The 461373-nt window shown below is 47.8% G+C and carries 403 protein-coding genes, 11 tRNA genes and 1 pseudogene (1 of these 415 only partly in view); 275 read left to right on the plus strand and 140 right to left on the minus strand.

Going from position 1 to position 461373, the window contains the following annotated elements; all coding sequences use genetic code 11:
* Positions 1-20: 20 nt before the first annotated feature.
* The 3 genes from aspA to ACJJI6_RS00530 form a co-directional block, all read right to left on the minus strand.
* Positions 21-1487 (minus strand): aspartate ammonia-lyase, encoded by a 1467-nt coding sequence (gene aspA, locus ACJJI6_RS00520; protein ID WP_444933821.1) that lies wholly within the window; start codon positions 1485-1487, stop codon positions 21-23.
* A 106-nt stretch (positions 1488-1593) separates the two neighbouring features.
* Complete coding sequence (locus ACJJI6_RS00525) at positions 1594-2409, minus strand: helix-turn-helix domain-containing protein (RefSeq protein WP_413662803.1); 816 nt, start codon at positions 2407-2409, stop codon at positions 1594-1596.
* 105 nt (positions 2410-2514) lie between these two features.
* Positions 2515-3528 (minus strand): asparaginase, encoded by a 1014-nt coding sequence (locus tag ACJJI6_RS00530; RefSeq protein ID WP_444914359.1) that lies wholly within the window; start codon positions 3526-3528, stop codon positions 2515-2517.
* A 404-nt stretch (positions 3529-3932) separates the two neighbouring features.
* On the opposite strand from ACJJI6_RS00530, the gene ACJJI6_RS00535 reads away from it, so the two are divergent.
* From ACJJI6_RS00535 to ACJJI6_RS00620, 18 genes are all read left to right on the plus strand, one after another.
* Positions 3933-5255 carry a homoserine dehydrogenase gene (locus ACJJI6_RS00535; protein ID WP_444898218.1) on the plus strand — a complete coding sequence of 441 codons (1323 nt, stop codon included), beginning with the start codon at positions 3933-3935 and terminating at the stop codon, positions 5253-5255.
* Positions 5256-5341: 86 nt separating this feature from the next.
* Positions 5342-6742, plus strand: coding sequence for a threonine synthase (gene thrC, locus ACJJI6_RS00540; RefSeq protein ID WP_475712170.1), 1401 nt, complete (start codon positions 5342-5344; stop codon positions 6740-6742).
* A 93-nt stretch (positions 6743-6835) separates the two neighbouring features.
* Entirely contained in the window at positions 6836-8530 is a 1695-nt protein-coding gene (gene recJ, locus ACJJI6_RS00545; RefSeq protein ID WP_475713427.1) for a single-stranded-DNA-specific exonuclease RecJ, read from the plus strand.
* A 79-nt stretch (positions 8531-8609) separates the two neighbouring features.
* A complete protein-coding gene (locus ACJJI6_RS00550; protein ID WP_444893194.1) occupies positions 8610-9521 on the plus strand; it encodes a DMT family transporter in 912 nt (303 codons plus the stop codon).
* Positions 9522-9529: 8 nt separating this feature from the next.
* A complete protein-coding gene (locus tag ACJJI6_RS00555) occupies positions 9530-10156 on the plus strand; it encodes a LysE family translocator (RefSeq protein ID WP_475712171.1) in 627 nt (208 codons plus the stop codon).
* 33 nt (positions 10157-10189) lie between these two features.
* Complete coding sequence (locus ACJJI6_RS00560; RefSeq protein WP_475712172.1) at positions 10190-10648, plus strand: hypothetical protein; 459 nt, start codon at positions 10190-10192, stop codon at positions 10646-10648.
* Between the two features lie 24 nt (positions 10649-10672).
* Complete coding sequence (locus tag ACJJI6_RS00565) at positions 10673-11065, plus strand: MerR family transcriptional regulator (protein ID WP_445358737.1); 393 nt, start codon at positions 10673-10675, stop codon at positions 11063-11065.
* A 103-nt stretch (positions 11066-11168) separates the two neighbouring features.
* A protein-coding gene (gene prfB, locus ACJJI6_RS00570) for a peptide chain release factor 2 (protein ID WP_413662795.1) occupies positions 11169-12264 on the plus strand; the annotation gives its coding sequence in 2 pieces (ribosomal slippage) (positions 11169-11240 and positions 11242-12264; 1095 coding nt in all).
* A gap of 72 nt (positions 12265-12336) precedes the next feature.
* The gene (lysS, locus tag ACJJI6_RS00575; RefSeq protein ID WP_444886817.1) at positions 12337-13821 is read left to right on the plus strand and encodes a lysine--tRNA ligase; all 1485 of its coding nucleotides are present in this window, start codon (positions 12337-12339) and stop codon (positions 13819-13821) included.
* A gap of 151 nt (positions 13822-13972) precedes the next feature.
* Complete coding sequence (locus tag ACJJI6_RS00580) at positions 13973-14863, plus strand: hypothetical protein (RefSeq protein WP_475712173.1); 891 nt, start codon at positions 13973-13975, stop codon at positions 14861-14863.
* 730 nt (positions 14864-15593) lie between these two features.
* Positions 15594-15932, plus strand: a complete 339-nt coding sequence (locus ACJJI6_RS00585; protein ID WP_475712174.1) for a DUF6547 family protein — start codon at positions 15594-15596, stop codon at positions 15930-15932.
* Positions 15933-16015: 83 nt separating this feature from the next.
* The gene (locus ACJJI6_RS00590) at positions 16016-16504 is read left to right on the plus strand and encodes a hypothetical protein (RefSeq protein WP_475712175.1); all 489 of its coding nucleotides are present in this window, start codon (positions 16016-16018) and stop codon (positions 16502-16504) included.
* A gap of 56 nt (positions 16505-16560) precedes the next feature.
* Complete coding sequence (locus ACJJI6_RS00595) at positions 16561-16884, plus strand: hypothetical protein (protein WP_475712176.1); 324 nt, start codon at positions 16561-16563, stop codon at positions 16882-16884.
* A 90-nt stretch (positions 16885-16974) separates the two neighbouring features.
* Positions 16975-17163, plus strand: a complete 189-nt coding sequence (locus ACJJI6_RS00600; protein ID WP_475712177.1) for a hypothetical protein — start codon at positions 16975-16977, stop codon at positions 17161-17163.
* 314 nt (positions 17164-17477) lie between these two features.
* Positions 17478-17915: a hypothetical protein gene (locus ACJJI6_RS00605; protein WP_475712178.1), complete on the plus strand. Its 438-nt coding sequence runs from the start codon at positions 17478-17480 to the stop codon at positions 17913-17915.
* Positions 17916-17983: 68 nt separating this feature from the next.
* A complete protein-coding gene (locus ACJJI6_RS00610) occupies positions 17984-18604 on the plus strand; it encodes a TrmH family RNA methyltransferase (RefSeq protein WP_475712179.1) in 621 nt (206 codons plus the stop codon).
* A 201-nt stretch (positions 18605-18805) separates the two neighbouring features.
* On the plus strand, positions 18806-19288 hold the full coding sequence (locus tag ACJJI6_RS00615; protein ID WP_475712180.1) for a GNAT family N-acetyltransferase: 483 nt from the start codon (positions 18806-18808) through the stop codon (positions 19286-19288).
* Between the two features lie 42 nt (positions 19289-19330).
* Positions 19331-19909 carry a dienelactone hydrolase family protein gene (locus tag ACJJI6_RS00620; protein WP_475712181.1) on the plus strand — a complete coding sequence of 193 codons (579 nt, stop codon included), beginning with the start codon at positions 19331-19333 and terminating at the stop codon, positions 19907-19909.
* 158 nt (positions 19910-20067) lie between these two features.
* Here ACJJI6_RS00620 and csrA (ACJJI6_RS00625) read toward each other — a convergent pair whose 3' ends face one another.
* Positions 20068-20232 (minus strand): carbon storage regulator CsrA, encoded by a 165-nt coding sequence (gene csrA, locus ACJJI6_RS00625; RefSeq protein WP_475712182.1) that lies wholly within the window; start codon positions 20230-20232, stop codon positions 20068-20070.
* Positions 20233-20960: 728 nt separating this feature from the next.
* Between csrA (ACJJI6_RS00625) and ltrA (ACJJI6_RS00630) the strand changes: the two genes are divergently transcribed.
* Positions 20961-22259: a group II intron reverse transcriptase/maturase gene (gene ltrA / locus ACJJI6_RS00630; RefSeq protein ID WP_475711195.1), complete on the plus strand. Its 1299-nt coding sequence runs from the start codon at positions 20961-20963 to the stop codon at positions 22257-22259.
* 499 nt (positions 22260-22758) lie between these two features.
* On the opposite strand, the gene ACJJI6_RS00635 is transcribed toward ltrA (ACJJI6_RS00630), so the two are convergent.
* Positions 22759-23640: a LysR family transcriptional regulator gene (locus ACJJI6_RS00635; protein ID WP_475712183.1), complete on the minus strand. Its 882-nt coding sequence runs from the start codon at positions 23638-23640 to the stop codon at positions 22759-22761.
* Positions 23641-23652: 12 nt separating this feature from the next.
* Positions 23653-23901, minus strand: a complete 249-nt coding sequence (locus ACJJI6_RS00640) for a hypothetical protein (protein ID WP_475712184.1) — start codon at positions 23899-23901, stop codon at positions 23653-23655.
* Positions 23902-24109: 208 nt separating this feature from the next.
* Here ACJJI6_RS00640 and ACJJI6_RS00645 point away from each other — a divergent pair, with 208 nt between their 5' ends.
* The 5 genes from ACJJI6_RS00645 to ACJJI6_RS00665 all read left to right on the plus strand — a co-directional run bounded on the left by ACJJI6_RS00645 (position 24110) and on the right by ACJJI6_RS00665 (position 29038).
* A complete protein-coding gene (locus ACJJI6_RS00645) occupies positions 24110-25192 on the plus strand; it encodes an NAD(P)/FAD-dependent oxidoreductase (protein WP_475712185.1) in 1083 nt (360 codons plus the stop codon).
* A gap of 452 nt (positions 25193-25644) precedes the next feature.
* Positions 25645-26022 carry a MerR family transcriptional regulator gene (locus ACJJI6_RS00650; protein ID WP_475712186.1) on the plus strand — a complete coding sequence of 126 codons (378 nt, stop codon included), beginning with the start codon at positions 25645-25647 and terminating at the stop codon, positions 26020-26022.
* A 36-nt stretch (positions 26023-26058) separates the two neighbouring features.
* Entirely contained in the window at positions 26059-26631 is a 573-nt protein-coding gene (locus ACJJI6_RS00655) for an NAD(P)H-dependent oxidoreductase (RefSeq protein ID WP_475712187.1), read from the plus strand.
* A gap of 622 nt (positions 26632-27253) precedes the next feature.
* Positions 27254-28102 carry a TolB-like translocation protein gene (locus ACJJI6_RS00660; protein WP_475712188.1) on the plus strand — a complete coding sequence of 283 codons (849 nt, stop codon included), beginning with the start codon at positions 27254-27256 and terminating at the stop codon, positions 28100-28102.
* A gap of 534 nt (positions 28103-28636) precedes the next feature.
* Positions 28637-29038 (plus strand): GFA family protein, encoded by a 402-nt coding sequence (locus tag ACJJI6_RS00665; protein ID WP_413662774.1) that lies wholly within the window; start codon positions 28637-28639, stop codon positions 29036-29038.
* A 171-nt stretch (positions 29039-29209) separates the two neighbouring features.
* On the opposite strand, the gene ACJJI6_RS00670 is transcribed toward ACJJI6_RS00665, so the two are convergent.
* From ACJJI6_RS00670 to ACJJI6_RS00695, 6 genes are all read right to left on the minus strand, one after another.
* Positions 29210-30508 carry a HupE/UreJ family protein gene (locus ACJJI6_RS00670; RefSeq protein ID WP_475712189.1) on the minus strand — a complete coding sequence of 433 codons (1299 nt, stop codon included), beginning with the start codon at positions 30506-30508 and terminating at the stop codon, positions 29210-29212.
* A 27-nt stretch (positions 30509-30535) separates the two neighbouring features.
* Positions 30536-32320, minus strand: a complete 1785-nt coding sequence (locus tag ACJJI6_RS00675) for a hypothetical protein (RefSeq protein ID WP_475712190.1) — start codon at positions 32318-32320, stop codon at positions 30536-30538.
* A gap of 58 nt (positions 32321-32378) precedes the next feature.
* On the minus strand, positions 32379-32864 hold the full coding sequence (locus ACJJI6_RS00680) for a hypothetical protein (protein WP_475712191.1): 486 nt from the start codon (positions 32862-32864) through the stop codon (positions 32379-32381).
* Positions 32865-33015: 151 nt separating this feature from the next.
* The gene (locus ACJJI6_RS00685) at positions 33016-33627 is read right to left on the minus strand and encodes a TPM domain-containing protein (RefSeq protein WP_475712192.1); all 612 of its coding nucleotides are present in this window, start codon (positions 33625-33627) and stop codon (positions 33016-33018) included.
* Positions 33627-34373, minus strand: a complete 747-nt coding sequence (locus ACJJI6_RS00690) for a TPM domain-containing protein (protein ID WP_475712193.1) — start codon at positions 34371-34373, stop codon at positions 33627-33629. The genes ACJJI6_RS00685 and ACJJI6_RS00690 overlap by 1 nt, the downstream gene beginning before the upstream one ends.
* Before the next feature lie 21 nt (positions 34374-34394).
* Positions 34395-35009 carry a LemA family protein gene (locus ACJJI6_RS00695; protein WP_475712194.1) on the minus strand — a complete coding sequence of 205 codons (615 nt, stop codon included), beginning with the start codon at positions 35007-35009 and terminating at the stop codon, positions 34395-34397.
* 86 nt (positions 35010-35095) lie between these two features.
* On the opposite strand from ACJJI6_RS00695, the gene ACJJI6_RS00700 reads away from it, so the two are divergent.
* The 8 genes from ACJJI6_RS00700 to ACJJI6_RS00735 all read left to right on the plus strand — a co-directional run bounded on the left by ACJJI6_RS00700 (position 35096) and on the right by ACJJI6_RS00735 (position 41111).
* A complete protein-coding gene (locus tag ACJJI6_RS00700) occupies positions 35096-35632 on the plus strand; it encodes a YaeQ family protein (protein WP_282931942.1) in 537 nt (178 codons plus the stop codon).
* Between the two features lie 14 nt (positions 35633-35646).
* Positions 35647-36129 (plus strand): YajQ family cyclic di-GMP-binding protein, encoded by a 483-nt coding sequence (locus ACJJI6_RS00705; RefSeq protein WP_108733959.1) that lies wholly within the window; start codon positions 35647-35649, stop codon positions 36127-36129.
* A gap of 11 nt (positions 36130-36140) precedes the next feature.
* Positions 36141-37085 (plus strand): esterase-like activity of phytase family protein, encoded by a 945-nt coding sequence (locus tag ACJJI6_RS00710; protein WP_475712195.1) that lies wholly within the window; start codon positions 36141-36143, stop codon positions 37083-37085.
* 246 nt (positions 37086-37331) lie between these two features.
* Positions 37332-38270, plus strand: a complete 939-nt coding sequence (locus ACJJI6_RS00715; RefSeq protein ID WP_475712196.1) for a YjiK family protein — start codon at positions 37332-37334, stop codon at positions 38268-38270.
* Between the two features lie 64 nt (positions 38271-38334).
* Positions 38335-39270 carry an SdiA-regulated/phytase-like domain-containing protein gene (locus ACJJI6_RS00720; protein WP_475712197.1) on the plus strand — a complete coding sequence of 312 codons (936 nt, stop codon included), beginning with the start codon at positions 38335-38337 and terminating at the stop codon, positions 39268-39270.
* A 13-nt stretch (positions 39271-39283) separates the two neighbouring features.
* Positions 39284-39874: a uracil-DNA glycosylase family protein gene (locus ACJJI6_RS00725; RefSeq protein WP_475712198.1), complete on the plus strand. Its 591-nt coding sequence runs from the start codon at positions 39284-39286 to the stop codon at positions 39872-39874.
* Positions 39875-39876: 2 nt separating this feature from the next.
* Positions 39877-40599 (plus strand): uracil-DNA glycosylase, encoded by a 723-nt coding sequence (ung, locus tag ACJJI6_RS00730; protein ID WP_475712199.1) that lies wholly within the window; start codon positions 39877-39879, stop codon positions 40597-40599.
* A 272-nt stretch (positions 40600-40871) separates the two neighbouring features.
* Positions 40872-41111 carry a DUF1059 domain-containing protein gene (locus ACJJI6_RS00735; protein ID WP_444925507.1) on the plus strand — a complete coding sequence of 80 codons (240 nt, stop codon included), beginning with the start codon at positions 40872-40874 and terminating at the stop codon, positions 41109-41111.
* 143 nt (positions 41112-41254) lie between these two features.
* Here ACJJI6_RS00735 and ACJJI6_RS00740 read toward each other — a convergent pair whose 3' ends face one another.
* The 3 genes from ACJJI6_RS00740 to ygfZ all read right to left on the minus strand — a co-directional run bounded on the left by ACJJI6_RS00740 (position 41255) and on the right by ygfZ (position 43781).
* Positions 41255-41806, minus strand: a complete 552-nt coding sequence (locus ACJJI6_RS00740; RefSeq protein WP_413662757.1) for a hypothetical protein — start codon at positions 41804-41806, stop codon at positions 41255-41257.
* 186 nt (positions 41807-41992) lie between these two features.
* Entirely contained in the window at positions 41993-42544 is a 552-nt protein-coding gene (locus ACJJI6_RS00745; RefSeq protein ID WP_282931950.1) for a hypothetical protein, read from the minus strand.
* 196 nt (positions 42545-42740) lie between these two features.
* Positions 42741-43781, minus strand: a complete 1041-nt coding sequence (gene ygfZ / locus ACJJI6_RS00750; RefSeq protein ID WP_444911214.1) for a CAF17-like 4Fe-4S cluster assembly/insertion protein YgfZ — start codon at positions 43779-43781, stop codon at positions 42741-42743.
* A gap of 112 nt (positions 43782-43893) precedes the next feature.
* On the opposite strand from ygfZ, the gene ACJJI6_RS00755 reads away from it, so the two are divergent.
* Positions 43894-44139: an FAD assembly factor SdhE gene (locus tag ACJJI6_RS00755; protein WP_282931952.1), complete on the plus strand. Its 246-nt coding sequence runs from the start codon at positions 43894-43896 to the stop codon at positions 44137-44139.
* Positions 44114-44566, plus strand: coding sequence for a protein YgfX (locus tag ACJJI6_RS00760; protein WP_475712200.1), 453 nt, complete (start codon positions 44114-44116; stop codon positions 44564-44566). Before ACJJI6_RS00755 ends, ACJJI6_RS00760 begins: the two co-directional genes overlap by 26 nt.
* 46 nt (positions 44567-44612) lie before the next feature.
* Here ACJJI6_RS00760 and nadB read toward each other — a convergent pair whose 3' ends face one another.
* Positions 44613-46220 carry an L-aspartate oxidase gene (gene nadB / locus ACJJI6_RS00765; RefSeq protein ID WP_413662753.1) on the minus strand — a complete coding sequence of 536 codons (1608 nt, stop codon included), beginning with the start codon at positions 46218-46220 and terminating at the stop codon, positions 44613-44615.
* 178 nt (positions 46221-46398) lie between these two features.
* Here nadB and rpoE point away from each other — a divergent pair, with 178 nt between their 5' ends.
* The 5 genes from rpoE (at position 46399) to ycjG (ending at position 50554) form a co-directional block, all read left to right on the plus strand.
* Positions 46399-47013, plus strand: coding sequence for an RNA polymerase sigma factor RpoE (rpoE, locus tag ACJJI6_RS00770; protein WP_282931954.1), 615 nt, complete (start codon positions 46399-46401; stop codon positions 47011-47013).
* Between the two features lie 118 nt (positions 47014-47131).
* Entirely contained in the window at positions 47132-47836 is a 705-nt protein-coding gene (locus tag ACJJI6_RS00775) for a sigma-E factor negative regulatory protein (protein ID WP_475712201.1), read from the plus strand.
* A gap of 1 nt (position 47837) precedes the next feature.
* On the plus strand, positions 47838-49061 hold the full coding sequence (locus tag ACJJI6_RS00780; protein WP_475712202.1) for a MucB/RseB family sigma factor regulatory protein: 1224 nt from the start codon (positions 47838-47840) through the stop codon (positions 49059-49061).
* Between the two features lie 12 nt (positions 49062-49073).
* Positions 49074-49523, plus strand: a complete 450-nt coding sequence (locus tag ACJJI6_RS00785; protein ID WP_282931957.1) for a SoxR reducing system RseC family protein — start codon at positions 49074-49076, stop codon at positions 49521-49523.
* 83 nt (positions 49524-49606) lie between these two features.
* Positions 49607-50554, plus strand: coding sequence for an L-Ala-D/L-Glu epimerase (ycjG, locus tag ACJJI6_RS00790; RefSeq protein WP_475712203.1), 948 nt, complete (start codon positions 49607-49609; stop codon positions 50552-50554).
* On the opposite strand, the gene mpaA is transcribed toward ycjG, so the two are convergent.
* Positions 50542-51246 (minus strand): murein tripeptide amidase MpaA, encoded by a 705-nt coding sequence (mpaA, locus tag ACJJI6_RS00795; RefSeq protein ID WP_413662748.1) that lies wholly within the window; start codon positions 51244-51246, stop codon positions 50542-50544. The two genes, ycjG and mpaA, sit on opposite strands and share 13 nt — an antisense overlap.
* 171 nt (positions 51247-51417) lie before the next feature.
* Between mpaA and ACJJI6_RS00800 the strand changes: the two genes are divergently transcribed.
* The 8 genes from ACJJI6_RS00800 (at position 51418) to acpS (ending at position 58922) form a co-directional block, all read left to right on the plus strand.
* On the plus strand, positions 51418-52812 hold the full coding sequence (locus ACJJI6_RS00800) for a Do family serine endopeptidase (RefSeq protein ID WP_413662747.1): 1395 nt from the start codon (positions 51418-51420) through the stop codon (positions 52810-52812).
* Between the two features lie 134 nt (positions 52813-52946).
* Positions 52947-54752 carry a translation elongation factor 4 gene (gene lepA, locus ACJJI6_RS00805; RefSeq protein WP_413662746.1) on the plus strand — a complete coding sequence of 602 codons (1806 nt, stop codon included), beginning with the start codon at positions 52947-52949 and terminating at the stop codon, positions 54750-54752.
* A 50-nt stretch (positions 54753-54802) separates the two neighbouring features.
* The gene (gene lepB, locus ACJJI6_RS00810; RefSeq protein WP_413662745.1) at positions 54803-55570 is read left to right on the plus strand and encodes a signal peptidase I; all 768 of its coding nucleotides are present in this window, start codon (positions 54803-54805) and stop codon (positions 55568-55570) included.
* 53 nt (positions 55571-55623) lie between these two features.
* Entirely contained in the window at positions 55624-56064 is a 441-nt protein-coding gene (locus tag ACJJI6_RS00815) for a DUF4845 domain-containing protein (protein WP_475712204.1), read from the plus strand.
* The gene (gene rnc / locus ACJJI6_RS00820) at positions 56057-56737 is read left to right on the plus strand and encodes a ribonuclease III (RefSeq protein ID WP_475712205.1); all 681 of its coding nucleotides are present in this window, start codon (positions 56057-56059) and stop codon (positions 56735-56737) included. Before ACJJI6_RS00815 ends, rnc begins: the two co-directional genes overlap by 8 nt.
* A 123-nt stretch (positions 56738-56860) precedes the next feature.
* Positions 56861-57760, plus strand: coding sequence for a GTPase Era (gene era, locus ACJJI6_RS00825; protein WP_475712206.1), 900 nt, complete (start codon positions 56861-56863; stop codon positions 57758-57760).
* A 92-nt stretch (positions 57761-57852) separates the two neighbouring features.
* Complete coding sequence (recO, locus tag ACJJI6_RS00830) at positions 57853-58539, plus strand: DNA repair protein RecO (protein ID WP_475712207.1); 687 nt, start codon at positions 57853-57855, stop codon at positions 58537-58539.
* The gene (acpS, locus tag ACJJI6_RS00835; protein WP_475712208.1) at positions 58536-58922 is read left to right on the plus strand and encodes a holo-ACP synthase; all 387 of its coding nucleotides are present in this window, start codon (positions 58536-58538) and stop codon (positions 58920-58922) included. The genes recO and acpS overlap by 4 nt, the downstream gene beginning before the upstream one ends.
* On the opposite strand, the gene ACJJI6_RS00840 is transcribed toward acpS, so the two are convergent.
* Positions 58919-61750 carry a response regulator gene (locus tag ACJJI6_RS00840; RefSeq protein ID WP_475712209.1) on the minus strand — a complete coding sequence of 944 codons (2832 nt, stop codon included), beginning with the start codon at positions 61748-61750 and terminating at the stop codon, positions 58919-58921. The two genes, acpS and ACJJI6_RS00840, sit on opposite strands and share 4 nt — an antisense overlap.
* A gap of 298 nt (positions 61751-62048) precedes the next feature.
* Between ACJJI6_RS00840 and cysM the strand changes: the two genes are divergently transcribed.
* The 10 genes from cysM (at position 62049) to ACJJI6_RS00890 (ending at position 73488) form a co-directional block, all read left to right on the plus strand.
* On the plus strand, positions 62049-62945 hold the full coding sequence (gene cysM, locus ACJJI6_RS00845) for a cysteine synthase CysM (protein WP_475712210.1): 897 nt from the start codon (positions 62049-62051) through the stop codon (positions 62943-62945).
* Between the two features lie 640 nt (positions 62946-63585).
* A complete protein-coding gene (gene relA / locus ACJJI6_RS00850) occupies positions 63586-65832 on the plus strand; it encodes a GTP diphosphokinase (RefSeq protein WP_475712211.1) in 2247 nt (748 codons plus the stop codon).
* A gap of 19 nt (positions 65833-65851) precedes the next feature.
* Positions 65852-66679 (plus strand): nucleoside triphosphate pyrophosphohydrolase, encoded by an 828-nt coding sequence (gene mazG / locus ACJJI6_RS00855; RefSeq protein WP_475712212.1) that lies wholly within the window; start codon positions 65852-65854, stop codon positions 66677-66679.
* A gap of 176 nt (positions 66680-66855) precedes the next feature.
* On the plus strand, positions 66856-67509 hold the full coding sequence (gene adk, locus ACJJI6_RS00860; RefSeq protein WP_282931972.1) for an adenylate kinase: 654 nt from the start codon (positions 66856-66858) through the stop codon (positions 67507-67509).
* Between the two features lie 169 nt (positions 67510-67678).
* Positions 67679-68677 carry a ferrochelatase gene (gene hemH / locus ACJJI6_RS00865; protein ID WP_475712213.1) on the plus strand — a complete coding sequence of 333 codons (999 nt, stop codon included), beginning with the start codon at positions 67679-67681 and terminating at the stop codon, positions 68675-68677.
* A gap of 266 nt (positions 68678-68943) precedes the next feature.
* Positions 68944-69741: a hypothetical protein gene (locus ACJJI6_RS00870; RefSeq protein WP_444897997.1), complete on the plus strand. Its 798-nt coding sequence runs from the start codon at positions 68944-68946 to the stop codon at positions 69739-69741.
* A gap of 160 nt (positions 69742-69901) precedes the next feature.
* Positions 69902-70600: a tRNA (adenosine(37)-N6)-threonylcarbamoyltransferase complex dimerization subunit type 1 TsaB gene (gene tsaB / locus ACJJI6_RS00875; RefSeq protein WP_475712214.1), complete on the plus strand. Its 699-nt coding sequence runs from the start codon at positions 69902-69904 to the stop codon at positions 70598-70600.
* 6 nt (positions 70601-70606) lie between these two features.
* Complete coding sequence (locus tag ACJJI6_RS00880; protein WP_282931976.1) at positions 70607-71404, plus strand: undecaprenyl-diphosphate phosphatase; 798 nt, start codon at positions 70607-70609, stop codon at positions 71402-71404.
* Positions 71405-71409: 5 nt separating this feature from the next.
* Positions 71410-72291, plus strand: coding sequence for an NAD(P)-dependent oxidoreductase (locus ACJJI6_RS00885; RefSeq protein WP_413662732.1), 882 nt, complete (start codon positions 71410-71412; stop codon positions 72289-72291).
* 66 nt (positions 72292-72357) lie between these two features.
* The gene (locus ACJJI6_RS00890) at positions 72358-73488 is read left to right on the plus strand and encodes a tRNA-queuosine alpha-mannosyltransferase domain-containing protein (RefSeq protein WP_475712215.1); all 1131 of its coding nucleotides are present in this window, start codon (positions 72358-72360) and stop codon (positions 73486-73488) included.
* 105 nt (positions 73489-73593) lie between these two features.
* Here ACJJI6_RS00890 and ACJJI6_RS00895 read toward each other — a convergent pair whose 3' ends face one another.
* The gene (locus ACJJI6_RS00895; RefSeq protein WP_475712216.1) at positions 73594-76617 is read right to left on the minus strand and encodes a cellulose binding domain-containing protein; all 3024 of its coding nucleotides are present in this window, start codon (positions 76615-76617) and stop codon (positions 73594-73596) included.
* Positions 76618-77372: 755 nt separating this feature from the next.
* On the opposite strand from ACJJI6_RS00895, the gene ACJJI6_RS00900 reads away from it, so the two are divergent.
* From ACJJI6_RS00900 to ACJJI6_RS00945, 10 genes are all read left to right on the plus strand, one after another.
* Complete coding sequence (locus ACJJI6_RS00900; RefSeq protein WP_475712217.1) at positions 77373-79454, plus strand: neutral/alkaline ceramidase; 2082 nt, start codon at positions 77373-77375, stop codon at positions 79452-79454.
* An 847-nt stretch (positions 79455-80301) separates the two neighbouring features.
* Positions 80302-84294, plus strand: coding sequence for a DUF6531 domain-containing protein (locus tag ACJJI6_RS00905; protein ID WP_475712218.1), 3993 nt, complete (start codon positions 80302-80304; stop codon positions 84292-84294).
* Positions 84295-85590: 1296 nt separating this feature from the next.
* The gene (locus ACJJI6_RS00910; protein WP_475712219.1) at positions 85591-86562 is read left to right on the plus strand and encodes a GlxA family transcriptional regulator; all 972 of its coding nucleotides are present in this window, start codon (positions 85591-85593) and stop codon (positions 86560-86562) included.
* Positions 86563-87650: 1088 nt separating this feature from the next.
* Positions 87651-88136 (plus strand): hotdog fold domain-containing protein, encoded by a 486-nt coding sequence (locus ACJJI6_RS00915; protein WP_444911193.1) that lies wholly within the window; start codon positions 87651-87653, stop codon positions 88134-88136.
* Between the two features lie 167 nt (positions 88137-88303).
* Positions 88304-88771, plus strand: coding sequence for a hypothetical protein (locus tag ACJJI6_RS00920; RefSeq protein ID WP_413662725.1), 468 nt, complete (start codon positions 88304-88306; stop codon positions 88769-88771).
* Positions 88772-88874: 103 nt separating this feature from the next.
* On the plus strand, positions 88875-89273 hold the full coding sequence (locus ACJJI6_RS00925) for an MAPEG family protein (protein WP_475712220.1): 399 nt from the start codon (positions 88875-88877) through the stop codon (positions 89271-89273).
* 215 nt (positions 89274-89488) lie between these two features.
* The gene (locus ACJJI6_RS00930; protein WP_475712221.1) at positions 89489-89887 is read left to right on the plus strand and encodes a BlaI/MecI/CopY family transcriptional regulator; all 399 of its coding nucleotides are present in this window, start codon (positions 89489-89491) and stop codon (positions 89885-89887) included.
* Positions 89888-89890: 3 nt separating this feature from the next.
* Positions 89891-91378: a M56 family metallopeptidase gene (locus ACJJI6_RS00935; protein ID WP_475712222.1), complete on the plus strand. Its 1488-nt coding sequence runs from the start codon at positions 89891-89893 to the stop codon at positions 91376-91378.
* A 9-nt stretch (positions 91379-91387) separates the two neighbouring features.
* Positions 91388-92767, plus strand: coding sequence for a M23 family metallopeptidase (locus ACJJI6_RS00940; protein ID WP_475712223.1), 1380 nt, complete (start codon positions 91388-91390; stop codon positions 92765-92767).
* Between the two features lie 129 nt (positions 92768-92896).
* Complete coding sequence (locus tag ACJJI6_RS00945) at positions 92897-93766, plus strand: alpha/beta hydrolase (RefSeq protein ID WP_444917762.1); 870 nt, start codon at positions 92897-92899, stop codon at positions 93764-93766.
* Positions 93767-93834: 68 nt separating this feature from the next.
* On the opposite strand, the gene ACJJI6_RS00950 is transcribed toward ACJJI6_RS00945, so the two are convergent.
* From ACJJI6_RS00950 to ACJJI6_RS00975, 6 genes are all read right to left on the minus strand, one after another.
* Positions 93835-94422, minus strand: a complete 588-nt coding sequence (locus ACJJI6_RS00950) for an endonuclease dU (protein WP_444917761.1) — start codon at positions 94420-94422, stop codon at positions 93835-93837.
* Positions 94422-94982 (minus strand): DUF1415 domain-containing protein, encoded by a 561-nt coding sequence (locus ACJJI6_RS00955; protein WP_413662718.1) that lies wholly within the window; start codon positions 94980-94982, stop codon positions 94422-94424. Before ACJJI6_RS00955 ends, ACJJI6_RS00950 begins: the two co-directional genes overlap by 1 nt.
* A gap of 8 nt (positions 94983-94990) precedes the next feature.
* Positions 94991-95524, minus strand: a complete 534-nt coding sequence (locus tag ACJJI6_RS00960) for a DUF2058 domain-containing protein (protein ID WP_413662717.1) — start codon at positions 95522-95524, stop codon at positions 94991-94993.
* 134 nt (positions 95525-95658) lie between these two features.
* The gene (locus ACJJI6_RS00965; RefSeq protein WP_413662716.1) at positions 95659-96753 is read right to left on the minus strand and encodes a PaaI family thioesterase; all 1095 of its coding nucleotides are present in this window, start codon (positions 96751-96753) and stop codon (positions 95659-95661) included.
* A gap of 123 nt (positions 96754-96876) precedes the next feature.
* Positions 96877-98346: an alpha/beta hydrolase gene (locus tag ACJJI6_RS00970; protein ID WP_475712224.1), complete on the minus strand. Its 1470-nt coding sequence runs from the start codon at positions 98344-98346 to the stop codon at positions 96877-96879.
* A gap of 813 nt (positions 98347-99159) precedes the next feature.
* On the minus strand, positions 99160-99711 hold the full coding sequence (locus tag ACJJI6_RS00975; protein WP_475713428.1) for an alpha/beta hydrolase-fold protein: 552 nt from the start codon (positions 99709-99711) through the stop codon (positions 99160-99162).
* Positions 99712-100663: 952 nt separating this feature from the next.
* On the opposite strand from ACJJI6_RS00975, the gene ACJJI6_RS00980 reads away from it, so the two are divergent.
* The 3 genes from ACJJI6_RS00980 (at position 100664) to gnd (ending at position 107282) form a co-directional block, all read left to right on the plus strand.
* Complete coding sequence (locus ACJJI6_RS00980) at positions 100664-101179, plus strand: RNA polymerase sigma factor (RefSeq protein WP_444907717.1); 516 nt, start codon at positions 100664-100666, stop codon at positions 101177-101179.
* A gap of 318 nt (positions 101180-101497) precedes the next feature.
* Positions 101498-104485 carry a TonB-dependent receptor gene (locus tag ACJJI6_RS00985; RefSeq protein WP_475712225.1) on the plus strand — a complete coding sequence of 996 codons (2988 nt, stop codon included), beginning with the start codon at positions 101498-101500 and terminating at the stop codon, positions 104483-104485.
* Between the two features lie 1276 nt (positions 104486-105761).
* Positions 105762-107282: an NADP-dependent phosphogluconate dehydrogenase gene (gene gnd, locus ACJJI6_RS00990; RefSeq protein ID WP_444933768.1), complete on the plus strand. Its 1521-nt coding sequence runs from the start codon at positions 105762-105764 to the stop codon at positions 107280-107282.
* 60 nt (positions 107283-107342) lie between these two features.
* Here the strand turns inward: gnd and rdgC are convergent, their stop codons facing one another.
* The 7 genes from rdgC to ACJJI6_RS01025 form a co-directional block, all read right to left on the minus strand.
* Positions 107343-108335 carry a recombination-associated protein RdgC gene (gene rdgC / locus ACJJI6_RS00995; protein WP_475712226.1) on the minus strand — a complete coding sequence of 331 codons (993 nt, stop codon included), beginning with the start codon at positions 108333-108335 and terminating at the stop codon, positions 107343-107345.
* Between the two features lie 187 nt (positions 108336-108522).
* Positions 108523-109647 carry an alkaline phosphatase family protein gene (locus tag ACJJI6_RS01000; RefSeq protein WP_475712227.1) on the minus strand — a complete coding sequence of 375 codons (1125 nt, stop codon included), beginning with the start codon at positions 109645-109647 and terminating at the stop codon, positions 108523-108525.
* Between the two features lie 172 nt (positions 109648-109819).
* Complete coding sequence (locus ACJJI6_RS01005; protein ID WP_475712228.1) at positions 109820-112177, minus strand: TonB-dependent receptor domain-containing protein; 2358 nt, start codon at positions 112175-112177, stop codon at positions 109820-109822.
* Positions 112178-112460: 283 nt separating this feature from the next.
* Positions 112461-112799, minus strand: a complete 339-nt coding sequence (locus ACJJI6_RS01010) for a hypothetical protein (RefSeq protein WP_413662708.1) — start codon at positions 112797-112799, stop codon at positions 112461-112463.
* A gap of 10 nt (positions 112800-112809) precedes the next feature.
* Complete coding sequence (locus ACJJI6_RS01015; RefSeq protein WP_413662707.1) at positions 112810-113331, minus strand: hypothetical protein; 522 nt, start codon at positions 113329-113331, stop codon at positions 112810-112812.
* A gap of 89 nt (positions 113332-113420) precedes the next feature.
* Positions 113421-114515 (minus strand): alpha/beta hydrolase family protein, encoded by a 1095-nt coding sequence (locus ACJJI6_RS01020; protein ID WP_444925465.1) that lies wholly within the window; start codon positions 114513-114515, stop codon positions 113421-113423.
* A 435-nt stretch (positions 114516-114950) separates the two neighbouring features.
* The gene (locus ACJJI6_RS01025) at positions 114951-115349 is read right to left on the minus strand and encodes a VOC family protein (protein ID WP_444925464.1); all 399 of its coding nucleotides are present in this window, start codon (positions 115347-115349) and stop codon (positions 114951-114953) included.
* A gap of 363 nt (positions 115350-115712) precedes the next feature.
* Here ACJJI6_RS01025 and ACJJI6_RS01030 point away from each other — a divergent pair, with 363 nt between their 5' ends.
* Genes ACJJI6_RS01030 through ACJJI6_RS01040 form a run of 3 tightly spaced genes read left to right on the plus strand, consistent with a single transcriptional unit; the run spans position 115713 to position 118592 of the window.
* Entirely contained in the window at positions 115713-116789 is a 1077-nt protein-coding gene (locus tag ACJJI6_RS01030) for a bile salt hydrolase (protein WP_444925463.1), read from the plus strand.
* Between the two features lie 31 nt (positions 116790-116820).
* Entirely contained in the window at positions 116821-117693 is an 873-nt protein-coding gene (locus ACJJI6_RS01035) for a GNAT family N-acetyltransferase (protein ID WP_444925462.1), read from the plus strand.
* Complete coding sequence (locus ACJJI6_RS01040) at positions 117693-118592, plus strand: polysaccharide deacetylase family protein (RefSeq protein WP_444925461.1); 900 nt, start codon at positions 117693-117695, stop codon at positions 118590-118592. The genes ACJJI6_RS01035 and ACJJI6_RS01040 overlap by 1 nt, the downstream gene beginning before the upstream one ends.
* A gap of 280 nt (positions 118593-118872) precedes the next feature.
* On the opposite strand, the gene ACJJI6_RS01045 is transcribed toward ACJJI6_RS01040, so the two are convergent.
* Together ACJJI6_RS01045 and ACJJI6_RS01050 are read right to left on the minus strand one after the other, a co-directional pair.
* Entirely contained in the window at positions 118873-120345 is a 1473-nt protein-coding gene (locus tag ACJJI6_RS01045; RefSeq protein WP_475712229.1) for an aminoacyl-histidine dipeptidase, read from the minus strand.
* 124 nt (positions 120346-120469) lie between these two features.
* The gene (locus ACJJI6_RS01050; protein WP_444925459.1) at positions 120470-122437 is read right to left on the minus strand and encodes a VacB/RNase II family 3'-5' exoribonuclease; all 1968 of its coding nucleotides are present in this window, start codon (positions 122435-122437) and stop codon (positions 120470-120472) included.
* 81 nt (positions 122438-122518) lie between these two features.
* On the opposite strand from ACJJI6_RS01050, the gene ACJJI6_RS01055 reads away from it, so the two are divergent.
* From ACJJI6_RS01055 to ACJJI6_RS01065, 3 genes are all read left to right on the plus strand, one after another.
* A complete protein-coding gene (locus tag ACJJI6_RS01055) occupies positions 122519-122710 on the plus strand; it encodes a hypothetical protein (RefSeq protein ID WP_444925458.1) in 192 nt (63 codons plus the stop codon).
* A 246-nt stretch (positions 122711-122956) separates the two neighbouring features.
* A complete protein-coding gene (locus ACJJI6_RS01060) occupies positions 122957-124045 on the plus strand; it encodes a Glu/Leu/Phe/Val dehydrogenase dimerization domain-containing protein (protein ID WP_413662699.1) in 1089 nt (362 codons plus the stop codon).
* Positions 124046-124263: 218 nt separating this feature from the next.
* Positions 124264-127080 (plus strand): M16 family metallopeptidase, encoded by a 2817-nt coding sequence (locus ACJJI6_RS01065; protein ID WP_475712230.1) that lies wholly within the window; start codon positions 124264-124266, stop codon positions 127078-127080.
* Positions 127081-127122: 42 nt separating this feature from the next.
* On the opposite strand, the gene ACJJI6_RS01070 is transcribed toward ACJJI6_RS01065, so the two are convergent.
* Positions 127123-127734, minus strand: coding sequence for a glutathione S-transferase family protein (locus ACJJI6_RS01070; protein WP_444897963.1), 612 nt, complete (start codon positions 127732-127734; stop codon positions 127123-127125).
* Between the two features lie 90 nt (positions 127735-127824).
* On the opposite strand from ACJJI6_RS01070, the gene ACJJI6_RS01075 reads away from it, so the two are divergent.
* Positions 127825-129189, plus strand: coding sequence for a metal-dependent hydrolase family protein (locus ACJJI6_RS01075; protein ID WP_475712231.1), 1365 nt, complete (start codon positions 127825-127827; stop codon positions 129187-129189).
* A 183-nt stretch (positions 129190-129372) separates the two neighbouring features.
* Here the strand turns inward: ACJJI6_RS01075 and ACJJI6_RS01080 are convergent, their stop codons facing one another.
* Positions 129373-130083, minus strand: coding sequence for an SIMPL domain-containing protein (locus ACJJI6_RS01080; protein WP_475712232.1), 711 nt, complete (start codon positions 130081-130083; stop codon positions 129373-129375).
* A gap of 161 nt (positions 130084-130244) precedes the next feature.
* Positions 130245-131411, minus strand: a complete 1167-nt coding sequence (locus ACJJI6_RS01085; protein WP_475712233.1) for a hypothetical protein — start codon at positions 131409-131411, stop codon at positions 130245-130247.
* Positions 131412-131486: 75 nt separating this feature from the next.
* On the opposite strand from ACJJI6_RS01085, the gene ACJJI6_RS01090 reads away from it, so the two are divergent.
* From ACJJI6_RS01090 to ACJJI6_RS01125, 8 genes are all read left to right on the plus strand, one after another.
* Positions 131487-131927 (plus strand): VOC family protein, encoded by a 441-nt coding sequence (locus tag ACJJI6_RS01090; RefSeq protein ID WP_444893272.1) that lies wholly within the window; start codon positions 131487-131489, stop codon positions 131925-131927.
* A 56-nt stretch (positions 131928-131983) separates the two neighbouring features.
* Positions 131984-133087, plus strand: coding sequence for a hypothetical protein (locus ACJJI6_RS01095; RefSeq protein WP_475712234.1), 1104 nt, complete (start codon positions 131984-131986; stop codon positions 133085-133087).
* A gap of 2 nt (positions 133088-133089) precedes the next feature.
* The gene (locus ACJJI6_RS01100; RefSeq protein WP_282932023.1) at positions 133090-133755 is read left to right on the plus strand and encodes a GntR family transcriptional regulator; all 666 of its coding nucleotides are present in this window, start codon (positions 133090-133092) and stop codon (positions 133753-133755) included.
* A gap of 215 nt (positions 133756-133970) precedes the next feature.
* On the plus strand, positions 133971-135320 hold the full coding sequence (locus ACJJI6_RS01105; RefSeq protein WP_475712235.1) for an aspartate aminotransferase family protein: 1350 nt from the start codon (positions 133971-133973) through the stop codon (positions 135318-135320).
* Positions 135321-135436: 116 nt separating this feature from the next.
* Entirely contained in the window at positions 135437-136822 is a 1386-nt protein-coding gene (locus tag ACJJI6_RS01110) for a glutamine synthetase family protein (protein ID WP_475712236.1), read from the plus strand.
* 462 nt (positions 136823-137284) lie between these two features.
* Entirely contained in the window at positions 137285-138661 is a 1377-nt protein-coding gene (locus tag ACJJI6_RS01115; RefSeq protein ID WP_445361431.1) for a glycosyltransferase family 4 protein, read from the plus strand.
* Positions 138661-139422, plus strand: coding sequence for a class I SAM-dependent methyltransferase (locus ACJJI6_RS01120; RefSeq protein ID WP_475712237.1), 762 nt, complete (start codon positions 138661-138663; stop codon positions 139420-139422). Before ACJJI6_RS01115 ends, ACJJI6_RS01120 begins: the two co-directional genes overlap by 1 nt.
* The gene (locus ACJJI6_RS01125) at positions 139419-140531 is read left to right on the plus strand and encodes a prenyltransferase/squalene oxidase repeat-containing protein (RefSeq protein ID WP_475712238.1); all 1113 of its coding nucleotides are present in this window, start codon (positions 139419-139421) and stop codon (positions 140529-140531) included. Before ACJJI6_RS01120 ends, ACJJI6_RS01125 begins: the two co-directional genes overlap by 4 nt.
* Here the strand turns inward: ACJJI6_RS01125 and ACJJI6_RS01130 are convergent.
* Positions 140460-141077 carry a class I SAM-dependent methyltransferase gene (locus ACJJI6_RS01130; RefSeq protein WP_282932028.1) on the minus strand — a complete coding sequence of 206 codons (618 nt, stop codon included), beginning with the start codon at positions 141075-141077 and terminating at the stop codon, positions 140460-140462. The genes ACJJI6_RS01125 and ACJJI6_RS01130 overlap by 72 nt on opposite strands.
* Before the next feature lie 116 nt (positions 141078-141193).
* Here ACJJI6_RS01130 and ACJJI6_RS01135 point away from each other — a divergent pair, with 116 nt between their 5' ends.
* Together ACJJI6_RS01135 and ACJJI6_RS01140 are read left to right on the plus strand one after the other, a co-directional pair.
* A complete protein-coding gene (locus tag ACJJI6_RS01135) occupies positions 141194-141916 on the plus strand; it encodes an acyltransferase (protein ID WP_475712239.1) in 723 nt (240 codons plus the stop codon).
* A 19-nt stretch (positions 141917-141935) separates the two neighbouring features.
* Entirely contained in the window at positions 141936-142451 is a 516-nt protein-coding gene (locus tag ACJJI6_RS01140) for a shikimate kinase (protein WP_475712240.1), read from the plus strand.
* 63 nt (positions 142452-142514) lie between these two features.
* Here ACJJI6_RS01140 and ACJJI6_RS01145 read toward each other — a convergent pair whose 3' ends face one another.
* On the minus strand, positions 142515-142985 hold the full coding sequence (locus tag ACJJI6_RS01145) for an Lrp/AsnC family transcriptional regulator (protein ID WP_020413378.1): 471 nt from the start codon (positions 142983-142985) through the stop codon (positions 142515-142517).
* 277 nt (positions 142986-143262) lie between these two features.
* Between ACJJI6_RS01145 and ACJJI6_RS01150 the strand changes: the two genes are divergently transcribed.
* Positions 143263-146820, plus strand: a complete 3558-nt coding sequence (locus ACJJI6_RS01150) for an indolepyruvate ferredoxin oxidoreductase family protein (RefSeq protein ID WP_475712241.1) — start codon at positions 143263-143265, stop codon at positions 146818-146820.
* A 53-nt stretch (positions 146821-146873) separates the two neighbouring features.
* Here ACJJI6_RS01150 and ACJJI6_RS01155 read toward each other — a convergent pair whose 3' ends face one another.
* Positions 146874-148148, minus strand: a complete 1275-nt coding sequence (locus ACJJI6_RS01155; RefSeq protein ID WP_445354665.1) for an OprO/OprP family phosphate-selective porin — start codon at positions 148146-148148, stop codon at positions 146874-146876.
* 135 nt (positions 148149-148283) lie between these two features.
* Positions 148284-149174: a TraB/GumN family protein gene (locus ACJJI6_RS01160; protein ID WP_445363784.1), complete on the minus strand. Its 891-nt coding sequence runs from the start codon at positions 149172-149174 to the stop codon at positions 148284-148286.
* Positions 149175-149344: 170 nt separating this feature from the next.
* Between ACJJI6_RS01160 and ACJJI6_RS01165 the strand changes: the two genes are divergently transcribed.
* Positions 149345-150442 (plus strand): glycosyltransferase, encoded by a 1098-nt coding sequence (locus ACJJI6_RS01165; RefSeq protein WP_475712242.1) that lies wholly within the window; start codon positions 149345-149347, stop codon positions 150440-150442.
* Between the two features lie 54 nt (positions 150443-150496).
* Here ACJJI6_RS01165 and ACJJI6_RS01170 read toward each other — a convergent pair whose 3' ends face one another.
* On the minus strand, positions 150497-151081 hold the full coding sequence (locus ACJJI6_RS01170; protein ID WP_445354662.1) for an acyloxyacyl hydrolase: 585 nt from the start codon (positions 151079-151081) through the stop codon (positions 150497-150499).
* Positions 151082-151180: 99 nt separating this feature from the next.
* Positions 151181-152329: a sigma-70 family RNA polymerase sigma factor gene (locus ACJJI6_RS01175; protein WP_444925445.1), complete on the minus strand. Its 1149-nt coding sequence runs from the start codon at positions 152327-152329 to the stop codon at positions 151181-151183.
* Between the two features lie 668 nt (positions 152330-152997).
* Between ACJJI6_RS01175 and ACJJI6_RS01180 the strand changes: the two genes are divergently transcribed.
* Positions 152998-153306 (plus strand): hypothetical protein, encoded by a 309-nt coding sequence (locus ACJJI6_RS01180; protein ID WP_444897946.1) that lies wholly within the window; start codon positions 152998-153000, stop codon positions 153304-153306.
* Positions 153307-153363: 57 nt separating this feature from the next.
* On the opposite strand, the gene ACJJI6_RS01185 is transcribed toward ACJJI6_RS01180, so the two are convergent.
* The 4 genes from ACJJI6_RS01185 to ACJJI6_RS01200 form a co-directional block, all read right to left on the minus strand.
* On the minus strand, positions 153364-154122 hold the full coding sequence (locus ACJJI6_RS01185; protein ID WP_444941204.1) for a YciK family oxidoreductase: 759 nt from the start codon (positions 154120-154122) through the stop codon (positions 153364-153366).
* A gap of 52 nt (positions 154123-154174) precedes the next feature.
* Positions 154175-154834: an HAD family hydrolase gene (locus tag ACJJI6_RS01190; RefSeq protein WP_413662676.1), complete on the minus strand. Its 660-nt coding sequence runs from the start codon at positions 154832-154834 to the stop codon at positions 154175-154177.
* 12 nt (positions 154835-154846) lie between these two features.
* A complete protein-coding gene (gene ubiG / locus ACJJI6_RS01195; protein ID WP_475712243.1) occupies positions 154847-155548 on the minus strand; it encodes a bifunctional 2-polyprenyl-6-hydroxyphenol methylase/3-demethylubiquinol 3-O-methyltransferase UbiG in 702 nt (233 codons plus the stop codon).
* A 66-nt stretch (positions 155549-155614) separates the two neighbouring features.
* On the minus strand, positions 155615-156940 hold the full coding sequence (locus tag ACJJI6_RS01200) for a TRZ/ATZ family hydrolase (protein ID WP_444897943.1): 1326 nt from the start codon (positions 156938-156940) through the stop codon (positions 155615-155617).
* Between the two features lie 192 nt (positions 156941-157132).
* Here ACJJI6_RS01200 and gyrA point away from each other — a divergent pair, with 192 nt between their 5' ends.
* From gyrA to ACJJI6_RS01265, 13 genes are all read left to right on the plus strand, one after another.
* Positions 157133-159694, plus strand: a complete 2562-nt coding sequence (gene gyrA / locus ACJJI6_RS01205; RefSeq protein ID WP_108733855.1) for a DNA gyrase subunit A — start codon at positions 157133-157135, stop codon at positions 159692-159694.
* Between the two features lie 167 nt (positions 159695-159861).
* A complete protein-coding gene (serC, locus tag ACJJI6_RS01210) occupies positions 159862-160941 on the plus strand; it encodes a 3-phosphoserine/phosphohydroxythreonine transaminase (RefSeq protein WP_475712244.1) in 1080 nt (359 codons plus the stop codon).
* A gap of 46 nt (positions 160942-160987) precedes the next feature.
* Complete coding sequence (pheA, locus tag ACJJI6_RS01215) at positions 160988-162091, plus strand: prephenate dehydratase (protein ID WP_475712245.1); 1104 nt, start codon at positions 160988-160990, stop codon at positions 162089-162091.
* Positions 162091-164322: a bifunctional prephenate dehydrogenase/3-phosphoshikimate 1-carboxyvinyltransferase gene (locus ACJJI6_RS01220; protein WP_475712246.1), complete on the plus strand. Its 2232-nt coding sequence runs from the start codon at positions 162091-162093 to the stop codon at positions 164320-164322. Before pheA ends, ACJJI6_RS01220 begins: the two co-directional genes overlap by 1 nt.
* Positions 164323-164396: 74 nt before the next feature.
* A complete protein-coding gene (gene cmk, locus ACJJI6_RS01225; protein ID WP_475712247.1) occupies positions 164397-165086 on the plus strand; it encodes a (d)CMP kinase in 690 nt (229 codons plus the stop codon).
* Positions 165087-165254: 168 nt separating this feature from the next.
* Complete coding sequence (gene rpsA / locus ACJJI6_RS01230; RefSeq protein WP_413662670.1) at positions 165255-166934, plus strand: 30S ribosomal protein S1; 1680 nt, start codon at positions 165255-165257, stop codon at positions 166932-166934.
* A gap of 141 nt (positions 166935-167075) precedes the next feature.
* The gene (ihfB, locus tag ACJJI6_RS01235) at positions 167076-167384 is read left to right on the plus strand and encodes an integration host factor subunit beta (protein ID WP_282932044.1); all 309 of its coding nucleotides are present in this window, start codon (positions 167076-167078) and stop codon (positions 167382-167384) included.
* 93 nt (positions 167385-167477) lie between these two features.
* Positions 167478-167786: a lipopolysaccharide assembly protein LapA domain-containing protein gene (locus ACJJI6_RS01240; protein WP_413662669.1), complete on the plus strand. Its 309-nt coding sequence runs from the start codon at positions 167478-167480 to the stop codon at positions 167784-167786.
* Position 167787: 1 nt separating this feature from the next.
* Positions 167788-168981, plus strand: coding sequence for a lipopolysaccharide assembly protein LapB (lapB, locus tag ACJJI6_RS01245; protein WP_475712248.1), 1194 nt, complete (start codon positions 167788-167790; stop codon positions 168979-168981).
* Positions 168982-169051: 70 nt separating this feature from the next.
* Positions 169052-169759 (plus strand): orotidine-5'-phosphate decarboxylase, encoded by a 708-nt coding sequence (pyrF, locus tag ACJJI6_RS01250; protein ID WP_475712249.1) that lies wholly within the window; start codon positions 169052-169054, stop codon positions 169757-169759.
* A 141-nt stretch (positions 169760-169900) separates the two neighbouring features.
* Positions 169901-170209 carry a ComEA family DNA-binding protein gene (locus tag ACJJI6_RS01255; protein ID WP_444897936.1) on the plus strand — a complete coding sequence of 103 codons (309 nt, stop codon included), beginning with the start codon at positions 169901-169903 and terminating at the stop codon, positions 170207-170209.
* 354 nt (positions 170210-170563) lie between these two features.
* Positions 170564-171454, plus strand: a complete 891-nt coding sequence (locus tag ACJJI6_RS01260) for an MraY family glycosyltransferase (RefSeq protein ID WP_475712250.1) — start codon at positions 170564-170566, stop codon at positions 171452-171454.
* 53 nt (positions 171455-171507) lie between these two features.
* Positions 171508-173460 (plus strand): polysaccharide biosynthesis protein, encoded by a 1953-nt coding sequence (locus ACJJI6_RS01265; RefSeq protein WP_475712251.1) that lies wholly within the window; start codon positions 171508-171510, stop codon positions 173458-173460.
* Between the two features lie 116 nt (positions 173461-173576).
* On the opposite strand, the gene ACJJI6_RS01270 is transcribed toward ACJJI6_RS01265, so the two are convergent.
* Positions 173577-173652: transfer RNA gene (locus ACJJI6_RS01270), tRNA-Asn, on the minus strand.
* A 46-nt stretch (positions 173653-173698) separates the two neighbouring features.
* Positions 173699-173774 (minus strand) — tRNA-Asn (locus ACJJI6_RS01275).
* A gap of 241 nt (positions 173775-174015) precedes the next feature.
* Here ACJJI6_RS01275 and uvrB point away from each other — a divergent pair.
* The 13 genes from uvrB to ACJJI6_RS01340 all read left to right on the plus strand — a co-directional run bounded on the left by uvrB (position 174016) and on the right by ACJJI6_RS01340 (position 187739).
* Positions 174016-176025, plus strand: a complete 2010-nt coding sequence (gene uvrB / locus ACJJI6_RS01280) for an excinuclease ABC subunit UvrB (RefSeq protein WP_475712252.1) — start codon at positions 174016-174018, stop codon at positions 176023-176025.
* 176 nt (positions 176026-176201) lie between these two features.
* Positions 176202-176278: transfer RNA gene (locus ACJJI6_RS01285), tRNA-Val, on the plus strand.
* Positions 176279-176388: 110 nt separating this feature from the next.
* Positions 176389-178317 (plus strand): threonine--tRNA ligase, encoded by a 1929-nt coding sequence (thrS, locus tag ACJJI6_RS01290; RefSeq protein ID WP_108733842.1) that lies wholly within the window; start codon positions 176389-176391, stop codon positions 178315-178317.
* Between the two features lie 27 nt (positions 178318-178344).
* Positions 178345-178884 (plus strand): translation initiation factor IF-3, encoded by a 540-nt coding sequence (gene infC / locus ACJJI6_RS01295; protein WP_282934667.1) that lies wholly within the window; start codon positions 178345-178347, stop codon positions 178882-178884.
* A 146-nt stretch (positions 178885-179030) separates the two neighbouring features.
* Positions 179031-179225, plus strand: a complete 195-nt coding sequence (gene rpmI, locus ACJJI6_RS01300; protein WP_020413351.1) for a 50S ribosomal protein L35 — start codon at positions 179031-179033, stop codon at positions 179223-179225.
* 36 nt (positions 179226-179261) lie between these two features.
* On the plus strand, positions 179262-179621 hold the full coding sequence (gene rplT, locus ACJJI6_RS01305) for a 50S ribosomal protein L20 (RefSeq protein ID WP_108733840.1): 360 nt from the start codon (positions 179262-179264) through the stop codon (positions 179619-179621).
* A 193-nt stretch (positions 179622-179814) separates the two neighbouring features.
* Complete coding sequence (gene pheS, locus ACJJI6_RS01310) at positions 179815-180828, plus strand: phenylalanine--tRNA ligase subunit alpha (protein WP_108733839.1); 1014 nt, start codon at positions 179815-179817, stop codon at positions 180826-180828.
* Positions 180829-180957: 129 nt separating this feature from the next.
* Positions 180958-183333: a phenylalanine--tRNA ligase subunit beta gene (gene pheT / locus ACJJI6_RS01315; RefSeq protein ID WP_475712253.1), complete on the plus strand. Its 2376-nt coding sequence runs from the start codon at positions 180958-180960 to the stop codon at positions 183331-183333.
* A gap of 129 nt (positions 183334-183462) precedes the next feature.
* Positions 183463-183768 carry an integration host factor subunit alpha gene (gene ihfA / locus ACJJI6_RS01320; RefSeq protein WP_108733837.1) on the plus strand — a complete coding sequence of 102 codons (306 nt, stop codon included), beginning with the start codon at positions 183463-183465 and terminating at the stop codon, positions 183766-183768.
* Positions 183749-184117, plus strand: coding sequence for a MerR family transcriptional regulator (locus ACJJI6_RS01325; RefSeq protein WP_108733836.1), 369 nt, complete (start codon positions 183749-183751; stop codon positions 184115-184117). The genes ihfA and ACJJI6_RS01325 overlap by 20 nt, the downstream gene beginning before the upstream one ends.
* A gap of 114 nt (positions 184118-184231) precedes the next feature.
* Positions 184232-184308 (plus strand) — tRNA-Pro (locus tag ACJJI6_RS01330).
* Positions 184309-184542: 234 nt separating this feature from the next.
* On the plus strand, positions 184543-185751 hold the full coding sequence (locus tag ACJJI6_RS01335; protein ID WP_475712254.1) for an SIR2 family protein: 1209 nt from the start codon (positions 184543-184545) through the stop codon (positions 185749-185751).
* A complete protein-coding gene (locus ACJJI6_RS01340; RefSeq protein WP_475712255.1) occupies positions 185748-187739 on the plus strand; it encodes an ATP-binding protein in 1992 nt (663 codons plus the stop codon). Before ACJJI6_RS01335 ends, ACJJI6_RS01340 begins: the two co-directional genes overlap by 4 nt.
* Positions 187740-187978: 239 nt before the next feature.
* Here ACJJI6_RS01340 and ACJJI6_RS01345 read toward each other — a convergent pair whose 3' ends face one another.
* From ACJJI6_RS01345 to ACJJI6_RS01360, 4 genes are all read right to left on the minus strand, one after another.
* Entirely contained in the window at positions 187979-188272 is a 294-nt protein-coding gene (locus tag ACJJI6_RS01345) for a hypothetical protein (RefSeq protein WP_475712256.1), read from the minus strand.
* Positions 188273-188770: 498 nt separating this feature from the next.
* Positions 188771-189757: a transposase gene (locus ACJJI6_RS01350; protein WP_475712257.1), complete on the minus strand. Its 987-nt coding sequence runs from the start codon at positions 189755-189757 to the stop codon at positions 188771-188773.
* Positions 189758-189949: 192 nt separating this feature from the next.
* A complete protein-coding gene (locus ACJJI6_RS01355; protein ID WP_413662658.1) occupies positions 189950-190273 on the minus strand; it encodes a hypothetical protein in 324 nt (107 codons plus the stop codon).
* A 136-nt stretch (positions 190274-190409) separates the two neighbouring features.
* Positions 190410-190544, minus strand: a complete 135-nt coding sequence (locus tag ACJJI6_RS01360; RefSeq protein WP_444936263.1) for a hypothetical protein — start codon at positions 190542-190544, stop codon at positions 190410-190412.
* A gap of 217 nt (positions 190545-190761) precedes the next feature.
* Between ACJJI6_RS01360 and ACJJI6_RS01365 the strand changes: the two genes are divergently transcribed.
* Positions 190762-191385, plus strand: a complete 624-nt coding sequence (locus ACJJI6_RS01365; RefSeq protein ID WP_475712258.1) for an IQM protein middle domain-containing protein — start codon at positions 190762-190764, stop codon at positions 191383-191385.
* Positions 191386-192604: 1219 nt separating this feature from the next.
* Here the strand turns inward: ACJJI6_RS01365 and ltrA (ACJJI6_RS01370) are convergent.
* Positions 192605-193903, minus strand: coding sequence for a group II intron reverse transcriptase/maturase (gene ltrA, locus ACJJI6_RS01370; protein WP_475711195.1), 1299 nt, complete (start codon positions 193901-193903; stop codon positions 192605-192607).
* Positions 193904-194635: 732 nt separating this feature from the next.
* Between ltrA (ACJJI6_RS01370) and csrA (ACJJI6_RS01375) the strand changes: the two genes are divergently transcribed.
* The 3 genes from csrA (ACJJI6_RS01375) (at position 194636) to ACJJI6_RS01385 (ending at position 196896) form a co-directional block, all read left to right on the plus strand.
* The gene (csrA, locus tag ACJJI6_RS01375) at positions 194636-194815 is read left to right on the plus strand and encodes a carbon storage regulator CsrA (protein WP_444893306.1); all 180 of its coding nucleotides are present in this window, start codon (positions 194636-194638) and stop codon (positions 194813-194815) included.
* Between the two features lie 1088 nt (positions 194816-195903).
* A complete protein-coding gene (locus tag ACJJI6_RS01380; protein WP_445354645.1) occupies positions 195904-196302 on the plus strand; it encodes a hypothetical protein in 399 nt (132 codons plus the stop codon).
* A gap of 66 nt (positions 196303-196368) precedes the next feature.
* Positions 196369-196896 carry a hypothetical protein gene (locus tag ACJJI6_RS01385; protein WP_444897877.1) on the plus strand — a complete coding sequence of 176 codons (528 nt, stop codon included), beginning with the start codon at positions 196369-196371 and terminating at the stop codon, positions 196894-196896.
* A gap of 121 nt (positions 196897-197017) precedes the next feature.
* Here ACJJI6_RS01385 and ACJJI6_RS01390 read toward each other — a convergent pair whose 3' ends face one another.
* Positions 197018-197308 (minus strand): transposase, encoded by a 291-nt coding sequence (locus tag ACJJI6_RS01390; protein WP_475712259.1) that lies wholly within the window; start codon positions 197306-197308, stop codon positions 197018-197020.
* Positions 197309-197604: 296 nt separating this feature from the next.
* Positions 197605-197892, minus strand: coding sequence for a hypothetical protein (locus ACJJI6_RS01395; protein ID WP_475712260.1), 288 nt, complete (start codon positions 197890-197892; stop codon positions 197605-197607).
* 1217 nt (positions 197893-199109) lie between these two features.
* Here ACJJI6_RS01395 and ACJJI6_RS01400 point away from each other — a divergent pair.
* From ACJJI6_RS01400 to ACJJI6_RS01415, 4 genes are all read left to right on the plus strand, one after another.
* The gene (locus ACJJI6_RS01400; protein WP_475712261.1) at positions 199110-199253 is read left to right on the plus strand and encodes an IS3 family transposase; all 144 of its coding nucleotides are present in this window, start codon (positions 199110-199112) and stop codon (positions 199251-199253) included.
* Between the two features lie 88 nt (positions 199254-199341).
* Complete coding sequence (locus ACJJI6_RS01405) at positions 199342-199890, plus strand: hypothetical protein (RefSeq protein ID WP_444897873.1); 549 nt, start codon at positions 199342-199344, stop codon at positions 199888-199890.
* Between the two features lie 917 nt (positions 199891-200807).
* On the plus strand, positions 200808-201158 hold the full coding sequence (locus tag ACJJI6_RS01410) for a hypothetical protein (RefSeq protein ID WP_475712262.1): 351 nt from the start codon (positions 200808-200810) through the stop codon (positions 201156-201158).
* Positions 201159-201556: 398 nt separating this feature from the next.
* A complete protein-coding gene (locus ACJJI6_RS01415; RefSeq protein ID WP_475712263.1) occupies positions 201557-201910 on the plus strand; it encodes a hypothetical protein in 354 nt (117 codons plus the stop codon).
* Positions 201911-202537: 627 nt separating this feature from the next.
* On the opposite strand, the gene ACJJI6_RS01420 is transcribed toward ACJJI6_RS01415, so the two are convergent.
* Positions 202538-203125, minus strand: a complete 588-nt coding sequence (locus tag ACJJI6_RS01420) for a hypothetical protein (protein ID WP_413662643.1) — start codon at positions 203123-203125, stop codon at positions 202538-202540.
* Between the two features lie 1277 nt (positions 203126-204402).
* Here ACJJI6_RS01420 and ACJJI6_RS01425 point away from each other — a divergent pair.
* The 3 genes from ACJJI6_RS01425 (at position 204403) to ACJJI6_RS01435 (ending at position 208781) form a co-directional block, all read left to right on the plus strand.
* Positions 204403-205527, plus strand: a complete 1125-nt coding sequence (locus ACJJI6_RS01425) for a manganese-dependent inorganic pyrophosphatase (RefSeq protein ID WP_475712264.1) — start codon at positions 204403-204405, stop codon at positions 205525-205527.
* A 982-nt stretch (positions 205528-206509) separates the two neighbouring features.
* Entirely contained in the window at positions 206510-206785 is a 276-nt protein-coding gene (locus ACJJI6_RS01430; protein WP_475712265.1) for a hypothetical protein, read from the plus strand.
* A 169-nt stretch (positions 206786-206954) separates the two neighbouring features.
* Positions 206955-208781 (plus strand): DUF885 domain-containing protein, encoded by a 1827-nt coding sequence (locus ACJJI6_RS01435; RefSeq protein WP_475712266.1) that lies wholly within the window; start codon positions 206955-206957, stop codon positions 208779-208781.
* Positions 208782-208946: 165 nt separating this feature from the next.
* Here the strand turns inward: ACJJI6_RS01435 and ACJJI6_RS01440 are convergent, their stop codons facing one another.
* Together ACJJI6_RS01440 and ACJJI6_RS01445 are read right to left on the minus strand one after the other, a co-directional pair.
* Positions 208947-210524, minus strand: coding sequence for a phytoene desaturase family protein (locus ACJJI6_RS01440; protein ID WP_475712267.1), 1578 nt, complete (start codon positions 210522-210524; stop codon positions 208947-208949).
* Positions 210525-211462: 938 nt separating this feature from the next.
* The gene (locus ACJJI6_RS01445) at positions 211463-212596 is read right to left on the minus strand and encodes an oxidoreductase (RefSeq protein WP_475712268.1); all 1134 of its coding nucleotides are present in this window, start codon (positions 212594-212596) and stop codon (positions 211463-211465) included.
* 127 nt (positions 212597-212723) lie between these two features.
* Between ACJJI6_RS01445 and ACJJI6_RS01450 the strand changes: the two genes are divergently transcribed.
* The gene (locus tag ACJJI6_RS01450) at positions 212724-213614 is read left to right on the plus strand and encodes a LysR family transcriptional regulator (RefSeq protein WP_475712269.1); all 891 of its coding nucleotides are present in this window, start codon (positions 212724-212726) and stop codon (positions 213612-213614) included.
* 261 nt (positions 213615-213875) lie between these two features.
* Here the strand turns inward: ACJJI6_RS01450 and ACJJI6_RS01455 are convergent, their stop codons facing one another.
* From ACJJI6_RS01455 to ACJJI6_RS01475, 5 genes are all read right to left on the minus strand, one after another.
* Positions 213876-214130, minus strand: a complete 255-nt coding sequence (locus tag ACJJI6_RS01455) for a hypothetical protein (RefSeq protein WP_475712270.1) — start codon at positions 214128-214130, stop codon at positions 213876-213878.
* A 322-nt stretch (positions 214131-214452) separates the two neighbouring features.
* Positions 214453-215061, minus strand: coding sequence for a DNA-3-methyladenine glycosylase I (locus ACJJI6_RS01460; RefSeq protein ID WP_475712271.1), 609 nt, complete (start codon positions 215059-215061; stop codon positions 214453-214455).
* Between the two features lie 9 nt (positions 215062-215070).
* Entirely contained in the window at positions 215071-215373 is a 303-nt protein-coding gene (locus ACJJI6_RS01465; RefSeq protein WP_444897862.1) for a YciI family protein, read from the minus strand.
* A 26-nt stretch (positions 215374-215399) separates the two neighbouring features.
* Positions 215400-215972 (minus strand): TetR/AcrR family transcriptional regulator, encoded by a 573-nt coding sequence (locus tag ACJJI6_RS01470; protein ID WP_475712272.1) that lies wholly within the window; start codon positions 215970-215972, stop codon positions 215400-215402.
* 12 nt (positions 215973-215984) lie between these two features.
* Positions 215985-217067 (minus strand): alkene reductase, encoded by a 1083-nt coding sequence (locus tag ACJJI6_RS01475; protein WP_475712273.1) that lies wholly within the window; start codon positions 217065-217067, stop codon positions 215985-215987.
* 169 nt (positions 217068-217236) lie between these two features.
* Here ACJJI6_RS01475 and ACJJI6_RS01480 point away from each other — a divergent pair, with 169 nt between their 5' ends.
* Together ACJJI6_RS01480 and ACJJI6_RS01485 are read left to right on the plus strand one after the other, a co-directional pair.
* Positions 217237-217944: an alpha/beta hydrolase gene (locus ACJJI6_RS01480; protein WP_475712274.1), complete on the plus strand. Its 708-nt coding sequence runs from the start codon at positions 217237-217239 to the stop codon at positions 217942-217944.
* 738 nt (positions 217945-218682) lie between these two features.
* A complete protein-coding gene (locus ACJJI6_RS01485; protein ID WP_475712275.1) occupies positions 218683-220167 on the plus strand; it encodes an APC family permease in 1485 nt (494 codons plus the stop codon).
* Between the two features lie 442 nt (positions 220168-220609).
* Here the strand turns inward: ACJJI6_RS01485 and ACJJI6_RS01490 are convergent, their stop codons facing one another.
* The 17 genes from ACJJI6_RS01490 to ACJJI6_RS01570 all read right to left on the minus strand — a co-directional run bounded on the left by ACJJI6_RS01490 (position 220610) and on the right by ACJJI6_RS01570 (position 236322).
* Positions 220610-221257, minus strand: coding sequence for an MOSC domain-containing protein (locus tag ACJJI6_RS01490; protein ID WP_475712276.1), 648 nt, complete (start codon positions 221255-221257; stop codon positions 220610-220612).
* Between the two features lie 585 nt (positions 221258-221842).
* Positions 221843-223003, minus strand: a complete 1161-nt coding sequence (locus ACJJI6_RS01495) for a patatin-like phospholipase family protein (protein WP_475712277.1) — start codon at positions 223001-223003, stop codon at positions 221843-221845.
* Positions 223004-223625: 622 nt separating this feature from the next.
* Positions 223626-224156, minus strand: a complete 531-nt coding sequence (locus ACJJI6_RS01500; RefSeq protein WP_444897854.1) for a hypothetical protein — start codon at positions 224154-224156, stop codon at positions 223626-223628.
* Positions 224157-224167: 11 nt separating this feature from the next.
* Positions 224168-224482 (minus strand): hypothetical protein, encoded by a 315-nt coding sequence (locus ACJJI6_RS01505; RefSeq protein WP_475712278.1) that lies wholly within the window; start codon positions 224480-224482, stop codon positions 224168-224170.
* A gap of 155 nt (positions 224483-224637) precedes the next feature.
* The gene (locus ACJJI6_RS01510) at positions 224638-225621 is read right to left on the minus strand and encodes a right-handed parallel beta-helix repeat-containing protein (protein ID WP_475712279.1); all 984 of its coding nucleotides are present in this window, start codon (positions 225619-225621) and stop codon (positions 224638-224640) included.
* A gap of 119 nt (positions 225622-225740) precedes the next feature.
* Positions 225741-225817: transfer RNA gene (locus tag ACJJI6_RS01515), tRNA-Arg, on the minus strand.
* Between the two features lie 435 nt (positions 225818-226252).
* Positions 226253-226507, minus strand: a complete 255-nt coding sequence (locus ACJJI6_RS01520) for a hypothetical protein (RefSeq protein ID WP_444917688.1) — start codon at positions 226505-226507, stop codon at positions 226253-226255.
* A gap of 64 nt (positions 226508-226571) precedes the next feature.
* Positions 226572-227369 carry a potassium channel family protein gene (locus tag ACJJI6_RS01525; protein WP_475712280.1) on the minus strand — a complete coding sequence of 266 codons (798 nt, stop codon included), beginning with the start codon at positions 227367-227369 and terminating at the stop codon, positions 226572-226574.
* 803 nt (positions 227370-228172) lie between these two features.
* Positions 228173-228249: transfer RNA gene (locus ACJJI6_RS01530), tRNA-Arg, on the minus strand.
* A 311-nt stretch (positions 228250-228560) separates the two neighbouring features.
* Positions 228561-229202: an outer membrane beta-barrel protein gene (locus ACJJI6_RS01535; protein WP_475712281.1), complete on the minus strand. Its 642-nt coding sequence runs from the start codon at positions 229200-229202 to the stop codon at positions 228561-228563.
* Between the two features lie 303 nt (positions 229203-229505).
* Entirely contained in the window at positions 229506-230147 is a 642-nt protein-coding gene (locus ACJJI6_RS01540) for an outer membrane beta-barrel protein (protein ID WP_475712282.1), read from the minus strand.
* Between the two features lie 306 nt (positions 230148-230453).
* Positions 230454-230951 carry a DUF1993 family protein gene (locus ACJJI6_RS01545; protein WP_475712283.1) on the minus strand — a complete coding sequence of 166 codons (498 nt, stop codon included), beginning with the start codon at positions 230949-230951 and terminating at the stop codon, positions 230454-230456.
* Positions 230952-231013: 62 nt separating this feature from the next.
* Complete coding sequence (locus ACJJI6_RS01550) at positions 231014-233233, minus strand: ATP-dependent helicase (RefSeq protein ID WP_475712284.1); 2220 nt, start codon at positions 233231-233233, stop codon at positions 231014-231016.
* Positions 233234-233299: 66 nt separating this feature from the next.
* Positions 233300-235030: a SulP family inorganic anion transporter gene (locus tag ACJJI6_RS01555; RefSeq protein ID WP_475712285.1), complete on the minus strand. Its 1731-nt coding sequence runs from the start codon at positions 235028-235030 to the stop codon at positions 233300-233302.
* Between the two features lie 95 nt (positions 235031-235125).
* Entirely contained in the window at positions 235126-235560 is a 435-nt protein-coding gene (locus tag ACJJI6_RS01560; protein ID WP_475712286.1) for a DUF6691 family protein, read from the minus strand.
* Positions 235560-236003, minus strand: a complete 444-nt coding sequence (locus tag ACJJI6_RS01565; RefSeq protein WP_444917680.1) for a YeeE/YedE family protein — start codon at positions 236001-236003, stop codon at positions 235560-235562. The genes ACJJI6_RS01560 and ACJJI6_RS01565 overlap by 1 nt, the downstream gene beginning before the upstream one ends.
* Positions 236004-236007: 4 nt before the next feature.
* Complete coding sequence (locus tag ACJJI6_RS01570) at positions 236008-236322, minus strand: ArsR/SmtB family transcription factor (protein WP_282932131.1); 315 nt, start codon at positions 236320-236322, stop codon at positions 236008-236010.
* Positions 236323-236414: 92 nt separating this feature from the next.
* Between ACJJI6_RS01570 and ACJJI6_RS01575 the strand changes: the two genes are divergently transcribed.
* The 3 genes from ACJJI6_RS01575 (at position 236415) to ACJJI6_RS01585 (ending at position 239587) form a co-directional block, all read left to right on the plus strand.
* Positions 236415-237293 (plus strand): MBL fold metallo-hydrolase, encoded by an 879-nt coding sequence (locus ACJJI6_RS01575; protein WP_444897842.1) that lies wholly within the window; start codon positions 236415-236417, stop codon positions 237291-237293.
* A 55-nt stretch (positions 237294-237348) separates the two neighbouring features.
* Entirely contained in the window at positions 237349-237762 is a 414-nt protein-coding gene (locus ACJJI6_RS01580; protein ID WP_444914228.1) for a protein tyrosine phosphatase family protein, read from the plus strand.
* A gap of 97 nt (positions 237763-237859) precedes the next feature.
* Entirely contained in the window at positions 237860-239587 is a 1728-nt protein-coding gene (locus ACJJI6_RS01585; RefSeq protein WP_475713429.1) for a SulP family inorganic anion transporter, read from the plus strand.
* A gap of 50 nt (positions 239588-239637) precedes the next feature.
* On the opposite strand, the gene ACJJI6_RS01590 is transcribed toward ACJJI6_RS01585, so the two are convergent.
* Positions 239638-240879: a patatin-like phospholipase family protein gene (locus ACJJI6_RS01590; RefSeq protein ID WP_475712287.1), complete on the minus strand. Its 1242-nt coding sequence runs from the start codon at positions 240877-240879 to the stop codon at positions 239638-239640.
* Positions 240880-241199: 320 nt separating this feature from the next.
* Here ACJJI6_RS01590 and ACJJI6_RS01595 point away from each other — a divergent pair, with 320 nt between their 5' ends.
* On the plus strand, positions 241200-241529 hold the full coding sequence (locus tag ACJJI6_RS01595; protein WP_475713430.1) for an SDR family NAD(P)-dependent oxidoreductase: 330 nt from the start codon (positions 241200-241202) through the stop codon (positions 241527-241529).
* 158 nt (positions 241530-241687) lie between these two features.
* Here the strand turns inward: ACJJI6_RS01595 and ACJJI6_RS01600 are convergent, their stop codons facing one another.
* From ACJJI6_RS01600 to ahpC (ACJJI6_RS01645), 10 genes are all read right to left on the minus strand, one after another.
* Positions 241688-242971 (minus strand): phthiocerol/phthiodiolone dimycocerosyl transferase family protein, encoded by a 1284-nt coding sequence (locus ACJJI6_RS01600; protein WP_475712288.1) that lies wholly within the window; start codon positions 242969-242971, stop codon positions 241688-241690.
* Positions 242972-243088: 117 nt separating this feature from the next.
* On the minus strand, positions 243089-243592 hold the full coding sequence (locus ACJJI6_RS01605) for an ester cyclase (protein WP_475712289.1): 504 nt from the start codon (positions 243590-243592) through the stop codon (positions 243089-243091).
* Between the two features lie 283 nt (positions 243593-243875).
* Complete coding sequence (locus ACJJI6_RS01610) at positions 243876-244592, minus strand: LytR/AlgR family response regulator transcription factor (protein WP_475712290.1); 717 nt, start codon at positions 244590-244592, stop codon at positions 243876-243878.
* Positions 244593-244595: 3 nt separating this feature from the next.
* A complete protein-coding gene (locus tag ACJJI6_RS01615) occupies positions 244596-245702 on the minus strand; it encodes a sensor histidine kinase (RefSeq protein WP_444897835.1) in 1107 nt (368 codons plus the stop codon).
* Positions 245703-245761: 59 nt separating this feature from the next.
* On the minus strand, positions 245762-247180 hold the full coding sequence (locus ACJJI6_RS01620) for an alpha/beta hydrolase family protein (protein WP_475712291.1): 1419 nt from the start codon (positions 247178-247180) through the stop codon (positions 245762-245764).
* Positions 247181-247569: 389 nt separating this feature from the next.
* Positions 247570-248454, minus strand: coding sequence for a hypothetical protein (locus ACJJI6_RS01625; protein WP_444916740.1), 885 nt, complete (start codon positions 248452-248454; stop codon positions 247570-247572).
* A 402-nt stretch (positions 248455-248856) separates the two neighbouring features.
* Positions 248857-249810: a right-handed parallel beta-helix repeat-containing protein gene (locus tag ACJJI6_RS01630; protein ID WP_444941319.1), complete on the minus strand. Its 954-nt coding sequence runs from the start codon at positions 249808-249810 to the stop codon at positions 248857-248859.
* Between the two features lie 500 nt (positions 249811-250310).
* Positions 250311-251288, minus strand: a complete 978-nt coding sequence (locus tag ACJJI6_RS01635; protein ID WP_413662582.1) for a right-handed parallel beta-helix repeat-containing protein — start codon at positions 251286-251288, stop codon at positions 250311-250313.
* Positions 251289-252621: 1333 nt separating this feature from the next.
* Positions 252622-254172, minus strand: a complete 1551-nt coding sequence (gene ahpF, locus ACJJI6_RS01640; RefSeq protein WP_475712292.1) for an alkyl hydroperoxide reductase subunit F — start codon at positions 254170-254172, stop codon at positions 252622-252624.
* Between the two features lie 76 nt (positions 254173-254248).
* Positions 254249-254815: an alkyl hydroperoxide reductase subunit C gene (gene ahpC, locus ACJJI6_RS01645; protein WP_475712293.1), complete on the minus strand. Its 567-nt coding sequence runs from the start codon at positions 254813-254815 to the stop codon at positions 254249-254251.
* Positions 254816-255204: 389 nt separating this feature from the next.
* On the opposite strand from ahpC (ACJJI6_RS01645), the gene ACJJI6_RS01650 reads away from it, so the two are divergent.
* Genes ACJJI6_RS01650 through ACJJI6_RS01660 form a run of 3 tightly spaced genes read left to right on the plus strand, consistent with a single transcriptional unit; the run spans position 255205 to position 259749 of the window.
* Positions 255205-258561, plus strand: coding sequence for a Gfo/Idh/MocA family oxidoreductase (locus ACJJI6_RS01650; RefSeq protein ID WP_475712294.1), 3357 nt, complete (start codon positions 255205-255207; stop codon positions 258559-258561).
* Positions 258558-258773, plus strand: coding sequence for a hypothetical protein (locus ACJJI6_RS01655; RefSeq protein ID WP_475712295.1), 216 nt, complete (start codon positions 258558-258560; stop codon positions 258771-258773). The genes ACJJI6_RS01650 and ACJJI6_RS01655 overlap by 4 nt, the downstream gene beginning before the upstream one ends.
* 13 nt (positions 258774-258786) lie before the next feature.
* Positions 258787-259749 (plus strand): MFS transporter, encoded by a 963-nt coding sequence (locus ACJJI6_RS01660; RefSeq protein ID WP_475713431.1) that lies wholly within the window; start codon positions 258787-258789, stop codon positions 259747-259749.
* Between the two features lie 86 nt (positions 259750-259835).
* Here the strand turns inward: ACJJI6_RS01660 and ahpC (ACJJI6_RS01665) are convergent, their stop codons facing one another.
* Complete coding sequence (ahpC, locus tag ACJJI6_RS01665; protein ID WP_413662577.1) at positions 259836-260402, minus strand: alkyl hydroperoxide reductase subunit C; 567 nt, start codon at positions 260400-260402, stop codon at positions 259836-259838.
* Positions 260403-260645: 243 nt separating this feature from the next.
* On the opposite strand from ahpC (ACJJI6_RS01665), the gene ACJJI6_RS01670 reads away from it, so the two are divergent.
* From ACJJI6_RS01670 to ACJJI6_RS01680, 3 genes are read left to right on the plus strand one after another with little or no spacing between them, the layout of a single operon-like run.
* A complete protein-coding gene (locus ACJJI6_RS01670) occupies positions 260646-261962 on the plus strand; it encodes a DUF2157 domain-containing protein (protein ID WP_445354610.1) in 1317 nt (438 codons plus the stop codon).
* Entirely contained in the window at positions 261959-262486 is a 528-nt protein-coding gene (locus tag ACJJI6_RS01675; RefSeq protein WP_475712296.1) for a GDYXXLXY domain-containing protein, read from the plus strand. The genes ACJJI6_RS01670 and ACJJI6_RS01675 overlap by 4 nt, the downstream gene beginning before the upstream one ends.
* A gap of 19 nt (positions 262487-262505) precedes the next feature.
* Entirely contained in the window at positions 262506-263117 is a 612-nt protein-coding gene (locus ACJJI6_RS01680; protein WP_444897824.1) for a CPBP family intramembrane glutamic endopeptidase, read from the plus strand.
* Positions 263118-263173: 56 nt separating this feature from the next.
* On the opposite strand, the gene ACJJI6_RS01685 is transcribed toward ACJJI6_RS01680, so the two are convergent.
* Positions 263174-263758: an exopolysaccharide biosynthesis protein gene (locus ACJJI6_RS01685; protein WP_282932146.1), complete on the minus strand. Its 585-nt coding sequence runs from the start codon at positions 263756-263758 to the stop codon at positions 263174-263176.
* Between the two features lie 381 nt (positions 263759-264139).
* Here ACJJI6_RS01685 and ACJJI6_RS01690 point away from each other — a divergent pair, with 381 nt between their 5' ends.
* Positions 264140-264739 carry a CPBP family intramembrane glutamic endopeptidase gene (locus ACJJI6_RS01690; protein WP_475712297.1) on the plus strand — a complete coding sequence of 200 codons (600 nt, stop codon included), beginning with the start codon at positions 264140-264142 and terminating at the stop codon, positions 264737-264739.
* A 109-nt stretch (positions 264740-264848) separates the two neighbouring features.
* Here ACJJI6_RS01690 and ACJJI6_RS01695 read toward each other — a convergent pair whose 3' ends face one another.
* Positions 264849-265496, minus strand: a complete 648-nt coding sequence (locus ACJJI6_RS01695; RefSeq protein ID WP_475712298.1) for an NAD(P)H-binding protein — start codon at positions 265494-265496, stop codon at positions 264849-264851.
* 217 nt (positions 265497-265713) lie between these two features.
* Complete coding sequence (locus tag ACJJI6_RS01700; RefSeq protein WP_444911124.1) at positions 265714-266142, minus strand: DUF4174 domain-containing protein; 429 nt, start codon at positions 266140-266142, stop codon at positions 265714-265716.
* Between the two features lie 279 nt (positions 266143-266421).
* Here ACJJI6_RS01700 and ACJJI6_RS01705 point away from each other — a divergent pair, with 279 nt between their 5' ends.
* The 14 genes from ACJJI6_RS01705 to ACJJI6_RS01770 all read left to right on the plus strand — a co-directional run bounded on the left by ACJJI6_RS01705 (position 266422) and on the right by ACJJI6_RS01770 (position 300245).
* Entirely contained in the window at positions 266422-267816 is a 1395-nt protein-coding gene (locus ACJJI6_RS01705) for an MFS transporter (RefSeq protein WP_444907812.1), read from the plus strand.
* Positions 267817-268060: 244 nt separating this feature from the next.
* Positions 268061-268570, plus strand: coding sequence for a hypothetical protein (locus ACJJI6_RS01710; protein WP_475712299.1), 510 nt, complete (start codon positions 268061-268063; stop codon positions 268568-268570).
* Positions 268571-268572: 2 nt separating this feature from the next.
* A complete protein-coding gene (locus ACJJI6_RS01715) occupies positions 268573-270603 on the plus strand; it encodes a tetratricopeptide repeat protein (RefSeq protein WP_475712300.1) in 2031 nt (676 codons plus the stop codon).
* On the plus strand, positions 270600-273734 hold the full coding sequence (locus ACJJI6_RS01720; protein ID WP_475712301.1) for a tetratricopeptide repeat protein: 3135 nt from the start codon (positions 270600-270602) through the stop codon (positions 273732-273734). Before ACJJI6_RS01715 ends, ACJJI6_RS01720 begins: the two co-directional genes overlap by 4 nt.
* Before the next feature lie 32 nt (positions 273735-273766).
* Positions 273767-274351: a tetratricopeptide repeat protein gene (locus ACJJI6_RS01725; RefSeq protein ID WP_413662567.1), complete on the plus strand. Its 585-nt coding sequence runs from the start codon at positions 273767-273769 to the stop codon at positions 274349-274351.
* A complete protein-coding gene (locus ACJJI6_RS01730; protein WP_475712302.1) occupies positions 274348-274668 on the plus strand; it encodes a hypothetical protein in 321 nt (106 codons plus the stop codon). The genes ACJJI6_RS01725 and ACJJI6_RS01730 overlap by 4 nt, the downstream gene beginning before the upstream one ends.
* A 69-nt stretch (positions 274669-274737) precedes the next feature.
* The gene (locus tag ACJJI6_RS01735; RefSeq protein WP_475707891.1) at positions 274738-275469 is read left to right on the plus strand and encodes a MotA/TolQ/ExbB proton channel family protein; all 732 of its coding nucleotides are present in this window, start codon (positions 274738-274740) and stop codon (positions 275467-275469) included.
* Positions 275469-276059 (plus strand): ExbD/TolR family protein, encoded by a 591-nt coding sequence (locus ACJJI6_RS01740; RefSeq protein WP_475712303.1) that lies wholly within the window; start codon positions 275469-275471, stop codon positions 276057-276059. The genes ACJJI6_RS01735 and ACJJI6_RS01740 overlap by 1 nt, the downstream gene beginning before the upstream one ends.
* Positions 276056-276595: an ExbD/TolR family protein gene (locus tag ACJJI6_RS01745; RefSeq protein WP_413662565.1), complete on the plus strand. Its 540-nt coding sequence runs from the start codon at positions 276056-276058 to the stop codon at positions 276593-276595. Before ACJJI6_RS01740 ends, ACJJI6_RS01745 begins: the two co-directional genes overlap by 4 nt.
* 9 nt (positions 276596-276604) lie before the next feature.
* Positions 276605-277984 carry an AgmX/PglI C-terminal domain-containing protein gene (locus ACJJI6_RS01750; RefSeq protein WP_475712304.1) on the plus strand — a complete coding sequence of 460 codons (1380 nt, stop codon included), beginning with the start codon at positions 276605-276607 and terminating at the stop codon, positions 277982-277984.
* Positions 277985-278283: 299 nt separating this feature from the next.
* Positions 278284-291339, plus strand: a complete 13056-nt coding sequence (locus ACJJI6_RS01755) for an isopeptide-forming domain-containing fimbrial protein (protein WP_475712305.1) — start codon at positions 278284-278286, stop codon at positions 291337-291339.
* Positions 291339-296531: an OmpA family protein gene (locus ACJJI6_RS01760; RefSeq protein ID WP_475712306.1), complete on the plus strand. Its 5193-nt coding sequence runs from the start codon at positions 291339-291341 to the stop codon at positions 296529-296531. The genes ACJJI6_RS01755 and ACJJI6_RS01760 overlap by 1 nt, the downstream gene beginning before the upstream one ends.
* Positions 296532-296846: 315 nt before the next feature.
* Positions 296847-298220, plus strand: a complete 1374-nt coding sequence (locus ACJJI6_RS01765; protein WP_475712307.1) for an MFS transporter — start codon at positions 296847-296849, stop codon at positions 298218-298220.
* A 246-nt stretch (positions 298221-298466) separates the two neighbouring features.
* Entirely contained in the window at positions 298467-300245 is a 1779-nt protein-coding gene (locus ACJJI6_RS01770; protein WP_475712308.1) for a sulfatase-like hydrolase/transferase, read from the plus strand.
* 180 nt (positions 300246-300425) lie between these two features.
* Here ACJJI6_RS01770 and ACJJI6_RS01775 read toward each other — a convergent pair whose 3' ends face one another.
* The 3 genes from ACJJI6_RS01775 to ACJJI6_RS01785 form a co-directional block, all read right to left on the minus strand.
* Entirely contained in the window at positions 300426-301652 is a 1227-nt protein-coding gene (locus tag ACJJI6_RS01775) for a hypothetical protein (RefSeq protein WP_413662556.1), read from the minus strand.
* Between the two features lie 350 nt (positions 301653-302002).
* The gene (locus ACJJI6_RS01780) at positions 302003-303226 is read right to left on the minus strand and encodes a hypothetical protein (RefSeq protein WP_413662555.1); all 1224 of its coding nucleotides are present in this window, start codon (positions 303224-303226) and stop codon (positions 302003-302005) included.
* A 197-nt stretch (positions 303227-303423) separates the two neighbouring features.
* Positions 303424-303894, minus strand: coding sequence for a hypothetical protein (locus ACJJI6_RS01785; protein ID WP_413662554.1), 471 nt, complete (start codon positions 303892-303894; stop codon positions 303424-303426).
* Between the two features lie 199 nt (positions 303895-304093).
* On the opposite strand from ACJJI6_RS01785, the gene ACJJI6_RS01790 reads away from it, so the two are divergent.
* The 3 genes from ACJJI6_RS01790 to ACJJI6_RS01800 are packed head-to-tail and all read left to right on the plus strand — an operon-like array spanning position 304094 to position 308325.
* On the plus strand, positions 304094-305479 hold the full coding sequence (locus ACJJI6_RS01790) for an MFS transporter (RefSeq protein WP_475712309.1): 1386 nt from the start codon (positions 304094-304096) through the stop codon (positions 305477-305479).
* Between the two features lie 40 nt (positions 305480-305519).
* On the plus strand, positions 305520-306899 hold the full coding sequence (locus ACJJI6_RS01795; RefSeq protein ID WP_475712310.1) for an MFS transporter: 1380 nt from the start codon (positions 305520-305522) through the stop codon (positions 306897-306899).
* 52 nt (positions 306900-306951) lie between these two features.
* Positions 306952-308325 carry an MFS transporter gene (locus ACJJI6_RS01800; RefSeq protein WP_444911106.1) on the plus strand — a complete coding sequence of 458 codons (1374 nt, stop codon included), beginning with the start codon at positions 306952-306954 and terminating at the stop codon, positions 308323-308325.
* A 28-nt stretch (positions 308326-308353) separates the two neighbouring features.
* Here the strand turns inward: ACJJI6_RS01800 and ACJJI6_RS01805 are convergent, their stop codons facing one another.
* Both ACJJI6_RS01805 and acnB read right to left on the minus strand, forming a co-directional pair.
* The gene (locus ACJJI6_RS01805) at positions 308354-309712 is read right to left on the minus strand and encodes an alginate lyase family protein (RefSeq protein ID WP_475712311.1); all 1359 of its coding nucleotides are present in this window, start codon (positions 309710-309712) and stop codon (positions 308354-308356) included.
* A 1051-nt stretch (positions 309713-310763) separates the two neighbouring features.
* Positions 310764-313379 carry a bifunctional aconitate hydratase 2/2-methylisocitrate dehydratase gene (gene acnB / locus ACJJI6_RS01810; RefSeq protein ID WP_444907834.1) on the minus strand — a complete coding sequence of 872 codons (2616 nt, stop codon included), beginning with the start codon at positions 313377-313379 and terminating at the stop codon, positions 310764-310766.
* A 304-nt stretch (positions 313380-313683) separates the two neighbouring features.
* Between acnB and ACJJI6_RS01815 the strand changes: the two genes are divergently transcribed.
* Positions 313684-314133, plus strand: coding sequence for a DUF1289 domain-containing protein (locus ACJJI6_RS01815; RefSeq protein ID WP_413662547.1), 450 nt, complete (start codon positions 313684-313686; stop codon positions 314131-314133).
* A gap of 44 nt (positions 314134-314177) precedes the next feature.
* Here the strand turns inward: ACJJI6_RS01815 and ACJJI6_RS01820 are convergent, their stop codons facing one another.
* Positions 314178-315113 carry a hypothetical protein gene (locus ACJJI6_RS01820; protein WP_444917665.1) on the minus strand — a complete coding sequence of 312 codons (936 nt, stop codon included), beginning with the start codon at positions 315111-315113 and terminating at the stop codon, positions 314178-314180.
* Between the two features lie 220 nt (positions 315114-315333).
* On the opposite strand from ACJJI6_RS01820, the gene ACJJI6_RS01825 reads away from it, so the two are divergent.
* Together ACJJI6_RS01825 and ACJJI6_RS01830 are read left to right on the plus strand one after the other, a co-directional pair.
* Complete coding sequence (locus ACJJI6_RS01825) at positions 315334-315960, plus strand: MiaE family protein (protein WP_444893381.1); 627 nt, start codon at positions 315334-315336, stop codon at positions 315958-315960.
* A gap of 1904 nt (positions 315961-317864) precedes the next feature.
* Positions 317865-318083, plus strand: coding sequence for a hypothetical protein (locus ACJJI6_RS01830; RefSeq protein ID WP_445354586.1), 219 nt, complete (start codon positions 317865-317867; stop codon positions 318081-318083).
* 293 nt (positions 318084-318376) lie between these two features.
* Here the strand turns inward: ACJJI6_RS01830 and ACJJI6_RS01835 are convergent, their stop codons facing one another.
* Positions 318377-318637 (minus strand): DUF3081 family protein, encoded by a 261-nt coding sequence (locus ACJJI6_RS01835; RefSeq protein WP_413662543.1) that lies wholly within the window; start codon positions 318635-318637, stop codon positions 318377-318379.
* Positions 318638-318707: 70 nt separating this feature from the next.
* On the opposite strand from ACJJI6_RS01835, the gene ACJJI6_RS01840 reads away from it, so the two are divergent.
* The 3 genes from ACJJI6_RS01840 to ACJJI6_RS01850 all read left to right on the plus strand — a co-directional run bounded on the left by ACJJI6_RS01840 (position 318708) and on the right by ACJJI6_RS01850 (position 320912).
* Complete coding sequence (locus tag ACJJI6_RS01840) at positions 318708-319172, plus strand: DUF3429 domain-containing protein (RefSeq protein ID WP_444917663.1); 465 nt, start codon at positions 318708-318710, stop codon at positions 319170-319172.
* Between the two features lie 54 nt (positions 319173-319226).
* Positions 319227-319856, plus strand: a complete 630-nt coding sequence (locus ACJJI6_RS01845; RefSeq protein ID WP_444917662.1) for a malonic semialdehyde reductase — start codon at positions 319227-319229, stop codon at positions 319854-319856.
* 75 nt (positions 319857-319931) lie between these two features.
* Positions 319932-320912: a hypothetical protein gene (locus ACJJI6_RS01850; RefSeq protein WP_413662540.1), complete on the plus strand. Its 981-nt coding sequence runs from the start codon at positions 319932-319934 to the stop codon at positions 320910-320912.
* Positions 320913-320929: 17 nt separating this feature from the next.
* Here ACJJI6_RS01850 and ACJJI6_RS01855 read toward each other — a convergent pair whose 3' ends face one another.
* On the minus strand, positions 320930-321385 hold the full coding sequence (locus tag ACJJI6_RS01855; RefSeq protein WP_475712312.1) for a DUF2269 family protein: 456 nt from the start codon (positions 321383-321385) through the stop codon (positions 320930-320932).
* A gap of 129 nt (positions 321386-321514) precedes the next feature.
* Here ACJJI6_RS01855 and ACJJI6_RS01860 point away from each other — a divergent pair, with 129 nt between their 5' ends.
* Positions 321515-321985 (plus strand): YpsA SLOG family protein, encoded by a 471-nt coding sequence (locus ACJJI6_RS01860; RefSeq protein WP_444917660.1) that lies wholly within the window; start codon positions 321515-321517, stop codon positions 321983-321985.
* A gap of 390 nt (positions 321986-322375) precedes the next feature.
* Here the strand turns inward: ACJJI6_RS01860 and ACJJI6_RS01865 are convergent, their stop codons facing one another.
* The 8 genes from ACJJI6_RS01865 to ACJJI6_RS01900 form a co-directional block, all read right to left on the minus strand.
* Entirely contained in the window at positions 322376-324286 is a 1911-nt protein-coding gene (locus tag ACJJI6_RS01865; RefSeq protein WP_475712313.1) for an FG-GAP repeat protein, read from the minus strand.
* Positions 324287-324627: 341 nt separating this feature from the next.
* Positions 324628-326547, minus strand: coding sequence for an FG-GAP repeat protein (locus ACJJI6_RS01870; protein WP_475712314.1), 1920 nt, complete (start codon positions 326545-326547; stop codon positions 324628-324630).
* Between the two features lie 313 nt (positions 326548-326860).
* The gene (locus ACJJI6_RS01875) at positions 326861-328798 is read right to left on the minus strand and encodes an FG-GAP repeat protein (protein ID WP_475712315.1); all 1938 of its coding nucleotides are present in this window, start codon (positions 328796-328798) and stop codon (positions 326861-326863) included.
* Positions 328799-328931: 133 nt separating this feature from the next.
* Entirely contained in the window at positions 328932-330425 is a 1494-nt protein-coding gene (gene adiC, locus ACJJI6_RS01880) for an arginine/agmatine antiporter (protein WP_475708122.1), read from the minus strand.
* The gene (locus ACJJI6_RS01885) at positions 330422-332725 is read right to left on the minus strand and encodes an Orn/Lys/Arg family decarboxylase (RefSeq protein ID WP_475712316.1); all 2304 of its coding nucleotides are present in this window, start codon (positions 332723-332725) and stop codon (positions 330422-330424) included. Before ACJJI6_RS01885 ends, adiC begins: the two co-directional genes overlap by 4 nt.
* Positions 332726-332766: 41 nt before the next feature.
* Complete coding sequence (locus ACJJI6_RS01890; protein WP_475712317.1) at positions 332767-334479, minus strand: thiamine pyrophosphate-dependent enzyme; 1713 nt, start codon at positions 334477-334479, stop codon at positions 332767-332769.
* A 25-nt stretch (positions 334480-334504) separates the two neighbouring features.
* Positions 334505-336187: an FMN-binding glutamate synthase family protein gene (locus ACJJI6_RS01895; RefSeq protein ID WP_282932184.1), complete on the minus strand. Its 1683-nt coding sequence runs from the start codon at positions 336185-336187 to the stop codon at positions 334505-334507.
* 98 nt (positions 336188-336285) lie between these two features.
* Entirely contained in the window at positions 336286-337446 is a 1161-nt protein-coding gene (locus ACJJI6_RS01900; protein ID WP_444941347.1) for a saccharopine dehydrogenase family protein, read from the minus strand.
* A 210-nt stretch (positions 337447-337656) separates the two neighbouring features.
* Between ACJJI6_RS01900 and ACJJI6_RS01905 the strand changes: the two genes are divergently transcribed.
* From ACJJI6_RS01905 to ACJJI6_RS01915, 3 genes are read left to right on the plus strand one after another with little or no spacing between them, the layout of a single operon-like run.
* Entirely contained in the window at positions 337657-338961 is a 1305-nt protein-coding gene (locus tag ACJJI6_RS01905; protein WP_475712318.1) for a condensation domain-containing protein, read from the plus strand.
* Positions 338962-338995: 34 nt separating this feature from the next.
* A complete protein-coding gene (locus ACJJI6_RS01910; protein ID WP_475712319.1) occupies positions 338996-339796 on the plus strand; it encodes a glycosyltransferase in 801 nt (266 codons plus the stop codon).
* A gap of 24 nt (positions 339797-339820) precedes the next feature.
* Positions 339821-340762: an NAD-dependent epimerase/dehydratase family protein gene (locus ACJJI6_RS01915; protein ID WP_475712320.1), complete on the plus strand. Its 942-nt coding sequence runs from the start codon at positions 339821-339823 to the stop codon at positions 340760-340762.
* Here the strand turns inward: ACJJI6_RS01915 and ACJJI6_RS01920 are convergent.
* Positions 340759-341484 (minus strand): UDP-2,3-diacylglucosamine diphosphatase, encoded by a 726-nt coding sequence (locus ACJJI6_RS01920; protein WP_475709810.1) that lies wholly within the window; start codon positions 341482-341484, stop codon positions 340759-340761. The genes ACJJI6_RS01915 and ACJJI6_RS01920 overlap by 4 nt on opposite strands.
* A gap of 35 nt (positions 341485-341519) precedes the next feature.
* Entirely contained in the window at positions 341520-342029 is a 510-nt protein-coding gene (locus ACJJI6_RS01925) for a peptidylprolyl isomerase (RefSeq protein WP_108733726.1), read from the minus strand.
* 213 nt (positions 342030-342242) lie between these two features.
* Here ACJJI6_RS01925 and ACJJI6_RS01930 point away from each other — a divergent pair, with 213 nt between their 5' ends.
* The 11 genes from ACJJI6_RS01930 (at position 342243) to ACJJI6_RS01980 (ending at position 355494) form a co-directional block, all read left to right on the plus strand.
* Positions 342243-343916: a glutamine--tRNA ligase/YqeY domain fusion protein gene (locus tag ACJJI6_RS01930; protein ID WP_282932191.1), complete on the plus strand. Its 1674-nt coding sequence runs from the start codon at positions 342243-342245 to the stop codon at positions 343914-343916.
* An 86-nt stretch (positions 343917-344002) separates the two neighbouring features.
* Positions 344003-345379 (plus strand): cysteine--tRNA ligase, encoded by a 1377-nt coding sequence (cysS, locus tag ACJJI6_RS01935; protein ID WP_475712321.1) that lies wholly within the window; start codon positions 344003-344005, stop codon positions 345377-345379.
* A gap of 114 nt (positions 345380-345493) precedes the next feature.
* A complete protein-coding gene (locus tag ACJJI6_RS01940) occupies positions 345494-345682 on the plus strand; it encodes a DUF3012 domain-containing protein (RefSeq protein WP_108733723.1) in 189 nt (62 codons plus the stop codon).
* Positions 345683-345697: 15 nt separating this feature from the next.
* Complete coding sequence (locus ACJJI6_RS01945; protein ID WP_475712322.1) at positions 345698-347125, plus strand: Wadjet anti-phage system protein JetA family protein; 1428 nt, start codon at positions 345698-345700, stop codon at positions 347123-347125.
* Positions 347118-347882: a DUF4194 domain-containing protein gene (locus ACJJI6_RS01950; RefSeq protein ID WP_475712323.1), complete on the plus strand. Its 765-nt coding sequence runs from the start codon at positions 347118-347120 to the stop codon at positions 347880-347882. The genes ACJJI6_RS01945 and ACJJI6_RS01950 overlap by 8 nt, the downstream gene beginning before the upstream one ends.
* A 156-nt stretch (positions 347883-348038) precedes the next feature.
* Complete coding sequence (locus ACJJI6_RS01955; protein ID WP_475712324.1) at positions 348039-351686, plus strand: ATP-binding protein; 3648 nt, start codon at positions 348039-348041, stop codon at positions 351684-351686.
* Positions 351687-351728: 42 nt separating this feature from the next.
* Positions 351729-352931: a Wadjet anti-phage system protein JetD domain-containing protein gene (locus ACJJI6_RS01960; RefSeq protein WP_475712325.1), complete on the plus strand. Its 1203-nt coding sequence runs from the start codon at positions 351729-351731 to the stop codon at positions 352929-352931.
* Positions 352932-353099: 168 nt separating this feature from the next.
* Positions 353100-353561, plus strand: a complete 462-nt coding sequence (locus ACJJI6_RS01965) for a 6TM ABC transporter family protein (RefSeq protein ID WP_444893400.1) — start codon at positions 353100-353102, stop codon at positions 353559-353561.
* A 131-nt stretch (positions 353562-353692) separates the two neighbouring features.
* Positions 353693-354166 carry a free L-methionine (R)-S-oxide reductase MsrC gene (gene msrC, locus ACJJI6_RS01970; RefSeq protein WP_475712326.1) on the plus strand — a complete coding sequence of 158 codons (474 nt, stop codon included), beginning with the start codon at positions 353693-353695 and terminating at the stop codon, positions 354164-354166.
* Positions 354166-354912: a spermidine synthase gene (locus tag ACJJI6_RS01975; protein WP_475712327.1), complete on the plus strand. Its 747-nt coding sequence runs from the start codon at positions 354166-354168 to the stop codon at positions 354910-354912. The genes msrC and ACJJI6_RS01975 overlap by 1 nt, the downstream gene beginning before the upstream one ends.
* A 126-nt stretch (positions 354913-355038) precedes the next feature.
* Positions 355039-355494, plus strand: coding sequence for a hypothetical protein (locus ACJJI6_RS01980; RefSeq protein ID WP_444897768.1), 456 nt, complete (start codon positions 355039-355041; stop codon positions 355492-355494).
* Positions 355495-355542: 48 nt separating this feature from the next.
* On the opposite strand, the gene ACJJI6_RS01985 is transcribed toward ACJJI6_RS01980, so the two are convergent.
* The 3 genes from ACJJI6_RS01985 to folD are packed head-to-tail and all read right to left on the minus strand — an operon-like array spanning position 355543 to position 358110.
* Entirely contained in the window at positions 355543-356559 is a 1017-nt protein-coding gene (locus ACJJI6_RS01985; RefSeq protein WP_475712328.1) for a class I SAM-dependent methyltransferase, read from the minus strand.
* An 8-nt stretch (positions 356560-356567) separates the two neighbouring features.
* Positions 356568-357272, minus strand: coding sequence for a 16S rRNA pseudouridine(516) synthase RsuA (rsuA, locus tag ACJJI6_RS01990; protein ID WP_282932200.1), 705 nt, complete (start codon positions 357270-357272; stop codon positions 356568-356570).
* Positions 357265-358110, minus strand: coding sequence for a bifunctional methylenetetrahydrofolate dehydrogenase/methenyltetrahydrofolate cyclohydrolase FolD (gene folD, locus ACJJI6_RS01995; protein WP_108733712.1), 846 nt, complete (start codon positions 358108-358110; stop codon positions 357265-357267). The genes rsuA and folD overlap by 8 nt, the downstream gene beginning before the upstream one ends.
* 340 nt (positions 358111-358450) lie before the next feature.
* On the opposite strand from folD, the gene ACJJI6_RS02000 reads away from it, so the two are divergent.
* The 5 genes from ACJJI6_RS02000 to ACJJI6_RS02020 all read left to right on the plus strand — a co-directional run bounded on the left by ACJJI6_RS02000 (position 358451) and on the right by ACJJI6_RS02020 (position 360160).
* Positions 358451-358527: transfer RNA gene (locus ACJJI6_RS02000), tRNA-Pro, on the plus strand.
* 18 nt (positions 358528-358545) lie between these two features.
* Positions 358546-358622: transfer RNA gene (locus tag ACJJI6_RS02005), tRNA-Arg, on the plus strand.
* 115 nt (positions 358623-358737) lie between these two features.
* Positions 358738-358813: transfer RNA gene (locus tag ACJJI6_RS02010), tRNA-His, on the plus strand.
* Positions 358814-359207: 394 nt separating this feature from the next.
* Entirely contained in the window at positions 359208-359642 is a 435-nt protein-coding gene (locus ACJJI6_RS02015) for a hypothetical protein (protein WP_475712329.1), read from the plus strand.
* A gap of 56 nt (positions 359643-359698) precedes the next feature.
* Positions 359699-360160: a hypothetical protein gene (locus ACJJI6_RS02020; protein WP_475712330.1), complete on the plus strand. Its 462-nt coding sequence runs from the start codon at positions 359699-359701 to the stop codon at positions 360158-360160.
* A 129-nt stretch (positions 360161-360289) separates the two neighbouring features.
* On the opposite strand, the gene ACJJI6_RS02025 is transcribed toward ACJJI6_RS02020, so the two are convergent.
* From ACJJI6_RS02025 to ACJJI6_RS02035, 3 genes are all read right to left on the minus strand, one after another.
* The gene (locus tag ACJJI6_RS02025; protein WP_475712331.1) at positions 360290-360730 is read right to left on the minus strand and encodes a hypothetical protein; all 441 of its coding nucleotides are present in this window, start codon (positions 360728-360730) and stop codon (positions 360290-360292) included.
* 1 nt (position 360731) lies between these two features.
* A complete protein-coding gene (locus ACJJI6_RS02030; RefSeq protein WP_475712332.1) occupies positions 360732-361115 on the minus strand; it encodes a hypothetical protein in 384 nt (127 codons plus the stop codon).
* A 118-nt stretch (positions 361116-361233) separates the two neighbouring features.
* Positions 361234-362184 carry a tyrosine-type recombinase/integrase gene (locus ACJJI6_RS02035; protein ID WP_475712333.1) on the minus strand — a complete coding sequence of 317 codons (951 nt, stop codon included), beginning with the start codon at positions 362182-362184 and terminating at the stop codon, positions 361234-361236.
* Here ACJJI6_RS02035 and ACJJI6_RS02040 point away from each other — a divergent pair.
* The 10 genes from ACJJI6_RS02040 to ACJJI6_RS02085 all read left to right on the plus strand — a co-directional run bounded on the left by ACJJI6_RS02040 (position 362134) and on the right by ACJJI6_RS02085 (position 368890).
* Positions 362134-362349 (plus strand): phage major capsid protein, encoded by a 216-nt coding sequence (locus ACJJI6_RS02040; RefSeq protein WP_507021913.1) that lies wholly within the window; start codon positions 362134-362136, stop codon positions 362347-362349. The two genes, ACJJI6_RS02035 and ACJJI6_RS02040, sit on opposite strands and share 51 nt — an antisense overlap.
* 60 nt (positions 362350-362409) lie before the next feature.
* A complete protein-coding gene (locus ACJJI6_RS02045) occupies positions 362410-362745 on the plus strand; it encodes a DUF2190 family protein (protein WP_475712335.1) in 336 nt (111 codons plus the stop codon).
* A 318-nt stretch (positions 362746-363063) separates the two neighbouring features.
* The gene (locus ACJJI6_RS02050) at positions 363064-363510 is read left to right on the plus strand and encodes a hypothetical protein (protein WP_475712336.1); all 447 of its coding nucleotides are present in this window, start codon (positions 363064-363066) and stop codon (positions 363508-363510) included.
* Positions 363511-363538: 28 nt separating this feature from the next.
* Positions 363539-364123 (plus strand): hypothetical protein, encoded by a 585-nt coding sequence (locus ACJJI6_RS02055; RefSeq protein ID WP_475712337.1) that lies wholly within the window; start codon positions 363539-363541, stop codon positions 364121-364123.
* A gap of 226 nt (positions 364124-364349) precedes the next feature.
* Positions 364350-364724, plus strand: coding sequence for a hypothetical protein (locus ACJJI6_RS02060; RefSeq protein ID WP_475712338.1), 375 nt, complete (start codon positions 364350-364352; stop codon positions 364722-364724).
* Between the two features lie 174 nt (positions 364725-364898).
* Entirely contained in the window at positions 364899-365405 is a 507-nt protein-coding gene (locus ACJJI6_RS02065; RefSeq protein ID WP_475712339.1) for a hypothetical protein, read from the plus strand.
* Between the two features lie 168 nt (positions 365406-365573).
* Positions 365574-365930, plus strand: a complete 357-nt coding sequence (locus ACJJI6_RS02070) for a hypothetical protein (RefSeq protein ID WP_475712340.1) — start codon at positions 365574-365576, stop codon at positions 365928-365930.
* A gap of 95 nt (positions 365931-366025) precedes the next feature.
* Complete coding sequence (locus tag ACJJI6_RS02075) at positions 366026-366292, plus strand: hypothetical protein (RefSeq protein WP_475712341.1); 267 nt, start codon at positions 366026-366028, stop codon at positions 366290-366292.
* A 322-nt stretch (positions 366293-366614) separates the two neighbouring features.
* Positions 366615-367154 carry a hypothetical protein gene (locus ACJJI6_RS02080; RefSeq protein ID WP_475712342.1) on the plus strand — a complete coding sequence of 180 codons (540 nt, stop codon included), beginning with the start codon at positions 366615-366617 and terminating at the stop codon, positions 367152-367154.
* A 1073-nt stretch (positions 367155-368227) separates the two neighbouring features.
* On the plus strand, positions 368228-368890 hold the full coding sequence (locus ACJJI6_RS02085) for a hypothetical protein (protein ID WP_475712343.1): 663 nt from the start codon (positions 368228-368230) through the stop codon (positions 368888-368890).
* A 107-nt stretch (positions 368891-368997) separates the two neighbouring features.
* Here the strand turns inward: ACJJI6_RS02085 and ACJJI6_RS02090 are convergent, their stop codons facing one another.
* The gene (locus ACJJI6_RS02090; RefSeq protein WP_445354554.1) at positions 368998-369357 is read right to left on the minus strand and encodes a hypothetical protein; all 360 of its coding nucleotides are present in this window, start codon (positions 369355-369357) and stop codon (positions 368998-369000) included.
* Between the two features lie 1225 nt (positions 369358-370582).
* Between ACJJI6_RS02090 and ACJJI6_RS02095 the strand changes: the two genes are divergently transcribed.
* The 33 genes and pseudogenes from ACJJI6_RS02095 to ACJJI6_RS02255 all read left to right on the plus strand — a co-directional run bounded on the left by ACJJI6_RS02095 (position 370583) and on the right by ACJJI6_RS02255 (position 393209).
* The gene (locus ACJJI6_RS02095) at positions 370583-371410 is read left to right on the plus strand and encodes a hypothetical protein (RefSeq protein ID WP_475712344.1); all 828 of its coding nucleotides are present in this window, start codon (positions 370583-370585) and stop codon (positions 371408-371410) included.
* 677 nt (positions 371411-372087) lie between these two features.
* Positions 372088-372939: a hypothetical protein gene (locus ACJJI6_RS02100; protein WP_475712345.1), complete on the plus strand. Its 852-nt coding sequence runs from the start codon at positions 372088-372090 to the stop codon at positions 372937-372939.
* Between the two features lie 219 nt (positions 372940-373158).
* Entirely contained in the window at positions 373159-373554 is a 396-nt protein-coding gene (locus ACJJI6_RS02105; RefSeq protein ID WP_475712346.1) for a DUF5675 family protein, read from the plus strand.
* Positions 373554-373910 (plus strand): hypothetical protein, encoded by a 357-nt coding sequence (locus tag ACJJI6_RS02110; RefSeq protein WP_475712347.1) that lies wholly within the window; start codon positions 373554-373556, stop codon positions 373908-373910. The genes ACJJI6_RS02105 and ACJJI6_RS02110 overlap by 1 nt, the downstream gene beginning before the upstream one ends.
* Entirely contained in the window at positions 373907-374134 is a 228-nt protein-coding gene (locus ACJJI6_RS02115; RefSeq protein ID WP_445354549.1) for a holin, read from the plus strand. The genes ACJJI6_RS02110 and ACJJI6_RS02115 overlap by 4 nt, the downstream gene beginning before the upstream one ends.
* Positions 374124-374666 (plus strand): hypothetical protein, encoded by a 543-nt coding sequence (locus ACJJI6_RS02120; RefSeq protein ID WP_475712348.1) that lies wholly within the window; start codon positions 374124-374126, stop codon positions 374664-374666. Before ACJJI6_RS02115 ends, ACJJI6_RS02120 begins: the two co-directional genes overlap by 11 nt.
* A gap of 9 nt (positions 374667-374675) precedes the next feature.
* Positions 374676-375479: a head maturation protease, ClpP-related gene (locus tag ACJJI6_RS02125; protein ID WP_475712349.1), complete on the plus strand. Its 804-nt coding sequence runs from the start codon at positions 374676-374678 to the stop codon at positions 375477-375479.
* 420 nt (positions 375480-375899) lie between these two features.
* Positions 375900-376721 (plus strand): annotated as a pseudogene (locus ACJJI6_RS02130) (phage major capsid protein).
* An 85-nt stretch (positions 376722-376806) separates the two neighbouring features.
* Positions 376807-377169, plus strand: a complete 363-nt coding sequence (locus tag ACJJI6_RS02135; protein ID WP_475712350.1) for a capsid cement protein — start codon at positions 376807-376809, stop codon at positions 377167-377169.
* 7 nt (positions 377170-377176) lie between these two features.
* Entirely contained in the window at positions 377177-377317 is a 141-nt protein-coding gene (locus ACJJI6_RS02140; protein WP_475712351.1) for a hypothetical protein, read from the plus strand.
* Positions 377318-377320: 3 nt separating this feature from the next.
* The gene (locus ACJJI6_RS02145; RefSeq protein WP_475712352.1) at positions 377321-377473 is read left to right on the plus strand and encodes a hypothetical protein; all 153 of its coding nucleotides are present in this window, start codon (positions 377321-377323) and stop codon (positions 377471-377473) included.
* Positions 377474-377739: 266 nt separating this feature from the next.
* Complete coding sequence (locus tag ACJJI6_RS02150; protein WP_475712353.1) at positions 377740-377994, plus strand: hypothetical protein; 255 nt, start codon at positions 377740-377742, stop codon at positions 377992-377994.
* A gap of 260 nt (positions 377995-378254) precedes the next feature.
* Positions 378255-378941 carry a hypothetical protein gene (locus ACJJI6_RS02155; protein ID WP_475712354.1) on the plus strand — a complete coding sequence of 229 codons (687 nt, stop codon included), beginning with the start codon at positions 378255-378257 and terminating at the stop codon, positions 378939-378941.
* 533 nt (positions 378942-379474) lie between these two features.
* Positions 379475-379999 carry a hypothetical protein gene (locus ACJJI6_RS02160; RefSeq protein WP_475712355.1) on the plus strand — a complete coding sequence of 175 codons (525 nt, stop codon included), beginning with the start codon at positions 379475-379477 and terminating at the stop codon, positions 379997-379999.
* Positions 380000-380109: 110 nt separating this feature from the next.
* Positions 380110-380592 (plus strand): hypothetical protein, encoded by a 483-nt coding sequence (locus ACJJI6_RS02165; protein WP_475712356.1) that lies wholly within the window; start codon positions 380110-380112, stop codon positions 380590-380592.
* 136 nt (positions 380593-380728) lie between these two features.
* Positions 380729-381112 (plus strand): hypothetical protein, encoded by a 384-nt coding sequence (locus ACJJI6_RS02170; RefSeq protein ID WP_475712357.1) that lies wholly within the window; start codon positions 380729-380731, stop codon positions 381110-381112.
* A gap of 540 nt (positions 381113-381652) precedes the next feature.
* The gene (locus ACJJI6_RS02175) at positions 381653-382285 is read left to right on the plus strand and encodes a hypothetical protein (protein WP_475712358.1); all 633 of its coding nucleotides are present in this window, start codon (positions 381653-381655) and stop codon (positions 382283-382285) included.
* A 150-nt stretch (positions 382286-382435) separates the two neighbouring features.
* Positions 382436-382786 (plus strand): hypothetical protein, encoded by a 351-nt coding sequence (locus tag ACJJI6_RS02180; protein ID WP_475712359.1) that lies wholly within the window; start codon positions 382436-382438, stop codon positions 382784-382786.
* An 82-nt stretch (positions 382787-382868) separates the two neighbouring features.
* The gene (locus ACJJI6_RS02185; protein ID WP_475712360.1) at positions 382869-383075 is read left to right on the plus strand and encodes a hypothetical protein; all 207 of its coding nucleotides are present in this window, start codon (positions 382869-382871) and stop codon (positions 383073-383075) included.
* The gene (locus ACJJI6_RS02190; protein WP_475712361.1) at positions 383020-383271 is read left to right on the plus strand and encodes a phage tail tube protein; all 252 of its coding nucleotides are present in this window, start codon (positions 383020-383022) and stop codon (positions 383269-383271) included. Before ACJJI6_RS02185 ends, ACJJI6_RS02190 begins: the two co-directional genes overlap by 56 nt.
* A gap of 2 nt (positions 383272-383273) precedes the next feature.
* Entirely contained in the window at positions 383274-383741 is a 468-nt protein-coding gene (locus tag ACJJI6_RS02195; RefSeq protein ID WP_475712362.1) for a phage minor tail protein domain-containing protein, read from the plus strand.
* A 31-nt stretch (positions 383742-383772) separates the two neighbouring features.
* Positions 383773-383964, plus strand: coding sequence for a hypothetical protein (locus tag ACJJI6_RS02200; RefSeq protein WP_475712363.1), 192 nt, complete (start codon positions 383773-383775; stop codon positions 383962-383964).
* Between the two features lie 21 nt (positions 383965-383985).
* A complete protein-coding gene (locus tag ACJJI6_RS02205) occupies positions 383986-386178 on the plus strand; it encodes a phage tail length tape measure family protein (RefSeq protein ID WP_475712364.1) in 2193 nt (730 codons plus the stop codon).
* 11 nt (positions 386179-386189) lie between these two features.
* Complete coding sequence (locus ACJJI6_RS02210; RefSeq protein ID WP_475712365.1) at positions 386190-386585, plus strand: hypothetical protein; 396 nt, start codon at positions 386190-386192, stop codon at positions 386583-386585.
* A gap of 2 nt (positions 386586-386587) precedes the next feature.
* A complete protein-coding gene (locus tag ACJJI6_RS02215; RefSeq protein ID WP_475712366.1) occupies positions 386588-386845 on the plus strand; it encodes a hypothetical protein in 258 nt (85 codons plus the stop codon).
* Positions 386846-387712: 867 nt separating this feature from the next.
* A complete protein-coding gene (locus ACJJI6_RS02220) occupies positions 387713-388147 on the plus strand; it encodes a hypothetical protein (protein WP_475712367.1) in 435 nt (144 codons plus the stop codon).
* Positions 388148-388692: 545 nt separating this feature from the next.
* Entirely contained in the window at positions 388693-389259 is a 567-nt protein-coding gene (locus ACJJI6_RS02225; protein ID WP_475712368.1) for a hypothetical protein, read from the plus strand.
* A 94-nt stretch (positions 389260-389353) separates the two neighbouring features.
* Entirely contained in the window at positions 389354-389620 is a 267-nt protein-coding gene (locus ACJJI6_RS02230) for a transposase (protein ID WP_475712369.1), read from the plus strand.
* A gap of 38 nt (positions 389621-389658) precedes the next feature.
* Positions 389659-390546, plus strand: a complete 888-nt coding sequence (locus tag ACJJI6_RS02235) for an IS3 family transposase (RefSeq protein ID WP_475712370.1) — start codon at positions 389659-389661, stop codon at positions 390544-390546.
* A 111-nt stretch (positions 390547-390657) separates the two neighbouring features.
* Positions 390658-390969 carry a hypothetical protein gene (locus tag ACJJI6_RS02240; RefSeq protein ID WP_475712371.1) on the plus strand — a complete coding sequence of 104 codons (312 nt, stop codon included), beginning with the start codon at positions 390658-390660 and terminating at the stop codon, positions 390967-390969.
* A gap of 111 nt (positions 390970-391080) precedes the next feature.
* On the plus strand, positions 391081-391488 hold the full coding sequence (locus ACJJI6_RS02245) for a hypothetical protein (protein WP_475712372.1): 408 nt from the start codon (positions 391081-391083) through the stop codon (positions 391486-391488).
* Positions 391489-391539: 51 nt separating this feature from the next.
* Positions 391540-392322 (plus strand): ATP-grasp domain-containing protein, encoded by a 783-nt coding sequence (locus ACJJI6_RS02250; protein ID WP_475712373.1) that lies wholly within the window; start codon positions 391540-391542, stop codon positions 392320-392322.
* Positions 392323-392765: 443 nt separating this feature from the next.
* Entirely contained in the window at positions 392766-393209 is a 444-nt protein-coding gene (locus ACJJI6_RS02255) for a hypothetical protein (protein WP_475712374.1), read from the plus strand.
* 111 nt (positions 393210-393320) lie between these two features.
* Here ACJJI6_RS02255 and ACJJI6_RS02260 read toward each other — a convergent pair whose 3' ends face one another.
* Entirely contained in the window at positions 393321-393638 is a 318-nt protein-coding gene (locus ACJJI6_RS02260; RefSeq protein WP_475713432.1) for a helix-turn-helix domain-containing protein, read from the minus strand.
* Between the two features lie 398 nt (positions 393639-394036).
* Between ACJJI6_RS02260 and ACJJI6_RS02265 the strand changes: the two genes are divergently transcribed.
* Both ACJJI6_RS02265 and ACJJI6_RS02270 read left to right on the plus strand, forming a co-directional pair.
* Positions 394037-394426, plus strand: a complete 390-nt coding sequence (locus ACJJI6_RS02265; RefSeq protein WP_444908054.1) for a LexA family protein — start codon at positions 394037-394039, stop codon at positions 394424-394426.
* Complete coding sequence (locus tag ACJJI6_RS02270; RefSeq protein ID WP_475712375.1) at positions 394426-395679, plus strand: Y-family DNA polymerase; 1254 nt, start codon at positions 394426-394428, stop codon at positions 395677-395679. The genes ACJJI6_RS02265 and ACJJI6_RS02270 overlap by 1 nt, the downstream gene beginning before the upstream one ends.
* Positions 395680-395744: 65 nt before the next feature.
* Here ACJJI6_RS02270 and ACJJI6_RS02275 read toward each other — a convergent pair whose 3' ends face one another.
* Entirely contained in the window at positions 395745-396182 is a 438-nt protein-coding gene (locus ACJJI6_RS02275) for an energy transducer TonB (protein WP_475712376.1), read from the minus strand.
* Positions 396183-396231: 49 nt separating this feature from the next.
* Positions 396232-396453 carry a site-specific integrase gene (locus ACJJI6_RS02280; RefSeq protein WP_475712377.1) on the minus strand — a complete coding sequence of 74 codons (222 nt, stop codon included), beginning with the start codon at positions 396451-396453 and terminating at the stop codon, positions 396232-396234.
* Positions 396454-396562: 109 nt separating this feature from the next.
* On the opposite strand from ACJJI6_RS02280, the gene ACJJI6_RS02285 reads away from it, so the two are divergent.
* Positions 396563-396871: a DUF4113 domain-containing protein gene (locus tag ACJJI6_RS02285; protein ID WP_475712378.1), complete on the plus strand. Its 309-nt coding sequence runs from the start codon at positions 396563-396565 to the stop codon at positions 396869-396871.
* Between the two features lie 306 nt (positions 396872-397177).
* On the opposite strand, the gene ACJJI6_RS02290 is transcribed toward ACJJI6_RS02285, so the two are convergent.
* Positions 397178-397579, minus strand: coding sequence for a site-specific integrase (locus ACJJI6_RS02290; protein ID WP_475712379.1), 402 nt, complete (start codon positions 397577-397579; stop codon positions 397178-397180).
* Positions 397580-397985: 406 nt separating this feature from the next.
* On the opposite strand from ACJJI6_RS02290, the gene ACJJI6_RS02295 reads away from it, so the two are divergent.
* The 3 genes from ACJJI6_RS02295 (at position 397986) to lepB (ACJJI6_RS02305) (ending at position 399325) form a co-directional block, all read left to right on the plus strand.
* Positions 397986-398414, plus strand: a complete 429-nt coding sequence (locus ACJJI6_RS02295; protein ID WP_475712380.1) for a hypothetical protein — start codon at positions 397986-397988, stop codon at positions 398412-398414.
* 42 nt (positions 398415-398456) lie between these two features.
* Positions 398457-398678, plus strand: coding sequence for a GDCCVxC domain-containing (seleno)protein (locus tag ACJJI6_RS02300; RefSeq protein WP_475712382.1), 222 nt, complete (start codon positions 398457-398459; stop codon positions 398676-398678).
* Between the two features lie 158 nt (positions 398679-398836).
* Positions 398837-399325, plus strand: a complete 489-nt coding sequence (gene lepB / locus ACJJI6_RS02305) for a signal peptidase I (protein ID WP_475712383.1) — start codon at positions 398837-398839, stop codon at positions 399323-399325.
* A 480-nt stretch (positions 399326-399805) separates the two neighbouring features.
* On the opposite strand, the gene ACJJI6_RS02310 is transcribed toward lepB (ACJJI6_RS02305), so the two are convergent.
* Positions 399806-400591: a hypothetical protein gene (locus ACJJI6_RS02310; RefSeq protein WP_475712384.1), complete on the minus strand. Its 786-nt coding sequence runs from the start codon at positions 400589-400591 to the stop codon at positions 399806-399808.
* A 1876-nt stretch (positions 400592-402467) separates the two neighbouring features.
* Here ACJJI6_RS02310 and ACJJI6_RS02315 point away from each other — a divergent pair.
* The 9 genes from ACJJI6_RS02315 (at position 402468) to ACJJI6_RS02355 (ending at position 407415) form a co-directional block, all read left to right on the plus strand.
* Positions 402468-403205: a hypothetical protein gene (locus tag ACJJI6_RS02315; protein WP_475712385.1), complete on the plus strand. Its 738-nt coding sequence runs from the start codon at positions 402468-402470 to the stop codon at positions 403203-403205.
* A gap of 400 nt (positions 403206-403605) precedes the next feature.
* A complete protein-coding gene (locus ACJJI6_RS02320; RefSeq protein ID WP_475712386.1) occupies positions 403606-404355 on the plus strand; it encodes a hypothetical protein in 750 nt (249 codons plus the stop codon).
* 197 nt (positions 404356-404552) lie between these two features.
* On the plus strand, positions 404553-404855 hold the full coding sequence (locus ACJJI6_RS02325) for a D-Ala-D-Ala carboxypeptidase family metallohydrolase (protein ID WP_475712387.1): 303 nt from the start codon (positions 404553-404555) through the stop codon (positions 404853-404855).
* 1 nt (position 404856) lies between these two features.
* Positions 404857-405003: a hypothetical protein gene (locus ACJJI6_RS02330; RefSeq protein WP_475712388.1), complete on the plus strand. Its 147-nt coding sequence runs from the start codon at positions 404857-404859 to the stop codon at positions 405001-405003.
* Positions 404975-405172, plus strand: a complete 198-nt coding sequence (locus tag ACJJI6_RS02335) for a hypothetical protein (RefSeq protein WP_475712389.1) — start codon at positions 404975-404977, stop codon at positions 405170-405172. Before ACJJI6_RS02330 ends, ACJJI6_RS02335 begins: the two co-directional genes overlap by 29 nt.
* On the plus strand, positions 405169-405432 hold the full coding sequence (locus tag ACJJI6_RS02340; RefSeq protein WP_475712390.1) for a hypothetical protein: 264 nt from the start codon (positions 405169-405171) through the stop codon (positions 405430-405432). The genes ACJJI6_RS02335 and ACJJI6_RS02340 overlap by 4 nt, the downstream gene beginning before the upstream one ends.
* A 111-nt stretch (positions 405433-405543) precedes the next feature.
* Positions 405544-406698: a hypothetical protein gene (locus ACJJI6_RS02345; protein WP_475712391.1), complete on the plus strand. Its 1155-nt coding sequence runs from the start codon at positions 405544-405546 to the stop codon at positions 406696-406698.
* Positions 406699-406793: 95 nt separating this feature from the next.
* Entirely contained in the window at positions 406794-407012 is a 219-nt protein-coding gene (locus tag ACJJI6_RS02350; protein ID WP_475712392.1) for a hypothetical protein, read from the plus strand.
* 19 nt (positions 407013-407031) lie between these two features.
* On the plus strand, positions 407032-407415 hold the full coding sequence (locus ACJJI6_RS02355; RefSeq protein WP_475712393.1) for a hypothetical protein: 384 nt from the start codon (positions 407032-407034) through the stop codon (positions 407413-407415).
* Between the two features lie 117 nt (positions 407416-407532).
* Here ACJJI6_RS02355 and ACJJI6_RS02360 read toward each other — a convergent pair whose 3' ends face one another.
* A complete protein-coding gene (locus ACJJI6_RS02360; RefSeq protein ID WP_475712394.1) occupies positions 407533-408174 on the minus strand; it encodes a hypothetical protein in 642 nt (213 codons plus the stop codon).
* A gap of 615 nt (positions 408175-408789) precedes the next feature.
* Here ACJJI6_RS02360 and ACJJI6_RS02365 point away from each other — a divergent pair.
* The 9 genes from ACJJI6_RS02365 to ACJJI6_RS02405 all read left to right on the plus strand — a co-directional run bounded on the left by ACJJI6_RS02365 (position 408790) and on the right by ACJJI6_RS02405 (position 414782).
* On the plus strand, positions 408790-409047 hold the full coding sequence (locus ACJJI6_RS02365) for a hypothetical protein (RefSeq protein WP_475712395.1): 258 nt from the start codon (positions 408790-408792) through the stop codon (positions 409045-409047).
* A 430-nt stretch (positions 409048-409477) separates the two neighbouring features.
* A complete protein-coding gene (locus ACJJI6_RS02370; protein ID WP_475712396.1) occupies positions 409478-409780 on the plus strand; it encodes a hypothetical protein in 303 nt (100 codons plus the stop codon).
* A 613-nt stretch (positions 409781-410393) separates the two neighbouring features.
* A complete protein-coding gene (locus ACJJI6_RS02375) occupies positions 410394-410834 on the plus strand; it encodes a DUF6841 family protein (protein WP_475712397.1) in 441 nt (146 codons plus the stop codon).
* A gap of 192 nt (positions 410835-411026) precedes the next feature.
* Complete coding sequence (locus ACJJI6_RS02380; protein ID WP_475712398.1) at positions 411027-411377, plus strand: hypothetical protein; 351 nt, start codon at positions 411027-411029, stop codon at positions 411375-411377.
* Between the two features lie 83 nt (positions 411378-411460).
* The gene (locus ACJJI6_RS02385; RefSeq protein ID WP_475712399.1) at positions 411461-411889 is read left to right on the plus strand and encodes a hypothetical protein; all 429 of its coding nucleotides are present in this window, start codon (positions 411461-411463) and stop codon (positions 411887-411889) included.
* Positions 411890-411947: 58 nt separating this feature from the next.
* On the plus strand, positions 411948-412271 hold the full coding sequence (locus tag ACJJI6_RS02390) for a hypothetical protein (RefSeq protein ID WP_475712400.1): 324 nt from the start codon (positions 411948-411950) through the stop codon (positions 412269-412271).
* A gap of 112 nt (positions 412272-412383) precedes the next feature.
* A complete protein-coding gene (locus ACJJI6_RS02395) occupies positions 412384-412644 on the plus strand; it encodes a hypothetical protein (protein WP_475712401.1) in 261 nt (86 codons plus the stop codon).
* 416 nt (positions 412645-413060) lie between these two features.
* A complete protein-coding gene (locus tag ACJJI6_RS02400; protein ID WP_475712402.1) occupies positions 413061-413603 on the plus strand; it encodes a hypothetical protein in 543 nt (180 codons plus the stop codon).
* Positions 413604-414488: 885 nt separating this feature from the next.
* Positions 414489-414782 (plus strand): hypothetical protein, encoded by a 294-nt coding sequence (locus ACJJI6_RS02405; RefSeq protein WP_475712403.1) that lies wholly within the window; start codon positions 414489-414491, stop codon positions 414780-414782.
* Between the two features lie 1994 nt (positions 414783-416776).
* On the opposite strand, the gene ACJJI6_RS02410 is transcribed toward ACJJI6_RS02405, so the two are convergent.
* Entirely contained in the window at positions 416777-417055 is a 279-nt protein-coding gene (locus ACJJI6_RS02410) for a hypothetical protein (protein ID WP_475712404.1), read from the minus strand.
* Positions 417056-417866: 811 nt separating this feature from the next.
* Here ACJJI6_RS02410 and ACJJI6_RS02415 point away from each other — a divergent pair.
* Positions 417867-418697, plus strand: coding sequence for a glycerophosphodiester phosphodiesterase family protein (locus ACJJI6_RS02415; protein WP_475712405.1), 831 nt, complete (start codon positions 417867-417869; stop codon positions 418695-418697).
* A gap of 417 nt (positions 418698-419114) precedes the next feature.
* On the opposite strand, the gene ACJJI6_RS02420 is transcribed toward ACJJI6_RS02415, so the two are convergent.
* A complete protein-coding gene (locus tag ACJJI6_RS02420) occupies positions 419115-419258 on the minus strand; it encodes a DNA-processing protein DprA (protein WP_475713433.1) in 144 nt (47 codons plus the stop codon).
* Between the two features lie 889 nt (positions 419259-420147).
* On the opposite strand from ACJJI6_RS02420, the gene ACJJI6_RS02425 reads away from it, so the two are divergent.
* Positions 420148-420543: a universal stress protein gene (locus ACJJI6_RS02425; RefSeq protein WP_413662467.1), complete on the plus strand. Its 396-nt coding sequence runs from the start codon at positions 420148-420150 to the stop codon at positions 420541-420543.
* Positions 420544-420657: 114 nt separating this feature from the next.
* Here ACJJI6_RS02425 and nhaA read toward each other — a convergent pair whose 3' ends face one another.
* Positions 420658-422088 carry a Na+/H+ antiporter NhaA gene (gene nhaA, locus ACJJI6_RS02430; protein ID WP_444897729.1) on the minus strand — a complete coding sequence of 477 codons (1431 nt, stop codon included), beginning with the start codon at positions 422086-422088 and terminating at the stop codon, positions 420658-420660.
* A gap of 1017 nt (positions 422089-423105) precedes the next feature.
* On the opposite strand from nhaA, the gene cysC reads away from it, so the two are divergent.
* From cysC to ACJJI6_RS02495, 13 genes are all read left to right on the plus strand, one after another.
* Positions 423106-423735: an adenylyl-sulfate kinase gene (cysC, locus tag ACJJI6_RS02435; protein ID WP_444914152.1), complete on the plus strand. Its 630-nt coding sequence runs from the start codon at positions 423106-423108 to the stop codon at positions 423733-423735.
* Positions 423736-423930: 195 nt separating this feature from the next.
* On the plus strand, positions 423931-426297 hold the full coding sequence (locus tag ACJJI6_RS02440) for a DUF6351 family protein (protein WP_475712406.1): 2367 nt from the start codon (positions 423931-423933) through the stop codon (positions 426295-426297).
* Positions 426298-426397: 100 nt separating this feature from the next.
* Positions 426398-426473 (plus strand) — tRNA-Val (locus ACJJI6_RS02445).
* Between the two features lie 27 nt (positions 426474-426500).
* Positions 426501-426577: transfer RNA gene (locus ACJJI6_RS02450), tRNA-Asp, on the plus strand.
* A gap of 744 nt (positions 426578-427321) precedes the next feature.
* Positions 427322-428260, plus strand: a complete 939-nt coding sequence (locus ACJJI6_RS02455) for a 1-aminocyclopropane-1-carboxylate deaminase/D-cysteine desulfhydrase (protein ID WP_475712407.1) — start codon at positions 427322-427324, stop codon at positions 428258-428260.
* A 181-nt stretch (positions 428261-428441) separates the two neighbouring features.
* Positions 428442-429314: an NAD(+) kinase gene (locus ACJJI6_RS02460; RefSeq protein ID WP_475712408.1), complete on the plus strand. Its 873-nt coding sequence runs from the start codon at positions 428442-428444 to the stop codon at positions 429312-429314.
* A 49-nt stretch (positions 429315-429363) separates the two neighbouring features.
* On the plus strand, positions 429364-430035 hold the full coding sequence (locus ACJJI6_RS02465) for a hypothetical protein (RefSeq protein WP_475712409.1): 672 nt from the start codon (positions 429364-429366) through the stop codon (positions 430033-430035).
* 252 nt (positions 430036-430287) lie between these two features.
* A complete protein-coding gene (locus ACJJI6_RS02470) occupies positions 430288-430695 on the plus strand; it encodes an FAD synthase family protein (RefSeq protein ID WP_475712410.1) in 408 nt (135 codons plus the stop codon).
* A 50-nt stretch (positions 430696-430745) separates the two neighbouring features.
* A complete protein-coding gene (locus ACJJI6_RS02475) occupies positions 430746-433208 on the plus strand; it encodes a CDP-glycerol glycerophosphotransferase family protein (RefSeq protein ID WP_475712411.1) in 2463 nt (820 codons plus the stop codon).
* The gene (locus tag ACJJI6_RS02480; protein WP_475712412.1) at positions 433147-434169 is read left to right on the plus strand and encodes a glycosyltransferase family 2 protein; all 1023 of its coding nucleotides are present in this window, start codon (positions 433147-433149) and stop codon (positions 434167-434169) included. Before ACJJI6_RS02475 ends, ACJJI6_RS02480 begins: the two co-directional genes overlap by 62 nt.
* Positions 434170-434670: 501 nt before the next feature.
* Entirely contained in the window at positions 434671-435180 is a 510-nt protein-coding gene (locus ACJJI6_RS02485; protein WP_475712413.1) for a glycosyltransferase, read from the plus strand.
* An 83-nt stretch (positions 435181-435263) separates the two neighbouring features.
* Positions 435264-436022, plus strand: coding sequence for a hypothetical protein (locus tag ACJJI6_RS02490; protein WP_475712414.1), 759 nt, complete (start codon positions 435264-435266; stop codon positions 436020-436022).
* 114 nt (positions 436023-436136) lie between these two features.
* Positions 436137-437084: a hypothetical protein gene (locus ACJJI6_RS02495; RefSeq protein WP_475712415.1), complete on the plus strand. Its 948-nt coding sequence runs from the start codon at positions 436137-436139 to the stop codon at positions 437082-437084.
* A 168-nt stretch (positions 437085-437252) separates the two neighbouring features.
* Here ACJJI6_RS02495 and ACJJI6_RS02500 read toward each other — a convergent pair whose 3' ends face one another.
* The 3 genes from ACJJI6_RS02500 to ACJJI6_RS02510 form a co-directional block, all read right to left on the minus strand.
* A complete protein-coding gene (locus ACJJI6_RS02500; protein WP_475712416.1) occupies positions 437253-438233 on the minus strand; it encodes a hypothetical protein in 981 nt (326 codons plus the stop codon).
* A gap of 253 nt (positions 438234-438486) precedes the next feature.
* Positions 438487-439185: an ABC transporter ATP-binding protein gene (locus ACJJI6_RS02505; RefSeq protein WP_475712417.1), complete on the minus strand. Its 699-nt coding sequence runs from the start codon at positions 439183-439185 to the stop codon at positions 438487-438489.
* Complete coding sequence (locus ACJJI6_RS02510; RefSeq protein ID WP_475712418.1) at positions 439182-439889, minus strand: ABC transporter permease; 708 nt, start codon at positions 439887-439889, stop codon at positions 439182-439184. The genes ACJJI6_RS02505 and ACJJI6_RS02510 overlap by 4 nt, the downstream gene beginning before the upstream one ends.
* Before the next feature lie 274 nt (positions 439890-440163).
* Here ACJJI6_RS02510 and ACJJI6_RS02515 point away from each other — a divergent pair, with 274 nt between their 5' ends.
* The 6 genes from ACJJI6_RS02515 (at position 440164) to ACJJI6_RS02540 (ending at position 446537) form a co-directional block, all read left to right on the plus strand.
* Complete coding sequence (locus ACJJI6_RS02515; RefSeq protein WP_475712419.1) at positions 440164-441219, plus strand: glycosyltransferase; 1056 nt, start codon at positions 440164-440166, stop codon at positions 441217-441219.
* Entirely contained in the window at positions 441212-442303 is a 1092-nt protein-coding gene (locus ACJJI6_RS02520; protein WP_475712420.1) for a glycosyltransferase family 4 protein, read from the plus strand. The genes ACJJI6_RS02515 and ACJJI6_RS02520 overlap by 8 nt, the downstream gene beginning before the upstream one ends.
* 359 nt (positions 442304-442662) lie before the next feature.
* On the plus strand, positions 442663-443532 hold the full coding sequence (locus ACJJI6_RS02525) for a glycosyltransferase family 2 protein (RefSeq protein WP_475712421.1): 870 nt from the start codon (positions 442663-442665) through the stop codon (positions 443530-443532).
* 77 nt (positions 443533-443609) lie between these two features.
* Positions 443610-444725, plus strand: a complete 1116-nt coding sequence (gene gmd, locus ACJJI6_RS02530; protein ID WP_475712422.1) for a GDP-mannose 4,6-dehydratase — start codon at positions 443610-443612, stop codon at positions 444723-444725.
* Between the two features lie 3 nt (positions 444726-444728).
* Positions 444729-445685, plus strand: a complete 957-nt coding sequence (locus tag ACJJI6_RS02535; protein WP_475712423.1) for a GDP-L-fucose synthase family protein — start codon at positions 444729-444731, stop codon at positions 445683-445685.
* Between the two features lie 81 nt (positions 445686-445766).
* Positions 445767-446537 carry a glycosyltransferase family 2 protein gene (locus ACJJI6_RS02540; protein WP_444897711.1) on the plus strand — a complete coding sequence of 257 codons (771 nt, stop codon included), beginning with the start codon at positions 445767-445769 and terminating at the stop codon, positions 446535-446537.
* Between the two features lie 38 nt (positions 446538-446575).
* On the opposite strand, the gene ACJJI6_RS02545 is transcribed toward ACJJI6_RS02540, so the two are convergent.
* From ACJJI6_RS02545 to ACJJI6_RS02570, 6 genes are all read right to left on the minus strand, one after another.
* Entirely contained in the window at positions 446576-448345 is a 1770-nt protein-coding gene (locus ACJJI6_RS02545) for a BatD family protein (RefSeq protein WP_475712424.1), read from the minus strand.
* The gene (locus ACJJI6_RS02550) at positions 448339-450222 is read right to left on the minus strand and encodes a VWA domain-containing protein (protein WP_475713434.1); all 1884 of its coding nucleotides are present in this window, start codon (positions 450220-450222) and stop codon (positions 448339-448341) included. The genes ACJJI6_RS02545 and ACJJI6_RS02550 overlap by 7 nt, the downstream gene beginning before the upstream one ends.
* Before the next feature lie 2 nt (positions 450223-450224).
* Complete coding sequence (locus tag ACJJI6_RS02555) at positions 450225-451265, minus strand: vWA domain-containing protein (protein WP_444897709.1); 1041 nt, start codon at positions 451263-451265, stop codon at positions 450225-450227.
* Positions 451258-451803, minus strand: a complete 546-nt coding sequence (locus ACJJI6_RS02560) for a DUF4381 domain-containing protein (RefSeq protein ID WP_475712425.1) — start codon at positions 451801-451803, stop codon at positions 451258-451260. The genes ACJJI6_RS02555 and ACJJI6_RS02560 overlap by 8 nt, the downstream gene beginning before the upstream one ends.
* Before the next feature lie 127 nt (positions 451804-451930).
* Complete coding sequence (locus tag ACJJI6_RS02565) at positions 451931-452908, minus strand: DUF58 domain-containing protein (protein WP_475712426.1); 978 nt, start codon at positions 452906-452908, stop codon at positions 451931-451933.
* Positions 452908-453879 carry an AAA family ATPase gene (locus ACJJI6_RS02570; protein WP_282932305.1) on the minus strand — a complete coding sequence of 324 codons (972 nt, stop codon included), beginning with the start codon at positions 453877-453879 and terminating at the stop codon, positions 452908-452910. Before ACJJI6_RS02570 ends, ACJJI6_RS02565 begins: the two co-directional genes overlap by 1 nt.
* A 309-nt stretch (positions 453880-454188) precedes the next feature.
* On the opposite strand from ACJJI6_RS02570, the gene ACJJI6_RS02575 reads away from it, so the two are divergent.
* Positions 454189-459084, plus strand: coding sequence for an NAD-glutamate dehydrogenase (locus ACJJI6_RS02575; protein ID WP_475712427.1), 4896 nt, complete (start codon positions 454189-454191; stop codon positions 459082-459084).
* Positions 459085-459188: 104 nt separating this feature from the next.
* Entirely contained in the window at positions 459189-460226 is a 1038-nt protein-coding gene (locus ACJJI6_RS02580) for a quinone-dependent dihydroorotate dehydrogenase (protein ID WP_413662444.1), read from the plus strand.
* A gap of 63 nt (positions 460227-460289) precedes the next feature.
* On the opposite strand, the gene rmf is transcribed toward ACJJI6_RS02580, so the two are convergent.
* Positions 460290-460541, minus strand: a complete 252-nt coding sequence (gene rmf, locus ACJJI6_RS02585) for a ribosome modulation factor (protein ID WP_108733677.1) — start codon at positions 460539-460541, stop codon at positions 460290-460292.
* A 434-nt stretch (positions 460542-460975) separates the two neighbouring features.
* On the opposite strand from rmf, the gene rlmKL reads away from it, so the two are divergent.
* A protein-coding gene (gene rlmKL / locus ACJJI6_RS02590; protein WP_475712428.1) for a bifunctional 23S rRNA (guanine(2069)-N(7))-methyltransferase RlmK/23S rRNA (guanine(2445)-N(2))-methyltransferase RlmL crosses the window boundary here: on the plus strand, positions 460976-461373 show its 5' portion. It continues 1801 nt past the right edge of the window; only the first 398 of its 2199 coding nucleotides appear in the window; it begins with the start codon at positions 460976-460978; its stop codon lies off the right edge, out of view.

The raw sequence follows: 461373 nt of genomic DNA on the forward strand, positions 1-461373 counted from the left end.
GAGGCCGCCGGTTTTTGTTTTCAAGCAGGGTTTTTAATTTCTACTTTTCTCGGCTGGGTCATATTCTCCGGCGCGAGGATATCGTTCAGTTCCTCCTCACTCAGTAACCCCTCATCAAGGATTAACTGCTTCACACTGGCACCGGTAATTAGTGCCTGCTTGGCGATGCGGGTGGCATTTTCATAGCCAATAAACGGGTTTACCGCAGTAATCAGGCCGATGCTGTTCTCAACCAGTTGCAGGCAGTGCTCTTCGTTGGCAGTGATGCCGCTCACACAACGATCCGCAAGCGTGGTCATGGCTTGGGTCATCAGGCGCATGGACTGTAGCAGGTTAAAGGCGATTACTGGCTCCATTACATTGAGCTGCAACTGGCCGGATTCAGCAGCCAGGGTAATCGTGAGGTCGTTGCCGATCACCTGGTAGGCAACCTGGTTAACCACTTCGGGAATAACCGGGTTGACCTTGCCGGGCATAATGGATGAGCCGGGTTGCATCGGCGGCAGGTTAATTTCATTGAGGCCAGCGCGAGGGCCGCTGGAAATCAGGCGTAAATCGCTGCAAATTTTCGAGATCTTAACGGCGATGCGTTTCATGACGCCGGAGAACATCACGAAGGCGCCCATGTCGGAAGTGGCTTCCACCAGGTTTTCTGCGCAGACAAAGTCGATGGCGGAAATCTCTGACAGCGCGTTAACAACCAGCTGGCGATATTCCGGGTCCGTATTAATGCCGGTGCCGATCGCGGTGCCCCCCATATTGATCTCTTTGAATAGAGCGACCAGCTCTTTAACTCTGTCGACATCTTCGCGCACAGTAGCGGCGAAGGCGGCAAACTCCTGGCCCAGAGTCATAGGTACCGCATCTTGCAGCTGGGTGCGCCCCATTTTAATTACTGAGGCAAACTCTTTGGCCTTCTTGTCGAACTCAACGCACAAGCTCTCCATGGACTGAACCAGGTCGCTGTAGCTGAGCAGAATGGCCAGGTTTATCGAGGTTGGATAAACATCATTGGTAGATTGCGACAGGTTTACATGGTTGTTTGGGTGTACTTTTTTGTACTCGGCTTTGTTGTGACCGAGTAATTCCAGCGCGCGGTTGGCAATCACCTCATTGGCATTCATATTGGTAGAAGTACCGGCGCCGCCCTGAATCATATCTACCAAAAATTGATCGTGCAGTTTGCCATCGATAATCTCGTCACAAGCAGTGGCAATGGCATCTTGCAGTTTGGGCTCCAGGTAGCCGAGCTGTCCATTGGCGCTGGCCGCAGCTTTTTTTACCATCGCCAGTGCTTTTACCAGATTGGGGAAGTGATTCAGGGTAATTCCGGTAATCTGGAAATTTTCCAAAGCGCGCAAAGTTTGAATGCCAAAATAGACATCGGCCGGTACTTCGCGCTCACCCAATAAGTCTTTCTCCAAGCGGGTTTCTGCACCTGCACTAAAAACCGGCATTGGTTTGAGTGTATGGAAATCGTTGGTCATCAGTTTCTCTTCTCTTCATCGTATGGGCCTGTGTGGGGTGGGGTAATATCCCCGCCTCCCGCAAGCCTCGTGTTGGGGTAATTTAGTAATTAATTGGAAAGTATTTTTAGAGTGGTGTCGCAAAGAAACTCTGCGGCCCCTCTGTAGAGGTTGCGCGAATATTCTCGCGGATGTTTTTGTTTATCTCTTCGGACTCAGGACCAAAAACACCACATAATTTCAGTGCGTTTTTAATGCTGATGTTGCGACCGAGAGATTCGAGAACTACTTTTGTGCAGACTGGCTCACGCCTGTCACTGGCGGATGCTCCCAGTTTTAATCCGGATAAATAGCTGACTCGGCTTTTATAGGTAGGGTATAAAATAGTTTGTGCGATTTCATTGTGAGTCAGTGATTCATAGCCAACCAAAAAAATACGATCGGCAAGAAAGAGCAGCATGCCTTTATAGCGGGATTTATACCACTCATCCCTGTCTGGGTAGCGCATTCGTTCGAAGCGCTGAAAATAATATCCATCACCATCCGACTCAATATGCAGCAGGCTGCGAATAATATGGTCGGAGAAGGTCATGGAGTAGTGGTACTCGAAATAGAAGCCTAAATATTTATCAGCCCGCCCCTGGGACTCCCGCATCAGAATATCAATATCGCGATTGTAGGGCCTGGCGGGGAGGCTGTCGGAGACGGGTGCGCTGCGCACGCGAACAATTTGGCTGAATTGCTCGTGGGGCATCACGATTTCATGGGGCTCTACGCCAAAAAAATGACATATCTTTCCCAGGGTGTATTGGGAGGGTTGAGTGTTACCGTTGAGATATTTATTGAACTGGGCACGATTCACCCCAATTCGCCGGCACACCTCGGCTATGGATGGGTAGAAGCTGCACAGAAGGCGGAGGTTTTGCGAAAAATCATTGCTCATCGGTATTTTGCTTCTGGATAGAGGTTATCCCTTCAATCCCTGTTAATCACTCGGTCCCTTTTTAAAGGCGAAGCCATATGGCTTCGCCAATAGTTACAGTTTTTATCAGTTGGGGTGATTGCACTCACCGCACAACGGGCGCTGTAATAGGGTTTTAATTTCCGTATCGGAATGGCCCATTGCCAATAGGTGGTTGAGCTTTACAAAACAGGCTTCGCTGGTCATATCCAGACCACCTATAACACCGGCATCAAGCAGTGCGGAGCCCGCAGCGTATTTACCCAGATCCACCTGGTGCTCCAAACACTGGGACACTGCTACACAAATAGTGCCGAGCTTTGAAGCCTTCTCAAGCTGCTCAGTAAATGCACTGTCGTCAGTCGGCGCATTGCCGGTGCCGTATGTTTCAATAATCAGGCCCTTGGGGCGGCTCTCTAAAATTTTCTCAATCAGTGAGGGGGATATACCGGGAAATAGTTTCAGTAAAATCACTCCGCCATTGGCATTGGTGGGAATCTGAAACTGCGGTTCACCGGTGGGCACCAGCAGGGCGTTGTGGTCGATATTGACCTGGATACCCACTTCCCCGAGACAGGGGTAATTGGGGCTGCTAAAAGCATCCAGTGATCCAGAACTGACCTTCACTGCACGGTTGCCGCGTAGAAGTTTGCCGTTGAAGTAGAGGCAAACCTCCCTGATATCGTCGGAGCCGCTTAATAATAGCGCCGCAATTAAGTTGTTATAGGCGTCGCTACGCATCTCCCGCAAGGGAATCTGGGAACCGGTGACGACCACGGGCTTTTCTATGCCTTGCAGGGCAAAGGACAGTGCTGAGGCGGTGTAGGCCATGGTGTCGGTGCCGTGCAACACCAAAAAGCCTGAGTACTGGCTATAGTTGTCGCGTATCAGGCTGGCAATGTGATACCAGTCCTTTGGTCGCATATTGGCGCTATCCAGCAGTGGGTCGAGTGCCTGGAAATCGTATTGTGGAAGCTGGCCGATAACATCTTGTAAGAGGCGGCCCAAAGCGCCTTCCAGGTCGGCGTCAGGCACATAGCCCGATTCGCTTCGGCGCATTCCCAGGGTTCCGCCTGTATAAAGGATTAGGGTTTTCTTCATTACTCGACCACTATCTGAGTCCGGATTCAGTACGCCCCTATTTTGTGCAAAGGCGCGGTGGATGCAATTTCGCAGGTTGCTGTTACCTGATGCTAGTAGATGCTTCTATAGCATCTACTGAGGACGCTGTTGGTTTCAAGAGGTGATTTTGGGTGACAGAAGTTTCGACTCTACTCTAGCCGGAAGCGGTGCCTTTATGGCGCAATTATATTGACTTTTTTACGTTCCGCTCGGTAAGGTTGATGATCTTTTGTCAATTTTATTTGCATTTATTGCGCGGCTTCCTGTGGTGGCACTTTCTATGTAATCGGGGGTAGATCCCGGTCTGGTTCGCTGCCCCTATAGTTGCGCGGAGGAACATTGTGAGCGCAACAGTGGAAGAGACTGCGGAGGCGGAGGCTCAGGTGGTTGTAAAAAAGGCACCCCGTGCCGTGCGGATCGGTATCTGTGGCCTGGGTACTGTCGGCAGTGGAACGGTGAATGTATTGGCGCGCAATGGGCGGGAAATTGCAGCCCGTTGCGGTCGCGCCCTGGTCATTGAGCAAATAGGTGCGCGCCGCGATAACGCACACTGTGATACCAGCCAGATAAACGTTACCCGGGAAATTTTCGATGTCGCCAATAATCCCAACGTGGATATTTTGGTGGAGCTTATCGGTGGTACTACGGTAGCCAAGGAGCTGGTGCGCACAGCGATTGAAAATGGCAAGCATGTTGTCACCGCTAACAAGGCGTTGATTGCCGAACACGGCAACGAGCTGTTTGAGCTGGCCGCAAAGCACAATGTCACCATTGCCTATGAGGCGGCGGTAGCTGGCGGTATTCCTATTATTAAATCCCTGCGCGAAGGTTTGGTGGGTAACCAGGTGCAGTGGCTCGCCGGAATTATTAATGGCACCGGCAATTACATCCTCACTGAGATGCGGGAAAAAGGGCGCAGTTTCGATGAAGCTCTGGCCCAAGCCCAAGCTTTAGGATATGCGGAAGCGGACCCCACTTTTGATGTGGAAGGTATCGATGCTGCTCACAAGCTGGTGATTATGGCTTCCCTGGCATTTGCTATGCCGCTCGCTTTTGACAAGGTGTACACCGAAGGCATCAGCCGGATCTGTAGTGAAGATATTCGCTACGCCGATGAGCTGGGATACCGTATCAAGCATCTGGGGATTGCGCGTCGCACTGACAAGGGCGTGGAGTTGCGGGTGCACCCGACTTTAATCCCCCAGCGCCGCCTGATCGCCAACGTAAACGGCGTTATGAATGCGGTGCTGGTCAGCGGCGATGCTGTGGGACCAACCCTGTATTACGGCGCTGGTGCGGGCGATGAAGCCACGGCATCGGCAGTGATCGCCGATCTTGTTGATGTGGCCCGCACTCTTGAGGCCAAGCCGGAGCACAGGGTGCCGGCAGCGGGTGTCGCCCTTGCGAACCAAGGGGGAACCCAGGTTCTGCCGGAAGAAGATGTTATTACCAGTTATTACCTGCGTATCGCCGCCCACGACAAGCCCGGTGTTATGTCTCAGGTGGCCACCATTTGCAGTGATCAGGGCATCAGCATCGAGGCTCTGATCCAGCACGAACCGGTTGAAGGTGAAGCACTTGTCCCGGTGGTGATTTTGACCAGTCGAGCTGATGAAGCCAGCCTCCGCCAAGCGGTTGCACAAATAGAGGCTTTGGAAACGGTCGAAGGTGAGGTCGTCAGGATTCGTGTCGAGAGCCTCGGATAAACCCCGCGGGCGCCGAGTGACATAACCCCGGGCTCGGTGCCCCAATCAATAAACTCCCCAGCCAGCGATAAGAGCCAAGAAATACTGTGAAATTTGTCAGCACACGCGGCAGCGCGCCGTCTCTCTCCTTCGCCGATACCGTACTAACAGGCCTTGCCAGCGATGGAGGCCTCTATGTTCCCGAGACTTTGCCGAAGTTTTCTCGCGAGGAAATTGCCTCTATGGCGGGGCTCGATTACGAGCAGCTGGCCTTTCGCATTATCCAGCCGTTTGTGGGGGATGATCTCAGTGATGAAGAGCTGAGCGGTATTATCGGACGCTCCTACAAGCACTTCCGCCACAAAGCTATTGCCCCGCTGGTGCAGACAGACACCAATGAGTGGGTGCTCGAGTTGTTTCATGGGCCCACCCTGGCATTCAAAGATTTTGCCTTGCAGTTCCTCGGTCAACTCTTTGATCACCTGCTGAAAAAGCGCGGTGAAAGAGTGGTGGTTATGGGAGCAACTTCTGGGGATACCGGTTCGGCCGCGATCGAAGGTTGCCGCCATTGCGACAATATCGATATTTTTATTCTGCACCCCCATAACCGTGTGTCTGAAGTCCAGCGACGCCAGATGACCACGGTGCAGTCGGGCAACGTATTTAATATCGCACTCGAAGGTAATTTTGACGATTGCCAGAATATGGTGAAAGCGAGTTTTGCCGATCAATCATTCCTGCCCGATGGACGCCGCCTGGTAGCGGTTAATTCCATTAACTGGGCGCGGATTATGGCGCAGATCGTCTATTACTTTTATGCCGCCCTGCGCCTGGGGGCGCCGGATAAAACCGTTAATTTCTCCGTACCCACCGGTAATTTTGGCGATATTTTTGCCGGTTACCTGGCGAGGCAGATGGGATTGCCTATCGACCAATTGGTAATTGCGACCAATGCCAACGATATTCTGCATCGTTGCATCAGCGGCAATGACCACACTCCCAAACCTCTGGTGCACAGCTTGTCTCCCAGTATGGATATTATGGTGTCGAGCAACTTTGAGCGATTGCTGTTTGATCTCTACGGTCGCGATGGCGCGACGGTTGCTGAATTGCTGGCGGATCGCAGCCAGCCCATGCATTTGAGTGAATCGGCCCTGGGCAAAGCGAGGGAAGTTTTCTCCTCCAGTCGGGTGGATGACAAGCGCACGGTTGAAGTGATTGGCGAGACCTTCAGCTCCTGCGAATATCTGCTCGATCCGCATACAGCTATCGGGGTTGAAGCCGTACGACAGGTACGTCACTCCACCGAGCAGCCCATGGTTTGCTTATCTACCGCACACCCGGCAAAATTCCCCGATGCCGTGGCCCAGGCCCTGCCAGAAAAAGAGATTCCCCTGCCGAGTCATATGCAGGATCTCTGGCAGCGGGAGGAGCGCTTCAAGGTATTGCCCAATAACTTGTCCCAAGTACACGACTATATGGCGACGATGCTGTCAGAAGGCAGTTAATCGGCACACTGTCGTGCAATAAGCGGCAACCGATTAGCTATTTGTTTGCTGAGAAATACATTGAGTACAAAAATTCAGCGACGGCCAGTGGATATGTCTACTGGCCGTTTTGCTTCTGAAACACCAAAAATATTGCAGCGTGTCCTGTTGGGGCGGGGGATTGTCAGCGAAGAAGCGCTGGATCACAGTCTCTCTCAATTACAGAGCCCGCAGAGTATGCGAGGGCTGGAGGCTGCCGTTGCCTTGCTGGTGGATGCTATCCACGGGCAAAAGAAAATCCTTATCGTGGGGGATTTCGATGCGGATGGAGCCACCAGCAGCACCTTGGGGGTGTTGGCCCTGGGTGCAATGGGCGCGCCGGGAGTGGAGTACCTGGTGCCGAACCGCTTTGACTTCGGCTACGGGCTGACTCCAGAAATTGTCGAGGTAGCCAAAGATTATCAGCCCGACCTGCTGATCACCGTAGATAACGGTATTAGCAGTATCGAGGGCGTGGCAGCGGCAAAAGCTGCTGGTATGAAAGTGATTGTGACGGATCACCACCTGCCCGGCAGTGAGCTGCCGCAGGCGGATGCCATCGTAAACCCGAACCAGCCGGACTGTGACTTTCCCAGCAAGAACCTCGCTGGGGTGGGGGTGATCTTTTATCTGCTCAGCCGTTTGCGCACGGCCCTACAGCAGAGTGGGTGGTTTGAGCAGAGCGGTATCGCCCCGCCCAATATGGCCGAATACCTGGATTTGGTCGCCTTGGGTACTGTGGCCGACCTGGTCCCGCTGGATCACAACAACCGGATTCTGGTTCACCAGGGCATCGCCCGTATCCGTGCCGGCCGCTGCCGGCCCGGTATTGCCGCCCTGATGGAGGTTGCCGGGCGCGACCAGCGCAGGCTCTCCACCACAGATATTGGTTTTATTTTGGGGCCGCGAATTAATGCGGCTGGTCGTCTCGACGATATCGGCACCGGTATCCGCTGCCTGCTCACCCGCGATCCCAGTGAAGCGCGGGAGCTGGCCGGCGAGCTGGACGCCCTGAACCGGGATCGCAAGGCGATCGAGCAGGGGATGCAGCGGGAGGCAATGGCGGCCCTGGATGAGTTGCGACTGGAGGGCGAAATTCCCTGGAGTTTGTGTCTGTACGATGCCAACTGGCATCAAGGTGTGGTGGGTATTTTGGCCAGCCGCATCAAAGAGAAATTCCACCGCCCGGTGATCGCATTTGCTGAGGGTGATAACGGCCTGGTGAAGGGCTCTGCGCGTTCGATTCCCGGGCTGCATATTCGCGATGCCCTGAGTGACGTAGCCGCCTCTCACCCGGACCTGATCAGCAAGTTCGGTGGCCACGCCATGGCGGCGGGGCTGAGCTTACCCCAGGAAAACCTGGAGGCTTTCCGTAAGGCTTTTGAGCAGGTGGTGCGCAACCGCCTGAATGAAAACCAGCTGCACGCGGTTATCGACTCTGACGGTGAGTTGGAATCTGGGGATTACACTTTGCACACGGCAGCCATGTTGCGCGCTTGTGCGCCCTGGGGACAGGCGTTTCCAGAGCCGGTATTCGACGGTGAATTCCTGTTGCTGCAACAGCGCATCGTCGGCGAGCGCCATTTAAAAATGGTGGTGGCGCCGCCCCAGGCGCCGCAACTGGAGCTGGATGCTATTGCTTTTAATGTGGACACCGAGCAGTGGCCGCAGCCCACGGAAAGAGTGCGCTTGGCTTTTAAGCTCGATGTTAATGAATTTCGCGGGCGGGAATCCCTGCAATTAATGGTGAGCCTGTTAGAAGCGGTATAGGGCGCACTTTGTATTTGGTTGTTGGGAAAAACACGGAGTTTTTTGCAACAGCTCCCAAGTTGTTTGGAAGTAAAAAGTAGTGAAACGTAAACAAGTCCAGGCCGAAGTCCTACTGTTATTAGCCGCTCTCTTCTGGGGCGTTGCCTTTGTGCCACAAAAGATTGCCATGGCGGATATTGAGCCGCTGGCATTTAACGCATGGCGTTTTATTCTCGGCGGTTTAATCCTTATCCCCATCGTTTACTGGTTGTCCTCCCGTCGTGATGCCCAGCCCGGTGAAGCCGAAGGGCAATCGGTGAATCACACCTGGCGGGCCTGCCTGCCCGGTGGCGCACTGTTGGGTTTTTGGCTGTTTCTAGGCGCGGCACTGCAACAGGTGAGCCTGCTGTATACCACTGCCGGCCGCGCTGGATTTATTACCGGTTTTTATTTACTGCTGGTGCCTGTAATCGGTTTGTCCCTGGGGCATAAAACCAATCGCTGGACCTGGATGGGAATTGGTCTCGCTTTGTTCGGTCTCTATTGGTTGGCGGACTTCAGTGAAGAATCCCAGCTGGTGGGCGACTTAATGGTATTTGCCAGTGCCTTTGTTTTTGCCATCCAGGTATTGACGGCAGATCGACTGGTAAAACGCTACGACGCTTTGCGACTCGCCTGTATCCAGTTCCTGGTGTGTGGCCTTTTGTCCGCCGTAGCTTCGCTATTTACCGAAGAGGCGACACTGCAATCGGCGATCGATGCGGCTTGGCCTATCGCCTATATGATGATTTTCTCCACGGCACTGGCGTTTACTTTCCAGCTCTTGGCCCAACGCTACGCCGCGCCTTCTCACGCTACTGTAATTATGAGTTTGGAGGCAGTTTTTGCCCTGGCGGCGGGCTGGCTATTCCTCAATGAAATGCTCAATACCACGGAGTTAATTGGCTGTGGTTTGATGCTGGCGGGGATGCTGGTCAGTCATTACGGCAACCACAGCGGTACTCACCACTAGGAATATCAATGGAATTATCGACACTGGCACTCTTTGTTCCCGCAAGCTTCTTTGCCTCGGTCACACCGGGGCTCTGCATGATGCTATCGCTCAGTCTGGGAATTACCCTGGGCGTGCGTCAGACTCTATGGATGATGGTGGGAGAGTTGATCGGTGTTGCGTCGGTGGCGATTACTTCTGCACTCGGTGCTGCGGTATTGATGGTTCAGTATCCGACTTTATTTCAGCTGTTCAAATACTGCGGGGCCGTCTATTTGGCCTGGATAGGCATGCAGATGTGGCGCTCCCGGGGGCAGCTGGCTCTGATGGATCAGGGTGATACGGTCGACGCTAGCCGACCATCGCGAAGAGCGCTGGCACTACAGGGTTTTGTTACAGCTGTGGCTAACCCCAAGGGCTGGGCGTTTTTTATTGCGTTATTACCGCCATTTATTAACGATACCAAACCTCTGATACCCCAGCTTTCAGTCTTGCTGGCGATATTGCTGCTTTTGGAGGCGTTGTGCCTGCTGATTTATGCCAGTGGCGGCCAGGCCCTGAGTCGATTGTTGGAGCGGTCTGAAAATGTGCGTTTGGTTAATCGGATTTCTGGTACTTTGATGCTATCGGTGGGAGCCTGGTTGGCGTTATCCTGACACGGCTATTTATCGCTTTATGGAGGATGTTCTGTGTTGAAAAAACGGTTGTCATTCTTATGGGTATGGGCCCTGATTATCTCAGTGGCGGCTTGCGGCCAGTCGAGGGAGGAGAAAGCGATGGAGAACGAGGTTGAGAACACACCCGGCGCGGCGGAGCCCGAAGTCGCACCCACGCCTCCTGCAGCGACTATGAGGCCAGGGGAAATGGTGTGGATTTACCGCGGCAGTGGCAGCAAGCAGTGCGAAGGGGGTGGTATGACCCTTCAGCAGAGCCAGGCCAAGTTGAGTGACAATGGGGTGAAGGTGCAGGAGTCCCGCTGTGGAGTCCGCACAGACCGGATGTATCCAGCCGTATGTGGCGCACCCACTGGAGATATCCTGATGCACCTGATCGGTATGGATGCCCTTGATGCCTCAATTGAGCTGGGATATAGCCCTGCGGAGAAAGTGCAGTATCAGTTTGCTGCCTGTCGGGACAACAGTGCCTGAGTTGAAACCTTAAGTGGGGTAATCGTGAATATTTCCCAGGCCGCAGAGAGTTCGGGCCTCAGTGCCAAGGCCCTGCGCCACTACGAAAATATTGGTCTGGTGGTGCCCGGTCGCTCCGCTAATGGCTATCGGGATTACTCCACTGCCGATGTCGAAACCCTCTGCTTCGTGCGCCGCGCGCGGGCCTGTGGCTTTACCACTGAGGAGGTCCGGGCGCTGCTGGGGTTGCGGGATAACCCGGAGCGCCACAGCCGCGAGACCAAAGACCTGGTCAATCACAAGCTCGGGCAGCTCGAAGAGCAGTTGCAGACCCTGCTGGGGATGCGCGCAACCTTGCGGGCCTTTGCCGATAGCTGCGCCGGCAATGAGTCCCCAGACTGCGCAATTCTGGAAAAGCTCTCGGGACAGACCGCCTAGTAGAGGATTTGCCGCCATATCAGCCTCTATCTGACTGGAAGGACCCCCGCGCGCTGCGGTAGAATGCGCGCCGCTTTTTATTTTGTCCGGACACCGAAAGTTCATGGAAATCAATCCCCTCATCAATCAATTAAAAGACCTCGAAGAGCGCACCGACGTTCTTAGGGGGTATCTTTGACTACGCCAGCAAGAAAGAACGCCTTACCGAAGTAGAGCTGGAGCTGGCCGAGCCGAGCGTTTGGGACGACCCCAGCCGCGCACAGGAACTGGGGCGCGAGCGCTCCTCCCTGGAAACGGTGGTTAATACCATCGAAAACCTCGACTCCGGCATCGCCGATTGCCGCGAGCTGCTGGAAATGGCAGTCGAGGAAAATGATGAGGACTCCGTAGGGGAGGTCTCCACTGAGATCGAAGGTCTCCAGCAGCAGCTGGGGATTCTGGAATTCCGCCGTATGTTCTCCGGCGAGAACGATGAGAACAACGCCTATCTGGATATCCAGGCCGGCTCCGGTGGTACCGAGGCCCAGGACTGGGCGGAAATGATCCTGCGCATGTACCTGCGCTGGGGTGAAGCCCACGGCTTCAAGACCACCCTGGAAGAGGTCTCCGCAGGGGAAGTAGCCGGTATCAAGAGTGCCACCGTGCATTTCGCCGGCGACCACGCCTTCGGATGGCTGCGCACAGAAACCGGTGTACACCGCCTGGTTCGCAAATCGCCATTTGATTCTGGCAACCGCCGTCACACTTCTTTCAGCTCGGTATTTGTGTCACCGGAAATCGATGACAATATCGAGATTGAAATCGACAAATCCCAGGTGCGTGAAGACACCTACCGCGCGTCCGGCGCCGGTGGTCAGCACGTGAACAAAACCGATTCTGCGGTGCGTTTGACCCACACAGAATCCGGTATCGTCGTGCAGTGCCAGAGCGAGCGCTCCCAGCACCAGAACCGCGATAAAGCCTGGAAAATGCTGCGCGCAAAAATGTACGAGCAGGAAATGCTCAAGCGCAACGCAGAGAAGCAGGCCATGGAAGACAGCAAGGCCGACATCGGTTGGGGCAGCCAGATCCGCTCTTACGTGTTGGACGACCAGCGTATCAAGGACCTGCGCACCAATGTCCAGACCAGCAACTGCCAGGCAGTACTGGACGGAGACCTGGACCAATTTATCGAAGCCAGCCTAAAAGCCGGCCTCTGATTTAAAGTCTCCACTCTCACCGCGCCCCTCGTCGATGAGGGGCAATATCAATCACAAAACTGATAGATCACCATGACTGATATCCAGCAAGACGAAAACAAACTGATCGCCGAGCGCCGCACCAAGCTTTCCGCTCTGCGCGAGAAGGGCAATGCTTTCCCCAACAGTTTTCGCCGCGAGAACCTCGCTGCCGACCTGCAAGCTGAGTTCGGCGATAAACAGAAAGAGGAGCTGGAAGAACTGGGTAAACGGGCGTGCGTAGCAGGGCGAATCCTGGCTAAACGCGGACCCTTTATGGTGATCCAGGATGTGTCTGACCGCATCCAGCTCTACGCCGATAAAGCGGCACAGAAAGATATTAAAGAGCGCTTCGGTGCCTGGGATATCGGCGATATCGTCGGCGTAAAAGGCACACTGCACAAATCCGGCAAGGGCGACCTCTACGTCAACTGTGAAGAGTACAGCCTGCTGACCAAAGCACTGCGCCCGCTGCCGGAAAAATTCCACGGCATCGCCGACCAGGAAATGCGTTATCGCCAGCGATACGTGGACCTGATCGCGACGCCGGAAGCCCGCGAAGTGTTCCGCGTGCGCTCCAAAGTGATCGAGTACATTCGCGACTTCCTCAACGGCCAGCAGTTTATGGAAGTGGAAACGCCCATGTTGCAGGTTATTCCCGGCGGTGCCAGCGCGCGTCCGTTCGTTACCCACCACAATGCGCTGGATATCGATATGTACCTGCGTATTGCCCCGGAGCTGTACCTGAAGCGTCTGGTCGTGGGTGGTTTTGAGCGGGTTTACGAGATCAACCGCAACTTCCGCAACGAGGGCCTATCCACGCGCCACAACCCCGAATTCACCATGCTTGAGTTCTACCAGGCGTACGCGGACTACAACGACCTGATGGACCTCACCGAGAAGATGCTGCGCGGTATCTGTGAAGATGTACTGGGCTCCACCACTGTGGAATACCAGGACAGCAGCTACGACTTCTCCAAGCCGTTCGCGCGTTTGTCTGTGTTCGACTCCATCCTGCACTACAACCCGGAACTGACTGCGGCCGATATCGACAATATCGAATCCGCCCGCGCGGTAGCTGAGAAGCTGGAAATCCCGCTGAAAGATAGCTGGGGCCTGGGTAAGGTACAGATCGAGATCTTCGAGAAGACTGTAGAACACCGTCTCGACCAGCCGACCTTTATCACTGAGTACCCAACCGAAGTGTCTCCGTTGGCTCGCCGTAACGATGACAATCCGTTTGTTACCGACCGCTTTGAATTCTTCGTAGGCGGCCGCGAGATTGCCAATGGTTTCTCCGAGTTGAACGACGCGGAAGATCAGGCTGAACGCTTCAAAGCCCAGGTTGCGGAGAAAGATGCCGGTGACGACGAAGCCATGCACTACGACGCCGACTATATCCGCGCGCTGGAATACGGCCTGCCGCCCACCGCTGGTGAGGGCATCGGTATCGACCGTCTGGTAATGCTGTTTACCAACTCTCCGTCGATTCGCGACGTACTGCTGTTCCCGCATATGCGCCCTGAAGCGAACGACTAATCGCTTCTCACTGCCGGGTAGTTTTACCTGCCCGGCAGTATTTCCTCCCCCTATGCCGCAGATTTCCTCACTCTGAAACTTCCCTCAGCTCTATCTATCCTTATTCATTGGTGCTCTATCGGGCCTCGAATGATTTGGAGCGGTTGCTGCTATGAAACAGGGACAGGCGAAAGAGAAAAGCGCAAGGCAAATATTGGCGCTAACGCTCTGTAGCTTTATCTCCTGTACCGCCGCTGCGCAAAGTTCGGAGCCTGCACCGGCTGCCAGCCTAACTTCCAAAGATCCCGATGACTGGCGCTTCCTCGCCACTCCCTATCTTTTCCTCCCGCTTCGCACTAAAGGGACTTCCACTGTCGCTGACACCAGTGTCGATATTGATCTGGATTTAAGTAAAACCCTGGAGCTCCTCAACGCTGCATTTTCTGTGCGCCTGGAAGCCTGGAAAGGGCGCTTTGGGGTAGTGGCGGATCTCTACTATGTGCACCTCAGATTGGACAAGGGAGCAACCATAACCCCACCGCGAAACCCACAGCTGGATATCGATGTAGATATTGATGTTGAGGTGGATGCTCGCCAGGGCTGGATAAATGCCCTAGCCGGTTACCGGATTTTAGAAGGGAATCTGGCTAATAGTGGGCGAAAGTACTTTGTAGATGTGGGAGCGGGTTTGCGCTGGAACCGATTAAAGCAGGAAGTGAAAGCACGAGCGGGAATTAATATAGGCCCCAGACCCGAATTCAGGAATCGCCTTGGAGGCAAACAGAGTTGGTGGGAACCTACGCTATCTGCGCGAGGTGCAATCGGAATTACTGAATGCCTAACCATTGCTGTACGCACGGAACTGGGAGGCTTTGGCGCTGGGGGTGATGACTTACAGTGGAATCTACTAGCCGGATTCGACTGGCGCGCCTGGAAAACCACCTCACTGCGTTTTGGGTATCAGTATTACAGTATTGATTATTCCGATCGACTCTCTGATGGGCGTTTTGCTTATGATATTACTCAACATGGGCCATATATAGCGGCGACTTGGCGGTGGTAGTTGAGCGAGTTCTATTTTTGATTAAAGCGTGTGGGTTCGCTCAATGATCTTCTTAGTGACCGTTATTTTTGAAGAGACTAAGATCTTTAGAGTAATAATCTTAAAATCAAAGAGTTGGTTATCTATCTGCAACATGTGATAGTGGTTATATTGATCATACTTTTTTATTTGGTTCGATGGTCTCGTTTATGTACATCTAATTGAAATGATAGTGAAAGGTAAATGTGAGCAGTTGATTTACATTTGAAATAGTAGTCAAGATAATAGTGGTTAGGGAGCTAACATATAAATAAAATGTACAATCATGACAAATAAAATCAAACGAAAATTACATATTGGAAATAGCATTTATTTCTGGGTGGCTAATCAAGAGAATCTTTTTTTTGTATCCATGCAAGGAATTCCATATTCGAGTACATCTCGCTAGAAACACCAAATCTCTATTGTATATAGATGCTAGTAGTTGGTACTTTACTCTGTCACCAAAGTCTGTAAGAGAGGCTGTAGGATTTGCATTGAGTTCAGGTTGGGAGCCAAAAATTGCAGGCAAAACAATGTATGTTTCAATTAATGAGAGCGGGTACTACACCTTGCCGCCGGGGCTAAAATATGACTTTGAGCGACAAGGCAATAGTGTATAACAAACGTAGGTACAGCGACGGCTTTTCCGCTTCGACTTTTCCTTTACTATAAACTCGCATGTGCTGCGGACGTAATGGCTAGTTAATTCATGAATAAAGGGTTAGGAAAATACAAAGAATTTATTGAGAAAGTGGTTTCTATAAAAGAATCAGCCACTTCTAAGTGGGTGGCGCTGGGTATCTACCCGGATACTAAAGAAAACGAGTACCGCAACGAGGTGCTTTCATCGTTATCTGAAGTCCAGCGAAATGAAATTGCTAAAATCGTACAAGAAGCTAAAGAGGCTGGGATACATGATCTTTTGGCATTTTTAAACCAGGAGTGCTCAGTTACTTACCAAGGCTCGGAATTACCATCTGAGCCCTTTGGTACTGAGTTAAACTACGATTTTATTGCCCGTTCGGAGGGTGATAAATGGCCAGAGTAAGTCTAGTCATAACAAAAAAGCGGCGGCACCTTATGCTTTATAGCAGCCGCTGCAAATGCAAGCGTTAAAGTTTTAAGATGGTTATGAAGTATTTTTTAGTATTTATTCCTTTAATATTGATTTCATGTACAACTTTTGTCGCAAAGCCAGATAAGTTATCTGAGACAGGAAGGGCGTCCGGCACATGGTCAGGTTACATTGAAAGATTTTCTACTAAAGTTCTTCCAAATGATACGGGTGAACCCATTTATCAGGTGGTAGTATTAAACTGTGGAGAGATTCCCGAATTATACATTAAGCTGAAAGAAGGTGGGCCGTTCCAGAAGTTTTATCAGGAATATGAAGTGCTGGAAAAATCTGGAAATTTGCTAATGAATATAATTCATGATGGCGGAGCTTGGGTTGAAAGTCAGACGTGGGGTATTGTTTTTATAAGTTCAAAGAAGGCTGATATCCAATGGAGCAGGATGGTTAGTAACATTAAAAAAGAATCAACAGCTTCTTTAAGAAGTTTTGGTGAAGTCGGTTACGGAAAAATGGAGAAAATTTCTGATAGCTGCGATAGTACATAATAAAAGATTCATGGCCTGTTATTGGGGTTGTAAGTTTGAAGCGAGTGGAGAATTTAATGATTAGAATGCTGTTTTTGGCTCTGGCTACAATTCTGTTAGTTGCCTGCGATGCTGTCGATGATATGAAAGGCATGTTTGAAAAACAGGAGCTTGCCCAAGCTGCCATTAAAGAAAAATACGGCTGGGACTCACAGCTCGGATTTAGTATTAACAATGGAGTATTAACTCAAGTTACTGTTGTTTTAGATGTCAATGACGTGCGCGGGGAAACTGTGAAGAACCTTGAAGTTATAACAAAAGAAGTCGTTTCCGAGGTATTTAAGAGCAAACCTAAGGCAATTTATATCCAAATAGCGAGTATTCCAAATAGTGGATCATAACATTGAAGTTATGTCGCCCTCAAAATAGATGGGCCGGCAACTCCAGCAGAAAACGCCTTCGGTCAAACATTTTAGGTTGCTAAGCATCATATGGGTATTATCGATCTGTATGATTTTATCTCAGGAGTTGCTAAAAGCCTCCTCGAACAAGAATCTAGAGAGCTGATTGATCTTTATGATTCAGTAGAAGAGCTTGGTCATAATGAGTGGAGTAATAGGATTGTGATATTCGCAAATGAAATGCTCCTAAAAGATATTGGCATACAGAAAAACTATTGAAATTAGAGGCTGAGATAGAGAGTGCCGATTTTTCCCAAGTTAAACCAAGCTGCCCGTTGTTGCTTTTCTTTATAGTGGTCATGTCGGTGTGCTATTTTAAAAAACAATGATTTATACGTCTTTGGTACAGGATGACTTATATTATGTTTTGCTGCGATCTGGTTTCCGGTTATTAAGGTGTTATGTTCAAGGGGGTAAAGTTGAGTATATTTAGAATTTCTTGGCTTCAAGTTATATTTGTGTCATTCATTGTAGCGTCTTGTACGTTTAAAGGAGATGGAATCTATACGAAGGATACAAGCTGGCTAATGTTCATGCCTGCCACATACCATAATGTCAGATTTGATAGTTTTGATATGAGCGAAGAGGGGCAAGAATATGAATTTATGAATATGTGCTCAGAGAACGTAGGGTTTCAATTTAAGGTTTATTGGTATTCAAAGGAGCCAAGGTATTGGGCTAATGAAAAAGCAGGGCTGGAAGTTTCGTTAATGAATATGGCTGGAGATTTTGTTTACCAAACAGTTTTTTTCGCGAATAAGGGAAAATATATAGGAGATAGTGGTATCGGAGATAGCTTGAAATCCTACAGTGAAGCAAGAGCTGGTAACAAAACAAATGACATTTTATTGGGCTCGTACCATAAACATACTCTCGGGTGCGATAAATACCGAATCAAGATTGCTAATCTAAGCCCGTACGAAAAGGGGTTGGTTAGTGCTCGTCTATACCTTGATTCAAGCTGGAAATAACGCCAGATGAAAATATTAGGATACACTACGAGCGGTGCGTGAATATGCATTTGAGTGTAGGGCTATGAATGAACAAATTATCTAAGGTCTTCGAGAATATGGAAGTTGATAAAAGTGATGCTCGAAAAAGAGCCGATGAAATTAAGCCTTATCGTTGTAAAAATCTGATAGCTGTTCTCGAGTGCCCGATGGATATGAAGAACATTGGAACAGTCATTAGAAACGTCAATGCATTAGGCGTTGAAAAAACGTATATTGTTGATCCTCGCAACCTAATACCCGATGACTGGCAGGAAATGAGAGAAAGGAGATCACTCTCAAAACCATCTGTCTCTGCGATCAAATGGAGCTTTGTAAAGCGTTTTGATAGTACCGAGGAATGCCTGAACCATTTGGCGAAAAACAGATTTATCTCGATTGTCACCTCTCCCCATGTAAAAGGAAAAGACAACTTTATATTGCATGAGGCTGATTACACTCAGCCAAAGCTGGCTGTTTGGTTTGGTAACGAATCTAGAGGTATAAGTGATCTTGCAGTCGAAAATAGCGCTTTCTGCGTATCCATCCCAATGTTTGGAATGATTGAAAGCCTGAACCTCGGAACAACTTCTGGAATTGTATTGTATGAAGTTACTAAGCAGCGCCGCGAATACCAGGAAAAGTACAAGAGAGCAAACCGTAGCGACTAATAAAGCGATGAAGTTGATGTCCTATTTTTGTGTTTTTTGCACGGTGACTGCATTCTTTTCCTCAAATAGATCAAGGAACTTTCCCTATTGAATAAGCGCTGACCCTTCGGTCGCAACTACTCTTGGGTAACTTACAAAGCAGGAAAAAACTGTTTCGTCTTTAAAACCACCCCAAAACGAGAGGGTCAAAGTTATTTTAATATGAGCAGAATAGACTTTAAGGAGCTAACTCAAGTGAAGCGAGATGAGCTGTTAGCTGTACTCAATGAGGATTCACTTAGGGAGCACTTAATTAAACATGAATATTTTGATGACCAAAGCCTTAATGAGTGGATCAAGTTTAAGTTAGAAGTAGACTCCCAGCCTGGGTGCCGTGTTCGACTAATTTACATCGGTGGAGTATTAGCTGGGTGGTGTGGTATTCAACCTGACGATAGCGGCTTTGAGATGGCTGTTGTCATATCTCAACAGTTTTGGGGTTCTGGACTCTCGGTATTCAAAACAATGATCGGTTGGGCTAAGGAGTTAGGGCATAAGGAAATAGTGTGTCATTTACTTGACAGTAGACCAGAATACAGAGCTTTGAAAAGAATATCCAAAACAGTACATAAAACTGAGCTGTTGGGCCGATGTTTTACGACATACTGTATCGAACTCGATAAATATGCACAGAGTAAACTATAACTGGTCGGTGTGCCGTTTCTTTCTTGTTACATGAAAAAAACTATGGCTTGGATTTTGGTTTCAGATATTTTTGGTCGGACAAAAGCGTTAGAGCGATTTGCAGCTGATCTTCCTGGTAGTGTAGAGATAGTTGATCCATATAATTCAGAATTGATGAATTTCGATTGTGAAGTTGAGGCGTATTCACACTTTACATCAAGGGTTGGGCCCGATAAATACGTTGAAAAATTATCAGAGAGAATCGGCGCATCATTTGGTCAAGTGAGTTTAGTAGGTTTTAGTATTGGCGCATCGGCCATATGGAGGTTATCTGATCATCAGGGTTTGAGTAATGTTTCAGGGGCAATTTTATTTTATAGTTCACAAATTCGCCATCACGTCAAAATTGACCCTATATTTCCTGCGCACTTGATATTCCCGGCGATGGAGACTCATTTTTCTGTATTAGAGATCATGCATACGTTGAAGCAGAAAGAGCAAGTGGAGGTTCATCATTCCACTTACCTTCATGGTTTTATGAATCCCCAATCCAGAAATTATAATGCAGAAGCATATGCTAAATATAAGCAGATAGTATGTAATACGCCTTTCAACGACCCCATCTATAAAAGTTTCAATTGAATGCAGTTCGTATTGGAGTTGACCACAACAGACAGTTGTTGTTGGTTAGTTTGTGCAAGTGTTTAGCTAACCGAGGCCTTTCTAAAAGTCATAAATTGATTGGAAGGCCGCTGGGAAGACCGGACACTTGCTTCTAAACGGCTTCGGTAGTTCACCATCTATTCCTTTTGGATGCGCCTATATATTTCTTCGCGATGAACAGATACGGATTTGGGGGCATGTATCCCCATCTTTACTTGATTGCCTTTGACCTCTAGTACCTTAACCGAAACTTTGGTGCCGATTCGTAGGTTTTCACCTATTCGGCGTTTCAATATCAACATATTCATTTCCTACTGATATAGGCTACAAGAAAGGATGTTCTCTTGGGTAAGTATTGAAAGAAGTGGCTAGAAGAGGGGGCGCACGAGAACGATAAGCATAGAAGAAGGAAAGGCGAGCGCAACGCTCCCAGAGCTTGGGGACACACCCCAAGCTACTGAATCTACTCCACTTTATTGAAGACGAGCGGGTATCTAGCGTATGATGCATATAGCCAGTGCGTCCTGAGTATTTTTTTTAATTTATTTTTTATAAATAAAAAAAATAAATAAATACGTGCTATCCAGGAGATGGAGGTCGGCCCTCCGTTATCGCTTTGCAGGAAGTGGTAACAAACCGCCTCAAGGTGATCGGAGTAAAGAGCTTTGGTTAGAAGCGCTTGAGGAAAAGGCGTACGAGATACGTCAGGTATGTTGTGTAGAGACGAATGCAAATGAACCGCTGATGAGGTGTCGAAAGCGGATTACCAAGATGATGTCAAAACCCGTGCACTGGCTAAGTGCGGGGATAAGCTTGGAGGTTACCTGTTTACCGACCAAGTGACATCCGGCATAAAGGCGGCGTGAACACACAACAGGCTTTTGGGTGGAACAGGAGAACCTGTCGTCCAGGTGTTAAGGAAGAGCGTCAAGTAGAGGCCCTACAAGACGTTGAGTACCAAGACTGGGCACAGGGGCGGAACAACCCGTAGTAGTGGAGAAGTGACTGTAATGGTCGTGGAGCGAAGGGGTTGTCGTATTCGGCGACTAACCGTGTAATCAACCCAGAGGGGGAGGAATTAACGATTAGCGCAAAGCCATTCAATATTCCCAAACGGGCGGTTTGGGAAGCGTGGAAGCAGATCAAGGCCAATGGAGGCGGTGCGGGGATTGACGGGATAACGATAGAGCAGTACGAATCGAATCTCGCCAGAAACCTGTACAAGCTGTGGAATAGAATGTCATCTGGCAGCTATTTTCCATCAGCCGTCAAACGAGTGGATATTCCGAAGCTCGATGGCAGCCTGCGACCACTGGGTATTCCCACAATCGAAGATCGCATTGCACAAATGGTGGCTAAGCAACTGCTGGAACCAGAATTGGAGAAGGTCTTTCACCCTGACTCCTACGGTTATCGACCAGGTAAGTCTGCTATAGACGCAGTGCGCCGAACTCGACAACGATGCTGGGATAGAATCTGGGTGGTTGATTTAGACATCAAAGGTTTCTTTGACAATATTAATCACGAACTCCTACTGAAGGCATTAGATAAACATAATGATCATCGGTGGGTCAGACTCTATGTGCAGCGCTGGTTGACGGCTCCGGTACAGCATCAGGATGGACAGTTTGAAGAGCGAACACAAGGCACTCCACAAGGGGGCGTAATCAGCCCACTGTTGGCGAACTTGTTTTTGCACTACGCGCTGGACGTCTGGATGGTAAGAACGCACAAAGAAATTCCTTTTGAGCGTTACGCTGATGATGCGGTTTACCATTGTCGTAATCCCCGGGAAGCAGATCGCTTACTGGCAGCGCTGAAGGCACGCCTGACTTCCTGCGGGCTTGAAGCTCATCCAGAGAAAACCCGCAAGGTTTATTGCAAGAACAGCAACCGCAAAGACAACCACCCTGTGATTCATTTTGACTTTCTGGGTTATCGATTTGGTCCCAGGAAAGCAAAGAATCGCCATGGACAAACCTTCACCGCCTTTGGTCCATCAATGAGCCCTAAAGCTTTCAAGAGGATCAAGGATAAGGTTAGGCAGTGGCGTGTGATTAACTGGGTGGATCGATCACTATCTGAAATGGCAAAGGTACTTAATCCCGCAATACAGGGTTGGCTGAACTATTATGGTCACTTTGGGCGGAGATATGGTGTTTATCGGCTACAGAAGTATCTTGATCAAACGCTGATGCGTTGGGCTAGGAAGAAGTTTAAGCATCTGAAGCGAAGCTGTTTCAAGAGTTGGGCCTTTATTGGTAAGGTTCGTCAACAAATGCGCGGCTTGTTTGCACACTGGAGAATGGGAAGATTGAAAATGTGCTGAATACGAAGAGCCGTATGAATTGAGAGGTTCACGTACGGTTCTGTGAGAGGTCGAAGGGGAAGTTCCTTTGGTCTACTCGACTTTTGATAGTGTCTGTATCAATTTGGTTAGCTGACCCTGGGTGTTGGTAGCACCTTGGGTCAGCGCCTTTTACTTATTCTTATATCTCGCTACCGTTCTCCTCTTGAAGGAATAGATCGTTTAGGAAATTCTGGTACTTCTCTTTAGGAGAGAGCCGAAACAAGCCCAACTAAAAATAACAAAATACTAATAGAGATCTATCGATTTTACGCATCTTTGATATGGAAACAAACTTAATTGTTTCTAACAGGATAATTTAAGCGCCTTTTATTTACCTATGCGCTAGTGTGATGAAGCTCAACCAAAGAGTTTCTCTCGTAAAATACAAACACCTGGTAGGCCAGCTTCAAACTCTTAGAATCTATGTATTAAACATAAAGAATCTGAAAGATTTTGGTGGAAATATCGTAAGTGTTTTCTAATGAAAACCCTGAAGGTTTAGGAATAATTGCCAAAGGTAACTTGCTACGGGGCCCATTGGATTAGAAGCTTGTCTTGCCACGCGTACTTCCAGTTCTTGCGGTTTTGGGATCCCTTCCACTGCAATGGGAGATAATAAGCCCTGTTCAAGCTCCGCTTCTATCATATGTTCTGGTAGCGTACCCCAACCCATACCTTGAAGAATAATTTCTTTTTTAGTCGGAAAATCGTTGACTTTCCATTGATCGCCCCCTTCAAGCACCCCGTAGGTTTTAGTGGATGACTTCCTACCACTGATGATTACCTGGGGATGGCGTAGCATAATCTGCCTTGGGACTTCATCGTATTGGGTAAGTAGGGGAGAGTCGCCAGCGATCACAGAAATGAATTTCATATTCATTAGATGAATGGATTCAAGCTGGTCGTAAGTTTCAGTCCACGGAATAATAGCTATGGAAACCTGGCCTCCCTTCAATAAGTCCAGTGGCCCGAGGCCATTTTCGGAATAGACCTCCAAGCGTGTTTTTGGGTACTCAATTTTGCACTGACGGATTGCGCTGAGTATTGGGCCGACTGGTATGGCGGAAGTAAACGCAATACCTACTTCCAGTTCTTCTCCTGCGACTAGCTGTTTAGCTAAGCTCTCAAACGAGTGGGCTTCAGCTAGTACATATTTGGATTGTTCATACAGGGCTTTGCCGTCAGCTGTGAGTGTGCTCCTGTATTGGTCCCGATCAAATAGTTGTAGATTGAGGTCCGCCTCTAATTTCTTGATGGCGGCGCTTATAGTGGGCTGTGTTCGGTGAAGTGTTTGGGCAGCAGCTTTTAGCGAGCCACCTTCAACTATCGCCTTAAAATATCGTAATTGTTCCAAAGTCATAGTGGCGTGAGCTTAGAGAAAATATAGGTCAGTTTCTGATGCAGCATATTTGAGGATCTTAAACTGAAAATAGCCATTAACTGGCTTTCTTTTATGAAGCATCTTTTCTGTTGTGCTGACAACATGAGTAATCTGCACTTGATACCATTTGCCAGTGCTTGCAAACTGGACAGCATCAACACCTCTGATCATTTTGAATGAGTAACGTAAACCAGCTATTTGTTTTTCTTCTGCCAGCAGAAGCTGGGAGTCTGCGTACACCTTTTTACTTCATGCCTGCGCAGTATCATCACCCGATATCAGTTAAACCAACTTGTTAGGTAAAAGCTAACAAGAGCTTAGATTATAGTTAATATCATTAGCTTAAGTCTAACTTTATCCTTATCTCCTTATCCAAAAGTGACATGTTCGTGAGGCATTGCGAGCGGTCGCGCTTTATCCGAACAGTTGAACGATATTGAGGCGAGTTATGATCAAACGGACAGACGTGTTAATCGTTGGTGGAGGCTTTGCTGGTGTTTCTGTGGCCCAAAAGTTAGCTAAGCAGGGTATGCAGGTGGTATTGGTTGACCGAAAGGACCATTTTGAAGTGACCTTTGCCACATTACGTAATGCGATAGCGCCTAACTTACTGACTGCTAATCCACGTAAATATTATCGTGACTTTATTCAGAGCGATTTTGTTCAAGCAGATGTGGTTTCCATGGATGACCGGATAGCAAGGTCATCAAATGGATTAGAGATCCACTTTAAGCAGGCAGTTATCGCGACAGGCAGTCGTTACCCAACCTTGCCGATAGCTAAATCCACATCAGCTTATACGATTTCCGAGCGTGAGCAAGAAATGCGGAATGAGCAAAAAATACTGGCGAAATCTCAGTCAGTTTTGATTGTAGGAGGCGGTACCGTGGGTGTGGAGCTGGCCGGGGAAATTAGCAGCGCTTATCCCCATAAAACCGTGACGTTAGTCCATTCTAAAGATGTACTACTTGGCCATCTTAAGCCTAAAGCTCAGAACAAGGCGCTAGAACAGCTTACGGCTAAGGGTGTTAGCGTACATCTCAATACCCGGTTAGTTAAAGAAGGTGCAATTTACCGTTCTATGAATACTCAAGAAACTTTCAAGGCAGACTTGATTTATGAATGTGTAGGTATGTCGCCAAATACCGAGTTTCTAAAAACAGAATTACCCGGTGTGTTAGATAAGATGGGATTAATTAAAGTGGACGAATATATGCGGGTTAGGGGTTATTCTAACCTTTATGCGATAGGTGATTGCTCTACTCTGGATGAAAATAAGCACGGCTATATAGCAAATGTTCAAGGAGGCATCTTAGCGAGCGTTATCATTAATCAAGCCAAAGGTAAAAAGGTTAAGCCTTATAAAACACCTAGTTATGCCATTGTTACGCCGACCGGTACAGAGACTGGTGTAGCTCAAATGCCCTTTGGTGTTTTTACTTCAAAGCTATTTGTTAACCTGAAACAAAAAGACATGGGGATAGGCCATATGCTTAAAGCGAGCGGTACAACTCCAGACTTACTTAGCTAGAGCTTTTTGGTATACAGTAGAGTGCCTCTAATTAAAATTTACCAGTCTCTAAGGTTCCTCTGAATAGACATTCTCACTGACCATTGAAAATCAAGTAAGAGGTAGTCCAGATACTAGCCATACTTGCCAGATGCGTATGAGGCGGCATAGAGGTGTTACTGCCATTAGTAGTAGTTTATTTGCGTAGGTAGGTTCCCCCCTCTGAATTGATTACAGGAAACCAGGTGGCCTTTTCTTCTTAATTTGCGGTATTGCGTATTTACTTTCTTCAACGTAATGTTTATGCCGAAAGCATGAAAATGTAAGAAGTGAGTTCCCGCTCTTATGGGGTTCTACGGGGCACCCGTAAGGGCTGGTGAAGGTCCAAACTTATGGAAGGCTCCTTTCATGTGATGAATATTTTTCATAGGCTGTAATCTCAATGGGAAATTGAGCATAAGTAGGAGGTCTGTATGTTTATAGGAGAGGTGTCAAGAAGGACGAATCTCACTGTAAAAGCGATAAGATTTTATGAGGAAAAAGGCCTCATTGCCGTTCCTAAAAGGCAGGGCAGATATAGAGTCTATACGGCAGAAGATGTTGAAATTCTTACTTTGATCTCAGAAGCCAAAGTACTTGGGGTGACTTTGGCTGAGTTAAAGGATGTTATTCGGTACCATAATGGAGAGGTTGATTGGGCTCGAATCAGTGTCTTTCTGAAGAAAGTAAAAAGAAAAATTGAGGCTGAATTGGAATCACTTTCTAATAAAGCTGAAAAGGTTGATCAATGTATTGCGTCTATAGATTCCTGTCATAAAAGCCTTGACCTTCCCCTTAAGGGGAGACGGTAGACTTTTCATCATGTCTTTAAGCAATAGTATGACGAGATGAAAAATATCCTACTTTTAAATGGCAATCCAAAGAAGAACAGTTTTGTTAAGCAGTTGAGCGATGTCTATGAGTCTGAAGCAAAGAGACAGGCTAATGTTCGGCGATATAACCTGTCGGAAATGGACTTCAATTCGAATTTAGAGTTTGGGTACGATGATTATCAAGTATTGGAGGATTGTCTATCTGAATTTCAAGAGGCTCTTAAATGGGCACAGCATATTGTTGTGGTGTCGCCTATTTGGTGGGGCGGATTGCCAGGAAAGCTCAAAGGCTTGATTGATCGATCTTTTCTTCCCGGAATTACCTTTAAATTTGAGAGTGGTAGTGCAGAACCGATACAGCTTCTTAAAGGCAAAACATCAAGAATAATTTTGACAATGGACGCCCCTACAGAATATTTAGAAGAACAAGCAAAGCCAGTATTAGAGCAGCTTGATCGATTTACTCTTCAATACTGCGGTTTCTCGAAAGCAGAGGTTAATTTATTTGGTTCAATGATTATGTCTGATAAGAATCAACAGGGTTCCTGGTTGAAAGCTGTTAAGGGACTTGGTGCTAGCTGTATATAACCTAGAACAAATCAATCTGTGTTAATTACGACTTCCTTATGACAATCAATACGCTTGACTATATCTTATCTTCAATCGGTAGAGATCTAAGAAAGTGTATTTCAGGCAATGTATCTAATTGAGCTGCACTTTCTACCAGATTGATGTCTATCTGGTAGAAAATGCAGCAGCCATAGGGGATATAGTATCGCTCAATCTTAATCCCGCAGAATAAAAATTGATCATTCGATTGATATTAGAAAATAGTGCTCGTTACTCCATAGTTTCCATCATCCTCTATTCTTTTGGACAGACTTGTGGATTTACTTACAGCGAATAGGTGGATATCTGAGGGTGTATCTATAAATTTATGATCGTCGTGTCCCGATAACTCTCTCTGTAACTGAGTGCTCAGTGTGGATTGGCAATACTAAATGATCCGCAAGGTCAGTATATATGGAGGGCAAAAGGGAGGTCCGAACCTTCGCTATAGAGTCGCTTTTGTGTATATTTCATACAAATAGTCGGCGGATCACACCTCTTCTCACAAGAATCAGACAAAATTCATATGGACGTCAGGTGTTATAAAGCCTGAATAGATACATTGGCTGCTTATTACTTCATATTTAAACAAGGATATGTCATGAGGCACCTTTGTATTTCAATGGCTCTACTCTCACTGCTAACCCTGAGTGTTAACAGTTATAGTCAGGATACACTTAAAGTTCTTGAAGGACCCTATCTTGGACAGAAACCTCCTGGGTTAACTCCAAAGTTATTCACCCCTAGCCCCTCGAAAGAGTATCGGGATTGGGGTGGCTACTTCACGCCTGATATGCAGGAGTACTACGTTACAAGAAGATATCACCAAAGTGGCGAGTCTTCGAAAGTTGTATTCAAGCTTGAGGGTAATCGTTGGTATGAATCGGAAGTGGCCTGGGGTGGCTCTATCTCACCTGATGGTCAAACAATGTATTCTAGAAATCGATATAGAGAGCGCACTGACAATGGTTGGTCAGAACCTAAAAGCCTGGGGCCACTATTTGAACACTTTCGTATCATGCGCCTTACGGCTTCTGCAAAAGGAACCTTTGTATTTGATGAAGTAGGTTCAAATGGAGATGGTATTCTTCGCTATTCGCGTCTGTTAGATGGTAAGCGTGAAGCGCCAAAACCTTTTGGAGAGCAGATAAATACAGGCAAGTGGACTGCTCATCCGTTTATTGCCCCTGATGAGTCCTATGTTATCTGGGATAGTGAAAGAGAGGGTGGATTTGGTGATAGCGATATGTACATCAGTTTTCGTCAACAAGATGGCTCATGGGGCGCAGCTATTAACTTCGGTGACAAGATCAATACAGAGGGGGAAGATGGTGGTGGATATGTAACACCTGATGGGAAATACCTTTTCTACTGTCGGCGTTGTACTCCACCGAATTTTGAAATAATGTGGGTAGATGCGAAGTTTATTGAGGCCCTTAGACCTAAATAAAATTTACACTAAGCTACGCCTAGTTCTCTGTATCTATCATTATTTTGCTAAATTTAAATTCTTTAATGATATTTCCGGTCTTCACGATACATGAAGCCCCGGTTGATCCCGCAGTAATCTGTTAAGTTGTATAGAATCCTTTCACCAAGTAAGAAAGTGAGTACCACACTAAGTGTGCTGGCGCTCACTTTTATATATTGCTCAACTCAGCCTCTATTAGCCACTTGCTACCGAAAACTTGAATCTATGTTGAGAGAAATCAGGTTAGATAAAGGTTTGTGCAAATAGATATGCGCACCACAAAAGCCTGTTCTTTCTGATAACCTTTTATCTATTTGGAGCGGAAGTTCAGCCTGAGACATTTGTTGTAGAACAGATAGCTAATACCGGAGTTAAAATTAGCTGGAGGGATTGTTCAGTGCGAATAGATGCTCTTTTGGGGCTCCATGATCGGTTAAAATCTATACAAGGTGATATAGATGTCTCAGATATGTGGGCTTTGTATCTTTCTATTACTAAAAAAGGAGTGTCTTTTTGACTAAAGGTGAATGCAATTGTGGAGAGATAGCTTATGAGATACAAGAATCCCTCACAGATTTATATATGTGCCACTGTTCAATTTGTCGTCGTTCCACAGGGAGTGGCGCTATTACTGTAGCTATTGTGCCTACCGAGAAGTTTAGTTGGGTTAAAGGTAAGGAGAACCTTAAGTACTGGTCTAAGCCCGGACATGATTGGCATACAAATTTTTGCGCTACTTGCGGTTCGACTCTGCCCGGAGAGAATGATTCTTTAAATACTTACATTCCTGCAGGAAGCTTGGTGGATGGTAACGAAAATCTAAAAGTGGTTCATCATTTATGGGTTGACTCAAAGGCTTCTTGGGAGGTAATAGGTGACGCCGGGAAGCAGCATCCGAAGGGGTTTGGATCTTAAATTATTTAACGTCCTGATTTATTGCGCTTTGTATTTTTACTCACTATTACGTGTGTAGTGACAGGGAGGTTAATTTTGGAGTGAGTTTTGTCTCTGGAGCTTGAGAATACAAGGCATTTTTAGGTGTATTATCTCGGCTGTAATAGCCAGAGAGATAACTCATTCCCCTGTTCAGAAAATTGCCGAAACAAGCTCATATCCTCTATCTAATGTCCAAATAAAAGCAATTGCGCTGCAGAGTCCAGCAACAGAATAACGTATCCGGATTTCCCATTCCTTTTTCCACAGCCTGGCTAAATAGGCAAGGGGCCATATGGCAAGAATTATGAGTACTTGCCCGGCTTCTACCCCCAGGTTGAAGGCCAAGAGGCTTTGCCAGATATTCGGGGAATCAACTTGGAGTATTTCATGTAATACAAATGAAAAACCCAGGCCGTGGAGTAGGCCGAGCATGCAGGTTCCGATAAAAATTGTACTTTCGCTGCCTGTGATCTTAGTGTCTTCCCTGTGTAGTGATATCCAGGCCATATAGATTATGGATAGGGCGATACCGGTTTCTACCATAGGTACGAACCAGCTGACTATGGGAACAAAACCAAAGAATCCGGCTGAGAGGGTGATACTGTGACCGATGGTAAAGCCGGTAGCGCGCCACAAGAGTAGCGGTAGGCTGAGTGCACCGAGGCTTAGGCAGAGTACAAATAACACGTGGTCCAACCCCTTCAGGATATGGGCGATGCCCTCCGCCAGAAAAGTCTTCACAGCGTCTATTGAGGAGTGGGTAATCAGTAGTGGCTTTTGCATAAGACCGCGTGAGCGAAATACCTGGGTCTTACCTGGGTTGTAATCCAGCACCAGATTTGCGGTGTCTTCCTGGTTGGGGAGGCCGGGGTTAAGAGAGCTGGATAGTTGGTATTTTCCAAGGGGAGCTTCCAGAGGGTAGAAGATCTGAATATCAACCAAGGTGTCACCCACATACAACCTTTGATTGGTATCTTCAGGTAAGTATTGGTGCAAAAATGCCTGCTGTGCCTCCTCCAGCGTTGCAAAACCTGGTTCATTTCCTATCCGATACAGGCGCACGGCTTTTACATCGCCTTTTATCTGCTTGTCAGTATTGCGGAGAAGAGTGGCTCTCTCTGCAATATTACCGAGTCCTAGAGGCGCTAGCTCCAGCTGCTGAAAATCCACATAATGGACCAAGCCGCCTTGATCCAATGAGTTTTTGGTATAGGGCGCGGGTTGTGGGAGTTTGCCAGTATAGGGGTCGCGACCCTTTTTTGTTTTATCTGCCAGTAAATAGGGCATAGGCACTCTCATATATAGGTTGGCACCACTGGCTGTGTGCTCTATATGGAAAATCCGTACATTGAAGTTAAGAAGAAAGTGCGCTTGTGCTTGCCCGCTGAGGCTGGACATAAGGAGGTATAGAACAAATATTGCGGGGAACTTGTATGTGCTGTTTTTCATAGCCCTAACTATTTCTCTATTTTATTCTTACCGCACGGATAGGGGAGTAAATCCAGCGATTTTCCAGTGGTTATCAGACTGGATAATTGCGATATTGGCCCGGGTCTCTTGCGGTCTTTGTTCAAACTGTCCCCAGCTTCGGTCCTCTACTACCGCCTGCCAACTTGTAATCAACCGGAATCCTTTGTTGCCATTCAGGTTAATTTGGCTGGAGTACTCGACTTTAAGATTTGTAATAGCACTGATTGATCCCAAGCCACCACTCGTTGTTTGGGGGCGATGAATTTGTGCCAGATTTGAATAGGTACTTTCGAATCCTTCCTTGGTAATCAGGTTTTTTAGCTTTAATTCCAGATTGATCGGTAGAGGCTCTTTAAATGCGGCTGCAACTTTTAACAGTAGCTGTTCTGTTACTTGGCCCAAGTCCCGTTTTTTAGCGGTTCCTGGGAGGTTTACCCGGTATTCTTCTGGAAGATTGAGGTACAAAGCGATAGCTGAGATTATTATGGCGGTATAGAGAATAGTTGAACCCTTGCGGCCTATAAGTGAGTGTTTTGTGGATAGCGTCAATACAATTATCGTAATAATAAGAAATGAAAATAGGATAGCCATAGGGACCGCCAGGCTAGGGGTTTCTATTACAAGTGGATCGCTATTTGGAGGTCGGTAATCGTATAGGTAGTTGTGCCACTGAATATCAGGAAATGAGGGAATTACATGGGTGGGAAATGGGCCTGCGGGGTCCTGAATTAGGGTGGGAACGGAGTTGATCGTATCGGTGAATAGATTCCAGTCTACGGTAACACTCTGGGGCAGTGCATCGATGGAAAATTTTTCCCGGTAGCCAATCATCACTGAGCCCATTTCAATAGTGTCATTCTCTGAAATCTGTGAGTACCCGCTATTATTTGCGCGAAGAAAAACAGTCTCAATGCTATTCGGCTGTGAGGGCGACTGATCAATAGAAGTTGGATTTTTATTATTTAGATAGCTGCGTACTGTGTGGTGCAGGAAGGCCTTACTTTCTGGTGTTAATAGTTGCCAGGCATCGAAAGGGTGATTAGTCCACTCCAGTAAGTCCTTGGTGCGCACGAGTATCTCATGGCGTATCTGGCGGGGCTCTACGTAGAGGAAAGACATTAGAGGGTAGCGATTACGCCGACTAATATTGGTGTTCTTAAAATGTGTATTCCATGGGTCTTTCCAGTCGATAATGAGTGGTTCAGCTTGGGATAGGTAGTGAAAGCCGCTGATAGGTGTTTGCCCGTGGCGACTGGTAAAGCCAATTGTCACGGATGCCTGCTTATCACTACCGATGGGTGGTTTTAGTTGCAGGACTGAAAGTCCACCGATTGGATATTTCAGCTGAGTTAAAAGAATCTTTTTATCTGCCGGGAAATCCGGCATTTTTATGCCGGTGCGGGGATCGGTTTTCCCAGCAAAAGGGGAAATTCTAGGTTTTCTCTGGGCTACTCGAATTGAGATGAGTTTGGGCTTAATGCTCTTATTTCCAGAGAGTACTTGAAAGTCGAAAGATTGTTGGGTTTTTGCCGATTGTGCCAGTCGATAAATGTCTGGTGTATCTTCAATTCCTGGCCAAAATATTTTGGCATCGCTTGCTGATATCTCGAATCTAATGTTTAGGATATTTTTTTGTATATCGATCTCCGCAATATTGTTGGCGGTCTCAGCGCCACTTAAACTGATGAAATCAGCCTTGCTGGTTGTTGATAATGTACTGTTGAATAATATCAGGGCCAGGCTGATAAGTATTTTGTTGAATGATAAATAAAATTTCGCTTTGGGAGTCATGTGTTGCTTGAGTAGAGTTTGTCAGTTGCACCTTATTCATTTTTGAAGGGGGATTAATTTAGTCTGGTGCTTCAAGATCAGTACCGAAGGTTGCATTGACTTCCCCGTAGATTTTCTCAGTCAGCTTTTTATAAATTACTTTTCCGCCATAAATAGTGGGTACGAATACAACCTCAGCAGGGTCAGCTGGTAACTTTTCGGACTCCGGCTTGGTACTGCTGGGGTCCCAAGTCGGAAAATTCACTTGCCGGTTACTGATGGCCCATTCCACTCTGAGGGCGCCGAGATCGCCAATGTGGTTGCTGCACTGATGCTCGACATGAAATGTTAATTTATCGCTGTTACCCAATGCCGGCAGGAAGTAGGTGGTGGCTTGCTTTGGGCGAGGGGAGACTATACGAGTGCCCGGGAAGTAACCGTCCCCGATTGCCGAAGTCGTATTTTTCTTTTGTAGTTCTTGAGACCAGAGAGCGGCACTGAATCCAGATACCAGTAACAGAAGAGTAATACTGAAAAGCTGCAATAGGGTTTTAGTCGGAATCATCTTCTTGTACAGAGTTTACTTATGGGTTTTATGCCTTTAGGCAGCTTAGTTGATGATTCAAGTCACAATATGAGGGTAGGTTGGTATGGCGTGAAGTTTCGTTTTGAGACTTGAATAAGTTGGTGTTGCCAGTCTTGGGGGATACGGGGATTTAATTGATGACGACTAGATGATTCGGCAGTTCATCTTTAATGGTGCTGGTGGGTATCGCTTCGTGAAGTAGATCTCCGCATTGCTCAATACATACTAGTAATGCCTCTCCTGCTTTTCCCCGCTTGATTTGTTGCACAAAATTTTCCACTACTCTCTGCCAGTTGTCATTGGTGATGTGTTGAGCAATGCCTCTGTCGGCCAGTATTTCTACATAGTGTTCGGCTTCTGAAACAAATATCAGTAGCCCGAGTCGATCCTTGGTTGCGTGTAAATCCTGCTCCAGAAATTGCCTGCGAGCTAAGTTTGAAGCTCGCCAGAATTTTATTTTCTTTGGTACCAGGCGCATGGTGATGGGGCGCCAGCGGAATATTACTGCCATGACAATAAATAAAATCCACTGAAGCGTCACCGCCTGTTGAAGGTTGATCCAGAACGGCAGAAATTCGATCAGAGGGGAGACTAACAGTGTTAGGAATGCGGCCCACAGAGTAGAGATATAAAGGTAGTTGTCCGCTTCCTTGGCGACCACAGCCATGACTTCAGCGTCGGTGCGGGACTCTACTTCCTTGATTGCCTCTGCTACCTGGCGTTGATAAGTATTGGTGAGCATTACCATCCTCCCGATGCGCCCCCTCCGCCAAAACCTCCGCCGCCCCCGCTAAACCCGCCCCCAGAGCTGCCGCCGGATAGACTTCCGCCAAATCCACCTCCACCATAGTAGCCGCCGTAGCGCCCCCGCTTAAAAATGCGGCTCTGTGCAGGTGAACCCAGTGCGGCACTGCCGAAGAGGTGTAGCATAACCAGCAGAAGGAGCAGGCCGACCAGTACAGCAATTCGACGCTCCTCTTTGGTTTCTACGGATTCAGCGACATATTCATTTTTCGTCGCGGCGATAATTGATCGAACCCCTGCATTGATTCCGCCGCTAAAATCGCCATTGCGAAACTCTGGCAGTACTTTGGTCTGGATAATATTTGCCGCCAGTGCATCGGTTAGGGCTCCTTCCAGGCCGTAGCCTACTTCGATACGGACCTTTCTATCATTGGGCGCAATCAGGAAAAGCACTCCATTGTCTTTGTCTTTTTTTCCTAGCTTCCACTTGCGTGCCAGTTGGTTGGCATACTCCTCTATAGTGATGCCCTGAAGCTCGGGGATGGTGGCTACAACCAGCTGATTGTCGCTGTCGCGCTCATACTGCTGTATCAACTCAGTAAGTTGGTATCTCTCATCGGCCTTTAACAACTCTCCCTGATCTACTACCCGGCCGGAAAGCGCTGGAAACTGTACATCGGCCCAGGCTGCTAAGGTGCAGACCAGAGCAATCAGGATGGTTATGGCAAGACTGGGGCGGTTCATTTTGGGGTCGATGGCGCCTGTCTATTGGAAGTTGACCTCAGGTGCCTTATCGGCATCTTCACTGGTGGCTTCGAAAGTTTCTCGAAGCGGCATATCCCTGTAGAGCACGGCATGCCAGATTCTTCCTGGAAAAGTGCGAATCTCGCGGTTGTAGCGCTCTACAGCCTGGATATAATCCCGGCGCGCGACACTGATGCGGTTTTCGGTGCCCTCTAACTGAGATTGCAGTGTGAGGAAGTTCTGGTTGGCTTTGAGGTCGGGGTATCGCTCTACCACCAACATAAGGCGGGATAGCGCGCTGGTTAACTGGCCTTGTGCTGCTTCGAACTGTTGCAGCTTGGCTGGGTCATTGAGAAGGTTGCCGTCAACCTGGAGAGAGCTGACTTTGGTCCTGGCCTCGGTGACGGCTTGTAGGGTTTCCCGTTCGTGGGATGCGTAAGCTTTTACGGTTTGCACCAGATTGGGAACCAGATCGGCACGGCGCTGGTATTGGTTTTGAACCTGGGCCCAGGTGGCTTTAACCTGCTCGTCATAGGTTGGGATATTGTTGACACCACAGCCGCTGAGGGTGGTTGCCAGCAGCAGTAGCAGTGAGCTCTGCCAAAAGGGCCAGCCGCTGGGGAGCGCAGAGGTCATGCGGAATATCCTTATTCTCACGTGAACCCATCAAGAATAGTCCGCCTGACTCCTAGCGCTGGAGAAGGCATCACCATGGAGCCAAAATGGCGTTAAAAGCAACAATATTTAAGGCCAAAGTCCAGATATCCGATATGGACAGGGATTATTACGCCGAACATCCGCTCACTTTGGCGCGACATCCTTCGGAAACAGATGAGCGTATGATGGTGCGCCTACTGGCTTTTGCTCACAATGCGGCGGAAACGCTGGAGTTTACCCGGGGATTGTCCTCCGATGAGGAAGCGGATCTCTGGCAAAAAAACCTGAGCGGTGAAATCGATCTCTGGATCGAAGTGGGGCTGCCCACTGAGGAACGAATTCGCAAAGCCTGCAACCGCTCGAAGCGCGTTATCGTATACAGTTACGGGCGCCGTGCAGCACCAATCTGGTGGCAGAAACAGGCCAGCCAATTGGAGCGCTTTGATAACCTTACCGTCTACCATTTAGCCGCTGATGCCACTGAGCAATTGGCGGCTATGGCTGAGCGTAATATGGACCTGAGTGCAACCATTCAGGATGGTCATATCTGGCTCGCTGATAGTGACAACAACGCGGAGATTACTCCGGAAACCTGGAAATAGGAGCAGACAACTTAATGCCTTCTTTTGACATTGTATCTGAAGTGGATAAGCACCAACTCACCAACGCTGTGGATCAGGTGAATCGCACTATTACCAACCGCTTCGACTTTAAAGGTGTGGATGCGGAAGTGGAGATGAGTGAGTTCTCCCTGGTAGTTCGCGCTGAAGTGGACATGCAGGTAGACCAGATGGTGGATATGCTGCGCGGCGCACTGATCAAATGCGATATCGATCCACTGGCGATGGATGTAGGTGATAAAGAGCAATCCGGCAAGCAGGTCAAATTGGACGTGACCCTGAAAAATGGCCTTGACAAAGAACTGTCAAAAAAGATTGTTAAGCTGATCAAAGATGAAAAGCTCAAGGTGCAGGCTGCCATTCAGGGTGAGCAGGTGCGTGTTACTGGCAAGAAGCGCGATGACTTGCAGCAGGTGATCGCCTTGTTACGCGGTAAAGAGCTGGAACAGCCATTGCAGTTTAATAACTTCCGCGATTAGTTGGTTTTGCAGTGATCAAGCGTACTCTCTTCAGTGTTCTATCCGTGCTGTTGTCGCCACTGGCGATAGCCGCAGAAATTACCCCGGCTAGGTTGCTGGCCAGCTATTGGGTTGATAGTAGTGCAGGCCTGGATATTTCCGGCTTAAGTTTCTGTTCTGGAGATCTGCTGGCAGTCTCCGATAAGAATTCTGAAGAGATCTACACGCTTGAACTTCGCGATGGCAGTGCCGACCTGGTATCGCATCTTCGCTTAAGCGGCCTTGGGATACCGGAGCAGGATGAGCCTGTCAGTGCTTGGGAAGGCTTCAAGGAGTTGTTCCGCCCGGCAGGAGATCTGGACTTTGAAGGTGTTACCTGTAGCGATGGCCAGGTCTATCTGGTCAGTGAGCATTACAACCGTATTGCCATCGTAGATATCGAGGGAAATGCACGCTGGCAGGAGCATAGCTGGTCGGCATTAGCCAGGTCCCAGGGGTTTCTACAGAAGACCAATGCTTCCAGCGAGGGGTTGGTGAAAGCCGACGATACTTTCTGGATAGCCATGGAGCGCGAACCCCGTGGTTTGTTGAGGCTTAATGCAGATGGCGAGGCCAGCACACTGACTCTGCCTCAAGTAGATGGCCTGGATTTTGCTGGCCGTTCAGAGGACTTGGCGGGATTGGATTACCACGACGGCGCACTCTTTACCTTGGAGCGCAACGCCCACGCCGTGTGCCGCAGGGCACTTCCTAGCCTGGAAGCCGAGTGGTGCCTGGATTATCGCGCCCTTGAAGAATCTCCCGAGCGGGTTTATGAAGAAACCCGCTATGGAAAGGGCGAGGGGCTGGCAGTTGGAGAGCAGGGTATTTTCGTTATCCTCGACAACAATAATATCGGCCGTGCCCTGGCGCCTGACGACAAGCGCGCGCTGTTGTTGCATCTGGCAATGCCAGATGAGGCCAGTAGGCAGCAATAATTGACTCTGTCTGGCGCCGTACTTCCCGAGAGTCGGCGCTAATCCCATCCCTTTAGTTCTCTCCCGTTCAACAACTCCCTCCATTTTTAAAATATCTTCTAGTCACTAGCGCTAAAATTGTTTAGAGCAATTGGGGTAACTATGCTGTGTACCAATAGCTATTGGGACCTTACAGCTTGGTAGTGTCTGTTGGCCGCAGGGAATCTCCCGGTTCTTAAATCACTTTGGCGATAAATTGGAAGGATCGTGATTAAGCGTATTTTTTTAACTATCGTATGTGCGCTCTTGTCATCCATGGGGCTGGCAGCTGAAATTATTCCCGCCAAAAAAATAGCTCATTACTGGGTGGATGATAGTGCCGGGTTAAGCATATCTGGATTGAGTTTTTGCGATGGAAAAATGGTTACGGTGTCGGATAAGCAATCCAGGGAGATCTACCAGATAGTATTGGGAGATAGGAGTGCAACCTTGGAGCCTTATATCAAGCTGGCTGGGCTCCGGGTTCCGAAAAAAGATAGGCCTACTAATTTATGGTATTTTCTACTGGAACTTACTCGCCCAGCTGCAGCGATGGATTTTGAAGCCATCACCTGTGCCGATGATAAATTCTATTTGTTGAGTGAACGTTACAACCGCATAGCCGAAATAAATATGGAGGGAAAGGGGCACTGGCTAGAAAATATGTGGTCGGCCACGGCTAAAGCCCAAGGCTATATGCACGGTTACAATCTCTCCGGTGTAGGGCTACAGAAGGTAGGCGATGACTTTTGGATGGCTATAGAGCGGGATCCCCGTGCCCTGGTAAAACTCGGTCCCAAGGGAAGTGTACAGATTTTTACACCGCCGCCAGTAAAAGGGCTGGATTTTCGTGATGAGTCGGAAAATATGGCAGGCCTCTATTACTATGATGGGGCTTTGTGGACCCTGGAACCTAATGCCTATGCAGTTTGCCGCAGGGAATTACCCAGCTTGAAAGCTGAGTGGTGTCTGGATTACTGGGAACATGAAAACTCCTCTGAACTCGGCTACGAGGTATCGCGGACCGGTGGCAAGGGAGATGGTTTGGCTATTGGAGAGCGGGGCGTTTTTATTGTGTTTGACAATGATAATATCAGCCGTATTCACGACCCTCAGGATCGCAGAGCACTCTTGTTACATCTGGCTCTACCAGATCAATCTAACTAAATACCAATAGAGACTTTCTATTATTGGGGTTCGAATAGTTGGGTTGTGTTTAATGGGGAATGTAATGATCAAGACAGTTTTCCTCGCAATTAATTTCATATTTTTAGCATCCGTGGGAATGGCTGCTGAGATTTTTTTGGCTAAAGATATTGCTGATTACTGGATAGATAACAGCTCGGGTGTAGGTCTATCTGGTTTGAGTTTTTGTGGCCAATTAATAACGATCTCTCCTAAAGAATCGGAAAAAATATATAGAATCAATTTACACGGTCAGAGTGCGACATTAGAAAAATACCTGAAAGTTAGCGGCCTGCCTCCGCCCAAAAGGGGAGTAGCCGATAATGTTTCTCATTTTGTTATGGATTTATTGCGGCCTAAATCCGCAATGCGTTTTGGTGGAATATGTTGTAGAGACGACGGTACATTTTTATTGAGTGAACGCCACAATCGAATAGCAGAAGTGGACACAGATAGGAGTTCACGCTGGATTAATAACAAGTGGTCATCAGCAATAGAACACCTGGGTTATTCGCTGAGATACAATAATGGCGGGGAGGGGATAGTTGAGGTTGGCGATGACTTGTGGGTAGCTTTAGAGCGGGAACCCAGGGGATTGTTAAAGGTGGGAAATATAGGAGAGTTTCAAGTTTTCTCCTTGCCTTCTGTAGTGGGGCTGGATTTTGGAGACCACCCGGAGAATCTGAGAGGACTTGATTATCATGACGGCGCTCTTTTTACTCTTGAAAGCAACGCATATGCGGTATGTAGAAGAGCTCTGCCGAGCTTGCAAGCTGAATGGTGCTTGGTTTACCGTGAGATTGAAGAATCCCCGGAGCACGCCTATGAAGTGTCGCGGTTGGGGGGAGTGGGGTCTGGAGTTGCTGTAAATAACCAGGGGATATTTGTGGTTTTCAATAACAATAATATCAGTCGTGCCCGTGATCCCCAGGATCGCCGCGCGCGGTTGTTACATTTGGCTTTCCCCGACGGTAAACAATAGGGGCATATAGTAGGTGGTAGTTGAGAAGTTACCGGCACTGCTGGAGGAAATACGGGCTTGTCGCCTCTGTGAAGAACAGCTTCCTCTGGGGCCGAACCCAGTCTTGAGGGCTGCAGCGTCTGCACGCCTATTGATCGTCGGCCAAGCCCCGGGCACCAAGGTCCACGCGACCAGTATTCCCTGGAATGATCCCTCAGGAGATCGCTTGCGAGATTGGCTGGCGATTGATAGGAACACCTTTTACGACGAGTCCCAGATTGCCATTATTCCCATGGGCTTCTGTTACCCTGGGCGCGGCAAGGGCGGTGACCTGCCGCCGCGACCCGAGTGTGCCGCCACCTGGCATCAGCGCCTAATGGCACAATTACCCAACTTGCAACTGTCGCTGTTGGTGGGACAATACGCGCAGCGCCATTACCTCCCGCACTGGTATGGCAGTATTACCGAGAATGTTCGACATTACCGCGATGTACTGCCAGCGGGATACTTTCCCTTGCCGCATCCAAGCCCGCGCAACACCCTGTGGTTGCGTCGCAGGCCCTGGTTTGAGGAGGAAGTTGTGCCCGAGTTACAACACTATGTTAAAAAGATATTGAAGGTTTAAGAATGCCGGTTCCGGACAAAATAAAGATCCACCCCTCTTGGTACGATGTTTTGGGCGGGGAGTTTGACCAACCCTACATGGCCCAATTGCGTCAGTTTTTAAAGGGGGAGAAGGCTGCCGGCAAGAAGATCTACCCAGCCGGTGGCCAGATCTTTAATGCCTTTAACTCCACACCTTTTGATCAGGTAAAAGTCGTTATCCTGGGTCAGGACCCATACCATGGCGTTGGCCAAGCCCATGGCCTGTGTTTTTCTGTGATGCCGGGAGTACGCATTCCCCCATCGCTGCAAAATATTTTTAAAGAGTTGCACTCCGATATGGGTATTCCTCCTGCACACCACGGTTGCCTGCAACCATGGGCAGAGCAGGGCGTGCTTTTGCTAAATGCCACCCTTACTGTTGAGGACAGCAAGGCCGGCGCCCACCAAGGGCAGGGTTGGGAGCAATTTACGGATGCGGCGATTCATAAGCTAGCGGAACAGCGTGAAGGGTTAGTCTTTGTTCTTTGGGGGAGCTATGCGCAAAAGAAGGGAGGCTTTATCGACCGCAATAAGCATTTAGTGTTGCGTGCTCCACACCCCTCCCCTCTATCTGCGCACCGGGGTTTCTTTGGAACCCGTCCTTTTTCCCAGGCAAATCACTGGTTGCAACAGCGTGGAGAAAAGCCTATTGAGTGGGCTTTGCCAGAGGCGGGTCAATTGAAGCGGATTGCTGTGGAGATTTAGTGGCTTGCCCCGGATAGGTATTATCTATCCGGGTTTGTATTTATCCAGAGAGCCAAAAATTCTATTCCTGTTATCCTTCTCTTGGCTTCCAGATAAAGAATCTTTCTATTTTTTAGTGGTTATATGCGTCAATTCTCTGCTTTGGCAGTGTTTTGCGATGGAAATCTATCGAGGCTTGAAAGCCAATCAGAGCTATTATCTATTTTTGGCTCTTTTGAAGTTATTTATCTGTCCGATAAAGTATCAGTTGTGAAATCTAAGGTGGAATTGCTATGAAAATGATGACCTGCAAGGAGTTGGGAGGCGCCTGCGATGTGGAGTTTCGTGGGAATAACTTTGAAGAGGTGGCGGAGCTTAGCAAGATGCACGGAATCGAGATGTATCGAAAAAATGATGCACAGCACTTGCAAGCTATGAAAAAAATGCAGGATTTGATGAAAGATCCTGAATCAATGCAGAAGTGGTATGAGTCAAAGAAGGCGGAATTTTCAGCTCTCCCGGATTGTAAATAGAAAAATTAGTATTTTATGGGTGGAGATTGATTTGGCCTAATAAGCTTGGTGGCTAAAGTTTGATTAATAATATATGGATTGAGTAATTCGAAGAGGGTTTCCACTTGGGTGGTATATATTGCTTGGCTAATAATCCTATCTATTTAAGATTGGCGACCCTTCACAGGGTGCCTCTTTTTGGTTTCAACGGCCTTCCAAAGAGGTCGCATTAATAGCCGGGCAAACGCGAAGCCGACAAAAAATAAGTTACAGATATAGGCTAAAAAATAAGGGCCAAACTCTCTTTCGAAAAATATGCCAGTAGCGTTGAGTGTGCTGACGATAACTACCGATGAAGCGATACTGAAAAGCCCATAGTAGGTAACTTTCATTACAATAGACACAAATTTGAAGTGTCTTTTTTTCCACAGATAGACAATAAAGCCTGTGGTGGCTATTCCCATCAAGGAGCTGCTTGTAGACCAAACATAGCCAGCATCGATACGGAAGTTCAAAAGTGCCAAAGAAAAGGCGGCGAGCAGTGCGCTGAATAGGCTGATATAGACAATCATGGCCAGGGACACCACATGACCCCTAGAGATACTCTCTATTCTCCTTGACTGAAAAGTGGCAACCATTGCCGCAAACCCTGCCAGCACTATGGATATTTCAATAATGACAAGTAATTGATCGATTTGTACCGACAGTTTTTCCATCTTCCGCTATTGTCCCAAGCAGAAAGGTTAAATAGGAAAGTTGATAACAGTATATGAGTGAAATGGAGAGCTGGTAAGTTGTTTCCCGTCTCACAATTAGCTTTATTTTAACCCGCTTGCTATGTGGTTAATAATTGTTGTTAGGTGTAAGTGTCCAATGGTTGACGCCACACTTTTAGCTGAAAATCAGCCGGACGCCGCCGTTTTCTCCTTGTCGGTTCGGCCTAGTTCATTTTCTTTAACAGCTACCCATAATGGGCGCATAAGCAGTCTTGAAAATGCATAACCGACGACAAATAGGTTGCAAACAAAGGATAAAAAATACGGTCCATACTCCCTGTTGAAAACGATCCCTAGCGCATTCATGATATTGATAATAACTACTGAGCCGGCAATGCCGAAAAGAAGGAAATAGGTAACCTTGGCAACAATTGAAACAGATTTGAGTCGTTTCTTTATCCATAGGTAGCCGATAGAAAACGACGTAGCCACACTCATGGCAAAACTGCTTACTGACCACAGGGTGCGATCAGCGAGATCAAAATTGGATAGAGTCAGGGTGAAGGCAGCCAGTAATGCGTTGATCAAACTGATATAAATAATCATCGCGAGGGATACAATTCTTCCTTTGCCAAGATTTCTGCCTTTTCTGGGTTGGAGCGTGCCAACTATTGCAGCAAAGCCTGCCAGAATAATACAGCATTCAAGAACGACAATTAGTTGGTCTAACTCCTTCAATATTGCCTCCCTCTACTGCTTTATTTAGCTGAAATTTTGAAGCCCAGGGAAATATCCATAAATATAGTAGCGGTAGTAAGCTGCGTTTTGAGTGGTGCAAATCTTTTTACTTTTCAGAGGTTTTTTCTGGTTGTTAAATCATAAACAAAAAAGGCGACTAAAAAGCCGCCTTTTTGATTAAAAGTAATTTTCCTGTTTAGGCTAGCGGATCGGCGTCTGCATCGTAGGGGAGTTCCTCGATATCCAAAGTGCGGCCATCTTTCAGGTGTAAGGATTCACCTGCGGCCACTTTGGCGATGGTGAGTACGGCGAGTAGCTGAACGCCTTCTTTGCTATGGCAGGCTTCCACCAGATTGCCAACGCTTTGCTTTCCATCTCCAAAGATCTCCATGCCCGATTCAGGGAGATCCCCCGAAGCGCAGCTGGCCCGGTAAAGGCGACGTTTGGCGGCGCCGCGGAATTGCATACGGGCAATTACTTCCTGGCCGGTATAGCAGCCTTTTTTAAAGCTCACGCCACCGAGCAGGTGCAGGTTGGTCATCTGCGGGATAAACATCTCTGTAGTGGCGGCGTCCACCTGGGGGATGCCGGCTTCAATTTGGCGCATTTGCCAGCAGTCATAGCCGGTAGCTTCACACTCTGGTGATAGCTTTTGCCACAGTTGCTGGACCTTGCTGGTGGGTACCAGGATGGCTAGCTGCAGGTCGGTAATACATTGGGCAATGCAGCGCTCTCCTTCGAAGTCAAATAGCTTCACCTCGCCGACAGAGGGTTGCTCGAAGCCCAGCAGTTTGGAGGTGCGCTCTGCCACATCGCGCCCCTGCAGGCCTAACCAGTGGGTTTCATCACTGATGTCGTGCAGCTCTGTTTTGAAAAAGACGGCGTACTTGGCTAGCGCTTGCTGGGCGATGGGGGCCAAATTCTTTGGCAGCCGGAAGATGAACTCACTTTGCGAAAGTTTCAGTGCACTAAAAGCACTGATCATACGCCCCTTGGGGTTGCAGTGAGCGCCCAGGGTGCTGTGTTCATCGGGAAGGTTGATCAAGTCACAGGTGAGCTGCCCCTGTAAGAACTTCTGGCTGTCGGGTCCGGTAATGGAAATAGCTCCGATTGGGCCCAGGTCCAGCAGGTGCAAACTCTGAGGGTCTTCGCGACTGGTGAGAGGGAAGTGAGCTTTGCTGCCCTCCCAAATGGCGCCCTCGTTGCTGAGAAAATCCTGCCACTGTTGCTGATCCATAATCCTGCCACCTGCATTTGTATTCGGGGCTTTATTTGGGGGTCCTTCGCGCCCTTTTCAAGTTTGGTGGAGCAGGGGGTATACTGCGCTTTTTATCTGGTTGGAAAGAAGTATGGATCGCAACCGCCTGTTTTGGGCCAGTCGCCGTGGCATGTTGGAATTGGATCTGGTTTTGCTGCCGTTTCTGGATAATGTTTACGAGACCCTGGAGCCAGAGGATCAGCAGCGCTATATCCGCCTGCTTGATGAGCAGGATCAGGATCTGTTCGCCTGGTTCTTGCGTCGAGAAGATCCGGCTGACCCGGACTTGAAGCGTATAGTACAGATCATCCGTGACAACACCGGACTCCAGGAATAGCTCGACACCCCCGCTTTATGAGCGCAGCGCCCGCTTAAGTTGCGTCGTTGCGCCTTCCTTTCTTTTGCATTTGCTCCTTTTGCTGATCACCTTCCTGGCGATCTTACTACTCTGGTTGTGTAACCTGCCTTTAGTGTTATCAGGGCTGGCGAGCCTTTTTGTTGTGGTTTACGCCGGGATAGAGTGGCGCCGGGTGAAAACTGTGAGCGGCCATTTATCGACCTGTGAGCGAAGGTGGTTTTGGCACCCTGATGGCGCAGATCGTCGCGAATTCCAGTTTGTAAATGAGCTGGTGTTGTGGTCTTGGTTGGTGGTGATTAATGGTCGGGACAGGGCTGGGCGCCGGCTCCGTTTGGTGTTGGCCAAGGATATGCTGGCGCCGCAGGATTGGCGCAGGCTACAAGTGGCACTGCGCTATTCCCGCTAGTTAGCTGGGTTGCCGTGGCGGGCCCAGCTGGCTAAAAATTGGTCGGTTAAATAAATTGGCGTTGGCCGGCAAAGTTCTCTGGCACCAAAATCGTGTCCATAGCAAGTTCACGCAGTTGGGGGTAGTCGAGGGAGTAGTGCAGCCCCCGGCTCTCGCGGCGATCCAGGGCCGAACGAATAATCAATTCCGATACCAGGGAGAGATTGCGCAGTTCAACCAGGTCGCTGCTGATGCGGTAATTGGCGTAGAACTCGCGAATTTCTTTCTGCAGCAACGTTACTCGGTGTTGCGCGCGCAAGAGTCGCTTGCGGGTGCGCACAATGCCCACGTAGTCCCACATAAACCGGCGCAGCTCATCCCAGTTATGGGAAATCACTACATCTTCATCGGAATCAGTGACGCGCGATGCATCCCAGTCAGGAGATGGGCGGGGCGCCTGTACCATACCCAGGTGCTCATCGATATGCAGGGCTGCTGAGCGAGCGTAAACCAGACACTCTAACAGCGAGTTGCTGGCAAGGCGGTTGGCGCCGTGTAAGCCGGTAAATGTCGTTTCGCCAATGGCGTAGAGCTGGTCCAGATCTGTGCGCCCATGGCGATCGACCATAATGCCTCCACAGGTATAGTGAGCTGCAGGCACCACTGGAATAGGCTCTCGGGTGATATCAATGCCATATCGAAGGCAATTGTTATAAACCGTTGGGAAGTGATCGCGGACAAACTGTGGATCTTTGTGGGAAATGTCCAGATAGAGGCAATCTGCCCCCAGCCGTTTCATCTCGTGGTCGATAGCGCGGGCGACGATATCCCGTGGCGCCAACTCTCCTCGCTTGTCGAAGCGGTCCATAAACCGGCTGCCGTCGGGAAGCTTGAGTACAGCGCCTTCACCGCGCAAAGCCTCTGTTACCAGCAGGGCTTTGGCCTTGGGATGGTAAAGGCAAGTGGGGTGAAATTGATTGAACTCCATATTGGCCACGCGGCACCCGGCGCGCCAAGCCATTGCGATTCCATCGCCGCTGGCACCGTCCGGGTTACTGGTATAAAGGTAGGCCTTGCTGGCCCCCCCGGTGGCCAGGACGACGGCTTTAGCCTGGATCAGCTCGACCTCATCGTTGCTCTTGTTGAGTACATAGGCGCCGGCACAGCGAAATCGGCCTTTATCTGGATCCGGCTGGCGGATTAGATCGATGGCAACGTGGTGTTCGAAACAGTCGATATTGGGGCTGTTTAGCACCTTGGTGATCAGGGTGCTGTGTACCGCTTGGCCGGTGGCATCGGCGCTATGAATAATGCGCCTGTGACTGTGCCCCCCCTCTTTGGTGAGGTGGTAACCCTGTTCCTCGCGGGTGAAGTCCACACCCTGATCGATTAACCAGCTGATCGCGGCAGTGCTCTCCTCTACGGTAAAGCGCACTGAAGCGGGGTGGCAGAGTCCTGCACCCGCGTCTAATGTGTCTGCAATATGCGACTCAACCGAATCCATCTCATCCAGCACTGCAGCGATGCCTCCCTGGGCGAACCAGGTGGAGCCATCTTGCAATCTCTGTTTGGAGAGCAGGGCCACGCGATACTGGGAGGCGAGATGCAGGGCCAGTGTAAGGCCTGCTGCACCGCTTCCAATTACGAGAACGTCGTAGTTTGCCTGGGCATTCATAGATTTCAATTATGTTTAAGGGTCGCGTAGTATAGCGCCTCCTGATTATTCGTCGATTTGACGTGGAACTTATGTCCTATTGTCATTGTCATCAACACAGTAAAAGAAACGCCTGCGCCGGTGGCCCCGCAGTCAAATTTTGTGGCGCCCGCAGTGTGGCTGGATATGGGAGTTGGGGATGACAGCGCATCAGGCGTCAACGAGTGACCGTGAGCTGGTAGAACGGGTACAAAAAGGGGACAAACGCGCTTTTGACCTTCTTGTACTCAAGTACCAGCACAAAATTGTTGCTGTAGTGAGTCGGTTCATTAAGGACCACAGTGAAGTACAGGACGTAACCCAAGAAGCTTTTATTAAGGCTTATCGTGCTCTTGCCAATTTTCGCGGCGAGAGTGCTTTTTACACCTGGATGTATCGGATTGCGATCAATACCGCCAAGAATCACCTGGTTTCCCGCAGTCGTCGGCCGCCATCTTCCGATGTTGAACTGGAAGATGCTGAGTTTTACTCGGGCGCTGACCTGCTGCGTGACAACGAGACACCTGAAAGTCAGATGTTTCGCGACCAGCTGGAAGCGGCGGTGCATCGCGCTATTCGCGCACTGCCAGAGGATCTGCGCTCAGCGGTAACGCTGAGAGAGCTTGAGGGACTGAGCTACGAGGAAATCGCCGAGGTTATGGGATGCCCGGTGGGAACTGTGCGCTCTAGAATATTTCGCGCACGGGAGGCGATAGACCGGACAGTCCAGGCCGTGATGGCCGGCGAGCCGGAAACACTGGGTGACAGGGGTTAAAATTGCGGAAAATTTTCCCAGTCGGGGAAACCAACCGCTCAGACTCCGGTCATAACATGTAACCAAATATGGTGCTTGTGGGCACCGAATAAATGATTGCACAAGAGGGTTAACCCCTATGTCCCACGGGAATCATCAGGAACGTCTTAACGAGTCGCTCTCGGCGCTCATGGATGGCGAAGTCAGCGAACTGGAGCTGCAACGGCTTCTGAAGGCCAGCGCGGCCTCTGAAGAGTTCGGTGAGCGCTGGTCGCGTTACCAACTTGCGGCGAGTGTTATGCGCCGCGAACAGGTCGCGCCGGTCGACATCGGCCTTGCAGCGAGTATTTCTGCCGCCATCGATGAGGAAGAGCCCCTGTCGCAAAACGGCAATGGGGGATCTGCGGTTACTGGCAATTTGGTCAACAATCGCTGGTGGCGTCCGCTGTCCCGTGGTGCTGTTGCTGCGACGGTGGCCTTTGCTGCCATTTTGGGTGTGCAGCAAATGACAGATTCTCCGCAGAACACCATCCAGGGGGGGAGCCAGCCAATAGCATCGGTTGAGCGTGAAGCCCAACCAGTGGTTCAGTCTGCTCCGCAGCCTTCCGGTTTTTATGTGCCCGCTCCCTCTACGCGCTCTGTGAGCACTGCGGCTCCCCGCTTTGTACCCGAGCAGCGCACAGGTGTTGTGGGACAGGCTGTAATACAGCAGGCACCAACCCCCGAGTTGATGCGCCACCTGAATCGCGTAATGATTCAGCACTCAGAACAAGCCGCTCATGTGGGCAGTCAGGGCATGGTTCCCTTTGCTCGCGCCACTTACGGCGAACAGGTTGGAATGTAGTGTGACGAAAGTCGAAACCAGGGGGCGCCGAATTTTCAGCGGGATTCTCAAGGCCAACGGGCTACTGTTGGCCTCCTCGTTGTTGGCACCCATGTCATTTGCCCAGGTTGACACTGGGGTCGAACCCAGTGCCCCCACCACCATCAATCTCGATATGAGTACTGCTCCCGCAGCAGCTCCAGCTGTAGTGGAAGTTGCTATGACAGACGGGGGCTCGGCTGAGGTGGAAAGTCCTGCCGCAGTACCGGTCGATCCAGCAACTGCAGCCCCGGAAGGCGCTGTTGGTTCCGTGCCGGCGCAAGAGGGGGTGACATCTGGTGTAGTTAATCTCAACCCTGCAGCGCAGAGCGGCCTGGTAAGCCCGGGTGTAGTGAGTAGCAACGAGGTTGAGCATTGGTTAGCCAAGCTGGCAAAAGCAGTAACTGAGCTTGAATACAGTGGTCTGGTGACCTTTGAGCATGCGGGCCTCCTGGAGACCTTGCAGGTAGTTCACGCGGTTCGAGAAGGTGAGCAGGTAGAGCGCGTGCGCTACCTCAGTGGTGAGCCTAGAGAGTTGATCAGCCACGGCAGTGCCGGAAATTGCGATGTCAGTGCTTCGCCAAGAAATCGTGCTACAGCATGGAACTCGGCGGGCCAACAACAGGCTCAGCGCGCCTACCAATTTATCTTGCGGGGTGAGGAGCGAATCGCGGATCGCGATGCTGTTGTGATTGAGGCGCGACCGAGGGATCGCTATCGCCTGGGCTTGGTAGTGAGTCTCGATAAACAGACTGGGCTGCCGTTGAAGACCATGCTGGTTAGCACCCAGGGCCGCGTACTGGAGCGTTACCAGTTTGTACAACTGGATCTCTCCCCTGTAGAGGATGCCGCACTACAGGCGGTCTCCAATAATGCCCGGCGCATCGATAATCGGAATGAGTGTACGGCTTCACAGAGCCGCTGGCAGGTGGGCTGGTTGCCCGATGGTTTCCGGGTAGTGTCCGTCAAGCCCTTATCTGATGGCGATATGATGGTGTTTAGCGACGGGCTGGGAGTGTTCTCTGTATTTGTCCAGCGCCTCGGTCCAGAACTTGAGGGTTTTAAAGGCCGCGCAATCCGCGGAGCCACAACAGCCTATATGGACCGCTTGGAAATTGAAGGTGTTGCTTACACTGTAACAGTGGTGGGTGAAATCCCCGAAACTACAGCGCGCCGTGTTGCCAGCTCAATTACCGCAAAGAGCTAAGTGAGCATATAGGTGCTTCAAGAGCGTGGTCGGGTGGTGGCCATAGAGTCCGATGCTATCTGGGTGGAGACCACCCAGAGTAGCGCCTGTAATGGCTGTTCTACCAAATCCAGCTGTGGGACCGGATTGCTGGGCGATCTGTTTTCTTCTTCGACCCGCGTTAAAGTAGCTCTCAACGGTTTTTCCGCAGATAAAATCCACCTCGATGATGTGGCGGTAATTGGTATTACCGAGAATGCCCTGACCAGTAGTGCCTTGCTGGTTTACCTCGTTCCCTTGATGTCCCTGGTGCTAGTTGCACTGATTGGGGATTCGCTCTTCGCTGAACCCGGTGCTGTAATTGGTGCCTTGATCGGTCTGGTCTTCGGTGCTTTGGGAGTTCGCTGGTACAGTAGGTCCCAGTCGCAAAACCCCACCTACACCCCTGTACTTCTGCAGATTGAGCCCTCCCAAAAGAAATAGTCCGTCGCCTCCGCCTTCGCCAGCTAGCCCTCGTCTCCCTGGCCTAAACTGAGAGTTCCTTTTATTGCCTGGAGGCTCTGCCAATGAGGGCTCGCTGTTTTGATGAGCGCTGGCCTCTACGTACTGCATTTGTCATCTCTCGTGGCGCGCGCACTGAGGCTCAGGTTGTGGTGGTGAAGCTTAGTGATGGTGAAGTCTCTGGCGTCGGTGAGTGCACGCCTTATGCTCGCTATGGAGAAAGTGCTGCCTCTGTTTTGCACCAGCTGCAGCCAATGCTCAAAGAGGTGAGTGATGGGTTGACCCGAGAGCAATTACAGTTGCGTATGCCTGCCGGAGCGGCGCGAAATGCATTGGATTGTGCGCTGGCAGATTGGGAGGCTAAAAAAGCGAGGCGTCTACATCCGGCTCCGGATTTTCTCCCTACCGTACAGACATTAGTTGTTGATAGTCCCGAGGCAATGGCAAGTGCTGCGAAAATTGCTGTGACGGCGGGAGCTGATGTTCTCAAGTTGAAACTTGATGACCAACATGTGCAAGAAAGGGTGTCGGCAGTACGCTCTGCAGCACCGGATGCCAGGTTGGTGATTGATGCCAATGAGGCATGGCGAAAAGAGACCTTGTTGCAGAGATGTCATGATTTAAGCGAGCTGGGGGTGGCGATGCTTGAGCAGCCACTTCCTGAGAGTGAAGATGAATTTTTGGAGAGCTTTGAGCACCCGCTGACGATTTGTGCGGACGAGAGTTGCCATACTCGGGAAGATCTGCCGAAGTTGCTCAAACGCTATGAGATGGTCAATATCAAGTTGGACAAAACTGGCGGGATTACCGAGGCCCTGGCACTGGCAGATGAAGCGACTGATCTCGGCCTGGAAATTATGTTGGGATGTATGCTTTGTACCTCTCGGGCTATCCGAGCAGCCTGGCCCTTGGGAAGTCGAGCGAGCTTTCTGGACCTGGATGGGCCCACCTGGCTGGCCAGCGATGTGGAGCCCCCTCTGCTTTTCAAGGCGGGTAGAGTTTATTGGTCGTAAGTCAGCAGATCGATTAGCGCTTGCAGATAGTCTTCACTTGCCGCATCAGCTGATATTGGGGGGAATTCAAGGGTAATACAGGGCAGTGTTTGTTCTGCGCACCAGGTGCCGAATGATCCTGGGGTCTGGTAACCCACATCCCCAACCAGAGGCAGCTTGAAATCACTGGCAAGCTGCATGCCCAGAGGGCTGTTGCTGGGGTCCTCGACACAGGCAAGGGGCTCGTGAATGGAAACGGTCCAGGTCGGTCCCAGCTTTGCAAACAGCTGGCAAAGTGCAGAGGTCTCGGGTTCAGAGGCGGCGCTATCACCTGTACTTAACCTAACATCGCGTTTTTCCGCAGCACTGTTCCACCGGTAGACATTGCCACTGCCATCCCAATTTGCAGTGGCAAAGTTGCGGTTGAGATCTACGCCGCGCGCGTTGGCCCTGGTGCCCAGCTGGCAGCCATCCGGATTGACAGCGAGGATTACGTGATGTCTCAATGAATTAGTGGCGAGGGCCCGCAACGCGCAGGATAGAGCGACGACTGCGGCGACTTCATCTCCGTGGGTGCCGGCCATTATGAGGCCGTGGTGGGTGCCGGTTTGCGCGGGAAAATAGAGTAGAGGGGCGCCCAAAACACTTTGGCCGTAGAGCTCGGTGGGCAGGTGAAACTGACCGCGTTCTGGGCGCGGGCGCATTTCGGACATCGTTAACTCTTTACACAGTTTTACAGTCTGTTGTAGAACTTTGGTGACTAGATCGCCACTAAGTCGTTACTGAGAGTCCCTAAGGGGCTGGACAAGCCAAGGCTCGCCCTTGAAAGGACTCGAAAATCCAATGGTTTCATATTAGAAGGGATCACTAGGGGTAACAAACCTATGGTTAAACGTTGTACACAATATCTACTGGTTCTTTGTCTGTTGGTTTCCGGGGCTGCCAGTGCCCGCGGACTACCCGAACTTACGGAGTTAATCGAAGATAACTCACCGGCAGTCGTCAAAATCAACACGGTTGATCGCAACCGCACTAGTCGCAGCAGCCAGCCGCAGCTTCAACAGGAAATTCCTGATATCTTCCGCCACCTTTTCGAGCCGCGCCAGCGCCAGCAGCGCCCGGTAGCGAGTATGGGGTCCGGCTTTATCATCTCTGAAGACGGTTATATCGTAACCAATAATCACGTGGTCGATGGTGCGGACCAGGTAACCGTTACATTGACTGATCGTCGCGAATACGAGGCGCAGGTTATCGGCAAGGATGTGCGCTCCGACCTGGCCCTGTTAAAGATCGACGCGGAAGACCTGTCGTCAGTACGCTGGGGGGATTCCGAAGAACTGCAGGTAGGAGAATGGGTTGTCGCTATTGGCTCTCCCTTCGGCTTGGACTACTCCGCAAGCGCCGGGATCGTCAGTGCGATGGGGCGCAGTATCCCCAATGAGAGCCGCGAGAATTACGTTCCTTTTATCCAGACAGATGTTGCAATTAACCCCGGAAATTCCGGAGGCCCGCTGTTTAACCTGGATGGCGAAGTGGTGGGTATCAACTCTCAGATCTATACCCGCAGTGGCGGTTCTATCGGGCTCTCCTTCGCTATTCCCGCAAGCCTTGCCCAGGATGTGGTTGCCCAGTTAAAAGAAAAAGGACGGGTGGATCGCGGGTGGCTCGGAGTGGGAATCAGTAATGTCGACCGCAATATGGCGGAAGCCATGGGCCTTGGTAAGCCCGCCGGCGCCCTGATCGATCAGGTGAGCCCTGGGTCGCCCGCAGCTCAAGCGGGAATTATGCCCGGTGATATCATTTTGCGCTTCCATGGTCAGAAGATAGGGGTTTTTGGTGACCTGCCGCACGTTGTAGGCCAGATTCGACCGGGTACACAGGCCCAGGTGGAGTTGATTCGCAATCGTAAACCCGAGCGCCTGAGTGTCACTGTCGGCACCCTGCCGGGTTCTGAAGATGAAGCGAGGCAAGTGGCAGCCAATCCCAGCTCTGGAGTGGGTGGGCGCCTGGGGGTCGTGGTTGAGGAAATTCCCGATATCCTGAAGCAACGCTGGAATGTGGAAACTGGGGTGCTGGTGAAGCAGGTGATTCCAGGCAAGCCCGGTGCCAAAGCAGGTTTGCGCAGTGGTGATATCATCGCGCAACTTGGTTTTGAAGAAGTTGGCGACATTAGTGACTACAAAACTGTCGTCAAGGATCTGCCGGAGGATGAGCTATTGCCGATTCGCTTCTTCCGGGCCGGGCAGTCCACTTTCCGTACAATTAAGATCGAAAGCTAGCCGCTTTCCAGCGATTGGTGGCCCATTGGGCCACCTAGCTCTCACCTCTGTCCATGAGTTCTGTTAGACTTGCGCCACACAGTTGGCACTATAGCCAGCTAATCATTTGATTTTGCAAGGGTTTTTATTCCGCAGTGGCCACAGATCTCTCTCATATCCGCAATTTCTCCATTATTGCCCATATCGACCACGGGAAATCTACCCTGGCTGACCGCTTTATCCAGGACTGTGGTGGCCTCTCCGATCGGGAGATGGCTGAACAGGTGCTGGACAGCATGGAGCTCGAGCGCGAGCGTGGGATTACCATCAAGGCGCAGAGTGTGACGCTCGACTATGAAGCGCGCGATGGTAAGACCTATCAGCTGAACTTTATTGATACCCCCGGACACGTGGATTTCTCCTATGAGGTGTCCCGTTCTCTGGCAGCTTGTGAAGGCGCGCTACTGGTGGTAGATGCCGCCCAGGGCGTTGAGGCCCAGTCGGTTGCCAACTGCTATACAGCCATTGAACAGGGGTTGGAAGTTATCCCTGTCTTGAACAAGATGGACTTGCCCCAGGCAGACCCTGAAAAGGTTGCCGAAGAAATTGAAGATATTATCGGTATCGATGCCGCCGAAGCGACTCGTTGCAGTGCTAAGTCTGGCCTCGGTGTTGAGGATGTACTGGAAGATCTGGTGCGCTTGGTACCACCGCCGGAAGGCGATGTCGATGCTCCTCTACAGGCGCTGATTATCGACTCATGGTTTGACAGCTACCTGGGCGTTGTTTCCTTGGTGCGTGTTGTCCAGGGCACCCTGAAAACCAAAGAAAAGATTGTCACCAAATCTATCGGTCGTGCCCATGTTGTGGACAGCGTGGGAATCTTTACACCCAAGCGCCACGAAACCGGTGTGCTTCGCGCAGGTGAAGTGGGCTTTGTGGTGGCAGGGATCAAGGATATTCATGGCGCTCCTGTGGGCGATACGCTGACCCATGCTAAGGGCGCCGATGACATTGATATGCTGCCGGGCTTCCAGAAGGTTAAGCCCCAGGTTTATGCAGGCTTGTTCCCGGTTAGTTCAGACGATTATGAGGCTTTCCGGGATGCGCTGGAGAAGCTGTCGCTGAACGATGCCTCCCTGTTCTACGAACCAGAAACATCCGATGCCCTGGGCTTTGGTTTCCGTTGTGGCTTCCTCGGCATGCTGCATATGGAAATTATCCAGGAGCGTCTGGAGCGGGAATACGACCTGGATCTGATTACCACAGCGCCGACCGTGGTTTATGAAGTTGAGCAGTCAGACGGTGAGATAGTGATGGTAGATAATCCATCGCGCTTACCCGATGTAGGCTCCATCGAAGAGATGAGGGAGCCGATTGCCGAGGTGAATATTCTTGTACCTCAGGAGTATTTGGGCAACGTCATCACTTTGTGTGTGGAAAAACGCGGTATTCAAAAGGACATGCAATACGTAGGTTCACAAGTGTCCCTGCGCTATGAGCTGCCGATGAGCGAAGTGGTTATGGACTTCTTCGACCGTCTCAAATCCGTAAGCCGCGGCTTTGCCTCTTTGGACTACAGCTTTGTCCGCTTTGAAGCGGCCAAGTTGGTGCGACTGGATATCCTGATTAATGGTGACCGGGTGGATGCTCTGGCGCTGATTGTCCACCGCGATAATGCGCAGCAGAAAGGCCGCGCAATGGCGGAAAAGATGAAAGAGCTGATTCCCCGTCAGATGTTTGATGTGGCGATCCAGGCGGCTATTGGTGGTCAGGTGGTTTCGAGAACCACGGTGAAGGCGCTGCGCAAAAACGTGACGGCCAAATGTTACGGTGGTGATGTTACTCGTAAGAAGAAGCTGCTGGAGAAGCAGAAAGCGGGTAAGCGCAGAATGAAGCAGTTGGGCCGTGTTGAAGTGCCGCAGGAGGCATTCCTGGCGGTACTGAAGGTGGATCAGTAGGGCTTCGGCCCTGCGCCACGACGAAAAATAAGGGATAGTAGAGAAAAGTAATGGATATAAATTTACCTCTGATTCTGCTGTGGTTGGTTGTGATTAGTGGCGGAATCTGGTTAGTTGACAGTCTGTTTTTCGCCCGTCAACGCAAGAAGAATGTCGGGGACCAGCAAGAAGATCCGATCGTTGTCGAGTACGCGAAGTCTTTCTTCCCGATTCTGGCGATCGTATTTGTTCTGCGCTCTTTTATTGTCGAGCCCTTCCAGATTCCTTCAGGTTCAATGATTCCAACATTGGAAGTCGGGGACTTTATTCTGGTCAACAAGTATGCCTACGGTGTGCGCTTGCCAGTGTCCCGAACCAAGGTAATGGATGTGGGTGAGCCCAAGCGCGGCGATGTCATGGTGTTCTTTCCACCCCACAATAACGATACTTACTACATCAAACGGGTGATTGGGTTACCCGGTGACAAGATAGAACTGAAGAACAATGTGCTCTATGTCAACGGTGAAATGGCTCGCCAAGAACTGATCCGGGCTATCCCGCCGAGTAACCCGCAAACAGAAGTCATGTGGGAAGATCTCGATGGCTATCGCCATGAGATGCAGAAAAGTGTCCGCCCCAGGCAGTACAGTAACTTTAGTGGGGTAGTGCCGGAAGGGCATTATTTTATGATGGGCGATAACCGCGATAACAGCCTCGATAGCCGGGAGTGGGGCTTTGTCCCAGAGAAGGATATCGTCGGCAAAGCTTTCGCCATTTGGATGCACTGGGACAAGTTGCTCAGTTTGCCCAGCTTTAAGCGTGTAGGCTCAATCCAATAAAGAAACCAGCCGGGCGTTAGCCCGGTTATTTATAAAGGATAGAGGGCATAGTTATGGGTAGTAAACTCAACCTTTCACTGCAGCAGCAGCGCGGTATGGGCTACTGGGGTTGGCTGCTGATTATCGCGCTGTTGGGATTTGCTTTGACCTGTGTGTCCAAGATGGCACCGGCCTACGTAGATGCTCGTTACGTTAACGAAGGGCTAAAAAGCCTCGGTCAAAACCCAAACCTGGAAAATATGACCACGGGTCAAATCAAAAAAGAGCTGAACCGTTTTTTCCAGGTTAACAATGTGCGCGGAGAACCCACTAAATCTGTGCAGGTAGTTCGCGGCGCAAAGGGATCTGTGGTGAGCATCAATTACGAACTGCGCCAGCCGCTGATATACAACGTAGATGTTGTGATGAAGTTTAATAAACAGCTCGACACTGCGAAGCCGGAGCTTTGCTGTGATGCGCTGATCGATCTGGAGCAATTCCGCAAACGTGACTGATCTTTTATTGGAACGCCTTTGCAAGCGCCTCGGCCATGATTTTGATCAGGCCGAGCTGCTTGAGTTGGCTCTTACTCACCGATCCCATGGGAGTCGTAATAATGAGCGCCTGGAGTTTCTCGGCGACTCGATACTCGGGTTCACTATCGGCGCGGCACTTTACGAGCAGTTCCCCAACGGGCGCGAGGGGCAGTTGAGCCGCTTGAGGGCACAATTGGTTAGCGGTGAAACCCTGGCAAAACTTGCCCGGGAGTTGGAAATTGGCGATTGCCTGCGCCTCGGTGAAGGTGAAATGAAGAGTGGCGGCTTTCGTCGGGCATCGATTCTGGCCGATGCCGTAGAGGCTCTTATTGGGGCCATCTATCTGGATGCCGGTTTGGAGGCTGCGCGCGCCCGGGTACTTGAGTGGTTTGCATTGCGCTTGCAGGGCCTATCATTAGAGACTGTGAAGGATCCCAAAACCCGCTTGCAGGAGTGGCTGCAGGCGCGTAGAAAACCTCTGCCGGAATATAAAGTCGTAGATGTTTCTGGCGCTGAACACGCCCAGCATTTTGTAGTGGAGTGCCGTGTCAGTGGCCTTACACAGCCCGTAAAAGGCGAAGCCAGTAGTCGCCGTAATGCTGAAAAGACTGCGGCGGTGGAAGCTTATAAGCTCCTCACCGGGCAGGACTAACCTTACAATAGAAACGACGCGCCGGATCCATTTCCCGCATCGTAATGATAGCCCCCTGTATCACTGGGGGCGCTTCTGGCTCCGGGGCTTCCCGGAGACCTCCAACTCTTTCGGAGAAATTTCTTGAGCGAACAACCTTCTCGCTGTGGCTATGTCGCGATTGTCGGCCGCCCCAATGTGGGAAAATCCACACTGTTGAACCACCTGCTGGGGCAGAAACTCGCGATTACTTCGCGCAAGCCGCAGACCACCCGCCACAATATGCTCGGTATTAAAACCGAAGGTGCAAACCAGATTATTTTTGTCGATACACCGGGTCTGCACTCCGATCAAGAAAAAGCGATTAACCGCTATATGAACCGAGCTGCCGCTAGTGCTGCGCGGGATGTGGATGTAGTGGTGTTTGTTGTAGAGCGCACTCGTTGGAGTGAGGCAGACCAGTTGGTGGCAGACAAGCTGCGCGGTATTAAATGCCCATTAATTATCGCCGTGAACAAGGTGGACCAGCTCGAAAATAAAGCTGATCTACTGCCCCAGCTACAAGCCCTGGCTGAGGAGCATCCAAAAGCTGAAATTGTACCCATATCAGCCTTGCGCAACGTAAATCTGGATACTCTGGAAGAGGTTATTCTGAAGCACTTGCCTGAGGGGCAGCATTTCTTCCCCGAAGATCAAGTGACTGACCGCAGCTCGCGCTTTCTCGCAGCAGAAATTGTTCGCGAAAAGATTATGCGTCAATTGGGTGCCGAGGTTCCCTACCAAGTTACTGTGGAGGTAGAGGAGTTTGCCCAAGAGGGTAAGGTCTTGCATATCAGCGCTGCTATTTTGGTTGAGCGGGCAGGCCAAAAACGTATCATCATTGGAAATAAGGGCGAGCGAATCAAACAGATTGGCAGCCAGGCTAGAGAAGATATGGTGCGCTTGTTTGATAGCAAGATAATGCTCAATTTGTGGGTGAAGGTGAAATCTGGCTGGTCTGATGATGAGCGGGCTCTGCGCAGTCTCGGTTATAGAGACGAGTAATCATCAGGGTAATTTCCCCTGAACCTATGAAAACGCCTCAACCGCCTCAACCCGCATATATCCTCCATTCGCGGCCCTATAAAGACTCCAGTTTGATCCTGGAGCTTTTCACTCCTGATTACGGCCGGCTGGGCTGTGTCGCCCGTGGAGCCCGCCGTGACAAGCAGCGCCGCCAACAAGCGTTGCAGCCTTTCACCCCGTTGCTTGTCACATTGATGGGAGCGGGTTCACTTAAAACGCTCGGTCCAGTCGAAAATGTTGGTGTACCACTATGGCTCAAGAGCCGAGCGGTTTATGCGGGCCTTTATGCCAATGAGCTGATGGTAAGGCTCCTTCCCGAGGGTGAGGCGCACTATACACTTTTCGCGGCTTATCAAAGTCTGTTGGAGTCTCTCTCCCTACTTGAAGGGCTATCCAATTCTGAGCTTGAAGGCCCACTGCGCCGTTTTGAATTACAGCTGTTACTTGAGCTAGGTACCTGTCCATCTCTCAATATCTGCGGCCCGCAAGGAGGCCCTGTAAGTGAAGAGGGGATTTATCGCTTGGATGTCGAGCGGGGTTTAATTCCTGTCCACCGCTCCAGTGATGAGAGCCTGGGAGAACTTGATTTTTCAGGTGTGGAACTGTTCGCTATGGATAGCGCTATGAAGGGGGGCAGTTGGCCCAGTGAGGCTTTGGCACCGGCAAAGCGCCTAACACGCTTATTGTTGCGGGGAGTCCTGGGGGACAAGCCCTTACAGAGCCGAGAACTTTTTCGACAGGTTTACGGAAAAAAATGATAGTAAGTATTGGCACTGATATTTGTAACTATAACCGTATAGAAGTTGCGTGGCAGCGCTTTGGCAATCGTTTTGTTGAGCGTATCCTCAGTGCTGGTGAGAGGGAGGACTTTTATGGGATGGCTGGGCCCATTCGTGCAGCTTACCTATGCAAGCGGTTTGCGGCGAAGGAGGCGGTAGCGAAGGCCTTGGGTACCGGGATTGGTGAAGGGGTTTCCTGGCAAGACATCGATGTCCGTCGCCGCAAGGGAGCTGCACCGCAGGTGGTGCTGGCGGGCGCAGCTGAGGAGAGGGCCGAAAAACTTGGTGTGGACAGAATCCACCTCAGCCTGTCTGATGAAAAAGACTCGGCCCTGGCATTCGTTGTATTTGAATCCTGCTAGGCAACTACCTCCAGTCCAAAGAGCGCATCCAAGTCCTGTTCAGAAGCCCACTCGCGCAGGGCCCGGATCTCCCTGAGAACAGCATTGAGTTTGCGCTGGTCAAAGGCTTGGGCATCGGAGCCTTGGATAGTGCGCAATGCCTCTTGTAACACGCAAGTTGATTCTCTCAAGCGTGAAACTCCGCAATAGCAGCAGCCACCGTGCATGCGATGGGTGAGTTCGAACATGCCTTTGTAATCCCCAAGGTTGTACAACCTTTCCAGTTCTCTCTCATCTGAACTGAGACCGTCAATCAACATGCGCAGCATGTCCCTGGCCAGCTTGGCATCGCCGTTGGCGAGGGTCAGGCATTCGCCAATGTCTACCAGACGCATCTCCTCAATCTTCACTTTTTCTGCGGCCTGGGGAGTGATGATCTTAAGCCAGCGCTTGATCATATGGGAGAGCTGGGCCTCGCTAACAGGCTTGCTTAAGTAGTCGTCCAGTCCCGCAGACAGCAGGCGTGCTTTTTCTTCGGCGCCAGCGTGGGCGGTGAGGGCAATGATTGGAGTACGGCGGCCGGTCTCCTGCTCACGAATCAGACGTGTAGCTTCGATACCATCCATCTCGGGCATTTGAATATCCATAAATACCAGGTCGAAAGCTCCCTGCTGCCAGAGCTGTAGAGCTTCTTCGCCGCTTGCTGCAATAACGACTTCTACATCTTGTGCTCGCAGAAGTTCGCCGACCAGTCGGCGGTTTGCCGCGTGGTCATCCACTGCCAACACACGCGGTGGTGCAGGCCACGGTAGCGCCTGTACCCCGCCATTAACCCGCTGTTGCCCCTGCTGTGGTACCGCTCGTTTCAGGGATCGCAGCAAATTGTCCCGGGTGACGGGTTTGCTAAGGAAAGTGAGAGTGCGGGTGCGCAGTTGGTCGTAGCAGCGACGCAATTCAGCGGGTGGGCCTAGTACGATCACGCGGCACTGATAGGTATCAACCAGCGACTGCACTTTGCTACTGAAATTATCAAAATCACCTTTGGCAGTAGCTGTATCGATAATAACCGCATCCGGTAGGGCATCGTGCCGCCACATTTGCTCGATTGCCGGTTGCAGAGTATCGGTATCGCCGAGTTCTATGGGCTCCACTTGCCATTGGCTGAGTAGCTGGGCTACCTGGGTCCGTGTAACTGGGTTGGGGTCTGCAAGTAAAATTCGGCAGCCAGGATATTGAATACGCGGATACATGCCTCGATTACGTTCAGCCTGGAGGGAAACTTGCACCCAACAGGTGTTGCCGTCATTGGCTGTTTCTTCAATACCTGTACAGCCGCTCATTCTCTCAACTAGGCTGCGGGCTATAGACATCCCTAAACCATTTGCGCTGATTTGTTGGGTGAGCTGTGGGGACTTGCTAGTGAGGATGTTCTCAATTTCACGGCGACCAGCCTCGTCAATACGGTTACCCAGGCCGGTAACCGAAATACGGAGTACAAGTTCTGAGTTATTAATGCTATGTACTGACAAGCGCACAGGGATATTGCCATTTGCTGAGCTGCGCACCGCGTTACCGATCAAGTTTGTAAGTATTTGCTTAATTCGTAACGGGTCTCCGATTAAAGTGGGAGGGAGTTGAGAATCGATCAAGGGCACCAGTTCCAGATGGTGCTCATAGGCGTTTGGGGCCAGTATTTGCAGGGTCTCTTCAAGTAGTAAGCCAAGGTCCATAGGGATATGGTCAAGGACCAGGTTGCCGGACTCAATGCGGGAAAAGTCCAGGATGTCGTTGATGGTAGTCAACAGGTTTTCCGATGAACGTAAAATGGTTTGCAGGTAATCCTGCTGTAGCTCATCAATTCCAGTTTTTAACAACAGGTTGGTAAAACCGATAATGCCATTTAAAGGTGTGCGAATCTCGTGACTGGTATTGGCTAGGAACGTCGATTTAATCCTGCTTGCTTCCTGCGCCCTTTTACGTGCTAAGTCCAGCTCAATATTTTGTTCTTCCATACAGTCCAGGGATTGGCGCAGGTCATCCATAGACTGGAGCAAGTTGGCTTTGTATTCCTGTTGGTAACTGGACAGGCTTTCAGCCATCTCGTTAATTTGGTTTCCCAGTTGAGCGAGTTCTCGATTCTCCGTTTCATGGGTGCGTCGACCAAACTCACCTCTGCCAATCGCCTCCAGAGTATGCCCCATTCTAATCAGGCTGTGAGCAAAGCGCTCAGACATGATGACCGACCAGGCCAGCGCGGCTAGGGTACAGAGAATCAACCCCACCAAGCCTACGAGTAAAACTTGGTAAGTTCCCACCAGGAAATAGGGGCGATGTAGCTCAATACTTATCCAGCAGGTGGTGATATCGCCTTTCAATGGCTGTAAAACCTGAAGGGTCTCATCATCTTCAAAAATAAAGGGTTCGCGCTTGTTAAGGGTGTCCCTGCTAATGGGGGTGCGTGGACGCGGCCCGACACTGGCCAGTAAGCTGAGTCCGGTGCTGGGGTTTAGGGTTAGCTTGGGGCTGGGTTCGGTGGAGTAGACATGAACAGATCTGACCATATCTTTTTCCAGCATTAGCGCCAGCAAACTTTTACGCAGCCACTCCATTCTAAGTTCAGCTGGATGGCCCCCGCTCATCTCAATTAGTTCAGCTAGCTGTTCGGCGCTGGCTCGACCGTGGCTTAATAGTAATTGGCGACGATCGTGCATTTGCTGCAGGGTGAAAACGAGAGCGAGGAGCAAGGACAGAATTAGTGCGGGTGCTACAGTAAGGCGAAATACCAGGGTTCGTAAGGATCGAGGTTGCTCTGGTTCCTCGATTGAGAGAATAGGGTTGCCTGGGGCCATGTTAAGAGGGGCCTTGTACGATTATTTTTCCCTCATTTTACCGTTATGTACATCTGAGCGCACTCATTCACTTATCAGAAAACGCTTCTTTTTTGTCACAATATGCGCGTTTTAGAGGCTCAAGGATTCACTTTGCTAAGATTAGATAGCGCGGCATAGCCATCTGAATAATACCGCTTCAGGTATATCTCCCTTAATAACCTGGGTAGGGAGTAGACCAAAGTAGATGGTATTTAGTGCATAGTAACGCTTGCTGTACACTTGGGCCCCGCGAGATTTTTCTGGAATTTATTGCATTATGGATTATCCAACAATTGCTGACTGCGTAGGCAATACCCCGCTGGTTAAACTACAGCGCCTGCCAGGTGATACCAGTAATACTGTTTTGCTCAAGCTGGAAGGCAATAACCCTGCGGGTTCGGTAAAAGACCGCCCGGCACTTTCAATGATCAACCATGCGGAAGCTGCAGGATATATTTCTCCAGGAGATACCCTGATTGAAGCGACCAGCGGTAATACAGGAATTGCCCTGGCAATGGCTGCAGCGATTAAGGGCTATCAAATGATATTGATTATGCCCGACAGTGCTACCGAGGAGCGCAAGGCTTCAATGACAGCTTATGGCGCTGAGTTGATATTGGTTAGCGCTGAAGAAGGTATGGAGGGTGCGCGGGACTTAGCTTTGCAAATGCAAGAGGATAAAAAAGGATTGGTACTGAACCAGTTTGCCAATAGCGATAATCCCCTGGCTCACTATGAGGGAACCGGTCCAGAGATTTGGCAGCAGACCTATGGAACGGTGACTCACTTTGTCTCCTCAATGGGTACAACCGGTACCATTATGGGATGCGGGCGTTACTTGAAGGAGCAAAATCCCGATATTCAAATCGTTGGATTGCAGCCAACTGAAGGCTCCAGTATTCCGGGAATTCGCCGTTGGCCGGAGGCATACTTACCTAAGATTTTTGTTCCTGAGCAAGTGGATATCGTCATGGATATGGACCAGCGAGAAGCTGAGGATATGACTCGCAGGTTGGCGAAAGAAGAGGGTATCTTTTGTGGCGTTTCCTCTGGAGGGGCGGTAGCCGGTGCTTTAAGGCTGTCTGCGCATCTAGAAAATGCGACGATTGTTGCAATTGTCTGTGATCGTGGAGATCGTTATTTATCTTCAGGACTTTTTGCCTCCCCAAAATAGTTCTTATTTTTATTCTCTAGTTTATCTTATTGTGTTGATCAATGCTGGAAATAAAGTACTTTAAATCCAGCATTGTGCCTGATATCTACTAGCAAAAACTTTGTGAAACTCGCAGCTTTGTAAAGTGATTCCCCAATCAATTTACAATCATCTCTTTTGCCCCTTTTTTTTGGAGGGATCCTTTAATCCTCTTGCTATATGTGCATTGCCAGTTAAAAAAAGCAATAACTAAGCTAGTAAATACAAAAAACTGATAGTTTGTAAAGTTCGGTAAAGCCTTGTTTAGTGTTCATGTAGAGGTGGAGAAATTCACTTTTAAGTAACAAATGCAACCTGTTCACTTCTCTCGATATTCCCCAATATCACAATTTTAGTTTTCTATAGGCATTGGTTTTGCAGGTTTACTGTTGGTTAAAAGGTCAACAAGCTGGACAAGACTTATACCCTCCCACTCAAATTGGTACGAAAAACTGCTGATTTTCGCGCAGCTTATTGAAATGTATACAGAAAATCATGGACTTTGGTGAGTTCAAACCTATGATAGAGAAGCGCTTAATCCAGCATGAGCACTGAGTAAATGTGCTGCTAAGCCAGGTAACGACAAAATTATGCCAATAACACAAATGACTCTTGTTAAAACATGGTTCAAGTAAGAAAGCATCATTCCTTTGGTGGAGAAGGTGAACTCGACCTTGAATCCTGGTTGCGCCATGTACAGAAACTCGCGGGCCTGGATGGTTCTGCGATAGTAACTTTGCGGCGCGCAGCTGAGATGAGTGCCGAGGCAGAACAGCGCGCAATTGAGGCGGAAAATATCTGGGCTGAGGGCGCTAGCAGTTTTGCCACTGGCCTTGAGATGGCTGAGATTCTCGCCGACTTACAAATAGACTCAGAAGCACTTGTCGCGGCGGTGCTGTACCGTGCCGTACGTGAAAAACGCCTGTCACTGCAAGCAGTGGAAAAAGAATTTGGTGAGCGAGTTGCCAAGTTGATTCGTGGTGTTTTGCGTATGGCTGCGATTCGCAGTCGCAGCGCAGATACCGGAGAAGAGAGCCCGAGTGGTGCGGTAGAGGAACATTCAGAGAATATCCGGCGTATGCTGGTGGCATTGGTCGACGACGTGCGAGTTGCTTTGATCAAACTCGCTGAGCGTACCTGTGCTATTCGTGCTGCAAAAAACTCAGAGCCGGCTAAACGCCAGAGAGTTGCTCGTGAAGTAGCCGATGTTTATGCACCCCTTGCCCACCGCCTGGGAATTGGTCATATCAAATGGGAATTAGAAGATCTATCTTTTCGTTATCTTGAGCCGGAAGATTACAAGCAGATTGCTCGCTTGCTAGATGAGAAAAGATTGGCTCGGCAGCAGTATATCGATGAGGTATTGGAGCTATTGCGCTCTGAACTCGAGCGCGCCCATATTGAAGGTGATGTCTACGGGCGAGCAAAGCATATCTATAGTATCTGGCGGAAAATGCGCCGGAAAAATATCGGCTTTTCCCAGGTTTATGATATTCGCGCAGTGCGTATTCTTGTCCCAACAGTAAGGGATTGCTATGCGGTTCTGGGTATAGTGCACAACCTCTGGCGCAACATACCGAATGAATTCGATGATTATATCGCCTCCCCCAAAGAAAACGGTTATCGCTCTCTGCACACGGCTGTAATTGGCCCCGAGCGAAAGGTGCTCGAGGTTCAAATCCGAACTTTTGCTATGCATGAAGAGGCGGAATACGGTGTTTGTGCTCACTGGCGTTACAAGGGCACTGATCTTAAGAGCGAGAGTAAAGATAGCTACGAGCAAAAAATATCCTGGTTGCGTCAGGTGCTTGACTGGCATGAAGAGGTGGGAGGTAACCCACTACAAGATGATTTGCGCTCCAGTGAGGCAGATTCACGTATTTATGTATTTACCCCCGGCGGTCATGTTGTAGACCTGCCTCGGGGTGCAACACCATTGGACTTTGCCTACAAGATCCATACAGAAATTGGTCACCGTTGTCGTGGGGCTAAAGTAGATGGCCGAATCGTGCCGCTCAACCATCGGTTGGAGACAGCCAATCAGGTTGAAATCCTCACAGGAAAACTCGAAGCGCCGAGTCGCGATTGGCTCTCTTCGGGCATGGCCTATATCACTACCTCTCGTGCCCGAGCCAAGATTATTCACTGGTTTAAGCAGCAGGCTCGGGATCAGAATATCGCCGATGGCCGCAGTATTCTCGACCGGGAATTTAAGCAGCTGGCGCTGAGTGATTTCGATTTCGATAAGTTGGCAGCCAAGCTCAACATGCATTCCCTAGAGGACCTCTATGCGGCAGTGGGTGCCGGTGATATAGGCGTGGGTCAGGTTCTCAACGCAGCCCAGCGAATGGTGAAGGTCGACAATGTGCCTCGGGTACCATCGCTGACGGCTCCAGTTGCCCGGGGAGAAGGCAAGGCAGATGTCTATATCGACGGAGTGGGTAATTTGCTCACCCACATTGCCGGCTGTTGTAACCCCGTTCCAGGCGATGAAATTATGGGGTATATCACCCTTGGGCGCGGGGTTTCTATACATCGTAAAGACTGCGCAAATATGCTGCGTATGCAGGTTGAGGAGTCTGAAAGGGTACTCCAGGTAAGTTGGGCGGAAAAACCCCGTGAACTTTACGCCGTAGAAATTATGATCGAAGCCTACGATCGCCAAGGCCTGTTGCGGGATGTCACGGTGATGCTGGACAGTCAGAAAATTAATATTACCGCTATGCAAACCCGCTCTAATAAGAACAAGCATACGGTAGAAATGATCGTGACTGCTGAGATCCACAACTTTGAAGAGTTGAGCCAAGTTTTACATCGGATCAATCAACTGCCCAATGTGGCAGCGGCAAAGCGGCGAATTCTGCGCTGAACGTTGAGTAAGGAATAACGTGGAAAAGAATTACTCTGTGGAGGACCTCCTCCACTTGATGGCTCAGCTTCGCAGCCCTGAGGGCGGTTGCCCTTGGGACCTGAAACAGGACTTTGCCAGTATTGTCCCCTCTACGATTGAAGAGGCCTATGAGGTAGCAGAGGCTATTGAGCAGGAAGACTTTGAGCACCTGCACGAAGAGCTCGGAGATCTGCTCTTCCAAGTCATTTTTTATGCCCAGTTAGGGCGTGAGAAAGACCACTTTGATTTCCCCCAGATTGTTGACACTTTGGTACGCAAACTAGTGCGTAGGCATCCCCATGTCTTTCCAAGTGGAACCCTTTACGGCGACCGCTCTGCCGAAGCTCTTGATGAAGCTGAAGTAAAGAGGAATTGGGAGGCGATTAAAGAGGCCGAACGCACTGCCAAAGGGGATGCAGGAACCCTGGCAGGAGTAGCTGTGGGTCTTCCGGCTTTGACGCGTGCGGCCAAATTACAGAAGCGCGCCTCCCGTGTCGGTTTTGACTGGCCCAATATTGATGGTGTCCTTGATAAGATTGAGGAAGAAGTTGCAGAGCTGCGAGAGGCTGTGACAAATGGGGATACGGAGCATGCAAAGGAGGAGCTGGGGGATCTGCTTTTCTCTTGTGTGAATGCATCCCGCCACCTGAAGGTTGATCCTGAGGTAGCTTTGCGGGGGTGTAGCAGGAAATTTGAGCGGCGTTTTGGTTATGTTGAGTCCAGTTTACACAGTGAAGGTCGGCAAGTATCAGAGGCAACGCTGGAGGAACTGGACAGACTTTGGGATAAGGCCAAAGTTCGGCGGGAGCCCGGTACTGATAGCTAGGGATCTTAACAGGCTTACATAGAGCGGAGCTTTGAGCCCCTTTTAGTACTCTGTGGTTTGTATGGATTGTGGGGGTATCGGTAGCAATCTTGCCCAATCTGAGGTGTGAGTGTAAGGTAGCGCTCTTTTAGCGCGGCGGCTTTTGGTTCGTCGATAGTATTGGAGGCTTACTGAACATGCGAATTATTCTCTTGGGCGCGCCGGGAGCCGGCAAGGGCACTCAGGCTCAATTCATAACAGAGAAGTTCGGCATTCCGCAGATCTCCACCGGCGATATGCTTCGCGCTGCGGTGAAGGCGGGTACCCCTCTTGGCCTACAGGCCAAGGATGTTATGGACGCGGGAAAATTGGTTTCTGACGACCTGATCATTGCGTTAGTTAAGGAGCGCATTGCCCAGGAAGACTGCGCTAAAGGGTTCCTGTTCGATGGCTTCCCTCGCACCATTCCCCAGGCTGAAGCCCTTCTGGAAGCCGATGTACATATCGATCATGTTCTGGAGATCGCTGTTGACGATGAAGAAATCGTAAAGCGTCTCTCGGGCCGCCGGGTTCATGAAAACTCTGGTCGCGTCTATCACATCGTATACAACCCGCCCAAGGCTGAGGGTGTCGATGATGTGACTGGCGAGGCACTGATCCAGCGTACAGATGATACTGAAGAAACTGTTCGCAACCGTTTGGCGGTTTATCACGAGCAGACGGCACCACTGGTAGGCTTCTACCGCGAGCTGGAAGCACGCTCTCCTGAAGCGGCTCCCAAGTACAGCAAGGTAATGGGTGTTGGCGGTATGGATGAGATTCGCGAGAAAGTGTTGGAAGCTCTCAGCTGAGATCATCGCTAACATTTTTTAAAAGCCCCCACTTGGGGGCTTTTTTGTATCTCCAGAAGTGATATTGAGCGAGTTGATCACGGCGGTATTGGCCTGGCAGTATGCGCTCTTCCCTGCCCGATAACTGGCAGGATTTCTTGAAAGGATTAGATTTCTAACGGGGCGGTTTATGTCTACGGCAATAATTTTGATGAATTTAGGTACTCCAGCTGAGCCTACACCTACAGCAGTAAGAAGTTTTTTGCGGGAATTCCTTTCAGATCCGAGGGTTGTCGAGATACCGCGGCCAATCTGGCTGACCATATTGAACTGCTTGGTACTGCCTTTTCGTCCACAACGTATTGCCCCTGCCTATGCGGAAATATGGAATAGCAGTGCAGATGAAACAAAAGTGGAAGGATCGCCGCTTCTCTACTATACGCAGAAGCAAGCAGAGCTGTTGCAGCAGCGTTTAAAAGCAAAAGGTTGCGATGTCGCTGTTGAATATGCCATGACTTATGGTGAGCCCCGCCTCGACAACACCATAGAAACCCTGCGCGAGAAAGGTTTCGAGTCTTTTATAGTGCTTCCCCTATATCCCCAATATTCGGCTACCACAACTGCAGCAATTTATGATCAGGTGGCGCAAATTTTTCGCAATAGTCGCGATATTCCGGATATTTCTCTGATTCGAGATTATTACCAAAATCCGCTCTACATAAAATCCCTGGCCAATTCAGTAAAAGAACACTGGGAAAAAGCAGGGCCAGCGGAAAAATTGTTAGTTTCATTTCACGGTATCCCAAAAGCCAATGTTGATAAGGGGGACCCCTATTATCGCCATTGCATGGAAACCGCACGGTTATTAGCGGATGAACTAGAAATCAGTGAGGATAAGTGGCAAGTCACATTTCAATCGCGCTTTGGTAAGGCAGAGTGGCTACAGCCATACACCGATAAGACCCTTATTGAATGGGGTAAAACAGGAGTTAGTAGTGTCGATGTAATTTGCCCGGCTTTTTCTGCGGATTGCCTGGAAACATTGGAAGAAATTTCGGTAGAGAATCGCGCTAATTTTATTGGTGCTGGGGGCAGTGACTACCGATATATTCCTGCATTAAATTTGCGTGAGGATCATATAGAGGCGCTTGCGGAAATTGTGCAAACTAAGCTCAATGGGACAAAATAATTTCTACCAAAGTGCTAAAACGGGACCCAAAAGTGAAAATTGATAAGAAAAATATACTTTTTTTATAAAAAGTTTCTCATTTTTCGCTTTTTTACTTGCAATGCCGGGTATTTTTATTAACTTTGATAAAGTTGTATCGAAATAGGCGGTGCGGCGCTCTGCATAAGTAATAAAAACGGCCGATTCCAGTTTTTATTCGATAGCTAAAAGGCAATGCTGCCGGCACACTTTTGGATGTACTTCTTCTTTCAGTGAGGAGACAAGGGATGGCAAGAGTAGTAAAAAAAGGTACACGCGCGAAACGAGCAACTAGTGCGACCGCAGCGTCGCCAGCGGTCGTGAAAGCGCAGAAGGCGGTAGATTCAGCGACCAAATCGCTGGATGCGCAAATGGACCGTGTTGCTAAGGCTAAGGCTCGAGCGCAGAAAAGTAATGCGGCAACAGCGAAAACTTCGCTGGCCAGTGCCAATAGTAAGGCAAAGGATTTGCGCGCCAAGCTGGCAGCGGCAAAGATGGATCTTGCCAAAGCTAAGGCTATGGATGCCGTACATATGGCTGAAGCTGCTGCAAAAGAAAAGGTGGAAAGTCTCTCTAAGAGCCTCTCCAGCAAAGCAGATAAAGAGTTAGCTGCCGCACTCAAGGCATTTGAAACACGCTGGGTAAAAACCAAAGAAAAGGCTCATGCCAAGAAATTGAAGGCTGCTGAGAAGAAGGCTGAAGCTAAGGTTAAAGCAGCTGCAAAGAAAGCTGCCGCTAAAGTTAAAGAGTTAGAGAAGAAGGCTAAAGCCAAATTAAAAGCCGAAACTCAAAAGGCCAAGAAGAAACCTGCAGCCAAGGCCACAGCAGCGAAAAAGCCCGGACGCCCCAAGAAGGCCGCTACAGCGACGGCGAAAAAAGCCGGCCGTCCAAAGAAGGCAACTTCAGCGGCTAAGCCAGCAAAAAGAGTCGGACGACCCAAGAAAGCGACTGCGACAGCAGCTGCTAAGAAGGCTCCAGCCCGTCGCGGTCGTCCACCGAAGGCTGGTGCTGCCCGTCGAGGTCGGCCACCGAAAAAGGCCGCCTAGGGTCATATATATGGGCTCAACGATGTGAACTTTGGCAGGCTCCTCATAAACCCCGGTTAGTCCGGGGTTTTTTAGTTGCGGGTTGCGATATTGGGCATGACTCCCCTCCGCTCCCGTGCCACAATTCCCTCCCTTTTTTATGACCAGGATTAAGAACGCTGTGAAAATACTTGCCCTGGATACAACGTCGGGCGCCTGTTCTGTGGCTCTCATATCTGATGGCCAGCTGATTGAGCGTTTTGTACAGGCAGAGCGCGATCACACCCGTCGCCTTTTGCCAATGGTGGATGAAGTTCTCGCAGAAGCCGGCATAAAGCTGGCAGGCCTGGATGCTCTTGCTGTCAGCCGCGGGCCGGGGTCATTTACTGGTCTCCGTATAGCAATTAGTAGTGTGCAGGGGTTGGCTTATGCTGCAGATCTACCGGTGGTTCCGGTTTCCAGCCTCGCAGCCCTAGCACTTGGAGCTCGGCGATCGCACCCGGACTGGGGACAGTCACCCATCGTGGCAATGCTGGATGCTCGCATGCAACAAGTATATTGGGGGATTTACTCCAGTGACTCTCCCTGCGATAGCTTGATCCCGGAGGCGGTACAGAACCCGGAGGAGGTTCTGCTGTCTTTAGAGAAATCGGAGATTTGTACTCCGATCTATGGGGCGGGCCCGGGATTACATTATGAGGCTTTTGAAGGGGCGTTATTGGCTGCCGTTGATCAAGCCAGCCTCATTCAGGCTCGGGATATAGCGCAGTTGGCAGTACCACTATGGGAGCAGGGTCATACAGTGACCGCTGAAGAGCTTGAGCCTGTTTATTTGCGCAATGAAGTGACTTGGAAGAAAAGACAAAAAATCCGATCTTAATAACACATGGAAACATTTCAGATTGTAATTTTGGCCCTGATACAGGGGCTGACAGAGTTTCTGCCCATCTCCAGTTCCGCGCACTTGATTTTACCTTCTGAGGTATTGGGCTGGCAGGACCAGGGGCTGGCCTTCGATGTCGCTGTTCATTTTGGCTCTTTACTGGCAGTAGTATTCTATTTCCGCAAAGATATTTGGGTGCTGATTAGGGATGGTCTAGGAGGATTTACGGATAAACAATTTACCGATGAGGGGCGGCTGGCCTGGTTAATTGTTCTCGCTACTATACCTGTGGGACTGATAGGCCTGGTATTCAAAGGGTTCATAGAAACTCACCTGCGTTCAGCCGGTGTTATCGCTGCTACGACTATTGGTTTTGGTATTTTACTCTGGTGGGCTGATGCAAAGGGACGCAGGGTCGAATCTCTAGCCCAGTTAAATTGGAAAAAAGCACTTCTGATTGGCTTATCACAGGTGTTGGCCCTGATCCCTGGCACCTCCCGCTCTGGTATCACAATGACTGCTGGTTTGATGCTTGGCATGAAGAGAGAGGCTGCAGCGCGCTTTTCGTTCCTGATGTCTATTCCTGTTATTGCCCTCAGCGCTATTTTGTTAACGATTGAATTACTTGCGCTGGAAAGTGTTCCATGGAATGACTTGCTGCTTGGTACCGTTTTATCTTGTATTAGTGCTTATTTGTGTATTCATTTTTTCCTTCAATTTATTAGCCGCATTGGGATGGCTCCATTCGCGATTTATCGCTTGGTTCTCGGTGTAATACTTATTTGGATGGTATGGGGGTAGAGGAAATGGCAACAGTTGCATTTATTGGCTTGGGGGTGATGGGATATCCCATGGCGGGGCATCTTTCTAATGCTGGCCACATGGTGCGAATTTACAATCGCACTGTTAGCCGTGCGGATCAATGGCTACAAGAATATGATGGAGAGAGCTTTGCAACGCCCGCTGAAGCCGCAAAGGGCGCGGAGGTTGTTTTTGCCTGTGTAGGCAATGACAACGATCTCCGCCAAGTGGTGACAGGAGAGCAGGGGGCATTCACGAGTATGGATGACGGGGCTTTGTTTGTAGATCATACAACAGCCTCTGCCGATGTTGCTCGGGAATTGGCAGTTGCAGCTGGCGAAAAGGGAATCGGTTTTCTGGATGCCCCTGTCTCTGGAGGCCAGGCCGGCGCTGAGAATGGTGCTTTAACGGTTATGTTTGGGGGAGATAAGGCAGACTTTGATAAAGTGCAACCTCTTATCGACTGTTATGCGCGGGCGAGCAACCTGATGGGGCCAGTAGGTAGCGGCCAGCTGTGTAAAATGGTCAATCAAATTTGTATCGCGGGTGTCGTTCAGGGGCTTGCTGAAGGTTTACATTTTGCCAAGGCAGCTGGCCTCGATGGAGAGCAGGTTGTCAATGTGATATCCAAGGGGGCGGCACAGAGCTGGCAAATGGAAAACCGCTCAAAAACTATGTTAGCTGGCGAGTATGACCACGGTTTTGCTGTGGACTGGATGCGTAAGGATTTGGCTATAGTCCTTCAAGAGGCACAACATAACGGAGCTTTACTGCCCGTAACTGCCCTGGTAGATCAGTTTTATAGTGAGGTACAAGCTATTGGTGGTGCTCGTTGGGATACTTCCAGCTTGTTTGCACGATTAATGAATGTGCGCTCTTTCGATTAATCCCTCCGATCAATAGCTACCGGGGTTAAGTTTGATCCCGGTGCCGCTTCTTCTTATTACTATTTGATGAAAGTTTTATTACTCTCCGCTTATGATGCGGACAGTCACAAGCGTTGGCGTAAAGGGCTGGTAGCGGCATTTTCTGATTGGCAATGGACCGTACTAACCTTACCACCGCGATACTTTAGCTGGCGAATTCGCGGTAATAGCCTTTCTTGGGGCCGAGGGGAAACTGCGCAAATATTGAAGCAGCGTTGGGACCTTATTGTTACAACCTCAATGACCGATCTAAGTGCCTTGCGCGGTTTAGTTCCTGAAATCGTTAGGGTGCCTACAGTTGTATATTTTCATGAGAATCAATTTGCTTACCCAGTGAGCTCTGATGCGTTTCGATCGGTAGAACCCCAGTTGTTGAATATTTACACGGCCTTGTCCGGTGATCTGGTCTTGTTCAACTCTGAATACAACCGCAGTACCTTGTTAGGAGGAGTAAAGAAATTACTTAAGCGCTTTCCTGATTGTGTTCCTCCCGGAATTTGTGAGGAGATTGAGGAAAAGTCGCGAATTCTTCCTGTGCCAATAGAAGACATCGTTTTTGATAGTGTGAAAACTGAAGAGGCCTTTTCCTGGAGCTCCTGCGCAGAGAGCATTTATGGGGGCGAGATAGGTCAAGATACTTTGATTATCAGTTGGGCGGCCCGTTGGGAATATGACAAAGGCGCGGACCGATTGCTGGATATCCTTCGGGGCTTGAAAGCCAGAAATGTTAAGTTTCTTGTTAATCTAATGGGGCAGTCATTTCGTAATAGCCCTGCTGAGTTTGCTCAAATACAAGAAGAGTTTGCCGACCATTTATTGGTGCTCGGGTATCTCGAAAGCGCTAAAGACTATCGTCAAGTACTGCGACATAGCCATATATTCCTTTCTACGGCTTACCATGAATTCCAAGGGCTGGCGGTGATGGAAGCAGCTATTCTTGGTGCTACTCCACTGGTGCCAGATGAACAGTGCTACCCAGAGTTCTATCCCGAAAACTTCTGTTATTCAGACTGTAATGATGCAGTAAAAAAGTTGGAATCAATGTTTTTGTCAATTCTATCGGGTTCAAAATTAAAAAAAGTTGATTTAAGTAATTTCTCAGGGAAAGTGATTTGGGCAGAATATAGGAAGCAGTTCTTAAATCTGGTTCAGAGTTAGGCCGGCTACTATAGAAGTCGGGTCTATAAAGGCTCCCAAAGTTATTGGTGAGTAAAAGCAGCGCCCTGAAAGTTTCTAATCAGGGCCCGTTAAGCGAAATCCTAGCTAATTGGATACATGATCTATTGCTTTCAATAGCCCTTTATCTGGGATGTTACTGGGAAGAATACAAGAAGGAATATCTGAATGGCCAAGATTTTTACCATAAAGTAAGTTGCAAGCCATAATCTTGTGGCCCTCAGTTGTTGGGTGTACCGGGTCTCCAGTTGGGACAATATTTCCTTGGTCTGCTAAGAAAATATTTTTGTTATTGGAGGCCTCTGATAGTGACTTCTTGATTTTTTGATTATAAAAGTCCGTACAGTAATTTTTCGGATCTTGTCCGTCTAAATCACTTCGACGAGGGATAGTTGAAATTACGAATGCAATTTTCTCAGTTGGAATATCTATGCTCTCAAAGTAATTTTGTATTCTATCTGTTATTGATATGCCTTGAATATTATTGGGTGATGATATTATCTTACTAACGACCATATTTAGCTTCTGGGCGGATTCACTATTTTCTTCTATAGGAAGGCTACAATCAATCGCATTATTCATGCTAAGGAAGGTGATGTCGTTAGTCCCGAGCTGTATAGGTATGACAACGCTATCCTCAGAGGTTATATCCCGCGTTAAATTGCAGGCTTGATTAGTGAGCCAGCCAGAACTAGTTTCGCCCTCCCTGCACATTTCGCTGAGAAATTGATTGAAGTTCTTGATGGAATTGAGGCAGTTGGTGAAATTGTAGCCAGGGGTGATTTGATGGCCTATCGGATCAAGATAGCAAAGTAAATCGCTGGTTGTAGCTCCAGGTATCCCAGAGTGCCAGTAATTCTTGGTCTGTTGAGACATATCATCAGGGCCTGTTGGTCCAGTGATAGTGCCAATCGTTTCTAGTTGTTTTCCATTGTATTTTAGAATTAGCTGCTCACTGGTAGATTCTTGATCTATAGGAAAGATTGAGTTGCCATCGGCTGCTTTGGCAAGATAGCCCCAGATCTGGCTACGAAATCCGTTTGAATTATAAGGGAGTGTTGTCATGCCGTAAGTAATCGAATCACCAATAAACCATAGCTTAATACTGCTATTATCTGAATGTTCATTGGGCTGATTGGGGGGCTGACTAGGTTGTGAAGGTTCAGTTGTGAGTGTACCCGTGCAGTTGCCAATTATAATTGGTGGGATGTTTTCTCCAGAGTAATTTGCATTAAACCCAAAAGCCCGGGCCTCTCCTGCCGGAATAGATGATTCACTAGTAACAGTTATTGTCCCGTTACTTTCTGCGATTTGTGCATTCCAGAAGTGTGTGATTGATTGGTTACCTTGCCAGTTCCACTGTAGCTGCCATTTATCAAGAGAAGTCTTTCCTTTATTATAAATAACCACATTTGCCATAAAACCATTCCCCCAATCGTTTTGAACTGTATATTCCACATTACACTGGCCTGAAGGTTCACCGGGTTCTTCCGGTACAGTAGGGGGAGTGTCAGGTTTGGGCTGTTGTGGTGGGGTTTTCGATGATTCAAACCATTTTAAGGCATAGGCTCGAAATTCACTTTCTGACGGAAGGGAGGAGTTTTCCATATAATAGTAATCTAAGAATGCTCTCGCATCCTTATAGTACTCTTGGTGAGTCTTATAAATCTCCTTTTTATTACCATCCTTGTCAATCAGCCAGTAGCCAGTGAATTCACTGATCCAGCTATCATATTCATTGTCATACATTTGCCAGTACAAAATAAATGGAGCACCCCACTGGAGCGCCGTTTTTATTACATTGCGTGATAGCAAATCCTGGGCTTCGCCAGAGCGGGCTCCCCAATCCTTAAACCAGGACTCTCCGTAACCATATTCGCCAATGAAAACCCGCTTTTCAAATGGCAGCCCAGATTTTTTTGGAAGATTTGAGTTGATAAATTCTAGAGCCGAAGTCAACTCACTATGTAGAGTGGCAAAATCTGAATGCTTTTCTTTGGTAGTGAGATCGTAAGCTGAATAAGACACCAAATCTACATTAGTATGGGGAAGTACGGCATTGGTTATCCGTTCTTTGCCCTGCATTGCAGATTCAACCCTATTGACCTCAATATAGTGATATAAGTTAACGTCAGAGTGGGTGATATTTGATTTGGCATCGTCAATGGCTTTTTGTCGAATATTGATCCAGTCAATTAGACCCTGTAAACGCTTAGGAGGGATAGTTTCCTGACTGTCATCTCTAGTACCATCAGTTTTTTGAACCAGGTTCCAATCGCCTTCCCAATGCCCGATCATGAATGTCTTACCGGAGCCGTTATATTCAGTTAGTAAATATTCAGCCAACGAATAAATTTTGTCATATTGCCAGTTTAGCTCTTCTTCACTCATTCCTTTGTTATCCATCCAGGAACCGGAGTCCTCAACCCAAAACATGTAGATGGAGAAATCCATTTCCAAGACTTGCTGAAATTCTGGTATTTCTTCCAGCATTCGCTTGAATTGATAGTCGAGTCCAGAGTTACTTAGCTCGCTATATAGGCTCGGAGAAAGGGCAATCTTGAGTAAGTTAGAGCCCATTGAGTAAATGGCTTCAGCACTTTCAACAAGTGATCCCTTATCTGTAAATGTATACCTAGGGTTTATCGTTTGAGTGCCTAAAATTAAATTGTATTGTGAAAGGGGGTCTAACAGGTCTCGTGAAGGTGGGGTCGGATCTGGTTTATTGATGGTGTTGTTGCAACTAGCGTTAATATGAGCAGGCGTCTTTTCACCACCCGAGTAGCGAATATTAAAACCAAAAGATTGGGCTTGGCCAACGGGTACTCTTACATAGCCTTGTTTTCCAACTACAGAGATCAGGTTTTCATCCTGGGCTGAAGTAGCATTCCATATATGTGTGACTTCTTGGTCTGAGGGCCATTGCCATGAAAGTTCCCAATCACTTATTGGCTCGGTACCTGTATTACGTACAACCACTGAAGCCATATATCCGCCTTCCCATTCGCTCTGTATCGTCATTTGTACATCGCACTTTTGACCGGCCAGGGATGGTAGGGATAAGAAGGTCAATATGGAAAAAACTGAGAGGGTGAGAAGTTTAGCGTGCATTATTTATGTATCTATATGGATTACTGCAGAGTAGTCAGATATTGATAGCTACATAAAGTTCACATATTTATAGTAAGGGGCGTCAAATGCTAAAAGGGCCGATTATCAATGTTATTCAACTTCCACCTTATTTCCTGTCAAGACAACTTTGAATGTTAAGTACAGGTGTTTGCCTAATTAATTGCTAATTTAATTGTTTTGTGAACAAGAGGTCAAACCATGGAATATAATTGGAAACTGATTGAGTGCTAATTTTGAATGGCGAAAGCTTTTTACATTTCCTCTCTAAATGTAATTCAAATCTCCTAATCTATCCTTTCTTTACACTCATTTTTAGATTGTACTTGCTTAAATTGTAAATATTTAGGTTTGCCGTAGTTCAGAAAATCTTTGCATATTTAAAATAATTTTACTTTCAACTGTAAATTAACGGATTTATGGCGGGCAATTACTCTATGGGTGCTACCAAATACAGCCAGTTAGGGTATTCTGAACATGCGTACTAGAGCTGTACTCTCAGTTTTAGTGTGCTGACAGCAGGGAGGTTATGGCTACAATGTGTATTTTAAAGTAATAAAGCCGCTTTTCAGGATGAGATAATAAAAGCCAAGATTACATTGGCTAACTATCTAGAGAGCTGCGTCCGAGTCGATCGGAAGTGGTTTATTCAGATATCAACTTTCAACGAAAAGGATACGCGTTCATTTCTGTGAACTGGCGAATGTACTCCTGCGTGTATAGATTCTGGAGAAAAAATGAAAAAAATAATTAATGGTTACGTCATTGCTTTAATTGTATTTATTGGAGCTTCTTCCACTGTTAAAGCATCTGACTGGCGTGTTGGTGTTGGTAAGTATGATATAACTGGCCCGGCAGCAGATGTTGGAATGGTAGGATATGGAGAAACGGGGCAGACAACCAAGGGAATTCATACCCGTTTATGGTCCCGCGCATTCATAATTTCTGATAGCTCTGAAAATGAGCGTTTGGTATTCGTATCAGCAGATTTGCAAGGTATTCCACAGGGCGTGAAGCAGGGTGTCGTAGATAAATTAAAAAATCTCTATGGTAATAGTAAGTATACCGAAAAGAATGTAATGCTGACTGCTACACATACCCATGTAGGTCCTGGGGGGTATGATCATTATGTCATGTTGAATATGAGTGCTCTTGGGTATGCGGAAGATAACTATGACGCTATTGTTGATGGTATTTTTCAGTCAATCGTTGAAGCGGACAGTGGACTAACTCCAGGTGACATCTTTATTGAGCAGGGGATCTTGCTCGATACCAGTATCAATCGAAACCCAGACCCTTATTCAGAAAATACTGATGCAAGCGACTATCAATACGATACCAATAAAACCATGACCCAACTCAAGTTGGTTGATGCCAACAACAAAGCACTGGGAGTTATTAATTGGTTTGCAGTACACAATGTCTCTTTAGGGACAGGGCAGCGGCAACTTAGCGGGGATAATAAGGGGGCGGCGAGTCAATTGCTGGAGTCTTGGGCTGCCGAGCAGGGTGCTGCAAGTCAATTTACTGCGGCATTTGCCAATAGTAATTTAGGTGATGCGTCTCCGAATATTTGTGGCCCTAGGGATGGATGCGGAAATTCTGAGTATGAAAGTTTACTTTTATCTGCTGAAAAGCAAGTTGCAAAAGCTCAGTCTCTTTACCAATCAGCTACTGTGAAACTTGAAGATGGATTAGATTATCGACATCAACATATCTATTTCCCTGGCTATACCGTAGCAGGTGAATTTACCGGTGAGGGGCAAATAGATATTTGTGAAGGTGCTGTCGGCTGGTCATTTACTGCAGGATCAAGTTGGGACGGTCCCAGCAATATTGATGGTATTTTTGAGGGAATGTCTGTTGAAAATGAGGGGGTGGATTGGGATAGAGATGTGGGACTATTCGAATCGGCGATTAATGGTTACCCCCTTTTTGGCCTGATGAGTGCATTCTCTGCAGCCGCTGTATATGAGGATACTCAGGATGACCCCTGCCAGTACCCCAAACCTACATTTGTAGAGCGTGAGGTAATAGGTCAAGCACTTTATACCCCTTACCTACCTTTCCAAATGTTTCGCATAGGCTCACTTGCTTTGGTCGCCGCGCCGGGTGAAATGACGACCATGGCAGGCCGACGGCTTGAAGCAGAAGTCTTGTCAGCTTTTGAAGGAAGCGGTGTAAATACTGTGGTGATTGCCGGTTTGGCAAATGCCTATTCCGGTTACATAACCACTCCTGAAGAGTTTGATAGGCAGCACTATGAGGGAGCACATACCATATACGGCCCTAATACCCTTGCTGCCTATAGACAGATTTATACCGAAATGACATATGCTATGGTCAATGGCGTAGATATTACTGCAGGGCCCACTCCGGAAGATCTATCTGATGACCAAATCATTAATGTAATCGGGGTTGTTTATGATGATAAACGCCTGTGGGAGACTTTTGGTCAAGTCTGGAATGATGTAGGTACCAGCTACAGTGCTGGCGATACTGTATCTGTCACTTTCCGTTCTGGTCATCCCCGTAATGACCTGAAGACTGAGAGTACATTTATTGAGGTACAGCGTAAAGTTAATGGTAGTTGGGAAACTTATCTTACCGATGACGATTTAGATACTCGTTTTATCTGGACTCGAGATACGGCTATTGATTGTATGGCCTGTTCATTTGCTGAAGGGCAGTGGATCATCGGAGAGGATACACCATCAGGCACTTACCGAATAAAGCACTTTGGTAACTGGAAGAGTGGTTGGACTGGGAAGATTTCCAGCTATTCAGGTAAGTCGAGTAGTTTTACTGTTAGCAATTAGTGCTCATTACGGATCGGTTGGATAATCATCTAGCCGATTTGTATGTCGATTCTTGTAATAGACGTGATATGTTCTACTGCTGGATAGTTATTGGGTGTTTATTATACATTTGAGCGAATACTATAAATTACGGCAACAATTTAATAGAATTCAAGTGTTCTATTTGAGATTAGTTTACCATCCATAACTTCGAACTATATTTAGTGCCGCTAAATGGTACTTTTTTGTCAGAATATGCTGCTATATATCGCTTAGCTGCGTTTTTCTTTCTTTGACCCTAGTCAAATTTAATTGCACTATATGCAGTGTACTCTCCTGTAATCGTTTTTTCCTATCGCAACAATACAAATTAAGTTAGCTTTCACCTAATTTCTAGTTACTCCGAAAGATGGTGGTATGTTAGGTATCTTGGAGGATTGGCTTAGTAGCTATTAGATAGGGATTATAACTATTTCGTTTAGATCATTTGAAAAGTCTTTAGATGTGGATGAATTATGGTTTTCCTATTGGTATAGCTTTTGATGTTGCTATTTTGACTTTTAATATTTTGCTTGTGATAGTGAAGACTTGAATGTGAATCGAGAGCTTATTGTTCCCGGCTTTGAAACCCGCACTACTAAACTTCACACTCATTGTCAAAATTTTGGACGTAGAAACTGTTCTTGGTTCAGCCGATTTTTTAAAACCGATGTAAGAAGGCTGAAATATATTTCTTTGTCCTTTGAAAGAAAAATCGTCCCAGTAGAAATGATTATGTCGAAGTTGAGCACCTAGTTTAGGTGCTTTGAATGGATTCGTTTTTTGATGACCGCAGAATAGTCGGTCAGCGGTTGATAGGATTTAACTTTTGATACAGCTCTATATCGAAAACTCTCAGGGCTCTCGTTATACGGTGCGGCCTGGATGGATATGCCAGACGGGTCCCTCTAGAAAGATTGATGCTGCTGAATTATTGAGGATGTTCGATACTAACACTCTTCAGTTAGTATATGACCAGTACCTTGGCTTATACACAACCTTTGCGCCAGATATAGACCCTGAGCAAGAGCGTCCCCCATCTCAATCGCGATTAAGTAATGTGCCTGGCTATCTTAATGAGCGGGATAAAGCCATTTATCGGGCATTGGCTCAGAATCAACTGATTATTGAAGAGGCCCCATTGCCATATTCGGCATTGGGGGATCTACAAACAGAGTTGGTTGCTAAGATTCGTATGGGCTTGCAGAAAATTATTACGCAGGAAGTTGCAGATAAGGCTTTTATTAGCCAGCAAACTGATTGGAGTTGGGTGAAGCGTGTAACAACTGCAAAAAAGAAAGTAAAAGAAACTGACAGCTCTGTGTGGCGCTTATCGATTTGGTCAAAGAGTGCTGTTGATGTTGAGAAGATAGTAGGTCCAGCACGTCAATCATTTGAGTTTAGCTCTGCAGCAATCAATTATGTCTTATATGAAGAAACTCCAGAAGAAGAAGCTGATGAATGTGTAACCTCCCTGTATCGAGGTGTGATTGATGTACTAGGCTTTAATCCCAGTTCTGTTTCAAAAAAGCAGCTCCGCTTGAGTTTCAACATAGCCGAGGTTATTTATAGTGACCCAACTCTTCGGGGAGCAGTTTTTCATTTTGCCCAAGACTACATCAAAACACAACATAGCTTGCAGCACACAAACTTAACTGCAAGTGGTACTTTTGAGATCATTTTGACTATAGCACTTGCGGCATTGACTGAGGGAGATGTAGCTATAACATCCTTAACTAAGAATAAGCGCTTAGTGAATGCTTTTCGTAATATTGGCGATTTAATGTTTGATTTTGCCAGGACAAAAAAGCAAAGGAAAATACTTGCTAAAAATTCAGGATATCCGACAGTAGGCAAAAGCACTGCTGTATCCGGAAAGAAAACCCCCAAAATAGCTGCACCCCGAAAAAATAGTCGAAATTTAGTGCAAGTCAAAGTGGGTAACGAGCTGCGAGAAAATAAAAGGGGTAGTGAACAAGCTTTCACAGTGCCCCATGATGTAAAGTCTGAATTTTATAAGATAAATTGTGTCAGGGATTATTCATATGATACTGATAACCACATTAGCGAAGTAGGTGAAAATTATAACTCCGATATATGTCAGAGCGATAATGTTACTGGTGAAGTAACTAGGTCTGTAAATCTAAAAACTGGAGAGGTTCAGTTTACTTTAGAAGATTTTGTATTGGAGGGGGCACTACCCTTATCGGTAACTCGTACCTATCGCAGTAGTAATTCAAGAAATTTCGGATTGGGTTGTGGCTGGACTCATACATTTAGCGAGCGCTTGGTTTGGCGTCCAGGCAAACCCATACTCTTCTTTGATTCTGAAGGTAGAATAATTAGCTTGCCAGCTCCCGGAAATAGCTCGCGCAGTCATAATATTTATGAGAGATTAACTCTCACGAGAGTAAACGATGAGCATTGGATCATTACGACATATGGAATTTCCAATGGAGTACAAAGACATTTTAAAGCTACTGGTGAAACTGGTGCGTTAAAGCTCGCTGAGATTCGGGATGATAACGATAACTTTTATTTATTCAACTACTCAGGGGAGTATTTAAGATCGGTCGAGAGTAGTTCTGGTGAAATTTTATACATTAGCTCGCTTGATGAATCTCCTGAAAGTCACCTTATAAATACTTTGACAAAAGAAAATAATTCGGGAAGTTCTGAAGTAGTAGCTCAATATGTCTTTGATAGTGAAAATAATCTGACTGAAGCTGTAGACAGTGTTGGCAATAATGAAAAGTATGTTTATCACAAAGGCCTTATTAAACAAAGAACTTTAAAAACTGGTTATAGTTTCTATTTTCAGTGGGATGCTGAGGGTAGTTCAGCTCATTGTATACGGCAGTGGGGGGACCCTATTGACGAAAAAGCTGCTTACAGTTATCAATTTATCTGGGAGGAAAGTGGTCACGGAGCAACGATGTGTGACACGAGAGGCGGGCGGCAACGTTTTCACTTCAATAATCGCGGATTACTCACGTTCCATCAAGATGCTGAAGGTGGAGAAACGTGGTATGAATACAGTGATCTAGGTCACGTTACAAAAGTACGGCTACCCAGTACTGATGGGACTATACGTGAGGAGTTATTCCGATATGACAATCAGGGTCGCTTGACCGAGAAGATAGATGTGGCCGGTAATAATTATCAAATTGAATATAACAATGAAGGTCTCGCCACAAAGTATACTGATCCATCAGATAGCAGTTGGCAGTATAGTTACAACAAAAAAAGACAGCTGGTGCTAGCTGAAGACCCGCTAGGCAACCAAGTGAAATATGACTACACCTCTGCTGGCAAGATTAATTCTATTAGTGACTCATTAGGTAATGTTACGAGTTATTTGTGGGGAAACAGCAATAAGCTATTAAGAATAAGTTGCCCCTTCGGACGATCTATTGATTGTAGATATGATGTTGATATTCGCACGGAATTGTTAACGCCTGCTGAGACGAAAGAGGCTTCTTGCAAGAATGAGGATCAGGGTCGGATCAATGTTAAGGTTGCTCAAAAAGATACAGATATTCAGTGCAGATTTAACCAGCATGGATTAGTTTCAGAAATATTAGATAAGGATGGGAATTATACGCGTTATTCTTATAACGCACTCCATCAAATAAAGAGCAAGACTAGTTCCAGTGGCAGTCAATTAGAATATCATTATGATGGAGAGGGCAATTTAATTTGCCTTATAAATGAAAAGGGTGAGTGTTATCGGCTGAAATATGATCTCAATAACCGATTAATAGAAGAGGAGGATTTCTATGGTCGTGTTACCCACTATGCATATAATGTCGCTGGCCACTTAGTAAATTCTACGGAAGTAATTTCTTCTCAATCAGGCATTGGTACCGATATCTACTTTGAACGTGATTTGCTGGGCCAATTAATAAAAGAAACTACGCTAGAGGGCGCTAATAGCTTTAGATATAATTGCCTAGGGCAACTGATCGAAGCTAAAAATAATTACTGTAGTCTGAAGTGGGAATATGATGCTAGTGGTCGTATTGTAGCGGAATGGCAAGATGATAGTAAGCTCAGTTATAAGTATGATATTTTAGGTAATCTTACGGCAACTTCACTATCCAGAAAAGAAGATGTTAAATTTATCTTTGATCATTCTGTGGAATCTGAGAATTCACCCTTCTCCTCAGTAAATGGAAATTTCAATTCTTTGTTGATAAAAACAACCGAAGGGTTGAAACCTCTGGACAATTATGATCCTCAGGTTTATGTGCAAGGCTTTATTGTTAGTAAGTTTGAAAGGCCAATTGATACAGTTACAAATATTTTGAATTTATTGCCGAATAGTAGCTGTTCACTTGCCAGAGTTAATCATTCCGGCAAGGTTAATAAAAATATCTTTAATGTTCATAACTTTTGTAAGAGTGATTCAGATCAGTTTCTTGCCTTCTTAATTTATGACCCCGCTGATAGTCTCCTAGGTAAGCTTAACTCGACGAGTAAGCTTGATAGTCAGATTCCTGGCAAAGAAGTTATTGAGAATAGAATCGTTGATAATGGCAATATATCCCGTGGTTATACCTCTTCTACAGGTCGTGTTGAAGAAGTTGGAGGGGAGGGGGCACAGAGGATTCGATACCATTATAATTGTCAGCAAAAGTTGATAAAAATAGAAAATCTAAAAGTAGAAAAAGGTGTAGAGAAATTTCAGGATGTGATTCGGTATCAATACGACCCCTTGGGGCGATGTGTAAGAAAGGAAAATTATGATGGTTGTGTCAGATTCTTTTGGTCTGGTGATACGCTTATTCAACAGCTTAAGAATGACGATCAAAGTAAATGAAGTATTATTTCGTAAAGGCTTATAAGTTGTCTGTGATATAGGGGGTTAACTCGAAAGCTTGAATACGTTAATTTGCGTAAGTTTTTACAGCAGTATTGCATTTTGAGATAAATCATATTCAGTGCTTCTTTACATGAAGACAAGTTGCTGTCCTTTTTAGCTTATATAAGTCTATGCGGGTTAAATTGCTAGATAGGGCTTTCGGCAACATAAAGGGCAATAGCTTTAGTGTGTTATTTTCCATAAATAATGAAAACTCACTTTCTGAAGTCTTGGCTATCCTGCCAAGGTTGTCGGTAGTCATTGCTTATCCGCCCTGGAAGTAGCAGATTACCATGCGTAGCCTGAAGCCTATCTATATTTAATAACCCTCGAAAGTCCCAGCTATGGGGCTCAGCACCCAACCGACTGTAAGAATATGTTAGAGAGCTTGCTAAGCCTGAGGTTATTTGAGTCGATAAATTATTTAAATTTCTATGAGATCATCAATATTTTGATGCTCATATGAGCGAATAAGTAAGTGGTACGGCGGTGCACTTCTTGCGGGCTTTTAGGTCGTTATACGATAGAGCGAAGGCTTTAGGCGATAAATGTGAGTTTCTTTTGTTTCTTGCCTTGAATCAATTCATATTAGCTGAGATGAATAGGACTTTAGATATTTACAGCTCCTTTTATTAGGAATGATTATCTTTTTCCTTTAATGGCGTTAGGTCTTTGAAGCGGCTCTTCTGTTGATGTGGCTGGGTAGTGTTTCTTTGTTGTAATTATTGGCCGCAATCAAAGTTTATTTGGCAGGATGCAGGGCTGTTTCATATACGACTATATATTCCGAAAAAAAATATCGTTATTACTTTACAGAATAGAAAAAGCTGGTACCTTAGGGTCAGGATTGCTTAATTATACAGGATTAACAGTTTGTGATATTGGTTCTGAAGGTGCCTTATTAAATAGCATTTTTATGTATATGGATGATGAGAGTATGGCTGATGGATAGTGTGTTTGCCTGTAGTCTCTAATTGGGGTAAGAATCATCGTGTGATCAATTCTCACTATTGGGTAGTAGCCACCTGGTATATTACTCAGATCAAGTGAAGAATTAACTTATTAGTAGTGTTTCCAGTTAATCTGGATTTTATTTAGGTTTTATTCAGCTTCCGCTATGGCGTTTTTTCACCTTCCTCTGAGGTGGTTGGGCTACCCAAGATAGTATTCCTGAAGTTTCTTTTAATAAGTTAGTAATCCGCACAGTGATTTTTGAGTTTGGTATATAGTTTTACGCTTATTCTGTAATTTAAAATGAACTGTAAAAAGAAAGTATCTATCGTATTTTACCCTGGGGCACACTCATTAGATGTAATGGGGCCCGCAGAAGTGTTTTCGCTGGCAAATCAGCAGCTAAAGGATAGGGGCTTTAGTTGTGATGATCAGTATGAGGTTGAATTCTTAGCCGAAGATGGAGATACCAAGGAAATCTCATCAGGTTTAAGGATATGCTCAGATAGATGTTTTACTGATTCAAGAGGAATTCATACTCTCCTTGTGAGCGGTAATCTTAATGCTGCTGATGATTTGAATATCAGTGAATGTTTGAGTAGATGGCTTTCTCTTCAGTCTGGTTTAGTTAAGCGTATAGGCTCTATTGGCAATGGAGCTCTGATTCTCGCAAAAGTAGGTTTGCTAAATGGTCGGCGTGCCACTACCCATTGGAGATATATTGATCAGCTGAAGAGATTCTCAGAAGTGGATGTCGATTCAGAATCTGTATTTGTCAAAGATGATCATATATATACTTCTGCAGGTGTTAGTGCGGGGGTTGATATGGCTTTGGCAATGGTAGAGGATGATTTTGGTCGGGGTATTGCTTTAGCTGTTGCTCAATTAATGGTCTTATATCTCAAGAGAGATGGAGATCATAAACAGAGTAGCACTTATCTTATGAGCCAGTTAAAGAGTGATCGTTTTTTAGAGCTGGTGCAATGGATTCATAGTAATTTGGATAAAACTTTATGCGTTAATAGTCTCGCGGAAAAGACATCTATGAGCCCGAGAAACTTTGCTCGCTGCTTTACTCGGGATATGGGAGTAACTCCAGGTCGATTCGTTGAGAAAATTCGCATTGAAAAGGTTTGCCAGCTTTTAGCAACTCAAGCGTTAACTCAGGAGCGTATAGCTACTATCTGTGGTTTTAAGTCTCAAGAGCAGCTTAGAAGGGCATTTCGCCGAAATAAGGGTATGTTGCCGAGGGAATACCGTCGAAAGTTGTCGTGAAATAATTTATGGGACAGTCTATTCGGTAGGGCTGTCTCATTTTCAGAAAAGATATTTTTATCCTTGGATGCAAATATAAATAACATTTTCTGTTAGAGATTTTTGTTCTTCTTACCTAATTCTTGCTTGTCTTTCCTTTTGTAGATGCCTCCACTAGATTTACATCTGGGAAAAAATCTTTTAGCTGGCTTTTTACTCTTACTCGATGATTTACACAGCTTGATTCTCTCCATTATATAACCTTGCTAGGGTTGATTGAGTCGCTCCCATGAATAGGAATTAATTTGTTGTGTTAACTAGAAACTCTAATTTTCACGGGTAGACTGCGAGCTTCTCGGTCTCTATTAGGACCAAGCTGGTAGCAATTGGTAAGTGATATAGCATAAAATCATATCCCGATATATATAGGTGTGGCGAAAAAATAGTGATAGATTTGCGGCTAAATAAAATTAGACCCATGAACGGAAGCCCTTTAGTGGTGTAGATATTCTGGGAATCTAATATTGTTGGTGCGTTGTGGGAGTCGCGATCATACCCTTCGCAATATTAAATTTCTGAAAAATTTATAATGTACCCTTAATTATGGTGGATATATTGAAAGTTAGATGTCTTAGAAATGGGAAAAGCAGGTGCTGCAGCGAGAAGTATAGTTAGAATTTAATCTAAGATTTCTGGCCTGACAATTTCCGATATCTAATCTTCAGTATTAATTGACATATAATTAGCTACTCAGTCTAAGCTTTTCTATAAAAGATTGCCTGAGAGAATTTTTTGGACATCAAAAACAATCTTTCAAGGTATGCAGTAGCGATTGCCATTTAGTATGCCTCTCAGCTTGCAGATATACTTACTTTACCTATTAATGGATATGCTTTTTAGGAATACAAATTATTAGCTCTAGCCTTATTAGTTGCACTCGCTTATGAACCAAACCTCCTCTTGGGCATTTCTGCACTTGGAATAGCCTATGTCAATAAAACTGATAGATCTGATTATCCTGGACTACCGGAAGTTGATATATAGTGGCCTAAATAGCTTAAGACCGCCCATATAGAGTGGCGGTTCGATGTATAGGATGGAGAGGTAAGATGGACTATCAATCTTCTAAAAGCCCGGTACTTAATCTTTGGGGGCGATTTGGCGGCTCGGCATTGGGCCGCTGGCTGGTGTCTAAATTAGTGGCACTTAAGGCACCGTATTTTCGTTCAATCAAGCCGCGTTTCCTGGAATTATCACCGGGTAAAGTGGAGGTTTTACTGAATAAGCGTTGGAGCGTGACAAATCATATCGGTACTGTACATGCTATCGCTATGTGTAACGCCGCTGAATTAGCTGGCGGTGTTTGTTTGGATGTGTCTTTGGATCGACGCTTTCGCTGGATACCAGTAGGGATGGAAGTCAAGTACTTAAAGATGGCGAAGACTAATCTACGAGCCGTTTGTGAGTATCCAGGGTTTAAAACCATTGAGGCTGGCGATGTTGTTATGCCTGTGAGCGTTATTGATACTAATGGAGAGGAAGTATTTCATGCCGATATTACCATGCGTGTATCAGAGCGCCCCGACGCAAAGTAGTAGAGTTGTCATTTGAGGTCAATTCTTGGTGTATTTTCAAGGGGAATTGCCTTACTTTGAGCTTGAATATGGAGAAGAGTATGCAGGCTGGGAGGGGATGAAGTGTGCTCTACTCATAAATCTCGTAGAATATTTCTTTGTTCAGTCTTGATGTATTTGGAGGGTTTATGAGATTGGCTTGGCAGATAGAAAAGTCGACATGCCTCTTTGGTGGTGAAAATAAAACTGCTACGGAGCATGAGTTACACCGATCGGAAAGTACTGCCTTGGCGAATGATGATATTTATCAGGACCTTTCCGAGGTATTACAGCTCGCAATTTCCAAGCTTGATGAAAATGTAAGTGATACTTCTCTGTACTTCCTGATTAGTTGGGAGTCTGTATCTGCTTCTATGACGGTATCTGTAGTTGATGATAGCCGAAGCAATGACTCTAAAGTAGTTGTGCACTGTCACTTTGCTGGACTGGCTTCCCAATATGATGCTGAGCCGAAGAGGCAGCAGGCTTTGGTTAAATGGTCGGATGAACTTAGGTTTTGGTGTAAAGAGTATCTATCTACTGATCAAGGTTTTTCACAGTTTTCTCTGGTTGCATTGTTCGCGACAGGCTCCAGAGATACTGCTGTGATTCTTTAAAATGTAGCTGAAAACGATGCTTATATAGTGTGAACAACTAGGGCGGGGAGGCGAGGCTTAAAATGCCCTCCCTGTACAAATAACATAGGAAATGGAGATTTCTATGAATGTTTACTATTTGTGTATTGGGCTCTTAGCGGCATTATCCCTTTTGCTCGGCGCCTTGGTTACTGTTGGGCGGGGTAAGTATGAGGTTTTAGTTGGGCATTCTTTCGACCCCGATAATACCCTGCACAAATGGGTAAGGGCCCATACAAATACAGCAGAATATGCTCCCCTTTTGATGGTGCTTATTTACTTAGTGAGCTTAGGGCAGTCTTCTACCTGGGTTTGGTGGTTTGTTATTCTGCTGACCGCTTGTCGACTTCTTTTTGTTGCAGGCATCTTATTTCCCTCCACTATGGCAAAGCCTAACCCAATGCGCTTCTTGGGTGTCGTAGGCACTTATATCTTTGGATTGGGGCTTTGCTTGGCGCTGGTGCAGCAAGCCCTGAGGTTTTGAGTTGGTTGCAAGCGCTTTCAAACTTTATATTGGTTGGTGCTTAAACTGATCAAAATCGATTGGTCTATCGATAGCTTTTAACTTTTTGCCAGCTGGCAAAAACTGTTTACGATCCTGGCTGTATAAAAAACAACCTAACAAGTTTCCCTACAGGGCGGTTGACCGAATGCGACACTTGTCGCACACTAGCCCTGACTGTCACACGGGAAGATAAAATGAAAAAGGTAAAACCGTCCCCATCAGAACTTGCGCTGTTGAAAGCCCTTTGGAGGCGAGAACCGCTGAGTGCCAGAGAATTACATGATCGGGTGGGACCTGAATTGGGTTGGTCATACTCCTCTACTCGAAAGACACTAGATCGGATGCGGGATAAGTCGTTTGTGGCTCAATCTGAGATCCATGGAATCCATGTTTATAGCCCTGCGATTGAGAAGGTGGAAACTTTGGCGTCATATGCAAAAGATTTCGCTGAAAGAGTATTGGAGCTTGATGGTCCCCTTCCTGTGTCGATGTTTGCCGGCAGTAAGTTAATGAGTGATAAAGATATCGAGGAGCTTCAGGCAGTACTCAATTCCTGGCCTGACTCTGAGCCGGTCAAGAAGGATGGTGAATAGGCTATGGCCGAGATAGTCTCTACAGTTCTACCATTTGCACTGGATTTTCTAGTTACTTCTTTCTTCTCAATATTGTGGGCGGGGTTGGTTTTTATTGTTATTTGGCTGGCAACAGCTAGAAATAAAAATAGCTTTAATGCGATATACCATTGGCGAAGTTTCTGGTTGTGTGCAATGGTCGCTGCCGGTTCCCCATTTTTTCTTGCGCAATTGAGCGACCAGTTAACGTTGGGTATGGCTCCGGATCTGAATTTTGAATTACCGCCAGCTTATGAGGCTACCTCTATACCACCAATTAACATAGTTCTGGATGAGTATGTATCGACCTCTTTAAGTTCTGTTAAATTACTGGCTTTTCTTTGGTTGCTTATATATCTGTGCGGGGTGTTTTTTACCTTATCTAAAACGGTAGTGAGTCAGTTTTTCTATGGTAAGAAATTGAGTTTAATAGCAAATAATAAGCTTTCTGTTGTTAAATTTGACCAGTTTTTTACTTCATCTCAAAGTGATTTTCTAATCGGAAGTAAGACTCAGGTGTTTATAACACACTCAACGATTACACCATTTGTGATGCAGCTATTCAGTCGTAAATTGGTGCTTCCCTCCTATATTTTATCAATGAATGAAACGGAGCGTCATCTAATCATTGAGCATGAAATTATGCACTTGAAAAGGCTTGACCCCTTGTTGATTCTGATTGTGCATATATTTACTTGCATCCTATGGTTCAATCCCTTCTTAGGTTGGATGAAGTCTCGATTCAGCTGGGCGATAGAGTTGGGGTGCGATCGCGAAGTTCTAAAGTCATGTAAGCGAGAATTGCACCGTGTTTATGCACAAGCAATGATTGACACTCTTCGACGGAACTCTTCACAAAGAACAAGTGACTGGGTTGTAGCTTTCTCTTTCTCTGGTGGTACGAGTCAGGCTCCTTTTTTCCGACGCAGACTTTTGAATATTATGGAAGCCTCAAGGGCGGGGGCTAATAATGGCGAATTAGGTGTCTATTTACGCGCTATGTTGTTCTGCAGTTTTTCAACCATTTTAATACTCGGAGGGCTACTGTTAAAACCGGGATTAACAATGGCTTCAGTGGAGATTACCAAATTGACAGTCCCGGTTGAGAGTGCCCGTATTAGTAGCCCTTTTGGTGATTTCAGTAAAATTCGCAAAAAAACCCATGAAGGTACTGACTTTGCGGCACCGATTGGTACTCCGGTGGTTTCAGCTGAAAGTGGTGTTGTAATAGTCTCTACTGATGATTATAAGCATAAAAATTATGGGAAAATCATAATTATTGATCATGGTAATAATACGAAAACTCTGTACTCCCATTTAAATGAGCGGGAGGTTGAGGCAGGGCAGTCAGTACGTGCCGGCCAGGCGATAGGAACTGTGGGTATATCAGGGCGTGTAACAGGGCCACATCTTCACTTTGAACTTATCAAAGAAGGCAAGCGAATCAACCCAGAAACTTTGCTTGCGAAGTAAGGGGGGAGTGTGATTTATTACTTAAGAAAAGTAGGGTTACCTGTGAGGCGATTAACTATTTTCTTTCTGATCGATATCTGGAGGATGGCTTTTTTGCTGGTTCTTTTGTCGATTCAATCACTGGCGATAGCAGGGCCGTTATTGGAAAACCATTCCAATGTTAAATCGGTACAACATGATTTATCTTTTACATTGCCCCTACTCAATGATCTATCCCTGGTGCATCAAGATGAAGGGATGCAGTGTAGGGAGGTGGCCCCTCCATATAGAGTTGAGGAAGAATATCTAGAGCGCACAAAAAAAGTTCAACTAGCTAAAAACCAAGGGGTTTTATCACTATTGGTGGATAGTGGAGTCGATCGTGCAGAAGCGTATAAAATAATTCAGGCTTTGTCGGAACATGTCAATGTCAGTATTCTACCAGTTGGTAAGGAATTTAACTTAACAATAGATACCACTGGAAAGCTTAATAAGCTTACCTTGGTTGTTGGCTTTGCAGAGAGTTTGGAGTTGGTTAGACATGGAGACAATTATAGAGCTAATCAATTTGAATCTCCTGTCGATGCCAGGAAATACTACGTTAAAGGTGAAATTTCGGGCAGTTTATACCAAAGTGGAAAAGAGTCTGGCCTATCTAATTCTGTGCTCACAAAACTAAATGAAATATTTAGTTATTCCGTAGATTTTCAACGGCAGATTCGAGCAGGTGATCAATTCTCTGTTTTCTATGATACCTTTTTCAATAGCCAAACTGGAAAGGAAAAACTAAATAGAATTTTATTTGCTGAGCTTATTCTTAGTGGAGAAAAGATAAGTTTATATCGGTTTTCTACTGAGGGGCCTCAGGGGGTAGATTATTTTTACCCTGATGGCCAAGGCTCTAGAGGGTTTCTAATGCGTACTCCATTAGAGAATGCAAGGTTGTCATCTTATTTTGGACGCCGCAAGCACCCAGTCCTAGGGTATACCCGAGTACATAAAGGTTTGGACTTTGGAGCCCCTTTGGGTACGCCGATATTGGCTGCAGGTGATGGTATTATTGAGCGAGCTTCTTATTTTGGTAGTTTCGGCAACTATATTCGTATTCGCCATGGCTCCGGGATAAAGACTATTTATGCGCACCTTAAGGGGTACGCGAAAGGAATTAGTAAAGGGGGAAGAGTAAAACAGGGGCAGGTAATCGGTTACCTTGGCGCTACAGGTCGTGTGCAGGGGCGTCACTTGCACTATGAGATTCATAAAAATGGTACGGCTGTTGATCCATTAAGGCTTGACCTTCCTATTAGTAAGGGGCTGGTAGGAGATTCTTTAAATCAATTTTCTCAACAGGTTCAAAAGATTCAAGATGAATTGATAAAGTACGCTCAACCAAATCAGTTTGATTCATAATTAGGCTTTTCTTTATCTTTTTTATTTCTCTCTCACCTTATTATATTCAGGGTTTAACTGACTTACATTTTGTTGGTAGCGAATTTTTTCTTAAAGCAATATTGAGTATAAAATTAAAATAGGTTAAATATGATTAGAGCTATTCTGCTGATAGCCATTCTGGTGCTGTCTAATTCACTAATTGCAAAGCCCCTCATTACCAAGGTTTCTGAATCTTTTGAGTTAAGTGGATCTAAAATATACACAGTTGACTCTGATATTCTCAAACGCAAATACGACTTGTACGTGAAGTTACCATCAGGTTACTCGAACGATGACAATAAAAATAAGACCTACCCGATAATTTACCTTAATGATGGGCCTCATACATTTAAGGTTGCCTCGGGTGTTACACACTTTAAGGATATGGATAAAGCCATCGTAGTTGCTATTTCATTCGCTCACGGAGAAAACGGGCAGTATAGTCGAGTTCGAGATCTCACGCCCGTAGTCGATAGTGGGTGGAAGCGTTATACAACTGGTGGAGCCAGTAAGTACTTACAGTTTATTGAAAAAGAAGTAATGCCCTTTATTGAGGGGAGCTTTAGGGGGGATCCCACACGTAGGATTCTTTCAGGTCATTCACTGGGTGGATCTTTTGGTGCTTGGGTATTACTTACCAATCCACAGTTGTTTTCCACTTATATCCTGACAAGTCCTTCTCTTTGGTTTAAGGGTGAAATGATCTTTGATTTGGAGAATAAATATGCAAGCCATAACAACACACTGCCTGTAAACGTCTATATTGCCACTGGCGCTTTGGAGACAATACAAAAGAGCCACATGCGTAATGATATGGTAGATGGGCATAAGAGATTTCTTGCTAAATTACAGTCGCGTAATTATCGTGGATTAAAGCTTAGTGGAGAGGTGGTGAGCGGTACGGACCACTATTCCACTTTCCCGGTGGGGTTGGCAAAAGGTTTAAGGTGGGTATATCAGGATTTGTGGGCAATATAATAATTCTCGCGGTAAAAGAAGAGCTATAGCTGCCCGTGACAAATGGTAGATCTGTTATGCTATTGGAATTATGCGCGTTTGCCACTTTGTCCGGTCATTACTGCCGCGCCAATCATATGGGCTAAACGTAGAGCTTCAGGGACATACCCAGTGTCAGTGGTTTGCTCTAACACCTGGGCGGCAATCTCCGGTTTACATCCCTGCACTTGAAAATGGAAGTTATTGTAGTTATGGATACTCCCAGCTTTCATCAGGGTTTCTTTACGCAGTAGATAGTCAGGAAAATTTTGCAGCGCTTTATCAATGGCTTGAATGTCTGGTGGTTTTCGCATTAACGCGATACAAGGGCGCTGTAAGATATCGGCCAGCTTGGGTAGATCAATAATATTGAAACCACCCACTGCTACTCCATCGGTCAATACGGCATTTACCTGGCTGTAGAATTTACTTTCTTTCAGCAGTGTGGCAAGTGTTTCTGTAGCTTCCATCCCATCTTTGCTTACCTGCCCCCAAAGCATTCCCTCAAAGCGAGTTTTGGTGCAGACAATACCGCTTACTTTTACCGGCGCGCCCCTTCGTTTTTCAAAAGGGGCGTCATCAAAACCGATAACTCGGATCTGCTTCCTTAATCGTAATAATTCTGCCAGAGGCTTCATTATTTCTTGTTGCCCTGAAGAAATAAGTAGGGAAATAACTTTAGTTTTTCCTCATGGCTTAATGATTCCATACGACGGATATTATTTTCTGGAATACTCTCTGGATCTGGATATAGATCAATCATTTTTTCCAGGTTTTCTTCTCTCAGCAGGTGTAAGATAGGATAGGGTGCGCGATTAGTTAGGTTTTCTGCATCGGCGGCTGCAGTGCCAGCAAATTGATAATCTGGGTGGAAGCTGGCTAATTGATAGGTGCCTACATAGTCGTTGCGTTCCAGTAACCACTCTGCTAAATCCAGGAACTGGTTGTAGTCGCTGAATTTCCCTAGGTGATTAGGGATAATCAATAAGGTGGTAAGCAATTCAGATTCCGAAGTGGTATCGAGCCGACGTAATTCCGACAATAGATCACTGAGTAGCGCCTCGTCTCCTGTGGCAGGACTCACCTTGAGTCGAATTTGCCCTGCACGCAGAGGTTTGCGTGCGAAAGGGCAGAGGTTGAGACCGACAACCACATCAGTAAGCCATTGTTCTACCGCCTGAGTAACAGCTTTTTCCATTTGACTGCTTACCACATAAGATCATCGGGGATCTGAAAGTCTGCATAGGGATCATCTTCATCTACCACTGCTGAACTTTCAGCAGGCCTGATTACGATATCGCTATTGCGCTCCGCAATTTTCTCGGCAATAACCCGTGGAACCAACTCAAATTGTTCTCCCTGGACAACAATCATCAGGCGCCCCGCAATCAAGTGATCCCTTAATTCTTCGCTGACATAGATGGTTTTGATTTTTTTGTCGAAAGTGAAGTTATAAGTAATTTCACCAGAATAAGGTTGGCGATTTTTTTCCACCAATTGCTTGATTTGCGCGGCAATAGCTTTCTGCTGTGCAGCCGCATCGCGCTCGGCATTGAGGGCGCGATCACGAGCGGCTTTCTCTGCTTGAGCCTTTTGTGCTGCTAGCTTTGTTTCATCAATCTGGGGTTGTGAAGACTTCTTCGCAACTTTCTGTTGCTTCCGTTTATCTTTGCTGATTTGTTTGGCTTTCTTTTTATCGACAAGTCCTGCTTGGAGTAGTTGGTCTTGCAATGAGGCCATAGTCTCTTCCCCGTGAAAGTCTAAAGTTTCGGCAGCCTTTACAGGTATGCCTGATCAAATTTTCACCAACCATATGGGTTGATAGTTTGTGAGGGTATTTTACCTGAAGATGGTCCAACTACCGCTAAAGATTTTTATGGTGTCCAAGGCTTACCGGAGGTAGCAGTTGCGATGATTTCATCGGGTTCCTTGCCGTCACTCAGCATTTGAGCGCCCCCTGGAATTACCAGGGCTGAGCCAGTAGCAATAGCCACCCGCTTGCCACTGGGAGTATCAATGTTGCAAGAGGATACCCTCAGCTGCCGGCCGCGGTGGAGTACCTGCGCCTCCAGAATCAAGTCGCCACTGTTGAGCTTGGCTGGGCGAGCAAAGCGGATATGCATGTCCAGAGTAGCGAATATAGATCCTGCAGGCAGTGTGGAGTAGACCGCGCCTCCCATGGTGAAATCTGCGGCCCATGCCAAAAGTCCACCATATATAGAAAGGGTCCCATTGGAGAACCAGGGAGAGGAGGGCATAGTCGAGATACAGCGACCATTTTCAACCTCTATTGCGCGGTAACCTGTGAGCATCCAGATAGGGTGAGTTCGCCCCTCACTAATCGTGGTTCTCTGCAATTCGATAGGGACTTGCTCCGGTAAGTGTGCCATGTCGCAAAAGAACGTTTTTGGAGGAGGGCGAAGATAAGGGTCAGGTGTATCTGTTGGTCCTAGGTCGGGAATTGGAAGCTCCTGATCTGGGTTGACTGGAAAGTCGGCAATAAGGCAGCGAGTGCTACCGAAAGCGAGGGTTCTCCCCTCCTGATCGTTAATCTGAATACTTGAGAGCCCCACCTGGTTGCCTGAATGAACGGTCGTAGCTCTACCAACAATATTTTGTGTACTGCTAGTGATGGGTCGAATAAAGCACATATTTAATTCTGATGTGCTCAAGACTTTACCAGCGGGTAAGGTTGTCCATATTGCGGAGGCCAAGGGGGCGTCTGCAAACATGGCATAGATCCCCCCCCAATAGATCCCGGTCCCATCAGCTAGCCACGGCGTAATAGGCATAGAATAGGTGGCCTTACCAAGGCCGGCCTCGGTGGGAGTCATACCCGTTAGTCGCCAAAAAGGGGGCCCGGGTAAGCTGCCGCGAATGTAACGTTTAAAGGTGTCGAGACCAGGTTGCTGCAACGCCCTGAGGTCACAGATGGCACCACGATGGACTTCGTCGGTGATATTGGTCATCCCCCAGCCTCCAGTTGCTTCTAGGACAAGGGTAATGTGAGGGTTTGTTGGATGCGAAAAAGGGAGAAAGCTGCGGAAGAGTCTTTTACCCTAACAGCGCAGCTATCGATCGGCGGATACTGGTTATGGAGCTAAGTTGGGTAGTTTGGCTACGATATGGGTATTCGGGATAGGCTGCCCTTCCATAAATAGGTTTATCGCATCCTGGACTTCAGGGGAAGCCATTAATAAATTATGCCCTGCATTTTCGACTGTTATTTTAGTGGCGTTTTTGAACCCTGAAATGGCTTCATATTGACCTTCCAGGTAAGTTCTTCCGTCCAAGGTCCCGCTAAATAGTAATACCGGAATATTGCTGACTGGCTTTTCCCGAAATTTATCCCCAAGATCCAACTCTGGCGCTAAATTATCGTAGTGCAGAGAGAAATTTAGGTAGTCTTTCAGTAGAGATTTTTGTGCCTGCTCTACAACCTGTGCTTTACGCTTCATATCAATTCCAGAGGCTATATCCATCGCCGTCGGCATCGGGCGCAGGGATATGGGTATGCCTGGTTGCAGAAATTCATTGGGAAAGTAACGTCTGGGCACCTTGTCGAAACTTAATGTATCTCCTTGGTCCAAATCGCGATAAAACCTGAGTAGATAGCTGACACTTTTAGGGTCCGCAATGAATGCCGAGGCTAGTTGTTGCATATCCCTACGCTGCAGGAGGTATTCGACTTCCCTGCCATCCCGCTGAGGGATTTTAATTTTCAATGGTTGTGACTCAAGTCTTTTATGAACTCGGCCTATAAGTGCTTTTATATCTGGATAGGCTGTTTTTGCTGCGGGTTGCTGATTGATTGCCTGTTGTAGACGGTTTAGATAGTAATCTGTTCGGGCGGGCAGCTTGATAGTTTGGTCCAAACCCTCTGCACTGGATAAAATTAGCTTATCAATAGAGCCTTCGATCTCCTTTACCGCTGCCAAAGAGAGATGGCTTCCATAGGAGGTGCCCCACAATACTATTTTCTCTGCACCCAAATGGCTCCGTATGGCATCAAGATCTCGGGCATTTTCGAGGGTATTATAAGCAGTTAGGTTTACACCATTAAGCTCCCAAAAATGTAAGCACTCTTTTAGGGCTTTGCGGTGGTAGTTGATATACTGGGTATCGGTGATTGGTTCAAGGGAAGGTACAATTTGCTTGGATTCACAATTGGGAAGGTCATTGGAACGGCCGCTACCACGTTGATCTAATGCGATAACATCACCAAATTGTCGCAATGCCATAAACATATCAAAGCGATAGTTAACGGCCATAATTCCTGAGCCACCAGGGCCGCCTGCTAGGTAGATTATTGGTGGGCCCACTTTCTTTCCAGTTGCAGGAAACCTTACATATTGGAGGGTGATATTACGGCTATCTTTCTTAGTGCGATCTTCTGGTACCTCAATAAAGCCTTGATAGCCCTCTGCAGTTTGTTTGCTCCATGTAGTAAAGGTGTGCGGTTTTTCATTGTTAATGGACTTTGCTGATCCGCTGACAGGGCTCAGTGATAGCATTATTATTAGCGGAGCGAAAAGATGTGCTTTTTTGGCATTATTTTTCATTGTTTCGATACTTCCTTATTGTCGAACTTAGGCGAATGTTATTGTTTTAGATCGGGCTCTTATTTTCAAGTGGATAAAAAGTTTATTCGAGAACTCATGGGGGTTTTCTCTATATAGATACCCCGTGAATATCGGTAATATAAGCTATTAACCTCTCACTAGGGATTTCGGTTTAATTAGTCTGTCAGACAGAAGTCCGAAAAATAGTAGGTGGATGTTTAAACCCCAGTACTAATGGGCTTATGGGGTCCGTGCAAGGTTATAATCAATGATAGGCAATATTGCTACTCTATGAAAGCTAGCTTTCTTTAAATTCACTATATAGCAATTAAGCTCTTGCTCTTAAATAACTAAAAAATGGTTCTACGCCTGGGGTGGCAAGTGTTCAGGTATTATGGGTTGTTATATAAAATCATTATGCTCAGATTCATGGGGCGCCTCTGATGTAGATATTTTACCTGAAGTAGGGTGTCTGAGAGCGAATCGTATGGCGATTTGAAATTCATCATCCCTAGATAATAGCTTTGGTAAAGTGAGGCTATAGTGTCAATGAAAAAATGCCAGCTATAACAATAAGGATAGCCTTTTTATCTTTGGTTTGTTCATCACGCCTATGAGATTTTTATAAATTTTAGTGGTTGTATATCGTTGATATAAAAGACCTTTGTATTGATAAAACTGTCATCTAGTAGTTCATATTTTTATTGCTCTTACATTCTCGTTCTGTATAGCAAGCCAAGTCCTAAATGGCAGTAGTTGGAAATGAAGTGCCATGATTTGCTTCTGGAATAATGAGCAGTCGGGGGCTTATCTCTAGCCTTCTTCAATGACTAATTTTCTTTGGGGCTGCCTCGCTCCCCTTACCATGTCGTTGCGAATTTGGCTTTTTTCTGGAGTTTCTATAGCACCAAATCCAATAAACACCTTTCGGTAATTAGAGCTGAAAGTAGCTTTCATGTTAAAGATTCTTGCACGATCGTGCCGCACTGATAGACTGCTGAGGATATAGTTATCAAAGCCGCTTTGCCTGGTAAGCAACATATATGTGCCAAATAGCCCGCCTAGAGAGTGCCCTATAAACGTGTGCCCACTGTCAGATAGGCGATATGATCGTGCTAGGAAGGGTAAAATGGCGTCATGGATAAAACTGGCATGCTCATAGGCCTTGCCAGTTAAATATTTGCAGTTTTTATCGTTGGTGGGGGGAAAGACCCGAATACGGCAGGCATGATTTTTGACCCTTTTGAGTAAGATAGTCCAACCAAAATGACTTCCTGCAGCTTGCCAAAATCCATGGGCACTTGAGTTGCACCTGAAATGGTCTGAAGAGCTGAGTCTGCATCGATCATTAGAACTAAAGGATATCGTTAGTCGAGGGTACTTTCGTAACTCTTAGGTAACTTAACGTAAAGTGAATAGGACCTAGTACTGATAGGATCTTTAACTCCAGGCTGCTGCTTCGAGGAATTTGGAACGGTGAGATGTCTGCGTTCACTGAAAGTGAAGGGGCTGAACAAAGGCTGAGAGTGCAAAACAAGGTTGCTTAGGGCCCTCTCAGGGCTTTAGCACGGATAAAACGCTTGTACTTTTTGTATAGTGGCTTGACAGGCTCTATAAACGAAAGTGTCATTTTCTTTCCCAGTTGCGACTATGCCGGCGTGAACAAAAAGTCAGGAAAGTACTCTAGCATATAGAAATGATTCATCTTGAAAACTGTTCGCATAAGATTTATTCAAAAGATAGCAATTTTTTTTGTAATAAGATAAAGAGTATGAAGCTCTCAATGTTTCTGTGGAAGTGTAAAAATCTACTTTACTACTACAAAAACGGAAGAAGTAAGTAATTCTATTTTTATATTTCGTAATGTAACTTTTTCATATCTACAATTATCCAAGTACTTGTTCCATTTTCCCCTCTTTTATTTTCCCTCCTTTTGAAGGTTAATAGTCTACGATTTGATTAGCCTTTAGGCGCTGAAGTTCATAGTAATACCTCTCTATGCTTGTAATTTAGGCGTTACTTTTTTCCAGTCACTGGAGGTGGTCGTTTATCGTATGTTTTTTGTCTACTCCCTGTGTTTTTAGGGGAAGTTAACTTTAGTAAAACTAAAGACTTATATCGGTTTAGCTAGTTGATACTCGATTTTGAAAAGAAGGCTGGTTTTGTACTACAAAAATAATTTGACCAAAAAATAATTGATCGATGGTTTGTTTTGTTTATTGTCTCTAGAGAGCCTCTGTAAGTTGTACTAAGTATTGCAAAATTTTCCAGAAGCTCAGGGAAACCGGTCGGTCACACGAGATGGTTCACTAGAAAAATGGAAAACTTTTATCAGGATGATGTGACGCAGTGGGTTGGTGAGTATGGATTGGATTTGAAACGTTACTTTTCTTCCCGAGTTAATCTATCTGATGTTGATGATCTAGTTCAGGAGGTTTTTATTCAGTTATATATTCGTATCAAAAAGTATGGAGGGCAAATCGAAAACCCAAGAATTTACATTTATGCCATGGCAAGAAATCTTTTGATTAGTCATGGTAGGCGTCAAAAGTCTAGGTGTGGAGGGTTACATGACTCTATTGATCACAAAGTCGACATCCCTTACATGATTAGTCCGGAACGGACGGTGATGGGAATACAGGCTTATACCCGAGTGCTGGAAGCTATTTTAGGATTGCCGCCAAGAGCTGGTACAGCTTTTCGCTATCATCGCTTTGAGGGAATGACTTATCAAGCAATTGCGGAGCAAATGGGAATCTCTAAGGATTCGGTTAAAGAATTAATACAACGTGCCTTGACCAAGGTTAGGCAGGTGGCAGAGGAAGCCCCTTGATGGCGCAAAATAGGTCATATTGTGCTGTAGGTTGTGACCTTCTTTCGAGTAGATGTCTAACGGAGCAATAAGCTCAACTAGAAATTTTTTGGTGAGTGATTCTGCTATCGCTACGCTAGAGTTTTGGTTTTTTAGTTCTAACTGTTGCAGCTTTCGAAATATTTAGTTAATAATTCTGCTTTAGTCCCCAGAAAATCAAATTTATTTTTTATCCCCCCTTTCTTTTAGCTCTCGCGTCTTAAGTTTTGTTAAACCTGAAATAGGTTTATATCAGGTCAATAACCCAATAATACCGACAATAAAGAGAGACGTAGTGTGATGATGAAACCTGTCAAAAAGAAAACATTGATTGCACAAGCGATTTATCAATCTGGACATTCATGCCAAATTACTCCTTGGTACAGCTCCATTGTTGCCTCTTTGGCAATTGCAGTTGTTCCTACCATTTCCAGCGCCCAGGAGAGTGAAGAAAGCAAACACCCAAGACAGGCGATTGAGGAGATCACGGTTACTGCGCAGAAGATTGAAGAGAGTATTCAAGATGTACCCATTGCAGTATCTGCACTCAGTGGCGACAGTATGGATGACCTTAAGATTGAGCGGGGGGAGGAGTTGCTACGAGCTGTCCCAAATACCAATTTTTCCAAATCCAACTTCAGCACCTATAACTTCTCTATTCGCGGTATAGGCACTAAAGCTGTTTCTGCTGCTTCAGACCCGGCGGTTGCTGTGAGCTTTAACAATGCTCCTTTAATTCGCAATCGATTATTTGAGCAAGAATTCTTTGATGTGCAACGGGTTGAAGTCTTGCGTGGCCCCCAAGGTACACTTTATGGCCGCAATGCGACAGCTGGCGTAGTTAATATGCTGCCAATTATGCCTGGAGATGAGTTTGCCTCTGAGATCAAGGCGGAGGTGGGCAGTTATAACACCAAACGCGCCAGCGGAATGTTTAATATCCCATTGGGGGAGACCATGGCGTTGCGTCTCTCTGGAGCCATGACTAAGCGTGATGGTTTTGATTACAACACTTATACCGGTAACGATGTTAATGACCGCGATCTATATTCTACTCGTGCAATCTTTGAGTGGGAGCCCAGTGAATCCTTTAGTGCCAACTTAATATGGCAGCACTTTGAAGAAGATGATCGGCGCTCGCGCACGGGCAAGCAACTTTGTACAAAAGATCCAGGCCGAACACATATTGGTGATACTGAACTAACAGGCTTTACGCCAGTGTTTTTTAGTCAGGGTTGTCTGCCTAGCTCGATTTATAGTGATGACGCTTACAGCGCACCCAATGCCCAGGGTTTTGCGAGCGTCTTGGCTACCGGATTAATTATCACTAGCTATGGTCAGGTAATTGACTGGTTTACTGACCCTTATGCGAATTCAACACAGTCGCGTGATCTTCGTAAAATTGAAACCAGTTATGATCCGGTATTTCGCGCAGAGAATGACTTAGTGCAACTGAACTTCGAATGGGGCCTGACAGACTCTCTCACATTTTACTCTCAGTCGACTTATGCTAAGGACGATTACTATTCATCCCAAGATTATAATCGTTATGTTTCAGATCCCATCTTTAATGATGGGGGTAATTTAGAACCTACACCGGGGGGAGTTTTTACTGATCCACAGTTGGGGCCCTCTGAAGGACTGTTGGCGGTTGATATTAGTCGATCAGATAATAAACAGTGGAGCCAGGAATTCCGATTGCAGACATCTTTCGATGGTCCTTGGAATTTTTCAGTGGGCACAAACTATTTAGACTTTAAAACCCAAGATGACTATTTTGTATTCAATAATATATTTAGTATGGTGGCGCAATATCTATATAATGCCGACCGCGATGAAAATTTCAACTTAGTATTTCAAAACTGTACTGATCCAGAAGTAAATGTTGGTTCAGATTGTATTTATGTTGACCCTAACTCGATAGAAAACATTGATGAGGAAGGACATAACTATTTCTTGAGCCGAAATTTGGTGGAAGTTAATTCTTGGGCATTATTTGGTGAAACTTATTGGCAAATTAATGATGATGTAAAGCTAACTACCGGCCTTCGCTATACAAATGATCGCAAGCGCTCTACTCCGGTACCCAGTCAGCTATTGTTAGGTACTTTTTATGATCCGGTAACGGGGGAAGTCTCCTCCGGTGAAGTCTCCGGGGGGCTTGTCCATCGAGGCTATCCGGAAGGTGATCCGGCTACTCAGAACTGGAAGGAGTACACCGGGCGTGCAGTTTTGGACTGGAGAACGGATCTGCCCTTTACGGATGAAACTATGCTCTATATGTCCTTTGCGCACGGCTATAAAGGTGGTGGTACTAACCCTCCCCGAGCCGAGGTTGATCCAGCAATAGTACAGTTTCAGCCCCTGGAAGATTCTTTTGAGCCGGAGTTTGTCAACGCAATTGAGTTTGGCAGTAAGAACATTCTTTTCGATGGTAGCTTATCGCTTAATGCTAGTGCCTTTTACTACGATTATACCGACTATCAAGTCTCTCAAATTGTTGACAGAATTTCTCTCAATGAGAATTTTGATGCGGAAACTATGGGGCTTGAGCTTGAGCTGGCTTGGCAGCTTACAGATGCAACACGAATAGATATGAATTTAGGGTACCTAAAAACCCGAATTGCAGACGGAGAGGAATCTGTTGACGTGATGGATCGTACTCAGGGCAATGAAGATTGGGTACTGGTTCGTCCTAGCATCCAGGTGCCGTCTAACTGTATTGCACCTGTGGATTTAGTTGAAACGGTTATGGCAGCGCCTAATATTTTCGCTATTTGGTCGCTTTGTGCGGGTTCCGCCCAGTATGGTTCATTCTCTCCAGAAATCGAAGTCTCGGATGCATTGCGCCATGATATCAATTATGGAGTTGATTCCTACAACCCGCTAACCGATGCACCTAATGGGGGGCGTGGTTTTGCTGCTGATTTAAGTGGAAATGAGTTGCCCAACGCACCACGTTTCACCGTTAATTTCGGAGTGGAACATACGATTCCTATTGAGAATTGGGATTTAACTCTACGAGCAGATTACTACCGTCAGTCGGAAAGTTATGCTCGTGTATATAATACTGAGTATGATCGTTTGAAGGCTTGGAGTAATCTCAATGCTTCAGTTAGCCTCAGCAATCCTGACTCTGATCTATATATGCAGCTCTACGTGAAGAATATTTTTGATGATGCGCCTATCACTGATATGTTCACTAATAGTGATGATTCAGGTCTTACTACTAATGTGTTTACATTAGAGCCTCGTATTGTTGGCTTAAGTGTTAGTAAAGGGTTTTGATTAATCCGGTGAAATCTGTGATTCATTGTTTAGATTTGATTGAATGAATATGTAGGTTGGTGAGAGGATTTCTTGCCAACCTATTTTTGCATTTTTATAGATGTCTTCTGAAGTCTAGCGGGCTTGGCTTTAGGGGCGCTGCCAGTTTTCGTACTGCATATGAGTTTTGGGTTACAAAAATAGTCATTAATTATTGTTGGCAGGTATATAAATTAACTGTTTCCGTAATGCTAGTGTTGTTAGCATCTAGGGCTATTAATTAAGGCGGGATAGGCTTAGAGGCTGTATAGATGAAATGAGAGTTTGTTGAAATTACACTATTAATTTCCCTCTAGCTGTCTGAACCTGCGCTGGGAGTTTTGGCGCTGTTGAAGGTGGTTTTTCCATTTGGCTAATTCAAAGATCTTATGAGGTCTCCAGTATATTCACCGGCTGTCGTCTTAATAAGTCTATTTTTAATGAACATGGTATTGCTCATGCACTTATAGGATAAATCGTGAGGTTCCATCTTGCTGAAAAAATCAATTTATTTTCATCATTTACTTCTTGCTTTCAGTAAGGTTAAGAGCTTTTATTTTGCGCTTTGCTGTAGTGAAGCGAATGTTGAAATTCCAGTATCGAGGTATTGGCGATAAATCCTGGAAGGCCAAATAATGGATTGATTGTATTTTATGGTTTATTTTATTGTTGGCTTTCATTTGTTAGTAAGCTCAGTTAAGTAGGGTGTCCAAGGTCATCCCTCTCAGTCAAATTTCCAAAGAATATGGGTTTTACTTTATTAAATTTCACATGCCTTGATTTTGTTAAAAATTCAATTTAATCGATAAAATGGATTTATAGGCAGATTAAGTAGTTGTGATGGAGGATTATGGGTTAGTAATGATAGTGCCACTTACGGTACATGGGGAAACCGGCTGCGTTATCGTTAGGAAACTCAGCCTCATCGGAAGCGATTTCCCCAATTAGCGTATTGGGCGGATATATTCTTGCTCTTACAGTTCGTTATCAGCTTTTCTTATAAAGCGTCATAGACTTGAAATAACTTATGGAGCTCTGGTGTCGGGGCAATTGAATTGCCGGTTGGCACCAAAAGATAAGATGTGCCAGGTCGGGAGTATTTGCCCATAGCGGACCACCTGCTATCGGCTTCTACACCTTGTAGGCTGTATTTGCTGCCCTCAAGGCAATTTTGTTTGGTTTTTGCTCTCCCTGCTCCAGATTCATATTGCTATACTCCGCGCCCTTGAAAGCCCCCTGTCTTTATATGGAGAACTTGATGTCTGATTCACAGTGCGATATTGGCTTTATCGGCGCCGGTGTGATGGGTAAGAACCTGATCCTGAACCTGGCCGACAATGGCTATAGGGTCTGTGCCTTTGATTTGGATCACAACCGGCTGAATGCGCTGCTGGAGCAGGACAAGAAAGAGCGTGGAGATCAGCCTGCGCGTGTTGAAGCCTGCAACTCTTACACAGAGCTGTTGGCGAAGGTTAAAGCCCCGCACTTGATTATTCTCTCGGTTCCGGCTGGAGACCCCGTTGATGATGTATGCAGCAAGTTACTCGATGCGGGCTTAAAGGCTGACGATATCGTTGTTGATACTGGTAACAGCCTGTGGACCGACTCTGTAGAGCGGGCTAAACGGTATGAAGGCAAATTGATTTTCTTCACCACCGCAGTATCCGGTGGCGAAGTGGGTGCTCGTTTTGGGCCATCCCTCATGCCCAGCGGCGACCGTTATGCCTGGAGTCGTATTGAGCCAGTTTGGCATGCTATTGCCGCCAAAGTGGATAAAGCCAGCGGCCAGCCGATTGAGCGCTTTGAGCCTGGCAACCCGGTTCGCGAAGGTGAGCCCTGTGCGGCTTATATCGGCCCGATAGGCTCAGGCCACTATGTGAAGATGGTGCATAACGGTATTGAATATGCCGATATGCAGATGATCTGTGAGGCCTACCATGTGATGCGCACGGCGCTGGGTATGGCCCCAGAGGAAATTGCAGAAGTATTCCGCGAGTGGAATCGAGGCCCGCTGAACAGCTATCTGATCAATATCAGTGCGGAAGTGCTCTCTACCTTGGACTCCGTGACAGAACAACCGCTGGTAGACGTTATCCTCGACCGAGCAGGGCAAAAAGGTACTGGTCTCTGGACAGCCATGAGCAGCCTGGAAGTGGGCTGTCCGGCCCCGAGTATTGCCGAAGCGGTTTACGCCCGTTCATTATCTACCCGGAAGGTATTGCGTACCCGCGCAGCGAAGAAACTGCAAGGGCCTGAGTTGACACCAGTGGCTCCAGAGCAACGGGAAGAAGTGATTGCACAGCTGCACGACGCTCTCTACTGCGCAAAGATCTGTGTTTACGCTCAGGGCTTCGATTTGATGAAGCTGGCTGCGCGGGAGCAGGGATGGCAGTTGAACTTCTCTGAAATTGCCAGAATTTGGCGTGCAGGTTGCATCATTCGAGCAGTGTTCCTGCAATCTATCAGCGATGCTTACGATCGAGATTCCAAGCTTTCCAACTTGCTGCTGGATGATTTCTTCACCCAGCAGATTGCGGATCACCAGGCCAACTGGCGCCAAGCGGTGGCGAGCGCCACTCTGAATGGTATTCCGGTGCCGGCCCTGTCATCGGCGCTCAATTACTACGATGCCTTCCGCACCGAGTCGCTGCCGGCGAACCTGCTACAAGGACAGCGTGATTTCTTTGGAGCCCATACCTTTGCGCGTGTGGACCAGCCTGAGCAGCGCAAGTACCACGTCCAGTGGACCGAACCTGGCCGCCCAATGGTTGAGATCTGATTGGTGGGGTAGGGGGCAGGTGATACGTGCCTTTCAGGTACGCATCACTATCTGAGTTCCCTAAAGAACGACCTCTTCTACCTCTTTGGCCAGAGCCTCCGCCTCTTGGCGGCTGGCTTTGGCCACCAGTTCCTCAACGCTAGCCGACTCGGTGTTGACGCCACCGAAGGCGGACAGCAAGTCTTTGGTCAGGGCTGAGATCTCCAGAGTCATCACCGCAAAATCTGCATCAAATCGCTGGGCTGCGCTTTCTGCATCGGCGCTATCGGCCTTCTCCAGAAGCTCGTCACTGAACTTGATACGCTTTAGAGACAGCTGATCATCTACCAGGAATTCAACGCCCCCACGCCAGGTCAGCCCCAGCTTGTGCACTTGTAGTCCGGCCACCAAGTGATTGTGAATTTCCTCGGCACAGAGGTCCTGGTTTTTACAGCGGATAACACTGCCGCTGTCTTTGGGATCGCGCAACTCGCATTCGTGGCCAAAATCAAACTGATGCGGTGCTTCAGGGGCACTGAGCCAGTGGGTCATCGTTTGCTGTGGCAGGTTCTTGGCGGAGAGTGGTACCACGGCAAGGCTACTGATAGCCTCGCGGAGGTTCTCCAGCAGTTCCTCGGCGGCGGAGGCAGAAGAGGCGTCAACCACTACCCAACCATCCTGAGGTGCAATATAGGCATATTGCAGACGGGAGCGAGCGAATGCCTTGGGGCGCATTTCAAGGAGAATCTCGTCTTTAAGGTTTTGCCGCTCCTTGCGACCTACCTGCCTGGCTTCTTTTTCAGAAATAGCTTGTGCCAGCTCTTCAACTTTCTCATTGACTACCGCAGCAGGAATCACTTTTTCTTGCTTCTTAGCACAGACCATTAGGTAGCTATTAGTTGCGTGCACCAACTGGCTGCCGTGGCGCCCTAGTGGAGGCACCCACCCATAGCGAGTGCTGTCCTGACTGCCACAGGGAACAAATGCATGGGGCTCCAGCAATTCGTTCAATTTTTCAGCATCCAGGGAAAATTCTTTCGTCAAACGATAAATACGGAGGTTTTTAAACCACATACATCAGGCCATCTGTTTTCAGTTGCGAGTGCGGCCTGCATTATGCGGAAACCGGGGCGGGGCAGCTAGAGCCTGTTAACACTTAATTGATGGGTTCTTTAAGTTGTTATCAAGCTCCAGAATATTACTGGTCCAAGGCGGTGAAAATTTGTTCAGCCGAACTTGTCAGGCCTGGCTGAACAAAGGTTTATTTGAGAATACTGTCTATTGCTTTGCCACTATCCTGCGAGAACTCTTCTGACTTATGGCCGAGCAGTTGTAGTGCGGTTGCGGCTATCTGATCCTGAAAAATGGCTTCTCCCCTGGATACTTCTCCCAAGGCCTTAATGTCTGGGCCCAGTGCGGCAATCCAGATTTCATTGGAGCCGGGTATACCCGCTTTGTGGGGGTGGTCTTCTTTACCGAAGTATTGGGTCAGTGCAGGGCCACTGGCGTGGTGGGGCCAGGATTCAGCGGTGTTGCCACGCCCGTGGTCAACGGTAATGAGTAGGTTGGTATTGTCTCGGTATTGATCAAGAGATTGCAGTGTCTGCCAGAGTTTGGCGAGTATCATGTCGCTCCGATGTGCGGAGTGGAGATACTGGTGATATTCCTCATCGTGGGCAAAATCGTCAGTTTCACCCAGGGCAATGTACATTACCTTGGGCTTTTTGCTAATTAAGTACTCTTTTGCAAATCCATAGGTAAATGCATCGGGTCGCACGTTTTCCCAGAAAACCGGCAGTTGCCCCTGCAAATCATTGAGAAACCCTGCTCTTTGGCTCAATTTTGGCCAATCGGCAGCTTCCAGCCCCGCGTTAATGTAAATACCACTGCGATCACGATTAAGTATCGAGGAGAATACCCCCCAGCTACCGAATGCAGCGATTTGGCCTTTGTACTCAGATTTGCTGTTTAGCCACTCGAGAAAGGTAGTATTGGCATTGGGAGTTGGGTCATTACTATTGATTTTGGGGTCGGCGGAGCCGGTTAAAATCTCATTGTAACCGGGATAGGAAAACCACCAGCTATTGGTAACTTGTGCTTTAGACCCCTTGTCGCGATTGCCAATTAAAACCCCTTCTTTAGCCACTGTTTGCCAGATAAAAGGCAATAATTTTTGACGTTTTTCGATGAGTGAATCGCCGTGAAAGTGATTGATAAGGTCTTGTTTATTTTCAGTGAACTCTGTGTGGTTGAGAAGTTCAGGGTCATAACCGGAGAACACTTCCTGCCAGCGCAAGCCGTCGATAGTAACTAATACGAGGTTGTCTGCGGCAAGGGATTGAGTAGAAAGAAACAGGGTCAGGATTGCTGTAGTCAATCTGTTCATTGAAAGAGCTCTTTGCATATTTTTGGATTATTTATATTTGTCGCAAATAATCAAAATTATTTTTCGACTATATTTATTATTTATTGCACTTTATTTTTGAATCTACTGCTTGACTAAACATACGCACAATCGGCTGGCATTTCCAGCCGATTGTGTGGCTGCCAAAAAAATCTTAGAAATCAATAGTTGCAGAGAGTGAGGCTGTCCGTGGAGCACCTATCCAGGCACCGCCAGAAACGACAGTTCCTAAGTAATCCTCATCCAGTAAATTATTTATCACTAAATTCAGGTTGGCTCCCCGTAGTGCCGGGCTAAATCCTCCCAGATTCATGCCCAGGTAGGCATCGACAACTACATAGGAGTCAGCTGTCCAGCTATTGTCTAAGTCGACAAAGCGATCTCCGGTAAACTTACTGGAGATGCCACCGTAAAATATTTCAGAATTCCAATCCAGGCCAATCACATAGAGTTGATCAGCTATTCCGACTACGTCATTCCCTGGTGTTATTCCTTGAGTTTCATCTACTGCTGAGTTTCCTGAGCCAATATAGGTAGTGTCCAGCAGGGTATAGGATGTATAGAGATTTAGAGTTTCTGATAAATTGTAGTCCAGGAAAAGTTCCAGACCATCAGATTCGATTCCGCCGGCATTAAAATAGGTCCCATTGGTACCTATCAAATAGTTATTACCTGCGGAAGTATTGTTATCCAGGAAAATGATCCTATTTTCAAAATCATTTTGAAAATAGGTGGCAGTTGCCGAGAAATTATCGGCGGTATAGCGAAGCCCTAGCTCTGTGGTCTCTGAGGTTTCCGGTTCGATATTGTCGAGATCTGAATCGGGCCGCTCTAATACGCTGTCTCCAATCGCCTTAAAGTTTTCAGCGTAGCCTGCGAACAGCTCTGTACCTTCCAGGGGTGTTTCCCAAATCAAACCGGCGGAGAGCAGGGTGTCTGAATCAGAGTCAACACTTGCATCGGAAGACTCCTGAAACAGATCTTCCCTTTCAACATCGACAAAGAACTGCTTGGCGCCCAGTGTCAAAGAGAGAGTGTCGATGGTCAGGGAGTTCTGTAAATACCACTTTGTGCTGGTTGAGGGATAACTGCGGTCGTATTGCACCCAGTAGGGTGTTGAATTGAAACTGGCACCCTGAGTTGCATCAGTGATTTTGTGCCAATCGCGGTGTTCGTCACGGGTGGAGTCTTCATACCAGAGGCCGCCTCGTAGCTCATTGTCCAACCCGGCGATGGTGGTAGCGTATGTAAAGTCTAGAGTCAGTCCGGCACGCTCTTTCTCATAATGAGTGTGCCGATAAGACATCGCGGGTATGGCGCCCTCTGCATAGCAATCTGGATTGTAGGCTGGTCCTGAATCGCCATAGATATTGGTGACTGACGCTGTACATGTTTCATCGTAAGTAAGGGCATTGCCATTGGCATCAACAAAATAAATGATGCCCGACTGGCTACCGCCATAGGCAGTTGAGCCGCCGAGGAACTCGGACTCGCCCTGTTCGCTGTCATCTGTAATATCAACCAGGTAAGGGGGCACCCAGTCCCCACGGCCTTCGTTGCTATGGTAGTAGAGTCCGGTCTGTAGATTGAATGAGTCTGTCAGGTCAAAATCGAACTGGGTGTAGGCCAGCAGGTTCTCGCGCAAGGTAGACCAGCCACGGCGATAGAGTTGATCGATATAGGGAGTACCGGACCAGTTGCCGGTAAGGAAATCGTTTTCAGGGAACTCTTCAAATTGGGCGTCCGAATAGACTCGTTGATAATTATCTTCGTGGATATCGTCGTAAGATATGTAGGCCTTGATGGTACCAGCTTCCAAGCTGGTCACTAGTTTTGCCGCGATGTGCTGTCGTTCATTCTCAGCAGTTTCAGTAATCCAGTCGGTCGCTTCCTGGTTAGAGTATGAGATCCAGGCTTTGCTGTTCCCGGCAAAAATACCAGTGTCATAGCGAAAATATACTCTCTGTGCATCAAATTCGCCTGTGGACAGTTCTATTCGACTGCGCTGTGTGTCCAAAGGATCATCAGTGCGATAATCAATAGTGCCTCCCAGGGCTTCGTGGGAACGTGAAGCGATATCTGAAGTACCCTGTGATACTTCTATTGAACCGATATTACCCGGATCAACAAAGCGGTTTGCTTTTGAGCCTCCACCGTAATTCGAACCGCCATTGGGAATACCATCGATGGTGGTGCCAATTTGCTGTTCATCTAAGCTGTTAGTAAATCCGCGAATACTGATATTGGTTGACCAGTCGTCAAAGCCGTAAGTATCTCCTTCATTGACTGAGACACCGGGGAGGTTATCGATCAATGCATTAACGCTGGTGATAGAGGACTGTTGCTTGCGCATTGCCTCAGATACTTCGCTGCTGTTAAAAGTGCTACCGGAGCCCAGAACCATTACTTCTTCAATTTGTGCGTTGCTGAGGTCTTCAGCGGTCACGGGACTGGCACTCATTATTGTGGCCACTGAAATGGCGGCTGCCAGGTAGGTCTTTTTAGTATTCATCGGGATACCCCAGTTTGTAGTGATTCAGCAAGTGTTAACCAGCCTGGTTAGTGGCTTGGGTTATTTGCGCGCGTACATTGACGCGTCTTGATGAATAATTCTTTACAGGGGGGTTAAACTCTTTTTACCCGTTGGTGAATGCTCAATAAATCCTGAGAGCCAGAAACATGAGCTGTTTCAGACTGACTGAATAGTGTCCTTAGTAGTGGGGGTGATCCGGTGAGTAATCTTGATTGAGTGTAGGGGGGAGGGCTGAGTTACCCCAGCCCAATTTAAACAGAAATCAGATAGCAGCTTTCAAGGAAATGCCGGTGCAAGCTTCAATTGTTCCCCAAAGAACTCCCAGAACTGCATTCCAGACTTTCTCAATGGTGACTAACAGGAGTCCACGTAAAGTGTTGGCGAAGTTCTTGGCCATATCCTCCAGGGAGTCGAGAAAGTAATCTTGCAGGTCGCCAGATATTTCATCAGATGCAATTGCTTTAGCAATCATTTTTGTTTGCTGAGCCATTGCGGATAACTGGCGCTCGGAAAATCCCCTGAGTTCAGAAATATCACTGTTGATTACCGCAGAAGCTGCCCCTTTGATATCGGCAACGAGTTGGTTAACGTCAATAGACATAGTAATTTCCTCAGCGATTCAGAAAAGACTCATAGGTGAGTGCTTGGTCCATGGAAACAACAATTTCATTTTTGAATAGAGAAACAGCGGTTGCGTTTAGGCCCTTATCTTCATCTACCGTGCGCATCATGTTCAAACTCTCTGAAATTTTCTCCAGTGACGCAACACTGGGGGGTTCCCGCTCAAAGCTAATATTCCTGCCAGAAGATTCCAAATAGTTGTTAATCTTTTTGAGTAGTTTACTTTCAGGCGCAGGGCGGGTTTTCGATTGCATAGCCAGCGCATCTACTTTGCCGATCAATGCATGGTATCTCTCATCTCTTTTTGAGTAAGAATCTTTGTTAGTTCCACTGGAAACTGAAGAGAAAAATTCCATTATCTCTACATTGACAGTGGTTAAATCTGAGTATAGCGCGGCATCATAGCGCGGCGCCATTTGTGAGCATCCGCTAACTAGAATGGTAAGAAAGGCTAAAACTGCAAAGATTGCTATTGGCTGCCTTATCATGACAACTCCCCCTTTAATTTTCATTTTAATAGTTCAATTCGGCTCTTTTCAGCCGCCTAAAGGGTGGCTGAGAGATATACAGTTCTTTCCAATTTTTTCGTCTGGGTACCCATTTATACCGGTTCCAAAATCTCATGCGAGGTCGGCGAAATACTGGGATCATTTTCCTTTTCAAAGTAAGTCAGCAGTAAGCGAACAGCCTCCTGATTATCGAAATATCGGGAGTGAACTCGAGCTGCCAGTTTGTCCGGAAAAGTACCGTAAGACCCGATAATTCTCTCATAACAGTGGTGACGTGCTGGGACCGCAGAACCACTGGCAAACCAGTCTGAGTGAGACTTGATATCAATCCACTCGATTAGATCTTTTCTTTGTGACAGTTGCTCTACTTCATTCTGCAGCCAAGGAGCTTGCTTACCCAGAACTTCGATTAGGGACCCCATTGTTAGGATACGGATTGGTTTACCGATTGGCGGAAGATCGGCAAAAAGGTCTACAGTAACGACACTGCCAAAACTATGTCCGACAATAGTTACGGAATCGTAGTCGTATAGTTTAATACTGTTTTCGAGCTGTTCTCTGACCCGTCGGATAATCTCAAAGCGGACTGCAGGCTTGCCCTTGGCCGCCGGCTCATTGGTGAGATAGCGCTTACAAAAGTCAGAAATATCTACTAGTAAGGCAACCGGCATAACGGCAACAACGGCAGTAGCAATCAGCCAGATCCGCCAGCCTCCTATATACTCAACACCTTGCTTGAGCTGTTGTACTGCGGGATAAAACGGACTGTCGCTGGAGGGCTCAACAGCTTCGACAAATAAGATAATGGTACCTATGTACCAAACAATAAAGGCTAATGCTGAAAGGGTTAGACCAAATGTCAGGTACTTTCGTTTAAGCACTCCTTTCCAAATATGGAGGTTGGCCAGCCAGAACCAGATTAGGGAGAAGCCTCGGGCTAAGCGGACTTTCAGGCTCTGCTGCGTGATACTGGGAACCAAGTCGTTCCAGTAAGCTTCAACCAGGTCAAGCTCCTGTTTATCGTTGACCCTCAGGCGGTTGATGCCGGCAGGGACGGTAGGATCAGAAATCTGAGTGAGAGGCATACGCTCACTGGCTGCGATCATTCCCTCGGTGAACTCTGACAGTTGGGCGGTGCTGGTGACTCGTGTCAATCCAGGCACCAGCATAATTAAGCTTCTTCTCATTGTTATTCCAATTGGCTCTATTCTGGAGATATAACCTTCTGCCAAGGTTTGCTCCTGCCTTTGTTTTTTCTGTGTGAAAATCGTTTCAGTAAGTGAGTATTTCCATATATAAGTACGCTAGCCAGTAGCTAGCTGCGGTGTATCTCAGTGGTGAAATTTTGTGCGATGGCCAGCTCTATACTAACCGAAGGACATTGGATATAGGTGCATGTCAACTGAATGTTACTCGATTTATATGTGATACAAAACGAGATGTAAATATAGAAAAGAAAAAGATTTATTGATTGGGAGAGCAAAAGCCGCTTCGTGGTTCTTTTCTTAAATTACTTGTCGGAAGTTATTTCATCGTGGTTAAGGGGGTAGACTAGCGAAGGTGAAGATCTGTTGCTGCTTACACCGCACTCTATGGGAGTATCAGAAGCGACAGGTTAAAATTTACTCTACGGTTTCTTTTTGTAGTTCAACTAAAATAAATTCGTTGCCGTAGAGATCTTCAAAGTGGGCAAACTCTGCACCCCCTTCAGAAGTAGGTGGCTTGCTGAAGTGAACGCCATTTTTTGCAAGTTTTTTATACTCTCTGTCAAAATTATCTGTATAAATAACGGCACAAGGCTGCCCTGCAGTTTGTGCTCCCACTTTCTTTTGCTGGTTTTCAGAAGTTGCCTGAAGAAGCCATATACCCATATCTTTTTGTGCCGGAAGTCGAATATGAACAAATCGATGCGGTGCTGCTTGAGAGTCAATAAATACTTCAAACCCCAATTTGTCACGATAAAAGGCAATAGCTTCTTCATAGTTGTTGACTAGGATTACCAGTCTGCCAATTGAGTTCATTAGGGGCTCCGTGATTGGCCTTATTGCTACTTCGATAAGAGGGATTATTTCTTTTTGGTTAATAGGTGTACAGTTTTCAAATAGTTTTTATTTGAGTAGCCTATACCAAAATGAATGCTTTTAGCGTGAAGTTGGTTAGCTGTAAAAGTTTACTGAAGTTACAAGATATTTGAACTGTACTTGTTGAAAGCGGTGTCAGTTTCTGGACCTTTACGCCAAGGTTGCCAAGTATTGGAATGAAAGACAGTCTCACCATTGTTGGCCATCTATGATGGAAACCGGACTTTCTATTGTTTATAGCCGATTATAGTGACTGTAAACGATCAGTATATTAATTAATGATTTCGAGGGATGGTTGGCAAAGTGAAAAGGATTTCATTTTTTTCTAAAGCTATAAACTCCGTTATGGTTTTTGTTGTTGTAGTGCTGTGCCTACTCGAGCCCAGGTCTTCGATTGCTTGTACCCGAATACTCTATGAAACTGGTGATAAGACCTATATTACTGCCCGTAGCATGGACTGGAGTGATACCGATGCAGCTATGGCATTTTGGGTTTTCCCTCAGGGGATGGAGCGCAATGGTGGCTTGGGCCCAAAATCTATTACTTGGACTTCGAAGTTTGGCTCAATTGTTATCAGTATTTACGATGCGGCTACAACTGATGGGCTCAATGAAAAGGGCCTCGTAGGCAACCTTTTATACTTGGCTGAGGCAGATTATGGGAGTGCTGCCGATAGGGATAAGCCGACTATCTCTGTTGGGGCCTGGTTGCAATACATCTTGGATAACTACGCAACGGTTGATGCTGCGGTAAAGGGGTTAAAGAGTGACCCATTCACTGTGGTTGGCGCAGATCTTCCCAATGGGAGACCGGCAAGTACACATATTGCAATTTCAGACCCCAGTGGTGATTCCGCTATTTTTGAATATCTTGATGGTGTGCTAAAGATCCATCACGGTAAGCAGTTTACGGTAATGACTAATTCTCCTCCTTATGATCAGCAACTGGCAATCAATTCCTATTGGAATTCAATTGGAGGCCAAAACTTTCTACCGGGTACAATTAGTGCGGCGGACAGGTTTGTACGGGCGAGTTATGCTTTAAAAACATCACCAGAATATAAAAAGTATCGCGATGCATTAGCATCCGCATTCTCCCAAATTCGTGCTGTCAGCGTGCCGCTGGGAATGGATGATCCAGATAAACCCAATATAGCCTCAACATTGTGGCGGTCGGTTATTGATCAAAAAAGTAGCCGCTACTATTTCGACTCTGTTATTAATCCATCAGTAATTTGGCTGGATATGGATAGTGTTGCTATTGAGCCGGGATCTAAAGTAATGACAATGAAATTAGATACTCCAATGGATACTGGTGGGGAAGTGGCATCTAAGTTGAGTCCTTCAGAACCCTTTAAGTTCCTCGCTCCAGGTAGCTGAATAAATACGATAACGAGAAGAGTCTAAGTCAATGCATGAATCATTTACTGTTCGGGAGATGACACGTAAAGAAGTGGATTTACTGGTTGACTGGGCTGCACTTGAAGGCTGGAATCCGGGGTTGCACGATGCAGAAATTTTCTGGAAAACAGATCCAGAAGCTTACATTGCGGCGGAAGTTCGGGGTGACTTGATCGGAGGAGGGGCAATTACTGCGTACGGTGATGATTTCGGTTTTATGGGATTCTTTATCGTTAGGCCTGAATTCAGAGGTCATGGGTTTGGTAACAGGCTTTGGTATATCCGACGGGACCGCTTAAAAACCCGGTTGAGGCCTGATGCAAGCATCGGTATGGATGGAGTATTTGCGATGCAGGATTACTATGCCCGCGGCGGTTTTAACTTCTCCCATCGGAATCTCCGTTATCGAGTCGAACTTTCTGCTTTTGAGGGTGTGAGTGCTCAATGTCCTGATGAAATTATCCCGCTTAGTGAAGTTTCTTTGGATCAAATAATTGCTTACGACAGGACCTGCTTTCCCGCAAGTAGACGGGTATTTCTGAAAGCATGGATTTCCCAGCCAGAGGCTCTGAGTTTGGGCTATGTCCAATTTGGAAGTCTTTGTGGCTATGGTGTAATCAGGCGTTGCCGCAATGGATGTAAAGTCGGTCCTCTGTTTGCAAATAGCTATAAAGTGGCAGATACGTTGCTGAAGCGATTGGTCTCATTTGCAGATGATGGACCTATCTTTCTGGATGTGCCGGAAAATAATCCTGCGGCTATGTCGCTGGCCAAGCACTATGGAATGGAGGAGGTTTTTGGCTGCGCAAGAATGTACCTGGGACCAATGCCGGATATTGCGCGGGATCGAATTTTTGGTGTAACGACATTTGAGCTGGGTTGATGCACAAGAGAAATCTGGAGGGTTACGCTGGGCGTCCGCCTCATCCCCGCTGGCCTGATCAGGCCCGCATTGCAATTCAGTTTGTCTTGAATTTAGAGGAGGGGTCAGAATCTACCAAGCTAAACGGCGATACCCAATCTGAATCATACCTGCATGAACTTCCTGGCAGGCCCACACGGGTTGGGGGGCGGGATTTCAGTGTAGAGAGTATGTATGAGTATGGTTCGCGCGCTGGTGTCTGGCGGCTTCTCGATATCTTTAATACTTGCAGCGTGCCTTTAACAGTTTTTGCTACCGGTCAGGCGTTAGAGCTTAATCCGAATTTAGCGCTGGCCCTGGTCGAACTGGGGCATGAGATTGCTGGCCATGGATACCGGTGGATTGATTATAAAGATACTCCTAAGAGTCGAGAAAAACATGATATTCAGCTCACTGTTAAGATAATCGAGCAGTTAACTGCTAGGCCTCCGTTTGGGTGGTATACAGGTCGGGTAAGCTCCCATACTAGATCATTGGTACGGGAAATTGATGGATTACTGTATACGTCAGATTCCTACAGTGATGATTTACCATTTTGGGAACAGAAATCAGATTCATTGTTGGTGATTCCCTACACCTTGGTGAATAACGATATTCAGTACCTGCTGCCCAGCGGGTGCACGACTGCCGATGATTTCTTTTTATTGCTAAAAGGTGCTTTCGATCAGCTTTGGCGGGAAGGGAGCGTGAGTCCTAAGTTGATGAGTGTCGGACTGCATGGGCGAGTCAGCGGCCACCCTGCCAGGGCAGCTGGAGTTTATCGTTTCTTAAAATATATCCAGCGATTTGAACCCATTTGGCTTTGTCGCCGCAATGAGGTAGCACAGCATTGGATCTCCAATTTCTCTATCGCTAGATAACTTGGGCGGTACCTTTCCAGATTGCTTGTGTGCGGAAAATTTAGGCCTTCTGTATCCCCGTAAGTTTTCTTCTTTTATAGCAGCCGTTTCTGCTCTGAGGCTTTTGCAACTTCCCCCGACCACCTGCGGAGTTAAGAAATATTAAAATAGCCCAGTGGCTTTCTAACAATAGCTAGAAAGCAGTTTTTAGTGTGATTGATACGTTGGGTGTAGTAATTGGAGGGTGGAGAGGGAAGGCAAAGTGTGGGGCCTTGGAGCAACCCGAGGCCCGGTCGGGCGGTTAGTCGCGAGTGGGAATTGCCTGGACCACTTTAATAAAGTAATCCCAGAAATTGGCGACACTCTGGATATGTACCTTCTCTTCAGGAGAGTGAGCGCGGCGAATGGTTGGGCCAAAGGAAACCATATCCCAGTTGGGGTAGGGTTTGGCCAGCAATCCGCACTCCAGGCCGGCGTGAATAACTTTTACTTCAGCTTCCTCGCCAGTCATTTCTTTATAGACATCCTTCATCATCGCCAACAGCGGTGAATCGGGATTTGGTGTCCAGCCAGGGTAGTCGTTGTCCAGTGTCGTTTCCGCACCTGCCAGCTGGAAGGTGGCGGCGACATTGAGGCCGTGTTGGTCGCGGGCGCTGTCAGAGAGGCTGCGTACAAGACATTGGATTTTTACTCGATGCTCACCGTTCTCCTCCATTGTTACAACACGGGCCAGGTTGTTGGATGATTCAGCAATGCCTTCGAGAGCAGTGCTCATTCGCTCAACACCATTGGGACAGCAGCGGATTGCGCGAATAAGGGTCAATTGGCTATCTGCGTCTAGGGTGTTGGCTGGAGTTTCGGTAGCTTCCAGGGTGATGTCCAGTGCCGCTTCATTGTCCAGTTCACGGGCAATTTGAGCGCTTTCGCTTTTTACAATTTCCTGTACTTTATCGACCGCTACTGAAGGCACGACCAGGGTTGTGAAGGATTCGCGGGGAATCGCATTGCGCAGGCTGCCGCCATCCAGGTTGGCAATACGCAGCTCGGGGACCTGGGCTAGAATGGCGTGGATAATGCGGTTTGTGATCTTGTTGGCATTGCCTCGGCCTTTGTCGATATCCAAGCCTGAATGCCCGCCACGGAGGCCGCGAACAGAGAGTTTTACTGCTTCGGCACCGGGCAGGACCGCTTCTGGCGTATAGGGCAGGCTGACATTGACGTCGACACCGCCGGCACAGCCGATATACAGCTCGCCTTCATCTTCAGTATCCAGGTTGAGGAGCAGGTCAGCTTCAAAATAGCCAGGCTTAAGATTCTTGGCGCCGGTCATGCCCGCTTCTTCGTCAATTGTCAGCAGAGCTTCCAAGGCGGGGTGGGGGATATCAGTAGATTCCATCAGGGCCAGGATTGCGGCAACACCAATACCATTGTCTGCGCCGAGCGTGGTGCCTTCCGCAGTTACCCAGTCACCATCCACGTAGGGTTTGATTGAGTCGGTGAGAAAGTCATGCTCAGTGTCGGCATTCTTCTGCGGCACCATATCCACATGGCTCTGCAGGGCCAGTGTCTTACGGTTTTCCATACCTGGAGTGGCCGGCTTCTTGATAACAATATTGCCGATTTCATCCAGCTGAACGCCTAGGCCGCGTGCTTTAGCGAAGTTAACGATATGCTCCACTACGCGGTCTTCATGCTTGGATGGGCGTGGAATTTCACAGAGCTTGGAAAAGTGTGCCCACAGTGGAGTTGGGTTCAATTCAGCAATATTGCTCATGAGTGGCCTCGATTTATTCTATTGTTGCCGGAGCTATAAGCTAGCTGGCCGATCAAAGGCGGTGGGCTTTGGCCCCCGGCAGGAAAGCCCGGCGAGCGCCGGGCTTGGGTAAATGTGCAGGAGTTTATTTTTGAGCCGCGTCGGCAGCCTCAGATTTTTCAGCGTTCAGTTCAAAGGCGATGCGTCGTTTGTCTACATCGACAGACGCTACTTTAACTGAAACTTCCTGTTCTAGGTGGAAGCGTTTTTCATTGTGCGTAAGAACCAGGTGCTTGCCATCGAAGGCGGGCAGATTCTTCTTATCGCCATTCATGCGCACAAAGCCGTCAATACCAAAGTCGTCGAGTCGCACGCCGATGCCTGCGCCGTTTACCAGGGTAATTTTCCCTGTAAATTCCTGGCCAACTTTCTTCTCGATAAATTGAGCGTAGAGCCATTGCTCCAGGGCTCGGTTGGCCTGGCGACCGCGAATCAGGCTTTCCTGCAGGGATTCAATTTTATCATCGGCCAGTGTGGAGGCTTTCTCTCCCTGCGCAGCAGCGCGCAGAACGCGGTGGTTGTGCAGGTCGTTGTACTTGCGAATTGGAGAGGTGACGGTGGCGTAGGCCTCGAGGCCCAGTCCCAGGTGAGCCCCTACCTTGTTATCGAGCTGGCCCGGGCGCAGCATACGCTTGAGCACGGCGAGCAGGTTGTTCATCTGCGGCTCTTCATGGTTTTCCAGGTACTTAACCAGTGCAAGGTAATGCTCCAGTTGCCCCAGATCGGCCTCTGCATGCTCAGGCAGCAGTTCTTTCAGCAGGCTGCGAACTTCCCCCATGCGCTCTTCGCGGAAGCCCAAGTGAACAGAGAAGCAGCCCTGCTCAATCTCGGCGAGTTTGCCACCCATGCTGATATTGGTAGCGAGCATGGCTTCCTCGACCATTCGCTGAGCGATATTGCGTTCCTGTTTTTCGATACGCTCGATCTTGCGCTGATCGTTCAAGCGGATTTCATAGTCCGGGCGATCTTCCATTGCCAGTGAGTGGCTGGCACGGTATGCGGCCCGCGCTTCGTAGATCGTCGCCAAATTACGCAGACTGTCCTGTTGCTCCTGGGGCACGGCGGAGTCGTCACCCTCAATAAAGCGGCTGACTTGTTCATAGCTCAGTTTGTGCTGGGAGCGAATAGCGGCAAATTCATAGCGGCTATTGCCAATGGTGCCATCGCTATCGATATCGACATGGATAACCAGGGCGGGGCGCAGCTCGCCGGGAACCAGGGAGAACAGGTTCTCACACAGGTTGCGCGGCAACATGGGTAGGGTTTCGCCCGGTAAATACTGGCTGTGGGCCCGATTAAACGCCTCTTTATCCAGGGGGCTGTTCTCATCAATTAGGGATGATGGGTCTGCTATAGCAATGTGCAGGGTCCAGCCCCCGTCACGGCTGCTTACGGCCAGAGCGTCGTCCATATCGCGAGTGGTTTCTGCATCGATAGTTGCGAAGCCCAGCTCGGAAAGTTCGGTGCGCTCACCGGTAACTGTTGTCAGTTTCTCCGCAATTGTGTCCGCCTGCTTTTGTGCAGCGGCACCAAATTGCTCAGGCAGCTTGAATTGGGCGACAACATAGGCGTGTTCGATACCGGGCATATCGGGCTTGCCGATAACGGTCTCCACCTTGGCCTGGGCTCTGCCGTCTTTAAATGGATGGCGGTTTACTTTGCAGGCAATAAACTCTCCCGGCTGGGCCTTGCCGCGAGCCTTGGGAGGGAGAAAAATCCAGCGGGACAGGCCATTTTGCGTGGGCTGGATAAAGTGGCCCTGGCCGCGCTGTACATACTGGCCAACAAGGTAGTCGAGCTGGCTGTCGATCAATGCATCGAGTTCTGCTGCGAGTTTACCCTTGTTCTCTTCGGAGAGACTTACTCGAACCCGGTCACCGGGAAATACACGCTCCATTTCATTGGGAGGCAGGAAGGCTTCCCTCCCGTCATCCAACTCAACGAAGCCAAACTTGCCGTTACTGCCGCGAACCCGGCCTTCGGCAAACTCCTTACTGGAGCGAATATCTGTTTTCAGTTGCGAAAGTTGTTTTAGAGCGTCGGCATTCAGCATCGAGTTTATCTCTATGGGTCGATTTGGGCGCGGATTCTACCAGACCATGCGCAGAGGATGTAACGCGCTTAGGCGGTGGAAATGATCTTAGTTGTCAGTGTTGTGAGGTTTTCAAAAATTTTTGAAAAAGTGGGCATATTAAGGAAGGCTTCAAAAGGAGGTTCTTTGCCAGAAGATTTATACAGGAATCGTGTTCTCTTGAGGGGCAGTTATAGGAAATTTATAAGAGAGCCGCCAGCGGTAGGAGAGGGCCCGGTATTCAATGCCAATTAATGGAGAAATAAGAGCGTAGAGCTAGCCGCCTAGATTAATGACTGGGCGGCCCAAGTTATTCTGGGGCAAACGAATATCCTAAAAATGATATTTTGGTGTGATGTTTTAGCTATTCTAATGCTCATGTGTGCAAAATATGCAAACTTTGTCTGTGGGAGCTGGATATAATCTTATTCCAGATAAAAACAGATAAGGGCTGTGGTTGTTCCCCAGCTGTAGAACCGGCCTTCCGGAGAGGAACAGTTAATGAGTATTTTTTCCCATTCCGCCTACGATAAACACGAACAAGTGGCGTTTTACCAAGATGCAAAGAGTGGCTTGAAGGCCATTATCGCGGTACACAATACGAATTTGGGTCCCTCACTGGGTGGCTGCCGTATGTGGCCCTACGCCGACGATGGCGAGGCCCTGAATGATGTTCTCCGTCTTTCCCGGGGTATGACTTACAAGTCCGCAATGGCCGGCCTCAAGCTGGGCGGTGGCAAGTCCGTAATTATTGGTGACCCGCGCAAGGAAAAGACTCCTGAGTTACTGCGCGCTATGGGTGAATTTATTAATACCTTGGGCGGCCGTTATATCACTGCTGAAGATTCTGGCACTAGCGTGGCGGATATGAGTGTTATCGGTGAGACAACCGAGTTTGTCTCCGGCCTGTTCGCGGGCTCCGAGTATGGTGGTGATCCTTCCCCTTCGACTGCTTACGGTGTGTTTGTTGGCCTGAAAGCTGCGGTAGAACACCGCTGGGGCAAGACTGACCTGACCGGCTTAAAAGTCTCTATTCAAGGCGTGGGCAACGTCGGTTTCCGCCTGGGTAAACTATTGAAGGATGCCGGTGCGGAACTGTTTGTCACCGATATTTTCCAAGACAATATCGATCGTGCAGTTACAGAGCTTGGTGCCATAGCCGTAACTGCCGACGAAATCTTTGACCTGGACGTAGATCTGTTTGCCCCCTGTGCGATGGGTGCAATTCTCAACGATGACACCATCAGCCGTTTGAAGGTTCAGGCGATCGCTGGCGCGGCCAATAACCAGTTGGCGGAAGAGCGCCATGCTGAAGTGCTTCGCGAGAAAGGTATTTTGTACGCACCGGACTATGTCATTAATGCTGGCGGTATTATCGATGTTTATTACCAGCAGAAAGGCGATTACGACGCTGCAGAAGTGCGCGCTCATATCGAAGAGATTGGCAACACTATGAAAGAAGTGTTCGAGCGTGCCGATGAAACCGGCCAGACCACCGCTCACGTAGCGGACCGGGTTGCCGAGGAGCGCTTTGGTCACCATACGGTTGTAGGCGAGGCCGAAGACAAGTCTGGTACTGTGGCAGCGTAATGTTTTCAGCGCAGGAGTAGAGCTGGTGACCTGATTCCTTGGGCGATTGTCATCTCGCTTCTCTCTGTGATGTATTGATTTGGGCACTTCGGTGCCCATTTTTTTGCCTGGAATATTTGCTAAATTGCGGTTGGTAAAAGGTTTTGCTGACACTCTGGAGGAAAGCTGGCCTAAACTTGCCATCCTGAAATTGCGGTTTTTTAAAAGGGAGTGACAATATGGACTTGCGTCCGCTACTTATCAGCGTTGCCATCGCTATTACTGGCCTTACCGCTTGCGGAAAGTCTACCGATGATACGCCTCATGCGCTTTCGGTGGATAAGGAAGCAGCAGCCAGTAGTAAGGCTGCTGCATCCGATAAAGAGGCGTATGTCCCGCCACCCAAGTTGGAGATTCCTTTCCATAAGGAAGTATTGCCCAATGGCCTGACGGTGATTGTGCATGAAGACCACAAAGCCCCCGTTGTATCTACCAATCTTTGGTACAAAGTAGGCTCTAAGGACGAGCCGCCAGGTAAAACCGGATTTGCTCATTTATTTGAGCACTTGATGTTTAACGGTAGCGAAAACTTCCCAGGGGAATATTTCGAACCCTTCCAGCGCTCTGGGGCCACCGATATGAATGGCACCACCAGCAATGACCGCACCAATTATTTTGTCACTGTGCCCAAAGGTGCCCTGGATATGGCGCTGTGGATGGAGTCCGACCGAATGGGGCACTTCAAAGGTGCAATTACCCAGGAGGTTTTGGACGAGCAGCGCGGTGTTGTAAAGAATGAAAAACGCCAGGGGGAGAATGCACCTTATGGCAAAGCGTTCGATATTATTGCCAAGAGTACCTTCCCCAAAGGACACCCCTATTCGTGGACGCCGATTGGCTCGATGGAGGACCTGGACAACGCCAGTCTTGAAGATGTCAAAAAATGGTTTGAGGACCATTATCAGCCCGCTAATGCCGTTTTGGTAATTGCGGGTGATGTTACGGTCAAAGATGCGATGGCCAAGGTGCGCAAATATTTTGGTGATATCCCGAGCACAGGAGTGCAACCGCGCATTAAGAATTGGGAACTACCCACCCAAGTGAAAAAGAGGGAGGTGGTTTACGACCAGGTGCCCCAAACGCGAATTTACAAGGTTTGGAATGTGCCCGCAGTGGGTAGCGAAGTGGAAGACGCGCTGGAATTAATGACTTCCCTTCTCGCCAATAGAAAAAACTCTCTTCTTTACCGCCGTTTGGTTCGTGATGAGCAAGTGGCTACCAGCGTCAGCGCTTTTTATTACGGCCGTCAGCTTGCAGGGCAGTTGATGATTATTGTCGACGTGAAACCGGGGCAGTCTGTAGAAAAAGTTGAAGACTTACTGAATAAAGAATTAAAGCAATTCGCAAAAAATGGTGTGAATGCGGATGAGCTGCGCCGGGTTAAACAGAGTGAGTTTGCCGGGCTGGTAAAGGGGTTGGAAAAAACCGGTGGTTTTGGTGGTAAGAGTGACATTCTTGCCCAGTCGGAGTTTTATTTCGGCGATCCCGGAGCCTTGATAGAAGGCGTGGAGGATTATGCAAAAGTATCCGCTCTCGAAGTTCAGGAAGTGGCTGAGCAGTGGTTAAAAGAGGACTCCTACACCTTAATTATGGAGCCGAAGCAGAAGTATACGGCAGCGGCGGAGGGTGCTGACCGCAGCAAGCTCCCCGAGGTAGACAAAAATGTAGAGCTGGAACTGCCAAAACAAAAAGAATTTACCCTCAAAAATGGATTAAAGGTTGTTCTGGCCGAACGCCACGATACTCCCGTGGTACTGATGAATCTGCAATTTCGCAGTGGCGCCTCCGCAGATAAAAATAAGCCGGGTCTGGCTTCAGTTGCGGCGCAAATGCTGAACGAAGGTGCGGGTGATCTGGATAGCCTGGAATTTAGCTCTCGCTCAGAAGAGCTTGGTGTAAATATTGGTGGTGGTAGCGGCCTTGATTATAACAATATCAGCATGAGTGCCCTTAAGACGCAGCTGGAGCCATCGCTGGAGCTATTTGAGAAGGTGGTTACTGAACCTCGTTTCCCCGAGTCCGACCTGGAGCGGGTTAAGTCCAATCGCCTGGATGCAATAGCCCAGGAAAAAGCCCAGCCTCAGGGCTTGGCTATGCGTGAACTGCCGCCGCTACTATTTGGAGAAAACCACCCTTATGGCTCTCCCTTGACGGGATCGGGTACTCCCGAGGGTATTAAGTCCATAACCCGTGAGGATCTGGTTAATTTCCAAAAGACCTGGGTGCGACCGGATAATGCAACCCTGACGATCGTGGGCGATGTTACTGAAAAAGAAATAGAGCCTCTGCTGAATGAAACTCTCGGAAAGTGGACTGCTCCTAAATCAGAGCTTCCCAAAATTGAAGTTGCCAAGGTGCCCCGTCCGGAAAAGGCTCGAGTTTATTTGCTTGACCGCCCCGGCGCACAACAGAGTTATATCATGGCGGGTTTGCTGATGCCGCCTTGGCAGCCGCAGGGAGCTGAAGCTTTTGATGCGATGACGAATATTATTGCCGGAAAGTTCACTTCCCGGGTCAATATGAATCTTCGTGAGAACAAGCATTGGTCCTATGGTGCCCGCGCGGTTTCCCTCGATACAGAAGGGCAGCGTCCTTATATCCTCTTTGCTCCTGTGCAAACTGATAAAACAGCTCCAGCGATTAAGGAATTGGTAAAAGAGTATGAGGAATACTTAGGAGAGCGTCCTATTACTGCAAAAGAGCTTGAGGACTACCAAAATGATGAGGTCCTGAAGCAAAGTGCTCGATTCCAGACCAAAGGGCAATTGCTTTCCAGTATTAATTGGCAGGTGGAGAAGGGGCTTCCAGAGGAATATATTGCCGAATACCCACAGCGGGTTTCAGCACTGAATAAGGAGAAAGTGGAGGCCTCCGCGAAGGAGTATCTTGCGCCAGAGCAATTCACCTGGGTGATTGTTGGGGATCTGAGTAAGATTAAAGGCGAGGTTGAAGCCTTGGATATTGGCCCCGTTGAGGTGCTTCCTGCAAAGGACTGATTGAAATTATTTCCCCGCCCTGTTTGGGCGGGGAAATAGGGTTTAGGCTTTAAAACTGGGGCGCTCTTTAAGTTGTTCACGCCACCTGATTAAGTGAGAGTGCTTGGACGGATCGGGTCGAAGGTTTTGCACTTTGCCGAAATCCAGTCCGCAAACCATGCTGATATCGGCCACTGAAAAATAGTCACCAACCAGGTATTCATGGTCTGAAAAGTGGTTGTCGAGGGTATCCATAAACTTCAGGGCTCGCTTGCCTGAATCCTCACCAAAATCGGGGTAAACATTCATCCGGTCCTTAAAGAAACCGGAAACGTGCTGGAAACACATCCCGACAGGAAACATAAGGTTAAAGTCGGCACGGCGATTCCACATTTCCACCAGTGCTTTTTCCTTGGGGGTGCGGCCGAAGAGTGGTGGCTCTGGGTGTAGTTCCTCAAAATAACGCTGAATGGCCACTGATTCCGCAATGTAAGTGCCGTCATCCAGCTCCATTACGGGTACTTTTTTATTGATATCTTTGCTTCGAAACTCTGAGCTAAGATTTTCCCCTTTTGTAATATCTATTCCGACATATTCTGCATCTAACCCCTTTTCTGCCATAAACATGCGAACACGTCGACAGTTTGGTGCTGCTGCGAACTCATAGATTTTCATAGAGGCTTCCTCTCGCTTGGGTAATTGCGTAGATTGTGCGATCTTGGTAAAGGACGTTGAGAATCTAAAAGAGATCTACTGGGGACGACAATGACAACAAAGACCAACCGAAGCTACTTTGTCAACCGCGCAGCCGCCGTGACTTTGTCGGTATTTGCCGGGCTTTTCAGTTTGCAGGCGAGTGCTGAGAGCATTGCAATTTACGCTGGCAAATTATTTGATAGCAGTAATGGAAAATTATTGGAAGACCGCACCATTCATATTGTCGACGGACGGGTTGAGTCGGTACAGAAAGGGTTTGCCAAGCGCGATCGAGAGCGCTTAGTCGACTTGAGAGAATATACGGTATTGCCAGGTTTGATGGATATGCACAGCCATCTCACTTACGAGTTTGGGCCGCGTGCTTATATGGAGTCTTTCAGCTGGAATACTGCCGATTTTACCTTGCGCGGCGTGGATGCTGCACACCGCACTCTACAGGCTGGATTCACCACGATTCGAAATCTTGGTGATCACGACAATGTGACTGTGAGTTTACGTAATGCAATCAACAAAGGCCTGGTGGAAGGTCCGCGTATTTATACGGCGGCAAAGACAATCGCAACTACCGGTGGGCACGCTGACCCCACCAATGGGCTCAGGCAGGACTTGATGGGAAACCCTGGCCCAGTGGATGGTGTTATTGATGGGCCGATCAGCGCGCGCAAAGCGATTCGTCAGCGCTATAAGGACGGCGCTGACCTGATCAAGATCACCGCGACTGGTGGAGTCTTGAGTGTGGCAAAGAGCGGCCAGAACCCACAATTTATGCAGGATGAGCTGGAGGCAATTGTTGAAGCTGCTAAGGACTATGGTTTCACAGTTGCAGTACATGCCCACGGTAAGGAGGGAATGATTCGCGCAATTCGTGCTGGAGTGGACTCCATTGAGCACGGCACCTATATGGATAATGAAGTGATGGACCTGATGCGCCGTAACAACACCTGGTTTGTGCCGACTCTATTGGCTGGTGAGTGGGTGACAGAAAAATCGGCGATTGAAGGCTTCCTGCCAGACCTGGTGCGCCCGAAAGCCGCGACTATGGGGCCTTTAATGCAGGACACTTTTAGCCGCGCTCACAAGCGCGGAGTGAAAATTGCATTTGGAACCGATACCGGTGTGACCCGTCACGGGGATAATGCCCGTGAATTCTTACTGATGGTACAGGGTGGAATGAGCCCGGCCGATGCACTGCGTTCAGCGACTTGGAACGCGGCCCAACTACTGCAAGTACAGGATCAGCTGGGCAGCATTAGCGAGGGCAAGATAGCTGATATTATCGCTGTGGCTGGAAATCCCCTAGAAGATATTTCGGAAATGCAACGGGTTCTGTTTGTAATGAAAGAAGGCGTTATTTACAAAGAGTCTAGCGAGTTGCCAAGTGATGTGTTTCTTGAGCAAGATATCAGCGGTTAGCCGGTAGAGAAGAATGGCAGTGAAACAGCAAGACTGATGTGCTGTTTCACTGTTAGCAAGACATCAGCTACTGCGGGGCGGTAGGGAAGAATTGAAATGCACTGTGAATATATTCAAGCCCCGAATGGCCTCAAACGCCGTGTATCCTTCCTGCCCTCGTATGTGAGTAGCTATTGCTCCGTATTAGTCCTCGAGTTCGTATACCAGATCCAGATTGACGGTAAGTGTGGTTTCTCCCGGTGAAATGGGGGTGGAAGCACTATCTTTCATGGCCGCCATTTCAGTGCGGTACATGGGGCGTGGCATACCGCCGTTGCCATTTTCTGAAATACTGACAATGCGACGCACTTTTGTACCCAGCGCTTTGGCGTACATTTCTGCACGTTCCTGGGCGTCTTCAAGGGCTTTTTCCCGGGCTTTGGCTTGAACTGGAGCAGGTTCACCAATTTCGAAGCTCGGGCCGTTGATCTGGTTGGCGCCAGCGGCAGTAAGATTGTCCAAGACCTTGCCGAGTTCATCCAGTTTGCGAACCTTCACGCTGACGGTATTTCGCGCGGTGTAACCAGTGATTCGGGGTTTTTTGTTTTGCTGGTACTGGTAGCGCGGAGACAGGTTAACGCCTGTGGTTTGAATATCTTTCTTGTTGATACCCGATTTTTTGATGGCGGCCATTAAAGACTCCATCAGATTGGCGTTATCGCGCATTGCCTGTTTGCTGTCCTCTGACTCGGTTACCACTCCGACAGAAATTTTTGCGATATCAGGAACCTGACTTGCCTCCCCCCGTGCAGCGATGGATACCATCGTCCCCCGGTCTTCTGGAGCCCGCTCGTTACCACAGGCGGTGGCGAGCAGGGCGAGAAGGGAAATTACTGAAATTTTTACTGCTTTCATAACGCTTCCTTATCCATTGAGTGCTGATTGTTGCGACGAAAATGGCGCCATTATTTTATAGATTGAATCCTGAACCGCAGCTGAGCCGGTGTGCCTTTTAGGTGTGAAATATGCTCTAGCGGCGGTGGTAAAAATCACTTTGTCCTCTTTGCTCTGAAGCTTTAAGAGTTAAAAATCTGCTGGTAAGTTTCATCCTTATCGTGATAGATGGCGAATCCCAGCCTGAGAAACTGTTGTCGCCGATCACACAGAACTGCTCGAGCCTTGAGCTCTTCCTGAACCCTCTGTGAGATTTCTGGTTGTGAGCAGTCAAATGTGAAAAAGTGGCCGTGACCTTCTTCCAGATCATGATAAATCAAGTTGTTGCGATTCAAGATGGGGTGGTCTGAGTTATCCATGCTATTCAGGAATCGGGTTTGCGCATTGAGAACATAGCTGTGTATTTTCTCGATGGTAATGCCTTCGCGATGGAATAAATCGAAAATAGCCAGGGCTTTGTAGAGTGTTGAATAGTCCATGGTCGCCCCGGCAAAGCGCAGCCAATTGTCGCTATATCCGACTTCTCCCGAGCGATTCTCCAGCTCAGCCATTTCTGCGAACCAGCCGGTATTTACGGGGCGCAGTGTACAGTTCGCAGGAATTGTCATAAAACACAGGCCTTCACCGGCGCCTAGGTACTTATATGATCCTGCCGTAAAAAAAACCTTGTCTGCAACGGTTGAAAGATCGATTGGGCGGGCAAAAAAACCGTGATATCCATCGATAACGAATTGTGTGTCATGCGGTTTCTGTGCCGCAACCTCCAGCAGCCGGGGAAATACCACACCGGAGTCAAAAAATACCAGGCTGGCATAGGCCAGATGGTATTCATTTTTATGTAGCTCGGTCTCAAATCTTTCCGCCAGGGTGGCGTAGGGTTCTTTGGCAACTCTCGTTACCTCTACTTGAGGAAGCTCTTCCAGACGTTGTAATTGGCGAGTAAAACTGTAGAACTCTCCGTCTGTAGTGAGAATGCGCAATGGTTTACTGGGATCGAATGAACTCAGTAGCCGATACACTAGTTCATGGGTATTTGGGGCTATAGCGATCAAGTCTGCCCTGGGCAAGTTGAGGGATTTTGCGATCGCCGCTTGCCATGAGGGTATCTTCTCCTCAAAAATTGGCCCCCATTTTTCATCGGCCAGAAGTGCTGAATCGCGCCAGTACTGCTGTACTGCATCAAGGGTAACATCGGGCCAGTAGTGGTGGGAGTGGCAAGCCATGTGCAGCATGGAAGAGGGACTGCCACTGGGCGCCTGAAGGAACTCGCGATAGAATTTTTTATACATATGCGTTTAGCTTTAAAAAGCCGATTTATTTGTTATGGGCTGATTGTAGAGCTTGGCAACAAGAAGGAGTAGAGGGTGAAGTACTTACACACCATGGTTCGCGTAACCAATCTGGATGAATCTCTGGCGTTTTACTGTGAAAAGCTGGGCCTGCAGGTCGTTAGTCGAAATGATTATGATAAAGGGCGTTTCACCCTAGTGTATCTCGCAGCCCCCGAGGATCTTGAAGCGGCCAGGGAGAATAAGGCCCCGACACTGGAACTCACTTACAATTGGGACCCGGAAAGCTACACTGGCGGGCGGAACTTCGGACACCTGGCATATCGGGTAAATGATATTTACGGGGTGTGCCAACGCATGATGGATCAGGGAGTAGTTATCAACAGACCCCCGAGAGACGGCCATATGGCATTTCTTCGCTCCCCAGATGGGATTTCCATAGAGTTGCTGCAAAGTGGAGAGCCTCTCCCACCACAGGAGCCCTGGATGTCTATGGAAAATCAGGGTGAGTGGTAGTCCGGGATAGTTGAAACCTGAGATAAATTCTGACGGCCAAGAAAAAGAGAAAGTGAGTGAAAAATACCAGTTGTATTCTACTGGCCGGAGAGACGGCTGCGCGGCGCATACGTGAAGAGGGATTGTCCCAGAGGCAATTTTCGACGCTGGTCGGCGCTTCCGGCGGTCCCAAGTGGCTGGTGATTAGCCAGTTGGATCGGGTATTGATGGGGGAGTTCTTCAAGGAGCGGAGCGAGCCAATTGTCACCTTGGGGTCATCTATCGGTAGTTTTCGCAACATGTGTTACGCAATGGCAGAGCCGCTGTCAGCACTTGAGCGATTAGAGCATCACTATATCTACCAAGCCTACTCTGACAACCCCTCCCCTGAAGAGATTACTGCCGGCGGTCGCAAGATGCTGCAGGCAGTGTTGGGTGCTAAAGGTGCGCGCGAGGTAGTGGAAAATCCCATTTGGCACAGCCACTTTGTGGCGGTCAGGGGCAGGGGGCCACTGGCCAGTGAAAACAAGGCACTGTTGGCGCCGGCATTACTCGCCTCGGCACTGGCAAATGCTGTATCTCGCAACAGCCTGAGCGCTTTTTGGGAGCGGGTGGTTTTTCATTCGCAAGAGTCGGCAGGCATTCACTTCCAGAACCTGAGCACCGAAAATATTCCGCTGACCGAGCAGAATACCTGTGCTGCTGTACTGGCCAGTGGCTGTATCCCTTTGGTAATGACAGGGGTGCAGACACCGGAGGGAGCTCCACAGGGTAATTATCGCGATGGCGGTATCACCGATTACCACTTTGATCTGCGCTTCCGCCACCCCCAGGGCTTAGTGCTCTACCCGCACTTTTTCCCCTATATGGTGCCCGGCTGGTTTGATAAAGGGCTCTCTTGGCGACGGGTTCGCGGAGATGCCATGCAATCCACTCTGGTTGTGGCTCCTTCGCCCAAATTCGTTGCCTCCTTGCCCTATGGAAAAATTCCAGACCGCAATGATTTCTACAAGCTCGACCGTGAAGACCGTTTGAAGTACTGGGGGCGGGTGGTTGATCTCAGTCGCCGGGTGGCAGATGATTTTTATGAAATTTGGCAAAGTGGCCGGGCAGCTGAACATTTAATTGAGGTGGGTGCGGAGGATGTCCCTCATATGTTGGGGCAGGTCAGGGCAGCATAGGTATGGTGCAGGAATTTAACAGTCCCCAGGAAGAGTACCGCACAACTCAGGAGAGGGTTTATTTTCAGGTGCGGGATGCCATTCTGCGGGGAAAGTTTTTGCCGGGTAGGGCGATTACTATTCGGGGCTTGGCCTCGGAGCTTAATTGCAGTCCAATGCCGGTTCGCGAAGCGTTGCGTCGCCTGACCTCCGAGCGGGCCCTGGAGCTGTCAGATACCCGCCGGGTCAGGGTGCCGACAATGACCCCGGAAAAACTGGCAGAGATTTGTGCCGCTCGTGTGGCCCTGGAGTGTCAGGCCGCTGAACAGGCCCTGCCATTGGTAGGGGATGCTGAATTGGCGCAACTTCGGGAGCTGGATGAACGTGTAACAGAAGCTCTCGCTCAGAAAGACATCGAGCGCTATGTAACCACTAATCTGGAATTTCACTTTACCCTCTATCGCCTGGGGCAGCCCCATATCATCCTGTCCCTGATCGAGAGCCTGTGGCTACAGACAGCTCCCCTCCAGCACTTGGTTTTCCAGCGCTTTGGCGTGCAGGAGTTGCCAGACCGGCATCAAGATCTGCTCGAAGCTATTGCCAGTAAAGATGAGTTGAAGGTGCGCAAAGCCATTCAGCAGGATATTGAAGAGGGGCTCGGCTCTATCTCTGCAGAGGAGCTGCTGTAGCGGCTCCTTCCCCCCCCCCCAGTTGACTATTTAGTTTCCACTTTTTCTCCTCGCACTGGCGCAATTCGACCTTATGTTTTCGGTAAGGGCAGATAGACCTTGCGCTTCTGTCGATGGCCCCACTAGAATGTGATCACAAATTAGTGGTAACGATTTGGCCTTTTGAGCCCGATTGGTGGGCGCTGAGCAAGGCCTGTGAAAGCCAGGAGAGAAATATGAACAAGACTGAGCTGCAGCAACACGACCGTGAGCACCTGCTACACCCATTTACTGACTTCCATGACTTGGGCCAGCAGGGGACCCGTGTGATTACCAGCGCCGAGGGCGCTTACATCACCGATATTGATGGCAACAAAATGCTTGATGGTATGTCAGGCCTCTGGTGTTGCAACCTCGGCTACAGCCGCAAAGAAATCAGCAATGCGATCTACGAGCAGCTGAATACCCTGCCTTTCTATAACAGCTTCTTTCAGTGCACTACGGTACCCTCGATTGAACTGGCCGACGCCCTGGCTGAAGTGACCCCGGCGCATATGAACAATGTGTTCTTCACGGGTTCCGGTTCCGAGGCAAATGATACTAACCTGCGTCTGATCCGCCGTTTCTGGGATATCCAGGAAAAGCCGGAGAAGCGCATCGTTATTTCCCGTAAGAATGGCTATCACGGCTCTACCATTGCCGGTGCCAGCCTGGGTGGTATGAGCGGTATGCACAAGCAATTCCAGCCGCTTGACTACATTGAGTACGTACAGCAGCCCTACTGGTTTGGTGAGGGCGGCGATATGTCTCCAGAGGAGTTTGGTATCCAAGCGGCTCGTAGCCTGGATGAGAAAATCCAGGAGCTGGGCCCGGAAAATGTTGCGGCGTTTATCGCTGAGCCAATCCAGGGTGCTGGCGGCGTAATTATCCCGCCGGAAACCTACTGGCCGGAAGTCAAGAAGGTGCTGGACCAGTACGACATCCTGCTGGTGATGGATGAAGTGATTTTTGGTTTCGGTCGTACCGGTGAGTGGTTCGGTGCCGACTATTACGGCATGAAGCCCGACCTGATGACTTTCGCCAAAGCAGTAACCAATGGTTACTTCCCCCTGGGCGGTACCATGGTGAGTGATCGTGTCGCTGAGGTGATCAAAACCAAAGGTGGCGAGTTTACCCACGGTTACACCTACTCCGCGCATCCGGCTGCCTGTATGGCAGGTCTGGCAACTATCAATATTCTGCGCAACGAGAAGATTATCGAGAATGTCCGCGATGTAACCGGCCCTTACCTGTCCAAGCGTTGGGCTGAACTGGCGGAGCATCCGATCGTTGGCGAAACCCGCAGTTTGGGTATGGTCGGTGCCTTGGAGCTGGTAAAAGATAAGGCCAGCCGCGCTCGTTTTGATGATGACTGCACCGCTGGTGCGGTATGTCGTGACCTGAGTATCAAGCACGGTTTGGTGATGCGCGCCGTTGGCGATGCCATGGTTATCGCACCACCGCTGATTATGACCACTGAACAGGTCGATGAGCTGGTAGAAAAAGCGCACCGCGCCCTGGACGACACTGCTAAAGCACTGGCGTAACATAGCGGCAAGATACTCTGTTGCAGAGGCGTTCTGATACCCCGTTTTCCATAGTTTGAATGGAAAAGCGGTGTTGGGCCGTCTCTGCGTTTAGATTGGATCACCCCAGGCACCTTATGTCTCAAGAAAAAGAATTCACTGCCCAGCCCGATCTGCTGGAGCAGTCGCAAAAATTCCTGGCAGAGCACTCGGACCTAAAGTGGATCGAAGGCTTTATGTTCGATATCAATGGCGTGCCGCGAGGGAAGTGGTTGCCGGCAGAAGCTTCGGAGAAATTGCTCAAGGGCAGTCTGCAAATGCCGCGTAGCGCGGTCAGTCTCGATATCTGGGGGCGGGATATTGAAGACAGCCCGCTGGTATTTGCCAGTGGAGACAGCGATGGCGTTTGTCTGCCGGTTTCGCCTATTAGCCTGGCGCCCTGGCATCGCGAGTCCACCGCCCAGCTGCATATGCAGTTGCATGAGGCAGATGGCTCCTCTCTCTATGCCGATCCCCGCAGCCAGTTGCAACGCGTGGTAGAGCGTCTCGGTAAACTGGGTTATACCGCCGTGTGTGCGACCGAGCTGGAATTCTATCTGCTCCGCGATGAGGTGGATCATCTGGCGCGTCCGCGCCCGGTTAGCGATAACGACGCCGAGCTGGTGCCTTCCACCGACGTATACGATCTGTCCGAGCTCAATGCACAGCGACACTTCTTTGCCGATGTGCGAGCTGCCTGCGAGGCACAGGGTATTCCTGCAGATTCAGTATTGTCGGAGTGTGCGCCGGGACAGTTTGAAATCAACCTGTTGCACAGTGCCGATCCCGTTAAAGTGGCAGACCAAACATTACTGTTTAAGCGCTTGTTAAAAGGGGTGGCGCGCAGTCACGGCTTCCGCGTGAGTACCATGGCCAAGCCTTTCGGGGATCAGGCGGGTAACGGAATGCACGTGCATATGAGTTTGATCGACGCCAATGGAAAGAACGTTTTTGATGACGGTTCTGACACTGGCTCCGATTTACTGCGTTATGCCGCAGCAGGAATGCTGGCGACAGCCAACGATGCGATGGCGTTTTTCGCACCTCACAGCAACTCCTATCGTCGCTTCCAGGAGAGCTCTCACGCACCGCTGAATCTCTGCTGGGGCTACGATAATCGCACTACAACTTTGCGTGTGCCCGCCAGCGATCCTGTGGCACGGCGTATCGAGCACCGTATTGCCGGGGCGGATGTTAACCCCTATCTGGTGTTAGCTGCGATTCTCACTGGTGTGTGTCATGGCATTGAGAACCAGATGGAAGCGCCTGCACCTGTGGAAGGCGATGCTTATCAGGTAGAGAGTGAGAAGTTGATCAATACCTGGAGTGGTGCACTGGAGCGCTTTGAGCAGAGCCCTTTGTGGCGCGAGTATCTTGATCCACGCTTTGTGGAATTGTTCTCTCTGTTGAAAAGACAGGAGCAAGCAGAGATAGCTGCCCGCGTTACCGATGTTGAATACCAGAGTTATCTGCATCGGGTATAAACATTGGCGGTGTGCTTTAGCGCCGATTGCCGTTTTAGTGAACGGCTTTCACGACAGGAGAGTTAGTGGGGGTATTTCCTCTGCTATACCTAAATTTAAGTGCGTAATGTGCTTGAAACTCTCCTCCTGAAAGTGTGTTCGAGAAATCTGGCCCGCCTTTTGGCGGGCATTTTTTTATTCTCGATTGACTTATTTCCACTTCCTGTTCGTGTTAATCCCTTCTTTTAAAGTCGCCATGGCTTGAGTGTATCGAATGACACGGTGTGCGGTTGCTGGGCTTTTGTTGCTATTTTGGCTTGCGAGCACACATCCTTGGGCCAGGATACCAAGAGTGTGGACCGCTTCCGCCTAGCAGTCATTTCTCCGCCAGTGTATTCTTCCGCTTTACCAGCGAGACACCCCAGACGGTCGGCTCTTAGACGTTGGCATTCGCAGAATGTCTGTGCGAGAGCGGATAATGTTATGGGGTATAAAAATATTGCAGATGGGGAAACTATGACCGCCTTGGGAAATTGTGCAGACGGTCCAACGGCTGGCGAGACGCAGCCACTAAAAATATGCCTTTTGGGGTATCGCAGCAATCCACACAGTGGTGGTCAGGGCATCTACCTGCGCTACCTGAGTAAAGCACTGGTTGATGCTGGTCACTCCGTGGATGTTATTTCTGGCCAGCCCTACCCAGAACTCGATGAGCGCGTAAAACTCATCAAAATGCCAGGGTTGAACCTCTATGAAGTTGAGCGCCCAGCGCGGGCCTTGAAACCTCGCCACCTGCTGTCGTGGGCGGATTTTTTTGAATGGTGGAGTAAGCTTACCGGCGGTTTTGCCGAGCCTTATACCTTTGGCCGTCGGGTAAATAAATACCTGCGCAAGCACGGCAAACAATACGACATTGTTCACGATAACCAATCACTGTGCTACGGCTTGCTGGATATCGAGAAAAATGGATTGCCTGTTGTCGCGACAATTCATCACCCCATTACCCGGGATCGCCAACTGGCATTAGATGCCGCCCCCGATTGGCGTTTTCGTTTGCTGGTACGTCGCTGGCATAATTTTTTGAATATGCAGATTAAGGTATCGCGGAAGCTTCGCCATATCGTGACAGTTTCCAAGCAATCTGAGCGGGATATTATCGAGCAGTTTGGCGTAGCTCCCGAGCAGATTCACCTGATTTACAACGGTATTGATACCGAATTATTCAACCCAGGGGCAGAGAATAAGCGCTTGCCTCTGCGAATTATGACCACCGCATCGGCAGACCAGCCGCTCAAAGGTCTGCGCTTTTTATTACAGGCGTTGGCGGAATTACGCCAGGAATATGAAAACATAGAGTTGTTGGTGGTTGGCAAATTACGCGAAGGTGGCGCCACGGAACACTTGCTTCACGATCTGGATCTTCAGGATAGGGTTCAGTTTGTCTCCGGTATTTCTAACGAAGAACTGGTCGATAATTACCGCAAGGCTACAGCGGTAGTTTGCCCATCGCTCTACGAAGGATTTGGTTTACCTGCCGGGGAGGCAATGGCATGTGGTGCTCCGGTAGTATCCAGTGACGGGGGTGCTTTGCCTGAGGTGGTTGGGGATGCCGGAATCGTGGTCCCTGCAGGAAATCACGAAGCTTTGGCTAATGCCCTGCGCCAGGTTTTATCCAGCGAAGCGCTGCGAAAAGAACTCAGTGAGAAAGGTCGCCAGCGCATTGAAAATAAATTTTCCTGGAAAATCGCTGCAGAGAGTTTGGTGAAATATTACCGGGAAATTCTCGGACATACACTGGCGGAACAACCCAGTAGTCATGAAATAGAAACTCCGAATATGCGCAGTGCGGAGGCGGCTTGATGATTACTGTAGATCCCCAGCATTTAAATCTTCGCCCTGGCCAAAAAGTCCTCGACTTGGGGTGCGGTGAAGGGCGCCATTCCATTCACTTGATGATCACCGATGAGGTTGATGTTTACGGCATTGACCTGTGTTTTGATGATGTGCGCACTGCCAGTGAGCGAGCGGAACCTTTCCGCTCTCCCGAGCATTCAAAGGGTCGCTTGCAGTTCGGAGTTGCCAATGGCTTGCAACTACCATTTGCCGATGGGAGTTTTGATGTGGTTATCTGCTCAGAGGTACTTGAGCATATCCCCGATTACAAGTCTGTCCTGGCTGAGATTAACCGGGTATTAAAACCCTCTGGTATTTTTGCCGCGACAGTACCGGCATTTTTTCCTGAGTGGGTGTGTTGGAAACTCAGCGATGAATACCACCAGGTTGAGGGTGGGCATATCCGAATATTCCGCGAGCGCGAGCTGCGAGAGGATATTGAAAAACTGGGACACCACTATTTTGCCCGGCATAAGGCCCATGCGTTACATGCACCTTATTGGTGGTTAAAGTGTTTGTTTTGGGACAAGCCCGATTCCCGTTTGGTCTCTGCCTATCATCGCCTGTTGGTGTGGGATCTGATGAAGAAACCAGCCTTTACCCGGATTCTCGAAAAACTATTGAACCCGCTGTTGGGAAAAAGTATCGCTCTCTATTTTGTGAAACCTGCTGGTTCGACACAACGAGTAGATACGCCTCTCTCCCTGCCTGAGGGAGCTGAAGCATGAGTAAAGTTTCTGTGCCGGCAAAAGCTTCTGGTCTTTTCCCTGAAGGATTTATCCAGGATAGCGCCGACTATATTCTCTCCCAGCAGCTCCCCGATGGTTCAATTCCCTGGTTTAAAGGGGGCTATGCCGACCCCTGGGATCATGTTGAGGCCGCTATGGGGCTCGCCATTGCCGGAGAGTTCAGTGCTGCTGAAAACGCCTATTGCTGGTTGGCTGAGATTCAGCTGGAAGACGGCAGTTGGTGGGCCGCTTATAAAGATGGCGATATTGACAACCGGGAGCGCCGTGAAACTAATTTTGTTGCCTATGTGGCAACAGGAATTTGGCAATACTTTCTGATTAGTAGAGACACGCTGTTTTTACAGCGCTATTGGCCGATGGTGGAGCGTGCAATCGAGTTTGTATTGCGCTTGCAAACGGAATTTGGCGAAATTCATTGGGCGGTAGATTCAGAGGGCGCCCCTATGGAAGATGCCCTGATCACTGGTTGCTCTTCCATTTATAAAAGTCTGGAATGCGCAATTAATATTGCCCACCAGCTAGGGGTTGCTCGCCCCCAATGGTTACTTGCCCGGGAAGCTTTGGGCGATGCGCTGCGCAATAAACCGGAGCGCTTTGATCGCACCTGGGAAAGCAAGGCGCGCTTTTCAATGGACTGGTTTTATCCCGTATTAACCGGTGCCTTTTCTTGTGAGGCAGCGCAGTTGCGTCTTCAGCAGCGCTGGGATGAGTTTGTCGTGGCTGGTTTGGGTTGTCGTTGCGTCAGTGATGAGCCCTGGGTGACGGTGGCTGAATCCTGCGAACTCACTATGTCCCTAATAGCTGCTGGCCAGCGTTCGCGGGCGGAAATTTTGTATCGCGGTTTGCACCGTTGGCAGGATAAAGATGGGGGCTACTGGACCGGTTATGTCTACAGGGATGAGGCCATCTGGCCGGAGGAAAAAACCACCTGGACTGTAGGAGCCATGCTTCTGGCTGCCGATGCGCTCGCCGGATTAACGCCAGCGAGCGAGCTGTTTACATCGGTGTGCCTGCCCTTAAATGCGGCGCAGGATTCCCAGGGTGTCGACAGTTTCGACGAGCTCGAATTGAGCGGAAGCCAGGGCTAGTTTGTAAATATCGTAGGGCGCCTGGCCGCCATCGGCGGGGTCCGGGAAAATATCGTGGATAGCCAGATAGCCGCCGGGCACGATATGGCGGGACCAGCTGCGATAATCGGTCATGGCCGCTTCCAGGGAGTGGCCGCCGTCAATAAATACGAGACCCAAAGGGGTATTCCAGCAGCGTGCAGCTGTTGCGGAGGGGGCGACGACGGGAACAACCCAGTCATCCAATTCAGCCGCGCGAATATTCGCGCGGAAAGTGCGAAAACTGTCCATTAAATTGGCCTGGCCATCAAACAGTTCGGGATCGTGATACTCCTCTCCGGGCTGGTGCTCTTCAGATCCTCGATGGTGGTCCACGGCGAACAGGACGTTATCGGTCAGCTTACAGGCACTGGCCAGGTAAATTGATGATTTGCCGCAGTAGCTGCCCACTTCAAGACAGGGGCCCAGTGAGCTGGCTTCAGCTGCCAGGTGGTAGAGAGCTTCCCCTTCATGGGCAGCGAGGAAACCTTTAATTGCTCGAATATCAATAGGTAGATTTAGGGACATGGGTAAACGCTTGCTATTTTTCGTGGCCGAAACACTAAACTGCCGCTAATACAAAAGCAATTGGGTTTTTACTCAAGGCTCCGTAAGTCCCAGAGAATATAAGTAGAAATTAAAATATGCGTAAGGATCACAGGCCCTATTGGCTCAAGCGACTGCAGCTGCGTTGGCGCAAATGGCGAACAGAGTATTTCCTTCTGCCGCAATTCGATGCGGTTGGGGTTGAGCCGGAAGTGATGGACCCGGGTTCTGTCCATGTTTTTGGCGGAAATGTTCGGCTCGGAAATTACCCTCACTTAATCTCCAACAACGAGAAATGTATTCGCTTTACCACTTTTGGACACAAGGGGGGAGAGGCATTTATTACTATTGGGGATTTCGTATTGATCTCTCCAGGGGTACGTATTTCTGCGGCTCAATCTATTGAAATTGGCGATGCCTGTATGATCGCAGCCAATGTGTATATTTCCGATTCTGATTGGCATGGGCTTTACAATCGCACGCGGCCCTTCCGTTGTACCTCCCCGGTGCGCCTGGGTAACAATGTTTGGATTGGAGATAGTGCAACCATCTGCAAAGGTGTCACTATCGGTGACAATTCTGTAGTGGGAGCCGGCAGTATCGTCACCAAGGATGTCCCCGCAAATACGGTTGTTGCAGGCAATCCGGCAAAACCCATTAAATCAATTAATCCCAAGCGGCGAATGATTACCCGCGAGGTATTATTTGCCGATGCCTTTCGCCAAGCGCATAATCTGGATGAATTGGATAAGATGATGTTGGGCGGGAACACCTTATTAGGCTGGTTGCGCTCGGTATTCTTTCCCCGCCGTAGCGATTGAATGTGCAAGTATTAATAAAATGAAAAAAAGAAAAAGTATTGTCCTGATTGGAATGCCCGGCGCTGGTAAAAGTACGCTGGGGGTGTTGTTGGCAAAGGAGTTGGCACTGGGGTTTACAGATACTGATGTTCTGATCCAGTCCAGAGAGGGCAAGACTTTGCAGCAAATTATGGCTGAAAGTGATTATCTTAATCTCCGCGCCATTGAAGGGGGGGTATTAGCTGAGGCCACCCTCCCTAGTGATGTTATTGCCACTGGAGGAAGCGCAGTCTATAGCGAAGAGGGCATGGCGAATCTACGCAGTCAGGGTGTGGTAGTGTTTCTTCAGTGTTCAGCGGAGGAATTGCGCCGGCGTATCCATAATTATGAAAGCCGTGGCATTGCGAAGGCGCCCGGGCAGTCTTTTGCGGACTTATTTGAAGAGCGACAGGCCCTTTACCGACAATATGCTGAAATAACGGTGGATTGTGACAGAAAGTCTCTGCAGGAAACGCTTGATCATTTACTTAATGCGCTGCGGGAGATTGCAGAGTAACCGAAATTTCCTCTGTAAGCCCCATGCGTTAAAGCAAGGGGCTTTACTTTTCACACTTTTGGCTTAAAGTGGCAGCTGGGTGGTGTACTTCACCTGCTTGAGGGCAAAGGTGGAGTTGACTGAGGCCACGTTTGGCAGGTGTACCAGGGAGCGTTTCAGTAATTGCTCATAGTGTTCCACACTATCGACTACAACGCGCAGGACATAGTCTTTGTCTCCGCTGGTGGAATAGCACTCTACCACTTCCTGGACATCCTGAACTGCTGATTCAAAGTTGTTCAGGGATTCCTCATCGTGATTGTGGATGGTAACGTAGCAGTATACGGTAACACCCAGATCCAATTTGCGTGGGTCCAGCAAGGTAACACGGCCACGGATAATACCTTCGGCTTCCAACCGCTTGATTCTGCGCCAGCAGGGAGTATGCGAAAGACCGACTTTATCGCCTAGCTCTGCCATGGAGTAATCTGCGTTCTCCTGCAGCGCTCGCAGAATCTTACGGTCAAAATCATCCAGGTCTGTCGAACGCTTCATAAAGACTCCTATCCTATAAAAATTATCTATATCGAAACTTCTATCACAAATTTACGCATATTTGCGTGAATAAAGCAATGCTCTATTGCGCTTAACGAACTAGTATGACCTGACTAAACCGTTTTGGGATAGGTGCAGTGTGCCCTCAGCCGCTCTGGGACTTTGCGGCAAATATAAAAACAGGCGCATCTGACCACGGAAAACGGACTATTCGGAAGAATAATGACTAATAACTCGAACCGGGTTTCGAGAAGAATAATTAACCGGAAGTAGGTGTATGACTGAAAAAGTAACCAGTCCTCAAAGTACGGCGGATTCCCAAGTAAAAAAACAGGTTTCATTGGACGACCGCTACACCATGCTCAAGGGCCGTGTGCTCCTTTCAGGTATCCAGGCCCTTGTGCGCTTACCCATAGACCAGATGCGAATGGACCGGGATCGCGGCCTCAATACCGCGACTTTTATCTCCGGTTATCGGGGGTCTCCCTTGGGTGGCTACGACCTGCAGTTATCCAGGGCGAAAAAACTGCTGGGAGAGTACAACATCCGTTTCCAGCCTGGCGTCAATGAAGAGTTGGCGGCTACGGCAGTTTGGGGTTCCCAGCAGGTGGGCTTGTTCCAGGGTGCAGAAGTGGATGGCGTCTGCGGGATTTGGTATGGCAAGACACCGGGTGTCGACCGCTCCTGCGATGCATTTCGCCATGCCAACGCCGCTGGCTCCTCTCCCAAAGGTGGCGCACTGATCGTTGCTGGCGATGACCACGGTTGTAAGTCATCCTCCTATCCAGGGCAGTCTGAATTTGCCTTTGTGGATATGCATATTCCAGTACTTAACCCCGCCACCGTGCAGGAAGTGTTGGATTATGGTCACTATGGGCTGGAGCTGTCTCGCTTTAGTGGCTGCTGGGTGGCAATGATCACCCTGGCAGAAAATATGGATAGCTCTGCGACCGTGGAAGTGGACCCTGAGCGGGTCAAATTCCACTACCCGGATATTGAACGTCCCGAGGGCGGCCTGAATATTCGCAAGCAGGACAACCCTCTCGAGCAGGAAGAGCGCCTGTGGCGTTACAAGCGCCCTGCTGCGCTGGCTTTTGCCCGCGCCAATAAACTCAACAAGGTTGTACTGGAAAACCCTGAGGCGAGCCTCGGCATCGTAACCACCGGTAAGGCCCATCTGGACTTGATGCAGGCCTTCGAAGACATGGGTATCGATGAGCAGAAGGCCAAGCAGCTCGGTATCAGAATCCTTAAAGTGGGTATGACCTACCCGTTGGATGTGCCGGGTATCCAGGAGTTTGCCCGTGGCTTGGATACGCTGCTGGTGCTTGAGGAAAAACGCAGTTTGATGGAAGTACAGCTGAAAGAGGAGCTGTACAACGTCCATGTGAAGGACCCGAATTTCCCGCGTATTCTCGGCAAAGTGGACGATAGTGATCAGCCGCTGATGCCCGCTTATGGCGAACTGTCGCCAGCGATTATTGCCCAGGTATTGGGTTTTGTTTTGGGTGAGGACAAGTTGGATGAAGGCGGCAAGCACCGCTTGATGCGCCTCAATGCCCTGGCTGAACGTATTTCCCAGCAGACGGGCTCAAGTGTGTCTCGCTTGCCTATGTTCTGTGCCGGCTGCCCCCACAACCGTTCCACCAAGGTGCCGGAGGGAAGCCGAGCGCTAGCAGGTATTGGTTGTCACTATATGGCCCAGTGGTTGGATAGGGAAACTTATACCTTCACCCAAATGGGTGCCGAAGGGGTCAACTGGGTAGGGCAGGCGCCGTTTACCAGTGAAAAGCATGTCTTTGTAAACCTGGGTGATGGTACCTATTTCCACTCCGGTATTTTGGCGATTCGCGCTTCCGTGGCTGCCAAGGTCAATATCACTTACAAGATCCTGTTTAACGATGCAGTCGCCATGACCGGCGGCCAGCCCCACGATGGTGAGTTGGCTCCGGATATGATCTGTCGCCAAGTTTTGGCGGAAGGGGTTCAGAAAGTTGTCCTGGTGATGGATAACCCGGATAAATACAAGGGTGCACTGTCCTTCCCCAGTGAAGTTGAAATTCATCACCGGGATTACCTGCCCGTTGTAATGGATGAGCTGCGTGAGGTTGAAGGTTGTACCGTTATTATTTACGACCAGACCTGTGCCACCGAACTGCGCCGCAAGCGCAAGCGCGGGCTACTGCCTAAAGCCGAGGGGCGACCCTTCATCAACGAGCTGGTGTGTGAAGGCTGTGGGGACTGCGTCCAGCAGTCGAGCTGTATCGCTGTTGAGAAAGTGGAAACGGCGCTGGGTGATAAACGCAGGGTGAACCAAACCGGCTGCAACCAGGATATGTCCTGCGTTAACGGCTTCTGCCCCTCATTTGTCACTGTGAAGGGTGGCAATATTGCCAAGGGCGCCGGAGTAGGTGACGTGTTGCGAACTGAAGCGGCCAAGTTGCCCTCGCCACAGCTTCCGGGCTTACAGCAGCCGTATAATTTCCTGGTTACCGGCGTTGGCGGTACGGGTGTAGTGACCATTGGCGCCTTGCTAGCGATGGCGGCACATATCGAGGACAAAGCGTGCAGCACCCTTGATCAGACCGGATTGGCTCAGAAGGGCGGAGCGGTTTACTCCCATATTCGCTTTGCGGCTGCGCCCGAGTCTTTGCAGGCAGTACGTATTTCCGACGGTCGTGCCGATGCCCTAATGGCCTGTGACCTGATTGCAGCCGGCAATGTGGCAGCTTGTTTGGTTAAACTGGATAAATCTCACAGTCGCGCGGTAGTGAATACCCACTTGAGCCCAACGGCGGCAACGGTTCTCGGGCGTGAGGATGTCCACTCACCGCAAGCGGTATTGGATACGGTGAGTGGCGCGGTTAATGAGCTCAGCTCTGTAGAAGCGCATCGCCTGACCAAGGCAGCTCTGGGAGATACGCTTGCCGCCAACATTTTTATGCTCGGCTACGCCTGGCAGAAAGGGTTGATTCCGCTAACTGAAGCCTCCCTGCTGGAAGCGATCCGCTTAAACGGTGTCGCTGTGGAAGGTAATCTGCAGGGATTTGCTGCAGGGCGGTTGGCGGCAGAAAATCGCAACGCTCTGGACAAGCTGTTGACCCACGAAAAAGTTGCGGTAGAGGCACCACAAACTCTTGAAGCGATTGTCGCTCACAGGGTGGAGCACCTCACCGGTTATCAAAATGCGGGCCTCGCCGAGCGTTACCGCAGTTTGGTCGATACGGTGAAATCTGCTGAGATTTTAAAAGTGCCCGGGAATGTCCAGTTGGCCGAGGTGGTTGCGCGCAATTATGCAAAATTGCTTGCCTATAAGGATGAGTACGAGGTGGCTCGCCTATACACCGATAGCCGCTTTACCGAATCGCTAAAAGAGAACTTCAGTGGTGACTTTACCCTGGAGTTCAATTTGGCTCCCCCATTACTGGCGCGCTTCGATAAAGCCTTGGGGCGTCCCCGCAAAATGAAATTTGGCGGTTGGATGTACAAGGCATTTGGTGTTTTGGCGAAGCTGAAGTTCTTGCGTGGATCGGCGCTTGATATTTTTGGTTATACAGCTGAGCGAAAAATGGAGAGGGCACTGATTAGCGAATATGAAGAAGTGGTTAAGAAAGTTCTGGGCCAATTAAATTCGCAGAATCACGCTGCTGCAGTTGAGCTACTTCAATACCCGGATATTATCCGGGGCTACGGCCCAGTGAAAGAGGCCAATATTGAGAAAGCGAAAGAGCAGCGAAATATCGCATTAAATCGATTTGAAAACCCGGTTCGGGATATAAAACTTTCAGCGGAGGTTGAGGTTTTTGACCCAGCTAAGGCACAGCAAGTAGGTTAATTTCCCGTTTGGTAAAGTGGCTCAAGGACTGTCTTGAGCCACTTTATACTCCTCTACCAAACCCCTTGTAGTCGTATGGCGAATTGGTTGGTTTTGTCTCCAGTAAAATCGTTGTCGCCTAGGGTGATGTTCATCATTACCCGGACTTTGGGGTTGAAGTAATAGTTTACCCCTAACGTGAGATTACTTGCTCGCAGCTGGTGGAAATTGCGGTTTTCTATAGTTTGGTATCTTGCGGCAATTTCCCATGCGCCTTCTGGGGGGGATGGTTTAATTGACTTAAAAACCCCTTTCTTGTCGTCATATGGCTTGTGCTGTCCGGTAATTGCCCAGCTTCCCAAAATGTACCAGGAGTGGACATCCTGCCCGCCAATAAAGCACCCGGTGATAGGGTCACAGAAAAAATTCGGAGGCAAACCGAAAAACTCTTCATAGACCAATTCTGAGAGATATATTTTTCCTGAAAAGTGCCCGTAGGCGTATTCCGCCTGACCAAATAAGGGACCGTAGGTTGCAGCCAGCTCGAAACCGGTAATATTGACCCGCCCCCCACCGTCGCCGAGAAAAAATTCATCGTCACCAAAATCGCCAAAAAAATTAACTGATCCACCAGGTGAGATGGCTATAAGTTGCTCTGGCCCCCGCCGGCCCGCATAGGCGACCTCAGCAATAATATCAGGTGTATCTTGGTTAGCTTTTTCGTAACTACGGGATACGCCCAGGTGAACGGTTGATATGGAGTCGCTGATTGGAGCCCAGGTTAATCGAGTTGCGGCGCCAAACCCCGAATTGCGTGGGTCACCGGGGTTTCGCAAGTTGAACAGGGTAAAACCGAAGGTATGGCAGCACCATTGTTTGTCCCATTTGATCCCCTGTAAGTAGCCTCGTCCGTCGTAAATACCTGCAGAGCTGGTAAATGCTCGCTCCATAAGTACGAGGTCGTTTGAGCTGGTTAGTTGACTCATTGATCGACTGGGTTTGAAATTGCCAATAGTCAACTTTCCTGTATAGAACTTTGTACTTAAATAAACGTCACGCAACCCTGCGGTTCCACTGGTGGCAAAGTCTCTCTGAAGTTTGTATTCCCACTCCCAGATTTTGCCCCTCATTGTCAATCTAACCCGACGGAAGTCGGTTGTATTGACCGGATCTTCTAGGTCTTTGTCAAAAATGTATGTATCGAAGTGAATCCTTCCGCCGAGTTGTGCGGAGAAATCCCCATCGTCAGAGACAATTTTCAGTCCGCCTTTTGTCTCGGCTTCATCAGCAATAGCCGGGAAGCTAAATAAAAGAATTGATATGGCACAGTATGCTCCCCAGCATTTCATCGGACGCCTCTAGTTGAGAGTTGTCATTGGTCACGGGAAAAGTGCTATTCGAGTTTAGCAATAGAAAAGACTTTGGACGGGGAGGGGGGATGGGACGGCGCAGAAAATCTGCGCCGAGGGTTACTGGCCAGGTGATTAAAGACGCTCTAATTTGTAACCGGTGTCGCCTAGAAACTCGATAACACTGCGTTCACCCACCAAGTGGCCAGCGCCGACAATGACAAACAGAGACTGGTAGTTTGGCCCCTTAAGGGCAATTTTCTCAGCCATCCTTTCATTGCGATTAAAAAAAAGTGTGTCATAGAGCGGCTTATATTCAGGGTTTTCAGTTAGGCCGTCGAGGATAATAAGGCGATTCAAAGCTTCTTCATCTCCTCGCTTCCATGCGCTGGTAAGTTTGGGTAAAAAGGTTGAAATATCCCCAATTTGCTCAAGGGTTTGCTGGAAGAGGAGCGCAGGGTTGTCCAGGTCATTTAACATCTTGAATTGTTGCAAGACACCTTCTAGCTCCAGAACAGATTTCCCATCCTTTTTTGCTTTTTGTAAAAAGTGCCTATCAATGCCTAGTTCTGGGTTGAGGCCGTGGGCCTGCATCTCAATCATACTCATAGAGATCATGGCTATGGCGGGACGCTGCCGGATAAACATAGCCTCGGGCATACTACGTTTTCGCATCCACGACTTCAGTTGGCTGTATATCGCGGGTGGAAGTTCGTCTTTTAAAGTTCGTTCACCTTGGTAGATAGACTCCATCATGATTCGCTGCTGTAACAGGCTGTCGCCTTCTGCAGCGAGAATGTCAGCCTCGACGGCAATGGCATCACTATTGGAGTAGGCCTGTTCAATTTTTGGTCTAAGAGGGTAAAAGTCCTCAGTTGCCAAGTGAACCGAGCCTAATAAGTAAACGGTTTTATCATCTTTAGTTGCTTTCCAGAAGATGCCTTTATCGCTCTCAGCGGCTGAAGCTCCTATTGTTAGTAGAAGCAGTGTAAAGGCGAGAAAGTAACTTATTTGTCGCTGAAGCATTGTCGGGTCCCTAAGTAATTTGCCTTTGCAAATACTATCACTAACACCTTCAGGTACCAGAGGGGCTTTTAGGCATCAAGTCACTGACTTGTAAATTAGTGATGATTTACTGGGAAATTATCTTATTGGAAGTCAAAATAGACCTTTTGGTCTGTTTCACGGAAGTCAAATTGAAAGTTGTACAGTTTTTGCCCAGTCTAGAGCCTGGGATCACAGCAACTCTTGCGCTTGAGTTTGCAAATGAACTGGTCAAAAAAGGCCACGAGTCTCTGGTAATTTCTACTGGTGGACCATTGGAGGCGCGGTTTCGTTTGCACGGTAGTGACTTTATTAGCTTTCCAAAAATCAGTGAGTCAATTTGGTCTTTGCGGCACAAATCCCGCCTGCGTAAGATTCTCGCAAGGTTGCAACCGGATATTGTCCATACCTATGGTCGCTCAACGGCTTTTCTAGCTTGGCGCGCCTTAAAGAGTGAGTCAGCTACAAGTCGCCCTAAGCTGGTGCCGCTAGTGGATCAAGATTTTCCCAACAGTTATTTCAATAAAGGTGTGCTGTCAGGAGATGGAATTATCGCAACCTCCCGAGGGGTTGCGGAGAACCTGAAGAAGTCCTCCCCCAAAATTGCAGAAGGCTCGATAGAGGTTATTTATCACGGTATCAATATTCGCGAGTTTGATCGTGAAAAACCGGTAGCGAGCCAGTGGCAACTGAAGCTTTTGAATAGCTATCCCCAGTTAGAAGGGAAAAACTGGTGGTTAATGCCTAGCGAAATCTCTGCAAATGGCGGGCAGGAAGAATTTCTACATATGTTGGCTCAGGCTGCGGTACAAAGAGATGATGTTCACGGAGTGATTGTAGGAGCTTTAGTCGAAAATGATTTGCGCTATCTGAAAAAGCTGGAAGGGCTCGCGCAAGGCTTAGGTCTTGGGGGTAGAGTTACTTTCTTGGGGGAGCGCCGGGATATGCGTGAGTTGTACGCAACGTCCCAGTTAGTTTTTCATCTTGCGAGTGAAAAGAATGAGAGTGCAAAATATTCTAGGGAGGCGCTGGCGATGGGACGTCCTGTAATCGCTTACTCTGATGGTTGTACAGGGGAAGTTTTAGAGAAATACTTTCCTGATGGCTTAGTGCAACGAGGCAATATGAAGTCTTTGATAGAAAAAAGTTTGGGGTTAGTGAATAGGCCAAATAGCTTGAATCCTGAAGAGTTCAGCTATTCTGCTTCAGCTGAAAAAGCCATAGTTTTCTTTCAGAAGCTATTAAATTAAATTGCGCGCGTAAAAATTCTCAGAAGATATGTAAAATGCTAATTGACTAAGTTGCTAAAAGCTCAGGTGCCCATTTAAAGAAGCAAAATCAAAGCCGGGATTGGGTGTGTTAGTTCTGGCATTTGAAAAATGGCTGTATCGTAAAGATAGGATGTGGCCCCTGGGGAAACGATAGCCAAGTGCAAAATGCAGAGCAAAATTGAGCTTAGTACTTAGCCCAATATCACCAAAATCTTTTTGACTCAAATAGGATGCGCCCGCCCCAGCTTCGGCAAATCCTCCCTGTAGTTGACTGCGAGGATACCAGCGCAGAATAGGTTTAATTTCGAGAATATTTTGTTGCTGGTTCTCGTTTTGATGCTGGGTCCGCATATGGGAATAACTGCCCTGTGCCCACCATTGAAGGGAGTTATTGCCAAGGTTAAATGAAGACAGTAGGTGGGAATAACTAAAACCAGCCATTTCTGCGGCTGAAATAGAGCGATATTGCATCAATTCAGTCCCCAACCCTTTGCCTGCACTTGCAATGAGTTCAGATTCAGCAAGGCTCTGGGGGGATAAAATTAGTCCGCCGGCAAAAATACAGGCACAGTATTTTAAAGCGCTGCAAATTTTAGAAAGGACAACTTGTTTACGCATAACTTCGCGATACTTATTGATAGAGCTGCTTTAAAGACTAGTGGGAAAGAAGTCGATGGCAAGCTCTCTCGGGAGGCTTGCCATCGACTTCTTCCTTTCTTAGCGCCATTGCCGCTTTAATTGTCGAAGTGCGTCGGAGTGCAGTTGCCGGGCACGCTCTTGGCTAAGCCCCAATTGTTCGCCAATCACTCGAAAAGAGCAGTCTTTGTCAGAAATTAATCCATACCTAAGGTTGAGAACTGTCCTTTGTCGTGCAGGAAGGCGGGCAACAGCTTCGCGGAGACGTTGAGCCAACTCCTGACTGGTTACTAGCTCATCGGTATTGTAAAGTTCGTCAGCAGGCGCATAGTCTAGTCTTGTACTGCTCTGATCGTCAGCTACTGGGTCATCTAGAGATCCAGTCGGTCCCGGTAGTTTTAACAAACTCTGAATTCGCTCAATATCCAGTCCTGTATGGCGGGCTAGATTTTCATCGGATGCGGGTTGTCCTTGGGCGCGGACTTCACCAATGGCCCTGTAAATTGCCCTTAAATCGTCTTGCACGTTGGCAGGCTGCCGGACGAGATCTTCATTGCGCCTCAAGGCCAGCTGAATTTCCTGCTGGATCCACCAGTAGGCATAGGTGGAAAAGCGGTATCCCATTTGCGGCTTGAACCGCTCAATAGCTTTCATTAATCCAACATTGCCTTCTTGAATTAAATCGATAAAGGGAACTGATGGATTGCGAAAGCGTTTTGCAATGGCAATAACTAGGCGCAGATTACATTGGATTAGTTTTTTCCGCTGTTTTTGAAAACGCTGTAATAGCCCGTTCAGTTTGCTGCGGCCGCGCCTGTCCAAGTACTCGCTGGCGAGAAGGATTTCGGTGTGGGCAATTATCAATCCGTGATCATAGGCTCCTGTGCTTCCTCGTTGCTCGACTCCCTCGCTACGCAGTTGGACCAATTGGGTGCCACTTTCCTGGAGGTTGGAAATGAGCTTTTCTTCCAGGTCGCGTAATAGACAGGTGGTACTGTGCTCTTCCTCCGGAGTTAATAGCTCAAGCCTGTAGAGGTGCTTGAGATAGCTTTGCATTGGGGTGGTGCCGCTCTCGGAGAGGGTATCACCCGCTGCATGAATCTCTTCCGCGTCAGGGTCTCGCTCGACTTGAGGGTCGGGCTCGCTGGCACCCTGGCAGGAGTCAGAGAGTGGTTCGCCTGTATCCTTCAGCCATTCTTCATCCCTTGAGTAAAAATGTTCTCGGGACAAGTGCTTAAACCTTCTGTTGGCTGTGTGAACGATATTTGCTGATCGGTCTCTCAAGATTTCGATTGACGTCTATTTCTACTCACTATAGATGTGTCAGCAAACTTTAGGAGAGAAAAATGGGACTTGTAGGTTTTCTTTATCTGAAGAGGAGGGGCAGCTTTATGTACCCTTGAATAGAGCCGGGCATTTCGGCCACCGCGTCTTCCTTTCTTGGGTGTTATTTTCGGTAATAGGACCAATTTGTTATAACAAGCTGGGCGCTTATTTTTTACTCAGCTCGGCTATATTCCTCAGTCTCTTCCGTTAATATTGCTACGAAAAAGGGCGAGTGGAGGGAGTAGAAAATATATCGAAGCGGATGACAACCATGGCTTTCATAGTGTTTTTGCTGCCTGTAATTGAGAGATGTCATCTAACTTTTGCCTCAAGAGACTTGTCTGAACAAATAGAATTGTCGATAGGTTCACACTTTTTTGGTTGTCAGCATGAAAGAATTTGAAGAACCGCACGCGCTGGCAGTCCATTAAGAGGGAGGCTGGAGTACGGCTCATTAAGCAAAGTCATTTGTAATGGTAATTGCTTGATGGAGGAGGATATTTAAAGGGTAGACAAATAACCCTATCGAGTAGTGATCATTAATAAAATTAGGTTATCCAGGGGGCAGAAAAATGAAGGGATTGCTAGCACCTACAGCACTATTCGCTGTTGTAATTGGGTGTGTGTCTTTTGAGGGAGTAAATCTCACGGTGTCTGATCGATCTGTGGCCTTGGCTGGGGTTGTTACTCTTAGTGAGCGCGATGACCAGTCTGTTGATTACAGTCAATATTCGGGAGATGCTCAAGATATAGAGCTGTTTGATGACTCCAGCATGCTGGAATTTGAAGGTGATGTATTTGCCGATGCTCCAGAGCATATGCCCCCAGCGGGAGAGGGCTCAGGTGCTAAGGAAGGTGATAACAAAGGCTTTGGTGAATAGCTGTTATGGACAAGCCTCGAGCTTGAGACTCAGATTCTTGTCCATAGGCCAAGCTTTCTATTTCTTCTGGGCGCTAAAGTGCTTCCCGCTTACGCCGTTACTGTCTCTACCCATTAAATAGAGGTAGGTGGGCATAATATCTTCTGCAGAGGTTACCGACTGAGGGTTTTCTGCTGGGTAGGCAGTTGCTCGCATTGTTGTACGGGTTGCCCCTGGGTTTAGGGAGTTGACCCGGGTATTGGAAACCCCTTCCAGTTCATCGGCGAGCACCTGCATCAGTCCTTCGGTGGCAAACTTCGATACTGAATAGGCCCCCCAATAGGCTCTCCCTTTAACCCCAACGCTGGAGCTTGTAAAGACAACAGAGCCTGCTTCTGATTCCTCTAGCAGAGGCAGCATTGCCTTTGTTAGTCCAAACGCTGCATTAACATTCACCTGCATTACTTGTTGCCAAGTGTTGAAATTGTAATTGCCGATAGGGGTGCGTTGCCCGAGTAGGCCGGCATTGTGCAGGAGTCCATCCAGGCGGCCAAACTCGTTGCGAATAGCTTCTGCGAGGCTCTCGAAATCCTCTATTTTTGCCGCACCCAGGTCCATGGGGAAAATAGCTGGCTGTGGCCCACCGGCAGCCTCGATTTCGTCATAGACAGCTTCTAACTTGGGAGTTGTACGGCCTAGCAAAATTACCGTCGCCCCGTGAGCAGCAAAAGTCTTTGCTGCAGTTTTACCTATGCCGTCTCCGGCACCGGTGATAAGAATAATCTTGCTCTTTAATAGGTCGGAGGGCGCTTGATAGTCGCCAACAAAGTCTGACATGAAATATCCCGATACTGTCACCGGGCTTGGGTGCCCGGTATTACTTCAAGTTTCAAAAATAGTGTTGTTCTAGAAGGGGCCAAATTTCATTGGCGGAATTTACCAGGTGGTCTGCCCCCCAATTGGCGGGGTTATCTGTAGAGTCAATATAACCATACCCGCAAGCGATAGTTGGCATACCAGCCTTTTGTCCGGCGATGATATCGCGCTTGTGGTCGCCGATATAAATTGCTTCAGCGGGCGCGCAGCCAATCTGGCTGCAGGCTAAAAATAGGGGCTCGGGGTCCGGCTTGGATTTGCTGACGTGGTCAGGGCAAACAATTGCAGAGGCTGGCGGTAGATGGGTAAAGGCTTCCATCAGAGGAGTGGTGTAAGCCTCCGGTTTATTGGTGACAATCCCCCAGGGAAGGTTTTTTTCAACCAGGTTGTCGAGCAGGTTGTCGATACCGGGGAAAGTGGTCGTCTTCTCTGCAAGATGTGCCAGGTAGAGGTCCAGTAACCTTTGCAGTAATCCTGGAAAGGCGGGGTCACCTTCTTCTTTGTTAAACCCCAATGTCACCAGCGCCCTGGAACCATTGGATACAGTTCCCCGGATCGTCTCGTCAGGCAGTGGAGGTAACTGTTCCTGTTGGCGCAGTTGATTTAATACAACAATAAAATCTGGCGCTGTATCAAGCAGGGTACCATCCAGGTCAAATAAAACGGCTTTCATTTTGCAGTTCACTTATTCTGGTTTGCTGGCATACATCAAATAATTGACGTCGACATCCCGGGGGTTCAATTTGTAGCTTCGGGTAACCGGGTTATAAGTCATACCGGTTATATCGTGCGCTTCCAGGGACTCATCGCGCAGCCAGGCGCCCATTTCTGAGGGGCGGATAAACTTACTGTATTCATGAGTGCCCTTGGGCAGTAAGCGTAGGACATATTCCGCTCCGACTACGGCAAACAGCCACCCTTTAGGGGTGCGGTTGATCGTAGAGAAAAATAGCTTGCCGCCAGGTTTTACAAGTTTTGCGCAGGCGCGAATGACAGAAGAGGGGTCTGGTACATGCTCAAGCATCTCCAGGCAGGTAACAATATCAAAGCTCTCGGGCGCTTCTTCTGCCAGGTCCTCTACTGCCACTTTGCGATAATTGACGCTGACGCCACTTTCGAGGGCGTGGAGTTTGGCGACATTGAGTGGGGCTTCCCCTAAATCGATACCAGTGACATCGGCTCCCCTCTGCGCCATGGCCTCAGCCAGAATACCACCACCGCAGCCCACATCGAGGAGCTTCTTACCGGCAACCGGAGCATACCCGTCAATGTAATTTGCACGCAGTGGATTGATTTCGTGTAGTGGTTTGAACTCGCCTTCCTTGTCCCACCAGCGGCTGGCAAGTTGCTCAAATTTGGCGATTTCTGAGGGATCTACATTGCTCATGAACTTCTCTGCAAACTCCGTCGCTCGTAACCGGCATTTTTCAGTGATTGGGCCGGAATCAGTTATCTAGCGTAAATTTCCGCTGATTCTATCACGCCATATTTGCGCCCGCTGGATAACCTCAGTTTCGTTTAAGGTTTGTAGCTGGCGCTCCTTTAAAAGTTGTCGCCCTGCAACCCAGACATCACTGACATTGTGTCCTCCGTTGGTATAAATCAACTGGGACACTGGGTCATGCAAAGGCTGCTGTTCTAGACCGCCGAGATTGATAGCAGCAATGTCTGCGCTTTTGCCTACTTCCAGGCTTCCGGTTATATCTTCAATTCCCAGTGCTTTGGCTCCGTTGATAGTCGCCATGCTCAGTGTCTGATGCGCGGGTAGGGCTGTTGCGTTCCCGCTAACAGCTTTTGCCAGTAGTGCGGCTGTGTTGGCTTCGGAGAACAAGTCTTGGGTGTTATTGCTCGCAGCGCCATCGGTGCCAAGGGATACGTTGATACCGGCTTCCAGCATGTCATAGGTTGGGCAAAAGCCTGAGGCGAGCTTGAGATTGGATGATGGGCAGTGAGAAACATGGGCGCCACTTGAACTCACTAGCTCAATGTCTCGTTCATTAGTGGCCACCATATGTACACAAAGTGTCTGCGGCCCCAGCAGCCCAAGGCGGAATAGCCGTTCGGTGGGCCGCTCTCCATTAGCGTTCAGGGCGCTTTCAACTTCAGCGTGGGTCTCGTGGAGGTGCATTTGCATGGGGATCTGCGCTTCGGCAGAGCAGACTGCAATTTTCTCCAGTGTTTTATCCCCCACGGTGTAGGGGGCGTGGGGTGCAAATACCACCTCAATTCGATCGTGCGTACGATAATCATCGCGTAACGCCAATCCTTTGTGCAGGGCCTCGTCGCTATTGCGGCTCCAGGGGGTTGGGGCATCGAGCACGGGGAAGGCGATATGGGCTCTGATTCCGCTTTCCCGCGCAGCAATGGCGACGGCTTCCGGGAAGAAGTACTGATCAGAAAAAGTAGTAGTACCAGAGCGCAGCATCTCGGCAATCGCTTGCCGGCTGCCGTCAGCTACAAATTGCGGACCTACCCAGCGTTGCTCTGTCGGCCAGATGTGCTGCTCCAGCCACTCTTTAAGGGGGCGGTCATCAGCGTAGCCGCGCAATAGCGTCATGGGCGCATGGTTGTGAGTATTAATTAACCCTGGAATTAGTGCGTGTTGCCCCAGGTCGACTTCATCTGTTGCCCTAAAGCGAATTGAGGCCTCGGCTGTGGGTACCAGAGCAGAGATTTTGCCCTTTTCTATTGCGAGTGAACAATTTTCGTACACTTTTTTCTCGGGTACGACGGGTATGATCCAGCGTGCGTGGATCAGGGTATCGACAGCTTGTTGCATGAGGAGTTATCTGGTGGCTGCTGTGGGGGTGTTTTACTGTAGCCGCAGTCAATGGGGGCGACAACTGTGGTTTGTGCCGCAGTTGGATATCTCCGAGTCCTGCGGCTCCAAACATCTCAAACTATGGTAGAATCGCCCGCTTATCCCGGGCACAGTACGTACGCCCGCGCTATAAAAGGAACGCCGTAAGCCATGGGCGAATTAGCCAAAGAAATCTCTCCGATTAATATCGAAGAAGAACTCAAGCAGTCTTATCTCGACTATGCCATGAGCGTGATTGTCGGGCGCGCACTGCCGGATGTACGCGATGGCCTCAAGCCGGTACACCGCCGCGTGCTCTACGCGATGAGCGAGCTTAAAAACGACTGGAATAAACCTTACAAGAAATCAGCGCGTGTCGTTGGTGATGTAATCGGTAAATATCACCCGCACGGAGACACTGCGGTCTACGACACTATTGTGCGTATGGCGCAGCCGTTTTCTATGCGTTACACCTTGGTAGATGGCCAGGGTAACTTCGGTTCTATCGATGGTGACAGTCCAGCTGCCATGCGATACACCGAAATTCGTATGGATAAGTTGGCCCACGAGCTGCTGTCCGACCTCGATAAAGAAACTGTTAATTTTGTCGATAACTACGATGGTTCCGAGCAAATGCCGGAGGTGTTGCCTTCGCGTGTGCCGAACCTCTTGGTCAATGGTTCCTCCGGTATTGCGGTAGGTATGGCCACCAATATCCCTCCCCATAATCTGGGTGAGGTGATCAAGGCTTGTCTGGCTCTGATCAATAATTCCGAGTTGACCGTCGACGACCTGATGGAGTACATCCCCGGGCCGGACTTCCCCACGGGCGCCATCATCAATGGCCGCGCCGGTATTCTCCTTGCCTACCGCACTGGCCGTGGCCGCATTTATGTGCGTGCCAAAGCAGATGTGATCCGCGATGACAAGACCAATCGCGAAACCATCATCATTACTGAGATCCCCTTCCAGTTGAATAAAGCGCGCTTGATCGAGCGTATTGCTGAGCTGGTGAAAGAGAAAAAGATCGAGGGTATCTCTGAGCTGCGCGACGAGTCCGACAAAGACGGCTTGCGCGTAGTGATTGAGCTTAAGCGAGGAGAGCTGGGTGATGTGGTCCTGAATAACCTCTATTCCCAGACCCAGCTGGAAAGCGTCTTCGGTATCAATATGGTGGCCCTGGTCGATGGCCAGCCCAAGGTATTGAACCTCAAAGAGCTGCTCGAGCACTTTATTCGCCACCGCCAGGAAGTCGTTACCCGTCGTACGGTCTACCTGTTGCGCAAAGCCCGCGAGCGCGGTCATATTCTGGAAGGTCTGGCGATTGCCATCGCCAATATCGATCCGGTAATCGAGCTGATCAAATCTTCCGCCACACCGGCAGATGCCCGCGAGGCGTTGCTGGCTAAAGGCTGGCCTGTGGGCAATGTACAGCAGTTCCTGGAGCGGGCTGGTGCTGATGCCTGCCGTCCAGATGATCTGCCGCAAGAATTTGGTTTGCGCGACGACTCTTACTACTTGTCCCCGGCCCAGGCTCAGGCAATTCTCGAATTGCGCCTGCACCGCTTGACCGGTATGGAGCACGACAAGCTGTTGGCAGAATACCAGGATCGACTGGAGCAGATCGCTGAATACCTGCATATCCTCGGCAGCTTCGAGCGCCTGATGGAAGTGATCCGCGAAGAGTTAGAGCAGCTGTCAAAGGACTTTAACGATGAGCGTCGTACCGATATCGTTGCGTCTCGCCAGGATCTGACCGTTGAAGACCTGATTACCCCGGAAGACAAGGTAGTAACTATCTCCCACGGTGGTTACGCCAAGAGCCAGCCGCTGACCGATTACCAGGCCCAGCGCCGTGGTGGTATGGGTAAATCCGCGACCCAGGTAAAAGACGAGGACTTCGTCGAGCATCTATTGATCGCCAACTCCCATGACACCCTTCTATGCTTCTCTAATAAGGGCAAGGTGTACTGGCTGAAAGTCTACGAAGTGCCCACCGCTGGCCGAGCCTCCCGTGGTCGCCCAATGGTTAATATGCTGCCCCTGGAAGAGGGTGAGCGTATCAGCAGCATGATGCCGGTGTCCGAGTACGACGAAAATCACTTTATCTTCTTCACCACTGCCAATGGCACCGTGAAGAAAACCCCCCTCACCGCTTTTGCCCGCCCCCGCAGTGTTGGTTTGCGTGCAATTGAATTGGAGGAGGGCGATCGCCTGGTAGCCACTGCGATTACTGATGGTGAGCGCGATGTAGCGCTGTTTACCAGCGCCGGTAAGGCGGCGCGCTTCTCCGAGTCCAATGTGCGCTCTATGGGTCGTGTTTCCCGTGGTGTTCGCGGTATTCGTATGCAGGAAGGTCAGCAGGTTATCGCTATGGTTATCCCTGAAGAGGGTGGCTCTGTGATGATGGCTACTGAGAATGGTTACGGTAAGCGCACAGCTATCAGTGAATTCCCCACCAAGGGACGCGGTACCCAGGGTGTTATTGCGATCGCGGAAAGTGAACGTAACGGTGCCTTGGTTGGGGCCTGTCAGGTGCACCCAGGTGAGGAGATGATGTTGATCTCCGACCAGGGTACTCTGGTGCGTACCCGTGTTGATGAAGTGTCTGTACTTGGGCGCAACACGCAGGGGGTGCGAGTGATTCGCCTGAAGACTGGCGAGAAGCTGGTTGGTCTCGGTCGCATTGAAGAGACCGAAGATGACGGTGAAGAAAACGGTGGGGAAGAGTGACCCACCGCTCCAGACCACTAAGAAAGGCTGCGTTTATCGCGGCCTTTCTTGCCTTTGGCTCCCACGAAAAACGCTAAAGGCGCGATATCTATCCCCCTGAATGGCAATTTGTGCGTAGACACATCTAGTTGTATTTGAAACCTTTTTTGTATTGTGGAAATCAGCTCATGAGGAAGTTTAATTTCTGTGCAGGTCCTGCCGCTTTACCGCAGCCCGTATTGGAGCAGGCGCAAAGGGAGTTGCTCAATTGGCAAGGGCTCGGTTGCTCTGTAATGGAAGTCAGCCACCGTTCTCCAGAGTTTGTTGAGGTAGCTGAGCGGGCCGAACAGGATCTCCGCGATCTGCTCAGTGTGCCGAGCAACTACAAAGTGTTGTTTCTTCAGGGTGGGGCAACTGGGCAATTCAGTGCCGTGCCCTGGAATCTTCTCGGTGCCGGCTCATCCAAAGCTGAATTTATACACTCCGGTAGTTGGGCGGCCAAAGCGATTAAAGAAGCTCGCCGCTACGGTGAGGTAAATGTGGTTGCATCCAGTGAGGATCGCAACTTCAGCTATGCACCTGCGGCAGACAGCTGGCAGTCGAGTGGTGATGCGGCTTATTTCCACTATACCCCCAACGAGACGATTGGCGGTGTTGAGTTTGGCTATGTGCCGGAAGTGGAGTGCCCGCTAGTGGCGGATATGTCCTCAACTATTTTGTCTCAACCGATTGAGGTGGAAAAGTTCGGCGTTATCTATGCCGGCGCGCAGAAAAACATTGGCCCCTCAGGTATCGCTGTAGCCTTGATTCGGGATGATTTACTCGCTCGCTCACTGGAAAATATTCCTCGCAGTTTGAGCTGGAAGGTGGCTGCAGAAGCGGGCTCTATGGATAACACGCCGCCTACTTTCGCTTGGTACTTGTCTGGTCTTGTCTTCCAGTGGTTAAAAGATCAGGGGGGAGTTGATGCGATGGCTAAGCAGGCCGATGCTAAGTCCAAAATGCTGTATGACTTCCTCGATAGCAGTGACTTTTTCTCCAGTCCGGTTGAGGAGGGAAGTCGCTCCCGCATGAATGTGCCCTTTGTATTGGCTGACGATCGCCTGGATAAGCAGTTTTTGATTGAGTCAGAAGAAGCGGGTTTGTTGAGCTTAAAGGGGCACCGCTCTGTGGGTGGTATGCGCGCGTCGCTATATAACGCCGTTCCCATGGAGGCAGTGGAAGCGCTTGTGGCATTTATGGCGGATTTTGAAGCGCGTAAAGCTTAGGTGGTTAATTCAATCTTGATGATTTCTAGAGAAAGTAGATAGACGAATGGCAGAGGAAACTGTGAGTGGTGACCAGCGACTGCTGGAGCTGCGCAATCAGATCGACAGTATTGATGGAGAGATTGCTCGCTTAATTAGTGAGCGGGCTCGCTGCGCCCTGGAGGTTGCAGGGGTTAAGAAAGCTACTGGCGAGGATGCTCTCTATTATCGGCCGGAGCGCGAGGCACAAGTGCTGCGCAAGGCTATGGAGCGGAATAATGGTCCGCTGACAGATGAAGAAATGGCGCGACTGTTTCGCGAAATTATGTCAGCCTGCCTGGCCTTGGAAGAGCCCGTCAAAGTGGCCTACCTGGGCCCTGAGGGTACTTTTACCCAGCAGGCGGCATTAAAGCACTTCGGCAACTCGGCCCAGAGCCGGCCGCTGGCAGCAATTGATGAAGTTTTCCGTGAGGTAGAAGCAGGTGCCGTCAGTTACGGTGTTGTGCCGGTAGAAAACTCTACCGAAGGGGTGATCAACCACACCCTGGACAACTTTATGCACTCCAACCTGAGCATCTGCGGTGAGGTGGAGTTGCGTATCCATCATCACTTGATGATCTCAGATGTAACGCGCCCAGAGTCAATCACTCGTATTTATTCCCATGCGCAGAGTCTGGCGCAGTGCCGCAAGTGGCTTGATGCCCATTATCCCAATGTGGAGCGTGTGGCGGTTGCCAGCAATGCGGATGCGGCCAAGCGCGTTAAGGGTGAGTGGAATGCTGCGGCGATAGCTGGCGATATGGCAGCGGAACTCTACGGGCTGAAGGTGCTGTCGGAGAAAATAGAAGATCGCCCGGATAATTCCACCCGCTTCTTGATTATTGGTACCCAGCAAGTGCCTGCGAGTGGGGATGATAAGACCTCATTGATGGTATCAATGCGCAATGAGCCAGGTGCTCTGCACGATCTCCTGGAGCCGTTTCGTCGCTACAGTGTCGATTTGACTCGGGTAGAGACCCGGCCATCGCAGTCTGGCAATTGGACCTATGTGTTCTTTATCGATTTTAGCGGCCACCGCGATACCCAGGGAATTGCCGAGGCGCTAAAAGAGGTTGGAGGCTGTGCCTCAGATCTGAAAGTGCTGGGTTCCTACCCTCGCGGAGTGCTGTGATGGCGCAAGCTCAAATTGGCCGACTGCTGGTTGTTGGGATCGGTTTAATTGGGGGGAGTTTTGCCCTTGCACTGAAAGCTGCCAGGGCTTGCCGAGAGGTTATCGGGGTCGCTCTGGAAGAGAGTGTCTGCGATGAAGCCAGGGCGCTTGGTATTGTTGATCGGGCCAGCACCAGTCTCGAGCTGGTATTGCCGCAGCTGGAACCGGGCGATTTGGTGTTTGTGGCTGTGCCGACACTGGCGATTGAGTCTGTATTCGCGCAGCTGAAAGAACGCCTGCCGACGGGAGTCACCGTGACAGATGGTGCCAGCGTAAAAGGTAGCGTGGTGGCAGCGGCAGAAAAAGTGTGGGGGAGTGCTCCAGATTTTCTGGTGCCAGGACACCCAATTGCTGGTTCTGAAAAAAGTGGTGTTACCGCGGCGAGAGATGACCTCTATAGGGATCACCGCATTATCCTGACGCCGCTTGCGAATACAGGGGCTGCTCATTTGCAGCTTGTGGAGCGAGCATGGCAGGCCGTGGGAGCTGAGCCCCTGACAATGTCAGTGGAGGAGCACGACGAGGTTCTGGCCGCTACGAGCCATCTTCCCCATGTCATCGCTTTTAGCCTTGTGGACACTTTGGCCCACGATGCGGAAAACGAAAATATCTTCCGCTATGCGGCGGGAGGCTTCCGTGATTTTACTCGTATCGCTTCCAGTGACCCGGTTATGTGGCGAGATATCATGCTCGCCAATCGGGATGCCATCTTAAAGGCCATCGACCTATACAGCCTCAACCTTTCTTCCCTGCGCGACGCTATTGCCTCCGGTGATAGCGCTGCCCTGATGGGGGTTTTTACTCGCGCCAAAGCGGCACGGGATCACTTTACCAAAATGTTGGCAAAACAAGCGTATTCGGAACCTATGCAAGTACAAGAGATTACTTTTATCGTGCAGCCGGGCGAGGCTGTAAATGGCAAGCTCAGGGTGCCGGGGGACAAATCCATGTCGCACCGCTCAATTATGCTGGGCTCCCTGGCCGAGGGAGTTACAGAAGTTGAGGGCTTCCTGGAGGGTGAGGATGCGCTGGCAACCCTGCAGGCTTTCCGCGATATGGGGGTCGTAATTGAGGGGCCGGACAATGGTCGGGTTGTAATTCATGGTGTGGGCCTTAATGGCTTGCAGGCACCGCCCGGACCGCTATATCTCGGTAACTCCGGGACCTCCATGCGCCTGTTGGCTGGATTGCTTGCCGGGCAGGATTTCGACGTAACACTCACTGGCGATGAGTCCCTGTCAAAGCGCCCGATGAATCGCGTGGCTAACCCCCTGCGTGAGATGGGTGCAAATATTGAGACTGGCCCGGAAGGTCGTCCGCCGCTTTTGATTAAGGGGGGGAGTGCGTTGAAAGGGATCGATTACCCGCTGCCGATGGCCAGTGCCCAGGTGAAATCAGCGGTATTGCTGGCTGGGCTCTATAGTGAGGGTCAAACGTCTACCGTTGAGCCGGCGCCCACTAGAGATCATACCGAGCGCATGTTGCAGGGCTTTGGTTATAAGGTGGAGCGGGATGGTGCTCAGGCTAAGTTGGTGGGCGGTGGCTCACTGAAATCCTGTCGCATCGATGTGCCTGCCGATATTTCTTCAGCTGCATTCTTTATGGTTGCTGCCGCTATCTCTCCCGGTTCCGATGTTGTGCTGGAGCATGTGGGGATCAATCCCACCCGCGATGGGGTTATCAATATCCTCCGTGCAATGGGCGGCAATGTTGAATTGCTGAATATGCGCGAAGTGGGCGGTGAGCCGGTGGCGGATATTCGTGTTCGCTATGCGCCCTTGAAGGGAATTCGCATCCCTGAGGATCAGGTACCCCTGGCGATTGATGAGTTTCCCGCATTGTTTGTTGCGGCAGCTTGTGCAGAAGGTGAGACCGTCCTGACTGGTGCGGAGGAGTTGCGGGTCAAAGAGAGTGACCGGATTCAGGCGATGGCAAATGGCTTGATTGCACTTGGGGTAAAAGCTGAGCCAACACCGGACGGTATCGTGATCCAGGGCTGCAAAGAGGGTGCGGTATTTTCTGGAGGCACCGTCGATAGCTTAGGGGATCACCGTATTGCTATGGCGTTTGCAGTGTCATCGCTGCGCGCAAAGGATACAATCCGCATCCTTCACTGCGCCAATGTGGCGACCTCATTCCCGAACTTTGCCGAACTGGCAACGGGCGCGGGTCTCAAGTTGCAGTTGGCGTGACACGGGCATTCAGGTTTGGGCGGTTGTGGTCCGCTTGAGTGCATCCGCCAGAGATGTTGAGTTGTATAAATAATATGAGTGATACAAACGGGTTGCCACCAGTAGTTACCATTGATGGTCCCAGTGGTTCGGGCAAGGGGACCATTGCAAAGCTTTTGGCTGATCGCCTGAGCTTTTCCTTGTTGGACTCCGGGGCCCTTTATCGGGCTGCCGCTTTGGCTGCACTTGATAAGGAGGTTGATCTTTCCAATGACAAGATGCTGACTGAATTGGCGAAAGACCTCGATGTGCGCTTTAGCGTGAGTGGCGGTCAGTTGCAGGTGTGGCTGGAAGAGAGTGACGTCACCGCAGATATTCGTATGGAGCGGGTGAGTATGGCCGCATCCAAGGTCGCGGCCATCCCCGGAGTGCGGGCAGCGCTGTTGCAGCGCCAGCGGGACTTCCGCCAGGCCCCCGGCTTGGTTGCCGATGGTCGGGATATGGGCACTACCGTGTTTCCCGACGCGCCGGTCAAGGTTTACCTAACCGCCAGCGCTGAGGAGCGAGCTAACAGGCGTTTCGCTCAGTTGCAGGAGAAGGGGGTTTCTGTTAGCCTCCGCGACCTGCTGGAGGACATCCGTGCCCGAGACGCACAGGATATGAACAGAAAAGCCTCCCCCCTGGCTCCCGCTGAGGATGCGGTTGAGCTGGATAGTACGGGGGTGAGTATCGATGAAGTCCTCCGAAAAGTGCTCGATTTAGTTCAGGACCGTATTTCACCCTGAAGTTCGGGCAGTAAATAGTTTTCTAACGACAGCGGCCGGGATCAGCCAGAATCGCCCGGCCGTTATCGTAATCCGACCCGCGTGCTGGCAGCGCGGTTGGGGTCGCGGCTGGCGGTTGACTAGACTTAACAGTTACCAACGGCTGGACCCAGCACTATAGGTAATGTAATGAGCGAGAGCTTTGCTGATCTATTTGAAGAGAGCCTGAAAAGCGTTGAAATGGCACCGGGCGCAATTGTTACTGGTGTTGTAATCGACGTAGATAAAGACTGGGTTACCGTTCACGCGGGCCTGAAGTCTGAAGGCGTTATCCCTGCTGCACAATTCGCCAACGATAAAGGTGAAGTTGAGCTGCAGGTGGGCGACGAAGTACAGGTTGCCCTGGAAGCTGTAGAAGACGGTTTCGGTGAAACCCGTCTGTCCCGCGAAAAAGCCAAGCGCGCTGAAGCCTGGAAAATCCTCGACGCAGCTCACGCAGCTGACGAAGTGGTTAAAGGTGTTATCAGTGGTAAGGTTAAAGGTGGCTTTACTGTTGATGTTGCCAATATCCGTGCGTTCCTGCCCGGCTCTCTGGTTGACGTTCGTCCGGTTCGCGACACCGCGCACCTGGAAGGTAAAGAGCTCGAGTTCAAAGTTATCAAGCTGGACTCCAAGCGCAACAACGTAGTTGTTTCCCGCCGCGCCGTTATGGAAGCTGCCACCTCCGAAGAGCGTGAAGCTCTGCTGGAAAGCCTGCAGGAAGGCATGAGCGTCAAGGGTATCGTGAAGAACCTGACCGACTACGGTGCTTTCGTAGACCTGGGCGGCATCGACGGCCTGCTGCACATCACCGATATGGCTTGGAAGCGCATCAAGCATCCGAGCGAGATCGTGAACGTTGGCGATGAGATCGAAGTAAAAGTACTGAAGTTCGACCGCGAGCGCAGCCGTGTATCCCTGGGCCTGAAGCAGTTGGGCGAAGATCCTTGGGTATCCATCAAGCAGCGTTACCCAGAGAACAGCCGCGTGAAGGCTGTTGTAACCAACCTGACCGACTACGGCTGCTTTGCCGAGCTGGAAGAAGGTGTGGAAGGTCTGGTACACGTTTCCGAAATGGATTGGACCAACAAGAATATTCACCCGTCCAAAGTTGTCCAGGTTGGCGACGAGGTAGAGGTGATGATCCTGGATATCGACGAAGAGCGTCGTCGTATCTCCCTGGGTATCAAGCAGTGCCAGGAAAATCCGTGGGATGCCTTCGCGCGTAAATTCGCTAAGGGCGACAAGATCTCCGGTAAGATCAAGTCCATCACTGACTTCGGTATCTTCATTGGCCTCGACGGCAGCATCGACGGTCTGGTTCACCTGTCCGACATCTCCTGGAACGAAGCTGGCGAAGAAGCTGTTCGCAAGTTCAAGAAAGGCGACGAAATCGAGACTGTTATCCTGGGCATCGATTCCGAGCGTGAGCGTATCTCCCTGGGCATCAAGCAGTTGGAGTCCGATCCGTTCTCCGACTACGTTACCACCAGCGATCGCGGCAGCATCGTTGTAGGTACTGTTAAGGAAGTTGACGCTAAGCAAGCAGTAATCACCCTGGCGGACGAAGTAGAAGGCGTGCTGCGCGCTTCTGAAATCAGCCGCGACAAGGTTGAAGATGCTCGCAACGTCCTGAAAGAAGGCGAAGAAGTAGAAGCTAAGATCACCAGCGTGGATCGCAAGAACCGCGTGATCAGCCTGTCTATCAAAGCCAAAGACCAGGACGACGAGAAGCAAGCTATCAAGGATCACAGTAAGAAGCAGTCTGAGCAAGTTCAGCCCGCTACTATCGGTGACCTGATCAAGGCTCAAATGAATAACAAAGACTAATCGTCTTTGAGTGTTCATAGCTCCAAATGGATCATTTGGAGCGACCCGAAAGCCGGACTGGGGTTGCCCAGTCCGGCTTTCTATTAGATGATTGGTGCTCTACTCCAGAATAATCAATGACTTACAAAGGTTGCGGAGCGCATGACCAAGTCCGAACTGATCGAAAGGATTGCGTTGAGGTTGGATCAGCTGCCAGTTAAGGATGTAGAGCTGGCGGTAAAAGTGGTGCTCGACACCATGTCAGATGCCCTGTCCCAGGGTGAGCGTATAGAGATACGCGGCTTTGGTAGCTTTTCTCTTCATTATCGAGCCCCGCGTACGGGCCGGAATCCCAAAACTGGGGACGCGGTTGATCTCGCCGGGAAATATGTCCCGCATTTCAAGCCTGGCAAAGAGTTGCGCGACAGAGTGAATCGAAGTATGCACGATGAGGCGAGTATCGAAGTATGATTAGACTCCCTGGCAGCAGTGTGAATACTGCCATTAATCGGGGTGAGCTTCGTCGTTAATCGATAAAGTTTTTTGTGGAACGTGGAGGTTCCCTTGTCATTTTTGCGTTGGCTGACACGCATCGTCTATGGGGTCGTCGCCCTGCTTTGCATCGCTTTGGGGATTTATTTCGCAGTTGCCAATCCGGAGACTATCAAGCCAAATATTGTAGGCTATCAACTGCCGGCGGGAAGTGTAGGCTTTTGGTTGATTGGTTTCTTGTTGCTGGGGTTGTTGCTGGGTTTTGTCGTTAGTCTGCAGCCTGTTTATGCCAAGCGTCGCCAAGTGCGGTCGCTCGAGAAGCAATTGAAGAAAATGGAGCGGGAATTACACACCGCCCACCGCAAGGCTTCTGGAGACTGATTTGCTCGATTTTACCTATTTCTTTTTCCTGCTTGCGGCAATCGCGATCGGCTGGGTGCTGGGGCGAGGCAGCGCCAAAAAGAAAGTGGCGGATTATAGTGAGCAAGAGCATGCGCTGGTGAGGTCTTACGCCCAGGGCTTAAACTATTTATTGAGTGAGCGCCACGACGATACCATCGATAAATTTATTGACTCTCTGGAAGTAAGTCAGGCTACTTTTGACACCCACCTGGCTCTTGGAAGTCTGTTGCGCCGAAGAGGAGAGTACGATCAGGCGATTCGAGTCCATCAAAATTTACTCGGGCGCCCGAGCTTGTCCAGGGTTAGTCAAAACAAAGCTCAACTTGAACTTGCCTGTGACTATATTTCTGCTGGCTGGCTGGATAGAGCTGAACGTCTGCTACAAGAGCTGGTTGAGACCTCTCAGGAGTTAAAGGCTGTTAGCCTGGAGCGTCTGATTGAAGTCTACCGGGATGAAAGGGAATGGGCTAAAGCGATCCATGCTGTAAACCTGTTGCATGGCCGGCGGTTCAAGCGCCTCTCGGCTGACTGGGCCCCGGTTCAGGCTCATTTTTGCTGCGAATTGGCAGAGGAGTCAATAGCGGCAAAGGATTACCTAAGTGCAAGGAAGCATATCGATTCTGCCCTGAGTTATGAGCGCAGCTCAGTGCGGGCAAATTTGCTGTGGGGTCGCCTCGAATATCTGCTTGGCAAGCCGAGAGAGGCCATTAAGGTTTTACAGCGGATCCCCAAGCAGAGCCCGGACTATATTCCTGAAATCCTTGAGTTGTTGATTACTTGTTATGGGGATTTAGGGGATGGCAAGGGGTTGGATCGCTATCTTGAATCCCTGTTGAAAGAGCACCCCTCTAATAGCGTATTGATTGCCCTGACTGAGCGTATTCAGCTGCAGGATAGTGAGGCTGCAGCGGCTGCATTTATGGGGAAGCAGCTGGCGTTGCGCCCGTCTTTGAGGGGGTTGGGACGCTTTCTCGATCTGCATTTAGATAGTACAGAGGGTAGGGCGAGAGAGAATCTTTCCCTACTCAAGACATTAATCGACCAGCTTATAGCGAGCCGCCCTCACTACCGGTGTAGCAATTGCGGGTTTTCGGGCAATCAGTTGCACTGGTTGTGTCCGAGCTGCAAGCACTGGGATTCAGTACGCTCCGTTAAGGGGATTGAGGGCGAGTAAAGTAATGACTGTCCTGTACATTGGGCTGACGGCCTGGTCGGGACGGCTTTTGAAATAAATGAGGTTTTTCTTGCAGTCTAAAGTTTCTTCTCCGGTTATCGTTGCTCTGGATTACGACAATGCTGAGTCTGCACTGGCAATGGCAGATCAGCTCGATCCGTCGCTGTGTCGGGTCAAGGTTGGTAAGGAGCTGTTTACTGCCGCTGGTCCAGACTTGGTGAAAACTCTGGTTGACCGGGGCTTCCAGGTATTTCTGGATCTTAAATTTCACGATATCCCCAATACTGTTGCGAAGGCCGTTAAAGCTGCCGCGAAATTGGGGGTATGGATGGTTAATGTTCACGCAAGTGGCGGTGAGCGGATGATGTTGGCTGCCGCCGAGACCCTGCGGGAATTTGGCGAAGATAAGCCTCTATTAATTGCGGTTACCGTACTTACCAGCACAACTGCAGAGGAACTGGCTGCAGTTGGTGTGGCTGCTCCGCTGGAAAAGCAGGTGTTGCACCTGGCCTCTCAAGCTAAATCCTGCGGTCTCGACGGTGTAGTCTGCTCCGCACGGGAGGCTCAACTGCTGCGCAGTGAATGTGGGGCCGGTTTTTCACTAGTGACGCCGGGAATTCGTCCCGCGGGCTCTGATGCCGGGGATCAGCGGCGTACTTTGACGCCTGCTGAAGCTTTGGCGCAAGGTTCTGACTATTTGGTTGTAGGTCGCCCCATCACTGCCGCATCTGAGCCTTTAGTGGCCTTGAAGTCAATTCTGGCCGAACTGGCAGGTTAGCATGGTTGTCTTGCTTCGCAACTTGTAATGATGTGTAATTAGGCCTGAGCCGACAGAAAGTTGCCCGTTGATATCATGGTGTGGCTTGGGGGAGGTAATAGCAGTCCCAAAGTGAAACCGATAATTCACTGGGAGTTGACCATGAAATTGACCTACCAATTGTTTTCTGTTGTTTTTGCGCTAGCTTTTTCGCTTTTTTTGAGTCCATCTGCATTTGCGGGAGAGATGGGCAGCGTTGAAGCCAAAGAGGTTGTGCTGTCTGTCAATGTCAACAGTGCTTCAGCTGTTGAACTTGCTGAGAGGTTGAATGGCATTGGCGAAGCACGGGCACAATTAATCGTTGAGTATCGCGAGGTGCATGGCCCGTTTACCTCTGTGGAGCAGCTGTTGAATGTTAAGGGAATCGGCGCGGCAACCCTGGATAAAAACAGGGATTTGATTCGGCTCTAAAGGTTTATGGGTCCCGACTGGTGGTTTTTTGTGGTCTCCAGTTGGGGTTTTGAGTTGGTGAGCAAGAGAGCCTTAATAGATGACTCCCCCAGATGAATTTCAGTTGTTACTGTCGATAAAATGTAGCATTTATGTTGCGTCTGCCGCAGAGCTACACCATTCGTTGTGTTCTACCTCCTGTTCTCGTCCCCCTTTCATTGTTGGTAAATGTTCCCCGCCTGGATAACCTTTAGGTTTTTCTGTCGAGTTGTGAAAACATTTTTAATTCCTTTGCTGGGCATGGTGCTTCCTTGTCCTGTTTGTTGAATGTGGTCGGAAGGATTGGCTTGCTTGAAAGTGATAAGGGTTGGTTAGTTGATTAGTATCGCTTGGGAGTGGGTAATACCGCTATTGCTGGCTTTAGCGGCAAGCTATGGCGCTACATCGTTGTTTATCGTGAGGATGCGCAATTTTGCGCTCGATGTGCCCAATAATCGTTCAATGCACTCGGTGCCGGTACCTCGCACAGGTGGTTGGGCCTTTTTGCTCGGTTGTCTGGTTGCGGTAGTCGCTAGCCCACTTGACCTGTCTCCGTTGGTGTTGGTTGCATTTACACTGTTGTTAGTGGTATCCGCACTGGATGATCTTGGAGATGTAGCCATACATCTTCGCTTTTCAGCTCATCTTCTAGCTGTGGTCTTTCTTCTGTTTGCACTGCCAGAAAGTTTGGAGTGGTGGTTGTACCCGGTCCTTATTTTGGCGGGGGCCTGGGTTATCAACCTCTACAACTTTATGGATGGAATGGATGGTCTAGCGGGGTCAATGACGCTTGTTGGCTTTTCCTCCTTGGGGATTATTTGCACTTTAAATGGGGACTTGGAGTTAGCCTGGCTCTGTGCCCTGGTGGCTGTTTGTGCGTTCGTTTTTCTGGTCTTCAACTGGCCTGCGGCGAAGATTTTTTTAGGTGATGCTGGCTCCACGGGCGTAGGTTTGGGGGTGGTTGCTGTCAGCTTATTTGGCTGGCAGCGGGGAGCGTTTGAGCTTTGGATACCCGTGGTCATATTTATACCATTTTGGTTGGATGCTACATATACACTGCTAAAAAGGGCGTTGAGTGGTCAGCGTTGGTGGGAAGCTCATCGTGAGCATTTCTACCAGAGGTGCGCAATTAAGATTGGCGTTAAAAGGGCGCTCATTTTGCAGCTGGGCGCAATGATATCTTTTTCTTTAGTGGCGCTGGCAGCTGTTGTACTTGAGGGGAGGTGAATGTCTCTCATGCTGGATGTCGTTTTAAAGGTAAATAGATTTCGGGGAGTCTTGTGACAAGAGTTTGGCGCAATGTAAAGAAAGCCCATAAGCCAGTATTGATGCTGGCCTTTGATATGCTGATGCTAAGCATGGCCTTTTTATTGGCAATGGTGATTAGGCTTAATAGTGTCGCTCAATTTTTCGAGTGGCGAATGGTGGTCTGCCTGACATTAACACTAGTTGCCACTAGCTTTATTTTTCTCCGGCTCGGCTTGTACCGGACGATTATTCGGTACATGGGGCAAAAAGCTATCATTGCGGTTCTGCAGGGGGTCACTCTTTCTGCAGTGATGTTGGCGCTCTTTTCTTACCTGACTACGGCAGGGGTTCCTCGCTCTGTCCCTGTTATCTACTGGTGCTTTGCATTTGTTGCGGTGGGCGGATCCCGCTGGTTGGTTCGCCTTTACTATCAGACTGCATTGGAAATTCATAAAACCCGGGTGGCTATTTATGGTGCTGGTACTGCGGGTTTGCAAATGTATAAGGCGCTAGTTCATGGGCAGCTCTATAAGCCCGTTGCTTTTTTTGATGATAACGCCTCTAAGCAAAAGACCTTCATCGATGGTCTGTTGGTGTATAACCCTGCAGATATGCTTGAAGTTGTCGCAGATAAGGATATTGCTGAGGTGGTCCTTGCGATGCCAGGAGTGCCGCGGCGGCGCCGCAGGGAGATAACCAAAGCGCTCAGAGAGCGAGGTCTGGTGGTAAAGGCGATTCCTGGAGTGGAAGAGCTGCTCGACGGTGTGGGGCGGGCAGAGGATGTTTCGCAGACCTATGAAAATATCCTGGGGCGAGCCCCTGTTGAACCTCAGAAGGAGCTCGTTTCTGGCTCTATCAGCGGCAAGGTGGTTTTGGTTACTGGTGCTGGCGGGTCCATAGGGTCGGAATTGTGCAGGCAGATATCGCAATGGAAGCCTGCCAGGCTGGTTGTTGTTGAGACCTCTGAATATGCCCTCTATCAGATAGAGCGCGAGCTGCGACAACAGCACCAGGATGACGGGGTCCAGTTCGAGGTGACGGCGCTGCTTGGTGATGTGCGCAATACTGAGCGTATGGCGGAAATTATTCAGGGCTTCTCCGTGCATACAATTTACCATGCGGCCGCATACAAGCATGTGCCCCTGGTTGAGCAGAATGTCGTTATTGGTGCCGACAACAATGTCCTGGGTACCCTCTCCGTACTTGAGGCCGCAGAGCAGCATGGAGTTGAGCAGTTTGTGCTTATCTCTACTGATAAGGCTGTTCGGCCAACCAATGTGATGGGGGCTACCAAAAGATTTGCCGAGCTGATTTGCCAGGATGTTGGTCGCCGCTTTAATAAGATGCGCGTGTGCATGGTCAGGTTTGGCAATGTTATCGGCTCTTCCGGCTCGGTAATTCCCTTGTTCACGGATCAGATCAATGCCGGTGGTCCGGTAACTGTGACCCACTCAAAAGTAACCCGTTACTTTATGACAATTCCCGAAGCGGCTCAGCTGGTATTGCAGGCTGGGAGTATGGGGCGCAACGGGGATGTATTTGTTCTCGATATGGGTGAACCGGTTCGCATCTACGATCTGGCTGAGCGCTTGATTCGTTTGATGGGGCACACGGTAAGGGATGAAGAAAACCCTGATGGTGATATTGAAATTCAGCTCACTGGACTGCGTCCTGGGGAGAAATTGTACGAAGAGCTGTTGTTGGGGGATAACGTACTGGGCACGGACCATCCAATGATTATGCGCGCCGAAGAGGAGCGTCTCGATAGCGAGGCTTTGCAGCTCCTGGTTTCGGATCTTAGGGATGCGTGCGGCTCTCATGATTGCGAGCAGGTCCGCAGGATTCTATGTCGGGCAGTAAAAGGCTATTCACCCAAGCAGGGGCTGGTCGATGTTGTCTGGTCGAGGCAGGGGCAGGTGCGAAAACCAAGTGGAGGAGCGACGGTAGAGAGGTTGCCGTTAGCTGGGGAGGCTGGCTCCCGCTAGCTGGTTATTTTGAGCGGCTAACCAGTACGGCTGGCCGCTAGCTCTATGCAGATTAAAAAACATTTGAGCAGAAAAGAAAAAAGCCCGGATAGATGGAATCTATCCGGGCTTTTGTTTGGCTCCGCCTGCTGGGCTCGAACCAGCGACCCAATGATTAACAGTCATTTGCTCTACCAACTGAGCTAAGGCGGAATTTAATCTAACTTATAGAGCGCAAATTAAGCTGCGCTTTGAAATTTGGCTCCGCCTGCTGGGCTCGAACCAGCGACCCAATGATTAACAGTCATTTGCTCTACCAACTGAGCTAAGGCGGAATATCTTTTCGGCTGTGCCGTTGAGATGGCGCGTATATTATAGAGCACTTCCGAACAGGTCAACCCCTTTTTTCATCTTTAACTAATTGATTTGTCAGGAAATTATTTTTTGGGGTCATGCGCAAAATGCCGCAGGTCAGAGTTGGGAAGGGTAGGACGCTATTCTCTTGTAATTGTGGGTCGTATGACGACAGCCTACAATCCTGTGTTGCATGAATGATTAAGCGGTTGGGGGAAGTGTATGGAGTCGCGACCTTTTAAGGTGGAATCCAAGTATCAGCCAGCGGGCGATCAGCCTCTGGCGATAGAGCAGTTGTCAGAAGGAATTGATGATGGTTTGAGCCATCAAACGCTGCTGGGTGTTACCGGTTCGGGTAAGACCTTCACTATGGCGAATATTATTGAGCGCCTGCAGCGGCCGGCCATTGTGATGGCCCACAATAAAACGCTGGCGGCTCAGCTCTACGGGGAGTTTAAAGAGTTTTTCCCCAAGAATGCCGTGGAGTATTTTGTCTCTTACTACGACTACTACCAGCCGGAGGCTTACGTTCCCTCTTCGGACACCTTTATCGAAAAGGATGCATCCGTAAACGAGCATATCGAGCAGATGCGCCTCTCGGCCACCAAGGCACTTATTGAGCGGCGCGATGTGGTTGTGGTCGCCACAGTTTCGGCAATTTACGGTTTGGGTGACCCCGACAAATATTTGAAGATGGTCCTGCATCTGGATCGCGGTGATCTCGTTGATCAGCGCACTATCCTCAGGCGCCTGGCTGAACTGCAATACACCCGCAATGATGCAGATTTCCGTCGCGCTACTTACCGGGTGCGCGGCGATATTATCGATATCTACCCGGCAGACTCCGATTTGGAAGCGGTGCGCCTGTCTCTTTTTGATGAAGAGATCGAAGAGATCACCATATTTGACCCTCTCACTGGAGAGCAGATCAGGAAGGTGCCCCGGGTCACTATCTTCCCCAAGAGTCACTATGTGACGCCACGAGAGACCATCGTCAGTGCTATCGATGAAATCAAAGATGAGCTGCGAGGGCGCCTCGAGCAACTGCGTGGAAACAACAAGCTGGTCGAAGCGCAGCGGCTAGATCAGCGTACCCGCTACGATGTGGAGATGATGCAGGAGCTTGGCTACTGCAATGGCGTAGAGAACTATTCCCGCTACCTCTCCGGTCGCGGTATTGGCCAGCCGCCGCCCACGCTTTTTGATTACCTGCCCAATGATGCACTGTTATTTATCGATGAGAGTCACGTGACAGTGCCGCAAATCGGCGGTATGTATCGTGGAGACCGGTCGCGCAAGGAAACTTTGGTGGAGTATGGCTTTCGTCTGCCATCGGCCCTGGACAATCGTCCTCTCAAGTTTGAAGAGTGGGAGGGGTTGGCACCCCAGACGGTTTTTGTGTCCGCAACCCCAGGGGCCTATGAGCAAGAGAATGCGGGGCAAGTGGTCGAGCAGGTGGTTCGCCCGACAGGGTTGGTGGACCCAGAAGTCGAAGTTCGCTCAGCATTGACCCAGGTAGATGATGCCCTGTCTGAAATTCACCGTTGTGTGGATGCCGATCAGCGAGTACTGATTACCGTATTGACCAAGCGGATGGCGGAAGACCTGACTGAATATCTCTCCGAAAGTGGTGTTCGTGTCCGCTACTTACACTCCGATATTGATACTGTCGAGAGGGTGGAGATTATCCGGGACCTGCGTATCGGTGAGTTTGACGTGCTAGTTGGCATTAACTTGCTGCGAGAAGGCCTGGATATGCCGGAAGTTGCCCTAGTGGCAATTTTCGATGCCGATAAAGAGGGCTTCCTCCGTTCCGATCGCTCGCTGATTCAGACCATTGGGCGGGCTGCGCGAAACCTGGAGGGGAGGGCGATTCTCTACGCGGACAAAGTCACCGGTTCTATGGAGCGAGCACTCGAAGAGACTCGTCGTCGCCGCGAGAAGCAGTTGGCCTTTAACGAGGAGCACGGCATTACCCCCAAAGGTATCCGCAAGAGTGTGGCGGATATTCTGGAGGGGGCGGTGGCCCCCGGTGTGCCCAAGAAAGGGCGCCGCAAAGTTGCCGAGGGTAAAGGTGAGTACAAGGTGGATGTCGAGGCCCTTACCGATAAGCAGCGCTGGGCCCGAATTGCCGAGCTGGAAGAGCAAATGTACCAGCATGCGAAGAACCTGGAATTTGAAGCAGCGGCAAAATTGCGCGATGAGATTACCCACTTAAAAGGTGTGGAATAATCCTTGCTGAAGGGCGGGACTTGGATCTACATTTTGATAGTCCCGCACTGCCTTGTTGGTGCTTGGTCGCTCTTAAAAAATTTCACACAAAAGTTCAGTAAGTTGTTGAAAACACTGAAAAGCGGTGCTAAAGTTCGCGCTCTTCACAGCACAGGGTTCCCCCGCTGTAGAGCTTTAGACCCGTAGCTCAGTTGGTTAGAGCGCTGCCTTGACATGGCAGAGGTCGGCGGTTCAAATCCGCCCGGGTCTACCACCTTTCAAAAGGATGGATTGCCCATCCCGATCAAGAGTTCCATGAAAAAATTCATGGATAGTTTCATGCGGTCTTTGGTAGGGATCGCCACTGAGAACAAAGGATAAACAATGCCCGTTGTTACTCTCCCCGATGGTTCCCGTCGAGAATTTTCTGCTCCGGTTTCCGTACACGATGTAGCCGCTGATATCGGCCCAGGTTTGGCAAAAGCCGCACTTGCTGGCGTTGTAGACGGCAAGGAAGTCGATACCAGTTACGTTATTGATACCGACGTAAATCTGGCAATTATTACTGATCGTCAGCCCGAAGGCCTGGAAGTGATCCGTCACTCCACGGCGCACTTGCTGGCACAAGCAGTTAAACAGCTGTACCCCACAGCCCAGGTCACCATTGGCCCGGTTATCGAAAACGGCTTCTATTACGATTTCGCCTACGAGCGCCAGTTTACGCCGGAAGATCTCGAGAAGATCGAAGAGCGTATGGAAGTGCTGGCCAAAGAAGACATCACTGTCAGTCGCCGCCTGATGCCGCGCAAAGAAGCGGTTAAGTACTTTCGCGAAATGGGGGAAGAGTACAAGGCTGAGATTATCGACAGTATCCCCAGCGATGAAGATATTTCTCTCTACCGCCAGGGCGACTTTGAAGACTTGTGTCGCGGTCCCCACGTGCCCTCCACCGGCAGGTTGAAAGCGTTCAAACTGACCAAAGTGGCCGGTGCCTACTGGCGTGGCGATTCCAACAATGAAATGTTGACCCGTGTTTACGGCACTGCCTGGGCCAACAAAAAAGAATTGAAAGCTTACCTGCGTCGTATCGAAGAGGCAGAAAAGCGCGATCACCGCAAGTTGGCGAAGAAATTTGACCTTTTCCATATCCAGGAAGAGGCGCCCGGCATGGTGTTCTGGCACCCGAACGGCTGGACCATTTACAGCACTATCGAGCAGTACATGCGTCGCCGCCAGCGCGAATTCGGCTACAAAGAAATCAAGACTCCGCAGCTGGTAGATTTCAGCCTGTGGCGCAAATCCGGTCACGCCGATAAGTTCGGCGATGACATGTTCACTCTGACCAGTGAAGAGCGTCAGTTCGCCATTAAGCCGATGAACTGCCCTTGTCACGTACAGGTATTCAATCAGGGCCTGCGCAGCTACCGCGACCTGCCGTTGCGTCTGGCGGAGTTTGGCTCCTGTCACCGCAGCGAGCCTTCCGGTTCCCTGCATGGCCTGATGCGCGTGCGCGGCTTTGTGCAGGATGATGGCCATATCTTCTGTAGCGAAGACCAGATCCAGTCAGAAGTTTCTGACTTTATGGATCTGCTGCACTCCGTTTATAAGGATTTCGGCTTCCAGGATGTTATCTACCGTCTCTCCACTCGCCCGGAGAAGCGCGTAGGTTCCGATGAGAGCTGGGATAAGGCTGAAAAAGCCCTGGCCGACGCACTGGATGCCGCTGGCCTGCCGTGGGAAGAGCTGCCGGGCGAAGGCGCCTTCTACGGACCGAAGATCGAATTCTCCCTGAAAGACTGTCTCGGCCGCGTATGGCAGTGCGGTACCATTCAGGTGGATTTCTCCATGCCGGGCCGCCTGGATGCCCAATTTGTGGCAGAAGATGGCTCGCGCCAGTCCCCGGTAATGCTGCACCGCGCAGCCCTGGGTTCCTTCGAGCGCTTTATCGGAATCCTGATCGAGCACTACGAAGGCGCGTTCCCCACCTGGCTCGCGCCGCAGCAGGTGGCGATCATGAATATCACCGATCGCCAGGCTGAATATTGTCGCAATTTGCAAGATCGTTTGGGTGAGCTGCAATACCGCGCCACAGCTGACTTGAGAAACGAGAAGATCGGCTTTAAAATCCGCGAGCACACGCTTCAGCGTGTTCCTTATCTATTGGTAATTGGCGATAAGGAAGTAGAAAGTCAAACCGTGGCAGTACGTACCCGTAGCGGTGAAGATCTTGGTACAATGACGTATGAGTCATTCCTCGAGATCCTCGAGCAAGACGTGAATCGTCGCGGTCGTTTGACAGAAGATAATGCATAACAACTTGGCAACTGGGAGACCATAGCTATTAAACGAGACACTAAGGGACGGTCCAAAAAGGCCCGCATAAACGATCAGATTGAAGCGTCAGAACTCCGCCTGATAGGCGCTGATGGCGAACAGGTAGGCATTGTCTCCCTGGATGAAGCGCTGGAAGCTGCACAGAAAGCTAGCTTGGATCTCGTTGAAATTGCCTCGGACTCCACGCCGATAGTCTGTAAGATCATGGACTACGGCAAGCACGTATTCGAAGCTAAAAAAGCTAAGAATGCCGCCAAGAAGAAGCAGAAGCAGCAGCAGATCAAGGAAATGAAATTCCGCCCGGGCACCGATGTCGGTGACTACCAGATCAAGCTGCGCAACCTGGCCCGCTTCCTGGAAGCGGGTGACAAGGCCAAAGTATCCCTGCGTTTCCGTGGCCGCGAAATGGCTCACCAAGAGCTGGGCATGGAAATGATGCAGCGCATCGAAAAGGACCTTGAAGAGCTGGGCACCGTAGAGCAGCGACCGAAAATGGAAGGTCGTCAAATGCTGATGGTGATTGCTCCGCTCAAAAAGAAAAAGTGAGGTCTGGGGAAGTCATTCCCGGGATCTCCTTTGAGAAGTGGTTGGGCGACGGCTGCCTCCCCACTCTCGCAGTGCCGGTAACTTCGGTTGTCGGCAGTTACTAAAGGTGCCTGTTTTTCAGGCGAATATTAACTTTGGAGTACAAAATGCCGAAAGCAAAGACTCACAGTGGCGCTGCCAAGCGCTTCAAGAAGACGGCTGCGGGCTACAAGCACAAGCACGCTAACAAGAGCCACATCCTCACCAAGATGACCACCAAGCGCAAGCGTCAGCTGCGTGGCACTCAGACTATGAACAAGTCTGATGCTGGACTGGTCGATCGTATGCTGCGCGCCAAGTAATTGGCCCAAATCGCAAAGGTTTAAGAGGATAGAAGTATGGCCCGTGTAAAACGTGGTGTAGAGGCGCGTCGTCGTCACAAGAAGATTCTGAAGCAGGCTAAAGGTTACTACGGTGCGCGTTCACGCGTATTCCGCGTTGCCAAGCAGGCAGTAATTAAAGCTGGTCAGTACGCATACCGTGACCGTCGCGTTAAAAAGCGTAACTTCCGCGCTCTGTGGATTACTCGTATTAACGCCCAGTCCCGTGCTGAAGGCCTGAGCTACAGCCGCCTGATCGCAGGTCTGAAAAAAGCGGACATCGCACTGGATCGCCGTGTACTGGCTGATCTGGCTGTTTACGATAAAGTCGCTTTTGCTGCCGTAGTTGAAAAAGCTAAGGCAGCCCTGGCAGCGTAAGCTGTCATTTCAGTTGTAAAACTGAATACTCAAAATAGGGAAGGGCTGTAGTGGCCCTTCCCTATTTTTTTATGGAGTTTCCGCTATTTTTTACCGGTGGCGGTGCCTGGGGAAATTCCCTCCGGTACAGAAAGTACCGGCCGAACAAAGCAGAAAAAATTAATCGAAGTTGGATTCAAACGGGAACAGTTCGATGCAAGATTTGCAGTCCCTCACCGAGCAGGCTATGGAGCTGGTGGAGAAGGCCGATGGCCTCGCCGCACTGGATCAGGTGCGTGTTGATTACCTGGGCAAAAAGGGCCAGCTGACGGCACTGCTGAAAGGCCTTGGCAAGCTGTCGGCTGAGGAGCGTCCGGCGGCAGGTGCCAAGATCAACGAAGCCAAGCAGCAGGTTCAGGAAAAAATTAACGCGCGCCGCAATATGCTGGAGCAGGCCGCCATCAACGCGAAGTTGGCCGAAGAGACCATTGATGTCACTCTGCCGGGGCGAGGTGAAGAGCAGGGCAATGCCCACCCCATTACGCGCACCTTAAAGCGCGTGGAAGAATTCTTTGCGAGCATTGGCTTCTCTGTTGAGAACGGCCCGGAAGTCGAACAGGACTACTACAACTTCGAAGCGTTGAATATTCCCGCGCACCACCCCGCGCGCGCGATGCACGACACCTTCTACGTGGACCCCACCACCGTACTGAGAACCCACACCTCCTCAGTGCAGATCCGCACCATGGAGAAAAAATCTCCACCGCTGCGTATTATCTGCCCGGGCCGCGTATACCGCTGCGACTCCGATGTCACCCACTCGCCCATGTTCCACCAGGTAGAAGGCCTGGTAATCGGCGAGAACATCAGCTTCGCCCACCTGAAAGGCACTATCGACCAATTCCTGCGCGCCTTCTTCGAAGCGGAAGTACCGGTGCGTTTCCGTCCGTCTTACTTCCCGTTCACCGAGCCTTCCGCAGAAGCGGACATCCAGTGTACCGCCTGTTCCGGTGAAGGCTGCCGCGTATGTTCCGGCACCGGCTGGCTGGAAATTCTCGGCTGCGGCATGGTGCACCCGAACGTCTTCGCCGCCTGCGATATCGACAGCGAAAAATACTCCGGCTTTGCCTTCGGTATCGGTATCGAGCGCCTCGCCATGCTGCGCTACGGCGTCAACGACCTGCGCTTGTTCTTCGATAACGATCTGCGCTTCTTGAAACAGTTCTAGGCCAAGTGACAGCGCGAATGGCAATGGCTCTTCGCAACAGCAGTCGAATTGTGGAGGCCTGGGAGGCGAAATAGCCCCAGGCGAAATGCGCACCAAGTTGCGCTGACGGAATACAGAAAGAGATCAACTATGAAAATCAGCAACTCCTGGTTGCGGGAATGGGTAAACCCGGAACTCACCACGCAGGAACTGGCCGATCAAATCACCATGGCCGGCCTGGAAGTGGACGGAATAGAAAAAGTTGCGGGCGATTTCTCCGGAGTGGTTGTCGGTGAGATTGTCGCCTGTGAGCAGCACCCGGATGCGGACAAGCTGCGCGTGTGTAGAGTCGCAGGCCACCCCGACGGTGAAATGCAGGTTGTGTGCGGTGCTCCCAATGCGCGCACCGGAATCAAAATTCCTTTTGCCCTGGTAGGCGCCAAGCTGCCGGGCGATTTTAAAATCAAGAAAGCCAAGCTCCGTGGTGTAGAGAGCTTCGGTATGCTCTGCGCACAGACCGAACTGGAACTGGGCGAAGACAATGACGGTATCTGGGAACTGCCAGAAGACGCACCCACCGGTACGGATCTGCGCGAATACTTGCAGCTGGATGATGAGACCATCGAAGTGGATCTCACCCCGAACCGTTCCGACTGCCTCGGTGTTGCCGGTATTGCTCGCGAAGTGGGTGTATTGAATCGCTGCGCCGTTCAGGGCCCGGAAGTTGCTTCGGTACCCCAGCAGATCGACGAGAGCATGCCCGTATCCTTGCTGGCCGAAGCCGCCTGCCCGCGCTACGTAGGTCGTGTGATTCGCAATATCGATATCAAAGCGGTAACACCTCTGTGGATGCAAGAGCGCCTGCGTCGCAGCGGCCTGCGCAGTATCGACCCGGTAGTAGACGTAACCAACTACGTTCTGCTGGAACTGGGCCAACCCATGCACGCCTTCGACCTGGAGAAACTCTCCGGCGGCATCAAAGTGCGTATGGCAGAAGCCGGTGAAGAGCTGACCCTGCTGGACGGCCAGGAAGTCAAACTGAAAGAGGGCACCCTGGTAATTGCCGATGAGGAAAAACCTCTGGCGATGGCCGGCATAATGGGTGGCCTGGATTCCTCCGTTACCGCAGGCACACAGCATATCTTCCTGGAGAGCGCCTTCTTTAGCCCGCTGGCCATTGCCGGCAAGGCCCGCTCCTACGGCCTGCACACCGACTCCTCCCACCGTTTCGAACGCGGCGTGGATTACCACCTGCAAGAAAAAGCGGTAGAGCGCGCCACCCAGCTGCTGCTGGATATCGTCGGCGGTGAACCCGGCCCGGTACACGTGCGCGAGCTGACTGAAATTATGCCCGCCGAGCGCCACATCACCCTGCGCCGTGCCAAGGTCGAGCTAGGCCTGGGCATCAAGCTGGCCGATGACGAAATCGTCGATATCCTCACCCGCCTGGGCCTGGAAAAAATCGACCAGAACGACGAAGGCTGGACCTTCCTCGCTCCCAGCTTCCGTTTCGATGTCGCCATCGAAGCAGACCTGCTGGAAGAGCTGGCCCGTGTATACGGCTACAACCGTATCCCCAGCGAAAGCTTTACTGCCGAACTGGAAATCGCTCCGCGCCCAGAGAGCACCATTGCCCAGGACAACCTGGAGCAAACCCTGTTGAGCCGCGGTTACTACGAAGCGATTACCTTCAGCTTTATCGATAGCGACAGCGCCGCGCTGTTTGATCCGGAAGCCGACCCGGTGGCCCTGCAAAACCCGATCAGCGCTGAGCTGGCGGTTATGCGCACCACCTTGCTGCCGGGCCTGTGCAAAGCGTTGCAGTACAACCTGAACCGCCAGCAAAACCGCGTGCGCCTGTTTGAAACTGGGCTGCGCTTTGTGCCGGGTGCCGAATTGCACCAGGAGCAAATGATTGCCGGTCTCGCTTACGGTAGCCGCTACGCAGAAAACTGGACTGGCAGCAAAGATGCCGTGGACTTCTTCGACGTGAAAGCCGATGTAGAAGCCCTGTTGGCTCGCACCGGTGTAGCCGATGAGTTCCGCTTTGTCGCTGGCCAGCACCCCGCGCTGCACCCCGGCCAAACCGCCAAGATTATGCGCGGCGACCGCGAAGTAGGGGTTATCGGAGCCCTGCACCCGCAGTTGCAGAAGAAGTTGGACCTGTCCAAGCCCGCGTTCGTATTTGAACTGAGCCTGGAAGCGATCGGCGAGGGCAAAACCCCCGCTTTCCGTCCGCTGTCCAAGTTCCCGGAAGTGCGTCGCGATCTGGCCCTGTTGATTGACGCAGAGGTTCCTGCCGCCAGCCTGGTGGAAACTGCTGTCGAAGTTGCAGGTGAAACCTTGACGGACCTCAAGATATTTGATGTCTACCAGGGCAAAGGTATTGATTTAAATAGAAAAAGTGTCGCTTTGGGGTTGACGTTTCAGCATTCGTCACGCACCCTTAATGACGACGAAATCAATGCCGCTGTAGATGCGGTGGTCGGAAAACTAGAAGAAAAATATAACGCTAGTCTGCGCTAGTAGAGCATGATGCTCTCGGGTGCAGGCTGAATTGCACCCCGAGAGCGTCTGCTACCGGGTTGAAAGCCGCCGCGGTTTGGGCCGCTTCCGATCTGGAGTCGACGCCTCTGAATCAATTGGTAGGATCCAATGACAGAGGCACTGACCAAGGCCGGGCTCGCCGAGAAACTGTACGAAGAGCTGGGCTTTAACAAGCGCGAAGCGAAAGAGATCGTCGAATATTTCTTCGAGGAGATCCGCAATGCGTTGGAAAGTAACGAGCAGGTCAAGCTCTCCGGCTTTGGCAATTTCGACCTGCGCGATAAAAGCCAGCGTCCCGGTCGCAATCCCAAGACCGGCGAGGAAATCCCCATCTCGGCCCGCAGGGTAGTCACTTTTAAACCCGGGCAAAAACTCAAGACACGAGTAGAAGAGCATGCTGGAACCGAGCAATAACGCTCAGCTGCCTGCAATCCCCGGTAAGCGCTATTTCACCATTGGTGAAGTGAGTGAACTGTGCGCCGTTAAACCCCATGTCCTGCGTTACTGGGAGCAGGAATTCCCCCAGCTGAAACCCGTCAAACGTCGCGGCAACCGCCGTTACTACCAGCACCAAGATGTCATCATGATCCGCCAGATTCGTGCGCTCCTGTACGAAGAGGGCTATACCATTGGTGGAGCCCGCCAGCAGATCGAAACCGGTAGCGAGCGGGCAGAGGTGGTACAGCTACAGCAAGTACTACCCGAAGTGATCGCAGAACTAAAGGACGTGGTGGCCCTGCTGGAAGGGAAAAATAATTTATAAAAAACTGTAAACCTGGGCTTGCAATCCAGCCGCACTCAGGTATGATTCACGCCACATCGAGACACGATGTCTTTAAAAATCAATCACTTAGCGAAGTGAACGATTTTTAAAAATCGGAGCGTAGCGCAGCCTGGTAGCGCACCACACTGGGGGTGTGGTGGTCGTCGGTTCAAATCCGGCCGCTCCGACCATTTTCTCTATATATTCCATATAGTTACAATCCCTGCATTTTAGGGCTTTGTGATTTTCTCGATTTGTATCACAAATATATCTCAATTGACGCTTTTTCACGGATTTGATACAAAGCTTTCTCTCCCAACTTAAGCATCCTCTCGATACACCCGTCCTAGCTCAATAATTCCAGATCAATTAATATCACCTAATAGCTGTGTGGTTTCAGTTTATTTATTTCTTATGGAGTACTTATGTCAGGGAAAATTGAGTTTTACCAAGGTAAAGATGATCTAGTTAAAGAGCTTGATATTGATGACTCACTTGATTGTCTAAAATCAAAAATTTCAGATCTATCAAATATAAAAAACTTACATTTTCTTATGGGTGCTGGGGTCAGCTCTGACTGTATTCCAAATATGGCAATGCTGGTCGCTAACGTAGAAGAAGCATTACAAGGTGAGGCTCTTGTAAAAGAAAAAGAGCTATATGAGACCATCAAGGCGAATGTTGGTGCAAACCTGGAATCTATATTGGGAACCCTCTATTCTCATTTAGCTTATCTGGAAGGCACTGGCAATAATGATGGAGGAGATAAAACAAGGGTTCTCATTGAGCAAATTGAGTCTGTCATATATAGGTCAATTAATATCGATTTAGCAGGAGAAAAAGCCAATCAGTCACTAGAGCTTTACAAGGAGTTCTACAGCAAATTATCACTTAGGCAGAAAGACCTAGCGCGGGTTAATGTTTTCACTACCAATAATGATCTGCTCAGTGAGACGTCATTAGATTATCTCAATATTAATTATAATAATGGTTTTGGCGGCGGCCTAACCAAGCATTTCAACCCTGCAAGATTTAGCTATACATACTCAAGGAAGATTGACAGTAATTTGGAGAAGTATGAGCCACTAGAAAACCTCGTATATCTGTACAAGCTTCATGGGTCGATAAATTGGTTAGAGAGTGAAGATAACTCTTTTTTCAGAGTTAGGGAGGTTGAGCAACCTGAATCTACAAAACCGACAAACAGGGTGCTAATTTACCCGACACCACTTAAGCAAAATAAAAGTTTAGGGACACCATATACAGAGTTAATACGCGAGTTTCAGCAGAAGCTATTGCTAAAGAACAGTGTTCTTTTTGTTATGGGCTACAGCTTCAGTGATGAACACATAAATAATGCTATTTATCAGGCGCTAGCATCAAATGCGGCCCTGACAATCTTCGTTTTTGGTAATTACCCCGATTGCCAGCTATCTAAAGTTCAGGACAAAAGAATATACAGAACATTTGGGGAAATAGCAGAAAACGAAGAGGTAAAAACAGAGAAAATTCACTACTTCGAATATATAGTGAAAAATCTGCTTCCAGATCTAAACAAAGACAAGGATTCTGAATTTCTCAAACAATTCACTGACAGTATTCAACAGATTGCAGATAGGGGGAATAACCAATGATAATTGGTAAAATTACTTCTGTTGATTACGATAAATTCAGGGTAAAAGTTCTACCAGAGATACGGTCAAGCTCCGTCAACATTGCGGGTGACATGTATTATTTTGGAAACATTGGAAGTTATCTGAAAGTAAAAAATGCCCTTGGCGAAGAAATTGTTAGTGAAGTGGTCTCCATATTCGATTCCGATCAAAGTAAAGATCAATCATCATTTGATATAGATGGAATCAGAGAACTACTTTTGAAGCCTGTTGGAACGATAAATTCAAAATCGAAATTTCAACTTGGAATCGGAATTTACCCAAGTATATATAGCGACGTTTCGATAGTTACCAATGATGATATGCGGGTTATTCTGGACAGTAGCTCTGAAACCTATTCCGAGAAGGTTCATTCTGACTTTTATATTGGAACAAGCAAGAACCTAATAAACTATCCCATAAATATTGGAATAAATAATTTTTTTAATATTCATACTGCCATTCTCGGTAACTCTGGCAGCGGAAAATCCAACACAATCTCCCATATTCTGCAAGAGATTCATAAAAAAGAAGAGCGCTCCGCGTCAGGCTCAAGAATATTGATCTTTGATGTGAATGGGGAGTATAAGTATGCATTCCCAAAATCGAAGAATAGTGATCTTGATATAAAGTACTATAAGCCAAATATAAGTGTTGATATTGATGGTTTTAAACCATTCTCATTGCCTCATTTTCTTCTGAATATAGATGAATGGTCTGGCTTCCTAATCGCTTCTGAAGCAACTCAAAAACCCTTTTGGGATAAGGTTCTACAAGAAAGCTATAGGTTTTATAGAATAATCTCTGACGATCCTCAGGAGCAAGAGAGGTTTGCACATTACTTCTTAAATAAGCTTTGCTGTATTGTATATAGTATCTTGGATCAAGCCGATTCCGATACTGCAAGTATTACTGCTGCATCAAGCATACTGTCAAGCATTGAAGGAATCATAAATTCAGATATCAATCTCAGAAATGCATGCAATCAAACAAGTATTAGCAACACCATAAATACCTTCAGGGGAAATCTTGGGCTTAATTTTGGAAACAACAATGGGGCCTTAAGAGATGCAGTAGATCAAGCATCAAAAGATATTGATTTCAATCGTGTTATAGAAGTTGAAAACTATAAACTGCCCCATGGAAATTATTTCGATTATAGATTTCTGGAGTTGTCTGCCAGACTGACCCTTCTGGAAGAGGATGCCAAAGGTAACAGAAGAATAAGAGAGTACACATCGACCCTACTATCCAGACTTGATTATTTTTTATATAACTCCGACTGTGAATTTATGAGAACGAATCATATGGGGGGTAGGGATGCAGCATCATATCTAAATAATTTGTGGGATTTCGAAGGAGACAATCACAAAACCCAAATGGTAATTATTGATACGAGCGAGCTTCCTCCTGATGCATTGGAAACACTTACATCTGTAGTCTCTAGGGTGATCTTTAGCGACAGAAAATCTATCTCAGGAGAAAAAAGGAGAGAGAAGCCTATACACCTAATTCTTGATGAAGCTCATCGATACATACATAAAGATCAGAATTACATTCTCAATGAAAATATATTTGAAAGGATAGCGAGAGAAGGACGGAAATATTCACTTTACTTGATGGTTTCTTCGCAACGTCCATCCGAGCTGTCCCAGACAGTATTATCTCAGTGCTCTAATTTTATCATTCATAGAATTCAGAACGAACTGGATATGAGATACATTCATTCTATCCTGCCATTCTTCTCAGACGATTTTACTTTAAAGATAAAGCAATCCACGCCCGGTGAATGTCTAATATTTGGCAACTGTGTATCCATGCCCTTGCACGTCAAAATAGCAAAGGCCAATCCAGAACCAAATAGTAAGAACTGTGATATTGCCAAAGAATGGTTTAAAGAGAAGCCTCAAGCGGCGGTGCCACCTCCACCGATAGTACCTCCGCCAACTCCAGTCCCTGAGCAGTTCTAGGTGAATTGATTAGGCTGGGACAAGTTACCCGTAAATCGATACACGGTTAGAATCCAGGACACCCATAATTTGAAAGAATAGCTTTGAAGTCGTGTATTTCATCTTTTCTGGGCTTGCTAGCAGTCAGGAGGTAGGTATCAGGCTAGGTTTAGTCGCACCCTCCCCTTGGTTGATTATAATTTGATCATGCGAGGCGATAGCGGTACGGTTAGCTCGATTATTAGTGATTTGTAATTGCTTTAGGTGCTACTAGAGAGATAGATTTCACAGTCGTGCAGGCCATGTACCCAACGTTTATGTTGCTGGGTACATGCTTCTCTGACTTTTTCAACTGCGCCGACTAGACGCTTGAAGCGGCTTTCAAAGTTGCGATTCAGGCAGAGCCAGTGCTTCGGTGAAATGCCAGCCTTTGCAATACAGGTGGGGTATTGGTAGCAATAGCGCCGCGTTTTCTCGGGTCTAGATGTCGTCCGCTCCAGTCGACCAACTCCAGATAGTGATCCAACAGAAAGGGCAGCATGCTTTGCGTTCACCCCCGAGCATCGATAATAGATTGTCGGGCTGTTTACCATTAGCCACTGCGTTAACTCGCTGCCGGATCGAAGTGAAATTCGACTCCTCCGGAGTTTTGACTATTTTGGCTCGGATAGAATTTAAATCCACCCAGCCTGATAGAGTGCGCTTATCCACGAAAGCTTGAGATTTGAATGCTCACCTTCCCAAAGTGGCGACCCTACCTCTCCTCATAGCAGTTAGATGGAAGTTTGTTATGAGGCTCTACTCACTATGATATTTGTCATAGCCCTCTGACCACTCTAGTAGAGGACAAATCCAGGGACAAATCCAGGACACCCAAAGATTGGGGGAGAAGTGTCCGTTACATGGCAAGCACCAGCTTTGGTGGTTCTTCCTCTCTGATTTAGGGGTAAGGGGGGTGGAATACAGGGGGGGTTGTGTTCAGTCTGTAGGTAGCGCAATTTTTGGATATAAAACCGGCAATCGTGCTATCGAATGTCTGGAGTAGGGCTAGATTAGTGGGGGGTAGCTGAGAGGAAGCGCCGGCAGTCACCAATACCGTGTACCCAGCGTTTATTGAGCTGGCTACAGGCTTGCTGTACCACCTTCACTGATCCTACCAAGCCTTTAAAGCGACTTTCAAAATTTCGGTTGAGATAGAGCCAGTGCTTGGGTGAGATACCAAGCCGCTCCAGGATGGGAGGTGTGTTTTCGGCAATACAGCCTCGTTTTCTGGGATCTAAATGTCGGCCACTCCAGTCTACTAGCTCCAAATAGTGATCCAGCTGAAAAGGTAGCCCTTTCGGCATACTCAAACGCTCACCGCCGACAAACGGAAGTAGACTTTTGGGCTGCTTGCCTGAGACTGCGGCACGAATACGCTGTTGAATCGAAGTGTAATCGGAGTCTTCAGGGGTCTTGGCAATATTGGCACGGATCGGGTTGAGGTCTACATAGGCCATGCAGGCAGCAAGGGCTCTTTCATCTAGTAAGGCTTGGGACTTAAAACGGCCCTCCCAAAAGCGGCCTGTACAGTTGTCCTCAGCGTTGGCCTGGCGAGCGATAGATTCGTTTAAGCAGCGCATAAACCAGCTGATATCCATTAGACGCTCCCGCCATAGAGAAACGACTTCTTTTAGCCTAGTTACCTCACAGTGATCGAGGGTATCGCCCTGAAGATAGCGCTGAGCCAAGCTGGAAGCTTTGAACAGTTTTTGCCAGCGAGTAATTACCTCTTTGAGAGACCACTTGCTAGCAGCTTCTCTGTCGATATAGAGCACTATATGGTAGTGATTACTCATTACTGCATAGGCGGCAATATCTAACGCAAACACCTCGGCCAATTTATACATACGGCTTTCAATCCACTCGCGCCGATATTCGTAATCTTTTCCGGATTTACTATCTCTGCCACAGAGAAATGCACGGCGTACACAGCGGGAAACGCAGTGATAATAAGGTGTTGAATCCAGAGATATCTGGGTGCTTCGGGGTAGAGTCATCGGCGGCACGTGTATTGTATTGTATGAATATACAGTATCCTGAAGGGTTTCATCCTTTTGTCAATAGGGCTGGCGGTTTATACTTTCTATTTGGTGGGTGTCCAGAAATACCCTTGAGACCTGAATGCCCCTCCCAAAAGTGGCGACCCTACCTCTCCTCATAGCAGTTAGGCGGAAGTTTGTTATAAAACTCTACTCACTATGGTATTTGCCATAGCCCTCTGACCACTCTTGCTGATAGCCTTGCTTTTTGAAGTAACCTCTAAATATATGAAGTGCTTTTTCTAGCCAAGACTGAATATCTGAAATACCCTCAATCATCTTGCAATCTTTTTCGTCATCAACCGCTTGATCCGTCATTTTCCAGAAAAAGTAAGCCAAAGACTCTGCCTCCTCTTTACTATCTAAATTGGAGTTTCCAGAAACAACCGATCGAGCGATTTCAGAGTTTAGTTGTTTCGCATAATACAGAACCAATGTCTTTGCTGGTTGATTATATTCATTGAAATTTATCATGCTTTATAGGTCTCTAGTGGCAAGTCACTCATTATGGCCACTCTTTAAGCTCATGGAGCTTTTCTATTTCGCTAGAATCGAGAGTGTTCCCTTGAAGATAGCGCTGAATTAGTACGGAAGTTCTTAAAAGCCCTCATCAGGGAGTAAGGATCTCGGTATCGGACCAAGTTTTGGCGGCTTCTGCGCTGATATAGAACACAATATAGTAGTGGTTGCTCACCACAGCATAGGCTGCAACATCGAACGCAAAGATGGCGACTAGCTTTTGCATTCTACCCTCAATACACTGATGCCGACTCTCAAAATCCTCTCCGGGTTGGGTATCTTTCCCACAAAGAAAGGCCCTGCGTATGTAACCAGAAGCGCAATGATTTACATTGGAGTCAAACTTACGAATGGAGATAGAAATACTCTTGAAATAGTTATCAATATGACTAGCTATTATTGATGGCTACCTATTAAGCGCATTTATAAAGGAGATAACTGCCATGCCATACAAAGAACTTGGAATGCTAAAAGATAGCGGTTTAAGTAAAGATACTTATAGTGGAGTTGTTGTGCCCTATATGAGTGAAGCTGAACGAGAAGAATATCAGGTTACGATACAAGATGGGCTTCTGTTTTGGCGCGGAGAGAGACTTAATACCAATCCTGGCGGATCTTGGGCATTCGTTATGGATAAGAATGGGCGTATCTTTTGTGGTAACAAAAATGGTGATATTCAGCACCATTCAGCATTTTTGTCGGGGCGACCAGTTGCTGCGGCTGGGCATATCTCGGTGGTAGGTGGAATAATAGAGCATATTAATAATTTCAGTGGCCACTATCAGCCCACTAGCGATTATATGGAGCAGTTTAAAGAAGAACTGGAAAAAAATAATGTTGACTTAAGTGAAACCGAAATGGATTTTGGGATTTCGTCAAAAACCTGTAAGTTGCGCTTAAAAAATTTTCAAGATCGTAATTATACAGGCAAATGGTATCAACGTTTTCGTGGTACTGTTGTTAAAGAGACTGTCGATGGGAGCGAGGATACTTATACCGGCCGTACACATATTCAAGGGCAAAGGTTAAGGCTTTATCCTGATGGCCCCAGATGGCAGTGGCTCTGATGTAAATAGCCATGAGAGCTTTCTGCAGACTCTTCATCTCTGACATACAGGCAGGGGAAGTGGAGTACCAGAATTTGGCGTTCAGGTTTTGGGAAGGCTGATTTGGGGTTAGGCCAGATTATAAGGAGCACTGAGAGGAAGCTGCCGGCAGTCAGCTACAGACTTTAAATTCTGCTTTCAAAATTCGGTTGCTACATAGCCAGTGGAGAGGTGAGATATCAAGTCTCTCGGATAGGAGGGGTGATTCTGAAAATACTACCTCGTTTTTAAGGATCTAAATACCGGCCACTCCAGTCACTGGCTCGAAATAGTGTTCCAATGGAAAGGGAAGTGCTTTAGGTTCTTTCAAGCGCTCACTACCAATAAATAAAGTAGAGTTTTGGGTTGCTCACTAGATACGACCGTGCGAATGCGCTGTTAAGTACAAGTGTAATCAGAGTCTTCAATATCTTGGCAATACTGGTAAGGATAGAGCTAAGCCAGGAATTTCAAAAGACCTCACCAGCGGCTACTTGTACGGTTGGTTTTAACCCAAAAGTAACCAAACAATAGCACTAATATCGGGAGGTGGCTTACAAAATGGTAACTCCACGCTGAACTCAATATTTATCCCTACAGCGAAATCCCGCTCTTCCAGTATTTAACAAAGGAGTGCGGATACGAGTATAAAACTAATGAACCAATTAAATCATTAGTGAACTTTCACATTCCCCGGTTTTGCCTTTAGTTAGCTATGTAATTGAGAATGTTGCTCTTTAATCTTTTAAGAAAAGCATGGAGTGCATTTCAATGTGAATTGAGTTTTCCAATGGTTGATTGAGATTTCCTCAACCGAAAACAACTAAAAATATAGGCGCGAAAATAATCTTATTGGAATTTATTCAGTTTGTTTAAATTTCAAAGCTGCGTAAAATCGATAGATATTTTTGGTATTTTGGCCGTAATTGAGCGAGCCAATTAAAAACGCTTCAGAATTTTAAAAGATTTTGGAAGCTTCGATAGATCCGAGAGTTTTCTAAAAGACCCATCCCTTTAAAGGAGAACGGTAGCGTGACGTAAGAGTAAGTAAAAGGCGCTGACCCAAGGTGCTAGGAACACCTGGGGCCAGCTGACCAAATTGATAAACCGACTATCAAAAGTCGAGTAGACCAAAGGAACTTCCCCTTCGACCTCTCACAGAACCGTACGTGAACCTCTCAATTCATACGGCTCTTCGTATTCAGCACATTTTCAATCTTCCCATTCTCCAGTGTGCAAACAAGCCGCGCATTTGTTGACGAACCTTACCAATAAAGGCCCAACTCTTGAAACAGCTTCGCTTCAGATGCTTAAACTTCTTCCTAGCCCAACGCATCAGCGTTTGATCAAGATACTTCTGTAGCCGATAAACACCATATCTCCGCCCAAAGTGACCATAATAGTTCAGCCAACCCTGTATTGCGGGATTAAGTACCTTTGCCATTTCAGATAGTGATCGATCCACCCAGTTAATCACACGCCACTGCCTAACCTTATCCTTGATCCTCTTGAAAGCTTTAGGGCTCATTGATGGACCAAAGGCGGTGAAGGTTTGTCCATGGCGATTCTTTGCTTTCCTGGGACCAAATCGATAACCCAGAAAGTCAAAATGAATCACAGGGTGGTTGTCTTTGCGGTTGCTGTTCTTGCAATAAACCTTGCGGGTTTTCTCTGGATGAGCTTCAAGCCCGCAGGAAGTCAGGCGTGCCTTCAGCGCTGCCAGTAAGCGATCTGCTTCCCGGGGATTACGACAATGGTAAACCGCATCATCAGCGTAACGCTCAAAAGGAATTTCTTTGTGCGTTCTTACCATCCAGACGTCCAGCGCGTAGTGCAAAAACAAGTTCGCCAACAGTGGGCTGATTACGCCCCCTTGTGGAGTGCCTTGTGTTCGCTCTTCAAACTGTCCATCCTGATGCTGTACCGGAGCCGTCAACCAGCGCTGCACATAGAGTCTGACCCACCGATGATCATTATGTTTATCTAATGCCTTCAGTAGGAGTTCGTGATTAATATTGTCAAAGAAACCTTTGATGTCTAAATCAACCACCCAGATTCTATCCCAGCATCGTTGTCGAGTTCGGCGCACTGCGTCTATAGCAGACTTACCTGGTCGATAACCGTAGGAGTCAGGGTGAAAGACCTTCTCCAATTCTGGTTCCAGCAGTTGCTTAGCCACCATTTGTGCAATGCGATCTTCGATTGTGGGAATACCCAGTGGTCGCAGGCTGCCATCGAGCTTCGGAATATCCACTCGTTTGACGGCTGATGGAAAATAGCTGCCAGATGACATTCTATTCCACAGCTTGTACAGGTTTCTGGCGAGATTCGATTCGTACTGCTCTATCGTTATCCCGTCAATCCCCGCACCGCCTCCATTGGCCTTGATCTGCTTCCACGCTTCCCAAACCGCCCGTTTGGGAATATTGAATGGCTTTGCGCTAATCGTTAATTCCTCCCCCTCTGGGTTGATTACACGGTTAGTCGCCGAATACGACAACCCCTTCGCTCCACGACCATTACAGTCACTTCTCCACTACTACGGGTTGTTCCGCCCCTGTGCCCAGTCTTGGTACTCAACGTCTTGTAGGGCCTCTACTTGACGCTCTTCCTTAACACCTGGACGACAGGTTCTCCTGTTCCACCCAAAAGCCTGTTGTGTGTTCACGCCGCCTTTATGCCGGATGTCACTTGGTCGGTAAACAGGTAACCTCCAAGCTTATCCCCGCACTTAGCCAGTGCACGGGTTTTGACATCATCTTGGTAATCCGCTTTCGACACCTCATCAGCGGTTCATTTGCATTCGTCTCTACACAACATACCTGACGTATCTCGTACGCCTTTTCCTCAAGCGCTTCTAACCAAAGCTCTTTACTCCGATCACCTTGAGGCGGTTTGTTACCACTTCCTGCAAAGCGATAACGGAGGGCCGACCTCCATCTCCTGGATAGCACGTATTTATTTATTTTTTTTATTTATAAAAAATAAATTAAAAAAAATACTCAGGACGCACTGGCTATATGGATAATACGCTAGAAACCCGCTCGTCTTCAATAAAGTGGAGTACATTCAGCGGCTTGGGGCCTGCTCCCAAGCTCTGGAAGCCTAGCGCCCGCCTTTTCCTCTTCTCTGCCTACCGCCCCCGCGCACCACCCCACATTTCCTCCAAACGTTAAGCCCAAGCTTCCCCACCCCGGAAGCACCCAAACTTTGACCATCGAAGGAAATAAGTATGTTGATCTTAAAGCGACGGACAGGTGAACTTCTAAGGATTGGAGCAAATGTCTCAGTCACAGTGCTGGAGGTGAAAGGCAATCAAGTGAAGATAGGTATAAGCGCACCCAAGTCACTCCCCATCCACCGTGAAGAAATCTATGTGCGGATCAAAAAGCAGCAGCGGGCAAAGGCCTGAATATCCTAAAAAGGGTAGGGCGACTTGAGGCACCCAATAATTGAAAGCGGGATTCCAAGAAGAATCATTGCGCCTCTGCCCGTAAGGCGATATACGCGCTCTGAATCGAATGCCTCTTAGATGCCAAAGGTGACTAGCTAGCGAACTCGGAGTGGCCGTGCTGATGTCTTGGAAGTGTTTAACAAGCAGACCCTCTTATCCGACAGGAAGAGAGGGTAGGCAAGCCTTGCCAGCGCCATAAGATGTGTACTCAATGCTTGGCTTGCTATGCACAGATCCTCCAGATGAATGTTGCCGAGCCCACCAGCTGCTTCAAGCAACCTCCGGGATTGCGCTGAAGACAGAGCCTAGGATAAGTGAAGATGCTTAGCCTTTTGATGAAGGAGGAATATTCCCGTCATTGCTCCCTAGCTCTTGTGTACTGAGTCAGTGATCAATCCAGCTGCCAGCAATGGAGGTTCCACTTTTGAAGGAATCTATGCTTTGGTTTTTCTGCTCCTCGCAGCTCATCCTTTCCTGGATGGAGCCTCAAGCGGCTCGCCTACCCTGCAAAGTACCACCCCACAACGCTAGATTTCAATCCATCACGTTTTTCCGAACCTGTATAACCAGCCGCCCAGATTCGTTATCGCTACTTACAAGGGTAGTAGTAACGGAAGCCCTGTTGACGCCAGGTGATAAAAAATCAGGAGATCAATAAGGTTGGGGCAGGGAGAGGGCAGAAGTGACTAGCTAGTATAACCCTCAGATTATAAACTTTTAGCTATTCAAATTGGCTAATATCGAACGAAAAGTGTACAGCTGTGCAATCTATAACAAAAATCAGCGATAGCTGTTCCTATTTCTAGGTGAAACTTAGTAACTCATTGATACTTAAAGGGTTCAAAAGTTGATGTAAAGCAGAGCAAATACAGAGTTGTAAAGACGCTGCTTTGTATTTATTTTTGCGTATTTACACAGATTTACGATAACTTATTGGTTTTTAAGTCTTCAGAGGAAGTGGAGTATAGAAATATAAAGCAGGGTGATATAAGGAAGTTTCTTTTAAATTAACTGTTATACGTCTTTGAAGTGAAGGAAAGTTCTAATTGAAACTGATAGGAAAAGAAAAGTTTAAGCAATGGAAAGAAGAGCGGAGTATCCCTGAAGATGTCCGTTTCGGTACGAGCAGAGCTTATTACGGTCTGTGTTTTCGTTCTAGACCAGGTGCATTGTATGTAGATCGAGAATCGATCGTACATTGGTCCTATAGTCCGAATGATTGCTCGGCGGCAATGTTTGAAAAGGAAATAAAAATCGCCATTCCACTTGAATGTATCAAGTCTGTAGAAATAGAAAACTTGAGTTTCTGGTGGAAAATAGCGTTTATGGGCGCTAAATGGGTTGTAAGAATTGAGACCGATTCGGATAAGCATGAAGTAGTTCTTTATGAAGATCCATCAGATCTTGTGGCCCCGATAAAAACAACCAGTCCGCGGGCCCAATAACAAGTTTAGGCTGGCGACGCCCTAGCGTGCACACGCTGCTAAAATCGTTAACCCTCAAGGAGAGTCATGAGGCATCTACTGAAAATAATCGTTATTTCTTCGTTGTTATCTGCCCAAGGGGCATTGGCGTGCTCATTTAGCGGCTCTGATTTATTCAAGCCCACTTTAAAGCAATGGGAGCAACACCCTGGTCCAGCTCAAAAGGGAGAGAAAGGAGACTATTGGGAGCAAGTTCCTGCTCCTATCGTTAGAGTATCTGGCATCACCAGAGGTTCAAGCGCACCGGGAAGCTCCTGTTCTGATGCTGGCACTTTGTCTCTGGAAATCTCCCTCCCCAAAGAATCCACATACTCAATCGAAGAGTTTGGCATTTATTTCCGAGTTAAAAACGGAGTTCTGCCAGATGCTATTTTCCCGGACTTACCCGTGGTCGGAGCAATTGAAAACGGCAAGAGTAATATCTTATTTGCGTGGCTGGATGGGCACCCATCTCATCAAATCGCGCTTGATTTAGAAATTGAGGTATTTCTTGTTACCAACGGCCTAAACGTTGGTCCATCAAGTGTTTTTACCGTCAAAGCGGGCAAGGGTTAACAAGTGACTATGGTTGCCAATCAAGTTATTAAGCCATACTTTCATCCCTGTAGGTGTTATTTTTCACCATCGTATTCAGGATCGTAATCTGCTTTCTCATGCTGGCAATTAGAGCGACCCTTTAAATTTGCCAGCATTTATACATCGGCTTTAGTTTGGGATGATGCTGTATGGCCGGCCTGATGGAAACAAACAGAATCGTGCGTACACAATGCCTTTCGCCCCGAATGTATCTCTTTCCCTGGAAGCTGACGCTAGCACGGTTAATCGGTGCGACACCTACAAGTGCAGCGATTTCTTTACGGTTCAATTCTCCGAGCTCAGGAAGTTCACTCATCAGCGTATAAGCCAATACATTTCCGACTCCTTTAGGGTTCAACAATAGGTCGCGCCTTTGCTGCCACTCAGACACACTGTTATCCAGTTTTTTTGTTGATACCTTGTAACTCTTTTCTAATGGTGCTTAAAATGGTCTGGATAGGTTTGTGTACTGATCTAGGCATCCGCTGAAGCCGACTCTTTTGCATTGTGCTCATTTCTATGCACTGGCTTCTTGCAGATCAGTAAGTCACTGATCTCCCTAAGTTTTTCTGGTTTTAGCGTCGACAACCTTGGCTTCATGGCCTCACCACAATGTGCAATATCTATTGCATCTAGCTTGTTAGTCTAGGCGAGGCGACCTGCGGATTTAGCGAAGTTTCTTATCTGCTAAGAACTGCAAACAACAACAGGTAAACCAGCTTTGTCGGCGGCGTAAACAAAATGTAACTCGAGTCTTCCCGTGGACTCTATTAATACTCTTTGAGGTTTAATCGGTTGTAGTTGTTTAATGGCATCCTTATTGCCGTTTTCATTATCGGCAACACTAAAAAACTGACCAGTAGGTCTTACATAAATATCGAGCTGTTTACTGCTGGTGTCGATACCGGCATTGATATCTTGAGGTTCTATAAGATAAGCTATTTCCGCCTTGCTATTCAGGCTCGAGGCCCACATGACTATCTGAGTTATGCCTAGTGGGTGTCTGTCATGTTCCTACTTGTTATAAACCTGCGCAGCAACGAACGGTGACAAACAAGGCCTTCGGTGGCCGCCGAAGGTAGGTCTCAATTTACCCGTTAGCGAAAAAGATTTTCAACATCAGAATCGATCAAGAACAACCATACAAACGCAAGCAGTTTGCTGCGGCCCTTCGGGCCTCCGCGGGAGTTATGATTTTTTATGCCTAGAAAGATACAAAGAATAGGATTAAGGCACTATGGAGCTAAGACGGTTGAGTTGAATAGTTCCGTAGATTGGGAGTCAGTGGTAACCGAAGTTTTCATCGGTTTTCTGCTTGGAGTCTTCGCTTATATGGGGTATGTAGGTGGAATTCTATTGCTCTTTGTCCCGTGCTTCATCGGATCAGTTATATGCTTCTGCACAGTGATAAGAAGTGCTGTGTTGTATTCCTGTAAGAAATCTAAAAAGAAGCGTGCTGATGGCCCAACTTCATAACAAGCGGCTCAAGTACACAGGCTTCGCCTGCCGGGCTCGCTGCTGGGCGTTGTGCTCACAAGGAAAGCGAGTGAAAAGAGTCCCGATATTTATTTTAATATTCCTCATTCTTGTGCAAGCGGGTTGTACAACGAAATCACAAACTAAGCCTCCACTGGGAAAGAGTGCGTTTAAACGGGAGTTTCTTACAGATTGCAAAGGTATAAAAACAATCTACGAGGGGCACAATAGCTCAGGCTACTATTTTGAGGGCAATAGCGGCGGAGCAATCACAAAACACTCAATTAGCTTGTCAGAAATGGCATCGTGGCTCAAAGAGTGTGAAATTGATCCAAGTAGCGTAAGCCAAATAATAGAGTAGCAATAATGTCAGCATTGCATAACAAGCAAAGTTGCACCGCCCACTACATGGGCTGGACAGTTTTTCAGCAGCTTCGCTGCTTCAAATCTGCCGCTGTTTGCGGCGTTATGTACAAGACTTACCCACGCTTGGTAGACACCCTGTATAGTTAGGTTTAGACCTATTGCAGATGATCGATGAATTGGCACGTCGTGCATTGGAAATGGCTCTAGAGCGACGATAAATAAAGCCTGGACTAATAGTTCGATCTGACAGGGGGAGGCAATATCGGTCGCAGAAATACTAGTATCTCTTGTCCGAAAGCAAGTGCAAGCCGAGTATGAGTCGCCAGGCTAACTGTTGGGATAATACGGCAATGAAATCATTCTTTAGCAGGCTAAAAGTCGAGCTGGCCTATGCCGGAACATTCGAAAGCGAAGGGCAAGCAAAATCTGAGGTGTTTGAATACATTGAGATTTCTACAGTAGGGTTCGTAAGCACTCTGCATTGGGCTGTGTAAGTCCAGCAGAGTATGAGCGAAAATACGTATAGTTGGAGAGTCTACTTTTTGTGGGCAAGCCCAGTCTAAGGCAACGACCAAGAAACTCATGAGTAAATACGAAAAATCCATTAAATTATTTGGCGATTATTTATTCGAGTCAAAATTTGATAAAGACAATGCAGAAAAAGATTTTTTGTATATGTACTTCTACTCGAAAAAATTTTCTAGATTGATGGCCCTACTTTTTGGAGAACAGAGCTCTCCATTTTGGGGTTACCTCCCAAGGAAGCTTAGAGAAGACAAGGACGGATGTCTGGCATTTGCCTCTCCTATTATCGAGAAAAGTAATACTAAAAGTGGGGAAGTTTTTATTAATTCGGGAGAGGAGATCGACATTGAGGAGTATTTCAGTGTTGTTCACTCTATCGATTCACCTAATAAATTACTCACACACTTATTTAAATTCGACAAAAATATGGTGGGGGTAATAGAGAGATATTGGGTGTTTCTATATCTCTGTTGTGAATCTGGTCTATCGGAAGCCGCTAGGATGTTAACTGATGTGGAAATCCAGTATCGAAATCGCTGGGGAAGCGCGAAAGAACTTGATGAGTACATAGTTAAAGAGTTTATAGAAATATATGAAAAGACATAGCAAGCTGATGTAATTTGCTCCGGGTCTTCGCCCCTCTATGGGATAAAGCCGCCCCTACTGAGTAGATGCTTACCTTTTGAATGGGGTAGGTGTCTACTCAATACGAGAGAGTTTCCTGGGGGTAATTACATGACAAGCCCAAATTCCAGAGGCTCATCATCATTCGAAATGAAGGCAGTGGATATGAAATGTTACAAATTTTACTCAGCCTTCTAACGCGATTCTTTATAGAAAACGGCAATAGAGCGGTAGATGTTCGAGGGTGAGCTAGATTAGCAAAGAGTAATTAAGATGAGGTGACTGTATTGATCTATGCCATGTACCCAAATTCTATTTAGTCGACTTCAAATTTGTTGCACTGCTTGACTAATTCCTAAAAGCCTTGAGGCGGCTTTCAAAATCCCGGTTAAATGCAGCCTTGATGGTGTGAGATACTAAACCACTTTGGGTGGGAGGCGTGCGTTCGATAACATAGCCTCGATTTCTAAGATCTGAATGCCGACGACTCCAGCCCGGGAGTCTCAAATAGTTGTCCAATTGAAAAGGCAATGCGTTCGGCGTATTCAAACGCTTACACGGGTTAATAGAAATAGGTATCTGGGCTGGTTGCTTTAGGCTGAGACACGAATACGCCGTTAAATCGAAGAGTAATTAGTGCCAATTGACATTGGTATGGGTAGAGTTAAGGCTTTTAAATGAAGCTGCGCAAGCAGGGATTACTCCTAGGTTGAAGTTATAGATCTCAGTCAATTGCCTCTTGGAGTTGTATAGATGAAGGTTTGGGTCGATCTAATTTAGGTAGAAAGACCCACTCATCCCACAGGTGTCTGTTCGTTACATGAGTGCTATAGATGATGAAATATACATTGGATTGTTGTAATATTGAATGTATTTTTGATATTTAAAGGGGGTGAGTGTTGAAAAATTTTGCTTTTTCTCTGCTGCTGATGCTTGTAACTCCAAATGTATTTGCAGAGCCTAGCTGGTCGTATGGCGAGATTGATTTACTTGAATCTTTTTCTGATTATGTGGTTATAAGATGGACTGGGCCTAAAACTCAAGAGTGTGGTAGCGGCAGTCATGCGGTAAGATTTGATGCTGACTCTTTGGGTAATGAGGCAGCTTTTAACCGTGCTGTATCAATTGCAATGACAGCTCAAGTTAGCCAAAAGCCTATTCGTTTCAAGTTGGACGGATGCATTGGTGAAAAGCAAAAAGCCACTATAGTTCAGCTGTGTACCAATTCAGATTGCACTTACAATAGTTAAAATAGTTATTGCAAAGAATACCCTTGTGTTCTTAAGCGCATGGGTATTCCTCCCCCTCCCTCACACAAACACAATTAAAGTCATAAATTATCGCTAATTTACAATTGAAGGGGAAATGCATACAAGTTGTTTTTGCTCTATTTGGGTTTGTTTCTTGTTTTGGCGTTATGAGTAGGTAAGTATTAAAGTTACATTTATTCTCTTATACACTATCTTCCGTGGGTATTGTACGGTCTGAGCTAAAAAGCAGAGGGTAGGTGGCATCTAATTGCTCCATAGGTAAAGGCAGGGTAATGAATTTAGTGGGGGGCTCAGTCAATAATAGTAGTATTTTATTACCAATACTTTCTTTTATTGCATGAAGGTTAATTTATTTAAATAAACGGAAGGGAGCTCCAATGAAGAATTTAATCTTTTCAGCTATGTTGGCGATATCTTTCCCTATATCGGTGTACGGCGACTGTAGCGGTGTGTGGAATATCAGTGGTAATGTATATGTAGAGGGAGTTGAGTTTCAGAAAAAAGAGCACGCTGGTGAGATGTTCTGCTATGTGGAGTTTTATTACGATAGTGGGGGTTATTTGCCAGACAACTATATTCTCGAAGAGTGCCATATCGGTGAAACGGTACTAGATTGGAGGGGGGGAAGCAAAGGCCCTAACTACATTAATAATGATAAGCAAGGAGCCAGATGCAAAGGGAGATTATGGAATCAGGAGAAAGCAAGCGTACACCTATCATCATTGTATTAATTAGAAAAGTAGTTTATTGGCATCTATAGATTGGAAAGGGGTGTCAGTTGTATGGCAAGCCTATACTCTGAAGGCTTTTTATTTGCGAATAATAAACAAGGAAAAAATGCTGGGAATTTTTACTCAGGTTTTAAAGTTTAATGTTTAACTAGAGGGATGGTGGTCGCCTATGCCGTGAACTAAAAATTTATTGAGCTGGCTATAAGCTTGTTACAGTACCCCCTTCGATCCCGTAAAACCATTAAAGTAATCTTCAAAGTTTAGGCTGATAGAAGACCAGCATTTGGATGATGCATTAATCCACCCTGGAATAAATGGAATATTTTTAGCCGTGTGATTGTTCCTGAAATCTAAATTGCGATCCTTCTCTTTGGAGGCTGCATACAGATAATTCTATGGGTTAAGCAAGCGTGGTTTCGCCAAGAGAATAGAAACCACTTTATGCCGTTACACCCAAAGCTTCCGAACACTGGAGATGCTTGGTTTAAACTTGAAACTTGAGACGGTAACAGCTGGCGATCCATTTTTTAGATCGCCTGGAGAAATACATCCGCTTATAGCTGTCTAGCGTATGCTGAGTTTTGGGCGCTCTACCTGATGTCTATACTTATCTTAAATTGATAACTATTAAGAAAAGGTCACTGCACGCTCATTCAAATCATAATACTTGGTATTAACCTTAATCTTGACAGAGCTGCCAGTAGCGTCAAACCAACCAAGATACCCAGTAACCTCTAGGCTTTTATGGGTGGTGGCCATCGCCTCACGTAAACGCTGTGCCCAGGGCCTTAGCCTCTCACCGTCATAACCTGACCCGCAAGCACAGAGATGCAGGTCCACAAAACTACCAGGCAAACCTTCTTTAACCAAAGTAGCTGCTAGTTGCGTCGGGGTATAGGTTTTCCATTCTCCACCCTGCCACGACTCTACGCCTCTCTCGAAAACTTTGGTTTGTTTATTCTTACCGTTATTGCGTTGAGCACCAATTTGCTCACCGTCACCAGCGCCAGTACCATGAGAAACAATATAAAGAGTATCTCCAGATTTGAGGCTACTGAGACACTTATCAATCCAGCGGTACATAGACTTACCAATACCGGATGTAACCTTGTTGGCAAGAATATGATTCTTCGGAATACTCCATGCGCTCGCCATATTCTCCGCAAACTCTAGCATTTCTTCACTGTTTACCGGGAGGTAAATATATTTTGCCATTTCGACACCTTGTTATTATCACGGTGACAAGATTATAACACTAAGCTTCGTTCATAAATAATTATTCAGAGTATTGTGTGGTTAGTGAGAGTTGTCAGTTACACGGTAAGTGTCAGTTTCTGTGAATTATCATCTCTGGTTTAGAGGTAAGACACTTAAAATGCTGGGCGTTTGTGTTATAGCTTTAAAGACTAGCTTTGGGATAAAAAGTAAAGGGTTGTGGTGTCGGATGTATTGAGCAGGGCTAGACTAGCAGGAAGTTGCTGAGAGGAAGTACTGGCGGCTAGCTATCCTGTATGCCCACGCTCATTGAGCTGGCTAAAGACCTTTGGTGCTGCCCTCAATGATCCCACCCAGCAAGCGGTCTTACGGTTGAGATATGGCCGGCGTTGGGGGAGATAGCAAACTACCTCGGGATTGGAGGTCAGCTCTCAGACATGCAGCCCTATTTCTGGAAGATAAATACGGCCTGATCACTTGGCTGACAAACAGCAGGTCAACTTGCAGTACACAAGTCAAATAATATCCATTAGAAGCTCGCTTTTCAGGGCGACAACTTCTTGTAGTTTTGCCAAAGTATAGTGGCTGAGGGTGCCGTTATGACAGCTTTGAGGTCTTAATTAGCGTCTGCCAATGAAGAATAACTTTGCAATCTATCCTCTTAAGGGGTGGCTCTTTGTTGATAGAAAGTACGATATTGTAGTGATTGTTCACTACAGCTTAGACTGTGGTATCAATGATAAAACTCCTATTACTTGTGTATACGGCTTTTAACCACACAGCACGCAGCAGGATGGGTAGTTATAAGGAAGTGTTGCATCAAGAAAAATCTCGGCGCGTCACAGCAGAGCCTCTGGCTAAACATATGCAGATAAACGTCCAGTGCTCTATAAGATCTTACTCGATTGTTAATGAGATTGGCGCTTGAGACTTTATGTTGGGAGGATATCTATAGACAACGGGTACCAATATCGCATTCTTTGTGTCAAACATAAAGCGAGTTAGGAAATGGGGCTTTTGAAGTTATGTACATATATGTTGCGGTATGCGACAAATTGCAAGGGTATAGTTAAGATGTATCAGACTTATCCCCTAAGTGTTAGCCCCTTGTCTATATTACGAATTGCTTATCTATTCGTGAGGGGGCGACTAACAGTATTGTGATCGGATTAATATTCAGGCGAATGAAAGTTCGGTATGGATGGAAGCTACTTATGCGATCGGCAATTTATTATTCTTTTCATTGCTCTCTTGACAAATGACAGTGGAAGGAGCTGATGAGATATCCGGTTTCAGGTTTGCAAAAATTAGATGAATACCCTTCAGTTAGTTTCTCTGGCGTGCTTATAGGAGTTGGACTTTTACTGTTGGGGCTGATGGGCAGGGCATTAGGCGCACAGGAAATCAGTTCCTCAGCAGCAGGGCAAATTAAACTGGCTAACGGTATCGCTGTTAATTATTTAAAGAAGGAGCTAGAAAGCAGCCAGAACTTGGTTTGGATTGGTCATAAAATTCCCGATACGGATTCCGTGAGCGGAAGCTTGCTCGCAGCCTTTATTTATGGAGGTGAACCAAGTATTCCGAGTAAAGTTAACCCGGAAACTCGCTTTGCAGTTGAGCGATGTAATGCGAGTGATCCAAAAATTATCGAGGATTTTTCAGGAAAGACTGTTGGACTGGTTGATTTCAACCAAAGCACTCAACTACCAGGCGGCATCGATCCAGACTCAATCGTGGCAATAATCGATCATCATGCAATTGGTGGGTCGCCAGTCAACATTCCAAATGTGATCAATATAGAAGTTAGACCCTGGGGATCAACTGCGACAATTTTAGCTGACCATGCACAGATGCTTGGCATTGAGTTACCAGTGAATTTAGCATGTATGGGATTGGCTGCAATCCTCTCTGATACCGTGAATCTGACATCACCGACTACTACCGAATATGATAAAGCCTATGTTCAAAATTTGGCCGATAGAGCAGGCATAGATGATGTTAATAAATTTGCAGAGAATATGTTGCTGGCAAAATCTGATCTGGGTGGGTTTTCAGCTACGGACATTATTTTACTTGATTATAAGAATTTTGAGTTTGGAGGAAAGAAAGTCGGAATTGGTGTTGCTGAAACACTTACACCCCAGGAGTTGATCAATCGGAGGTATGAATTAAAGTCCGCTATGGAAGAGATTAAGAAAGAAAAAAATATCGATCACTTGATCTTTGCAATTGTCGACACTCGTGAAAATAGATCTTATCTCCTTTGGAGTGACGATCAAGACAAAGATGTTGTTGTTGCGGCTTTTGGAGATCAGGAGGTGGATGACATGGTTATTGCCGAGGGGGTGATCTCACGTAAGCGCCAAATTGGCCCTGCTATACAAAGAGCTCTAGAAAATTGAAAGGTTTATTTGTTTATTGAGTTCTCCAAAAATATTTTATTTCTGCGTTGCTCATTCTTGGGTGATGATAAAATCGGGCGGGATCATTATCAAGAAAGAGAAGATGTCAGAAAAGCTGGAATAAAATTGGCTTATGCCAGGTGTGAGAATTTACTACAAGTAAAAAATGGAGTGCGGATAGTTTCGCTGGCGCCAGGATACCTCGATCGTCAACGACGATTCTGATTGAAATGGTTGGAGATCATCAAATATTTCGAGTACTTATAGGATTGTCCTTGGTAAGGTAAAGTCAATTGTGTGGGAGATAATGTTTCATGATAACTACCTCTATGACAATTTAGAATGTGTTGTAATTGATTCTTGCCACTTCGCTTTTAAGTAAAAGTGGGTGGAAGTATTTATATGATTAGTAAGTAATTTATAGTTTTAGAAGGTTTTATTTTCTCAGGATAATTCCCCCCTTTAGATTGTTGGGCATATATTTCTAAAAATCTTATGGAGGTAAAGATGAGATCTGATATAGGCGATATCTGATTGTTGTTTCCATTGTTAAAGATGTACAAATGTGGGCGTGATAACAAGATTTTTAAATGTTTTATGCTGGGTTGAGTGAGATTGGAAGGCTTTGAATATTTTAGGCTTCCTCTCCAAAGAAATGCCTTCCCTGTACTTTTTGTATGTTTATGTTTGTTAGTAGGGGATAAAGCGGTAAAGCCCAGCGATAGTCTGGAGATATGATAAGTTCATTAAATTGTATTTCCTTGTTCATGTTGTGTGTACCAATTTTCCTTTCCCTAATACGAGTTTGGGTTCGTCAAAGTTTATGCTGCTCCAGAACTGGTACCTTTGATTCTTGGTATCTTAACTGCCAAAACAGGCCCCTAAAAAATCTTTTGGAGTTGTCAGAGTCACAAGCACGGAGGTCTTACTACTGGATACGCTAACCTGAATCCTAAATAAAGAATCGGTTACTTCACAGTTAATGCAATCCCAAGGTATTATGGTAGATGTCGCAGTAGATCAAACAAAACCTTTGTTCCAAATTCAGGGGGGGCTGGACGATGATGGCATTTCGGACATTAGAATAGTAGTTGGTGGTGGTACCAGTAATGGTTTTCGCGGATTAATCGCGATAGTTCTCAGGTTCTATTCCTCCAATATTCTGGAATCATTTATTAGTGAAGTGGCTTGGCGATATGATAGTTTTCTGGAGCCGGAGTCGAGAGGACAGTGGAAGATCCTACTTGGTAAGGCTTGAACTATTTGAGGCTTCAAGTCTCTCTTAAATCCATTGTTCTACCATGATCTATCTACAATGTGCATTTTGTCGCTTTATTCGGTTTGTTTGGCGCATTATCTAGATCTAATGGTTGTGCTTTGTTTAAGAGCGTAGTGAAAATAGCGGCACAATTTAGGAGGATCTAATAATGATAAAAACAACAGCCAAGTGGGTTGGCGGGATGCTATTACTTGGAATGGTTGCAGTTTCAGTCTTTGCTGTAAATGCGATTTATTTTAAACCGTGGTCTATCAATGTGTATTTTGAAAGGGCCTTTATAAAAATCCAAAGTACCAGCCCGGAAACACTCTCAATTTTTCGTATGCTAGAACGATTTGGGATTGATGGCCATAATGCTCATCTTGATGATGTTTCTGAAAAGATGGAGCTGCATGAGATACAGATAGTTAAGGATGAACTATCTACTTTAAGAAGCTATGATCGATCTAGCCTCGATGATCGGCAGGCAATTTTCTACGATATTCTGGAGTACTACCTGGAGAATCTTGTAGAAGGAGAGCGCTGGAGGCATCATAATTACCCTCTCAATCAAATGTTTGGTGTGCAAAATGCTCTTCCGGAGTTTCTCGTTGAATTGCATCAAATTAATAATGTCAAGGAAGCTGATTATTATCTCTCCCGCTTAAGTGAAGTAGATAGAAAGTTTTCTCAAGTATTGGATGGGTTGAAAATTCGGGAGCAGAAGAAAATCTTGCCTCCACGTTTTGTAATTGATCGTGTGTTGAGCGAAATGGAAGGATTTATTAACGTTCCTGTGCATGAAAACATACTCTATACCTCTTTGGAAAGGCGACTGGATACCCTTGAAACTCTGCCAGCCAAAGAACGTACACGCATTCTTGATAGAGGGAAAATATTAATTGAATCAGATGTCTATCCTGCATACGCAAGCTTGATCGCCTATTATCAAGAATTACAATATAAAGTTACAGAGAATAATGGCGTTTGGGCCCTTCCTGAAGGTGATGAATTTTATGCATATCAAACACGTATTCATACCACTACAAATCTGACTCCTGATGAATTGCACCATACAGGATTGATGGAAGTGGAACGTATAGAAGACGAAATGAAACAGATCTTTGCTTCTGTAGGTCTTGATACGGGTAGCATTAATACCCGTTTCTCTGCAATAAATAATGATCCTCGGTTTCTTTATGAAAATTCAGATAAGGGCCGTGAGCAGATTATCAAAGACTATCAATTGATTATCGATGAGATTAACGCAGGTATTGACGATTATTTCAATATAAAGCCAACTGCGGGTGTTGAAGTTAAGCGAATTGCGGAGTTCAAAGAACAAGGCGCACCTAAAGCATACTATATGCCCCCGGCAATTGATGGGTCTCGCGGAGGGGTGTTTTATGTAAACCTGCGCGATGTTCATGAAACAAAGAAATTTACCATGCGAACTTTGGCTTATCATGAGGCAATTCCAGGGCACCATTTTCAAGAGGCAATTGCAAAAGATTTAGAGGGATTGCCAACTTTTCTTAAAGCCGTATCAAATACAGCTTATGCGGATGGCTGGGCTCTTTATACAGAGAGGCTAGCCAAGGAGATTGGTTTTCAAGATGATCCCTATGATGATCTTGGGCGATTACAAGATGAGATGCTTCGTGCTGTTCGTTTAGTGGTAGATACCGGTATACATCACAAGCGTTGGAGTCGAGAAGAGGCGATTGAATATATGGTGAAAACGACCGGTTTTCCGAGAACTGAAGTCACCACTGAGGTTGAGCGCTACTTCGTGATGCCGGGTCAGGCTGTAGCTTACAAAACTGGTATGTTGAAGATATTGGAGTTGCGAGAACGTGCTCGTCAAAAGTTAGGGAATAAATTTGATATACGTGAATTCCATGATGTGGTACTAACTAATGGTGCCGTACCACTGATGGTGTTAGAGCAACTAGTTGATCACTGGATTGTCACTAAGAAAGTCTATGAGAGTTAATAAAGAGGCATTTCAAACGGTATTATTTGCTATTTAGAGTGAGCTCGCGTTAATTGTAATAGAGATCATCAAGGTCATTGTAGCGCTTGAATAGGGGGTTGAGTTCGACTCATACCCCACTACTGAACCCAAACAGATAATGGCCTGCTTGCTGCGGGTCATTTTTTATTTATCCCTTAGAATCTCCATCGCAGCGTTATGTCCAGGCACTCCAGTAACGCCGCCTCCTGGGTGGCTACCGGAGCCACAGAGGTACAGCCCTTGGATCGGCGTGCGGTAATCGGCAAAGCCCATGAAGGGCCGGTTGCTCCACAGTTGGTCCAATCCTAAGGCACCATGGAAGATATCCCCCCCCATCAAGCCAAATTTGCGTTCTAAATCTAGAGGTGAGTGAATTTGATGAGCGATGATGGAGTCATGGAAATTGGGGGCATGGTTAGTGACAGTATCGATAATGGTTTGTGCTGCTTGCTCGCGATAGTCATCCCAGCTTTTAGCGTCCGGCAGTTCTGGAGCAAATTGTTGGCAGAATAGGCTGGCGACATGTTGACCCTCGGGGGCCAGGGAGGGATCGATGGTGGAGGGGATCAATATCTCTACTATGGGTTGCTTTGACCAGCCGTATTGAACCGCATCTATATAGGCCTGCTCCAGGTAATCCATGGTAGGGCCAATGACGATTCCTGACTTGTGGTGTGGTTGCACGTGAGTACCGGGTTTGCATGTAAAGTCTGGCAGTTCAGACAGTGCGACATTCATACGGAAGGTGCCGGACCCCACTCTAAAACCACATACACGGCGGTGGAACTCTGGGTCCAGGTGTTGTTCGTCAATCATCTGGGAATAGAGTAGTTTAGGGCCGACATTAGCGATTACTTTATTGGCAGTAATGGTCTCCCCGCTACTTAGTCGTACCCCGGTAGCGCGATCACCATCGATAAGCACTTCTTTAACTTCAGCGTCTGTGCGAATAGTGACCCCGAGGTGCTCTGCTTCTTTACACATAGCCTGAGTGATAGCACCCATACCGCCCATGGCATGACCCCAGGCGCCTTTCTCACCGTTTACTTCTCCAAATACATGATGTAGTAACACATAGGCAGAGCCGGGAGTATTGGGGGCGGCATAGTTGCCGACAATAGAATCGAAGGCAAGCGCGGCTTTGACATGGTCGTTCTCAAACCAGCTATCGAGTACGTTGGTAGCACTCTTAGTGAACAGGTCCAGAGCATCTCGGCGTAATGCCATGCTTAACTTTTTTGCTCTAAGCCCAAATCCACCAGCGCGAACCATGTCCACAAGGCCGCCTCCCACGTTGGGGGGAGTGCGCAGTAGCTCTTCGCGCAGTATGTTCGCAACGCTTTCGAGCATGGAATAAAAGTCAGGTAGCGTGGCTGCATCCCTCTTCGAGAAGCGGGCAATTTCAGCCTGTGTATCGAGAAAATTCTTATGGAAAGAAAGGCTTTCATTATCTGAAAGTGGATAAAAATTAGATTGAGGCCGTAACTTTATATCAAGGCCATGTTGACGGAGGTGCAGCTCCTCAATGATTTTCGGGTTGAGTAGACTTACGGTGTAGCTTGCTACAGAGTTCCGGAAGCCCGGGTGAAATTCTTCTGTAATCGCGGCGCCACCGACTATAGATCGGCGCTCTAGGATTGTTACAGCTTTTCCCGCTTTTGCCAAATAGCAGGCGCAGACCAGGCCATTATGGCCACCACCGATAATTAAAAAATCCTTCATTATTATTCTCTAGTTGGATTATGGTTGTACAGATTGTTGCCAAAAAAAATCAAAAAATAAAGGGGCGACTCAAATATACCTTTCCTAAAGACTGATCCCTTTTATTTTTAGTCTAAGGCTAAAATAACTGGCGATCCAATTATTTTGGCACACTGGCCCTAAGCTCTATGGGGATGCTCCTTTGTGCTGCCTGTAGTAAGTAATAGAGATACTCTATCTTACTTTAATCCTTTTGGGGTCGGGTGACTATTTTGAGAGGTAAAGTCTAATCAATGAGTTAAATCAAATGAAAAACCGGTAGTCGGTGTGAATAATAAGTGCCAGTATAATGAGCAGCAATATTAATTTTACCAGGCACTGAAGGGATGAGGATCAATTCTTCCAAATTTAATTTCTCTAAGTATGCTCTATTGGAGCAACGATTTCACCTAGATTAAATAGGCGGTTTAGAATTAATCCAGTGCAAGTGTTTAACTCAAGCCCTAATTATTTGTTGGTAATCTAGCTGTTGCAATATGATGCAAATCGGCGCCATCCTTCTTCAAAAAGAGGAGGATTTCATTGGCTGTACTATCATTTGTGTCTAGTGATGGTTGATTGATAAAGCTATATTTCGAGTTTTTGCTTAGTAGATTCGTGACATTCTGAATGTAGTTTCTGTTTAGAAAATTAGCCCTTTTCAGCTCGTATAGAGACTGTATTGGGCGCAGCAATGGATATTATGATTCGCTCATAGCTTTTCCTTTAAGTGTACTAGGGTATCTTTCCTCAAGCTGCTAAAAAGTAATTGAGAATAAGTGATTTATATTGTTCTAAAGAAACGCCGCCAATTACATATCATAAGCCCAATACAGAACAGGCATATCTTTTAGTACTGTCTATAAAAACTTGATGCAATAAATCATTTGGCGGCTGGGAGGTAAACAATATTAGGTGATCTAAGATTTATCACTCACCGACAGGGAGGGGTTCTCTTGACAGTAGCTGCGCGCGCACTCAAGATTTGCATGGGGCGAGAGCATGCCAAAATTAAATTTCTTCAACAAACGGTTTTTCTTAACCGCGCAGGGCCAATCTTGATTGGCCAGGGCAGTTTTACCTAGCGAGATAATATCTGCTTGATTACTCTCTAGTACCTGACTTGCCTGCTTTGGCTCGGTCACGCCACCATTGGCGATCACTGGCAGACCGCTGTACTTCTTCGCTAGCTGCGAGAGTGATTCCGTGCCTTCAAAGGCCGGAGCGCTTATTTCAGGCTCCGTGGTGTGAATATAGTCGGCGCCGTATTGTCTCACTAACTCGAAGACTTTGGCAGCTCCAGATTCGCCTTCGTCCCAGATGTGGTTGGTATCGTTGACTTTCTTCTGCGAGAAGCGAACACCTACCGTAAAGCCATCTCCGACTGTTTCCCTTACAGCTTTTAGGGTTTCTTTGTAGATACGTAAGCGGTTATTAAGTGACCCGCCAAAGCAGTCTTGTCGTTTATTAGTGTAGGTGGTCAAAAATTGATCTAGAAGATAGCCATTAGCTCCGTGGATTTCGACGCCATCAAAGCCAGCAAGCTGGGCTAAGTGGGCAGCCTTAGCAAAACCTTCAACAGCCTGTGAGATGTCCTGCTGTGTCATGGCCTCTGGTATGGGGTAGGGGCCTTCGCCATGGTAGAAAGGCATCTGGATTCCCAATGGGCGAATATCAGAGGGTCCAGCAGTTCTGTTGGCGTAAGGGTTGTGCTGGGAGAGGGCTCCGGCATGCATTAACTGGGCAAATACCCTTGCTCCTAGTGCATGGATATCATTGGTAATTGGCTTCCAGCTCTCTGCGTGGCTGAGACTGGCCATGCCAGGTTGATTTCTATAGCCCTGACTAAAAAGTTTATCGGTATAAAGCCCCTCTGTGATAATCAGCCCAAATCCACCACTGGCAAATTTCTCGTAATACTCCCCCATTAATGGCCCCACCCTGCCATCTGGCTCTGCACTGACCCGTGTCATGGGCGCTACGGCTAGTCTGTTAGGTATATAGAGCTTTCCAATCTTAGTGTCGTTAAATAGATTACGGTACTTGGTAGTCATAAATCACTTGTGCTTGTAATAAGTTTCCTCATTTTGACAATTCACAAAATGTTATGTAAATGAGTCATTCTGTCGTTACATTTTTAACTTTTTATTGAATATGCCGGGTATTAATCAGTTAGAGAGCTTGAGAGTATTCTGTGCCGTGGTGGAGCGCGGGAGTTTTACCGCTGCGGGGAAACGGCTGGGGGTTTCTGCCGCCTGGGTGTCCAAGTCGGTAGAGCGATTGGAATCTCAGCTAGGGGTTACGCTTTTCCATCGCACTACTAGGCACATGCAAGTCACCGACGCTGGGGAGCGTTGTTATTCACGTGCTATTGACTTGCTCAATAAATGGGATGCTTTAGAAGATGACCTATCGGAATCCCGTGAGAGTCATAGTGGGAAGCTGCGGGTAAGCGTGCCTATGTCCTGGGGGTTATCCAAATTTGGTCCCATTCTAAATGCATTTATGGATAGCTATCCAGATATTAGCCTCGATATCCAGATGGGGGATCATCATGTCAATGTGTTAGAGGAGAAGTTTGATCTCGTATTACGGCTCACTAATGAACTAGTTGATAGTTCATTACTTTGCCGAAAAATAACCAGTTATCGCAGAGTTGCATGCGCCGCACCCAAGTATCTAGAACAATATGGTGAGCCGCGCAACCCTCAAGATCTGAGTGATCATTCATGTCTAGTGTATACCTTGCCGGACATGCCTAGAGTGTGGCAGTTTAAGGAAAAGGATAAATTGCTAGAAGTTTACCTGGAGCCTAGACTCGTTTCCAATAATAGTAAACTACTCCATAGGGCTCTATTAGAGGGAAAGGGGATTGCCTTGATGCCTGAGTTTATTATCGCTGATGACCTTGGTAAAGGAAGACTGGTCCCGATATTAACAGGCTTTGAAACGAAAAGGCTGAACCTTTATTCAATGAGGCCTGGAAATAGGCGGCCCACCTATCGCTTGACGCTACTGACAAATTTTATAGATAGTCATTTGAGTGAAGGTTCAGGTGACTTAAGCATATAAATTTTGTACTTTTCTGTTTTCAAGAACTATTTATAGGATTTCTCAAATGTTAAATAATAAAAATAGGTTGCGATTCTTAGATGGGTGGCTGAGGCATGTCGCTTTACTGTAAAAATTGCTTGCGAGGTTGAAGCACATCAGTATTTCTTAAGTGGCCCATTGATGTGCTTCGTGATTGAGACTCAAGTGTAAATCGTTACGTTAATATCAAATGATGATTGCAAGTGAGATATGTGAGTTAGACCATGCTTTGTTATTTAATTAAATTACATTTTTCTCCAAGTTTTCAGTGTTCCAATGATTAAAACCTCTTGCGTTTATTAAGAAGAAGGCCAGGTTGCCAATAGCCATACCATAACTTGACATGAAGAATATTCCTAAAATTATCCAAAGAACATTAGAAATTGCAAAAATAATAAAGCCAATTTTTTGCTTGTTGCCAAGCAAGTAGGCTGCATATAAGCTTAAGGATATAGCTAGCCAGTCAAGACCGTAGTGTGCCAAGTTATTTTCCATTTAAGTTTATCTCTTAGAATTACTTGGAGATATGCTTTCCCACCTAACAGGATACGGGTTTTTCCATTTGCTTATCTTTTAAAGTAAGAAGATCACTTAATCTGATAGGGGGCGAGTATCTATTTTAAAGTGGTAACAATTAAACTCCGATTTTTTGCTTTATACATAATCCAGATGTATATAGATATACAGATAGTTTGTAAGATTTTCTGATCGAAAACAAAAGGTGATTAAAGTGTGAATGGGGGTAAATACAAGTTGCGCAAAGAATATTTCCAGCTGAGTGTGGTATGTTTACTCATTCTTGCTGTCTTATTGATTGCTAGGGCCTTATAAATTTCCGCCTGTGAAGTTCAATTTGTGTCCTTGTGACGCATCCCTCTAAATGATCGTTAATTAGTCCCATTGCTTGCATGAAAGCGTATACAGTTGTTGGGCCTACAAATTTCCAACCGAGTTTTTTTAAGTCTTTTGAAAGTAAGATAGACTCTTTTGAGGTTGACATGCTTTGTGGTGTGGCAAGGGCTTCCTCCTTAGGTTCGTATCTCCAAATAAATGATGCCAGCGAACCTTCGTTCTTAACGATTTCTTTGGCGCACTTGGCATTACTAACTACAGCCTCGATTTTACCCCGATGCCGAATTATCCCTTCATTTTTTAGAAGTTTTTCAATATTTGATTGGTTGAAACGAGCTACTTTGTTAAAGTCAAATTTATGGAAGGCCCTCCGAAAATTCTCTCTCTTGGCTAGGACTGTGCGCCAGCTCAGTCCCGACTGGAAACCTTCCAGGCATAGTTTTTCAAATAGACGGTAATCATCATCTACTGGGTAGCCCCATTCAGAGTCATGATATTCTAGAAAATCCGGTGCCGAAGAACACCAGCTACAGCGATATTTACCATCGTGGCCTTGTATAAGTTGCGCAGGCATATCAGCTTCCTAACCATCTGTCTCAGTATTTAGTAAGAATTCAAGTTGCGGACTTGTTTTGGATGCATCGATTTCTATGACTTCGCTACTAACGACATTTTCAGATATAAAAGGATCTTGACTGATGCGTTCCAACAATTCTTCGTAAGTAGTATTAAACGCTAAAATCCCCCCACCAATACCGGGCTTTATGTTTCCTGATGCTAGAAATACACCATCATCATAACCTTTTTGCAGCCACACCTTATGACCTGACATATACTGGGCAGCTTGTGCTTTGTTCTGTGAAAATTTTAATAGGATAATAAACATATAATTCAATTCCTTTATAAATAGGGCTATCCCTTCATTTGGAACGTATCAACCCAAGAGCACATCTTCTTAACTTCATGCTCAACAAAACCCTTATCTTGAAAGGCGTTTGCCATAGTGGCCACCCCTTGGCTCCAAGATAAAACCTTCAATGATAAGTTATCTGCATCAATATCGGGGTTTAGCTGAGTAAATTGCATTCTTAACCACTCTCTGAATAGAGTGAATATTTTATTGGCGTCCTCGCGGCTTATATGATCCAGCTTAGCTAGTTCATTGGAGAGAGTACCAATGGGGCAACCAAAATCTCTGACTTTATCCCAATTGGTAATAACAATACGTATATAGCACTTGATTCTCTGATCAGGTGCGCTTCCTTGATTTTCCCAATCTTGGAGCATTACTCGGGTTTTTTGTAATCTTCGTTCTATTACGCTGGATAAGATCTGATCCTTCGTCTTAAAGTGATGATAAAAATTCCCGCGTGAAATATTTAAGAGGCTGGCAATATCTTTGAAAGAGGTATGCTCAAATCCCTGTTGGTAGAATAAATCATCTGCAACATCAATGATTCGTTCACGGGTATCTAGTTTTTCCATATTGATCGGGGACTATTTTCTAATCTGGACTGAAGCGAATGGATAGTCATTATAGCCTTTTTCGTCCCCGCCGTAAAAAGTTGAATGGTCAGCTGGATTAAGTGGTATACCCTGCTTAAGTCGGTAGACTAAATCGGGATTTGCTAGGAAGGGTGTCCCAAAAGCAATTAGGTCAGCTTTATTTTCTTTTAAAGATGTTTGGGCGCGCTCGAGGTCATAGCCGTTGTTGGCGATATACACACCTTTAAAGCGTTCCCGCAAGAGCTGGTAATTTACATCTCGTTCTTTCTTCATCATATCACCTTCTAAAATATGGACGTAGGCAATATTTCGGAAGCTTAGTTGCTGCAATAGGTATTCAAAGTGATTTTGCGGATCGGAATCGGACATCGAATTAAAGCAATTTTCGGGTGTAAGTCGCACTCCAATACTATTTAAAGGCCACGCTGCCATTACGGAGTCAATCACTTCATTTAGCAGCCGCATGCGGTTCTTTATATTACCGCCATAGAGATCACCGCGCTGATTAGTACCATCCCGTAGAAACTGATCGATCAAATAACCGTTCGCACCGTGAATCTCAACTCCGTCAAAGCCTGCCTCTTTAGCCATTTGTGCGGCAAAGCCAAATTGCTCTACGATTTTGGGGATCTCACTGCTCTCTAATGACCTGGGAAGTACAAAGTCTTTTTTTCCTTCATAGGTAACCGCTTGTCCAACTGGTTTAACTGCCGATGCGCTGACGGGGGTATCTCCATCTGGCTGCAATGTGGGGTGGGATATGCGCCCACAGTGTTGCAGCTGTATAAAAATTTTCCCACCTGCTTGATGCACTGCTTGTGTGAGTTTCCTCCAGCCAGAGACCTGCTCCGTTGTGTAAATACCCGGTGTGCATGGGTATCCAATGCCTTGAGCAGATATAGGGGAGGATTCCGTGATGATTAGGCCTGCGCTTGCCCGCTGTTGATAATGCGTCACCATCATTGGTGTCACTACCCCTTGTGCATCTGCTCGATTGCGAGTCATTGGTGCCATCACCACTCGGTTTGAGAGTTGAAGACCTGCCAAATCGAAGGATTGGAATAAATTAGCCATGTTTTACTTCCTTTTCTCAGCTTTATTTCTCTAGGACGCCTGACCTAGTGGTTGTTATGCTAGGTCACCCGTCCTAGCGGTGTCAACCATTTATCAATTCGTATACTGATCGAGGATAGGGGGGCGATAATTTGTACACCCAGTAGGTTTGATTGATAGGGGGTGCAATATGGCAACATTTGTTCTGGTACACGGTGCTTGGCAGGGAGGCTGGTGTTGGAAGCGGGTATCAGCGTTTCTTAGGCGGTACGGCCATGAGGTTTATAGCCCAACTATGACGGGGCTCGGAGAAAGGGCGCACCTTTTAGATGACACAATCAACCTGGATACGCATATACAAGACATTTTGGGTGTTATCGCATGTGAAGAGTTAACGGATATTGTCTTGTGTGGCCACAGTTATGGTGGGGTAGTAATAACCGGTGTGGCTGATAAGGTGCACCAGCATATACGATCCCTTGTCTATCTTGATGCCTTAGTTCCAGAGGATGGGCAAAACGTCTTAGATCTTTTGCCTGTAGAGGTCGGGTTGAGTTTTCAGGATATTGCCAGAGCTCAGGGTGATGGATTTCGCGTAGCGCCAAGTCCTGCAATAGATTTCGGGGTTAACATTCAAGATCAGGCGTGGGTGGATCGGCGCTGTGTCGACCACCCACTGGGATCATTTGAGCAACCGATTCAACTACAGGGTCTATGGAAGCAAGTAGCTCGGCACCGATACATCTATGCGTCGGGGTGGGCACCAGGAATTGGTAGGCCGTTTTTTGAGAGAGCCCAGAGAGAACTTGGTTGGGAGACGATAAACCTTCCCTGTGGTCATGATGTGATGCTAGATATGCCCAAAGAACTTACCCAAATTTTGATAGCCTCGATATAGCGATAGTTGCTACTTTAGCAACCTGTATGGGGCATTTCTTATGATCGCCCCAATGAGAGATGAGTCAAGTATGCCTCTGTATAATTTAAGTACGTGGTGATATAAAAAATAATTGATCTATTGAATCCAAGTTTTGCGTTGACTACGCCTAATTACATAGTGAAGAAATCAAAGAGAAAAAATATTTCCTCGATTGCGGGTGGGTGGCATAAATCTAGGGGAGCAAGATAAGCCATGGTTGGTACTGCATCACGGTGGCGTGACTGATGATGCGGCTACGGCTTACCTTTTAGTTGTTCCTGGATGTAAGGCTTCTATATCTTTTGCGACTAACTATGTGCCAGAAAAATTCTGGCGGATGCGGGGACGTATGACGTCAATCTTGAAAGAATAACTTGATGTTGAAAGATGCAACCGCTGGGATTTCCTTCAGCCCTCTGTATAGTTGCGTTAACTTTTCTGTATTTTCATTGCTGCATACGTTGAGCGTGCCTCCCTGCAGACAGCCTTTAGCTTTTGGAAAGGCGGGTTGATGCTCATGTCAAATTTCGATAGGGACTTTAAAGGCTTCTATACAATATCTCCATTTTTAATTTTGACTTATACCTGAAGTAGAAAGAGATAACTTACTGTTTTTGGTTGAAATGAACTGGGCTGGCTAAACTAAAGATACTAGTAGCAGGAGCTATCAGATTAAATAGAGAAGACGCCTGCATAACACTATAGAAAACGGTCGATATGGGTTGTGCCAAAGGCGGAAAAAAACGCGTTTCTCTGTTGAGTGCTACGCTGCTTAGTGCCACCTGTATGATAGGTTCGGGCTGGTTGTTTAGCGCGCAGCTTACGGCAAACTATGCAGGTAATTGGGCTTTTGGAGCCTGGATATTAGCGGCGCTTTTGGTCTTGATGGTTGGCTTGTGCCTAAGTCGTGTCGTTGCATTCTACCCAGTCCGTGGAGCCCTCGCTCAATCCAGTGCATTGTCGCACAATAGTATTTTTGGAATGCCATTTGCGTTTGCTAACTGGTTTGGCACATTAATGGTTGTTGCGACCGAGGCGCAGGCAACTACCCAATACCTCTCATCTGCTATAGATTCCTCTTTGTTAATTGACAATCACACCTTGACTCCGTGGGGGAAGGTTCTCGCGTTAAGTATTCTTTTTGTATATTTGCTGATTAACTATTATGGAATACGGTTTCTTGCCAAGATCAATAATGTTGTCACTGTTCTAAAGATATTTACTCCCACCTTTGCAATAGTTGTATTGCTTATAGTTGTATTTAGTAGTGATACAAGGGGGTCAAATTTTTCAATTGACTCTAATCAGGAGTTTGGGTTTGGAAGCGCTTTTTCCGCTGTTATTGGGGCAGGTCTAATATATTCGTTTAATGGCTTTCAGATCAGTGTTGCCTTTGCCAGTGAGATAAAACATCCCAAGCGTAATATTCCTTTGGCCGTTACTTTATCAATTACAATAATGACGCTTGTTTATCTTGCATTGCAATATGCTTTTATGGCCTCAGTGCCGAACGATCTTCTGGTGGAAAATGGTGGTTGGCAAGGGATTAATTTTGACTCGCCGCTTTTGGACTTGGCGACACTGCTTGGCTTGCACTTTCTTGCAATGATACTACTCGCAGACAGTGTGATAAGTCCCTCGGCATCTGGATATACTTATTTGGGGGCCTCGTCAAGAATTCTATTTGCAATGGCCTCTGTAGGGCAAATGCCGCGATGGTTGGCTGTTTTAGATCCTGTACATAATTTATCAAGGCGCTCGATGCTTACTAATTGGTTGATAGCAGCAGTTGTACTTGCTCATGCTGATAGTTGGGCAGCACTTATGGTGATCGTATCTGGCTATCATATAGTTGGATATATGGCCGCCCCCATTAGCATGGGAGCACTTGAACCTGGCACGAGATACTTTGGGGCTGCTGTTTTTGCTGTACTGGGGGTGCTCATGATTACCATAACTTCATCATCCCTTTTGTTGGTGTGCGCCTCTTTGTCAGTACTTATCTGTATTTATGCATCATTGCATATTGCCAGTATTGGGGTTAAGAAATTATCTGTGTTAGTTCTGCCGTTTATTATATATTTATGGATTTTGTATTTAATTCAGTATACTTGGGCGGTAATTATTTTTTCAATTGCTTTTTATTTGTTAATATCTTCGACGTCCTATGTTAAATTTTGCAGGGTATATAATAAGCTGTAGCTTGATGTATGGTTTTAAATGGTTGGTGTCTGTGATATTAGTAAAAGATTCCAGGGTGTTGGGTGGATCCAAGTACATGAGTGAACTCTTTTGTTAGCGCTAAACCGATAAGTGCTGAGTCAGGAAATCTATTGCCTAGGCCAATTCTGACAGGATCAGTTTAAGTTTTTACATGCCTGATAATACCTATCATTTTATCCGCAAATATATTGGTAGATGGCAATAGGGGGTGTTCGAGCATAGCTCGCGCAGTAGTATCAAGTTAAAGAAGCCTATTAATTCTTGTTTATTTAATAAGTTAGTACTTTTCTCCAAATAACTACGGTTAACACATTTAAGTCCGGGGTAGTGCCGGGTTTTAACTTTTACTACACAGCCCTCCTGGAGGCTCACTTTCGGAGGGAGCATAGTTAGTAGGCTGATGTGATAAATTGCTCAATTGTCAGAGCTTGGAGAGCCGTCTTACAGCTTTCTCTCTCCACTCTTTGGATAAGGGTTGTAGTTGACTTGCAGTCTGGAGTACTTGCTTGGTATTGGGAAATTGCTTATCAAAAAAAGCTCTGAACATAGATCGTATGTCGATTGAGTTTGGAGCTTCAGCTATCTTACAAATCGAATTCCCTTCTTTAATATGCCCCTCCTTAACAACCCTAAAATATACACCGCAATTAAAGCTGCTAGTGAGAATCTTGGCTGCAGCGTCATTATCTAGGGCCATGCTTAGCTTAAAGCAGGGTATTCTGGGTTGACTTACCTCAAGGATACAACTGCCTATGCGGAATTGGTCTCCAACAAAGATATTTTCTTCTCGAAGCCCTTCTACCGTTAAATTCTCACCAAATGCGCCATACTTAAGGCCCTTTCTGCCTAACAGGTCTTCCCAGTAAGGGTAGTGGTCATTAGAAAACGCATATATAGCCATATCTTTGCCGCCATGATTTTTTAAGTCTGCCTGCTCGTCTCCTTCCAAATTATTCTTTCCAACAAAAACTTTTCCTTGGACTGGCTTCTTGAAGATCCCCGTTGTTACAGTTTTACCCTTGTATTCGCAATCTACTTTTTTGGATACGTTTATAGAGAGGAGTTTCATATTTTCTTATTGGTAGATAATTTATGCAGGACCTGGATCTTAGCAAAATATCCGCTTAATGCACAGCTATCCTATGTTGCTTTGATGTCCTATAGGACGGCTTACATATATCTGTTTATTGGTTAATGGTTGGAAGATTTATCCCGATACCAGCGCCAGCGATCTTCTTCGTACTCATAGCATATATTATCGCAGTGGATCTTTTTCTCTACGCACCAGTCTTGATTTTCATTATCTCTAATGCAGTCATAGTAGCTATTCTTACAGGTTTTTATACACCTGTTTCGAGCCTCACGATCATGAAGTTCTCCAGCTCTTACATTCACAAAGAGGCAGGAAGTCAGTGTAATTAGAATTGTGATTAGATAGCGAAGCTTTGGCATGGTTAAACGCCGTTTGATTTTGCTCCTGAAGAGTAATGTCACTAGCGATAAACCAGTAAAATATTTGTTGGTTGGTTTGCTGCTAGCGGGTGAGAGGGTGGTGGGTGCTAAGCGTGTATTTTCTGATAGAGTGAATGCCACTGTCCTTAGGTTAGGCGGCAACCGTTTTGTTGAGTTGCCGCCTTACATTGTGATGAGATTTTTATCCGTTGGCAGTGGCCAATTGGTCAATTACCTGTTGTATTTTCTGTTTATTGTTTTTAATGAGTCGATCTGAGTGAATCTTGAGTGAATCGATATTGTCGTATTCAAATAGACCGACATGGGGTTCAGTTACCTCTACATTGAGATAATCATATTTGATCTTTACATTGTTGGAGAGTAATGAAGCAATTTCCAGGGCGTGCAATTGCTGCTCATCCATTGATCTTTGAACACTTGAGATAGCATCTCGTGCCCACTGTAGTATGCCCCAGTTTTTCAGGTCTTTATATTTCACCTGCGAACTGTTCAGCGGGGAGGTGCCGGACCCAAGAATCAGCACATAGTAGTTCTTGTGAGGGAACTCTTTGATGATATCCAGGAGCGCAACACTTGCAGGGTTGTTGGCAGAAATACCTGCGTCGGCAAAGTATTTATGGCCCACTTCTTTGGTGTCAGCCATAAAGCCAACTGGGGGAAATAGTGAAACCCCACTAACTGCAGCTGTGACCAGTTGGTATAGGCTGTTGGTAGGAAGCTCACTGGTATCTCCTCCTCGGTTTTTGAAGAGGTGAAGTTCACCAGTATTCACACTGAGTGAGGGGATAATCACATAATTTTTCAAATCGGTGAAGTTAAGCTCTGGTGTATAGTGCTTCTCCATTACTTTGTGAAGGCGGCGACCCAAATATTTTGGAGAAAAAAGACCGGATGCCGTAAGCAGTTTATGATACCAAGGGGTTGAAAACAGATAATTACTTTTCGACTTGTATAAGTTAATAAGCAAGTCTGTTTTTGAATCGACATTGGCATAGTTTTTAGCCAGGTGAGATGAGCGGACATTCAACCCGGTAACAATGACAGCGCCCGTCGAGACACCACTAAACACATCGAAAATCTCGTCAACTGGTTGCCCCAGTGCTTTTTCCAAGTGCTTAATGACATATAGTGGTATGAGTCCACGGATACCACCACCGTCAATGACAAGTATGTTGATCGTATCTTTATCATTGAGATGATTGCGTATCGCAGTCTCATCCTCTTGCACTGGTGAGCGATAAAATGTTGCGCTTGCTGTAAGGATGTAGTTGTACAGATAGGCGCAGGCAGTGAAAATCACGATGATCACTGTACATATAATAAGGATATAACTGAGTTCCATTTCTGCACCTATAAGGTATTTACGTCGCAAGGATATAGACACCGAATCTTTGATATTGACTAAATGGAGAGAGCGGGTTTTGTCGGGTAAGAAGGGGGGCGGAAAAAGCGTATGATATTACTTTTTATGGGTTGAACGGTCCGTAGTTTTTTCTCGGTTGTAAGGGCTTTCGGTGAGAAAAAAGTGCGATTTATAGATCTGTGCGTCTTATTTTCAGTTTTCTGGTAATGATTATTTCGTATATCGATTTTTTCGAAATTATCGATATATCGACGATGACCGAATGGTTTAACATGAGCTGAAGATGACTATTTAGTTAAATATCAATAGTTTGATGCTGGATGGAGTGCTGTCCTAATTTGGGATATTAAACATTCCAAAAAATAAGTGTATTTCTGTATTAACTCATTGATTTTTCAGTGCTTTTTGCTTGACTGAAAATTCCGCCTTTAGTTACTTTTCACGCATAGAATCTTGAGTGTCCACAGAGTCCAGCCTTATTGGCTGACTCCCAGCAGGATTGATATCAGCGCTTGGCGTACTGGCTGGTATCAAAGTTTGCCCTTGATAGCGCTTGCCATGCATATAGCTGAAAAGCTCTCGGTGGCTGAAAAAGAGGGGCTCAGCAAGGGGAGGAATGCTTTTTAAAGGTATTGAGCAGGGTTTTGGCTTCTTTAAGGCTTAGCAAATGTGCCCTGAATGAATTGGCCCCGGCATTTACTCCCAGAGAGATCAATTTCATCACTACATTGAACGCGAGTTCTGATTTTAGGTAGGGGGTAAATGCCAGAAAGGCATTAAATATAGACTGATGAACTCTGTTTAGTAACTCTTGTATATCTGGATTGCTGGTTGATATCTTCTCGGCCTTTTTCTCAAAGGCTTTTAGCTGATTGACATACTCTGAAAATAACCTGAGATTAAACACAACCGTTCTGTGCTCTTTATAGCCGGCAATGATGGTGCTGAGTGCATCATTGATCTTGCGTAAGGCTATGTAATCATTTCTTGATAGGTCGGTATAAGAATCGGAGAGATAGCTGATCGTATCTCTCCGCAGCTGACAAAACTCAAATAAGTGTTGATCATGCTTCTTTACTTCCAGAAGCTGATACATTTTCGCGAAAATGAAGACAAGAGCAATTGCCGGCAATAGATAGAGCACTACTCAAACTCCTTTTCATTAATTGGCTTCTTGGGCGCGTTTTTCCTAGTGGGAGGTGAATAAGAGAAGGCGTTGTCCATCAACTTTAAAAACCTGTCCCTATATTCTTTATTATCTGCTGCAAGCCGGTCAATTTCAACTTGTCGGTCCTTCAGGCGCCCACTGTACATCCAGAAGAGGAGGTAATGCGCAAAGATGAAAAATATGACAAAGAGGCCATTCTTAAGCCCCACATTCTGTACGAACTGAAGTATATCTTTGAGGATATCAGCCATGTAGTCCCTTACTTCTGATTTTGACAGCTCCTCATGCATTTTTAACTATTGAGACTCTTGATTCAACTTGGTTTAACTTTGAACAGTAATTTTGGTACCTGAGTCTTATTTGCTTCTGTTTAAATCCCGGATATAGCCTTCGTGAGACTGGAGGTGCCCGCCCTTGCAGCGCAAGCCACTTCTCTTTTGGGTGGTCAGTCTAAGCATGCGGGGTCTGAAGTAGTGAACTGGTTTCCACTCCAGAGGTTTTTCTCATTGCAGCCGGGGTCAAAGGGATCTGCGAGGTCAAATTGCTGATTGCCGTTTAGGATATTCCCGGTAATACGGTTGTTTAAGCTGTTCGAGTCAGTAACGATAATACCGCCATTGCTTGATAGTATCGATAGCCCATTATTGGATACCCTGTTGCTTGCAATCGAATTGCTTGAGCCGCCACTTAGATTAATGCCCACCTGCCCATTATCCGCCACATTGTTACTTGCTATGTTGTTGAAATTACCGTTTATCAGGATTCCAGCTTCACCGTTATTCTCAATGATGCTGTTAGATACAAATGTGAAGTTGCCATCAATCTCGAAGCCGTCCTCGCTAAACCCGGAAACGGTAGTAAAGGAGATATTGTTATAGTTTCCCAGGATTTCAATGCCTTCGTCTCCGCCTCCTAGTACCTTACTGCGACTAATGGTGTTGTAATCGCCAAAAACCTCAATACCATCAGAGATGGTTGAAGAAGCAGGATCTGTAATATCGACGTTGGTGATGGTATTGCCGTTGCCGAATAGCAAAATTGCATTTCTTACAGCGCTATTTATTTCCATATTGGAGATGGAGTGGAAGCCTGAGCTGGAGGTGATGACACCATTGGTGCAGTTGGTTAGTTGGCCGTTGCTGAGAGATGCTGCGGTGCCCTGGAGGTCTATTGCGTAGAAATCTGTTTGGGTTGGGTCTAGAGATACGCAGCTAAGCTCAAACCCCGCCATATTCAGGCTCCCTGATGGGCCTACAATGGTGAGCGCTACAGGATTGGTGATACTCAACTCGCAATTCAGACCCTGAGATAGAGTGGTGGGCTCAGATATAGTGTCGCCGCATTCAATGGCTAATGCGGCCGTAGATAGGGAAAAGACTGCGGCTGACAAACCTAGCTGCTTAAGTACATTCAGAGTCGTGATATCCATGGCGCTACCCCCTGAAAACTTCTCCTTGTTTCCATAATCCAAAGCCTAGCTGTGCTTTGGTGTTGAGGTTATCGCAATAAAAAAGGGGCTTACGTCAAAAAACGTAAGCCCCTTGAAAGTGGCGCGCTCGGGAGGATTCGAACCTCCGACCGCCTGGTTCGTAGCCAGGTACTCTATCCAGCTGAGCTACGAGCGCGTCGAGGAGGCGCACAATATAGATTGGTGTAGGTAGAGTCAAGCACTTTTTTCATATGAAGTACTTTTTTGGTGTTTGGTGACCGCAAAGCCTGTATGCCTGTTTCTGCTTTCGCACAAAGGGGTTTGGCTCAGGAGCCGTGGGTAGGGCTTTCTAGAGGTTATAAGAGGCTTTTGAGGCTCTACGGCGACTACTGACTGATCGTTCCGCTATTGCTTGTTCCCAGCTGGGTCACATTGGTAAGTTGTGAGGTTCCACCTTGGCTAGCTGTGAGGCTGTTCAGAGTCCCGTTTTGAAGGGATGTTAAAGTGTGGTTCATTCCGCTTTGATTCGGCATTACAGAGTTCTCCATGCCGCTTTGGGTGTTCCATGAGCTAATTTTTGAGCCTGTCTGAAACAGTGTTTGTGAATTTTGCATGCCTTGCTGGCTTATATTTAATTGGCTAACACGGTATTTAGCTCACCAACTTGATCTCCAATAGCAAAATTATTACCGCCTGCATTCTGACCAAGGCTGAATATATTTCCAGTGCCAAATTGTGTAGAGCTGGCAAAATCAGAAATGCTTAAGCTGTGAGATATTCCACTCTCATTTTGATCCCCGATTTGTAAAATTTGAACGGTACCCAGTGAGCTTTCAATCTGTATAGATTCTCCGACATTGTTAGTGCCATTCTGAATCATATTCATGAAATTATCGGTGCTATCTATTTGTGTGAGCAAGGTAGTATTAGAATCGCCTTTTGGTGGTCTGTTAGCCTTGGCTAACGTGCGATTCTAGTGAATTGATATAACCCATATATATGTCTCGGTCACGCCTGCATCCATTTGCATCGACTCCAGCCATAATGTCATTGATTAGATTGAATAGAGTTTCTGATAAGGTCTCTGATGCTTCACTCACAGCTTCAAGTCGGACAGACTGGCTTATATGGGTATAGAAGAAGTCCAATAGCCTTGTATCGTGGAGATTTATCGTTGAGCAAGCTAGCTCTATTTGTCGGGCATATATTTTGTATTCCGTCATGACCATTGCTCTGAATTTTTGGTCACGTGGGAGGGCTTCCTTAAGGATATTTGCATTTCTATTATTATTGTTCTCCAAATATGCTCTAAAGCCCGTCATGTCATAGGATGCTGGGGCTTGTTCTTTGTGGGTTATAGTACTGATAGCCGCGGCACAAAAGTCGGCCATATGAACTCGAAAATAATGGTATGCATTTTTTAATTGTTCGACTCTTTTTTCTTGTCTTAATTTTTCTTGTCGGTTTGATTGGTATTTTGTAAATTCATTCAATAGTAACCCAAATGTTGCAATTCCCGTCAGTGTTTCAATGGAGGTTAGTAGATAACCGAGCTCATTGATAGGGTGAATTTCTCCATAGCCCAAAGTTGTTATTGTTACAATGCTGAAGTAGATACTTTTTGTGAAATCGAGCTTTTCATTTATACAGGAGTCACATTCACTATATATGGCAGCAAAGATGAAGATCACTGAAAAATAGCCGACAAGTATTTTTTTCCATGTCAGAAAAGATAGGAAACGTGTCATGTTCTGTGCTCATTAACTATAAGCGATATAATTTATGCCTGCGTCATTCCTTTTGGGGCAATTACGATCGCGCCAGCAAGTGTAGAAGAGGGCTGCTTACAATCAGCCAATCTGAATTATGGTGACTGTTTTGATCTTACGTTTCTATTAGCATAGTAATGTTAGCTAAGTTGTGAATTATTGAGTCGACACTATACGGTGTATTACTTATGGGGTGGTGGTGTTGAGAGTATCATTTGCATTCATGGGTTGATGTGGAGGGGGTAGGTTATTTTATCGAGAAACTCGCCCCTCAATTTATCTAACATCTAAAATGGTCTGTACGCGAGGGGGTATGATTATTGCTCTTCAGCAGAGAGTGCTGATGCGTAATTCTATTACACCTGATAATGGCTTTTCGTTGGCTATTTGTCGACTGGGGTTCGCCCACTTACTTGTTGCTAGTGGAGCTCAGTTAAAATCTAGTACTTACCCAATCGCTGGCTTTCTTCTTGGGAAAGAGGAACTGGCTCAGCCCCTGCTTGTATAAATTTATCTGTATCACCGGCAATTTATGTTTCTGGCGGTGAACCGCCAATTCCACCACTAGCTCCCAGCAATGGGTTCAGGGTGAGGAATACTTCCTAGAAGTTCTTGTGTTACGGCCCGGTGACGGATGCCTAGTGGTGGAGTTCTGGGGGAGTTGGTGGCGGTGGGGCCGGCTCAGGCATAAAGGTAGTGCTGGCGGTGATATATGCATGCGGGTTTTACCGCGCTATAACAAAAAAGGGCTTACGCCGTTAAGCATAAGCCCTTCGTTTGTATGGCGCGCTCGGGAGGATTCGAACCTCCGACCGCCTGGTTCGTAGCCAGGTACTCTATCCAGCTGAGCTACGAGCGCGTTACGGATGCGGATACTATAGATGCGGTGGGGGTAAGTCAACCTTAAGAGTAAAAAAATCCTTAAAAAACATTATGTTGGATAAAAGTTAGGCACTTTGAGTGAGTGTTGACTAGTTACAGATTCGCTGCCAGGGCTAGCGGGTTAAGAGGATGATAAGGCACCACCATCAAGAGCAGACAAGTGGTTTTACAGAGTGAGGTGGCAAGGCCCGCTTGCGGGGCTTTTGGAGGCTCTTGAAAGGAAATGTACCGATCAGTGACAGAGCAGGGGTCAATCTCATCCAACTTATCAGGTTTCGATTTCAACGCCTAAAAGCGCGTCTCCAATGACAGGTCAAATCCGCTTATCCTCAGGGTATCGTTATCAATTGTTTTCCATTGGAGCCTGCAAGCAAAGTTATCAGTGAAAGAATACTTTACTCCAATGCCGTAGACTAGGTCCGTTTCATTTTTGCTTTGGGAGTAGGTTGGGCTTAATGGGCTATCTGGTATCCAGCTGGATCTTGGTATGAACTCGCTGTCGATTTTGGTATGGGAGAGGCCAATAAGAGCATTTACTGTCGTCTTGTTAAGGATTGGATATTGGGCAATAACATGCAGATGATAACTTCCTGCTGTAACCGTTTCATCATCGGTGATATAGGCATCGCGATATTCATCAATTTCTCTGTCATAGAAACTAACTAATGCAACAAATTCATCATAGGTTTTACTGAAGTGATCATACCCGAGTTCAACGGAAAAAAACTGATTGAATTGGTACCCGGCGTGAATATTGATGTTGTTGGCGTGATCGCCAAAGCGCTGAGAGCTTATATAGGGTTCTGAAAGTTTGTTCTGGCCCTTAAAGTCAAAGTATCCATATCCTATTCCGGCGTAGATTGACTTCTCTGCCGCGATAGAAGTGTTTGCAAGGGTTAATAGTAATATGGCTAGTCTAGTGTATTTCATTTTGGCCCCATTTATTCCATTAAATGAGCGGTTGTATCTCTTTGATAGGTTGTAAATCGCTAGTTACCGTTGCGCTATATTCGCTTTCAAGTAAAGTTAGGACCTTTTGCCCGATCAATTCAATCTATTTTTGGCTTGGCCCATTAAGCGTCTATAAACTACTCAGTGAGCTAACTATGGAAGTGTAGGGTATTAGCAATAAAATGAAAGCTGGAAGTTTAGGGGTTTAGAATATGAGGCCAGTTTCGTGAGGGTAAAAATAAAGGCAGTTTTTACCCTCGGATATTCATTTTATAGATGTCCTTAGAAATGGGTTTCTATAGACAAATGTATGCCACTGATATCTACGACATCATTATTGATGTTTTTCCATTGCAGTTTGCCGCTGAACCGGTTGGTAAAGTCGTATCTGACGCCGATACCGTAAGTTAGGTCAAAATCATTCTCGCTGGACTTGAAAGGTTTATTGTCTTCATAATTTTCATCAATATCCGCGATGCTCATGTAGGCGGTATAAGTACTATCTATTTTAGTGTAAGAAAGGCCAAGGTAGGCGCTGACAGTGACATTATCTAGCATTGGGTATTCGAAGACAGAATTTATTTGTACGCTGTCAATATCCAAGCTTTCCTTGTTATTAATGATGTTATAGTCAAGTTGAGCTATTACTGCACTATGATGAATATAGGTGTCGGATGCTTTACCAAAATGGCTGTATCCTGCCTCTACAGAGAAGAATTGATTTAGTTGGTAGCCAGCGTAAATATCAAAGGAGCTGGTGGTATCTTTAAAATTATTATTTACATAATAATCTGTAAGTTCTTGTTGCCCATCAAAATCCTGAGTCCCGTATCCAATTCCAGCGTAGAAAGGGGTTTCTTTTGCAAATGCTGAATTGTAGTTGGCTAATAGAGGGATCAATAGAAATATTTTTGAAATTTTCATGTTGGTCTCCTGAGGTGTAAAAGTAACGAAATGCTCAAGCGTCAAAATAGATAACACCTATATTGCTTTTGTCTGAAGAATTCAGTCAAGTTGTTTAATTAGAGTAGGATGGTTTTGAGGCGTGATTGTGCGTTGAAGGGGTGCTTTGTCTGATTTGATTGCCAATCTGTCTTCTTTTGATTTGTCAAAGTATCGGTCTGCACGCCTTTTTTGTCTGAATTTAGTTGTAGTTGTGGCAGGTTTTTTGAAGAGCTTTTTGTAGTTTTTCTAACTTGCCACTGTAGTACATATGGAATTGTGTCATTTTTAAAACCCATCTATAAAGGTAAAATTGTCAGGGTACTTATGTAACCCATCAAAATCGCCTTTGCTAAGGGTTGCACCACAGTGGCGTGCAATTGCATAAACCATGCTTATATGGAATAGTAAGTTTGGAATTATATATTGATGGATATATTGTGGCTGTGGGAGATCCACGGTTGTAAAACCTGCTTTATCATTGATTCTTCTACTACTGTCCAGATCGGTTACTTCGGGTAAAGAATCTAAATAATTTAGTGTTTTCTGGATGGTTCTCAGAATACCCTCCTTTGTACTGCCATCCTCTTCAAATGTCACAATTTTTTGGTCAACGAGTGGGCAGTATCCACGAAGAGAAAAATTGGCCGCAATTTTTGCATTCTCGGCTAAGCTGAACATGTTAGATGCCAGCTGCTTGTGAAATATTTCCTGCGGAATTTTAGTCACAATTGAAAGTAGTTGGGAAAGATAATTATGAAGAAGGCTCTTGATAGATATTTGCATTAGGTAACCTGATAACAGCGGAGTGAATAATTTTTTTGTGGTACACACGTTCCTGGATATTGCTACATCAGATATTGTGACAAAGTCTCCCAATCAAACCGTCGAGCTTTTCCATCGCTAAATAAAACCTCGATACGCTTGTCCTCCCATCCTAAAACCCTTCCATAGCCAAGTTTTCGATGCCGCAGTCCCTCTCCAGGTTCGGGTTTTCGCATGGGGGCCCGGGGTGCACTGATATTGGGGTTGTAATCGCAAGCTTCTAAATAGTGGAGCGCTTGGCGTGAAACCGGTACATCGGTGTCGATTTTTTCCGGACGCTCCTTTAAGGAGTCTGCCATCAATTTACTTAAAGGAAGCTGCATTTCATTAATAAATAATGAAGGCTGCGAAGCCTCTGGATCATTCTTTTTGGAGTCTTCTGCAGGGGCCAACAAGAAGAGTTTTGACTTGGCTCGGGTCATCGCCACATACATTAAGCGGCGTTCGCTCTCCAGTGACGCGGGTGTGCTGAAGTCCCGTTGGGGCTGATAGGGCATATTGTGCTGGGTGAGGGTGGGGATAATTACTTGTTCCCACTCCAAACCTTTAGCTTGGTGCATAGTCGTTATTTGTATAGCATCCGCTTCGGTTTGTTCGCCCTCCCGGTGTTGGCGTTGAAGCTCTTGTAGATGTGCCAGGGCTTCAGTGGGCGGCTGCTTCAGTGTGTCCAGGTATTTGCAGAAAGCGAGGATGGTTTGCTGCCTCTCCTCCCCTTGTTGGCGGGTGAAGGCGTCGTCAGCGATTCCGCTGAGAAGTTCCAGTTCACCGATATGGCGACGCAGTAGCTCTCCAGCGTGACCGCGCCAGCTCTCGATCTGGGTAAGCAGGTCTGCCCGTTGGCGCAAGCGTTTGGTCTGGGGCTTGCTCAGGTTTTCAGGTAGTAGGGCAACCAGCTTCTTACCCCAGCCTTTGTCCAACGCTGCCAGAGAGGAACAGATGGGCTCAAGGACTTTGCGTGGAATACGCACATGGGGAGAGGTCAGCCATTCGTAAAGTCCCTGCTGGCGACGCTTGGGTGGAAGTTCGGCGAATCGACCGGAGGCAATATTTAAACTCCAAAATAAGGGGCGCAGCTCCCGGCGCGAAAGGACGGTGTTGCGGCTTGCTGAACGGTAGGGAATATTATTGGCCAGCAGTGCCAGTTCAATAGGAGCGGCGATAGACCACAGCCGCACCAATACGGCGACATCCCTGAGTGACTGACCTTGCTTTTGACATCGGCGCAGGTGCTCTACAAGCCAGCGCCCCTCCTTATCGGTTTTTACCAGCTCGATTTCTGTTTGCTGATCTTCATTGGCAGAAACACAGAATATATCGGCGCGATCGCGATTGTTCTCAATAAAGTGGTTGGCGGCCAGGGATAGCTGGTGGCCGTAACGGAAAGTGCGGCTCAGGTGATAAATATTCGAGGGGGGAAAATCCCCATCGAAAAATGTGAGCAGGAAATCCGGTTTGGAGCCTCGCCATTCGTAAATTGTTTGGTCTGGGTCGCCAATCGCGATGACGTTGCCAGATTTTCCGTAGAGAACTCGCAATAAAAAGTGTTGTATCTCATTGATATCCTGGTATTCATCCACCAGGATATCTTCGTAATAACTGCCGTACTCCTCGGCCATCTCCTCATCCATGCTGAGCAGCATGGCTGGGTCATAAATCAGATCGGCGTAGGTAACCGCATTTTGGCTGCGACGCCAAGCTTCAAAAGTGCGAAATACCTGTAAGAAATACATATATTCATCGCCGAGCTTTAATTCCTGAAATGCGCTGAGATCTCCCGATAGAATCGTTTTGGTGTAGTCGATAAAAAATTCAGCGGCCTCAATCTCAGATTGCTTCCGTGCTCTAATCTCTTCGAGTTCGTGGGTAGGCGCGCACTCTTCAATGGCCTTCCAGATTTGTAATTGGATTGTGGATTGAGGCAGGGGGGATAGGTTGGCAGCAGCGATATGATCATTGGCGATCATGCGTTGGTATAAACGATATCCAACACTGTGAAAGGTATGTACCGCTGGTATCGAGCCTTCAGCCAACTGCCGTAAGCGGCGGTCGAAGTCCTCTCGAGCACTGCGGTTGTACATTAATACCAGCAGTCGTTCGGGGGCGATACCTGCATCAAGGCGGTTCTTTATATAGTGCAACAGAGCAGTGGTTTTGCCGGAGCCGGCAACGGCAATGATCTTGGCGTGACCACCGGCGTGATCTGCAATTGCCTGCTGTTCAGAGGTAAGGTTATTTCCGCCCATCGCGCTCTTTGCTCAAATACTGGATATTTTGCCAGTGTTTAATGCTGTCTTACAAGTCGCGCAACCTTATTCGGATGGTTTGTCGCTATCGGAGATTTGATGGTGGCGCAGGGCAAGCTCAGCGATGTAGGGAGAGAGGAACACGCGGCCGCTCAATTCCTGCAGTAACTTGGAGTGGCCCAGGCGATCCAGTACAGCCCCTTTTACTTCAGCCAGATGTAGCTGGATATTCCGACTTTGTAAATCCCGGTTTACTTGTAACAGACGCTCTATCGCTGTGCTGTCGATCCGGTTAACAGACGATAAAATCAGCACCATATGGCGGGTATTGCGATGTCGCTTTATCTCTACAAAAAGTCGCTCCTCAATCGCATTGATGTTGCTAAAGAACAGGTTCTCATCAATACGCAGGAACAAAATTTCAGAGTCGGTTTTCACTGTATAGCGAAGCACATTGCGGAACTGCTCGGTGCCCGGTACACGCCCCACGACAGCTATATGTGGCCGGCTGGCTCGCCAGATCAATGTGGCGAATGAGAGCCCCACGCCCAGGGCAATCCCGGTCTCCACACCAAAAAACACTACCCCGAGAAATGTGCCGGCCATAGCCAGTCCATCGGTGCGGTCGTAGCGCCAGTGGTGGGCCATACCCTGGAAGTTGATCAGGTTTGCGGCTGCAACAATGATGGTGGCAGCTAGCACGCAGATTGGCAGTTCGGTAAAGACTTTGGTGGCATACAGAAGTAGCAGGGCGATTAGCACTGCGGCTATCACGCCGCTGAGGGGGGTTTTTGCTCCACTCTCATCATTAACGGCTGTCCGTGCAAAGCTGCCGGTTACCGCAAACCCTCCTGAAAATGCGCTGAGAAGGTTGGAGGCGCCCAGCCCCCGCAGTTCCGCATTAGTGTTGAGCTTCTCGCCGCGCCGCTGGGCGATAGAGTGAGCAATAGATAAGCTTTCGACAAAGCCGAGTAGGGCAATAATCAGGGCGGGCAAAAGCAGTTTGTAAATCAGCCCCGGGTTAATAGGGGGGATACTTAGGTGCGGTAGGCCAGCGGGAATAACTCCCACAACGGGTAACTCCTTCTCCCAGTGAAAAATAGCGGTGAGCACAATGGCAATCACCACGATAAGCATGGGCGCCAACCGTGAAAGCAACTTGGATCGTGCTGGGCCGACCCCGATTTTTCTGAGCAGGAAGGGCAAACCTAGTCGGGCGGCAATTAAGCTGGCCAGTGCAATGAGCCCCAGCAGAGCTGCTTCCCGATCGGTTTCGGGCAGATGGTTAAAGGTGCTGATCAATATCTCGAGAACCGTATCCCCATTGCTTGATATTCCCAGTAAGGGGGCAATCTGCCCGGCAATAATCAGCAGCGCGGCGCCGGAGACAAAACCGTCGACAACCGGAAGGCTCAAGAGGTTGGCGAGGCTGCCGAGGCCAAGAAACCCCATTAATAGCAGGATTGCTCCACTCAAGAGTGCTAATAATATGGCGCCGGAAATGTACTCGGGACTTCCCGGTGAGGCTATGGGGGTCAGAGCTGAAGCGGTCATTAGGGCGAGCACGGCCACCGGGCCGACGGACAGCACTGAGCTGGAGCCAAACAGTGCGTATCCTATTAATGGGAGCAGCCCAGCGTAGAGCCCTAGGTATGGGGGCAGGCCGGCAAGTGCGGCATAGGCGAGGGCCTGTGGGATCAGCATCATGCTGGCCAGGAGGGCGGCAACACTATCTCCCACCAGCCACTTGGGCTGGTAGCGTCGAAGCCATGGAGGGATTAGGTGGAGTAGCCGCATCCTTACACTTGTTTCCGCTCTCTTCCTGCCGCAATTGTGTGAACTGCTCAAACAAGATAGACGGCGGTTGCCTCACCGTTGTGCTTGAGCGCAAGTTACTCCACTGCGGCAGTGCGCTTGATCCCGAAGAGTTGGAATATCCCCATACCCGTGAGCATGGCGAGTACAAAAATTACCGCTTTAAGTTGTCCCGCCCCGGTAGCGACAATCGCCGGTCCGGGGCAAAACCCCGCCAGCCCCCAGCCGGCGCCAAATAGAAGGCTGCCCAATACCAAGCGGCGATCAACCCGGTTACTTGCCGGCAGGTGAAGCGGTTGCTTCCAGATAGACAGTCCTCGCCGTCTGATGAAATGGAATAGTGGCAGGCCCACAGCGATAGCGCCAAACATCACCAGTCCCAGAGAGGGGTCCCAGGCGCCGGCTAGATCGAGGAAGCCGATGACTTTCTCCGGGTTGGCCATACCGGAGAGCAATAAACCCAGGCCGAAAGTGAGCCCGGCCAAAAGTGCGCTGATATTGGTTTTCATCATCATTGCCCCAGCTGGCCGATCAGGAGGTGTCGCATTAGAAACACGGTTGCGAAGCCCGCGGCCATAAATATCAGGGTGGCGGTTAGCGAGCGAGTGGAGAGTCGGGACAAGCCGCAAACACCATGGCCACTGGTACAACCGGAAGCCATCCGCGTGCCCAGGCCCACCAGTAATCCCGCTGCAATTAAGGTGGGATAACCTGCCTGGATATCAATGTCGGGCACTGCTGCAAAGATTTTCCAGGCAAGAGGGCTTATCAATAGCCCCCCGATAAAGGCCAGGCGCCATAGGGAGCCCTGGATTTGGTCAAGCAGTCCGCCAATGATGCCAGAGATACCTGCGATACGACCGTTAAAGGCGAGTAAAGCGGCACTGGCAAGGCCAATCAGCAGCCCCCCGGCGAGTGAAGTGCCCGGGGTGAAAGCGGTCCAATCGATGGTCATGGGATTACTCCGCACAGTAGAGCTGGTAAAGGGTTTGCAGCAGGGCGAGTACTCGCGGGTCTGCAACCCGGTAGAAGACGTTTTTTCCCTCGCGGCGTGTTTCGACCAGGCCTTCGCGTCGGAGGACACCCAGTTGTTGGGACAGGCTTGGTTGATGAATACCCAGGCGCTCTTCCAATTCGCCTACATTTAACTCTTCCTGGCTGAGCTGACATAGAAGTAGCAAGCGGTCCTGATTGGCCAGGGAGCGCAGCATCGCTGCCGCCTGGCCAGCGGAATCGCGCATTTTGTTGAGATCGAGATGTTCAGTATCAGGCATAGGAACTAAATCAATTTACACAATTACAATATATTGTTTTATATAATATCACATTGTATATTGTTGGTGTAGTGAATACGGGAGAGCAGAAGATGGCTCACGAAGAACACTGTGCCCGAGTACAGCCGTTCCTGGATCGGGATACAGAAACCTGGAGCTATGTGGTGTACGACAGGGAAGGGGGTTCCGCCGCTATTGTGGACTCTGTGCTGAATTTTGATTCAGCCTCGGGTCGCACCAGTAGCCGAGGTGCTGAGGAGCTGGTGTCATTTATTCAAGAGAAAGACCTGACTCTGGAGTGGATACTGGAGACTCATGCCCATGCTGACCACTTATCAGCGGCACCGTTTTTACGCCAGCAATTGGGTGGACGTATCGGAATCGGTGAACACATTTGCCAGGTGCAGAAAATCTTCCGCGATGTATTTAACCTTGAGCGGGAGTTCCTGGCAGATGGCAGTCAGTTTGATCATCTCTTTAAGGATGGTGAGACTTTCCAGGTGGGTAAGCTGACAGCGAAAGTGATTTACAGTCCCGGCCACACCCCCGCAGATATGGCCTGGCTAATCGGCGATGCGCTTTTTGTTGGCGATACCTTATTTATGCCGGATGTTGGCAGTGCGCGATGTGACTTCCCCGGCGGCGATGCGTCAGAGCTGTATCGCTCAGTGCGTAAGATCTTGTCCCTTCCCGACCAAACCCGCATGTTTATGTGTCACGACTACCCGCCTAAAGGTAAGCGGGGCTATCAGTGTGAGACCAGCGTGGGAGAGCAACGCAGGGAGAATATTCATTTGCGCGATGGGGTTGCCGAGGAAGATTTTGTCGCGGTGCGCCGCAAGCGCGATGCCACTTTATCTGTGCCGCGGCTGATAGTACCGTCTGTGCAGGTGAATATTCGAGCGGGGCAAATGCCCCCGGCAGAATCGAATGGTACGGTTTATTTGAAAGTGCCGCTTAATCAGCTTTAGACGAAATTATTGATCGATATATTTATTCAGTTGAATGCATAGAACTGAGGTGACAATGAATATTAAACAATTAGATGAACAGGTGAGCGTTTCTGAGCATATAGCCTGTGAAAGTATGGTGCCATTGGCTCAGAGTGGGGTACAAGTTGTAGTATGCAATTGCCCGGAAGGTGAGAGTGAAACTCACCCCTCCTACGTGGAAATGGAGCAGGCCGCATTGGCGGTGGGCATTAAATTTGTGGCTATTCCTTTTACTCGCGGACGTATGATGCGAAATCACTGCGAGGCATTTCGTGATGTTTTACAGGAAGGAGACAAAGTGCACGCGTTTTGCCGGACGGGTAATCGTTCCAGCCAGGTATGGGCCGGCGCTAAGGTCCTGATGGGGGCAGATAAAAAGCAGCTCAACTCCCAGGCCCAGGCCGCAGGATTCGATATTGGTGCAGTGCTGATATCGATTGAACCCTAGCTCTAAAATGCAGCACTTTCGGTGCTGCAATTCAAACCCTTCTTTTAAGGTGATAGAACTCAGGCCGTAAGGCCAGAGCGGAAAACAGATCATGGCGATGCAGCATCTCACCAGATGGTTTCCCATTCTGGCAACTATTCACTCCTATAATCGGCAGCTGCTAACCCAGGACCTACTGGCGGCTTCAATTGTTACCGTGCTCCTTATTCCCCAGTCCCTTGCTTACGCTTTGCTTGCAGGATTGCCACCTGAGGTGGGCCTCTATGCGAGTATTGTTCCGCTGCTAGTCTATGGCCTGTTAGGCAGCAGTCAAACACTATCCGTAGGACCTGTAGCGGTAATCTCCTTAATGAGCGCCGCTGCTCTTGGAAAGGTAACAGCGAGCGGTGAGGTAGACTACCTCACTGCAGCAGCGATATTGGCGCTCTTGTCCGGGGGAATTCTCACCGTATTAGGTATATTAAAGTTAGGTTTTCTCGCTAACTTTTTATCACACCCGGTAATCTCTGGCTTTATAACTGCCTCTGCATTATTAATTGCACTTAATCAGGTTACCCAATTGCTGGGGCTATCGGTTCATGGAGATACAATATTAGAGTTGTTACCTGGCTTGTTTGAAAACTTGGGTGGCTATAATCAGTTGACCTTGTTAGTCGGTTTGGGGGTGGTGCTATTTCTATACCTATCTAGAGCTTGTGCGGCAAAACTATTGCAAAGATTAGGAATTACAGCTGATACCGCTAATCTTCTGTCTAAGTCATCCCCCGCAGTAGCAGTGCTGATAACCGTGTACTTCTCATATACTTTTAACCTTGAAGCATGGGGAGTAGCCCTTGTTGGCAGTGTTCCTTCGGGGCTGCCTCAATTTACCTTGCCAAAGCTGTCGCTTTCCCTATTTGAGTCACTTGCGTTACCTGCGCTAATGATTGCTATCATCGGCTATGTAGAATCGATATCCGTGGCAAAGACTTTAGCCACAAAACGTAGACAAAGAATTGATTCCAACCAAGAGCTAGTGGCTTTAGGATTTGCAAATGTTGGGGCAGGTTTTTCTGGCGGATTTCCGGTAAGTGGCGGCTTCTCACGCTCAGTTGTAAATGCTGACGCGGGAGCACAAACACAGTTTGCCAGCCTATTTACCGCAATGGGCATTGGATTCACGGCTCTTTTTCTAACGTCACCACTATATTTTCTTCCGAAAGCTACTCTCGCTGCCACTATTATTGTTGCAGTACTTTCACTGGTAGATTTTTCTATCTTGCGTAAAACTTGGCAATTTTCCAAGGCGGATTTTCTTGCTGTAGCGGTGACAATCTTCGTTACTCTATTATTTGGCGTTGAGTCGGGCGTGCTCTGTGGAGTGGGGGCATCGCTACTATTATTCATTTGGCGCGCATCAAAGCCTCATATTGCAGAGGTAGGATTAATCGAAGGCACTGAGCATTTCCGCAATATAGATCGACACCCAGTTAAAACTGCTTCTGAGATTCTTACTTTTAGAGTAGATGGCCGTCTGATGTTCTCTAATATAAGTACATTGGAAGAGCGTATTTATACCCGTCTAGCAGGTAATTCCAAGGTCAAGAATATTATATTGATGTGTAGTGCCGTTAATGAAATTGATTGGAGTGCCTTGGAAGTACTGGAAAGTATAAACAGTATCTTACTTAATAGAGGTGTTCGACTTCATCTTTCTGAAGTTAAAGGTCCGGTGATGGATCGTTTGGAGAAAAGTAGCTTTTTACAAAAGCTCTCTGGCGAAGTATTTTTAAGTCAGTACCAGGCATTTGTAAATATACAGGTAGGGCAAGGAGGTAACACATAGATGCCTGGAAACCTTCTAGGTTTCCCCCATGTTGATTTAAGAGTCACCTGTCAAGACTTATCACTTGAATTTTTAATGCTCTCACTTTTTAAATGGTCGATAATTAGATCGATTTGGGCCTGATTGTCTTTGATTAGTTGGTCCGAATAGTCCTTTAACTTTGGGAGCTTCTTATGCTCAAATATGCCGATAAAAGGCTCTCGAATTTCGATATTTAGATAGTCGTATTCTATCCTCCCTTCTTCAGATAAAGACTTTGCAATTTCCAGTGTATGGAGCTGGTGTGTATCCATTGAGCGCTGCATATTTGTTAATGCATCTCGAAACCAGTTTATTTGTCCCCAGTTTTTCAATGTGTCGTAGTTTGTTGTTGAGCTAAGGAGTCGAGGGCTGCCAGCACCTAATACCAGGATGTAGTAATTTTTATCGGGAAATTCGTTGATAACATCTCGAAGAATCATACTGGCCGGGTTGTTCATAGCTATAGCTGCATCTGCAAACACACATTGGGATTCGTTTTCCGATTCTGCAAATTCAGGCTCGCAATGCTGGATACCTTCATCTTCCGAATAATTGAATACGACAGGTGGAAAAGCAGTTTCAGCACTTACCGCGGCTGTCATTAATTGATAAAGCCGATCGGTGGGGAGATAATTAACCGTCTCACCTTTGTTCTTGAAAAGATGTATCTGTCCGTCCTTTAAGTTTAAAGAAGGAATGATTACGTAGTTCTCAAGTTCAGTAAAGTTAAGGTCTTTAGTATAATGTTTTTCCATTACCTCATGTAATCGGCTGCCAAAATAAGAAGGTGAAAACAGACCGCCTGCGGTTAGGAACTTGTGATACCAAGGAGGAGAGAAAAGGTAGTTTACTTCGTTCTCATAGATATCAACCAGATAGTCGAGATGGGAAAGCTTTTGCCCGTTTCTGGTGGGAATAGCTTCATCAGGAATATTGAGGCCTGTTGCGATAATTGCTCCAGTGGAAACCCCTGAAAAAACGTCGAACACCTGATCAAGGGGCTTCCCCAATTTGTCTTCAATATACTGCAGTACATGTAGAGGAATTAAGCCTCTGACTCCTCCGCCTGCTATGACGAGGATATTAATCGTGTCTTTTTGCTGGAGATAATCGGTATTGTGAGTAAGATCATACGTGACCGACTCTCGGGGGAATGTGGTTGTTTGCGTAAAAAAATTGTTATAAACGTAGGCGAAAAAAGCATAACCAACAGCAATATACACAAGTGCAATAATAGTCTTTTTGAAAGAGGCGTTGAACTTACTTGCCATGTTGTACCCAAAACCATCTATTCCTTATGGATTTTGCCTTTTTAGAGACAAACTCCCAATGTTATATTAACTTTTATTTTATATCTTCAAAGACTGAATGGTAATAAAACAAAATCTATAAGCAATATAGTAAGGAGTTTACACGGAGCTTAAGTAGAAAGTGTAATTGTTCTAGGTGGTGGTGACTTGTCTCGAAATCCGACGCTGGTAAGCTCCGCCTTTCTATTGATATAGCATATGCAATGATATCTAGCGGAAGTAATGCAGCTAGATTATGTATCTTGGTTTTTGAAATTAATGTGTTTGGATTGTAACAACTAATTCATGCGGTCTTGCAGCAAATGAAACAGCGTGGTAGTGGAGCTATTGTCCAGATATCAAGTATTTTGGGGGAATTCGTATTACCTTTTATTGGCTCATATAATACTACCAAGCACGCGATAGAGGGAATCGCAGAAAACTACCGCGTAGAGTTGGCTCAATTTGGCATTCAGTCTCTGATTGTTCAGCCTGGTAAACATTCATTTAGAGCAACTGTTGATGGTACAGGATTAAATTCCACCATTGGGAAAATCAACAAAGTCACAGAAGAGATGATGCAAAAAATTTATTCAGCTTATGGGATGAGCAATATGTTCCAGGTTAAGTAGCTTTGCTAATATAAATAGTTGCTTGGCAATTCAAAAAACAAGTTGATTTTTAGCGAGTTTGCGAGGTGCTTGTTTGTATAAGAGTTAATTTTTTAATGGCTGCTTTCAGGGTTTCCATTTTAGGGTTGTTTGCTTAAAGTATTTGCTTGTATGGAATGCTATTCCGAAATAAGGCCATTTAATATACGCATATATTCATTAACAAATAAATCAATACTATGTCTGCTAATCAATGGTTCACAATACCCAAAAACAAAGACTGAATTACGGTAAGTGGTAAAGGTAGCAGCCATTAATGGGTTAATACCGTTAGTTAGAGTGATCATCGGCATCTGAATTTCAAAATACTCCATTTCATCGGCTAAAAGAGGTATGCTGCCTGCGTTGGATACAATAATCCCTGCTGGAAAGGACTTTTGTTGGGCTGTTATCTCTGAAGCCATATGAGTTATATCGCTCATCGTATAGTCTGAGCTGAGATTTTTTGTCATAGGCCTCTGCTTGAGCAGTACCGAAAAGATTTGCTTTTGTAGCATTTTGGCAACATCAATAACATTGGCAGACTCTATATTTGGGGGGAGCTTCAAGCTAGCGGTTTCGGAAAAGGCTCCAATATGCCCTATGGGAATGTTCGGGGAGCATAGCCTTCTGGCATCCATCGATAAAATTACTTCTGTTAATTTTTTGTCAATAGGTACTGCTCGTGCAGCAATAGATGCAATGGCACAGTAAATTGCAGTAATTTTTATGCCGTTACTCTTGCCCCAATTAGCGAGTTTTTTAGTTCTTTCTGGCGACATAAGATATGAAATTGCACAGGACTTGCGCTCATTGGGAGCGGCTTGCTTTTCTACCGGCCAGATGAAATCGTCAGTGTTCTTATGTTCAACTCCCTTTTCTCCAAAATATCCAGCTGACTCTAGCTGGCTCGCAATGCTCTCTTGTAGTGGAAGTGACTTGGCCTGTTCAAGTGTTTCGTTAGATCGCAGGAATTTGTCTAAGTCTGAAAATATAGTCATTACTGATCTGCCATCAAATGCCGCATGTATATTGATGACGGAAATCCACTCTACGAGACCTTCTTTATTGAGGTATAGCTTTATGCTGTATACATATTTTTCACTGTCCAGGCAGTTTATGCCGTGAACTCTAAACTCATCCTCTAAATTGAGAGTGTCACTAACTTGGCTTATATTTAATGGGATATCATTAAAGTCAACGTCGCAAATCCAGCGAAGTTTTTCCCCTCTTTGGATACGAGCGCGTAGAAGAGGGTGGCGTTTGTGTAGGTACTCTAATCCTGTGCGTAAAGTGTCAACACTTAACGATTTGCAGACTCTAATGAAAGAAACAAATTGTAAGCCACCATAGGAGAGTCTTGTCATCTCTATAAACAAGGCCTCTTGGGGGCCAAGTTCTCGAGATGGAGTTTCTAAACTCATATAAGACACCGACCAAAATATCGACGATCTTGATTGTTTGGGTTCAGAGCAGCATGAATGCCGTATGCGGGAATGTATCCTGACTTGCTGTCAAGGATAGTATTACTCCGCAATTGACTACTTCAGTGCACCAAGCTGCTTTAGGAATCCATATTTGTCCCAAGTGACCCAAGCTTCGACTATTTTGCCGTTCTGAATCTTGGAGAATTCCACGGCATCCCAGGTGATTGTTTTTTTGGTTGGAGTTTCCCCCATAAATGAGCCGACATGATTAGCGCTGACTGTAACATGGGTTGCGACTAGATCTCCTTCAGCTACTTGCTTGGTACTGACCGCTTTGATGTCTTTGAAAGCTTTGTGAAACTTAGCCACTTCTTGTTCAAATTGTTTGAGGTTACGCTTTTGTGGGCCTGCGCTATCCGTTGTCGCAGAATCCAGGTTGTTTATATAGTCAGGAGATAAAATTGTCTTGGGATCTATCTTATTTCCGCTTAGCCACAACCCCACAGCTTGCATTGCGAGTTTTTTATTCTCATCTAAGTTATTTGGCTGTGCCGCCACCAAATTGGTGATACTGAATAAAAGGGCTGTTAAAACCAAACAGGAAGCTCGTTTGAACATTTGATAGATTCCTTTCTACATAAATTATGGGTGTGTTTCAGGGCGTCTTGTAAACGACATTGAAAATGAGTAAAGAATTGTGTCATCTCCTATTATGGACACATATTCAATAAGGTGAATCGATATTCAGGTAGTTTGGCAAGCTGTCCATCTTTAGACTTTACTGGATTAAAAGTATGCCACTAAAATTGATGTTTCAGATTAGCGGAAGAGTATTTATGCGAGGTGAGTAATAGAGGTGCTGCTGCCAGCATGGTACCTGGCAGCAGGTTATACGGCCGACCTACAAACTTAGCATTTCCCGTAAGCGAGTAGCGGGGCGTCTTGCAGCCTCTATTTCTTTTCCATCGGTCATTGTTATTAGTAGTCCACTATTGACCCATGGTTGAATATCCTGAATAAAATTCAGGTTTATGATTTGCTGGCGGTTGGCGCGAAAGAAAACCTCAGGATTTAGACGCTGTTCAATTTTAGATAATGATTTATAAATAAACGGCTTGTTGTTATCAAAGAATACTTGGGCATGATTTCCACAGTTTTCAAAATAACGGATATTTCCTATTTCTATTAGCCAGCAGCGCTCTCCGTCCTTGATAAAGATCTTGTTGTTGGTGTCTAGGTAGTTCGATGAGTGATTATCATCCTGTAAAGGAGAATCATTTAGTGTTTTGTTAAGCGCTCGCTTTAATTTTTCCGGGTTGATTGGTTTGAGAAGGTAGTCTAATGCGTTGACTTCGAATGCTTGTATGGCGTATTCGTCATAAGCCGTTGTGAAAATAACTAGGGGTGCAGTTTCAAGCTGTTCTAGTATATCGAAGCCTGTCCCATCTGGTAGATTAATGTCTAAAAAAAGTAAGTCTGGTTGTTCTTTTAAAATCAGAGAAACTGCCTGCTCACAATCTTTTGCCTCTGCAACTAAATTTATATTTTTGTGAGGCTTTAACAGCTCTCTCAATTCATTGCGAGCGAGTCTGGAATCTTCAATAATAATGGCTTTCACTTATTATACCGCCAACTGTAGAGATGAAGTAGGAATATGACATTGGGCAATAACTTGCTGCCCTTGTTGCTTTATCTGGAAGGATGTGTTGTTACCATATTGAAGAGTCAATCGTTTTTTTATATTAGCTAGCCCCAATCCGGTATTTTCATTTTTCTTTTTGCTGGGCTTTGTTTCTAGAGGTGCGTTTAGTTCTAAGGTCCCTGGGTTAGCTACCGTGATGACTAGGTGTTCCTCTTCATGGGATACTCTTATGGTTACTTCACCGCCATGCTTGGACTTTTCAATTCCGTGGCGTATCGCATTTTCTGTGAGCAGTTGGATAATAAGAGGAGGGATTCGTTCTCCCATCAATTCCGGATCAGTTATCAAGTTGAAAGTCAAACGATCTTCATATTGTATTTTGAGGAGGTCAATATATTGACAAACAATTTCCAGCTCATCTCTGAGTGGCACGGTTTTCTGTTTATGTGCCATCAATGTGTATCTCAGTAGATCAGAGAGGTTTGTCAGCATCGTTCTTGATTTAGTAGCATCCTCGAGAATTAAGGCCCGGATATTGTTTAGTCCATTGAAAAGGAAATGTGGGTTAAGCTGCCCCATAAGTGCTGCCATTTTAACCTCATTGAGCTGTAGGTTAAGTTGAATGGCTTCCTGTTCAGCTTTGAGTAAACGGTCTTGATTAACTGCTGTAACATAAATCAGGGTCCAGCTTACTAATAAAATAGTCATGATAAGCCAGTTGCCAAGTACGTTGTGCCAAATTGATTCGGGAATGGCATACCCCATTAAATTATAATATGAGAATAGAAAAATAACTGAAATATAGGCACAGGTAAATGCAAGTGAGATTGAGGATAGAAAAAAGTAGGGCCACTGTTGCCTCCAGTTTTTATCTAAGAGGTCAAAGCGATAAATCATTTCTCTGATGATTAGTGTTAAAGCTCCGCAGGTTAATATCAGGGTGAGTGCATGTATGGCGAGTTGCTCAAAATTTTCATCGGTAAGTAATCCGCGAGAAATGGAGTTCACTAGGGCGAATATTAGCCAGCCGCCAAAATGATACGCTAAGAATTTTGTCGTAGGTGCGGGGGACTTCAGTAACTTCATAAATTAATACATGTTAATAAAATGGCCCCTTGTTCTGGGGCCACAGAGTTTAGTTAAAATCAGAATCTCTCGTTCAGCCAGGTTGACATCATCTCGAGGGCAATAGGGGAAAAGGTTTCCTCTATTTCCGCATACTCGGCATAGCTGCCGGTTTCGGCTGTTTGAAAGAGATGATTCATTTTATCGAGTTCAATAATTTCATAATCCTTATGATTGGATTTACTCAACACCTTTTCTATATTGCCTAAGTTCATTTCCGCATCAACTTGAAAATCCAGTGAGCCGTTAAGAGCCAAAATAGGACATTTTGTACCCTCTAAATAGGGCTCAGGGTTGAAGTTCAATGCATAACGAAACCAAGGGGTGGAATACTGTTTCTTAAGTACCTCAACTTGAGCTTCCAGTTTGCCTCCTTCCAAGCCTTCGAGTTTAACACTCTTATGAAGAGCTTGATGTAAGCCATCACTGATAGTTCCCCCTATGGGAAGACGAGCAAATTGTTCAAAAATAATTTTATCAAGCTTGCGTAACTCTTGTAGGTTTTTCTCAGTCACACCGCTGTGCTTTCTATCCCTGTGCCACTGGTCGAAAAAGAGCTGTTGCATTTTAACCCCTGGGCCGCCGAGAAGAATTGTAAACGCAATATCATCACGATTGCTGGCTACCATGGGGGCAATCATCCCCCCCTCGCTGTGCCCAATCAAGCCCGTTTTACCCTTGGGGAGATCGTTACGACTGTTCAGATAATCCACAATTGCACTGGTATCATTGGCAAAATCTTCGGTAGTTGCCGTGGAGAAACTCCCGGTAGAGTCACCAATTCCTCGTTCATCATAACGTAATACGGCGTACCCTTGCCGGGTTAAATCGTCGGCAATTACCGCAAATGCCTTATGGCCGAATGCGGTTTCATCCCGGTCTTGCGGCCCCGAACCACTAATCAGGATCGCGGTGGCTTTTATCCTTGAGTTTGGTTTGGTTAGTGTCCCAGAGATTATATTATTTGTGATTGTACTTTTAAAACTTACCTCTTCAATAGTATAGGGGTAGGGGCCTGTTGGTGTCTGTGGACAATTCTCCGGCTGAACAGTACTTATCTTTCTGAAGTTAAGAGACAGTGACTTCCCTTGAGTAAATGAACCGAACATAAGCTCAACTACTGGGTTGTACGCCCCCTCGTAACTGAGTCCTAAGTCCTCAATTTCGAAGGATATATTGTTGCCGATAACTTCCAGTGATGACATCTCTATGCCATAGGTCTTTTGTGAGGGGCTATCCAGTACCCCCGTCCATTTGCCGTTGTCCTGATCAATATGGAGGACAATCGGAAGCACCTTGTCACTCTCTGTTTGAATAGTGGCCTTCCATTCCCCATCGATGCCACTAGCACTTGCTGTAGTAGAAAACAGGCCGGCGGCTACGAAGAGCGCCTTTAACTTTGCGTTGGTCTTTGAATATCTAGTTTGAATATATCGCATAACTATTCTCTCTGTGTTCACCTGCTGAATGCTTGCCATCTTAGAGCTATCTTTTTCTTCTGGATAAAAATTAGGATAAGTGGCGAATAGGGCTGCTGAACGGCGAGGAAGTCTTGGCTATCCTTTGTCTAGTTAGGCGTGGGGGTACGTTATCAGATAGAGGCGACTTATCCTGATAGATGGGACGGAGAGACTAACTAACGGTGCGGATTGTATCTATGACGAACACGAAATCGCCTATATAAGTTGGTAAAGAACTTGGGTTATTCCTAGGTATGTGGATGTAAGGGAAGAGTTAGTTCGGAAATAACTCTTTGGAAGATGGTCTTTCGGTGCTAATGAGTCCATGGGTGCTGCCCATTTATGGGCAGCACTGCGAGATGAAGCGTTTACTGTAGAATCACACCTACGTTTGCGTTTCCGGTTTGATTGGCAAAAGCAGATTGCGCATCGCCAATTTGTGTTGTTGTCTGGGCGTTACCCACACCATTTTGGTAAGTTTGAGCGGAAGAACCAATACCTGTTGCCGTAATATTGGCAAAGTTGGAAGTTCCGAGCTGCTCAGTCAGTGCGTAGTGATCTGAACCCGTCTGGTTATGAATGGCAACATTGTTGTCGCCAATTTGCCAGAGACTGCTCTCGTGATCATCGTTGGTTTGAATCACATTAAGGGTATTGGTAGTACCGTCCTGATATGAGGAGGAGTAGTTGGAGTCTCCATTGACTTGATTGTGGGTCGCCAGGTTGGAGTCGCCGAGCTGATCTACATAGACTTCACTATTTGACGTCAGTGTTTGGGTAACAAATGCAGTTTGGTTTACCCCAGCTTGAGTCACCACAATAACATCATCGGTACTATTGGTTTGAGTTAAGGTTGCACTGTGGCCATCTCCATCTTGGGTAATGGACATGGTGCTACCGTCAACAAATGACTGGAGAGTGAAGACGTACTGATTGTTGTCTCCTTGATTGATCTCGATATAGGCGCCTACAGAGTTATCCTGATAGGACTCGGCGGTATTCATATCGCCAGTTTGGTTATGAATAATCGTGCCACCATCACTGTTAGCGGATTGCTCCGCATAGCTGGTGTTGTTATCACCGATCTGAGTTTGATCGATGGTATTGTTTGTGGCGGTTGGATCACTTTGATCAGCTGTTGCAGTGTTCCCAAGACCTTCTTGGTAAACCGTTGCAGTATTGGTGTCGGCGATAGCGCCCTGGCTAATGATTGCCAGGGCAATACTGGCGGCTAGAGGTGCAATATTCTTCATCAGTAACTCCTTTAGTGATGAGACTGTACGACCAATGTCGTTTTCCATTGCATTTTCAAGGTTGAGGTCGTATCAATCACCGTTCACTAGCCTAATCGTCGGAACTTGGCCGACAATCTGGCACGTACTCCTTGTGAATGGGGTTGATACAAGTATGAGTTTGATAGATGGCCTAGATAGGCGCTATGAGAGGTAAGTGCTGATTTAGTGGGACATTAGTTTAATGGGAGGTTTTACTTATTTTTGTTAAAAAACTGATAAATAAATAGTGATGCTGTTGATAAAGGCGTAGCATTCCAATTCAATGTAAATCCTAAAGTTGCGTTGGTAATTATGTAAGAAGACGATATGGAGCTTTATTATCGTCTTCAAACTAAACCTTCGATTGAGTAATCTTTTCGCTCAATTCAGGCATGAAGGGTCGCTGGTAACAAAAGTATTACCTAACCAAGTATTGGCGGTGCAGCTTGGATCATCGGGGGAGTAAAGGTCAAAAATCCCATTGTTTAGCGATGAGTTAGATAAAATGTTATTGCCACTAGCATTTGCATCCTCAATAGATATTCCATAATCCGTATTATCGCTAACGCTATTTATAGTGACTGTATTGCTATCTGCATTATCAATCGCGATGCCGGTTAGACTGTTTGTTACTACATTTTGAGATATAAGGTTTGAATCTGATTCAAATGTTAATATGCCTTCACCTGCACTCTGATCGATAATGTTTGATGTAACTATGTTGGAGCTGCCAGGAGGTTCAATAGATATACCAACACCAGAGCCATTAGTGTCAGAGGTGTTGGTGATTATATTGCCAGAAACACTATTTGAAGACCCCTCTATTTGCACGCCAACGTTATCCATACCATCAACAGTATTTCCGAAAACCTGGTTGAAATCATTGTTTTCAATTCGTATACCAAAGTTAGAGTCTGGGACGTTCGACTGTATCTGAACACCGGAGATAAAGTTGTGATCGCTTCTAACAAATAATGCAGTTGAGGTAGGGTTAACAATATCAATGTCGATAACCTGGTGGGATCCATCCCCTAATAATGTAATGCTATTATTACAATTTTCAACAGTCCCAGAGCTTATGCTTGCAGAAAAGCCACGAAGTTGTATGCCATTATTTGCTGTGAGTGGGCATGTAACGGTAAAGCCATTCATATTAAGGCCGCCTAATGGGCCCTCAATTAGGAATGCAAAATTTGTAGTGCAATTTAAATCTTCAGTTAGTGTTTCCTGTGTAGTGATAACGCCTCCGCAGGTAACGGCATAGCTATTAAGAGAGGTTGATATTGCGGCGGTTGTTAAAAGGATGTAACAAAGGGCTATTGTTAGTTTTCTCATAGGGTTTGTACCATGTCAGTAATTATTGCGGATACCTTAGATAGGCAGTTTTTTAGTCCGGGTGAATCTCGTGAGGATAGATCAGTGTTCCCCCTGTAATATTTAGTTGTTTTAATGATTTTTAATAATACTTAATTTAAATGATAGAGGAGGGCTTAAGGGCTATTTCTAATAATGAATTTATTATTACGCATTTAAGTGGGATGTTTGTCTGTTCTAGGGCGCTATTTATTGTTGGGGTTGTTTAGGTATAGACAGGCAGGATGGTTGAAGTTTTTATCTCTTGACATACAAAGCGATTCACACTTCGCGTTGCGACTTCTTGAAAGGTCTAGACATCCCTACGCAACAACGCCTTGATTGTTGACCGCTCTGCATGGCAAGAGGCATCACGGAGCTATTCAGAGGCTCCCTGATTATTTATGCTATTTGTCAGCCAGCGATATACTACTCAGCTATTGCTTGTACATTAGGGAGTGTGAATGTAATCGAGTGAATATTTAGTCCAGACAGTTGGGATCGTTGGTTGTAGAGATGTTGCCAATCCAGTTGTTCGAAGATGTGCAGTTCGGATCATCAGGGGAGTAAAGGTCGAATATACCATTGTCATTGGCTGTATTAGATAAAATGTTATTGAATTCTGCGCTAGTTCCCTCGATCACTATGCCATAGTCAATGTTATTGTCAGCTTCATTGCTGCTTACTGTATTGCTGTCACTGTTATTGATTCTGATTCCAGTGGTGCTGTTCGATATACTGTTTTGGGATATGAGATTTGAATCTGAACTTACAGATATTCCCACATCTCCATCGCCATTGAGAGTGTTGAGTATTCTCGCTTTACTGTCACTGATTATAGTGTTAAGTAGGATTAAGTTGCTCCCTCCATCGGAATCAAGAGCTATGCCAAAATCACCAGGGTTAAGAATTTCATTTCCGGTGACTGTATTGCTTCGCCCCTCTATATATATTCCTGAAAATCCCGGGAACTCTAGAAAATTTCCAGTGATCTGATTGAGGCTTGCGGGATTAGCTGTTTCTATGCCTATTGCATATTGCGTACCATTAAAAGGTATCACGATGCCGGTAACAAAATTACTGTTACTTTCAATACGTACGCCCACACCTACAAGATTGTTAATCTCAATATCACTGACAAAATGAACACCATCTTCCGTAAGTGCTATTGAGTCATTGCAATTGTCTATTACACCATTAAACAGGCTTGCAGCTAGCCCTGTTAGATAGATGCCCTCATGTAATGGTTCTATACAGGTAACAGTAAACCCATTTAAGTTCAGCCCGCCACCGGGGCCGTCGATTGTGAGGGCTGGATTGGTTTCGCAAGAGAGATCTTCTGTGAGGGATTCCTGGGTAGTAATCGTGTCGCCACAGCTCACAGCAAAACTGTTTGAGGCTAAAGGTAATCCAAGGGTAGATAATAGACTGAGAAATAGCGTTAAATTGGGCTTCTTCATGGGGTACTCCCAGGTCGATAAACTAAATTTTTATAGATGGCATATGTTCGGGGGGGGAATAAGTGAGTTATTCCGGTTGATATTCTATCGAATTTATCGGCTTTGTTTTCTGTTTGTTAATAATATATATAAATCAAAGGAAGAGGTTTAGTTTCTGTTGTAAATATGGGGCTAAAGTGGCATGTGAAATCACGCCTTCCATTGCTGTTTCTGTATGCGAAGTTGGGCGTCTTATATAGGTGCTGGCCAGAATTTTGGAACCAGATCGGTTTGATGCGGGTAAAATTTTTTTTTATTTCTAGGAGGAATTTTCCCTTTGGTATTTAACAAACTTGGCAATGAGTGTAGGTGCTTTGTTGGCGAGCCCGATTGACGCAAGAAAGGTTATAGAAAGTGCAATGAGAAGAATGGAATCTAAAAAGATATCGTTGGGGAATCCGTCTTGAAGAATTAGATAAAAAAGGAATAAAGGTATTGACCAGACAAAGCCGTGAATCATTAGCGAAAAAGCGTAAAATTTAAACCCTATAGTTTTACTTTTCCGTGTGAGAAAGCTGATTAAATCAAAAATTACAGTTAGCTCGACAAAATAGAGAGCAGGAAATATTGCAAGATAATAATCTTGGTATATGAATATCATCCCAAGAATAATGTAGTAGATATGATGTATTTGATTAAATCGACTTATCTGTAAGAAGATTATCTCAAACGCATACATTGATACGCCATACAGCAATGCAAGTCGAAAAAATCTGGTTGCGCCAATTTTGCCGATACTTTCGTATTCTTGATATAGTGCGATAGCGCCAAATATGACTAAAATAGTGTACAAAATTAGCTGGCATACTTTATCGATGTTGTCCTTTGAGCTGCTCTTAATAACTATGTGAAGAGATTTATGAATGAGAAAAAAAGTAATGATGAATGCGGAAAAACCAAAGATGACGGTGAAGCTGTTAATCATCGCCTAATTCTTCAAGACTCTTTTAGAAAGGTGTAACAGCTATTTAAGTTGGGCATCTACATGATCTATATGGAAGTTAATCTGCCAGCTTTACCTATCTTACTTAGATGGCTTTCTTTAATGAGTGGGATTAGTCGCCAGCGAATAGAGGGTATACCTTTGAAAAGTAGTTGAAAATCAAAGTATAGGGCAATTCAGGTGTTGGAGAGCCTATCTCTGAAGTTAATTGGGGGGGGTAGAGTCAGTGTTTAAACATTGAGTTACTTTTGGAAGTACCCTGAATCCTAGATTGGGGCCTGTGAAAGTTTATTGTGCACTTATTTTTTTAGACATTGGCCGGCAAAGGGCCGGCCAATGTTTGCTTAAGGGTTATTCAACCGAAGATCGAATCAAGTAGTCAAATGCGCCCAGTGCCGCAGTTGCACCTGCACCCATAGAGATCACTATCTGTTTGTAGGGGACAGTAGTCGCATCGCCGGCGGCGTAAACGCCGGGGACTGAAGTTGCGCCGCGCTCGTCGATCACAATTTCGCCCATGCGATTCATCTGCACATCGGTTTCTTTAAGGAATTCCGTATTGGGTACCAGGCCAATCTGTACGAAAATACCAGCCAGGTCGACCTGCTTATTTTCACCACTCTCTCGATCGGTATAGGCCAGGCCGTTCACTTTGTTACCATCGCCGAGGACTTCAGTGGTTTGGGCATTGACGATAATATCGATGTTGTCCATTAACTGAGCCTTGCGTACCAGTACCTCGTCTGCACGTAGTTTGTCGGCGAACTCCAGTACGGTGACGTGCTCGACGATTCCGGCGAGGTCGATCGCTGCTTCGATGCCCGAGTTGCCGCCGCCAATAACGGCTACACGCTTACCTTTAAAGAAGGGGCCGTCGCAATGGGGGCAGTAGGCTACACCCTTGGTGCGGTATTCGGCTTCGCCGGGAACCCCCAGTTCCCTCCAGCGGGCACCGGTAGCCAATACTACAGAGCGGCTGGATAGGGTCGCACCGCTTTGTAGTTTGATATCTACCATTTCATTGCGTCGCAAGTTGGCTGCGCGTTGGTCGGTAATGATATCGACACCATACTCTTTAACATGTTGCTCAAGGCTGGCTGCGAGCTTGGGGCCTTCGGTGTAGGGTACAGAGATAAAGTTCTCGATGCCTACGGTATCCATTACCTGGCCGCCGAAGCGTTCTGCCACTATGCCAGTGCGAATGCCTTTGCGAGCGGCATAAATAGCAGCCGCTGCGCCCGCTGGGCCACCCCCTACCACTAAAAGATCGTAGGGTGCTTTTTCATTCAGTTCTTCAGCTTTACGCTCGGCTGCGCCGGTATCCAGTTTTCCAACAATCTCTTCGAGGGACATCCTGCCTTGGCCGAAGTGTTCACCATTGAGGTAAACCGCAGGTACAGCCATAACATTGCGCTTTTCAACTTCCTCCTGGAACAGGCCACCGTCGATCATTTCGTGAGTGATGCTTGGGTTGAGGGTTGCCATCAGGTTTAGCGCTTGGACGACATCCGGGCAGTTTTGGCAAGAGAGCGAAATATAGGTTTCAAAGTGGAATTTACCCTTGAGGCTTCGAACCTGCTCCAGCAGTTCCGGGTCTGCTTTTGAGGGATGGCCCCCGGCTTGCAACAGTGCCAGTACGAGTGAGGTAAATTCATGCCCAAGGGGAATACCGGCAAAGCTAACCCGGGGTTCCTCTCCGGCAGGAGCAATGGCCATACTCGGCGTGCGCTTGGCTTGACTCTGCTGTGCAGTAATTTTGTTGGAGAGTCCGGAGATTTCATCTACCAGCGCTTCCAGCTCTTTGGATTTTTCACTGTTATCTGTGGACACACGAATCTCGATCGGCTTGACGATATTCTGCAGGTAAGTGTCCAGTTGTTTTTTCAGGTTTGCGTCCAACATCGGTGTGTCCTTTCTCTAACAATTTAAGGCTTGGTTGTGGCCCACCTTTTGATGGGCTGGGTCAGAGGTGTTTGGGTTAAATCTTTCCTACCAGATCTAGGGAAGGGGCTAAGGTCTCTTCGCCTTCTTTCCACTTGGCCGGGCAGACTTCACCGGGGTGAGCGGCGATGTACTGGGCAGCTTTGATCTTGCGCAACAGCTCGCTGGCATCGCGGCCGATTCCGCCGGCAGTGATCTCGACAATTTGGATACGGCCTTCCGGGTCGATTACAAAGGTGCCGCGATCGGCGATGCCTTCTTCCTCGATCATCACACCGAAGTTGCGGGTGATGGTGCCGGTGGGGTCGCCGATCATCGGGTATTGGATTTTGCCGATGGTGTCGGAAGAGTCGTGCCAGGCTTTGTGGGTGAAGTGGGTATCGGTAGATACGGAGTAGATCTCAACGCCCAATTTCTTGAACTCTTCATAGTTGTCCGCCAGATCGCCCAGCTCAGTGGGGCAGACGAAGGTAAAGTCTGCGGGGTAGAAGAAGAATACGGCCCACTTGCCTTTAACGTCGGCGTCGCTGATATTGAAGAAGTCGCCGTTTTGATAAGCCTTGGCGCTAAAGGGTTTCAGCTGGGATTCGATGTAACGTGACATGGATAGCTCCTTATTCATCACTGTCTTGTCGGTCGTTGTTTGGAAGTGGGATCTATACTATCGGTCGATGCCCTTTGATAAAAATTATTAATGTAAATACGTGTGATAGCTTTTGGCAATCGTTGTTGGCTATTTGATTGATTGGGTGTTTAGCCGCTACTTAATGGCTTTGGCAAAGCGACAGCCGTTAGGTGAAACCTTATCGGCGCATCCTGATGTCTATTGAGCCGCAAAGACGACATATAGAAGTGTTGATCGAGGTCTATACCCTCAGGCATCAAAAAAGAGTTGAGTCGTAAATCAGCGCACATTAGCAATAAGTTAGAAGTGCAAGCCCGGTTCTGTTGATCTGGGTAGTGCCAGCGGATGTGAGGTTAAATGTTGCCGCTATGAATCAGAATGTGGTGCATGTCACGGTGGTAGGTGTCGGTCTGCCTGGGGAGTCAATCGGATGGCTGCATTTGTCTCAGCTAATGAATATGCGAAATGTAGTGGTAGATGCGATTGTTGAAGAGTATTGGCTTTCCAGGGATGTCGAGTCATCTGAAAAAGGGATGGTTTTCCTAAATGAGATGGCAAGGCTAAAAGCTCAGTATGGCGATTTCAAAACTTATTCCTCGGTGGAGCAAATACCTGATGGGCATCCCTCCTTAAAAAATTTGGTAGTTATCTCGGTGAGGACTCCACACACGAAGGGGGTTTTTGAATCGGTAGTTAATAAAAGATATAGGAATATATACCTTGAAAAACCTGGTGCAGACTCGCTGGAAAAGCTGCGTGAAATGGAAAGGATCGCCGACAGAAACAATGTAAATGTTGTTGTTGGCTATCAAAAGCATATCGCAAATTACGTGGATAGAGCCGAGAGGCTTAACGAGCAATGGAAGTTGAAGTCCAGGAGTGTCGGATTCATTCATCACAACCCGCATCCGGAAGCCAACCTGGAAAGCATTTTTAGGCAAAATTCCGAGGGTATGCTACTCAACCAGTGTTGCCATGAACTTGAACTCTGTATAGCAAAGTGGAACCTTGCTCCTCACAACATTACTGATGTAGTAGTGAATCGAGATGAAACCGTGCAGAAGCGCTTCGGTGATATCGAGGACTTCAAAAAGCTGTCTTTTACGCTAAAAACTAATCTGGGAGTGAGTTTCTCTTTTCTGGCTACCCGTTGTGAAGGTGTCGAAAATTGCATAGCGATGCGAAAAGGCCTTCGAGGTGACCCTGTTTTTATTCGGCAGGCCATGGAAGATGTCCGTGATCGGGCACTTGAGCTTACTAGAAAAGAAAAGGGAGGGGTGTGGTATTGCTACTTGTTTGAGCGAGATTATTACAATCTGAAAAGGCTGTTTATTGAATCCATTCTAGATAGCGATGATGAGAAATACTTGAGCCTGCCGCGACTGCTTCATGCATGTGGTGTTCTTGAATTGGCCGCAGCGATAGAGCCCTCTATTAAGGCTCAATTAAGAGAAGATGAAAGCCATCATTCTATCGTACAAATTTCAGATACTATTTGTCAGGCTCCAACAAACCAAAGAATCTGGTACCACCATGGACTCTTTAATCCTGGTAATAAATTCCTTATAGAACTCCTAAGACCGCCGCAGAACAGAATTATTTGTTGTGTTGATGACAAGGTATGGGAGCTCTATGGGAAGGGTATTACCGAGTGGCAAGAGTCCATGGGGGTTGAGTTCATCCCGATAGTTATGAAGGGTGGCGAACAGTCAAAAAATATTAATAGTCTTATCAGTATGATTGATGAGATATGGAAGGCAAATCCTCTTCGTTACAGGGAGCCAATCTTAGCTATGGGCGGAGGGGCGGTAACCGATACGATTGGGTTTGTCAGTGCGGTGTGGCGACGCAATACACCCTGGATACGTATTCCAACGACTCTAATGGGAATGATTGACTCCTCTATCGGCATTAAAGTCAGTGTGAACCACAATATTAAGAATGGGATTGGTGCTTTTCACTGTCCCTTGCATACCATTATTGATCCCTCCTTCTTGAAAACTAATCCACAGCGGGTATTAAAAAGTGCAATTGGTGAAATGATTAAGGTTGGAGTGGTATTCAATAAGGATGTGCTCGATACCTTGTCAGCTCAGGGTGCCACTCTGTTGGCAAATAGTTTTTTAGAACCTGATGGCCTGCCGGGAGATGCATCCTATAAACTGCTGATAAATTGTATTGATGCCATGCTGGATAGTATTGCGGGAGACTTAAAAGAAGAGAACCTATCCAGACCAATGGACTTTGGACATACGTTATCCCGCTGGTTGGAGCGTGACGAGGCTTTTAGGTTGATGCATGGTGAAGCTGTGGGCATTGATTGCTTGTTTACTTCGCTGGTAGCTGAAAAAATGGGATTGATATCTAAGGCAGACATTGAGTTACTGTTTGGAATTTACGTGCAGCTGGGACTTGCAGCTAGCGTCAAAGGGCTGAACCTGGATGTATACAAGACGGCAATAAAACAGATCTCAATCCATCGCTCCGGTACTTTGCGAGCGCCTCTCCCGTCCCCTCTAGGAAACTGTATTTGGGTCAATAAGATAGAGGCGAACCATCTGGAGAGCGCTTGGTATGACCTGCAAGAAAGGCTTACTCGTTATCCAGAGCTCATATTGGACCCTGATGAAATAGCAGAGGAGGAGTATTTACCTAAGCAATTAGACTTGACCAGTCATCAAAGCGCTAAAAAACTACCATTGAGAAGGCTGCGCTGGGGATTTATAGGCTGTGGAAGAATAGCAAATGATTTTGCACTAGTCCTCGATTACCTGGATTCCTCAGAAGTGTTTGCTGTAGCTTCCAGGGATTTTAATAGAGCGAGAGAGTTTGCGAATAGTCATGGAGCAAGTAGGGCTTATGGCAGTTACCTGGAACTTGTTTCTGATCCTGATATTGACATTGTCTATATTGCAACTATCCCCGAGTTACACCGACAACATGCTGAATTAGTATTAATGGCAGGTAAGCCTGTTCTTATTGAAAAACCTCTGGCGTTAACAGTTGAGGATGCTGTAAGGATTAAAGAGCTCGCCAATAAAAAACAGCTGTTTTGCATGGAAGGGATGTGGATGAGATTCTTCCCTGCTATTAAATACTGTAGAGATATTATTAGTCTTGGAAATATAGGTAAGGTAAGCCAGCTTCGTGCAGATTTGAGCTTTGACCTGCGCAAGGATGAAGGGTTGCAGTCCCCGAAATGGAAGGTGGGAGCTGGTATGGATGCCGGTGTGTATCCTGTTCACACGGCGCTGATGGTGTTGGGTAGGGGGATATTAGACCTGGAGTTCTCTGGGGTGCTGGATAACTACGGTTTTCAGGAGGATGGTGCCGGGCTCATTTATGCGCACTTCGATAGTGGATCAACAGCTGTAGTTTCCTGGAGTCATCTGGTTGAGGGTGCGGAAGAGTTGGAAATCTATGGCACAGAAGGGCGGATAAAAGTGTTTGCCCCGGCACATTGTCCAACTAGGGTGTCAGTGACGCGGATCACTGGTGATCGAAGGACAGATAATGAGACTAAGTTGTACGAATTTCCGTTACCGAGAATAAGAGGCAGGTTTAATTACCCAAATTCTGAAGGGCTTTATTATGAGGCACAGGCCGTTCAGTTATGTATTGAAAAAAACTTCATGGAATCACCGGATCTTCCTCTTGCCGATTCTATACAAGCAATCCGAATGATTGAAGAGTGTGATAAATATATCAAAAGAAGGGCTGCGTGAAACGCAACATCTATTGGTTTGGATTGCTGTCATGCTATGGGGCTCTATTTTTACTGGGCTTTGTAGAGGTCTATAAAGCTCCAATTTATCCAAAAATTTTAGATTTTTTTTCTGTTTCCCCAACAAAGGGCTCCACCTTTTTCTTCCTGTCCACTTTTTCTGCCTTACTTATGACTTTGTCAGGGGCTCTCTGGGTGAAAAAATCAGAGTGATCTCTGGGTTAGCATTACTCGTAGTTTTTATGGGGTAGGGTCGGTACTTTCAGGTATTTCTGGATATTTGTACTCGTTTACCCTGCTTATTCTGGGCAGCTTCCTCTTTGGTTTGGGTGCCGGAGGGAGCATGGTTTTGATTAATGTGGCAATCCCCCTTTTTGTGCCTGAAAACTTAACTCGTCAAGGTTATTGTGGATTACATAGTACCTATGGGGTTGCCTCCATATTGTCTCCTTTGTTACCTGGGTTGTTATATAAATTTCACTTTGGATGGGAGGGCGGTTTCTATTTGTTTGGGGGGATAGCTGCAAGCATATTATTTTTTATCTTGTCTGGATTAATAAGAAGAAAAGGAAAACTGAGGAAAAATGGGAGTTCTTTTAACCCTGGCGCCTATAAAGAGACAAGCCAACGAGATAAAGAACCGAAAGAGTGGTGGATCGCAATTGGTGGTGGGTTTATTGTTTCTGCCTACAATGGCGCTGAACATATATTGGCGAGTAGGATGGTGCTGTTTCTTGAAGCTAGGGGAGGGCACTGGGCCGTTGAGGCGGATATTTTGCTTTCAATCTTTTTCGGATTGCTTTGCTTAGGGAGAGTGGCCTTCACTTTCATTCTACTGAAGGGAAGTGCTTTTTTCTGGTTGATAGTCTCCTTTTTATCGACAGCGGCCATATTCTCTCTGGGCTACTGGGTGAGTCCACTATGGTTTCCAGTATGTGGATTGACACTATCCTACTTGTTTCCTTATGCCATGGAATGGTTGACACATTGTAGTAAGAATCCCCCTTTTACAGTTTCATTCTCCTTAGGTATGGGGGGAATTTTTTTGATTCTGGCCCATGCTTTGGTGGGGTGGTTAGATGAAAGTTACGGAATACAAACAGCAATCTTTGTAGTTCCTGTGTTCCTCTTGGGAGGAGTTGTATGCTGCTTGCTTTTGTCACTTATTGCGAAGCAAAGAAGCCATTAACACCGATTTGCAGTATTTGATTAACGACAATGCCCGCCAAAAAGGCGGGCAAGGCCAGTTCCAATCCTGTGAGGGCTTGGGAAGACTTAAATTTTGCCTACCAGATCGAGAGAGGGGGCCAGGGTTTCCTCACCTTCTTTCCATTTCGCTGGGCAAACTTCACCGGGGTGAGCAGCGATGTACTGGGCAGCTTTGATCTTGCGCAGCAGCTCACTGGCATCGCGGCCGATACCGCCAGCAGTAATTTCCACAATTTGAACACGGCCCTCCGGGTCGATTACGAAAGTGCCACGGTCGGCAATGCCTTCTTCCTCAATCATTACACCGAAGTTGCGGGTAATGGTACCGGTAGGATCACCGATCATCGGGTACTGGATCTTACCGATGGTGTCAGAGGAATCGTGCCAGGCCTTGTGGGTGAAGTGAGTGTCTGTGGAGACTGAGTAGATCTCTACACCTAGCTTCTTAAACTCCTCATAGTTGTCTGCCAGATCGCCTAATTCAGTGGGGCATACAAAGGTGAAGTCGGCGGGGTAAAAGAAGAATACGGCCCATTTACCTTTGACGTCAGAGTCACTTACATCGTGAAATTCGCCATTTTGGTAGGCTTTGGCGTTAAACGGCTTGAGTTCGGATTCGATATAGCGGGACATGGTTAGCTCCTTATTGGGTGCCTGGCTCTTAACGTTGATGCTGTTTATGCTATTGGCTGGCAATTAATAATAGAAATTAACAATTTAAATATCTGAGATAGTTTTCTGCTATCTAGGCAGCCTGGCGATAATTTAGTCTGCAATCCGTACCAATTTGAGGTCGCTGGTTACATCGGGGATACTCGGGACCAAAGTATTAATACCCATCCATCGGGTATGGGTAATTTTTCACAAGGCGCATCTATGCGATTGATTCGGTTGCTTAAGCATGATCTGGCCCGCGAGGCCGGAGATTGGGTTGAAGACGGTGTGATCAGTGAAGCTCAGGCTGAGCAGATCTGTGCCCGCTATGAAGTGGATTACCACCGGGCGCAAGAAAGAACACTTGGATATCGTATTTTGATTGGGTTGGCCTATCTCTTTATCGGGCTGGCGGTGATTACATTGATTGGGGCCAATTGGGAGGAAATCCCCAGAGCGCTGCGAATGGGGGGGCTGATCGCTTTGACCTTGGTGACCCAGGGAGTGGCGTTTAAGGTTTACCTATCTGGAGACAGGAAAGCCGGAGAGGGCTTGTTCTTGTTGGGCAACCTGTTTTTTGGTGCGGCGATTATTTTGATCGCACAGATATACCATTTGGGCGAGCATATGCCAGATGGTATTTTCTGGTGGGCACTGGGTAGTTTGCCATTTGCTTTAATTACCCGCAGCCCGTGGATCGCAGAGCAGTCCTTGCTCTTGGCTTTGCTTTGGTTCTTCCTGGAGTCGAGTTTAGGCTTTTACCCCGCCCTGTTCCCAATTTTCCTGCTGGGGGCCCTCTATATCCTGTTAAGTGGTCGTCCGAGCGTGATTCTCTTGCTGACCTTTATCTTTGGCTTAGGTTTTTGGCTGGAATTTTCCCTGTCAGAATTTTGGCGTTTGCAGGATGGGAAATTTAGTGCGGATATTTATCCAGAGAACCTTGCTGTTGCAGTCTCGCTCTTTATCCTGATGTATTGCTTTGCCCATTGGTTGGCAACTCGCCCGTCGGCGGTAGCCAAGGACTACGCAGCAGTAATCTCTATTTGGTGCCTTCGGTTTACTTTAATTGGCTTACTGATTTTTAGCTTTGAATATCCCTGGGAGGAGATGATAGAAGCCCCCTGGAGTCACCTACCTTCTATGTGGGCGGTAGTGGGGACTATGTCTGCTGTGTCGATAGTGTTGGCGCTGCTGTCTCAGAGGTTGCTATTCGGACTGGGGTTGTGCGGTGTTTTTGCGGCAGTACTTGCGTTCGTAACGAATGCCAGCTCCAGTGACTACGCAGTTTGGTTACAAATTTTCACAAACTTCGCCCTGATTGCCTGTGGAATCTGGTTGATCTTCAGGGGTATTCACGATGGTATCTCACACTACTTCTTCCTCGGAGTTATGGCGGTCCTGTTGACGGCTCTGCTGCGCTATATTGACTTGATTGGCGACTATATAGGAGCTGCTCTCCTGTTTATTCTCTTCGCAGTTTTATTGCTGGCAGCAGCCAAGTATTGGAAATATCACCAGGCGGGGGGAAGTTTGCGATGAAACGTAGAGTTGTGATTGGCCTGGTTGCCGCCATTGGCGTGCAGTTTTTTATACTGATAGGAATGTATATTAAGGCTCAAATGCCGCTGTGGACGGGCCAGCCTGTTTCAGTGAAAACTGTTCCTGTAGACCCGCGCTCATTGTTTCGCGGTAACTATGCACAATTAAATTACCCCTTTTCCACTTTAGATAAAGCCTTGTTTAAAGGGCAGGGACGGCTGCGTCAGGGGGAGGTGGTTTATGTGGGCTTAGAAAAGGGGCCATCCGGATTGTATGACCGCGCCTCTGTCAGCCTTGAAAAACCACAGGGCGGAGTCTTTATTCGAGGGCGGGTAGCAGGCCAGAATTTTTGGAATTCATCAGATAGCTACCGGATTCGCTACGGTATTGAAGCCTACTTTGCTCCGAAGGAAAAAGCCCTGGATCTGGAAAAACAACTGCGGGACGGTGGCGTGGCCGAATTGATGATTTCTGTGGATGGGCGAGCGAGCTTGAAGGTTGTCAGAGGCTCAGGAAATCAATAGGCAAAGGGAAAAATCAGGAATGGAAGCGATTGGTCCGGCACGGCGCAGCCTGCCGGTTTTCTTTTTTTTAATGGATATTCAACTGGGCTGTCTATTGCTTGCAGCTCTGGGTCTCTACCTCGTGCCAATGGAAGTTTCATTTGTTGGTGATACGGTATGGCTGCAACTGCTGTTGGGATTGTTAGGCGCTATTGTCACATTTGCGGTAGTACTGACATTAGCTCGTTCTGAGACGCTATTTGGGAAAATGCTGCGGCTCCACTGTACTCAATTGACCCCGCTATTTTCCAAGTTGTCCCCATCACAGATGGTATGGGTTGCTTTAGCTGCGGGTGTTTGTGAGGAGCTGTTGTTTCGTGGTTTTCTACAGTCTTGGCTCTCCCAGCTCAGTACGCCATTCCTCGGTTTATTGGGTGCATCACTGATATTCGCATTACTGCACTGTGTTTCCTGGGTGTACTTCTTCCTTACCTTTATGATTGGGCTTATTTTAGGCATTTTCTACCAAATGTCCGGGGGCTTGGTGGGGGCGATTGTTTGGCATGCGGTATACGACCTTTTGGCAATTTTCGCCATAGTGCACTTTCCCCATTTGCTCGGATTAAAAAATCAAGTCTTAAAGCGAGGGTAAGTAGCCAGCTTTGGTCTGGAGACCCGCAGAGATATTACGGAGTTACTCGCGGGCCCCTAGATCACGGCAACGATCACCACTAGTACCAGGGAGGCCGTTAGGATAAAAGCAATAAGCGCTAAGAGCCCGTCTCGAGCTGCCAGCGACAGCCCAAAAATGGTGAGAGCGAGACCAGCAGTTGAGGCAGAGAAGGGGATTACTTCCATTATTGGCAGGGTCAATGCAATAAAAATGCAGGTTCCAGCAATAGCGTAGGTGCCATATCGGCGCACGATAAAATCCATCCGTGGCTGAATCCAGCGGTCGGCAAACCGGGCGGGCTTTTCCATCCAGTGCAGGGCATCCATCAGCTTTTCGCTGGATATGGAGCGGTTGATCAGCCACTGTGGAAGCCAGATATAGTTGCGCTTCATCAGCAGCTGTAGGGCAAAGAGTAGTAGCAATACGCCCATCGCGGTAGACATTCCGGGAATACCGCTCAGAGGGGAAAACAGGATCAACCCGATAAGGATAAGGAATGGGGCAAAGGATCGAAGCCCCACAGCCTCAATAACATGCTGGATGGAGATTTTCTCCTGCCCCTGACTTTTCTCCTCAATATCCTTCAGCAGCTGGCCCAGTCCTATGATTTCTTGTGTCATGGTTGGAATTAGTTGCTGTGTAGTTTCTTTGCAAGATAATCTACTGATAAGAGGGCTGGAAACCGGGTAGTCTCTACGAGCTATCCGGTTCCAGAGATATTGTCGAGCATAGCACTGTGACTGGCTTTTCGGCTAAAGTCAGACAGTTTTTCATAGGAGATAAGCTGTCTGACGTCAAACTAAACGGATAGAGATCGGCTGTTGGCGGAGGATTATGCCTGCCATCATTTTCTGTTAGATTATTGTCGATGGCGGGTGTGCTTATTTCGGCTAATTGAATTTCGATGTGGTTTCTAGTTGATACGGAATCCTTAGGCAGTCTATTTAGGTACTGAGCCACTCGACTACCTCGATAAACTACTAAAAAAAGGACGGTCACAAATGGATGCTGTTGACCAAACAAAAGGGAATCCACCAGTTTTTCTTTTATTAATTGGTACTCAGGTTGTTTGCTTGTTGCTGGCCCTTCTGGGCTTTTATCTGGCTTCACTCAAGGTAGTGATCATTGGTGATAGTGTAGGGTTGCAAGTAACAATTGGTATCATTGGTGCAATGGCTACCTATGGTGTGATGTTGTCGTTAACTCGCTCAGAAACGACCCTTGGCAAGTCAATGCGGCGTCAATCGATCGCCTTGATTCCGCTATTTTCACGATTGTCTTTCTTTCAGCTGCTGTTGATTTCTATTGTAGTCGGAATTTGCGAAGAGCTTTTGTTTCGGGGTTTTTTGCAGTCCTGGTTGTCAGAGCTTAGCTCGCCATTGTTGGGGTTATTAATTTCCGCAATTGCATTTGCGCTACTTCATTTCTCATCGTGGACCAATTTCTTTCTGACTTTGGGAATTGGTGTGGTTTTAGGAGTGGTTTACCAAGTGTCCGGAAGCTTATTGGGAGTGATAATCTGGCACGCAGTCTACGATGCAATTGTCCTTATTGTTTTGACTCAATATCCGCATTGGCTAGGGATTAAAATAAAAGAATAACCGCAAAATTCGGGAGCGATTTACTTGTTTTAAGCTCCCGAATTTAACCTTTGGGGTTTAAGGAGCCTCCCAGATTCGCCGAGACATTACGGAATTATTCAGAGGCTCCTTAAGAATTGAATAACTCATCCAAACGCAGGGTCTCAACCCCTGTTCGTTCTTGTCGACTTAAATAAACCATTTTTTTGGCTACTTCACGCCCCTCAATGGGCCTATAACGTCTTAGCCCCGGCAGCATACAAATTACTGGTAGGAGGATGCCTCCGATTTTCTCACCGGGTCGGGTATTTGCACGATCTCCGAGGAGTAGGGAGGGTTGCAGTATACTGATGCGCTTAAATGGAAGTTTCTTGATTTTCTCTTCCAGCTCACCCTTCATACGTAAGTAAGCACTGGCGCTATTGGCATTGGCTCCGCTGGATGAAACCAGTAAGTAATGGCTGACTCCTGCCTCCGCTGCCAATTGGGCCGCTTTGTATTGATATTCAACGTCAACCTTGTGCTGAGCGGCTAGGCTGCCGGCTTGCTTGCGAGTGGTTCCCAGGCAGGAAAATAGAGTATTTCCCTGAAAAAGAGGAGCAGCCTCCTCCAACCGATCAAAATCGACAATATGATTATGTATTCTTTGACTTGCAGTGGCTTTGGGGCGTCGAGTGAGGGTAAGTACTTCATCAAAGACTTCTTCACCAGCCAGTTGCTCTGTGAGATGGCCACCGATAAGGCCCGTAGCTCCGAGGATAATGGCTCTTTTGCTCATTGGAGGTTGATTTCCATTGGGTAGATGTTCGCAAGGCTAATAGCGTACTTTAGCGCAAAGATGTCTATGTTTGTTAAAAGTTGCCAGCTGGAAAGGGTGTCTGGTGAGCAAAGAAGGCCGAAGCGTAATTAACTGAGGGAAATCTAACTCTGGGATTCCTCAGTAATACTGGAGGATACAAAAATTCTCTATCAGATTGTGGATGTTCAATAATTGTTCACTGTGCAGATCCTTGCTGCATCTCATTGCGTCGCATGGGCATGCTGTCGATACGTTGAAAAATTTCGACGGCTGAGAATTTATCGGCTTTATACTTTACTTCCCCATCCTTCCCTATAAGAAGTACTTGCATTGCTGGTCCTTGCAGATATTTTTCCCGTACATTTTTAGCAAAATTGTCTGTGACTTTACCGGGAAAGTTAGTCTCAAGGGTGTCGTTAGAGAATAGGAACCATATCAAGTTTCTCTCTGCAAACTGCGGCGCTAACTTGAGTAATTCATTGATTGTGCTATTGGGATCTTCCGGGATATTCAGTAATAGAATGCGGTTTTTCCACTGGAAATCTTTTAGGTCGTTCACCGTAGATCCCTGGGCGAATGTAGAAGAAGTCAACAGAACCAAGACAAGCACAATGAACTTATGCATTTACTAATCTCATCTATTAGTGTGATCTTAGGGGGCTCAGTAGGCTATCCAATCACTAATTCAATTTTCCGGTGCTTGGATGTCCTTTAAGCATAAGATATGAGCTGCCAGTTACAAGGCAGATGATGATCCGTATCCACAGTGAAAACTGACTAGTCAAAAGGCGTGTAAATGAGCGAGTGGTCTAGGCTCTAGGCGGGAGTATTAAAAATATATCGCAAGCTAATTAGGTTCTGAAGGATTACCTGAGCGGCTCGGGTGTCGAGTGAATTACGCAGTATGGCTAAACAGAGCGGCAAAATTACACGAGATCAGTACTTGGGGTTGGCTGCATTAGTTCTCGCGGCCTTCCTTATTAGTAATGACTATACCGCTTTTGCCCCCGCACTACCTGCCATCGAAAGAGAATTCAATGCAGACATAACTAGCTCCCAGTGGATCATTAACGGCTACGCCTTGGTTTTTGGTGTTTTCATCATAACCGGTGGCCGCTTGGCGGATATCTATGGCCGCCGCAGAGTATTTATGATTGGAGCGGGAATATTCGTTTTCTTTGCCGTGCTGGGTGGCTTGGCAATGGATATGTGGATGTTATTGATATCCCGCGCATTGATGGGAGTGGGTGCGGCATTGATGTGGCCGTCCACTTTGGCAATGACTTTTAATTTGTTGACCTATGAAAGGTCAGGGTTGGCGGGTGGTATCCTGATGGCCACCTGTGGGTTAGCGAATGCAGCTGGACCAGTTTTGGGTGGGGTGCTCGCAGATTTTTTCAGTTGGCGATGGATTTTCTTCGTTAATATTCTCCTCACTCTGGCAACAATGCTGGCTTGCTGGTGGGCAGTGCCCCCCGATAAACCTCGTGACACCGAGGAAAAAATAGACTTCTTCGGTGTGCTACTACTATGCACCTCGCTATTTTGTTTGCTTTTTGCACTGGATGTCTCCGCGGAAATTGGTTTCAAGCATCCTGTGGTTATTAGCCTGATCGTTGTGTTCCTGGTGTTGCTCTGCCTGTTTACCATCGTGGAGTATCGAGTTGGTAAAGATGCCCTGATTCCCCCTGATATTGCAAAGAACCGGAAGTTCCTAGCGGTAGGTGTTACGACACTCCTAATCTCGGTAGTATTCCTATCGGCAATTCTCTATGTCCCCCAATTTTTGGCGAATTTTCGTGGTTACTCAGCATTTCAGGCCGGTTTATCTTTGGTCCCTTTAATGGTTGTATCTGGGCTGGTTGCTATTATCTCCGGCCGCCTCTATGAGCTAGCTGGACCAAAATTACTGGTCTCATTAGGTATTTTGGGGATGAGTGTTGGAATGTTCATGCTTTCGAACCTGACTTCGGACACGGGTTTTCTGGATATGTGTCCGGGCTTGGTCGTGTTGGGAGTGGGTATTGGGCTGTTCAATCCATCCAGTACGACTGCGGGTATTACGGTGGTGGAACCTCACCGTGCCAGCTTGGCAGGCGCAATCCTCTATATGTTTAAAATTGGTGGGGGTGCGGTTGGTTTGGGTATGAATGCTACAATTATCGCCTTCGCTCCAGATATACCTACGGGTATAGATAGAGCTTTTACAGTAAATGCCTACCTAGCCTTGGTTGGCCTGATTGTTTGCATGTTCTTTGTGATCGGCAGGCCAGAGAGCCAAAGTGGAGAGCTTTCTTGATTGCAAGTGAAGTACGTCTCACTTATTTTGTGTCGTAGATCTCTTTTATCTAACTGAAGTGCTTTTTTCAAAATTTATCCATTCTTTGAGTTTTTGTGAGATTTGAATTTCCTCACATCTGATTAGCCCTCTATTCAATACAATGCCGCAGCTCAAGGCCCTGTTGTGCCTGGGTTTATTGTGGTCCTGTTCCAGGTTCTCTGGCAGGAATTGATAGTTTAGGGTTGGGTCGGAGGTAGGCCACATGTTCAGAATTCTTCAGATTGTACTTTTCTTTCTGTTGGCCAGTACTGGGCATGCTCAGACTATTGATAGAGATGATATCCGTGGCCTGGATGAGCAGATCCAGGATGTTAAGAAAGATGTAATTGATCTCACTGCTGAGTTGTCACAGCTGGAGGAAAAGCTCTTATTTCCCTCTAATACGCAGGTAGCTCTTTTTGTCTCAGTGGCTGATGAAAAGCCCTTCGAGCTGGAGTCGGTTGAGGTCACATTGAATGGCAAATTAGTTGCCCATCATCTCTATACTTACCGGGAAATTGAGTCCCTGCAAAAAGGTGGGGTACAAAAAATATACACTGGCAATATGCAAGTGGGTGGGCATCCATTAGAGGTTAGTTTTCTCGGTAAAACCCCATCAGGAAAAGAGTATCGGGCTACAGCTTCCTACACCGTGGAGAAAGCAGTGGGTCCTAAATTTGTCGAGATTAAGGTTCTGGGAACCGAGTCCACGATAAACTTCAAGGACTGGTAATCATGCTCAGGTCCCTGGTAAATGTGTTGTCCTGTCAAACCAGGATGATGCTTGGTGCTCTATCCCTTTGTTCTTTGACTGCTCTCCCCGCTGCAGCGGCGACTGAACCGCAGGAAGAACTTAAAGACCTGTTTTTCGGTGCGGCAATGTTTCATGCCCATCAGGAAAGTTATTTTGATGCGATTGTGGCACTGGACACAGAACTTGCTCAGTATCACCGCTTAGATCAGCCCGAACTCGATCCTTTCAGTGCGCACTTGGGGCAAGCTGAGTTTTCGGTGGGTGACTTGGAATTGTCCTATCGAATGCACAGGGAGGCTGGGCGGGCTATTGAGGCTGTACTGCAGGGAAATGTTTCCCAGCCGGTGCGCAATGAAGCCGCGTATCGACTGGCAAAAATTCACTATCACAAACAACAGCCGCGCAACGCCTTACACGCCCTGGAAATGATTGACGGGCGGGTTCCCGAGAGGGTCCGTGCAGATGAGCAGTTTTTGCGTGCTCGAGTCTATATGCAGCTCGGTCGATTCGAGGAGGCCATAGAACTGCTGCAAGACCTGAAAGGTGAAGAGTCGCTAGAGGGCTTTGTTTCCTTCAATTTGGGTATTGCCCAACTGAAGGCGGGAGAAGAGGAGCGCGGTGTTCTGGAGTTGACTGCACTGGGAAGAAAGCGCAGTTCAGAGGCAGCCCTGCAGGCCCTTTACGATAAAACCAATCTTTTATTGGGCTCCCATTTAATGGAGCTGGGCAAGCTGGATATGGCGCGCCCCTATTTTGATCGTGTAAACCTCGATGGCCCTTTTTCAAATAGGGCGCTGCTGGGTGCTGGCTGGGTAGAGGCCCGCGCGGGTCGCTATGACCGGGCACTGGTGCCCTGGAAACTGTTGCAAGACCGCAAAGGCACCAGTGAGCCAGTGCAAGAGGTCATGTTGGCGGTGCCCTATGCCTATGGCAAACTGGATGTCCACAGTACCGCTGCAATTAACTACGGCCGCGCATTAGACGCGTTCGGGCGCGAGATTGATACCCTCACTCAGTCTATTCATAGTATTCGCAAAGGTAAGTTCCTTGAGGCGTTGCGTCGTAAAGAGGCTACCCAGGTACAGAACTGGGTAGTGGCCTTGCGCAATTTACCGGAAGCTCCCGAGACCCATTACTTACTCGACCTGATGGCATCCAATGACTACCAGGAGTTTCTGCGCAACTATCGCGACCTCAACGATTTATATGAGCGCAATGAAGAGTGGCTAAAAAGCCTGACAGCCTACGAAGATATTATTCGTATTCGCCGCAACTATTACGAACCCCTGTTGCCGGAGCTGGACAGGCAATTCCGTGAACTCGATGCCCGTATCCAACTGCGGATGGAGCAGCGCGATCAGTTTGCCAATCGTATAGAGCAGATGCTGATCTCCCGCCGACCAGAATACCTGGCAACGGCCGAAGAGCAGGAAGCGCGATTGAAGCTCCTGGAACTTAGCGGAAAAATTGCTGAGCATCCCCAGGGCTTTACTGAAACTACTTTGGAGCGGGTACAGCGGCTCAAAGGTGTTTTGGACCTGCGTCTTTCCTTTGAGTACGACCAGCGTTTGACCGAGGCCTACAAACACCTGGCGGAATTAAACCAGGAGATCGAAAGTCTAAAGTCTGTTTACGATTCCTTTGTGCGCAGTCGCCAGGCGGCAACTCACAGCTATACCGGTTACGACCGCGATATTACTCGTTTGCGCGCGCGTATCCAGCAAACCCAGCGGCGACTGAAAACCCTGATGGCGCGCCAGGGCACCATGCTTGAGGCATTGGCAATTGCTGAGTTGGAACGCCGTCGCGCGCAGTTGGAAAGTTATCAAATTAAAGCCCGCTTCGCCCTGGCAGACAGCTACGACCGCGCTAATGAGCTGCAGGAGCAGCGTGAAGATGAATTCAAGGTAGAGCAGCACAAAGCACTGTTGGAAGAGCAAATCCCTGAGGACAATCCGCCGGAGATGGAGCCGGTGGAGGAAGAAGAATCAGCAGAGGGAGGTGATTCGTGAGTAAGTTGCTCAAATCTAAATCTCGAGCTGGTATAACTCTCAATCGTGCCGTCGGTCTTCTCTCTGCACTTATAGTGCTAGGGGGTTGTGCGGGAAATAGCGGCAAGACCATCGGCAGCCTCCAAAATGTCGAAGTAGAAATTAAGGAAGAACATATTGATGGCAGCCTGGAGAAGGCACTGGCCAGCTACCAGAAGTACTTGCAGGAAACCCCTGAATCCAAGCTGACTCCCGAGGCGATGCGCAGGATTGCCGACCTGAAAATCAAGCAGGCACACCGCGCTGAAGATGCAGAATTCGATAACCTTGCTGGAGTAGCTGCTGGAAGCGGGGCGGTGATCTCTGTCGATGCGTCAGAAGCTATGGCTGAAAATACCCTGGATGCTCCAGAGACGTCAGCGCCGGTGGCGAAGGTAGAGCCGGTAGTGACTGAGGCGCAGGCCCCTGGAGTTGTCGAGTCTGATGAGGAGTTTGAAACCCGGGCTAGTGGCAGCATAGAAATAGCTGCAGATGAAACCCCGCTTGAAGCGCCGGGCGTTGATTCTGAAGAGATGATGTCAGCCAATGCCCGCGAGGCCATCGATCTCTATATTAAATTGCTGCAAAAGTACCCCCTGTATCACCGCAACGACCAGGTGATGTATCAGTTATCCCGGGCTTATGAAGAGGCAGGAGAGATTGATGCAGCGGTGGATGTATTGCGCCAGCTGGTGGCCAACTATCCGGACTCGCGACATATCGATGAATCCTGGTTCCGGTTGGGCGAATACTATTTTACCCGCAAGAAGTTTCTCGATGCGGAAGAGTCCTACGGAAAAGTTATCGATATTGGTGTGATATCCAGTTTCTACGAGCTTGCCCTGTATAAACGCGGTTGGGCGCTGTTTAAACAGGATATGTATGAAATGGCCCTGGATGACTATATCGCTATGCTGGATTACAAAGTCTCCCAGGGCTATGACTTCGACCAGCAAAACAATAAGGGTGAGCGCAAACATATTGACGATACTTTCCGTGTGGTCAGCTTGAGTTTTTCTTACCTGGAAGGCCCTGATTCGGTTGTCGATTACTTCACCCGCAAGGGCAATAGAGATTACGAGTTCCGGGTATACAGCCAGCTGGGTGAATATTATTTGGAGAAGCGTCGCTACCAGGATGCGGCAAAATCCTATATTGCGTTTGTTGATCGAAACCAGTTACACAGAGTATCTGCGGATTTCTCAATTCGTGTTATTGAAATCTACAGTAAAGGCGGCTTCCCCAAGCTGGTGCTGGAAGCGAAGAAGGATTTCGCCACTACTTATGCGCTTAATGCCGATTACTGGACTGTCTTCGATATTAATGAATACGGAGAGGTGGTTGCCTTCCTGCAGACCAACCTGATCGACCTCGCCGGGCACTACCATGCGGCTTACCAGAATAAGAAGTTAAAAGATAAGAAGGCCGAGAATTATCGCGAGGCGATTCACTGGTATCGAAGCTATCTCGATTCCTTCCGGGAAACTGAGCGCGCACCGGAAATCAATTACCAGCTTGCCGGATTGATGCTGGAAAACCGGGATTTCCATGGTGCAGCTCTGGAGTATGAGCGCACGGCCTATGAATATCCTGCGCATAAGGATTCCAGCGAAGCAGGCTACGCAGCGGTTTACGCTTATCGCGAACATCTGGCTAATAACTTAAAAGATGCAACGGATGAGCAGCGTGCACCACTATTGCGGGAAATTATCCGTTCATCGCTGACATTTGCAGCCACATTCCCTGAGCATGCCAAAGCCCCTCAGATCATGCTTGGAGCGGTGGAGGATCTTTACGGGTTAAAAGACTATGCCCCGACGATCGCCAATGGCCGTTCACTGTTGGAGCAGTTCCCCACTGCGGAGCAGGAGATTAGACGTTCTGCCTGGCTGCTGGTGGCTCACGCTTCTTTCGATACTGCGGCCTTTGCGGATGCAGAAATTGCTTACGGTGAAACTTTGATACTGACTGCCCAGGATGCAAAGGATAGGGCGGGTCTGGTAGATAACCTGGCGGCTTCTATCTACCAGCAGGGTGATATGGCCCGTAAGCAGGAGGATCATGCAACCGCAGCGAGTCACTTCCTGCGTATTCGAGGTGCTGCACCTGGCGCGACCATTCTGGCTACGGCGGAGTACGATGCTGCCGCATCATTGATCGTGCTTAAGGATTGGGTACAAGCGGCAACGGTATTGAATAACTTCCGCAGTCACTTCCCGGAGCATGAGCTGGCAAAAGATGTCACCAAGAAGTTGGCAGTGGTTTACCAGGAGAGCGGTGAGCTGTTGCTGGCAGCTGCAGAATTTGAGCGTATTGAGCGGGAATCCGAGGACGATGAAATACGCCGTGAGGCCTTAACCCAGGCGGCAGATCTTTATGCAGCGGCAGAAGATAGCGCTAAAGCGCTGTCTGTTTTGCGCCGCTACGTTGATTATTTCCCCGAACCCATGGAGCCGGCGCTGGAGACCCGCCAGAAAATTGCCGATATCTACAAAATGTCCGGGAATCAAAAGCTTTATATGGCAGAGCTTCGTGAACTGGTGAAAGTTGAGTCCCGCGGTGGTTCCCAGCGCAGCGACCGCACCCGTTATCTCGCAGGTAATGCGGCCCTGCTATTGGCTGAACCCAGCTTTGAGGCTTTCACCCAGGTGGATTTGGTTGCGCCTATCGAGAAAAGCCTCAACCTCAAGCGCAAGCGTATGAAAACAGCCTCACGTGCATTTACTGACCTGATTGATTATCAGGTGGCCGATGTGACCGCGGCGGCAACCTTTTACCTGGCTGAAATTTATCTCCACTTTAGCGTGGCCCTGAAGGACTCTGAACGTCCAACCAACCTGAATGCCCTGGAGCTGGAAGAGTATGAGTTGGCATTGGAGGAGCAGATTTATCCCTTCGAGGAAAAAGCCATTTCTGTTCACCAGAAGAATGTCGAGTTGCTAGGCGTCGGTATTTATAACCCCTGGATTGATAAAAGTATTGGCAAGCTTGCCAATTTAATGCCCGCTCGCTATGCACGGGCGGAAGAGGCTGGTGAGTATCTCCAGACTATTGTACCCCTACCGCCAGAGCCGGAATTGCCCTCAGCGGGATCAGCAGTTTCGGGTCAGTAATAGCAGGCATTTGCCTTTTGGAGTGGAAAGTTATGCAAAAACAAATGCGTTTGTTTTTTCTGGTGGGCTTAGCCTTGTTGTTGGCAGCTTGCGCCAGCACCCAAACCAAGTCTGGGAAAATCTCTGATTATTCTTCGGTGCGGGTATCGGGCAGTGTGAGTCGGGACTTTGAGCGATCCCTGGAATATCTTGCCGAGCAGGATTATGCGAGTGCTATTGAACTTCTGCAGTCAGTGGTGGAGCGCGAGCAGCGCCTTCCGGCACCCTATATCAATCTGGGTATTGCCCACTACAAAAGTGGCAATGAGGCAAAAGCGGAAGAGGCCTTTTTAAAGGCATTGGCGTTGGACGAAAAACATCCGGTGGCAACTAATGAACTGGCTGTTCTCTACCGAAAGCAAGGGCGCTTTGCCGAGGCGCGAAAAATATATGTGAATGCTTTGGCAGAAAATCCAGAATATCTACCTTTGATAAAAAATCTGGGCATATTGTGTGATCTGTATCTGCAAGATCTCCAGTGTGCTCTGGCACAATTCGAACAATATGTTCAATTGGAACCAGAGGACCGGGATGTCACTATCTGGTTAGCTGATATTCAACGGAGGGCTGGTAAATGATTAAACTTCGTTGGGCTTTGCCATTCGTGGCCAGCTTTATGATTTTTCCTTATGCCTTGGCTCAGTCTGAGGGAGAGGAGAAAAAAGAATCCTCCGATAAAAAGGTGGATTCAAAAATTAAGGAGTTGTCGGGTATTTCTATTATCGGTAACAAGGAAGCCCCTAAGTCTCTCTATATTGTCCCCTGGAAAAGTTCCGAAGTGGGTGTCGAAAGCGACCTTGTCTCCAGCTTGATGGACGACAAACTCAAACCGCTCGACAAGGAAGTTTTCATGCGTGAGTTGGAGTTCTATCAACTCAGCCTGTCCGGCGATTAACGCCATATTGATTCTGGCTGTCGCCGGAGTAGCACCAAGTTTTAGCTGTATTTCTCAAGAGGGTTTGTAATGGACTTTTTCAATAACGTCATCGAGTTTTTCCAGACGGGCGGTACTTTCATGTACCCGATTCTCGTGGTTGCCGCACTGGGTGGTGCAGTGGCTATCGAGCGTTTTATCCGCCTGCATTTGGAGCGCCGCAGCAACCGCAATATGTGGGATAAGCTGCAGCCGGTATTAGCTTCAGGTGACTTCGATCGCGCTCGCAACCTGGTAAAACAGGACGAGTCCAGTGTGAGCAAATTATTGTCTATGGGGCTGGCCCGGCAGGGAGCTGTTCGCCGTCGTGAAGATATAGAAATCGCGATGGAAGAGAGCATGATGGAGATCACTCCACAGCTGGAAAAACGCACCCCTTACGTAGCTTTGTTTTCCAATATCGCAACTTTGCTCGGGCTTCTGGGAACCATTATGGGTCTGATCGAAGCCTTTACAGCGGTAGCCAATGCCAACCCGGCAGAAAAGGCAGACCTGCTCTCCGCCAGTATTTCCGTGGCGATGAACACCACCGCCTTCGGTCTGATGACTGGTATCCCGTTGTTGATCGTCCACGCATTGCTGAATTCACTCACCGGTGAAATTATCGATAGCCTGGAGATGGTCTCAGTAAAAGCATCCAACCTGATTGATGGTGCAACCCGTCGCCGTTTTGAAGTGGAGCCCGAAAAATCCAAGCCGTCTAGTGAAAAAACTGCCCCAGCTAAAACCAATCCAGTAGCACAGCAAGCGGAAACTGCGTAATGAGAAGGCGGCGCCACGGGCGGGATAAAGAAGCTCCTGAGCTGGATATCACTGCTTTCTTGAATTTGATGGTGGTATTGGTGCCTTTTCTATTGGTATCGGCGGTATTTTCGCGGGTGACAATTCTCGAACTGAATATGCCGAGTGGTGCCGGTGGTGGAGCACCGGATGATCCCACGGTTACGGTGGAGGTGGTTGTGCGAGAACAAGCTGTGGAAATCAGTGATGGTGAAAAGGTTATCGCTCGCTTCCCCAACCTGAATATGGATGGCGAGGGTGAAAATGCTCCGGTTGAAGCTCCCGTTGGGGCAGATACTGAACAGACTGAGGCTCTCGCTGTGCTGCCCACAGCAGAGGTGTATGACCTAAAGAAGCTCACGCAGTTTTTGTTGGAAGTTAAGGCCAGTTATCCGGAAAAAACTGATTCCATCATCCTGATGGAGCCCACAATCGCCTATGAGCATTTAGTGGGCATTATGGATACTGTGCGAGGAGCTGAGGTGCGGGTTGAGGGGAGTGATCCCAGTGACCTGGAAGCGGTGGAAAAGGTGGTTTTATTTCCTGATATTTCCATAGGAGATGCGCCATGAGAAATGAAAGCCGACGCATGAAGCGTATGGCGCGAAGCCATAAGCGCAAGAAAACCTCAGGTATGAACCTGACTTCCCTGATGGATGTTTTTACGATCCTGGTGTTTTTCCTGCTGACTAATACCTCCAGCAATGAAGCCCTGGAACCCCCCAAGGTGATTACCTTGCCGGACTCAGTCGTGGAGACCAAGCCCCGGGAAACGGTGACCTTGATGGTGACCAATGATGAAATCCTGGTGGAGTCCAACTCGGTAATTGCCACTTCCGAAGTGTTGGAAAGTGAGGAAACCATTATTGCGGCCATTAAGGAAGCCATGGTTGCGGAGCTGGCCAAGGCAATTGGTGTTGCCCAGGCCTCGGCAGACTCAGGTGAGGGCGGCGTCGAGGGAGGCCAGGATCCGGAACCACCGGAGGTCAATATTCTCGCGGACAGAGGCATTCCGTTCAGTTTGCTGAAAAAGGTGATGTCCAGCTGTACAGACGCTGGCTATACCAAAGTTTCACTGGCGGTTATTCAGAAAGCATCTCAGGGTTAATGGAAGTTTGTGAGTAATTTTCTTCAACAACAGCGGGCGGTAGGTGAGGCGCTTGAGGCGGTTCACCATCGCATGCAGCTGCTCGAGGATGAGCGGCACCAGATCGAAGAGAAGCTGGCTGAATTGCAGGACCAGGGGTCCAAGTACCAGTTGCTCGACGAGATTTCTGAACGCCTGCGCAAGCTTGAAGAAGCGGGCGCGGGAGAAATGTTCTGGGCGGAAGATTATCGGGAGAATGCTTCTGCGCAGGTTATCGAGCGGATCGGGCAGTCGACGCGCAGTTTCAACCAGAGCCTGGAGCAGCTGCGCGATGAGCGCAGTGCTATACAGAACAGCATAAGCGAGTGCCAGGAAGAGGTCTTTGCGCTGGATGAGCGCGCGGATGAGCTGCGCCGCGAGGAGGAAGAGTCAAAGTTCGAGTTCGAGATAACACGGGAATTCGAACAGCCTAAGTTCCGCCCTATGGTGATGCCATGGCACAAGCAGGGCGAGGACGAAAAGCGTTTTCGCCGCTGTGTCTTTGCCTCACTGTTTATCGCCGCCTTGCTGGGCTACCTGATTCCTCTGTATACGGTGCCCCAGCCCGAGTCTCAAATAGTGGAAATTCCCGAGCGCCTGGCCAAGCTGGTTATTGAGAAGAAGACCAAGCCCAAGCCACCGCCGGAGCCAGAAAAAGCCAAGCCTAAGAAAGAGGAGAAAAAGCCAGAGAAGAAGCCTGAGCAGAAGGTAGCCAAGCAGGACCCGAAACCCTCCAAGGCGGAGAAAAAGCAGGCGCGTAAAAAAGCTGAGCGATCCGGTGTTCTCGCCTTTAAGGATAACTTCCAGGACCTGATACAGGATGATCTGGATAACCGCCTCGGCCAGCAAACCCAGCTGAGCACAGCTGGTAAAAAAGAGAACCGCAGTCAGCGCTCACTGATCATCGCAGCATCTACCGCGGGAAGTGGTGGTATCAATACGGCAGAGTTGAGTCGCAATGTGGGTGGATCTGGTTCGGACTTGGGAGGCGTTGCCTTTGCACGAGTGGAAAGTTCTATCGGTACTGAAGGTGACTTTGCCGGCGAGGACCGTCCTCTCAGTGATGGTGCTGGACCGTCGCGGACAGATGAGGAAATCCAGATTGTTTTCGATCGCTACAAAACCACCTTGTACCGTATCTACAATCGTGAGCTGCGTAATAATCCCGCGCTGCAAGGTAAGATGGTGTTGAAGATTACTATTGAACCCAGCGGATCGGTTTCTGCCGTGAGTGTAGATTCCAGTGATGTGGATTCGCCGTCGCTCAATGCAAAAATTGTGGCTAGGGTCAAACGATTTAACTTTGGTGAAAAGGCCGGAGTGCCGACCATTACCATTCTTTATCCGATTGACTTCTTCCCGCCAATCTAGGCTGAAAATTGGCCGGAGCCCACTGAATGGTGGGTTCCGGTCGTTTCAAACTGATGAAATTTTCGTCATACCTGTTCAGTTATTATTTGTCCGTTCTGGACAAAAATTTTCCCTCACAGAGGGCCCGCCTGAGAACCACTTGGCAATCCCTACAAAAGTTCCACTTGTCAGCTGGCTAATTATGACTTGTTTCACGGCTACCTGAGTGGGTAGTAATTAAAGTTCGCCCACCGTGGAGTGTCTGGTGTAAATGCCCGATTTATCTCCAAATATCTGTATTAGAAAGTGGCGGCCGTTAAGTGATAATAAAGTCGGAATTTGTTGAGCAAAAATCCTGCAAGTCTGTGATTGTTGGATTTTTATTGGTCTGTGCGGCGATCCTATTAGCTGTACCGCAGGCATTTGCTCAATCTAGCTGTCCTTCTATTACCGATGATCCTGCAGGGTTCAATATTCTCAGTCACCGCTCCGGCCAAAGTTGGTGCGTTTTATGTGGTGATGGACAGGTAACCATCGAAGTTGATGTGCCCAGTATTTTCAGTGGCCTATCAGGTACTCAGTCCATTCAGAATATCGTTATTAGGGAGAACCTCGGGTCCTCCGGTCTCGAGTATGTGACTGGCTCTACTTCAGTGAGTTCTGGGTTTGTTCTGGGTGAACCCACTATTAGTGGTACCACAATAACTTGGGATCAAAATGACCTGTCGGCACTCGCTGAGCGCGACGAAAATACTACCTTGACGATTACCTTTAATGTGCGCAGTCAGGATGACGAAGAGGAAGAGCTGGTTCTTAAGAATCGCACCTTAAATGCTACCGCAACTTTTGATTACTGCAGTTACCCCACCACTACAGATACTCACAGCATGGAGTTGGCGATCCGTGAGCCGGAACCCTCCATGGACAAGCGGGGCCGTAATATTGATGCGGCGCAAACGAACTACACCAATAATGTCTATGGCAATATTGAAGATGATGTGATCTGGCGTATTCGTATCTCAAATGATGGTGACGCGGATATGCAGGATGCGCGTTTTGATGATTTGATGTCCAACCCCAATATGGATATCAATTACGCTTGTCCGAGTGAAAGTGCCGCTGAAGCTGTTGCCAATAATAATGGTGTTGCGCCCGGTGGCAGTAGCTGTGTTTCCGCAAGTAATTCTATTAATAACTTTGAGCTGGATGGTAACTTTTCCAGTGGCTCAGGGCGCACTGACGTTCCGTCTGGTGGCAACCTGGATATTTATTTAGTAGGTAAAGTAAATACTTCCTGTAGCAATGGCACTAATACAGTGTCAGATTTACAGTGGGGTTGTGAGATTGATGGTGATACGGGTGTGGGCGGTATTTCAAGCCCTGCAGAAGCCTCGGCTCCGGGCTCTGATACTTCGGAAATGCGTGTTGAGGTTTTAACTGATCTCACTATTACCCAGGAGATTACCGGTACCAACTTGAATCAACCTCTCGGTGCTTCCGGTTACGTTACTTTAACCGTAAATAACCGGACGGGTGGCTCGGTAAGAGATATCCAGTTTGTCAGCGATCTGCCCGATGAGTATGTGGTTGATACCACCTTTACACCGGAAATTACCCGAGAGCGCCGCGGTATTGATAGCCATAGCGCTAACTACGGCTCAGACTATGACGGCAAAGTTGATACTCTGGAATGGCGTGTGGGCTCTAACTGGAATCAATGGGATACGGATCCACTTAATAACAACCAACCGGAATTCCGCTTGTTGAGTAGTACAGTTCACTCGGTATACTCAGACCAAGAGCACATGATGCGACATGGAGATGAAATTCAAATTCGTTTCCGCATCGTTACGATTGAGCCCGACTTCTATGACCTGGATGCGGACCTGGATGTGGAGGAAGAGTCTTCCACCACCAGTACTGATCCTAATAGTAATATCGCTCTGGCAAACAATGTTCTCACTATTGATTACGAGGACTTTTGTTCTTCAACCAGCCCTGCTACTCAGGTAGATACGGAATCGGTTACGCCCGATCCCGAAGACCTGGATGTTAGTACTGTTCACCCCCTCTATATTGTTCGCGATAGTGGCACTTCAGAACTAACAGTGGATATCACCAATAATGGTGGCCACGATGCGAATGATTATTCAGTGTATGTCACCTTCGGTGAGGCGATGAGGGTATTGTCTAACGACCGCAGCTGTACGGCGTTGGGCAATCCCAATGCGGGCACTGTACCTCAGCACCCTGTATGGAACCAGCCGGATTACTTGCCGAATTCCTCAACAGTGTATCGCTGTGACAGTGGTGATCTTGGTGGTGAAATTGGACCCGGTGATACAGAACGGGTGATTTTTGTGGTTGAAAAGAATCACTCGGCCACCGATGACGACCTGACTTTTCGCGCAGATGTGGTCGGTGAGATCACTCTGAATGATGGTACACCTCTGAACTTTCCGAGCCCTGCCGTAATTACCGAAACAACACCAAGTCAACAGCTGGCCAACAACTATACCCTTGATGGTATGCGCGCGCGGGTAATGGGTTTTAACCTGGTCAAGGACCGTTCCGATGAATGTACCGAGCTGACCAGTGAAACTGCTTTCCCAAATAGCAGTGTATTGATTGGTGAAGAGTGTAGTTTTGAAATTCAAGCCGGTGGTTGGTTTGGATTCGATACACCGGGATTTACTTTGATAGAAGTGAAGGACATTGATGTTATCGATGACCTTCCTGACGGCCAGGGCTATATTGCGGATTCACCGCTAAATTGTTCAGACGTCAGCCTTCCTGATCCCACCTCACAGGCAAATTGTGTGGTTATTTCGAGCAGTGATATTGTTGAGGGCGGTGGTCTGAATAACTCTCTGAGTGAGACAGATTTACAGTGGGATATTACTACCAATATTACAGCGAAAGATCGCTGGTTCCTTGCGGATATGACAACCCGCTTGTTGAATGACCCAGTGGATACAGAAAACACTGATCCGAATCAACACGCAAATGACAGTATCGATTACGCTCGCGCCCAGTTTACTGCGGTTTTTGATACTGAAACGATTATCGTAGATAACTACAATACCAGTGGAACCCTGACCAATATTGATGGTGTTCCAACCACGGTCCCCGGTTTCCCAGATATTACTGAATGGTCGGAATCTGTCACTGTTACTGAACCCTCGATAGAAGTCGATAAAAAAGTCTGTAATGAAAATCTCTACGGCACTGGAACAAGCTGTAGCAATTTTGTGGATTTTACCGATGAAGGGCACCGGGACCAGACTTATATCTTCCGTCTCACGGTGACTAACCGGGCTGCGGATAGCGGTGTTGATCGCGCTCCCGCATACGATGTTGTCGTAACTGATACCCTGGATTCTTCCGGCCAGATGTGTGTGCAGGCAATGGATTCCGATAGCCTGGATAACGATGCTGATGGCAGTTCGGAAACTGTCAGTGGCGACGATGGCTTGGTGGGAATTACCTCTGGTGCAAATAACTATTCAGAAGCTACCCACTGTAGTGATGGTGGTACTCCGGCTATTATCACTTTTTCCTATGAGCATTCCACTGCCCTTGAGCGAATTAACCCGGGTGACTCCGTAACTCTGTATTACCGTGTGAAACCACATCAGTCAGTGGCACCACTGCAGCTGTTTACCAATACTTTCTTCGCTCGCTATGACAGTTTGGAAGGCGATTTTGGTAATCAGACTTCTCCGCAAATTGACAGTGACACGGACAATGATGGTGTCGGTGATGGCACTCCTGCAGCCGGTCGGGCGCGCCACTACCAGTCCGACGATGCCAAAGCACAGATGAGGATTATTGAAGTACAGGCAGAGCCGAAGGAAGCCCTTGAGTTCTCCAACGGCACGGCCAGTGGAACCAGCAGTGACACAGCGGTTGTCGGTGAAGAGGTACGTTACGAACTGACAGCACAGATTCCGGCAGCGAAACTGCGAGATTTTGTGATTCGTGATGAATTGCCGGCAGGTATGCGCTGTATCGAAGGGGAGACCATCGATTTAAGTGCCTCCCCTTATGATGCCGCTGGCTTTGTACCGGGAGGTACTTTTAATGCTACCTGTACCAGCACGGGTACTGCAGATTACGTTGAGTGGGATTTTGGTGATCAGGAACTCACCACCGTATCCGGTAGCCTGTTTGATTTTCCGGTAGAGTTTATTGCCCGTATTGAAAACAGCAGTAACACCAATGACGGCGATGTTTTGGGAAATGGCGGCAGCTATACCACTGCGCAAGTTACCTATGTGGATGAGTCCGGTGCGGCGGTGGCGGTGCCATTTGATGCCCATGAAATAACAGTACTCGAACCACAAATACAGCTGACCAAATCCTTTGCTGTTACCAATAGTGATGCTGACGATATTTTGACAGTCACGGTTACAGCAGAAAATATTGGCAGTGCCGATGCCTACAACTTGCAGGTGCTCGACGATCTCACCGGTAGCAATCTTATTTATCTGGGCAATGTGGGCGGCAACGATCCCCCGAATAATGTCGATGTCACTACGGTGGGCACCAATGCCCCCATCTTTAGCTGGAATCGCAGCAATAGCGATTACACTATTGCGGTTGGCAATACAAAAACATTCACTTTTGAAGTCCAGGTAGAGCAGGGCGTTGAGCCCCATGAAATTCTGGACAACACCGTTGAGGCCCGCTGGCAATCCCTACCTGGTATAGATGTTGCCCTTAATAGTAGCAACTCTATTGGCATTGATGGTGCCGCTGACGGCATGCGTATTGGTGTTTTGCCTAATGTAGGCGATCCCATCAACGATTATGAAACCACTGCCAGCGCCCAGACCGAAGTGCTGTCTTTGGCGTTGACTAAAACGGATTTGGACACCTCGGTAGTCCCCACCATCGGTGCCCATAAACAATTCCAACTGGAGATTAGTTTACCGGAAGGTATCAGTGAAAATGTAGTTATCACTGATCAGCTGGGTAGCCCCGAGGGTTATGTGCTCTCTCACAATGCTGACTACGATATCACTTACGATTTTGTCGGTATTGAAACTATTAATGGCAGCGCGCCGTCTGAATCGGCCTTTAACAGTTTTCCGGGGGATAATACTTCCGGAAATGCTACCTGGGATATCGGCACCGTCGATACCAGCAGTGAAAATGACACGGCCGGAAGCACAATTGCTCCGCTGATTCGAATTACCTATTTTGCCCGCATCGAAAATGATCTCGCCACTAATGATGGTGACAATCGCCAAAATAGTGCCGCGCTTACTTACAGCAATGGGGAAAGTGGCAGCACAGAAAATATCAACGACAGCACAACCAGTGTAACGGTAGTAGAGCCGTTACTCGAGATTAATAAGACAGTGAGTAATGCCACCAACCCCGGCAATCTGCCGGTGGGTGGTGATGTGCTGGAATATGTTATTACCGTGGAGCATGATGCGGGCTCCAGTGCCGCAGCTTATGAGCTGAATTTAGTCGATACGCTGCCTTCAGAGTTGACCTTTGATAGCAGCTTTACACCTACCGCAGAAATAGGCGGTACCGCAGTATCCGGCTTTGTCGCCACACCAGCGGCAGCTCCAGCAGGTCCACTCGTATGGGGTCGTGACAATGGCGATAACAGTCTGGATTTAGCGCTGGGTCAAACTCTGGTGCTCACCTACCGAACCCAGGTTACAGGCGTTTTTGGTTCGCCTATCAGCAACAGTGTGATGCTGGACTGGACCTCCCTGGACGATGGCAGTATCAATGACCAGGCCTATGAGCGAGACGGTGCTGGATGCCCCAGTATTTCCGCTCCTGATGATTACTGTGTTGGTCCTGCAGAAGCCAGTATCAATACGGTAGACAATACCAGCATTATAAAAACAGTAATTGCCGATACAGATACCACTACTGCTGTGGGCACCCTGCGTGTTGGCGATACTGTCACTTACCAGCTCACCCTGAATTTACAGGCGGGAACAACACCAGCGGTAACTATTGATGATGCGCTGCCCAGTGGTTTGGAATTTGACACTGTTGTCAGCGTGAATGGGGATACCACTGCTCCCTACAGCGATAGTCTGAATGACTTTACCTATTCAGCGATTTCGGTTCCCACTGCCGGTGATACTGGCACGGTGACCTGGGATCTGGGGGATATCACCAGTAATTTTGGTAATACCAATAACTTTGTTATTGAGTACACCGCTAAAGTAGTGGCGGGTTCGGGAATCACCGCGCCTACCGCAACCCTGACCAATACGGCCCAGCTAAATTACACCGGTGCCGCCAGTACCTTGCAGGACAGCGCCGATATTACTGTACTGCAACCGGTGATCGACAATCTCACCAAGGCCGATGCTACCTGGCCCAGCTCCCATATGAATGTGGACCCGGCCAACGATACTATGCAGTTTACCCTGCAGGCCTGTAACTCGGGTCTTGCCCCCGCCTACAACCTATCGCTAACTGACGATTTAGCAACGCAAATGGATGAGAGTTCCATTGCCAATCTCCAGGTGAGCCTCGACGGTACTGTACTGACACAGGGAACAGACTACACCTATAGTGCGCCGGCAACACGGGGTGATGATATGGGCTTCGATTTCCTGGTGCCGGTTGAAGCGGGCACCTGTTTGGAAATCAGTTACCAGATCGGTTTCTATACAGATATTAGTGGCGGTGAAAGCTGGGTTAACACTTTTACCGTCGATGAATTCTGGTCGCTGGAAGCTAGTAATGGCGAACAGTACTCTGCAGTTACTTTGGGCACTCCCTATCCGATGGGCACTGTTGCGACCAGTGTGACTGCTCCACAAAAAACACTGCAAACAGCGACTACTGCAGCTGTTGGTGACGAGGTTGTATACCAGATACAGGTCCCCGGTAGCGGCACCACCTCGGCCATTCACGATATTGAAATTTCCGATGTATTAGACCCCAGCTTAGAGCTGGTGCAATTGCAGGAAATTAATGGGCTTACCTACACCGATAATACCAGTGGCAATAATATCGATCTGGCAATCGATATTATCCCAGCCGGTACCGTGGCAATTTTTGAAGTTCGCGCCCGGGTTGCCAACAATGCTACAGCCCAGGCTGGTCACAGCTTTGAAAATGTGGTGACTTATTTTTATGCCGCGACTGATGGCGGCACTTCTCAGTCCGGAGGCACCGGCACTGCAGCGACACTCACCATCGTCGAGCCAGAGATAAGTGCAATTGCCTCTGTCGTAAATCAAACCAATCCCGGTAACGATCCGGATGCGGGCGATGTACTGCGTTTTACCTTGGACCTTAGTGCTGCGGGTGATGCGGAAAATTCTGCAGCTTACGATCTTTCGGTTAATGAGTTGTTATCCCTGGGGCTTGAGTTTGTACCGGGCACCGTGACTTTTGCCGGAGCGTCCCAGGCAGATCCCACCGTAACTGGTGACGGAATTATTACTGCGCAAAACCTGGTTTGGGATCGGGCCAATAGTGATCTGGATATTGCCGCTGGTGATAACAGTGAACTGGTCTTCGATGTGGTTGTACTCGACAGTGTACAGCCGGCGGCGGCGCTGTCCGCAACTGCCAACGTGGAATGGACCAGTCTCGATGAAGATAACAGTAGTATTTATGAACGTAATGGTACTGATGGCAGCGGCGGCCTGAATGATTACTTGCTGGAAAATATTGCTACTCAGCTAGATGCTGCCAATGACAGCACAATCACCAAAATCCGTTCAGATGACAGCTATGGTAGCGCTGATGAGCAATTGCGAGTGGGTGACTTGGTTGAATACCAGATTACCCTCTCCCTACCAGAGGGCACGGCTTCCAATGGGCTTATTGTCGATACTTTGCCCCAGGGAATGGTGTTTGTAAGCACACTTTCAATTAATGGCCAGACTTCTGCACCATTTACTGCTGCGGCGCCCTTTACCCACACCGATATCGCAGAACCAGTGCAGTCTGGTGATCCTTCTACTGGTGCCACTACGGTTACCTGGAGCATTCCCGACCTGGTCAACACGGGTGATAACGATACCAGCAACGATGAATTTGCTGTGCGTTACCTTGTGCGGGTTCTCAATGAGGATACCCATCCCTGGCCAGCAACGAATACTGCGCTGACCAATACTGCAGAGTTTGGTTTTGATGCTGCCACAGGAGCCGAAACCCGCAGTGATAGCGAAACACTGGATTTGTTGCAGCCGGATCTCGCCGTAGCTATTAGCTCAACTCCCGCGGATGGCAGCACGCTTTCCGCCGGCGATACCATTGAATATACCGTTACGATTACCAACAACGGTTCTTCAACAGCCTATGATCCAGTATTCCGCGATGTGATTCCCTTGGGTCTGCGCCAAGGGGGAGTCAGTGTCCAGTCCCTCACGGTAAATGGTGCCGCAGCAACAGTGGTTGCGCCTACTTTCGATAGTAGTAATGGCGAAGCCGTTTGGGATTTTGCCGCAGGTACGGGTTACGGAATCAACGCTGGTGAGTCCATGGAAATGGTATATCGCGTTGAAGCGGATTCTAATTTAGGGGCTGGACTTAGTCTGCAAAATGCGGCCTATGTTGAAGTTTATTATTCGCTTGATGATAACGATTTGCCGTCTCTCAATTCCGTGGCGGTCACTGACGATTTACGCGAGGATTATGGCCCGACTTCTCCGGTGAGTGTTCAATTTAATACTCCCAATGCCGCGCCACTGTTGATTGAAGTTACCCAATTAACAGCTTCCATTGGCGAGCCGTTTAACTATCGCATTACCATCCCGGAAACGGTGCAGACCACAGCGCTTCACGATGTCACTGTGCTGATGGATCTGACTGCGTCTGCTGCGGATCTGGAATTTGTCAGTGCCAGTAAAGTATCTGGCAGTGCATCTTTCACTCCGGAAAATAACGGCAGCTCCACCAGTCTCAGTATTGCAGATAGCACTAACGGAATTGATGTGCCCGCCGGCGAGCAAGTCATTATTGATGTAACCCTGCGACTGCTGGATATGGACCCGCCGAATGTGGACGGTTTAAATTTTGCCACCACTGCCAGCTACAGCTACAACTACGATAATGATAATGCCTCTGCGGGGCAGGGTGCGGGTAGCGGCAATACTACGGCGGACATGACAGTAGTAGAGCCCACGGCTATTACCCTGACTAAAACTGGCCCCACCAGTGTCCAGTCCGGTGTAGGCGGTACCTTTACTTTAGATTTGCACAATACCGGTACGGGCCCGGCCTGGGATATTAGTGTTACCGATATTTTGCCGGATAATAATCCCGGTGGAATGTGTGAAACGGCCCCGGCCAATTTCACCGCGCAAATTACTGACAGCGCCGGCACCACGACGGCCACCCTGACAGAGGGTTCCGACTTTAGCGCGGTATTCGATAACGATAGCTGCACCCTCACAATTACCTCCATCGGCCCAGCGGCAATGCTGGATGCGGATTACCATCTGCTGATTGGTTACGATGCCTATTTGGATGCCGACACCGTGGATGGGGATACGCTGACGAATATTGCTGGTGTTACTCAGTGGCACAGCTGGGATAGCAGCCTCACTGAAGTTCGCCAGTACACCCGTGCGGCGCCCACCGATGGCACTCCCGGTGTGCTGGATCATGAGGATGCTTATTCGGTTAGCGCCTCCGTACCGACAGTGACTTTCTACAAAGCAGTGGAAAATATCAGCCGTGGAGAAAACCCGGCCACTGCCGCCAGCCCCACGGAAGTTTTACGTTACACATTGACTCTGACCAATACGAGTGGTGTTGATGTGAGCGGAGTCGAGATTACCGATGACCTGGGTCGATTAAATAATTCTGCACTGTTTGAATCGGGCACTTTACAGTTGGTAAGTGCTCCAACTGGCAGTGACAGCAGTGCTATCGATGCTTCTGCCGGTACCTGGAATAGTGGCTATCTGGAAGTCAGTAATCTGGATCTTACGGCGAGCGGTACCACGGGAGATTCTATCCAGATTGTTTATGAAGTTACCCTGGCAGCAGTTATTGATAGTGGGACCCAAGTCTTCAACCAGGCCCAGGCTCAGCTTCCGGGGCAATTACTGCAAGACAGTGATGATCCCAACATCAATGGCACCGATGATCCGGATACGGCGGGTGATGAAGATCCTACAGAAGTACTGATTGAGTCAGAGCCATTACTGGTGGTAGAAAAAACGTCGGCAGATATGACTAATGATGCTGATCTGCTGATGGTTGGGGATACCCTGCGATATACCATTACCGTGGAAAATGCCGGCAATGAGAATGCGATCAACGCCCTGATAATGGACCAGGTTCCGGCAAATACAACCTATGTCAGTGGTTCTACCACCCTCAATGGCTCCACAGTGTCTGATGTCAGCGGCACCTCTCCTCTGGCTGCAGGTATGAGCATTAATACCGATGGTGAAGCCGATGGTTTTATCGGCGCAGCGGCCAATGGCGCACCTGCAGTGGTCATCACCTTTGATGTCACCATTAATGACGTTAATGATGGCACCGTTATTTCAAACCAAGCGTTTGTAAATGGTGAAGGTGCGGGTAGCGGTACTTTTGATGAAGTGCCCTCCGATGATCCGAATACCGATGCTCCCAATGATCCCACGATCGATATTGTTGGTGATGTACCCCTGTTAATTGCCCACAAGACTGTGGAGATTGCCGAAGACTATATTTCCGCAGGGATTGTCGATCCGGGTGATGTACTTCGCTATACCATCGCAATCACCAATATGGGTGGTGTAGATGCTCTCGAAGTAGCGCTTACCGATCAGGTACCAAATGACACTACTTATGTTGCTGGCACCACCACTTTAAATGGTGAAGTGGTCGCGGATAACGGTGGTGGTAATTCACAGTTGGATTCTGCCCTACCGGTTTCATCCGATGACCTGACTCCGCCGCTACCGGGAGCCAATGAAGGCATTATTACCTCGGGTCAAACTGCCACTGTCACATTTGAGGTAATGGTGAATGCTGGCACTCCGACAGGCACAGTTATCAGTAACCAGGGTAGTGTCGAAGCAGATGAGTTGGCACTTACCCTGACCGATGCAGATGGCAACCCAGCCAATGGTGCACAGCCAACTGACGTTGTCGTGGGTGATGCCCAGTTGCTCTCAATTGTGAAAGAAGTTGCGGTTGTCGGTGGCGGTGCCGCAGAAGCGGGTGCGGTATTGGAATACCTGGTAACCGTCGAAAATATCAGCGGTGTCCCAGCAACTTATATTGAGATCACCGATGACCTGGCGATAGCCGGAGATGGAGTTCTTACCTATATCGCTGATTCGGCCATGCTCAACGGGCAGACCGACGGAATAACGGTTGTCGACACGCTAATCACTGCAGACTACGCCACAACTTACGGTGATTTGGAACCGGGAGAGATGGTTACTCTGCGTTTCCAGGCGCAGATGTCAGAAAACCTGGATTATGGTTTTACTGTAGTGAATACCGCAGAAGTACAGTGGAATGATCCGGCCTCCAGCGCTCAGGCTAGTGTTGCCATTGACGTTGGCGGTACCCCGGGCATTGCCAACCTGGCTGGTTATCTGTGGCACGATGTGAATTTCAATGATGCCTTGGATACGGATGAGAGCCTGCTGCTTAATTGGGCGGTAGACCTGTATTTCAATGACGAATTGATGGAAACAGTTCAGTCTGATGAAAATGGTTACTTCCAGTTCCAGGGGCTCGTACCGAACAGCTATGGTGGCCTTAGCTATGAAATGCGTTACACCGCACCAGATGCTACTGAAAGTACAGCTTCATTGGGTAACTCTGTTTCTGATTTCACCAACGGCCCGCAGTCCATTAGTGAAATTTATGTAGATTCGGGAGCGAACCCACAGGACTTGAATTTGCCTCTAACACCCAATGGCGTGGTTTACGATTCAGTAACCCGCTCCGCCATTGAGGGTGCCACCCTCACTATGTTGAGGGTGAGTTCCGGTCAGGAATTGCCTGCGCGTTGTTTTGATGATGAGAAACAACAAGGGCAGGTAACCCAGTCTGGGGGTTACTACAAGTTTGATATCAACTTCAGCGATGCAGCCTGTCCATCCAACGCGGACTACCTGATTCAGGTGGATATCGCGGATGAGGATTATGTGGGTGGTGAATCACTGGTAATTCCTTCTCAGACAAACAGCGAAACTGCCGGTTTTGATGTGGCCGGTTGCCTGGGCAGCAACGCCGATATGGTTCCTGCGACCGCAAATCACTGTGAGGTGCAGGAATTGTTCTCTCACCCCTCTCTTGATGTCGAGGCGCGGGATGCGGCAACGGACTACTACCTGCGAATGACTTTGGATGATGGTCAGATTCCAGGGGAAAGCCAGCTGTTCAACAACCATGTCGCCATGGACCCGGAGTTGGAGGGAGCGCTTTCTATCACCAAAACTGCGGCCATGCTCAACGTAACCCGCAGTCAGTTGGTTCCTTACACCATTACTTTTGGCAATACGCTGCCAATTCCACTGACAGATCTACAGCTAGTAGATTACTTCCCGGCAGGCTTCAAATATGTCGCGGGCTCGGCGCGCCTTGATGGAGAAGCGGTTGAGCCTGAAAGCGAAGGCCTGCAATTGAGGTGGTCGGATCTGCGCGTGGAAGCGGAAGAAACCCGTGTATTGAAATTGCTATTGGTTGTGGGTTCCGGTGTGGGCGAGGGCAAATATGTGAACCGCGCCCGTATGTTTAATCAGCTCTCTGGACAGGCAGCCTCTGGTGAGGCCTCTGCCACTGTGCGTGTGGTGCCCGATCCCACCTTCGACTGCACCGATGTTATCGGCAAAGTGTTTGACGATAAAAATATGAATGGCTACCAGGATGAAGGAGAGGGTGGTTTACCGGGTGCTCGAGTGGTGACTGCTACCGGCCTGAATGCTACAGCGGACTCCCACGGTCGATTCCATATTACCTGCGCAGTGGTGCCGAATGGGGATCGAGGTTCCAATTTTGTGCTCAAGCTCGACGATCGCAGCTTGCCAAGCGGGTATCGTCTCACCACTGAAAACCCGCGTGTGCTGCGAGCCACCCGAGGCAAGATGCTGAAGTTCAACTTTGGAGCCAGCTTGCACCGGGTAGTGCGCCTGGATATTGCCGAAGCGGTATTTGAACCGGGCACAACAGAATTGCGCCCGCAATGGCATTCCCGAATGGATTTATTGTTGGAAAAACTCAGTGAAGCTCCCTCTGTTTTACGCCTTGCCTATCTTGGGGAGAATGAAGATCCGGATCTGGTGGACGAGCGTCTGCAGGCAATTAAAGATCAGGTCGCCCAGGACTGGGAGAGCCGTGAAGGTGACTACGATTTGACCATAGAAACTGAAGTTTTCTGGCGCCGCGGAGCGCCTCCTGGTAAAGGAGGTTTGAAGTGATGTCCTTTGCAAAACGGAATCGTGATCGGCGAGCTTGCTCGATAAATACTGCCGCGAAGACGACCCGCTTTTTCCCCCGGCGGGACTGCCGTCTCGCCACTGCGATCGCGTTGGCATTGACACTTCCAGCGCAGGCCCAGGAAGCAGGTGCGAAAGTAGATGAGCCTAGTTGGTGGCAGGTTTGGCAAAATATTCCGAGCCTGAGTTCCGAAGAAAGTGAAACCCAATCTGAACTCGAAGAGCAGTCGATTGGCAGTAATACAGAAGGTATGCTGCTGCGTGCACCTACAAATCAATGGTTGCAGGATGCGACTCAATTTGTTGCGCCGCTGGACCCGATTGTGGTGGAAGATTTTATCGATCCAATCCTGTTCTATGGCGTTGAGGATGAAATTCCTCTGGAGACAGTGGAGTTACTGAGCCAGAGCTTGAATGACTTGGGTGAGACGCCCAATTTTAAGCTGCACTTTATTGGCCATACAGATTCCGATCCCCTTACCGGGGAACAGGTAGCAGACTTTGCCAGCAAAGAAGAATTTACTTTGGCGCGGGCCCAGTTCGTGGCGGACTTCCTTCAAGAGGCCCTTGAACTACCTGAGCAAATGATTGTTGTTGAAGGGCGTGGGGATATAGAACCCACAGCGGATAATATTACTACCGCAGGTCGAGAAGAGAATCGCCGAGTACAGGTAAAAGTAACCTACGACGCCCTGGATGAAAAAGCCATGGCGGACCGTGCTCGCGCGGAGGCATTGTTGCTCAACCGGGTTAAAGTATGTCGCCAGGAAACGGTGTGCAGGCTTACTTATGCCTCAGGCAGTGAACAGCGGGCACGCCTGAGAAACCTGGTGGCGCCACTTAGGATGGAGCCCGGGCAAACAGAATTACCGGAAGCCTTTATTCGCCGTATCCGCGAGGTTCGATCTAACCTTGCGGATAAAAATAATTTAGTCATTCACTTTATTGGTCATACCGACGCCCGTCCCCTGGACGTGAGTGAAAATCCGGAAGCCCAACAGAGTGCTTATCAGGAGCGATCCTATGGCGAAGCCCGCCGTGTCGCTCAGGCTCTGGGTTCTGCACTGAATTTACCTGCGGCTATGGTCACCAGCAGTGGCAAGGGGGCAAGTCAACCAATAGCGGCCAATGATACGTCGAAAGGCCGAGCCCTCAACCGTCGGGTAGAAGTGGAATTTTGGTATGACGACCCTTTGGAAGTTGCTACAGATTCTGTTCAGGCCTGTCCGGAAGCTGCCGCTGCGGAAACTCTCACCATTGCCTACGAGTCTGCCGGTGGAAAACTGTCGCCGATTCGTTTTGATAATGGCGATCCGATTATCAGTCAGGCACAGCTGACACAAATACGTGCGGCCATGGCTGAAATTTCCAATAAAGCGAATGTTCGCCTGAGCTTTATTGGCTACAGTGATAACCAGCGTATGGATCGCCGCGAAGCGATAGTTTACGGCGATGACCAGGGGTTGTCCGGTGCCCGCGCTCAGCGCGCTATGGCACAGGTACAGGAATTACTGAATCTCGAAGACTCCCAGGTGGAGTTTGAGGGGCGTGGCTACGTCCAATCTGCGGATGTAGTGAGCAATGGCTTTGAGCAGCGGGATGGCGCCAGGGTTGAGGTTGAAATTCTGTACGATGAATTGGCAATTCTTACTGAAAGTGATCGCCTGGAAATCGAGCGTATTAATCGAGAGGCCATAGCCAATAATCCCTACGCACTTAACTTAATGCGTATTACTGTCGACGGCAGCCCGGAATACGACCCCTATAAAAACTCAGCGGACTTACAGCGCTGTACTGATGTGGCCTTGCAGGAAGCGAATATTCAATTTCGCTTCGACAATAAAAAAATGCAACCGCGCCTGAATGTGACAGCGTGGCCCAATACCATCCGTTACGCAGATAACCCGGATACCGACCTGGCAGAGAACCGGGTATTTTTCAGTAGCTATACCAACTATCCCTCTTTTATTAAAAGTACCGAAGTGCGATTGTTCGAAGAGGGACAGTCTCTGCGCGATACACCTCTGGCAATTGTACCGCTGGATCACTTTGGCAAAGGGGAATGGCATGCAGAATTTTCTGAATTCCAGGCGCCGCTAAAGAAATTACACTACGTGCTGCGTGCCTATGACAACAAGGGCCGCTATGACGAGACCATGGAACAGACCCTGTGGTTGGTAGATCAAATTGAAGAGTCTTCAGAAAATGAAAACATCGGTAGGGAGTTATTAGTAGGCTACGGTGAGAACCGCTTAGCCCAGCGGAACATCCCTCTGGATGGTAACAGTGTATTGGTCAATGGCACTCAGGTGCCACCCGGGCACACCGTGTGGTTAGCGGGCAATCCGGTACCGGTCGACAGTCAAGGCCAGTTTATTGCCGAGCAAATTTTTGAGCCGGGTATGCACACGGTTGAAGTGGCGATACTCGATGATGAGGGTAATGGTGAACTTTTCCTGCGGGATTTGGATTTTGCCAAAAACGACTGGTTTACTGTAGGTATTGCCGACCTTACCGTGGGTTACGATAAAACCAATGGCCCAGCAGCCCTGGTTACCGGTGATGAAACTCACTATGACAACTCAGTAAGCTACGATGGCCGCCTGGCGTTTTACACCAACGGCGGTTTCGGGGAAGGCTGGCGTCTGTCGGCCAGTGCAGATACCGAAGAGGGCCCGGTAGAGGATCTGTTTTCCAACTTTATGGAAAAGTCTCCCGATGCCTTGTTCCGCCGCCTGGATAGTGATTTGTATTACCCAACGTTTGGTGATGACTCCACCGTAGTTGAAGACGCCCCCACGTTAGGCAAGTTTTATGTGAAATTGTCCAAGTACGATGACTACGGTCTCTGGGGTAATTTCAAAGCCAACTACGCCGATAATGAGCTCGCCCAAATTGACCGGACGCTCTACGGCGGCAGTGGTCACTTTGAAACCGATGCGATGACCAGCTTTGGTGAGAAGCGCTTTCAAATAGATGCCTTTGGAGCAGAGCCGGGAACCATTGCCGGGCGCGATGAGTATCGTGGAACCGGTGGTTCCCTGTATTACCTCCGCCACCAGGATATTTCCAGCGGCTCGGAAAGTTTACGAGTAGAAGTTCGGGATAAAGATTCCGGGTTGGTGCTCGCAGTTAAGACACTTACTGCAGTAGTTGATTACGACATCGACTATATCCAAGGGCGTATCCTGCTTAACAGCCCCTTATCTTCCCTGGCAAATGATGAACTGCTCATTGAAGATGGCGCTTACAACGGCAATCCCCAATACCTGGTAGCACGCTACGAATACACACCAGGTTTTGAAGAAATGGACACCCTGGCTGTTGGTGGGCGTGCCCACTACTGGTTGGGCGATCACGTCAAATTGGGCTTCAGCAGTATTCAGCAAGACGAAGATGAAAATGAAAGTTCCTTGCAGGGTATTGACCTGACTTTGCGTAAAAGCGCCAGCAGTTGGGTGAAAATTGAAATGGCCGATAGCGAGGGTAGCAATCTCGATAGCGTCAGTTCGCTCGATGGCGGCTACACCTTTGATGATGAAAGCCTGGATTCCACGGTTGCTGCCAGTGCAACCAAAGTGGAAGGCGTTTTACAGCTGGGAGATTTCTTCGAGAGTTTGCGTGGCTCGGGTAATTTCTACCATCAAGAGCGTGAAGCGGGTTTTTCCGGTCCAGGCCAATTTGTGGATGGCGATACCATTCAATATGGCGGTGGCGTTAACCTGCCGATCGGCGAAAGTTTTGATGTAAGAATCAAAGCCGACACCAAAGAAGAAGAGCAGGGGTTGCAAACCAATACCATGGACTTGATGCTCGGCTACCGCATCAATGATCACTGGCGACTCACCTCCGCAGTTCGCAATGATAGCCGTGAAGATGAATCCGAAGTTGTCGCCGCTACCCAGACAGAAGGGGATCGCACAGATGTTGCTGTCGAGGCGAGCTATGATTCCGGTGAGAGTTGGAGCGCCTTTGGTTTTGTTCAGAATACGATGGAAGTGACCGGTACCCGCGAAGAGAACAATCGCATCGGCCTTGGTGGCGCTTATCGGGTAAGTGACCGTCTGACAATGGACAGTGAAGTTTCCGGTGGTGATACTGGCACAGCTGCCCGACTCGGTACGGACTTTCTGGTGACTGACAGAACCAGCCTCTATATGAATTATGCGCTGGATAACGAGCGCAGCGATACCGGTGTGCGTGCACGCAAGGGCAATATGAGTACCGGCTTCCGCAGTCGCTATTCTGATACGCTAAATATTTACGGTGAGGAGCGCTACAGTCACGGTGATGTTTCCACTGGCCTGACCCACGCCCTGGGTATGGATCTGGCCCCCAATGACCGTTGGACCTATGGCACTACCCTGGAGGCGGGCACACTCGAAGACCCGGATACAGGAGCCAAGACCGAGCGCAATGCCATGGGCTTTAATGTGGGCTATGGCTTGGATGCTATACGTATCGCATCCGCGCTGGAATACCGTACGGATATATCGGAAACGGTATCGGGCGAAAATGTTGTATCGGAAACCGAGCGCGATACCTGGCTATTAAAAAATACCTTCAACTACCAGTTCACTCCGGACTGGCGCTTGGTTGGCAAACTCAACTATTCAGACAGCAAAAGTTCGGAAGGTGAATTCTACGATGGTAAATTCACCGAAGCGGTAATGGGTTATGCCTACCGCCCGGTAAACAATGACCGGCTGAATACCCTGATGAAGTACACCTATTTCTATAATGTGCCGACTCAGGATCAGGTTACTGTTGAAAATACCTCCACTGAATTTATCCAGAAGAGTCATATCTTTTCGATAGATGCCAGTTACGATCTCAATCGACAGTGGACTTTGGGTGGCAAGTACGCCTATCGTCTAGGCCAGTTGAGCATGGATACGGAAGACCCAGAGTTTTTCGATAGCCGTGCGAGTCTCTATGTACTGCGTGCCGATTGGCATTTTATCAAGCGCTGGGACCTCCTCTTGGAAGCACGTCTGCTCGATTTACCCGATGCCCAGGATAGCAAGAGCGGCGCCTTAATCGGCTTGTATCGCCATGTTGGCGACCACCTTAAGTTGGGGGTGGGCTACAACTTTACCGACTTCTCTGATGACCTCACCCAGCTGGACTATGACAGTCATGGGGTGTTTATTAATATTATTGGCAAGTTGTGATTCTAGGGCCCGGTACAAGCTGGGCCTTAATTCTTATCCCTTTCGTTTGAGCTTCAAACAATAATGTGGAGTTATTAAAACGCAAAAGAGTCGGGTTTTTTAATCCCACTATTTAACTCCACTTTTAAGTAAAGAGTAAATGACGTTATTAGCCGTCACTAGACGGATTCAGCCAGTAAGCCTCCCAATCTACTTGTCTACGTATCAACCGTCGCCAGATGCAATATATGGAGCTATACAAGCTATGAGACTCTTCCTCTGACCCCATGGACTAGAGTGTCACTAAGTAGGGCCTTAGAGAGCTTGTATCGAAAAATGACAAAAATGAAGAGTATCTCAGAGGGGCAAATCTGGGGACTGTTTGTTCTCTTTTTATCAGTATTTTTGATCGCCAGCGATTTCACCGCCTTTTCACCAGCTCTCCCCGCTATCGCCAAAGACTTTTCTGTCCGCATCTCATTTGTGCACTGGGTAGTGAATGCCTATGCCTTGGCCTATGGAGTCATTATTGTGACCAGTGGGCGTTTGGCGGATATCTATGGGCGTGAAACTGTTTTCTTAATTGGTGTTGGTATATTTTCTTGCTCATCGCTATTGGGAGGGTTTGCGAGTGAGGTAGGGGTGCTGTTAATCGCCAGGGTATTGATGGGGTTGGGAGGTGCATTGGCCTGGTCGGCAATGCTGGGGATGGCTTACACAATGTTGCCATCTGATCGCGCAGGATTTGTTGGGGGCTTTGTTTTGGCCGCATTAGGTGTATCTACTGCTTGCGGGCCTGTTATTGGAGGAGTGCTGTCAGATTTTTTGAGCTGGCGCTGGATTTTATTTTTGAATATCCCTATTGCTATCTTTGTGGTCGTTATTTACATATTGAAGTACCCGTCAGAGCGCTTTGAGAAAAAAGACGAACGAATTGATTACTTGGGCGTGTTAACTCTCTCCGTATCCCTTTTCCTGTTTTTGTTGGCTCTTGATTTAATGACTCAGACAGGTATTTCTCGACTCTTGGTTTTCTGTCTTCTGGCAATATCTTTATTGGCTGCGATAACTTTTGCTTTTGTTGAAGCTAGAATGGCAGATGATGCTCTTATTCCAGCGAGCTTGGTGAGAAATCGTGTGTTTATGGCATCAGGAGTTAGTGTGTTTTTTGTCGCTATCGCCTTCTTTGCAACCCTTGTCTATATCCCTTTACTTTTTATTAGCGTGCATCATTATTCTGCATTTCAGGCCGGATTGGCTTTGTTGCCAGCTATGGTCTCTTCTGGCGTTTTTGCATTTGTATCTGGAGCAATTCATGAGCGGTTTGGCCCCAAATTACTGCTCTGTTCAGGCGCCCTGGTGATGAGTCTGGGGCTTTTTATGCTTTCGGTTCACGGTCATCATATTGTCTACCCAGTCTTTGTGCCGGGCATGTTATTGATTGGCATTGGGTTAGGTATATTTAGCCCTGCCGCTGTGACTGCCGCAATAACTTCTGTGGAGGCCAGTAAATCCAGTTTATCTGGTGCTGTTGTCTATATGTTCCGTTTTTTAGGTGGTGCTGTGGGTTTGGGGATCAATTCAGCCATATTGGCGTCAGCGCCGGATATTGCCACCGGTGTGAACCGGGCACTACTGGTAGATGGATTTATTGTCCTTATAGGGTTCTTGATTGCAATTTTCTTCTTTCAGGAGCCCCAGAGAAGGTAATTAACGCGCTGCTTAGATTCCTCTTAGGCAATACGGTTTCTTATCGGTCTTTAGGAGCGTGTTTCCTATTTTCATTCTCTCTAAATGTTGACTGCAAGGGATAGGGCGAGTGGTCGGGGCTATCCTTCAACAAGTATTAGCGATGTTAACTCGTATGGGTTGTTAGCCGTTTAATATTGGCGGCTCAGGAAGGGCTGAGTTCTTAGAGATTGCTAATAGTAAATTTATACGAAATGGATCTCGGATATGAAATTGTCTTGGTTGCGGTTCTTGGCTGATAATTCTTTTGTTGTATCTCTTGTTGTAATCTTGATGGTGTCAGGCCCCATTGCTCTGGCAGAGAATTTACGGGGAAGTACTACGGGGCCAACTTCTGCACCAGGATACAGCCATCCGGATCAATTTTTGCATTTAAAGCCTGTAAAGCTGGCTGACAATATGTATCCCGTAATCCAGCATCCGCAAGAGGAAAAGCAAGCTAGACAGAAGCTGGCTCTTTTGGAGGAGAAGTTTGGAAAAAAGCCTAACATATTGATTTTCTTACTTGATGATGTGGGCTGGATGGATGTTGGTTTTAACGGAGGAGGAATTGCTGTCGGCAATGCTACACCCACCATGGATAAGTTGGCGAATGAGGGGCTTATCTTAACCTCTGCCTATTCAACACCTTCATGCTCGCCAACACGGGCTACGATTCATACCGGCCAAAATCCGCTACACCATGGAATCCTACGCCCCCCTATGTACGGTGAGGCTGGTGGCTTGGACGGAGCGGTAACTATGCCGGCGGTACTCAAAAAGTTAGGCTACGTGACCCAGGGGGTCGGTAAATGGCATATGGGAGAGAATAAGGGCTCACTACCGCAGAATATTGGTTATGACGATTACCGAGGGTTTCTCGGTGTATCAGATATGTATACGGAATGGCGGGACGTTTATTTCAATCCAGAAGTGGCGCTGTCTCCAGAGCGCTTTGCCATGATGCAGAAGGAGCCATTTAGTCATAGTGAGGTTCATTGCACGCCGCAGGACACGGAACGGTGTGAAGATCTCCATCTGATTGACCTGGACACTATCAAGGTGCTCGATGACCAGTGGATGGATTACAGTGTAAATTTCATTAGGCAAATGAAAAGCTCTGAAAAGCCATTCTTTTTGTATCACGCCCCCCGAGGTTGCCACTTTGATAATTATCCATCTGATAAGTGGGCAGGGAAATCGCGAGCTCGTACAGTATATAGCGACTGTATGGTACATATGGATTATGTACTTGCACAGCTATTTAGTGCTTTGCAGGAAACAAACCAGCTGGATAACACTCTGATTTTCTTCACCTCGGATAATGGCCCCGAGTGCGAGGTTCCTCCTTATGGCCGAACCCCTTTCCGGGGTTGTAAAGGTACGAGCTGGGAGGGTGGAGTAAGAGTGCCGACATTTGCCTATTGGAAGGGGATGATAGAGCCGCGCCGAACTGAAGGGTTGTTTGATCTGGCTGATCTCTTTAACACAGCAATTTCAATAGCGGGCAAGCCCGGTAGGGAGGTGGCAAGTTTTGTTAGTGAAGATCGATATATCGATGGTATCGATCAAACGGGAATGCTGTTGGCGGATAATGGCCAGTCTGCACGCCGTAGTCGGCCCTATACGATGAATCAGTATTTTTCTGCCATGCGTATTGATGAGTTCAAATATGTATGGACGGCAGAAATCGAAAATGGTGTCGTACAGAGGGGAAACTGGGGCGGGTTCAGTGGTCCCATTTTTGTTGAGAGTGGTGGGGCAATATTATTTAACCTTTATTCCAATCCTCAGGAAGATGTCAGTATCGGTGTACGTCATTTGCCAATGCTTGTACCGGTGATGACAACAGCAGGGGACTACATGAAAGAACTCATTAAGTATCCCCCACAATTCAAGATCGGTTTTATATCCAACAATCCGCCAATCTATGACCTTTTACCTCAAGCCAAAGAGAAGTTAGAGCAGTTTGAGAAAGAGGGTACTGGTAAGTATCCCTGGCCTTAGAGTTGAACCCTGAAATGTAGCTTTAACTCTACGAGTGGATTTATGCTTGAGCCGTTTAAGTATGTAATATTTTGACGGCTATTAAACAGGGTGGCGGGAGCCATTCTCTTGAGATACAGGCCTCGATAGATCAAACAAAATGGCCGGCCTCGCTCGTGATTCTGGAGGCCGGCCTGTGGATTATTGTAAGATTGTGCCGGTGTTGCTAGTGCCCACTTGCGTAGCGGTTGCAGAGTTCCCAGATGTTGCCTGGGTGGTATCATGGGTGTTTGTTGTGCCCATTTGCATAATGTTGGCGGTATTCATCGTCATTGATTGGTTAATCGTAACCGTATTAGAATCTCCAATCTGTTCCACATCGGCAACCAGTAAATCTCCAATCTGGAATAGCGTAGAGGAATTACTTAAGCCATCCTGTTCGATCTCAGCATCGTTACTGTCACCAAATTGAATGGCAAAAACCATATTGGTTGTACCCAGTTGTTCGGCAAAAAGGTTATTACCGAGGCCGTCCTGCTGTCCAAGATCAGCATCGTTTGAATCGCCATCCTGTATTAGCTCGGCAGTACCACCGGTAGATGTAAATTGTGTTATGAGAGAGGTATTACCTGTCCCTAACTGGATTGTACTCTGAATATTCCCCGATCCGTTGGCGACCTGAAAAAAGGTAGCCATATTTGATGTGCCATCCTGAAATATGGTGGCGGTGCTAGAAGTTTCACTTGACTGGGTACCGCCTACGTCATTAGTCGTTCCCAGTTGGATGACAACAAGTCCATTCCCCGAAGAGTTTGATTGAATAATAGATCCAGTGTTTGAATCACCATTCTGGGTGATTGTGGCTGTATCGAGGGAGGAATTGAGTTGTGTTGTGGTGAATTGGTTGGAAGTGCCAATTTGTGTGGTTGTCGAAGTTACCGATGTGGTATTGGTTTGAGTGGCATCGAATAAATTAGTTTGACCGTTTTGCAGTACAGTAATTGTCGATGTGATCGCATTATCTTGCTCAATCGTCGAAACGGTATTGTTGTCGCCAATTTGGGTACTGTTGATAACACTATTTGTAGAGTTGGTTATCTGTGATGTGGTTGATGAATTGTTGTCGCCGGTTTGAGTGAATATCGCGAAGTTGCCCGACGTGGTGGGGTCAGCTTGGTTGGCTGTTGCTGTATTCCCGGTGCCATTTTGATTGACAATCGTGGTATTGGCGACAGCATGCGCGCTGATTGCTAAAGCAAGTGCCGAAGCAATATAGGTGTAAGTTTTCATATCTACTTCCTTACAAATCAACATATTAATCTTTATCAAGCGGATTACCGCCTGCTTGTCGATTTGGGACTCTGCGGAATATCTGGTTAGGCAAAGACGGCTCTCAAATCCCTGGGTAATTACTTGAATTGTTCCCATCCAAAGTTACTGCTGACACCCAAGATACTACCGTTAAAATGATATTGGGTGATGGTGTAGGATGACCTAACGATTTTCGGTCAGGTGAGCAGTATTTTCCTTGGGATTTAACTATCAATCTACTGAGAAGAAATCCCTAAAGAGATAGTTGCAGGCCTATATTGCAGCTTGTCTTGTGTAAAAAAGAAGTGACTAATTACGTTAGTCATTTCTTTTATGCATTTAAAATAGGGGCGGGGAAAAACCTGGGGGCTTTAATTGTTGAAAGATTTACTATAGCAAAGTAAATATCACTATATCATCAGGTATGGCCGGCTCCAGCTTGAGTCTCACAGGAGCCGGCCGATAAATTACTGCAAGATGGTACCTGTATTACTGGTACCTAGCTGGGTAGCAGTTGCTGAGTTTCCACTTGTTGCCTGGGTGGTGTCATGGGTGTTGGCGAAACCCATCTGCATAGTACTGGCATTATTGTTGGTTGATGTTTGGGTAATTGTTGCAGTATTCGAAGTCTGGATTTGTTCTATATAGGCTACGAGCAAGTCGCCATCCTGTGATAGATCTGCTGAGTTACTTAATCCATCCTGGAGAATTTCACCATCGTTACCCGCACCAGTTTGAAAGGTCATGACCGTATTGGTGGTGCCTAGCTGTTCAGCGTAGAGACTATTGCCCGCGCCTAAATCTTGTTCAATATCTGCATCGTTTGAATCACCTTCCTGTATTAATTCAGCAGAATCTCCGACACTGGTAAATTGAAGAACTAATGAGGTGTTACTCGTTCCCACCTGGGTTGTACTTTGAGTATTCCCTGTTCCGAGAGATTGTGTACTTCCCGACATATTTGATGTGCCATCTTGAAGTACCGTGATGGTGCCGGAAGTCTCAGTTGATTGAGCTGCTCCTGCGGTATTAGTTGTTCCAAGCTGGGTAATAAAAAGCCCATTCCCAGAGGAGGATGACTGAACCATGGAGCCCATGTTGGAGTCACCATTCTGGGTGATTACGGTGGTATCCAGAGATGAATTGGTTTGTACCGTTGTATATTGGTTGGAGGTGCCTGTTTGCGTGGTTGTTGAAGTACTTGAGGTGGTGTTACTTTGAAGTGCGTTAAATAAATTGGTTTGACCATTTTGCACTACGGTAACTACTGACGTAGTGGCATCGCTTTGATCAATCGATGAAACGGTGTTGTTGTCGCCAAGTTGAGTGCTGTTAATAACACTATTCGTAGTGTTGACAACCTGAGATGTGGTTGATGAGTTGTTGTCACCGATTTGTGTGAATATCGCAAAGTTGCCTGACGTGGATGGGTCAACCTGGTTGGACAGGGCTGAATTCCCGACGCCATTTTGATTGACAATGGTAGTATTGGCGGCAGCGTGCCCACTGATGGCTATAGCGACTGCCGCAGCAATGGAGGCGTAAGTTTTCATATCTATTTCCTTACAAATCAACATATTAAGTTCTATCAAGCGGATTACTGCCTGTTTGTCGATTTGGGACTCTGCTGAATAGCTGGTTAGGCAAAGACGGCTCTCAAATCCCTGGGTAATTACTTGAATTATTTTCACCCAAAGCTACCACTGACATCCAAAGCACTATCGTTAAAATGATATTGGATGACGTTATAGGATGACCCTCCGATTTTTGATTATGGGCAGAGTGTTTTCCTTGGGAATTAACTATCAATATTCTGAGAAGAAATTCCCAAAGGTGATCGGAGGCTCTTAATTCTTCGTCTGAGGGAGGGGGGAAGAGGCAGGTTCCTTTAAGCGCTCTTTACATCTTTGCCAGATTTTTCAACAAAATAATGGCATAAAAAGGCAATGGGAATTGAGTATAAAGCGATAATAAATGCGAGACCGAAGAAACCTGATTCTGTTGTTGCTATTCCTGCACAGCAAAGGAGAATGCTTGGAAGAGCACCACCCAACATCATAGAAACTCGGTTGTATCTCTGCATCTTTAACAGGAAGTACTCAATAAGCTTCCCGTAGGTTAGGGTGGCGATTAAGGATACCAGAGTAGTCATCAGATAGAATGTCAGCATGGGGACTGTGCCATTAAGAATCTGAATTCCGGAAGCACCAGGCAAGGAAAAAACCGCAATAATAGTTGGCAATACGACACAGGTTAGCGCAGTAGCTTTAAGGGCAATAAGGAAGGATATAGTTTGGGGCGAAGGAGTGGTTTTACTTTCCAGGTTGGCCTTAGGCGCTTTGTAATAATTTGTAGGCATGTACTTATTGATGAAGCTCGTTTAAATCTGTTTTTTCAAGTGGAATGTAGCTTAATTAATGGTAATCATTAGCTGTTGTCATGTAAATGTGATAGTGGCTCGAATTATATTGATTTTTGATTGCGAATTGAGGCTTTGCTGGGGTGGGTGTTGGAACAAATACACCATACTGGATATAAAGTACCTGTAGATTTAATCGATGGCATCCAATGGAAGCTCTTTAACTCCCACTCACTACTGGGGGCTCTTTGCCCTGCTACTGGCGGCATTTCTTCTTGCCAATGATTATACGGCATTTTCGCCGGCACTCCCGGCAATTCAAAAGACATTCAGTGTCGATATCACCACCATTCATTGGGTCGTTAACGCCTATACCCTGGTGTATGGTGTTTTGATTGTGTCTACGGGCAGGATGGCTGATATCTATGGTCGTCGGCGAATGTTTATTACCGGCATCTATATCTTTACTGCATCTTCCCTTGTAGGTGGATTTGCGGGAAATATAGGAACGCTATTATTCGCCCGTGCATGGATGGGTTTGGGGGGAGCCTTGGCCTGGGTTGCCATCCTGGGTATGGTTTTCTCCCTCTTGCCCAGGGATAAGGCCGGGCTGGCCGGAGGATTGATTCTCACTACAACGGGGTTGGCCAATGCCAGTGGCCCAGTGATTGGTGGTCTGTTGGCTGATTTTGCCAGCTGGCGCTGGATATTATTTATTAATATTCCCATTGCTTTGCTGGTTATTCTTCTGTGTTGGAGCAAATATCCTCCAGCTAGTACGCAGAGAAGCAATAAGAAAATTGACTATTGGGGTGTTATTACCCTCTGTGGGTCTTTATTTAGTTTCCTCCTTGCTATGGATCTGGTGGTTCAGTATGGCTTGTCCCACTTCTATGTGTGGGGCCTATTGGTACTGTCCATATTTCTCATGATATTTTTTGCTGTTGTTGAAACTGTTGATCCTAATAACGCGCTAATTCCAGGTGAATTGATAAAGAACAGAGGCTTTATCGCCGCTGGACTCAGTATGTTCTTTGTTGCTATCGCATTTTTTGCGACCCTGGTTTATATCCCGCAGCTATTTATCAAGGTGAAGGGCTTTTCTGCCTTTGGGGCTGGGTTGGCGTTGTTACCATTAATGGTCAGCTCTGGTGTTGTAGCCTATATTTCTGGCGCTTTATACGAGCGGTTGGGCGCCAAGATTTTGATTTGTGCTGGTGCTTTGGGTATGTGTGTAGGGCTGTTTCTACTGTCGGCTGTTGAGCCCCAGGCATCTTATATTCGCTTCCTTCCCGGGCTTTTGATAGTTGGCAGCAGTATTGGCATATATAGTCCTACGATTGTTACAGCGGCAATTAGCGTAGTTGGGCCCAGTGATTCCAGTTTGGCAGGGTCGATTATCTATATGTTTAAATTTGTGGGCGGGGCCCTTGGGTTGGGAGTTAATGCGACTTTACTGGCTATGGCTCCCAACATCGCTGTTGGGATTGAGCGGGCCTTTGTGGTTGATGCTTTTCTGGCACTACTTGGGTTCTTGATTTCCATGATTTTCTTTTCTGGTCTTTCTACAAAAACGATTCGTTAATGGCAGCTATTTTCACTGAGAACTAGCCGAGTTTTTAGGTATGGTTGATAAAAAGGCCTCGGTGAAAAGTAATCTATATCTTGGTCTAGGCGCGCTGTCCCTGGCCATCTTTCTTGTGGCCAATGATTTCACTGCATTTTCGCCGGCATTGCCTGTGGTTGAACAAGAGTTCCAGTCAGATCTTACTACGAGTCAATGGGTAATTAGTGCTTACGCATTGGTTTGCGGTGTGTTGATAGTTTCAGGAGGTCGTCTGGCTGATATGTATGGTAGGAGGCGAACATTTATTGTCGGGTTATTAATTTTCATGTTTTTCTCGTTTTTGGGCGGAATTGCTGGAAGTATGGGAATGCTATTGGTTTCCCGTGCATTTATGGGGGCGGGGAGTGCGCTGATTTGGCCGTCTGTTTTGGGGATGATGTACAGTCTGATGACACCGAAGAATGCAGGGTTGGCCGGTGGACTGATTATTACGATATGCGGTATAGCAAATTCTGTAGGGCCATTAGTGGGAGGTTTCCTGGCTGACTATATCAGCTGGAGATGGATTCTATTTATTAATTTACCACTTTCTCTAGTGGTTCTTTATCTTTGCTTCAGAGTGATTCCACCAGATTCGTTAAATGTGCCTAAAGATAAGTTAGATTATCGAGGAGTTGCTCTACTGTCATCGGCACTATTCTCTCTTCTGCTTGCTTTCGACTTTGTAGTCGATGTGGGGTTTAAAAACTATCTGGTGTTTGGACTGTTTATGGCTTTTTTTCTCTTGTTTTGCCTCTTTATATTGGTTGAGGGGAGAGCAGCTGAGGGGGCATTAATCCCTCCAGATGTAGCAGGAAACAAGTCTTTTGTCACTGCAGCCTGTGTCGCTTTGTTAATTGCCCAGTTCTTCTATGCGGGGTTCTTTTTTATCCCGCAATATTTAAGTAAAGTCCATGGAGCTTCTGCAACAATAGCAGGTCTGGGATTGGTTCCACTTATGTTGGCATTTAGTGTATTTGGTTTTGTTGCTGGTAATGTCTATAAGGTGCTGGGAACCAAGCTAATTGTCTCCATAGCAACACTATTAATGGCTTTAGGTTTATATATGCTGTCTCATATCTATCAGGACGGTCAATATATTCGCTTGGTTCCCGGGTTGTTAATTTTGGGGGCGGGTATTGGCTTATTCAATTCTACTATAATCACGTTTGCAATATCGGTTGTTGATCCGCGCCGAGCAAGTTTGGCCGGAGCAATAATCTTTATGATTCAAATAGCGGGTGGTGCAGTGGGGTTGGGCCTGAATACCACAATAGTCGCAATGGCTGGTGATATATCTTATGGGATTAGTCAGGCATTTACATTAAACGCATACTTGGCGATGTTATCTTTTATTATTTGCGTTTTATTTATAGGGTCTAAGGAAGAAAAAGCTTAACGTCATTTTGTATGTCAATTGGTTTATGTATATGTAAGTACAGGTTTACGCAATGGAAAGACAAGAGGGTCTCTTAGATAAGAATTTATACCTTGGAATGTTGGCTCTGTCTCTTGCCATTTTCCTTGTCGCCAATGATTTTACGGCCTTTTCTCCCGCGCTGCCGGCAATGGAGCACGAGTTCCACTCTGACCTTACAACGACCCAGTGGGTCATTAATGGTTACGCCTTAGTCTTTGGAGTACTGATTATTTCAGGTGGTCGCCTTGCCGATATGTATGGCAGGAGGAGGGTATTCTTTATTGGAACCCTGCTATTTATGGCGTTCTCACTTATCGGTGGGATTGCAGTTAATATGGGAATGTTATTGATATCCCGGGCACTGATGGGGATTGGAGGGGCTATGATGTGGCCGTCGATCCTGGGTATGACCTATGGCCTGATGACTGAAAAGCGAGCGGGTTTGGCTGGAGGGCTGGTGATTACTGTTTGCGGTATTGCCAATTCAGTTGGACCACTGTTAGGTGGTGCGCTGGCAGATTATGCCAGTTGGAGATGGATTTTCTTTATTAACCTGCCGGTATCAGCAGTTGCCTTATATGTTTGCTGGAGAGTGATTCCTGATGACTCTCCAGAAGCTTGTGATGAACGTATTGACTATGCCGGAATCACTTCGCTGTCGATGGCTCTATTTGCCTTGCTGCTGGCGTTTGATCTTGTGGTTGATGTCGGTTTCAAAAGCCCATTGGTCCTCGGCCTTATCGCTGCCTTTTTCTTACTTATATGCTTGTTTAGTGTCGTTGAGAAGCGAGTTGGGGCTCAGGCGTTGATTCCACCGGATGTGGCTGGGAATAAACGGTTTGTTTTCGCCTCTATTGCTACGTTATTGATTTCAGCACTTTTCTTTGCGGGATTGTTTTTTATTCCCCAATTCTTAACCCATGTTCGAGGTACCTCGGCGATGAAGGCGGGGATGGGGTTGATCCCTATGATGCTCTCCTTTAGCGTTTTCGGCTTTCTGGCAGGGAAGCTATATGATGTGATTGGAGCAAAGAAGATAGTATCGGCAGCTACTTTATTGATGACGCTGGGAATGTATCTTCTATCTCATATCCACAAGGATACTCAATATATGTCTTTGGTTCCTGGCCTGGTGATATTAGGTGCTGGTATTGGTTTGTTCAATTCCACCATTACCACTGTGGCTATAACGGTTGTTGATAACAGTAGAGCGAGTTTGGCGGGTGCAATCATTTTTATGTTTCAAATAGCGGGTGGTGCCGTAGGATTAGGGTTGAATACAACGATAGTGGCGATGGCCACTGACATGCCATCGGGTATTGAATATGCATTTACTGTAAACACCTATCTCGCCATGTTTGCTTTTATTATTTGCATTTTATTTGTTGGGGATAAAAAAGCCTGAGGTTTGATTTTAATAACCTATCCGTTGTCTATCTTTCCGCTTCAGTTGTTAATTGATCGGCAGCCTTTAAAGGCAAAGTTTGTGCTTCTTTGCCAAAGTTCCAAAATGGGAAAATTCCCGTTTCGATTGGGAAAACAGGTTTGCATTGGCTGATTGGTACGGCATTAAGTTCTATTTTTAGCTCTCCATAATGTTGTCTGTAGGCATAGGCTATTGGGATCAGTCTCTGCCGATCGAAATGCTTGGCGCCCTTGTTGTTTTCGAATGCTTGTAGAAAATTATCTATTCCCTGCTGGATGCCAGCCCCATTTCTTGCTGTGAAGCTCCAGAAATTTTCATCAATTGTTTCTGCGAGACTGGCAAGATAAATCCATAATTGAAGATTTAGGCATTCATAATGAACACTATTTTTACTCTTGATTTTCGATACTTGGTTATCCGAGTGATCAAACTGCTCTAATATTCGGAAGCGGGAGTCCCTGAGAGTTTTTCTGGCAGCTTGTATTTGATTGAGATAGAGCGCTAAAGCTACAACTTGTAAATCATACTGTGTGCCAAGATGCCCAAGTTTTGGACGCATTGATTGCCCGCGATGACTATCTATCAGCCAGCTAAGGTATTGCTCCAGATGGTAGTCTAATCGCTCAACTCCTATCAGACGAATCTGCTGTTCTTGTTTAAGTTCTTTTAAAGTGCAGAGGGTGTGGACCAGTAGGTTGGGATTTACAGATTGTAATTGTTTGCTGTATTTCGTTTCATGTTTGTTGGGGAATAGCTTGATGAGGCTATTGTCGATAAATTGAATGAATTCCGGCTTCGAGCAGTGGGATTGGGCAAGGGCGACAATGGTCAAATCCTGAAGCAGGCTGTTAATCGAACTGGGCCGCGCCCTCTGTTTTACTTTTACCGATCTTTGCGTGGCCTCTCTTAATAGTATTAGATAGGGAAGGTCGCACCTGTTTGCTACGGCCAACTTGCTGCCAGGGGCGCATGTGTCGGCGGAAAAGCTGGAATCATCGAGTTGATCCAGCATGGCAAGGATAGCTTCAGAGCGAGTTGTTCCTCGCTCTCGGCTGGACTGCTGATCTGTTCGCTCCAGATGCGGCTTTCCCGAAAATAGTCTGGCTACCCAGCCTCCCTGAGTATAGTGACCTGCGGCTTCCGAGTAATCCGGGCAGGGGAGATCCCATGGGAAAATTGCCCACTCATCCCATTTTCCCGATACGCCTAGCCGCCATAAAAGTTCTACCTTGGGGCGCCTGCCGTAGCAGTAGCGGCTATCAAAAATCTCTCTGCTATCAGATCGAAATACTATTTGTGGTTCTTCAGTGGGGGTTGGTTCGAAGTCTTCACTCAGAACAGATTGATTATCCAGCAGTCTTGCCATTGGAATAACATGGTAGGGGTAAGCATTGTTGTTGAGTACCTGTTGCTTTATTGCTCGCCAGGCTTTTTGGGTTACAAAGCAGTTGCCATCCCAAGGTAAAATCCAGTCTGCTTTCGATTTGCCGTCCTGGAGGGCGAGATTTCTGGCCCCATTATTGTTCATTACATAATTGTTTTTATAGCGGTAAAGGCTCAGCTCTGCCTGAACCGCTAAGTCCTGGCGTAATCGTAGCCCCTTTAATTTATAGGGGGCATAGCTGATGGGGTGATCGAGAATATTCCACTCTATTTTTCGGTAGTCGTCCCAGCTAAAAGGGATTCTGAGAAAGGTTTGTTGATAGTCGCCGAGCAGTTTAATAATGGCTGCTTCTTCATTAGGGTCGACTATTCGATTGAGGATAAATATTTTTTCGCACTGGTCGAGTTCAGGCTCATGCTTCAAAATAAATTCAAGATTCTTGCGGGACTGTCCCACACTATGCCGGGGAGCTAAGTCGTTGCCGATGACTCTGTAGAGAGCAAAGGTCTGGGTTCTATTTGTTGTGGCTTTATGGGATTTGACTGGCGTAGTTTTGGGGTAGGGGGAACGACTGCTCGGATAGTGAAATTTGGGAAAATGGTGATGCCTTCGCATAATAATATTGGCTAGGCGCCTGGCATATTTTAGGGTTTTTCTTTTTAGCTTTTGAGAAAAGAATATACAGCGATCTCGCCACCTTAGCCAAAAAGTGTGCTCACGGAGTGATGTTGTTTCCTGTTCGGAGGCTAGCTGTTTTACGGGCGTTGGCATGGAAGCGTATTCTTATAGTTAGATATAGAGAAATCTAGTGAGTGCTCACTGATTGCTGACGGAAAGCCGGCAATCAAATTTTTTCTCGTGATTCGGAGTTAATTATAGTCGGCTAGATTCTAGAGCTTGGTGTCGAGCCATGTAGACGTAAAGTGCGCCAGCTTAAAAGTTATTTTTTTGTGCAGGGCAAGCTGAGATCTTTCCTATAGGCAAAAAAAAGCCCCGCTAGTTAGCGGGGCTTTCGTCTGGATCAGGCTGTCAATTAGACATTCACTTCCTGGATCTCAGTCGCTGCGATGCGCTTGCCTTCTTCGGCAGACTTCTGGAAGTCTTCAATCTGATCGAAGTTCAGGTAGCGGTAGATCTCGCTGGACATGGAGTCCAGGTTCTGTGCGTATTCCTGGTACTCAGCCGGAGTCGGCAGTTTACCCAGGATGGCGCCTACAGAAGCCAGCTCAGCGGAGGTCAGGTACACGTTGGCACCATCGCCCAGACGGTTGGGGAAGTTACGGGTAGAGGTGGACAGTACGGTGGCGTTCGGTGCCACACGTGCCTGGTTACCCATACACAGGGAACATCCGGGCATCTCGGTGCGGGCACCGGCAGAGCCGTAGATGTTGTAGTAACCCTCTTCCATCAACTGGTGCTCGTCCATCTTGGTGGGCGGGGAAATCCACATGCGAGTGGAGATGCCACCTTTGTGTTCTTGCAGCAGTTTACCGGCAGCGCGGAAGTGACCGATGTTGGTCATACAGGAGCCGATAAATACTTCATCTACCTTGTCGCCAGCAACGTCGGACAGCAGGCGAGCGTCGTCCGGATCGTTAGGAGCACATACGATCGGTTCTTTGATCTCGGCCAGGTCGATCTCGATCACTTCCAGGTACTCGGCGTCGGCGTCCGCTTCCATCAGTTTCGGGTTGGCCAGCCACTCTTCCATGGCGCGCGCGCGGCGCTCCAGGGTACGCTTGGAGCCGTAACCTTCTGCGATCATCCAGCGCAACAGGGTTACGTTGGAGCGCAGGTACTCAGACATGGTGTCTTCGGACAGCTTGATGGTACAGCCAGCAGCGGAGCGCTCGGCGGAGGCGTCGGACAGTTCGAATGCCTGCTCTACAGTCAGGTCTTCCAGGCCTTCGATCTCGAGGATGCGGCCGGAGAAGATGTTCTTCTTGCCTTTCTTCTCAACGGTCAGCAGGCCTTGCTTGATGGCGTAGAGAGGAATGGAGTGCACCAAGTCGCGCAGGGTGATGCCGGGCTGCATTTTGCCCTTGAAGCGCACCAGTACGGACTCAGGCATATCCAGCGGCATAACACCGGTAGCGGCGGCGAAAGCTACCAGACCGGAACCTGCAGGGAAGGAGATACCCATGGGGAAGCGGGTGTGGGAGTCACCACCGGTACCTACGGTGTCCGGCAGCAGCATGCGGTTCAGCCAGCTGTGGATGATGCCGTCAGCCGGGCGCAGGGAAACACCGCCACGGTTCATGATGAAGTCCGGCAGGGTGTGCTGGGTGCTGATATCAACGGGCTTGGGGTAGGCCGCAGTGTGACAGAAAGACTGCATTACCAGGTCGGCGGAGAAGCCGAGGCAGGCCAGGTCTTTCAGTTCATCGCGGGTCATGGGGCCAGTGGTGTCCTGGGAGCCCACAGTGGTCATTTTCGGCTCGCAGTAGGTGCCCGGACGGATACCTTCAACGCCACAGGCTTTACCAACCATCTTCTGCGCCAGAGTGTAACCCTTGCCGGTGTCGGCAGGTTGCTCAGGCTTGCGGAACAGCTCGGAAGGCGCCAGGCCTAGGGCTTCACGGGCTTTGCCGGTCAGGCCGCGACCGATGATCAGGTTGATACGACCGCCAGCCTGAACTTCGTCCAGCAGTACGTCGGACTTCAGTTGGAATTCAGACAGGACTTTGCCGTCTTCGGCCAGGATCTTGCCGTCGTAAGGGCGGATCTCGATAACGTCGCCCATGCCCAGTTCGTCAACGGGGGCTTCGAATACCAGTGCACCGGCATCTTCCATGGTGTTGTAGAAGATCGGGGCAACTTTACCGCCGATACAAATACCGCCACCTTTCTTGTTGGGCACGCCAGGCATTTCTTCACCGAAGTACCACAGCACGGAGTTGGTGGCGGACTTACGGGAAGAACCGGTACCTACTACGTCGCCAACGAAAGCAACGGGCAGGCCCTTGGCTTTAACTTCTTCAATCTGCTTCAGCGGACCGGTAACGCCTGCTTCTTCTGGCTCCAGACCGTCGCGCTTCATTTTGTACATGGCCAGCGCGTGCAGCGGAATGTCCGGACGAGACCAGGCATCCGGTGCCGGAGACAGGTCGTCGGTGTTGGTTTCGCCAGTTACCTTGAATACGGCAACTTTGATGCTCTCGGGTACTTTGTTGCGCTTGGTGAACCACTCGGCGTCTGCCCAGGATTGCATTACCGCTTTGGCGAATTCGTTGCCGGCTTTGGCTTTCTCTTCCACATCGTGGAAGGCGTCAAACATCAGCAGGGTGCCTTTCAGCTGCTCGGCAGCCAGTTCGGCCAGATCTTTGTCGTCCAGCAGCTCGACCAGGGTGGAGATGTTGTAACCGCCCAGCATTTGGCCCAGCAGTTCTACAGCGTGTTTGCGATCGATCAGCGGGGATTCTGCTTCACCTTTGATAATGGCGGACAGGAAACCTGCTTTAACATAAGCGGCTTCGTCAACGCCCGGCGGAACGCGTTGGGTGAGCAGGTCAACCAGTTCCTGTTCTTCGCCTTTTGGCGGATTTTTCAGCAATTCAACCAGGCCGGCGACTTGCTCGGCGTCCAATGGCTTTGGCGGAATGCCTTGTTCGGCGCGCTCGGCGACGTGTTTGCGATAGGCTTCAAGCACTGATAAGTCCCTCTTGGTGTGTGGGGTGGCACCTACAGCGGGTGGAATTCCCGGTCTATTAACTGTCAGCCGGGATTTTTTTTTCGAGGCCGCTGATGGCGGGGGGCGAATACTACAGGAAAGCCCTACTGCTGTTAAGTTTATCGAAAAATCAATAATTTAAGTGAATTATCACTATTTGCTAGGTGAATTTTAGTAGTTTGGCAGCTGGTACTTCCCCCCTTTTCTTGGCGGCGGAAACAAAATAGGCTACGCGCAATTTGAAGGCCGCGCGGGCGGCATAAATAGGTTGGTCGGATAGTTAATGTATAAGAAGGTTCGCACGCCCTGTATCGGTGTTTGTTCCACGGGAATTGGCGATGATGTTTGCCGTGGCTGCAAGCGCTTTGCGCACGAGGTGATTGATTGGAATGCCTACAGTGAAGAACAGCGCCGGGTAATTGCCGAGCGCCGAGAAGGGTATTTGGTGAACGCAGTACGCAGCCAGTTGGAGATCGTGGATCGCGAGCTGCTATTGGAGCAGCTTCATCACCAGCGGGTCCGTTTTGATGAAAGTCAAAATCCCTACTGTTGGGTGTTCGAACTATTGCGGGCAGGGGCCAGCCAGATATCGGACCTCAAGGCTTTTGGGTTGCAACTTACCGCGCAGGCGCGCGGCGTTCCACTGGTGGAAATTCGCCGCCTTATCGATGAGGATTTTTACGCACTTTCTGTCGCCTATTACCAGCGCTATGTGGCGCCTGGTATTACCTAAGAAGGTTCAAAAATTGATGGCAGCCTCATTTGGGGGGCTTGGATTTAGCGCTGCTGGCGCAAAAATACTCTGAGCGCCGGTAGAAAGGGTTCACTGGCGATTGCCAGATCCCGCCGCTGGCGCCGTCGACTCAAGCTCGGTTGGTGGTCAACTCGGGTGAATTCAGGCAGCTGCCCGGCCTCGTTGGCTTCTACCAGGATCGGCATGGAGGAATAGCCGACCTGATGATATTCCTCTTCTTCACCTAGCTCGTGCCCATAGAAGATTTCCGCTACCTGGAGATTGGGGCGACTCTGCACTTGCACCTGGCGCAAATCCTCCTGCTGGCTTTTGTGTAGCCCGGCGAGCAACTGGCGCTGGTATTGGATACCGGGATCGGACCCCTGAGGGTCCAGCTGCACCAACTTCTTTTCACACCATTTCACCGTGACCTTGCGAATAGATTTACGCGCCTTAATCCATGAAAGGGTGATGGCATCGGGCCGCTTCGGGCACATCAACACCAGGCGGTAGCATTGGCGTAGATGTGCGCGGGGGTATCCGGCATCCGCAAGGGTTTCCCGCACAGTGCGATCCTGCTCTGCTACTGGCCGCTCCGCCAGGGCGCTGCGAAGTTCGGCGATAGCCTTGGCAAAGATCTCTTTGTGGTTATTGAGTTGTTGAGCAAACTCAAGGGCTTTGGTCGGCACCGCCAATAAACCCGGTACCTGTAAAGTAGCGCGGGCATCTCCTCCGGCACTAATGGGCTCCAGGTAGTCGAGTTGAGAGTATAGAGCGCCTGATAGTGAATAGGGGCGTTCAAAGCTCTGATTGAGACTGAGTGCGGCATCCTGTGCGAAAGGGGGCTGAAGTAGATAGTGCTGCCAGGGTTTCTCGGCATTTTGCAGTAATTCCAGGGATTCTCTCAGAGCTTGGGCGGCGCCATGGATATTTTCTAATAGCGGCGGGATAGCTTTTGCCTGGGTTCTGTAGTCATTCATCAGATATGCCGGATAAAAAGTGACTTTTATATTAATGCACTTAATAAATCGTTATCAAGTTGAGTGTATTTATCACTAGGGACCTTCCTAGATAATTGCAGACCCGGTTTGTCAGTCGGGGGAGTAGTGCCCGCTGGTGGTTTAAAAGCGGGCGTTTGTGGCTTGAGGCCGCTATAATCCCGCGCCAAGTTATTTTGCTCCGGTTAAGTTTGTTCGTCCTATGAATGCTCAAGTCCCAGATCTTTCCGCTATCAATGAATTCCTGCTGTGTCCCACGCCCGATGCCTGGGTGGAGGCGGCATTGAAGGAGCCGGAAATGATGCTGATCGATCATGCCAACTGCGAGAAAAAAGCGGCGGGTACTGCCCTGAACCTGATGTTTCGGTATCTGAATGACTTTGAGCTGCTGAACAAAATGTCGCGTCTGGCTCGCGAAGAGCTGCGTCACTTTGAGCAGGTGCTGGCGATTATGGAGAAGCGCGGTATCGCCTATCCTCACGTTAGTGCCTCTCGCTACGCGGCGGGCCTTCGTGCCGAAGTCCGCAGCGCAGAGCCGGGGCGACTGATCGACACGCTGATTTGTGGCGCTATTATCGAAGCGCGCTCCTGCGAGCGCTTTGCACGGATTGCGCCTCAGTTAGATGATGAGTTGCAGAAGTTTTATCTCTCCCTGCTCAAATCTGAGGCACGCCACTTCCGCGATTACCTGCACCTTGCCCAGAAGGCTTCCGATGAAGATATTCAACCTAGGGTTCAGGCACTGCTGGAGAAAGAAAAGGAATTAGTGGAAGGCAGTGATGGACAGTTCCGCTTTCACAGTGGTGTGCCGGAGAGTGCAGGGCAGTAATTCTCGCTTGGCCTGCTAAGGTGGCTCAGATTTTCAGGAAGCTTTCGAATTGATGTTTATTAGCTACAAGCTTCCTGATTCTTTAGTGATAACACCAGAATTCTTGCTGCCTAAGCTCACTATATGGGGTCATACCGGCAGTAGCGCTAATCGTTGGTTATGGAATTATCGTAGGGCTGCTTGGTAGTTCTGTTACCTTTACCCGACCCGACCCGACCCGACCCGACCCGACCCGACCCGACCCGACCCGACCCGACCCGACCTGACCTGACTCTACGTTTGTGCCCTAAAAATCAGCACAGGTCTCTTTGGGATCTCGCCGGTACAAGTCGATATCGACCGATCGAACGCTATAAGTAAGCGGGGTGAGTAGTTATAAACTAATACTAAAAGGTATTTGTAAGCTGTACCATCGTAAGCACGCTAGAAGATTAAACTCGTACACTAGTGCCTGTTCAGCAATGCCTTGTTGGCCAATCTTGAAAAACTTACGTACTGTACAGTGGATTTCTACTGACCATCCTTCCGTAAAAATTATAATTTAGAGCCAATGTGTGGAAGTACAGTTTTTTAGTGCCGCCTTTTGAAGGTTTACGTGCCGTTTCTTAATCAGCTTTTTATTTTTAATCAGTTATTCTGTAATCAGAAAGCATAAGTGGTTTATGGGCATCTTTGTCTGAGTGATTCAAGGAAGACGAAAGTGGCTCGTTGGATGCTTTTTTGTAGTGCATTAAGGGTTAATGAAACTGCTTAAAGACATATTAAGAGAGGGACACTAGGCAACGGGCTAATTTCAGGAAGTTTTAGGCTGCCTGAGAAATGCACCAAAACGGGGAAGCCTGGGGCGGTATACCTATTGGTGTTACTGCAGGGGCCGCATTCGACGATCTTGGAGCACTGAAGATTGAGGAGCGTAATGATCAGTCAGGATGATTGTTATGGTGAGTTTGTACCAGGTAGCCCAGTATTTCTTCCCTCCTCCCCCAGAAAATGTAAATAATGGAAAAACTATCTTTCATTTCCAAGAAATATACAGATGCTGAGAGAAGCACAGAGGCAAGGCTGTCCCGTGCTTTACTCAATAATTTTGCACAAGATCTCATAAAGCAAAACGGTATTCACGGTGGGGTTGATCACTTAGACGCCGTAGTATTTTAGTTTGCAGAAAATATAAAGATCTTGGGGCGCTCTCCAGTAGATATGATCATGATTTACATTTATCCTTGGCGAGAAGGTTGTATCAATAAAGCCATTAAAGAGTTCTGTTAGGGTGTGAGGCTATTTGGCCTTCCTCGAGAAGGACTGAAAAAAAGACATGGCAAGCTTCCAACTTTACTCTGGCGAAAAAGGTTATATTTTGCCGTTTGAACATCAATATAGCTAACTCTGAATCAGTATTGGTGCTCAAGATGATCTTTTGTGTGACCAATGATGTTGCTAAGAGCAAGCTATTTCAAAGCTGTAATTGTTTATTGGCTCCTGAGGATGTTAAAAAATATTTGCATGCAATGAAATGTAAAGGTTGATATTAAAGGGAGGCTGGGGAGATGGTGTTATTTGGGACTGGTGTTTGACGAAATATCTGGTTATGGATAACCAGATATTGGATTTTTTAAACACAATTCCACCATGTTGGCAGGTGGTGGTCCTATGCTTTTAGACTTGGTAGAAAAGTACTAGGCGCGTATCCCAGTGATAACTCTGAACCTTTTGGAGGTGTTGATGCCTTTTAGGTTTTAGGGAGTTTGAATATGATTCAGAGGATATTGGCAGCCGCAGGTTTAATCTAATAGGTTTGAAGGCTGTTCAAATATGCATTAATGTGGATACTCCAAAAATAGGGAGGTTTTTGGAGGATGGGACGATAGGAAGATGGATAACTTGATCAATTAGGAAGAATATTAATGAAAGTTATATATAAATTGTTTTTTATGGTTTTAACCGTCAGCGTATGTTTTGCTGGGTCAATACATGAGGATGTGATTCACTCTCAGGTATCTGAAGAAGGGAAAACCTTTTCAGTAGACATGTTAACGGCTGAAAGTGATGTGTCTGGTGCAGTGACAGATAATGTTGCTAATATTCTTGGGGCAATAATTAAAATTCTACTGGGAGAGGTTTAACATTTAGCCCAGCGGACTTTGGGTGAAATGATGGGGTAATGTTTCGCTGGGCTTCAAAACTCTGTGCCAGCTGTATAAGTCCATAAGGTGATCAATTTATCTGGAAGATAACTGCGGTAGTATTAGGCTGTAATTTTAAACCGGATGCGTTTGGTTTTTTAAGTTTGGTGGCGGATAGTGTCTCCATTCGTGCTTGCGGTGTTCTTTTAGTGAATATCGAAGAGTTACTCTCAACGTGTCTCATTTCGGTGTTTAAAATTTATCTCTGCTTGAGGTTCCAAGGCTCTTTTCTCTTATCCTGAATCAAGCTTTTTCAATAGCCGAATAAACTCTTCAAGCTCTTTACTGCTGGTGGAATCCACAGAAAATTTATTGTGAAAAAATATGGTGAGTTTCACTTTGGGGGAATTGATGAAAACCGTATAGCCGTCAAAGTCAGTGCTGACTGCCAGCCCCTGGTAATGCCATTCGTTACCTTCCTTGCGCCCCTCCTTTGTCGCCCTATCAAACACCCGCAGCGCTTGTTTGACGTCAATCTTCTGTTCGGCATCCATTGCTGCTTGCTCCTGCCGCTAAGCTTGTTGTTTGAGACGAAACTGTCTTTGACTTGGAAGCTTAGACGACATGGACACTGACATCCATCACTACCCACCAGTCGATACGCGGCTGTTTGACTGGCTGGCTTACCTTGGTTTGATTCCATTTGTCGCAGGAATCATTATGCAGTGGTTAGGGTTTTCTCTTTGGGGAGTGACTCCGCGCCTACTGTTCACCGCCTACAGCGCCGTGATTCTGAGTTTTCTTTGCGGTGTTTGGTGGGGTGCTGCACTCAATCAAGTGGGGCATCCGCATAGGATGATTTTAGCGCTACTGAGTAACCTGGTGACGTTGGTGGGGTGGGTGGCGCTGCTGATGTTTCGCACCACTTGGGCGCTACCGGTATTACTAGTTGCTTTCGGTTTTGTTGTCTGGGCCGAGGCCCGGTTGAACCCCAATCTGCCCGGGCGGGATCAGTATTTCCGCACCCGCAGCATCGTGACCTACCTAGTGATGGCCTGCCATCTTCTAATGATTCTGCTGCTCCTTTGAAATGTCTGGCGCAAACTAAACTGTTACCAGCGAAGTTATTTTGGGGTAGCTCTTATGCAACCTGTTTCCTCTGAGGTGCTCGACCAGCTATTCAACAAAGCCCGAACCCATAGTCATTGGCAGGATAAGCCGGTTTCAAAAGAGGTTTTGAAACAGCTTTACGACTTGGTCAAATTCGGACCCACCAGTGCTAATTGTTGCCCTATGCGATTGGTGTTTGTTGTAAGTAAGGAGGCTAAGGAGCGGCTAAAGCCAGCGCTTAATGAGGGAAATATTGAAAAAACTATGCGGGCTCCGGTGACTGCCATTGTTGCTTACGATATGCACTTTTATGAACACCTTCCGGAGCTCTATCCCCAGACTCCTGCGCGGGAATGGTTTGCCGATAGCCCCGAATATGCCGAGGTTACCGCATTTCGTAATGGTTCCTTACAAGGAGGCTACTTTATTTTAGCGGCGAGGGCCCTGGGGCTCGATTGCGGCCCAATGTCGGGGTTTGATAACGCATTAGTTGATGAGGAATTCTTCAGTGACAAATGCTCAGCACCGGCTTTTCTGCCGGAGCACTTTCCTGATTGTCATATTAAGTCCAATTTCTTGTGCAATCTTGGCTATGGCGAAACCGACAAATTATATCCGCGCAACCCTCGGTTGGATTTCGATGAAGTGTGCAGAACTCTGTAAATTGTTGTGTTTAACATAATTCGTATTTTTTAATGCGGGTTAATGGCAGTGGATCAAGAATTTAGGTGTGATTAAGTGGTTCTTAAACGATCTCAGCGGTTGATTGACCCGGAAGAATATTTTTTACCTCGGCAAGAGGACGCGCTTTATGAGTTGTTTGGCCGGGACATTAGCCGGGCTGTGGTTGAGCGATTTTTGTCGATGCAAGATGAGGAATACTTCCGCTGTGTCAGTTCGGGAAATTTCGGTATCTATGCCGCAGACCAACTATTGATAGATTGCTATGCAAAAAAAATTAATGAGCAGGCAATCCTCGATGAAAAGTTGTTGTTTAGTCGAGAAGAGCTGGAGCCGATTATTCAGGCATATAGAGCGGAAACACTTTATATGAACCTGGCAATGGACAACGCAGCGCTGCCACACGATGTAATTACCACCGAGGAATTTGTCTTACATCTACAGGCGACCATTCTTAAGGCGTTGGAGAAAAAGCGGGATGCTGATGATTTTATCGTGGTTATCCCGACCACCAGCTACAAAGGGGAGCTCATTCCCAAGGCCATTTGCAGTAAAGCCAAGTTGAATGATGAAACCTTTGAGCGTCAATTCCAGTTGGGGCTTGTTCGCAATCAACACCTGCAATATGTCTTAAGTAAATCCTACTTGTGGACCCTGGCACATGCCTGGCCCTTTATAACGGGTTCGGAAGTGGGGGAGGGGTTGTTCAAAGGGGTGGTATTTCGGCAGTTTGATCTAGGTTTTGGCACTATAGCCTCGGATCTAGACAGTGATACCAATGTATTTGTGATTACAGATGCAAGTTGTACTGGTGGTGAGGCAGAGCATATTCGCAGCCGTCTGTTGAGAATGGATAGGCATGAACGCTCGGCGATTATTGTTCCTTTATGTAAGAAGGAAGCGATACATCGTTTGGATAAAAGTGCGGAAGGTAATGCAGAAATTGTGTCTGGGGTAGTCCTGGATGACTTCAAGCGGCAGTGGAAAGATGTTGGCCATCGAGCGAGCTATAAGACCCTCAGGGGGGCGAAGAGGTGATGGCCTGGCATGAGTCCTTATAATGCCGGCTTAGACACCATCAGATAGACAATGGCAACGGTCATGGGAAATGCGATAGCCCCGAGCAGGCACCAAGCCATCATTAGCTTGCGCATTTTGTCTATATTACCGTCTTCTTTGGCATGTTTACGCAGCTGGTACCGAAGGTAAACAACCGGCAGCCACAACAAGAACACGGTTGCGCTGAGCCCGGCGGCTAATTGCAGCCAGGCTTGTAGCATCCAGCTTGGATTAATCAGTAGCATACCCACCGCACTACCGAATAGACCAATTACCGCCGATCCGGTAAATATCCAGTCTGCCTGTACCGTTTCCCGGCTAACCCACTGCATAACTTGGGCATTTCCGGACAGCCAGCCCCTCAGGGTGTACCAAGCGATGCCGGTCCCTGTGCCGAGTACGATTATGGCGCAGAGGATATGCAGTGTTTTCAGTATCAGATAGTAATTCACAGCGCTGCCGGCCAGACTAAAGTTGGAGATAAATTAGTGGCTGCGGTCGTTAATTTCAATGCCAATTATCGCTGCCTTGATATCTGCTAGCTCGAGCTAGTAGGACGATAAACGATATGGGGGAGAAAAGTGATCTTCCGACCGGAGAAAATTATCAGTGGTGGTCAGACGGGGGCGGATACCGGTGGCCTGCTGGCGGGGCAGCGCCTGGGAATTGCCACCGGTGGCACAGCACCGCAGGGTTACTGGACTGAGATCGGTGATCGGCCGGATTTTCTGAAAGGGCTTGGGCTGGTTGAAAACACGTCCCCGGATCTGGAAGAGCGTACTCGTGAGAATATCCGCAACTCTGATGCCACTGTTATCTTCACAACCAATCCCAGTAGTGATGGCACCCTGTTTACTATTGAGTTCTGCCAAGCATCGGGGAAACCACACTTGGTAGTCAATCCGACTGATGCCGATCGAGTACAATTGGTGCGTGACTTTATCCTCAAGAATCGTCCGCAGACGCTCAATGTGGCGGGTAACCGTGAATCCAACTCCCAAGGGATTACTGAAATTACCGCAGAGACAATCCAGAAAGCGCTAACTGGTTGAGGCCTGAGTATCCACATCAGGTGTTGCCTATTAGCCCTAAAATCCCTCACCTTTAAGGTATCTAGGGATTTTTAGGGTAGCGTGAGAGGCCGTTAGTAGATGCAGACAGCACCAGCCCCCGATAGGGCTCTGACGACTAAGGTCGCAGAGTGCAAATGCAGTGCGCCTGGAGTTGAGTTGGTATTTCAATGTAGCGGGTGTAGCCCTGGAAAAAGCGTTTGGAGGGAGTGCTTGAAGGGTCGCTACAGGGGAGTGGACGAAGGCAGCTTCTTGCTGAAAAGCTGAGGATATTATGAATTTCAGTAGCTTGCAATCACCCTACAGCTATCCGATGGATACTAATACCCCCCGCTTTAAAGGCAGGGGGAGGGTTAGGGTGTGCAAAAGTAATCAGTAAATATAGACTGCGCCGGAGCTTGGGCCGCTATTATCACTCTGATCGCCATTAATCCCGCTGCTTTCCCCCATAGCACCCACTACCAGGGTGTGGCCATCGGCACTGAGGCTGACAGAGCTACCGAAGAAGTCATAGGCCTCGGTATTACTGGATTTGAGATAGGCTTGTTGTTGCCAGGTGTTGGCCTCACGCACAAACAGGTAAACCGTGCCAGAACCAAAAGCCCCATTGTTGAGCTGATCGCCATCGACACCCTGGGCGCTGCTTTCTTCAAGAGAAGCGCCAACGGCCAGGGTGTGGCCATCGGCACTGAGGCTGACAGAAGTACCGAAGCTGTCATCGGCACCGGAATTACTGGCCTTGAGGTAGGCCTGCTGTGCCCAGGTATCGCCCTCCCGTACAAATAGGTAAACCGCGCCAGAATGCATAGCTTCATTGTTTAATTGATCGCCATCGATACCCTGGGCGTTGCTGCTTTCAAAAGAAACGCCGACGGCCAGAGTGTGGCCATCGGCACTGAGGCTGACAGAGCTACCGAATAAGTCAAAGGCATCGGTATTGCTGGCCTTGAGGTAGGCTTGTTGCGCCCAGGAGTCGCCCTCCCTTGCAAATAGGTAAACCGCGCCAGAAAGTGAAGTGTCATTGTGGAGCTGATCGCCATTAACACCCTGAGCGTTACTGCCCTCATTGGGGGCACCGACGGCCAGGGTATGGCCGTCGGCACTGAGGCTGACAGAGCTACCGAAGATGTCAAAGGCATCGGCATTACTGGCTTTGAGGTAGGCCTGTTGCGTCCAGGTATCGTCTTCCCGCACAAACAGGTAGACTGCGCCAGTTTCTCCAGCTTCATTGTTGAGCTGGTCGCCATCAATACCCTGGGCGCTGCTACCCTCACCAGCAGAACCGACAGCCAGGGTGTGGCCATCGGCACTGAGGCTGACAGAAAACCCGAAGCTGTCATCGGCATCGGTATTGCTGGCCTTTAAGTAGGCCTGTTGCTTCCAGATGTCGCCGTCCCTTACAAAGATGTACACCGCGCCAGAAGTGGTTGCTTCTTCGTTTTGCTGATTGCTATTGATACCAATCGCGTTGCTGTCCTCGCCAAAAGCACCGACGGCCAGGGTGTGGCCATCGGCACTGAGGCTGACAGACCTACCGAATAAGTCTAAGGCATCGGTATTGCTTGCTTTGAGGTAGGCCTGCTGCACCCAGGCGTTGCCCTCTTTTGCAAACAGGTAGACTGCACCAGAAGATGAAGCTTCATTGTTGAGCTGGTCGCCATTGATACCCTGGGCGCTGCTGTCCTCGCCAGCAGCGCCAACGGCCAGGGTGTGGCCATTGGCACTGAGGCTGATAGAAGTACCGAAGTAGTCATAAGTGCCGGCATTACTGGCCTTGAGGTAACCAATGGCAGCAACCAGGGTGTCGCTTACGGCGATAAGGTCTGAGTTGGTGCACTGCTCCTGTTCTCCCTCCCCATTACAAGCTTGTAGCAGGTACTGGGCATTTGCCCGTGCGTAGAGCGGGACTTCCAGCGCTATGGTTTCACTCCCCTGGGGGATATTCTCAGCGACAGGGGTAAAGCCGGAGAGCCCATCGGGGTTCTCCAGTAAGTGGTAATGACTGGCGTTGCCGGAGTCAGTCCAATTAAAGCGGAACAGCTTAACGGGCTCAAAGCTCAGGGTGAAACCCTGTGGTGCATCGGGTGTATCAGGAGTATCAGGAGTATCAGGAGTATCAGGAGTATCAGGAGTATCAGGAGTATCAGGAGTATCAGGAGTATTCGGTACGACAGGTGTCTCTTCGTTGTTGCTTGTGTCGCTACCGGACCCTCCACCGCTGCAAGCGGTAAGGAAGGAGAGGATAATCATCATAAAGATGGCTTTAAAGAACTGCGGGGGCATAGCGATAGGGTCTCTAGGCTTTTAAATACAACCACTTAATTATTCATATCGCCCATGTTGTTTCTTTAGGTTTTGGGCATTTTTTATAGGTCGCAGAGTGCAAATGCAGTGCGCCTGGAGTTGAGTTGGTATTTCAATGTAGCGGGTGTGGCCCTGGAAAAAGCGTTTGGAGGGAGTGCTTGAAGGGTCGCTACTGGGGACTGGATGAAGGCAGCTTCTTGCTGAAAAGCCGGGGGTATTATGAATTTCAGTAGCTTGCAATCACCCTACAGCTATCCGATGGATACTAATACCCCCCGCTTTAAAGGCAGGGGGAGGGTTAGGGTGGTATGCAAAAGCAGTCAGTAAATATAGACCGCGCCGGCACTTGGGGCGCTATTGTCACTCTGACCGCCATTAATCCCGCTGCTGTCCTCCCTAGTTGCACCCACTACCAGGGTGTGGCCATCGGCACTGAGGCTGACAGAGCTGCCGAAGAAGTCAAAGGCATCGGTATTACTGGGCTTGAGATAGGCCTGCTGCGCCCAGATATCGCCCTCCCTGACAAATAGGTAGACCGCGCCAGCATCTGTAGCTTCATTATTTAGCTGGTCGCCATTAATACCCCGGGCGTTACTGTCCTCGCCATAAGTACCGACGGCCAGGGTGTGGCCATCGGCACTGAGGCTGATAGAAATACCGAAAATGTCATCGGCATCGGTATTACTGGACTTGAGATAGGCCTGCTGCGCCCAGATATCGCCCTCCCTGACAAACAGGTAGACCGCGCCAGCATTTTCAGCTTCATTGTTAAGCTGATCGCCATTGATACCCCGGGCGTTACTGTCCTCGTAATAAGTGCCGACGGCCAGGGAATGGCCATCGGCACTGAGGCTGATAGAAGTGCCGAAGAGGTCATCGGCATCGGTATTACTGGACTTGAGATAGGCCTGCTGTGCCCAGATGTCGCCCTCCCTGACAAACAGGTAGACTGCGCCAGCATTTTCAGCTTCATTATCGAGCTGGTCGCCATCGATACCCTGGGCGCTGCTATCCTCGCCATTGGCACCGACGGCCAGGGTGTGGCCATCCGTACTGAGGCTGACAGAGCTACCGAAGATGTCAAAGGCATCAGCATTACTGGCTTTGAGATAGGCCTGCTGCGCCCAGGTATCGTCTTCCCGCACAAACAGATAGACTGCGCCAGCTCCAGGGGCTTCATTATTGAGCTGGGCGCCATCAATACCCTGGGCGCTGCTGTCCTCACCATCAGCACCGACGGCCAGGGTGTGGCCATCGGCACTGAGGCTGACAGAATCCCCGAAGTTGTCAAAGGCACCGGCATTACTGGCCTTGATGTAGGCCTGCTGCGCCCAAGTGTCGCCTTCCCGTACAAACAGATAGGCTGCGCCAGCTCCAGGGGCTTCATTATCGAGCTGGTCGCCATCGATACCCTGGGCGCTGCTATCCTCGCCATTGGCACCGACGGCCAGGGTGTGGCCATCCGCACTGAGGCTGACAGAATTACCGAAGAAGTCAAAGGCACCGGCATTACCGGCTTTGAGGCAGGCTTGCTGTACCCAGGCGTTGTCTTCCTGCACAAATAGGTAGACCGCGCCAGCATCTGTTATAGCTTCATTGTTGAGCTGATCAACACCAATAATACCCTGGGCGCTGCTGTCCTCCCTACTTGCACCGACAGCCAGGGTCTGGCCATCGGCACTGAGGCTGACAGAAAAGCCGAAGAAGTCATCGGCATCGGCATTACTGGCCTTGAGGTAACCAATGGCAGCAACCAGAGTGTCGCTTACAGCGATAAGGTCTGAGTTGGTGCACTGCTCCTGTTCTCCCTCCCCATTACAAGCTTGTAGCAGGTACTGGGCATTTGCCCGTGCGTAGAGCGGGACTTCCAGTGCTATGGTTTCACTCCCCTGAGGGATATTCTCAGCGACAGGGGTAAAGCCGGAGAGCCCATCGGGGTTCTCCAGTAAGTGGTAATGACTGGCGTTGCCGGAGTCAGTCCAATTAAAGCGGAACAGCTTAATGGGCTCAAAGCTCAGGGTGAAACCCTGTGGTGCATCGGGTGTATCAGGAGTATCAGGAGTATCAGGAGTATCGGGAGTATCGGGAGTATCAGGAGTATCAGGAGTATCGGGTGTATTCGGTACGACAGGTGTCTCTTCGTTGTTGCTTGTGTCGCTACCGGACCCTCCACCGCTGCAAGCGGTAAGGAAGGAGAGGATAATCATCATAAAGATGGCTTTAAAGAACTGCGGGGGCATAGCGATAGGGTCTCTAGGCTTTTAAATACAACCACTTAATTATTCATATCGCCCATGTTGTTTCTTTAGGTTTTGGGCATTTTTTATAGGTCGCAGAGTGCAAATGCAGTGCGCCTGGAGTTGAGTTGGTATTTCAATGTAGCGGGTGTGGCCCTGGAAAAAGCGTTTGGAGGGAGTGCTTGAAGGGTCGCTACTGGGGACTGGATGAAGGCAGCTTCTTGCTGAAAAGCCGGGGATATTATGAATTTCAGCAGCTTGCTAATCCCCCCCGCTTTAAAGGCAGGGGGAGGGTTAGGGTGGCATGCAAAAGCAATCAGTAAATATAGACTGCGCCGGCGCCTGGGGCGCTATTGTCATTCTGGTCGCCTGTAATCCCGCTGTCCTCGCCAGCGGCACCGATGGCCACGGTGTGGCCATCGGCACTGAGGCTGACAGAGCTGCCGAAAAAGTCACCTGTATCGGTATCGGCCTCGGTATTACTGGCTTTGATGTAGGCCTGCTGTGCCCAGATATCGCCCTCCCTGACAAACAGGTAGGCCGCGCCAGTTTCTCCAGCTTCATTGTTGAGCTGGTCGCCATTGATACCCTGGGCGCTACTGTCCTCCCAAGTTGCACCGACGGCCAGGGTGTGGCCATCGGCACTGAGGCTGACAGAAGTACCGAAGCTGTCATCGGCATTGGTATTGCTGGCTTTGAGGTAGGCCTGCTGTACCCAGGTGTCAGTCTCCCGTACAAATAGGTAAACCGCGCCAGAAGTAGAAGCTTCATTGTTTAACTGATCGCCATCGATACCCTGGGCGTTGCTGCCTTCAAAAGAAACGCCGACGGCCAGGGTGTGGCCATCGGCACTGAGGCTGACAGACCTACCGAATAAATCAAAGGCATCGGTATTGCTTGCTTTGAGGTAGGCCTGCTGTACCCAAGAGCTGCCTTCCCGCACAAACAGGTAGACCGCTCCAGCATTTGTAGATTCATTGTTGAGCTGGTCGCCATCAATACCTTGGGCGTTGCTATCCTCATAGAGTGCGCCAACGGCCAGGGTGTGGCCATCGGCACTGAGGCTGACAGAAGTACCGAAGAAGTCAGCGGTCCCAGCATTACTCGCCTTGAGGTAGGCCTGTTGCACCCAGGCGTTGCCTTCCTGCACAAATAGGTAGACCGCGCCAGCATCTGTTATAGCTTCATTGTTGAGCTGATTGACACCAATAATACCCTGGGCGCTGCTGTCCTCCCTAGTTGCACCGACAGCCAGGGTGTGGCCATCGGCACTGAGGCTGACAGAAGTGCCGAAGAGGTCACCTTGTTCAGCATTGCTTGCTTTGAGGTAGGCCTGCTGCACCCAGGCGCTGCCTTCCTTTGCAAACAGGTAGACTGCACCAGAATCTGAAGCCCCATTGTTGAGCTGGTCGCCATTGATACCCTGGGCGTTACTGCCCTCATTGGGGGCACCGACGGCCAGGGTGTGGCCATCGGCACTGAGGCTGATAGAAGTACCGAAGTAGTCATAAGTGCCGGCATTACTGGCCTTGAGGTAGGCCTGCTGCACCCAGGCGTTGCCTTCCCTTACAAACAGATAGACCGCACCAGAAGACAAAGCTTCATTGTTGAACTGGTCGCCATTGATACCCTGGGCGCTGCTGTCCTCCCACGTTGCACCGACAGCCAGGGTGTGGCCATCGGCACTGAGGCTGACAGACCTACCGAATATGTCATCGGCATCGGCATTACTGGCCTTGAGGTAACCAATGGCAGCAACCAGAGTGTTGCTTACAGCGATAAGGTCTGAGTTGGTGCACTGCTCTTCTTCTCCCTCCCCATTACAAGCTTGTAGCAGGTACTGGGCATTTGCCCGTGCGTAGAGCGGGACTTCCAGCGCTATGGTTTCACTCCCCTGGGGGATATTTTCAGCGACAGGGGTAAAGCCGGAGAGTCCATCGGGGTTCTCCAGTAAGTGGTAATGACTGGCGTTGCCGGAGTCAGTCCAATTAAAGCGGAACAGCTTAATGGGCTCAAAGCTCAGGGTGAAACCCTGTGGAGTATCAGGAGTATCAGGAGTATCAGGAGTATCAGGAGTATCAGGAGTATCAGGAGTATCAGGAGTATCAGGAGTATCAGGAGTATCGGGTGTATTCGGTACGACAGGTGTCTCTTCGTTGTTGCTTGTGTCGCTACCGGACCCTCCACCGCTGCAAGCGGTAAGGAAGGAGAGGATAATCATCATAAAGATGGCTTTAAAGAACTGCGGGGGCATAGTGATAGGGTCTCTAGGCTTTTTAATACAACCACTTAATTATTCATATCGCCCATGTTGTTTCTTTAGGTTTTGGGCATTTTTTATAGGTCACAGAGCTCAAAACTATTGTGAGAGCACTGATCAGTGGGGCCTAGGATCCAATATGCTTCTCAAGATGATGACCCGAGGGGTTGGGTGCGCGCAGGCGCAATTCCAAGTCCGGGTATTGCCCTACGGAAAACCAGAAGAACAGGCACAGGGCAGCAATTGTGGCAAAGAGAGTGAAGTAGTGAACCCAGGCTGGTTCTGGCCCACCGGGTAGAAAGTGCTTTTCTTCAACGCTGCGACGGCGATTTAAAATTAGCGCATAAAAAATGACTGTCGCAATCACAAAGATCAGGGACCAGCGGGTTTGTTGCCCGTCAGATCCCACCAGGGCCACAAGGCAGTACACCGCTGCAATCAGCAAAATCACGGTAAACAGTCCGTACTGCTGAGGCGGCATTTTGCCGTAGGCCAAAACCCGCAAAGCTACCGCAGAATAGATATAGGGCATCAGTGTCATAATCACAGCGACAGAGGCGATTTTGCCAAACTGCTGGCTGGCCGTTGGCGATATGGTGGTGAGTATCAATACAGACATCAACACGGCCACCAGGGTTAATCCGCCGGTAGGCACGCCTTTGTTATTGGTGCGGGCAAATAGCGCTGCAAACAGGCCATCATCTGCCGCGGCCTTGGCAGACTGCCCCACCAGCAGTATCCAGCCGCCTAATGAACCGATACAGCCAATAGCGGCGCACAGGGCTACGACATTGGCCGCAGTATTTCCCAGTGCCAGGCGAGCAGCATCGGCAAAGGGAGCGGAGGAGCTGATTAATTCCTGGTTCGGCAGCATCCCCATAATGACCGATGAGCTGAGTACATAGGCGATAGAAGCCAGGATAACTCCCCCAACCGTTGCGATTGGGACGTTCTTGGTGGGGTCTTTTACCACTGCGGCGGATACAGAGGCGGTTTCCACCCCAATAAAGGCCCAGAGCGTGAAGGTAAGGCTGGCCATAATGGCACTGGGGTCGCTCTTGCCTGAGACATTCCAGCTGCTGGTAAAGTTTTGCTGGTCGAACCAGAACCAGCCAAAAATAGCGGTGCCGAGGATTGGAAGTAAAACCAGGCCGGTGGTGAGGGATTGGATGCGACCGACGGTGCGCGGGCCCAGTACATTGGCGTAAGTCAGCAGCCAGACCATGGCAACCTGGGCCATGGCAAAAGTCAGTGGGTCTTTTAACGGTGGAAAAAAATGGGTCAGATAGCCCAGGCCTGCAGTAATCAGCGCAACATTACCGATTACATTGGCCAGCCAGTAAACCAGGTTGGTTTGGTAGCCAATGTAATCGCCAAAAGCGCGGCGGGCATAGGCATAGGGGCCGCCGGCTGCGGGATAGATAGCTGCGAGCTTGGCAAATACCAGGGCCAGGGAGATAGCGCCGACGATGGTTATCAACCAGCCGATCAAAGAAATACTGCCGACTGCAGCGAGATTGGCGGGGAGCATAAAAACCCCGGAGCCCATCATATTGCCTGCAACCATCAGGGTTGCGGGGACCAGGCCTATTTTATGCTCCTCTTTGATAGGCGAGCCTATGGCGAGTCTCCCCGCAGGGCGTAAATATGATAGTGGCCGTCCCGCACCTCTACTCCGTGGTTATCGTGGGTAAAGCCTGGAAATTGCTGGTCGAAGGCTTCCAGAGTTCTCAAGTAAATCAATGCCGGACTATCTTCATCGCCAAAATTTTCGCCGGGCATTAGCAGAGGAATACCTGGAGGGTAGGGTACAACGCCTGTGGCTGCGGTACGTCCCGGTAACTTGCTTAGCGGAAGCATTTCCACATCGCCGCGAACCAGGGTTTCATAAGCTTGTACCGGACTGCAGTCAGCTCTAGGTAAGGCTGAAAATCCTGCAGACATTTGCACTGTGGTTTGCAATTTTTTCATGGAAGCAAACATATTGTCTGCAAGGTCGCGCAGCCCGATATTGCGATAGGCTGGGGACTTTTTTATAAGGTTTGGCAGGCATTCACTTAAAGGCCGGTTGGCATCGAAGTCGCGCTTAAAGGCCAGTAAAGCATTTATGAGAGTGCCCCACTTACCCTTGGTAATACCGATAGAAAACAGGAACAAAATCGTAAAATCGGTAGTTTTCTCCACGATAATGCCAAGGTTGTCCAGGTATTTACTGACGATGTTGGCAGGTATTCCAGATGCAGACAGTTTGCCATCAGGGTTTATCCCCGGGGTGGTAATCGATACTTTAATCGGGTCCAACATGCAGTAATCAGGCTCAATATCACCAAATCCATGCCATGATTCGCCGGGGTCTAATAACCAGCAGCTGGGCTCATGGCACAGGAGTTCTGCTGGGGCGCTGTGAAAAGCGTAGTTGTGCCCGTTATTGGGATCGGTGACATGCTCAGGCTGCCAACCTCCGAAGAACCACTCTTCTTTATCGCGATACTCCTGTTGCAAACGGGCCAATACTTGTCGGAACGCTACGGCCTCAGCAATTGACTCCTCTGTTAATGCTTTTCCACCCGGTCCATCCATCATTGCTGCGCTCACATCATTGGAGGCCATGATGGAATAAAGTGGGGAGGTTGAGGCATGCATCATAAAGGCTTCATTAAAGCGCCCATGCTCAATGGGTTTACGCCCATCGCGAATGTGAATCATCGATGCCTGGGACAATGCAGCAAGTAATTTATGCGTTGACTGAGTGGCAAATTTACTCGGGCCATTTTTCGCGTCGGCTTCTCCCAAATCGTACATTGCGAAGCGATCTCGATAGATAGGATTAAATCGAGCGTATGAGTACCAGGCTTCGTCAAAGTGCAGGCGATCAACGGACTCGCCGAGAAGTTCTTCCACTCTGCGCACGTTGTAACAGAGACCGTCGTAGGTGGAATTAGTAATGACTGCGTGAACGGCACGGGAATTTTTGGCGTGCTTGGACAAAGGGTTTTGCCGAATAGCATTGGCAACAGAGCTGGCCGTCAACTGTTGGGGAGGGACAGGGCCTATGAGGCCGTAGTTGTTGCGTAGGGGAATCAGGTAGGTTGGAACTGCACCTGACATGGTGATCGCGTGTTCAACGGATTTATGGCAGTTTCGATCGCACAGAGCCAGTTGCCCCCGGGTAACCGATGCCATCAATATCACTCTATTCGATGTCGAAGAGCCATTGGTTACATAGTAAGTGCGATCCGCACCAAATACTTTTGCTGCATATTGCTCTCCCTTGGCAATGGGGCCCGAGTGATCCAAAAGCGATCCCAGCTCTGTTACAGAAACAGACAGGTCCGAGCGCAACATATTTTCCCCAAAGAAATCGTAAAAAGCACGACCCGCAGGGGATTTGAGAAAAGCTGTTCCCCCAGTGTGGCCGGGTGTGTGCCATGAATATTCATGGACCCGGGCAAAGTGGGTCAGGGCGCGAAACATGGGGGGAAGAATGGCGTGGCGGTATCTTTCAATCGCGCTCTGGATGCGACCGCCGATAAAGGTCGGGGTATCTTCCAGCATCCAGATAAAATCGTTGGCTAATTCCAGGGCCCGTCGCGGCATGGTGCTGACAGTCTGCTGATCTGCCAGAAGGAATACCGGCATTTGGGGATTGCGGGCGCGAAGTTCTTCCAATACAACCAGGGCGGGGCATTCCGCTTCACCGGGCAGAGTCCAATTAATCAGCAGGCATTGGATCGCGGTGTTAGTGCTCAGTATGGCGCAGGCATCACTACCGCTGGTGGTTGTTATTACATCAATTTTTCGCTCTGATAACTCTGCCTGGAGCCTCATGGCGGCGCGGCCGGGAGCGCTGTTGTCGTCGACTTCACTGCTGGCGATCAGGGCCAGCATGCTGTTATGGCGTTGCTGTCCGAAATGATGCATGAGTGCCGCACAAACCTTTTGTTGTGGCCTGCTAAAAAGTCTCAGCGCAGGAAATTGTCTCGCAAAAGATCTACCACCTCATCTGCGCGGCCGTTGAGTATTGCTTTAAGTCCGAACAGTGCGGTGGAGGTGACTTGCTGCGCCGTAACTTCCGGCGGCATCACCAGTTCCACGCGGTTCGTCGGTACGCTGAGTAGTGCCGGCCCGTCAGTGGCGAGCCAGCGCTTCATGCTGTCCTCAAGCTGATCTGCACTCTCGATACTGGCACCACTGATGCCACAAGCTTCGGCAACGCGGCCGAAGTCCGGGTTATGTAAATCGGTATAGCTGTCGAGTAGCCCCTCAATGCGCTGCTCCATCTCTACGAAGCCGAGGGAGTTATTGTTAAATACCAGGACTTTTAACGGGATTTTTTCTTGCACCAGTGTCAGCAAGTCTCCCATTAACATGGTCATACCACCGTCGCCGCACATAGCGATGACCTGGCGCCCGGGATAGGCTTTGGCCATGCCCAGGGCTTGGGGGTAGGCGTTGGCCATGGTGCCGTGGGAAAGGCTGGTGAGAAATGAGCGTTTGCCATTGGCAGTGAGGTCGCGGAGCATCCATACCATACAAGCGCCGCCATCGGCGGTGAATACGGCATCCTCATCGGCCAGCTTATTGAGCGTCTGGGCGACAAATTGAGGGTGAATCAGGCTGGGGTCTTTCTCTTTGCCGCGGCTTTTCATCTCTTCCCGATCTTTTTTGTATCGTTCGAGAAGGTCATCGAGGAAGGTACTGTCGGTGCGGGCCTTTAATCGGGGCAAGAGGGCTTCAATGGTTGGACCCACATGCCCTACCAGGCCCATATCCACAGGGGCGCGTCGCCCCAGGTGCGGCGCTTCCGCATCAATTTGAATAATGGTGGCTTTTTCCGGGTAGAACTGGGTGTAAGCAAAATCGGTACCCAGGCACAGTAACAGGTCACAAGTCTCCATGGCCCGGTAGCCTGCGGGATTGCCGAGAATCCCGGTCATGCCCACATGGCAGGGGTTGTCGTATTCGAGAAACTCTTTCGACTTGGTGGTGTGGGCAATAGGAGCGGCCAGGTGTTGTCCCAGTTTTACTACTTCATCGTGAGTGTGACGGCAGCCGATACCGCCGTAAATAGTGATATTTTTTGCGGCGTTGATTTTCTTTGCCAGGGCGTCGAGCTCAGAGTCAGACGGACGCGCTAGCCATTCAGGGCGATGTACCGACCAGGGCAGACTGTCTTTGCTTTTCTCCTTGAACAAGTCGCCGCTAATTTGCACCACCGCGACTCCACCGCGAGTAAGCGCAGTTTGTGCAGCCTGCACAATCATTCGACGGGCTTGTTCCGGATGGGTCATGGTTTCACAGAAGACCGAACACTGTTCGTAGAGCTTTTGCTGGTCCACCTCCTGTGGATAGCCGAATCCCTGTTCCGCACGGTCGATTCGAGAGGCAATCAGTACCACCGGGGCGCCATTGCGATGGCTTTCAAAAATGCCGTTGATAAAGTGCAGGCTACCGGGCCCGGCAGTTCCGGCGCAGACGCTCAGCTCACCAGTAAGGTAAGACTCACCCCCAGCGGCGAAAGCGCCAACTTCCTCATGGCGCACATGTATCCACTCCAAGTCGGAAGTGCGCACCGCTGATGTGAAGTGGTTGATGGTATCGCCGACAATGCCGTAACACCGTTTGGCGCCGGCCTTAACCAGTGTATCGACGATAATTTCTGAAACGGTCTGCATAGCAGTCTCCACAGATTGGGTGGGGCTAGCGGTTAATAGCGCGGCGGATTGACGCGTACTTGCCTTCTTCGAGCTTGATCGCAGGCTGAAAACTGTCTGCCTGTGCGGCCAGCCACCAGTGCCAGTAGGGCGTATCTTCCGGTGCGTCGATTAGGGAGTTGGTGTCGAGAAAATGCCAGATGCGGTCTATCGGCCTGGATTCAGCGCCATTAATTCGGTGAACCAGGTGATAGGGTTTCAGGTCCCTGGGATCGGTAAGTCCTGCACCGGCGACTATATCCCCCAGTGCTTCCAGGGTTTTTGCCTGGAAAGCAGCCGCCCTTTTACTTTGCACATCCACCACCAGCCCGCGCTGGCGCCGAGGATCCTGGGTGGTAACACCAGTTGGGCAGGTATCCGTATGGCAGCGCTGGGACTGGATGCAGCCCACGGAAAACATAAATGCCCGCGCCGCATTGCACCAGTCAGCGCCAATGGCCAGGCATTGTGCCAGGCCGGACGCGGAATAAACCTTGCCGCTGGCAGCCAACTTCACTTTGTCTTTCAGGCCCGCCCCCACCAGGGCATTGCGTACGATAATCAACCCTTCCAGCAGCGGCATGCCCACGTGGTTGGACAGCTCCAGCGGCGCTGCGCCTGTGCCGCCTTCGGCGCCGTCCACAACAATAAAGTCCACCAGTTTCCCGGTCTCGTGCATGGCCTTCATAATGGCCATCACTTCGTAGATGTGCCCTACACAAAGTTTTATGCCTACCGGTTTGCCGCCGGAGAGTTCGCGCATTTGCTCGGCGAATTCAAGCATTTCAATGGGGGTGGAGAACATGGAGTGCGCGCGAGGGGAGACGCAGTTCTGCCCGGGTGTAACCTTGCGGGTGGAAGCGATCTCCTGGGTAACTTTGGCGCCGGGTAAAACCCCACCGTGCCCTGGTTTGGCGCCTTGGCTCAATTTAATTTCCGTCATTTTGACCTGATCGTTGCAGGCCTCGCGAAATAGATCCGGGTTAAAGCTGCCGTCATCGTTGCGCGCACCGAAATAACCGGTACCCAATTCCCACACTAGGTCGCCCCCATGCTTGCGGTGATAGGGGCTGATGCCTCCCTCACCGGTATCGTGATAGAAGCCGCCAATTGAGGCTCCCTTATTCAAGGCCTCTACTGCGGCGGCGGAGAGAGCGCCAAAGCTCATGGCGGAGATATTTAACAGGGCAGCGGAGTAGGGCTGCTTGCAGCGGCCCGTGCCCACTTCAGTACGGCAGGAAGTGTCTGCATTTTTCTCGGGCTTCACCGAGTGAGTGAGCCAGGTATATTCCTCACTCTGCACATCTTTTTCAGTGCCGAACGGATGCATATCGGAAAAACCTTCAGAGCGGGCATACACCAGTCGTCGGGCTTCAATGCTGTAAGGGCGCCCCTCCTCATCACCCTCGACCATATAGGCGCGGAAATAGGGACGCAGATTCAGGAATATCCAGCGAATGCGGCCGGCAACCGGGAAGTTCCGTGTAATGCTCCAGTGGGGTTGGAGCATATCGTAGATTCCCAGTAGTACCAGTGAAACGCTAATCAGTAGAGCCACCAGCCACCAGGCGCTGTCTGTAAACGTGAGCACCAAGAAGAATGGGGTCAGGATAAGAGCGGTAATGGGGATAATTGCGCGCTTTATACCATTCCGGCCGGAATAGGCGCACCAGGGGTTGGAGCTACTCATAAAATCAGGTTCAGCATCGTTACATAAAGTTCCGATACTGAACCTAGATCATTTGTAAGGGTTCTGCCTTGATAAGGCCAACTAAAGGGCTTTTTCCCCTAGCTCGCCGCCAACGCAGGCAGTGAATTTTGCTCTGCAGGTAAAAACTCGATGGCAGTGACGATGGAGTAATCCTTCAGTTCATCCAGGATTTCATCCAGCTTCAATAGTTGCCAGCAGGCGCGCGCGCCACTGTCTGAAATTTCACCGCGAAGGAATTTTCTCGCCAAGGCCACTGCGGGTGCTGCAGGAATCCAGACACCATCGCCATCCATTCCAAGTATTTGCCACTGCCTACCAGCTGTCCTACCGTCAGCATCTTCACCCAGTGCGCGGACAATCATGCCGCCGTGAGAGCTGCCACCAGGCCAGCGGGCACTTAATTTATGGGCAATTTGTGCGATGCGGGAACTTGTGGCGGGCAAATTTAGGCGCGAGAGTTGGGCGCACAAAGACAGGCCGGCCTGGAGAATCAGGGGCTCTGTCCCCGTGGAAAATAGTGCTGTGTTTAAATCTGGCAGGTATCTTGGGCACAACTCCAGGTCGGGTACTTCAAAATCGCACAGCCAGCGTTTTCCCACTGGATGGGCAAGAGTTACCGAGCGCAGGTGATTGCCGGCAAATGATTCTCTCCAGCGCCCATCCCGCAATTGGGGGAAGCTCTCCCCCAGCGCTTCAAAGCCAGAGCGCACGGTGGCGAGGCCGCGCTCTACCTTGTGTGCCGGAGCAATTGCCGCCTGCACGGAGCGAATGACCGGCAGCTCTTTCTGGATCTCAGCTATGGCTGCTGAGCTGAGGCCGGGCAGGCTGCTGGCACCGGATACCATGGCGATACCGGCGGCCTCGGCAGCCGGGGAGAGACGGTGAAAATCACATACAAAGCGGCGCGCATCTGAAATATCGATGTAGGGTGTGCGGGCTTCAATGCAGGCTTTGGCCACCCGGTAATCGGTTTCTCTCTGGTAGGGGCCAGCGCAGTGGATTAATAAATCCAGGTGCAAGGCTTTCAGTTGCGCAGTCAAGTTGATGGAGTCCCTCTCCAATCGTAACCCCTCGGCGAGGCCACCGAGTGATTGGGCGCAGCGGTCTGCCCGTGTCTTGTTATGGCCGGCAATAATCAGCTGGATATTGGTCTCAGAACTCAGCATTTGTGCAATACGTGCACCGAAATTGCCGTAGCCGCCGAGAATCAATACGCGTTTATTCAGGTTATTGATCACCTGGATGGAACTCCTGCCCCTTATAGTTTGTAGAGATCATGCATCGTGCCGGTGACTTAAATCAAGAAAATCTTGTCTGCGCCTTCAGCATGCCGCCGTTGTCATTTCACTGTTTTGTATATTCTAAAAGTAACGTTCCCGATGATCTTGTGCAGTTTTATCAGACTCATTAGTGATCTTGTGTCGGGCAAATGATTTTTGGAGACCAGAATGGCCGGTTGGAGTTTATCGACTCAGGTCCCCCTATCGATCACTGAGCAGCGTATTTATGATTTGCATCACCGCAAGGATCTGGTCGACCTGATTACCCGCGCCATGGTTTTCAAAGGAGAATTCGATGTTGAACTGTTTAAGAAGTCTATTTCAGAGGTGGTAAACACCTATCCGATTTTTCGCTGTCGTTATAGCGGGGAACCGGCTGTTCGCTCCTTTGTAGATATTGAACTGGACTATATCGACATCCGCCACTTAAGTGATGCTCACTTCGAGAGCTTTTTGCGTCAATTTGGTAGCTCGCCAATGGATTTGACGCAGGACCAATTGTTGGGACTCAGTGTTCTTCGCAGTGGAGAAGATGAATACATTTTCTTGACCAAGTGTCACCACATCATTGCCGATGGGATTAGCTTGTCACTCCTCTGGTCTGAATCCTTGACTCACTATTTGGATAGTGCGAAGGGTAAGGATTATCAACCCAGGGTGGAAACTGCAGACTTTGCTGATTATGTGAATTATGAAAATACCTATCTGAGATCGCCGAGGGGGGATAAGGCGCGAAATCTTTGGCAGCAAAAGTTGCAATCCCAAAAAGATGAGATAGAGCAGTTGCCCCAATCGGAAGAGACCTCGGTTATTTGTAGTGAAGTAATCCAGCACATAGATGAGATTGAGCTGGAGCAGATAAAGGCATTGGCCAGCTCGGAGAATGTGAGTCTCTTCGCCTATCTGACAGCAGCATTTCAGCAGGTTTTATGTGAATTCATACCTCACTCTTTTTGGATGAATGGCAATTTATCCCTTCGGCTAAAGAGAGAGTATCGGGAAGTGTTTGGCCCCATGTGCAGGTATGTCAACCTGATGGTTTGTCGGGATGAATCCTGGCAGGAGAAGCTCACGCGCCTGTCTGCGGAGATAAAGTATGCCATGCGCACGGTTTATGCTGCTGATGCAATTGGGCCTCACGGCCTGATTGGCCATCACCTCGATGCATCCCATTGCTACTTGGTGACTTTCTTGCAAACAGAAGAACATCGGGAAGGTTTTTTTGCGGTCTATACCGGTGAAACTTCTGACTGGGTCAAATTGAGTGACCACTTGAAGATTCGCATTGTCCCCCTGGCGACGCGCTTAACGCCATATGGCATCTATCTATCTATTACCGTCTTTGGGAAGCAGTTGCGCTCGAGCTTTATCTACAATGAAAATTGCTTTGAACAAAAACAAGTAGAAGCAATGGTAAGTCGCTGGTGTGACAGATTATTGTGCGGACCTGAAGATATTCTACCGCCGCTGTAAATAACGCTGTATAGGGACTGTAGAGCCAATTGTTATGTCAAGATGTGCCTTTGTGACCCTGGTTAATAGTCCGGATTATGTGATAGGTGCGCAGGCACTGAAACACTCATTGGATCGTACGGCCAGTGCCTATCCGTTAATTTGTATGGTGCCACCGAACAGTTGTGATCCAGCGCCATTGGAAGCGGGGGGCTGTAAGATAAAAGAGGTTCATACGCCTCGTTTTTCCGATGAGTTTATCCGCCGCCATAAACGCGATTCTTTGCACCGGCGCGCGCCCTTTGACAAGGGTAGTAAGCCCGCTTTCCATGACCCACTGAATAACTTTTGTAAATTGGCACTGTGGCAATTGACCCAATTCGATAAGCTTGTTTTCCTGGATGCGGATACCCTGGTATTGCGCAATATTGACCACTTGATGAATTATCCGGAATTTTGTGCAGCGCCCAATCTTTACGAAGACTTGGATGGGTTTCATCGTATGAATTCGGGATTGTTTACTGCGGTGCCGAGTGAAGCGACTTACCAAAAAATGCTTGAGCAACTGGATCGACCAGGGGTTTTCTGGCGGCGCACAGACCAGACATTTTTGCAGTCCTTTTTTCCTCGTTGGCACGGCCTGCCTTATATCTATAACGCCCTGCAATACCTCTACCTGAATTTACCGCAGCTGTGGCAGTGGGACAGTATTCATGTCATTCACTACCAATATGAAAAACCCTGGCAAAAACAGCACTCAAAAGTTGAAAAGCTCAAACCCCTGATCGACTTGTGGTGGGCTGTTTACGAGGGGCGAGATATCGCCGTTGATCTGGATGAGTTAGCCCGGGCTTAGAAAATAAAATCGAGAGAGGGAATTGTGAGAATAGGGATAACTGGTGCGAGTGGCTATGTGGGGCAATTTCTGGTTAGGCATTTTTTGCGGCAGGGCTATGAAGTGCGAGCATTACTGCGCAGGGAGGAAAGTGTAGCTCTTTTTCACAGTATTGCTTCACCCAGATTAGCGTGGAGCATCGGGGATATTACTTCTGATACAACACTACAGACATTCACCAGCAATCTGGATGTGGTGGTGCATGCAGCTTTCGAACATCTTCCCGGGCGCTATCGAAAAGGAGAAGGGGATGATCTCGAGGGTTTTTTACATGTAAACCTCAGTCAAACCCTGGCATTAATCCAATTCGCCTATGCAGCGAAGGTAAAAAAATTTGTATTTATTTCCAGTCGTGCCGTTTATGCCACTGGAAAGTTGAGCGGTTCTTTAAGTGAGGGGCAGGTTGTTCAGCCGGATACTTTCTACGGCGGCTATAAAGCGGCTGTGGAAGCCATGCTGTCTGCTTGGGCGTATCAGCGTGGCTGGCATACAGTTTCATTGCGCTTAACTGGAGTTTACGGGCTGGTGAGCCCGCTAAGTCGTAGCAAGTGGTATGACATCGCTCGAGCAGTGATATCTGGGGAAGCCTATTTAAATTCCGGGCTTTCAACGGAAGTGCACGGAGAAGATGTGGCGCGGGCGGTAGAGCTTTTACTGGAGCACGAAGATGCCCGGGGGCGGGCAGTAAACTGTAGTGATTGCCTGGTTAGCAGTCGCGAGTTGGTGAAGATTCTAAGATCGATATCCGGACAGCAGGGACCGCTACCTCCCCAGCCACAAATGAAACCGCCAGCAGTGATGGATTGCGCTTATTTACAGGGGATAGGTTTTCGATTTGGGGGTGTGCAGTGTTTGCGGGAGACGCTTGAGGAATTGGTAGAGGCTGTGCAACAACAGCAGAGCCTCATCCAAAACGCCGGCTCCTAGCCGATCGGCCAGTGAATCAACTCCAGTGAGTCTTTGTCCGCTTTCAGGCACCAGGCATTCTTATCCCAGTCTCCCAGCACAATACGCTCCGCCGGTTCACCGTTGATCGTCAACGTGTGGCGGGCGGGCCGGTGGGTGTGGCCGTGGATCAGTCGAAGCACATTGTGCTCAAGCATCACTCGCTCCACTTCTTCCTGGGTTACATCCATTATGTCTTCGGCCTTGCGGCTGTTCATACTCTTGGATGCCATACGAATCTGCGCGGCAATAGCGTGGCGTTCCTGTAGGGACTTGGCCAATAGCTCTTGTTGCCACTTGGGGTCCCGGGCCTGGCGGCGGAACGCCATATACTCTTTGTCGAGGGTGCAAAGGCTGTCGCCGTGCATAAGCAACACGCGCTCATTACCGAGGGACAACGCAGTGGGGTCCTGAAGTAAAGTGGCTCCCGCGCGCTGGGCGAAGTCGGTACCCAACAGGAAATCCCGATTGCCGTGCATCAGGTACAACTCTACGCCGGTACCGCTATAGCGACTTAACTCGCCAATCACTTCGCGGGCTAGCGGGGCATCGTCGTCGTCGCCAACCCACGCCTCAAAAAAGTCGCCGAGAATATATAGCGCCTCAGCACCGGCAGCTCGCCCGTGCAGAAAATCAAAAAACGCCCGGGTAATATCCGGGCGTTTTTCGTCGAGGTGCAAGTCAGAAATAAAATAAGTAGACAATGTCCCCGCCTTAGAGTCGGTACTGACCCGTGGAATTACTTATCGGCGTAGGCGTCAGAGATGCTGATACCAGTGATTTCGATAGTCTCCAGGGGTACGTCCTGGTGGAAGCCTTTGCTGCCGGTTTTAACGTCTTTGATTTTGTTGACCACGTCCATGCCGTCGACAACCTTACCAAATACGCAGTAACCCCAACCCTGAGAGTCTTCGCTGCGGAAGTTCAGGAAATCGTTGTCCTTAACATTGATAAAGAACTGGGAGCTGGCGGAATGCGGGTCCATAGTGCGGGCCATGGCCAGGGTGCCAGTGTCGTTCTTCAAGCCGTTGTTGGCTTCGTTTTCGATGGAATCGCGGGTTTCCTTCTGCTGCATGTCTGGAGTCATGCCGCCACCTTGGATCATAAAGTTGTTGATCACCCGGTGGAAGACAGTGCCGGTATAGAAATCGTCACGGCAGTACTGCAAAAAGTTGGCAGCAGTCTTGGGTGCCTTTTCGAAATCCAATTCGATGGCTATATCTCCATGGGTTGTGTGAAGGGTGATCATAAAATGTCCTATGAGGGTTGATTTGGGGCGGCATGATACCTTGTAGTCTGTAGCTGTAAAATGCTGTGTCGGAATATCTGTGTCAATTGCACAAAAATCAAACGCTTGCAGTGAATTTCTATGAAAAGCGTTCCTTCAAATTCGATATTCTGTCTCTCAAGTAGGTTATAATTCGCCGTTTACGTTCGCACAGCTGTAAATTAAGAGAATCCTATGACATCCGAGAGCAAGCCAGCTCACTTTTTACAGAACCTTATCCGTGAAGATCTGACTGAGGGCCGGGTTACGCAGATCGCGACCCGCTTCCCGCCGGAGCCCAACGGCTACCTGCATATCGGCCACGCCAAGTCCATCTGTCTGAATTTTGGTCTGGCGCAGGAATTCGGTGGCACCTGTAATTTACGCTTTGACGACACCAACCCAGCCAAGGAAGAGGAAGAGTTTGTCGATGCGATTAAGCGCGATGTCTCCTGGCTCGGTTTTGAGTGGAATGGCGAGGCGAAGTACTCCTCGGATAATTTTGATCAATTGTACGAGTGGGCTCTGCACCTGATTAAAGATGGCAAGGCCTACGTCTGCGACCTGTCCGCAGAAGAAGCTCGCCACTACCGTGGCACGCTGAAAGAGCCGGGCAAAAATAGCCCTTTCCGGGATCGCTCTGTCGAGGAAAACCTGGCGCTGTTTGAAAAGATGCGCAATGGTGAAATGGAAGAGGGCCAGTGCAGTTTGCGCGCCAAGATCGATATGGCCGCACCGAATATCAACCTGCGTGACCCGATTATCTACCGCATTAAAAAGATGGCTCACCACCAGACCGGTGATAAGTGGTGCATTTACCCCAGCTACGATTTCGCTCACGGCCAGTGTGATGCGATTGAGGGTATCAGCCACTCCATCTGTACTCTGGAGTTTGAAGATCACAAGCCTCTGTACGACTGGCTGATCGAGAACCTACCAGTGCCTTCGCGCCCGCGTCAGTACGAATTTGCCCGCCTGCACCTCAACTACACCGTGGTGTCCAAGCGCAAGCTCAAGCAGTTGGTAGACGAAGGCCATGTGGACGGCTGGGATGATCCCCGCATGCCGACCCTGTCCGGTATGCGCCGTCGCGGCTTTACTCCGGCTTCCATTCGCAACTTCTGCGAGATGATCGGTGTAACCCGCTCCGACTCAGTTGTCGATGTGGGTATGCTGGAATACAGCATTCGCGACGATCTGGATAAAAATGCACCGCGCGCCATGTGTGTGATGGAGCCTTTGAAGGTCACCCTGAAAAATTACCCGGAAGGCCAGGAAGAGATGCTGTCAGCACCCGGCCACCCGGTGCGCGATGATCTGCCGGCCCGTGAACTTCCTTTTGGTCGCACTCTCTATATTGAGAAAGAGGATTTCCGCGAAGAGGCCAACAAGAAGTACAAGCGTCTGGTGCTGGGCAAAAAAGTTCGCCTGCGCAACGCCTATGTGATCTTTGCTGAAGAAGTCGTGAAGAACGATGCCGGTGAAATTGTTGAGGTGATCTGTTCAGTTGATCTGGACACCCTGGGCAAAGATCCGGCCGACGGCGTTAAACCGAAGGGCGTTATTCACTGGGTATCTGCGGACAACAATGTCGATTGCGAAGTGCGCCTCTACGACCGTCTGTTCAATGATGCAGCGCCGGATGCCGGCGGTAAGAACTTCCTCGACTGCGTAAACCCGGACAACCTGCAAATCCTAAAAGGCTGTAAGGCGGAAATCGGCCTGGCCAAAGCGGAGCCGGAGCAGGGCTACCAGTTCGAGCGCAACGGCTACTTCTGTCGCGACAGCAAGTACGGCAGCGCAGAAGCGCCGGTGTTTAACCGCACCATTGGTCTGCGCGACAGCTGGGCCAAAGAGCAAAACAAATAGCAAGGCGGAGGGCTGCCCGAGCGGCAGTTTTCGCGGCTGGGTCAATGATTGGCCCAGCCACACAGCAAAAGAATTCGAGAGAAAAGATGTCTCTACAGGTCTACAACACGTTTTCCGGGAAGAAAGAACCCTTCGTACCATTGGTGGAAGATCAGGTGCGCATGTATGTGTGTGGCCCCACTGTGTACAACCGCGTGCATATTGGCAATGCCCGCCCTGTGGTGGTGTTCGACACCCTGTACCGGGTACTGAAAAGAAATTTCAGCGATGTGATTTACGCGCGCAATATCACCGATATTGACGACAAAATCATGAAGACCGCGCGGGATAATGGCGAGGAAATCGGCGTGCTGTCAGCGCGCTATGCCCAGGCTTACTACGAGGATATGGCCGCGCTCAATAACCTGGAGCCGGATATCGTCCCCTACGCCACCCAGCACTTGCCGGAAATGATCGCGATGATCGAAAGCCTGCTGGAGAAAGGTCACGCCTACGCCGCCGAAGGCCATGTGCTGTTCGCTGTGGAATCCATGCAGGAGTACGGCCAGCTGTCCAAGCGCTCCCTCGACGATATGCTCGCCGGTGCGCGGGTGGAAGTGGCGCCTTACAAAAAGTACGCCGGCGACTTCGTGCTGTGGAAGCCGTCCACCGATGACGAGCCCGGTTGGGACAGCCCCTGGGGCCGTGGGCGCCCGGGTTGGCACCTGGAGTGCTCGGCCATGATCAAGAAGCACCTGGGTGACACTATCGATATTCACGGCGGCGGTCGCGACCTGACCTTCCCCCACCACGAAAACGAACGTGCCCAGAGCTGCTGCGCCAATGGTGTGGATTTTGTGCGCTACTGGATGCACAACGGCTATGTGAATATCAATGGCGAAAAGATGTCCAAATCCCTGGGCAACTTCCGCATGGTCAAAGACCTGCTGAGCCAATACCCCGGTGAAGTGCTGCGTTTTGCACTGCTATCTGCCCACTACCGCTCAGAACTGAATTTCAGTGCTGATTTGCTGGATCAGGCATGGCGCACCCTGGATACTCTCTATGGCGCACTGCGTGAAACGGAAGCGGTTGAGGCTGAAGGGGCAGATCTTAACGACACCGCCTTTATCAAGGCGTTGGAAGACGATCTGAATACGCCGATCGCCATCAGCGAGTTGCACCAAATTGCCCGCGACCTGAACAAAGCCGATGAGGCGGATAAAGCACGCCTGAAAGGTTTGCTGCTGGCCGCTGCAGATATGCTGGGCATTCTCCAGCAAGACCCGGAAGCCTGGTTCAAACAGGCCCGTGGTGGAGATGAAGGTATTTCTGCCGAAGAAGTTGAAGCACTGATCGAAGAGCGCGCACAGAGCAAGAAGAACCGTGACTTTGCCCGCGCCGATGAGATTCGCGAAGAGTTAAAATCCAAAGGTGTGGTGCTTGAGGATAGCCGCGAAGGGACCAAGTGGCGCCGCGAATAGCGCGGTCCCACCCCGAGACACGGATAGACTTGAGACACCGATAGATTTTCCCTGGCTTGGCACATTGCGGCCGCCGGGGAAGTGAAATTCGAATTTCATTTGTAGAAGCGAACCATGAAAAAAGTATTTGTCCTGACCAGCGCTGTGATCGCCCTTATCGCACTGACCGGCTGTGAGCCCAAACGGGGTTCCGATGCCTGGTGCGAGAAAATGGATGGCATTCCCAAAGGGCAGTGGACTTTTGACGATACCCGCGACTACACAAAATATTGTGTCTTCAACCAAAAGCCGGAAGAGGAATAAGCGGGCCTATAGTCGTTGTTCTTCGTCGATTCCTACCAGCACTTCTTCCGCCCGCTGACCGGTAAATACCGCGAGCAGGTGGTTGAGTGCTTGCGTCTTTTGTATGAGCGTCTGTACACCGCCAAGGCTGATTACGGTGAGTCTTTGCTGCGCGAGCAGATCCTGGAAATTTTTGCCGAGGCCCTGACCCGCGCGCCCCAACTCGACAGCGAGGACGGTGTGCAGGACCCCGAGGGCCGCTTCCGCAACCTGCGCGATCAGGCCGTCTGGGTACTGAACAGCCTGGTGGAATTCGGTTGGCTGGAGAAGCAGGTAGACAGCGCCACGCTCACCGCCACCTATCCGTTTAGCCGCCGGGGCCGCCTTTTCACTCAGCCGTTAGTGGAAGTGAACGGCACTCGCGTGCGCACCCGCCACCGCAATACCCGCAACACCTTAAATGCCCTGGAAGCCTTTGCCAGCCGAGGTGAAATCCACGACTTGATCGATGCCTGGGAATACTCCGAGCGTATCGTGGCGGATTTCACCGATATGATCGCCGAGCTGGAAGAGCGCAAGCGGGAAATGGTGCGGGAAGTGGAGGCTCAATTACTGGTGCAGCAGGCCACCGATGAGTTTTTTTCCTTTATGGAAAGCCGTTTCCAGCCGGACCTGGCTATTCGTCTGTCTGCGGACAGCGTGGAAAAACATCGCGATTCGATCAACCGGGTGATTGACTGCATTCGCCGCAAGGAGGATGTGCAGAAAGCGGAGTGGGAGAAGCGCCTACGCCAACTGCTGCCGGAGTTGGTGCAACCGGGCCACTCCCTGCTGTGGCTGATGCTCGATACCATCGAGGACCGCATGCGCCGCGCCTGCGAGGTGAAGTTGCCCGCTTTGCGCCGTGCACTACAGGGCTTTACCAAGCGTGCCGATATTATTATCCGCCAGCTCAGCTACCTGCATAGCCAGGCCGAAGGTGAATTTGCCGACCTGTGCCAGCGTCTCGGCGAGAGCCAGCAAAAAACACAAATTCTCGAGCAGCTGGGCGAACAGTTAGGTGGCTTCCAACTGCGCCTGTTTGACCCCAAGCAAACCCAGCTGTGGCAGCGCAATCGCCGCCAGCCGGTAAATACCCGGGTCGAAGATGAAACCCCCATCGGTGAAGAAAACCGCCGCGAGATCGAGTTGCAACAACTGCTCGACCAGGCGTTTAACTTCAATAACAGTAACCTGCGCGATTATCTGAGTGATGCCCTCGGCACCGGCCGCCAGATCAACAGCCGCAACCTGCCATTGCGCGATGCGCGTGATCTGCTCGCTATGAGCCATGTGATCGAAGCGGCGGCGGTGAACCAGAGCGGCGCTGCCGACTTGCAGGTGAAATTTACCGGTGAAATCGCCAGCAATGATTATTTCACCGAATTTGACGAATATATCCTGGAGCTGAAAAACAGTGATTGAACAGGCTTTGGAAGAGGCCCTGGCGCAGTGTCGCCTGAACCGCAGCGAATTTTCCGAGCTGCTGGTGCGCCTGTTGGATTACGGCGTTATCTGCCGGGATGAAAGCGTAATTGAGACCACGCTTTACGATCGCTTCCAGCGCTGCGAGCAGCTGGTGCGCGAGTGGTTGGCCCCGCTGGGGTTGCGTTTGCAGCACGACAGTCGTTTCCAGTTTATCCGCGTGTATCCGCCCGGCGCCGAAGTGCCGGGTTTGCCGGATCAGGAAGAGCCGCACCACGGCGGCTTCCGCGCCCGTCTCAGTCAGCAGGAAGTGGCCGCGATTCTCGCCTTACGAGTGGAATACGATAAAGCGCTGCGGGAAGGGCAGGTGGATGAGAGTGGTTGCGCCGCGCTATCGATGGAAGCCCTGGAACTGGGCATGCGCAACTTGCTGAAAATGTCCCTGCCGGATAAGCATGCCGAGCGTAAAAACCTGCTGAAGAAATTGCGCCAGCTGCGTCTGGTGCAGTTCAGCAGTGAAGAAGTGGAGACCAGTGCGGAGGTTTGGTTGCGCGTACGCCCGACCATCGCCCACTTTGTCAGCGAGTCGGTATTGCACCAGCTGATCGACAGTGAAGTCCCGCCCGCAGTAGAGAGCGGGGCCACTCAAGCTGATGAAATTAATGAGGCTGAAGAAGCGGAACAAGAGCAAGCGCTCGAACGCATCACTCCAGAAGTCGAAGATAGCAGCCTGTTTGAGAGTGAAGCCGCTTCCTAGATGAAAATAGAGGCCGCAGTAGCGGCTATAAAAAATCGAAAACATTCGACCGCCCGGGTTTGCGTAAATCGCGCCCGGGAGCCTCGGAGAGGGGTGTCGGCTTCCCGCCAGCAAAAAAGACCCTGCTTTTGAAAAGACCGTTTTTTTGAAAAGACTATGTTCCTAAAAAAACTGATCCTGATTAACTGGGGCAATATCCCGCAGTTGGAATATGATTTCGGCCCGATCAACCTGTTTTCCGGTGGCAATGGTTCCGGTAAAACCACGGCGGCCGATGCTATCCAGACATTGATGACCGCCGCCCACGACACCTTGTTTACCTTTAACCCGGGACAGGATGAAACCACCCAGCGCGGGCGCGGTGGCAAGCAGGTGCGGACGCTAGCTTCCTATGTACTGGGTTGTGACGACGGTAGTTACGCCCGTGTCGAGCCCACCGACTGTTACATTGCCGGTATTTTTCACCCCACCAGCGGTGAAGACGATGCTGAGCCTTTTACTGCAGTGATGGGTATTCGCGCACACCTGGATAACAGCAGCAAACCCGCCCAGGCCCGCCAAAGTGATTTGCGCTTTTTCGTATTCCCCGGCGAGCAGTTGGTGATGGGGGATTTTGTCCGGGATTACACCGATGGCAAACACCTGCTGCCGCTGGATAAATTCAACCAGGTCCTGAGCAAGCAGTTCGAAAAAGTAGAGCAGTACGACAAGAAAAAGGCCTACCTGCGTCGCCTTTACGGCGCCCTGCGCGGACGCCGCGATGCGGTCTCCGATCGCGAGGCCATGCACGCCGCGCGCACTTTTGCCAATTTTATGGCCTACAAGCCGGTAAAAAGCATCAACGATTTTGTCGCCCAGGAAGTATTGGAAAAACGCGATCTGGGTGATGCCATCCGCTCCGTATCCGAGCTGATGAAAACCATTCACAGCATGGAGCAGGAAGCCCGTCAGATTGTGGAGCGGGTCAGTTCCCTGGAGGCCATCGCCCAGTCGGTAGAGCTCTACCGGGAGCAGTGGTTGCAATTGCGGGTGCAGGAATATTTGTGCGCACGCCACCGCCAGCAGCGGGTGCAAAAGAGTTATCTGAGCGGCAAGAACGATCAGAAAAAACTGCGCAGCGATCTGGACAACAATGAGCGCGAAGTGCGCGTCGCCTCCGAGCGCGTCGAGCAGCTCAATGGCCAGCTGATAGAGCTTCAAGCCCAGCGCCTGGGTATCGATGCGCTGCGCAATAAGGACGAACTGGAACAGCGCATTAACAATGCCCTGAGCCTGCTGTCCCAGCAGCACACCCCCATGTCTGCCGAAGAGGCCCGTTGGCGCGAGAACCGCGAGGCCGCTGAAGAATTATTAAACCTGCTCAACTCCACCTCCGCCGAGCTGGAAATTCCCGCCTTCTCCGATAAAGCACTGGTGCAGGCGATCAAGCAGGTAGCCCGGGAGGAAGACCTGCCGGATCTGCACAAGTTGTTGAGCAAGGACTGGATTGACCTGGCTGCATTGGAGCCACTGCGCGAGCGCGCCGCCAGCAGTGAGGCCCTACAGAATCGCCTCTTCGATCTGCTGGATAGCAGTGGTAAAGCTGGCGCCGGTGATGAGGTTTCCCCCAAAGAGCAGATTGCCCAGCAGGCCTCCCGCTGGGAGCAAAAAGTACAGCAACTGCAAAAGCAGCTGCGCACCCAGGAGAGCCGCATTCAGCATCTCCAGGCCAACCGCGTGCGCTACCCCCAATCGGTGGAAGCGGCCCTGGCCGCAATTCACGAACAGTGCCCGGAGGCGGAGCCCCGCGTCCTGTGTGATTATGTGGAAGTGTTGGATGAGCGCTGGCAGATGGCGATTGAAGGCTATCTGGGCGGCGCGCGCTTCTCGATTATTGTGGAGCCGGAACACGAAGCCCGCGCGATTCGCATCGTGCGCAGCCTGCCCGGGCGCAACAACCGCGCCCGCGTGATCCAGGGGGACAAAGCCCGCCGCGATGCGGAGCGCCTGGATACGCCTTCGGGCTCCATTATCGAACTGATGGAGTTCACCCATAAAACTGCCGAGCACTATCTGCGTGCCTCTTACGGTGCAGTGGTGCAGGTGGAGGATGAACACGAGCTGCGCGGCACCCGTCGGGGCCTGACTGCCGACGGTATGGCCAGTGGCAACTACAGCATGTGGCGCTGCGATATGGACGATGCCGAGTTGGTCTTCGGCCAGGGCGCCCGCGCCCGCGCACTGGCGGCGCAGCAGCGCGCTATGGAGCAGTTGCTGGAAGAGGCTGCCCACGTCAACGAGCGCCACCAGCTCTACCGCCGCGTTACCAACGCGGTGCGCGGACTGGCGAATATCAAGCTGTTGTCCATTGTGGATTCCGCCCTGGCGGCCCAGCGGGAATGGCGCAGTGCCGAGCGCGCCCTGGAAAACCTGGACCTAAAGGACTTCGAGCAGTTCGAGCAGCAGGTCGATGAACTCAAGGCCCAGCTCAAAGATCAGCAAAAGCAGCTTTCAGACCTCCAGCGCAAACATGGCTCTCTGGAGACCAAGCTAAGAAGCAACGACAAACTCTTATACGCGCTGTCTGGCGAGCTGGAGTCCTTGGACGATGCCGCCAGTGACAGCGAGGAAATGGTAAGGCGTATTACCGCCATCGATCCCACTTTCGATGCCGAGCAAGTGCTGGTTACTGCCGACGAGCAGGTAGAGCGCGCCGCCGACAACTTCGACTTCTCAGCGGATATCGAAAGTTGGCAGGGACAGCTGGAGAAATACAGTCGCCAGCTCGATCGCGCGGTGATGGAGTACAACGCCACCTGTGCCAGCGTCGATACCCTGGTGTTTGAGCCAGACTTGAGTGGCGGCCACAAAGATGGCTTGTTCAAGTTGATCAACGGTCTCGGCGATCAGGTAGAGACCCTGCGCAACCGCTTGAAGAATAACCTGTTGGTGGAGCGCCACGATCAACTGCTGGGATTGAAAAAATCCTTTAACACCACTTTTGTAACCCACTTGTGCCACGCTATTTACCAGTCCATTAACGATGGTAAGCGCGTGTTGGATGATCTGAACAAAGAGCTGGAACACCACCGCTTTGGCGCCGACCGCGAGCGCTTCCGTTTCGACTACCAGTGGGTGGCGGAATTCAAGGAGTACTGGAGCTTCTTTAAGGCGGTAATTGAACTGCCGAATCTGGGTGAGGAGCAGAGCCTGTTCGACACGGACTTGGCGCCCAAGCACCGCAAGGTGCGGGATCGCCTGTTGAGTATGCTGCTGAGTGAGGACGAGCAGGTGGCGCGGCGCGAGCTGGATCGAATCAGCGACTATCGCAACTACCGCAGCTATGAGATCTATAAGGAACCGGAAGGCAAGGAGCCGATTGCGCTCAGCCAGTACGGCACCGGTTCCGGCGGCCAGCTGGAAACGCCGGCTTATATTATCCGCTCTGCAGCGGTCACTTCGGCTTTCCGCTTTGGTGAAAGCGGCAGCCATTTGCAGATGGTGCTGGTGGATGAGGCCTTCTCCAAAATGGATGAGTCCCGCTCCAAGGAAGTGATCCGCTATCTGACTGAAACCCTGGGGCTACAGCTGCTGTTTATTATGCCTAGCAGTAAATCGGGGCCTTTTATGGACCTGATCTCGAATCAGTTTGTATTCAGTAAGTGCCCCAGTGCCAAGCCTATCGGCCAGCTGAATACCCGGGTGTATGTCGATCGCAAGGTCTGCAACCAGGAGCGTATCGCCGAACTCTGGGCCAACCACCGCCGCACGATTCGCCAACAGGCATCGCTGGATTTTATGGACCTGGTAGAAGTAGAGGGATAGGTATTTTCGGGGGAAACCCCTCCATTGGCAGGGAGGCAACCGATGGAAAAGACATTGCCCTATTGGGTAGAGGAAAACCCGCTGTTAATCGGCATCCTGAATTTTATTCTGGATCGGCGGGACAGCCAGCTGGAACGCGGCAAGGAAGCCCGCATTAGTTTCAGGCTGGATTTGCGCGCTGGCAGTAAGCGCTGGCTGGAAGTGTTGGAGCCCCTCAGGGACCCCGACCAAGACGAGCAGGAGTTGTGGAATGAATTGCAGCACTTTGCGCGGGAATATCAGTGTTTTACGGTAAAACCGAACCCGAAAAGGCGGCCGGGCATTGCCGAGTGGCAGGGGGCCCAATTGATTTTTCGGGATGCCAGCGAGGAACAGCTGCGCCTGTGGCTCAATCGCCCGTCCCCCACCGTTCGCCAATCCGCCTGGACCAGCCTGCTGGAACCCTACGTCGATCGCTTTGAAAATCCCTCTGCTTTTCCCCTCGAAGGCTTGGAACTCCAACCGGGGTTTGATTCCGTCGAAGAAATTATTGCTTGCTGGGTGTCTGTCGGCAAAGAGCTGATCTTTGCCGATAAAATTTCCTGGCGACAATTAGCCGCGCGCTGCTTTAAAGGGGATTCCAAATACCTGGAATTACCCAGCCGTCAATCTCTGGTGCGCAATCTCTATCCTGACCTGAGCCGTAAAATCCAGGAGCGCCAGCTTTTACTCCACGCCTACCTGCCCAGGCAATTTGAGCAGGTCATTTTTATCGAAAACCAGGACACTTTTATTAGCCTGGCGGACCTGCAACCCAGTCGTGCAGCACTGGTTTATAGCGAGGGCTACCAGGGAGGCGCAGAAAGGATTCGCAATGGGGAGAGGGTTCGCTTCAGCACTATTAATGTGGTTAGTGAAAATATCCGGCAGCAATTCCTAAGCTGGTGGCACGATGGGGAGTCCCGAACGGTTCCAACATTTTTCTGGGGGGATCTGGACTATGAAGGATTGCGGATTGCCGCAGCGCTGAGAAAGAGCTTTCCCGACTTGCAGTGCTGGCGCCCGGGCTACGATCTTTTACTGCATTTTCTGCGCACGGGAAAAGCCCATGCTCCGGAACAGGCGGAAAAGGTGGGACAAAAGCTGGTGCAAGCGATTGGTTGCCAATACGCAGATAGTACTCTGTTGCCAGCAATTTCAGGCAGCAATCGCTATGTGGATCAGGAGGCGGTTGAGATTGGGGAGCTGGCTGGGACATTAGTGTGAATATGTCGCTATCCGATAAATTTTAATTGTTCGTTTTTATGGAATGGTGACTATCAAGGCGTCGGCGGGCGTTTGAACTTGTTTTTTATGCGCAATTTCTCGGAAGATAGAAAAAATATGCTGTAAAAATGCCCCTCAGAATAACAAGTGCAGTTTCCGGAGTTTGCTATGCGTCAGTTTTCCATCCTGGTCATTTTTGCGTTGGCCTTTGGCGGCGCCGCCGTGATGTACGAGAAGGAAAGTCGTAAAGTAAAAGGCGTGTTGACCCAGATTACTGAACTTCAGGCGCAGATGGGTGATTTACAGGCGGAGATCAACCGCCTGAACAGCGAATTGGAAACCGTGAAGCTTGCGGAGCGCCGCCGCCCTAATCTCAGTGCTATGGCCAACCGCATTCGCCGCGAAGGTAGCGGCAACTCCGCACAAGTTGCGCCCAAGCCGAAAGTGGAAGACCGCTTTGAAAAGTCGCGCAACCTGATGCAGTCAGACGTTACCAGCGCGCCGCCGGCTATCCAGTCGAACACTCGTAGCAACAATGATGAAAGCGAGTGGTCTCGCCCAACTGTAGATGCCGATGAGTATCGTGGTGAGACCGGTGAAGAACCCGCAGTGGTCGATCCCTACCAGTAATTTTGCGCTCTGCATATTGATTCCCTCGCCAAAGCCCGCAAAATACCTGCCTTCCGCAGGATACTGTTTTGCGGGTTTGCCAGTTTTAGCTGACACGATTTGAAATTATAAGTGGGCAAGGGGCGCTAGGTATGTCGCTGAACAAGTTTTACACCACCTTAAATGGGCAGCTGGAAGGATTGCTTTCTGGAGAGCGGGACTGGCTGGCCAACACCGCCAATGCCAGTGCGCTGTTGTTTATGGAGTTGGAAGATATCAACTGGGCCGGTTTCTATTTCCTCTACGGTGATGAATTGCGTTTGGGGCCCTTCCAGGGCAAGCCTGCCTGTACCCGGATTCCAGTGGGCGCCGGTGTTTGCGGTACTGCTGTTTCGACCGGTGAATCCCAATTGGTAGAGGATGTGCATCAGTTCCCCGGCCACATCGCCTGCGATGCCGTGTCGGCCTCAGAGGTGGTGGTGCCACTGTATGATGACGCGGGTCGTTGCCTGGGAGTGCTGGATATCGATAGCCCCAGTGTGGCGCGCTTTAGCGAGGAAGACCTGGTGGGCCTACAGGATTTTGCCCGGGTATTGCTCAAGTCCTCAGACCTCCCGGCGAGCTGATGGCGCTGCTTTGGCAAAAGCAGGTTGGTGACACCTGTTATCAGGTGCGCAACCATGGCGCCAGTGTGCGCCTCTACAGCAATGGGGTCTTCCACTCTCAGTGGAATCCCCGCGATCCCCTCAAGGGCTCCCTTTGGGAGTTATTGCTGCTACCGGCATTCTTCCTCCCTGAAGAGCGCTTGAATTCGGTATTGGTGCTCGGCGTTGGTGGCGGTGCCCTGATTCGCCTTTTGCAGGCGTTCACCTCCGCCAAGCGTATTGTCGGCGTAGATTTGGACCCGGTGCACCTGGATATTGCCCGTCGCTTCTTTGGCGTACGTGATGTTGAGCTGGTGTGTGCGGATGCCTGTGACTTTGTGCACGACCACTTGAAGCGACCCTCTCACAGCACTTTCGACCTGGTGATCGACGACTTATTTGGGCACTGCGACGGCGTAGCGCAGCGAGCGGTAACCGCCGATAAGTCCTGGTGCTCCAGTCTGATGCGCCTGCTTCATAAAGATGGCGTGCTGGTCAGTAACTTCGGGGATAGGCCCGAGCTACAGAACAGCGCTTGGCGCGAAAAAGCTATGCGCGATCGACTCGGCGGTGCCTGGATGGCCTATATGCCCCAGTACGAGAATCATATCCTGGCAGTGGGCAGAAGAACTCTGCGCAAAGGTGAGCTGGCGGCCAGGGCCCCAGAAAAGATCAATCCCGCCAACCCCAATCGGCGCCTGGATTTCCGCATGAGCCAGCTTCGCTGATCTCGACAGCCCCCACAGAGGCCGGCTCCTAAAATCCCTGTCACTTTAATAGTGATATTCATTGGCGCCCTTTGTCACCTCGTGACTATACTCAAGGTGAGCGAAGTGTTCTGCCGGGATCGATTGATGCGGTACAAAACTGTTGAGGAAGTGATTCAGGAAGGAAGGGATTTTCATGCCAAGTTGGCGCTGCAGTACGAAGAGTATGAGCAGCTTGCCACCAATGAACGGGTCGAGTTGCTGCTGGATCAGCTGCGACGACGGGAAGATTCCATGAAGCACTCACTGGAAAATTTCCATGAAGACCTGCCCCCTGGAGCCCTACATACCTGGGTGCAATTTGCCCCGGAAGGGCGAGAGAAAGAATTTTTGCAGCGCTTGCGCGGCATTGATATTGAAGACTTGGAGCAGATTGCCAAGTTGGCCATGGATATCGAGATCTACCTGGCCGATCAATATCGGGATCTTGCCCAGGGCGCTGAAACCCCATCGGCACGGGATGCATTCGAACGATTGCGACAACTCGAAGAGTTGGAAGAGCATACGCTGTCGATGAACTTGTTTAATTTGCGCGATTACTAGCCTTTAATCCTGTTTCCAGGCGACTGCTGCCGGCCTGCGCCCCAGCTCTTAGGGGCGCAGTCGGTATACGCAAAATCCTTGCTCTTTGGTGATTAAATCCACCTGGGAAAAATAGCGGGGCCCTTTTTTCGCCAGGGGAATAAATTCATTCACCACAAAAATCGCAGTGCCGGAATCTTTAAGAATCCGCGCACTCTGTTGCAGAAAGCGATCGGTCAAATCTCCCTCGACCTGAAAGCCCTGGTGGAAAGGTGGGTTGCACAGCACCAGATCGGCGATTTCACTCTCCAGTTCAGAGCCTGCATCAGAGGGCACAACGATGCCTTCGACTCCCTGTTCGGTAAAATTCTTGCGGCATGCCAATAGAGCAGCGGCGTTATTATCCGTAGCGGTAAAATGATATTTACCCAAAGCGGCTAATTGCATACTCAGGTAACCATAACCACAACCGAGATCAACAATACGAGAACCGTCCTGTGGCAACTCCGTCGTTAATTGCTGGGCGAGTAGCGCACTGCCTTTATCGATTTTGTTCCAGCCGAACAATCCCGGCTTGGAGTAGAGGTCGCCAAGCTCGGGCAGCTTCTGTAACTGGGCGTACTGAAGCTCACCGATTGGATTGCCGGTGTCCTCGTGAGCGACAACATTACTGCTCAGGTAGTCGTTGCCGTTTTTTTGCAGGTGCTTGGCAGTGCCTAGACGCTCGGCCACTTTGGCGGCGTAGCTTTTGATTCCGCTTTGCTTTTCACCCAGCAGAACCAATTCGCCACCTTCACCGAGGAAGTGGGGTGCACAATCAATAATATGGTGAACTACGGCCTTCTCTTTCGAAACGGCGTAGACAATACGGCGGTATTTGCGGTCCACTTCTTCAAAGTGGAAATCGTTGAAGAAGCTCCGCTTCACCGTATTTTCGGCGAGTTCGGCAATATCCCAGCGGTTACTGATTAAATCCCCGGCAAAATGAAACCCCTCCTGATGTAAGAGGGGCTTGCTGTTTTCATCGGCGATCCACAGGGTTTCCTCTGGGGCCTGGATAAGTTCCTGATGTAGAAGGGCTGACATATCTTTTTTTAATTGATAGAGGCAATTTCTTCAGGGGTCAGGAGGCGGTAATCACCTTCCTGAAGTTCTTCATCCAAGATGATTTCGCCGATCTTTTCCCGGTGCAACTCCAATACCTTGTTGCCCAGGGCCGCAAACATACGCTTCACCTGATGATAGCGCCCTTCACCGATGGTGATGCGCACTTCGTTGGCAAAGAGGATCTCCAGCTTGGCAGGCTTGGTTCTCTTCTTTTCGTTATTGAGCCAGACACCCTTGGCAAGCTTGGCCACGGCATCTTCCTCAATTTTCTCGGCCAACAGAGCGTAGTAGGTCTTGTCGCAATGGTGGTTGGGGGAGGTCACTTTGTGGGACCACTGGCCGTCATCGGTAAGCAGCACCAGGCCGGTGGTATCAATATCCAGGCGCCCGGCAATATGCAGCTTCTCCTTGTTAGGCTCATCAATCAGGTCTAGCACCGTAGGGTGCTCGCCATCTTTGGTGGCGCTGACATAGCCGAGGGGCTTGTTCAACATAATGTAGCGGGGCCCCGGCTCGTGCAGGGGCTCATCATCCAGGCACAACTCATCACTGACTTGTATTTTGGTGGCCGCATTGGTGACCACCTCACCATTGACGGTAATGCGCCCCGCCCAGGCGGCGCGCTTTACATCAGTGCGGGAGAGGTCGGTGACCTGGCTGACCGCTTTATCCAGACGAATCAGGTTAGCCAATTTTACGCTCACCGGAATCGACAGATTGATAGATCAGGGTATTGATGGTCATGGGACCAACGCCACCGGGTACCGGGGTGTAAGCTGCAGCGCGTTCGGTCAGTGGGCCCAGCTCGATATCGCCGACACCGCCGGGGTGGTAACCGGCATCCACAACCACAGCGCCATCCTTAATCCACTCGGCCTTGATAAACTCAGGCTTGCCCACGGCGCCCACTACGATATCGGCGCGGCGGATATGCTCGGCCAGGTCTTGGGTGCGGGAGTGGCAGATAGTCACGGTGGCATTGGCATTCAACAACATGGCCGCCATCGGCTTACCCAAAATGGGGCTGCGACCCACAACCACGGCGTGCTTGCCTTCCAATTCAATATTGTAGGCCTCCAACAGGCGCATAATTCCTTTAGGAGTCGCGCAGCCGTAAGCCTCCTCTCCCATTGCCATACGGCCAAAGCCCAGGCAGGTTACACCGTCTACATCTTTCTCCAGGCTGATCGCATCAAAACAAGCGCGCTCATCGATCTGCGCCGGTACCGGGTGCTGGAGCAAAATGCCGTGGACGTTGGGGTTGGTGTTGAGTTCTTCGATCTTGGCGAGCAGCTGCTCAGTGGTGGTGGAAGAGGGCAGTTCCACCTGGAGGGAGTCCATGCCGATTCGGCGGCAGGCATTGCCCTTCATCTTTACGTAAGTGGCGGAGGCGGGGTCATCACCTACCAGAATGGTCGCCAGGATTGGCGTTTGGCCACCACTCTTTTCCTTTAGTACGGCTACCCGAGCCGAGAGTTCCTCTTCAGTTTTCTGTGCCAGGGCCTTGCCGTCCAGAACCAGTGCAGACATAGATACTATCTCTAACAGTAAAAAATCGATGGCTAATAGACCGGAATCTGCTTCAGCACCTACTTTATATAGAAGGGCGGAAGCCGGCGATTTTTAAAAACGCTTACTTTTTATCCGGTCGGATTCGCGAAGTGCGCCATTTTCGCACAGGTTGGAAATAATTTCGCCACTTCTGGGCCCAGATAGGCAAAAGGATAAACTTCTTTAAAAATAATAGCTTAGAAGCGTTGACATGGGCCGGGGGTATCATTACTATGCACGCACTTCGCAGCTACAGCGACTTACACAACCACCTACGGGGCGGTTAACAGGGTCAAAGAGGTGCGAATAATTGGAAAAACGGGGCATAGCGCAGTCTGGTAGCGCGCCTGCTTTGGGAGCAGGATGTCGGGGGTTCGAATCCCTCTGCCCCGACCAATTTTCCGGGTTCACCTTGCGCCCGTAGCTCAGCTGGATAGAGCATCCGCCTTCTAAGCGGATGGTCGCAGGTTCGAGTCCTGCCGGGCGTGCCATCTTCACAAGATGGTGCTGGTTTGGCAAAAAGGACTTAGTCTGAAGCCAGATTGGCTGCAAGAGGTATCCGGCAATCAGTACTGCCACAAGGTGCTGAAGTATATCACTTTTATGGTGGCCGTAGCTCAGTTGGTAGAGCACAGGATTGTGGCTCCTGAGGTCGCGGGTTCGATCCCCGTCGGCCACCCCAGATTCTTCCTTGTTTATCAAGGACTTAAAACCCCGCCGAGTGCGGGGTTTTTTAGTTTTGGGTCTCAGTGTACGAATTCGGTGTACGAATTTCTGCCTCAATCCATGTTGAGGTTTCAATTTGATGGGTATTTGGGCGCCCTGGTTTTCTCAGTAATCTCCCATCTTTAAGAGCTTGTGATTCTAGCCTGGTGACGGGCTTGTCTGAAGTATGCATTCCTGCCTGAATCGATTTTTAGCCCTCAGCTTTGATGTTTTTCCAGTGGCTGTACATTTTGGTGCGGAAAAATAGCGCTGCTCATCGGCCCAATTTGACTTATTTGAATATGAACGTGCGGAAAAAGTCTAAACTCCCTTTCTTTATATTTTTCGTAGTTTTTTGTTGCTTTATATGGGTGTCAAACTCAGAGCGCGAGGAGAAGGAGGAGCTCGGGCGTGAAATTAGTAGCATTGCCCCCGAGATGGTATCTGGACTGTATGTCTATGATCCAGCAAGTGATAGCTGGATAGATCTTGGTCGACGCAAAGAGCTATTGATGACAGTGTTCTCTGTTGCAAGCACGGATTTTCAACCTGACAGGCGTAAATATCCTTCTGGAAATCCGGTAGATACCATTAAGGTCGTAGTGGGTAGTTGGTGTTATGACATGTGGTTTTGGGATGAGCGGCATCCAGATTTAAAAATGTTCTTTACCGTTAGGAAAAATAAATGTTTGCCACTAAGGAGTGATCCATTTTCCAATTACATGGGGTTCAAATTTAACTCGGCGCAGCTAAAGGCGTTTCGAGAGTTCTTACGATGGGCTAGGGATGTTGACGGTCCCAACTAAATTCTAGCCTTAAAATTATCCAATTTTCTTTTTTCAAGTAGTAGCTAGGAGCTGTAATGAAGTATCTGCTGTGCGTATTTTTCTTAACCTGTTCTGCTTTCGCCTCGGCGGCTGGGGACTCAAACTTTTCATTAGGTTTGGGTGGGGATCATGGTGGGCTCGGGGCAAAGTACGCAATTAACCGAGATGAAGATAAATACTTTGCCACTTTGGGTTTATTGGGTTATTCAGAACATGCCGGTTGGACCGAAGGTTATGGTATTGGTTGGGAGCGCTTAGTGTCTTCCGATCGCCACTCTGTGGGAACATTTCTGGGGACTGTTGGTTACGATAGTGGAGGTAGAGTCTCGACTCGTTATCACGGGATTTCCTTACTCTATAACTACTATTTTTCAGGGTTTTCTGATTCCTCATGGGTGATAGGTGGCGATATTTATGGCGGTGTTAGCGAAGATGATGACTTGAACTTTGATAATGAGCTATATGGTATTAAGTTGAAGTTTGCTTATCAGTGGTAGGGTAACGGGCCGAATTTGCGGAGTCGATCCCCGTCGGACACTCTAGATTTTCCGTGTTTATCAGGGAGTTAAAGCCTCGCCTAGTGGGGGGCTTTGTTACTAATAGATACTTGTGCCGTGAATAGTGCTCTAGTCTATATGTTTGCTGAGGGTTGGGGATGTTTTATCTATTTTTTTTGATGCACTATCAATTTCGCTTAGTAATTCGGCGTTTTTCGCGAAGCAAGTGTCTAATTTGTTTTTAGATATTGATAATTCATGTTTACACTGTTTTTCGTTTAGCCCGATAGTTTGTTTTTCTTTTTCTTCTAGCCAGGCTATTCTTGACTCGTACTCCTTAGTTATTCGATCTATATTTTCTTTGTTTATTTTATCGATTCGATTGATCTGCCAAGCGTAAATGCTTCCAAAAGATGCGGTAAGAAAAGTGAATATTGAGCCGATTACAATCCAGGGATTTAAGCCAAGGAATATATTGTTGTTTTCAAGACTTTCTAGTCTTTTAAATATGTCTTGGTCAAGGTGTCCGTGTGATTCATTGGTAATTTTCCTTTTAGCTCGTCTGACCAATTTAAATGCTCCGAGTTTCGGGTCTGATGATTTTTTTCACATCTTCCAATGCGGCCTTTTTGCTCCATGTGGCTTGATCATCATCTCCTTTAATTAAAATGACCTTTCTCTTGTCCATGAAAATGTTTGTGCCTCCAAAATCTACATTTTGAAGGTCGCCTCCAATGAAGTTCTGCTTAATTGAGGTGAGGGCCTCAGAAACATTTTTTGTTGGTCGGTTGTATTTTGCTCTTTTTTGATCTTCTGTTATATCGAATATGATTAAGGCGCCGGGTGCGATAGAGGGGTATATTTCGTATGAAATTTTCAAATTATCTTTAAGGTAGGAGGAGAGCTTTTCAGAAAGTGTCTTTCCGTACCTCTTAAGGTCTTTCTCCCTTTTCATTTGGTTTGCCTTCTTAATTTGGGGTGGATAGGTTGTCGCTTAAAGCTCATATCTCAATTCTAAGTATTTTTTGGGGATAATTGAAGCCGAGCCCCTTGGTTTCTTCTTTGGGGATCTTTTATGGTTTCTCTATATGCCCCAAGCTAACCACTCGATCTGCTGTACGGTTGTACCGCTCAGCCATAGATCGCGTCTTATGCCCGGTGAACTTTTGAACATCCCCTTCAAAGTCGCTGGCTGCTTTGATTTTCAAATCATGGAAGCGAAAGCGCTGTTTGATTGCCCCAGCAGCTAGCGCCGCTCTCTGCTCGCGAAGCCAAATGGTATTGAACCCGGTGCGGGTGTAGGCGCGGCCTACGCGGCTGCGGATGATATGGGTAGTTTGGATTTGTGCTTCTGTGTTGGTGGCTACTGCGCGATCAACGGTTTCTTTGAGGGCTGAGCTCCATAGCTTCAATTGAGCTTTGCCTGTTTTGGCTTGCACGATCAATAGGCCATCTTCTTGGATGTCTGCACGGGTGAGAGCGAGTACATCCTGTTGCCTGGCTGCACACAAATAGCTAATTTCCATAGCGCACTGGTGCATCACATGGCCGCGATCACCCAGCCATTGCCAAAAGGCTTGGTATTCCCAGTCTTCTACATAACGCCCGCCGGGCCTTACTTTAATTGTTTTTACTACTGCTGTGGGGTCTTCAATCTTAACGAAGCCCCTGGCTTTGCCCCATTTCATCACAATGCCTAGAAAGGTTCGCTCTCTATTGGGTGAGGTGGGGTACTCAGCGCCGCGCGCATCCATAAACATCTGTACTAGTGGGGAGGTGATATTGTCTGGTTCCATTTTCCCAAATACCGCGAGAACACGTTGGCTGTAGCGGTAGTAGTCTTTTTGAGTCTGCGGTTTTATATGTTTGGTGTACTGGGGGGAGGCGAAGTAGAGCTCTACTAAATCCGCGAAGGTAAAGGTCTTTTGCACTAGACCGGCTAGGTATTTCTCATAGGCAACCCAGACTTCAGCCTGGGAGGCGTTGGTGCCGGCAACTACCTTAATACCGACCCGGTAGTGCATGACACTATCGAATTATTCTATCTGGATGGTCAGCAAGTACCAGTCTTAGAAGAGCAAAATGGCTGGGGCATCGATGGCGTGGAATTCAAAGTCCGCCTGGATGCCGCAACCAAAGCCTGGAACCCAAAAAACCAGCTAACCGCTAATTCTAACAACGCTCATTAAAGAGGCTGCATCGTGCGGCCTTTTTGCTTTCAGTTATTAGCCAAGTCGAAGGAAAGTGAAATGGCTAAAAATTTTTTACAAGACGGGCGCATACTGGATTACACCAACAGCACCGGCGCGGATATTACCTCTGGCCAGGTGGTACCAGTCGGCGCGGTGCTAGGTGTGGCGATGGGTGATATCGCCGTGGGTGAGTCAGGTGTAATTGGTATTGATGGTGTATTCACCGTTCCCAAGGTATCCGCCGCAGAGATCAATCAGGGTAAAACCCTCACATGGGTGTTTGTCTCGAAATTGTTTGATAACAACGCAGCCATCGCAGCCACTGGGAACCGGTCTTCGCCGCTGAGTCTGCTAGCCTTGCGGTCAAATTCACCGGTGTATGGGGCACGGTGAAGTCCTAACCCATCATGGGCTTATCTCAGGGAGCTGCTGAGCGGGCGTTGGTTTGGTGGATGGGTAGCTACAATCGGTAGATCTTCTGTTTTGAGCCATTCAAGAAATACTGGTTGTGCATGAGAAATGTACAGCTGTGCATTTGATGATAGAGGCTAATAACAGCTTCCCCTATTATTTTGTAGAATTAGTAGCTCATTGATATTTAAAAGGGTTTCCAAAGTGATAATAAACAGTGAAAATACTGAATTATAAAGAAACTTCTTTTGAATCAATTTTATTGTTTTGAATTTTAAGTGCTTTTATGTTAGGGGGAGAGTGGATCGCTTCATTAAAACAGTCGTAATTATGTTTTCGTTATTCGCAGTTATTGGTTGTAGTGTCCAACCAAAACAAATGTGCTCAGGTGAAAGACTTCCAGTACAAGAAGAGGTGATTCTTGAAGGGTGGTATTTGCCTTTTAACTCAGAACGAAAATATACCACGTCTGTACAAATTCTATCAAATGATGACAAGTCTACTTTTGATGATATTAATTCTATGATGACAGTAGATACAACATATCCTATTAAGGTTTATTTGAAACCAGGAAAGCATAATGTAACTGTAAGATACTCAATAGGAATGGCATATAGTATTGCACATCTCTGGTTTGAAGGAGAAAAAGGCGGATATTACCGGATTGATTCTAGATCAGAAAGCTATTCAGAGAACGTAAGAGTTGTAGATACAAAAAACAATAAGACTGTTGGAGGTGTACAGTGATATTTCAAAGTAAAACGGAGTTATATTTGTGATGATTATTTATTTTAAGAGATTATTTTTAGGGTTGTCTTTTTTATTTTTCTCCTTCGCGTCACTTGCTTCTACGTTGTCTGAGATTCCCAAGCAAGTGTTTAGTAGTAGTAAGGTTACCAAAGAGCAGCATGACATTTTTTGGGCTGAACTCAATAAGGTATCAAAGAAGGATTCTGAGTTTTTTCTTCATTCTCTTAAGAAAACGATGATATTTGGTCAGGAGGTTCAGATTGCTACTTGGAAAGCGGTATCAAATGCCTATAAAAATAGGGACTCTAATGTTCCTGAAGAGTTGAAGATCTTAAATGGCGAATTGTTAGGTAGATTTAAAAGTGACCTTAAATGGCCAGAGGGATCGCCTGATTATAATTCAGCAGTAGAAAGGTTTGAACGTGGTGTACGACAAAGCATGGAAAGTACCAAACAGCTACTGCTAGCAAGTGCAAATCATGGTTCTCTCAGTCGTCCTGATGGAACTGAGATTGAAATGACGCAAGAATTGATTGATCAAACCTTGTCTAGCTTAGAAGAAAGGTTCATAGCTGTGAATAAACTATTAGATTCTAGCTGGAAAGACTAGCTTTGTATTTTTATTTTTTTATTCCTTGATGCTAAATAAGTTAAAGTATTGCTGAGTTATGGCGGTCATTAGCGTTGAATACAACACAGTAAGGAAATAGTGCTCGCTATTGCTTATTCTCCTTTGGGTGTTTAGTGGCTGATGCCTTTTTAAAGGGCTATAAGGTGATATAAAGAATTTTATTTCGGATTAATTGTTAACTCGCTAGATTATTAAGTAAGTTGTTATGAAAAAGCCATTTTTTACAGTATTATTAGTATCCTTATCATTCAATTCATACTCAAGTGATGAGAGTGTAATGGTTCGTGATAAGGCTATTAGAAACGCAATGTTTCAGAATGCTAAGATTCTTCTTTGCGAGAATAGCCAGTATTCATCCTGTTATGGTGTCACCTCAAGTGAGTGTAAAAGAGAAGTGGAAACTGTGCAGGATATCTGCTTTCATAAAGCAAAAAATGTAGTCGGTATTATCGACTCTTCTGATAAGGCAAGACAGTTTGGTGAATTTCTTGGAGGCTGTATCCAAAAAGAGCAGATATTAAAACATCATTTTGATGATGCTTCCAAAGTGGCTGTTTGTTTAAATGGCGTGCAATTTTGATTTTGTTTTAATGGTCAACCAAAAATTGACACTCAAATTTTTGCATTTTCCATTATTCTTTGGGTGTTCAGTCGCTGCTGCTTTTTTAAAGGCTTTTCAACGTTATGAGAATTAGAGAAAATACTGAACTATGTAAACATAGCTTGGATTAATTACTTTATTTTTGGGGTCTTGATGAAATATATAGTATTAGTTGTCTTTTCGGTTTTTTTGGCTTCCTGTGCGCATCCGCCATTGCAGGAAAATATCCCGGGCGGGGCCCAGGTGCTTTTTCGAAACGCCTCAGTAGGTTATATGAACGCTATGACTTACGATGATGCCAGTAACTGTGAGAACCCAAGAACTATTGGGAAGATTTTTGAACCGGGTGATTCGCGTAAGCACGCTTTGCCTTCTGAAGAGGTGGTAACTATCTCTGTAGGAGCTTGGGGTTTGCCCGCTAAAGGAGGGCACGTAGCTTGGTGCGACGCTCTTTTCTTCTCTGTTAAATTAGAGGCAGAGGAGGAATATACCGTAGAATTTAGGCAAGATTCGCAAAAACGCTGTGGATTACTTGTTACACAAAATGCAACAGGGAAGCCGCAAGAAATGGTTTTAAGATCTGGTGAGGGGGCACTATTTCCGGGAGTGGCCGCAGAAAAGATATCATGTACTGTAGATCCGAGAATTTATTCTCTGTAAAGCCGGTATCCAAAAAATTTGCGAAATAGTACTTCTCATTTGAACTTCAGGAGGTCAACAAAAACATAGTTTGTATAAAACTCGCTACCGACGATAGATATCTTAAACCCGCACCAGCGGGTTTTTTTATGCCCGAAATTCCTGGGGCGCTCCCCAGTGATCCAACGCATGACAATCCGTAATGCGGTGCTAAATAAACTAAAAACCCTACCCAGTTATAACTTCCCCTCAGCTGGCAGCACTGAAGGCATCGAACGAGAAAAGCTGTCGGCTATCCTTGTAGGCTTTGCTACAGAACAAGAATTCTCAGGCACTACCCGCCGGCTGGATTTTGTTGTTGCGGTGGTGGTGTATAGCTGGGGGGATATCCGCGTGCGAGTACTGCGCATTGAGTTAAGCCTGCTGGCGAGTGAAGTAGGGATCCACGGTACAGGAGCCCTGATTCGATTAGTGGTACATAGGTACCAGGTGTGTAGCCTTTTAGAGGATGATGAGTTTGTAAGGCGGGTGCAGTTGAATGCTTAGGGGGGGTGCTCTTCCCAAAATAAAATAAAACAGCGACAATGTTGACTTATCAAGAATTGATTTTTTGTTAGCTATCAGCATTTGAGAGTCGCACAGTGGAAGAAAAAGTAAAAGTAATTATTGAGTATCTCAATAGAGTTAAAACACGCTGCACCTATGGTGTTGTTGCTGAGATACTTGGTGTTAATTCGCAGTGGGTAGGTTCATATCTAGGTGAGCGCAGGCCTGAAGTTTCCTGGGTTGTTAATGCAAAAACTGGTGATCCTACTGATTACAGTGAAGCTGAAAAACATCCGGAACTATATCGAACTGACCGTATTATAACTTCAGCAGAAGTCCTTAGAAGGAACCTTGGGGTATAGGACGCGAGGCTGTTTTGAAGGGGGTTGTCTGCTTCGCGGAACAGCTCCGCGATAAGTTACTAGGGGGGCTCCTTCCTCAAAGTAGTTTAAGTTTCATGGCGGCCATGAGCGTGAATACCATACCGCAAGGAAATAGCGCTCGTCCAACTCTCACTCTCATTTGGGTGTTCAATGGCTGCCGCCTTTTAAAAGGCTTTTCAGGGTAGTATAAGAATGAAGTAACTATAACTAGCTAAGGTTGGGAGACCACTTCATATTCTTTACTTAAGGTGTTAAAAATCTAAGTCAGAAATTACGCAAATAGATGTTGTGAGTGTGAATAATGAAAAGAATAGCTTTAATCGTTTTGTCTTTACTTGTATGTGCTTGTGCGTACCAATTGCCAGAAAGTGCGAGGGTGAAGGCTTCCTCAATGACGCAAGAAGAAGCGATAAGCATAGTTGATATGTATCTTGGCGGTACAGGTGTTGGTGAGGGGGTATGCGCTAACGGTAATAAAGTTCATGAAACTGCAAATAATCCATATATGGGGGTTCAGGAGGGTAAGTTCTTTTATGAGTCGTTTTATCTTGATAACTGCAAGACAGCCACGGTAGGGGTTTTTAATGGTGCATTTTCAAGTGAAAAAATATGTGATGTCATTTCTTTTAAAGCTGAATTTGATCTTGCACGAATAAATGCTTTTATTGTAAGGACTATCCCTGTGCCCGCCTGCAACTTACAGGCTGGAGCTATTCAGCTTAATTTGTATGAAAATGTAACTGATCATTTGAATATTAGTATCCCCGAAGAAGGGCTTGATGAATTTTTAGCAGCTTGCACTGTATTAAATCCAGGGATGAAGATAAAGAATGCATATTAAACTTATATGTGATTGAAGGTTTGTAAGCAATTGTTGTAGCGGATTTATCTGTAAAGTTGCTTGAGTCTATCAACCAATATGTAAGATTCGAGTAAAGTTAGCTTCTTCAAAACTTTAAATTTATTACCCGCACCAGCGGGTTTTTTTATGCCCGAAATTTTTGGAGCATTATCCAATGATCCAACGCAAAACAATCCATGATGTCGTACAAAGCAAGCTGTAAACCCTATCCGGCTTCACATTTCCATCTCCTGGCACCATAGAAGGAGTTGATAGCAAAAAGCTTCCGGCCATTGTGATGGGCTTTGCAGCTGAGAACATCGAACACGAAATACATGGCGGTACCGAGCGGCAACTGGATCTGACGGTTGCTGCGGTAGTGGAAACTAGCGGTGATGTATATGCTGCGTTAGACTAGGCAGCGGCAGATATTGAAAGCGCCTTGCAGGATACTTCTCTGGAGGACGCCTGTGATTTGTTCTTGCTCAGCCAAACCGAGTTTGCGCTGACCAAGATCACCCTTTAGGTGAAGTACGCCTGACTTATAGCGCCATGTATTCCATCGAACCCGCAGACTTTTAACGAAACAACTCGATGAGGTTATGACTATGGCACAAGGTTATAAAACCAAGCTCTATCGCAGTGGTGATGGCACTTCCTATTCATAAGTGGCGGGAATGTCGGACCTTGAACCCGGTTAAGAGTCACTAAGTTCTGTTGATATAACTCCCATTGATGGCATCAGTGGCTATATGGACTATGACCTTTCGGTCTTGCGAGGTCTTTATTACCTTGATCCGGAAAGAGAGCGACAGCTGTCAACAGGCTCTGCGCTCAGATTACGATTCTCATAACCAAGTCCGCTCACCTCGTGGAGGTTGTGTTCGCGAATACGGTGGTTACCCAATTCTGGATAAACCAGGGCCACATAAATTACCTGGGCACCTATCACCGCGATAATTTGCACGCAGCTGAAAGGCGATTTCAGGATTACTACGAGAGTATGCCGAAGGCTGCTTGATGAGGTGTGTGGTTGGTTTTTGATTGCTTGAAAATTGCTTGGGGGGCATGACATGAAATTCGAAAGTGCTAGACAAGCGTGGCACGACGCCTTTGATAGCTCCACCGCTGCATTTGATTATGAAGCCATGGGCGGCAGAAGTACGGTTACCTCAGCTGGGCGAGGGCGAAAAGTTGTAATTCGCGGAGAAGTGCAGGGCAGGGCCAACCAAGTTATTTGCCGGGTTGCAGCCCCAACACTAGTTGCAAAAGAAACCCCCGGAGCCAAGGACAGCGGCAACCGCATCATGGATGCCTGTGAAAAGGGATTAATCCAAGATGCAGTTGCAAAGTTGAGAGAGAGTGATCCATTGGCATACTGCTGGGGCATGGCCGCCTACGCCCCGCCAGCCTCAAGAGTCAAAGAGCGAGCGGCTCTGTTGCGGTACTTGATGAGTGAGTTCGACAAATGGGAAGAGCAGCACCCACGAGAAAAGGTTAGCCAGCTGGCGCTATTTTGTATTAATGCGTGTGCACTGCGCGATGTAAATGGCCGATTAATAGACCTGGGCCAAGCGCGGACAATTTTAGGATGTGACAAAAAGCGGTGGGATAGGGAGTGGGTAAAAATTTGGAAACGTTTGCAACGGCGTTTGGACCCTCTACCCGCAAGAGCTTTAGGGCCTATTTCTGAGGTTGTGCAGGAGTACAGAGGTCGGCTTAAAGCCGCTTGTTGACAGCTTTGTCCTGAGGGGGTGTAAATTTCCTAGCGTGCAGTTTTTCTGCTTTGCAAAATTAAACCGGCCACTGAGCCGGTTTTTTAAGTTCTGAATACAGAGAAGTTTTAATTGACAATATAACCCCAACTCCAACTTTCGATTTGGGAGTAGGCATCACATGAATCACTCCCAACGGCATATATTTTTTTACCTTGTGCTTGAGCTGCGAGGGCCATTGCATATATGGACGCGCCACCCTTTTCATTTGTATCGAAAGCGAGCGCATCCTTATAATCCGAGCTTGCGCACTCGGGGGGATCATAGTTTAGTTCTGATTTGAACCTGACAAACCCTTTTCCAGACTTGCCAATACGCACATATTCAATATCAAATGAAGACGCAATGCCGGCTGCACTGGTGATTGGTGAGTAAGATAAGGCAATAGCAATCGGTAATATTAATTTTTTCATGATAAGTTTTTTCATGTTTACCTATAAAGTATTTTCGCCTGAAAATAATGAGTTGGAACTATAGATGGGTTTGATTTGCTTCTATATAGGGAGAGTAATTAGTCGTCCTATGGTGGAGTTTGTGGTCTTTTGAAACTTAATAAATCCTGACATAAATGGTACGAGGGTTTGTTCCGTAACCCGGTGTAGTCTCGGGGTCATAAAAGAGGAGTAGCTTACCTATTTTTTTGACTACTTTCAACTAAAAAACCAAATAGGAAGTTTCTACCTTATGGAGTTTAGCGTGACAAGATTTACCAGTGAATCGGTTGCTACTTTGGGACGTTTGATATTGTATGGCTGAACTTTCTATATCGTAGAGCGTCCATGGTTGGGTAATTATATCTCCAGGGGTATATACCTATGTGAGCCTTATAACTGTGCCAAGCGTTCTAACGTGTAGGGACTACAGGAAGTTCCAGGTCGCTCGATAATCTGGACCTCCACCTCCATCAGATTTTCAAGGATGTACTGGAATTGATACAACTCTTGCTCCGGGAGCTTGGTGAGTAATCCCGTTGCGGAGAGCTTTGAGTTGAGTGCCGTTCGCTATATTCCGAATTGCTTGCGAGAAAAGGTTAGCCAGCTGGCGCTATTCTGTATTAATGCGTGTGCACTACGTGATGTAAATGATCGATTAATAGATCTGGGTCAAGCGCGGACAATTTTAGGATGTGACAAAAAGCGGTGGGATAGGGAGTGGGTAAAAATTTGGAAACGTTTGCAACGGCGTTTGGACCCTCTGCCCGCAAGAGCTTTAGGGCCTATTTCTGAAGTTGTACAGGAGTACAGAGGGCGACTTAAAGCCGCTTGTTGACAGCTTTGTCCTGAGGGGGTATAAATTTCCTAGCATGCAGTTTTTCTGCTTTGCAAAATTAAACCGGCCACTGAGCCGGTTTTTTTATGCCTGGAAGTTGGTTAGCTCAGTAAGTTTCTTCAAACTTTAATCGCACTTTATGTATTTTTTGAATGGCTGTTTTACAAAGTGTGATCAGGCGCTGGGTTTTTACGCGTTCTGTTTGTATTAATTCTGGTGAATGAGAAAGATATTGTTCGTGAAATTTTTAGTTTCTTTATTTGGTAAGATCGTACTGGGAAAGGATGCTAAATTAAGTTCAATATAATTTACTTAGTTTAAGGTGTGCTGTAAGTTTCACCTCCTCTTTCGTTAGTTAATCAATACATTTTTTGGTGAGTTTTTATGTTTTTAAGAAATACCGTCAAAACAGTAGCTGTTTCTGTGGCCTTGTTGGCCTTCGGCGCGCAAGCTAAAACGTTCCAATACGAACTTCAAGATCTAGGTTCATTTGGTGGTGAATTACAGTACCCCGGTCTAGATTTAGAAGGCGCTAGCTCTGCAACCTTGACTGTTGATCAAAAAGATAAATGGTCCCCCGCTATACTTACTTCGTTGGAAATTAACTTTCCTAATGCCCCCAGTCTGTCAGTAAGCAATTTCCAGGTGGATGACGGAGGTTGGAGACATGAAGCGACCGTCGATGACGCCTGGGTGTATCGTCAGCTTGATGTTGTAGTAGATGGCTTGGACCTCGAAAGCTTAAATAATACAATGATCAACATTGATGGTTATGTCTCTGAGGCTGAAAATTTTATTGGGGCAGAGCGTTCACTGAACTATGACCAAAGACTATTTACTGTTCATGGGCAGTTGGTTGATGTGACTCCAAGCAAGATTGTTGATGTCGCAACGTTCACAGTTGACGGTAAGCAGGTTGAATTGTCTCTAAGAGATAACCCAACTCTTGATCCAAATTCAAACAATGGTGATATGGCATTTGTTGTCGAATTACTGTGGTTTGGGGAGGGGAAAGAGGTTTACCATTTTCACGCACCTTTTGGTGATGAATCAAAATTTTATGAAGCATATAAGCTAGAAGTGACAACAACAACTGGTCCTGATGGTGATGAAGCAGCCATAAGTGTTAAAATTAAAGACGCGCAAGGTATGGAGTCTGAAACTCATCATGTATATCTTGAAGATATGCTTAGAGATGCTTACCAGCACTAATCGCGTCCTTATTTTTGATTTAAGGTTTAAGATGTACTGTATGTTAAAATCAGTTAAGAAATCTTAGATAGTCGCTCAGTAGCGATACTTATTTCATAAAAATTAACCCGCCTTGTGCGGGTTTTTTTGTTGCCCATACTTTTTTCGCTACGAGGCTGCTGCCTAATAGAAGACATAGCTCGCCTGTGCCACCAAAGATGGGTCTGGGTAAGTTTCCTATCCAGGATGTTATTCAGGTGATGGAGAATGCGGGCATTCCCTGGCCTGTTATCAGGTATCGGATTTTGTATAATTTGCTTATGTTGAACTCGGCTGGTAGATAATTCTATGAGTAAAGGTTTTAACTGGTTTACTTAGTTCTATCGTCCTAACAATGGCTCACCTGCTAGGTTTTTATCATTTACTGCGGCATGTTTGTGTTATAAAATTCCCATCTGGATTTACTAGGTGTTTTCTGTCAGGGAGGGTAAGGGTGAGTTTTTCATACTGCTATTTTTAAGGTTTTCTTCTGGAGCAATTCTATTTCTATAGAAGCTCTATTTTTCACTTCAATTTCTTGTCGTGGTTTTACCTTGTTGTGATTTTTTAGTTTGCCAGATTGGAAAGAGTAACTCTGTGCATTGAGGTTGCTTTCTGTTTTGGTCCAATTTCTAAATATATTTATAAGTAGATTTTTCATGTTATTTAAAAGTGCAATTAAAACACTTGTCGTTTCTGTGGCTTTATTGGCTTGCGTTGCTCAGGCGAAAACTTTCAAGTATGAACTGCAGAATTTTTATTCAGGAGGAGGAGAGGTTGACTATTCGGGGCTTGATCTGGATGATGTTAAATCCGTAACGTTGACTGTCGAGCAGGCGGAGCCTAGGGCTACTCCTATTCTTACTTCTTTGGAAATTGAGTACGCCCATGCACCAAAACTGTTAGTAAAAAACTTATTTAGTGGTAATGATCCCAATGGGGATAGCTGGGTTTTTAACGGGAAAGTTAATAATGCTTGGGTATTCCGTCAGGTTAATGTGCGCGTAGATAATCTTGATCGTTTAAATGAAGATGGTAAATTTGTCGCCATTGAAGTTGCTGTATCTGATTACGAAAGTTTTGTTGAGCTAGGTGCTAATGGAGATGCGTATGAGTATGGAAAACGTCTAGCTTTTGTTGAGGGAGAATTGAAAGCGGCGAATCCAAGTAAGGTGATTGATGTCGAAAAGGTCACACTAGATGATAGTCGAGTGAAATTGTCACTTAGAGATGAACTAGTTGCCATGCCAGGTAATACTAAGGCTGAAAAGGCGTTTGTTATTGATGTGCTATGGTTTGGGAAAGGAGAGTCAGTTATTTATTTTCCTGCTTATAATGTTAGTGATTCATTGTTTGTGGATCCGTTAAGTATTGATGCCACAAAATTTACTAGGACAGATGGAGGTGAGGATTACTACATTACAGTTATGGCAAGATATGAATATGGTCATGTGGAAGATTCAGGCTCTATCTCCCTTTTACATTTACTGAGTACTGCTTACGATAATTAATCAGATTGACTATGTCTTTAAGTGTGATCTGTGGTTAAAGGATATGATTAATTTAGCTTGTCTATGTATTTCATAGAGTTACTTTTTAAAAAGATTGTTTAACCATTCTCTTAACCCGCCTTGTGCGGGTTTTTTCATTTTTTAGTCTTTGATTTTCTGTACTTGGCGGTGTTCACTTGGGTGCCGTTTTCTATTCCAATACTCTGCGAGTAGAACTTCATGAATTACAATCTGCAGCGATTTGCCTATGGGCCTAATGCCACATTGGGACGGCTAAGGGTGCGCGACTGTGTGTTTTATACGGTAGAGCGCCCGTGGTTAGGTAATCGTCCGTTCGAGAGCTGTATTCCTGAAGGGGTTTATTCCTGTAATCCCTATAGTTCACCAAGGTTCCCCAATGTGTGGGAGCTACTGGAAGTGCCTAGTCGTTCAAAAATCTTGATCCATATAGCAAATTATGCTGCAGATGTGCAGGGCTGCATTGGGGTTGGCTCTAGTCTGGCTCCCGGCAGTTGGTGGGTGACGCAATCCCGCAGGGCGATGCAGCAATTGCGAGAGCTGCTGCCTCATGAGTTTAATCGAACAATCACGCACTATGTGCCGGAGTATCCGTGATGGGTATTTGGTCTGGAGTTAAGGGTTTATTTGCTGGCCCCGAGTCGGCAAACAAAGTGCTGGATGCCACTGTGAATACTGTGGATGCGGTGTGGTTTACCAATGAGGAAAAATCTCGTTGGTATCTGAAATACCTGGAGGCCACGCAGCCGCAGAACCGGGCGCGAAGATTAATTGCCTTTCTGGTGACCTTGGTTTGGGCGCTGTTGGTTTTTTTTATTGCAGCGGCCATGGCTTTGAAGGCGCCTTTTGTAGCAGACCTGAAAGGCTTGCTGGTTGATGTGGTTGTGCAGCCTTACAGCATCATCATCGGCTTCTATTTTGTGACGTCGTGGGTGAGCGAGGTTAAGCGGTGAACACTGTAGCTCAAGAGGCAGCGAGGGAAGCCATGGTTCAGAAGGTCGCCAGTGCAACCACTACGGTTGCTGCAGGTACTGCTGTAGTTGGTGGATATGCAGCTCAAGAGATATTGGCGGTAGGTGGTTTCTTGATTGCTTTGGGTGGGTTCATTGTGAATTGGTATTACAACCACAAGCGCTTGAAGCTGCAAGAGCAGCAGGGCGGGGACGATGGACGTTAGTGTAAAGCTCGATACCTCAAAGTTTGATCGAGCAGCTGCTGAACTGAAGAAGCAATTACCTTATGCCAGTTCGGTTGCCCTAAATAACGTAGCCTTTCGTATGCACGGCACTTATAGTTCGCAGCGCCAGGAACTGGTAGAGCAATGGACAAATTATGAAACCCTCAGCCTGGAATTCTGTGAGGAAATCGTAGAGCCGGCAACCCGGCGCTGGATGCAGATGGGCTTACTGGCTGATGCCTTTAAAGTGCCAAGAGATGTCGACCCATCCACGCTGATGCATGTCGATTTTATTACCCCGGTCATGCCCTGGATTAATCCGTTACATGAAGCCAGTGCCGATGAAGCGCTGCTGGAAGATGTTCTAGCCAGCCCACAGCAGACCATTCGCCGCCGTGGTAAGAAGCCGGACGATGTGGTTAAGCAGACCGCTGCCTGGCAGAGAAAGCTGCGAGAAAACAAGATCACAACTCCAACTAAACGCACTGCGGTCCCCGCAGAAAATACTGAGTCCGACTCTGAGTCTGAATAGGAAACCGCAATGCCTAAAAATTCTTGGTACAGCATTACTGCTGCTGCAAATACGAGTGAAGCCGATATTTATTTGTACGATTACATCGGTAACTGGGGTGTAACAGCAAAAGACTTTGCACGAGATCTAAAAGCACTCGGTGATGTCAGCAAGATCAATCTACACATCAACTGCCCCGGCGGTGATGTGTTCGACGGTACTGCTATTTACAACCCGCTCAAAGACCATAAGGCAGAGGTGGAAACCTGGATTGAAGGTGTCGCCTTGAGTATGGGCAGTGTGATCGCCCTTGCTGGGGATACCGTCCATATTGCCGAAAATGCTTATTACATGGTGCATAACCCCAGTGCCGGCGTTCGCGGTGACGAGCGCGCTCTGGAAAAAACCAAAGGCCTATTGGCAAAAATTAAAACCACCATGATTAACCTGTATTCCTCGTGCACTGGAATGTCGGATGAGGAAGTCAGCCAAGTGATGGATGACGAGACTTGGTATACCGGTGCTGAGGCAGTGGAAGCCGGTTTCGCCACCGATACCACCACAGCTATTGAAATGGCTGCAAGCTTCAGTGCCGATCATTTAAACCAATTCAAAAATACCCCTCAAGCTATTAGTGCATTGGTAATGCAGGGGGCCACTGAATTTAGATTCCCGTCTGCGGTTGCAGACAACCCAAGCCAAACCAAGGAGGCGCAAGCCATGTCGAAAACTACCTCCCCCACGCCAGCTGCAACCGCTGCGACCGAGGTTGCCCCAGAAATGAAAGCGCAAATTGAAGCCGATGCCAGAGCACAATTTGCAGCGGATGAGTAAAAGCGCAAAGACGATATCACGGCCGCATTTAAAGGTTTTGAAGCGCACAGTGTTGTGATGCAGGAATGTCTCAATGATATGGACTGCTCAGTGCAGGGCGCCAAAGACAAACTGCTCACAGCCCTGGGTAATCAAACCCCAACCCCAGTGCAAAGCTACAGCGTGGTGGTGCAGGAAGGTAAGGGCATGAAACGGCTTAAGGCTGATGCTGAAAATGCCATTGCCGTGCGTGCCCTCGGTGAAAAGCGCACAGAAGGCAATGAGCTCAGTGGCTACACCATGATGGAGATTGCCCGCATCCTGATGCAGGCCCATGGGCAGAGCTTGTCTGGCCTGGATCGGATGGGTGTGGTCGCCGCCGCGTTTACCCATAGCTCTGGTGACTTCGCGACTGTTCTCGGCAATATTGCTAATAAATCCATGCTGAAAGGCTATGAAGAAGCACAAGAGATCTTCCCGCGCTTTACCAGCGTCGGCAACCTCAGTGACTTTAAACTAACAACCCGCACGGACCTGGGCAGCTTCCCCTCACTTCGCCGAGTGGCTCCGGGGGCAGAATTTAAATACGTGAGCATCGGGGAGCGCGCCGAGACAGCTGCACTGGCTACTTACGGTGAACTCTTCTCCATTACCCGCCAGGCCATCATTAACGATGACCTCAGCGCATTTACCCGTATCCCACAAAAGATGGGCCTGGCTGCTGTGCGCACTGTAGGTGACTTGGTATTTAGCATCCTGCTCAATAATCCCAATATGGCTGACGATAAGCCTTTGTTCGATGCAAGTCATGGCAACCTCGCTAGCGCAGCGGGAATCAATACCAGCAGTATTGATATTGCGCGGGTATTGATGGGCAAGCAGAAGGATGGCGATGCGGTGCTCAACATCCGGCCCAAGTTCCTGCTCTGTGATATTGCTGATGAAGGCAGCGCAAAGGTTGCCCTGAAATCTGAGTACGAAGTGGGTGCATCCACCAAAAACAACACAACACCGAATAGCGTACGCAATATTGCCTAAGTGCTCTCTGATGCGCGCCTTAGTGGCCACAATGCGTGGTACCTCAATGTCGACCCAGTAGCGCATGACACTATCGAAGTGCTCTATCTGGATGGCCAGCAAGCCCCAGTTTTGGAAGAGCAAAATGGTTGGAGTATTGATGGGGTGGAATTCAAAGTTCGCCTGGATGCCGCAGCCAAAGCCTGGGACCCCAAAGGTATGGTGAAGACTCCAAAAACCAGCTAACCGCTAGCTCTAACAACGTTCATTGAAGAGGCCGCATCGCGCGGCCTTTTTACTTTCAGTTACAAACCCAATTGAGGGAAAGAGAATGGCTACTAATTTTGTACAAGACGGCCGCATGCTGGATTACACCAACAGCACCAGCGCGGATATCACCTCTGGCCAGGTGGTACCGGTCGGCGCGGTGCTGGGTGTGGCGATGGATGATATCGCGGTAGGTGAGTCCGGCGTGATTGGTATTGATGGCGTATTCACCGTGCCCAAGGTATCTGTTGCAGAGATCAACCAGGGTGAAACCCTCACCTGGGTGGTTGCCTTAAGCTCATTCGATAACAACGCAGCCACTGGTGATATTACCGGGGCAAGCGTCTTCGCCGCTGAGGCTGCGGGTTCGAGTGTTACCAGCTTCGCAGTCAAATTTACCGGCGTACCGGGCACCGTTAAATCCTAGGTGAACCATGGATCTTGACCAGAGAGCCGCAGAGCGCGCGTTCCGCAAATGGGGCAAAGCCGCTACCTATGATGATGGTAGCGGCGGTGAGCCTATTGATTGCCAGGTGATCTTTGAGCAGGAGATTGATGAGTTCGATGATGATTAACGCGTGCGGGTGCCGCGTATTGAGTTGAGTCTGCTGGTGAGTGAGGTAGGTGCTTACAACTCAGAGGCGGTGATTACGCTAAATGGTGTGGGGTATACGGTGCGCAAGCGATTGGCGGATGATGGGGTTGTTTGGCGATTACTGGTGGATGTGTAGCCTTAGTGGGTAGGTCAGCACAGGATTTATGATCATTGTGATTGTTATTTTTTTGAGTTGCTCAAACATACAGGAAAATGTTTTAAAATCATTGACTTAAAAGATCGATTAAAAATGGGGATAGTGGTCAAGTTGATCATTTTTCTAGGTGGAGCGCTGGTGCCAAGTAAGCGTAATCTATTGATTTAGTGGAAGAAGATGGCGTGTTGGTGTAAATTTGTATCAGAAATAGTAGTCAAGATAATAGTGGTCATGATGACCACTATATGAATGTTATGCTTCCTAGCATTATGAGCAATAGAGTTATTAGTAACGATGAAAATAGGGCTGTTTTAAAGTCACTGCTCGTATTGGTAGCGCTTTGGTCGATTCCTGTCGGTATCTTGCTCTGTGCATTTTCTGAATATGCGAAAGATATGAACAGCAAGAGTGTTACCATTATTTTTGCTTGGTCTATCTTGTCGTCTTACCCTATAGCAAATTTGGCTAATGCATTAAAAACAGGTGTAATTGTTAGTTAGTTTTCTATTGTCAGTAAAGAATTCTCTCCATTCGAGTTTTGGTTGTGGGTAGGTATATTTATGGCTACAGGTTTATGTCTGAATTTACTTAATTTAATTTTAATGTTTAGCTGGGGCATATAAGCATAACAAGGGTAGGCAAAATCGCCCGCAAAAGACGTGGGCTGGACTCACTACGCTATCGCTTCGCTCGCCTTTGCTATCGGCGTTATGCATAAAAAATCGTTAGTCTGAAGTAACTATTTGAACGGAATTGCTCCATGCTTTACAAAACATTAATGATTGTCGTTGCAAGTATATTTGTGACAGGCTGTGACGTGCCGATATATGGCTTCAAGTTTATTTCCGTAGAGAAAAATAGTCTTATTAGCAACTCGGGCGACATCATGTATTTTTCACGCATGAATGATAGCCTCTCGAAGAGATCTAGTATGTCTGGGGGTAGTGGTAAAAACATAGTTTTTGATTATCAGTACATTCAGATGAAATATGCTCCCCAATTTCCAAATGCTGATTTCTTTGAAAAACACATTAATGCTAATAAGGCGCTTATGGTCTCTGAGGTTCATGTCTCTCCAGAAATTTTTATTCAAAATAATGTTAATATCTCAAACTTTAGTATTGCAATCGACGGGAAAAAACTGGAAAAGATAGGCGACTTCGTTTGTGTTTATCGGGAAAATAAGCCACGAAATGAAGCAGACTGTGAAAAAAATAGTATAGAAAGGCCGGCTTTAGATCAGCTAACTTTAAAAGCAAGTGACCAAGTTGTATTCTTCGCAGCCTTCAGTTCTGAGAAGTATTATCATAATGAAAAAAGTAAGCCTTCAGGGAAGGCCGAAGAGAATTTCTATATTGAAATCAAATCTGGAAAAGATGTTTATTGGGGGGAATTAGGTTTTCAATCAAGGTGGTCTAAAGTGGGCAGTAGGGCGATGCATATATAAATTATGTGTTTTTCCCTCTCCAAGTAAGGTGCCCTGAAATGCATAACAAATCAATCAATGTCGCCCCTTCGGGGCTGGACCTCCGTACTGTGTGCTCCGGCCGATTATTGAGGCGTTAAGTGTCATATGAAATACAGGCTTATTACTACGATTCTATGCTCGGGCTTATCTTTTCTGGCTATAGGAGTGTCGGTAAAAATAGCTTTCCCGTTTTTCATTCCCGCATGGGTTTTATATTTTTCAATTTTGTTTTACTGGGTAAGAGATAATCGCGCACCTAAAGCACTTGTTGTTATAGGTACTGTCGTTGGTGTTTTGTCCGTAGTGTTTTCAGCATTCATAGCAATTTTTTTGGCATTTCCAGCAATAGCGTTAATGCTGCATGTAGCGAAGTGCTCCTTTTGGCCAAAAACACCTAACAAGTCAATTAACTACGCGTCTTTGGCTCCGGACAGCTAAAAGCGTGTCTTCGCCATAACGATGCAGGTTATTGAGACGTTATGAGTTATTTAACTTAAGGAGGCAGGGCTTCAATGAAGGCTTTATTTATAGTTCTTTTACTTTTTATTGTTGGCGGGTGTAATAGCTCCAACATTAATGCGAATACACCGATTAAACAAGGTTGGCAGGCTGTATACAAACACGACGAAAACGGTAGTCCTATCGCTGGAAGTATGGACGCACTAATCGATGGAATACGGAGTGGGTATTCAGTACGTATAGGCTGGGGTTGGGAAAAGAACGTCGAGGGATCGTTGGTCAGACTTGAACATATGGCGGAGCCACTGTTTTTGACAATTATCCAGGAGGAATTAGTTTCCGCCGTGATTGACCCCCATCCTCTACTGGATAGCTATATCGACATCGATAGACAGGCGTTTGGAGAGGGGGGACACATCTGGCAATGTGTATTGACCAGCAAAGGGACGTTTAATGCAAAAGTATATAACCGAGCCAGTGATGAACTGATCAGTTATTTGCCTCAGCGACAAATCATGACCTGGTTCCTTGAGTATCCGGCACATTCTGCTGGTTCCCCTGTTAAGCCACTATATTAATGAATTGAAGATTATAGTGAATGGTGAACAAACAAAAAACAAGGCCCTCCAAGCGACCGCTTATAGCGACGCTTGAGAGCCACAGTTATACACCACCGCAAGGAGGCTAGATGATAAGGTTGGCTCTTATTTCATTTGTGTTTTTTATTTTGGGCGGTATGGCTGCTTTAATATTAATTTCAGTCTTAGTTAGCTTTGATGATGAAAATAATTATGAATTTCCATTGAACTCAGCTGCGTTTCAAAATACGGATGCGTGCCCGAATTCAAACCCTAATGATTTAGTCGGAAAGTGGGAAGGTAAAAAAGAACTTGGTAATGGTAGGCATCAAGTTTGGAGTGTAGATAGAGCTAGTGACGGTACTTTTATTATTCATTTTCAATTTGTAGATAGCACCGGTGAATATCGAGTGCGTGAATCCGGTTTATGGTCATACTCCCACTGCCTTTATTCGACAATAACAAACGACATAGATGGAGAGCCAGCACTCTATCAAGAAGTTTATCGTGTGGAGAAGGTAACGCTTGATGGAATGTCCTATACGAACTTTCGTACGGGCAGGTCCTTTAATCTAGAGCGTTCGAGTAATTAGTTTGTGTATAACAAACTGTTTAAGAGTAATTCGCAACGCGTGGCATTTGTACTATGCGTTGCATTTAGTGTTTAAGGTGGTATGCGGCGGATTTTGTATTGCGCTGCTCACACCTTAACAGGGCATTATGTTTCCTATGAGTAGAGCTATCATATTAATCGTCATTGTCTTATTCCCAAATATTGTTTGGGCAACCTCTTTTGCGTGTGGTAAGCCTGAGGTAAAGGAAAATGGCGAGCGAATAATATTTGAAAAAATTGAAGGCGACAGTACTGGCGGAACTTATAAAGTGCACTTGCCAAAAATTGAGAAATATAAGCCGTCATTGGTGTGGGCTGTATTTTCGTCTCCTCAAAATAATAGCACTGGCGTAGCAGAGCTAAAGATTGAAGATAAGGGCGCTACGTATGTAGGTAAGTTACTATATGCAGGTAGCATCAGTATAAAAATCAAGGCCGAATATATCGATGGTTTTGGGTGTGGCTTGGTAATCGAGAATGAAAAAAAACATAACAAGTAAAGGCAGCGGACCCAAAAACTGTGTTTTTGGTCCGCTGCTTTAGGCGTTATTGATGAAATTATGGTAGCTATAAGTGTTTAAGTGGCGAGAAAAGCACCAAAAGGGCTGGGAAAGAACTAGAAGTATTGGAAGAGGAGAATTCATAAGGAAGTTTACTCTTTTATATGGTGTATTCATTTTTATTTATATGACTATTTATTCTCATATAGATAGACTGGGTTTCAGAATGCTATCTCTAGCAGAAATCCCAATTGTGAGCATCATGGTCAATGCTATTGTATGGCCAATATTTGGCTACATTTCTGGGCGTATAGTTTGGAACTCTTGTGAGGCAAGATATAAAGGATTTTCACAGAGAAATAATGTCAATTAATAGAGAGAGGTTTATAGATCTTAAATCTAGAGACTCAAACAATAACAAGTGCTGGCACAATCGCGCACTGGACTCGCAACAAGTCGCTCGCCTGTGCGGCAGGCGTTAGGTTGGCAGAAATGATAGGTGTTTAAATATTAAGCGGTTATTGGCGCAACTCAATAGTTATGGAATTTATTCTAAATAATCTTGAAAAAGGGGTATTGATTAATCCAGATGATGTAATGTTTCTGGTGATACTTCTTCTTATTGGACTCTTGCTATTATACATAGGATTAGTGGTTTTTAGTATTTCGGTGTATCAACGAACTTTGGGTGTTAAATATAATGCAATAGTCGCGGGTGGAGTCTCAGACAGTTGGGAAACCGCCAGGGGAATAAAAAGTAATTTATTGTTTGTGGTTTTTAAGTACCAAGATGAAAATGGGATAGGCCACTATAGAAAATCTGTGTCCAGAGGTGATCATAATCTAAAATATAAAACCGGAGAGAGAACGGTAATAGTTGTATTTGAAGCATTGGGTTATACGATAGTTTATGACACTAAAAAATACTCTGAATTAAAATTATCTTTTTGTCTTATTGTTGCTGGTGCAACTCTTATATCTGTATCAATTGGTTTTATTTTTGCGTTGGGGATAGGTTTTACCCCGCTTTTATTAGGTGTGGTATATACCCTCTATAATTGGTCAAAAAGAGACAAGCCTAAAAACAGAAAATTTACAGGTAGTGACGTTGCTTTAGATCAGATTAAATCGATTGAGTCTTTTAAAATTGATCTGACAAGTGACTATGAGTAAAGCTGTCCCTTTTTTTGATTTGCATGGTTCTTTGATATTTAGGTAACTATCAAAGAGAAAATTGTTAGTTCAGTTAGCATTTCTACACTTTAAATAGATAAGCCCGCACTAGCGGGTTTTTTTATACCTAAAACTCCTAGAGGTTCTCCAATGACCCAACGCATAACAATCCAAGATGCGGTTTTAAAAAAGCTGCAAACGCTATCTGATTACACATTTCCACCACCTGGCACCACAGAAGAAATCGATCCAGAAAATCAACCGGCGATTGTTGTGGGCTTTGCAACTGAAAACACCGAACACGAAATGCATGGCGGTACCGAGCGGCAACTGGATCTGACGGTTGCTGCGGTGGTGAAAACTAGTGGTGATGTATATGCCGCGTTAGACCAGGCAGCGGCAGATATTGAAAGCGCCTTGCAGGATGCTTCTCTGGAGGACGCCTGTGATTTGTTCTTGCTCAGCCAAACCGAGTTTGCGCTGACCAAGATCACCCTTTAGGTGAAGTACGCCTGACTTATAGCGCCATGTATTCCATCGAACCCGCAGACTTTTAACGAAACAACCCAATGAGGTTATGACTATGGCACAAGGTTATAAAACTAAGTTTTATCGTAGTGATGATGGCACTTCCTATTCTCAAGTGGCGGGCATGCTGGATCTTGAGCCCGGTGAAGAGTCTCGTGGTTCGGTTGATATGACTCCCATTGATGGCACCAGTGGCTATATGGACTATGACCCTTCGGGCTTGCGAAGTCTCTATTACCTTAATCTGGAAAGAGAACGATAGTAGCCAGCAGGCTCTGCGTGCAGATTACGACTCCGATACCAACAAGCACTACAAGATCGAATACCCTGAGGGTACTACCGTCGAATTTCTTGGACATATTACCGGCTGGAGTAAGGCGGTACCTAAGGATGACAAGATCACTCGCACAGTTAAATTCAAGATCTCAGGTAAGCCTTCAGTAACTGCAAGTAGCTAACCATGAATTTAGTTCCAGTCTCTATTTTAAAATCCGAAATAGTGCCTTTCGGCGAGCAAGAAGTAGAACTATTTGAGCTGAGTGCTTACCACCGCTGTGAGTATCTGCAGAAAACTACTGAGGATATCCCGCTTCCGCAAGGTGATGATGTTCCAAAAACTGAACTGGAATCCTTTGGCCAGCTTTGGGCATTCCGTGCCGGGAAAGTGAGCAATAAATTATTGCTAATTGCCTACGCAATTTGGATGAAACCGGACTGCCAGGAATCCGTGGAGCAGATTCATCAGGGACTTATCCGCAGTATCACTCCTGAATTGATCGATGTGCTCTATGTGCCTGCGGCTAAGCTATCCGGACTTTTTGTAGAGATACTCGATGAGGGCGAGGGTGGCGATACGGAAGGTGAGGACAGCGAAAAAAAGGCTAGTGCCGGGTTTCTATTTTGCCCGGCAGCTCGCGCGGGATTTTAATCGCCCTGACTATTTCAACATGTTGTGCTCCATGAGTTCTACCGAGTTTGATCATTGGTATGAATTCCACTCCGAGCGGCCCTTACAGACCGAAGTCCAGCAATGGCAACTCGCCCATATTGCCGCCGGCACCCAGGGAGGCAAAGTCTCTCAATACCTGCCTCAGACTCACAAACCTAAAACCGTACAGCAGCAAATCGCAATCTGGAACTCCATGAGTTGAGCAATAGCTAAACAAACATCCATGGCCACGATGGTGGCCAACTTGGAGCTGCGCTCCACTCAATATAAGCGGGAGATGGATCAAGCTACTGCACGCAATAAAAAGCTAACCCGAGAACTGAAATCGACCAGTGCAGCGGGGGATATGTTCGGCCGCTCCATGCGAGGGGCTGCACAGGGTGTCGCCGCTATCGATGGTCCTTTGGGTGGTGTTTCTGGTCGAGTCGGTGCGCTTAATGGATTGCTTACCAGTGGGAACCTGGCGTGGGCGACTTTTGGTGTCGCGATCGCTGGTGTCACAGCCGTGATGTACAATAGTATTCGTGCTGGTGAAGAAATGGAGCGGGGCCAGCTCAAGATTGAGGCACTGCTGAAGGCGACCGGTAGTGCCAGTGGTCGAACTGCAGAGCAGCTGGATGAACAAGCCCGTTCAGTGGCCCGCGCAACCCTGGTTAGTGTTACTGGTATCCGTGAAGCCCAGGGCATATTGCTCACCTTTAAAGGTGTTCAAGGCCCGGTATTCGATGATGCTATTCGCCTCATCCAGGATATGGCAGCGGTGATGGGAGGCGATGCAAAGAACGCGGCACTTCAGTTAGGTAAAGCGTTAGAGGAACCCTCAACCGGAATCACCGCACTGAAGCGTGCCGGTGTCAGTTTCACGGCTGCAGAAAAGGAGCAGATCAGGACTCTGGAGCAATCGGGACGTGTCGCCGAAGCCCAGCGCATGATTCTGTTAAAGCTTGAGCAGCAGGTGGGCGGTGCCGGTGCTGCTGAAGCGGGTGGCCTCACCGGTGCTACCGATTCCCTGGCGCAGTCCTGGCAGGAGTTTCTGGAGGGGCTCAGTGAAACTGCGGGTTCCACCGGTATTGCGACAACCGGTATTAATAAGTTAACCGGTGCCGTGGATACCCTGCGGCGCGGACTCGCGCCTACCGATGAAGAAAAGCAGCGCACACAATTTGCTGAGCTTCATAACCAGTATGTGTGGCATCAGCAGATGCTGGCTAAGGCGGAAGCTGAAGGCGTTCAGGTCCAGGTCGAAATCCATCGCAATAGATCAGAAATGATACGCGGCCAACTTGCTGAGCTACAGAGTGAACAAATAGCCGCGCAAAAAAAGCGGCAGGATGAAGAGAGGAGAGCTGAAGAAGCCGCGGCAGCTGCGAGAGAGCAATCTGAGCGTGATCGTATAGCTCAGCAGCGTGTAATGGCAGAAGAGGCGGGCACTGCTCAGTTAATGCAACTGGATCAGTTCCTAGCCAATCAACAAGGCAAAATAAAGCTGGATCATGAACAGCGACTCCAACAAATAGCTGGGCTGCAAATTGCCGAGGAAGAGCTTACCAGGCGAGGCTTTGAATCCATTGAGGCACTTCGTACTGAATACGCTGAGCGTGAGAAAGAGCGCTTCCAAATGGCCCTGGCTGAAGAGCAGGCGCGCCCAGAGAGTGGTGAAGGCGGTGGAAGCCAAACCGGTGAGGATGGTCTAACGGAAGCAGAGCGCCAACGCATGGTGGCCCGCTTGGAGACGTTGCAGCTCTCCTGGCTTACCGAAATGGAGCAGCTACAAGTCCAACAGGACGAAGAGATGGCCCTGCTGGATCAAGCCTTTGCCAGCAAGTTAATTGCGCATGATACCTATGAGCGCAATCTCACCCTTTTAGAAAACAAACATCGAAAACAGCGCGAGAAACTCGAGCAGGCCTCCAACAAGAGCAAGCTCCAGCTGTTTGTTTCTGGGGCCAGCCAAGTCCTATCGGCTGCAGCGGCCTATAACGAGAAAGCCGCAAAAGTGGAAATGGCAATGGCTGTTTTCTCTACTGGAGTTTCCCTTGTAAAAAATATCGCAAAAGCCTCTAAAATTGGATGTCCGCAAAATATTTCCATGATTGCAGGAGCTATTGGCCAGGGTTTTCAAATCGCTGGGATGCTGTTTGATTTGCAGGCGCCCAGCGGCGTTTCAGGCAGTGCTGCCGCACCCAGTATTAGCACAACAGGTTCAGCCGTGGAGAGCCCCGGTGTGTCTGGTATTGATGAGGTAGTCGAAGGGGAATCGCAACAGCCAGCTTCTCAAGTGATTATCCAGTTTCAGGGAGATGCCGTTGGCGATAACGGTGAACGATTTATAGAAGAAATTCAAACCAAGATGAGTGAGGGAAAACTGGTTCTGTTCGATAAGAACAGCCGTCAAGCTCTAGAACTCAAGGGGTAAAGGAGTAACTTATGCTGATTCAATACACCCCGACTCGCTCAATCGTTGGTGACGGAAGTGATTTTCAGATTGAAGCTAAGCTAAAGGGCTACGACAGCAGCGACAGGCTCGAAGGCAAAGAGCACAAGGCGCTCAGCGGACAAAGCGAGTACACGGCCTATCGCCTCGAAGAGGAATACGTTTGCCAGACAGTGCCGCTCAAACTTACCGGCGCAGAATTAGCGCGTTGGCGCGAGTTTAAAAGAAGCTGCGCATTCGGTGAGTTCTTTACTTTCGATGCTTACGGAACGTCAGCGCTTGCTGATGTCCCCCAACAAGTGCAGCTCAAATTTAAATCCTTCAAAGAAAAGCGCCAAAAGGATGGTCGCTTTATCTTTTCATTTACCACTGTACAAGTGATTGCCTAATTATGCGCAACAACTCCGAAATCTTTGATGTTTACAACCAAGCGCCGCAACGGCAATTGCGATTGGTGGTTGAGATCGACTATGACCTACCGCTCTATATTAGTAGTCACAATGATATTCCTGGGCTGCCTGCTAATGCGATTCTCGGAACCTTAAAAAAGTGCAGTGCAACTAGTCAAAAAATTATCCCTGAGCAAGGACTGGCAGAAATAGGAGAGATCTCATTTGAGGTTGTGGATATCGCCGGACAGTTTTCCTAACAGATGCAGGGCAGGCGGTCAATGTGGTTGATGAGGCGGCTGGCCTTATTTCTGACTGTATTGGTGAAGTGGCGAACCGCCTGGCCGTGCATAGTTCGATTGCGGCTATGGCGATTCCGAGCGGTTGATACTAGTCGTTGCTCTCAGTACTGGAATGGGCGTGCCGCCGGTGCGAAGCCCCGAATTATAGAGCCATGGCTTACATCTGTAGAAAGTTTCCCCCTAACTTATTGATTTAATTGCAGGTAAAATGTGTTCAAGAGCGAGAGGTGAAACCAGGAGACTTGAGCCGATGGCTGACTGTTTCTGGTTGTTATTTGATCGAAAATTTATTACCTACTGTAAATAAAGGCTTTTTTACATAGCTTAAAGGGTCTACTTCAGAAATAGTGGCCAAACGGATAGTGAGCCACTGGCTCTTTAATAAACTGTTAAGAGTCAAAACATAGATATTCAATGAGTACTAATAAAGAGTTTTTTCTACATGTGGTAAAGGTCTTAGGTTATCTAAATTTTGGGCTATTTATTCTGGGTTTCTTTAACTCAAAAGGTAGAAGTGGCACTGCTGTACTATTTCTGCCGGCCAGTTTAATCTTAGCAACAGCCGTCACTCTTGTTTATATTTTTGGCTTTAAGTACCTTCATTTGGCTGGAAAGCGTATGGACTATTGGTTTTGGTTCAGACCATATGTTTGGCTCATAGTAATTTTTGTATTCATTGTAATTAGTATTGCTTCTATTGGGCACTTCGGAAATGCGAACTCTTAACAAAGTCAAGCACGATCGACAGCAAAGCTGGCTGGACCTACATTCCGCAGCTTCGCTGCTCCATTTCGGCCCGTGTTGGCGGCGTTATAAGAGCAGATCGTGAGCAAAATTGAACAAAAGTACAATGAAGGGCTTTGTAGAATTGAATCAGGTATATTTTTTACTACTGATCAATGTCACCGAATTTACTTTGATTCAAAGCGTGGCTACTACCCAGGGAATTTGGAGGCCTTATCTTCGCTGGTAAATGAGAATGGTGAAGATTGGTGGTTCACAACAATAGCTCAAGAAGAGGTTAGGAAAGGAGAGTTCGTCGCTATTGTAGGAGGAGGCTCATACGAAGGTGAAGGTTTTGTCGCTTTGAAAAAAGGGACTAACCTTCAGTGGATAATGCACCTGGAAAGCAGTGAGGTTTTTACGGAAGTGGAAATTGAGAAAGATGTCGTTATCGTCTACGCAAACAACTTTCCACATAAAAATACACTCACGGTTCCGATTGATTCGCCTAAGGAGTTTACTTTTGTTGAGCAGTGAATCTTATAACAATCGCAGGCTGTCGGAACGCATTTCCGCTCCTTCGTCGCTACAAGGCGTCCGCAGCTACGGGCGTTATGAGCCATGAGTATGGAGCTAAGAAAAGCTAACGTGAGCAGGATTGCGATTTGGCTACTAAGTACAGCAATGGTCTCCCTAGCTTACCTAATGGTTTTAGATGCAATTTTTGTTTTGTTTCTTAATGAGCAACAAACTTAGCTCAATACACTTCCATGGGGCGTATTTGTTCTACCCATTGTTTGGGGTGTCATTACCTATAAAGGGCTTGTGAAATACAAGTATTTAGGAGTGGCCACGGGTTTATTCCTTGGGTATGTTGTGGCCCATCTGGAATTACTCTGGGTAGCAACTTCCTTTCATACTATGCTCGGGGGTTATATTTAGAATGAGCCAATACCAAGTAATTCATAACAAGTTGCTGAAATACATTTCGGGCGCAAAAATCGCGCCCTCCACCAGGCAGCCTACACTGCGTTCCGGCTGCCGTTTAGCAAGACGTTAAGCACACTACGTGCATAGTGAAAATGAGTAATTTGAATACTAAATGTTATGAATCTGCTTGGCAGTTGATTTTTCGTCTAAAAGAAGATGGTCACCTTGATGATGAAGAATCGATGATGTTGATTCATAAGTATCTTCTTGAGTGTTGTCGGAGAATCTGGAGTTTACTTCCTGACTCTGGCAGTAGGAAGGGGGTGGAGGCGGCGGAAAAATATTGTTCTGGTAAAATTTCTTGGAGTGAAGCCTCTGAGATGGATTGGTATTCTGAGGCATCGGCGTTCCTTTTCGAGAATGGCGATGATACAGACCCAGATATATCTCAATACCTTTGCCAAATAAATTCTAAGAAAGAGGAAATTGGTAACCTGCTTGTTCCCCCAAAGGAAATAGTTTCAACTGGAGTCAAAGACCTCCTAATGGATGCAGCATATTTCGCAAACAAAGCATTAAATTTTCCATTCATTAGTGGTGGCACGCCTAGTTCGCGAGAAGAGTCTATTCAAAATATTGGAAAGTTTCTTCCCTTGGATCTTTTTAATAAAATGGTTCCAACATCGTTACTATCAAAGATTGGAGAGAAAAATGTCTAACAAGTTACGGCACAATCGCCGCTTCGCGGCTGGACAGCCAAAGAAACCTTCCCCCATTGAGTAGACGCCTACCTTTTGAATAGGGTAGGAAAAAATGTCGAAAATACTGAGTGAAGAGCGGGTTGTTGAATATTCAACAGAGGTTAAAGTTAGAGTGGTAGCTCTCACTAATCAACTGAAAGCAGATACGACCACTATCGCGAACATTATTGGTTTGCATCCAGTAATGGTGTATAGATGGCGAGAGGAAAGTAGAGAAGGCAAGCTGGTCGAGAAGCCCAGTCGTAGAATAAGTATGACAAAGACAACGAAAACTCAGTCTCAAACTGATGATAAAGAGATAAGACGTCTAAAAAAGTAGGTTGAGGAGTTGCAAAAGGAGGATGATTTCCTAAAAAAGTGGAAAATGTACCTGAAAGATCCAAAGCTGAAAGATTCTCGTTCATAGCTCTTAATCGATCAGACTTTGGTGTCAGGTACTTATGTAGATACTTGAATATTTCACCCCAAGGGTTTTATAAGTGGCTCAACCGTGATGAGAGCACTCGAGACATAGAAAATAGGCGAATTCTTGAGTGTATCGAAACTAATTATGTGCAGCATGATGGTAATTATGGAAGTCCAAGAATTAGCGCAGAGCTGAAAGCTAATGGTGAACGAATAAATCACAAGCGCGTTGAGCGCCTTATGAGAGAGACTGGAATCGTGGGGAAGGCTGGAAGGATCTATCGTCGGCGCCCTTTGCCTGGAAATCCTTGCATTAAGGTTGAAAATTTACAAAGAGAGCATGGTATGCCGAGTAAACCAGACTTTCAATGGGCTGGTGATGTAACCTATCTGAAGATCAATGGGCAATGGCAATATTTAGCTGTGATTATTGATCTTTACTCCCGGAAAGTGTTGGGTTGGGAGCTGTCGGACACTCGAACTGTTGAGCTAACACTGTCAGCGCTAAATAAAGCTGTCCGTCGCAGAAATATAGAATCAGATCTAATATTTCACAGCGACCGAGGTTCTGAGTACGGTGCTTATGCATACCAAAACCGACTCAAGGAACTGGGTATTGAGCCAAGCATGAACCGTCCAGGATTTATGAATGATAATGTGTATTTAGAATCATTTTTTCAAATACTGAAAACTGAGAGTTTCAAAGGATTTAATTTTGAATCCGTTGAGGAGCTAAGAGCTAACTTAGCTTGGTATCTTGATAGGTACTATAACTTTAAAAGAAGACATGGTTCACTTGGGTTCAAAAGCCCAGATGAATATGAAAGAATGGCCGCATAAGATGAATATAAGATGGCGTCTACTTTAAGGGGGGAGGCTTCGCTGGACTCACTACACTGCGTTTCGTTCGCCGCTAAACCGGGCGTTATGTATTGTAAGGATCTTTTATCTATGAAAATTACACTATTTATATTTATGGTCCTTTTTTCAGGCTTCGTGGTGGCTGAGGACAAGGCTCAAGATGATATGAGTTCGGTTATTGATATGATGATTGTGGCAAAAGCTACTGGGATGTGTGGCGTGTTATCTCAATTGGTCAATTTTCAACAAACAACCAAGATGGCTGGTGGCGATGAATTTTTAGTTCGTTTTCTTAATACAGAAGCTGCCCGCTTGGGACACACAACGGAATCTATGGTAGGGCAATGCCCAGCTGTTGTAAAAAAATACAATTCTACAATGAAGCTTTTGGGGTATGAATAGAAAACATAACAAGCAAAGGCAGAGGATGCTGATCATGCCGCGAACAGCGTGCGCTGCTTTGAGCGTTATGTGTTGGCTTTAATGCTGATTAAGCAAGTTTAGAGATCGGGTATGAGTTTGAGTATTGATGAAGTAATAGATCATCTTAGAGAAGAGGCAGAATTCTGCATAAATAATTATCAGTCCACAGATGATTTCTGTGAAGAAGTTGTGGTAGCTTTAAATGAATTTTCTGTAGATGAATACGATCTTCTAGATATGTTCTCTGAAGAAATCATTGTCAAACACATTCTTCAACATTGCTTACCTCCTCTTCAAGCTGATGCAATCGGCGGAAAGGTAACGAGTTTTATATTCTCTAACCCGGAAGGAGTGAGGGAAATTGACCATTCTTCAACGATACCTATTTACAGAAATATCGTAGGTGAGTGGTGTAAGAAGGGTTGGGTTGAGATTAGATATGATGTCGAGAATAAAGGCTATCCGATTGCAATAAATTTGGTTGCTGCTAAAGATTAACTTGCGGAGCGAGAGTCAGGCACATAATTGAGCGTTAGGCAGTAAAAGAGTATGAGAATAATATTTCCGTCTGACCCATTGGACGAAAAGCAAGCTGACGGCCCCTATAGGGGTGAGTATCTTTCACTTAAGTCTAGGGGAGTCGATTGCTCCCTATTTGATTACGACTCAGTTGAATTTGATGGATTTCGCCCAAAACCGCAATTAAGTGAGGGAGAGCTTATTTTATATCGTGGATGGATGATGAAACCGTCCGTCTATGAAAAACTCACATCAATGGTGGAGCGTAAAGGCGGGAAGATGCTCACCTCGCCCCAAAGCTTTATTCGCTCACACCATTTACCCTGCTGGTATGAGAGTTGTAAAAAACTAACACCAGAAACCGTTTTTTCTGATTCAGAGAAGGATTTAGAGAAATTAGCCGATGATTTGGGTTGGGGACGTTTCTTCGTTAAGGACTTTGTAAAGTCAAACTATAACGAACGTGGTTCGATAGCTAATTCACCATCTGAAGTGCTAGAGATTGTGAGTCTTATTAAAGAGCACAGAGGAGAGATCGAAGGAGGTATATCACTCAGAAGAGTTGAGGCGTATCTCCCTGAAACCGAGCAAAGATATTTCGTTCTAAACGGAAGGGCATATTCAGCTGATGGTAATGTGCCTGATTTGGTCTCAGAGATATCCAAAATTCATGCGGCTCCATTTTACTCTGTCGATGTAATTCAAAGATCTGATGGTGTGTTACGGTTAGTAGAGCTGGGTGATGGCCAGGTTTCTGATAAAAAGACTTGGGATCCCGATTTGTTTTGCCAAATGATCGCAGAAAATGCCTAACAAGGCGATGAATTTCGTTCCGGGTTAAAGCCCTCCACCGGACTGTCGTCGCTTCGCGCCGTCAGCCGATTATCGCGGTGTCATAAGTCATAAGAGAAAAGAAAATTTGAAGCATAGTTGTGGTCAAAATCAGTACGAAGATACTGAAATTTGCTATGAAAAGATTAATCTAGAGGAGTGGGGCTGGGTTCTTTCGCAGTGGCAATCTGCGGATGAACTTGATGTCGAAGATGGCTATGAAGGGGAGTGTGGCTCTCGGATGTGTTCTCATCACCTCCTCATTAGATATTGTCCATTTTGTGGTGAAAAACTTGAAAGGATTAAGAGAGGTACATGAGAGCTTATAACAAGCTAATGAACTTCACGCGTAAAAGGCACGCGCCGGACAGCCTATACTGTGCTCCGGCTGCCGGTTATTAGAGCGTTAGCTCTCAGGATAATTAGTGGATACAAATTACATAGAATCGTTTGATTGGGAAGCCCTAAGCCATGCTTATGGTAAGGCAATAGATGCTCCCAAAGAGTTAGCAAATCTCGTCAGTGAAAACGAAGACGATCGAGATGACGCAGTATACGGTTTTCTCTATAGTTCTGCTTACCATCAAGGGACTGTTTATTCGTGTACGCCCAGTGTAATACGTTGCGTTATTCATATCATAGAAAGTGAAGACATTTCTTCCTTGGAAACTATAGGTCGGCCACTAATTCAAGAGCTTTTAGGTTTCTTAAACGCTTGCGCTTTCACTTGGAAATTTGAACCGGATATTGCGGCTGCTACTTATGAAGGCCGAGACTTATATAAGCTGTACGTAAGTCATTCTGACAATCAAACTGCGAGCCATGCAAGAGAGCTTTTGGATATTTGTAATGAGTACAAAAGTAGCTAACAAGCGCATGGTGCATCAGCCCAGCAAGCTGGGCTTGGACCTCCGTTACATTGCTTCGCAGTTTTACTACGGCCGGACATGTGGGTGTTATCCCAACCTCTTCCAGAGTTGCTAGCTACTCTCAATGACCGGATGAATATGCTTGCGAAAATTCTCCGGTAGTTGGGAATAAAGTCGAGCAACAAAAGGGGGGAAAGGAATCTGTGCAAAGTGGCGCAGGTTCTCCACCCCGTACACCTCTGCCAAAGTAATCCCTACCACCTCACACAATATCGGCAGCAGGTCAGCCGGAATTCGTTGTGCGCCCGTTTCCATTATCGAAATTTGAGATGACACAAGCCCCAGCTGCCTTGCCGGCTGTGCAATCGTCATCCTCTCCCGTTTCCGTGCGTTGCGCAGGCGATCGGCTAGTGATCCGGCCTCAAATATCGAGGTGCGTTTGGCGACTTGTCGTCATAAGGCAATAAAGATAATCGGTGTTAGGTGACACAAGGTTGAGATAGGATTAATAGTTACAAGGAGTTGAGCATGCCTATAAAAGCGCAAATGGGACAATTGCAGCGAGTCACAAATCTGTGTGTGGCCCTGGAGTGGGTAACAGGCTGCCCCGATTTGGCGGGAATGGATGCCGTATTATAGCTGATAGGTGAGGAGGTGAGCACCACTATCCAAGGTGTTATCTATTCGGTTGAGTCAAAAGGAGGTGGCGGCGCCGAGATGGCTTGAGTACAAAAGTACCTGTGAGGCCCTGGAGTCACACTGGCTACTTGTCTTTAGTGGGTGCTCGCTAATACACTGTATAAAGATACAGTATATTGCTAGAGCACATGAAACTTTCCCCTCTATATGGCAGTGGCGTTAGCTGCGGCTTTCCTTCGCCAGCGGATGACCACAAAGAAGCGGCGCTGAGCCTGGATCAACACTTGATAACCAGCCCGGCGGCGACATTCCTCGCCCGCGCCAACGGCGACTCTATGCAGAACCTCGGCATCTTTGACCGGGACCTGCTGGTAGTCGACCGATCATTAACGCCAATCCACGGAGATGTGGTGGTGGTTGCCCTGGATGGGCAGTTAACGTGCAAGGTGCTCGACCGCCAACAGGGCCGCCTGCTATCAGCCAATGACAAATACGCACCGATTCCCATTTGGGAGGGGCAGGAATTGATTGTTGAGGGAGTGGTCAAGGCTTCCGTGCGGTACCACCGGTCCTGCTGATGTTGGCACTGGTTGATTGCAACAGCTGCTATGCCAGCTGCGAACAGATATTCCGCCCCGACCTGCGCGGGCTCCCGGTGGTAGTCCTTTCCAATAATGATGGTTGCGTGGTGGCTCGCTCGAAAGAAGCCAAAGTGTTAGGTATTCCCGACTTGCAGCCGTTCTTCAAGATTGAGCATCTGTTGCGAAAGCACGGGGTAAAGATCTTTTCGAGTAACTACGCCCTGTACGGCGATATTTCCCACCGGGTAATGATAACGCTGAAGCAGTACAGTCCAGAGGTTGAAGTCTATAGCATCGACGAGATGTTTCTGGATCTGCAGGGGCTGCAAGAATGCCTGCTGGATTATGGCCAGGAGATAAGGCAAACCCTCTGGCGAGATATTCGCATGCCGGTGGGCGTTGGCATTGCTCCCAGTAAAACCCTAGCCAAGCTGGCAAATAGGGCCGCCAAGAAAATCCCCAAATGCCAGGGCGTGTGCGTGTTGGATTCCCCCGAAAAGTGGCAATGGCTGCAGCGGCGCACTGAGGTGGGTGATGTGTGGGGTGTAGGCAGGCGCCTATCAAAGCGGCTCGGCCACCTGGGTATCAAGACCGCCTATGACCTGGCACAAGCCAACCCCAAGATCCTGCGCAGCCATACGAATGTAAACATTGAGCGCACGATAGAAGAGCTAAATGGCATTAGTTGCTTAAGCCTGGAGGAGCAACCCCCTGCCAAGAAGCAGATCTATTGCACACGATCATTCGGCGAAAAGCTCACCGACCTCCAGCCGATACTGCAGGCCGTCACCCTGTATGCGAGTAGGGCAGCAGAGAAGCTACGGGCCCAGGATTCCTTGGTGAAGTCCGTCCATGTCTTCCTGCATACCTCACCCCATGAGCCGCACTACTACAGTCGCAACACCGTAGTGCAAACCCCATACCCCACCGATGATACTCGGCTGATAGTGCAGCTGGTAAAGCGCGCGATTACAGAGCTGTTCCTGCAGGGGCATAGATTCCTGAAAGCGGGGGTAGGTCTGGTAGAGCTTATCCCCCGCTCACTGGGCCAAGGTGACATGTTTACCGCGGGCCAGCCAATACGATCAGGCGAGACCATGCAGGCCATCGATCAGATCAATCAGCGATTTGGTCGAGGCACCTTGTTCCTTGGGGCTGAAGGTATCAACAAGAAGTGGAAGATGAGGCAGGAGCACCGGTCTCCTGCCTATACCACTCAGTGGGAGGATTTGCCTAGGGTAGTGACTTGATCAGAAGTCATACACAAAAAAGCCTGGCGAAATCTTGCCGATAAGAGCGATTTTTTGATGAGTGCCTATAGCTGTTTACAGGTATTCTTGCCAAGCAGTGCTTCGGTTTTAATATTACTGCAGTCTGCTTCATGGAATTCAGCTGAGGTGTCAGGTAGGGTGAATCGGATGAGTGATTTCCAATTTGGCCAATCAATTGCCTCACCATCTTTCACTCCAGGTTTGTATTTAAATTTCTTGGCCGCCGCAATAGCGGACTCAGAAAAGACTCCTTCTGGCTGCTCTTCAAATACTTGAACATCTTGCGTATTGCCGTTTTTATCAATGGTATATTCAAGTACGACGTAGCCTTCGACTCCATGTGTAATCAAGTGCGGAGGGTAATAAGGGGCTGCACTCTTTATCAGGGCTGGTTCACCTTCTGAATTTTCTGGAATGAAATGAAGTACTTTCTGGTGTGAGCAAGCGGAAATGAGCAGGGTTAGAACAATAATATATTTCATTGTAGAAGGTACTTTTTTTGGCTTGTATTACTGAATAGGATCATTGAGATCAAAAGCGCTGAGTGGACGCGGAGTTGGTGAGCTTTGCAAGTTTTACCCACCACCTTGTATAGGCTCCCGTTAGTTCTTTTAGGTAGTCATAGTGATCGTAGACTTGCCATTGGCTTGGCTGTTTGTTCCCCAGCATAATTTCGGTGATATGTGGCTCTGTCAGTTCGGAAAAGTTTGCCTTTGCCGTCTTGCGTAAGTCGTGGACTGACAAGTGTTTCATTTCGTAGTCTTTGTGCCGACGCAGCTACTGTATCAAGTTGTAAGGCAGCGCTAGCGGTGCACATATAACCCATGAGTATATCCCAATTCCTATTACGGGTGATACTCGGATGAAAGTGGAGTTGTTAAAGCGTGCGATTACAGAATTGCTCCTGCAGGGGCATAGGTTACTGAAAGCCGGGATAGGGCTGGTAGAGCTTATCCCCCGCTCACTGGGCAAAGACGATATGTTTACCGCAGGTCAGACAATACGATCAGGCGAGACCATGCAGGCTATTGATCAGATCAATCAGCGGTTTGGCCGAGGTACCTTGTTTCTAGGGGCTGAAGGTATCAACAAGAAGTGGAGGATGCGGCAGGAGCATCGGTCTCCGGCTTATACGACGCAGTGGGATCAGCTGCCAGAGATAACAGTCTAAATTTTGTGTAAATATACAGCTTTTGAGTGTGGTAAAAATTGAACGGCTGAATAATCTCGGGGTTTATAGAAGGTATGAGCCGCCTTACTATTCCCACATGGACGCGTATAAGTGTATGATTATATTAAGGTTTTGTTTTGGATTGTGGCTCCTGAGGTCGCGGGTTCGATCCCCGTCGGCCACCGAAGATTCTTCCTTGTTTATCAAGGACTTAAAACCCCGCCTAGTGCGGGGTTTTTTAGTTTTGGGCCTTTGAGGGGGTAATTTTTACCACAATTGATTTTTTCAGCCCCTCCGATTGGACATTCATCCAGTGTCCTTTGGCGTGTCTTCCTTTCCTCTAATCCTCGCCTTATTAAAAGAAACAACTTTATCGGCGGTGTGGTTGTAGCGCTCCATTATGCTGCGAGTCTTGTGCCCGCTGAATTCCTGCTTGTCGCCTTCGAAATCTGAAATGCCTTTAATCTTTAAATCATGAAACCGGAAGCGAGTGGGTAAGGCGCCGGCTTCATTGACAGCTCTTTGCTCTCTGCTCCAGGTCGTGTTGAATCCGTCTCGGGTGAAGCGCTGCCCAGTTCGGCCGCGAATCAGATACATGCTTTGCGATCTGGAAGTGGTATTGCTTTTAAGTGCCAGCTCAACGGCATCGTGCAATCGGTCCGTCCAGAGCTTCAGTTGCTCCTTGCCGGTCTTTTGTTGGCAAATCAATAAACCTTCTTCGGTGATATCTTGCCGCTTCAGTAGCTTTGGTGTTGGTTGGTGGTCAGATGCAAAAGTCGAGCGACTTTACTTCAAAAAATATATCTATCTGGCTTGCTCTATTGTATTTGCTTTTCTTATGTCTCTATCTCGATAGTTGGTAGTACGGGATTGATTTTATATAACTCATCAATCTTAAGTTTACATTCTGAGGTACTTATATGTGGCGGTCTTGGGGTATATGTAATTTGGTTGGTTAAAAAAGCTATCCGGGGTTAATGTATAGATTTCCCATTCCTTTATTAGGGATTGTATTACAAGCCCATCGTTGATTTATAGTCTGTGCTTCGGCATAGTGGTATTTGCTATCTATTATGTCGCTGGCGCGACTATAGCTTCAATGAAAAGAAACTATATGTATGAAAGCCTCCAGGACTTGCTTGGAGATTTATGTGTTGATTATGGGTTTTGCCTATCTCATTCATTCTGGGAGGCAATTTCATCACAAAAGCAATATTCAGCTGAGGCGTTTGTTCGTGATGTCTTCATTGCTGATAGACCGGGCCCTAAGGATAGAGAGATATTCGCCCCAGTAATCAGGAATTTGTTCATTGATAAGTTTGGCGCGGAGGCTTATTTCTGGAATCGGAAGTTTCAGGCTAGGCCAGGTAAGCGTATATCCATGAAGGAAAAAGATACCATATTGCTAGAGTTTGCAAGACGAGAGCGCTCCATAAATAGAAGAAGCCCTAAGGCTGACCAGTTCAGGGCTAGATACAGAGGTTTGGTCGGGCTTAAACAGGGCAGAAAAAGGCCCATAGACTGTGAGTTAAGTGCTGGGTAGTAGAATTCTAAATATAAGTTTCCAGGAAAAGGCAATTAAGCAATGGCGATAGCTATAAATAGAACGTCTACGATTACCTGTTCAAAGTGTGGTTCCAAACACACGGAAATTATGCCGATAGATGCTTGCCAGTGGTTTTATGAATGTAAAAAATGTGGTGAGTTACTAAACCCTAAGAAGGGTGATTGCTGTGTATTTTGCTCTTATGGAACGGTTCCATGCCCGCCAGTTCAACAGGATGGGAAGTCTTGTTGTTCTTCCTAGAGGCTATTAGTAAAAGCCCAAAAAGCCAATGAGCGAGTCAGGTTAATAATATGAGTTGGCAGCGGGTAATGCAGACGAATTGCGTCCCAGTCATCAATCAGGTAAATAGTGATTAGGGTAATCACTTTATGAATGTTAATTCCTTACTTAGGTGAATTATGAAATACAAAATGGTCTTTCTAGTTTTAACGACAATGCTTGGAGCAGCATCTAGCGATGCCTTATCTTGGAGCGACAAGTACAAAGCGTTAACGGAAAGCATGGTCCCTGCAATTCCGGTCGGGTCGAACGTAATAGTTGACGATAAGGCATACATCGATGCGGAGGTTGCGAGAGGAGATATTGTAGTTTTTACACCACTGTATTATGAAACAACTTTTATAATTATGAGGGTTGTAGGGTTGCCTGGGGAAACGATTGAGATAAAGGGAGAGCGTGTGTATATCGATGGCTCCGAACTAAAAGAATATTACGCCTATTATGAGAATGCTCGCCCTTCAGCTTTCAGTGATGTAGGTCCAAGCCGTATTAAGTCCGATAGTTATTATTTGATGGGTGATAACCGATACAATAGTCTTGATAGTAGAAATTTCGGCACTATTTCAAAAACACAAATTGTTGGGAAAGTCACAAAAATAGTCGAATAAAGTTTTAGATATAGATGCGTAGAGTTAACAAAATCATGAAGACCCTTCTTTGAACGCTAGGTTTTCAGAAGTCTGGGAATGCACATCCCCCATTTTGGGAAGTTGAAAACCCTTGACTTTCTCTGTGTTTGAACTGTATGAAAACCCCATACCGGGATAAATATGCAGATCCTCAATCAGACACCTTTAAGCCCACCAAATACAAATTTTCAATTAGTGAAATAGCCCCCTACGGGGCTATTCCCATACTATTTTTTGTATGAGAGATATAGGAATGTTGAACCTATATCAGCGAGCAGGAGCAAAAAGCTTTTAAGCTAGCTGCACTGGACTTGGTATCTCTGTTTGAGTTCCTGGGCCAGCATCTGAGGTATTGGGTGGGGGTAAAGTACCTTCACCACTGGAACTTCCTCCCCCATCATATACAATTTCACTTCCGGGAGGAGGTAGGGTCTTACCAGTTCCACCGCCGACACCTTCTTAGGCAACAGAGCTGCCGGGAGGTGATAAGGTGTTACCAGTTCCATTATCTTCATAGGTATATGAAGCTCCGGGAGGTGGCATTGTTCCACCGCCTACAGTACCGGTTCCACCGCCGCCATTTTCGTAGGCAAAGGAGTTACTAGGAGGAGGCAAGGTGCCACCACCAGTCCCACCATCTTCATAAGTATATGAAGCACCTGGAGGAGGTAAAACGTCACCAGCACTATTACCATTACCGCCACCTAAAAAGGCAACGTTACCCTGGCCAGAACCAACGGTTCTACCACCATCAGATTCGTAAGAGGTGCCGGGAGGTGGTAGTGCGCCTCCAGTACCGTTTCCATTACCCTCATAGGCAAAGGTGCTTCCGGGGGGTGGCAATGTGCCACTACTGGTACCACCATTTCCCCAAGCTAGAAATGCAATTGCACTTCCGAGAGGAGGTAGGGTGTTACCAGTGCCACCATTTCCTGCATCTTCAAAGGTGTATGAAGCACCGGGAGGGGGGAGTGAATCCCCAGTACCAGCTCCGCCATCTTCATGGGCAACACTTCCCTGTCCGGATTCAACAGTCCTACCTCCATCTAATATGTAAGTGTTACCAGTGGGTATAGGGTATTGATGTTTGGACAATTCAGGGTCTTTATGAGCTACCTCAAAAGAAAGCGAGGTACCAGAAGGAGGTAATGCATCGCCAGGACTAGTACCGCTACCTTCCCCCTTATAATTAAGGGCGCCGCCATTAGTCTCGGCTTCATCAAAAGCGATAGTAAAGCTCGGCATGCCAGGAAGACCGGGGCCGTCAGGTCCCTCATCGGCTGCATTTGCTGCAGCTAAACTTGTTGTCGCAACTACCGCCGCGGCAATAAAGCTGAGCTGAAATTTATTTTTTTCATTGATTAAAAGTCCATTTAATAAAAATAAAAGATGGTATAAAAAGTTACAAAGGGCTCTAAATGTTTTATATAAGAGTTGGTTTTACAATTTTGACGCACGCAAAAGTACTTATTAAATTAATTAATAAAGTCTTCTAGGAGGTGCTGTAAATAAAGTTAAAGCTAACTCATAATAAACTGAGCGTAAATCCTATCTTGTAAGCAATAATAGGTTATCCTTATGTGAATCATTGACCATCTGGAGTCATCGTAGTTTTTGTATGGGAATCTTTCAATGTCATGTGAATTACATTCTTTTACTAATTCTGTGGTTTTATCAAGTTGACATTTTCTGTGGTGGCTGTATTAAAAGTTGATAGAGGGTAAGTTTGGATGTCAGCAGTAAAGTAAGTTTTGTGTATTGATTGGAAGGGCTTGCTGTTGGCCATTTTGGGATGATTAATTCGGAAAAATTGTTTTTTGTAATACCCCTGACTTTCTTTGTGTCAGAACTGTATAAAAATCCCATACTGGGATAAATATGCAGGCTCCTAGTGAAATGTCACGAAGCCCGCCCAATGCGGTTTTTTTGTGTCAGACAGTTGAGTCTGTCGTTGGGATAGATGTTAGGGTGCTTGGTAATGTTTTGTGAAACTAATATAAAACTGCCTCCCAAGACGAGAGGCAGTACCACTGTTATCGACCGAAACCAGCCTCAACGTAAAAATCTTTTGAGAAAGAGGTGGATTTGTTACAGCCAGGTATTGTTGATGATGCAGTCACGGTGATAGTGAACCAGCCCAAAGAGGTTGCCTTAATTACAGCATATGTTCCAGTGCTACCACTCATGATTTCACCGTAATTTACGGACCAAAAGTAATCAACATCATTTGAAAGATTTCCAGCCAAAGAGAAGCGGCCGTAAGGGTGAGATGCTGGATAATACGCCGGGATATTCTCCACAATTGTTGCAGCAGAAGGCTTAACGCAGGGCATTGGAGGTTGAGGACAAACTTGGCGTATACCATTACAGCTTACATAGTCGTCCCCTACCGCGCAGGAGGATAGCACCCCCGAGCAGCTAAGGACAGTTGAGTTGTCTGGACACTGTAATGAAACACTACAGTCGCCTCCATCCGTGGGTATTGCATGGCCGAACTGAGCAAACGCCAAAAGTAAAGCGGTGGTTACTAAGCCGAGAATATATCTAATTTTTTACATTGTTTCCCTACCTACTTATTTTTATTTAAATAGTTAAAACGTACGTCTGTTATGGTTGACACAAGGTGAATCAATGTGTCGGGAGGGATTCTATATGCCGGTATTTATATTCTCAATTGACTATCAATACATGATATTACAAAGGTAATTTGTACAAATTGTTATTGTTGTTTAAGATGCAATCTGTATTTAAATGAAGGTTGTATATATTTCCAGTATTTGTGCCCGGGGGGCTGTATGTTCACAGCTGCTTTGGTTTTCATGCAGCGACCATCTTTTCTTAAGCCGGCCCCAAAGCCGGTTTTTTTAATAGTTTAAATTATTGCTGGAATAATCTCACTTCTGACCTTAACAGTTATGAAGCCATAAGATAGTCGTAGCTAGAGTAAGGCTGGTAACTACATCTTATTGCTATGACTGGAGTTTTACTTTGCTAGTTTTTGGTTCTAGCGTACAGTTTTTCGGCCTTGTGCCTAGTTGAAATTTTTTGTAGTGTCTGTGGTGCAAATTTGCATGTTAAGGACGAATGGTTTGTTAAGCTAGGATTTCAAGGAAAGATATAAATGAAAAAAGTAATTTTCCCATTGGCGCTTGCTGCTATTTCAGCATTTGGCTCGTCTGCTGCATTCTCAGCTACCCCATACAAAACTGACCTTTGCACAAGTTGGGGGCTAGGTGGTGATACTAGTAAGGTTGAAGGTAGTAGGTACGTTATAGTTGGCTCCACTAAAACCTATAAACATGAGGGTGGCTCGGCGTTCTATAATGAAACTGCATTATTTGACACCAAATCGGGCTATGTCGGGTCTGACGATTATAGTTACCAGGATTTTAAGTGGGTTGCGAAAAAAAATATTAACTTCCCAAGTCGTGGTTCAAACTTTGTATCAATAGGTATTCCGGTTCCGGCTGAAGTGGGCGGCAAAACTAACTTGTGTAAAAACATTAACGTCCAGTCTGCGCCGACGATTTCTAAGAAAACTGCTAGTACAGGTACTGTTACTGGGAGTTATCGTGCTGAAGTGACCAGTACTTATGACACTGTATACTCAAAAGCAGCTATTGAGGGGGCTGGAATTACTTATAGATGGAACTTCAACCATACTACTTCCAGCATGGGAGACTTTTTTAAAGTAACGTCTGTCCCATATGTCAGTGCAAATCTCGGCGTTAGTGGGAACTATGAAGTGACTGCTACAATTTCTGATGGTGTTTATTCCGATACGGTCTATTTAAGTACTGTGAGGTATAACGAAGGTGTTCCATGTAACGACCCCACGGATTGTCATGCGGAGCCTTAGGGGAAGCTTTGCACCTACAGCCATTTAAATAATTATTATATCTATCTAAAAAATGGCCCGCTTAATGCGGGCTTTTTTGTGTCTGAAATTCAAGGGGGGATAGTTTTATTGTACATCTAAGTGTTAAGTGCTTACGCATCATTCCTGGTGCGAAATTAAGACGGGGTCTTGCTATAAAATCTTGCCCTTACTTTTGGTCTTTTGGGGTGGGTGTCAGTTTAGGTTGGCAAGACAGGTGGCGCTTCGTAAAATAACTTTATTCTTGTGCTTGAGCGAATTTGTTTGTAATGTGCTTACCGCAAATTTAACCGCCAAATTAATTTATATTTTTGTGGCTGTTAGTTTGCTCTTTAAATAAGGAGTTCAAGGATAGATTTAAATAAAAAAAGTAGTTTTCCCATTGGCTATAGCTGTTGTTTCTGCATTTGGCTCTTCTTCTGCATTTTCAGCAACACCATATAAGTATGACTTGTGTGCTGGTGATCAAAGGAGTGGTGACACAAATAGTGTTAAAGGGGATAGGTATGTTTTGGCTGGATCATCTGAAACCTATTCTCATGAAGTTAGTTATTCAAGCGGAGCGGCTGATAAAGTAGATGGTAGGGATGCATATTTTTATACCGGTCAAGATCTCTCTGGGTCTGATGAATACAGCTTTCAATATTTTAAGCAGGTGGCGAAAAAAGTTATACAATTCCCAAGTCGTGGGTCGAACTTCGTTCAAATAGTCTATTCAATCAAAGATGAAGGTACTAATTTTACGGCTTATGACTCGCTTTGTAAGAATGTAAATGTACAGTCTGCGCCAACTGTTGCAAAAAAAGAATCAATAACAAATCCAAGTACTGGCAGTTATCACGGAGAAGTAACTGCTAGCTACGACACAGAGTACTCAAAAGCAGCTATCGAAGGGGAAAATGTACGGTATTTATGGTACTTTCAACATTCAAGTTCCAGCATAGCTGATTTTGGAATAGAAACATCTGTTCCATTTGTTGATACTCATTTAACTTATAGTGGCGGTTATTCGATATTTGCAACGGTTTTTGATGGTGTATATTCGGATACAGTTCGATTGGGTGGCGCGACCAACTTAGGCGGTATATCAATATGCGTCACCCATCCCCAGGATTGCACATTTGAAGATTAACAGTGACTCAGGGCCTGTAAGCTTTATATAGAACTTACGGCTTTTACTCCCACTATGTTGGTCGAGAGCCCGTGTTAGACGCGGGCTTTTTTATGCCTGAGATTTGTCCTTAAGTGGCGCTATCGTTATTTTAGTAATTGTAAGTTACTTTTACCCGATTCATGCGGGTTTTTTTATTCCCAAATGTTGAGATTTCCATGTTCCGAAATGACTACTTCACGGAGCCGGAGCCGGAGCCGGAGTTGGTCTGTCGTTGTTGTGGCAGAAATTATTTCAAAGATGAAACGCTAATGCGCCTGATTAGAGTTAGAGAGCGCTTCGGCAAGCCAATGATTATTAACTCTGGTTATCGCTGCCCAGCACATAATGCCCGGTTAAATGCCACCATGACCTCGAGTCAATACCCGGCGAGCGTACCCGCCCCGCAGTCTGGAGCTACTAATAATTTCAGCCATATCAAATCTACTCGGCAAGGTCATAGACAAAGCATTCCCAGATAAGATGGAAGCCAATCGCCTAAAAGCTCAGGTTGATTCGCAGCTGATTTCAATGGACCTGGAAGAGCTAAAGGCGGCAACCCAAGTAATCACGGTAGAAGCCTCGGGGGAGTCATGGAGTCATGGCTACAGAGAAACTGGCGGCCAGTAACGATGCTCACGTCCGTTGGGTTGATTGTATTTCACTGGCTAGGCTGGACAGCTCAAATCTAAGCGAGGACCAAACCCTGGTCCTGTTAGAAATAGTAAAAATCGGCCTCGGTGGTTATGTCGTGGGGCGCAGCGCTGAGAAAGCAATGAAGGCTTGGAAGCAATCATGACCCAACAAACAGAACACTGGCATCTCAGCAAAAGCATCTCTATCACTCAGATAGCCAGCATAGTACTTTTAGCTGCTGGCCTATTTACCAGGGGCTCAGATGTAGAGAAACGCGTAGGTGAGAACGCGCAAGCAATCAAACACGAATCAGCTATGCGTGCCCTAGAGCAAAAACACATAGCTGAATTCAAAGACGAAATTAGAACACGACTCAAGCGTATTGATAGCAAGCTGGAGCGGTTGATTGAGAGAAGGGAATAGTGGCAAGGCAAAGCAGTTACAGGGAGGAGTTCGCTGAGCAGGCTGAAAAACTCTGCAAGTGGAACTAGGTGCAATACCTCGGGCGATGCTGAGTACAGCAGCCAGCACTATGTGGCTTGTTGGGGAGTTGCGGCTGCGGGAGCGGGTTGGCAAGAGTGCACGGGCTATTTTCAGGGCAATGCCAGCGCTAATGCAGAAATCAATCTAACCGGCGAAAACACTATTGCACAGCCAGCAAAATTGCAGGTGGATGTACGCTACGTTTCGCCATATGTCATTGCCAATTTTGACGGCGATGACGTGGGGCTTACAAAGCTGGATTACGTCCGCATTGATAAGGTTGAGCCCACGGGCAATGGACTCTATCTAAAGATCAACACCAATGCAGCACTAGAAGATAATGCGAGCCCAGGGGAGGCGCAACTGTGCGGATTTGATGCCAGCGGCAACCCGGGTAGCAATCTACCGGGTTGGTTTCTCTGGGGTGGTCAGAGAGTGGCGATTGCGCCCGTTCAGCTGAACCCAAGCCTGTCCGGACAGTTTTATATTGCCACCGATACGGATGGGGCCTGGACTTCCAGTCGCTCAGCAGTGGTGGTATCAATTGAGCGCGGGCTGTACCGATGCCACTACTACTACGGCGCCACTACACAGCGCGAATATTTCACACCTTCAGACAGGATGCTGATTATTGGTGAGATTTATCTGTCCGCAAATGAGGTCATTGATGGCGGTGGTATTTACCAAAACCCACGCCCGTTAATTGGCTTCGCCCAGTATATGAGCGGCCTCAATGAAAAGGGCCAAATAGCCGATCAACGCAGCCTGCAACAAAATATGGGCAGCATCGCCAGTTTGCCTACCAGCAGTGCGGTGCTGCCTGCATCGGATGACGGTTCTACGGCCAAAATTTCTATTGCCGCGCACTCCGTGCAGTATGCAGGATTTACCGTTAACTATAACAGCGGCTCCATAACGGGGCTTTCTTTTTCCACCACTTACTACGTTTACGTAGACGATATTGATTTTGCCGGTGGGGCGTCACTTATTACGCGACCAAGGAAATCTGGAAGTTGGCGGCCGGAATTGGGCGGCGAGCCGTGGGCACTATCATCATGCCCGCGAACGGTGGAAGTCCTACTTATCCAGAGTTGCCATATTGCGTTGCCGCGGGCAGCTACTTGCGCAACGACCTATTGGCAGAGGATTGCCGCCCTGGCGATTTGGTTCACTGCTGGGATCTTGGCGACAGTGATACTCATCTAGCACCGATAGAAACGGTTAGGCCCGAAGATAAGGTGCTGTGCGTACTGCTCACCATTAAGAGTGGGGCACAGGTTATCTGCAGTCGAGAAACTCCAGTGACGGATAGTGCAGGGCGTGTCTACTTAGCTCAGGACTGCCAGGGGGTGGAGCTCGGAGTTCTGCATGAAGACGAGCCTATGACTTGGGAAACAGTCGTCAGCGTCAAATGCGCAGGCCCTCGCACCGTCTACAAAATCTCCGTCGGCAATATCAGCTATGCCGCCGGTGCTGACCCGCAGCACCGAGTCATTACCCATAACGCCTACAAACCTTAATCGATTAGGAGCATAAGGAATGCCCACCTTTTCCCCGATAACGGTGCCGGACTTAGAGGCCTGGCAGTTTGCCTACACCATCGACGATGGCCACAGCGCCGGTACGATTGTACGAGCTGCAATTACGCAAAAGGCCGAACCCGCAAGCGCCGAAGCGCAAGCAGTAGCTGTGCTTAAGTGCGTGATTGCCGTGATTGATGATCAGAACAGCGTGCAGACCGATGCCGCCGGAGATCCGATGGATAGGGTCTACGTGACAACGAAAACACTCACCACAGATGCAGGACAGCCGGTCAATGTGGTTGACGAAGCAGCTGGCCTGGTTTCTGACTGTATTGGTGAAGTGGCGAATCGCCTGGCCGTGCATAATTCTATTGCGGCTATGCCGATTCCGAGTGGATGAAAGAATTTAATTAGTGTGGGAAGCTTTTTGGGATAATCATCGAAAACAATAGTGTGCTAAGTGTACCAACCTCTACAGAATAGAGGTTGGTATTTTTAAGCTAGTTAAACTTAATTTCTACTCACAAACAGATTGAGGATATTTGCCTGCGTAAGAAGGGCGGATTACACAAGGTTCAGCCCAGCTGCCTGGTGCCCAATAATCATCTGGACTGGGTAGCAAAGGAACTTGCGCCTTACAGGAATATCCTGAAGGGAAGCTGCTGCCATATTGCAAACCACCCCCCCACATATCGATATATTTTGTGGTGCATGTTTGAGGTGTGTTGGCCGTATCAGTATGCCAGATTACACCGCCATCGGACTTATACAGAACAAGGTTACCATCGTCCTGCATTACAAGCCGTGAATTTGCATACTCAGATTTGCCAGTTTTAAAAGCTGCCCAAAGGGCTTTGCCACTTGTACTGTAAATTACAAAATTACCAGCCCGCTGCAATACTGCTTCAGAATTTGGATTTGCCCCCGTATTGGAAGACCACAAATTTGTAGACCAGGTTTCACCACTGTTGGAGTTTGTGTGGAGTTCATTTACAGCTAGGTTGCCACCAGTTTGCATGCGAAGCTCGTACTTCCCATTGTTGGATAGTAATTTTTGGCCTGGTAGGAGTTTCTCGCCACCTTCTAATGCATTTTTAGCATTGGCCTGTCCAGAAAGGGCAAGCAGGGTGGAGAAGATAAATATAGAAATTTTTTTCATTAAGTTGAATCCTTCAGCTTAAGTTTAAATATCCCAGCCTGAACGTAGTCAGGCTGGTGGCGCCAATTTAATTTATTAGTTGCAGTCTTACAAGAATATTTTTTTGTAATTATTTATTTACATCTGGCCCTACTGGTTGTTCAATTGATTGGAAGCTCGATCAGCTCAATCTTTATTGTTGGCTTCCTGTGTTAAGGGCGTTAGTTACCTTGAGTCAATACTTCGGATATTTTTTAGGACAGAACCCTGATAATCAAGTGTTTGCCGAATATCTTGGCAGTTCCAATCTGCGAAAAATAACTTTATTTTTTGCTAGACTAAAACTGACCTAAGCATTGTTATATTTTGGGTATATTTTGTATTGTATATGCTGGTTATAGCCCTTCTATGCAGGTGTAAACTGAATAGTTCGGTGTCAGGAATTTTATTCGGTGGTGCTCTTACTTTTTTTCCGCCTTTTGTTTTTATTTATATTATCTATCTGACTTTAAAAAAGAGTAAGAGTTGCAGTTCTCTTTTATGAAAGCCTTGATAAAATATTTTTTGGTATAGCCTGTACTTGTTCTCCTAACTTGTATTCGGTACGATCTCTCAAAAGAACAATGAGGGGGCATCATGCGCCTGATACTACCTGTCATATTATCCACCGCCCTGTCTGGTTGTTTCGAAGCTGAAGCTAATACCAATGAGTACGACCGCCACGAATGGCTTCCAGGTTGGGCTGATACTGACAGAGACTGCCAGAGCACCCGCTATGAACTGCTGGGTCAGCTCTCCCTGGCCCCAGTAACCTTCGCCAATGAAAAGCTGCGCACTCTAGATGCAGGCCTCTGGCATAGTTCGATTGCTGCTATGGCGATTCCGAGTGGTTGATTAACGTATTGCGGTAAGAAGCTGGGGTGAACGTTGAATATCAACGGCAGCAGCGGCTGGCTTTAGGTAGTCTGAAGTTGCTGCAAGCACCAATCTCTTCCTGAGCATATTTTCCCAGAGAGTTTTCCTGCAAGTTGGTACCGCAGCTCCATTCAAGTGCCTTTGTTTAAAGCCAACAAGTTCTGCAAGCTAGCTGCAGTATTGAGGAGTGCCAGTCAGTTTGTTAACTAGTGGGGAAAGTATGGTATTTTTGCCAGTAAATTTATCGGGCAGTGGCCAGCCAAAGGGGCTGGCAGAGAGCAAGTAGGTCGCTCAGTACGCGCCAGCTATAACCTGGCCAGGCAAGATCGCCCAGCCGGAGGCTGGGCTGGACAGCCTACGCTTCGCTTCGGCTGCCCTTGCTGGCAACGTTATCTTTCAAGGAGGTTCTGTGACTTGGAAATGCCAAAACTGTAGTACAGAGATCGAAGAATCCAGCTTTGAAGTTTGCTGGAACTGCGGCTGTGAGAGAGGGCAAGCAAAGCCACCTGAACCGAAGATCCAGGCCCTTAAATGCCTTCGCTGTGAGTCGGCGATGCTAGAGCTAGGTTCCAAAGAGTTTCACGAGGGCACTCGATGGGGCGCAATTGGAAATCTCGGGGAGTTGTTTGTAGGTAAACAAGCGCTCGATATGTTTGCTTGTGAATCCTGCGGCAAAGTTGAGTTCTTCTTGCCCAACGCTGGCGAAAGATAACAAGGCGCTGTAGGCGTATTTCAGCTAGCCCGGCTCTGCTCGTGCCTCGTAATTTTAGTCGGGCAGTCTGCTCCCGCTAAGTGGAGCGTTATAACCAATTCAGACATAAGAGATAATTTTGAGAGCAGTCCATTTATTTTTTATCGTTGCCTTTCCAGCTAATACCTATGCGTGTTTTATTCAACCCAAAGGATTAGTCGAACAGCACGTGTCAGAATTTTTCCTTCTCTTAGGGATTTCTGCAACGATTCTAATTCTTGCGCTTGTCATACGCTACTTAACAAATAAGAAGCGTCTATGGGTACCAATAATTGGCGCGCTAGTTGTAGGCTACATTCCTGTGTGTATGTACTTTCTTTTCATGGAAGGTATCGCAGGTCCTGGAGGTGCTTGCGGTAGACCTGAACTCTTAGAGGCAGGGCAAACACTCTTAGTAGGTTTCGTAGCTATCCTAGTGTATGAAATCTTTAAGTATTGGAGAGTTAAACGGAGCAATGGGCTATAACAAATTGCTGAAATACGTTTAGGCCGTGAAAACTGCGCCCTCACCGGACTGCCTACACTACGTTTTGGTTGCCGTTTAGCAAAGCGTTAGGCGATTTAAGGAGAGTCAGTGAATAAATATATTGTAGGTTTTTTGGTGTTCGTACCTTCGTGCCATTTGAGCGCAAACGAACCAGTCCAATTTGTCGAATCTTATCTTAAGGATTTTAGTCAGCAATCTGAGTTGACAAAGTATTTTGTAGAAAAGCCTACCTTTATATTTGGCCCTCACACATATGTGCCAGAAACTGCAGAACAAGCTGGTGAGTTCATCTTGGGAATACGGACCAAATTAAAAAAATCTAGTTATGGCAGGTCGCGCATAGATGATGCAGAAACAAAAGCTGAAATTGATAACTATCATTTAGTGACATTTACTCTAACGCGGTTAAAAGAAAGCGGGAAGGTTTTGGATAAGGTATGCAGTACATATGGAGTTTTAAATACAAAAGAAGGTCTAAAAATAGTCAGTTGGCAGCCTTCAAAAGTAAAGCAAAATGGGGGTTGCTAGTGGCGCTTAACAAGGTATGATCTTGCCGCAACATTTGAACAATTTGTTCAGTCAATTAAACATGATGAAGAGTTCGAGTAACAGAAACATAACAAGGCAATTAACTTCGCTCCAGCCCCTTCAAGGCTTCTGCCGGACCTCCGCTTTGCTCCGGCCGGTTATTGCGGGCGTTATAAATTATAAGGAAGTATCGTGAAAAAAATATTTATTTGTACAATATTCGCACTTAGCTCTAGCGTAATAGCCAATCCATATAAAAATGAATTTGTTGAAGTTTATATTCAGGTTCAAGAAGATAGAAAATCTTTTAAACTTGTTTGTCAGCCTAAGGTGCCAGTAGGTAAATTGCCCAATAATTGGGTTGCCACTTGCAACGAGATTGGAAAAAAGCTATTGGAAGTAGCTGTTGACAGTGGCGTGAAAGTTCAGGCAGTTGACAAAGCTTTTGGTATGGCTGGTGACTTTGCGCAAAAAACTTCTAACGAGTTGCCAAAAAACATTGTTCCTGAAGAGATTGTTAGTCCTACGTTCGGCGACCAATGATTTATAACAAGTTGCTGAAATTTGTTTCGGGCGCAAAAATCGCGCCCTGTACCGGATAGTCTGCACTGCGTTATGAGATCGCTATGAATAGAGTATTGTACATGCTGCTCTTTCTGTTTGCTGAGAGCTCTATTGCTTCCTCGGTGCTCACGGAGCAAGTTATTACTCACAAAAATGTGCGTAAACTTGGATTCTCAATAGCAATTGAGGTTACACCAGAGGCCACATCAATAAATTTAGTCGGTCCGAAGAGTATCAATGGCAATTGTTTCATAGGTCGCAGTGGCAATGCGCTAATGGACAAAGACGGAAACGAAGTAGCCGTATACACAACTCAGCTTCAGGGTTCTGTAGTGGCACCAGTTGCGTCTGGGTACTACACAAGTAATGAAATAACCATGAGTATTTGGATGGACTATTTTTGCCCTCCGGGCGAGGGAAGCAAAAGTCGTCGATTTATAGTGCCTTCAGTAGCCAAATATCTCATAACAAGTTTAGGCACCGGACAGTAAACTGTCGGTGCTAAAAACGTTATACATGAAGTGCCAATTTTCTATACAAGGATAGTCCATGAAGAAATTAGTAGTTCCAGCAATTGTTTTTTTTATAGCATCTTGTAGCAGTACGTTCACTAAAACCGGTGATGTATCTCATAATGCATTTAGTCAGAATTGTGAAGTTACTGTTTTCACAATACCTCCTAAGAGAGATTTTGATGAGCTGGGTGTTGTTGAGTTTAAACTCATCCCATTTGTTGGTTATCCAAGAACCATTTCATCAGCTAAATCTCAAGCAAGCCCACTGGTGTGCGCAAATGGTGGTAATGCCTTGCTATTATGGGAAGCAAATGGTATTGGGCAGTATCTAAAAGGCACTGTTATTCGAGTTAAGTAAGTCACATAGCAAGTCGTTACTGCCCTACGGGTATCCACCGGACAGTCTACGCTTCGTGCGATCTGCCACAGATCAATACGTTATGGATGTTGAGTATCACGAAGGAAGCTGTGTGGATATTGAAAAATGGGAAGCTACAAGAGCAAAAGGTAAGGCTCGCTTTATTTGGGAGATTGGTTTTTGCCTTTGGGGGCTACTGACTGCTCTCATGTGGTCCATTACCATGGAAATTGCTGACCCATCGACCCCAATATGGCTGCGACCTTTGATTGCCTTTATTGGCTTTCCGCTCGGCGGTTTAGGAGTTGCTTGTTTTATGTGGGAAACAAGCGAGGCAGAGTACAAGAAAATTAAAAGTTTATCAGATTCATAACATGTATCTGCAGGACGACCATCAATATGCTTGTTTGAAAAACAGCAAACACATTGATGGCACCTGAGGTGGTCGTTTACAGGCATCACCATACGTCAAGGAGAGTCAGGTGGTAGCGAAACCAGCAATTCTATTGTGGGCATAACGGCAGTGGCATTAGCCGCGGCTTTCCCTTGCCAGAAAATGACCACAAAGAAGCAGCATTGAGCCTGGATCAACACCTGACTACCAGTCAAGCAATCATTGGTCAACACCTACGTAAGTACTGAGGAGGCGGGATCATGTTCTGTATGATGGTAAGATCGCTTACGAATCATGAATTTTAGTAAAGAAATAATATGTGCTTCATAAGTATTGATAAACAACGAATTCCAATAGAGAGCGCCAGCCTCAGTATATTTCTTTGGTCTGAACGTGTGAACATCCAGACTGGAGAGTGGTGTGACGATGCCATGGTCAGCGTAACATATGATTTTGAAATTACAGTTGGCAAAAATTCGGGTGAGGATGGTGCTTTAGCGCCAAGTTGTAGTTTGTGTTTTTTGTCAGAAGATGTGCGTGAGATCAAACATCTTCCGTTAGTGAAAAATTCGAAACCCTATTGTTTCAATCTTCAAAAGCCAAGCTCGTGGGATGCATTTTTGGGAAATGATTTTTGGGATTTAGAAAATAACCGCATGACAGTGAAAAGCTTTGATGGAAAAAGCGCTGAAGTTCGCTGGGAAGCCGAATACGGTGAAGTTGAAGGGCGGCACACGTTTCTATTTGAGGGGCTAGTGCATTTCGATCATATACTAGTGAGGGCGCATACCGAAGGGGATATTGAAGCTGCTATTTCTCAAACCTGGAGCCCCGAATTTTTACGTGATCAACTATTACTGGTTAATAAGAAAATTGATCCAGAGCTATCTCAAGAAAACTGGTTGGCAAAGTACAAGCTTCTGGAAAATTCGGCGTGATCGAATGCGCTTGCGGTAAATTACAAGGTAATACGCATATATTCATCACTGCGATGTGATCATCTGTATTTGCTCTATCACGATGCACTTTGTGCGACCCCTCTAAACAGTATAGAGGGATTACCATGCGCCTAATTCTATCAATTATCCTAACTACTGCTCGTCTGGTTGTTTCGAGGCTTAAGCCAGTACCAACGAATACGACCGCCAGGAATGGCTTCCATGCTGGTCTGATACTGACCGAGACTGCCAGAGCACCCGCCATGAGCTGCAGGTTCAATTCTCCCGGGCTCCAGTAACCTTCACCAATAAAAAGCGGCACGCTTTAGCCGTAGAATCTTTCTCCGCAAAAAACTGCATGATGTTCATTTATCACAAAACTGAACGATCGTCTCATTTTAAAGAAGAACCTTACTCAGTTCGTGCACTTGTTAAGATGCTGGGGCTTATAGTGTGACACACCGGTGCCATTTTCGGAGGTGTGACATTACAGGAGTACCAGATTGATTTTTAGGTGTAACAATTGCTTTGAATTTGATGGGTCGGTCTATGGCCTGATTTAGCAGAGTGCGGTAAGTTATGTATTCGTTACTGGATAACAATACTAGGCTAGGAGGCCGCTATGGGATTTGGTGGAATTAGTATCTGGCAATTGATCGTAATATTGTTTTTTATAGTGCCAATAGTGCATGTACTTATTTCCAGCCGCTCTCATGGTGGAGCAAAATTGGGCTGGTTCTTCGGGGTTTTTTTCTTTTCCTGGTTGGCCTATATCGTATTTCTGATATTGACTCAGCCAGTGAAGGACACTAAGACCAAGTTGGCAAGTGGCGAACAATAATTGACTGTTTTTCTATTTTATAACATTAAATATGGATGTTGGTTATGGAAGAAAAGAAATCGGTAGTTAGTGGTAGTAAAGGAAGAAAGACTATCGCTAGCCTGTCGAATATCTGGGCGGCACTTGTTGGCTCTGCATCTTTCTTAGTCGCTGGTTACTGGGGGTTAGCGCTTAAAGATATTATTCCATTAGCTATAGACGCAACGAATAAAGATGGGCTCTCTTTCACCGCATTATGGTTTTGGTTGCTCATGGGTGTTTTTGGTGTATTGATCTGGTTCTTTGCTTGCATAGTAACACGGTGCCACACAACTCTCTACGATCGTCTATTTAAATAGGCGTTAGCCGTGGATATTCATCCTTATCTCGTAGCTACTCTCAATCACTCGGTGAATATGTCGGCGAAACTCCTGTGGCAATTTTGTAAATAGTCGGGCTGTTAGCAATGGAAAGGGAACCTACGCAAAGTGGTATAGGATTCTCAATCCCACACACTTCCGCCAAAGTAACCCTACTAGCTCACACCATAATGGCAGTAAGTCCGCAGATAGTCGTTGCAAATCCGTTTCCATTTTCGATATTTGAGATGACACAAACCCCATGTCCAACGGATGACACACGGCTAACATTGCAGCTGGTAAGGCGTGTGATTTTATAATTGGTTCAGCAGGGGCATAGATTCATGAAATCCGGGGTAGGGCTGGTAGAGCTTACCCTCGCTCGTTGGGGCAAGGTGATATATTAGCCGCTGGCCAGCCAATACGATCAGACGAGACCATGTAGGCCATCGATAAGATTAATCAGAAATTTGGTCGAGATATCTTGTTCTTGGTGCTGAAAGTATCAACAAGATGCGGTAATAGCATTGCTCTTTAGCTTATACAACACAGCGGGATCAGTCGCCAGAGATTGCAGTCTAGGTTCTGTGTAAATATACAGTTTGTGAGTGTGGCAAAAATTGAGAGGCTGAGTGATTTCGGGGTTTATGAGAGGTGCGAGCCGCCGTACCAATTACACATGGATGATTGTAACTATATGATTATTATAAGGTTATACATTTGATTGTGACTCCTGAGGTCGCGGGTTCGATCCCCGTCGGCCATCCCTGATTGTTCCTTGTTTATAAAGGGCTTACAAACTGACCTATGCGAATTTTTTCGTTTCTGTTTCGGTGTGGCAATTTGGGCCTTAATCTATATTAAAGCTTTGTTTCTAGGTGTTCCGTTAAAAAGATTCAAATATTAGTTAGGTGGGTATACTGGAGCCGATTATAGAGCTTTTGGGTACGGTGGTAGGCAGTGAAGAGTAGCAGATAGAATTTGTTGTTAAGAGAGCGACTGGGAAGAAGCTCAACTGATCCTACTCCCTTTTATCATACGATATGAAGACTTTTATGAGTAGCTTGGAGGCAAGCTGGTTATCCAACTTCAGATAGAAATTTCTAATCGCTGTTCCTATGCTGCTTTCGCTCCTAAGCCTGAACTTGTGGCTCGGTGAGGGTGAGTCCCTTCTCCACCGTAGTCCCAAGTTCTTTTAATCTAAGTTTGATTTTTTTTAGTCTGATCTTAGTCAAATGCTTCGAACGCCACGAGGACACACAAGTGAACTGTGTTTACGCAGTTCACTGACGACTTGAACCTGTCGATGGTTAGGCTCCTAGAGAAGGGCATAAGTCAAGGCTGTTTTTTCAATGGCTGCGTCAACATGGTTCTTACGGTTGGCTACCCATCGATTCTTCTCAAGAAGGGTGTCTACGCCACGAGTTGAAACGGTGTCCAAAGAGTCTCTCGATACATCCAGAATCATATCAGCTTTGACGAGTTCTTTTACTGGATTGAGCTTTGGATTTTGTGTTTGATAATGCGATTATTAGTATGGATCATCGGGCTTGTCTTTGGTTTTAGGTCTAGGTTCCAGCAGCAAAACAGGTAAACACCTCCTTTTCATAGGGTATTTCAGATTAAGATTGAACTAGTCCATGTAAGTGGTTTTTCATGAAATTTCCATTTCACCGAGATACTCCTATGGCCAGCACAGTTTTACCACTAGCGCTATAAATTTTTGTAAGCTGGGATACGCCTGTGTCGAAGCTACTATTTCGAATCATATGAGTAGCTTTAAGATCGGAGTAATTTCTTCTTTATACTTGCTGCTATTGGTAATTTTGGGTAGCGATACCCGCAGAATTGATAGCGCACAAGTATTGTTGGAAAGTAAGAACTTCTTTATTTACTGAATAGCCACATAGGTATCTGCTATTCGATACTGCTAATAAATGTGCGAGGGTTTGCGAGCCTACTTTACGCGGGCTCACAAGCTGGCTGAATACTATTTAACAAAACTTAGTTACAGCCTTCACCATTGATTTGGCAGATTGTTTCGGGTAGTCATTGATTTCACTCTCAATCACATTTCCATCGATAATATTAAAAATTCTCGCCTTATTAGTTCTCTTGTCGAATATCTGTGCCCAGTGAGTAAATTGATCAGTTTTGGCAATCTGTTCTATCTCTTTGTAGGCGTCTTCCTCATTGTGAAATGATCGCTTGAAGTCCTTTATTCCACCCATAAGCAAGTTATAAGTACCTGTAAATAATGCGTATCTTTCCATGGGATTCTCCAAATTTATAAATCTGGGCTCCGAGTCGGTAACCTTAGGTAGTTGCTGTCGGCTAAATACGCCGAAGCGCGGTTAGCTAATTTCTCGGCTAGAAGTATGTTTTATCTTTTATAAAACCTACATGCTAACCATGCACTCTAATTTAACCCTTTTGTATATGTATAGAAGCTTAACCAGTACATGCTCTTGCATTTTGAGGAGAGTTTTTGTCGTGATCTGCAACATGTTTGCGCAAGAATAATAGGTCTAAATTACTCTAGGCATTATATTGTTCGATATATTTTTATTTTTGCTTGTTTGTGTGGATGAAGGGGGAGGATTTTCAGGCCCTCTCGACCGCTCTTAACCTTCCTGGCTTGATCTAAATGTTTTGTTTTAGCTTAAAGGATAGAATTTCCAACTCAGAAGCTTGATCGATATGTCCTTAATTGATAATGGATGCTTTGTTTAGTTAATGAATTTGGTGGCGATATTTTCTAGATTTGTGCATTAGTGCTTAATATTTAAATGTATTATATTGCTTAAAACTGATGGGTGCATTTAGAGTGGTTTATCAATCAGATTTAAGTACTTCAATGGTTGATTCTTTGGTTGGGTATACGTGAACAAAAAGAACCTTGAAGGCTGTAAGAGTTACTTTTGTATCTCTTATATAGTTTAAATAGGTTAAATGAGTCAATTCGTGCTTTGTATGTGAGGGAAATAGTATACCTAATACTATTTCTCTGTAGTATCTATTTTGGAATGGTTTTTGTTTGTGTCTGAGCAATAGCTCTCCTCTTAAAACATAGGAAACTTATAAATGAACAACGCGCTCAAGATCGTTACTTGTCTGGTTTTAACTATGATGGCTTACAATAAGGTTTTGGCTCTTGATATCCTTGCTCACAGAGGAGCTTCTGGTGAGTACCCTCAAAGTACCACCCTGGCTTTTGATATGGCATTGGAGCAGGGGGCAGATATTCTAGAGTTGGATATACATTTGTCGAAAGATCAGTTTATTATTATCAATCACGATGCAGACCTTAAAAAAAATGCTGGTGTCGCAGATAAAATAGAAGATTTGACTTTGGTGGAAATAAAAGCATTGGATGCTGGGTATGAGTTTACCCTAGATAATGGTGATAGCTACCCATTCCGAAACCAAGGACTCGTACTCTTAACATTAAATGAGCTATTTGAGCGCTACCCCAGTGCCATTTTTAATATTGAAATTAAACCAAATAATAAGGTCCTATCAGAAATACTATGGCAAGTAATTGTTGACTATAGAATGGAGCAGCAAGTTACTGTGGCTAGCCAGCATAATAGGGCTATGGGCCATTTTCGTGATATCAGTGGGGGAGAGATTAGAACGAGCGCAACAATCGGTGAACTTATAGAGGCCAGTCTAGCCTGGAGTTCGGGCTTTGGATGGGCTTTCAAGCCGGACTTTGAAGTTGCCCAACTGCCATACAGTATTACCACTAAGCCCTATGTTCGCTTTTTTCAGAGTAAAGGCGTGGCCGTCGATCTCTGGACAGTTAACGATATAGATGACATTGAGCGCAGTATATCCCTTGGTGTAGATGGGATTATTGGTGATTTCCCTGGGCGAGTTTATCAACTACTTGAGAGTGCTGGAGAACGGTAATTTTTCTCGATGCGAGTCAGAATTGCCGAGTACAGAAATTTTCTTGTAAAAGAATAATGAAGTTAGTGTTAACTTGATAATTTCAACCTTAAAAAGTCAGTGCTTTATTGACTTTTTAAGGTCCTAGGAGACGGTGATATCGATCTTTATGGGCAAAAGTAGCATACAAAGAGTTTGTGTTTAGCCTGGAGGCAGAAATCTACATACTTCATTGAGCCTACCGAAACTTCAGATTCAACAATTAATGAGGGTTGGGAAAGACCTAGCTGCAATCTATTTCGGTATACAAGAAAAGTACTGTTGGGGAGGTGTGCTCTGATACCGACAGGCCTCCACTTTCTAATACTTACATTGTTAGTCGATAATTCGACCTTCGGTTTGCTGTATGCAATCCGTCGGTGAGACTGCAATTAGAAGCTAGCATTCTCTACAGGCTGTTGTGTCAATTTCCAGGGCTAGCCCGCTGTCGACGACATTGTTTCTAGAAGAAATATGGCTGGCCATTTTTTGAGCCATTTTCATTCCATTTTTTGTCGTATCTCTGGATCCAATTATTGCAATGCTAGGCTACTTAAGTAAGCTAATATTACCGCGTGCACATACAGTCGAGAGGGAATTGGGAGTGTCTTCTAGTCCATAGGGATATTTGCAACTACCACGTTGAATCTTGACTACTACCATTGTGCAAGCCAAAAGAGTCCCCATACTTTCTAGCAAATCTCATTAACGCGTAGACAGCTAACAAAAAGTCATAGCCGCAACACATGAGGCTTTCATATCAGGTTTCTTTCGGCCTTTGAGTGACCCCGCGTTTATAATACAAATCCTGTTGGAGAAACAGTAGGCTTCTGAAATGAAGCTTTGTTTTGGGTGCGGGGCTGGGAATGTAATGTCATAGTTGCCTTAAGTTATACAATCAGATCTAGGGCGAGACTTGTTGAAAACGATGAGTTGACAGTTTAAAAATAACAGAAAGCCCTGTAATTGATGTCTTCTGGTAATGGATTTTTTGTGAGATAGACTTGTGCCAAAATAGAAGAGAGCTAGGGCTGTATATGAGATTTTATTAGGTATACATTTTGCTGAAGTTGGAAGTTATTCTATTGATATCATCTGCGTGGATAAAGATGTTCATCGTATAGTAATAATTGTTTGCGTGCGACGCAGATGTGTCCTGTTCGTTTGTTGCTTATATCTCCTCGACCTTTAATTTTTTAAAGCTCGCGGGAGGTTTGGTCAAGAAAATGATAACTTCTGACCTCCTATGACTGTTTGAGAGTTGTGCCGTAATCGAGGTTTTAGTCCGCTCGGGTTGAATACAAAATAGGTGGTATTAGATTGATTTTTTAATTTTTCCTCTTTGTGCTTCGAACTCTTTTCATTTAAGCTGTGGTGGAATCGGTGCTCGATAAGTTCAGTTGTTATTAGTCAAATATACTGGAGGGGGAATATGTACAATACTATCCTTTGCGCTATAGAAGCGTCTCAAGAAGGGAGGTATGTGTTGTCTAAAGCGGTAGAATTATCTAAGAAATTTGATAGCAAGCTAGTAGTTTTAAATGTGCTGCCTTATAGCTTCCTGCCCAAGGATTATCAAAAAGAGCTGAAAGAGAGTGCAATTCCGAAGTTTGAGGAGATTACGGAAGACTTTGGGGTTAGCAAGAGAAATCGGGCCCTTAAAGTGGGAAAGCCTTATGAGGTTATCTGTAAGGAAGCTGAAAAAAGGAAGGTGGATCTGATAGTTCTGGGAACTCACTCCAAGAAAGGTTTGAGTTCCCTGATTGGTTCTACCGCTAATAGCATAGTGAACTATGCACATTGTGATGTAACTTTGGTTCGAATCTAAGTTATAGGGCCATAGTCGATTTAAAGTTTGCCTTCTATTCGTTCCTTATTAGTGATCACGCTTTTTGTAGGCCGGGCAACCGGAGTTTGCCCGGCCTATTTTGAATGTTGCTGTTTAGTTGGACGTAGCTTGGGCCGGGTAATCTGGCTCCTCGCCCTTGACTTCATTGTCTTCTGAGGCGGGAGCATTACGCAGCACCAAAAAGCCAGCTGTCCCAGCGATAACCGATGCTAATAGAATGCCGGCTTTCGCCTGAATAAGCAGTTCATTTTGCGAGCTAAATGCTAGTTCGGCGATAAAAATGGACATGGTGAACCCAATACCTGCGAGCAATGCTACACCGACAATATGTTGGAAATTCGCCGCTTTGGGTAATTGGCCCCAACCTAGCTTCCAACCTACCCAAGTGGCCCCTACAATCCCAAGCAACTTACCGACCACCAAGCCAAAGATAACCCCGAGAGTGACCGGGTTGAGTACTGCTTCGGAGCTGCTGAAGCTGTCGACCGGAATTCCCGCGTTAGCTAGTGCAAAGATAGGTATCACTACAAACCCGACCGGTATGTGCAGGCGAGTCTCCATTCGTTGTAGCGGAGATTGGGCTAAGTTCACGCCATTACCCAAGCCCATTACGCGAGCTCGTAAATCATCGTTAGCGATAATCTTGTCGCCTGGGCGGAAGCAGCGGTCGAAGCTGCGAATGATATCTTTTACGAAGGTACTAAATGCTACAGGATCGTATTTTGGCTTGGCAGGTAGTGCCATAGCGGTAATGACACCAGCGAGAGTAGCGTGGACACCGGCTGAGTGAAGTCCGTACCACAATAGACCTCCAACAAAGACATAGGCTGCGGATCGGCGAATACCCGCAGCATTGAGAAGCCCGAGCACTATAACCAGGCCACCTGATGCGATGAGCGCTGTCATGTTTACTTGCTCTGTGTACCAGATGGCAATAACGAGAATTGCCCCTAAATCATCTACGATCGCTAGTGCGACCAAAAAGGTCACTACTGCTCGTGGTACACGGTTGCCTAGTAGTGCAATACAGCCTACCGCAAAGGCAATGTCTGTTGCCATCGGGATACCCCAGCCTGGACCGGCTTCGGTACCTAAATTAAGGGAGCTGTATAGTAGGGCGGGCACCACCATGCCGCCGATAGCGGCCATCACAGGTAGTACTGCCTGACGGAGATCTGAGAGTTCTCCCACAAGAAACTCTCGTTTTAATTCCAAGCCTACCAGAAAGAAAAAGATGGCCATTAGGCCGTCATTGATCCAGTGATGCAGGGAAAGGGAAAATGTCCAGTCTCCTGCACCTATCGCAATAGGCATATGAAGTAGGTGCTTGTAAGCCTCTTGCAGAGGAGAGTTGGCAATAATCAAAGCGATAAGCGCAGAGAGCATTAGTAATATACCACTGCTGCTTTGGCGATGAATAAATTCCTCAAAAGGAGTAACCAGGCGACCAAATGCCTCTTCTAGCGGGGCTTCAAAAATTTTTCCTTTGCGAATTTTAAATCTATTTAAAACCCCTTTACTCATCGTTGAGCATCCTCCTTTATCGGCTATAAACCCTAAGAAATATAGGGCTGTTTTTTCTCAATTCAGGCCCAAAGATTACCATGGAACTTGTATTTTTAACTAGATTAAAGCGCGTCACTCGGTAGCCGGTCGCAAATATGATGAATGAGAAAACCTGCGCAATTGTTGGGGGTTTGTTTGCTTCGTGTGAGAAAGTTGAGGGTGTTGATGATTTGAAATTAAATGACGCTTTTTATCGGAAGGTGACAAGCTTGAGTCTAAGGCCATGAAATTTTAGTGTATTCGGATTGTAAAGAATAATAGTTTTTTATGTTAACTATAATAATCAATTGTCTATGGATTTGAATGGTCTACTTTGGTTTGCCTAGCTAGTCCAATAGGGTAGCGATGTTCCTAAGTTTCTTTGCTTGAGGTTAAGGAGGGTAGCATTGTATAGGAACCTCCTTGCCAAATTTCCCTAGCTGCTATTTGCTTTCCTGCTGATGATTCAACGGCATATAGTTCATTGGAGCGAGTAAAAGGGGCTACCGGAAAGGGCTTACATCCCCGGTGAGAATTTATAGATTTATAAAATAAGTAGATCGACATTGGTGGCGAGCGTTTATGTCTTGTGACTAGTGATACTTCTTCCTTTATTGCACTCAATTTATAGGGGGATTGGTGTAAAACTCTAAGGTTTCTATCTACTCAGCCTCTGCGTTACGAAGGGATGGTAATGGCTGAGTGGTTTAAATGATGGTGCCTGGGCTAGTGTTCTTGACGCAGATTCCAAGCAAAAAAAGTCTTATCAATAGGGCTATTTCCCCCAATCGGCCCCACTATTAGAACAATGCCACTTTTGTTGCTTATGCACACAAGTCTTTGAGTTGCATCGACACGTTATAACACGGGGCTTTACGCTTACAGTTCAAATACTCGATAATTAGCGCCCATATCACAGGCAGGCATTGGCACAGAGTGTAGTGAAATGCTCGATACCTGTGACACTAGGATTGTATTCAAGACTTGGAGTGATCAGTGACAGCAACAGTTGAGCAAAAAGCGACCAATGTCCATTGGCATGAGGGTGATGTGACCCGAGAAAACCGGGCGAGTCTCCTCGGCCACAAAGGCGTGACTCTCTGGTTCACCGGCCTTTCGGGCTCTGGTAAGAGTACTGTGGCTGTTGCTGTAGAGAAGGCTCTCGCTGCTCGTGGCGTGCTCAGCTACCGTCTTGATGGCGATAACATTCGTTTGGGCATCAATTCAAACCTCGGTTTCTCTGCAGAGGATCGCCAGGAAAATATCCGTCGTGTAGGCGAAATTTCCAAGTTGTTTGCGGATACTGGCGTGGTTGTTTTATCCAGTTTTATCAGTCCCTACCGTGAAGATCGTGATTTAGTAAGAAAGATGCACGAAGCAGGTGATCTTCCATATATGGAGGTGTTCGTAGACTGTCCTCTGAAAGAGGCTGAGGCACGCGACCCCAAAGGCTTGTATAAGAAAGCTCGCGCAGGTGAGATCAAAGGCTTTACTGGTATTGATGATCCCTATGAGGCACCTGTTTCACCAGAATTGCACCTGAATACTGCTGAAATGACTCTTGAGGAGGAAGTAGAAGTGATTCTCTCCACTCTCCAGGAGAAAGGTATTATCGCTAAAGACTAGTCGGTACTGCTTTCGAAAGGGGGATCACTAGATCCCCTTTTTTTGTTTTTGTCCTAAAGATATTTACGCTTCTGCGCACCGCTCTACAAGTCCTGCCTCTCTTTAAGTCTTCCTCGGCGCCAACTGCCAGTAGCCTTGGACATCCGTTCATATACTCAAGCAGTACAGAAAGTGATGTTTCCTGTGGAGGCGCTTATGTCCGTTAGGAGAGGCTGGATACTCTCTATTTTGCTCTTAGTGCTAGTGGGCCTGGGGGCAGCAGCTTGGTATGGGTATAACCAGCTGCCAAAAGTTCACGGGAGCGTAGATGCTCCGGTGTTGAAGGTTCCTGAAGGGGTGCTGGACTATCAACCTGCGCCAGCTTATTCCGGCCCTCATCCCCGAATGATGTCCCGCCCGCCTGAATATTTCCCATTTCCTATTGGCTTGGGAGAAGTGGGGCCTGTAGAGACGCTATTCAGTGGTCCAGCCAGGTACCCTTTATATTGCGGGAAAAACAATATTACAAATAAGCAGCCCTTGGTAGACAATCAGGATGGGGAAGGGGTGCCTATCTTTGCTCAAAATGATAAAGGCAGGAAGACAAAAGAGGTTATTGGGTATAGCCGGGATTGCAGCCACGCTACAGAGGTTACCTATTTTTACCGTAGTACCACTGATGGTCAGTTTCACTATATGCATGAGGCCAGAAATGATATCGATAAGGTGACGGTAAACGGGAAGCAGGTAGATTTTATTGTTCGTGTAGAGACAGGCACGATCAACCGTCACTTTTATGCAATAGCAGTATTAAGGGGAGGGGGTGAGTCTGCAGGCAGGCCAAGTGGTAGTAACTGGAATAAGCGGCTGATCTATCAGTTTCGTGGTGGCGTAGGCATTGGAGGGCGCCAGGGAAAAATCAACAAAGGAGATATCACCACGCGGCGAATGGATGAGCTTGCGCGCGGTTATGCGATTGTCTATTCGACTGCCAATCAGACTAGAAACCACTATAACATGTGGCTGGCAGAAGACACTGCTCGTAGGGTGAAAAAGCAATTTGTATCGTTATATGGGGAGCCAATGTACACCGTTGGTATTGGGGGGTCAGGCGGAGCGATCCAGCAGTATCTATTTGCGCAGAATGCACCGGGCCTCTTAGATGCCGCTATCCCCTTGTATTCCTACCCAGATATGGTGTCCCAAATAATTTATGCCTTCGACTGTGAGCCACTGGAGTACTTCTTTGACATTGTGGATAGGCAGAATCAGCGCTGGAAAAAAGCAGAGGAGCGTACGGTTATCCAGGGGTTAGCTGCCAGTGAGAATGGTTCAAGTAAATTTGGAGTGTTGAGCTTTTTCGCCGGGATTTTTGATAGTCGCTACCGAGATAGGATACAAGGAACCACTGAATGCGTCGAAGGGTGGCGAGGCTTAGTACCGTTGGTTAATAACCCTAATTTTGTTCATTTTGCTAAGAGCTTCGCTGCTGAGGTTGTCCCACAAGTGCATTGGACGCACTGGGAGGACCTTCGTCAGTTTTATGGTGCAAACGCATCAGGGTACGCAAATAGTTCTTGGGACAATGAGGGGGTGCAGTACGGCCTGAAAGCCCTTGTGAACGGCGAAATCAATATAGATACATTTTTACGTGTCAATGCTGCTGTAGGTGGCTGGAAAGCGCCAGAAGACCAGAGCCAAGAGCAGTTGTGGTTCATGAATGGGAATATGTTTCCGGTTCGCTTGTCCCTTTGGAGCGAGCAAAACCTCAATATGGGAACGCTCCAAAAGCCGGCGAAGCGCAGTCGCGCAAGTCTGGAGGCTATTAATGGAATATATCGTTCCGGGCACGTTTTCCTGGGGGATGTAGAGATCCCCATTATTGATTTGCGGCACTACCTCGATAAAGAGCCTGATATGCACCACAGCTCTGCCTCTTTTTCTGCACGCGAGCGTATTCGGCGTGCCCGTGGACATGCGGAGAATCAACTGATTTGGATGAGTGATAAAGGCTACAACCCGCTGCATGAGGCGCTGGATTTAGTTGACCGTTGGATGCAGAGCATCATAGAAAACCCAGGTAAAGGTGTAGTGGAAAACCGTCCGGATGATGCCAATGACCGATGCTTTGACAAGGAAGGAAATTTGCTAGCGTCTGGAGACAAGGTCTGGGATGGACCATGGAATAGCCAAGCCCCCGGGAAGTGTATGAGGGTATACCCGATTCATAGTACATCAAGGCAAGTGGCCGGGGCGCCAGTAACCGATGATATCTTTAAGTGTGCTCTACAGCCGGTTGAGCGGGCGTTGGCGAAGGGGATCTACGGTCCATTCACTGAGGAAATTTCCAGTCGTGTGGCAGATCTAAAGAGAATATTTCCTACCGGTGTGTGTAATTACAACGAGCAAGACTTGGCCCGCCCAAAAGAGCAGCTGATACCGAGGGGGATCCCAGTGAAGATAGCTGGGCATCTGTTAGACCCAGACTACAGGCAGGGTAAGGTCTTGCAGGGGGCAAGTACTGAAGACGCGGAAATGAGGGGGGTCCCTGTCTCATTACCAGACGAATCGGATGGAAATTAATCAGACGTGATTATTTGGCGCGAAAATTGTTGACAGAAATCTACAGTCGGGTAATATTCGCCTCGCTCAAGGGGGCACGGCCCCTAAAATAAAGAGCACCGGGTGGTTAGCTCAGTTGGGAGAGCGACGGCCTTACAAGCCGTAGGTCACAGGTTCGACCCCTGTACCACCCACCAACTTCCACAGAGGAAGTTTACTACCGAGGACCGGTAGTTCAGTTGGTTAGAATGCCGGCCTGTCACGCCGGAGGTCGCGGGTTCGAGTCCCGTCCGGTCCGCCAGATCTAAAAGGCTCCCTCGGAAGAGGGGGCCTTTTTTTTTGGCGGAAAAATAGGTTTTTGAGGGTGCTTTTAGAATTCTGCCTGGTCTGGCTGACTGCTTGCCTTGTGGGCAAGGCGAGTTATTGGGGTTAGATCTGTGGTTTATTTTGTCGAGTATAAACTGGTCCGATAGAATTGATTTTCCGCAGAGGTAATTTGTCTTTACCGATTGAGAGTGTATTGAGCGGTTAATTGCAAATTCCCAACTTTAGCCTGATGGGTTTGAGTGTTGCCAGGAATGTTGTGGAGCAGTGTCTGATTATTCTGACCTGGAGAAGGGAAAGCCCAGTAATGGCTCGTTTTATAGGCTCTGGAGGCGATTTTCGGTTAGATGAAAAAGGAAAGTGGGTAGAGGGCCTGTTTTTTAGGGTGATTGGTTTCGGCGATTGTTTTTGGTTTTGTTGATAGCAGTCGGCTGAGTATGATCTGCTTAATGGGTAAGGTTGGCCGTTGTGATGGTGTGATTTTCGGTAAATATTGTCCCATTTTTTATCTATTAATTATAAGCCTCGGTTCAGAAGAGGCTGCTCGGTTTTATTTTGTTACGTGGTTTTTCAGACATGACGGGTAGAGGGGGGTGTATCGTTCGGAGTAATGGCTTCTCGCTTTGATCAGTAACGCTTGGCAGTGTGACATTACGGGTAAGTTTCTGAATATCTACCTGCTAGAGGGGGTGTAAAAATTCGCTATCTAACTTGCCTTAATTTGGAGAGTATTGTCGATGCAGCACGGGCAGTCCCTTACCAGCGAGTCGATAGTGATCAGTTTTTCGGGGTTGAAGTGTGGGTTCGTCGGGATGATCTGCTGGACCCGCTAATTTCAGGAAATAAGGCTTACAAGCTCCTGTACAATCTAATCGAAGCTGACAAGAAGGGTGCTGAAGTCCTGGTCACTTGCGGTGGTGCCTGGTCGAATCATTTGCATGCTACAGCAGCAGCGGGGGCACGCTTTGGGTTTCGTACAGTTGGTATTGTTCGCGGCCAGCGACCACCCGTGATGAGCGGTATGCTTCAGGATGCGGAGCGGTGGGGGATGCGGTTGGTGTTTATTTCTCGGCAAGAGTATCGGCTTCGTCATCAGCCTGATTTTTTGAGGCGAATTGGGCTAGCGTCCAGTTGCGGACTCTACATCCCCGAAGGTGGAGCCAACCTTGCTGGAGCAAGAGGCGTGAGCCTGCTGGGGCAAATTATCGAAGAGACGGCCCCGGTTAAATTTGACCAACTCTGGGTGGCCTGTGGTACCGGGTTAACTTTGGGGGGGGTGGCCGCATCGGTAGGCAGTTGCCCGGTATATGGTGTTGAGGTGCTAAGAGCACGGGGCGGGATTAGGCGAGAGGCGCTACATTGGCGGGCAGCGTTATCGCAAATTAAAGACTCTGGTGATTCGCGTATTGCTGAGAATGACATCCGGCTGACCAGTCAGTATCACTGTGGCGGCTATGGCAAGTACCCTGTCTCACTGTTGGATTTCCATCAGTCTTTTGAGCGTCAGTCCGGTATCCCTTTGGATCCAGTGTATACAGCAAAGCTTTTTTATGCTCTTTCTCAAGAAGTTCGTGCTGGCCGCATTTGCCGTGGATTTAAGGTGTTGGCGCTTCACTCTGGGGGACTGCAGGGTCGGCGCGGATTCTATCGTGCCACTTGAATTAAAAGTGTGGCCATTCTGTAGAACGCAGCCTTTGACTTGTCGTTCTAAATTCGACTCACGTACCAAGCTAAGGCATAATTGCCTGTCACAATTGGCTATGCATGCATAATGAAATTGCGTGTCAGTTAGGTTGGCTGCGGATTATAGGGTCCCGGCGTGGGAACTCAGAGGGCGAGCATTGTCAGAATTTCAAAATATTGGACTGATCGGACGCACTGAAAGCAGTAGCGCTGTAATGTCACTTACTCGTCTGATGGCTTTCCTAGAGAAGGAGGGTTATTCCATCGTATTGGAGGAGGAGACGTCAACCGCAGTGAGACACAGTGCACGCATCTCCCCAAGAGATAAGTTGGGTGAACTCTGTGATTTAGTCATCGTTGTTGGTGGCGATGGAAGTTTGCTCTCTGCTGCTCGAGCTTTAGCTAAGTTCAGCGTGCCTCTACTTGGTATAAATCGCGGCCGCCTGGGATTTCTTACCGATATAACTCCTGACGAGGTTGAGCAAAAAGTTGGTGAAGTTTTAGCTGGAAAATATATGGCCGAAAGCCGTTTCCTGCTCGATATGTCGGTTTCAAGAAATGGTAGTTTGGTTGCCAAAGGCTCTGCTCTGAATGATGTGGTGCTTCACCCTGGCGAATTTATTCGAATGATTGAGTTTGACTTATTTATCGACGGTCAATTTGTGTATACGCAGCGATCAGACGGGCTCATCATATCGACACCAACAGGTTCGACAGCCTACGCCCTTTCTGGGGGGGGGCCAATAATGCATCCAAAGTTAGATGCGATTGTTTTAGTGCCCCTGAATCCGCATACCCTTAGTAGCCGTCCGATTGTAGTGGAGGGCAGCAGTGAGTTTGAGCTCATTATTGGCGAGCAAAATATAACTAAGCCATATGTTACTTGTGACGGCCATGACCAAGTAATCACAAAGCCGGGCGATCGAATTCGAATTCATAAAAAGCCGCATCGCTTAACGCTCATACACCCCCTGGAACATAATTTTTATGGAATATGTCGTTCCAAACTTGGCTGGGCTGGTGGTGCATAAGCATGCTCTCTACCTTAAATTTATCCTATTTTTCTAGGTTGTGATTTATATGCCGAAATATAGCAATGTATTTGTAATTACTTATGGGCGCAGCGGTTCCACTTTGCTTTTGGGTATTCTGAACTCTATAGATGGATATTTAATAAGAGGTGAGAATTTTAGTTTCGTCTGGCATTTATATAAAGCATTTTGCTCACTAAAAAAAACGGAAAAAGAGTTTGGCGATTCACGCTCAGAATCGCCTACATCTCCTTGGTATGGAGCTAGCAAGGTAGACCTTGAGACGTATTTAAAATCAACAAGAAAAACTATTTTAGAGCAGTTAAATCGTGACAAGGGTCTTTTTAAAAAGAGAGCTAAAGTTGTAGGATTTAAAGAAATAAGATACATCGAGCCTGATCAGGTTGAGGAGCTTGAAAGTTATTTAAAGTTTCTAAGATCAGTCTTCGACAAGCCGGCATTTATTTTTAACACGAGAGATCTGGCGGATGTAGTCAAGTCCAGTTGGTGGAAAAATTATAATGAAAGTACTGTCAGGAAAAAGCTTGGTAATGCTGAGGAAAGATTCAATCTGTTGGCAGACAAATATGACGATTGCTTGCTGGTCAGCCATGAGGGAGTTGTTTCCCGTAGAGAAGTTAAAGGTATATTTGATTTTTTAGGTGAAGACTTCCATGAAGACAAAGTGGAAAATCTTTTAAAGGTTCGGCACAGTTATTAAGTTTTAGAGTTTAAGCGGGCTGGTGAGATGGTGTTTTACAGTGAAAGGTAGATGATGAATATCAGCCACTTGTTAGTAAGTACGTGAAATGTAGCCGGCGATTGTTGAGTTTTCAACGGTATTTTGATGGTAGCTCTCTAGGCTGTAAGGCGTAACGAAGGCCCGGTCGTAAGAAAGGTTGTATCATGAGTTTATGATGTTTTCTGCAAATAGATCAACTTTATACGTGAAAATTAATAGCAGGCAGCAGTTATGGAAGTTTTAAAGAGAGTTATTACATTTGGAACTTTTGATGTGTTCCACATTGGGCATGTAAATATTTTAGAGAGAGCAAAGGAGTTGGGAGCATACCTGGTTGTAGGCGTTTCCTCTGACGCCCTAAATATTAGTAAGAAGGGGCGTCCGCCAATTTACAATCAAGATGACAGAATGAAAATTGTTGAGTCACTTCACTGCGTTGATGAGGTCTTTCTGGAGGAGTCCTTGGAGTTGAAGGGGCAGTATATTAGGCAGTACGATGCAGATATTTTAGTTATGGGAAATGACTGGGAAGGTAAGTTTGATTGCTATTCAAATATCTGCAAGGTCCAGTATTTTTCTAGAACTGAAGGGATATCGACATCAAAAATAATCAAGCAAGTGGCCCTTGACTTCAGTTGATTTGATATAAATACACCTGCTTTATTGGTAATCGAGTTTAGATAATCACTATGAAAATATGTGTATTTAGCCTTAGCCTAAAAATGCAAATGACAGGTATTGATAAGGTTGCTGTAGAAATTTGCAATGAAATGGTGTTAAGAGGCCATGAGATAGTTTATATAACTGTTCAAGGCGAGTTTAAGACGGAGTATCTTAATTTAGACGAACGAATTAGGTTACACTTAATCAATAAAAATTATAGTAATAGCAACATAGAAAAATTGCGCTCTATATTGCTGGCTGAAAGCCCTGATGTAGTTATTCCAATGTTTAGTAACTCCATTGTAACTATTTTTTTAGCGGCTCTCCGTGGGACAGGGATCCCTTTGATCCTTTCAGAGCATAATGACCCAAAACATTACGTCGATCAGTGGTGGACATTTGGGAGGGGTAAAGAGGAAAGGGCTCGCACAAGGCTAATGACCCTGCACGCTGCAGATAGAATTCATTTGTTGAATCATAAATTTGCAGATGATTTGCCGGATTTTTTGAAAGGCAAGCTATCAGTAATTCCAAACTCAGTGCCTATGTTGGTTGGCGATCTTCCTAGCTTTAACAGTAGAGAGAAAATAGTTGTATCTATTGGGAGATTAGAAGAGTCTTCAAAAAGTCTGAGCGTACTTATTCATGCATTCTCTATATTGAAAGATAAACTTAATGGTTGGGAGTTGCATATATATGGCGATGGTCCTGACAAAGAGAGTTACAGAAAAATTATTTCTCAAAAGGGGCTTCATCAGCATGTGAAGCTGAAAGGGTTTACGGAAAATCCTGAAGAGGTTATTGGAAGATCAAAAATTTTTTGCATCCCGTCAGTTTTTGAAGGGTGTCCCTTAACTTTGATTGAGTCGAAAGCACTAGGCGTCCCGGCTATAGGTTTTCAGGATTGCACGGCAGTGCAGGAGATGATCCATCATGGTGTAGATGGATTGTTAGTACAAAATCGTACTTCATCAGCGCTTTCCATCGCGCTTGAAACTCTCATGAAGGATGGGGAGTATTTGGAGTCACTATCTAAAAATGCTCTGCAAGATGCGAAAAAATATGACAGGAATAGAGTATTTGATCAGTGGGAGAATATGATTGAAGGAGTTGTACAGCAGTCCAAATCATATGGCTCTAAACTTGACTCGATATCTAACTATAACCTTCAGCAACAGCTTGACTTTGAGTTGGATGAGCTAACAAGTAATTACTCCTATCAGAAGAGGCTGCCTTCAAAGAATAATTTGAGAGATTGGAGGAAAGCGCAGCGCTACATTAATGAAGTTGAGCGGTCATACTCATGGCGCATCACTAAACCGTTGCGATTGGGGAAGTTTCTTTTAAAATCTTTAATTAACTTTCGCGAGTCTGTCAAGAAAGTAGCGTTAAGGAAAGTGATTTTCAGAAACTGGTTGCTCCGAAAAATAGGGGGAATGCTGCCCTCTCGAGGCGTAGTCTTTATTGATGTGCCTGGTTTTCAGGATATGAGAACTACTTTTGGTGATTTTTTTGAAAGCGAGTGCTTTTATGAGAATATACCGTATCCTTTTATTAAAGAGCTAAATATTGCCCGGGCGAAAGTTATTGTTTCTGCGTGTGGCGCAGTAAAATCTACAGTTAACCAAAGGGCAAATAGACTTGAATTGTGGCATGCTAGCGGGGCAGTAAAATCTGTAAATAACCGTTCTTATAAAAGAATTTCTTCTAAATATATAATCGCCTCTCCTTCAGAGGATATGCGTAAGGAGTATGCGAAATTCTTTAATGTCAGCATTAAAGATGTGCTTCCTGTGGGTGTCCCTAAGACCGATAGGCTTGTTTGTTCGTCAAGTCTTGAAAGTATGAAGGATAATTTTTATTCGATGAATGAAAATTTAAAGGGAAAGAGAGTGTACCTGTTCGCACCTACATTTCGCGGGCGGTGGCCCTCAGATGTTTGGTATGATTGTAGGTTGGACTTTTTAAGGATGGCGTCCCATCTGCAAGAAGATGAGGTGTTTCTGGTTAAACTGCATCCGTCTATATTTGATTACAATGGGCACCATAATATTGAGTTTGTGGACGAGAAGGTTATTGATGCACGTGACTATTCAATAGAGCAATTATTGGCTGTTTCTGATGCGGTCATCACAGATTACTCTTCAATAATATTTGATTCTGTACTGGCAAACAAAAAGTTAGTCTTATATGCAGAAGATATAGATTTGTATGCTCTTGATCGCGGGCTCTCATATGATTACCGAGGGCTTGCTCCATGTCCAGTTATGGAAACTCCTGATGAGTTGAAGTTGTTAAATTTCCTCAGGGAAGGGGTCGTAGATCAATATGCGTATGAGTTATTTAGAGACTATTTTGTTGGTTGTTGTGATGGGGACTCTACTTCAAGGGTTCTTGGGTTAATAGGCGAGTTGTCAGGTAAGAGGCATGGTAAATCCAAAAGTTTCGATAGTAGTTCCAGTGTACAATACAGAGAGTCTCTTGGATGAGTGCTTAAAAGGAATAGTTAATCAAACATATAAAAATTTAGAAATTGTAGTAGTTGATGATTGCTCTCCGGATAGAGCTGTGGATGTTGTTAAAAAGTGGCAGAAGAGAGATGCTAGAATTTCTCTTGTCCAGCACGAGGAAAACAGGGGTTTACCTGCTGCTCGAAATACTGGGTTAAAGCATATAACAGGGGACTACGTGAGGCATGTGGACAGTGATGACGTGATTCCGCACGACTCCACTGAAAAATTATTGAGGCGAGCACTTGAAACTGGAAGTGACATTATTTGTGGTAATGCCGCACGCTTAACCGCTGAAGGAGTAAGGAGGGAACCGTGGCTCGCTAGGCATATGGAAAATAAAAGTCATTTGAAGTTTGGAGAAGAGCCAAACTTATGGCCGCACTTGGGCAACGTATATATTTATCTTTTTGATGTCAAATTTTTGTTAAAGCATGACTTATGGTTTCATGAGCCGGTTATGTATGGTGAAGATCAAGTTTTTGTCAGTCAAGCAATGCCACTAGCGGGGTCAATTTCCTATTGCCCGAGTTATACTTATTTTTACCGAGATAATGGCGATTCAATGACGTATGGGTTGTCTATTAAAAAAATTGAAGACGAACTTGCGTGGCCTATTCTTGTTAGAGAGAACCTGAAAGACCACCCAGACGCTTTTCTATATACAATGATGAGGAGCTCAAAGCATCGCTTTAAGACAATAATGGATGCGCTCCCCGTATACGGAGAAGAGCAGTGTATCAAGTTTATAGATATGGCGAAACGGTGTTATGAGGGGATTCGTACAGTCGATTTATACTCAGCAGGTACACAACACCTGCATCACTATTTTAGACCAAACACCATACACCTTTTAAACTTGTTCTTAAATGAGGATGCTAAAGATATTTATAAGGTCTTGAAGTCGGAAAAAAGTAACAAGTTAATTTTTGAAGATTAGCAAGTAGGATTTAAATTAATTAAGAGTTGAGTTTTATTCTAACTGCTGTTGATAGTCGAGCCGATAACTATGTAATTAATTAAAGTGTAAGTTATGCCACTTGCTCTTGTTGGTCTTTGGCTTTGAGCAGGGGGTAAGGTGCATGTTGTAGCAAAATCTGTATGGGCCGTCCATGCGAGTATAAAGGGAAAATGAGTTTCCCTCTTAATTATTAATGGTTGTGATTGTAAGCCAGGGGAGATAATTTCCATGTTTGCCCAACTTCGTGTTAGATATTAAGTATGGTGATTTGTGCGAAATTTTCTCACTAGCTTTACAGCACTGGTTACCTTTCACCGGGAGGGGCTTCTTGCGCATAAAACCCTCCTTTCTATAGATCGGTGCAGACGATTCGCTGAAAACCATGGTATTAAGTGCAGGATTTTGTGTTCGGCAGACAAGGCTGATGAATTGACGGTAAGGACGCTGCGGGCCTCCCCATTTCTCAGAGAAGATGATTCTGTGCTAGAAGTAAATCTAGGAGATTTGGGGGAATCTCGTAATCATCTAATAGGAGTTGCTGAAAGTGATTTTGTTGGTACATTTGACGGGGATGATTACTTTTCAGAAAACTGGATAACTCAAGCGGTTGAGTTAGCGGCGGCGAACGAGCTGTATATTTGCCACCCTGAGATCATTATAACTTTCGGCAAAGAGAAGCAATGGTGGCGTCAGCCTGATCAGATTGCGGATCGCGTAGCGAAAGAGGCCCTCCTTAAGTTAAATCCCTGGAATGCTTGCATGGTAACTAATTTAGCATTAGCTAAAGAAGTCCCTTATCAGCCGGTTGCAGTTGAATCGGGTTTGGGGTTTGAAGACTGGCAATGGAATGCTGAAACTATGTCTCTTGGAAAAATTCATCGTTCGGTCCCAAAAACGGTTAGATATGAGAGAAGAAAAGTGTTTGGATCGCTATGTAAATCGCATGAGGACGGCGGGGCTACTATAGGTCGGTCTAAGATATTCGATTAAATCAGGTCATGTATATTCTTTATGGTAGTGAGCCCCCCCAAGCTGGAGTTGGGATTTTTATTGATTATTTTTAAGCTTTACATATGCTAAACAATTTAATTAAGAGGTTTTTCAGTTTTATTAGGGGGCTCTATAGCCTTGTTAGAGCAAGGCTCTCCAAAAATATACCCGAGTGGGCTGTTGTCGACCTTACATCCGTATCTAGGGAGATTGATGAGAATGTTTGGAGGGATAAAAAGGATATTTCCTCTATACAGCATATCAACCTACCCTTGGATGATAAAAAGCTTGGGCGCCATTATTTTCTCCTGAAGTCGTCATTGCGGAAAAAATCTTACTCGTATGTATTCATATCGCAAAATTTAGAGGCCGCGCTAGATTTTGCATCAAAATATTTCAAAAGTGAGGGGCTGAGCATAGAAAGTGGTAAGGCCTTGTTTGTACTGGTAGGGGAGAAGAAAAGCTACCCCCTTAATTCTCTTTGCTCTTCTTTTGATGTGGTTAGTGTTGGAAGTCTAAACTTAAATCTTACTGATTTAAGTTGTTTGGTTGAGCGTTTACTCATTCAGCTTGGGCCAGAGAGAATTTTATTGGTTAGCTCTTTATTGTGTTGGCGGCTTCTGAGGAATAGAGTCCGAACTTTGCGGTATTTTTCAGAGGTGGCTGTCTATTTTCCAGAAAACGGTGATACCCACGATAAATTGCCAGATTTATATCTTGAAAACTGTCTAATTGAATGTATGCCATTTTTAAATTGTTTAATTTTTTCTGATCATAGAATGATGGAACGCTGGCAGGCGAGTCTAGGTTATTTTGATGGCGTGCTACTAAATAACAAGTAAGTACAATTGTTTTAATGATTGATTTTTAACTTTTTGTGGCCGCGTTAATATTTTGGCTTTTAGGGCGTGAGGCTGAGTTCTCTTTGGCTGCGTTAGGTTTAAGTATAAGGTTCAATGGATAAGCAAATATTTACAGTATGTACGACAGATCGCATAAACGGTGCCTTGGCGCTGTTTGATTCTTTGAAAGAGGCTAGCTTTTCAAAGTTTTACGTATTTTATATTGGTGATATGTCTGGTTGTAGGTTTGAACTGGACCCCAGAATAGAATTTGTTTCTTCCCGTGAAGTGATTGGGGAAGGCGGGGAGTATCAAGGGAAATATGAACTTCTTTCTTTGACTGAACGGTGTTGTCATTTGAAAGTGCATGCCCTCCATTATATGTTGAAATTAAATGGTGACAGAGATGTCTCGCTGCTTTACGCGGATTCAGACATATATTTCTTTGATAATAATCTTGAGTTTATGGAGGGTAGTTGGAGTGTATTGCTAACCCCTCACCTTACGCCTGACAACCAGAGAGATGCCTCTGAGTGGGCTACATTGATGAAATCAGGTACATATAATGCTGGTCTCTTTGTCGTGAAAGCGGGGGCGGTGGGGCGAGCTTTTTGCGATTATTGGATAAATTGCGTAAACACAGATTGCTCAATAGATTATTTTAGAAATGTGAATGCAGATCAGAAATGGTTAGATCTCGTGCCTACACTTTTTTATGGAGTCAAAATATCTAATGATGCAGGCTTAAATCTGGGACATTGGAGAGTTGACAAGACTGATGAGGTTAGCTGTCAGGGGGAAGTGTTTTTTGTTGGTGATGCGATGATTAGATGCTTCCATTTTAGTGGATATTCTTTTGGTCAGTTACCTTTAGTTTCTTGTCACTCGGCGTTGATGGCAGAAAAAGGTTCTGCGTTGCGGAGGATGGCTGAAACTTACTCCTCAAAAATGGAGATGTACAAAGAATTTAATCAGCCTTTGGGGTTCAAGCTAGGTAATAGGTTTCGCTTTGCAAAGTTTCTATTCAGGCTTAGGAATTTGCTTGTCAAGTTTGTTGTCTAGGTGTCAGCCATTTAAGCTGGATGTATAATTTTCTTTTATTTCACCATTGAGTCCACTTCATTTGATGGTTTTAATCCCTGATGGTTTAGGTGGGGAGTGCAGTTCTCCCCCCCCTAAAATGACAAAAAGTGTGAGTTTGAAAGGCGATTCTCCCTGGTGCGAGGGTTACTATTTATTTATTTGAGCTTTCAATTTTTTGTTTTTGTTATTAATTTTAGATAAGAATTGAGCAATGATGTTTTCTGCATCATTAACAATACTAGTCATGCCGGGTTGTTTTTCGCAATAAGCTATAGGGGGATTTGAAATCACTGGTGCAAGTGTGCGTAGAGCAAGGTGGTTGTAGAGTTTGGATAGGTATCTTGTAATTGCTCTCTTGTTCCTGCTTAGTATAGGGCCGCTTTTTTGTCCTCCGGAAATAGATTCTAGGCTGTCTGATAAAGAATGCCTTAAACCAGGTAGTTGATTTCTACTTAATATTGATAAAGCATATATTCCTGCCATGCTTGGCGTTATATTTTTTCTATTTGTGAGGAAGGGGAGTTCACGGACCTCCTTGGGTAAATCGAAGTTGCTTAAGAGATCTTTAATGATACTCTGCTCATTCCATTGTGAGCTTTCGTAGGGGCGAGTGACTACTGATGAGGGGAATACCGCATTCCACTTGGTAAGGAACCGGGCCTTTAAAGCCGCCGAAAAGACACTTCGATCTAATAATGCGGGCGTATAGATAGCGAGTCTATATTGCTTCTTGAATGAATTATATGACTGGGCACTCTTTAGGCGCTGAAGCACCCCGGATTCTAAATACTGGTCCGCACTACGAATATAAGCTAGTATTTGGGTATTTTTATGATTTAGCCAGCCGTGAAACCTTAATATTTCTGCCTGGTTGAGCATGCAGAATGCTTCAGAGCTAAGAATTATATGGGCAGGCCTCTTACTGAGAAGACTATTTAGCTCTTGCCAGCCAGGCCCCTTCTCGCCACACTGAACCTCCTTCGCTAAAATCTCGTGGTTAATATGCTTTCCCTTAAGCCTTGGGTAACAGACTCCGTGTTCGAGCAGAGCTTTACGATTTTGGCTTAGGGTAGATTGGATCGCTGTAGAGCCAGCCTTGTCTGAGCCGATATGTATATGAATTTTCATGAGTTTTAGCTGGGGCCTGCGGAAGGGGCAAGTGCTTATCAGTGCTTCCTAATTTGTTGATTTAAGCTGTAACTGATCTTAATTTTGGCATAGTCGCTAATTATAGGCTGGGCTGATTCAATCCCTGTAGTTAATCTTTACTTGAGCCCTAATCTACACTACAGCATTCGAGAGTCTTAATTCATAAGGGGAGTGCTGTTTAATGTAGTTTGCTTTTTAGATAAATGTTGAAGAAGAAAATACAGTCGCACTCTTACGCGGGTATTACTTCTGACTCATAAGCTTTAAGGACTTCTTGTGTGTTCCCAATTATTTTAACCTTACCATTTTCAATCCATAACACTCGATCACATAGGTTGTTTAAGGTTTGAGTAGAATGGGAAACCAATACCACGGTCTGGTTTGACTGGACCTTAGCTTTCAGCGCTTTCGCTGACTTTCTCTTGAACTCTTTATCGCCAACCCCAAGGATCTCGTCTAGAAGGAGAATATCGGGTGTAGCATGAATGGCTGTTGCAAAGCCGAGGCGCGCTTTTTGGCCAGCAGAAAAAGTGCCGACAGGCTCTCTGATCACCTCGCCAAGCCCCGAAAACTCTTTGATATTTGGGATTAGCTTTTTGGCCTGCCGAATGCTGCTTCCCTGAGTTACCAGGGCCATAAGCGCATTATCAGCGCCGCTTAAATTTTTATTGAACCCTAGCCCTAAAGATAATAATTGGGAGTTAATGCGTGGGGAGCGGATAATTTTACCCGAATTAGGGGCAATGATATCGGCTAATAGTTTGAGCAGAGTCGATTTGCCAGCGCCATTACGCCCAATAACTCCAAGAGTCTCACCAGGAAATAAGTCAAATGAAACATCTTTTAGTACCCATTTGCGCTTTGAAAACAGGCTTACTCTACCCCGGTAAGCCAAGCCTACTTTGCAGAAGGTTAATATGGGTGAGCTCATAGCAAAACCCTTGGATATGTTTTATCAAGAGCCTTGATTAGAGTGAGCGCTAAAAGTAAAGATAAGCTACCAAAAAGAAATGGATACATGAGATCACCGAAGGATGGTATTTCGCCTTCAAGTAAAATCATTCTGTAGTTATTAAGTACTTCAGCAAATGGGTTTAGCATAAGCAGCTCCTGAACATCTGGGGGGCGGCTATTGATGTCAAAAAATATACCTGAAGTGAATAGCACTCCAGTAATGCCCAAGGGTACCAAGTGTTTGAGGTCTGGTATCAGTGGAATTGTGGCAGCAGCAAGCATGCTGACCCCAAGGTTAATGACCAACTGACAAAAAATAATAGGTATAAGCCCTACCCATGCTATCGTTGGGGGGAGCCCTGACAGCCAAAGCACTCCGCCCAATATTGGCAAGACGCACAGGAATCTTAAAAGCATTGATAGGTTAATTGAGCAGGGGAAAATCCACTTGGGCAGATAAAATTGGCCAAGTATACCTTTATTGTTGAGTATCGATTCGGCACTACCGCTAATGCTAGATGCAAACCACTTAAACGGCAGCATGCCACAGAGAAGAAATACAAGAAAACCGGTCCCTGCTTCGCCGCCGCGAAACCCAGATGAGAATGCGAAATAGAGTAGCCCTGTGAGGAGAAGCGGCTCCATTACCCACCAGATAGTTCCCAAGTAGGTATTTTCCATGTCCGCCTTCAAAGCGTTAACGCCTCTGAGCCAAACAATATTGAAGTAATTCTTAAGCATCCAGGTGTAACTGTTACAAGTAGGTATGGCATTATAAATGCACTGTAGCGGCAAATATACAGTAACAGCTTTAGAAACAACAGCTTACATGCTGTAGACTAGTACGTTGAATTTGTAAAGGCCATATGTTTTGGTACAAAAAGTAAGTGCAGCTCACTGTTATAGGACATTCCTCCCTGAAACCCAGGGGGGACTGGAACAGGCCATATTTCAGATGGCGAGATCGGGAGGTGAGGTGTTAGCACTCTCTTCCAGGCCTGGTTCCTATGAGATTGAGCCGGGCTTGCAAGTTCGGGCAAGTCGCCGCTGGTTTTCTTTCAAGTCAATGTGTTTTGGACCTGGTTTGCTACTGGATGTATGGCGTAGCAAAGCGAAAGTGTTGCACTTGCACTTTCCTTGGCCTTTTGGTGATCTTGCCTATCTGTTTGCAGGCAAGCGGCGCCCTTTAGTCGTGACTTACCATTCAGATGTGGTGAGACAGAAGTGGCTGCTTAAGCTTTATACCCCTCTTATGAATCGTTTCTTTGCCAAAGCGGATCGTATCGTAGCCACTTCAGAGCGGTATGTGGCAACAAGCCCTGTTTTACAGCGCTGGAAGCATAAGGTCTCTGTGATTCCCTTGGGGGTTGATGAGGATACCTTGCCGCCCCCGCGTGAAGACGACTTGAAGCGTATTGAGGGCACGTATGGCCAGGGTTTCATGCTTTTTGTTGGTGTTCTTCGTTACTATAAAGGCCTTGAATACCTGGTACGCGCAGCTGAGGGGGCTGGCTGCCGCATATTGATTGCGGGGGCGGGACCGGAAGAGGGGCGCATGCGGGCTCTTGTTTCTAAGCTAGGCCTGAATAACGTTGAATTTCTGGGGTTTGTGTCCGATGAAGAAAAGACCGCATTGTATAGACTGTGTGGTGCTGTAGTTTTTCCTTCTCATCTGCGTTCTGAAGCCTTTGGAGTCACCTTGGTTGAAGGGCTTATGGCCGGTAAGCCGCTAATAAGTTGTGAGATAGGCACCGGTACAAGCTTTGTAAATGAGAATGGTGTAACTGGCTACGTGATACCTCCCGCAGATAGCTCCGCGCTCCGGGCGGCTATGAATGACCTCAGCTCCAACCCTGAAAGAGCTAAGATAATGGGGGCTGCAGCCCGCCAGCGTTATGAAACCCTGTTCACAGGCGAGAAGATGCGAGAATCGTATCAAGAACTTTATCGGGAAGTTCTGGGGGCTGATGGTGGTGAGGTGATTGACTCCGACCGGAGCTCCTGTGCTTAGGATTGGTGTTGATGCCAGGCCATTGTCAGTTGTCACTACAGGTATTGGCCGTTATACGGAAGCCCTCATTGAGCGTATGGTAAAAAGTGGGCATGAATGGTTCCTTTATAGTGATGCGCCGCTCCCTGAGAGGTTCTGTGAGGCAGCTAATGTGGTTGTACGGACAGGGAAGGTTGGGCGTAAATCATTGGGTACTCTTTTTGCTCAAGCCCGCTTCCCATCTTGGGCTAAGCATGATGACTTGCAGGTATTCTGGTCCCCTAGGCATCATTTACCACTGATGATGCCGTCTTCGATAAGCCGGGTTGTGACGATTCACGACGTGGTTTGGGCGCGCTTTCCTGAAACTATGTCTGTATTTGGTAAATATCTCGAACGGGGGTTGATGCCCCGGTCTGTGAGTTCGGCGCAAGCGGTTATTGCGGTATCAGCATTTACTGCCGATGAGCTCACAGAACTAATGCCAAAGTCTGTGGGTAAGACCGTTGTTATTCCTGAAGCACCTTTCTTGGAAAATACTGACGACCGCATTGATGGGGAGTATTTCCTTTTCGTCGGTACCCTGGAGCCCCGGAAAAATTTGGAGCGCCTGCTGGCCGCATATCGAGCTTACTTAGATATGGCTACTCAAGGAGCATTGCCGCTTTATATTTGCGGTGGGCAAGGCTGGGGGCTGCCTCGATTAAGTGAAGTTATTGAGGGGTTGGGTTTAGGAGAAATGGTAAAGGTGCGGGGTTATGTGCCTGATCACGAGTTAAGTGGCTTGTATCATAATGCCAGAGCTTTACTAATCCCTTCGATTTATGAGGGGTTTGGACTGCCTATTGTTGAGGCATTTTCGCAGAACACGCCGGTTTTGACCTCTAATACTGGAGCTATGCGGGAGGTGGCTGGAGATGGAGCTATTTTAGTCGACCCTCTTTCGGTTTCTAGCATGGCTAATGGTATCCATCAGCTGCATTCAGATTTGGATTTGGTCCATAGTCTTCAGGAATCTGCATGCGATAGGGCAGATGAGTTTTCTTGGGATCAAGCAGCGGAAGCCACCTTGAAGGTGTTGGAGGAGGCTGCTATCTACGGATAGCAGGCTTTGGTTCATCTTTTTATAGCGCTAGCTTCTACGTCATTCTCTTTTCGGGCAGGTCTCTTGCGATTCCCTGAAGTATGTTTGTGTTCTGCGGTTTCAAGTGTGTGGGGCTTTAAGTCTTATCCAAATTTATTTTCTCATTGATTGTTTCGGTCTTCCCTTAAGGTTGTCAGGTTCTAACTGCCCTGGCTGCTGTCGAAATTCCCATCTATCTCTCTCCTGATCCAGTTGTTGAAATCCCCGCCCATCCTGTTTGTTGGCCAATGTTGTAGGTTGCTAATTCCAAGTGTTGTGCTAATCGTTTAGTCAGTGCGTGATGATTCAAATGTCTAACAATATCTGCAATTGGTGCTGCTATGCGGGCTAAATTTTCCGTGATTGTTCCGGTCTATCAGCAGTGGCACTTCATTGAGGAGCTGATTTGTTGCTTGGAGTCTCAGGTCATTTCAAAAGACCTTTTTGAGCTTGTACTGATATCAAACGACGGGAATTCTCCATCCTTTTTAGGGGGAGGGAGCTTCCAGGTTAAGAGAGGAAAGTGCAAAAAGCCTGGATCCTATGCGGCAAGAAACAGAGGGGCAGAGATAGCTGAAGGAGATTGGCTTATATTTACGGATGCTGATTGCCTGCCGGATTCAAAGTGGATAGCCGGAATTGATAGGGCGGTTGGGTGTTGGGGAGGGAGTGTAAAGTTATTTGCCGGTGATGTGCGAAGTCAAAAGCAATATGGATTTTCCAATATCTATGAAGTCTATGACTTTATGAGAGGGATACCACAAGAAGTTTACGTATCTGCAGGAGTTGCGGCTACAGCAAATATGGTAGTTGATCGGTTTTTGTTCCTGAAGTTTGGCGGCTTTAGTGAGAATTCCTTTTCGAGTGGTGATTTTGAGTTTTGCAGAAGGTTGAGGGTAAGAGGGTACCAAGTCTTATTTCTGAAATCTGCTTTTGTCCATCATCGAGTTAGATGCTCCTGGCAATCTGTAGCGACAAAAGCAAGGCGGATAAAGGGAGGGCAGTTTTTCCTCTCTCAAGGGGCAGGGAGGTTTAAGCTGATCCTATATACCCTTCTTCCGCCGGTAAGGTCGGTCGTATTTTTTTGGCGGAAAAGGGAAATTTATATTGGTTATAGATTGTTGGCAACTTTCGTTCAGATAAGGTTGTGGGGGGTTGAAATACGGGAGATGGCTCGCTTGATGTTAGGGGCGAAACCTGAGCGACATTGATCTTTGTAAATGTTTGGACGGTATTGGATGTGGAAAGGTGGTGCGCTTGTATACCAATAATTCTAACAGGCTGAGACATGAAAAAAGCATTAATAACCGGTGTAACAGGCCAGGATGGCTCTTATTTAGCTGAATTTCTATTGGCGAAAGGGTACGAGGTTCATGGAGTTAAAAGAAGGTCCTCTTCATTTAATACGAGCCGCATAGATCACTTGTACCAAGGGCCGCAAGATGATAGTAGAAGGTTTTTTCTTCACTATGGAGACCTTACCGATACGAGCAATTTGACCCGAATTCTTCAGGAGGTGCGGCCTGATGAAATCTATAATTTGGGTGCTCAGTCACATGTTGCGGTCAGTTTTGAATGCCCTGAATATACTGCAAATGTGAACGGGCTTGGAACCCTCAGAATACTTGAGGGGATGCGTCTTCTGGGGCTGGATAAAACCAGGTTTTACCAAGCCTCAACATCGGAGCTTTACGGTGCTGCCAAAGCTTCCCCTCAGAATGAAAACACTCCTTTTTACCCTCGCTCTCCATACTCAATTGCAAAATTGTTTGCTTATTGGACTGTGGTCAATTTCCGTGAGGCCTATGGCTTATATGCTTGCAATGGGATCTTATTTAATCACGAGTCATCACGGCGTGGTGAAACTTTTGTTACCCGAAAAATAACCCGAGGTTTGGCAAATGTTGCCCAAGGTTTAGAGCGTTGCTTGTATTTAGGGGAGCTGAATGCATTGAGGGACTGGGGCCATGCTAGAGACTATGTTGAAATGCAATGGTTGATGTTGCAGCAAGAAAGTCCTAAGGATTTTATCATCTCTACAGGGCTGCAATACTCCGTTCGGGATTTTGTTCGTAATTGTGCTCAAGAGTTAGGGATAGGGATAGAGTTTCATGGAGAGGGGCAGAAAGAGGTAGGTGTTGTTGCTTCAATTGTGGGAGAAGATGCTCCAGCAGTTAAGTGTGGAGATGTAATTGTTAAAGTGGACTCTCGTTATCTTCGCCCGACAGAGGTGGTGTCACTAGTAGGTGACGCCTCATTGGCTCGGCAAGAGCTGGGGTGGGCACCTAAAACAACCTTGAAAGATTTAGTTGGGGAGATGGTTAAGTATGATTTGAGGGAAGCGAAGCGGAATTTGTTGTTGGCTGGGAATGGTTATCGCACTGAGCCTATTTTTGAGGAGTAGTTAGTGAAATACTCCCAGAGAGTTTTTGTCGCAGGTCATCGGGGCATGGTTGGTTCGGCATTAATTCAGAGGCTGAGACCGGTAAAAAACTGTAAGGTCATTACTTGCCCTCGAGATTCGCTGGACTTGAAAGATACTAATGCTGTTTCTGATTTTTTTAATTCGGAATCGATTGATACTGTTTATTTGGCTGCGGCAAAGGTGGGGGGCATATTGGCGAATAGCAAGCTCCCAGCTGATTTTATTTACCAGAATCTGATGATTCAGTGCAATGTAATTCATGAGGCGCACAAGGCTGATATCCAAAATTTGCTGTTTATTGGGTCGTCTTGTATTTATCCAAGGAATTCCCCCCAACCGATACGGGAGCAGGACTTGCTTGGTGGCAGGTTGGAGCCGACTAACGAGCCTTACGCTATTGCCAAGATTGCCGGAATTAAGTTGTGCGAGTCGTACTCAAGGCAGTATGGACGTAACTATCGCAGTGTTATGCCGACAAACCTTTATGGTCCACATGACAACTTTGACTCTGCAAATTCACACGTTATCCCTGCATTAATACATCGTTTCCATAAGGCCAAAAATGAAGGGGTGCAGAATGTCAGGGTTTGGGGGAGTGGTGATGTTCGACGAGAATTTCTGTATGTAGAGGATATGGTTGATGCGTTGGTGTTTGTAATGGGTTTGGAAGATCGAGTATATCGATCCGTGACAGAGCCTATGTGCTCCCACCTAAATGTGGGTACTGGGGTGGATTGCACAGTTAAGGAGCTGGCTTATTTAATCGCCGAGATCACTGGGTTTGAGGGAAATATTACATTTGACAGGTCAATGCCTGATGGTGTGCCGCGGAAGTTGCTAGACACCTCAAAGCTATCGAAGTTGGGGTGGGATTCCCAGACTTCCTTGGGGGTAGGGTTAAAGAAAACATACGACTGGTATAGAAGTATTTTACGTTGATCGAATGTCAGATATTGTAATTTATACTAAAGTTCTCAAGAGAGGTTTTACTTTTCACGAAACGACAACTTGAGACTTTTTGTGATAAAAATAAGCCTGATAACAGTTTGTCTAAATAGTGCTGACACCATTCGCGACACAATACTATCCGTGTTGGCTCAAGATTATGCAAATATTGAGCATATAATTATTGATGGTGGCTCTACTGATGGCACGCTAGAGATAATATCTGAGTTTAAAGACCAAGTCGCGGCAGTTGTGTCTGAAAAAGACTCAGGTATTTATGATGCTATGAATAAAGGCATATGCCTGGCGTCTGGCGATATAGTCGGCACAATTAACTCTGATGATGTCTATTCTGATAGTCGTGTAATTTCAAATGTTGTTAATGAATTTTTAGTTTCGGGAGCCCAATCTGTCTATGCAGACCTGGAGATTGTGGCTCGCAATAACTTAAGCCAAAGAGTGCGTTTTTATGGCTCCAGTAAATTTAGGGTGTCTAAATTTCGCTGGGGCTGGATGCCACCCCATCCTACATTTTTTGTACGGCGAGACTGTTACAAAAAGCTAGGTTTATATAAAACCAACTACCGTGTTGCGGCAGATTTTGAATTGCTAGCTCGCTTTCTTCATCGGGATAAAATCAGCTTCAGGCGCTTGCCAAAATGTATTGTGAAAATGCGTGAAGGGGGTGTTAGTTCCCAGGGCGTTTGGGGGCGGATTCATCAAAACCTGGAAATTGTTAGGGCTTGCAAAGAAAATCACATCTACACAAACTTTTTCCTGATTCTATTTAAAGTACCTCTTAAATTACTCGAATACACAGGAATTGGCCTTACCCATAGGCGGTGAAGGCCAACCTTTCCCTGTTTGATTTGAAGTGACTCCTGCTAAGAGAACAGTGAGGGCAGGGCGCTATCCGTTTCACTGGGTTCACTTTCAGGTTTCGCGTTCAGTAATAAGTCGACTATTGCTTTCACCTTATCGATGTCCAAAGGGCTAGCCGGTGACTTGTAAATAGCGGCGTCCAGAACTGCTTGGAGCTGATCCAGCTCGGGGATGTGCAGTTGACTCGCGGTCTCAGCCAAGCTCTTCCCATTTACTTGCGGCCACTTTGCAGCAAGCCACTTTAAAGTGGCTTGCTGGATATGGATGGGGTTCTCACTCTCCAGAGCTTTTTTAAGGGTACGGGTTTCACGTTGTAAATCGGGAGCCTGGGTGTGGTTGCTCGGTATTTGCTGGGCGGGTTTGCGCCTCTGAAAGAAAAAGTACAGCACCCACAGTAAGTGAGAGGCAATCGCGATAATAGCCAGGTTGCGCCAAAAATGGCTCACCGTACCGACTTGTTCGGTGGGTGTAGCTGACTGAGGTACTTTAGCACTGGTTTCATTGTCGCTGGTTACTGCAGCAGCGGTACCGGAAACTGAGAAGCGGAATGCCGGTAGTTGAGTGGTGCGTTGTCGTTGGCTTTTTGTATCCCACCAGGTCACAGTGACGGGAGGAAGCTCGTAGTCCCCGGGTTGTGTAGCCACAATCGCGGTTGTCTCAATACGGCTTCCGGTAACGCCGTTGGGCCCAACCTGGTCTTCTTGTTGCGGTTGATCGGGGTAAGTTTTAAGGCCATCCACGTTGAGTTTGGGAAGTGGGGGCAACTGTGCGGCCCTGAGCCCTTCGGCACGTACGGTAAGAATTCGGGTAATAGGTTCGCCTACGGCAAAGGTGTCCGGGTCCTGGCTCCAGCTTTGAACAATGCCGAGACTGGCAGCGGGCAGCCATTGGCTGCCAGAGTAGTCAGCGGGTTTTGGCAGCACTTCGATAGACTTCTCTTGGGAGCGAAGTCGAAGCCTTTGGCTGTTGCGATTAAATAGGGAGAAGGGGTCCCTGCGCCCAGCGATGGCCACGTAGGTTAGTGCGGGGATGCTGAGCTTGCCTGAGCTATCAGGGAAAACGGCGTAGGTAACTTCGTAAACCGCATGGCTCACATCATTGAGCTTGCGCTCATATCGCTGCTCATCGACTTTTTCTGCATGAGCGCCGGCAACCTTGAGAGGCTCTGTTGCGATATCGTGTAAGCCGATAGTGGTGTACAGGCGAATTTTTACCAGCAGTTGCTCTTGGACATAGACCTTTTCCTTGTCGAGTGTTACTTCCAGAAAAGCCTGCTTTTCACCGCCGTTAGGTCCACTTTGCGCCTCGGTGACCGTGACGGGAACCGCATCGGAAACCTCTCCTTGATAGTTAAAAGAGGGGATAAACAGTTTGCCTTCCCGTTTGGGGGCTAGCGCCAGTACCCACTCGACAAAACTCTCTGCACGGCCATTGATAACGCGATACTGGTTGGACTGTTGGCGTGAGAGAATATCGAAATCCTGTTCCAACAAGTCAAAGTCCGGTTGTCCACCACTTTTGTCTCCTGAATAGCGCACACGTAAATTGACTGTCTCATCAATTCCAATCTTATCTCTATCGACCGTTGCGCTGAGATCGCTTGCTAAAACCGGTGTCGACAGACAAAGTGCTATTGCAAGAAGTAGCAAAGCGAAGGCATGGCTGAGTGGGAGGCTCCAAAGTTTTATTCGGTTGTTAATGATTGCGTCCATAGGCTGTTTTGAAATCAGTGTCCTTGAATCCAGCGACATTGTTCTACTGTTCTTTACCATCTTTGTGTCGCCCCATTTTCCGGTGGCTCCCATTCTCCGCTGCGATAGGCGCGGCGCCTTTGCAGGCTCTCGTATTTGAATTTCTCGCGCATCAGGCCGGCTGGATCATCGGGAATTTGACGGAGCCATTGGTCCAGGGCTTGCTGGGTTTCCTGGTCGAGTGGGCTTTCTTCAGCGCCAGTAGGTTGCGATTCCCCTTGCGGCGGTTGTTCTTCACCCTGTTGTTCACCTTGCTGTTGTTGTTCGCTCTCCTGCTCTTCCTGGCTCTTTTCTTGGGAGCCCTTCTGCTCCTCACCTTGGGGCTGTTGCTCAGAGGACTCTGGTGAACCAGAGGGCTGTTGATTATTGCCTTGTTGTTGCTGCTCGCTGGACTGCTGTTCGTTGTTCTCAGCTTGCTGCTCTTGGTTTTGCTGTTGTTCCTGGCTCTGCTGCTGGCCCTGCTGGTTCTGTTCCTGCTCGCTTTGCTGCTGTTCACCGGACTGCTGTTGGGATTGCTGCTGTTTTTCTTGCAGCTCTTTCAGCTTTTCAGCAATTTCTCGATTGTGCTCGGCATCGGCAAACTCGGGCTGCTTTTGCAGGGCTTCATCGTAAGCCTCGATAGCTTTATCGTAGTCCCCCTGTTGCACCAGGCTGTTGCCAAGATTGTACAAGCTCTGTGAATTATTACTTTGGGCGAAATTTTCCTGAGCCTCTGCGTAGTTGCCTGCGCGATAGTTGGCAGTGCCTTTCCATTCGGGATTATGAAATTCTTGCGCGGCCTCTGCCGGCTGTCCCTCTTCTAATAGGCGCTGGCCCTGCTGGTCTTTGCGTTGCCATAAATCCTGCCACTCAATAGCCTGGCTTTCACTTGAAATCCCAGTTAGCAACAGTAAGGGCAGGGCGCATGCCAGAGCTCCCCGACGGAAGAGTAGGGCTGCAAAAGGTAGTATTAAAAGGAGTAATAGCGGCCCTTCATCCCGCCATTGGTCGAACTCCCTTTCAGTGAGCTGCGCTTGTTGCGGGCTGTTAGTTTGAGGCAGTAAATAGTCGATATCGCTGTCATTTACCGTAATTTTGGCAAAACGCCCTCCGCTGGACTGGGCGAGCTGGCGAAGCTCAGCGGCATTGAAATTGGAGATGACGATGGCCCCTTTACTATCGGTCACAAATCCACCGGTATTTCCCCTAGGGATGGGGCTGCCCTCGCCGCTGCCCACGGCGAGTATGCTCATCTCAACTTTTGCGTTGGACAGAGCTTTGGCGACCTCATCGGCGGCCATTGAGTCTATGCCGTCGGTAACGGCAAGTAATTGCCCGCGCCCGGCAGCTCCGTCCTTTAACAGGCGAATCCCGGTATCGACGGCCATTTCGATATTGCTGCCGGGGACTGGCATGATTGAGGGCGACAACGCGGGTACCAGATTGGCGATAGTAGCCGTGTCCTCGGTAAGAGGGGTGACGACATGGGCTTCTCCGGCATAGGCGACGAGTGCGGTGAGGCCGTCTTTTCTCTGGCGCAAAATATCCAAAATTTTAAGGCGGGCGCGGGTTAGTCGATTGGGTGAGAGATCTGTCGCCATCATGGACGGTGACAAGTCTAGCAGTATGACCAGGGCATCCTGGTTGCTGTACACCGGGGTTGGCAGCTTGCGCCAGGCAGGGCCCGCCAGAGCGATAATCATCGCGACCAGCAGCGCAAATATTAATGCGAATAACCAGGGTCTTTTACTGCCACCGCGCAGTAGAAGGTGAGGCAGCAGATCTGGGTCTATGACCTTTTGCAGTTGAGCGCTGTTGAGCACCATCTTTGCCAACCCCCAGCAGAGTAGTGCTGCGGGAATTAGCAGCCACAGAACCCCAGGGCGCAGGAAGTGGAAGGATTGGATTAGGTCGAGCATATTCACTGGGCTTGACCTCCATTGTTACGACTTACCTCTTCTCGTCTGGCAGGGAGCTGAAAATTGCTCGCCAGGGGAATCAGGGCCCAAATTCCAGCCAGTAGTAGGGCGATACTAAGGGGCCAGGTGAACAGGGACTTCATGGGACGGTAACTTTCCGCTTCCTGTTCGACAGGCTCTAACTTATCCAGTTCGGCATAGATTTCTGCCAGCTCTTGCGGGTTGTGGGCGCGGAAATAGCGGCCACCGGTTTTGTCGGCGATTTCCTTGAGTGTCTTGCTGTCGAGGTCTCGCGAAGGGTTAATTCTGCGGCTGCCAAAACGGCTCCCCAGAAGGCCGGGTTGAACCATTTCGTCGGCACCTACACCGATGGTGTAAACCGTAATGCCCGCTTGCTGTGCCAGTTCGGCAGCTTTGAGCGGGGAGACTTCCCCCGCAGTGTTGGCGCCATCGGTGAGGAGTATCAGCACGCGTTGCTCTGCGGGGCGTTGGGTCAGGCGTTTGACCGATAGCCCAATGGCATCGCCGATGGCAGTTCCCTGTCCAGCAAAGCCGATCTGGGCCTCTTTTAGTAGAGTTTCTACCGTCTCTCTGTCGTAGGTAAGTGGGGCTTGCAGGTAGGCGCGAGTACCAAACAGTACCAGCCCCAAACGGTCACCTTTGCGCCGTTCAACAAAGTCACCAACCACTTGTTTTACTGCATTGATACGCATCGCCGGTCGCCCATTAATCACCATATCGGGCGTTTCCATGCTGCCTGAAATATCTACGGCAATAAGGAGATCCCTTGCGCTGCTGGGTTGAGATATCGGCTCCCCATACCACCGGGGACGGGCTGCGGCGCTGATTAAAAGCAGCCAGATCAGAATCAGCAAAAAGAGATTGAGCAGATTGCTTTGTTCACCGCCGCCGCGTTGGGATAGCTCCGAATAAAATGGCACCTTCAGGGCACTGCTCATGGGTTTGGAGCGGGGTAGCAGCCAGCGGGCGAGCAGCGGGAGTGGGGCTAAAAAGAAAACCCATGGCCAGGCGAATTCAAACATGCGCGGCCTCCCCTCCCTGGTGTTGTGGGCTATTGTTGGTGGGTTGTCCGTGCTGCTTCACCCATAAAATGGCATATTCCTGTAGCGCTCGGTTTTTGTCTGGGGCACAGCTGCCGCGATAGAGGTTTTCAATGAGTGCTTGTTGCGCATCAGAGGGGCACTCGAGTGGGGCTGACTTTTTCAGGAATTCGACCCATGCTGTGCCGATAAGATTGCCGCACTCTGTACGGCTATAGGTTGTAATTGCCACTCGCTTAAGTATTTCATTAATTTCTGGTACTGCATCCGCCTCCTCAGTATTTACTGCAGCGAGCAGTGAAGCTGCTTCGACACGATAGCGATTGCGTTCAATTTTTTTGCGCCGCTGCCGCCACCATAGAGCAGCGGCGGCCACACAGACAAGAATTAATACGGCCAACATCCACCAGCCTGGAGCGGGTGGCCACCAATTAACCGCATTGGGCTCTTGTATATCGCGGAGTTGCGATAACAGTTCCTGGGCCTCGGGCGAAGGCGCTTGCGGTGTTGGGGATTGCATTTGTTTTGCCAGAAGACTTCCTTTTATCACGACTGGCCCTCAATTAAATTGCCAGTGCGTTTTGCCTTCGCTCCTTGGTTCGCCAAAACACTGGCGACTAGCTTTTTCTGCACTTTCAAACTCATTACTACTTGGGCCTTCTCGTATTTTGCCAGCCATTATTTCTTTGCCGCGAGCCGTAGACGGACATCAGTGCTGGAATAAGCGGTTGGGTGTTATCAAAGTCCAGCAACGGCAGCCGATAACGCCGGCACAGTTGTTCAACCTCGACGCGGGCTCGGGCTTGCTTTTCGGCAAAATGTTCGTGTACCGGCCGATTGCCGGCATGAAGGAATGTGCGCTGGCGACCGTCAGATATAGTGAGGGATTGGCCGGGCAGATGTTGCTCCAGCGGGTCCGATACCCTCAGCACCTGCAGATCGGCATGGCGGGATAAAAGATAGAGTGGCTGTGAGCAGCTCTCGTCGAGATCATGACAATCACTGATTAAAAAGAGTGCACTTCCAGGGCGTGCGATTCTTCGCGCTTCCTCCAGCAATGTTTTCAGTGTTTGGCTGCCCTGTTCGGGGACGGGGCTGTTCAGTTCCGCAGCGCGGGCAACCGTACTGTGAATCATCGAAAGTACGGCGTGGTGGCTGCGGCGCGGGCGCACTGTGTCTATTTCCCGGTCGGAGAAAAGTAGCGCCCCGATCCGATCGCTGTGCTGTAAACCAGCCCAACCCAGTGCCGCAGCGATGCCGCTAGCCGTCACCGATTTAAATGCCCTTTGGCTGCCAAAAAACATCGGCGAGCGCAAATCCAACAGGATAACTACCGGGCGTTCGCGCTCCTCTTGGTAAAGTTTGGTGTGGGTTTGGCCGGTTCGAGCTGTTACGCGCCAGTCAATGGAGCGCACATCATCGCCGGCCTGGTAGTTCCGCACTTCCTCAAAATTCATGCCGCGGCCGCGGTAGCGAGTGAGCAGGCTGCCGGCCTGATCACTGCGGGCCAGGCGCGGTTTGAATAATTGCAACTGCCGTGCGGCGTAGCGCATTTGTACCAACGGCGTTACTTCGGGATAAGCCCCGCGCAGTTCGAGCTCAGTTGGGGATGCTTCGGCGGACATCAGATCGCAGGCACCTGTTGAAGTAATCGCTCAATTACCTGGTCGGTAGTAATTCCCGCCGCTTCCGCCTCAAAACTCAACAGGAGTCGGTGGCGTAAAATATCGGGAGCGACATTCATTACATCATCTGGGGTGACGTAGTCGCGCCCAGCGAGCCAGGCGTGAGCGCGCGCGCAGCGATCCAATGCAATTGTTGCTCTCGGACTTGCACCAAAATCTAGCCATGACGCCAGCTCGCTGTCATACTTCGCCGGCTCGCGAGTAGCAATGACAAGTTGGACAGTATAGGTTTCCACGGCCTCAACCATCTGCATTTCCAGAATTTGGTTGCGCGCCTGAAGAATGGTCTCTTGGCTGATAATTTCAGTGGGGCGATTTTCGCCAAGGCTAGCCTCGGATCTGGCCAGGCGCAGGATTTTTGCTTCCGCCTCCGCATTGGGATAGGCAAGATTTACCTGCATTAGGAATCTATCTAATTGTGCCTCTGGCAGAGGATAAGTCCCTTCCTGCTCAATAGGGTTTTGGGTAGCCATTACCAAAAATAACTGGGGAAGGGGATAAGTTTTTCGGCCGACACTGATCTGCCGTTCTGCCATAGCTTCGAGCAGCGCCGACTGAACTTTGGCTGGCGCACGGTTAATCTCATCGGCCAGTATCAGGTTGTGAAACACTGGACCTGGTTGAAAATGGAACTCTCCGGTTTCCGGCCGGTAAATGTCGGTGCCGGTAATATCCGCCGGAAGCAGATCTGGCGTAAATTGAACGCGATGGAAGTCACCCTCAATAGCTTCGCCCAGTGTTTTAATGGCCTTGGTTTTGGCCAGGCCTGGCGCTCCCTCCACCAAAAGGTGGCCATCGGCCAGCATGGCGATCAGCAATCGGTTAACCAATCTCTCTTGACCGATAATCTGCTCTTCCAACCAATCGCCCAAAGCGGCGATATGATCCCTAATAGTCTGGTTTGCTTCCATAGTATCTCTTCTTCTGAGAATTTAGCCGCCGCACGGACCTGGCTGGCTTTCTACCATCTATATATAGTCGCCGCCGAGAAGGTGGCGACTGATGATTTTAGCGGCACCAAATGAAGAGGCAACTCTTGAGACGTAGGCCTCTGCCGAGCCGACTAGATTCTGAGGTGGAATGGACTTCTCCTCACTGTCTGACTGAAAGTGTAATTTTTAGGACTCGACCCTGCAGCTGCGTATGGGCTGAGATGATGACCTTTTCGGATCTACAGTGTTTGGATTCGATGTGACAAAAATGAGATTGGGAGGTTCCCCGTGAATATGGCGACGGTTATTACCGACAGCCGTGAAGAATTAGTTGCGCAGATTTGCGAGCTGATTCGTGACAAGCTGACCAGCGAAGCCGAACCCGTTGTGGCTTTTGCCCAGCAGTTCCTCAATCAGTACCCATTGGAGGATCTGGCCGGTCGTCGTCTTGTTGACGTCTATGGCTGCATATACACCTGGTGGAACTTTATTCAACAGCGCCCGGGCGGCCTACCCAAGGTGAAGGTCTTTAACCCCCGCCTCGAAGACGATGGTTGGGAGTGCTCGCATACGGTCATTGGTGTGCTGCAGCGGGATATGCCATTCCTGGTGGACTCCATTCGCATGGAGATCAATCGCCGAAATACAGTGACTCATTCGATAAAGAGTACAGTAGTTCGAGTTGAGCGCGATGCCAAGGGGAAACTGACTCGCCTGTTGCCACCAGAGGAAGAGTTGCTGGGTGAAAAGCCGCAGGCAAAAGGGAAGCGCATTACGAATGAAGCGATGATTTATGTCGAGATTAATCACGACACTTCATCTGAGTTCGCTTCAGGCATGATGACTGGCTTAAAAGACGTACTCGGCGATGTGGAGCTGGTAGTGGACGACTATGTCCCGATGCTGGAAACCTGCAGCGCAATGGAGGGGCAGTTACAGGCGGGACTTCCAGACGAAGACACCAACCTATTGGAAGCCAGTGCATTTTTGCAGTGGATGCGCGACGGTAACTTCACCTTCCTGGGATATCGCGAATACGAGTTCAGTGTTGTCGGGGATAAAAAAATCCTCAATGAAGTTGAAGACCGCAGGCTCGGTATTTTCAAAAAGTTGGAAGAGGCCGCGCCGATGCTGGAAACCTCTTTTAGTGAGGGCAAGCAGCGTTTCTACCAAGGGCCCAATTACCTGACATTTGCCAAGTCCTCCGTTAAGTCCCGGGTGCACCGCACGGCCTATTCGGACTACGTGATGATTAAGCGCTACAACACCGATGGTGAGGTGATTGGTGAAGCGGCGTTTATGGGGCTTTATACCTCGCCGGTTTACACCGAGAGCCCGGCGAAAATTCCGATTATTCGCCGCAAGATGGCCTCGATCATCGAGTCTAGCGGTCTCTCCGGGCAGGGGCACGATGGCAAAGCCCTGCGCCGGATTCTCGATACCTTCCCAAGGGATGAACTTTTCCAGGGCAGTACCAAAGAGCTGTTTGACGTGGTAATGGGGGTGCTGCAATTAAATGAGCGGGCTCACCTTCGTCTGTTTATGCGTCGCGACCCCTTTGGTAAATTCGTTACTGCCACGGTATACGTTCCCCGTGAGCTGTTTAACAGTGATGTGCGCGAGGTGATTTGCGCGCATATTGCCAAAGCGATTAATGCGAAGGACTCGGACTTCACCACTTTCTTCTCCGAATCCATTCTCGCGCGGGTTCATTTTGTTTTCCGCGTGTCCCCCGATGAGCCTATTGATTTTGATGCCGCGCTGCTGGAGGCGCAAATTGTGGATATTACCCGCTCCTGGGAAGATGTTTTCCAAAGATCACTAATTGAAAATAGCGGGGAAGAAGAGGGCAGCCGTCTCTATCGTACTTTTGGCCGCGCCTTCCCGGCGGGGTACCGTGAAGACTTTGAGCCTCGTATTGCGGTGCAGGATGTAGCAGCCGTTCAGAGCCTCAGTGAAGATAACCGGGTAGCAATGAGTTTCTACCAGCCGGTGGGGGCCGCTCAGGGCAGCCTGCGGTTCAAGGTATTCAACTGGGGCAGCGGCCTGACGCTCTCCGACGTGATTCCCGTGCTGGAAAATCTGGGCTTGCGGGTTATTGGTGAATTTCCCTATACGATTCGCCCCCGTGGCTATACCGATGTGTGGATGCACGAATTCCATCTGGAATTTGGTTTGCCCACAAAAATTGATGCGCAGGCATCCCGTGGCCTGTTCCAGGATGCGTTCGCGGCGATCTGGAATCACACGGCGGAAAGCGATGCCTTCAATCGCCTGGTGCTGGCCGCCCGCCTTAACTGGCGCGAAGTATCCATGCTTCGTGCCTACGCCCGTTACCTGAAGCAAACCAAGTCCGGTGCCAGCCAGAGCTATATTGCCGCTACCCTGGCCAGCCACGTGGATATCACCCGCAACCTGGTAGCCTTGTTTAGGGCGATGTTCGATCCCCGTTTAAGCACTGGTAAGCAGGAGCAGCCCCGTGTCGAGCGCTTGATCGCTAAAATTCACGACGGTTTGGATGCGGTTGATAACCTGAATGAAGATTTGGTTCTGCGCCGTTATTTGGAATTAATCCTGGCAACCCTGCGCACTAACTTCTTCCAGGTGGATGATGAAGGGCAGCCCAAGGATTATATTTCGATCAAATTCAGCCCCCGGGATATTCCCGGTATCCCCGAACCCCGCCCGGAGTTTGAGATTTTTGTTTACTCCCCTCGCGTGGAAGGTGTGCACTTGCGCGGCAGTAAAGTCGCTCGCGGGGGCCTGCGTTGGTCTGACCGACTGGAAGATTTCCGCACAGAAGTTCTGGGCTTGGTAAAAGCCCAAGCGGTGAAAAATGCAGTTATTGTACCCAGTGGTGCAAAAGGTGGCTTTGTCGTTCGACGCCCGCCTACCGATGGCAGCCGCGAAGCCATGATGGAAGAGGGAATCTCCTGTTACAAAACCTTTATTCGCGGCCTTTTGGATATCACTGACAATCTAAAAGATGGCGAAGTTGTACCGCCCAAATATGTTGTTCGCCGGGATGAGGATGACCCCTACCTGGTAGTAGCTGCGGATAAAGGGACGGCGACTTTCTCAGATATTGCCAACGGCATTGCTGGGGAGTATGGCTTCTGGATGGGCGACGCTTTCGCCTCCGGTGGCAGCCAGGGATACGATCATAAGAAAATGGGTATTACAGCCCGTGGAGCCTGGGTATCGGTGCAGCGCCACTTCCGTGAGATGGGGGTGGATGTCCAGAAAGAAAACTTCTCTGTTGTCGGCATTGGCGATATGGGTGGAGATGTTTTTGGTAACGGCATGTTGCTGTCTGAGCATATCTGCCTGAAAGCGGCCTTTAACCACCTGCATATTTTTGTGGACCCCAATCCGGATGCAGAATCCAGCTTTAAAGAGCGCCAGCGTTTGTTCGCCTTGCCTCGGTCGAGCTGGAGAGATTACGAGCGCAAATTAATTTCTAAAGGTGGTGGTATCTTCGAGCGTCGCGCCAAGGCCATTGCTATTACGCCCGAAATGAAAGAAGCGTTTGATATCAAACAGGATCAACTGAACCCCAACGAGCTGATTAGTGCCTTGCTCAGAGCGCCGGTGGATCTGATCTGGAATGGCGGTATTGGCACTTATGTTAAGGCTACTACCGAGACGGACTCCGAAGTTGGTGACAAGTCCAATGATCACTTGCGCGTTGATGGTCGGGAGTTGCGTGCCAAAGTCTTTGGCGAGGGCGGCAACCTGGGTATGACCCAGCGTGGACGTATTGAGTTTGCTCTCAATGGTGGGCGTTGTAACACCGACTTTATCGATAATGCGGCTGGTGTGGATTGTTCTGACCACGAGGTAAATATCAAGATCCTTCTGGATAAAGTCGTTGCCCAGGGTGATTTGACTGAAAAGCAGCGCAATGAGCTGCTGGATGGGATGACCGATGCTGTCGGTGAATTGGTGCTGCACAATAACTATGAGCAGACTTTTGCCCTCAGTGTGGCGGAATATCAGGTTGCCAAGCGCCTGGACGAGTACCGCAGAACCATCAACACTTTGGAAGACGACGGCCGATTGAACCGCGCGCTGGAGTTTATTCCTGACAACGAGCAGATTTCTGAGCGCGAGCACAAAGGGCAGTCCCTGACCCGCCCCGAATTATCGGTTCTAATTTCATACGTGAAGGTCAAGTTGAAAGAAGAGCTGCAAAATGCACAAATCACCGACAATGAGCGGGTGCGTTTTGCGGTTGAGTCTGCATTCCCGGAAAAATTGGTCGAGCGTTATCGCGACCAAGTCTATGACCATCCGCTGTTGCGCCAGATCGTGGCTACCCAGGTTGCCAATGAGATGGTTAACAGTATGGGTATCACCTTCTACAACCGTATCGGTACAGCTACTGGCGCCGATGTGAACGATGTAACTGCCGCTTATGTCAGCGCTCGTGATGTGTACGAGATGCACGACTTCCAGGAGCAGCTGGCTGCGCTGGACTACAAGGTGCCAGCGGAGCTGCAAACAGAACTGCTGAACTCGATGATAGGCCGTGTGCGCCGGGCAACCCGGTGGTTCCTGCGCAATCGCCGCAATGAGTTGGAGCCAGCTACCAACTGCGAGCTGTTCCAGGAGCCGGTACAGCGGGTGATTACAGCGTTGCCGCAGGTCTTGAGTGGCGAGCCCCTTAACGAATGGGAGCAGCGCTACCAGAAACTCCTGGAAGCAGGGGTACCAGAGGCCCTGGCCCTGCTGTCGGCGTCGCCCACCTACCTCTACTCGGCACTGGGTATTTCCGAGTCGGCGCGAGCTAGCGATACTCCCGTAGAGGAAGTTGCCACGGTTTACTTCAGGCTGTCGGATGAGTTGAACCTGCACTGGTTTGGCAATCTGATCGTCGACTTGCCGGTAGACAGCTTCTGGCAGGCGCAGGCCCGGGAGACCAGTATGGATGACCTGGACAGCCAGTTGTCGACACTGGCAGTGAACATTCTCCGCTTAGGCAAGGCTGAAAATCTTGATGTAGAGGGTGCAATGTCCCGCTGGAGCGCTATCATGGCGCCCGCAATTCAACGCTGGCACAATATGATTGCCGAGTTGAAGTCTACTTCTGTCGGTGACTTTGCGATGTTCACTGTGGCTTTGCGCGAGTTAATGTATCTCGCCCACGCCACTGCGGACCGGGAAACTTTGGCAGAACAGTAGCGGAATAGAGCCCAGGGGCCGCTCAAAGGCCCCTGTAGTATCGTCATCACAAGATAGAGCCCTTCGTTTTTCTGAAGGGTTCGCCTCCCCACGTAAGGAAAGGTATGTATTCAACACTGCGTAAAGCCTTGTTTGCGCTTGACCCTGAGCGGGCCCACCATTTGTCGATTGATGCCATTGGCGCTGCAGAGCGCCTCGGTTTGATGTCCCTGTACAAAAAGTCGGTCCCGGATGATCCGGTCGAGTTGATGGGGCTCACTCTACCCAACCCGGTTGGTTTGGCCGCTGGTCTGGATAAGAATGCGCAGGCCTTTAATGGTTTCGGAGCCCTGGGATTCGGGTTTGTTGAAGTGGGCACCGTGACACCGCGTCCCCAGCCCGGCAATCCGCTGCCAAGGCTGTTTAGGGTGGAAGAGGCCGATGCGATTATTAACCGTATGGGTTTTAACAACCTCGGTGTTGACTACCTGATTGAAAGAGTGAAAAAGCGCCGTTATAGCGGTGTTTTAGGGATCAATGTGGGTAAGAACTTTGATACTCCAGTGGAAAAGGCCGCCGATGACTACTGCTTGTGTATGGAGAAGGTGTACCGCTACGCCGACTACATCACTGCCAACGTTTCTTCTCCCAATACCAAAGGGCTACGTGACCTCCAGTTTGGTGACAGTCTCAATCGCTTGCTGGGCAGCATCAAAGACAAGCAGATGGAGCTGGCTCAAAAGAGTGATCGCTACGTCCCTGTTGCCGTCAAGATTGCCCCGGATATGGAAGGCGATGCGGTGGCGCAGATAGCCGAGGCGCTATGTGAGTACGATATCGATGGGGTGATCGCTACCAATACGACGATCGATAAGTCTTCAGTCGCCAAGCTGCCCCATGGTAGCGAAGAGGGCGGTTTGAGCGGAAAACCCCTGAGAGCGCAATCCACCAAGGTCATCGAGCTGTTATCGAAAGAGTTGAGCAAGCAGATCCCGATTATCGGGGTTGGCGGTATTTTTGATGGTGACAGTGCGGCTGAAAAAATTCGTGCTGGGGCGACTGCCGTACAGATGTACACCGGTTTTATCTATCGGGGGCCTGAATTGATTCGTGAGGCGGCAGAGGCAATTGCTTTGGAGCGTCGCCGAACAGAGCAAGGGTAAGCTGTATCAGTTGCTGACTGCTAGGAAAATGGGGGCTTTTGACGATAAGCCCCCTCGCCATCTCTAAATGGTACTCCACCCGTCAGGGTATTGGATGTCGGTAGAAACGGCGCCATAAATCTCCAGTTTTTGCGCCTTGGTCACTCTGTCGAAGCCATTCCAGTAATCTTCCCGCCCCTCACGCCAACCATTGATCCACTCCTGATGAGGATCCTCTTCGACAAATGGGCAGCTATCCATAGACTTGTTGTTCAGGGCTGCCAAATAGCCCTTGTAAAATGCCCTGTCGGCGTGATTTCGTTTTTGGCGTTTCATCGTATACGGCACCTCTACTTTGTCGGTCTGTGGACAGTTTGTCGGCAGGTTCGCAAACGGCTCTATTTGGGGGTGTCTCTCAATGAATTTTAGTGAAGGAAATAAGTCTTTGAACGGACCGACCCAATCCACCTTATTAGTAAGAGTAAAGTGGCTGCGTGGGAATCGGAAAACATCTCTAGTTGACAGTATGACTTATGGGGCAGGTAGTAATTAACGGCAGGGCGTATTCTCTTCTGCCACAAAATGGGATAATCGTCCTCTTTTGGGCAAGGCGATAATGCTCAATTTCCCTAGTTGGGGGCGGTAAAGGTTTTGCCTCCAAGTTTTATTTGTGCGTACTGGCGGCGCAGACGTTGCCGGCAGCTTTAAATGGGCGGTCTTTATTGGCGCACAAAACTTCCTCCATAGGAGGAGCTTAATGAGTAAGTATTTTGACAGATTTACAAACCGAAGAATTTGAGTTTACGGCTACGTGTCCCAAGGGAATAGAGGGACTGCTCGCTAATGAATTACGCGACCTGGGTGCAGGGTCTGTAAGGGAGCAGCCGGCGGCAGTGTATTTTTCTGGCTCCCTGAAGCTGGCTTACCGCTGCTGTCTGTGGAGTCGCTTGGCAAACCGCATTATGTTGCGTTTGGCGCAGGTACATGTAGCCACCGCTGAAGACCTCTACCGAGCAGTTGCCGAGCAACCCTGGGAGCTCCACATTCGCTCCTCGGGCAAGCTGTGGATGCAATTCTCTGGGACCAACCGAGAGATCCGCAATAGTCAGTTCGGTGCTCAAAAAGCAAAAGATGCCATTGTCGACCGCCTTCGCCGCCAGTCGGGAGC

It is taken from the genome of Microbulbifer maximicatervae (SeqCode), from assembly GCF_056232625.1.

Coding starts and splice junctions, on each gene's coding strand:
- aspA (WP_444933821.1), bottom strand. CDS start 1,487: ATGACCAACGATTTCCATACACTCAAACCAATGCCGGTTTTTAGTGCA.
- ACJJI6_RS00525 (WP_413662803.1), bottom strand. CDS start 2,409: ATGAGCAATGATTTTTCGCAAAACCTCCGCCTTCTGTGCAGCTTCTAC.
- ACJJI6_RS00530 (WP_444914359.1), bottom strand. CDS start 3,528: ATGAAGAAAACCCTAATCCTTTATACAGGCGGAACCCTGGGAATGCGC.
- recJ (WP_475713427.1), top strand. CDS start 6,836: ATGTCTACTGGCCGTTTTGCTTCTGAAACACCAAAAATATTGCAGCGT.
- ACJJI6_RS00555 (WP_475712171.1), top strand. CDS start 9,530: ATGGAATTATCGACACTGGCACTCTTTGTTCCCGCAAGCTTCTTTGCC.
- lysS (WP_444886817.1), top strand. CDS start 12,337: ATGACTGATATCCAGCAAGACGAAAACAAACTGATCGCCGAGCGCCGC.
- ACJJI6_RS00580 (WP_475712173.1), top strand. CDS start 13,973: ATGAAACAGGGACAGGCGAAAGAGAAAAGCGCAAGGCAAATATTGGCG.
- ACJJI6_RS00585 (WP_475712174.1), top strand. CDS start 15,594: ATGAATAAAGGGTTAGGAAAATACAAAGAATTTATTGAGAAAGTGGTT.
- ACJJI6_RS00590 (WP_475712175.1), top strand. CDS start 16,016: ATGAAGTATTTTTTAGTATTTATTCCTTTAATATTGATTTCATGTACA.
- ACJJI6_RS00595 (WP_475712176.1), top strand. CDS start 16,561: ATGATTAGAATGCTGTTTTTGGCTCTGGCTACAATTCTGTTAGTTGCC.
- ACJJI6_RS00600 (WP_475712177.1), top strand. CDS start 16,975: ATGGGTATTATCGATCTGTATGATTTTATCTCAGGAGTTGCTAAAAGC.
- ACJJI6_RS00605 (WP_475712178.1), top strand. CDS start 17,478: ATGCCTGCCACATACCATAATGTCAGATTTGATAGTTTTGATATGAGC.
- ACJJI6_RS00610 (WP_475712179.1), top strand. CDS start 17,984: ATGAACAAATTATCTAAGGTCTTCGAGAATATGGAAGTTGATAAAAGT.
- ACJJI6_RS00615 (WP_475712180.1), top strand. CDS start 18,806: ATGAGCAGAATAGACTTTAAGGAGCTAACTCAAGTGAAGCGAGATGAG.
- ACJJI6_RS00620 (WP_475712181.1), top strand. CDS start 19,331: ATGGCTTGGATTTTGGTTTCAGATATTTTTGGTCGGACAAAAGCGTTA.
- csrA (WP_475712182.1), bottom strand. CDS start 20,232: ATGTTGATATTGAAACGCCGAATAGGTGAAAACCTACGAATCGGCACC.
- ACJJI6_RS00635 (WP_475712183.1), bottom strand. CDS start 23,640: ATGACTTTGGAACAATTACGATATTTTAAGGCGATAGTTGAAGGTGGC.
- ACJJI6_RS00645 (WP_475712185.1), top strand. CDS start 24,110: ATGATCAAACGGACAGACGTGTTAATCGTTGGTGGAGGCTTTGCTGGT.
- ACJJI6_RS00650 (WP_475712186.1), top strand. CDS start 25,645: ATGTTTATAGGAGAGGTGTCAAGAAGGACGAATCTCACTGTAAAAGCG.
- ACJJI6_RS00655 (WP_475712187.1), top strand. CDS start 26,059: ATGAAAAATATCCTACTTTTAAATGGCAATCCAAAGAAGAACAGTTTT.
- ACJJI6_RS00660 (WP_475712188.1), top strand. CDS start 27,254: ATGAGGCACCTTTGTATTTCAATGGCTCTACTCTCACTGCTAACCCTG.
- ACJJI6_RS00670 (WP_475712189.1), bottom strand. CDS start 30,508: ATGAAAAACAGCACATACAAGTTCCCCGCAATATTTGTTCTATACCTC.
- ACJJI6_RS00675 (WP_475712190.1), bottom strand. CDS start 32,320: ATGACTCCCAAAGCGAAATTTTATTTATCATTCAACAAAATACTTATC.
- ACJJI6_RS00680 (WP_475712191.1), bottom strand. CDS start 32,864: ATGATTCCGACTAAAACCCTATTGCAGCTTTTCAGTATTACTCTTCTG.
- ACJJI6_RS00685 (WP_475712192.1), bottom strand. CDS start 33,627: ATGCTCACCAATACTTATCAACGCCAGGTAGCAGAGGCAATCAAGGAA.
- ACJJI6_RS00690 (WP_475712193.1), bottom strand. CDS start 34,373: ATGAACCGCCCCAGTCTTGCCATAACCATCCTGATTGCTCTGGTCTGC.
- ACJJI6_RS00695 (WP_475712194.1), bottom strand. CDS start 35,009: ATGACCTCTGCGCTCCCCAGCGGCTGGCCCTTTTGGCAGAGCTCACTG.
- ACJJI6_RS00700 (WP_282931942.1), top strand. CDS start 35,096: ATGGCGTTAAAAGCAACAATATTTAAGGCCAAAGTCCAGATATCCGAT.
- ACJJI6_RS00705 (WP_108733959.1), top strand. CDS start 35,647: ATGCCTTCTTTTGACATTGTATCTGAAGTGGATAAGCACCAACTCACC.
- ACJJI6_RS00720 (WP_475712197.1), top strand. CDS start 38,335: ATGATCAAGACAGTTTTCCTCGCAATTAATTTCATATTTTTAGCATCC.
- ung (WP_475712199.1), top strand. CDS start 39,877: ATGCCGGTTCCGGACAAAATAAAGATCCACCCCTCTTGGTACGATGTT.
- ACJJI6_RS00735 (WP_444925507.1), top strand. CDS start 40,872: ATGAAAATGATGACCTGCAAGGAGTTGGGAGGCGCCTGCGATGTGGAG.
- ACJJI6_RS00740 (WP_413662757.1), bottom strand. CDS start 41,806: ATGGAAAAACTGTCGGTACAAATCGATCAATTACTTGTCATTATTGAA.
- ygfZ (WP_444911214.1), bottom strand. CDS start 43,781: ATGGATCAGCAACAGTGGCAGGATTTTCTCAGCAACGAGGGCGCCATT.
- ACJJI6_RS00755 (WP_282931952.1), top strand. CDS start 43,894: ATGGATCGCAACCGCCTGTTTTGGGCCAGTCGCCGTGGCATGTTGGAA.
- nadB (WP_413662753.1), bottom strand. CDS start 46,220: ATGAATGCCCAGGCAAACTACGACGTTCTCGTAATTGGAAGCGGTGCA.
- rpoE (WP_282931954.1), top strand. CDS start 46,399: ATGACAGCGCATCAGGCGTCAACGAGTGACCGTGAGCTGGTAGAACGG.
- ACJJI6_RS00775 (WP_475712201.1), top strand. CDS start 47,132: ATGTCCCACGGGAATCATCAGGAACGTCTTAACGAGTCGCTCTCGGCG.
- ycjG (WP_475712203.1), top strand. CDS start 49,607: ATGAGGGCTCGCTGTTTTGATGAGCGCTGGCCTCTACGTACTGCATTT.
- mpaA (WP_413662748.1), bottom strand. CDS start 51,246: ATGTCCGAAATGCGCCCGCGCCCAGAACGCGGTCAGTTTCACCTGCCC.
- ACJJI6_RS00800 (WP_413662747.1), top strand. CDS start 51,418: ATGGTTAAACGTTGTACACAATATCTACTGGTTCTTTGTCTGTTGGTT.
- lepB (WP_413662745.1), top strand. CDS start 54,803: ATGGATATAAATTTACCTCTGATTCTGCTGTGGTTGGTTGTGATTAGT.
- ACJJI6_RS00815 (WP_475712204.1), top strand. CDS start 55,624: ATGGGTAGTAAACTCAACCTTTCACTGCAGCAGCAGCGCGGTATGGGC.
- acpS (WP_475712208.1), top strand. CDS start 58,536: ATGATAGTAAGTATTGGCACTGATATTTGTAACTATAACCGTATAGAA.
- ACJJI6_RS00840 (WP_475712209.1), bottom strand. CDS start 61,750: ATGGCCCCAGGCAACCCTATTCTCTCAATCGAGGAACCAGAGCAACCT.
- cysM (WP_475712210.1), top strand. CDS start 62,049: ATGGATTATCCAACAATTGCTGACTGCGTAGGCAATACCCCGCTGGTT.
- relA (WP_475712211.1), top strand. CDS start 63,586: ATGGTTCAAGTAAGAAAGCATCATTCCTTTGGTGGAGAAGGTGAACTC.
- adk (WP_282931972.1), top strand. CDS start 66,856: ATGCGAATTATTCTCTTGGGCGCGCCGGGAGCCGGCAAGGGCACTCAG.
- hemH (WP_475712213.1), top strand. CDS start 67,679: ATGTCTACGGCAATAATTTTGATGAATTTAGGTACTCCAGCTGAGCCT.
- ACJJI6_RS00870 (WP_444897997.1), top strand. CDS start 68,944: ATGGCAAGAGTAGTAAAAAAAGGTACACGCGCGAAACGAGCAACTAGT.
- ACJJI6_RS00880 (WP_282931976.1), top strand. CDS start 70,607: ATGGAAACATTTCAGATTGTAATTTTGGCCCTGATACAGGGGCTGACA.
- ACJJI6_RS00885 (WP_413662732.1), top strand. CDS start 71,410: ATGGCAACAGTTGCATTTATTGGCTTGGGGGTGATGGGATATCCCATG.
- ACJJI6_RS00890 (WP_475712215.1), top strand. CDS start 72,358: ATGAAAGTTTTATTACTCTCCGCTTATGATGCGGACAGTCACAAGCGT.
- ACJJI6_RS00895 (WP_475712216.1), bottom strand. CDS start 76,617: ATGCACGCTAAACTTCTCACCCTCTCAGTTTTTTCCATATTGACCTTC.
- ACJJI6_RS00900 (WP_475712217.1), top strand. CDS start 77,373: ATGAAAAAAATAATTAATGGTTACGTCATTGCTTTAATTGTATTTATT.
- ACJJI6_RS00910 (WP_475712219.1), top strand. CDS start 85,591: ATGAACTGTAAAAAGAAAGTATCTATCGTATTTTACCCTGGGGCACAC.
- ACJJI6_RS00915 (WP_444911193.1), top strand. CDS start 87,651: ATGGACTATCAATCTTCTAAAAGCCCGGTACTTAATCTTTGGGGGCGA.
- ACJJI6_RS00920 (WP_413662725.1), top strand. CDS start 88,304: ATGAGATTGGCTTGGCAGATAGAAAAGTCGACATGCCTCTTTGGTGGT.
- ACJJI6_RS00925 (WP_475712220.1), top strand. CDS start 88,875: ATGAATGTTTACTATTTGTGTATTGGGCTCTTAGCGGCATTATCCCTT.
- ACJJI6_RS00930 (WP_475712221.1), top strand. CDS start 89,489: ATGAAAAAGGTAAAACCGTCCCCATCAGAACTTGCGCTGTTGAAAGCC.
- ACJJI6_RS00935 (WP_475712222.1), top strand. CDS start 89,891: ATGGCCGAGATAGTCTCTACAGTTCTACCATTTGCACTGGATTTTCTA.
- ACJJI6_RS00945 (WP_444917762.1), top strand. CDS start 92,897: ATGATTAGAGCTATTCTGCTGATAGCCATTCTGGTGCTGTCTAATTCA.
- ACJJI6_RS00950 (WP_444917761.1), bottom strand. CDS start 94,422: ATGAAGCCTCTGGCAGAATTATTACGATTAAGGAAGCAGATCCGAGTT.
- ACJJI6_RS00955 (WP_413662718.1), bottom strand. CDS start 94,982: ATGGAAAAAGCTGTTACTCAGGCGGTAGAACAATGGCTTACTGATGTG.
- ACJJI6_RS00960 (WP_413662717.1), bottom strand. CDS start 95,524: ATGGCCTCATTGCAAGACCAACTACTCCAAGCAGGACTTGTCGATAAA.
- ACJJI6_RS00965 (WP_413662716.1), bottom strand. CDS start 96,753: ATGACCAATATCACCGACGAAGTCCATCGTGGTGCCATCTGTGACCTC.
- ACJJI6_RS00970 (WP_475712224.1), bottom strand. CDS start 98,346: ATGAAAAATAATGCCAAAAAAGCACATCTTTTCGCTCCGCTAATAATA.
- ACJJI6_RS00980 (WP_444907717.1), top strand. CDS start 100,664: ATGGAAAACTTTTATCAGGATGATGTGACGCAGTGGGTTGGTGAGTAT.
- ACJJI6_RS00985 (WP_475712225.1), top strand. CDS start 101,498: ATGATGAAACCTGTCAAAAAGAAAACATTGATTGCACAAGCGATTTAT.
- gnd (WP_444933768.1), top strand. CDS start 105,762: ATGTCTGATTCACAGTGCGATATTGGCTTTATCGGCGCCGGTGTGATG.
- rdgC (WP_475712226.1), bottom strand. CDS start 108,335: ATGTGGTTTAAAAACCTCCGTATTTATCGTTTGACGAAAGAATTTTCC.
- ACJJI6_RS01000 (WP_475712227.1), bottom strand. CDS start 109,647: ATGAACAGATTGACTACAGCAATCCTGACCCTGTTTCTTTCTACTCAA.
- ACJJI6_RS01005 (WP_475712228.1), bottom strand. CDS start 112,177: ATGAATACTAAAAAGACCTACCTGGCAGCCGCCATTTCAGTGGCCACA.
- ACJJI6_RS01010 (WP_413662708.1), bottom strand. CDS start 112,799: ATGTCTATTGACGTTAACCAACTCGTTGCCGATATCAAAGGGGCAGCT.
- ACJJI6_RS01015 (WP_413662707.1), bottom strand. CDS start 113,331: ATGAAAATTAAAGGGGGAGTTGTCATGATAAGGCAGCCAATAGCAATC.
- ACJJI6_RS01020 (WP_444925465.1), bottom strand. CDS start 114,515: ATGAGAAGAAGCTTAATTATGCTGGTGCCTGGATTGACACGAGTCACC.
- ACJJI6_RS01025 (WP_444925464.1), bottom strand. CDS start 115,349: ATGAACTCAATTGGCAGACTGGTAATCCTAGTCAACAACTATGAAGAA.
- ACJJI6_RS01035 (WP_444925462.1), top strand. CDS start 116,821: ATGCATGAATCATTTACTGTTCGGGAGATGACACGTAAAGAAGTGGAT.
- ACJJI6_RS01040 (WP_444925461.1), top strand. CDS start 117,693: ATGCACAAGAGAAATCTGGAGGGTTACGCTGGGCGTCCGCCTCATCCC.
- ACJJI6_RS01045 (WP_475712229.1), bottom strand. CDS start 120,345: ATGAGCAATATTGCTGAATTGAACCCAACTCCACTGTGGGCACACTTT.
- ACJJI6_RS01050 (WP_444925459.1), bottom strand. CDS start 122,437: ATGCTGAATGCCGACGCTCTAAAACAACTTTCGCAACTGAAAACAGAT.
- ACJJI6_RS01055 (WP_444925458.1), top strand. CDS start 122,519: ATGATCTTAGTTGTCAGTGTTGTGAGGTTTTCAAAAATTTTTGAAAAA.
- ACJJI6_RS01060 (WP_413662699.1), top strand. CDS start 122,957: ATGAGTATTTTTTCCCATTCCGCCTACGATAAACACGAACAAGTGGCG.
- ACJJI6_RS01065 (WP_475712230.1), top strand. CDS start 124,264: ATGGACTTGCGTCCGCTACTTATCAGCGTTGCCATCGCTATTACTGGC.
- ACJJI6_RS01070 (WP_444897963.1), bottom strand. CDS start 127,734: ATGAAAATCTATGAGTTCGCAGCAGCACCAAACTGTCGACGTGTTCGC.
- ACJJI6_RS01075 (WP_475712231.1), top strand. CDS start 127,825: ATGACAACAAAGACCAACCGAAGCTACTTTGTCAACCGCGCAGCCGCC.
- ACJJI6_RS01080 (WP_475712232.1), bottom strand. CDS start 130,083: ATGAAAGCAGTAAAAATTTCAGTAATTTCCCTTCTCGCCCTGCTCGCC.
- ACJJI6_RS01085 (WP_475712233.1), bottom strand. CDS start 131,411: ATGTATAAAAAATTCTATCGCGAGTTCCTTCAGGCGCCCAGTGGCAGT.
- ACJJI6_RS01100 (WP_282932023.1), top strand. CDS start 133,090: ATGGTGCAGGAATTTAACAGTCCCCAGGAAGAGTACCGCACAACTCAG.
- ACJJI6_RS01105 (WP_475712235.1), top strand. CDS start 133,971: ATGAACAAGACTGAGCTGCAGCAACACGACCGTGAGCACCTGCTACAC.
- ACJJI6_RS01110 (WP_475712236.1), top strand. CDS start 135,437: ATGTCTCAAGAAAAAGAATTCACTGCCCAGCCCGATCTGCTGGAGCAG.
- ACJJI6_RS01115 (WP_445361431.1), top strand. CDS start 137,285: ATGGGGTATAAAAATATTGCAGATGGGGAAACTATGACCGCCTTGGGA.
- ACJJI6_RS01120 (WP_475712237.1), top strand. CDS start 138,661: ATGATTACTGTAGATCCCCAGCATTTAAATCTTCGCCCTGGCCAAAAA.
- ACJJI6_RS01125 (WP_475712238.1), top strand. CDS start 139,419: ATGAGTAAAGTTTCTGTGCCGGCAAAAGCTTCTGGTCTTTTCCCTGAA.
- ACJJI6_RS01130 (WP_282932028.1), bottom strand. CDS start 141,077: ATGTCCCTAAATCTACCTATTGATATTCGAGCAATTAAAGGTTTCCTC.
- ACJJI6_RS01135 (WP_475712239.1), top strand. CDS start 141,194: ATGCGTAAGGATCACAGGCCCTATTGGCTCAAGCGACTGCAGCTGCGT.
- ACJJI6_RS01140 (WP_475712240.1), top strand. CDS start 141,936: ATGAAAAAAAGAAAAAGTATTGTCCTGATTGGAATGCCCGGCGCTGGT.
- ACJJI6_RS01145 (WP_020413378.1), bottom strand. CDS start 142,985: ATGAAGCGTTCGACAGACCTGGATGATTTTGACCGTAAGATTCTGCGA.
- ACJJI6_RS01150 (WP_475712241.1), top strand. CDS start 143,263: ATGACTGAAAAAGTAACCAGTCCTCAAAGTACGGCGGATTCCCAAGTA.
- ACJJI6_RS01155 (WP_445354665.1), bottom strand. CDS start 148,148: ATGAAATGCTGGGGAGCATACTGTGCCATATCAATTCTTTTATTTAGC.
- ACJJI6_RS01160 (WP_445363784.1), bottom strand. CDS start 149,174: ATGCTTCAGCGACAAATAAGTTACTTTCTCGCCTTTACACTGCTTCTA.
- ACJJI6_RS01170 (WP_445354662.1), bottom strand. CDS start 151,081: ATGCGTAAACAAGTTGTCCTTTCTAAAATTTGCAGCGCTTTAAAATAC.
- ACJJI6_RS01180 (WP_444897946.1), top strand. CDS start 152,998: ATGAAGGGATTGCTAGCACCTACAGCACTATTCGCTGTTGTAATTGGG.
- ACJJI6_RS01185 (WP_444941204.1), bottom strand. CDS start 154,122: ATGTCAGACTTTGTTGGCGACTATCAAGCGCCCTCCGACCTATTAAAG.
- ACJJI6_RS01190 (WP_413662676.1), bottom strand. CDS start 154,834: ATGAAAGCCGTTTTATTTGACCTGGATGGTACCCTGCTTGATACAGCG.
- ubiG (WP_475712243.1), bottom strand. CDS start 155,548: ATGAGCAATGTAGATCCCTCAGAAATCGCCAAATTTGAGCAACTTGCC.
- ACJJI6_RS01200 (WP_444897943.1), bottom strand. CDS start 156,940: ATGCAACAAGCTGTCGATACCCTGATCCACGCACGCTGGATCATACCC.
- gyrA (WP_108733855.1), top strand. CDS start 157,133: ATGGGCGAATTAGCCAAAGAAATCTCTCCGATTAATATCGAAGAAGAA.
- serC (WP_475712244.1), top strand. CDS start 159,862: ATGAGGAAGTTTAATTTCTGTGCAGGTCCTGCCGCTTTACCGCAGCCC.
- pheA (WP_475712245.1), top strand. CDS start 160,988: ATGGCAGAGGAAACTGTGAGTGGTGACCAGCGACTGCTGGAGCTGCGC.
- ACJJI6_RS01220 (WP_475712246.1), top strand. CDS start 162,091: ATGGCGCAAGCTCAAATTGGCCGACTGCTGGTTGTTGGGATCGGTTTA.
- cmk (WP_475712247.1), top strand. CDS start 164,397: ATGAGTGATACAAACGGGTTGCCACCAGTAGTTACCATTGATGGTCCC.
- rpsA (WP_413662670.1), top strand. CDS start 165,255: ATGAGCGAGAGCTTTGCTGATCTATTTGAAGAGAGCCTGAAAAGCGTT.
- ihfB (WP_282932044.1), top strand. CDS start 167,076: ATGACCAAGTCCGAACTGATCGAAAGGATTGCGTTGAGGTTGGATCAG.
- ACJJI6_RS01255 (WP_444897936.1), top strand. CDS start 169,901: ATGAAATTGACCTACCAATTGTTTTCTGTTGTTTTTGCGCTAGCTTTT.
- uvrB (WP_475712252.1), top strand. CDS start 174,016: ATGGAGTCGCGACCTTTTAAGGTGGAATCCAAGTATCAGCCAGCGGGC.
- thrS (WP_108733842.1), top strand. CDS start 176,389: ATGCCCGTTGTTACTCTCCCCGATGGTTCCCGTCGAGAATTTTCTGCT.
- rpmI (WP_020413351.1), top strand. CDS start 179,031: ATGCCGAAAGCAAAGACTCACAGTGGCGCTGCCAAGCGCTTCAAGAAG.
- rplT (WP_108733840.1), top strand. CDS start 179,262: ATGGCCCGTGTAAAACGTGGTGTAGAGGCGCGTCGTCGTCACAAGAAG.
- pheS (WP_108733839.1), top strand. CDS start 179,815: ATGCAAGATTTGCAGTCCCTCACCGAGCAGGCTATGGAGCTGGTGGAG.
- pheT (WP_475712253.1), top strand. CDS start 180,958: ATGAAAATCAGCAACTCCTGGTTGCGGGAATGGGTAAACCCGGAACTC.
- ihfA (WP_108733837.1), top strand. CDS start 183,463: ATGACAGAGGCACTGACCAAGGCCGGGCTCGCCGAGAAACTGTACGAA.
- ACJJI6_RS01325 (WP_108733836.1), top strand. CDS start 183,749: ATGCTGGAACCGAGCAATAACGCTCAGCTGCCTGCAATCCCCGGTAAG.
- ACJJI6_RS01335 (WP_475712254.1), top strand. CDS start 184,543: ATGTCAGGGAAAATTGAGTTTTACCAAGGTAAAGATGATCTAGTTAAA.
- ACJJI6_RS01340 (WP_475712255.1), top strand. CDS start 185,748: ATGATAATTGGTAAAATTACTTCTGTTGATTACGATAAATTCAGGGTA.
- ACJJI6_RS01350 (WP_475712257.1), bottom strand. CDS start 189,757: ATGACTCTACCCCGAAGCACCCAGATATCTCTGGATTCAACACCTTAT.
- ACJJI6_RS01355 (WP_413662658.1), bottom strand. CDS start 190,273: ATGATAAATTTCAATGAATATAATCAACCAGCAAAGACATTGGTTCTG.
- ACJJI6_RS01360 (WP_444936263.1), bottom strand. CDS start 190,544: ATGCAAAAGCTAGTCGCCATCTTTGCGTTCGATGTTGCAGCCTATGCT.
- ACJJI6_RS01365 (WP_475712258.1), top strand. CDS start 190,762: ATGCCATACAAAGAACTTGGAATGCTAAAAGATAGCGGTTTAAGTAAA.
- csrA (WP_444893306.1), top strand. CDS start 194,636: ATGTTGATCTTAAAGCGACGGACAGGTGAACTTCTAAGGATTGGAGCA.
- ACJJI6_RS01385 (WP_444897877.1), top strand. CDS start 196,369: ATGAGGCATCTACTGAAAATAATCGTTATTTCTTCGTTGTTATCTGCC.
- ACJJI6_RS01395 (WP_475712260.1), bottom strand. CDS start 197,892: ATGTGGGCCTCGAGCCTGAATAGCAAGGCGGAAATAGCTTATCTTATA.
- ACJJI6_RS01400 (WP_475712261.1), top strand. CDS start 199,110: ATGAAATCATTCTTTAGCAGGCTAAAAGTCGAGCTGGCCTATGCCGGA.
- ACJJI6_RS01405 (WP_444897873.1), top strand. CDS start 199,342: ATGAGTAAATACGAAAAATCCATTAAATTATTTGGCGATTATTTATTC.
- ACJJI6_RS01415 (WP_475712263.1), top strand. CDS start 201,557: ATGAAGAATTTAATCTTTTCAGCTATGTTGGCGATATCTTTCCCTATA.
- ACJJI6_RS01420 (WP_413662643.1), bottom strand. CDS start 203,125: ATGGCAAAATATATTTACCTCCCGGTAAACAGTGAAGAAATGCTAGAG.
- ACJJI6_RS01425 (WP_475712264.1), top strand. CDS start 204,403: ATGAGATATCCGGTTTCAGGTTTGCAAAAATTAGATGAATACCCTTCA.
- ACJJI6_RS01430 (WP_475712265.1), top strand. CDS start 206,510: ATGCAATCCCAAGGTATTATGGTAGATGTCGCAGTAGATCAAACAAAA.
- ACJJI6_RS01435 (WP_475712266.1), top strand. CDS start 206,955: ATGATAAAAACAACAGCCAAGTGGGTTGGCGGGATGCTATTACTTGGA.
- ACJJI6_RS01440 (WP_475712267.1), bottom strand. CDS start 210,524: ATGAAGGATTTTTTAATTATCGGTGGTGGCCATAATGGCCTGGTCTGC.
- ACJJI6_RS01445 (WP_475712268.1), bottom strand. CDS start 212,596: ATGACTACCAAGTACCGTAATCTATTTAACGACACTAAGATTGGAAAG.
- ACJJI6_RS01455 (WP_475712270.1), bottom strand. CDS start 214,130: ATGGAAAATAACTTGGCACACTACGGTCTTGACTGGCTAGCTATATCC.
- ACJJI6_RS01460 (WP_475712271.1), bottom strand. CDS start 215,061: ATGCCTGCGCAACTTATACAAGGCCACGATGGTAAATATCGCTGTAGC.
- ACJJI6_RS01465 (WP_444897862.1), bottom strand. CDS start 215,373: ATGTTTATTATCCTATTAAAATTTTCACAGAACAAAGCACAAGCTGCC.
- ACJJI6_RS01470 (WP_475712272.1), bottom strand. CDS start 215,972: ATGGAAAAACTAGATACCCGTGAACGAATCATTGATGTTGCAGATGAT.
- ACJJI6_RS01475 (WP_475712273.1), bottom strand. CDS start 217,067: ATGGCTAATTTATTCCAATCCTTCGATTTGGCAGGTCTTCAACTCTCA.
- ACJJI6_RS01480 (WP_475712274.1), top strand. CDS start 217,237: ATGGCAACATTTGTTCTGGTACACGGTGCTTGGCAGGGAGGCTGGTGT.
- ACJJI6_RS01485 (WP_475712275.1), top strand. CDS start 218,683: ATGGGTTGTGCCAAAGGCGGAAAAAAACGCGTTTCTCTGTTGAGTGCT.
- ACJJI6_RS01490 (WP_475712276.1), bottom strand. CDS start 221,257: ATGAAACTCCTCTCTATAAACGTATCCAAAAAAGTAGATTGCGAATAC.
- ACJJI6_RS01495 (WP_475712277.1), bottom strand. CDS start 223,003: ATGGAACTCAGTTATATCCTTATTATATGTACAGTGATCATCGTGATT.
- ACJJI6_RS01505 (WP_475712278.1), bottom strand. CDS start 224,482: ATGCATGAGGAGCTGTCAAAATCAGAAGTAAGGGACTACATGGCTGAT.
- ACJJI6_RS01510 (WP_475712279.1), bottom strand. CDS start 225,621: ATGGATATCACGACTCTGAATGTACTTAAGCAGCTAGGTTTGTCAGCC.
- ACJJI6_RS01520 (WP_444917688.1), bottom strand. CDS start 226,507: ATGAATATGATTCAGAATGGCACTAACAATGTCGGAGAATCTATACAG.
- ACJJI6_RS01525 (WP_475712280.1), bottom strand. CDS start 227,369: ATGACACGTTTCCTATCTTTTCTGACATGGAAAAAAATACTTGTCGGC.
- ACJJI6_RS01535 (WP_475712281.1), bottom strand. CDS start 229,202: ATGAAATACACTAGACTAGCCATATTACTATTAACCCTTGCAAACACT.
- ACJJI6_RS01540 (WP_475712282.1), bottom strand. CDS start 230,147: ATGAAAATTTCAAAAATATTTCTATTGATCCCTCTATTAGCCAACTAC.
- ACJJI6_RS01545 (WP_475712283.1), bottom strand. CDS start 230,951: ATGCAAATATCTATCAAGAGCCTTCTTCATAATTATCTTTCCCAACTA.
- ACJJI6_RS01550 (WP_475712284.1), bottom strand. CDS start 233,233: ATGGGCGGAAATAACCTTACCTCTGAACAGCAGGCAATTGCAGATCAC.
- ACJJI6_RS01555 (WP_475712285.1), bottom strand. CDS start 235,030: ATGCGGCTACTCCACCTAATCCCTCCATGGCTTCGACGCTACCAGCCC.
- ACJJI6_RS01560 (WP_475712286.1), bottom strand. CDS start 235,560: ATGATGAAAACCAATATCAGCGCACTTTTGGCCGGGCTCACTTTCGGC.
- ACJJI6_RS01565 (WP_444917680.1), bottom strand. CDS start 236,003: ATGACCATCGATTGGACCGCTTTCACCCCGGGCACTTCACTCGCCGGG.
- ACJJI6_RS01570 (WP_282932131.1), bottom strand. CDS start 236,322: ATGCCTGATACTGAACATCTCGATCTCAACAAAATGCGCGATTCCGCT.
- ACJJI6_RS01575 (WP_444897842.1), top strand. CDS start 236,415: ATGGCTCACGAAGAACACTGTGCCCGAGTACAGCCGTTCCTGGATCGG.
- ACJJI6_RS01580 (WP_444914228.1), top strand. CDS start 237,349: ATGAATATTAAACAATTAGATGAACAGGTGAGCGTTTCTGAGCATATA.
- ACJJI6_RS01585 (WP_475713429.1), top strand. CDS start 237,860: ATGCAGCATCTCACCAGATGGTTTCCCATTCTGGCAACTATTCACTCC.
- ACJJI6_RS01590 (WP_475712287.1), bottom strand. CDS start 240,879: ATGGCAAGTAAGTTCAACGCCTCTTTCAAAAAGACTATTATTGCACTT.
- ACJJI6_RS01600 (WP_475712288.1), bottom strand. CDS start 242,971: ATGAGTTTAGAAACTCCATCTCGAGAACTTGGCCCCCAAGAGGCCTTG.
- ACJJI6_RS01605 (WP_475712289.1), bottom strand. CDS start 243,592: ATGTTCAAACGAGCTTCCTGTTTGGTTTTAACAGCCCTTTTATTCAGT.
- ACJJI6_RS01615 (WP_444897835.1), bottom strand. CDS start 245,702: ATGAAGTTACTGAAGTCCCCCGCACCTACGACAAAATTCTTAGCGTAT.
- ACJJI6_RS01620 (WP_475712291.1), bottom strand. CDS start 247,180: ATGCGATATATTCAAACTAGATATTCAAAGACCAACGCAAAGTTAAAG.
- ACJJI6_RS01625 (WP_444916740.1), bottom strand. CDS start 248,454: ATGAAGAATATTGCACCTCTAGCCGCCAGTATTGCCCTGGCAATCATT.
- ACJJI6_RS01630 (WP_444941319.1), bottom strand. CDS start 249,810: ATGAGAAAACTAACAATAGCCCTTTGTTACATCCTTTTAACAACCGCC.
- ACJJI6_RS01635 (WP_413662582.1), bottom strand. CDS start 251,288: ATGAAGAAGCCCAATTTAACGCTATTTCTCAGTCTATTATCTACCCTT.
- ahpF (WP_475712292.1), bottom strand. CDS start 254,172: ATGTTGGACGCAAACCTGAAAAAACAACTGGACACTTACCTGCAGAAT.
- ahpC (WP_475712293.1), bottom strand. CDS start 254,815: ATGTCACGTTACATCGAATCCCAGCTGAAACCCTTTAGCGCCAAGGCT.
- ACJJI6_RS01650 (WP_475712294.1), top strand. CDS start 255,205: ATGAATCAGAATGTGGTGCATGTCACGGTGGTAGGTGTCGGTCTGCCT.
- ahpC (WP_413662577.1), bottom strand. CDS start 260,402: ATGTCCCGCTATATCGAATCCGAACTCAAGCCGTTTAACGCCAAAGCC.
- ACJJI6_RS01670 (WP_445354610.1), top strand. CDS start 260,646: ATGCGATTGATTCGGTTGCTTAAGCATGATCTGGCCCGCGAGGCCGGA.
- ACJJI6_RS01675 (WP_475712296.1), top strand. CDS start 261,959: ATGAAACGTAGAGTTGTGATTGGCCTGGTTGCCGCCATTGGCGTGCAG.
- ACJJI6_RS01680 (WP_444897824.1), top strand. CDS start 262,506: ATGGAAGCGATTGGTCCGGCACGGCGCAGCCTGCCGGTTTTCTTTTTT.
- ACJJI6_RS01685 (WP_282932146.1), bottom strand. CDS start 263,758: ATGACACAAGAAATCATAGGACTGGGCCAGCTGCTGAAGGATATTGAG.
- ACJJI6_RS01690 (WP_475712297.1), top strand. CDS start 264,140: ATGGATGCTGTTGACCAAACAAAAGGGAATCCACCAGTTTTTCTTTTA.
- ACJJI6_RS01695 (WP_475712298.1), bottom strand. CDS start 265,496: ATGAGCAAAAGAGCCATTATCCTCGGAGCTACGGGCCTTATCGGTGGC.
- ACJJI6_RS01700 (WP_444911124.1), bottom strand. CDS start 266,142: ATGCATAAGTTCATTGTGCTTGTCTTGGTTCTGTTGACTTCTTCTACA.
- ACJJI6_RS01705 (WP_444907812.1), top strand. CDS start 266,422: ATGGCTAAACAGAGCGGCAAAATTACACGAGATCAGTACTTGGGGTTG.
- ACJJI6_RS01710 (WP_475712299.1), top strand. CDS start 268,061: ATGTTCAGAATTCTTCAGATTGTACTTTTCTTTCTGTTGGCCAGTACT.
- ACJJI6_RS01715 (WP_475712300.1), top strand. CDS start 268,573: ATGCTCAGGTCCCTGGTAAATGTGTTGTCCTGTCAAACCAGGATGATG.
- ACJJI6_RS01725 (WP_413662567.1), top strand. CDS start 273,767: ATGCAAAAACAAATGCGTTTGTTTTTTCTGGTGGGCTTAGCCTTGTTG.
- ACJJI6_RS01730 (WP_475712302.1), top strand. CDS start 274,348: ATGATTAAACTTCGTTGGGCTTTGCCATTCGTGGCCAGCTTTATGATT.
- ACJJI6_RS01735 (WP_475707891.1), top strand. CDS start 274,738: ATGGACTTTTTCAATAACGTCATCGAGTTTTTCCAGACGGGCGGTACT.
- ACJJI6_RS01740 (WP_475712303.1), top strand. CDS start 275,469: ATGAGAAGGCGGCGCCACGGGCGGGATAAAGAAGCTCCTGAGCTGGAT.
- ACJJI6_RS01745 (WP_413662565.1), top strand. CDS start 276,056: ATGAGAAATGAAAGCCGACGCATGAAGCGTATGGCGCGAAGCCATAAG.
- ACJJI6_RS01760 (WP_475712306.1), top strand. CDS start 291,339: ATGTCCTTTGCAAAACGGAATCGTGATCGGCGAGCTTGCTCGATAAAT.
- ACJJI6_RS01765 (WP_475712307.1), top strand. CDS start 296,847: ATGACAAAAATGAAGAGTATCTCAGAGGGGCAAATCTGGGGACTGTTT.
- ACJJI6_RS01770 (WP_475712308.1), top strand. CDS start 298,467: ATGAAATTGTCTTGGTTGCGGTTCTTGGCTGATAATTCTTTTGTTGTA.
- ACJJI6_RS01775 (WP_413662556.1), bottom strand. CDS start 301,652: ATGGGAACAATTCAAGTAATTACCCAGGGATTTGAGAGCCGTCTTTGC.
- ACJJI6_RS01785 (WP_413662554.1), bottom strand. CDS start 303,894: ATGCCTACAAATTATTACAAAGCGCCTAAGGCCAACCTGGAAAGTAAA.
- ACJJI6_RS01790 (WP_475712309.1), top strand. CDS start 304,094: ATGGCATCCAATGGAAGCTCTTTAACTCCCACTCACTACTGGGGGCTC.
- ACJJI6_RS01795 (WP_475712310.1), top strand. CDS start 305,520: ATGGTTGATAAAAAGGCCTCGGTGAAAAGTAATCTATATCTTGGTCTA.
- ACJJI6_RS01800 (WP_444911106.1), top strand. CDS start 306,952: ATGGAAAGACAAGAGGGTCTCTTAGATAAGAATTTATACCTTGGAATG.
- ACJJI6_RS01805 (WP_475712311.1), bottom strand. CDS start 309,712: ATGGCAAGACTGCTGGATAATCAATCTGTTCTGAGTGAAGACTTCGAA.
- ACJJI6_RS01815 (WP_413662547.1), top strand. CDS start 313,684: ATGTATAAGAAGGTTCGCACGCCCTGTATCGGTGTTTGTTCCACGGGA.
- ACJJI6_RS01820 (WP_444917665.1), bottom strand. CDS start 315,113: ATGAATGACTACAGAACCCAGGCAAAAGCTATCCCGCCGCTATTAGAA.
- ACJJI6_RS01825 (WP_444893381.1), top strand. CDS start 315,334: ATGAATGCTCAAGTCCCAGATCTTTCCGCTATCAATGAATTCCTGCTG.
- ACJJI6_RS01830 (WP_445354586.1), top strand. CDS start 317,865: ATGAAAGTTATATATAAATTGTTTTTTATGGTTTTAACCGTCAGCGTA.
- ACJJI6_RS01835 (WP_413662543.1), bottom strand. CDS start 318,637: ATGGATGCCGAACAGAAGATTGACGTCAAACAAGCGCTGCGGGTGTTT.
- ACJJI6_RS01840 (WP_444917663.1), top strand. CDS start 318,708: ATGGACACTGACATCCATCACTACCCACCAGTCGATACGCGGCTGTTT.
- ACJJI6_RS01845 (WP_444917662.1), top strand. CDS start 319,227: ATGCAACCTGTTTCCTCTGAGGTGCTCGACCAGCTATTCAACAAAGCC.
- ACJJI6_RS01865 (WP_475712313.1), bottom strand. CDS start 324,286: ATGCCCCCGCAGTTCTTTAAAGCCATCTTTATGATGATTATCCTCTCC.
- ACJJI6_RS01870 (WP_475712314.1), bottom strand. CDS start 326,547: ATGCCCCCGCAGTTCTTTAAAGCCATCTTTATGATGATTATCCTCTCC.
- ACJJI6_RS01875 (WP_475712315.1), bottom strand. CDS start 328,798: ATGCCCCCGCAGTTCTTTAAAGCCATCTTTATGATGATTATCCTCTCC.
- ACJJI6_RS01885 (WP_475712316.1), bottom strand. CDS start 332,725: ATGCATCATTTCGGACAGCAACGCCATAACAGCATGCTGGCCCTGATC.
- ACJJI6_RS01890 (WP_475712317.1), bottom strand. CDS start 334,479: ATGCAGACCGTTTCAGAAATTATCGTCGATACACTGGTTAAGGCCGGC.
- ACJJI6_RS01895 (WP_282932184.1), bottom strand. CDS start 336,187: ATGAGTAGCTCCAACCCCTGGTGCGCCTATTCCGGCCGGAATGGTATA.
- ACJJI6_RS01905 (WP_475712318.1), top strand. CDS start 337,657: ATGGCCGGTTGGAGTTTATCGACTCAGGTCCCCCTATCGATCACTGAG.
- ACJJI6_RS01910 (WP_475712319.1), top strand. CDS start 338,996: ATGTCAAGATGTGCCTTTGTGACCCTGGTTAATAGTCCGGATTATGTG.
- ACJJI6_RS01925 (WP_108733726.1), bottom strand. CDS start 342,029: ATGATCACCCTTCACACAACCCATGGAGATATAGCCATCGAATTGGAT.
- ACJJI6_RS01930 (WP_282932191.1), top strand. CDS start 342,243: ATGACATCCGAGAGCAAGCCAGCTCACTTTTTACAGAACCTTATCCGT.
- cysS (WP_475712321.1), top strand. CDS start 344,003: ATGTCTCTACAGGTCTACAACACGTTTTCCGGGAAGAAAGAACCCTTC.
- ACJJI6_RS01940 (WP_108733723.1), top strand. CDS start 345,494: ATGAAAAAAGTATTTGTCCTGACCAGCGCTGTGATCGCCCTTATCGCA.
- ACJJI6_RS01955 (WP_475712324.1), top strand. CDS start 348,039: ATGTTCCTAAAAAAACTGATCCTGATTAACTGGGGCAATATCCCGCAG.
- ACJJI6_RS01960 (WP_475712325.1), top strand. CDS start 351,729: ATGGAAAAGACATTGCCCTATTGGGTAGAGGAAAACCCGCTGTTAATC.
- ACJJI6_RS01965 (WP_444893400.1), top strand. CDS start 353,100: ATGCGTCAGTTTTCCATCCTGGTCATTTTTGCGTTGGCCTTTGGCGGC.
- msrC (WP_475712326.1), top strand. CDS start 353,693: ATGTCGCTGAACAAGTTTTACACCACCTTAAATGGGCAGCTGGAAGGA.
- ACJJI6_RS01975 (WP_475712327.1), top strand. CDS start 354,166: ATGGCGCTGCTTTGGCAAAAGCAGGTTGGTGACACCTGTTATCAGGTG.
- ACJJI6_RS01980 (WP_444897768.1), top strand. CDS start 355,039: ATGCGGTACAAAACTGTTGAGGAAGTGATTCAGGAAGGAAGGGATTTT.
- ACJJI6_RS01985 (WP_475712328.1), bottom strand. CDS start 356,559: ATGTCAGCCCTTCTACATCAGGAACTTATCCAGGCCCCAGAGGAAACC.
- folD (WP_108733712.1), bottom strand. CDS start 358,110: ATGTCTGCACTGGTTCTGGACGGCAAGGCCCTGGCACAGAAAACTGAA.
- ACJJI6_RS02020 (WP_475712330.1), top strand. CDS start 359,699: ATGAAGTATCTGCTGTGCGTATTTTTCTTAACCTGTTCTGCTTTCGCC.
- ACJJI6_RS02030 (WP_475712332.1), bottom strand. CDS start 361,115: ATGAAAAGGGAGAAAGACCTTAAGAGGTACGGAAAGACACTTTCTGAA.
- ACJJI6_RS02035 (WP_475712333.1), bottom strand. CDS start 362,184: ATGCACTACCGGGTCGGTATTAAGGTAGTTGCCGGCACCAACGCCTCC.
- ACJJI6_RS02045 (WP_475712335.1), top strand. CDS start 362,410: ATGGCTAAAAATTTTTTACAAGACGGGCGCATACTGGATTACACCAAC.
- ACJJI6_RS02060 (WP_475712338.1), top strand. CDS start 364,350: ATGAAAAAGCCATTTTTTACAGTATTATTAGTATCCTTATCATTCAAT.
- ACJJI6_RS02065 (WP_475712339.1), top strand. CDS start 364,899: ATGAAATATATAGTATTAGTTGTCTTTTCGGTTTTTTTGGCTTCCTGT.
- ACJJI6_RS02070 (WP_475712340.1), top strand. CDS start 365,574: ATGACAATCCGTAATGCGGTGCTAAATAAACTAAAAACCCTACCCAGT.
- ACJJI6_RS02080 (WP_475712342.1), top strand. CDS start 366,615: ATGAAAAGAATAGCTTTAATCGTTTTGTCTTTACTTGTATGTGCTTGT.
- ACJJI6_RS02085 (WP_475712343.1), top strand. CDS start 368,228: ATGAAATTCGAAAGTGCTAGACAAGCGTGGCACGACGCCTTTGATAGC.
- ACJJI6_RS02090 (WP_445354554.1), bottom strand. CDS start 369,357: ATGAAAAAACTTATCATGAAAAAATTAATATTACCGATTGCTATTGCC.
- ACJJI6_RS02095 (WP_475712344.1), top strand. CDS start 370,583: ATGTTTTTAAGAAATACCGTCAAAACAGTAGCTGTTTCTGTGGCCTTG.
- ACJJI6_RS02100 (WP_475712345.1), top strand. CDS start 372,088: ATGTTATTTAAAAGTGCAATTAAAACACTTGTCGTTTCTGTGGCTTTA.
- ACJJI6_RS02105 (WP_475712346.1), top strand. CDS start 373,159: ATGAATTACAATCTGCAGCGATTTGCCTATGGGCCTAATGCCACATTG.
- ACJJI6_RS02110 (WP_475712347.1), top strand. CDS start 373,554: ATGGGTATTTGGTCTGGAGTTAAGGGTTTATTTGCTGGCCCCGAGTCG.
- ACJJI6_RS02120 (WP_475712348.1), top strand. CDS start 374,124: ATGGACGTTAGTGTAAAGCTCGATACCTCAAAGTTTGATCGAGCAGCT.
- ACJJI6_RS02125 (WP_475712349.1), top strand. CDS start 374,676: ATGCCTAAAAATTCTTGGTACAGCATTACTGCTGCTGCAAATACGAGT.
- ACJJI6_RS02135 (WP_475712350.1), top strand. CDS start 376,807: ATGGCTACTAATTTTGTACAAGACGGCCGCATGCTGGATTACACCAAC.
- ACJJI6_RS02140 (WP_475712351.1), top strand. CDS start 377,177: ATGGATCTTGACCAGAGAGCCGCAGAGCGCGCGTTCCGCAAATGGGGC.
- ACJJI6_RS02150 (WP_475712353.1), top strand. CDS start 377,740: ATGAATGTTATGCTTCCTAGCATTATGAGCAATAGAGTTATTAGTAAC.
- ACJJI6_RS02155 (WP_475712354.1), top strand. CDS start 378,255: ATGCTTTACAAAACATTAATGATTGTCGTTGCAAGTATATTTGTGACA.
- ACJJI6_RS02160 (WP_475712355.1), top strand. CDS start 379,475: ATGAAGGCTTTATTTATAGTTCTTTTACTTTTTATTGTTGGCGGGTGT.
- ACJJI6_RS02165 (WP_475712356.1), top strand. CDS start 380,110: ATGATAAGGTTGGCTCTTATTTCATTTGTGTTTTTTATTTTGGGCGGT.
- ACJJI6_RS02170 (WP_475712357.1), top strand. CDS start 380,729: ATGAGTAGAGCTATCATATTAATCGTCATTGTCTTATTCCCAAATATT.
- ACJJI6_RS02175 (WP_475712358.1), top strand. CDS start 381,653: ATGGAATTTATTCTAAATAATCTTGAAAAAGGGGTATTGATTAATCCA.
- ACJJI6_RS02180 (WP_475712359.1), top strand. CDS start 382,436: ATGACCCAACGCATAACAATCCAAGATGCGGTTTTAAAAAAGCTGCAA.
- ACJJI6_RS02185 (WP_475712360.1), top strand. CDS start 382,869: ATGGCACAAGGTTATAAAACTAAGTTTTATCGTAGTGATGATGGCACT.
- ACJJI6_RS02190 (WP_475712361.1), top strand. CDS start 383,020: ATGACCCTTCGGGCTTGCGAAGTCTCTATTACCTTAATCTGGAAAGAG.
- ACJJI6_RS02195 (WP_475712362.1), top strand. CDS start 383,274: ATGAATTTAGTTCCAGTCTCTATTTTAAAATCCGAAATAGTGCCTTTC.
- ACJJI6_RS02200 (WP_475712363.1), top strand. CDS start 383,773: ATGAGTTCTACCGAGTTTGATCATTGGTATGAATTCCACTCCGAGCGG.
- ACJJI6_RS02205 (WP_475712364.1), top strand. CDS start 383,986: ATGGCCACGATGGTGGCCAACTTGGAGCTGCGCTCCACTCAATATAAG.
- ACJJI6_RS02210 (WP_475712365.1), top strand. CDS start 386,190: ATGCTGATTCAATACACCCCGACTCGCTCAATCGTTGGTGACGGAAGT.
- ACJJI6_RS02215 (WP_475712366.1), top strand. CDS start 386,588: ATGCGCAACAACTCCGAAATCTTTGATGTTTACAACCAAGCGCCGCAA.
- ACJJI6_RS02225 (WP_475712368.1), top strand. CDS start 388,693: ATGAGTAATTTGAATACTAAATGTTATGAATCTGCTTGGCAGTTGATT.
- ACJJI6_RS02230 (WP_475712369.1), top strand. CDS start 389,354: ATGTCGAAAATACTGAGTGAAGAGCGGGTTGTTGAATATTCAACAGAG.
- ACJJI6_RS02240 (WP_475712371.1), top strand. CDS start 390,658: ATGAAAATTACACTATTTATATTTATGGTCCTTTTTTCAGGCTTCGTG.
- ACJJI6_RS02245 (WP_475712372.1), top strand. CDS start 391,081: ATGAGTTTGAGTATTGATGAAGTAATAGATCATCTTAGAGAAGAGGCA.
- ACJJI6_RS02250 (WP_475712373.1), top strand. CDS start 391,540: ATGAGAATAATATTTCCGTCTGACCCATTGGACGAAAAGCAAGCTGAC.
- ACJJI6_RS02265 (WP_444908054.1), top strand. CDS start 394,037: ATGAAACTTTCCCCTCTATATGGCAGTGGCGTTAGCTGCGGCTTTCCT.
- ACJJI6_RS02270 (WP_475712375.1), top strand. CDS start 394,426: ATGTTGGCACTGGTTGATTGCAACAGCTGCTATGCCAGCTGCGAACAG.
- ACJJI6_RS02275 (WP_475712376.1), bottom strand. CDS start 396,182: ATGAAATATATTATTGTTCTAACCCTGCTCATTTCCGCTTGCTCACAC.
- ACJJI6_RS02280 (WP_475712377.1), bottom strand. CDS start 396,453: ATGAAACACTTGTCAGTCCACGACTTACGCAAGACGGCAAAGGCAAAC.
- ACJJI6_RS02285 (WP_475712378.1), top strand. CDS start 396,563: ATGAAAGTGGAGTTGTTAAAGCGTGCGATTACAGAATTGCTCCTGCAG.
- ACJJI6_RS02295 (WP_475712380.1), top strand. CDS start 397,986: ATGTATGAAAGCCTCCAGGACTTGCTTGGAGATTTATGTGTTGATTAT.
- ACJJI6_RS02300 (WP_475712382.1), top strand. CDS start 398,457: ATGGCGATAGCTATAAATAGAACGTCTACGATTACCTGTTCAAAGTGT.
- lepB (WP_475712383.1), top strand. CDS start 398,837: ATGAAATACAAAATGGTCTTTCTAGTTTTAACGACAATGCTTGGAGCA.
- ACJJI6_RS02310 (WP_475712384.1), bottom strand. CDS start 400,591: ATGCCGAGCTTTACTATCGCTTTTGATGAAGCCGAGACTAATGGCGGC.
- ACJJI6_RS02315 (WP_475712385.1), top strand. CDS start 402,468: ATGAAAAAAGTAATTTTCCCATTGGCGCTTGCTGCTATTTCAGCATTT.
- ACJJI6_RS02325 (WP_475712387.1), top strand. CDS start 404,553: ATGTTCCGAAATGACTACTTCACGGAGCCGGAGCCGGAGCCGGAGTTG.
- ACJJI6_RS02330 (WP_475712388.1), top strand. CDS start 404,857: ATGGAAGCCAATCGCCTAAAAGCTCAGGTTGATTCGCAGCTGATTTCA.
- ACJJI6_RS02335 (WP_475712389.1), top strand. CDS start 404,975: ATGGCTACAGAGAAACTGGCGGCCAGTAACGATGCTCACGTCCGTTGG.
- ACJJI6_RS02340 (WP_475712390.1), top strand. CDS start 405,169: ATGACCCAACAAACAGAACACTGGCATCTCAGCAAAAGCATCTCTATC.
- ACJJI6_RS02355 (WP_475712393.1), top strand. CDS start 407,032: ATGCCCACCTTTTCCCCGATAACGGTGCCGGACTTAGAGGCCTGGCAG.
- ACJJI6_RS02360 (WP_475712394.1), bottom strand. CDS start 408,174: ATGAAAAAAATTTCTATATTTATCTTCTCCACCCTGCTTGCCCTTTCT.
- ACJJI6_RS02365 (WP_475712395.1), top strand. CDS start 408,790: ATGCGCCTGATACTACCTGTCATATTATCCACCGCCCTGTCTGGTTGT.
- ACJJI6_RS02385 (WP_475712399.1), top strand. CDS start 411,461: ATGAATAGAGTATTGTACATGCTGCTCTTTCTGTTTGCTGAGAGCTCT.
- ACJJI6_RS02390 (WP_475712400.1), top strand. CDS start 411,948: ATGAAGAAATTAGTAGTTCCAGCAATTGTTTTTTTTATAGCATCTTGT.
- ACJJI6_RS02405 (WP_475712403.1), top strand. CDS start 414,489: ATGGAAGAAAAGAAATCGGTAGTTAGTGGTAGTAAAGGAAGAAAGACT.
- ACJJI6_RS02410 (WP_475712404.1), bottom strand. CDS start 417,055: ATGGAAAGATACGCATTATTTACAGGTACTTATAACTTGCTTATGGGT.
- ACJJI6_RS02415 (WP_475712405.1), top strand. CDS start 417,867: ATGAACAACGCGCTCAAGATCGTTACTTGTCTGGTTTTAACTATGATG.
- ACJJI6_RS02425 (WP_413662467.1), top strand. CDS start 420,148: ATGTACAATACTATCCTTTGCGCTATAGAAGCGTCTCAAGAAGGGAGG.
- nhaA (WP_444897729.1), bottom strand. CDS start 422,088: ATGAGTAAAGGGGTTTTAAATAGATTTAAAATTCGCAAAGGAAAAATT.
- ACJJI6_RS02440 (WP_475712406.1), top strand. CDS start 423,931: ATGTCCGTTAGGAGAGGCTGGATACTCTCTATTTTGCTCTTAGTGCTA.
- ACJJI6_RS02465 (WP_475712409.1), top strand. CDS start 429,364: ATGCCGAAATATAGCAATGTATTTGTAATTACTTATGGGCGCAGCGGT.
- ACJJI6_RS02470 (WP_475712410.1), top strand. CDS start 430,288: ATGGAAGTTTTAAAGAGAGTTATTACATTTGGAACTTTTGATGTGTTC.
- ACJJI6_RS02475 (WP_475712411.1), top strand. CDS start 430,746: ATGAAAATATGTGTATTTAGCCTTAGCCTAAAAATGCAAATGACAGGT.
- ACJJI6_RS02480 (WP_475712412.1), top strand. CDS start 433,147: ATGGTAAATCCAAAAGTTTCGATAGTAGTTCCAGTGTACAATACAGAG.
- ACJJI6_RS02490 (WP_475712414.1), top strand. CDS start 435,264: ATGCTAAACAATTTAATTAAGAGGTTTTTCAGTTTTATTAGGGGGCTC.
- ACJJI6_RS02495 (WP_475712415.1), top strand. CDS start 436,137: ATGGATAAGCAAATATTTACAGTATGTACGACAGATCGCATAAACGGT.
- ACJJI6_RS02500 (WP_475712416.1), bottom strand. CDS start 438,233: ATGAAAATTCATATACATATCGGCTCAGACAAGGCTGGCTCTACAGCG.
- ACJJI6_RS02505 (WP_475712417.1), bottom strand. CDS start 439,185: ATGAGCTCACCCATATTAACCTTCTGCAAAGTAGGCTTGGCTTACCGG.
- ACJJI6_RS02510 (WP_475712418.1), bottom strand. CDS start 439,889: ATGGAAAATACCTACTTGGGAACTATCTGGTGGGTAATGGAGCCGCTT.
- ACJJI6_RS02515 (WP_475712419.1), top strand. CDS start 440,164: ATGGCGAGATCGGGAGGTGAGGTGTTAGCACTCTCTTCCAGGCCTGGT.
- ACJJI6_RS02525 (WP_475712421.1), top strand. CDS start 442,663: ATGCGGGCTAAATTTTCCGTGATTGTTCCGGTCTATCAGCAGTGGCAC.
- gmd (WP_475712422.1), top strand. CDS start 443,610: ATGAAAAAAGCATTAATAACCGGTGTAACAGGCCAGGATGGCTCTTAT.
- ACJJI6_RS02545 (WP_475712424.1), bottom strand. CDS start 448,345: ATGGTAAAGAACAGTAGAACAATGTCGCTGGATTCAAGGACACTGATT.
- ACJJI6_RS02550 (WP_475713434.1), bottom strand. CDS start 450,222: ATGCTCGACCTAATCCAATCCTTCCACTTCCTGCGCCCTGGGGTTCTG.
- ACJJI6_RS02555 (WP_444897709.1), bottom strand. CDS start 451,265: ATGTTTGAATTCGCCTGGCCATGGGTTTTCTTTTTAGCCCCACTCCCG.
- ACJJI6_RS02560 (WP_475712425.1), bottom strand. CDS start 451,803: ATGCAATCCCCAACACCGCAAGCGCCTTCGCCCGAGGCCCAGGAACTG.
- ACJJI6_RS02565 (WP_475712426.1), bottom strand. CDS start 452,908: ATGTCCGCCGAAGCATCCCCAACTGAGCTCGAACTGCGCGGGGCTTAT.
- ACJJI6_RS02570 (WP_282932305.1), bottom strand. CDS start 453,879: ATGGAAGCAAACCAGACTATTAGGGATCATATCGCCGCTTTGGGCGAT.
- ACJJI6_RS02580 (WP_413662444.1), top strand. CDS start 459,189: ATGTATTCAACACTGCGTAAAGCCTTGTTTGCGCTTGACCCTGAGCGG.
- rmf (WP_108733677.1), bottom strand. CDS start 460,541: ATGAAACGCCAAAAACGAAATCACGCCGACAGGGCATTTTACAAGGGC.